Origin of the sequence: Exiguobacterium sp. FSL W8-0210 (genome assembly GCF_038006045.1) — a bacterium.
Lineage (GTDB): Bacteria > Bacillota > Bacilli > Exiguobacteriales > Exiguobacteriaceae > Exiguobacterium_A.
On sequence record NZ_JBBOUK010000001.1, the window covers coordinates 1,396,314 to 1,853,106 of the forward strand.

General features: G+C 46.3%; 505 protein-coding genes, 2 tRNA genes, 17 pseudogenes and 1 riboswitch (2 of these 525 only partly in view). Of the genes and pseudogenes, 223 read left to right on the top strand and 301 right to left on the bottom strand.

The window, feature by feature from the left end:
• The 4 genes from MKY22_RS07225 to MKY22_RS07240 form a co-directional block, all read right to left on the bottom strand.
• Positions 1-392 carry the 5' end (the start) of a heavy metal translocating P-type ATPase gene (locus MKY22_RS07225; protein ID WP_214730047.1) on the bottom strand. The gene continues 1,738 nt to the left of window position 1, outside the view, so the window shows 392 of its 2,130 coding nt (coding positions 1-392); it begins with the start codon at positions 390-392; its stop codon lies beyond the left edge, outside the window.
• The gene (locus tag MKY22_RS07230; protein ID WP_017474136.1) at positions 385-753 is read right to left on the bottom strand and encodes an ArsR/SmtB family transcription factor; all 369 of its coding nucleotides are present in this window, start codon (positions 751-753) and stop codon (positions 385-387) included. Before MKY22_RS07230 ends, MKY22_RS07225 begins: the two co-directional genes overlap by 8 nt.
• 199 nt (positions 754-952) lie before the next feature.
• Positions 953-1,528, bottom strand: a complete 576-nt coding sequence (locus MKY22_RS07235; protein ID WP_341087840.1) for a recombinase family protein — start codon at positions 1,526-1,528, stop codon at positions 953-955.
• Positions 1,529-1,711: 183 nt separating this feature from the next.
• The gene (locus tag MKY22_RS07240; RefSeq protein ID WP_047395615.1) at positions 1,712-2,431 is read right to left on the bottom strand and encodes a peptidoglycan DD-metalloendopeptidase family protein; all 720 of its coding nucleotides are present in this window, start codon (positions 2,429-2,431) and stop codon (positions 1,712-1,714) included.
• A gap of 230 nt (positions 2,432-2,661) precedes the next feature.
• On the opposite strand from MKY22_RS07240, the gene MKY22_RS07245 reads away from it, so the two are divergent.
• The 5 genes from MKY22_RS07245 (at position 2,662) to MKY22_RS07265 (ending at position 7,913) form a co-directional block, all read left to right on the top strand.
• Positions 2,662-3,360, top strand: coding sequence for a cytochrome c biogenesis CcdA family protein (locus MKY22_RS07245; protein ID WP_034786404.1), 699 nt, complete (start codon positions 2,662-2,664; stop codon positions 3,358-3,360).
• Between the two features lie 60 nt (positions 3,361-3,420).
• On the top strand, positions 3,421-4,203 hold the full coding sequence (locus MKY22_RS07250; RefSeq protein WP_341087844.1) for a hypothetical protein: 783 nt from the start codon (positions 3,421-3,423) through the stop codon (positions 4,201-4,203).
• 52 nt (positions 4,204-4,255) lie between these two features.
• Complete coding sequence (locus tag MKY22_RS07255; RefSeq protein ID WP_341087848.1) at positions 4,256-5,572, top strand: sensor histidine kinase; 1,317 nt, start codon at positions 4,256-4,258, stop codon at positions 5,570-5,572.
• Positions 5,569-6,183 carry a response regulator transcription factor gene (locus tag MKY22_RS07260; RefSeq protein WP_341087850.1) on the top strand — a complete coding sequence of 205 codons (615 nt, stop codon included), beginning with the start codon at positions 5,569-5,571 and terminating at the stop codon, positions 6,181-6,183. The genes MKY22_RS07255 and MKY22_RS07260 overlap by 4 nt, the downstream gene beginning before the upstream one ends.
• 146 nt (positions 6,184-6,329) lie before the next feature.
• Positions 6,330-7,913, top strand: coding sequence for an IS1182 family transposase (locus tag MKY22_RS07265; protein WP_341085783.1), 1,584 nt, complete (start codon positions 6,330-6,332; stop codon positions 7,911-7,913).
• A 204-nt stretch (positions 7,914-8,117) separates the two neighbouring features.
• Here MKY22_RS07265 and MKY22_RS07270 read toward each other — a convergent pair whose 3' ends face one another.
• The gene (locus MKY22_RS07270) at positions 8,118-8,690 is read right to left on the bottom strand and encodes a YdhK family protein (RefSeq protein ID WP_341087852.1); all 573 of its coding nucleotides are present in this window, start codon (positions 8,688-8,690) and stop codon (positions 8,118-8,120) included.
• Positions 8,691-8,877: 187 nt separating this feature from the next.
• Here MKY22_RS07270 and MKY22_RS07275 point away from each other — a divergent pair, with 187 nt between their 5' ends.
• The 3 genes from MKY22_RS07275 to MKY22_RS07285 all read left to right on the top strand — a co-directional run bounded on the left by MKY22_RS07275 (position 8,878) and on the right by MKY22_RS07285 (position 11,810).
• Positions 8,878-10,392, top strand: a complete 1,515-nt coding sequence (locus tag MKY22_RS07275; protein ID WP_341087853.1) for a multicopper oxidase family protein — start codon at positions 8,878-8,880, stop codon at positions 10,390-10,392.
• 91 nt (positions 10,393-10,483) lie between these two features.
• Complete coding sequence (locus MKY22_RS07280) at positions 10,484-10,810, top strand: four-helix bundle copper-binding protein (protein WP_071908772.1); 327 nt, start codon at positions 10,484-10,486, stop codon at positions 10,808-10,810.
• Between the two features lie 319 nt (positions 10,811-11,129).
• Positions 11,130-11,810, top strand: a complete 681-nt coding sequence (locus MKY22_RS07285; RefSeq protein ID WP_341087857.1) for a response regulator transcription factor — start codon at positions 11,130-11,132, stop codon at positions 11,808-11,810.
• Between the two features lie 37 nt (positions 11,811-11,847).
• Here the strand turns inward: MKY22_RS07285 and MKY22_RS07290 are convergent, their stop codons facing one another.
• Positions 11,848-12,351, bottom strand: coding sequence for a PCYCGC motif-containing (lipo)protein (locus MKY22_RS07290; RefSeq protein ID WP_341087858.1), 504 nt, complete (start codon positions 12,349-12,351; stop codon positions 11,848-11,850).
• Positions 12,352-12,783: 432 nt separating this feature from the next.
• Between MKY22_RS07290 and MKY22_RS07295 the strand changes: the two genes are divergently transcribed.
• Complete coding sequence (locus tag MKY22_RS07295) at positions 12,784-14,790, top strand: heavy metal translocating P-type ATPase (RefSeq protein WP_214730018.1); 2,007 nt, start codon at positions 12,784-12,786, stop codon at positions 14,788-14,790.
• Between the two features lie 231 nt (positions 14,791-15,021).
• Here MKY22_RS07295 and MKY22_RS07300 read toward each other — a convergent pair whose 3' ends face one another.
• Positions 15,022-15,291 (bottom strand): type II toxin-antitoxin system RelE family toxin, encoded by a 270-nt coding sequence (locus MKY22_RS07300; RefSeq protein ID WP_047394265.1) that lies wholly within the window; start codon positions 15,289-15,291, stop codon positions 15,022-15,024.
• The gene (gene relB / locus MKY22_RS07305) at positions 15,288-15,512 is read right to left on the bottom strand and encodes a type II toxin-antitoxin system RelB family antitoxin (protein ID WP_341087861.1); all 225 of its coding nucleotides are present in this window, start codon (positions 15,510-15,512) and stop codon (positions 15,288-15,290) included. Before relB ends, MKY22_RS07300 begins: the two co-directional genes overlap by 4 nt.
• A 523-nt stretch (positions 15,513-16,035) precedes the next feature.
• On the opposite strand from relB, the gene MKY22_RS07310 reads away from it, so the two are divergent.
• The 3 genes from MKY22_RS07310 to sstT all read left to right on the top strand — a co-directional run bounded on the left by MKY22_RS07310 (position 16,036) and on the right by sstT (position 19,233).
• On the top strand, positions 16,036-16,680 hold the full coding sequence (locus MKY22_RS07310; protein WP_047394298.1) for a hypothetical protein: 645 nt from the start codon (positions 16,036-16,038) through the stop codon (positions 16,678-16,680).
• A complete protein-coding gene (locus MKY22_RS07315) occupies positions 16,652-17,335 on the top strand; it encodes a hypothetical protein (protein ID WP_047394256.1) in 684 nt (227 codons plus the stop codon). The genes MKY22_RS07310 and MKY22_RS07315 overlap by 29 nt, the downstream gene beginning before the upstream one ends.
• Before the next feature lie 626 nt (positions 17,336-17,961).
• Positions 17,962-19,233, top strand: a complete 1,272-nt coding sequence (gene sstT, locus MKY22_RS07320) for a serine/threonine transporter SstT (RefSeq protein ID WP_341087864.1) — start codon at positions 17,962-17,964, stop codon at positions 19,231-19,233.
• 252 nt (positions 19,234-19,485) lie between these two features.
• Here the strand turns inward: sstT and MKY22_RS07325 are convergent, their stop codons facing one another.
• Both MKY22_RS07325 and MKY22_RS07330 read right to left on the bottom strand, forming a co-directional pair.
• On the bottom strand, positions 19,486-19,734 hold the full coding sequence (locus tag MKY22_RS07325; protein WP_341087866.1) for a hypothetical protein: 249 nt from the start codon (positions 19,732-19,734) through the stop codon (positions 19,486-19,488).
• 204 nt (positions 19,735-19,938) lie between these two features.
• Complete coding sequence (locus MKY22_RS07330) at positions 19,939-20,190, bottom strand: hypothetical protein (protein WP_445298370.1); 252 nt, start codon at positions 20,188-20,190, stop codon at positions 19,939-19,941.
• A 77-nt stretch (positions 20,191-20,267) separates the two neighbouring features.
• On the opposite strand from MKY22_RS07330, the pseudogene MKY22_RS07335 reads away from it, so the two are divergent.
• A pseudogene (locus tag MKY22_RS07335) lies at positions 20,268-21,559 on the top strand (neutral/alkaline non-lysosomal ceramidase N-terminal domain-containing protein).
• 610 nt (positions 21,560-22,169) lie between these two features.
• The gene (locus MKY22_RS07340; RefSeq protein ID WP_052169466.1) at positions 22,170-22,649 is read left to right on the top strand and encodes a DUF4825 domain-containing protein; all 480 of its coding nucleotides are present in this window, start codon (positions 22,170-22,172) and stop codon (positions 22,647-22,649) included.
• Positions 22,650-22,705: 56 nt separating this feature from the next.
• Here the strand turns inward: MKY22_RS07340 and MKY22_RS07345 are convergent, their stop codons facing one another.
• From MKY22_RS07345 to MKY22_RS07355, 3 genes and pseudogenes are all read right to left on the bottom strand, one after another.
• Positions 22,706-23,611, bottom strand: coding sequence for a TerC family protein (locus MKY22_RS07345; protein WP_214730015.1), 906 nt, complete (start codon positions 23,609-23,611; stop codon positions 22,706-22,708).
• 218 nt (positions 23,612-23,829) lie between these two features.
• A pseudogene (locus MKY22_RS07350) lies at positions 23,830-24,780 on the bottom strand (TIGR03571 family LLM class oxidoreductase).
• A gap of 11 nt (positions 24,781-24,791) precedes the next feature.
• A complete protein-coding gene (locus MKY22_RS07355; RefSeq protein ID WP_341087870.1) occupies positions 24,792-25,994 on the bottom strand; it encodes an MFS transporter in 1,203 nt (400 codons plus the stop codon).
• Between the two features lie 311 nt (positions 25,995-26,305).
• On the opposite strand from MKY22_RS07355, the gene MKY22_RS07360 reads away from it, so the two are divergent.
• The 6 genes from MKY22_RS07360 to MKY22_RS07385 all read left to right on the top strand — a co-directional run bounded on the left by MKY22_RS07360 (position 26,306) and on the right by MKY22_RS07385 (position 29,992).
• Positions 26,306-26,635, top strand: coding sequence for a winged helix-turn-helix transcriptional regulator (locus MKY22_RS07360; protein ID WP_341087874.1), 330 nt, complete (start codon positions 26,306-26,308; stop codon positions 26,633-26,635).
• Positions 26,636-27,020: 385 nt separating this feature from the next.
• Positions 27,021-27,239 (top strand): hypothetical protein, encoded by a 219-nt coding sequence (locus tag MKY22_RS07365; protein WP_035408256.1) that lies wholly within the window; start codon positions 27,021-27,023, stop codon positions 27,237-27,239.
• A 55-nt stretch (positions 27,240-27,294) separates the two neighbouring features.
• The gene (locus MKY22_RS07370; RefSeq protein WP_341087878.1) at positions 27,295-28,023 is read left to right on the top strand and encodes an ATP-binding cassette domain-containing protein; all 729 of its coding nucleotides are present in this window, start codon (positions 27,295-27,297) and stop codon (positions 28,021-28,023) included.
• Positions 28,024-28,069: 46 nt separating this feature from the next.
• Entirely contained in the window at positions 28,070-29,344 is a 1,275-nt protein-coding gene (locus tag MKY22_RS07375) for a hypothetical protein (RefSeq protein WP_341087880.1), read from the top strand.
• Positions 29,341-29,616 (top strand): hypothetical protein, encoded by a 276-nt coding sequence (locus tag MKY22_RS07380; protein WP_341087882.1) that lies wholly within the window; start codon positions 29,341-29,343, stop codon positions 29,614-29,616. Before MKY22_RS07375 ends, MKY22_RS07380 begins: the two co-directional genes overlap by 4 nt.
• A complete protein-coding gene (locus tag MKY22_RS07385) occupies positions 29,606-29,992 on the top strand; it encodes a metalloprotease family protein (RefSeq protein ID WP_341087883.1) in 387 nt (128 codons plus the stop codon). Before MKY22_RS07380 ends, MKY22_RS07385 begins: the two co-directional genes overlap by 11 nt.
• 101 nt (positions 29,993-30,093) lie before the next feature.
• On the opposite strand, the gene MKY22_RS07390 is transcribed toward MKY22_RS07385, so the two are convergent.
• Together MKY22_RS07390 and MKY22_RS07395 are read right to left on the bottom strand one after the other, a co-directional pair.
• Positions 30,094-30,786: a hypothetical protein gene (locus tag MKY22_RS07390; RefSeq protein WP_341087885.1), complete on the bottom strand. Its 693-nt coding sequence runs from the start codon at positions 30,784-30,786 to the stop codon at positions 30,094-30,096.
• Positions 30,787-31,029: 243 nt separating this feature from the next.
• Positions 31,030-31,329: a hypothetical protein gene (locus MKY22_RS07395; protein ID WP_341087886.1), complete on the bottom strand. Its 300-nt coding sequence runs from the start codon at positions 31,327-31,329 to the stop codon at positions 31,030-31,032.
• A 315-nt stretch (positions 31,330-31,644) separates the two neighbouring features.
• Here MKY22_RS07395 and MKY22_RS07400 point away from each other — a divergent pair, with 315 nt between their 5' ends.
• On the top strand, positions 31,645-31,953 hold the full coding sequence (locus MKY22_RS07400; protein WP_341087888.1) for a zinc-binding dehydrogenase: 309 nt from the start codon (positions 31,645-31,647) through the stop codon (positions 31,951-31,953).
• Between the two features lie 424 nt (positions 31,954-32,377).
• Here the strand turns inward: MKY22_RS07400 and MKY22_RS07405 are convergent, their stop codons facing one another.
• From MKY22_RS07405 to MKY22_RS07445, 9 genes and pseudogenes are all read right to left on the bottom strand, one after another.
• Complete coding sequence (locus MKY22_RS07405) at positions 32,378-32,722, bottom strand: hypothetical protein (protein ID WP_341087889.1); 345 nt, start codon at positions 32,720-32,722, stop codon at positions 32,378-32,380.
• 163 nt (positions 32,723-32,885) lie between these two features.
• Positions 32,886-33,338, bottom strand: coding sequence for a GNAT family N-acetyltransferase (locus MKY22_RS07410; RefSeq protein ID WP_341087891.1), 453 nt, complete (start codon positions 33,336-33,338; stop codon positions 32,886-32,888).
• A 210-nt stretch (positions 33,339-33,548) separates the two neighbouring features.
• Positions 33,549-34,724 (bottom strand): hypothetical protein, encoded by a 1,176-nt coding sequence (locus MKY22_RS07415; protein WP_341087892.1) that lies wholly within the window; start codon positions 34,722-34,724, stop codon positions 33,549-33,551.
• A 37-nt stretch (positions 34,725-34,761) separates the two neighbouring features.
• The gene (locus MKY22_RS07420; protein WP_290778544.1) at positions 34,762-35,100 is read right to left on the bottom strand and encodes a hypothetical protein; all 339 of its coding nucleotides are present in this window, start codon (positions 35,098-35,100) and stop codon (positions 34,762-34,764) included.
• 18 nt (positions 35,101-35,118) lie between these two features.
• A complete protein-coding gene (locus MKY22_RS07425; protein ID WP_290778541.1) occupies positions 35,119-35,400 on the bottom strand; it encodes a hypothetical protein in 282 nt (93 codons plus the stop codon).
• 33 nt (positions 35,401-35,433) lie between these two features.
• Positions 35,434-35,859: a hypothetical protein gene (locus MKY22_RS07430; protein ID WP_341087896.1), complete on the bottom strand. Its 426-nt coding sequence runs from the start codon at positions 35,857-35,859 to the stop codon at positions 35,434-35,436.
• 235 nt (positions 35,860-36,094) lie between these two features.
• A pseudogene (locus MKY22_RS07435) lies at positions 36,095-36,817 on the bottom strand (DMT family transporter); the annotation flags it as partial.
• Positions 36,812-37,306 (bottom strand): annotated as a pseudogene (locus MKY22_RS07440) (GNAT family N-acetyltransferase); the annotation flags it as partial. The pseudogenes MKY22_RS07440 and MKY22_RS07435, both read right to left, overlap by 6 nt.
• Positions 37,307-37,325: 19 nt before the next feature.
• Positions 37,326-38,552, bottom strand: a complete 1,227-nt coding sequence (locus MKY22_RS07445; protein WP_341087898.1) for an MFS transporter — start codon at positions 38,550-38,552, stop codon at positions 37,326-37,328.
• 524 nt (positions 38,553-39,076) lie between these two features.
• On the opposite strand from MKY22_RS07445, the gene MKY22_RS07450 reads away from it, so the two are divergent.
• Positions 39,077-39,556, top strand: a complete 480-nt coding sequence (locus tag MKY22_RS07450) for a hypothetical protein (protein WP_341087901.1) — start codon at positions 39,077-39,079, stop codon at positions 39,554-39,556.
• Between the two features lie 47 nt (positions 39,557-39,603).
• On the opposite strand, the gene MKY22_RS07455 is transcribed toward MKY22_RS07450, so the two are convergent.
• The 3 genes from MKY22_RS07455 to MKY22_RS07465 all read right to left on the bottom strand — a co-directional run bounded on the left by MKY22_RS07455 (position 39,604) and on the right by MKY22_RS07465 (position 41,447).
• Positions 39,604-40,041, bottom strand: coding sequence for a hypothetical protein (locus MKY22_RS07455; RefSeq protein ID WP_341087903.1), 438 nt, complete (start codon positions 40,039-40,041; stop codon positions 39,604-39,606).
• A 43-nt stretch (positions 40,042-40,084) separates the two neighbouring features.
• Entirely contained in the window at positions 40,085-41,023 is a 939-nt protein-coding gene (locus tag MKY22_RS07460; RefSeq protein ID WP_341086530.1) for an IS30 family transposase, read from the bottom strand.
• Between the two features lie 163 nt (positions 41,024-41,186).
• On the bottom strand, positions 41,187-41,447 hold the full coding sequence (locus tag MKY22_RS07465) for a hypothetical protein (protein WP_341087906.1): 261 nt from the start codon (positions 41,445-41,447) through the stop codon (positions 41,187-41,189).
• Here MKY22_RS07465 and MKY22_RS07470 point away from each other — a divergent pair.
• On the top strand, positions 41,396-41,623 hold the full coding sequence (locus MKY22_RS07470) for an ATP-binding protein DrrA1-3 family domain-containing protein (RefSeq protein WP_445298379.1): 228 nt from the start codon (positions 41,396-41,398) through the stop codon (positions 41,621-41,623). The genes MKY22_RS07465 and MKY22_RS07470 overlap by 52 nt on opposite strands.
• On the opposite strand, the gene MKY22_RS07475 is transcribed toward MKY22_RS07470, so the two are convergent.
• From MKY22_RS07475 to MKY22_RS07485, 3 genes are all read right to left on the bottom strand, one after another.
• On the bottom strand, positions 41,612-42,223 hold the full coding sequence (locus tag MKY22_RS07475) for a YdeI/OmpD-associated family protein (RefSeq protein WP_341087910.1): 612 nt from the start codon (positions 42,221-42,223) through the stop codon (positions 41,612-41,614). The genes MKY22_RS07470 and MKY22_RS07475 overlap by 12 nt on opposite strands.
• A 63-nt stretch (positions 42,224-42,286) precedes the next feature.
• Positions 42,287-43,372 carry a GGDEF domain-containing protein gene (locus MKY22_RS07480; protein WP_290778523.1) on the bottom strand — a complete coding sequence of 362 codons (1,086 nt, stop codon included), beginning with the start codon at positions 43,370-43,372 and terminating at the stop codon, positions 42,287-42,289.
• Positions 43,373-43,526: 154 nt separating this feature from the next.
• Positions 43,527-43,910, bottom strand: a complete 384-nt coding sequence (locus MKY22_RS07485; RefSeq protein WP_035408203.1) for a hypothetical protein — start codon at positions 43,908-43,910, stop codon at positions 43,527-43,529.
• Between the two features lie 439 nt (positions 43,911-44,349).
• Here MKY22_RS07485 and MKY22_RS07490 point away from each other — a divergent pair, with 439 nt between their 5' ends.
• Positions 44,350-44,634, top strand: a complete 285-nt coding sequence (locus tag MKY22_RS07490; RefSeq protein ID WP_341087917.1) for a hypothetical protein — start codon at positions 44,350-44,352, stop codon at positions 44,632-44,634.
• Between the two features lie 107 nt (positions 44,635-44,741).
• Here MKY22_RS07490 and MKY22_RS07495 read toward each other — a convergent pair whose 3' ends face one another.
• The 3 genes from MKY22_RS07495 to MKY22_RS07505 all read right to left on the bottom strand — a co-directional run bounded on the left by MKY22_RS07495 (position 44,742) and on the right by MKY22_RS07505 (position 46,282).
• Positions 44,742-45,164 (bottom strand): MarR family winged helix-turn-helix transcriptional regulator, encoded by a 423-nt coding sequence (locus tag MKY22_RS07495; protein WP_214729941.1) that lies wholly within the window; start codon positions 45,162-45,164, stop codon positions 44,742-44,744.
• A 75-nt stretch (positions 45,165-45,239) separates the two neighbouring features.
• Complete coding sequence (locus MKY22_RS07500) at positions 45,240-45,575, bottom strand: MarR family transcriptional regulator (RefSeq protein ID WP_341087927.1); 336 nt, start codon at positions 45,573-45,575, stop codon at positions 45,240-45,242.
• Between the two features lie 167 nt (positions 45,576-45,742).
• Entirely contained in the window at positions 45,743-46,282 is a 540-nt protein-coding gene (locus MKY22_RS07505) for a hypothetical protein (RefSeq protein ID WP_214729939.1), read from the bottom strand.
• Positions 46,283-46,475: 193 nt separating this feature from the next.
• On the opposite strand from MKY22_RS07505, the gene arr reads away from it, so the two are divergent.
• Together arr and MKY22_RS07515 are read left to right on the top strand one after the other, a co-directional pair.
• On the top strand, positions 46,476-46,877 hold the full coding sequence (arr, locus tag MKY22_RS07510) for an NAD(+)--rifampin ADP-ribosyltransferase (RefSeq protein WP_214853434.1): 402 nt from the start codon (positions 46,476-46,478) through the stop codon (positions 46,875-46,877).
• Positions 46,878-47,019: 142 nt separating this feature from the next.
• Complete coding sequence (locus MKY22_RS07515) at positions 47,020-47,196, top strand: hypothetical protein (RefSeq protein ID WP_155960154.1); 177 nt, start codon at positions 47,020-47,022, stop codon at positions 47,194-47,196.
• Positions 47,197-47,207: 11 nt separating this feature from the next.
• Here MKY22_RS07515 and MKY22_RS07520 read toward each other — a convergent pair whose 3' ends face one another.
• Complete coding sequence (locus tag MKY22_RS07520) at positions 47,208-47,645, bottom strand: Rrf2 family transcriptional regulator (protein ID WP_290778508.1); 438 nt, start codon at positions 47,643-47,645, stop codon at positions 47,208-47,210.
• A gap of 164 nt (positions 47,646-47,809) precedes the next feature.
• Between MKY22_RS07520 and MKY22_RS07525 the strand changes: the two genes are divergently transcribed.
• Together MKY22_RS07525 and MKY22_RS07530 are read left to right on the top strand one after the other, a co-directional pair.
• Entirely contained in the window at positions 47,810-48,445 is a 636-nt protein-coding gene (locus MKY22_RS07525; RefSeq protein ID WP_341087933.1) for an NAD(P)-dependent oxidoreductase, read from the top strand.
• A 128-nt stretch (positions 48,446-48,573) separates the two neighbouring features.
• On the top strand, positions 48,574-48,756 hold the full coding sequence (locus tag MKY22_RS07530) for a hypothetical protein (protein ID WP_214729935.1): 183 nt from the start codon (positions 48,574-48,576) through the stop codon (positions 48,754-48,756).
• Between the two features lie 274 nt (positions 48,757-49,030).
• On the opposite strand, the gene MKY22_RS07535 is transcribed toward MKY22_RS07530, so the two are convergent.
• The 4 genes from MKY22_RS07535 to MKY22_RS07550 all read right to left on the bottom strand — a co-directional run bounded on the left by MKY22_RS07535 (position 49,031) and on the right by MKY22_RS07550 (position 51,036).
• Entirely contained in the window at positions 49,031-49,312 is a 282-nt protein-coding gene (locus tag MKY22_RS07535; protein WP_056061134.1) for a hypothetical protein, read from the bottom strand.
• Between the two features lie 91 nt (positions 49,313-49,403).
• Positions 49,404-49,772, bottom strand: a complete 369-nt coding sequence (locus tag MKY22_RS07540) for a hypothetical protein (protein ID WP_341087943.1) — start codon at positions 49,770-49,772, stop codon at positions 49,404-49,406.
• The gene (locus MKY22_RS07545) at positions 49,765-50,286 is read right to left on the bottom strand and encodes a hypothetical protein (protein WP_341087945.1); all 522 of its coding nucleotides are present in this window, start codon (positions 50,284-50,286) and stop codon (positions 49,765-49,767) included. The genes MKY22_RS07540 and MKY22_RS07545 overlap by 8 nt, the downstream gene beginning before the upstream one ends.
• A 207-nt stretch (positions 50,287-50,493) precedes the next feature.
• Complete coding sequence (locus MKY22_RS07550; RefSeq protein WP_341087948.1) at positions 50,494-51,036, bottom strand: GNAT family N-acetyltransferase; 543 nt, start codon at positions 51,034-51,036, stop codon at positions 50,494-50,496.
• Positions 51,037-51,264: 228 nt separating this feature from the next.
• On the opposite strand from MKY22_RS07550, the gene MKY22_RS07555 reads away from it, so the two are divergent.
• Genes MKY22_RS07555 through MKY22_RS07565 form a run of 3 tightly spaced genes read left to right on the top strand, consistent with a single transcriptional unit; the run spans position 51,265 to position 53,780 of the window.
• Positions 51,265-51,894: a DedA family protein gene (locus tag MKY22_RS07555; RefSeq protein ID WP_312193356.1), complete on the top strand. Its 630-nt coding sequence runs from the start codon at positions 51,265-51,267 to the stop codon at positions 51,892-51,894.
• 55 nt (positions 51,895-51,949) lie between these two features.
• Positions 51,950-53,077, top strand: a complete 1,128-nt coding sequence (locus MKY22_RS07560; protein WP_341087962.1) for an MGDG synthase family glycosyltransferase — start codon at positions 51,950-51,952, stop codon at positions 53,075-53,077.
• Positions 53,078-53,093: 16 nt separating this feature from the next.
• Positions 53,094-53,780 carry a polysaccharide deacetylase family protein gene (locus MKY22_RS07565; protein ID WP_341087965.1) on the top strand — a complete coding sequence of 229 codons (687 nt, stop codon included), beginning with the start codon at positions 53,094-53,096 and terminating at the stop codon, positions 53,778-53,780.
• Positions 53,781-53,826: 46 nt separating this feature from the next.
• Here the strand turns inward: MKY22_RS07565 and MKY22_RS07570 are convergent, their stop codons facing one another.
• Both MKY22_RS07570 and MKY22_RS07575 read right to left on the bottom strand, forming a co-directional pair.
• The gene (locus tag MKY22_RS07570) at positions 53,827-54,072 is read right to left on the bottom strand and encodes a hypothetical protein (protein ID WP_214729928.1); all 246 of its coding nucleotides are present in this window, start codon (positions 54,070-54,072) and stop codon (positions 53,827-53,829) included.
• 33 nt (positions 54,073-54,105) lie between these two features.
• On the bottom strand, positions 54,106-54,480 hold the full coding sequence (locus MKY22_RS07575) for a YkvA family protein (protein WP_445298371.1): 375 nt from the start codon (positions 54,478-54,480) through the stop codon (positions 54,106-54,108).
• A gap of 50 nt (positions 54,481-54,530) precedes the next feature.
• Between MKY22_RS07575 and MKY22_RS07580 the strand changes: the two are divergent.
• Positions 54,531-54,842 (top strand): annotated as a pseudogene (locus tag MKY22_RS07580) (transposase); the annotation flags it as partial.
• A gap of 95 nt (positions 54,843-54,937) precedes the next feature.
• Here MKY22_RS07580 and MKY22_RS07585 read toward each other — a convergent pair.
• On the bottom strand, positions 54,938-55,435 hold the full coding sequence (locus tag MKY22_RS07585) for a DinB family protein (RefSeq protein WP_341087969.1): 498 nt from the start codon (positions 55,433-55,435) through the stop codon (positions 54,938-54,940).
• A 90-nt stretch (positions 55,436-55,525) separates the two neighbouring features.
• On the opposite strand from MKY22_RS07585, the gene MKY22_RS07590 reads away from it, so the two are divergent.
• The 4 genes from MKY22_RS07590 to MKY22_RS07605 all read left to right on the top strand — a co-directional run bounded on the left by MKY22_RS07590 (position 55,526) and on the right by MKY22_RS07605 (position 58,429).
• Complete coding sequence (locus tag MKY22_RS07590) at positions 55,526-56,281, top strand: helix-turn-helix domain-containing protein (protein WP_290776587.1); 756 nt, start codon at positions 55,526-55,528, stop codon at positions 56,279-56,281.
• Positions 56,281-56,916, top strand: coding sequence for a M15 family metallopeptidase (locus MKY22_RS07595; RefSeq protein ID WP_214729921.1), 636 nt, complete (start codon positions 56,281-56,283; stop codon positions 56,914-56,916). The genes MKY22_RS07590 and MKY22_RS07595 overlap by 1 nt, the downstream gene beginning before the upstream one ends.
• Complete coding sequence (locus MKY22_RS07600) at positions 56,913-57,158, top strand: phage holin (protein ID WP_290776592.1); 246 nt, start codon at positions 56,913-56,915, stop codon at positions 57,156-57,158. The genes MKY22_RS07595 and MKY22_RS07600 overlap by 4 nt, the downstream gene beginning before the upstream one ends.
• A 134-nt stretch (positions 57,159-57,292) precedes the next feature.
• Positions 57,293-58,429, top strand: a complete 1,137-nt coding sequence (locus MKY22_RS07605; RefSeq protein ID WP_214729919.1) for a GGDEF domain-containing protein — start codon at positions 57,293-57,295, stop codon at positions 58,427-58,429.
• A gap of 60 nt (positions 58,430-58,489) precedes the next feature.
• On the opposite strand, the gene MKY22_RS07610 is transcribed toward MKY22_RS07605, so the two are convergent.
• Positions 58,490-58,783, bottom strand: a complete 294-nt coding sequence (locus MKY22_RS07610) for a hypothetical protein (protein WP_214729984.1) — start codon at positions 58,781-58,783, stop codon at positions 58,490-58,492.
• A gap of 269 nt (positions 58,784-59,052) precedes the next feature.
• On the opposite strand from MKY22_RS07610, the gene MKY22_RS07615 reads away from it, so the two are divergent.
• Together MKY22_RS07615 and MKY22_RS07620 are read left to right on the top strand one after the other, a co-directional pair.
• Positions 59,053-59,991: an IS30 family transposase gene (locus MKY22_RS07615; RefSeq protein WP_341086530.1), complete on the top strand. Its 939-nt coding sequence runs from the start codon at positions 59,053-59,055 to the stop codon at positions 59,989-59,991.
• A gap of 376 nt (positions 59,992-60,367) precedes the next feature.
• Positions 60,368-60,562: a hypothetical protein gene (locus tag MKY22_RS07620; RefSeq protein ID WP_290754700.1), complete on the top strand. Its 195-nt coding sequence runs from the start codon at positions 60,368-60,370 to the stop codon at positions 60,560-60,562.
• Between the two features lie 25 nt (positions 60,563-60,587).
• Here MKY22_RS07620 and MKY22_RS07625 read toward each other — a convergent pair whose 3' ends face one another.
• Positions 60,588-61,163, bottom strand: a complete 576-nt coding sequence (locus tag MKY22_RS07625; protein WP_341087974.1) for a hypothetical protein — start codon at positions 61,161-61,163, stop codon at positions 60,588-60,590.
• 219 nt (positions 61,164-61,382) lie between these two features.
• Between MKY22_RS07625 and MKY22_RS07630 the strand changes: the two genes are divergently transcribed.
• Both MKY22_RS07630 and MKY22_RS07635 read left to right on the top strand, forming a co-directional pair.
• Positions 61,383-62,288: a methyl-accepting chemotaxis protein gene (locus MKY22_RS07630; protein ID WP_341087977.1), complete on the top strand. Its 906-nt coding sequence runs from the start codon at positions 61,383-61,385 to the stop codon at positions 62,286-62,288.
• A 173-nt stretch (positions 62,289-62,461) separates the two neighbouring features.
• The gene (locus MKY22_RS07635; protein ID WP_290750160.1) at positions 62,462-63,397 is read left to right on the top strand and encodes a cation diffusion facilitator family transporter; all 936 of its coding nucleotides are present in this window, start codon (positions 62,462-62,464) and stop codon (positions 63,395-63,397) included.
• A gap of 47 nt (positions 63,398-63,444) precedes the next feature.
• Here MKY22_RS07635 and MKY22_RS07640 read toward each other — a convergent pair whose 3' ends face one another.
• Positions 63,445-63,762, bottom strand: a complete 318-nt coding sequence (locus MKY22_RS07640) for a hypothetical protein (RefSeq protein WP_023468204.1) — start codon at positions 63,760-63,762, stop codon at positions 63,445-63,447.
• A 175-nt stretch (positions 63,763-63,937) separates the two neighbouring features.
• Between MKY22_RS07640 and MKY22_RS07645 the strand changes: the two genes are divergently transcribed.
• Positions 63,938-65,137 (top strand): MFS transporter, encoded by a 1,200-nt coding sequence (locus MKY22_RS07645; protein ID WP_341087988.1) that lies wholly within the window; start codon positions 63,938-63,940, stop codon positions 65,135-65,137.
• A 376-nt stretch (positions 65,138-65,513) separates the two neighbouring features.
• Positions 65,514-66,254, top strand: coding sequence for a sugar nucleotide-binding protein (locus MKY22_RS07650; protein ID WP_290780175.1), 741 nt, complete (start codon positions 65,514-65,516; stop codon positions 66,252-66,254).
• A gap of 49 nt (positions 66,255-66,303) precedes the next feature.
• On the opposite strand, the gene MKY22_RS07655 is transcribed toward MKY22_RS07650, so the two are convergent.
• Both MKY22_RS07655 and MKY22_RS07660 read right to left on the bottom strand, forming a co-directional pair.
• Positions 66,304-67,443 (bottom strand): globin domain-containing protein, encoded by a 1,140-nt coding sequence (locus tag MKY22_RS07655; RefSeq protein ID WP_290780178.1) that lies wholly within the window; start codon positions 67,441-67,443, stop codon positions 66,304-66,306.
• A 139-nt stretch (positions 67,444-67,582) separates the two neighbouring features.
• A complete protein-coding gene (locus tag MKY22_RS07660; protein ID WP_341087992.1) occupies positions 67,583-69,214 on the bottom strand; it encodes an ABC transporter substrate-binding protein in 1,632 nt (543 codons plus the stop codon).
• A 102-nt stretch (positions 69,215-69,316) separates the two neighbouring features.
• Here MKY22_RS07660 and MKY22_RS07665 point away from each other — a divergent pair, with 102 nt between their 5' ends.
• Both MKY22_RS07665 and MKY22_RS07670 read left to right on the top strand, forming a co-directional pair.
• Positions 69,317-70,552: an MDR family MFS transporter gene (locus MKY22_RS07665; RefSeq protein ID WP_341087994.1), complete on the top strand. Its 1,236-nt coding sequence runs from the start codon at positions 69,317-69,319 to the stop codon at positions 70,550-70,552.
• A gap of 15 nt (positions 70,553-70,567) precedes the next feature.
• Positions 70,568-71,140 (top strand): GNAT family N-acetyltransferase, encoded by a 573-nt coding sequence (locus MKY22_RS07670; protein WP_341087996.1) that lies wholly within the window; start codon positions 70,568-70,570, stop codon positions 71,138-71,140.
• Between the two features lie 60 nt (positions 71,141-71,200).
• Here MKY22_RS07670 and MKY22_RS07675 read toward each other — a convergent pair whose 3' ends face one another.
• Positions 71,201-71,959: a hypothetical protein gene (locus MKY22_RS07675; protein WP_341087997.1), complete on the bottom strand. Its 759-nt coding sequence runs from the start codon at positions 71,957-71,959 to the stop codon at positions 71,201-71,203.
• Position 71,960: 1 nt separating this feature from the next.
• Entirely contained in the window at positions 71,961-72,284 is a 324-nt protein-coding gene (locus MKY22_RS07680) for a PadR family transcriptional regulator (protein WP_056061231.1), read from the bottom strand.
• A gap of 141 nt (positions 72,285-72,425) precedes the next feature.
• Between MKY22_RS07680 and MKY22_RS07685 the strand changes: the two genes are divergently transcribed.
• Genes MKY22_RS07685 through MKY22_RS07695 form a run of 3 tightly spaced genes read left to right on the top strand, consistent with a single transcriptional unit; the run spans position 72,426 to position 74,744 of the window.
• Entirely contained in the window at positions 72,426-73,091 is a 666-nt protein-coding gene (locus tag MKY22_RS07685) for a GntR family transcriptional regulator (protein ID WP_341087999.1), read from the top strand.
• Complete coding sequence (locus MKY22_RS07690; protein ID WP_341088000.1) at positions 73,091-74,023, top strand: DMT family transporter; 933 nt, start codon at positions 73,091-73,093, stop codon at positions 74,021-74,023. The genes MKY22_RS07685 and MKY22_RS07690 overlap by 1 nt, the downstream gene beginning before the upstream one ends.
• 16 nt (positions 74,024-74,039) lie before the next feature.
• Positions 74,040-74,744: a DUF554 domain-containing protein gene (locus MKY22_RS07695; protein ID WP_035408116.1), complete on the top strand. Its 705-nt coding sequence runs from the start codon at positions 74,040-74,042 to the stop codon at positions 74,742-74,744.
• 44 nt (positions 74,745-74,788) lie between these two features.
• On the opposite strand, the pseudogene MKY22_RS07700 reads toward MKY22_RS07695, so the two are convergent.
• Together MKY22_RS07700 and MKY22_RS07705 are read right to left on the bottom strand one after the other, a co-directional pair.
• A pseudogene (locus tag MKY22_RS07700) lies at positions 74,789-75,260 on the bottom strand (NUDIX hydrolase).
• Positions 75,261-75,265: 5 nt separating this feature from the next.
• Positions 75,266-76,009 carry an arylamine N-acetyltransferase family protein gene (locus MKY22_RS07705; protein ID WP_341088004.1) on the bottom strand — a complete coding sequence of 248 codons (744 nt, stop codon included), beginning with the start codon at positions 76,007-76,009 and terminating at the stop codon, positions 75,266-75,268.
• A gap of 183 nt (positions 76,010-76,192) precedes the next feature.
• Between MKY22_RS07705 and MKY22_RS07710 the strand changes: the two genes are divergently transcribed.
• From MKY22_RS07710 to MKY22_RS07720, 3 genes are read left to right on the top strand one after another with little or no spacing between them, the layout of a single operon-like run.
• A complete protein-coding gene (locus MKY22_RS07710; protein WP_341088005.1) occupies positions 76,193-77,113 on the top strand; it encodes an ABC transporter substrate-binding protein in 921 nt (306 codons plus the stop codon).
• A gap of 58 nt (positions 77,114-77,171) precedes the next feature.
• On the top strand, positions 77,172-78,155 hold the full coding sequence (locus MKY22_RS07715) for a FecCD family ABC transporter permease (RefSeq protein WP_341088007.1): 984 nt from the start codon (positions 77,172-77,174) through the stop codon (positions 78,153-78,155).
• Positions 78,152-79,120 (top strand): FecCD family ABC transporter permease, encoded by a 969-nt coding sequence (locus MKY22_RS07720; protein ID WP_341088010.1) that lies wholly within the window; start codon positions 78,152-78,154, stop codon positions 79,118-79,120. Before MKY22_RS07715 ends, MKY22_RS07720 begins: the two co-directional genes overlap by 4 nt.
• 132 nt (positions 79,121-79,252) lie before the next feature.
• Here the strand turns inward: MKY22_RS07720 and MKY22_RS07725 are convergent.
• Both MKY22_RS07725 and MKY22_RS07730 read right to left on the bottom strand, forming a co-directional pair.
• Positions 79,253-80,814 (bottom strand): IS3 family transposase gene (locus tag MKY22_RS07725; RefSeq protein ID WP_341086024.1). Its coding sequence is split into 2 segments (ribosomal slippage): positions 79,253-80,184 and positions 80,184-80,814, totalling 1,563 coding nucleotides; the frame shifts between segments, so codons are not numbered across the junction.
• Positions 80,815-80,905: 91 nt separating this feature from the next.
• A complete protein-coding gene (locus tag MKY22_RS07730) occupies positions 80,906-81,481 on the bottom strand; it encodes a hypothetical protein (RefSeq protein WP_341088012.1) in 576 nt (191 codons plus the stop codon).
• Positions 81,482-81,510: 29 nt separating this feature from the next.
• On the opposite strand from MKY22_RS07730, the gene MKY22_RS07735 reads away from it, so the two are divergent.
• A complete protein-coding gene (locus MKY22_RS07735; protein ID WP_445298372.1) occupies positions 81,511-81,888 on the top strand; it encodes a hypothetical protein in 378 nt (125 codons plus the stop codon).
• Between the two features lie 102 nt (positions 81,889-81,990).
• Here MKY22_RS07735 and MKY22_RS07740 read toward each other — a convergent pair whose 3' ends face one another.
• Positions 81,991-82,251: an ATP-binding protein DrrA1-3 family domain-containing protein gene (locus MKY22_RS07740; protein ID WP_341088014.1), complete on the bottom strand. Its 261-nt coding sequence runs from the start codon at positions 82,249-82,251 to the stop codon at positions 81,991-81,993.
• Positions 82,252-82,715: 464 nt separating this feature from the next.
• Between MKY22_RS07740 and MKY22_RS07745 the strand changes: the two genes are divergently transcribed.
• Together MKY22_RS07745 and MKY22_RS07750 are read left to right on the top strand one after the other, a co-directional pair.
• Positions 82,716-83,327, top strand: coding sequence for a hypothetical protein (locus MKY22_RS07745; protein WP_341088016.1), 612 nt, complete (start codon positions 82,716-82,718; stop codon positions 83,325-83,327).
• 200 nt (positions 83,328-83,527) lie between these two features.
• Positions 83,528-83,755 carry a hypothetical protein gene (locus tag MKY22_RS07750; RefSeq protein ID WP_214853590.1) on the top strand — a complete coding sequence of 76 codons (228 nt, stop codon included), beginning with the start codon at positions 83,528-83,530 and terminating at the stop codon, positions 83,753-83,755.
• A 370-nt stretch (positions 83,756-84,125) separates the two neighbouring features.
• On the opposite strand, the gene MKY22_RS07755 is transcribed toward MKY22_RS07750, so the two are convergent.
• A complete protein-coding gene (locus MKY22_RS07755) occupies positions 84,126-84,875 on the bottom strand; it encodes an ROK family protein (protein ID WP_341088018.1) in 750 nt (249 codons plus the stop codon).
• Between the two features lie 258 nt (positions 84,876-85,133).
• Here MKY22_RS07755 and MKY22_RS07760 point away from each other — a divergent pair, with 258 nt between their 5' ends.
• Entirely contained in the window at positions 85,134-86,054 is a 921-nt protein-coding gene (locus MKY22_RS07760) for a DUF2268 domain-containing protein (RefSeq protein ID WP_341088020.1), read from the top strand.
• Between the two features lie 272 nt (positions 86,055-86,326).
• Here MKY22_RS07760 and MKY22_RS07765 read toward each other — a convergent pair whose 3' ends face one another.
• Positions 86,327-86,569: a hypothetical protein gene (locus tag MKY22_RS07765; protein ID WP_035397490.1), complete on the bottom strand. Its 243-nt coding sequence runs from the start codon at positions 86,567-86,569 to the stop codon at positions 86,327-86,329.
• Between the two features lie 628 nt (positions 86,570-87,197).
• Here MKY22_RS07765 and MKY22_RS07770 point away from each other — a divergent pair.
• Positions 87,198-87,698 carry a hypothetical protein gene (locus MKY22_RS07770; protein WP_341088022.1) on the top strand — a complete coding sequence of 167 codons (501 nt, stop codon included), beginning with the start codon at positions 87,198-87,200 and terminating at the stop codon, positions 87,696-87,698.
• Positions 87,699-88,363: 665 nt separating this feature from the next.
• On the top strand, positions 88,364-88,672 hold the full coding sequence (locus MKY22_RS07775) for a DUF3784 domain-containing protein (RefSeq protein ID WP_341090099.1): 309 nt from the start codon (positions 88,364-88,366) through the stop codon (positions 88,670-88,672).
• 22 nt (positions 88,673-88,694) lie between these two features.
• Here MKY22_RS07775 and MKY22_RS07780 read toward each other — a convergent pair whose 3' ends face one another.
• Both MKY22_RS07780 and MKY22_RS07785 read right to left on the bottom strand, forming a co-directional pair.
• On the bottom strand, positions 88,695-89,372 hold the full coding sequence (locus MKY22_RS07780) for a hypothetical protein (protein ID WP_341088023.1): 678 nt from the start codon (positions 89,370-89,372) through the stop codon (positions 88,695-88,697).
• A 121-nt stretch (positions 89,373-89,493) separates the two neighbouring features.
• Positions 89,494-89,856, bottom strand: a complete 363-nt coding sequence (locus tag MKY22_RS07785; RefSeq protein ID WP_341088025.1) for a GNAT family N-acetyltransferase — start codon at positions 89,854-89,856, stop codon at positions 89,494-89,496.
• Positions 89,857-90,007: 151 nt separating this feature from the next.
• On the opposite strand from MKY22_RS07785, the gene MKY22_RS07790 reads away from it, so the two are divergent.
• Positions 90,008-90,619: a DUF3885 domain-containing protein gene (locus MKY22_RS07790; RefSeq protein WP_055967974.1), complete on the top strand. Its 612-nt coding sequence runs from the start codon at positions 90,008-90,010 to the stop codon at positions 90,617-90,619.
• Positions 90,620-91,125: 506 nt separating this feature from the next.
• Here MKY22_RS07790 and MKY22_RS07795 read toward each other — a convergent pair.
• Genes MKY22_RS07795 through MKY22_RS07805 form a run of 3 tightly spaced genes read right to left on the bottom strand, consistent with a single transcriptional unit; the run spans position 91,126 to position 93,664 of the window.
• Positions 91,126-91,503, bottom strand: coding sequence for a VOC family protein (locus tag MKY22_RS07795; RefSeq protein WP_214860257.1), 378 nt, complete (start codon positions 91,501-91,503; stop codon positions 91,126-91,128).
• Positions 91,504-91,520: 17 nt separating this feature from the next.
• A complete protein-coding gene (locus MKY22_RS07800) occupies positions 91,521-92,684 on the bottom strand; it encodes an MFS transporter (RefSeq protein ID WP_341088028.1) in 1,164 nt (387 codons plus the stop codon).
• Positions 92,681-93,664 carry an ROK family protein gene (locus tag MKY22_RS07805; protein WP_341088029.1) on the bottom strand — a complete coding sequence of 328 codons (984 nt, stop codon included), beginning with the start codon at positions 93,662-93,664 and terminating at the stop codon, positions 92,681-92,683. The genes MKY22_RS07800 and MKY22_RS07805 overlap by 4 nt, the downstream gene beginning before the upstream one ends.
• A 265-nt stretch (positions 93,665-93,929) precedes the next feature.
• On the opposite strand from MKY22_RS07805, the gene MKY22_RS07810 reads away from it, so the two are divergent.
• The 4 genes from MKY22_RS07810 (at position 93,930) to MKY22_RS07825 (ending at position 96,504) form a co-directional block, all read left to right on the top strand.
• Positions 93,930-94,835, top strand: coding sequence for a methyl-accepting chemotaxis protein (locus MKY22_RS07810; protein ID WP_341088031.1), 906 nt, complete (start codon positions 93,930-93,932; stop codon positions 94,833-94,835).
• 109 nt (positions 94,836-94,944) lie between these two features.
• The gene (locus MKY22_RS07815) at positions 94,945-95,433 is read left to right on the top strand and encodes a GNAT family N-acetyltransferase (protein WP_341088033.1); all 489 of its coding nucleotides are present in this window, start codon (positions 94,945-94,947) and stop codon (positions 95,431-95,433) included.
• A 34-nt stretch (positions 95,434-95,467) separates the two neighbouring features.
• A complete protein-coding gene (locus MKY22_RS07820) occupies positions 95,468-96,046 on the top strand; it encodes a GNAT family N-acetyltransferase (RefSeq protein WP_341088035.1) in 579 nt (192 codons plus the stop codon).
• Positions 96,028-96,504: a GNAT family N-acetyltransferase gene (locus tag MKY22_RS07825; protein WP_341088039.1), complete on the top strand. Its 477-nt coding sequence runs from the start codon at positions 96,028-96,030 to the stop codon at positions 96,502-96,504. Before MKY22_RS07820 ends, MKY22_RS07825 begins: the two co-directional genes overlap by 19 nt.
• A gap of 39 nt (positions 96,505-96,543) precedes the next feature.
• Here MKY22_RS07825 and MKY22_RS07830 read toward each other — a convergent pair whose 3' ends face one another.
• Positions 96,544-97,596: a C45 family autoproteolytic acyltransferase/hydolase gene (locus tag MKY22_RS07830; RefSeq protein WP_023468255.1), complete on the bottom strand. Its 1,053-nt coding sequence runs from the start codon at positions 97,594-97,596 to the stop codon at positions 96,544-96,546.
• Positions 97,597-97,758: 162 nt separating this feature from the next.
• Here MKY22_RS07830 and MKY22_RS07835 point away from each other — a divergent pair, with 162 nt between their 5' ends.
• Positions 97,759-99,465 carry a methyl-accepting chemotaxis protein gene (locus MKY22_RS07835; protein WP_341088043.1) on the top strand — a complete coding sequence of 569 codons (1,707 nt, stop codon included), beginning with the start codon at positions 97,759-97,761 and terminating at the stop codon, positions 99,463-99,465.
• A gap of 140 nt (positions 99,466-99,605) precedes the next feature.
• On the opposite strand, the gene MKY22_RS07840 is transcribed toward MKY22_RS07835, so the two are convergent.
• The gene (locus tag MKY22_RS07840) at positions 99,606-100,109 is read right to left on the bottom strand and encodes a DNA topology modulation protein (RefSeq protein ID WP_341088044.1); all 504 of its coding nucleotides are present in this window, start codon (positions 100,107-100,109) and stop codon (positions 99,606-99,608) included.
• Positions 100,110-100,190: 81 nt separating this feature from the next.
• On the opposite strand from MKY22_RS07840, the gene MKY22_RS07845 reads away from it, so the two are divergent.
• On the top strand, positions 100,191-100,613 hold the full coding sequence (locus tag MKY22_RS07845; RefSeq protein ID WP_290722132.1) for a hypothetical protein: 423 nt from the start codon (positions 100,191-100,193) through the stop codon (positions 100,611-100,613).
• A 211-nt stretch (positions 100,614-100,824) separates the two neighbouring features.
• On the opposite strand, the gene MKY22_RS07850 is transcribed toward MKY22_RS07845, so the two are convergent.
• Complete coding sequence (locus MKY22_RS07850; protein ID WP_341088048.1) at positions 100,825-101,571, bottom strand: bacteriorhodopsin; 747 nt, start codon at positions 101,569-101,571, stop codon at positions 100,825-100,827.
• Positions 101,572-101,779: 208 nt separating this feature from the next.
• Between MKY22_RS07850 and MKY22_RS07855 the strand changes: the two genes are divergently transcribed.
• Complete coding sequence (locus tag MKY22_RS07855; protein WP_341090101.1) at positions 101,780-102,163, top strand: VOC family protein; 384 nt, start codon at positions 101,780-101,782, stop codon at positions 102,161-102,163.
• A gap of 19 nt (positions 102,164-102,182) precedes the next feature.
• Here MKY22_RS07855 and MKY22_RS07860 read toward each other — a convergent pair whose 3' ends face one another.
• Positions 102,183-103,451, bottom strand: a complete 1,269-nt coding sequence (locus MKY22_RS07860; protein WP_341088050.1) for an NAD(P)-binding domain-containing protein — start codon at positions 103,449-103,451, stop codon at positions 102,183-102,185.
• Positions 103,452-103,486: 35 nt separating this feature from the next.
• Complete coding sequence (locus MKY22_RS07865) at positions 103,487-103,933, bottom strand: MarR family winged helix-turn-helix transcriptional regulator (protein ID WP_341088052.1); 447 nt, start codon at positions 103,931-103,933, stop codon at positions 103,487-103,489.
• A gap of 135 nt (positions 103,934-104,068) precedes the next feature.
• On the opposite strand from MKY22_RS07865, the gene MKY22_RS07870 reads away from it, so the two are divergent.
• The 3 genes from MKY22_RS07870 (at position 104,069) to MKY22_RS07880 (ending at position 105,787) form a co-directional block, all read left to right on the top strand.
• Positions 104,069-104,533, top strand: a complete 465-nt coding sequence (locus tag MKY22_RS07870) for a GNAT family N-acetyltransferase (RefSeq protein WP_341088054.1) — start codon at positions 104,069-104,071, stop codon at positions 104,531-104,533.
• A 154-nt stretch (positions 104,534-104,687) separates the two neighbouring features.
• Complete coding sequence (locus MKY22_RS07875; RefSeq protein ID WP_341088056.1) at positions 104,688-105,305, top strand: flavodoxin family protein; 618 nt, start codon at positions 104,688-104,690, stop codon at positions 105,303-105,305.
• A complete protein-coding gene (locus tag MKY22_RS07880; RefSeq protein ID WP_341088057.1) occupies positions 105,302-105,787 on the top strand; it encodes a YusW family protein in 486 nt (161 codons plus the stop codon). The genes MKY22_RS07875 and MKY22_RS07880 overlap by 4 nt, the downstream gene beginning before the upstream one ends.
• 40 nt (positions 105,788-105,827) lie before the next feature.
• On the opposite strand, the gene MKY22_RS07885 is transcribed toward MKY22_RS07880, so the two are convergent.
• Both MKY22_RS07885 and MKY22_RS07890 read right to left on the bottom strand, forming a co-directional pair.
• Positions 105,828-106,613 (bottom strand): endonuclease/exonuclease/phosphatase family protein, encoded by a 786-nt coding sequence (locus tag MKY22_RS07885; protein ID WP_341088059.1) that lies wholly within the window; start codon positions 106,611-106,613, stop codon positions 105,828-105,830.
• A complete protein-coding gene (locus tag MKY22_RS07890; protein ID WP_341088061.1) occupies positions 106,610-107,140 on the bottom strand; it encodes a GNAT family N-acetyltransferase in 531 nt (176 codons plus the stop codon). Before MKY22_RS07890 ends, MKY22_RS07885 begins: the two co-directional genes overlap by 4 nt.
• Before the next feature lie 79 nt (positions 107,141-107,219).
• Here MKY22_RS07890 and MKY22_RS07895 point away from each other — a divergent pair, with 79 nt between their 5' ends.
• Positions 107,220-107,636, top strand: a complete 417-nt coding sequence (locus tag MKY22_RS07895) for a GNAT family N-acetyltransferase (protein WP_035397426.1) — start codon at positions 107,220-107,222, stop codon at positions 107,634-107,636.
• On the opposite strand, the gene MKY22_RS07900 is transcribed toward MKY22_RS07895, so the two are convergent.
• The 3 genes from MKY22_RS07900 to MKY22_RS07910 all read right to left on the bottom strand — a co-directional run bounded on the left by MKY22_RS07900 (position 107,633) and on the right by MKY22_RS07910 (position 108,753).
• Positions 107,633-108,094 carry a hypothetical protein gene (locus MKY22_RS07900; RefSeq protein WP_341088065.1) on the bottom strand — a complete coding sequence of 154 codons (462 nt, stop codon included), beginning with the start codon at positions 108,092-108,094 and terminating at the stop codon, positions 107,633-107,635. The two genes, MKY22_RS07895 and MKY22_RS07900, sit on opposite strands and share 4 nt — an antisense overlap.
• Positions 108,091-108,300: a helix-turn-helix transcriptional regulator gene (locus tag MKY22_RS07905; RefSeq protein ID WP_064300959.1), complete on the bottom strand. Its 210-nt coding sequence runs from the start codon at positions 108,298-108,300 to the stop codon at positions 108,091-108,093. Before MKY22_RS07905 ends, MKY22_RS07900 begins: the two co-directional genes overlap by 4 nt.
• Before the next feature lie 171 nt (positions 108,301-108,471).
• Complete coding sequence (locus tag MKY22_RS07910; protein ID WP_214857600.1) at positions 108,472-108,753, bottom strand: hypothetical protein; 282 nt, start codon at positions 108,751-108,753, stop codon at positions 108,472-108,474.
• Positions 108,754-108,966: 213 nt separating this feature from the next.
• Here MKY22_RS07910 and MKY22_RS07915 point away from each other — a divergent pair, with 213 nt between their 5' ends.
• The 4 genes from MKY22_RS07915 (at position 108,967) to MKY22_RS07930 (ending at position 111,761) form a co-directional block, all read left to right on the top strand.
• Positions 108,967-109,143 carry a hypothetical protein gene (locus MKY22_RS07915; RefSeq protein WP_169738094.1) on the top strand — a complete coding sequence of 59 codons (177 nt, stop codon included), beginning with the start codon at positions 108,967-108,969 and terminating at the stop codon, positions 109,141-109,143.
• Positions 109,144-109,223: 80 nt separating this feature from the next.
• On the top strand, positions 109,224-110,276 hold the full coding sequence (locus tag MKY22_RS07920) for a flavin monoamine oxidase family protein (protein ID WP_341088073.1): 1,053 nt from the start codon (positions 109,224-109,226) through the stop codon (positions 110,274-110,276).
• Complete coding sequence (locus MKY22_RS07925; protein WP_341088075.1) at positions 110,273-111,184, top strand: PhzF family phenazine biosynthesis protein; 912 nt, start codon at positions 110,273-110,275, stop codon at positions 111,182-111,184. Before MKY22_RS07920 ends, MKY22_RS07925 begins: the two co-directional genes overlap by 4 nt.
• Positions 111,156-111,761: an HAD-IA family hydrolase gene (locus MKY22_RS07930; RefSeq protein ID WP_290776881.1), complete on the top strand. Its 606-nt coding sequence runs from the start codon at positions 111,156-111,158 to the stop codon at positions 111,759-111,761. The genes MKY22_RS07925 and MKY22_RS07930 overlap by 29 nt, the downstream gene beginning before the upstream one ends.
• 39 nt (positions 111,762-111,800) lie before the next feature.
• On the opposite strand, the gene MKY22_RS07935 is transcribed toward MKY22_RS07930, so the two are convergent.
• From MKY22_RS07935 to MKY22_RS07945, 3 genes are all read right to left on the bottom strand, one after another.
• A complete protein-coding gene (locus MKY22_RS07935) occupies positions 111,801-112,982 on the bottom strand; it encodes an MFS transporter (RefSeq protein WP_290776880.1) in 1,182 nt (393 codons plus the stop codon).
• 17 nt (positions 112,983-112,999) lie between these two features.
• Positions 113,000-113,593 (bottom strand): TetR/AcrR family transcriptional regulator, encoded by a 594-nt coding sequence (locus MKY22_RS07940; protein WP_290776879.1) that lies wholly within the window; start codon positions 113,591-113,593, stop codon positions 113,000-113,002.
• Between the two features lie 117 nt (positions 113,594-113,710).
• Entirely contained in the window at positions 113,711-114,763 is a 1,053-nt protein-coding gene (locus MKY22_RS07945; protein ID WP_290776878.1) for a hypothetical protein, read from the bottom strand.
• 282 nt (positions 114,764-115,045) lie between these two features.
• On the opposite strand from MKY22_RS07945, the gene MKY22_RS07950 reads away from it, so the two are divergent.
• A complete protein-coding gene (locus tag MKY22_RS07950; RefSeq protein ID WP_341088081.1) occupies positions 115,046-116,347 on the top strand; it encodes a hemolysin family protein in 1,302 nt (433 codons plus the stop codon).
• A 77-nt stretch (positions 116,348-116,424) separates the two neighbouring features.
• On the opposite strand, the gene MKY22_RS07955 is transcribed toward MKY22_RS07950, so the two are convergent.
• The gene (locus tag MKY22_RS07955) at positions 116,425-118,659 is read right to left on the bottom strand and encodes a putative bifunctional diguanylate cyclase/phosphodiesterase (protein ID WP_341088083.1); all 2,235 of its coding nucleotides are present in this window, start codon (positions 118,657-118,659) and stop codon (positions 116,425-116,427) included.
• Positions 118,660-118,909: 250 nt separating this feature from the next.
• Between MKY22_RS07955 and MKY22_RS07960 the strand changes: the two genes are divergently transcribed.
• From MKY22_RS07960 to MKY22_RS07975, 4 genes are all read left to right on the top strand, one after another.
• Complete coding sequence (locus tag MKY22_RS07960; RefSeq protein WP_064300965.1) at positions 118,910-120,202, top strand: globin-coupled sensor protein; 1,293 nt, start codon at positions 118,910-118,912, stop codon at positions 120,200-120,202.
• Between the two features lie 250 nt (positions 120,203-120,452).
• Positions 120,453-120,977 (top strand): hypothetical protein, encoded by a 525-nt coding sequence (locus tag MKY22_RS07965; RefSeq protein WP_341088088.1) that lies wholly within the window; start codon positions 120,453-120,455, stop codon positions 120,975-120,977.
• Positions 120,978-121,591: 614 nt separating this feature from the next.
• Positions 121,592-122,533, top strand: a complete 942-nt coding sequence (locus MKY22_RS07970) for a sensor domain-containing diguanylate cyclase (protein ID WP_341090103.1) — start codon at positions 121,592-121,594, stop codon at positions 122,531-122,533.
• Between the two features lie 121 nt (positions 122,534-122,654).
• A protein-coding gene (locus MKY22_RS07975; RefSeq protein ID WP_341085934.1) for an IS3 family transposase occupies positions 122,655-123,817 on the top strand; the annotation gives its coding sequence in 2 pieces (ribosomal slippage) (positions 122,655-122,931 and positions 122,931-123,817; 1,164 coding nt in all).
• A 62-nt stretch (positions 123,818-123,879) separates the two neighbouring features.
• Here MKY22_RS07975 and MKY22_RS07980 read toward each other — a convergent pair.
• Positions 123,880-124,509, bottom strand: a complete 630-nt coding sequence (locus tag MKY22_RS07980) for a serine/threonine protein kinase (protein WP_341088090.1) — start codon at positions 124,507-124,509, stop codon at positions 123,880-123,882.
• A gap of 146 nt (positions 124,510-124,655) precedes the next feature.
• On the opposite strand from MKY22_RS07980, the gene MKY22_RS07985 reads away from it, so the two are divergent.
• Genes MKY22_RS07985 through MKY22_RS08005 form a run of 5 tightly spaced genes read left to right on the top strand, consistent with a single transcriptional unit; the run spans position 124,656 to position 128,822 of the window.
• On the top strand, positions 124,656-126,134 hold the full coding sequence (locus tag MKY22_RS07985; protein ID WP_290750307.1) for a carboxypeptidase M32: 1,479 nt from the start codon (positions 124,656-124,658) through the stop codon (positions 126,132-126,134).
• Entirely contained in the window at positions 126,134-126,856 is a 723-nt protein-coding gene (locus tag MKY22_RS07990; RefSeq protein ID WP_341088096.1) for a glycerophosphodiester phosphodiesterase, read from the top strand. Before MKY22_RS07985 ends, MKY22_RS07990 begins: the two co-directional genes overlap by 1 nt.
• Before the next feature lie 12 nt (positions 126,857-126,868).
• Complete coding sequence (locus MKY22_RS07995) at positions 126,869-127,318, top strand: hypothetical protein (protein WP_035408033.1); 450 nt, start codon at positions 126,869-126,871, stop codon at positions 127,316-127,318.
• Positions 127,319-127,328: 10 nt separating this feature from the next.
• Positions 127,329-127,886, top strand: coding sequence for a guanylate kinase (locus MKY22_RS08000; protein WP_214853717.1), 558 nt, complete (start codon positions 127,329-127,331; stop codon positions 127,884-127,886).
• A gap of 51 nt (positions 127,887-127,937) precedes the next feature.
• Entirely contained in the window at positions 127,938-128,822 is an 885-nt protein-coding gene (locus MKY22_RS08005; RefSeq protein WP_341088102.1) for an aminoglycoside phosphotransferase family protein, read from the top strand.
• A gap of 78 nt (positions 128,823-128,900) precedes the next feature.
• On the opposite strand, the gene MKY22_RS08010 is transcribed toward MKY22_RS08005, so the two are convergent.
• The 4 genes from MKY22_RS08010 to MKY22_RS08025 all read right to left on the bottom strand — a co-directional run bounded on the left by MKY22_RS08010 (position 128,901) and on the right by MKY22_RS08025 (position 131,370).
• Positions 128,901-129,146: a hypothetical protein gene (locus tag MKY22_RS08010; RefSeq protein ID WP_341088105.1), complete on the bottom strand. Its 246-nt coding sequence runs from the start codon at positions 129,144-129,146 to the stop codon at positions 128,901-128,903.
• Positions 129,147-129,229: 83 nt separating this feature from the next.
• Positions 129,230-129,715 (bottom strand): tetratricopeptide repeat protein, encoded by a 486-nt coding sequence (locus MKY22_RS08015; protein WP_341088107.1) that lies wholly within the window; start codon positions 129,713-129,715, stop codon positions 129,230-129,232.
• A gap of 72 nt (positions 129,716-129,787) precedes the next feature.
• A complete protein-coding gene (locus MKY22_RS08020; RefSeq protein ID WP_341088111.1) occupies positions 129,788-130,231 on the bottom strand; it encodes a MarR family winged helix-turn-helix transcriptional regulator in 444 nt (147 codons plus the stop codon).
• 71 nt (positions 130,232-130,302) lie between these two features.
• Entirely contained in the window at positions 130,303-131,370 is a 1,068-nt protein-coding gene (locus MKY22_RS08025) for a GTP pyrophosphokinase (protein WP_290783884.1), read from the bottom strand.
• Between the two features lie 140 nt (positions 131,371-131,510).
• Here MKY22_RS08025 and MKY22_RS08030 point away from each other — a divergent pair, with 140 nt between their 5' ends.
• Entirely contained in the window at positions 131,511-132,647 is a 1,137-nt protein-coding gene (locus MKY22_RS08030; RefSeq protein ID WP_341088119.1) for a Six-bladed beta-propeller, TolB-like protein, read from the top strand.
• A gap of 345 nt (positions 132,648-132,992) precedes the next feature.
• On the opposite strand, the gene MKY22_RS08035 is transcribed toward MKY22_RS08030, so the two are convergent.
• Positions 132,993-133,415, bottom strand: coding sequence for an organic hydroperoxide resistance protein (locus MKY22_RS08035; protein ID WP_023468292.1), 423 nt, complete (start codon positions 133,413-133,415; stop codon positions 132,993-132,995).
• A 108-nt stretch (positions 133,416-133,523) separates the two neighbouring features.
• Here MKY22_RS08035 and MKY22_RS08040 point away from each other — a divergent pair, with 108 nt between their 5' ends.
• Positions 133,524-133,955 (top strand): MarR family winged helix-turn-helix transcriptional regulator, encoded by a 432-nt coding sequence (locus tag MKY22_RS08040; protein ID WP_341088126.1) that lies wholly within the window; start codon positions 133,524-133,526, stop codon positions 133,953-133,955.
• Positions 133,956-133,972: 17 nt separating this feature from the next.
• Here the strand turns inward: MKY22_RS08040 and MKY22_RS08045 are convergent, their stop codons facing one another.
• Positions 133,973-134,428, bottom strand: coding sequence for a hypothetical protein (locus MKY22_RS08045; protein ID WP_023468294.1), 456 nt, complete (start codon positions 134,426-134,428; stop codon positions 133,973-133,975).
• Between the two features lie 126 nt (positions 134,429-134,554).
• On the opposite strand from MKY22_RS08045, the gene MKY22_RS08050 reads away from it, so the two are divergent.
• Genes MKY22_RS08050 through MKY22_RS08070 form a run of 5 tightly spaced genes read left to right on the top strand, consistent with a single transcriptional unit; the run spans position 134,555 to position 138,255 of the window.
• The gene (locus tag MKY22_RS08050) at positions 134,555-135,046 is read left to right on the top strand and encodes a PH domain-containing protein (protein ID WP_341088130.1); all 492 of its coding nucleotides are present in this window, start codon (positions 134,555-134,557) and stop codon (positions 135,044-135,046) included.
• Positions 135,043-136,491: a PH domain-containing protein gene (locus tag MKY22_RS08055; protein ID WP_341088132.1), complete on the top strand. Its 1,449-nt coding sequence runs from the start codon at positions 135,043-135,045 to the stop codon at positions 136,489-136,491. Before MKY22_RS08050 ends, MKY22_RS08055 begins: the two co-directional genes overlap by 4 nt.
• Positions 136,492-136,525: 34 nt before the next feature.
• The gene (locus tag MKY22_RS08060) at positions 136,526-137,221 is read left to right on the top strand and encodes an alpha/beta hydrolase (RefSeq protein WP_341088133.1); all 696 of its coding nucleotides are present in this window, start codon (positions 136,526-136,528) and stop codon (positions 137,219-137,221) included.
• Positions 137,218-137,445 (top strand): alpha/beta hydrolase, encoded by a 228-nt coding sequence (locus MKY22_RS08065; protein ID WP_341088134.1) that lies wholly within the window; start codon positions 137,218-137,220, stop codon positions 137,443-137,445. The genes MKY22_RS08060 and MKY22_RS08065 overlap by 4 nt, the downstream gene beginning before the upstream one ends.
• An 18-nt stretch (positions 137,446-137,463) precedes the next feature.
• Complete coding sequence (locus MKY22_RS08070; RefSeq protein WP_341088135.1) at positions 137,464-138,255, top strand: protein phosphatase 2C domain-containing protein; 792 nt, start codon at positions 137,464-137,466, stop codon at positions 138,253-138,255.
• A 35-nt stretch (positions 138,256-138,290) separates the two neighbouring features.
• Here the strand turns inward: MKY22_RS08070 and MKY22_RS08075 are convergent, their stop codons facing one another.
• On the bottom strand, positions 138,291-138,437 hold the full coding sequence (locus MKY22_RS08075; RefSeq protein ID WP_341088136.1) for a hypothetical protein: 147 nt from the start codon (positions 138,435-138,437) through the stop codon (positions 138,291-138,293).
• A gap of 148 nt (positions 138,438-138,585) precedes the next feature.
• On the opposite strand from MKY22_RS08075, the gene MKY22_RS08080 reads away from it, so the two are divergent.
• Positions 138,586-139,182 (top strand): hypothetical protein, encoded by a 597-nt coding sequence (locus MKY22_RS08080; RefSeq protein WP_312087034.1) that lies wholly within the window; start codon positions 138,586-138,588, stop codon positions 139,180-139,182.
• A gap of 21 nt (positions 139,183-139,203) precedes the next feature.
• Positions 139,204-140,388 carry a hypothetical protein gene (locus MKY22_RS08085; protein ID WP_035408013.1) on the top strand — a complete coding sequence of 395 codons (1,185 nt, stop codon included), beginning with the start codon at positions 139,204-139,206 and terminating at the stop codon, positions 140,386-140,388.
• Between the two features lie 47 nt (positions 140,389-140,435).
• On the opposite strand, the gene MKY22_RS08090 is transcribed toward MKY22_RS08085, so the two are convergent.
• Positions 140,436-140,612, bottom strand: a complete 177-nt coding sequence (locus MKY22_RS08090) for a hypothetical protein (protein WP_341088145.1) — start codon at positions 140,610-140,612, stop codon at positions 140,436-140,438.
• 18 nt (positions 140,613-140,630) lie between these two features.
• Positions 140,631-140,846: a hypothetical protein gene (locus MKY22_RS08095; RefSeq protein WP_341088148.1), complete on the bottom strand. Its 216-nt coding sequence runs from the start codon at positions 140,844-140,846 to the stop codon at positions 140,631-140,633.
• Between the two features lie 426 nt (positions 140,847-141,272).
• Between MKY22_RS08095 and MKY22_RS08100 the strand changes: the two are divergent.
• From MKY22_RS08100 to MKY22_RS08115, 4 genes and pseudogenes are all read left to right on the top strand, one after another.
• A pseudogene (locus MKY22_RS08100) lies at positions 141,273-141,545 on the top strand (glucose PTS transporter subunit EIIB); the annotation flags it as partial.
• A 157-nt stretch (positions 141,546-141,702) separates the two neighbouring features.
• Entirely contained in the window at positions 141,703-143,037 is a 1,335-nt protein-coding gene (locus MKY22_RS08105; RefSeq protein WP_341088149.1) for a 6-phospho-alpha-glucosidase, read from the top strand.
• A gap of 84 nt (positions 143,038-143,121) precedes the next feature.
• Positions 143,122-143,892, top strand: coding sequence for a MurR/RpiR family transcriptional regulator (locus MKY22_RS08110; protein ID WP_341088150.1), 771 nt, complete (start codon positions 143,122-143,124; stop codon positions 143,890-143,892).
• An 18-nt stretch (positions 143,893-143,910) separates the two neighbouring features.
• A complete protein-coding gene (locus tag MKY22_RS08115; protein ID WP_234943139.1) occupies positions 143,911-144,399 on the top strand; it encodes a PTS sugar transporter subunit IIA in 489 nt (162 codons plus the stop codon).
• 246 nt (positions 144,400-144,645) lie between these two features.
• Here the strand turns inward: MKY22_RS08115 and MKY22_RS08120 are convergent, their stop codons facing one another.
• Positions 144,646-146,109: a potassium/proton antiporter gene (locus MKY22_RS08120; protein ID WP_341088153.1), complete on the bottom strand. Its 1,464-nt coding sequence runs from the start codon at positions 146,107-146,109 to the stop codon at positions 144,646-144,648.
• A gap of 160 nt (positions 146,110-146,269) precedes the next feature.
• Between MKY22_RS08120 and MKY22_RS08125 the strand changes: the two genes are divergently transcribed.
• The 11 genes from MKY22_RS08125 to MKY22_RS08175 all read left to right on the top strand — a co-directional run bounded on the left by MKY22_RS08125 (position 146,270) and on the right by MKY22_RS08175 (position 157,219).
• The gene (locus MKY22_RS08125) at positions 146,270-147,142 is read left to right on the top strand and encodes an SDR family NAD(P)-dependent oxidoreductase (protein ID WP_341088155.1); all 873 of its coding nucleotides are present in this window, start codon (positions 146,270-146,272) and stop codon (positions 147,140-147,142) included.
• A 222-nt stretch (positions 147,143-147,364) separates the two neighbouring features.
• Complete coding sequence (locus tag MKY22_RS08130) at positions 147,365-147,850, top strand: GNAT family N-acetyltransferase (RefSeq protein WP_290776857.1); 486 nt, start codon at positions 147,365-147,367, stop codon at positions 147,848-147,850.
• Between the two features lie 73 nt (positions 147,851-147,923).
• The gene (locus MKY22_RS08135; protein ID WP_341088158.1) at positions 147,924-148,973 is read left to right on the top strand and encodes an oxidoreductase; all 1,050 of its coding nucleotides are present in this window, start codon (positions 147,924-147,926) and stop codon (positions 148,971-148,973) included.
• Positions 148,974-149,156: 183 nt separating this feature from the next.
• A complete protein-coding gene (locus tag MKY22_RS08140; protein ID WP_290776855.1) occupies positions 149,157-150,233 on the top strand; it encodes a C39 family peptidase in 1,077 nt (358 codons plus the stop codon).
• A gap of 139 nt (positions 150,234-150,372) precedes the next feature.
• Positions 150,373-152,076, top strand: a complete 1,704-nt coding sequence (locus MKY22_RS08145; RefSeq protein ID WP_290776854.1) for a DUF2339 domain-containing protein — start codon at positions 150,373-150,375, stop codon at positions 152,074-152,076.
• Between the two features lie 134 nt (positions 152,077-152,210).
• A complete protein-coding gene (gene efeO, locus MKY22_RS08150) occupies positions 152,211-153,029 on the top strand; it encodes an iron uptake system protein EfeO (protein ID WP_290776853.1) in 819 nt (272 codons plus the stop codon).
• A 2-nt stretch (positions 153,030-153,031) separates the two neighbouring features.
• Positions 153,032-154,264, top strand: a complete 1,233-nt coding sequence (gene efeB, locus MKY22_RS08155) for an iron uptake transporter deferrochelatase/peroxidase subunit (protein WP_369792028.1) — start codon at positions 153,032-153,034, stop codon at positions 154,262-154,264.
• A complete protein-coding gene (locus tag MKY22_RS08160) occupies positions 154,248-155,921 on the top strand; it encodes an FTR1 family protein (protein WP_341090105.1) in 1,674 nt (557 codons plus the stop codon). Before efeB ends, MKY22_RS08160 begins: the two co-directional genes overlap by 17 nt.
• Positions 155,922-156,007: 86 nt before the next feature.
• Positions 156,008-156,469 carry a general stress protein gene (locus tag MKY22_RS08165; RefSeq protein WP_341088167.1) on the top strand — a complete coding sequence of 154 codons (462 nt, stop codon included), beginning with the start codon at positions 156,008-156,010 and terminating at the stop codon, positions 156,467-156,469.
• Positions 156,470-156,554: 85 nt separating this feature from the next.
• Positions 156,555-156,920 carry a YciI family protein gene (locus tag MKY22_RS08170; RefSeq protein WP_341088169.1) on the top strand — a complete coding sequence of 122 codons (366 nt, stop codon included), beginning with the start codon at positions 156,555-156,557 and terminating at the stop codon, positions 156,918-156,920.
• A complete protein-coding gene (locus tag MKY22_RS08175; protein WP_341088170.1) occupies positions 156,920-157,219 on the top strand; it encodes a putative quinol monooxygenase in 300 nt (99 codons plus the stop codon). Before MKY22_RS08170 ends, MKY22_RS08175 begins: the two co-directional genes overlap by 1 nt.
• A 40-nt stretch (positions 157,220-157,259) precedes the next feature.
• Here MKY22_RS08175 and MKY22_RS08180 read toward each other — a convergent pair whose 3' ends face one another.
• The 3 genes from MKY22_RS08180 to MKY22_RS08190 form a co-directional block, all read right to left on the bottom strand.
• A complete protein-coding gene (locus tag MKY22_RS08180) occupies positions 157,260-157,577 on the bottom strand; it encodes a hypothetical protein (RefSeq protein ID WP_064299885.1) in 318 nt (105 codons plus the stop codon).
• A 79-nt stretch (positions 157,578-157,656) separates the two neighbouring features.
• Positions 157,657-158,049 (bottom strand): flavodoxin family protein, encoded by a 393-nt coding sequence (locus MKY22_RS08185; RefSeq protein ID WP_341088172.1) that lies wholly within the window; start codon positions 158,047-158,049, stop codon positions 157,657-157,659.
• Positions 158,050-158,052: 3 nt separating this feature from the next.
• Entirely contained in the window at positions 158,053-158,193 is a 141-nt protein-coding gene (locus MKY22_RS08190; protein WP_341088174.1) for a hypothetical protein, read from the bottom strand.
• A 145-nt stretch (positions 158,194-158,338) separates the two neighbouring features.
• On the opposite strand from MKY22_RS08190, the gene MKY22_RS08195 reads away from it, so the two are divergent.
• Positions 158,339-159,007 (top strand): hypothetical protein, encoded by a 669-nt coding sequence (locus MKY22_RS08195; RefSeq protein ID WP_029341707.1) that lies wholly within the window; start codon positions 158,339-158,341, stop codon positions 159,005-159,007.
• Here MKY22_RS08195 and MKY22_RS08200 read toward each other — a convergent pair.
• Positions 158,995-159,846: an alpha/beta fold hydrolase gene (locus MKY22_RS08200; protein WP_341088177.1), complete on the bottom strand. Its 852-nt coding sequence runs from the start codon at positions 159,844-159,846 to the stop codon at positions 158,995-158,997. The two genes, MKY22_RS08195 and MKY22_RS08200, sit on opposite strands and share 13 nt — an antisense overlap.
• Before the next feature lie 113 nt (positions 159,847-159,959).
• On the opposite strand from MKY22_RS08200, the gene MKY22_RS08205 reads away from it, so the two are divergent.
• The 3 genes from MKY22_RS08205 (at position 159,960) to MKY22_RS08215 (ending at position 162,295) form a co-directional block, all read left to right on the top strand.
• Positions 159,960-160,964 carry a helix-turn-helix transcriptional regulator gene (locus tag MKY22_RS08205; RefSeq protein WP_290776849.1) on the top strand — a complete coding sequence of 335 codons (1,005 nt, stop codon included), beginning with the start codon at positions 159,960-159,962 and terminating at the stop codon, positions 160,962-160,964.
• A 159-nt stretch (positions 160,965-161,123) separates the two neighbouring features.
• Positions 161,124-161,450, top strand: a complete 327-nt coding sequence (locus MKY22_RS08210; protein WP_290776848.1) for a hypothetical protein — start codon at positions 161,124-161,126, stop codon at positions 161,448-161,450.
• A gap of 326 nt (positions 161,451-161,776) precedes the next feature.
• A complete protein-coding gene (locus tag MKY22_RS08215; RefSeq protein ID WP_341088179.1) occupies positions 161,777-162,295 on the top strand; it encodes a hypothetical protein in 519 nt (172 codons plus the stop codon).
• A 69-nt stretch (positions 162,296-162,364) separates the two neighbouring features.
• Here MKY22_RS08215 and MKY22_RS08220 read toward each other — a convergent pair whose 3' ends face one another.
• Positions 162,365-163,087 carry an SDR family oxidoreductase gene (locus MKY22_RS08220; RefSeq protein ID WP_341088181.1) on the bottom strand — a complete coding sequence of 241 codons (723 nt, stop codon included), beginning with the start codon at positions 163,085-163,087 and terminating at the stop codon, positions 162,365-162,367.
• 111 nt (positions 163,088-163,198) lie between these two features.
• Between MKY22_RS08220 and MKY22_RS08225 the strand changes: the two genes are divergently transcribed.
• Positions 163,199-163,540, top strand: a complete 342-nt coding sequence (locus MKY22_RS08225; RefSeq protein WP_341088183.1) for a winged helix-turn-helix transcriptional regulator — start codon at positions 163,199-163,201, stop codon at positions 163,538-163,540.
• 14 nt (positions 163,541-163,554) lie between these two features.
• Here MKY22_RS08225 and MKY22_RS08230 read toward each other — a convergent pair whose 3' ends face one another.
• From MKY22_RS08230 to MKY22_RS08240, 3 genes are read right to left on the bottom strand one after another with little or no spacing between them, the layout of a single operon-like run.
• Entirely contained in the window at positions 163,555-164,529 is a 975-nt protein-coding gene (locus MKY22_RS08230; protein WP_341088185.1) for a hypothetical protein, read from the bottom strand.
• Positions 164,526-165,572, bottom strand: a complete 1,047-nt coding sequence (locus MKY22_RS08235; protein WP_290776845.1) for a DUF58 domain-containing protein — start codon at positions 165,570-165,572, stop codon at positions 164,526-164,528. The genes MKY22_RS08230 and MKY22_RS08235 overlap by 4 nt, the downstream gene beginning before the upstream one ends.
• Positions 165,573-165,574: 2 nt before the next feature.
• Positions 165,575-166,483 carry an AAA family ATPase gene (locus MKY22_RS08240; RefSeq protein ID WP_290776844.1) on the bottom strand — a complete coding sequence of 303 codons (909 nt, stop codon included), beginning with the start codon at positions 166,481-166,483 and terminating at the stop codon, positions 165,575-165,577.
• A gap of 222 nt (positions 166,484-166,705) precedes the next feature.
• Here MKY22_RS08240 and MKY22_RS08245 point away from each other — a divergent pair, with 222 nt between their 5' ends.
• On the top strand, positions 166,706-166,933 hold the full coding sequence (locus MKY22_RS08245) for a hypothetical protein (protein ID WP_341088189.1): 228 nt from the start codon (positions 166,706-166,708) through the stop codon (positions 166,931-166,933).
• A gap of 33 nt (positions 166,934-166,966) precedes the next feature.
• Here the strand turns inward: MKY22_RS08245 and MKY22_RS08250 are convergent, their stop codons facing one another.
• From MKY22_RS08250 to MKY22_RS08290, 9 genes are all read right to left on the bottom strand, one after another.
• Positions 166,967-167,182, bottom strand: a complete 216-nt coding sequence (locus tag MKY22_RS08250; protein ID WP_029341721.1) for a DUF3006 domain-containing protein — start codon at positions 167,180-167,182, stop codon at positions 166,967-166,969.
• 21 nt (positions 167,183-167,203) lie between these two features.
• Positions 167,204-168,064 carry a ComEC/Rec2 family competence protein gene (locus MKY22_RS08255; protein ID WP_445298380.1) on the bottom strand — a complete coding sequence of 287 codons (861 nt, stop codon included), beginning with the start codon at positions 168,062-168,064 and terminating at the stop codon, positions 167,204-167,206.
• Positions 168,061-168,612 carry a histidine phosphatase family protein gene (locus MKY22_RS08260; RefSeq protein WP_341088194.1) on the bottom strand — a complete coding sequence of 184 codons (552 nt, stop codon included), beginning with the start codon at positions 168,610-168,612 and terminating at the stop codon, positions 168,061-168,063. Before MKY22_RS08260 ends, MKY22_RS08255 begins: the two co-directional genes overlap by 4 nt.
• Positions 168,613-168,658: 46 nt before the next feature.
• Positions 168,659-169,453 carry a DUF3307 domain-containing protein gene (locus MKY22_RS08265; RefSeq protein WP_341088196.1) on the bottom strand — a complete coding sequence of 265 codons (795 nt, stop codon included), beginning with the start codon at positions 169,451-169,453 and terminating at the stop codon, positions 168,659-168,661.
• A complete protein-coding gene (locus MKY22_RS08270; RefSeq protein WP_214723219.1) occupies positions 169,450-170,097 on the bottom strand; it encodes a hypothetical protein in 648 nt (215 codons plus the stop codon). The genes MKY22_RS08265 and MKY22_RS08270 overlap by 4 nt, the downstream gene beginning before the upstream one ends.
• A gap of 287 nt (positions 170,098-170,384) precedes the next feature.
• On the bottom strand, positions 170,385-170,855 hold the full coding sequence (locus tag MKY22_RS08275; protein ID WP_341088203.1) for an NUDIX domain-containing protein: 471 nt from the start codon (positions 170,853-170,855) through the stop codon (positions 170,385-170,387).
• A 298-nt stretch (positions 170,856-171,153) separates the two neighbouring features.
• On the bottom strand, positions 171,154-173,559 hold the full coding sequence (gene parC, locus MKY22_RS08280; protein WP_341088206.1) for a DNA topoisomerase IV subunit A: 2,406 nt from the start codon (positions 173,557-173,559) through the stop codon (positions 171,154-171,156).
• Entirely contained in the window at positions 173,552-175,522 is a 1,971-nt protein-coding gene (gene parE, locus MKY22_RS08285; protein WP_023468335.1) for a DNA topoisomerase IV subunit B, read from the bottom strand. The genes parC and parE overlap by 8 nt, the downstream gene beginning before the upstream one ends.
• A gap of 178 nt (positions 175,523-175,700) precedes the next feature.
• Positions 175,701-176,102 (bottom strand): CoA-binding protein, encoded by a 402-nt coding sequence (locus MKY22_RS08290; protein ID WP_023468336.1) that lies wholly within the window; start codon positions 176,100-176,102, stop codon positions 175,701-175,703.
• A gap of 429 nt (positions 176,103-176,531) precedes the next feature.
• Here MKY22_RS08290 and MKY22_RS08295 point away from each other — a divergent pair, with 429 nt between their 5' ends.
• The 9 genes from MKY22_RS08295 to MKY22_RS08335 all read left to right on the top strand — a co-directional run bounded on the left by MKY22_RS08295 (position 176,532) and on the right by MKY22_RS08335 (position 187,446).
• A complete protein-coding gene (locus MKY22_RS08295; RefSeq protein ID WP_341088209.1) occupies positions 176,532-177,572 on the top strand; it encodes a tyrosine-type recombinase/integrase in 1,041 nt (346 codons plus the stop codon).
• A 30-nt stretch (positions 177,573-177,602) separates the two neighbouring features.
• The gene (locus MKY22_RS08300) at positions 177,603-180,212 is read left to right on the top strand and encodes a DEAD/DEAH box helicase (RefSeq protein ID WP_341088211.1); all 2,610 of its coding nucleotides are present in this window, start codon (positions 177,603-177,605) and stop codon (positions 180,210-180,212) included.
• A complete protein-coding gene (locus MKY22_RS08305) occupies positions 180,209-180,739 on the top strand; it encodes a glycerol-3-phosphate acyltransferase (protein ID WP_341088212.1) in 531 nt (176 codons plus the stop codon). The genes MKY22_RS08300 and MKY22_RS08305 overlap by 4 nt, the downstream gene beginning before the upstream one ends.
• A 13-nt stretch (positions 180,740-180,752) precedes the next feature.
• Positions 180,753-182,303 carry a GNAT family N-acetyltransferase gene (locus MKY22_RS08310; RefSeq protein ID WP_341088214.1) on the top strand — a complete coding sequence of 517 codons (1,551 nt, stop codon included), beginning with the start codon at positions 180,753-180,755 and terminating at the stop codon, positions 182,301-182,303.
• A gap of 290 nt (positions 182,304-182,593) precedes the next feature.
• Entirely contained in the window at positions 182,594-183,271 is a 678-nt protein-coding gene (locus MKY22_RS08315; protein WP_341088217.1) for a 50S ribosomal protein L25/general stress protein Ctc, read from the top strand.
• A gap of 95 nt (positions 183,272-183,366) precedes the next feature.
• A riboswitch (TPP riboswitch) is annotated at positions 183,367-183,466 on the top strand.
• A 100-nt stretch (positions 183,467-183,566) separates the two neighbouring features.
• Positions 183,567-184,139, top strand: coding sequence for an ECF transporter S component (locus MKY22_RS08320; protein ID WP_341088218.1), 573 nt, complete (start codon positions 183,567-183,569; stop codon positions 184,137-184,139).
• A complete protein-coding gene (locus MKY22_RS08325) occupies positions 184,136-185,665 on the top strand; it encodes an ABC transporter ATP-binding protein (protein ID WP_341088220.1) in 1,530 nt (509 codons plus the stop codon). The genes MKY22_RS08320 and MKY22_RS08325 overlap by 4 nt, the downstream gene beginning before the upstream one ends.
• Positions 185,637-186,359 carry an energy-coupling factor transporter transmembrane component T family protein gene (locus MKY22_RS08330; protein ID WP_290776834.1) on the top strand — a complete coding sequence of 241 codons (723 nt, stop codon included), beginning with the start codon at positions 185,637-185,639 and terminating at the stop codon, positions 186,357-186,359. Before MKY22_RS08325 ends, MKY22_RS08330 begins: the two co-directional genes overlap by 29 nt.
• A 55-nt stretch (positions 186,360-186,414) precedes the next feature.
• Positions 186,415-187,446, top strand: coding sequence for an NAD(P)/FAD-dependent oxidoreductase (locus tag MKY22_RS08335; RefSeq protein ID WP_290776833.1), 1,032 nt, complete (start codon positions 186,415-186,417; stop codon positions 187,444-187,446).
• A gap of 71 nt (positions 187,447-187,517) precedes the next feature.
• On the opposite strand, the gene MKY22_RS08340 is transcribed toward MKY22_RS08335, so the two are convergent.
• Positions 187,518-188,336 carry an alpha/beta fold hydrolase gene (locus MKY22_RS08340; RefSeq protein ID WP_341088221.1) on the bottom strand — a complete coding sequence of 273 codons (819 nt, stop codon included), beginning with the start codon at positions 188,334-188,336 and terminating at the stop codon, positions 187,518-187,520.
• Positions 188,337-188,489: 153 nt separating this feature from the next.
• On the opposite strand from MKY22_RS08340, the gene MKY22_RS08345 reads away from it, so the two are divergent.
• Positions 188,490-189,758 carry a hypothetical protein gene (locus tag MKY22_RS08345; protein ID WP_341088223.1) on the top strand — a complete coding sequence of 423 codons (1,269 nt, stop codon included), beginning with the start codon at positions 188,490-188,492 and terminating at the stop codon, positions 189,756-189,758.
• Positions 189,755-191,011, top strand: coding sequence for a hypothetical protein (locus MKY22_RS08350; protein WP_323679470.1), 1,257 nt, complete (start codon positions 189,755-189,757; stop codon positions 191,009-191,011). The genes MKY22_RS08345 and MKY22_RS08350 overlap by 4 nt, the downstream gene beginning before the upstream one ends.
• Position 191,012: 1 nt before the next feature.
• Here the strand turns inward: MKY22_RS08350 and MKY22_RS08355 are convergent, their stop codons facing one another.
• The 4 genes from MKY22_RS08355 to MKY22_RS08370 form a co-directional block, all read right to left on the bottom strand.
• Positions 191,013-191,249, bottom strand: a complete 237-nt coding sequence (locus tag MKY22_RS08355; RefSeq protein ID WP_341088226.1) for a hypothetical protein — start codon at positions 191,247-191,249, stop codon at positions 191,013-191,015.
• A 115-nt stretch (positions 191,250-191,364) separates the two neighbouring features.
• On the bottom strand, positions 191,365-191,694 hold the full coding sequence (locus tag MKY22_RS08360) for an antibiotic biosynthesis monooxygenase (RefSeq protein WP_035407890.1): 330 nt from the start codon (positions 191,692-191,694) through the stop codon (positions 191,365-191,367).
• 32 nt (positions 191,695-191,726) lie between these two features.
• The gene (locus tag MKY22_RS08365) at positions 191,727-192,350 is read right to left on the bottom strand and encodes a hypothetical protein (protein ID WP_341088227.1); all 624 of its coding nucleotides are present in this window, start codon (positions 192,348-192,350) and stop codon (positions 191,727-191,729) included.
• Positions 192,347-192,778 (bottom strand): GNAT family N-acetyltransferase, encoded by a 432-nt coding sequence (locus tag MKY22_RS08370; RefSeq protein WP_323679472.1) that lies wholly within the window; start codon positions 192,776-192,778, stop codon positions 192,347-192,349. Before MKY22_RS08370 ends, MKY22_RS08365 begins: the two co-directional genes overlap by 4 nt.
• A 44-nt stretch (positions 192,779-192,822) precedes the next feature.
• On the opposite strand from MKY22_RS08370, the gene MKY22_RS08375 reads away from it, so the two are divergent.
• Positions 192,823-193,608: a pentapeptide repeat-containing protein gene (locus tag MKY22_RS08375; protein ID WP_341088231.1), complete on the top strand. Its 786-nt coding sequence runs from the start codon at positions 192,823-192,825 to the stop codon at positions 193,606-193,608.
• Positions 193,609-193,675: 67 nt separating this feature from the next.
• Here the strand turns inward: MKY22_RS08375 and MKY22_RS08380 are convergent, their stop codons facing one another.
• On the bottom strand, positions 193,676-194,398 hold the full coding sequence (locus MKY22_RS08380) for a nucleotidyltransferase domain-containing protein (RefSeq protein ID WP_341088234.1): 723 nt from the start codon (positions 194,396-194,398) through the stop codon (positions 193,676-193,678).
• A complete protein-coding gene (locus tag MKY22_RS08385) occupies positions 194,388-194,861 on the bottom strand; it encodes a hypothetical protein (RefSeq protein WP_214728684.1) in 474 nt (157 codons plus the stop codon). Before MKY22_RS08385 ends, MKY22_RS08380 begins: the two co-directional genes overlap by 11 nt.
• A gap of 199 nt (positions 194,862-195,060) precedes the next feature.
• On the opposite strand from MKY22_RS08385, the gene MKY22_RS08390 reads away from it, so the two are divergent.
• Positions 195,061-195,630, top strand: coding sequence for a recombinase family protein (locus MKY22_RS08390; protein ID WP_341088236.1), 570 nt, complete (start codon positions 195,061-195,063; stop codon positions 195,628-195,630).
• Between the two features lie 26 nt (positions 195,631-195,656).
• On the opposite strand, the gene MKY22_RS08395 is transcribed toward MKY22_RS08390, so the two are convergent.
• A complete protein-coding gene (locus tag MKY22_RS08395) occupies positions 195,657-196,064 on the bottom strand; it encodes a hypothetical protein (protein ID WP_035407875.1) in 408 nt (135 codons plus the stop codon).
• 145 nt (positions 196,065-196,209) lie between these two features.
• On the opposite strand from MKY22_RS08395, the gene MKY22_RS08400 reads away from it, so the two are divergent.
• A complete protein-coding gene (locus tag MKY22_RS08400; RefSeq protein WP_290758543.1) occupies positions 196,210-196,593 on the top strand; it encodes a hypothetical protein in 384 nt (127 codons plus the stop codon).
• Between the two features lie 16 nt (positions 196,594-196,609).
• On the opposite strand, the gene MKY22_RS08405 is transcribed toward MKY22_RS08400, so the two are convergent.
• A complete protein-coding gene (locus tag MKY22_RS08405) occupies positions 196,610-197,137 on the bottom strand; it encodes a hypothetical protein (RefSeq protein ID WP_035407870.1) in 528 nt (175 codons plus the stop codon).
• A 110-nt stretch (positions 197,138-197,247) separates the two neighbouring features.
• Between MKY22_RS08405 and MKY22_RS08410 the strand changes: the two genes are divergently transcribed.
• On the top strand, positions 197,248-197,847 hold the full coding sequence (locus tag MKY22_RS08410; protein WP_341088248.1) for a TetR/AcrR family transcriptional regulator: 600 nt from the start codon (positions 197,248-197,250) through the stop codon (positions 197,845-197,847).
• 40 nt (positions 197,848-197,887) lie between these two features.
• Here MKY22_RS08410 and MKY22_RS08415 read toward each other — a convergent pair whose 3' ends face one another.
• The 7 genes and pseudogenes from MKY22_RS08415 to MKY22_RS08445 form a co-directional block, all read right to left on the bottom strand.
• The gene (locus tag MKY22_RS08415; protein WP_290776804.1) at positions 197,888-199,177 is read right to left on the bottom strand and encodes an MATE family efflux transporter; all 1,290 of its coding nucleotides are present in this window, start codon (positions 199,175-199,177) and stop codon (positions 197,888-197,890) included.
• Positions 199,178-199,561: 384 nt separating this feature from the next.
• Positions 199,562-200,470 carry a methyl-accepting chemotaxis protein gene (locus MKY22_RS08420; RefSeq protein WP_056061961.1) on the bottom strand — a complete coding sequence of 303 codons (909 nt, stop codon included), beginning with the start codon at positions 200,468-200,470 and terminating at the stop codon, positions 199,562-199,564.
• A 121-nt stretch (positions 200,471-200,591) separates the two neighbouring features.
• A pseudogene (locus MKY22_RS08425) lies at positions 200,592-201,346 on the bottom strand (SDR family oxidoreductase).
• Positions 201,347-201,927: 581 nt separating this feature from the next.
• Entirely contained in the window at positions 201,928-202,365 is a 438-nt protein-coding gene (locus MKY22_RS08430; RefSeq protein WP_035407860.1) for an Asp23/Gls24 family envelope stress response protein, read from the bottom strand.
• A 42-nt stretch (positions 202,366-202,407) separates the two neighbouring features.
• The gene (locus MKY22_RS08435) at positions 202,408-202,614 is read right to left on the bottom strand and encodes a DUF2273 domain-containing protein (RefSeq protein WP_035407857.1); all 207 of its coding nucleotides are present in this window, start codon (positions 202,612-202,614) and stop codon (positions 202,408-202,410) included.
• 15 nt (positions 202,615-202,629) lie between these two features.
• Positions 202,630-203,172, bottom strand: coding sequence for an alkaline shock response membrane anchor protein AmaP (gene amaP, locus MKY22_RS08440; RefSeq protein ID WP_035407854.1), 543 nt, complete (start codon positions 203,170-203,172; stop codon positions 202,630-202,632).
• 284 nt (positions 203,173-203,456) lie between these two features.
• Entirely contained in the window at positions 203,457-203,906 is a 450-nt protein-coding gene (locus MKY22_RS08445) for a hypothetical protein (RefSeq protein WP_214729496.1), read from the bottom strand.
• 166 nt (positions 203,907-204,072) lie between these two features.
• Here MKY22_RS08445 and MKY22_RS08450 point away from each other — a divergent pair.
• Positions 204,073-204,566 (top strand): annotated as a pseudogene (locus tag MKY22_RS08450) (SDR family oxidoreductase); the annotation flags it as partial.
• A gap of 65 nt (positions 204,567-204,631) precedes the next feature.
• On the opposite strand, the gene MKY22_RS08455 reads toward MKY22_RS08450, so the two are convergent.
• From MKY22_RS08455 to MKY22_RS08465, 3 genes are all read right to left on the bottom strand, one after another.
• Positions 204,632-205,600: an LLM class flavin-dependent oxidoreductase gene (locus tag MKY22_RS08455; protein WP_214729492.1), complete on the bottom strand. Its 969-nt coding sequence runs from the start codon at positions 205,598-205,600 to the stop codon at positions 204,632-204,634.
• A gap of 62 nt (positions 205,601-205,662) precedes the next feature.
• Positions 205,663-206,352 (bottom strand): ABC transporter ATP-binding protein, encoded by a 690-nt coding sequence (locus MKY22_RS08460; protein WP_052019014.1) that lies wholly within the window; start codon positions 206,350-206,352, stop codon positions 205,663-205,665.
• A gap of 107 nt (positions 206,353-206,459) precedes the next feature.
• Positions 206,460-206,852 (bottom strand): hypothetical protein, encoded by a 393-nt coding sequence (locus MKY22_RS08465; protein ID WP_214853936.1) that lies wholly within the window; start codon positions 206,850-206,852, stop codon positions 206,460-206,462.
• Between the two features lie 195 nt (positions 206,853-207,047).
• Here MKY22_RS08465 and MKY22_RS08470 point away from each other — a divergent pair, with 195 nt between their 5' ends.
• Both MKY22_RS08470 and MKY22_RS08475 read left to right on the top strand, forming a co-directional pair.
• Positions 207,048-207,566, top strand: a complete 519-nt coding sequence (locus MKY22_RS08470) for a DUF4256 domain-containing protein (protein ID WP_341088263.1) — start codon at positions 207,048-207,050, stop codon at positions 207,564-207,566.
• Between the two features lie 125 nt (positions 207,567-207,691).
• Positions 207,692-208,573, top strand: a complete 882-nt coding sequence (locus MKY22_RS08475) for a sensor domain-containing diguanylate cyclase (RefSeq protein ID WP_341088266.1) — start codon at positions 207,692-207,694, stop codon at positions 208,571-208,573.
• Here the strand turns inward: MKY22_RS08475 and MKY22_RS08480 are convergent.
• Both MKY22_RS08480 and MKY22_RS08485 read right to left on the bottom strand, forming a co-directional pair.
• Entirely contained in the window at positions 208,535-209,224 is a 690-nt protein-coding gene (locus MKY22_RS08480; protein WP_214729482.1) for an alpha/beta fold hydrolase, read from the bottom strand. The genes MKY22_RS08475 and MKY22_RS08480 overlap by 39 nt on opposite strands.
• Complete coding sequence (locus MKY22_RS08485; RefSeq protein ID WP_341088268.1) at positions 209,221-210,066, bottom strand: alpha/beta fold hydrolase; 846 nt, start codon at positions 210,064-210,066, stop codon at positions 209,221-209,223. The genes MKY22_RS08480 and MKY22_RS08485 overlap by 4 nt, the downstream gene beginning before the upstream one ends.
• Before the next feature lie 179 nt (positions 210,067-210,245).
• On the opposite strand from MKY22_RS08485, the gene MKY22_RS08490 reads away from it, so the two are divergent.
• Together MKY22_RS08490 and MKY22_RS08495 are read left to right on the top strand one after the other, a co-directional pair.
• Positions 210,246-210,770 (top strand): HAD family hydrolase, encoded by a 525-nt coding sequence (locus MKY22_RS08490; protein WP_341088270.1) that lies wholly within the window; start codon positions 210,246-210,248, stop codon positions 210,768-210,770.
• Positions 210,767-211,150, top strand: coding sequence for a GNAT family N-acetyltransferase (locus tag MKY22_RS08495; RefSeq protein WP_214729477.1), 384 nt, complete (start codon positions 210,767-210,769; stop codon positions 211,148-211,150). Before MKY22_RS08490 ends, MKY22_RS08495 begins: the two co-directional genes overlap by 4 nt.
• Here the strand turns inward: MKY22_RS08495 and MKY22_RS08500 are convergent.
• Genes MKY22_RS08500 through MKY22_RS08510 form a run of 3 tightly spaced genes read right to left on the bottom strand, consistent with a single transcriptional unit; the run spans position 211,142 to position 212,540 of the window.
• A complete protein-coding gene (locus MKY22_RS08500) occupies positions 211,142-211,579 on the bottom strand; it encodes a GNAT family N-acetyltransferase (RefSeq protein ID WP_341088272.1) in 438 nt (145 codons plus the stop codon). The genes MKY22_RS08495 and MKY22_RS08500 overlap by 9 nt on opposite strands.
• A 14-nt stretch (positions 211,580-211,593) precedes the next feature.
• On the bottom strand, positions 211,594-212,049 hold the full coding sequence (locus MKY22_RS08505; protein ID WP_341088275.1) for a hypothetical protein: 456 nt from the start codon (positions 212,047-212,049) through the stop codon (positions 211,594-211,596).
• Positions 212,046-212,540 carry a sigma-70 family RNA polymerase sigma factor gene (locus MKY22_RS08510; RefSeq protein WP_214729470.1) on the bottom strand — a complete coding sequence of 165 codons (495 nt, stop codon included), beginning with the start codon at positions 212,538-212,540 and terminating at the stop codon, positions 212,046-212,048. Before MKY22_RS08510 ends, MKY22_RS08505 begins: the two co-directional genes overlap by 4 nt.
• Positions 212,541-212,684: 144 nt before the next feature.
• Here MKY22_RS08510 and MKY22_RS08515 point away from each other — a divergent pair, with 144 nt between their 5' ends.
• From MKY22_RS08515 to MKY22_RS08575, 13 genes are all read left to right on the top strand, one after another.
• Complete coding sequence (locus tag MKY22_RS08515; protein WP_341088278.1) at positions 212,685-213,704, top strand: serine hydrolase domain-containing protein; 1,020 nt, start codon at positions 212,685-212,687, stop codon at positions 213,702-213,704.
• Complete coding sequence (locus MKY22_RS08520; RefSeq protein WP_341088281.1) at positions 213,701-214,111, top strand: group-specific protein; 411 nt, start codon at positions 213,701-213,703, stop codon at positions 214,109-214,111. The genes MKY22_RS08515 and MKY22_RS08520 overlap by 4 nt, the downstream gene beginning before the upstream one ends.
• Before the next feature lie 11 nt (positions 214,112-214,122).
• The gene (locus tag MKY22_RS08525; protein WP_341088283.1) at positions 214,123-214,668 is read left to right on the top strand and encodes an AAA family ATPase; all 546 of its coding nucleotides are present in this window, start codon (positions 214,123-214,125) and stop codon (positions 214,666-214,668) included.
• A gap of 99 nt (positions 214,669-214,767) precedes the next feature.
• The gene (locus MKY22_RS08530) at positions 214,768-215,574 is read left to right on the top strand and encodes a phosphotransferase (protein WP_341088285.1); all 807 of its coding nucleotides are present in this window, start codon (positions 214,768-214,770) and stop codon (positions 215,572-215,574) included.
• 38 nt (positions 215,575-215,612) lie between these two features.
• Positions 215,613-216,044, top strand: coding sequence for a hypothetical protein (locus tag MKY22_RS08535; RefSeq protein ID WP_341088287.1), 432 nt, complete (start codon positions 215,613-215,615; stop codon positions 216,042-216,044).
• 141 nt (positions 216,045-216,185) lie between these two features.
• Complete coding sequence (locus MKY22_RS08540; RefSeq protein ID WP_341088290.1) at positions 216,186-217,073, top strand: DUF2268 domain-containing protein; 888 nt, start codon at positions 216,186-216,188, stop codon at positions 217,071-217,073.
• A 9-nt stretch (positions 217,074-217,082) separates the two neighbouring features.
• Positions 217,083-217,400 (top strand): hypothetical protein, encoded by a 318-nt coding sequence (locus tag MKY22_RS08545; protein WP_214853964.1) that lies wholly within the window; start codon positions 217,083-217,085, stop codon positions 217,398-217,400.
• A 632-nt stretch (positions 217,401-218,032) separates the two neighbouring features.
• On the top strand, positions 218,033-218,728 hold the full coding sequence (locus MKY22_RS08550) for an ABC transporter ATP-binding protein (protein ID WP_341088294.1): 696 nt from the start codon (positions 218,033-218,035) through the stop codon (positions 218,726-218,728).
• Between the two features lie 26 nt (positions 218,729-218,754).
• On the top strand, positions 218,755-219,522 hold the full coding sequence (locus tag MKY22_RS08555) for a hypothetical protein (RefSeq protein WP_341088296.1): 768 nt from the start codon (positions 218,755-218,757) through the stop codon (positions 219,520-219,522).
• A gap of 19 nt (positions 219,523-219,541) precedes the next feature.
• Positions 219,542-222,169 (top strand): ABC transporter permease, encoded by a 2,628-nt coding sequence (locus MKY22_RS08560; RefSeq protein WP_341088299.1) that lies wholly within the window; start codon positions 219,542-219,544, stop codon positions 222,167-222,169.
• Between the two features lie 26 nt (positions 222,170-222,195).
• Positions 222,196-222,714: an HAD-IIIA family hydrolase gene (locus MKY22_RS08565; protein WP_341090107.1), complete on the top strand. Its 519-nt coding sequence runs from the start codon at positions 222,196-222,198 to the stop codon at positions 222,712-222,714.
• 592 nt (positions 222,715-223,306) lie between these two features.
• The gene (locus MKY22_RS08570; protein ID WP_341088301.1) at positions 223,307-224,563 is read left to right on the top strand and encodes a hypothetical protein; all 1,257 of its coding nucleotides are present in this window, start codon (positions 223,307-223,309) and stop codon (positions 224,561-224,563) included.
• Positions 224,564-224,593: 30 nt separating this feature from the next.
• Positions 224,594-225,868 carry a hypothetical protein gene (locus MKY22_RS08575; RefSeq protein ID WP_341088304.1) on the top strand — a complete coding sequence of 425 codons (1,275 nt, stop codon included), beginning with the start codon at positions 224,594-224,596 and terminating at the stop codon, positions 225,866-225,868.
• Here the strand turns inward: MKY22_RS08575 and MKY22_RS08580 are convergent.
• Positions 225,849-226,379: a hypothetical protein gene (locus MKY22_RS08580; RefSeq protein WP_341088305.1), complete on the bottom strand. Its 531-nt coding sequence runs from the start codon at positions 226,377-226,379 to the stop codon at positions 225,849-225,851. The genes MKY22_RS08575 and MKY22_RS08580 overlap by 20 nt on opposite strands.
• Complete coding sequence (locus MKY22_RS08585) at positions 226,376-226,963, bottom strand: TetR/AcrR family transcriptional regulator (protein ID WP_290776767.1); 588 nt, start codon at positions 226,961-226,963, stop codon at positions 226,376-226,378. Before MKY22_RS08585 ends, MKY22_RS08580 begins: the two co-directional genes overlap by 4 nt.
• 154 nt (positions 226,964-227,117) lie before the next feature.
• Between MKY22_RS08585 and MKY22_RS08590 the strand changes: the two genes are divergently transcribed.
• Both MKY22_RS08590 and MKY22_RS08595 read left to right on the top strand, forming a co-directional pair.
• Entirely contained in the window at positions 227,118-227,834 is a 717-nt protein-coding gene (locus tag MKY22_RS08590) for an ABC transporter ATP-binding protein (RefSeq protein ID WP_290776766.1), read from the top strand.
• A complete protein-coding gene (locus MKY22_RS08595; RefSeq protein WP_290776765.1) occupies positions 227,834-228,862 on the top strand; it encodes an ABC transporter permease in 1,029 nt (342 codons plus the stop codon). The genes MKY22_RS08590 and MKY22_RS08595 overlap by 1 nt, the downstream gene beginning before the upstream one ends.
• Here MKY22_RS08595 and MKY22_RS08600 read toward each other — a convergent pair whose 3' ends face one another.
• Positions 228,863-229,537 carry a hypothetical protein gene (locus MKY22_RS08600; RefSeq protein ID WP_341088312.1) on the bottom strand — a complete coding sequence of 225 codons (675 nt, stop codon included), beginning with the start codon at positions 229,535-229,537 and terminating at the stop codon, positions 228,863-228,865.
• A 112-nt stretch (positions 229,538-229,649) separates the two neighbouring features.
• On the opposite strand from MKY22_RS08600, the gene MKY22_RS08605 reads away from it, so the two are divergent.
• The 3 genes from MKY22_RS08605 (at position 229,650) to MKY22_RS08615 (ending at position 230,462) form a co-directional block, all read left to right on the top strand.
• On the top strand, positions 229,650-229,994 hold the full coding sequence (locus MKY22_RS08605; protein WP_290776763.1) for a DUF2200 domain-containing protein: 345 nt from the start codon (positions 229,650-229,652) through the stop codon (positions 229,992-229,994).
• Positions 229,995-230,000: 6 nt separating this feature from the next.
• Positions 230,001-230,177, top strand: a complete 177-nt coding sequence (locus tag MKY22_RS08610) for a hypothetical protein (RefSeq protein WP_214854004.1) — start codon at positions 230,001-230,003, stop codon at positions 230,175-230,177.
• 108 nt (positions 230,178-230,285) lie between these two features.
• On the top strand, positions 230,286-230,462 hold the full coding sequence (locus MKY22_RS08615) for a hypothetical protein (RefSeq protein WP_341088318.1): 177 nt from the start codon (positions 230,286-230,288) through the stop codon (positions 230,460-230,462).
• 59 nt (positions 230,463-230,521) lie between these two features.
• Here the strand turns inward: MKY22_RS08615 and MKY22_RS08620 are convergent, their stop codons facing one another.
• From MKY22_RS08620 to MKY22_RS08640, 5 genes are all read right to left on the bottom strand, one after another.
• A complete protein-coding gene (locus MKY22_RS08620; RefSeq protein WP_050678013.1) occupies positions 230,522-231,064 on the bottom strand; it encodes an NADPH-dependent FMN reductase in 543 nt (180 codons plus the stop codon).
• A 45-nt stretch (positions 231,065-231,109) separates the two neighbouring features.
• The gene (locus tag MKY22_RS08625) at positions 231,110-232,093 is read right to left on the bottom strand and encodes a ring-cleaving dioxygenase (RefSeq protein ID WP_029341802.1); all 984 of its coding nucleotides are present in this window, start codon (positions 232,091-232,093) and stop codon (positions 231,110-231,112) included.
• A 58-nt stretch (positions 232,094-232,151) separates the two neighbouring features.
• The gene (locus MKY22_RS08630; RefSeq protein WP_341088322.1) at positions 232,152-232,586 is read right to left on the bottom strand and encodes a MarR family winged helix-turn-helix transcriptional regulator; all 435 of its coding nucleotides are present in this window, start codon (positions 232,584-232,586) and stop codon (positions 232,152-232,154) included.
• Positions 232,587-232,831: 245 nt separating this feature from the next.
• Positions 232,832-233,356, bottom strand: a complete 525-nt coding sequence (locus tag MKY22_RS08635) for a hypothetical protein (protein ID WP_341088323.1) — start codon at positions 233,354-233,356, stop codon at positions 232,832-232,834.
• Positions 233,353-233,991 (bottom strand): hypothetical protein, encoded by a 639-nt coding sequence (locus tag MKY22_RS08640; RefSeq protein ID WP_341088324.1) that lies wholly within the window; start codon positions 233,989-233,991, stop codon positions 233,353-233,355. The genes MKY22_RS08635 and MKY22_RS08640 overlap by 4 nt, the downstream gene beginning before the upstream one ends.
• Positions 233,992-234,195: 204 nt before the next feature.
• Here MKY22_RS08640 and MKY22_RS08645 point away from each other — a divergent pair, with 204 nt between their 5' ends.
• Entirely contained in the window at positions 234,196-235,134 is a 939-nt protein-coding gene (locus MKY22_RS08645) for an IS30 family transposase (protein ID WP_341086530.1), read from the top strand.
• A 7-nt stretch (positions 235,135-235,141) separates the two neighbouring features.
• On the opposite strand, the gene MKY22_RS08650 is transcribed toward MKY22_RS08645, so the two are convergent.
• Together MKY22_RS08650 and MKY22_RS08655 are read right to left on the bottom strand one after the other, a co-directional pair.
• Entirely contained in the window at positions 235,142-237,037 is a 1,896-nt protein-coding gene (locus MKY22_RS08650; protein ID WP_341088325.1) for an AAA family ATPase, read from the bottom strand.
• Positions 237,038-237,128: 91 nt separating this feature from the next.
• Positions 237,129-237,557 (bottom strand): Lrp/AsnC family transcriptional regulator, encoded by a 429-nt coding sequence (locus MKY22_RS08655; protein WP_341088326.1) that lies wholly within the window; start codon positions 237,555-237,557, stop codon positions 237,129-237,131.
• 136 nt (positions 237,558-237,693) lie between these two features.
• On the opposite strand from MKY22_RS08655, the gene MKY22_RS08660 reads away from it, so the two are divergent.
• Entirely contained in the window at positions 237,694-237,852 is a 159-nt protein-coding gene (locus tag MKY22_RS08660; protein WP_323679517.1) for a DUF1272 domain-containing protein, read from the top strand.
• 35 nt (positions 237,853-237,887) lie between these two features.
• Here the strand turns inward: MKY22_RS08660 and MKY22_RS08665 are convergent, their stop codons facing one another.
• Together MKY22_RS08665 and MKY22_RS08670 are read right to left on the bottom strand one after the other, a co-directional pair.
• Entirely contained in the window at positions 237,888-238,352 is a 465-nt protein-coding gene (locus MKY22_RS08665; protein WP_029341806.1) for a DUF4188 domain-containing protein, read from the bottom strand.
• A gap of 1 nt (position 238,353) precedes the next feature.
• Positions 238,354-238,890: a PadR family transcriptional regulator gene (locus MKY22_RS08670; RefSeq protein WP_341088329.1), complete on the bottom strand. Its 537-nt coding sequence runs from the start codon at positions 238,888-238,890 to the stop codon at positions 238,354-238,356.
• A gap of 147 nt (positions 238,891-239,037) precedes the next feature.
• Here MKY22_RS08670 and MKY22_RS08675 point away from each other — a divergent pair, with 147 nt between their 5' ends.
• A complete protein-coding gene (locus MKY22_RS08675) occupies positions 239,038-239,310 on the top strand; it encodes a hypothetical protein (protein WP_341088332.1) in 273 nt (90 codons plus the stop codon).
• Between the two features lie 49 nt (positions 239,311-239,359).
• Here MKY22_RS08675 and MKY22_RS08680 read toward each other — a convergent pair whose 3' ends face one another.
• Positions 239,360-239,662, bottom strand: coding sequence for a histidine phosphatase family protein (locus tag MKY22_RS08680; protein ID WP_341088334.1), 303 nt, complete (start codon positions 239,660-239,662; stop codon positions 239,360-239,362).
• Positions 239,659-240,321 carry a Type 1 glutamine amidotransferase-like domain-containing protein gene (locus tag MKY22_RS08685; RefSeq protein WP_341088336.1) on the bottom strand — a complete coding sequence of 221 codons (663 nt, stop codon included), beginning with the start codon at positions 240,319-240,321 and terminating at the stop codon, positions 239,659-239,661. Before MKY22_RS08685 ends, MKY22_RS08680 begins: the two co-directional genes overlap by 4 nt.
• Before the next feature lie 90 nt (positions 240,322-240,411).
• On the opposite strand from MKY22_RS08685, the gene MKY22_RS08690 reads away from it, so the two are divergent.
• The 5 genes from MKY22_RS08690 (at position 240,412) to MKY22_RS08710 (ending at position 243,287) form a co-directional block, all read left to right on the top strand.
• The gene (locus MKY22_RS08690) at positions 240,412-241,131 is read left to right on the top strand and encodes an alpha/beta fold hydrolase (RefSeq protein WP_341088338.1); all 720 of its coding nucleotides are present in this window, start codon (positions 240,412-240,414) and stop codon (positions 241,129-241,131) included.
• Between the two features lie 81 nt (positions 241,132-241,212).
• Positions 241,213-241,920: a hypothetical protein gene (locus MKY22_RS08695; protein WP_341088339.1), complete on the top strand. Its 708-nt coding sequence runs from the start codon at positions 241,213-241,215 to the stop codon at positions 241,918-241,920.
• 10 nt (positions 241,921-241,930) lie between these two features.
• On the top strand, positions 241,931-242,635 hold the full coding sequence (locus MKY22_RS08700) for an AAA family ATPase (protein WP_023468433.1): 705 nt from the start codon (positions 241,931-241,933) through the stop codon (positions 242,633-242,635).
• Between the two features lie 105 nt (positions 242,636-242,740).
• Positions 242,741-243,088 carry a hypothetical protein gene (locus MKY22_RS08705; protein WP_341088344.1) on the top strand — a complete coding sequence of 116 codons (348 nt, stop codon included), beginning with the start codon at positions 242,741-242,743 and terminating at the stop codon, positions 243,086-243,088.
• Entirely contained in the window at positions 243,069-243,287 is a 219-nt protein-coding gene (locus tag MKY22_RS08710) for a helix-turn-helix domain-containing protein (RefSeq protein WP_290786729.1), read from the top strand. The genes MKY22_RS08705 and MKY22_RS08710 overlap by 20 nt, the downstream gene beginning before the upstream one ends.
• Here MKY22_RS08710 and MKY22_RS08715 read toward each other — a convergent pair.
• Positions 243,262-243,672, bottom strand: a complete 411-nt coding sequence (locus MKY22_RS08715) for an SRPBCC family protein (protein ID WP_290750681.1) — start codon at positions 243,670-243,672, stop codon at positions 243,262-243,264. The genes MKY22_RS08710 and MKY22_RS08715 overlap by 26 nt on opposite strands.
• A 300-nt stretch (positions 243,673-243,972) precedes the next feature.
• Entirely contained in the window at positions 243,973-245,259 is a 1,287-nt protein-coding gene (locus MKY22_RS08720) for a right-handed parallel beta-helix repeat-containing protein (RefSeq protein WP_341088347.1), read from the bottom strand.
• Positions 245,260-245,375: 116 nt separating this feature from the next.
• On the opposite strand from MKY22_RS08720, the gene MKY22_RS08725 reads away from it, so the two are divergent.
• Positions 245,376-245,954, top strand: coding sequence for a hypothetical protein (locus MKY22_RS08725; protein ID WP_341088348.1), 579 nt, complete (start codon positions 245,376-245,378; stop codon positions 245,952-245,954).
• Between the two features lie 36 nt (positions 245,955-245,990).
• On the opposite strand, the pseudogene MKY22_RS08730 reads toward MKY22_RS08725, so the two are convergent.
• Positions 245,991-246,614 (bottom strand): annotated as a pseudogene (locus MKY22_RS08730) (histidine phosphatase family protein).
• A gap of 135 nt (positions 246,615-246,749) precedes the next feature.
• Between MKY22_RS08730 and MKY22_RS08735 the strand changes: the two are divergent.
• On the top strand, positions 246,750-247,091 hold the full coding sequence (locus MKY22_RS08735; protein ID WP_341088349.1) for an alpha/beta hydrolase: 342 nt from the start codon (positions 246,750-246,752) through the stop codon (positions 247,089-247,091).
• Positions 247,092-247,104: 13 nt separating this feature from the next.
• Complete coding sequence (locus tag MKY22_RS08740; RefSeq protein ID WP_341090108.1) at positions 247,105-247,638, top strand: alpha/beta hydrolase fold domain-containing protein; 534 nt, start codon at positions 247,105-247,107, stop codon at positions 247,636-247,638.
• A 70-nt stretch (positions 247,639-247,708) separates the two neighbouring features.
• Here MKY22_RS08740 and MKY22_RS08745 read toward each other — a convergent pair.
• From MKY22_RS08745 to MKY22_RS08830, 17 genes and pseudogenes are all read right to left on the bottom strand, one after another.
• A pseudogene (locus MKY22_RS08745) lies at positions 247,709-249,109 on the bottom strand (MFS transporter).
• 205 nt (positions 249,110-249,314) lie between these two features.
• Positions 249,315-250,004, bottom strand: a complete 690-nt coding sequence (locus MKY22_RS08750; protein WP_341088350.1) for a hypothetical protein — start codon at positions 250,002-250,004, stop codon at positions 249,315-249,317.
• 20 nt (positions 250,005-250,024) lie between these two features.
• Positions 250,025-250,554, bottom strand: a pseudogene (locus MKY22_RS17365) (nucleotidyltransferase family protein).
• 154 nt (positions 250,555-250,708) lie between these two features.
• Positions 250,709-251,632 carry a DMT family transporter gene (locus MKY22_RS08765; RefSeq protein WP_341088353.1) on the bottom strand — a complete coding sequence of 308 codons (924 nt, stop codon included), beginning with the start codon at positions 251,630-251,632 and terminating at the stop codon, positions 250,709-250,711.
• Between the two features lie 105 nt (positions 251,633-251,737).
• Positions 251,738-252,208, bottom strand: a complete 471-nt coding sequence (locus MKY22_RS08770; RefSeq protein WP_341088355.1) for a hypothetical protein — start codon at positions 252,206-252,208, stop codon at positions 251,738-251,740.
• Positions 252,209-252,239: 31 nt separating this feature from the next.
• Positions 252,240-252,557 (bottom strand): hypothetical protein, encoded by a 318-nt coding sequence (locus tag MKY22_RS08775; RefSeq protein ID WP_035407705.1) that lies wholly within the window; start codon positions 252,555-252,557, stop codon positions 252,240-252,242.
• Positions 252,558-252,586: 29 nt separating this feature from the next.
• A complete protein-coding gene (locus tag MKY22_RS08780; protein WP_341088356.1) occupies positions 252,587-254,626 on the bottom strand; it encodes an FtsX-like permease family protein in 2,040 nt (679 codons plus the stop codon).
• Positions 254,616-255,026: a hypothetical protein gene (locus tag MKY22_RS08785; RefSeq protein WP_341088357.1), complete on the bottom strand. Its 411-nt coding sequence runs from the start codon at positions 255,024-255,026 to the stop codon at positions 254,616-254,618. Before MKY22_RS08785 ends, MKY22_RS08780 begins: the two co-directional genes overlap by 11 nt.
• On the bottom strand, positions 255,023-255,772 hold the full coding sequence (locus MKY22_RS08790; RefSeq protein ID WP_082665911.1) for an ABC transporter ATP-binding protein: 750 nt from the start codon (positions 255,770-255,772) through the stop codon (positions 255,023-255,025). The genes MKY22_RS08785 and MKY22_RS08790 overlap by 4 nt, the downstream gene beginning before the upstream one ends.
• Before the next feature lie 96 nt (positions 255,773-255,868).
• Positions 255,869-256,264, bottom strand: a pseudogene (locus MKY22_RS08795) (cytidine deaminase); the annotation flags it as partial.
• 156 nt (positions 256,265-256,420) lie between these two features.
• Entirely contained in the window at positions 256,421-257,497 is a 1,077-nt protein-coding gene (locus tag MKY22_RS08800) for a transposase (protein WP_341088359.1), read from the bottom strand.
• Positions 257,498-257,501: 4 nt separating this feature from the next.
• A pseudogene (tnpA, locus tag MKY22_RS08805) lies at positions 257,502-257,899 on the bottom strand (IS200/IS605 family transposase).
• 225 nt (positions 257,900-258,124) lie between these two features.
• Positions 258,125-259,675 (bottom strand): annotated as a pseudogene (locus MKY22_RS08810) (IS1182 family transposase); the annotation flags it as partial.
• A gap of 201 nt (positions 259,676-259,876) precedes the next feature.
• A complete protein-coding gene (locus MKY22_RS08815; protein ID WP_341088360.1) occupies positions 259,877-260,647 on the bottom strand; it encodes an ABC transporter permease in 771 nt (256 codons plus the stop codon).
• Positions 260,644-261,345, bottom strand: a complete 702-nt coding sequence (locus MKY22_RS08820) for an ABC transporter ATP-binding protein (RefSeq protein ID WP_341088362.1) — start codon at positions 261,343-261,345, stop codon at positions 260,644-260,646. Before MKY22_RS08820 ends, MKY22_RS08815 begins: the two co-directional genes overlap by 4 nt.
• A gap of 96 nt (positions 261,346-261,441) precedes the next feature.
• Positions 261,442-261,882 (bottom strand): NUDIX hydrolase, encoded by a 441-nt coding sequence (locus MKY22_RS08825; protein ID WP_341088363.1) that lies wholly within the window; start codon positions 261,880-261,882, stop codon positions 261,442-261,444.
• Positions 261,883-261,937: 55 nt separating this feature from the next.
• Positions 261,938-263,536, bottom strand: coding sequence for a M3 family metallopeptidase (locus MKY22_RS08830; RefSeq protein ID WP_341088365.1), 1,599 nt, complete (start codon positions 263,534-263,536; stop codon positions 261,938-261,940).
• A gap of 158 nt (positions 263,537-263,694) precedes the next feature.
• On the opposite strand from MKY22_RS08830, the gene MKY22_RS08835 reads away from it, so the two are divergent.
• Both MKY22_RS08835 and MKY22_RS08840 read left to right on the top strand, forming a co-directional pair.
• On the top strand, positions 263,695-263,901 hold the full coding sequence (locus tag MKY22_RS08835; RefSeq protein ID WP_023468455.1) for a helix-turn-helix transcriptional regulator: 207 nt from the start codon (positions 263,695-263,697) through the stop codon (positions 263,899-263,901).
• Positions 263,898-264,596 carry a DUF3169 family protein gene (locus tag MKY22_RS08840; RefSeq protein ID WP_341088368.1) on the top strand — a complete coding sequence of 233 codons (699 nt, stop codon included), beginning with the start codon at positions 263,898-263,900 and terminating at the stop codon, positions 264,594-264,596. The genes MKY22_RS08835 and MKY22_RS08840 overlap by 4 nt, the downstream gene beginning before the upstream one ends.
• 44 nt (positions 264,597-264,640) lie before the next feature.
• Here MKY22_RS08840 and MKY22_RS08845 read toward each other — a convergent pair whose 3' ends face one another.
• Positions 264,641-264,790 carry a hypothetical protein gene (locus MKY22_RS08845; protein ID WP_023468457.1) on the bottom strand — a complete coding sequence of 50 codons (150 nt, stop codon included), beginning with the start codon at positions 264,788-264,790 and terminating at the stop codon, positions 264,641-264,643.
• A 100-nt stretch (positions 264,791-264,890) separates the two neighbouring features.
• Here MKY22_RS08845 and MKY22_RS08850 point away from each other — a divergent pair, with 100 nt between their 5' ends.
• The 3 genes from MKY22_RS08850 to MKY22_RS17370 are packed head-to-tail and all read left to right on the top strand — an operon-like array spanning position 264,891 to position 266,083.
• Positions 264,891-265,073 carry a Fe3+ hydroxamate ABC transporter substrate-binding protein gene (locus MKY22_RS08850; protein ID WP_341088369.1) on the top strand — a complete coding sequence of 61 codons (183 nt, stop codon included), beginning with the start codon at positions 264,891-264,893 and terminating at the stop codon, positions 265,071-265,073.
• A gap of 6 nt (positions 265,074-265,079) precedes the next feature.
• Positions 265,080-265,955: an NAD-dependent epimerase/dehydratase family protein gene (locus tag MKY22_RS08855; RefSeq protein WP_341088370.1), complete on the top strand. Its 876-nt coding sequence runs from the start codon at positions 265,080-265,082 to the stop codon at positions 265,953-265,955.
• Positions 265,952-266,083, top strand: a complete 132-nt coding sequence (locus tag MKY22_RS17370; RefSeq protein ID WP_195864935.1) for an NUDIX hydrolase — start codon at positions 265,952-265,954, stop codon at positions 266,081-266,083. The genes MKY22_RS08855 and MKY22_RS17370 overlap by 4 nt, the downstream gene beginning before the upstream one ends.
• Here the strand turns inward: MKY22_RS17370 and MKY22_RS08860 are convergent.
• Positions 266,066-266,728 (bottom strand): class I SAM-dependent methyltransferase, encoded by a 663-nt coding sequence (locus MKY22_RS08860; RefSeq protein ID WP_341088371.1) that lies wholly within the window; start codon positions 266,726-266,728, stop codon positions 266,066-266,068. The two genes, MKY22_RS17370 and MKY22_RS08860, sit on opposite strands and share 18 nt — an antisense overlap.
• 182 nt (positions 266,729-266,910) lie before the next feature.
• Between MKY22_RS08860 and MKY22_RS08865 the strand changes: the two genes are divergently transcribed.
• Positions 266,911-267,546 carry a homing endonuclease associated repeat-containing protein gene (locus tag MKY22_RS08865; RefSeq protein ID WP_341088373.1) on the top strand — a complete coding sequence of 212 codons (636 nt, stop codon included), beginning with the start codon at positions 266,911-266,913 and terminating at the stop codon, positions 267,544-267,546.
• A gap of 48 nt (positions 267,547-267,594) precedes the next feature.
• On the opposite strand, the gene MKY22_RS08870 is transcribed toward MKY22_RS08865, so the two are convergent.
• From MKY22_RS08870 to MKY22_RS08880, 3 genes are read right to left on the bottom strand one after another with little or no spacing between them, the layout of a single operon-like run.
• Positions 267,595-268,005, bottom strand: a complete 411-nt coding sequence (locus MKY22_RS08870) for a DUF4362 domain-containing protein (RefSeq protein WP_341088374.1) — start codon at positions 268,003-268,005, stop codon at positions 267,595-267,597.
• An 18-nt stretch (positions 268,006-268,023) separates the two neighbouring features.
• Positions 268,024-268,530, bottom strand: a complete 507-nt coding sequence (locus MKY22_RS08875) for an SRPBCC family protein (protein ID WP_341088375.1) — start codon at positions 268,528-268,530, stop codon at positions 268,024-268,026.
• Positions 268,502-268,855, bottom strand: a complete 354-nt coding sequence (locus tag MKY22_RS08880) for an ArsR/SmtB family transcription factor (RefSeq protein ID WP_341088377.1) — start codon at positions 268,853-268,855, stop codon at positions 268,502-268,504. The genes MKY22_RS08875 and MKY22_RS08880 overlap by 29 nt, the downstream gene beginning before the upstream one ends.
• 148 nt (positions 268,856-269,003) lie before the next feature.
• Here MKY22_RS08880 and MKY22_RS08885 point away from each other — a divergent pair, with 148 nt between their 5' ends.
• On the top strand, positions 269,004-269,858 hold the full coding sequence (locus MKY22_RS08885; protein WP_341088378.1) for a LysR family transcriptional regulator: 855 nt from the start codon (positions 269,004-269,006) through the stop codon (positions 269,856-269,858).
• Here MKY22_RS08885 and MKY22_RS08890 read toward each other — a convergent pair.
• On the bottom strand, positions 269,846-270,469 hold the full coding sequence (locus tag MKY22_RS08890; protein ID WP_214728186.1) for a hypothetical protein: 624 nt from the start codon (positions 270,467-270,469) through the stop codon (positions 269,846-269,848). The two genes, MKY22_RS08885 and MKY22_RS08890, sit on opposite strands and share 13 nt — an antisense overlap.
• Before the next feature lie 118 nt (positions 270,470-270,587).
• Here MKY22_RS08890 and MKY22_RS08895 point away from each other — a divergent pair, with 118 nt between their 5' ends.
• Together MKY22_RS08895 and MKY22_RS08900 are read left to right on the top strand one after the other, a co-directional pair.
• Complete coding sequence (locus tag MKY22_RS08895) at positions 270,588-271,355, top strand: SDR family NAD(P)-dependent oxidoreductase (RefSeq protein WP_214728188.1); 768 nt, start codon at positions 270,588-270,590, stop codon at positions 271,353-271,355.
• 62 nt (positions 271,356-271,417) lie between these two features.
• A complete protein-coding gene (locus tag MKY22_RS08900; protein WP_214728190.1) occupies positions 271,418-272,215 on the top strand; it encodes an SDR family NAD(P)-dependent oxidoreductase in 798 nt (265 codons plus the stop codon).
• Positions 272,216-272,252: 37 nt separating this feature from the next.
• Here the strand turns inward: MKY22_RS08900 and MKY22_RS08905 are convergent, their stop codons facing one another.
• Entirely contained in the window at positions 272,253-273,500 is a 1,248-nt protein-coding gene (locus MKY22_RS08905) for a polysaccharide deacetylase family protein (protein WP_341088381.1), read from the bottom strand.
• A 194-nt stretch (positions 273,501-273,694) separates the two neighbouring features.
• Here MKY22_RS08905 and MKY22_RS08910 point away from each other — a divergent pair, with 194 nt between their 5' ends.
• From MKY22_RS08910 to MKY22_RS08920, 3 genes are all read left to right on the top strand, one after another.
• On the top strand, positions 273,695-275,110 hold the full coding sequence (locus MKY22_RS08910) for an NAD-dependent succinate-semialdehyde dehydrogenase (protein ID WP_029341858.1): 1,416 nt from the start codon (positions 273,695-273,697) through the stop codon (positions 275,108-275,110).
• Positions 275,111-275,317: 207 nt separating this feature from the next.
• The gene (locus MKY22_RS08915) at positions 275,318-276,901 is read left to right on the top strand and encodes an IS1182 family transposase (protein ID WP_341085783.1); all 1,584 of its coding nucleotides are present in this window, start codon (positions 275,318-275,320) and stop codon (positions 276,899-276,901) included.
• Between the two features lie 190 nt (positions 276,902-277,091).
• A complete protein-coding gene (locus tag MKY22_RS08920; RefSeq protein ID WP_341088386.1) occupies positions 277,092-277,538 on the top strand; it encodes an NUDIX hydrolase in 447 nt (148 codons plus the stop codon).
• A 144-nt stretch (positions 277,539-277,682) separates the two neighbouring features.
• Here MKY22_RS08920 and MKY22_RS08925 read toward each other — a convergent pair whose 3' ends face one another.
• Positions 277,683-278,117 carry a carboxymuconolactone decarboxylase family protein gene (locus tag MKY22_RS08925; protein WP_029341860.1) on the bottom strand — a complete coding sequence of 145 codons (435 nt, stop codon included), beginning with the start codon at positions 278,115-278,117 and terminating at the stop codon, positions 277,683-277,685.
• A gap of 120 nt (positions 278,118-278,237) precedes the next feature.
• Between MKY22_RS08925 and MKY22_RS08930 the strand changes: the two genes are divergently transcribed.
• Positions 278,238-278,669: an Lrp/AsnC family transcriptional regulator gene (locus MKY22_RS08930; protein WP_341088388.1), complete on the top strand. Its 432-nt coding sequence runs from the start codon at positions 278,238-278,240 to the stop codon at positions 278,667-278,669.
• A 52-nt stretch (positions 278,670-278,721) separates the two neighbouring features.
• On the opposite strand, the gene MKY22_RS08935 is transcribed toward MKY22_RS08930, so the two are convergent.
• Both MKY22_RS08935 and MKY22_RS08940 read right to left on the bottom strand, forming a co-directional pair.
• Positions 278,722-280,737, bottom strand: coding sequence for a Na+/H+ antiporter (locus MKY22_RS08935; protein ID WP_341088390.1), 2,016 nt, complete (start codon positions 280,735-280,737; stop codon positions 278,722-278,724).
• A 56-nt stretch (positions 280,738-280,793) separates the two neighbouring features.
• On the bottom strand, positions 280,794-281,702 hold the full coding sequence (locus MKY22_RS08940) for a helix-turn-helix transcriptional regulator (RefSeq protein WP_341088392.1): 909 nt from the start codon (positions 281,700-281,702) through the stop codon (positions 280,794-280,796).
• A gap of 123 nt (positions 281,703-281,825) precedes the next feature.
• On the opposite strand from MKY22_RS08940, the gene MKY22_RS08945 reads away from it, so the two are divergent.
• Complete coding sequence (locus MKY22_RS08945) at positions 281,826-282,311, top strand: dihydrofolate reductase family protein (RefSeq protein ID WP_341088394.1); 486 nt, start codon at positions 281,826-281,828, stop codon at positions 282,309-282,311.
• Positions 282,312-282,361: 50 nt separating this feature from the next.
• Here the strand turns inward: MKY22_RS08945 and MKY22_RS08950 are convergent, their stop codons facing one another.
• From MKY22_RS08950 to MKY22_RS08970, 5 genes are all read right to left on the bottom strand, one after another.
• On the bottom strand, positions 282,362-283,582 hold the full coding sequence (locus MKY22_RS08950; protein WP_195864911.1) for a cation:proton antiporter: 1,221 nt from the start codon (positions 283,580-283,582) through the stop codon (positions 282,362-282,364).
• 3 nt (positions 283,583-283,585) lie between these two features.
• The gene (locus MKY22_RS08955) at positions 283,586-284,086 is read right to left on the bottom strand and encodes a cation:proton antiporter regulatory subunit (protein ID WP_029341865.1); all 501 of its coding nucleotides are present in this window, start codon (positions 284,084-284,086) and stop codon (positions 283,586-283,588) included.
• Between the two features lie 25 nt (positions 284,087-284,111).
• A complete protein-coding gene (locus MKY22_RS08960) occupies positions 284,112-284,330 on the bottom strand; it encodes an AbrB/MazE/SpoVT family DNA-binding domain-containing protein (RefSeq protein WP_341088396.1) in 219 nt (72 codons plus the stop codon).
• A gap of 526 nt (positions 284,331-284,856) precedes the next feature.
• Complete coding sequence (locus MKY22_RS08965; protein ID WP_341088397.1) at positions 284,857-285,480, bottom strand: zinc dependent phospholipase C family protein; 624 nt, start codon at positions 285,478-285,480, stop codon at positions 284,857-284,859.
• Between the two features lie 3 nt (positions 285,481-285,483).
• A complete protein-coding gene (locus MKY22_RS08970) occupies positions 285,484-286,053 on the bottom strand; it encodes a GNAT family N-acetyltransferase (RefSeq protein WP_064299753.1) in 570 nt (189 codons plus the stop codon).
• Between the two features lie 130 nt (positions 286,054-286,183).
• Here MKY22_RS08970 and MKY22_RS08975 point away from each other — a divergent pair, with 130 nt between their 5' ends.
• On the top strand, positions 286,184-287,395 hold the full coding sequence (locus MKY22_RS08975) for an MFS transporter (RefSeq protein ID WP_341088401.1): 1,212 nt from the start codon (positions 286,184-286,186) through the stop codon (positions 287,393-287,395).
• A 16-nt stretch (positions 287,396-287,411) separates the two neighbouring features.
• On the opposite strand, the gene MKY22_RS08980 is transcribed toward MKY22_RS08975, so the two are convergent.
• The 3 genes and pseudogenes from MKY22_RS08980 to MKY22_RS08990 all read right to left on the bottom strand — a co-directional run bounded on the left by MKY22_RS08980 (position 287,412) and on the right by MKY22_RS08990 (position 291,436).
• A complete protein-coding gene (locus MKY22_RS08980; protein ID WP_341088402.1) occupies positions 287,412-287,957 on the bottom strand; it encodes a DUF402 domain-containing protein in 546 nt (181 codons plus the stop codon).
• Positions 287,958-288,062: 105 nt separating this feature from the next.
• The gene (gene bglA, locus MKY22_RS08985) at positions 288,063-289,520 is read right to left on the bottom strand and encodes a 6-phospho-beta-glucosidase BglA (RefSeq protein WP_341088404.1); all 1,458 of its coding nucleotides are present in this window, start codon (positions 289,518-289,520) and stop codon (positions 288,063-288,065) included.
• Between the two features lie 24 nt (positions 289,521-289,544).
• Positions 289,545-291,436: pseudogene (locus tag MKY22_RS08990) on the bottom strand (beta-glucoside-specific PTS transporter subunit IIABC).
• Positions 291,437-291,600: 164 nt separating this feature from the next.
• On the opposite strand from MKY22_RS08990, the gene MKY22_RS08995 reads away from it, so the two are divergent.
• Positions 291,601-292,311 carry a GntR family transcriptional regulator gene (locus MKY22_RS08995; RefSeq protein WP_290758850.1) on the top strand — a complete coding sequence of 237 codons (711 nt, stop codon included), beginning with the start codon at positions 291,601-291,603 and terminating at the stop codon, positions 292,309-292,311.
• A 477-nt stretch (positions 292,312-292,788) separates the two neighbouring features.
• On the opposite strand, the gene MKY22_RS09000 is transcribed toward MKY22_RS08995, so the two are convergent.
• Entirely contained in the window at positions 292,789-293,130 is a 342-nt protein-coding gene (locus tag MKY22_RS09000) for a hypothetical protein (RefSeq protein WP_341088407.1), read from the bottom strand.
• 321 nt (positions 293,131-293,451) lie between these two features.
• Here MKY22_RS09000 and MKY22_RS09005 point away from each other — a divergent pair, with 321 nt between their 5' ends.
• Positions 293,452-294,837 (top strand): MFS transporter, encoded by a 1,386-nt coding sequence (locus MKY22_RS09005; RefSeq protein WP_058713244.1) that lies wholly within the window; start codon positions 293,452-293,454, stop codon positions 294,835-294,837.
• A 42-nt stretch (positions 294,838-294,879) separates the two neighbouring features.
• Here the strand turns inward: MKY22_RS09005 and MKY22_RS09010 are convergent, their stop codons facing one another.
• From MKY22_RS09010 to MKY22_RS09020, 3 genes are read right to left on the bottom strand one after another with little or no spacing between them, the layout of a single operon-like run.
• Positions 294,880-295,512: an HAD hydrolase-like protein gene (locus MKY22_RS09010; protein ID WP_341088409.1), complete on the bottom strand. Its 633-nt coding sequence runs from the start codon at positions 295,510-295,512 to the stop codon at positions 294,880-294,882.
• Positions 295,509-296,003 carry an AAA family ATPase gene (locus tag MKY22_RS09015; protein WP_255998115.1) on the bottom strand — a complete coding sequence of 165 codons (495 nt, stop codon included), beginning with the start codon at positions 296,001-296,003 and terminating at the stop codon, positions 295,509-295,511. The genes MKY22_RS09010 and MKY22_RS09015 overlap by 4 nt, the downstream gene beginning before the upstream one ends.
• A complete protein-coding gene (locus MKY22_RS09020) occupies positions 296,000-296,812 on the bottom strand; it encodes an MBL fold metallo-hydrolase (RefSeq protein WP_290776993.1) in 813 nt (270 codons plus the stop codon). Before MKY22_RS09020 ends, MKY22_RS09015 begins: the two co-directional genes overlap by 4 nt.
• Before the next feature lie 129 nt (positions 296,813-296,941).
• Between MKY22_RS09020 and MKY22_RS09025 the strand changes: the two genes are divergently transcribed.
• Positions 296,942-297,325 carry a VOC family protein gene (locus MKY22_RS09025; RefSeq protein WP_290776991.1) on the top strand — a complete coding sequence of 128 codons (384 nt, stop codon included), beginning with the start codon at positions 296,942-296,944 and terminating at the stop codon, positions 297,323-297,325.
• A 79-nt stretch (positions 297,326-297,404) separates the two neighbouring features.
• On the opposite strand, the gene MKY22_RS09030 is transcribed toward MKY22_RS09025, so the two are convergent.
• A complete protein-coding gene (locus MKY22_RS09030) occupies positions 297,405-297,800 on the bottom strand; it encodes an RrF2 family transcriptional regulator (RefSeq protein ID WP_341088412.1) in 396 nt (131 codons plus the stop codon).
• A 267-nt stretch (positions 297,801-298,067) separates the two neighbouring features.
• The gene (locus tag MKY22_RS09035; RefSeq protein WP_055968395.1) at positions 298,068-298,457 is read right to left on the bottom strand and encodes a thiol-disulfide oxidoreductase DCC family protein; all 390 of its coding nucleotides are present in this window, start codon (positions 298,455-298,457) and stop codon (positions 298,068-298,070) included.
• Positions 298,458-298,659: 202 nt separating this feature from the next.
• Between MKY22_RS09035 and MKY22_RS09040 the strand changes: the two genes are divergently transcribed.
• On the top strand, positions 298,660-299,403 hold the full coding sequence (locus tag MKY22_RS09040) for an SDR family oxidoreductase (protein WP_290776968.1): 744 nt from the start codon (positions 298,660-298,662) through the stop codon (positions 299,401-299,403).
• Between the two features lie 55 nt (positions 299,404-299,458).
• On the opposite strand, the gene MKY22_RS09045 is transcribed toward MKY22_RS09040, so the two are convergent.
• The 4 genes from MKY22_RS09045 to MKY22_RS09060 are packed head-to-tail and all read right to left on the bottom strand — an operon-like array spanning position 299,459 to position 301,197.
• Positions 299,459-299,917, bottom strand: coding sequence for an NUDIX hydrolase (locus MKY22_RS09045; protein WP_341088413.1), 459 nt, complete (start codon positions 299,915-299,917; stop codon positions 299,459-299,461).
• Positions 299,889-300,614 (bottom strand): alpha/beta fold hydrolase, encoded by a 726-nt coding sequence (locus MKY22_RS09050; protein ID WP_341088414.1) that lies wholly within the window; start codon positions 300,612-300,614, stop codon positions 299,889-299,891. The genes MKY22_RS09045 and MKY22_RS09050 overlap by 29 nt, the downstream gene beginning before the upstream one ends.
• Positions 300,604-301,017 (bottom strand): RDD family protein, encoded by a 414-nt coding sequence (locus MKY22_RS09055; RefSeq protein WP_341088416.1) that lies wholly within the window; start codon positions 301,015-301,017, stop codon positions 300,604-300,606. The genes MKY22_RS09050 and MKY22_RS09055 overlap by 11 nt, the downstream gene beginning before the upstream one ends.
• A 12-nt stretch (positions 301,018-301,029) precedes the next feature.
• Positions 301,030-301,197: a hypothetical protein gene (locus MKY22_RS09060; RefSeq protein ID WP_174316383.1), complete on the bottom strand. Its 168-nt coding sequence runs from the start codon at positions 301,195-301,197 to the stop codon at positions 301,030-301,032.
• A gap of 122 nt (positions 301,198-301,319) precedes the next feature.
• Between MKY22_RS09060 and MKY22_RS09065 the strand changes: the two genes are divergently transcribed.
• Positions 301,320-302,246: a zinc-dependent alcohol dehydrogenase gene (locus MKY22_RS09065; protein ID WP_341088418.1), complete on the top strand. Its 927-nt coding sequence runs from the start codon at positions 301,320-301,322 to the stop codon at positions 302,244-302,246.
• Here the strand turns inward: MKY22_RS09065 and MKY22_RS09070 are convergent.
• Together MKY22_RS09070 and MKY22_RS09075 are read right to left on the bottom strand one after the other, a co-directional pair.
• Entirely contained in the window at positions 302,187-302,825 is a 639-nt protein-coding gene (locus MKY22_RS09070) for a hypothetical protein (RefSeq protein ID WP_341088420.1), read from the bottom strand. The genes MKY22_RS09065 and MKY22_RS09070 overlap by 60 nt on opposite strands.
• Positions 302,826-303,557, bottom strand: a complete 732-nt coding sequence (locus tag MKY22_RS09075; RefSeq protein ID WP_341088422.1) for a DUF5694 domain-containing protein — start codon at positions 303,555-303,557, stop codon at positions 302,826-302,828. It lies immediately after the preceding gene.
• A gap of 109 nt (positions 303,558-303,666) precedes the next feature.
• Here MKY22_RS09075 and MKY22_RS09080 point away from each other — a divergent pair, with 109 nt between their 5' ends.
• The gene (locus MKY22_RS09080) at positions 303,667-304,020 is read left to right on the top strand and encodes a hypothetical protein (RefSeq protein ID WP_341088424.1); all 354 of its coding nucleotides are present in this window, start codon (positions 303,667-303,669) and stop codon (positions 304,018-304,020) included.
• 136 nt (positions 304,021-304,156) lie between these two features.
• Here the strand turns inward: MKY22_RS09080 and MKY22_RS09085 are convergent, their stop codons facing one another.
• Complete coding sequence (locus MKY22_RS09085; RefSeq protein WP_341088426.1) at positions 304,157-305,509, bottom strand: phenylacetate--CoA ligase family protein; 1,353 nt, start codon at positions 305,507-305,509, stop codon at positions 304,157-304,159.
• Between the two features lie 172 nt (positions 305,510-305,681).
• Between MKY22_RS09085 and MKY22_RS09090 the strand changes: the two genes are divergently transcribed.
• Positions 305,682-306,536, top strand: a complete 855-nt coding sequence (locus tag MKY22_RS09090; RefSeq protein ID WP_341088427.1) for an AraC family transcriptional regulator — start codon at positions 305,682-305,684, stop codon at positions 306,534-306,536.
• Positions 306,537-306,646: 110 nt separating this feature from the next.
• Here MKY22_RS09090 and MKY22_RS09095 read toward each other — a convergent pair whose 3' ends face one another.
• The 3 genes from MKY22_RS09095 to MKY22_RS09105 all read right to left on the bottom strand — a co-directional run bounded on the left by MKY22_RS09095 (position 306,647) and on the right by MKY22_RS09105 (position 310,385).
• The gene (locus MKY22_RS09095) at positions 306,647-308,230 is read right to left on the bottom strand and encodes an IS1182 family transposase (RefSeq protein ID WP_341086759.1); all 1,584 of its coding nucleotides are present in this window, start codon (positions 308,228-308,230) and stop codon (positions 306,647-306,649) included.
• Positions 308,231-308,376: 146 nt separating this feature from the next.
• On the bottom strand, positions 308,377-309,750 hold the full coding sequence (locus MKY22_RS09100; RefSeq protein ID WP_341088429.1) for a phenylacetate--CoA ligase family protein: 1,374 nt from the start codon (positions 309,748-309,750) through the stop codon (positions 308,377-308,379).
• Positions 309,751-309,995: 245 nt separating this feature from the next.
• Positions 309,996-310,385 carry a hypothetical protein gene (locus tag MKY22_RS09105; RefSeq protein ID WP_075642480.1) on the bottom strand — a complete coding sequence of 130 codons (390 nt, stop codon included), beginning with the start codon at positions 310,383-310,385 and terminating at the stop codon, positions 309,996-309,998.
• A 159-nt stretch (positions 310,386-310,544) separates the two neighbouring features.
• On the opposite strand from MKY22_RS09105, the gene MKY22_RS09110 reads away from it, so the two are divergent.
• Positions 310,545-311,969 carry an NAD(P)H-binding protein gene (locus MKY22_RS09110; RefSeq protein WP_341088432.1) on the top strand — a complete coding sequence of 475 codons (1,425 nt, stop codon included), beginning with the start codon at positions 310,545-310,547 and terminating at the stop codon, positions 311,967-311,969.
• A 121-nt stretch (positions 311,970-312,090) separates the two neighbouring features.
• The gene (locus tag MKY22_RS09115; RefSeq protein ID WP_341088434.1) at positions 312,091-315,678 is read left to right on the top strand and encodes a dynamin family protein; all 3,588 of its coding nucleotides are present in this window, start codon (positions 312,091-312,093) and stop codon (positions 315,676-315,678) included.
• Positions 315,679-315,733: 55 nt separating this feature from the next.
• Here the strand turns inward: MKY22_RS09115 and MKY22_RS09120 are convergent, their stop codons facing one another.
• The 3 genes from MKY22_RS09120 to MKY22_RS09130 all read right to left on the bottom strand — a co-directional run bounded on the left by MKY22_RS09120 (position 315,734) and on the right by MKY22_RS09130 (position 318,637).
• The gene (locus tag MKY22_RS09120; protein WP_341088436.1) at positions 315,734-316,639 is read right to left on the bottom strand and encodes a LysR family transcriptional regulator; all 906 of its coding nucleotides are present in this window, start codon (positions 316,637-316,639) and stop codon (positions 315,734-315,736) included.
• A 12-nt stretch (positions 316,640-316,651) separates the two neighbouring features.
• The gene (corA, locus tag MKY22_RS09125) at positions 316,652-317,602 is read right to left on the bottom strand and encodes a magnesium/cobalt transporter CorA (RefSeq protein ID WP_341088438.1); all 951 of its coding nucleotides are present in this window, start codon (positions 317,600-317,602) and stop codon (positions 316,652-316,654) included.
• 486 nt (positions 317,603-318,088) lie between these two features.
• A complete protein-coding gene (locus MKY22_RS09130; RefSeq protein ID WP_023468520.1) occupies positions 318,089-318,637 on the bottom strand; it encodes a hypothetical protein in 549 nt (182 codons plus the stop codon).
• Between the two features lie 284 nt (positions 318,638-318,921).
• On the opposite strand from MKY22_RS09130, the gene MKY22_RS09135 reads away from it, so the two are divergent.
• Entirely contained in the window at positions 318,922-320,040 is a 1,119-nt protein-coding gene (locus MKY22_RS09135) for an NAD(P)/FAD-dependent oxidoreductase (RefSeq protein WP_341088442.1), read from the top strand.
• Between the two features lie 42 nt (positions 320,041-320,082).
• The gene (locus tag MKY22_RS09140) at positions 320,083-320,406 is read left to right on the top strand and encodes a hypothetical protein (protein ID WP_133207443.1); all 324 of its coding nucleotides are present in this window, start codon (positions 320,083-320,085) and stop codon (positions 320,404-320,406) included.
• A gap of 78 nt (positions 320,407-320,484) precedes the next feature.
• On the opposite strand, the gene egtD is transcribed toward MKY22_RS09140, so the two are convergent.
• From egtD to MKY22_RS09165, 5 genes are all read right to left on the bottom strand, one after another.
• Positions 320,485-321,441, bottom strand: a complete 957-nt coding sequence (gene egtD / locus MKY22_RS09145) for an L-histidine N(alpha)-methyltransferase (protein ID WP_341088448.1) — start codon at positions 321,439-321,441, stop codon at positions 320,485-320,487.
• On the bottom strand, positions 321,441-322,721 hold the full coding sequence (egtB, locus tag MKY22_RS09150) for an ergothioneine biosynthesis protein EgtB (protein WP_341088450.1): 1,281 nt from the start codon (positions 322,719-322,721) through the stop codon (positions 321,441-321,443). The genes egtD and egtB overlap by 1 nt, the downstream gene beginning before the upstream one ends.
• Before the next feature lie 123 nt (positions 322,722-322,844).
• The gene (gene guaC / locus MKY22_RS09155; RefSeq protein WP_023468525.1) at positions 322,845-323,828 is read right to left on the bottom strand and encodes a GMP reductase; all 984 of its coding nucleotides are present in this window, start codon (positions 323,826-323,828) and stop codon (positions 322,845-322,847) included.
• Positions 323,829-323,988: 160 nt separating this feature from the next.
• Positions 323,989-324,495, bottom strand: coding sequence for an NUDIX domain-containing protein (locus tag MKY22_RS09160; protein WP_341088452.1), 507 nt, complete (start codon positions 324,493-324,495; stop codon positions 323,989-323,991).
• Positions 324,482-325,039, bottom strand: a complete 558-nt coding sequence (locus MKY22_RS09165; protein WP_290777174.1) for a GNAT family N-acetyltransferase — start codon at positions 325,037-325,039, stop codon at positions 324,482-324,484. The genes MKY22_RS09160 and MKY22_RS09165 overlap by 14 nt, the downstream gene beginning before the upstream one ends.
• 144 nt (positions 325,040-325,183) lie before the next feature.
• On the opposite strand from MKY22_RS09165, the gene MKY22_RS09170 reads away from it, so the two are divergent.
• The 6 genes from MKY22_RS09170 (at position 325,184) to MKY22_RS09195 (ending at position 329,899) form a co-directional block, all read left to right on the top strand.
• Entirely contained in the window at positions 325,184-325,444 is a 261-nt protein-coding gene (locus MKY22_RS09170; RefSeq protein WP_341088456.1) for a hypothetical protein, read from the top strand.
• A gap of 243 nt (positions 325,445-325,687) precedes the next feature.
• Positions 325,688-325,888, top strand: coding sequence for a cold-shock protein (locus tag MKY22_RS09175; RefSeq protein ID WP_023468529.1), 201 nt, complete (start codon positions 325,688-325,690; stop codon positions 325,886-325,888).
• An 82-nt stretch (positions 325,889-325,970) separates the two neighbouring features.
• Positions 325,971-326,336 carry a nuclear transport factor 2 family protein gene (locus MKY22_RS09180; protein WP_023468530.1) on the top strand — a complete coding sequence of 122 codons (366 nt, stop codon included), beginning with the start codon at positions 325,971-325,973 and terminating at the stop codon, positions 326,334-326,336.
• 124 nt (positions 326,337-326,460) lie between these two features.
• A complete protein-coding gene (gene serC, locus MKY22_RS09185) occupies positions 326,461-327,525 on the top strand; it encodes a 3-phosphoserine/phosphohydroxythreonine transaminase (protein WP_214728281.1) in 1,065 nt (354 codons plus the stop codon).
• The gene (locus MKY22_RS09190) at positions 327,526-328,683 is read left to right on the top strand and encodes a phosphoglycerate dehydrogenase (RefSeq protein WP_133207446.1); all 1,158 of its coding nucleotides are present in this window, start codon (positions 327,526-327,528) and stop codon (positions 328,681-328,683) included.
• 13 nt (positions 328,684-328,696) lie between these two features.
• Positions 328,697-329,899 (top strand): DUF1015 domain-containing protein, encoded by a 1,203-nt coding sequence (locus MKY22_RS09195; protein WP_290777179.1) that lies wholly within the window; start codon positions 328,697-328,699, stop codon positions 329,897-329,899.
• 55 nt (positions 329,900-329,954) lie between these two features.
• On the opposite strand, the gene MKY22_RS09200 is transcribed toward MKY22_RS09195, so the two are convergent.
• Entirely contained in the window at positions 329,955-331,727 is a 1,773-nt protein-coding gene (locus MKY22_RS09200) for a glycoside hydrolase family 13 protein (RefSeq protein WP_341088467.1), read from the bottom strand.
• Positions 331,728-331,921: 194 nt separating this feature from the next.
• Here MKY22_RS09200 and MKY22_RS09205 point away from each other — a divergent pair, with 194 nt between their 5' ends.
• Positions 331,922-332,635 carry a YebC/PmpR family DNA-binding transcriptional regulator gene (locus MKY22_RS09205; protein WP_023468535.1) on the top strand — a complete coding sequence of 238 codons (714 nt, stop codon included), beginning with the start codon at positions 331,922-331,924 and terminating at the stop codon, positions 332,633-332,635.
• Positions 332,636-332,881: 246 nt separating this feature from the next.
• Positions 332,882-333,175 carry a hypothetical protein gene (locus MKY22_RS09210; protein ID WP_023468536.1) on the top strand — a complete coding sequence of 98 codons (294 nt, stop codon included), beginning with the start codon at positions 332,882-332,884 and terminating at the stop codon, positions 333,173-333,175.
• Between the two features lie 40 nt (positions 333,176-333,215).
• Here the strand turns inward: MKY22_RS09210 and MKY22_RS09215 are convergent, their stop codons facing one another.
• A complete protein-coding gene (locus tag MKY22_RS09215; protein ID WP_029341919.1) occupies positions 333,216-333,467 on the bottom strand; it encodes a hypothetical protein in 252 nt (83 codons plus the stop codon).
• A 357-nt stretch (positions 333,468-333,824) separates the two neighbouring features.
• Between MKY22_RS09215 and MKY22_RS09220 the strand changes: the two genes are divergently transcribed.
• The 8 genes from MKY22_RS09220 to MKY22_RS09255 all read left to right on the top strand — a co-directional run bounded on the left by MKY22_RS09220 (position 333,825) and on the right by MKY22_RS09255 (position 341,054).
• On the top strand, positions 333,825-336,230 hold the full coding sequence (locus MKY22_RS09220) for a Na+/H+ antiporter subunit A (RefSeq protein ID WP_341088473.1): 2,406 nt from the start codon (positions 333,825-333,827) through the stop codon (positions 336,228-336,230).
• Positions 336,227-336,667, top strand: a complete 441-nt coding sequence (locus MKY22_RS09225; RefSeq protein WP_029341921.1) for a Na(+)/H(+) antiporter subunit B — start codon at positions 336,227-336,229, stop codon at positions 336,665-336,667. The genes MKY22_RS09220 and MKY22_RS09225 overlap by 4 nt, the downstream gene beginning before the upstream one ends.
• Position 336,668: 1 nt before the next feature.
• The gene (locus tag MKY22_RS09230) at positions 336,669-337,010 is read left to right on the top strand and encodes a Na(+)/H(+) antiporter subunit C (protein WP_023468540.1); all 342 of its coding nucleotides are present in this window, start codon (positions 336,669-336,671) and stop codon (positions 337,008-337,010) included.
• Positions 337,003-338,490 carry a Na+/H+ antiporter subunit D gene (locus MKY22_RS09235; protein ID WP_341088477.1) on the top strand — a complete coding sequence of 496 codons (1,488 nt, stop codon included), beginning with the start codon at positions 337,003-337,005 and terminating at the stop codon, positions 338,488-338,490. The genes MKY22_RS09230 and MKY22_RS09235 overlap by 8 nt, the downstream gene beginning before the upstream one ends.
• A gap of 3 nt (positions 338,491-338,493) precedes the next feature.
• Entirely contained in the window at positions 338,494-338,970 is a 477-nt protein-coding gene (locus tag MKY22_RS09240) for a Na+/H+ antiporter subunit E (protein WP_047395595.1), read from the top strand.
• Between the two features lie 47 nt (positions 338,971-339,017).
• Entirely contained in the window at positions 339,018-339,254 is a 237-nt protein-coding gene (locus MKY22_RS09245) for a Na(+)/H(+) antiporter subunit F1 (protein ID WP_369792030.1), read from the top strand.
• Entirely contained in the window at positions 339,238-339,612 is a 375-nt protein-coding gene (mnhG, locus tag MKY22_RS09250) for a monovalent cation/H(+) antiporter subunit G (RefSeq protein WP_047395592.1), read from the top strand. The genes MKY22_RS09245 and mnhG overlap by 17 nt, the downstream gene beginning before the upstream one ends.
• Before the next feature lie 93 nt (positions 339,613-339,705).
• A protein-coding gene (locus tag MKY22_RS09255; protein ID WP_445298366.1) for an IS3 family transposase occupies positions 339,706-341,054 on the top strand; the annotation gives its coding sequence in 2 pieces (ribosomal slippage) (positions 339,706-340,165 and positions 340,165-341,054; 1,350 coding nt in all).
• A gap of 55 nt (positions 341,055-341,109) precedes the next feature.
• On the opposite strand, the gene MKY22_RS09260 is transcribed toward MKY22_RS09255, so the two are convergent.
• The 22 genes and pseudogenes from MKY22_RS09260 to gltB form a co-directional block, all read right to left on the bottom strand.
• Entirely contained in the window at positions 341,110-341,553 is a 444-nt protein-coding gene (locus tag MKY22_RS09260; protein WP_341088479.1) for an Rrf2 family transcriptional regulator, read from the bottom strand.
• Positions 341,554-341,770: 217 nt separating this feature from the next.
• A complete protein-coding gene (locus MKY22_RS09265; protein ID WP_445298373.1) occupies positions 341,771-342,667 on the bottom strand; it encodes a glycerophosphodiester phosphodiesterase in 897 nt (298 codons plus the stop codon).
• A gap of 150 nt (positions 342,668-342,817) precedes the next feature.
• Complete coding sequence (gene odhB, locus MKY22_RS09270) at positions 342,818-344,074, bottom strand: 2-oxoglutarate dehydrogenase complex dihydrolipoyllysine-residue succinyltransferase (protein WP_341088481.1); 1,257 nt, start codon at positions 344,072-344,074, stop codon at positions 342,818-342,820.
• A gap of 35 nt (positions 344,075-344,109) precedes the next feature.
• Positions 344,110-346,950 (bottom strand): 2-oxoglutarate dehydrogenase E1 component, encoded by a 2,841-nt coding sequence (locus MKY22_RS09275; RefSeq protein ID WP_341088483.1) that lies wholly within the window; start codon positions 346,948-346,950, stop codon positions 344,110-344,112.
• A 312-nt stretch (positions 346,951-347,262) separates the two neighbouring features.
• Entirely contained in the window at positions 347,263-347,991 is a 729-nt protein-coding gene (locus MKY22_RS09280; protein ID WP_251133480.1) for an amino acid ABC transporter ATP-binding protein, read from the bottom strand.
• Positions 347,988-348,632, bottom strand: coding sequence for an amino acid ABC transporter permease (locus MKY22_RS09285; protein ID WP_023468550.1), 645 nt, complete (start codon positions 348,630-348,632; stop codon positions 347,988-347,990). Before MKY22_RS09285 ends, MKY22_RS09280 begins: the two co-directional genes overlap by 4 nt.
• Positions 348,633-348,663: 31 nt before the next feature.
• A complete protein-coding gene (locus MKY22_RS09290; protein ID WP_023468551.1) occupies positions 348,664-349,431 on the bottom strand; it encodes a transporter substrate-binding domain-containing protein in 768 nt (255 codons plus the stop codon).
• Between the two features lie 202 nt (positions 349,432-349,633).
• Positions 349,634-349,717 (bottom strand) — tRNA-Leu (locus tag MKY22_RS09295).
• Positions 349,718-349,759: 42 nt separating this feature from the next.
• A complete protein-coding gene (locus MKY22_RS09300; protein ID WP_341088487.1) occupies positions 349,760-350,692 on the bottom strand; it encodes an alpha/beta hydrolase in 933 nt (310 codons plus the stop codon).
• Positions 350,693-350,713: 21 nt separating this feature from the next.
• Positions 350,714-351,055 (bottom strand): hypothetical protein, encoded by a 342-nt coding sequence (locus tag MKY22_RS09305; RefSeq protein WP_050678281.1) that lies wholly within the window; start codon positions 351,053-351,055, stop codon positions 350,714-350,716.
• A 15-nt stretch (positions 351,056-351,070) separates the two neighbouring features.
• Positions 351,071-352,081 (bottom strand): S66 family peptidase, encoded by a 1,011-nt coding sequence (locus MKY22_RS09310; RefSeq protein WP_341088489.1) that lies wholly within the window; start codon positions 352,079-352,081, stop codon positions 351,071-351,073.
• 187 nt (positions 352,082-352,268) lie between these two features.
• The gene (locus MKY22_RS09315; RefSeq protein WP_341088492.1) at positions 352,269-352,631 is read right to left on the bottom strand and encodes a DUF779 domain-containing protein; all 363 of its coding nucleotides are present in this window, start codon (positions 352,629-352,631) and stop codon (positions 352,269-352,271) included.
• A 22-nt stretch (positions 352,632-352,653) separates the two neighbouring features.
• A pseudogene (adh, locus tag MKY22_RS09320) lies at positions 352,654-354,173 on the bottom strand (aldehyde dehydrogenase).
• 194 nt (positions 354,174-354,367) lie between these two features.
• Positions 354,368-354,892 (bottom strand): TraR/DksA C4-type zinc finger protein, encoded by a 525-nt coding sequence (locus MKY22_RS09325; RefSeq protein ID WP_035407390.1) that lies wholly within the window; start codon positions 354,890-354,892, stop codon positions 354,368-354,370.
• Positions 354,893-354,960: 68 nt separating this feature from the next.
• Positions 354,961-355,743: a hypothetical protein gene (locus tag MKY22_RS09330; protein WP_341088496.1), complete on the bottom strand. Its 783-nt coding sequence runs from the start codon at positions 355,741-355,743 to the stop codon at positions 354,961-354,963.
• 261 nt (positions 355,744-356,004) lie between these two features.
• Positions 356,005-357,147 carry a mannitol-1-phosphate 5-dehydrogenase gene (locus tag MKY22_RS09335; RefSeq protein WP_341088497.1) on the bottom strand — a complete coding sequence of 381 codons (1,143 nt, stop codon included), beginning with the start codon at positions 357,145-357,147 and terminating at the stop codon, positions 356,005-356,007.
• Positions 357,148-357,149: 2 nt separating this feature from the next.
• Positions 357,150-357,587, bottom strand: coding sequence for a PTS sugar transporter subunit IIA (locus MKY22_RS09340; RefSeq protein ID WP_341088499.1), 438 nt, complete (start codon positions 357,585-357,587; stop codon positions 357,150-357,152).
• A gap of 34 nt (positions 357,588-357,621) precedes the next feature.
• Positions 357,622-359,067, bottom strand: coding sequence for a PTS mannitol transporter subunit IICB (locus tag MKY22_RS09345; protein ID WP_341088501.1), 1,446 nt, complete (start codon positions 359,065-359,067; stop codon positions 357,622-357,624).
• Between the two features lie 177 nt (positions 359,068-359,244).
• The gene (locus MKY22_RS09350) at positions 359,245-361,257 is read right to left on the bottom strand and encodes a BglG family transcription antiterminator (RefSeq protein WP_341088502.1); all 2,013 of its coding nucleotides are present in this window, start codon (positions 361,255-361,257) and stop codon (positions 359,245-359,247) included.
• The gene (locus MKY22_RS09355; protein WP_050678288.1) at positions 361,250-361,543 is read right to left on the bottom strand and encodes a hypothetical protein; all 294 of its coding nucleotides are present in this window, start codon (positions 361,541-361,543) and stop codon (positions 361,250-361,252) included. The genes MKY22_RS09350 and MKY22_RS09355 overlap by 8 nt, the downstream gene beginning before the upstream one ends.
• 157 nt (positions 361,544-361,700) lie before the next feature.
• The gene (locus MKY22_RS09360) at positions 361,701-363,167 is read right to left on the bottom strand and encodes a glutamate synthase subunit beta (protein WP_341088504.1); all 1,467 of its coding nucleotides are present in this window, start codon (positions 363,165-363,167) and stop codon (positions 361,701-361,703) included.
• Complete coding sequence (gltB, locus tag MKY22_RS09365) at positions 363,164-367,636, bottom strand: glutamate synthase large subunit (protein WP_341088505.1); 4,473 nt, start codon at positions 367,634-367,636, stop codon at positions 363,164-363,166. The genes MKY22_RS09360 and gltB overlap by 4 nt, the downstream gene beginning before the upstream one ends.
• Positions 367,637-367,930: 294 nt before the next feature.
• Here gltB and MKY22_RS09370 point away from each other — a divergent pair, with 294 nt between their 5' ends.
• On the top strand, positions 367,931-368,773 hold the full coding sequence (locus MKY22_RS09370; RefSeq protein ID WP_341088507.1) for a transporter substrate-binding domain-containing protein: 843 nt from the start codon (positions 367,931-367,933) through the stop codon (positions 368,771-368,773).
• A 2-nt stretch (positions 368,774-368,775) separates the two neighbouring features.
• Positions 368,776-369,453, top strand: a complete 678-nt coding sequence (locus MKY22_RS09375; RefSeq protein WP_290784344.1) for an amino acid ABC transporter permease — start codon at positions 368,776-368,778, stop codon at positions 369,451-369,453.
• Between the two features lie 83 nt (positions 369,454-369,536).
• Here MKY22_RS09375 and MKY22_RS09380 read toward each other — a convergent pair whose 3' ends face one another.
• Complete coding sequence (locus tag MKY22_RS09380) at positions 369,537-371,378, bottom strand: putative bifunctional diguanylate cyclase/phosphodiesterase (RefSeq protein WP_341088513.1); 1,842 nt, start codon at positions 371,376-371,378, stop codon at positions 369,537-369,539.
• A 145-nt stretch (positions 371,379-371,523) separates the two neighbouring features.
• On the opposite strand from MKY22_RS09380, the gene MKY22_RS09385 reads away from it, so the two are divergent.
• Entirely contained in the window at positions 371,524-372,153 is a 630-nt protein-coding gene (locus MKY22_RS09385; protein ID WP_341088514.1) for an FMN-dependent NADH-azoreductase, read from the top strand.
• Here MKY22_RS09385 and MKY22_RS09390 read toward each other — a convergent pair.
• The 7 genes from MKY22_RS09390 to MKY22_RS09420 all read right to left on the bottom strand — a co-directional run bounded on the left by MKY22_RS09390 (position 372,150) and on the right by MKY22_RS09420 (position 377,149).
• The gene (locus MKY22_RS09390) at positions 372,150-373,025 is read right to left on the bottom strand and encodes a helix-turn-helix domain-containing protein (RefSeq protein WP_290775043.1); all 876 of its coding nucleotides are present in this window, start codon (positions 373,023-373,025) and stop codon (positions 372,150-372,152) included. The genes MKY22_RS09385 and MKY22_RS09390 overlap by 4 nt on opposite strands.
• 28 nt (positions 373,026-373,053) lie before the next feature.
• The gene (locus MKY22_RS09395; RefSeq protein WP_052018999.1) at positions 373,054-373,920 is read right to left on the bottom strand and encodes a helix-turn-helix domain-containing protein; all 867 of its coding nucleotides are present in this window, start codon (positions 373,918-373,920) and stop codon (positions 373,054-373,056) included.
• Between the two features lie 36 nt (positions 373,921-373,956).
• Positions 373,957-374,838: a helix-turn-helix domain-containing protein gene (locus MKY22_RS09400; protein WP_341088518.1), complete on the bottom strand. Its 882-nt coding sequence runs from the start codon at positions 374,836-374,838 to the stop codon at positions 373,957-373,959.
• A gap of 83 nt (positions 374,839-374,921) precedes the next feature.
• On the bottom strand, positions 374,922-375,812 hold the full coding sequence (locus MKY22_RS09405; protein ID WP_341088519.1) for a helix-turn-helix domain-containing protein: 891 nt from the start codon (positions 375,810-375,812) through the stop codon (positions 374,922-374,924).
• A 7-nt stretch (positions 375,813-375,819) separates the two neighbouring features.
• Positions 375,820-376,707, bottom strand: coding sequence for a helix-turn-helix domain-containing protein (locus MKY22_RS09410; RefSeq protein ID WP_341088521.1), 888 nt, complete (start codon positions 376,705-376,707; stop codon positions 375,820-375,822).
• 88 nt (positions 376,708-376,795) lie between these two features.
• Positions 376,796-376,866 (bottom strand) — tRNA-Thr (locus MKY22_RS09415).
• Between the two features lie 85 nt (positions 376,867-376,951).
• A complete protein-coding gene (locus MKY22_RS09420; protein ID WP_035407347.1) occupies positions 376,952-377,149 on the bottom strand; it encodes a hypothetical protein in 198 nt (65 codons plus the stop codon).
• A gap of 156 nt (positions 377,150-377,305) precedes the next feature.
• On the opposite strand from MKY22_RS09420, the gene MKY22_RS09425 reads away from it, so the two are divergent.
• A complete protein-coding gene (locus MKY22_RS09425; protein WP_341088523.1) occupies positions 377,306-378,481 on the top strand; it encodes a MalY/PatB family protein in 1,176 nt (391 codons plus the stop codon).
• Between the two features lie 260 nt (positions 378,482-378,741).
• Positions 378,742-380,214: a sodium/proline symporter PutP gene (gene putP, locus MKY22_RS09430; protein WP_341088525.1), complete on the top strand. Its 1,473-nt coding sequence runs from the start codon at positions 378,742-378,744 to the stop codon at positions 380,212-380,214.
• A gap of 55 nt (positions 380,215-380,269) precedes the next feature.
• Here the strand turns inward: putP and MKY22_RS09435 are convergent, their stop codons facing one another.
• Together MKY22_RS09435 and MKY22_RS09440 are read right to left on the bottom strand one after the other, a co-directional pair.
• Positions 380,270-381,061: a class I SAM-dependent methyltransferase gene (locus MKY22_RS09435; protein ID WP_341088526.1), complete on the bottom strand. Its 792-nt coding sequence runs from the start codon at positions 381,059-381,061 to the stop codon at positions 380,270-380,272.
• A 41-nt stretch (positions 381,062-381,102) separates the two neighbouring features.
• Positions 381,103-381,417, bottom strand: coding sequence for a hypothetical protein (locus tag MKY22_RS09440; RefSeq protein WP_023468579.1), 315 nt, complete (start codon positions 381,415-381,417; stop codon positions 381,103-381,105).
• A gap of 204 nt (positions 381,418-381,621) precedes the next feature.
• Here MKY22_RS09440 and MKY22_RS09445 point away from each other — a divergent pair, with 204 nt between their 5' ends.
• The 3 genes from MKY22_RS09445 (at position 381,622) to MKY22_RS09455 (ending at position 383,358) form a co-directional block, all read left to right on the top strand.
• Positions 381,622-382,104 (top strand): GNAT family N-acetyltransferase, encoded by a 483-nt coding sequence (locus MKY22_RS09445; protein ID WP_064299696.1) that lies wholly within the window; start codon positions 381,622-381,624, stop codon positions 382,102-382,104.
• Between the two features lie 124 nt (positions 382,105-382,228).
• Positions 382,229-382,927: a queuosine precursor transporter gene (locus MKY22_RS09450; protein ID WP_029341956.1), complete on the top strand. Its 699-nt coding sequence runs from the start codon at positions 382,229-382,231 to the stop codon at positions 382,925-382,927.
• Positions 382,928-382,986: 59 nt separating this feature from the next.
• Positions 382,987-383,358: a PilZ domain-containing protein gene (locus MKY22_RS09455; RefSeq protein WP_214747276.1), complete on the top strand. Its 372-nt coding sequence runs from the start codon at positions 382,987-382,989 to the stop codon at positions 383,356-383,358.
• A gap of 53 nt (positions 383,359-383,411) precedes the next feature.
• On the opposite strand, the gene MKY22_RS09460 is transcribed toward MKY22_RS09455, so the two are convergent.
• Complete coding sequence (locus MKY22_RS09460) at positions 383,412-385,082, bottom strand: glycoside hydrolase family 13 protein (protein ID WP_341088531.1); 1,671 nt, start codon at positions 385,080-385,082, stop codon at positions 383,412-383,414.
• Positions 385,083-385,306: 224 nt separating this feature from the next.
• On the opposite strand from MKY22_RS09460, the gene MKY22_RS09465 reads away from it, so the two are divergent.
• Genes MKY22_RS09465 through MKY22_RS09475 form a run of 3 tightly spaced genes read left to right on the top strand, consistent with a single transcriptional unit; the run spans position 385,307 to position 387,240 of the window.
• Positions 385,307-385,924: a hypothetical protein gene (locus MKY22_RS09465; protein ID WP_341088532.1), complete on the top strand. Its 618-nt coding sequence runs from the start codon at positions 385,307-385,309 to the stop codon at positions 385,922-385,924.
• A gap of 48 nt (positions 385,925-385,972) precedes the next feature.
• A complete protein-coding gene (locus tag MKY22_RS09470) occupies positions 385,973-386,767 on the top strand; it encodes a thymidylate synthase (protein ID WP_341088534.1) in 795 nt (264 codons plus the stop codon).
• Entirely contained in the window at positions 386,764-387,240 is a 477-nt protein-coding gene (locus MKY22_RS09475; RefSeq protein WP_341088535.1) for a dihydrofolate reductase, read from the top strand. The genes MKY22_RS09470 and MKY22_RS09475 overlap by 4 nt, the downstream gene beginning before the upstream one ends.
• Before the next feature lie 52 nt (positions 387,241-387,292).
• Here the strand turns inward: MKY22_RS09475 and MKY22_RS09480 are convergent, their stop codons facing one another.
• Both MKY22_RS09480 and fumC read right to left on the bottom strand, forming a co-directional pair.
• Positions 387,293-388,810, bottom strand: a complete 1,518-nt coding sequence (locus tag MKY22_RS09480; RefSeq protein WP_341088536.1) for a GGDEF domain-containing protein — start codon at positions 388,808-388,810, stop codon at positions 387,293-387,295.
• Positions 388,811-388,890: 80 nt separating this feature from the next.
• Positions 388,891-390,285, bottom strand: coding sequence for a class II fumarate hydratase (gene fumC / locus MKY22_RS09485; protein ID WP_341088538.1), 1,395 nt, complete (start codon positions 390,283-390,285; stop codon positions 388,891-388,893).
• Between the two features lie 176 nt (positions 390,286-390,461).
• On the opposite strand from fumC, the gene MKY22_RS09490 reads away from it, so the two are divergent.
• Complete coding sequence (locus tag MKY22_RS09490) at positions 390,462-391,643, top strand: IS256 family transposase (protein ID WP_341088539.1); 1,182 nt, start codon at positions 390,462-390,464, stop codon at positions 391,641-391,643.
• 108 nt (positions 391,644-391,751) lie between these two features.
• Entirely contained in the window at positions 391,752-393,056 is a 1,305-nt protein-coding gene (locus tag MKY22_RS09495; protein WP_055968472.1) for a hemolysin family protein, read from the top strand.
• A 22-nt stretch (positions 393,057-393,078) separates the two neighbouring features.
• Here the strand turns inward: MKY22_RS09495 and MKY22_RS09500 are convergent, their stop codons facing one another.
• From MKY22_RS09500 to MKY22_RS09510, 3 genes are read right to left on the bottom strand one after another with little or no spacing between them, the layout of a single operon-like run.
• Entirely contained in the window at positions 393,079-393,480 is a 402-nt protein-coding gene (locus tag MKY22_RS09500; protein WP_064299690.1) for a reverse transcriptase-like protein, read from the bottom strand.
• Complete coding sequence (locus MKY22_RS09505; RefSeq protein WP_341088545.1) at positions 393,473-394,432, bottom strand: CobW family GTP-binding protein; 960 nt, start codon at positions 394,430-394,432, stop codon at positions 393,473-393,475. Before MKY22_RS09505 ends, MKY22_RS09500 begins: the two co-directional genes overlap by 8 nt.
• Positions 394,433-394,443: 11 nt before the next feature.
• Positions 394,444-395,634 (bottom strand): HD domain-containing protein, encoded by a 1,191-nt coding sequence (locus tag MKY22_RS09510; RefSeq protein WP_051656283.1) that lies wholly within the window; start codon positions 395,632-395,634, stop codon positions 394,444-394,446.
• Positions 395,635-395,774: 140 nt separating this feature from the next.
• Between MKY22_RS09510 and MKY22_RS09515 the strand changes: the two genes are divergently transcribed.
• The gene (locus MKY22_RS09515; RefSeq protein ID WP_341088548.1) at positions 395,775-396,260 is read left to right on the top strand and encodes a hypothetical protein; all 486 of its coding nucleotides are present in this window, start codon (positions 395,775-395,777) and stop codon (positions 396,258-396,260) included.
• A gap of 270 nt (positions 396,261-396,530) precedes the next feature.
• On the opposite strand, the gene MKY22_RS09520 is transcribed toward MKY22_RS09515, so the two are convergent.
• The 11 genes from MKY22_RS09520 to yvfG form a co-directional block, all read right to left on the bottom strand.
• Complete coding sequence (locus tag MKY22_RS09520) at positions 396,531-397,097, bottom strand: deoxycytidylate deaminase (RefSeq protein WP_029341969.1); 567 nt, start codon at positions 397,095-397,097, stop codon at positions 396,531-396,533.
• Positions 397,098-397,146: 49 nt separating this feature from the next.
• Positions 397,147-398,355, bottom strand: a complete 1,209-nt coding sequence (locus MKY22_RS09525; protein ID WP_029341970.1) for a toxic anion resistance protein — start codon at positions 398,353-398,355, stop codon at positions 397,147-397,149.
• On the bottom strand, positions 398,342-399,085 hold the full coding sequence (locus tag MKY22_RS09530) for a 5-bromo-4-chloroindolyl phosphate hydrolysis family protein (protein ID WP_029341971.1): 744 nt from the start codon (positions 399,083-399,085) through the stop codon (positions 398,342-398,344). The genes MKY22_RS09525 and MKY22_RS09530 overlap by 14 nt, the downstream gene beginning before the upstream one ends.
• Before the next feature lie 256 nt (positions 399,086-399,341).
• The gene (locus MKY22_RS09535; RefSeq protein ID WP_341088549.1) at positions 399,342-400,685 is read right to left on the bottom strand and encodes a sodium-dependent transporter; all 1,344 of its coding nucleotides are present in this window, start codon (positions 400,683-400,685) and stop codon (positions 399,342-399,344) included.
• Positions 400,686-400,861: 176 nt separating this feature from the next.
• Complete coding sequence (locus tag MKY22_RS09540) at positions 400,862-401,734, bottom strand: diacylglycerol/lipid kinase family protein (RefSeq protein WP_341088550.1); 873 nt, start codon at positions 401,732-401,734, stop codon at positions 400,862-400,864.
• Positions 401,731-402,873 carry an ABC transporter permease/substrate-binding protein gene (locus MKY22_RS09545; protein ID WP_341088552.1) on the bottom strand — a complete coding sequence of 381 codons (1,143 nt, stop codon included), beginning with the start codon at positions 402,871-402,873 and terminating at the stop codon, positions 401,731-401,733. Before MKY22_RS09545 ends, MKY22_RS09540 begins: the two co-directional genes overlap by 4 nt.
• Positions 402,870-403,601 (bottom strand): ABC transporter ATP-binding protein, encoded by a 732-nt coding sequence (locus MKY22_RS09550; protein ID WP_341088554.1) that lies wholly within the window; start codon positions 403,599-403,601, stop codon positions 402,870-402,872. The genes MKY22_RS09545 and MKY22_RS09550 overlap by 4 nt, the downstream gene beginning before the upstream one ends.
• Before the next feature lie 184 nt (positions 403,602-403,785).
• The gene (locus MKY22_RS09555; protein ID WP_341088555.1) at positions 403,786-404,421 is read right to left on the bottom strand and encodes a 3D domain-containing protein; all 636 of its coding nucleotides are present in this window, start codon (positions 404,419-404,421) and stop codon (positions 403,786-403,788) included.
• Between the two features lie 681 nt (positions 404,422-405,102).
• Positions 405,103-405,312 (bottom strand): hypothetical protein, encoded by a 210-nt coding sequence (locus tag MKY22_RS09560; RefSeq protein ID WP_023468601.1) that lies wholly within the window; start codon positions 405,310-405,312, stop codon positions 405,103-405,105.
• Between the two features lie 60 nt (positions 405,313-405,372).
• Positions 405,373-405,984, bottom strand: coding sequence for an NUDIX hydrolase (locus MKY22_RS09565; protein WP_133207477.1), 612 nt, complete (start codon positions 405,982-405,984; stop codon positions 405,373-405,375).
• Complete coding sequence (gene yvfG / locus MKY22_RS09570; RefSeq protein ID WP_023468603.1) at positions 405,981-406,202, bottom strand: protein YvfG; 222 nt, start codon at positions 406,200-406,202, stop codon at positions 405,981-405,983. The genes MKY22_RS09565 and yvfG overlap by 4 nt, the downstream gene beginning before the upstream one ends.
• Before the next feature lie 88 nt (positions 406,203-406,290).
• On the opposite strand from yvfG, the gene MKY22_RS09575 reads away from it, so the two are divergent.
• Positions 406,291-407,865 carry an FAD-dependent monooxygenase gene (locus tag MKY22_RS09575; RefSeq protein WP_341088560.1) on the top strand — a complete coding sequence of 525 codons (1,575 nt, stop codon included), beginning with the start codon at positions 406,291-406,293 and terminating at the stop codon, positions 407,863-407,865.
• Positions 407,866-407,898: 33 nt separating this feature from the next.
• On the top strand, positions 407,899-408,216 hold the full coding sequence (locus MKY22_RS09580; RefSeq protein ID WP_029341982.1) for a hypothetical protein: 318 nt from the start codon (positions 407,899-407,901) through the stop codon (positions 408,214-408,216).
• A gap of 44 nt (positions 408,217-408,260) precedes the next feature.
• Here the strand turns inward: MKY22_RS09580 and MKY22_RS09585 are convergent, their stop codons facing one another.
• The 7 genes from MKY22_RS09585 to recU all read right to left on the bottom strand — a co-directional run bounded on the left by MKY22_RS09585 (position 408,261) and on the right by recU (position 416,675).
• Positions 408,261-408,815, bottom strand: a complete 555-nt coding sequence (locus tag MKY22_RS09585) for a nuclease-related domain-containing protein (RefSeq protein ID WP_029341983.1) — start codon at positions 408,813-408,815, stop codon at positions 408,261-408,263.
• Between the two features lie 129 nt (positions 408,816-408,944).
• Complete coding sequence (gpsB, locus tag MKY22_RS09590; RefSeq protein ID WP_023468607.1) at positions 408,945-409,259, bottom strand: cell division regulator GpsB; 315 nt, start codon at positions 409,257-409,259, stop codon at positions 408,945-408,947.
• A 5-nt stretch (positions 409,260-409,264) separates the two neighbouring features.
• The gene (locus tag MKY22_RS09595) at positions 409,265-409,825 is read right to left on the bottom strand and encodes an SLOG family protein (RefSeq protein ID WP_029341984.1); all 561 of its coding nucleotides are present in this window, start codon (positions 409,823-409,825) and stop codon (positions 409,265-409,267) included.
• Positions 409,822-411,006 carry a ribonuclease H-like domain-containing protein gene (locus MKY22_RS09600; RefSeq protein ID WP_341088562.1) on the bottom strand — a complete coding sequence of 395 codons (1,185 nt, stop codon included), beginning with the start codon at positions 411,004-411,006 and terminating at the stop codon, positions 409,822-409,824. Before MKY22_RS09600 ends, MKY22_RS09595 begins: the two co-directional genes overlap by 4 nt.
• 17 nt (positions 411,007-411,023) lie before the next feature.
• On the bottom strand, positions 411,024-413,288 hold the full coding sequence (locus MKY22_RS09605; protein WP_341088563.1) for a DEAD/DEAH box helicase: 2,265 nt from the start codon (positions 413,286-413,288) through the stop codon (positions 411,024-411,026).
• 103 nt (positions 413,289-413,391) lie between these two features.
• Positions 413,392-416,028, bottom strand: a complete 2,637-nt coding sequence (locus tag MKY22_RS09610; protein WP_341088565.1) for a PBP1A family penicillin-binding protein — start codon at positions 416,026-416,028, stop codon at positions 413,392-413,394.
• A gap of 20 nt (positions 416,029-416,048) precedes the next feature.
• Positions 416,049-416,675 (bottom strand): Holliday junction resolvase RecU, encoded by a 627-nt coding sequence (gene recU, locus MKY22_RS09615; RefSeq protein ID WP_035396916.1) that lies wholly within the window; start codon positions 416,673-416,675, stop codon positions 416,049-416,051.
• 74 nt (positions 416,676-416,749) lie between these two features.
• Between recU and MKY22_RS09620 the strand changes: the two genes are divergently transcribed.
• Entirely contained in the window at positions 416,750-417,052 is a 303-nt protein-coding gene (locus MKY22_RS09620; RefSeq protein ID WP_341088566.1) for a DUF1798 family protein, read from the top strand.
• Positions 417,053-417,227: 175 nt separating this feature from the next.
• Positions 417,228-418,142 (top strand): DUF3800 domain-containing protein, encoded by a 915-nt coding sequence (locus MKY22_RS09625; protein ID WP_023468614.1) that lies wholly within the window; start codon positions 417,228-417,230, stop codon positions 418,140-418,142.
• Positions 418,143-418,328: 186 nt separating this feature from the next.
• Here MKY22_RS09625 and nth read toward each other — a convergent pair whose 3' ends face one another.
• The 13 genes from nth to bshA form a co-directional block, all read right to left on the bottom strand.
• On the bottom strand, positions 418,329-418,985 hold the full coding sequence (nth, locus tag MKY22_RS09630; protein WP_058704905.1) for an endonuclease III: 657 nt from the start codon (positions 418,983-418,985) through the stop codon (positions 418,329-418,331).
• 4 nt (positions 418,986-418,989) lie between these two features.
• Complete coding sequence (locus MKY22_RS09635; protein ID WP_023468616.1) at positions 418,990-419,568, bottom strand: DnaD domain-containing protein; 579 nt, start codon at positions 419,566-419,568, stop codon at positions 418,990-418,992.
• 75 nt (positions 419,569-419,643) lie between these two features.
• Positions 419,644-420,933 carry an asparagine--tRNA ligase gene (gene asnS, locus MKY22_RS09640; protein ID WP_174316766.1) on the bottom strand — a complete coding sequence of 430 codons (1,290 nt, stop codon included), beginning with the start codon at positions 420,931-420,933 and terminating at the stop codon, positions 419,644-419,646.
• A gap of 29 nt (positions 420,934-420,962) precedes the next feature.
• On the bottom strand, positions 420,963-422,144 hold the full coding sequence (locus tag MKY22_RS09645) for a pyridoxal phosphate-dependent aminotransferase (RefSeq protein WP_214854399.1): 1,182 nt from the start codon (positions 422,142-422,144) through the stop codon (positions 420,963-420,965).
• Positions 422,145-422,158: 14 nt separating this feature from the next.
• Positions 422,159-422,626 carry a hypothetical protein gene (locus MKY22_RS09650; RefSeq protein ID WP_075642522.1) on the bottom strand — a complete coding sequence of 156 codons (468 nt, stop codon included), beginning with the start codon at positions 422,624-422,626 and terminating at the stop codon, positions 422,159-422,161.
• Entirely contained in the window at positions 422,623-422,793 is a 171-nt protein-coding gene (locus MKY22_RS09655) for a YpmA family protein (RefSeq protein ID WP_012370646.1), read from the bottom strand. Before MKY22_RS09655 ends, MKY22_RS09650 begins: the two co-directional genes overlap by 4 nt.
• Before the next feature lie 62 nt (positions 422,794-422,855).
• Positions 422,856-425,669 carry an ATP-dependent DNA helicase DinG gene (dinG, locus tag MKY22_RS09660; RefSeq protein ID WP_341088580.1) on the bottom strand — a complete coding sequence of 938 codons (2,814 nt, stop codon included), beginning with the start codon at positions 425,667-425,669 and terminating at the stop codon, positions 422,856-422,858.
• A gap of 105 nt (positions 425,670-425,774) precedes the next feature.
• Positions 425,775-426,158, bottom strand: coding sequence for an aspartate 1-decarboxylase (gene panD / locus MKY22_RS09665; RefSeq protein ID WP_029341994.1), 384 nt, complete (start codon positions 426,156-426,158; stop codon positions 425,775-425,777).
• 2 nt (positions 426,159-426,160) lie between these two features.
• Entirely contained in the window at positions 426,161-426,991 is an 831-nt protein-coding gene (gene panC, locus MKY22_RS09670) for a pantoate--beta-alanine ligase (RefSeq protein WP_341088581.1), read from the bottom strand.
• Positions 426,988-427,827 (bottom strand): 3-methyl-2-oxobutanoate hydroxymethyltransferase, encoded by an 840-nt coding sequence (gene panB / locus MKY22_RS09675; protein ID WP_214854411.1) that lies wholly within the window; start codon positions 427,825-427,827, stop codon positions 426,988-426,990. Before panB ends, panC begins: the two co-directional genes overlap by 4 nt.
• Positions 427,828-428,075: 248 nt before the next feature.
• On the bottom strand, positions 428,076-429,047 hold the full coding sequence (locus tag MKY22_RS09680) for a biotin--[acetyl-CoA-carboxylase] ligase (RefSeq protein ID WP_214854414.1): 972 nt from the start codon (positions 429,045-429,047) through the stop codon (positions 428,076-428,078).
• On the bottom strand, positions 429,017-430,150 hold the full coding sequence (locus MKY22_RS09685) for a CCA tRNA nucleotidyltransferase (RefSeq protein ID WP_251137855.1): 1,134 nt from the start codon (positions 430,148-430,150) through the stop codon (positions 429,017-429,019). Before MKY22_RS09685 ends, MKY22_RS09680 begins: the two co-directional genes overlap by 31 nt.
• Positions 430,137-431,279, bottom strand: coding sequence for an N-acetyl-alpha-D-glucosaminyl L-malate synthase BshA (gene bshA, locus MKY22_RS09690; protein WP_214854417.1), 1,143 nt, complete (start codon positions 431,277-431,279; stop codon positions 430,137-430,139). The genes MKY22_RS09685 and bshA overlap by 14 nt, the downstream gene beginning before the upstream one ends.
• Positions 431,280-431,449: 170 nt before the next feature.
• On the opposite strand from bshA, the gene MKY22_RS09695 reads away from it, so the two are divergent.
• Positions 431,450-432,337 (top strand): YitT family protein, encoded by an 888-nt coding sequence (locus MKY22_RS09695; protein ID WP_035396836.1) that lies wholly within the window; start codon positions 431,450-431,452, stop codon positions 432,335-432,337.
• 42 nt (positions 432,338-432,379) lie between these two features.
• On the opposite strand, the gene MKY22_RS09700 is transcribed toward MKY22_RS09695, so the two are convergent.
• From MKY22_RS09700 to prsW, 26 genes are all read right to left on the bottom strand, one after another.
• Positions 432,380-433,060, bottom strand: a complete 681-nt coding sequence (locus tag MKY22_RS09700; protein ID WP_290777286.1) for a zinc metallopeptidase — start codon at positions 433,058-433,060, stop codon at positions 432,380-432,382.
• A gap of 44 nt (positions 433,061-433,104) precedes the next feature.
• Positions 433,105-433,716 carry a DUF1405 domain-containing protein gene (locus tag MKY22_RS09705; protein ID WP_341088585.1) on the bottom strand — a complete coding sequence of 204 codons (612 nt, stop codon included), beginning with the start codon at positions 433,714-433,716 and terminating at the stop codon, positions 433,105-433,107.
• Between the two features lie 45 nt (positions 433,717-433,761).
• Positions 433,762-434,553, bottom strand: a complete 792-nt coding sequence (locus MKY22_RS09710; RefSeq protein WP_035407183.1) for a menaquinol-cytochrome c reductase cytochrome b/c subunit — start codon at positions 434,551-434,553, stop codon at positions 433,762-433,764.
• 40 nt (positions 434,554-434,593) lie between these two features.
• The gene (gene qcrB, locus MKY22_RS09715; protein WP_214854423.1) at positions 434,594-435,265 is read right to left on the bottom strand and encodes a menaquinol-cytochrome c reductase cytochrome b subunit; all 672 of its coding nucleotides are present in this window, start codon (positions 435,263-435,265) and stop codon (positions 434,594-434,596) included.
• A 3-nt stretch (positions 435,266-435,268) separates the two neighbouring features.
• Positions 435,269-435,775, bottom strand: a complete 507-nt coding sequence (locus MKY22_RS09720; RefSeq protein WP_035396830.1) for a ubiquinol-cytochrome c reductase iron-sulfur subunit — start codon at positions 435,773-435,775, stop codon at positions 435,269-435,271.
• 104 nt (positions 435,776-435,879) lie between these two features.
• Complete coding sequence (locus MKY22_RS09725; RefSeq protein WP_035407181.1) at positions 435,880-436,320, bottom strand: DUF2487 family protein; 441 nt, start codon at positions 436,318-436,320, stop codon at positions 435,880-435,882.
• Between the two features lie 183 nt (positions 436,321-436,503).
• A complete protein-coding gene (locus MKY22_RS09730) occupies positions 436,504-437,034 on the bottom strand; it encodes a ReoY family proteolytic degradation factor (RefSeq protein ID WP_341088587.1) in 531 nt (176 codons plus the stop codon).
• Between the two features lie 28 nt (positions 437,035-437,062).
• Complete coding sequence (locus MKY22_RS09735; RefSeq protein ID WP_035409515.1) at positions 437,063-438,325, bottom strand: tetratricopeptide repeat protein; 1,263 nt, start codon at positions 438,323-438,325, stop codon at positions 437,063-437,065.
• A gap of 35 nt (positions 438,326-438,360) precedes the next feature.
• Entirely contained in the window at positions 438,361-439,617 is a 1,257-nt protein-coding gene (gene aroA, locus MKY22_RS09740; RefSeq protein WP_341088588.1) for a 3-phosphoshikimate 1-carboxyvinyltransferase, read from the bottom strand.
• The gene (aroB, locus tag MKY22_RS09745; RefSeq protein WP_341088589.1) at positions 439,608-440,669 is read right to left on the bottom strand and encodes a 3-dehydroquinate synthase; all 1,062 of its coding nucleotides are present in this window, start codon (positions 440,667-440,669) and stop codon (positions 439,608-439,610) included. Before aroB ends, aroA begins: the two co-directional genes overlap by 10 nt.
• Positions 440,666-441,820: a chorismate synthase gene (gene aroC, locus MKY22_RS09750; protein WP_035396818.1), complete on the bottom strand. Its 1,155-nt coding sequence runs from the start codon at positions 441,818-441,820 to the stop codon at positions 440,666-440,668. Before aroC ends, aroB begins: the two co-directional genes overlap by 4 nt.
• Before the next feature lie 19 nt (positions 441,821-441,839).
• Positions 441,840-442,616: a CheR family methyltransferase gene (locus MKY22_RS09755; RefSeq protein WP_023468638.1), complete on the bottom strand. Its 777-nt coding sequence runs from the start codon at positions 442,614-442,616 to the stop codon at positions 441,840-441,842.
• A gap of 192 nt (positions 442,617-442,808) precedes the next feature.
• A complete protein-coding gene (gene ndk / locus MKY22_RS09760) occupies positions 442,809-443,225 on the bottom strand; it encodes a nucleoside-diphosphate kinase (protein WP_023468639.1) in 417 nt (138 codons plus the stop codon).
• A gap of 93 nt (positions 443,226-443,318) precedes the next feature.
• Positions 443,319-444,281, bottom strand: a complete 963-nt coding sequence (locus MKY22_RS09765) for a polyprenyl synthetase family protein (protein WP_023468640.1) — start codon at positions 444,279-444,281, stop codon at positions 443,319-443,321.
• Position 444,282: 1 nt separating this feature from the next.
• On the bottom strand, positions 444,283-444,990 hold the full coding sequence (locus tag MKY22_RS09770) for a demethylmenaquinone methyltransferase (protein ID WP_023468641.1): 708 nt from the start codon (positions 444,988-444,990) through the stop codon (positions 444,283-444,285).
• A 22-nt stretch (positions 444,991-445,012) separates the two neighbouring features.
• Entirely contained in the window at positions 445,013-445,591 is a 579-nt protein-coding gene (locus MKY22_RS09775; protein WP_023468642.1) for a heptaprenyl diphosphate synthase component 1, read from the bottom strand.
• Between the two features lie 140 nt (positions 445,592-445,731).
• Entirely contained in the window at positions 445,732-446,004 is a 273-nt protein-coding gene (locus tag MKY22_RS09780) for an HU family DNA-binding protein (RefSeq protein ID WP_341088597.1), read from the bottom strand.
• A gap of 85 nt (positions 446,005-446,089) precedes the next feature.
• Positions 446,090-446,824 carry a hypothetical protein gene (locus MKY22_RS09785; RefSeq protein ID WP_341088599.1) on the bottom strand — a complete coding sequence of 245 codons (735 nt, stop codon included), beginning with the start codon at positions 446,822-446,824 and terminating at the stop codon, positions 446,090-446,092.
• A complete protein-coding gene (locus MKY22_RS09790) occupies positions 446,821-446,997 on the bottom strand; it encodes a DUF2768 domain-containing protein (RefSeq protein WP_023468644.1) in 177 nt (58 codons plus the stop codon). The genes MKY22_RS09785 and MKY22_RS09790 overlap by 4 nt, the downstream gene beginning before the upstream one ends.
• 39 nt (positions 446,998-447,036) lie before the next feature.
• Complete coding sequence (locus tag MKY22_RS09795) at positions 447,037-448,062, bottom strand: NAD(P)H-dependent glycerol-3-phosphate dehydrogenase (protein WP_341088601.1); 1,026 nt, start codon at positions 448,060-448,062, stop codon at positions 447,037-447,039.
• Between the two features lie 14 nt (positions 448,063-448,076).
• Positions 448,077-449,387, bottom strand: coding sequence for a ribosome biogenesis GTPase Der (gene der / locus MKY22_RS09800; RefSeq protein WP_029342014.1), 1,311 nt, complete (start codon positions 449,385-449,387; stop codon positions 448,077-448,079).
• Positions 449,388-449,510: 123 nt separating this feature from the next.
• Positions 449,511-450,644 carry a 30S ribosomal protein S1 gene (rpsA, locus tag MKY22_RS09805; protein WP_050677442.1) on the bottom strand — a complete coding sequence of 378 codons (1,134 nt, stop codon included), beginning with the start codon at positions 450,642-450,644 and terminating at the stop codon, positions 449,511-449,513.
• 102 nt (positions 450,645-450,746) lie between these two features.
• Entirely contained in the window at positions 450,747-451,346 is a 600-nt protein-coding gene (locus tag MKY22_RS09810; RefSeq protein ID WP_290777307.1) for a lysophospholipid acyltransferase family protein, read from the bottom strand.
• Positions 451,343-452,017 carry a (d)CMP kinase gene (gene cmk / locus MKY22_RS09815; RefSeq protein WP_050677444.1) on the bottom strand — a complete coding sequence of 225 codons (675 nt, stop codon included), beginning with the start codon at positions 452,015-452,017 and terminating at the stop codon, positions 451,343-451,345. Before cmk ends, MKY22_RS09810 begins: the two co-directional genes overlap by 4 nt.
• Before the next feature lie 76 nt (positions 452,018-452,093).
• A complete protein-coding gene (locus tag MKY22_RS09820) occupies positions 452,094-452,750 on the bottom strand; it encodes a flagellar brake protein (protein WP_214723564.1) in 657 nt (218 codons plus the stop codon).
• Positions 452,751-452,769: 19 nt separating this feature from the next.
• The gene (gene prsW / locus MKY22_RS09825; RefSeq protein WP_023468651.1) at positions 452,770-453,447 is read right to left on the bottom strand and encodes a glutamic-type intramembrane protease PrsW; all 678 of its coding nucleotides are present in this window, start codon (positions 453,445-453,447) and stop codon (positions 452,770-452,772) included.
• Between the two features lie 168 nt (positions 453,448-453,615).
• On the opposite strand from prsW, the gene MKY22_RS09830 reads away from it, so the two are divergent.
• Positions 453,616-454,584, top strand: a complete 969-nt coding sequence (locus tag MKY22_RS09830; protein ID WP_195864806.1) for an asparaginase — start codon at positions 453,616-453,618, stop codon at positions 454,582-454,584.
• Positions 454,585-454,637: 53 nt separating this feature from the next.
• Here the strand turns inward: MKY22_RS09830 and MKY22_RS09835 are convergent, their stop codons facing one another.
• Positions 454,638-455,627 (bottom strand): YpdA family putative bacillithiol disulfide reductase, encoded by a 990-nt coding sequence (locus tag MKY22_RS09835; RefSeq protein ID WP_290777311.1) that lies wholly within the window; start codon positions 455,625-455,627, stop codon positions 454,638-454,640.
• Between the two features lie 121 nt (positions 455,628-455,748).
• On the bottom strand, positions 455,749-456,793 hold the 3' portion of the coding sequence (locus MKY22_RS09840) for a Glu/Leu/Phe/Val family dehydrogenase (protein ID WP_341088607.1). 221 nt of this gene lie beyond the right edge of the window; 1,045 of the gene's 1,266 nt are visible here — the last part of the coding sequence; its start codon lies beyond the right edge, outside the window; it ends in the stop codon at positions 455,749-455,751.

Sequence of the window (456,793 nt, forward strand, 5' to 3'; positions counted from 1 at the left end):
CCGATTAAAATGGACGCTGCATAACCAATTGTCGGTAGAACATGCTCTTCACCATACTGCTCTCCTAAGAACCAGCTAACTACAAGTAAAAGAGCTGATACATATACCTTAATGTTTTCTTTCTGCTTCCAAAAAGGTTCTCGTTCTACCCTTTGTTCTTTTTCATCTCGAATTTTTAAATTTTCAAATGCTCCTGCTTTTTCTAATTCTTCAATGGTTGTCGTCCCTTTAACATAAACTTTAGATGCTCCGAAATTTACTTTCGCATCCTGAACACCGGGAAGTTCTTTAACATTATTTTCAAAAATGGCTGCACAGTTAGTACAAGTAAATCCTTGAACACGATAGGCTTTCATTTCTTCTTCAGACAGTTTTGCTTTCCCACTAGACATTGATCTTCACCTCTTTCTTATGTGCCAATGCAATCATCATAATTTGTCTGATATGCTCATCATCTAATGAATAAAATGCAAGTTTTCCCTCTTTTCGAAACTTAACAATCCCTTGCTTATGGAGCGTTCGCAGGTGATGAGAGGCATTTGCAACCGTAACACCTATAATATTTGCTATATCACACACACACAGTTCGTCATCTTGACATAAAGCATAGGTAATTTTTGCTCTATTTTCATCTGCAATAGCTTTTAACATTTGGGCAACACTAGAAATATCTACTGTCTGTAAATTACCTTGTATTCGATTGACCTTTTCTTCGTCATAACAATAAATTTCACAAGTATCTTTCTTAATCACATTCTCACCCCAATATCATTCAAGTGTTTATTTGAATATAGTATAACCATTTTTAATAATTCATTCAAGTGTTTTTTTGAATGAGTAAAGAATTCATAAAAAAAGAATTGGAGTACCCAATTCTAATAACAAAATAACCAAACTGCATAAGACTTTAAGTACATAACATTATCTGGCCAATTAATGGAATAGGACTGAACTATTTGTTCTCTTCCGATAGCTTTCTATATAATGAAGCCCTAGACACATTTGTAATTTCACAAATTTGATTTACAGTCATATTTCCTTCTTTATATAGCTTTACTGCATAATTCATTCCCGCATGATTTTTATGATATTTTTTTATCCGACCTTTAAACTTTCCTTCTTTCTTAGCCAGCTCAATCCCTTCACGTTGACGCATACGGATAAGATCTCTCTCTAACTGGTTAACACCAGCCATTACTGTAATTAAGAATTGGCTGTATGGATTATCCTCTGATAAATCTAGCCATGTATCCTTGAGTGATTTTAAGCTGGCTTTTTTCCTTCGTATGTAATCGATCAATTCAAATAAATCTTGTGTACTACGAGTAATTCGAGTTAAATCTGTAACATAAATGGTGTCACCATCTTGTAAGTCCTCTAACATTTTTTGAAGTTGCTCACGTTCCTTCGTTGCCCCAGAAACTTTTTCTTCGTACATAATATCCATTCCGAATTCGCTTAGCTGCTGAAATTGTCTTGAAGGGTTTTGACTAGTTGAACTGACACGTACATAACCAATTTTCCGCAAAATATCACCTCACTTTTGAGACAAGTCTTATGAGACGCTAGATCACAGCAATCCACTTCAAAATAAATGACTTGATGAAGTCACTTCAGATCATAGAAAAACCCTCATTTCGACGTCGAAATGAGGGTTTTTCTATGATCTGAAAAGATGCTGTCTTAGGACATCCTCTCTTCTTTTTTTAGGTTACAAATAGTTCAATGGGTTGACACTATTCGCTGCAGAATAACTGCTGTATTTATAACTGTTTTTATGAATCTCAAAGTGTAAATGATTTCCGAACGAGTTTCCTGTATTCCCAACTGTTCCAATCTTCATACCTTTAGAGACTGTCTGACCACTTTTTACCGAAAGACTATTCATATGAGCATAAACGGTTACGTATTTTTGATTCTTTAGACTATGTGAAATCATAACGTGTTTACCATATGCACCGCTGTTTTTAGAGGTAGTGACTTTTCCACTCGCAGAAGCATAGACAGGTGTGCCTTTTGTTGCAGCTAGATCAACGCCATTATGGAATGTATAACCGTAAGCGCCATTAGATTTTCCGTATCCTTGGGTCAGCCTCCCTTTAGTAGGAGAAGCAAAAAGAGACTCATTATACGTCATTTTTTTTGCAACGTGGCTCTTATATTTTTTTAGGTAAGAACTATAGATATACCGTGTGTTCCCTTTGTAAAGTACTTTTGTCCAAGCTCCTTTTTTTCCTAAATAAGAAAAAGTCTGACCAGTGTTAGTCACGCCGACTATATTGTAATTGAGAGAAGGACCAGTCCGAACACGGAGATCGTCTGTCTTTACTTTTACTTTATATGCACTACTTGCTTCAACTTTTGGGCTATGCATTGAAAAAGTTGTTGTGAGTAAGACGCTAGAAGCGATAAGTATTACCTTGTTTTTCATTAGTTGTACTCCTTTAAAGATAAAGATACGGTGACAAACGATTTGTTAAAAGGAGTATAGCATCACTATATTACAAAAAAGTGTATCAAATTCATTTCAAAAATTGATACGAGATTTAATCAAAAAATGCATAGGTTTTTCACAAACAGATTTTATGATTAAAATTAAACACATTTCTTTTTTATACATCTTAAAAAAAGATTTATTTTTTAGAGTTCGGGAGGAATTTGATGGAGTTATCTTTTTTGTTAGCTTTTGGGGCAGGGTTTTTATCTTTTATCTCGCCATGTTGCCTAGCTTTGTATCCTGTTTTTCTATCTTACATTACAGGAATTTCAGTTACAGAGTTAAAAGAAAATAAAAAGTGGAACTGGAATGGTGTTCCCCATACATTCGTTTTCTTACTTGGATTTTCGAGCGTATTTTTAGTGATGGGTTTTTCAACGTCATATTTGGCTGATTTTTTTATAGTGTATAAAGATGTTCTACGGATGAGCGGTGCACTTATTTTATTCATATTCGGTGTTATTTTAACTGGTCTGTGGACCCCAATATTTTTACTTAAAGAGCGAAGAATGAACTTAGGAAAAAGAAAGCGTGGTTATATCGGAACGTTTATTGTCGGAGTCGGATCGGCTGCTGGATGGACTCCTTGTACAGGACCAATCCTCGCTGGAGTTATTGCTTTGATCGCCACGAATCCTAGTAATGGATTTTTATATATGCTCTTTTATGTACTAGGTTTTTCTATTCCATTTTTCTTGATGTCGTTTTTGGTCGGGAAATCCAGATACTTAATGAATTATTCTTCAAAGGTTATGAAAATAGGTGGCTGGTTTATGATTTTATTAGGTATCATATTGTATTTCGATGGTCTGACGAAACTAACTACAATATTGATTGATTTTACAGGGTTTAGAGGGTTCTGACGCTCTATTTTCTATTTCGAAAGGAGATGCATCGTAAATGTCTCGTGAAATGTCCTGATAATGGGAGTAGAGGAAAACTGGAAATTGATGGAGAACATAAAACAACTTAAACCTGTAAGTATAGATATTCATATTTCTTCAAAAGAAGGATGGGTTCGAAAGCTATTTCCTGATTTTAAATATTTTGATTCATTTTCAAAAAAAGAATCAGAAGAAGGGTATATTAGTAATCTGATTGAATATTGTACTTCTCAAGAAATAGGCTGGATTATCCCTTTAAGCGAACAAGAAGCATCTACGTTATCAAAACATAAGTTGAAAATGAGAAAAAATAACGTAGCGTTTATAACATCCTTTGACTGGGATAAAACAGTACTTCATGATTCATTTTCGGTTCAAGGTAATACTTTCACTTATTCTTTTGACCAGATAAAGAATGCGCCTGAAGGTGTAAAGGTGGGGAAAATTGATGCATATGTCGATTATCGATCTAGTGAAGTGATTTGCTGTTTTATGAGAGAAGAGTATGAACGGTACCAAGATACTGTTCTTTCATACGAGGTGTTTGCCAACTCGATTTTAGAGGAGTGCGTAGCAATAATTGCTCAAAGGCTTAATATAAAGGGTTCTTTTTCTTTCGATTATCAACGTGATTCGGAGGGAATGTATACGATTACAAAAATAGAATGTTTCATGACGCATTCTACTCGTGAGGCTATTTTTAGTGATTATGATTTCGCTAATTATTTGTGGAGCAATATTCAAGGAATTGTCCTTTTAAAAGAATCAAATGATAAAAGCTCTTTTGTGTATCGCCTAAATGAAGAATACTTTCTTTTCTAAATCTCAACAGTTTGTTTTTATATGTAATCATCTTAAATGAGAAAGGTACTTTATGAATAAACTTTCATTTAAAATAACGTTATTTTATTTTTTCGGGATTCTCATGATTTTCATTCTCTCATCTGCTCTTGTATACAACATTCTTGAGCATCAACAAGTAGAAAGTGAACTGGAGAGCCTTCAAGAGAGAGGCAATAGTCATCGAGATGTTCTTTCCACTAACTTCGACAAGCAAACAGTTGAACACGTTGTTTTAATGGAGGAAAAGGCGATGACTGATGTGATTATCTTAGACAAAAATAATCAAGTCGTCGATTCATCTAACGACGCTGAACAATTTTTGAACCCGGATTGGATTCAAAAAAAGGATGGAATCGTAGAAGGTAATTGGAGAGAGGGCAAATTTTTAGTGACGGTGAGTAATATTGAAGATGGCGGTCAAATAATCATGTTAGAGCCGACGAAGTATATACAGCATTTGATGGGGGAATTGAAACAACAAGTAGTGTTCTCTCTATTCTTGTTAGTACTTTTTCTATTAGTAAGTGTTTATTTTTTGAGTTATATCATTATAAAGCCACTTTTATCAATGAAAGAGGCAACGGTAAAGTTAAGTAAAGGCGAGGTGCTGAAAATCAGAGAAGCTGAGAGAAGCGACGAAGTAGGAGATTTAGCACGAGCGATCACTAAGTTATCTGTTGATTTACGTCATATTCAAAATACAAGAAAGCAATTTCTGACTTCAATCACACATGAATTGCGTACGCCGATTACCTACATCAAAGGATATGCAGGACTCCTCAAAAAAGACGAATCGAGATTTGGAGATATTATCTATGAGGAATCCGAAAGACTTCAAGAACTGATTGAGGATTTGTTTGAACTTGCTAGATTGGAAGAGCCACATTTTCAAATAGATCCTCAGATCACAGAGATGAATGATTTCTTAAAAAAAATCAGTGAAAGAATAATTTTTAAATTTGAGGAGAAACAAGTGAAATTAATTCTTCAAATTAATAAAACTCCCATCTACAAAGAGATAGACCAAGCTAGATTCGATCAGGTTCTCTTAAATTTACTGGATAACGCGCTAAAATATACACATGCGAACAAACGCGTATTTTTAAAACTTGATGAAAACTTTATTGAAGTTACGGATGAAGGTGGTGGTGTGGATGAGCAATCACTCCCGTATCTTTTTGATCGTTTTTATCGAGTAGATTCTTCACGAAATCGTGAAACAGGAGGTACTGGGCTCGGTTTGGCTATCACGAAAGAAATAGTTGAAGCGCACAAAGGGACCATCGTAGCTATTAATGTAGAAAACGGGCTGAAGGTTGTCATTGACTTGAGGGGGATTCCAGGATGAGAACCATTGCTTTGGTAGATGATGAGAATCGAATGTTAGAACTGATTGAACTCTATCTGCAAGACAGTTATACCTGTATTAAGCTGAACAGCGGAAGAGAGATATTGAACTTGATTGATGTAGATGAGCCTGACTTAATCATATTGGATGTGATGATGCCTTTAATGGATGGTTTTGAGACCTGTCAAAGGATAAGGGAAGTTTCGAATGTACCAATCATTTTATTGACAGCACTCGACGGAAAAGAAGAAATCGTAAAAGGATTACAACTGGGAGCAGATGATTACATTGTGAAACCGTTCGACGAGGCGGAATTGAAGGCAAGAATTCAATCGATTTTCAGACGAACTACAGTTTCTTCAGGATCAAAAATCGAATCGTCGGGTCTAATCTTAAATGAAGACGCCCATGAGCTGTATTATGATAATCACTTAGTCAAAGTCACGCCAAAGGAATTTTCATTACTTGCTAAGTTATTAAAAAATCCAGAACGTGTCTATTCAAGAGAGGAACTGCTCTCAAGTTTATGGTTAGCAAATGAGTGGACAGATGAACGAACGGTCGACTCTCATGTAAGAAACTTAAGAGAAAAACTTGAGGCTGGGACATAACTCAGTTTCACAAACAAAAGGCCCTCGAAACGACTATACGTTTCGAGGGCCTTGTTCTATGAAAAAAAACCGATTCTGAATAAACAAATAAGGACAACCTCTGATAAAGTTAAAGTGATCAAACCATAACCATCGGAGGTGCCCTTATGTTTAAAGATTATAACATGAACCAGCTGGTTCTGCCCTTAGATTTAGAAGTTCGTCTTCAAGAAAATGATATTGCGTTCGCTGTCCACCATCTCGTCGAATCCATTCCAGACGATGTGTTCGAGCCTTTCATGCGCACGACAGGATGCCCGGCTTACCATCCACGCATGATGATGAAAATTATCTTATGTGCCTACACACAATCGGTCTTCTCCGGTCGGAAGATTGAAGGATTACTATCCGATAGTCTGCGGATGATGTGGCTAGCACAAGGGAATGCGCCGAGCTATCGTACCATCAACCGTTTTCGAGTGCATCCCGCAGTCACTCCGATATTGAAGCAAGCCTTCGTTACCTTCCGTTGCCATCTCGTCGAGATGGGAGAAATCAATGAAGAAGCCATCTTTATCGATGGTACAAAGTTAGAGGCGAATGCGAACCGATATACCTTTGTTTGGCGGAAATCGATTGAACGTCATAGTGCGTCTCTCGTGGACAAATCGAATCGTATCTATGACAACCTCGTCGAACAAGACATCCTACCGGAAATTGAACGAGAAAACCCGGACGAGCTTACTCTCTCAGAACTCGAACACATGGGTGAAGCTGTAGACGCACATATCGCTTCCATCAACCAAAAAATCGAGGCGAGTACGGACACCCAAGAAAGAAAACGTCTGCGTTCTGAACGGAAGGAACCACGTCTCCTTCGAAAGGAAATTACAGATTTCATCGAGCGGAAACAGAGATACGCCCTTCAAAAGAGGACGCTCGCTGGACGGAACAGCTATTCGAAAACGGACACGGACGCGACGTTCATGCGAATGAAAGAAGATCATATGCAAAATGGACAACTCAAACCAGGCTATAACGTTCAAATCGCGACCGAAGGACAATACACACTCGCTTATGATATTTATCCGAATCCGACGGATGCCCGGACGTTACTCCCCTTTTTAGATGAGGTCAGCTCATATTTACCACTACCACCGCATATCGTTGCGGATGCCGGCTATGGGAGTCAGGAGAATTATCAGGATATTCTGATGCGCCGTGGGCGCATTCCACTCATCCCTTACACGATGTTCGAAAAAGAAAAGTCGCGAAAATGGCGCAACGATCCCTTTAACACAGCGAACTGGTCTTACGATGAAACGGCGGATCGGTTTGTGTGCCCGAATGGACAGGACGTAACGTTCCGTTACATGTCCAAGAGAACAGATCGTTACGGATTCACGCGTGATTTCAAGGTGTATGAAAGTGAAGGGTGTGATGGCTGCCCGTTCCGCTCCCGTTGTACAAAGGCCGAAGAAGGGCGTCACCGACAGGTACACATAAACACTTCATGGGAAGAACAAAAAGAACAGATGAAAAAATGGCTTTCAGATCAAAAAACAGGATCCCTCTATGCGAAACGGAAGATAGACGTGGAACCAGTTTTTGGATATCTGAAGGCTAATTTGAGTTTCACTCGCTTTTCTGTGCGAGGAAAAGCGAAGGTGAAGCGTGAGCTCGGCTTCATCCTCATGGCCGTAAATTTGAGGAAATGGCTCATCCAAAGCGTTGCCCGAAGGGCAGCTTGACGAGAGACAATGAAAAAAGAAGGAATTGCACATCCTCAGTGATGGCAATTCCTTCTTTTCGTTAAATTCAGCTAGTTATGTCCCAGCCTCATTGAAGAACACTTTCGCACAGTATGGGGAATTGGTTACAAGTGGGTTCCTTAAATAAGGAGAAATAAGACAAGAGAGGAACGGTTAAAAAACCGTTCCTCTCTTGTTTATCGTTTATTCTGCAGATAGTTCGTCTTCAGTCACCCATTTATGATTTTTCACTTCTTCACCTGTAGTCGATTCGAAATCAATCATATACACTGTTGTTTGCTTAGCTGAGTCGATAGTGGCCGTAGCATCCTTCATTCCTTTCATATGATCCGCGTCTACTTTTACTTCATCGCCTACTTCATAAGGAGATGACTTGGCATCTACAATCTCTTCTTGAATAATCCATTTATGATTCGTGACGCGTTTCCCGCCATTTGTAGGGTCATAAGAAATGCTATAAGCAGTAGTATCATAAGCTCCTACAATTTTAGCCTCGGCCCCTTTCATGCCTTCCATATGTGCTTCTTTGATCATCGCCATGTCGCCAACTTTAAATTTAGGGTTTTTAGCCTCTTGGAGCCCTTTCGGAACCTCTTTCGATCCAGATATGTCCATCGTCGAATGATCCATACCGTCCATATTTTTATCCATGCTTCCTGTTGATTTAGAATCATCACCATTGCTTCCGCACGCAGCGAGTGCTAAAGAAAGCGAAGCAGCCATAGTTGTCATAAAAATCTTTTTCTTTAATTTCATAAAAATTACCTCCAATTGTTTTTTTATGCTTTCCATAGACTCTATCACATAAATTTGCAGAAACATTGCAGAGAGCAGAAAAGTAACACATTGAAAAAAACTATAAAATTCATGGGTGGAAAGACATATTTTTTTCACAATCATTCTTTAAGTTAAAGATAATAATTAATTGAAGGGAATGATCCATGTGAAGAAAAGATGGTTAATCGCAACTATCGGTATCTTTACTCTCATGATTATAGTGGGCGGTTCGTATTTACTTTTTATCCGAGGTACTATGCCAAATAACAAACAGCACATGAAATCTATGATGAATGGAGGGAACACTACTACAAATCAGACTATGATGGAAGGTATGGGACATGGCGCGAGTGTCGATTTAAAATCAACTGAAGAAAAAGAGCGACGATTGAACATCCCTAAGATGCTAAAATCCGATCGTGAAACCAAGAATTCCATTCAATACACGATTGTCGCTAAACAAGGGGAGACACAGTTCTTCCGAGATAGTAAAAAAACTGAAACTCTAGGATATAACGGAAATTATTTAGGTCCTGTAGTGGAATTGAAAAAAGGAAAAATGGTAACAATCCGTACGGTGAATCGCTTATCAGAAGCGACTACATTCCATTGGCACGGTCTTGTTGTACCATCATCCGTAGATGGCGGACCACATCAGGTCGTGAAAGCTGGTGAAACGAAGGTAGTAAAGTTTAAAGTGAAGCAAGATGAATCGACATTGTGGTTTCATCCACATCCAATGGGGAAAACTGCTGAACAAGTTTACAAGGGGTTAGCAGGATTGTTGTACGTAAAAGATGAAAAAACTAAAGAGACGATGCTACCTCAAAAATATGGTGAAAATGATATTCCATTAATTCTTCAAGATCGAAAAGTTAAAAACAGGAATGTCCTTGGATATGCTGATGTAGAAAAAACAGATGGGGCTTTAGGCGATACCCTCCTCGTAAACGGTACGATTAATCCATATTTCAACGTAAAATATTCGCAACTTAGAGTCAGATTGATAAATGGCTCCAATGCACGTAACTACGTAGTGAAGCTATCTGACGGTTCATCCTTTAAAAAAATTGCTGATGATGGTGGTTACATCTCAAAACCGAAAAACGTAAAGAAAATTGAATTAAGTCCAGGCGAACGTATAGAGGTATTGGTAGACTTTTCAAAAAGAAAAATTGGTGAGACTGTTTCATTTGAGACGAATGGAGTAAGGGTCGTTAACTTCAAGCTGAAGGATAAACAAGGGACGAACCTAAGTGCATTGGCGCCGAAAAGTGGATATGAAAGGCCGCTAAAGACCTTGTCTACAGTGAATCAAAAGTTAACTCTTTTCGGGATGGGCAAAAATGTTGAAATCAATGGGAAAAAGTTTGATGAGAAGAGAATCGATATTAAAGCGAAACAAGGAGAAACCGAAATTTGGGAGGTCTATAATAAAAAAGACATGATGGGTGGAATGACTCATCCCTTCCACATTCATGGAGTCCAATTCAAAGTATTAGAGCGAAACGGACAGAAACTGGATAATCAAGAAGCAGGTCTAAAAGACACTATCGCTATAAAACCAGATGAACGAGTTAAGATTCAGATGACTTTCAAGGAAAAAGGGGTATTCATGTACCATTGCCATATCCTTGAACATGAAGAGAACGGAATGATGGGTCAGTTGAAAGTGGACTAAAAAATAGGTGAATGTTTTCATCTTTTCTTCACAAACTAAGGAAATAGACTTTGTGTAAGTCAAAAAAGACGGAAAATGGAGGTATTTTAGAATGAATACTGGACAACAAGAAATCTTAGGTGCCCTACACAACTGTATAGTGACTTGTAATGAATGCTTTGATGCGTGTTTGAGTGAACATCATGTTTCTTCGATGGCAGAGTGTATACGTCTAGACAGAGATTGTTCTGAAATTTGTAGTCTTTTAGTACAAGCTATTTCTCGAAACAGCAGCAATATTGATGTTCTTGCAAGAAGCTGTGTTGAAATTTGTGAAAGATGTGCCGACGAATGTTCGAAACATGATCATGATCATTGTAAAAAGTGCGCTGAGGCCTGTAATGAATGTGCAAAAGTCTGTCGTAAATTAATTGCTTAAAGCGAAGTGTTAAAAATGAAGGAGCATCTATGTCGCCATGCCGAAAAAGGTATGAGCTAAAAAGCTGATGCTCTTTCATTTATAAGCACTAAGATACTTAGTTATGAAAAAGTTCATAACCCTTATAGACCAGTAGTATGGTGAGAGAAAATAAGGATACATAGAGGATAACGATCAAACTCTTCATAAACACTTTCATGAAAATCAACTCCATTCTATAGGTTGAATTGATTATATAGAAAGTTCGTGAAATTTATGAGGAAATAGACTAACAATCATTTATTATTAAAAAATTTTAATGTAAGAGGTGGTGACTAGGATGGATAAAATATTAATTGTTGATGATGAAATAAGAATGAGGCAATTATTAAGACTCTATCTAGAACCAATAGGATATGAATGTAGTATGGCGAATGATGGGATCGAAGCTTTAGAGAAAGTGAAAAAAGAAACCTTCGATTTGATTTTATTGGATGTAATGATGCCAATGTACGATGGATTCGAAGTATGTAAGAAAATAACGGATTCTCACCCGGAAGTCCCTATCATCATGATAACGGCTCTAAATGATGCTGAATCCATCGTCAAAGGACTAAATGCTGGAGCTACAGATTATGTCACAAAGCCGTTTAACGGGGACGTACTTTTAGCAAGAGTTCGGTCTGTCATGAGAAGGAAAGCAAAAGAACCCGTTATCTACCACGGACTTACGTTCGATGAGAGCAACAATTTAATTTTACTAGATGGCAAGTCGATTGACTTTACACCAAAAGCACATGCATTACTGCGACTATTCCTTCAACATCCTGGAAGGCTGTTCAACAGACTAGAGCTTTATGAATTCGTTTGGTCTTATACGTCAGAATCGGATCCGAGGACAGTTGATTCTCATATTAAGATGATTAGAGAAAAGTTAAGAGAGTTAGATTACCCGATCGATAGGCATCTGAAAACAATTTGGGGGAGAGGATATCGTTGGAGTGAGGATGAAACGAAATGACACTCTTGCTATAGGAGCAAAAGTGTCATCATAAAAATCATAAGGGAGTCGGTGTCGGCTTCGAGTATCCATCTTTATATGAAGAATCGATTGCAGAACGAATATCTTTAACCGATTCTCCGTCCCGTTGCTTCAAAATAGACTTTACAGCAATCTCGAGACAGGTGCTGCATGTCGTTCCGTGACTTGTCCATTTCACCGATCCATTCGTCGCGTTTTCTTCTATAAAGCAATCATAATTATTTTTATGATTGACTGTTTCACCGCAACCGCAATAGCAAGGTATTTTCTCTAGTAGTTTACGATTTTTCCCTACAGCTTGATAAACATTTCGTACATCTTCAGGTTGAGTTTTTAAAAACGTAGGAAGTATCAACGATGATGATGTTTCTTCAATCTTGTCATCGCTCATATGTTTCGCATGATCTACCTCCTTTGAATGATTGGGAGTAGAAGACTTCATCGGGGATTGAGCACAGCCGACCGCAATCAGGGATAGGCTAATAAGACTTACGCTTTTTAAGAGTATGTTAAGTTTCACGATTGGATTCTCCTTAGAGATAATTTTGTAGGTGCATAAAACAAAGCTTTTTAATTGCGTTTTTTGTATTAGCTCATTTGTCTGTTCACGATAGTACCTATTCGTTCATTTGACCATAGTCTTCATTAGTTCAGTTAATTCATGAATTGTCATCAATCATTTGATGTCTACCTCGAACTTGTCCTTTAATTCTTTTTAAAGTTTCAGTACTTGTGATTTTGGCGCTAAATAGTCCTATTCAAACAAATGGTCTCATTTTTTAAAATATATCCTATACTTGTATGATAATTTTTATTTTTTAGTGTGTCAAAATACATTTTATATTTATATATATAAGTTTAACTGGAAGTAAAAACGAGATGTAGCTCTATATAGTCATGATCTCTCTATATACACCATACAGGTGTATAATACGTAAAAGGAGGTTTTCTTATGGATCACCATATCCATCACGAACATACTCATCATGAAGACCAACAAATGAGTGCTTCACATCATGAACATGAAGGAATGATCGGAGACTTCAAGAAAAGATTTCTCGTATCGTTAATGTTGACCATTCCAATCCTGCTACTTTCCAAAATGATTCAAGAATGGTCGGGTATCAACATTAGCTTTCCATATGACGACGTTGTTTTGCTTTTGCTATCCACAATTGTCTACTTCTACGGTGGATGGCCGTTCTTAAAAGGTAGCTTAGACGAAATGAAACAAAAAAATCCGGGGATGATGATGTTGATCGCTTTAGCGATTAGTGTTGCATACTTTTATAGTGTGGGCATCATCTTAGGTCTAGGAGAGGGACATGACTTTTTCTGGGAGTTAGCAACGCTCATAGATATTATGCTTTTAGGACATTGGATTGAAATGAAGTCAATCATGGGCGCGTCTAACGCGCTACAAGAATTAGTCAAATTGTTACCCAGTATTGCGCATCGAATTGATGATGAAAAAATAGAAGATATTGCGGTGTCGGAATTACAGACTGGTGACGTGATTCTGATCAAACCTGGGGAGCAAGTTCCAGTTGACGGTAAGATAATAAAAGGAGCAACAACAGTTGATGAATCGATGCTAACAGGTGAATCTCTTCCCATCGAAAAGAAAATGGACGACAACGTAATTGCTGGCTCCATTAATCAAGAAGGAAGCTTGACTGTTGAAACGAAAAATACAGGTGAAGGCACGTATTTATCGAAAGTGATCGAATTAGTCAGCGAAGCGCAGGCATCTAAATCTAAAACACAAAATTTAGCGAATCGTGCAGCAAAAATTCTCTTCTATGTCGCTGTTTTTGCCGGTGTGTTGACATTTATCATTTGGCTTGCATTAGGATATCCGCTCAGCATTGCTATCGAACGTATGGTGACTGTCATGGTTATTTCGTGTCCCCATGCACTAGGACTTGCAGCGCCATTGGTCGTCTCTGTCTCGACGGCGCTGTCTGCTAAGAAAGGTTTATTGATTCGAAATAGGACGCAGTTTGAAGAGGCACGGAAATTAGACGCCATTATTTTTGATAAGACAGGTACTTTGACGCAAGGTAATTTTGGTGTGACGGATTTGATGCCGGTTGATGAAATTTCCTCAAACGAACTACTTCGTCTAGCAGCGGGAGTCGAACGTTCATCACAACATCCTCTTGCTAAAGGTGTAGTAAAAAGAGCAGAAGAGCTACAACTATCACTTCCATCGATTGAAGATTTTATGTCTATTACAGGAGTCGGATTGGAAGGGAAAGTAGAGGGTACGTTAATTCGTGTAGTGAGTCCTCGATATATTCGTCAAGAAAAAATAACGGTTGATGAGCTCGCTTTTGAAAAATTATCTGAAGAAGGAAAGACTGTCATATTTGTATTGAAAAACAAGCAATTACTAGGAATGATTGCACTTGCTGATTTAGTAAGAGAAGAAGCGAAAGAGACTGTGACTGCTCTTAAAAATAAAGGCATAAATTCAATCATGCTCACTGGTGACAATAAAAAGGTTGCACATTGGGTTGCCAAACAGTTGGGTATTGACGAAGTTCATGCAGAAGTTTTACCTGATGATAAATCAAGACAAGTAAAGAACATTCAATTGGAAGGTAGGAAAGTAGCCATGGTGGGTGATGGCATTAATGATGCACCCGCACTGGCACAAGCTGACGTAGGGATTGCGATTGGTAGTGGAACCGACGTGGCAGTCGAAACCGCTGATATCGTACTGGTCAGAAGTAATCCGAAAGATGTTCTCTCTATCCTTGAACTTTCCCGAAGCACTTATAACAAAATGATTCAAAACCTATGGTGGGCAGCTGGTTATAATATTATAACAATACCACTAGCAGCCGGCGTTCTAGCTCCCTATGGTGTGATCTTATCCCCAGCCATTGGGGCAGTACTAATGAGTCTTAGCACCGTCATTGTTGCTGTAAATGCTAGAACGTTAAAAATATGAAATCATTTGAAGTGATTTCAGAACTTATTAGTAGCCAAGCACTGGATTTAATCGCGTGTAAAAAGTCTATGAGTATTCGAAGACTTTTTACACGCGATTTTAATTTTATTAGAATATATGATGATGATTTATATAAAGAACAAATTTTTATTGCAATCATTATATAAAACGGTCGTTAAACAGACATATTCAAAAACTCATATGCTTACTTGTATATGAGCAATAGATGCCTTATTTATAAATGTCACGACGATGACCGATTTCAAGAATTAAGATCACGACTTTTTCATCCTGGATGTCAGCAATCAGACGATAGTCACCGATGCGATACCGCCATTCACCAGAACGATTCGAGACCAGTCCTTTCCCATGACGACGCGGATCATCCGTCCCGACCAGATTCTTCTTGATCCAGGACATGATGATCCGCGCTTGTTGTGGGTCCATCTTCTTGAGAGACTTTTGAGCTCCGCGCTCAAACTCTACCGAATATGCCGTCATTCTAAATCAAGTTCCTTCATCATGTCGTCGAAAGATATCGCTTCTGATTTTTTACGGTGTGCTGCCATGGAATCATGATAGAGTTGCAAATCGATTTCGTCTTCGATACGGTCGAGGAAGGCATCGCGAACGAGTGTAGAAATCGTGATGTTCTTTGCCTTCGCATATTCCTTGATAAGTCGTGTATCCTGATCATCCAGACGTACGGAAATGGTACTCATGATTATCAGCTCCCTTGTAATACATTGTAATACATTGTAATACATATTAAGCTTTTAGTACATAGGATTGGGCGATAATCCTAAATAAAGATTCTTTGAAGTGCTAAAATTCGACTTGTAAATATCCTAGATGAGTACGATTGAATCTAAAAAAGTGAATGAAATTATATTCAAATTAAAGTAAACATAGTCATTCCTCTTCAATTTGACCATGTTTAGGAAGGTGATGATCATGATAATTCCTTACATTCTCCTCGTTTGCGAAAACCGGATATGCATCCAAATGCTGCCCGTATCGGTTACAAGAAAACAAAAAGTGTTTTAAATTGAAGAAAGATCAAGGTACAGATCTGTTTAAGCATCTGTATTATTTTGTCGATTGGCGTCATCCTATTTTGTTCATTGACTGTCAGACACTATGGTTACGTCTGTGTCTTAAGTGGTCTGTTTATACTATACGCGGTCAGCACAACATGGTGAGATCTAGAAAAAGTTAGAAAGCAAGTTAATGGGAGCTCAAATCATGATTCAATTAGTCAAACAAGTCGACGATCATGTGTATCACATCGTCTTTCACCAAGAAGGGCGTACTTTATTCTGCCGGGAAGGAATTGCCCGAAAAGAGCAGGCGATTGATAGCGAGGACATGATGGAAACGAATGAGGAGTCCGCGACGAAGCGGATCGTCTTCAAAAGTCCCTTGCGCGCGTATCGTCAGAAAAAAGCATGGGTACGTGAAAAATTAGACGATGGATACATACGATCACCTTTTGCTCTGTCTGAAGTGATGGATTTTCGTTCAGATCGACGGATCATAAAGTTGCGCATTTTAAGCGCTTTACTCGTCCTATTGAGTGGATTACTGACGCTGACCGATATCTTACCGATTCCGGGATACATAACACTCGTCGTTCTGATGCTTTTCTGGCCGATGCATCTCGAAGGGAAATCCGCGCATGTTCGCATGTATCGATGGTCAGGAGCACTTTTCATGTTCGCATTAGCCGGCTCATCGAAAAACTATTTATCACCGATCAATCTCTCGATTAACGGAGCAGTCTGTCTCGTTTCAGGGTTCATTCTCCTGTTGTATGCGTCAGAACAATTACAGGAACTTGCGACGAAAGGAATCATATATCATGACGAATCAAAAAGCCAAGGTGATTGAACTCAAACGCGACAATGGTCAAACGACCGATTACTGGGTCAGTTACTGGATGGGGCGTACGCTCTATCAGGTATCCGTGCAAGAACAAGCGGATGGTCAAACGGATGAAGGGGAGGTTGTCAAAGAACGTTTTCCGTTCTATTTCGGAATGAAAAAGCGGATGCTCGAGTTAGCAGAAGAGAAAGAAGCACTTGGTTTTAGACCGTTGACCGAAGAGGAAAAAGCAACGCCTGTCATCGAGGAAGAAGAACCGACGCTCGATCCTGCTTTCTTTAAGCCAGCTATTCGTTATGCCTGGTGGATGCTTGGTCTTGGAATCCTCCTGTTTCTCCTGCCTTCACCGATCCTAAACGGACTCGCGTTCGGACTCGGCTTATTCGTCTGGTATGAGACGTTTGGACAAGCCGGAATACCGCGCAACTATCAGAGATATTTCCACGGGATGCTCGCGGGATTGACGATTTTACAGGTTTTATCTGCGATTGAGTTGGAACGATTTGCTCAACCGTATTATGCGACGATCTGTGTGATATCAGCAATTGTGTTGGTTCTTCTAGTCGTACAGCACCGATTGAAAGAAACCGATCAAATCGGTCAGGAGGAAAGTATTCGGGTTAGGAAAATAAAGGACTATCCGGATGACTTAGATCTTTAAAAACTCATTTGCTCAACTTTCGGAAGTCTGGAACACTTCAGGATACTGTAAAATATAGGCATCACTTAAATCATTTTAGTCAGTCTATTGTAAGAAACATATGGATGTCATACCAAATGATCAATATATTTTAGAACTGATCTTACTTGTCTGGGCGATTGGTGCACTCGTCATCATCATTACGCAAGCGCGAAACACATTTGGTGTTTAATCCTTTGTGGAGATATTTTTGATTCTTGAGATTTTATTACTTGTTGTTCTTTTGATTGCCAAATGCAAAAAAATAATGGTCTCTTAAGTAGTAAAGGAAGGTCAGTTAACACTCATACATAAAGATTTAGTTAACATAATGAAGTAGGAGACAGTATGATCCGTTTCCTACTTTTTTTGTAATTATGCAATCGATTGCATTCGTATTCTTATTTAACATCCAGGAAAAGGAATCATATTTCTTGCAAAAAACTAGTTTTTATTTCTTAGGATTTATGTAAAAATAGAAAACAATAAACTGAGAGAATTTTTTGAAAAGTGAGCGATCAGATCATTCATCGTTTTGGAATGAGAGAGAGAAGTCCTCATTTTTCGAATTCTAATATCTTATTTTTTGAAAGCCTGGAGGGGAATGTATGAAATTGTTGAAGATGTGGAACCAAATCAGTTTAGTGAAACAAATCGCGATTGGCTTGATCGTGGGTATTATTTTAGCCGTCACGATTCCTGAAGTGGCGAAATCCTTGACCATTTTTGGGACTTTATTTATTTCTTCTCTGAAGGCAGTCGCGCCGATCTTGGTCTTTTTCTTAGTTATGGCATCAATCGTGCAGCATAAAAAAGGACAGCAGACGAATATGAAATCGATCATTTTCTTGTATCTGCTCGGGACGTTCTTAGCGGGAGCCATTGCGGTCATCGTCAGTTTCCTTTTCCCAGTGAACATTCGATTGACAGAAGGTGCGGAACAATTGGCTGCTCCGGGGAACACGGTTGAAGTTCTTCAAAAACTCGTCTTGAATATGGTCGATAATCCAGTCAATGCGCTCATACAAGCGAACTACATTGGCATTCTGACTTGGGCGATCGTGTTAGGAATCGCTTTAAAAAATGCGTCCGATACGACGAAGACATTTATCTCGAATTTTTCTGACGCCATTGCGAAAATGGTCGGATGGGTCATCAAACTTGCTCCTCTTGGTATCATGGGAATCGTCATTGGCTCTGTTACGGAAAACGGTCTTTCTTCATTGCTCGATTACGGGAATTTATTATTGGTATTGATTGGCACGATGCTTGTCGTAGCACTCATTGTTAATCCTCTCATCGTGTTCATCAACGTTCGTCAGAATCCATATCCACTCGTCTTCAAATGTATCCGGGAGAGTGGGATTACCGCTTTCTTCACACGAAGCTCAGCTGCAAACATTCCGGTCAACATGGAATTATGTAAGAAACTTGACCTCGATAAAGAGACGTACGGGATCTCGATTCCACTCGGTGCCACGATCAATATGGCGGGAGCGGCCATCACGATTTCCGTCTTAACGTTAGCAGCGGTTCATACGCTCGGTATCCCAGTCGACCTTCCGACAGCTATCATCTTGAGTGTTCTCGCTGCCGTTTGTGCATGTGGCGCATCCGGTGTCGCTGGTGGTTCGCTCCTTTTGATTCCGCTTGCATGTAGTTTATTCGGGATTCCGAATGACATTGCGATGCAAGTCGTAGCAGCGGGTGTTCTAGTCAGTGTGTTACAAGATTCGTTTGAGACAGCACTCAACTCGTCGACAGATGTCTTGTTCACTGCGACAGCTGAATATCGAAAACGGTTGAAAGAAGGCGAACACCTCTCGATTAATCGTCAATCGATGAATGAGGAAGTAGCAGAAAAAGTCGTTAACGGCTGATCAGATTCGCTATTATCTTAATAAGAAAAGGCATCCCAGTTGAGGATGCCTTTTCTTATAGACAACTCTCGTTTCGTGATTGAAATAAGGGGTTTTTACAAGTTGTAATCCATTTAACCTTCTCCTAAAGCAACGTATTTTTTTAATTTCCCTTTAAAACTCACCAAAAGAATTTCATTCCTTTCTTTCGTAGAGTATATGACAGTACCCTTTGAGAGCTTCGTAGCAGTTCCATTATCAAAATCGTATTGATCAGAACTCATTTTCTTGATTTCTCCGACTTTTTTTACTCTTAGTGACTTCTGTTTTCTCTGCCCATTTTACATCTGATTTGTAGATCGTATCATTTAGTTGAAAAATGTCAGCAGTAGAATCTTCTCCTAATACGTCTAGTGCTGTCGGTTTTTCACTTGTATGTTGCATTTTCACTTCATTACTACAAGCAGCTAACGGCCATACAGTTATAATTGAGAGAGCGCATAACAAAACGATTCTTTTCATGACATAACCTCTTTCCCGTTTTTGTATGTTACTCCATGTCGACCATTTAACAACGGACTATCGGTAAAACAGGTCACAGGTTTCTGTTGTTCCATTCGTTTTAAATCCTGTCCGATGTATGCCCATCTGCTCACAAAACAGTCGAAGTGGGGCTCACCCGTGACACGCGCGTTTCAGGAAATCGTCCTCGACCAATTCACGAAGTCAAAGTGAATCGAGTATCTCGACCCAGACTTGATAATAGATTTCTTCATCGAGGTGAACCGTTGCCGAACGTACACGATAATCTGAGTTTTCCGCTAGATAAAAAACAAGAATCGATGCGACTTTAAAGTCAGGGGTGCAATAACCGGTGATTGAACGACCATGGATCTCATTCGTGATCGACTCCGCCCAGACTTCGGCTTCACGGAATGTCTCGAACTGAAGCATCTCTTCCTTCCAACGAATCGACATCTTTATGTCCTCCTCTACTGTAGTTAATGTTATTATATGGAAGAAATAGTATGTTGTTCAAGGGGGGAACGTCAGACATGAGTCGTTTTGGAATGCATCGGGAAGTAATCAATCCGCCGTTCGGTGCTGCCTTCATCGGTTATCACCGAGAAGTCGGTATTGCAAGCATACACGATCCGTTATATGTCACAGCGAGCATCTTTGAGAGCGAGCAGACGACATCGATTTTTGTCAGCATCGATAACATCGGTTTGCTCGTCGCAGATACCAATACCATCGTGAAGGCATCGCGGACCGGCTAGACGTCTCAAAGAAACAGATCACGGTCGTTTACACGCATACACATTCAGGCCCAGCGACAGCGGGAACTGAACCGTTGACCGTTGCCTACAAAACGATCTTGACGCAACAAGCGATTGTATCTGCTGTTAAGGCGAGTGAAACGATGCAACCGGTCGAGATGGGTTGGGGTGTGAAGCAAGGGAAACTCGGCGTCAACCGACGAGAAAAAATAAATGGTCACGCGGTGATGGGGTCGGATCCGCTTGGGGTGACGGATGACCGAATCGGGACACTATTGGTTCGCCGTGCCGATGATGCGTGTCTCGTCGGAGCCTTCGTTTTCTGTACAGCGCATCCGAACGTCTTGAAATCAGACAGTGTCGTCTTATCCGGTGATTATCCGGGTGTCGCTCGAACGATACTCGAACAGGCACTCGGCTGTCCAGTCGTGATCGTCCAGGGGGCGACGGGAAACGTCAATGCGAAATATCGTGGTGACCTAGCAAGCCTGCAGAAGATGGCGTTTGCTCTAAGTGGACACGTCTTAACGACGATTCCAGACGTATCGTTTCAACCGTTAACGCACCACCGGATTCAGTCGATGATTAATCCGATGCGCTTAACAGAAATACCAACGATAAACCAATTACAAGACATGGCGGATTACGCCGAACTGACTTGGGGCGTCAGCGCAGCGCGCTGGTTGGCGTACGTTCAGGAACGATCGGGAGAAACACTCACCATCCCGGTCGAAGTTCAATTGTTTGAACTAAATGAAGGTTCGTTCTCAGGCATCCCGATGGAGCCGTTCTGTGAGACAGCGCTACAGATAAAGCGGATGCGTCAAACGGAACTCGCTTTTTTCGGAGGCTATACGAACGGTTACATCGGTTATTTGCCGACAGCGGAAGAACATCCGTATAGTGGGTACGAGGTGGCAATCAATCCCGTCGTCTACGGTCCAGTGACGGGTCTTTGGATGCCGCCTGTACCGGAAACAGCGAACGACATCGTGAGTCACATCCGTCAACTCTATGAAATGAATAACAACCCGGCTTCTCTCGTCTTAGAGGCCGGGTTGTTATGATTACGACTTGATTTTTTTGATGATCCAGAATAAAGCGAAAACAAATCCGCATGTTAGGAAGATGAATAAAAAGAGCAGAATGAGTAAGTTAGACATTTGTAGCATCGGAGACCTCCGTGAATATGTATAGCTGGATTTTCGAACTTTCGAATAATAATAGAGTAACATAGTAATTAACATTATATAGGGAAATGACTTGTTGTTTTCTATATTTTTTAAATGAGTTACTCATTATATGAACGAATAGTTATTTTATTCCATTATAATTGAGAGGGAAAATATCATGATTATCAAAAGATGTATTCTTAAGTGTTGTCATCACTTATTTATTCCTCAGTTTGATTTTATCCTTCAGCATCGGATATACGATCGATTGGATTCCGGAAGTAACTTTAGCTCAAAAGATAAAAGGGTACGCTTTTGAAGGGTTCACTCGTTTTAGTGTTATAAAGCTTTTAATTGTTGCAGGTGTAAGTATTTTGTACAGTTTACTCTCCTCAAAACAAAGAGCATCGAGTTCACGTAAGCGTTGATTTCCTTTATTTTGAAACTTTTCTTTGTTTGATTACGTTTATTAGGTATAATCGGTCTACTAAAAGGAGAGAGTATGATGAGAAAGAGAATCGGCGCAATTGCTCTAGTGAGCGGCATGCTGATACTCGGAGGTTGCGGAACAGCGGCAACACAAACCGATGTATTTGATCAACAAGGTACATATCTAGGGGATAACAGTAACGTACGAGACATCGTCCAACAGCTACCTCATGGCGATCAGTTAAAGAAAATGGAACTGTCGACGAAGGATAAACCGTATCAACTCACGTTACGTTATGCTGGATATGAAGAAGGACAGGTCGAACAAAAAAGCAATCGTACGGCAATCTACAATGCAACAGCACTGTTCACATTGATTCCGAATGTCGACCACGTCAACATGACGATCGAGGATGCTTCGTATCACTTTACGAAACAACAGCTGCGCGATTGGTATGGAAAAGACTTTACGGCGTACGATAATGAGAAAGCACTGAAGGTGTTTACGAAGCCTTTTATCGAAGATGAACTGAAAGTAAAAGAAATACTGAATTGAAAAGAAAAAGTGGAAGTAGATGAATTTTCATCACTTCCACTTTTTTATACTATTGATTATTTCCCTGGCTTCGTCTTATAGAAGCTGTAGAAGACGCTGATCAAGATGACGAGGACGATTGTACCGAGCGACATCCAGATTGGCATTTTGTAGACGTCACTGAAGATCATCTTCGCTCCGATGAAGACGAGCATGAAGCTAAGACCGTGTTTCAAGTAGTAGAAACGATCAATCAAGTTCGCGAGGACGAAGTAGAGACTACGAAGTCCAAGGATCGCCATGATGTTCGCATAGAAGATGATATACGGATCACGCGAGTACGCGAAGCTTGCTGCGACCGAGTCGACGGCGAAGACGATATCCGAGATCTCGATGAAGACAAGCGCGATCAAGAGTGGCGTGAAGAACAGTTTCCCATCAATTCGTTTTGCGAACTTACCAGACGAGATGTCTTGCGTGATCGGTAAACGTTTCTCTAACCAACGAATCGTTTTGTTTTCTTCGAGCGACGTCTCTTGACCGATGTTTTTGTACATCATCCAACCAGTGTAGACGAGGAACGCTCCGAAGATGTAGTAGACCCAAGCGAAGTTCTCAAGCAACGAAACACCAGCGACGATGAAGATGACGCGGAAGAAGATTGCGCCAAGAATACCCCAGAATAAGACTTTGTGCTGGTACTTCAATGGAATCGCGAAGTACGCGAAGACGAGTGAGAAGACGAAGACGTTATCAATCGCGAGAGCCTTCTCGATGAAATAAACGCTCGTATATTCGACAGCAGCGGAGCTACCTTGATCGAAGTAGAGCCAGCCCCCGAAGGCGATCGCAATCGCGATCCAGACGAACGTCCACGTCCAGGCCTCCCGAAGTGAAACTTCATGTGCCTTACGATGGAAGACTCCAAGGTCAAGAGCGAGCATGATGAAAACGATGGCTAGAAAAGCAATGAGTAGTGTCAACAGCGCTTCCTCCTTTAAGGTAATTGTTATCTTGAATTTATTATAAGGTCATGAGAACTCAAAAGTAAAGAGATAAATGTTCGGAATGTGCAATTGGTTAAAAAACAATCCCCAAAAGTGGACGAATATATTCGACATGATGTGCAATGAAACGACATGAAACCCAGTTCCGAAAAGGGACTGGGTTTCATGCATGTTACTTTTAATTATATAAGTCATCATGATAAGGGAGGGAAATGCGTCACGACGTACGTTCCGAGTTCATCGATGACATCTTCCGCTGATCGCTCACCGTCGAATAGGGCGAAGAACAGATGATTGACGCCAAGCTAGCGATACAATTTCAGCAACTCGATTAGTCGATTGCGTCCGATCCGGAAACCGAGTCGAATCGGTGTCGCTTCCTCGTTCGGATCCGCAGACAGGTCAAGATGCATCGGCATCGAAAACGGGCGAAACGTTGTGTTACCGGCTGCTTGACTCGCTGCACGCCATTGTTCGATGGCACGTGCTTGTTCGAACGGTCCTTGCGGATAATACATCCAGCCGTCGCCGTTTTTTGCGAGCCAGTCCATATCCTGCTGTGCGAAACCCGTGATCATCGTCGGGATTCTCTTTTTAGGTCGCGGGACGAGCGTCGCACCACGGACTTCTCCATACGTCGAATCAATTTGCGGATAATCTTCGTATAAGGCTTGCTCCATCACTTGCAGTGCTTCCTTGAACTGAGCACCACGGCTCGGATGATCGACACCGAGTCCATGGAAGTCGGCTTGCCGGTCACCGGACGAGACACCGAGAATCAAACGTTCCGGGAACAAGGCATCAATCGTCGCGACTTCCTTCGCAGAGCGTAACGGATGACGGAGCGGCAGGACGAGTGCTGACGTTCCGAGGGCGATTTGTTTCGTTTGGCTGAGGAGATGCGTCCCGTATATCAGCATGTCATGAATCTGTCCGACAGCCGGATCAAGAAAATAAGGATCCTTTAATAAGACGTCGCGTAGCCAGAGCGTCGTAAAACCATAGTTCTCTGCTTTTTGTGCGAGCTCGACTTGATTGGCAAGCGTCGGCGTTCGCACCTTGAAATTCTCGAGCGGGACGTGGAGACCGAGCGTGAGCTCGCTCTCCCGGTACATCCGCTGATAACTTGCATGATCGTTAAACATAGTAGTCCTCCTTATTGATGTTCGAGACGACGCGAGACACCTGTCAAGATGACGGTAAGAATGACCATGATCCCGCCGACCCATGGCGTGTGGACGAGACCGATCGTATCGGTGACGAGACCACCAATCGTTGCTCCGAGTGCGATGCCGATGTTAAAGGCTGCGATATTCAAGGCAGATGCAACATCGACTGCTGCTGGGACATATTTTTCAGCCAACTGGACGATATAGAGCTGTAGTCCAGGGACGTTCATGAACGCAAGGAGTCCCATTAAGATGATACCGATGATACCGGCGACCTTGAACGGAATCATGAACGAGAGGGCGATCATGACGATGGCATGGATAATAAACATATAGAACAACGCTTTAATCGGATTACCGTTCGCGAGTTTTCCGCCGACCGTGTTTCCGATCGCAACCGCGATTCCGTAGACGAGCAGAATGATACTGATTAAGCTCGGACTGATTTTCGTGACGTCCTGCATGATTGGTGTCAAGTACGTAAAGGCGACGAACGTTCCACTGTAACCGAGGGCAGTGATCAAGAAGCCGAGCATCAAGCGTCCGTTCGTCAACAGTTTGAACATGTCGGAGAACTTAGCAGGTGGTGATTGTTTCAAGTCTTTTGGAATCAAGAAGAAGCTTGCGATGATCGCAATGATTCCGAGTGCAGCAACCGCGAAGAACGTCGCGCGCCAGCCGAATGATTGACCGATGAATGTCCCAAGTGGAACACCTGTGACCGTTGCGACTGTCAGACCTGTGAACATCAAGGCGATGGCACTCGCTTTTTTATGCTCCGGTACGAGCTGGACGGCAATCGTCGCACCGATTGAGAAGAAGACACCGTGCGAGAAAGCAGTGATGAAACGAGCCACGATCAACAATTCAAACGTCGGTGAAATCGCTGAGACGAGGTTACCAGCGATGAAGACGACCATTAATGCCATCAGTAACGTTTTCCGATTCATTCGGTTCGTCAGTGCCGTCAGGATGGGTGCACCGACGGCGACACCGATTGCGTAACCAGAGATGATGAGACCAGCGAGTGTGATACCGATATTTAAGTCACCAGCGATCGCTGCGAGCAGTCCGACGGGAACGAATTCCGTCGTACCGATCCCAAAGGCGCTGATGGCTAAGGCAAGTAGGGCAAGTCCGCCGTTTCTTGGGACCTGTTCCTCCTGGATCCGTGAGTTTAATTGATTCATGGGGATTCCTCCTAAAAATGATTTCAGTAGGGATCGTGTTCAGTGGGCCCGACCGAACATGATCCGATTGACATGACCCCAGCATAACGGGGGTTGTTCCTTTCGGGAAGTACGTACTTTAAAGTGCGATAGGCACTAAAAAGTACCCTACTCGTTCTTTTGGAGGTAAGGTCTAAAAGGAGATTGTACTTTCCGTTGACAATTGCTATCATATAGCCAGCCAATCCGCTTGGGAAGTACGCACTTTCAAGTACGATAGGTACTAAAAAGTGCCTATGTTCTCAACGGAATCTCGAAAGGATGGATCATATATGGCATACAATATCCCGGTCGAAGCAACACTAGAAGTCATCGGTGGAAAGTGGAAGGTCGTCATCATGTGTCATTTGATCAAAGGTGAGCGTCGGACGAGTGAGCTCCGTAAGCTGATGCCGACGATCACGCAAAAGATGCTGACGCAACAATTACGGGAGTTAGAAGAAGACGGTGTCATCATCCGGACGGTCTTTGAACAAGTCCCACCGAAAGTCGTCTACTCGTTATCCGAGTACGGCTGGTCGCTGAAGCAGATTCTTGACGCGATGTGTGCATGGGGTGAAGGACGTATCAATTTGACAGGCGGAGAGGTTGTTTCGTCTTAATCGCCAGAAAAAAGGTTCGACATTATGGTCGATCCTTTTTTTGCGCTCAAATTTTCTGGAGATAAATAAGTTGTACAGTAAGTGATCATTAGAAAAATCTTTTATTATATTTACTCCATCAACTGTGAAAAATCCTTAAATTTTTTGGGCGGTTTTTATCAGATATCAATAAAACAAGTCAATAAAGTACTAGTATTGAGAAATCCCTTGATAAGAAAGTCATGAATACAACATGATTGATTTGAGTCTATAGGGCGGGTTCCTGATTTTGGAATATTTGTTACGATCAAGTGGAAGAAAGTTTTAATTTTCTCTTTCAAGAACTAATGCCATGTTTCATCAGAGTGAATGACTTTCTATCTTGACAGAGAAAGGAGGAGTTCGGATGTCTGCTATGTTCGTGTCGTATCAATTATCTTTGGAAGAAAAGTTCTTCAACATGATTGAAAACAAATGGTTCTGGATGGTTTTCGCTCTTGTCATTTTAGTAGGAGTATTTGCATATGCGTTCTATTGCACAAGTCGAGGTTACAGCTTTAATGGAAACGTGAAATTAAACTGGCCAAAGTTCTGGCAAATGGGAATTGGCTGTAAAGCCTCGTAACGTACTTAACCGGCGGGGGCTCCTTGAGCTCCCGCTTCTTTCAGGAGGTAGAAACATGATTGAAATCGATGGTTTGAAAAAATCATTTAAAAAGAATCGCGTTATCGATGCGTTATCAGCATCATTTTCTTCAACGGGTGTCTCTGTCATAGTTGGAACAAATGGCAGTGGAAAGACGACACTATTGAATATGTTGACGAATTTGCTAGAAGCTGACGGTGGCGGCATTCGAATTGATGGTATTACACCTGGTAGTCAGGCATACAAATCTAAATTTTTCTATCTTCCTTCTGACTTTTATTTACCAGGCTACATGACTGGTAAGGAATATGTACAGTTCGTTTTAAGTCGATATGAGACAAGTGAAGAGGATAAAGCTCCTCTTTTAATAGACTTACTCGATTTGGCGGACGGTCAAAATAAAACCATTGAGTCGTATTCCTTTGGTATGAAGAAAAAAATTCAAATTGTCGCAGCCATTGCTGCCAATACTGACTATATAATTGCTGATGAAATTTTCGGCGGACTTGATTTTGATACGTCTTTGCTCGTTCAGGAACTGTTTGCAGCAGTCAGCACGACGAAAAAAGTGATTATCGTCTCTCATGAACGAAATACGATTGATCGTTTTCCCGAAGATATACGACTTATGAGACAAGGTTCACTTGTCAATTTTGAAGGAACACCAGAGGAATTGACGGATGTTATTAAACAAGAGGAGGTCTTACGTGAAAAGCTCGACATCGTCAGCAAACATTTTATGTCTACTGAAATTCTTCTATAATGATACGTTTCATGGACTTTTCAATCGTCCTTTTTTTAAAACTCGTATGAATCGGTACGGGTTAGGTATTCTTCTAATGGGTCTCTATCTTGGATACTTTTATCTAAACATGGTTCAGCTCTCCACCCTATCGAATAATGCAGTGGAAGCAGATGAGACAACACGCTTGCTGGCAGGGAAGATGACGCTCAGCAGTTATTTTAATGTCGTCTTTATTTTAGGTACCTTTATGTTCGTTTTAATTAATGGAACCGTCTCATTGAATCGGAACTCTTTATTTTTTGCGAAGACACTTCCATTCTCAGAAAGAGAAGTCAATATCAGCCAGCGATTATTTAAACTCTCTGTTGCTCTAGTCTTTTTCGAATTACTGATGATCATCGTTGCACCAGCACTGAAACTAATTCCTATGCGCTTGGGAACGGCACTGCTTGTTTTAATAACACTTCATACTGTATTCATCAGTAGCTTTTGGTTATTGGATTGTCTCCATGCAGCAGTATTGCATCGTTTATCAGGTATGAAGCGTACTATTTTCAGTTTCATTCTTGATCTAGTATTAGTGGGTCTCGTGACACTTCATTTATTAAAAACACGATTTCAGGTTGATGTATGGGTTAGTACATTACCGTATTCGATTTTAACGATCACGCTAGTTATGTTGATGGCGAGTCTTGTCGTTGGCACGATTGCCTATACTCTTCATGCAGTTTTCTTTGCTCGAAACCATTTGTATGTCCGGCAGAATTACTTCAAGTTAGGATTGCCTGCTTTCAATATTGGTTTAGCGACTACTATGCCTGCAATCATCCGAAGTAAAAACTTTCTGTACTTTTGGGCATTACTTAGTGTGATGTCAATCGGAGCATGGTACCAAGTCGGATGGGGGGGAACTTTTCAACTCTGGTTGTTCTTATTGCCGATACTTGGAGTAGTGACGATTACATATGCAGACGCAACATTAGCAGTTAGAAAGTTGTACGGACTGTACCGGATCCATCCCTTGATGGAACTCATGTCACTCCTTGCTGTCGCCATCATCTTGATGGCACCTGCACTATATGTCGGTATCATTGAGACATATAGTCTGAATCCATATATGTATGGAATCAATATCTTTTTCGCGGCTACAATTGCAGGATTTTTATTTCCGAAGTCTCAAAGTAATATCAATGAGACGATTGCATCCGTGTTGACGATCATTTTAATTGTCTTACTGTCTGTCCTCGTCAGTATCGATGGGGCATTGTATCCAACATTAGCGATCTTACTTGGTGTTTTATATCTCATTTTAAAGAAAGAATACGAGGTGGAAAAATGAAAATCACGAAATTAATTGGTGTTGGTACTGTTTTGTGGGCAATTATTTTTTTGGTCGATTATATTTATGAATTGTTTCAAATCAATGAAACGAGTGTCGTGACGACGATGACAGGATTAAAAATCACAACGGTAATGACAAAAGAAGAATTAAATACACACTTCGCATTGACACTTCAAGCGCTTGTTCTCTATTTGGTATTTATCGTTTTATTCACATTGTTTGGTGTCTTCTTACAGAAGCGGCGAACGTTAACGCGTCATGACAGCTGAGACAGTTCTGCATCTTATCAGCTATATTCTTCTGATTTTCATTGTCGTAGCGATACACGAAATGATCCATTTATTGTTCGCATGGGTGTTTCGACGGCGACCGACAGTGAAACTCGATCGATTTTTAACGCCAATCGTCCGCTATGAGAATAATCAGAATGACTGGCAAAATTTAATCATTGCTGCTTCTGCACCTGCGATTTTATTTTCGTTCGGTATTTGGATAGAAGGAGAAGGCGGTGGATGGGTCTTAGTTAAAATTTTATGTTTATCAAATGTATTTAATTTTTTCCCGGTGACAACAGACGGCCAGATGATCCTGTTATCCTGCTTAAGAATGATTAGAAAAGAACAGAGCAGAAATGACGCTCTGTAATATTTGTGCATTTCCATGTAAATAACCCCTCATTCCTCGAGCGGAATGAGGGGTTATTTACATGGAAAAGATTCTAGCGAAGATAAATTTGGTATCCGGCGTTATTTTTGAGCGATATACCTCTTTTGATCGAAATCATATTTAAATGCAACGATCATTAATGCATCACCCGTTGGATTTCGATACGAGTAGAGAAGCATCGCCTGTTTTTCTCGGTACACGACTGTGCCTTCAGCATAGGCTTCTCCAATCGTCGAGTAATCTTCTGTATGGTGAAGAGTCAAGACACCAAGTCCTTTACCTGAAAGAATTCGATCGACGTCAGCTATTGTCATGCCAGGCGTGATCTTCTTTCCTGGTAAGAGTCGTTTCTTTGACGGTGTTTTAGGGATGTATTCCTTTTCCGCAAGGTATAAGGTGTGACCGTTTTGTTTCGTTTTGAAAATCAGATGCATTCGTTGCTTAAACCAATGATCGTCTGTTACTTCATAGGGATAAAAGGCAAAAGCGTACAAAACATAGTCGTCTTCAATTTCTCGTAATGCAGCTTTTTGTTTGAGTGTTGTGACGCCATGCTCTTTCTTTATGTAGTTCCTATACGATTTTCCGTAGAGCGATTTTGCAACGTTTGTCGCGGTCATGCCGAGTTTTAGCTTCTTGTAAGACGCATACTCCTTTGTCGCTGCGTCGACAGAATGAGGTGCGAAAACAGCACCAATTATCGGAAGTGTGAACAGAAGCGCGAAGAGTACTTTCAACTGAACACGGTGTGACTTTTTCGGACGTATCATCATAATTGTGTCTCCTTTGATGAGCTTATTAAAAACCGTGCGATTCTTTTCGTTTGAGATACCAGAGTAGTCCTGTGGTAATACAAAAACCAATCGCACCTAGTATTCCGATGTACAAGAAACCAATGAGATCATTTCCGATATTCTTTTGAAAAAAATAGGATGAACCAAAAATCGCAGTGGCAAGCATGAAAATATTGCGTAGATGGCGAAGTATTTGGAGCATTGTGGACAATCCCTTCTGATTCAGTTGTCTGCTCGACGGATTTCAATCGCGACAGCCGAGTCCTTTGCAAACGTCACTTGAATCGTGTCACCCGTCTGAATGTCAGCCGTGTTATCTGTTTTGCCATACACGATCGTATCCGTTGTGACGCGAATCTTTGTCAAAGCATACTGTTCGTCCGGTTTTTGTTCACTCGGAGCGACGAATAACGTGTCTCCTGTAATCTCTTCGACGACATGTGCATCGTTCTCGTGTGTACAGGAACCAAGCGGCATACAAAGGAATAGAATAAACGCGAAAAGCAAATGACGCGTCGGCATGAACCAGGCACCTACTTTCTCCAGTTAGTAAGGTTAGATGAAAACATATTATTAAATAAATTTTACCAGTTGTAACACAGATTGATTTAAATCAAAAAAATCTTTCTTGCTTTGAAATGAAAGGAATTCAGGCATAAACTACGTATGATTAATAAAATACCATCATCTCGATCAGAGGAGGAATTACGATAAAGCTAGCCATCTTTACCTGCTAAGAATCACTGGATGTTGTGCATATTAGAGTGATACCTCGTTTGGATCCGAAATCAACTGTAGTACTCATCAAAGTGTATGCATCTGTCGTCCACTTCAATCTTGATTTACGTTGCATCGTGCGCTGCAGGAACGGCTGCTGTTCTAATCGCAAAAGCAAAAGGGCTGCAGGTGACGGCTGTCTGTAATGGACAAAATGCGGAGCGGGTCAAAGCGCTCGGTGCCGATCACGTCATCGATTATACAAAGGACGGCTACGATGGATTGTTGCTGAAGTACGATGCCGTCTTCGATGCGTCTGGAAAGATTAATAAGACGAAAGCGAAACGGCACGTCAAACAAAACAAGTCTTTGCATCCGTCGCGGGGTAAGGCATGGCGAGATAACGGAAAGAAGATATACACTGTTTGAATAAACTGTTTGAAGCGGGACGATTTAGAGCCGTCACGACCATATCTGTTCACTTGATGAAATCGTCGAAGCCCATCGATATGTTGACTCCGGACAAAAATTCGGTAACGTCGTCGTTTTAATTGCAGAAGAATTAAGTTGATTTAGTGGGTTGGACGTAACTGTTTTTGAGCATTCAGTGCTCGAAAGTAAGTTTGGAAATTACTAAGAAAACGTAAAAAAACTGACAACGTCTACCATACATGATGTCATGTAAAGAAGCTTTCTCGATTGTATCGGGAAGGCTTCTGCTTTAATTTCGGATTGGTCAAAAAACGGTATTCATTGATTACAGACTTTTAAAGCGTCGCGATTTTTGACACCAGATGCAGAATGGAGTGAAACAACGAATGTTGAATCATTTTTCTTTATGACGGATGACACATTACACCAAGCTGAGTAATAGTTGAGGCTGTTGGGAGAGGAAGTCGTCGTTTTCGACGTAGCGATGATAAGACAATGACGAATCGTTCATATGAAAGAGCGTCAACTGCCGACTCTCGAAATCGACTTCTTCTATGTAGACAAGTTCTGTAGGGCCACCGGAGTGATGGAGAGGAAGCAGTTCTAAGGATAATCTCTCCCGTAAAACGATAAATAACATGACTTCCATTTTATAAGCCGTAGAAACGGAAGAATCAATAATGGATGAATCGATGGAGAGGCAAATAAGCGGATTCATAGTAGATAACGACACCGGATGAGTGATTTCTTTTTGAAGGTGCTGCATGATGGACCTCCTTATAATAAGAACGTATGTTCATATTATGGGGGATGAATCCATTTTTTGCAATCCTATATAACGTTAATAGCCTCATGATGTCTCATTCATAATCGTTCGAGTTTCACTGTGAGATAGCGGAATCTACTTTTCGAAAAGAATGCTGAAATTCTTATATATCTTGCGATAACCGAATCATATCCGTGCACCGGATCCCGTTTTCGATGATCACCTCTTCATAGTGTCTCAAGAAGAAGTTTAAATCGACTCCAACGATTCTGAATCCACATTTTTGGTAAAGTGCTAGCTGTCCAATGCTTGAATTGCCCGTCCCGATTTCAACGGTCGTATACCCCAGTGTTTTCGCTGTGCGAATCGCATGTCGTAAAAGATTTTTTCCGATACCTTGTCCTTGATGCGACTCATCTACTGCGATATTTACGATTTCTATCGTTTGAGGTCTTGTCGGGAGAAGTACATATACACCAATCCATTGGTCATTCCTTTCAGCGACAAAACAATAACCTCTTTTTGCATAGCTTTCGACTAACTTTTGAGACGGGTCCGCTGCTAGCAAGAGCTCCATCGGTGGATTTTCATGGACGGATAATTGTCGGATGTTCATATTCATTCTCCTCACGGATCGATTGATATATGTTTGTCTTAGGCTTCAGTTTCACTCTGCTGCCACAATAGCTGATGTAGAAGCGTTACGAAAGAACCTGTGAACTTCTGTCCTTCTTAAGAATACAAAATAGCATGTAAGAAAAAAAGTCGTCATCCGTATCGAGTAACGGAAAACGACTTTCTTTTGTTAGATTAAGATCATGATCGTTTAGTTAGACGGGAGAAGCTTTACGACATGCAAGGTGGATTTTTTCCCGTTCGTGATGGAGTAAGTGAGTTTCCCATCTTTCAGTAGAGGAAACGATACCAGCTCTTCAAAGTCCGTCAGAGGAGCGACGGTCTTCGCTTTTAAGTCCGCATATATCAACTGATTGATGCCTTCGCGGAAGACGATTTGTGTGTTCGAAAGGAATTGAATGCCGTTAATCAACGTCTGGGCACTGGAAGCAGAATAGTTCAGCGTCTTTTCGTCTAATCCGATGGGTTGGAATATGGCGTCGCCTTCTGTGCCGAGAGCGAAATAGGTGCCACTACGACTGAAATCAATTAATCCGGACATCTCTTTTTTGTAGGCACCATCCAGAGTTTCAAGCACACGAACGTTCTTTCCGTTGTTAAAGTGAGACGTATATAAGGTCACGCCGTCATCGCTATCGCGGTGCTCGTATGTGAATAGACCGTCTCGTGTTTTTCCTGTTGTTAAGATGAAGGACTGGAGTGGTGTGATCTTTCCGGTTTTTAACGAATACGTCTTGATCGTGGAGACCGTTTTTTGTGCAGTCGCCTCTTGCGTGATCCAGGACGCACGAGTTGACGTGACATCGATTCTCGGAGGGGATGTATCGAAGCGACTTTCGCCTGTATCAAGTGTTTTCACTTGATTCGTCGTGATATTTAGTTGACGAATCGACCATTTCACACCGGTCTTTGTCGGCTGTTCCGTTTCGACCCATAGTAAAAACGCACCTGTACCCGTCATCATCGGGATTGCATTCTTCGTCGCATGAACAATTTTGTTATGCTGTCGTTTCGTATCGTATGTATAGATGACACTCTTGTTTTCTTGTAGGTCAAAGTAGAAGATCTGGTTTTGGTAGAAATACTGTGGATCGATCGAGACACGGTGTTTGCTCAGTAATGAAGAAAGGTCGTACGTTTTCGTTTGACCTAACGTGACGCGCTCCGTTTGCTTTTCTAATTCGATTGCTTGTTGGTTCTTGGAGTCGGTCGTTGCTTTCTTCAAGGAAGTGTTTACTTGTTCAGGTGACGCGATATTTTTTTGTGCTACACGCGGTGTCGCTTGTTCTTCCATCATGGTACAACCCGCTGTCGTCCAAACGATGGTCGAGAGGAAAAAGACGGATGCGAATCGATGTAATTTCATATCGGATAGCTCCTTCGAAGATTTTCGGAAATGTAGTTCATTGCTGTACCTCATGTGAAGAAGGACTCGAACGACGGGTGTGAAGAAATACGAGATACCACCACTTTAATGTGTAGGCGAATAAGAAGATACACATCCATGCCCACGATCGCAGTGTTGTCAATCCTTCGTAAAAATGTCTGAATTCTGTCATGTCAAGACGGTACAAAGAGTTCCAAATGAATAGTGCATACAGGAAAAGCATCGCTACCACCGCTCGGATCGACGCTTTTCTCAAGGCTGGATGCTTGATCGCGACGAAGATTGCACTGATAAGCGTGATGAAAAAGAATGCGTAGGAAAGTACCCACACCCACATGTCATTGGTTGGTCCCATATGTATTTTCCTCCTCAGTTAATCATGGATGCGTCTAGACGATCTTCTAAACAAAACAGAAAGAATGACATCAATCAGTAAGCCGATCAAGAACCAACTGATCAAGGTCAGGATGTAGATCAGAAAAAGTGGGACATGGAAGGAATCTAGCCACGTTCCAAGAAAGGATCGTGATTCGAGAAGCCAGAAAACAGGGCTCGTCAGAAACAACAAGATGTTTTTATCATCGTAGCCGAAGGCATTGAACAGACAGACAGCAAGTGAGAGCAAGGGTAGCCAGAGTCGAAAAACTTTACGCATTATTATTCATCTCCTGTTTGAGTGAGGTTGGTTTTATCGGACCTGAATCAAAAAGGCGGATAGACCGTCACCATGTTCGTTCCATCCGGCAACGACCTCATAGGTATACGTACCTTGAGCAGACGGTGCGCTAAGAATGTCGTTTTTTAATGAAACCTGTTCACTTTTCGTTTTCGAATCCCAGCGTACGACTTCGAGCGAATCGGGTTTACGATCAAACGAGAGATGAATTTTGTCAGAGGGTGAGACGATGACGGGTTTACTTTTTACAGTCATATGTAGCGCATCGACATAAACCATGTCCGCACATTGAGCGCTGAACATACTGGACCAGCAATAAGAACCTTGGACAGTCGGTATCGTTTTACCGTTTACTTCGACGTTTGGATCATAGGGTTCAATTCGAAACGGTTCAAAATAGATGAAAAAAGCGATCATAGCGATCAAACAACCGATCAAGATGTATTTCAGAATAGGAGCACCTCCTTAAAAATAAGTATCGTAAAGTGAATAAGCTGATTATACTTAGCATATTTTTCCACGAGAAACAATTGAATCCCTTCTACTGGTGGATAGAGTTTCGGAGAAGTTGATATTATTGACTCATCCTTTAAAATAAAAAAAGACAGCGGTTCATGAGCGAATTCGCTGAACCTCTGTCCTTTTGATGGTCGACTATACAAACTGATTTGATTTAACCAATCTTGTCCGCCGTATCCGGTATGGCGTTTCTTCGTTGACGCGATACACCGATTCCTAAAGCAATAGCTGCTCCAAGACAACTCGATAAGCAGCCGAAGAGTAAATACAGAGAGGGTGTGGATTCGCCGATCATGACGGATGCGATTCCGCCGATGACGGGGAAGAGCGCGACCATATAGCCGCTCTTCGCACCACCAACTCGTTCGACGAGTTTCAGGTAAAACAGCCATGCGAGAAATGATGCGATCACGGTTAAATATAGTAAAGCAGAAAGATAGGTGACGGTTGTCGGGAGCGTGAGCGGTGTTCCTTGGAACCAGACGATTGCGCCCATCAGTAGACTCGCGACAGTAAATCCGATCGCGTTGGCATGAACCGGGTTGATCCGTTGCTTGGCGTTACGCGCTGAACTGGCGTCACCTACTGACGTCAATAGCGTGCCGACTAGAGCAATCAAGACACCTTTCAAATCGGTCAGTCCATCGATGCTACTTAGATTCGGAACAATCAGGACACCGACGCCGATGATACCAAAACATCCGCCAATCCAGACACGAGCGTGAAGCTTCTCTTTTAAAAAGAGTCGCAGGGCAATCGGCGTCAGAATGACTTTGAGTGAGAAAATCAACGTCACGATGGCAGCAGAGCTTAATATTGTTGCGTAATAGAGACATAAGTAACTAAGTGCAAAGTTGCAGACACCAAACACGATGATGATCTTGTCAAACGAAACGCTATCGTACAATAAAGCATCAGGAATCATTTCAATGATTTGAAAACCGGCTTTCTTATAAGCCGCAATTGCTCGTGCATTGTGCGAAAACACTTCGAGTTCAAGTTGACCCAGCTGAAGTTCTTCGAAACAAAATCGAAAGATACACGCGATTGCCTCTGTCCCGTATCCTTGACCGGTCCAGGGGAGGGCACGCAGTGAAATCCGAAAGCCAGCGATTCCTGAATCCAAATCGATATCAAGTATCGAACACTCACCAATCATCTCACCCGACGTCAGGCAAATTGCAAAATCATGACGCGTCGCATCAGCTTGAATCGAGAGAATATGCTGTTCAATCTGTTCGAGCGAAAACGTCACTGTCGTTCCGGTCAGGTAACGTAATGTCTCATTTTGTGTTTGTTCGAAGAAGACGCGCGCGTCCGTCACTTCAATCTGGCGTAGAAAAATTCGTTCTCCAGTCAACTGCATGAATATCTTCCTTTCCTTCTCATGACGAAAGTTTAATCGTTTCATCGGTTTCGGTCGTAAAATATTGACGTTTCGTTCGGTCTTGCACGATGAAGACGATCAAGCCACCAATCAGGAGGAAGCTAACTGAAGCAACGGTATACGTCAAGCGGATCGAGGTCTCGGCATATAGACCGATCAAGGCAGTCAGTAGAATGACACCAGTCGATTGTACAACGTGGATGCTACTGAGGAACCGTCCCATCAATTCGACCGGAATGTGTGTTTGAGCAAACGTCATGAAGCCAGTGTTTGCGAATGCAAGGGCAAAACTTAGCAAGAAAAAGCCGATCGCTGCAATCAAGAATGACGTCGCCGAGGCAAAGATCAAGTAACCGACAGGCGTCATCAGTGCCCCAAACTGGATCAAGAACCGGAGCGACAAGCGATGCGTAAAGGTTGCATTGACCGCGGAACCACAGATGATGCCGATTCCGGCGATACTGACGAGGAATCCATACGTACTCTCGTCCATCTGCAAAACGATCGTCGCAAACGAGGCTTCAAGCGAATCGAGTCCGCTCATCAAGACGATCATCAGCGCATAGAAGGCGTAGACGAGCGTGATGTAGCGCCGAGTCCGTGCAAACTGAAAGGTTTCTTTCCAGTCCTTAAGAATCACTCGGAGTGAGAAGGGGACTGCTGTAGTCGCCGCCAAGCGGACGTCAGGCAAGACGGACAATAGAGTGGCAGAACACAACAGTGCTCCCGCGTTGAGGACAATCGCCGTCTCAGGAGAACCGATTAAAAATAAAAAGCCGGCAATCGATGGTCCGAGAATGAAACCGGCCGACTGAATGAAATTCTTTAATGCATTGAACCGTTGGCGACTAATCTCTGGCACGATCTTCGTCATGTAGATCAATGAGGATGTCTCAAATAGCGTGTTACCGATGTTCAAGATGAAGACGAGCGCATAAAGAACATACAATGAATCGATCAATGTCAGTGAAAAGACGAGCACGGCGCGCCCGACGTCAAGTATTACGAGCAAGCGACGTTGATTGATTCGATCGACGACACTGCCGGACCAAAGACTCGTCAACAGCGCGGAGATCGGTAACAGGATATAGAGAACGGAGACGGCGAACGCCGATCCCGTTCGTTCGAGGACGATTAAATTCAAAGCGATGAAGTAGACCCAAGCTCCAATGTTCGAGACACCGACACCAAGTAACAGCAATCCAGGGTATTTCCAATTCGACATATGACACACTCCTTTTTTTATTGTATTTTAAGCCAATAAAAAAAATCCCACCTCCAAGACGTTGGTCTTGGGGATGAGACTGTGCGTGTCGTGGTGCCACCCCTGTTCGCGAAACCGTCACCGGTACCGCCTTCATCGGTACGACCGCTTTTAAACGGCAAATACCTGAGCTCGATAACGGGAGCACCCGTCACGATATCCCCGATTCGGTTCCACCGTGCTGCTCAGAGGCTTGGTTCGGTCAATGACTTTTGCTCCTTCCCACCAATCGGAGCTCTCTAGGAAAAATCGAAATGACGTACTGTTCTCTTTAATGCGTTTGATTCATATGATTTGTCTCATCCTAGCATATGCCAAATGATACCGTAAAGAATTTTTATCATTTTTTTACAATTGTTGAAAAAAGTACATAGGTATCAAAATTTGAAAAAAGATAAAAGTGGTAAAATATGTAACGTGCTATATGTTACATTGTCTTAGTTATGTGTTCACTTTCAAGAAAGTCATACGAAGGAGGGAAAGAAATGAAACGTTTGATTTTTTTCATATCTCCACTCCTTGTTCTTACCGGAACTGTCTTTTTCACGACGTTCCGTCCGATCGAGCAAGCAATCTATTTCTTAATCTTATTTTTACTGACCTGTCTGTCAGCGATGACAGTAGTGGAGCGTCTCGTCAAACATCATGATGTGATCCGGCGACTGAACACGATCCATCCACTCATCGGGATCGTACTGGGTACCGTCATACTTGCTGTTATCATTGGTAGTCTATTTTGGATAGCACCTTCGCTAACGCACGCAAGTCCCGTCGGTCTTCTCGTCTCGTTCCTCTTCATGTATGGCGGAATCTTAGTCCTCGGCTTCATCGTCAGTTGTTTCTTCGAAGGCATCACGCGTCAACCGAAGGATCAATTGATTCGCCGAGTCTTTCTGTTCATCGGAACCGGCTATCTCATCTTGACTGTCTTCGGAATTTTGCAGCTGTACCGTCAAACTGGATGACAGCAAAACCCCACTGACGCAATAAGACGACAGTGGGGATATTGTGTTTACTGAACTTTTAACGAGAATCCGAATTGTCCGTCTCCTTGTTTCCAGCGGGAGTTTAATTCATAAGCATAGATACCAGGCTTTGTTGGAGCATTGAACTGGTAATTGTTCAAAGTGACGCGAGACTCTTGTTTTTGATCATCCCATTGTATCAGTTTCACGCTTTTAGGATCACCGGATAACTCGACACGGACGGGTGCTCCAGCAGAGACGGTAACTGGCGTTTTCCCTTTTGCTAGGTCAAGACCGTCACGGTACATCTTATCGACACATTGACTGCGAAGTAAACTATCCCAACAATAAGAGCCTTGGACGGTCGGGACATTCTTTCCGTTTGCCTCGACGTCAGGGTTTGGCGGCGCACCACGGAACGGTTCGAAAACGATGATGCAAACGACTAGAATAAGAAGAACGGCTAACACTAAGGTACGTTTCATGAGACACCTCCATTTGTTTTTATTTATTTTATCAGACGGTTTGTCAAATTAAGCGCAACACTTCTTCGGAAAAGACCTCGTATGCAGTTTTCCAATCCAAACACTTCCTTGGTCGATTGTTGATTCTAGAAAGTGCGTAATCTAATTCTGTCTTGTTGATCATTCCGAAGTTGGTTCCCTTTGGGAAGAACTCACGGAGAAGACCATTTGCATTCTCATTGCTGCCACGTTGCCATGAAGAATAGGGATCCGCAAAGTACATTGGGATACCAAGAGAGTCCTGTATCCGTTCGTGACAGCTGAACTCCTTACCGCGATCCGTCGTCATGGTTTGAAACGTTCCCGATGGGAAAGAAGAGTAAAGTGTTTGGATGGCATGTTCCATCGAGTGAGAAGAACGGTCGACCATCGGTAGTACGATATAGAACCGACTTTTACGTTCGATGAATGTCGCAACACACGCCTTTGTCTGCCCTCGTCCTGATACGACAGTATCCAACTCCCAATGCCCGAACGTTTCTCGACCCCGGACGTCCGACGGACGTTTACTGATCGGAAGCCCGATGTTGAAGCGACCTCTTGTCTCACGTGGCTTTTGGCGCTTTCCTTTTTGTCGTAAAACGCCTAAATCGCTCTTGATGAATCCTTTATATATCCATCGATAGATTGTACTGTACGATGGTCCCTGTTCGTGAAAGAGCCGTCCGGCGATCTGTTCGGGAGACCATGTCTCTCGCAGTTTCGAAAGGATACATGAGCCAAGCGAAGTGCTGAACAGCGTGCGTGCTCCACAATTCTTTTTTTGCATCTCATAACGCAGTCCGGCGTTGATCGCATTGTAGGAAGGATTCCGTTTGAGCTCACGTGAAATCGTGGACGGCTGTCGTCCGAGATGCTGAGCGATCTTTCGCATTGAAAATCCAAGCTCTAGATAAGTTTCTATTTTGACTCTTTCTGATGTGGTAAGATGAACATAGCTCATAACGAATCCTCCGTTGAATTTGGTGTGGTAACTCTATTCTACACGAGGTCGTTATGGGTTTTTTTTGTGTTTTCAGCTAGGTGTTGCACTTAATATTACAATTCGTCATCAAAATAAAACAAAGCAAGCGGAGGTGTCTTTCAAAAGAAAGGCTATTCCTTTCTTAAATTTCGAGAATCCGTTGTTGATGGATGGGTGCTTGATCCAGCGGTAATGTTGCGACGTACAACTGAATGTTTGTTAGTGGAACCTCCGGGAGAAAATCAAGGACATCATCATGTTGAAGCGCACGTGTGGTCGCAGCGGCCGTCGTACCGCGCTCATGCCAGTGGAATCGTCCGCTCTGGAACCGTTGCGTCCTTACAAGAAGCAATGAGGCAGGAAATTCAAATCCGTATTCGGACTGTTCCGCGATTAGAGCCATCGCATCTGCCAGCATACGCTCGGCTTTTGTCGCAAGCTGATGATTGTACACGGCTTGATTTATCGACGGAAGAGGATATTCCAGAGTTACTCGTCATGCTTGCGAAACAAGACGTCAAAGTCTACGAGGTGCAGATTGAACGCCAATCGTTAGAAGAGATTTTCTTAGCGGTCTGACCGATCAGCCTCTGATTCCGTCTCCGGAAGCTCTTCGAGTAAGAGACGACCTCCGTCATTCCATTGACCGTACATCTGATTCAGTTTCGTTTTTTCAATCAACGTTTGCAGACGTTTTTCATAGAGAGCGGGATCCTTACGTACACTTTGAATCGTATCAATCCGGATGCGTCGATAGAGCTCCGGGAAGTCATTAAACTGTTCATGAACGACCGGGTCTTCTTGTAGACGCGTCTTTATTACGTCATCAATAACGAACGCATCAGGTCGCATATCCGGGAGAACTTGTCGTCCGGACGGTTGCATCAAACCGAGCCGTTCTAAGCGACGGACCCGTTCCTTATTTAGTTCGGTCCAGTTACTGTTCTTTCGACGCGGGGTGAACCGTTGCGCCAGTTCACCGTCCGCTGTCTTCTTCACAATTCCATCAATCCAGCCGAAACAAAGTGCCTCCTCGACGGCATCAAGATAGAGTAAACCTTCTCCTGACTGTTTTCGACTGAGCATCACCCAACAAAAGGATACGTGATCCGCGTGTTTCGTCAACCATTGTCGAAAGTCCTCGCGATTAGTGAACCGTAAGACGTCCGTGATCTCCATGCTCGTTCCTCCTGTTCATATCGAAATCCCCCTTCGTGTTACACGAGGAGGGATTTCACCTTTTTATCGTAACGGGTCATGATGAAAGACACGATTCCGACCACTCTTTTTCGCTTGATAGAGGGCAGCGTCTGCCTGCTGGATTGTCTGTAGAAAATTGTAGATCTCAGACGGTTGATGGGTTTGGCGAGACACACCAATCGATAACGTCACTTGTAGCGGTTCCGTCGCTGATAACTCATACGTTCGCGTGGCACTGGCTTCACAAATTTGTTCCGCGATTCGACGCGTCTCAGGCAATGAATATTCTGGTAACAGCATCATGAATTCTTCACCGCCGAATCGCCCGAGCACACAAGAAGGGGGACAATAGGACGTAAGCAAGGCACTGATTTGTCGTAAGATATGATCCCCTCGATCATGACCGTATGTATCGTTGACCTGTTTGAAATGATCGACATCGATGATCATGATTGAAAAGTTCATCTGTTGTGATTTATATCGTTGGACCGTCTCTTCTAAATGGCGCCGATTATCAAGTCCCGTCAACATATCCGTCAAAGCGAGACGCCGATGCATCCGGACTTGATGGAAGTGCCAGCGGACTTGATGCAAAATACTGTGTAGCAGGAGACCGGCACAGCCGTTTCCGACGAGAAATACCGTCATCGCCGTCACGTCATTCGGACGAACATGTTGAACGAATGGTAAACAAAGAATGAGTGCGATTGAAAAAATGATCGGAAACGAGATAAAGCGATCCGGTGCTTCATTTTGTAAGTATAAGACAACGATGCTGACGATTAGATACGTACCGACAAGCCAAAATGCATGATTGGAATGAAAAACAAACGTTTGAAGGGAAGCGAAGACGAGCGTCGTAATGAAGCCGCTACTGATGCCTCCATAGATGAAGGCGATGACGATTAAAGTAATCGACAAATCGAAACGAAATCCCTCATAGGTGATGGCATTGTGAATGACCCAGTAGCCGGCACCGGTTGCAAGAATGAGCACTAACAGATTTTTTTTCAGCCAACTGTCGAGCGTATTTCGGAATTGAAACCGCTTAAAAAAGAATAGAGAGATGAGCACGAAGAAAAAGGTTAAAGCGACGTTGAGGATGAGATGATTCAATGTATTCCACATGTTCGTGTTCCTCTCGAATGGTTTCTGAAAGATAATTACAATAAAATGATTTACTTAGTAAATATTTATTCTATACAACCAAAGATACCCTAAAGGTGTATTAAAGTATCGTAATTACCTTATCTTTAAAAAAGATAACAGGTTCTCTTCTAAATCAATAATACTCTGAGATTTTCTCGCGTGAAGACTCGATTAGATAATCAAGTGAGACGAAATTATGAATGAATGCAAACGAGCCAATTTCCTTGATGGATACCCCTAATCTCTCTGCATCTTGATTGCGGACATCTTCATTCGAGTGCAGAATTTCAAAACCTGCTGCTTGCATTCTCTCCCCGTCGAATTCGAGGGTGACGATATCTCCATCTTGCCACTCACTCTTCAATTGATGAAAGTGCATTTGGTACGCTTCGCTTGGAGGATCGACTTCAAACGCGATCCAGCCTTTTGGTGCGTCGACTTGGAATGCCGGCGATAATCCTCCGCGTGACACGATGGATTTCATATGATGCCGATGTGTCATATGACGTAATAGCATGGTCAGACCACTCCTTTTCATCTATTATTACGCGACGGCGTCAGAATATCGAGAAAAATTTTAAAAAGAAATTGATTCAAAAAATGAAATTGAAAGATAATTGAAATCGGATAACACATTTCCTTGATTCCTGAAAAAGGAAATTTTGAATATCTCCTTTTTGTATAATGAGTGTAATCATATTGATCACGAACATTTTTTAAAGGAGGGAACGATTGGATGAGAATCGTGAAGATAGACCGATTGATAGTAGCATTGAGCATCTTTAGTGGACTTCTTGTATCCTTGGGTCGCTCGACGCAAATATATCCACAACAAATTAGTGGCAATGGGAATCTAGGGTTTCTTCCGCTTCTGTTACTTCTGTTACTTTTTCCGATTGGGATCGTTCTGATGTTGAAATGGATAAGAGAAGCGCAGTTACGTTTTTTATCCTTGATTGGTCTATCCACCAGCACGACAAATCTATCTTGTGTGTGGCATCCTTTATCAAATCGAACAGTTCAGCCAGTATCAAGTGTTGGTCAAACAACAAGTCATTGCAGATCGTGGAACGATTGATGGGGACTATTTAACGAGTATTACGTCGATGCCTTCGCCCTATATGAACAGTCAATACTTTAACGGCAATACCTTCTTGATTTACTGGGCAAGCATCTTATTAATGGCGAGCTTGATCGCATGGTGGACTCGAGAGGAATGGCAAATATCTGAGTCAGATTAAAAAATCGCGCGACATGATGTTACCAATGAATAACAAAAAGAGTCCTTCTCTCTCCTGTACCGTGCAGAAGAGAGAAGGACTTGCAAAGTTTTAGCGACTAGAAGTATTTAAAAATGATCGCTCTGCATCTTATGCAGCAATTGATCAAACGTTTCGTGGTCCTTTGATGTAAAGGCGCGGAAATAACGATCATCGATTTCCTCGATTTCAGGAGCGGACGTTTGGATCAACTTCGTTCCCTGTTCTGTCAACAAAACCCGCTTTTCTCGATTGATCCGTTTCCGGATGACGAGATGTTCAGCAAGTAATTTCTTGACCGTTTGTGAAATGGCGCCACTTGAGAGTTCAAGCGTTCGTTCAAGTGATTTTTGCGTCGCACTTTCTTGGTGATACAAGGTCATCAATAAATCGAATTGGGACTTCGAGAGTCCTTTTGGTCTCAACACATCGTTGACTTCTTTCGAATAACGGCCATGGAGTCGCTGAATGGCGTTCCAGTGCTGCATCGAGGATTCGAATGTGAAGGTCATATTTTTTCCTCCTCTTTCGTCACGCAGGGTTGAGCTTATCGAAGAAACGGACCAATTCTTCTTGTTGTCGAGCCGTCAAAGCGGCGAATTGTTCTTGATGAAACGTTCGTAGGCGGGCACCACTTCTTGTAGGATGGCTGTTCCTTTTTCCGTCAGCAGAAGATAGTTCGTATTCCATTTCCGTTGACGCGTGATCAGTTGCCGGTCGAACAGTCGTTTGATTCCGTGTGAAATCGTGCCCTCGGTCACTTGGATCCGTTCGGCGATTTCCTTCTGACTCGTGCATGAGGTCGTGTGTAAGCAACGTAATACTTCCAGATTCGTATGGGAAAGATCCCAGTGTTTTAAGAAATCGTTGGCACGCTTGATTTGTTGATTATGATAGGCCGCAATTTTATGCCGGCATGCCATTGGATATGTCTCTGTAGTTGTTGTCCTGGAGAACTTCTTAAATATAGAATGTACTGCTGTTGAACTAGTTTCACCATACCATATTAAAAATATCTCATGCTACTAGTTTGAGCGAAAAACCATCACTTTCCATTATTTCGATATACCTATAAAAAATCCTGATCGAATCAAATCCGATCAGGAAGTATACCGCTTGATAACGTGAGATACGAATCCTTCAATTGGAATCCATATTTCGTAAAGCACATCTCAGAGACGCGTCCTTGTAAGGTGATCGTCGCATAGTCGCCACGAATGACAAAAGACTTAAATTTTTTCACAATGTCTTGAATCAAAGCCTCGAGCAACAAACCACGTTCGCCAAGACCTTCTTCTCTGACATTGATTTCAATTAAAGAAAACGTACCATATTCTGTATTTTCCGTCTGTTTCGTACCTTCATAAAGAACGGTCAAATAGGATCGTTTCGAGACAAGCGATCGACTATTCGGTGGTTCAAGAATCGTAACGTAATAACTTAGTGAAGGGAGACGTAAGTTTCGAGTGACCTCAACAATCTGGCGTTGATTATTATATGCAAGGCCAACGATTTGTTCTTGTGGATGATTCGGCACTGTCAATCCTTCTTGCTTACAAACGGTTTGCCACTCGGCTTCTGGAATCCAGACAGCCTCTTCGGTTTTCGCTAAAGCTTTAAAGAACTTCACGTTAAACGGATGACCTCCTATATAAAATGACTAATCCCATCATGCCTGACGGGTAGATGAAAAACGATTTACAATCTGACGACAAATTTGTCTTCTTTTGCTATAAGTATACCTTGAAATTTCATTTTGAAACAGACTACATCTCGATGAATCTACTGTCTATACTGAATGTATCAAGTCAGGAGGCGAGTATATGAAAACAGTCGAAGGTCCATTTTTCCATGGCACGAAAGCGACACTTCAAATCGGTGACGAATTAAAGCCGGGACATGCATCGAATTTTCGAGAACATCCGCTTCAACATATCTATTTCACAGCAACGCTCGATGCAGCGAAGTGGGGCGCGGAGCTCGCACAATCTGACGCTCCAGAGCACATCTACCTCGTCGAGCCGCTCGGAGCGTATGAAGATGATCCGAATTTAACGAACAAACGATTTCCAGGCAATCCGACCAGGTCGTATCGTTCGACTGAACCTGTGAAGATCATCGCTGAACTCGGAACGTGGGAACGGCATGCGGACGAAGAGATTGAGACGATGAAAGCATCGCTTCAGCGGTTACGAGCAGAAGGGAAGGACACGATTATCGATTAACAAATCAATCTTACTCATTCCGTTTTTTGAAACTCGCTATTTCAACATCAACAGCTGATGATGAACTCTTTATTTAATCAACTAATATCATCATACAAGAGAAGGACATAATGGTACAATATGTAAAAAGGGGGTTATTCGATTGTCTCGCTACAAACAAGAAAAGAAACAAACACTCGATCATCTACGCGATGGTGTTGATCAAGGTCTTGGTAGTGCCGTACCTCGTGGACAAAACGACGGAATGCGCGGACTTGAGATGCTTGCAGTCGTCGTAATCCTTGGTGGAGGATATTTGCTATACCAATGGTTTTTCTAAAGTAAGAAGCATCATCCTTTCGAGGACGATGCTTCTTTTTGTTTGATTTCATTGACGATATCATCAAGCGTGACATGAGCCAGCACTTTCTCAAGGGCGGATTGTGCAAGCTCGAAGATTGGCGTGACCGTCGATTGGATGTTTCGTCCGACCGGGCAGTCTGGATTCGGTGCTGCATGGACGCCGAACAATTCCTTGTCCGGTACGACAGCGACAGCGTGATAAACGTCAAGCAGCGTGATGCTAGACAATGGACGGGCGAGCCGCGCACCGGCAACACCCGGACGAACTTCAATCAAATCGGCTTTTTTGAGCATGCTCATGATTTTACGGATGACAACCGGATTCGTATTGACGCTGTAGGCAATCAAGTCGGATGTCATTTTCTCGTCGGTTGCAATCAACGAGAGAATGTGGATGCCGACGGAAAAACGTGTACTGATGGCCAACCGATGACCCCTCCTTCTTAAAAACAGTGTTCTCTTATTATACGTCGTATTGTTCATTTGGCAAGAAACGGGGAATAGAGACAATAATGTTGACAAACACTTCAATTGTAACTATATTGGTTACATGTAATCAAAGTAGTTACATATCAAAAGGAGGAATCATCATGAACATTGGAGTTATCGGTGCAACAGGAAAAGCAGGGCAATTGATTCTACAAGAAGCAATCGAGCGCGGGCATGACGTCACAGCAATCGTCCGCAATGCGGCAAAAGTGACGGCTAACGTCACGATTCTCAAGCGTGATGTCCTCGCTCTGACGAAAGACGACTTGAACGAGTTTGACGCAATCGTCAATGCGTTTAACGCAGCACCCGGTGAGGAGACGAAACATATCGAAGTCGGGCGTCACTTGATCAATCTGTTAGCAGGCAGTAAGACGCGCCTATTCGTCGTCGGTGGAGCTGGTAGTCTATTCGTTGACGAGAGTCATTCGACACGCGTCATGGAAACACAGGATTTCCCGGAAGCGTATTATCCGACAGCCTCGAATATGGGGAAAAATCTGATCGAACTACAAGGACATCAAGACGTGACGTGGACGTATCTCAGCCCCGCTGGATTCTTTGATCCGAGCGGTCAACGAACAGGAACGTATTTGGTCGGCGGCGAGCAGATGATTCTAAATGCAAAAGGGGAAAGCTATATCAGTTACGCGGATCACGCTATTGCTGTAGTGGATGAGCTTGAAAAGGGACAACATCTCAACGAACGATTTTCCGTCGTTGGTGAACAAGGATGACGGTGTCAGACCGACGTATCTAGTCGGTCTTTTTTGATGAGCGGAGTGAGAGATACAGCGGAGGACGGATGGCGAATCAGCACAGTTTGCTTAAAATGAGAAGAGAAACGACAAAAGGAGCATACATCATGATGCGACGATGTTTTAGTATCATCAGTCTGTTAGCGATCTTGATCGACTGTACGACGTCGACGCAACCGTCTCGATTCGAACGTTCGGAACCAGTCGCGACGATTGAGGATCATTACACGGGACAAATCAATTGGCCGAGTGACGCCGATCCGTTGCTTGAGCTTCATGCCAAACCGTGATCTACATATTGTCGATCAAAGGGGCTGACTCAAAAAAAGAATGACTCGTCTTTTCACGCCCTTTCCTCAGGCGAGACACAAGCCAGTTTTCCTGCTTCATTCAAGCAGGAAATCGGGTCTTGTTTTTCTCTGACAGCGCATAATGCGCTTTTTCCTGTAGGAGTGGCGTGTGACGCGTCATTCTTTTTGTTAAAAGATAAGGGTGGCAGATCATCATTCTGCCACCCTTATCTTTGTAGAGACTGACTTTTGAGTCAGCCCCTTTTTGGTGACGTTAAATGACAGTCATTGCGCTCAAGAAGACGAAGAAGAACGTGATGCCGCTCGTCAAAATCAAAAAGGGAAGGACGATCAGTAATTCGAGATGCGGACGAAGACCGTAGTAAAGCAAAAAGAACAGAGTCAAACAGGCGGTCGTGATCGTCAACGCAAGAGAAGTCATCAAAAGATGAAGGGGTTCGACGAACGGAACGAGAGACGATCCTGTGATCGTATCGAAAGCTAAACCAAAGGACAGAAAAATGAGTAAATACAGAAGCGATTTTTGACGAAACATGTGGCATGTCTCCTTTTACTAAACGATACATTTAGTATAAAGCGTAGGTCTTCTTGTTTTACCTAACAAAAATGTAAGAAAGTGGCTGATTTCAAACAGCTGAATCTTTCTTGTATAACAATGTCAAACGCGTCATCAAAAAGTAGAGGAAAGCGGCGCTACTCGCGATTGCCTGAAAATAGATCGGTTGAAACAGACCTTTGAATACAAGTAACAGTACGCCACCGAGTAATAAGGCGATGCCTTGATTCAGGAGGAGGTGTGTTATCCAAGGTAGTGGACGTGAGCGAAATCGGAAGTAACGAATCGCGTCGGTCAGGATGCCACCGACCGTGATGACGATCGCAAACGACAGCAAGGTTTCGAAGACACCTGAATAATACCCAGAGTCTGTATCGGGCATAAGTCGTGGTGACAACGGAAGGTATTGGTAGAACATCAAAAAAATCCAATTACTCATCAGTAGTCGAAATGACAGACGGATCATGGTACTCCTCCTTTCCAGTCTTCATGAGGATGAATAGACGGGTGATCATTACATATAAAAAGGCAGCGACTACGTTTCCGATGAAAAATAGCGCGGGAAGTGCACTGAACAAGATGAACGCACCGGCAAACACGAAGACCGTACCTTGATGAACGAGGAGATGTGTCATCCACGGTAGCGAACGTTTCGTGAAGCGGACAGCTAACAGAGCGTCAGCAATCACGGTACCGCTGAAGAATAATAGCATGACAGCATCCAACTGTTCATTGACGAGCTGCACCGCGTAAGACAAAAACGGAACCATCATCGTCATCGAGCCAAACAATTGGAGAAACAGAAAAAAGCTGAAGACGGTCCGACCGAGCCACCCGAACAGATAGGGGAGGAATGATAAATACTTTCGCGCCGACTCGGAGACGATGAAATAGATCAACGCTACACCTGAACAGAATAAGATGTGAACAAGCGAAAACGAATTTGGTAGCATGAGCAGATAGAGGACAATTCTTGCGAAATGGCGGGACCGGCAAACAATAGACCAATCATAAAGAAGTCAGTGAAGGAAGTGTCGTATATTGCTGGATCACCCATCTCAAACCCAGCAATGAGTGCATACAAGAAAGCGAACAATATCGCGGAAATGAAACTGTTCTTTACGATAGATAACATGAGATAAGCCCTTTCCGACTGACGTTCAAAATAGTTTATACCAATACAATGTCAGGTCAATATGTGGATTGGCGAATTGTTTTAAACTATCGACACCGCCGAGCACGAACCCTTCTCGTTTGTAAAAACGGCAAGCAATCAAGTTATCGTCCTGTGCTTCGAGTGACAGACCACTCAACTCACGTTGCTGTGCCCATTTTGACGCAGCGACAAGCAATTGGTGTCCGACGCCTAGTTTACGAAACGCTTGTTTGACCGCGATGTTTTCGATATAGGCGAAACGGTTCCAGTCACGAACAAGGCGAATGTGACCGATACAAGAAGTGCCGGAAAAGGCGAGGAGGACGATTCGATTCTCGTTTTCGATATATGTCGTCCAATCGAGTCGATCGTCAGGGAAACGGGTTTCAGTAGCGGTTTCATAGAGTTCTTCCGTATAGGACCATGTGGTACCAGAAAACTGCGGAACGATGCGTCCGATAATTGGGAATGGATCGTTGGCATGGTTGACGAATGGAATGCTCTCGAACGATAGCGGTTGAATCGTTAGCTTTTCAGTCTCTTTCATTGTCATCCTCCTTCTGTCTATAGAGATCTACTTCACTCTATTCATCATCTCCTACAGACTGAGAATTGTCACGAGGAGAGATGCGAGAACAGGTCAATTTTCGAATGAACCAGGTTTTAATTTTTCTAAAAAAGGAATTGCTTCAAAGGAATTGCTTCAACAGGAACGAATACATAGTCAGAAGACGTTGAAACAGTACAGAAAGACAGCAGTAGAGGACGTGACAACATGAACATGGATACGGTCAATCAATATCTCGATGCCTATGGATATGGCGTTATTTTCATTTTTTTATTTTTTGGCATCGTCGGGATTCCAGCACCGGAAGAATCCTTACTCGTCCTGATTGGTATCTTAAGTGGTCAAAACGAAGAACGTTTAATCTATTCGATCTTGACCGCGTATGCTGGGACGTTCGTCGGTATGCTGACGGCATATGGAGCAGGGCGCTTCTTCGGACCGACCGTCCTACGGTACGGTCGATTCCTCGGATTGACGAAGGAACGCTGGGAGCGGGTGTCAAACGGCTACATGGAACGAATCAATCGAACGATCATCGGCGGTCTTTACATTCCGGGTGTGCGGCAGATCAATCCATATTTTGCAGGCCTGAAGCGGATTTCTTTCGGTCGGTACTTTTTTGTGTCAGCAATCGGTTCCGCGCTGTGGGTCGTACCCTTTGTCTTACTCGGTCATTTTGCAGGAAAGACATTTCATATCAAGCCGGAAGTCGTACCGTATTTCGGACTTGCCTTACTCGTATTGTTCCTGCTCGGAGTGCTCGTGAAATGGCTCAAGCGGAAGCGACTTGAGAAACGCGTCGTTTCAGGGAAAAACGAAGCGGGAAAAGAAGACTAAACGTTACTTCTTTTTTTGAAGGAACGTCGGAACAGTTTGAAGGAGTGGACGAACGATGCAAAAAATAGTGATCTTTCCTTTTTTAAGGATGCGATCCGGTCATCATCTGGTTGCCGAAGCGATCGCCGAACGACTGCAAGGTCCAGGGGTTGAAGTCAAGGAAGTAGAATTGCTCAGTACGATCAGCCCGTTTGCGGAATGGGTGACATCGAAGTTTTACCTGAACTGGATCCGACACTTCTCAAACGGCTATAGCCGTTTTTATCACCAGCATATTGCCGGACGTTCGAGCAATGCGCGGTCGACAGGGTGGACGTCGCATTATTTCCAACAACAGATGTTACGGATCATCCAGATGGAACAACCGGACGTCATCATCTGTACACATGCGTTTCCATCCTATCTCTTGAATCAATTAAAAGAACGAAACCTTTGTGACGTACCGGTCATCAATGCCTATACCGATTTATTCGTCAGCCGCGTCTGGGGAAAGACGCATATCGAGTATCATCTGTTGCCGAATCGTGAGGCAAGGCAAGAATTGCACGAGCATCATGCTGTACCCATTGAGCGCTTGTTCGTGACGGGTATCCCCGTCCATCCAGCAATCGCTGGCGGTTCCATTTTTCGCTCGACGCAATCACGCAAACAAATTCTTGTCGCAGGCGGAAACGGTGGACTAGGTCAACTCGAGACCTTACTGACGCAGATCGAACAGTGTCCAGAAGCAGATTTCCATGTCTTATGTGGGAAGAACCAAACATTGTATAAACGACTAGCTTCGCGACGTCATCCACATATCCATCCGCTCACCTATATCGATTCACGGGATGAGATGAATCAGTTGTATGAACGAATGGATGCGATCGTTACGAAACCGGGTGGCGTGACGGTTAGCGAAGCATTCGAAAAACGTGTACCGTTGTTCATTCAGCACGTCCTACCGGGACAAGAAGAGATCAATCGTACGTATTTGATGGAGAAAGGACTTGCGTTCGCATTTCATCAAACGGACACACTCGCGGACGTCATCCGTCGGACGCTTGAGAACCCAGACGTCATGCATGCTTGGCAACAAGCAGTCACAGTGTATCAAAATGATCGCGTCATGGCCGATCAGCGGTTCTTCGCGGAACGGATTGCGGGTTGCCTGCAAGACCGTCGCCGAAAAGTAAATGAATAAAAGGGAGTTAGTTTCTATGCGTTCACGTCTTATCACAGCAGGAATTCTCGCGACACTCGCCTATACGGTCGTCCCGTACGTGGCGTCACGCGTCTTTGGGTGGCGCGTGACAAAATCATTGAACTCACGATATGTCGCTTTGACGTTCGATGATGGTCCTGATCCCGTCTATACGGCAGAACTGCTTGATTTCTTAAAACAAGAAGGCATTCAGGCGACGTTTTTTGTCGTTGGTCATAAAGCAGAAGCACATCAGGACCTCATTCGCCGGATACACGACGAAGGGCATCAACTCGGTATCCACAATTACGTCCATCGACCGAACTGGTCGATGCGACCGTCGACGGTCCGGGCAGGAATCGAGCGGACGGCTATGATCATTGAACGGATCACCGGTGAACGTCCGACGGTCTATCGTCCACCGTGGGGTGCACTCAATGCCGGAGATGTCCTCTGGCCAACCGCTTACAAGATGATTCTCTGGTCGAAGATGGCGGAAGACTGGAAGGTAGAAGGCGGGACGACAAAAATCAAGAGGCTACTATCAAATGTGTCAGACGGAGATATCATCTTGCTCCACGATAACGGGGATACGTTCGGCGCGGACCCACAAGCACCCGTGCAGACGATTGAAGCGCTTCGTGAACTCTTGCCGAACTGGAAAGCACGCGGCTTACAGTTTCGTCGCATTGATCAAACGTAAAAAAAGAGGAGCTATCCGGTGCCGGATAGCTCCTCTTTTACATGGATTATGCTTCGCGTGACAAGTCCTCATCTTCTTGACTATGATGGAGAATCAAGCGCCGCACGACGAACGAGCGTAAGAATAGGATGAAGGTGATGACCGGAAGTAGTAACCACCAAGATTGCGTCAAAAATAAGTCGTCGAACGTCGTGATCATGACGAAATGCCGACCAATGTAAAGCCACATGAAAAAGGAACTGACGAATAGAATTGCTTCCGATGTCGTCATGAACTCAAACTCAGTTTTCATTGAACTACTCCTTATGGGTGGATTTGGTTTTTTTTACACTATCCACCATATCACAAGACCGATACCAATGCCCCAACAAATTAATACGAAAGCTAGACCATAACGTCGGAGCAATGGAAAGGAACGAGTTCCTTGTTGTTCAAGTCGTCGTTGTGCTTGTGTCAAGATCTCTTTAGGAATCGAACGGATGATGAAGTAGATACCGAGTGGAACGAGTAAGAGATCGTCGAGAAGGCCGATGACGGGCAAAAAATCTGGTATCAAGTCGATCGGACTGACAGTATAGGCGATCAAGGCGATGATTCCCCATTTGATATGACGAGGTAAACAAGGATGTTCGATTGCATAAGAGAGGACTGATAACCGTTGCTTCATCCGTCTAGCGATCTGTTTCATTCGCTCTAACATAAGCGAGTACTCCTTTCTTATGAGCGAACCGGTTCCCGTTCGTTTGTCGTGACGGCTGCCCGTTTCGTTCCCGTTGTACCAAGGCCAAAGAGGGTCGTCACCGACAGGTACACATAAACACTTCATGGGAAGAACAAAAAGAACAGATGAAAAAATGGCTTTCAGATCAAAAAACAGGATCCCTCTATGCGAAACGGAAGATAGACGTGGAACCAGTTTTTGGATATCTGAAGGCTAATTTGAGTTTCACTCGCTTTTCTGTGAGAGGAAAAGCGAAGGTGAAGCGTGAGCTCGGCTTCATCCTCATGGCCGTAAATTTAAGAAAATGGCTCATCCAAAGCGTTGCCCGAAGGGCAACTTGACGCGAGACAATGAAAAAAGAAGGAATTGCACATCCTGAGTGATGGCAATTCCTTCTTCTCGTTAAATTCAGCTAGTTATGTCCCAGCCTCTTTTTTTATGGTCGGTTCGCTAACGTAGCATCAAGCCTTCGTTTTTGATGACGATGGTGGGCGAGATGATACGTGACGAGAGCATACCACTCAGCGGCATTCAACCAGCCCATCCCACCGTGGTATGTCTTTTGGTCAGGTGCTATCGATTGAGCAATTGTGGCAAGCGTAGCGTGACGATCGATCAACTGTAGCCAACGTGTCCGCAAGCAGTCGACGTGAGCCGTCTCGTCTGGCGGTGCGTTCAGCGCATCCGGTAACCGGATTGGTGTCGCCGGAAACGCTCCGTCAGCAAATAACTGTTCGCCAAACGGTGACTTTCCGGACGTGGTCACGGGTGCGAACCGGCACGACTCGATTTCATCCAAATACTCATGACTGACGACGATCAAATGATCGTACATCTGACTGATCGACCACGTGTCATGATTGAGATGATAGATTAATTCATCGGGACGATAGTGATCCAGTTCCTTTAAGTAAAACGTAAATAGATCGTTCATTTCGTCACTCCTCTCAAAAAACTTCTCCTTACTCTTTTCGAACAATCCGCGACTTCTTCCTGTCATATTTCCTAGAAAGGAGGAATCACCATGCAAGACCCTTATCTTCCGGTTCCCCATACGCTCTTACGGAGCGGGACGGCATTTGCGTCCGTCCATGAAAAAATGATCTACCTGATCCTTGAGAGTTTCAGTGGTCAAGACGGTCAAGCGTTTCCGTCCTATCAGACGATCGCCGATGCTGTCCCGTGCAGTAAATCGACGGTCAAGTCGTGTATCCAGTCGTTGATCGCAAGCGGTCGGATCGAAAAAGTCGAACGGTTCACGAAACACGGAGGACAGACATCAAATGCTTACCGTGTCCTGCCCCGTGTCGACACACCTTCCCAGGCGAGTCAAGAGACGACTACCCCCGAGGTTTCTGATGCCTCCGAAGAAGAAGTCTTGAAGAAAACGACTTTAAAAAAGGAACTGGTGGAGCAGTACGAGATGAATCTCGGCAAGGCGACACCCCGAATCGAGCAAGAATTGCTACAGCTGGCAACAGAACATCCGATCGAGCGGATCCAATACGCGATCGAAGAAGCGGCGCGGGCGAATAGTCGCCATTTCGGTTACATCGAGCAAGTCGTCAAGCGTCTTGCGACTGGATTACCAGCTGAACGGAAGAAACGAATAACCAAACGTTCAAGAAGAGACACTTCATTATTTCAATTACCGAATTGGATGGAACAAGAAAAAGCAGCGCAACGAGCATATGAAGCACACCATAAGGAAAAACAGATCATACCGGACGATGCCGAAATTGCTGAATTATTACAAGCACTGACAAGGGAGGGAGCTTGATGCAACTGGAAGAATTACTCCGACGTGCGAATCAAAAACTATCCGTTCCTGGAATGCATCCGTCTGTCGTCCGGATCACGCGTGACGTGATTCGTGAGCTTTATCCGCAAGGGATCAAGCTCGGTATAGCGCAAAGCTTTCGGAGCATCGCCGAACAGAATGCGTTGTATGCGAAGGGACGAACGACACCAGGTCCAATCGTGACGCAAGCACGCGGCGGACAATCAAACCATAACTTCGGTGTCGCAATCGACGTCTTCCTTTACGAAGACGGCGCATTGTTCCTTTCTCCGCCAGATGCGCGACTCCACCGAATCGTTAGCGCGATGAAACGACGCGGAATGAGTTGGGGAGGGGATTGGTCTCGTTTTCCCGACTACCCACACTTTGAACTGTATGATCATGTCAGTCTCGCGCGTCATCATGTACCAAAACAAGGACACTATCTCCGGGAACGAATTCAAGCACCGGAACTCGTCCAAGCAATAGAAAAACGTTTGGGTCTTGTGGTGACAGGAATTTTTGATGCTCGATTGACGCATGCTATTCGAACGTTCCAACAGACATGTCGTCTAGTCGCTGACGGGATTGTTGGTCCGCAAACATGGCGTCGTCTCTTTCCGGTGTCGCCATGATTCGTCTTCAGGCGTGGATCCGCCTCTTGATTCCGCTCTATGTTTTTCTTGAGTTACTCTTACCGACGCTCGGTTTCACAGCATTGCCAGTATCGTCAAGTGACGTCGAACGGTTCGTGACGGGTCTGATTGGACTAATTGGTCTACTCGTCGCTTGGTGGAAGAATAATGATGTGACTGAGCGGGCGCTGAGACGAAGGCAGTCACAAGAACAGCTGGAAAACACATCCTTGACCAATTAAGAAGGCTGGAAGCGTTTGGAATGTGCTAGCAACGGGTATTATTTCATACAAACGACTAACAGTTTGATTTCAAGACACCGATATAAGGGATAGACTTTAGTCAAGTAGATGGAGAAAGAAAGGTCGGTCTTTTTGTGAAATGGTCAACGTTGCAGCGGTATTTGTTTTTAGCACTCTGTGCGCTTTTGTTTACAAGTGTCTGGAGTTATCAAGCTTTCCTAAAAATCGAACGAGAAAATGCTCGTATTTTAAACGAAGCGATTCCCATCTCGACGGAAGCAGCAGAATTATTTCCAGCGTTACTAAATCTTGAACTCGTCGTCCGCAGTTATATCCTCTCACCGAACGAGGCGGATCTAGCCCAGTATGAACGGACGATCGATCGACTGGATCAAACGGTCAAGCGACTCAATCAACTCGATGAGAATCATCCGATCATGCGAAAACTCGTCCGGACCGAGGCGATTCCCCGGATTGAGACGGCGACGCATTTTTATGACGCGCAACTGGAACTCGCTCGAAGTGGAGATCAAGCAGCGGCTGAGGCAAAACGATATCAGGGAATGCAGTATATCGAGACGTTTCGTCCAATCGATGCTCGTCTACGAACGGACGTCAATCGCATCATTGCTGAAGCAACGAATCGTTCCGAACAAGCATCGAGTGCTGCGAAATGGGTCATCGTCGTTGTCGCAAGCATCGCGGTCATCGTCTTGATCGCCTTCATCCAGACGTTTCGGATGGAGCGCAGTAAACAAGCCTTGATTCATCGTTCTCTTCACGACGCCTTGACTGGTATCCCGAATCGACGGGCGTTCGATGAACGACTCGAGCAACTCCTTGAAGAAGCCAAGCAACATCAGACACCACTCTCCCTGATTCTGATCGATGTTGATGCCTTTAAATCGTATAACGATACGTATGGTCATTTAAAAGGGGATGAATGTTTAAAAGAAGTCGCCCGCGTCTTAAAGCGTCAAGCGCGTCACGGACAAGTCGCACGGTACGGTGGGGAGGAATTCACAGTCTTGTTGTCGCGTGGAGCAGAAGAAACCCGGCACATTGCAGAACGAATCCGTCAGGACATTCTTGATTTGAATATCGTACATGAACGGTATGAACCACTTTGCCGGGTCAGTGTCAGTCTTGGCTTGACGTCGCTCGTACCCGGAGCAAACACGACGGAAAAAGAGGTCATCGATCAAGCCGATCAAGCGTTGTATCGGGCAAAAGAGAATGGTCGGAACCAAATCGGTGACATGGCAGGTTGAAATTTGAATTCGACAAAAAAAATCCCTCACGTGAGATGCGGTGCTCACGTGAGGGATTTTTCATTGTAAGATGACGCAATACGATCGATCGGAAATGAGAGGCGCCGATATGACATAGACCGCTTTGACGGGAACACCACCGACACGTGCATCGAGTTGTTTGAGTTGGGACCGAATCTTGCGGCTTATGCCATAGCGTGTTTCAGTACTGAGCTCATCGACATCTTCTTGGACGTGCAAGAGAAGTTGGAATGGTTCAAGTGAAAAGATTGAAAAATCACAGGAAATCCGCGGATCCTCGAATTTTTCATTCAATTCCTTTTTGATGTAATAGGCTTCTTGTGCACTGATCATCTTCTCTCACCTCACTCTCCTGGTTGAACGACTTTTTCTCTGCTATAGTCTATATTACCCAGTTTTCTGGCAACTAATCGTCTGATTTTGAAAAATAGTCAATCCAAACTTTAAAAACACTTGAAACCTTCTTTCAAGCTGTCATCCTATCTGATTTTAATAAGACGAATTGTAATATTAAGTGCAACACCTAGCTGAAAACACAAAAAAACCCATAACGACCTCGTGTAGAATAGAGTTACCACACCAAATTCAACGGAGGATTCGTTATGAGCTATGTTCATCTTACCACATCAGAAAGAGTCAAAATAGAAACTTATCTAGAGCTTGGATTTTCAATGCGAAAGATCGCTCAGCATCTCGGACGACAGCCGTCCACGATTTCACGTGAGCTCAAACGGAATCCTTCCTACAATGCGATCAACGCCGGACTGCGTTATGAGATGCAAAAAAAGAATTGTGGAGCACGCACGCTGTTCAGCACTTCGCTTGGCTCATGTATCCTTTCGAAACTGCGAGAGACATGGTCTCCCGAACAGATCGCCGGACGGCTCTTTCACGAACAGGGACCATCGTACAGTACAATCTATCGATGGATATATAAAGGATTCATCAAGAGCGATTTAGGCGTTTTACGACAAAAAGGAAAGCGCCAAAAGCCACGTGAGACAAGAGGTCGCTTCAACATCGGGCTTCCGATCAGTAAACGTCCGTCGGACGTCCGGGGTCGAGAAACGTTCGGGCATTGGGAGTTGGATACTGTCGTATCAGGACGAGGGCAGACAAAGGCGTGTGTTGCGACATTCATCGAACGTAAAAGTCGGTTCTATATCGTACTACCGATGGTCGACCGTTCTTCTCACTCGATGGAACATGCCATCCAAACACTTTACTCTTCTTTCCCATCGGGAACGTTTCAAACCATGACGACGGATCGCGGTAAGGAGTTCAGCTGTCACGAACGGATACAGGACTCTCTTGGTATCCCAATGTACTTTGCGGATCCCTATTCTTCATGGCAACGTGGCAGCAATGAGAATGCAAATGGTCTTCTCCGTGAGTTCTTCCCAAAGGGAACCAACTTCGGAATGATCAACAAGACAGAATTAGATTACGCACTTTCTAGAATCAACAATCGACCAAGAAAGTGTTTGGATTGGAAAACTGCATACGAGGTCTTTTCCGAAGAAGTGTTGCGCTTAATTTGACAAACCGTCTCATGCAATCACATCCGTTCCGATGAAATGAATAGAGAAGCTAGGTATTCTATATTGCAGATGAGGAGAGATATGTGATGAGAAAAAACAAAGACGAGATACCGTACTATATGAGCAACGTTCCGTTCTTCTTCCTAACGGCACTCCTCGCACCCGTCGCGGTACTACTTGTCCTGCTCAATTGGGATAAGCTCTCTACACAAATGAGAAATAACCATTTAACGTTTTCAATCCTAATGACCATGTTATATATTTCAAAAATACTGCCTGACGGCTTATTTAAAATCATATTCGCGGTTTTTACGTGGACGTTAATTCTATTCGTGACATACATCTACTTCGGTGGCGGTAGAAAAGGAGGGACATCATGAGTAAATATCATCTGTCGAGCATTCGCTTAATCCTGATTGTCGTCATCACGTCGTCAATCTTGTATTTCGGCTTAGACTGGGAACTCGGGTATGGCATTATCTGGTTGATTGGTTTAGTAGGATTTACGATTTATCGCAACTTTGAGGCTGCTCGGAACGAGAAAATCGAAGCGCAAACGAAGAACGATTGATTTCATTTGAAGTCCATCGTTCTTTTTAAATATGACCCCACCGAACTAAATCGTCGAGATAATCACGATATGATTCTTCGACTTCTTCTTCTGTCAGCTCTCTGGCTCGAATGACGAGGTTTTTTACGACAGGATCGGCAAAATGTGCACCACCGACGAGAGCATATAAGTAAGAGCCGATTACTTCGGATTGATTCCTAACCAAGAATCCAGTGATATATGTACCGTCAAGGCTCTCTAAGATGATATCAATTCGGCGTCCTTCCATCTCATCGAGAATCAATTGATTGTAATCTGCTTCTTTCTGATTAGCATATCGGTATCGTCGATTTTTCCTTTTATTATCTTGTATTTCCCACTCGAAATCGTCTAATTCACTAGGCGTAAAAAGCGAATTCAAGAGGGTGACGTCATCAATCTTCAAGCAGCAAAAGATGGCATCGTATTCGAGTTGATCATCATTCACTAAATCCGAGATGTCGTCTTTCGGTATTTCGATTGCATTATATCGCCGGGATACGCGCTCGATGACCGTTTCTTTTTTTAACGTCAACTGTTGCTTTCGGTGTTGGAACTTGTGAGATGCTTTTTCATAATCCATGCTGTTTCCCCCTGTCCGTATCAAATGCCATATCCCTAGTGTAACAGCTATAGTTCTTAAAAGTGAGTGAGTCTGACCATACCTCAGTAATAAAGGATTGTTCTTTTTTTTGAATGAAACTATAAAAAAGATCAATTGATGACGATAGATAGGTACAGAATGTTCATATATGAAACTGTCATAGAACATGATTGACACATAGAAGGAGTTAATGACACCATGAATGAAACCTTACCGAGACCATTGCGCTCACCAGCAATCTTATCGAGCCTTGAATCAAACGTCGCGATGGTCTGTTTTGATCGCCAACGACGGGTCATCGACGTTAACGACTTGTTTGCGAAAACGATGAAGTATAAGCGGGATGAGATGATTGGCTTACAGCACCATACGTTTTGTACACCAGAATTCGCGAACAGCCGTGAGTATCAGGACTTTTGGACACGCCTGTTTTCGGGCTTCAGTACAGCGGATAAAATCAAGCGCGTTGATGCTCGTGGTGATATTTTATGGCTTGAAGCCACTTACATGCCGATCTTTGAGGGAGAAGAAGTCGTCGGCGTCGTCAAGATCGCGAGTAACATCACGGACCGGATCGACCGTGTACAAGGATATGCGAAAAGCTTCCAGATACTCGCTGAAGGACTGAATCTGCAGTCGATTCAAGGCTCTAAAGAGGGCAATCAACTTCAAGAGACGATGCACACAATCGCAAGTGAAACGGCTGAGAACCAGCAGACGTTCGAAACATTATATGCCCAAGCGATCGAGATCACGAAGATTGCTGATACGATCAAGGAAATCGCTGCCCGAACGAACCTGTTGTCGCTGAACGCGGCAATCGAAGCGGCACGTGCTGGAGAACAGGGCAAAGGGTTCACCGTCGTTGCGAGTGAAGTCAAAAATTTATCGGATTTAGTCGGCAGTGCAGTCGTCGAAGTACGGACGAATACGGAAACGATGAACCGTCAAATCATGGCGATGATGAAAAAGATTGAAGCGTCCCATCTCGAAGTCGCGTCAAGCCTTGCGATTGTAAAGGAAACGATGCAACGTTTTACCGCGATCGAAGAGGTCGCACATCAACTCGAGCAACAAACGGAAGACTTTCGGTCGTTTATTTGAGAAGAATACAAAGAGAGCGATGGCGAGAAGTCATCGCTTTTTTTGTATAGTCAGATTAGTCGTTTTGGAAGAGTACAGGCGTGGGATATAACACGTGAGCCCATTGACCGCAGAACGGAGGCACGTTATAATTCAAATAGACGTTTGAATGCAAGGTAAAAGGAGGCAATGTCATGGCACATGATCATCATCACCACCATCATCATACGGACAATAAAAAGGTACTCGGCCTGTCGTTCCTGATCATTACTGTGTTCATGATCGTCGAGGTCATCGGCGGGATTTGGACGAACAGTTTGGCATTGTTATCAGACGCCGGGCACATGTTAAGTGATTCGATTTCACTTGCGATTGCCCTGTTAGCCTTCCAGTTCTCGAGTCAAGCACCGGATGCGAACAAGACGTTCGGTTCAAAACGCTTTGAAATCTTAGCCGCAATCCTAAATGGCGTGACGCTGATTGTCATCGCTCTCTATATTTTCATTGAAGCCATTCAACGCTTCATCGATCCACCCGCTGTCGCAACGACGGGGATGCTGATCATTAGTGTCCTCGGGTTGCTCGTCAACATTTTAGTTGCCTGGATCATGACACGCGGCGGTGGGCACGAACATAACCTCAACATGCGCGGTGCTTATCTGCACGTCTTAAGCGACATGCTCGGATCGGTCGGTGCGATTGTAGCCGCCTTGCTGATCCTGTTCTTCGGTTGGGGATGGGCGGATCCACTTGCGAGTATCATCGTAGCGATCCTCGTCTTACGGAGTGGTTATTACGTGACGAAGGCGTCCGTACACGTCTTAATGGAAGGAACGCCGAGTGATGTCGACATTGATGAGGTCGTTTCGACAATTCAGACGAACGAAGCCGTTCTCGGATTACATGATCTACACATCTGGTCGATCACGAGTGGTTATAACGCGTTATCGTGTCACGTCGTCGTCAAGGAGGACATGACCGTACGGGAGTCAGAATCGATTCGCGAACAGATTGATCACGATTTGAAACACGTCGGGATTAACCACGCGACCATCCAGGTCGAGACGGATCAACATGCACATGGCAATACGTTGTATTGTGACGGCAAACACGAATCGCATACGCATTAAAAAACGAGCACACGTCCAAAGTCGGACATGTGCTCGTTTGCTTATGCTCAAATGATCGGCACCGTTGGTAGAAACAGCGTCGCGAACAGACTGATACTCAAGAACATCGAGTATCCGAAAAAGGTCGTTTTGGCATTTCCAGCAGCTCGGTTACCTAAGTACATGAAAAAGACGATGGATAAGAACGTCAAACCCGTCAATACGGACGAGTGGTGTTGATCCGGCGAAGGAGCAAGCGACTGGACAAGATGCGCGAGACCAAGCGGCAGGACAATCAAAAGAAAGTAATAGCCTAGACGTGCCTCAGACGGGACGTCGACCTGTTCCTGTTCGGTTTCATAGTCATAACGCGTTTGCGTTTTCATGGATCTTCACCTCCCTATGCGTTTTAGTATAGCGAATGAACATGTCGGCTCTGTTACAGATGGGTAAGAATGCCTTAACAGACGATGACGATGTGATGACGAAAAAAGAATGGGCAGCAATTGAGAAAAATTGTAAGATGAACAAGAAGTCGTTTTAGGAAAGGAATAAAGCATCATGTCACGTGCGTTTCGTTTTATGTATGTCTCCGATTTGTTATCGACTGTCGGGACGAGTTTTGTTTATATTGCGATTTACTGGTTGAGCGCGGAACAGATTAGTGCTTCAGGTGTCGCCTTGCTTGCAACAGGTGTGTTTTTGATTCGTTTTCTCGTCTCAACGTTCGTTGGACCGTGGATTGACCGTTTCGTCAGCGCATCGTTGTATCAAACGTCCTTACTCATTCGCTTGCTAGCGCTTGGTATTACGTTAGCGGGAATCGGTCTGACAGACGTCGTCTTACCGTGGTTACTTTGCTTGCTCGTCGTTCAGACGATCCTGCAAATCGTTGGTGGAAATGCTGTCTTCACGTGGGTCGTTGATCTAGTCGAAGATGACCAATTGCCGCAAGCGAATGCCTATCTCGCAACAATCGAACGAATCGGGACGTTAAGCGGATTCTTACTTGGTGGGATGATGGTTGCTCATTTTTCGATTACGAGTATCTTGTGGCTCGATCTGGGACTGCATCTCATTGCCTGGTTACTCGTCCGACACATGACGGGACAAGTCGCAGAAGGAGCGCGTGTCGGATCGTACCGCGAAGCGTTGCTCGAAGGGGTTCATTACGTCGCGCGTGACGGTCGCTTAAAATGGATCCTTGGTTGTGCGATCATTGCGAACTGGATGATCACACCGATGAATACCTTACTTGCGCCATATGCCAAGAACGTCTTATCGGGGACTGCCCAAACCTTTTCCGCACTTGAGCTAGCGACGGTGATCGGGGGGATCACGATGTCGCTCCTTTACAGCAAGTGGGTCGTCTCCGTACGGCAGGATAAGCTGTTTCGTTTTGCCGTCGTTTTGCAAGGACTCGCAATCGCAATCGTCGCCTATGTCTCGTTCGTCCCAGTGGCTGTCGGTGGGTTTGTCTTGCTCGGTATGGCGCTGACATTGTTCGGGATTCCGTTTGCGACCTTGTTGCAGCGCTCGACGCCTGCACACTTGCTAGGACGGGTTCGAACGGCGATGGTCGCAGCATCAACGGCGTGTTCTGCACTCTGTTACGGATTATCATCGTACTTGACGTCGCTCTTTAGCGTCTCGTTCGTTTTCCTGTTCTTTTCTTTAAGTGGTCTTATCATGACTAGTATCTTGTTGCTCCTTCATCGTACCGTTTCCTTTGCTGAGGAACGACAGGACAAGGTCGGATGAAATATCCGCCTTGAGGTGGAGGTAAGCGGTTTCGCGCTTCTGTACACTAGAGATAGAAATGAACGATGAGGAGTGGAGTCGATGGAGAGTTTATGGATTACGGCGTTATTGTTTTTGATTCCGATCAGTGGGATGACGGTCTTCTTGAATGTACTGTGGCGCCGAATGGCAACGGAAGGCGTTTCGGAGTAATCATGAACTAAACAGTGCGCCTGCTTACCGAGATTAGATCGGATAGCAGGCGCTTTTTTCATTTGAGTCATGACTGGTCGTAGAAGAATAACCTCAGATTCGTTAATTCAGCGATTCGCGTGTAAACTGAAGTAGCAAGTGGTTTTATGATTTTTTCGATCGAAACTAAGGGGGAAGCATCAACGTGAAAGCAATCATTACAGGCATGAACGGAACGGTGGCACCCGTCGTTGCGGACGTCTTAGCAAAGCACGACATCGAGACAGTCGCGTGGGATCGGACGAAAGTCTCAACGACTGACGAGTCTCAGATGCGGACGTTTTTAGAAACGGAACGACCGGATTATTTCCTACATATTGGGATGGGGTCCGTCAGTTGGACGGAAGCGCTCGTCCGTTTGTGCCAGGAATATCGGATTCCGTTCTTTTTCACGAGTACAGTATCTGTTTTCTCGGACGACGTACCAGCACCGATTGAAAAGGACGCTGTACCGGATGCGACCGATGAGTATGGTGCCTATAAGATTGCTTGCGAGCAAGCGATTCAAGCAATTGATGCTCAAGCAAAAATCGTCCGGATCGGCTGGCAGATCGGGACGGAGGCAGGTTCGAACAACATGGTCGACTTCTTCACAAACGAGATGAAGCAACACGGTGTCATTCAAGCAAGTCGAAACTGGTATCCGTCGAGTTCGTTGCTTGAAGATACAGCAGAAGCGCTCGTTACGATTTTACTCGAACAGGAAGCAGGTCTCTATCAGTTGAACGGAAACGATCGTTATTCGATGTACGATTTAGCGCATGCCTTAAATACACTCCACGCGAAAAACTGGATGATTGAACCAGTCGATGAACCGCGCCGGGACAACCGGATGGCGACAGATGTCGTTTTGGTCCGTCCGTTGTCAGAACGATTGCCACTCTAATCAAACATCCCGCTCTCCTTGACCTGTATCAAAGAGAGCGGGATGTTTTTTACTGCGTGACTGGCGTTTCCGCGGCAAAAGCGAGTGCTGGTCCAAAGATTTCGTAATGCAGTTTGTCCGAAGACGCCGTAAAGTGTTTAATGACGTAATGAATCATTGCTTCCGGACCACAGACGTATGTCGGATCCGTGATGCTTGCGATGACGTCTTTCGGCAGACGACCCGCTTGATCCGTCGCCTGGTGCTCTGCGTAACGAATGACGCGAGCGCCACGCTGCTCGAGTAAGGCAAGTTGTTCTGTAAACGGACGATTGCGTTCATCTTGGACGGCGTGATGTAACGTTACCTGTCGACCAGCAGCTAACGCTTCGTCTGCCATTGCAAGCATCGGTGTGATGCCGATTCCACCAGCAATCAGAACGACGGGTTCACCTGATGCATCAAGCGTGAAGGCACCTGCTGGCGCACTGATCAATACCGTGTCACCGACTTGCGCTGCATGTAAGTAGTCCGAGACGATGCCTTCTCGTTTGACACCAATCGTATAAGTCGTCGTGTTTGATGCCGTCGTCAGACTGTATTGACGATTGTGCCATAAGCCGTCGCTATCCTGAATCCGTACCGTGATGTATTGCCCTGCTCGATAATCAGGGAGCGGACCGTCCGTTTTGAAAGTCAGCGAGCGGATGCCGTCTGCTTGTTCCTGGATATCTGAAATCTTGACGGACTGATAACCGGAAAAGTCTTTCGCCTGTTCGTCCTGCGCGTATAGTTCGGCTTCGAGTGTGATGAACAAATCGGCAATCTCCCCGTACGCTTCGCCCCATGCTTGCAGGATTGCAGGCGTTGCGGCTTCCCCTAAAACGTCTTGCATCGCTCCGAGTAATTCTTGACCGACGAGTGGATACATCTCCGGCTTGATTTGTAGACTTCGGTGCTTATGGAGCACAGGTAATAAGACCGGTTTTAACGTCTCGAGTCGATCGATGTGAGCAGCAGCGGCATACACGGCTGTAGCGAGTGCTTGCGATTGGCGGTCGCTCCGTTGATTCGATTGATTGAAGACGTGTTTCAGTTCCGGATGAGCTTGAAACAAGCGCTGATAAAAGACTTTCGTGATCGCGGCACCGTGCGACGCAAGGACGGGAACCGTCGATTGAACGATTTGAATGGTAGAGGTTGATAACATAAGACCACTTCCTTTTCACTAAGTAATGAAGACAGTCTTAGTATTTCGTAGCCTCGTCATTAATACAACATTTAAAATACTAGATTAAAGAATATCGTGCGTTTTGTCACAAGCAAGTCAAAATATCGACAAGGATTCGTCACGATTGATTGGAAATCCAGAGCTTTGAGAAATCAAAATAACCGAACGAGTCGATCGTGATATTTTGCAGCTCGATCGGATACGGAATTAGCCTTGTATCGTGATAAAACGGAATGAAATACGATTCGTCGATCAAGTAACGCTCGATCGCTTGGTGAATCGGGAGCCAGTTTTCGAACGGTGTCTTGTCGTATTGTTCGATCCATTTCAGCATTTCTGGCATCTGCTGAAATAGTCGGATTGGCGGTGAGAACGTATTCGTCATGAACTGATAGAAGGCGAACGGTAGATTTCGCTCGAACACTTCAGCATGGACAGCGAGATCGATCGTGTCGTACGCATGAAACTCCGTAATACTCTCTTTAAATCCGACCTCGACGAACTCGTACGGAATTCCGTCTTGATCGAACCGTTCGCAGAGCCAACGTGTTACTTTGTCCGTGAAATCGGTCATCTTGATTCGAATCGGTTGCGTGAATAAGACAGCGGGACCGTCCGGGACAGTATACGGTTGACTATAGGACTCGAGAAAACCACAGTCGTTCGGTTGTGCGCGTTCCTCAAACGCATGGATGTTACCACGGATTTCTGCAACGAGGCGATGGATGTAATGTCGCGCTGCTACCGATTCGAATGGTCCGCCAACACGCGGATGGAGAAAGACGAGTCCAAAGCCGGATTGCGTTGCGATCGTATCGATCGGACTGGAGTTAGAAGCCGACGTCCGGTAGACCGGTTCGTACTGCTCCGGCATCTGGATGAACTCAATCCGGTCGAGAAGAGCACGGATCCCAAAGTAATTCGGAAATGCCGTTAGAACAGTTTTCTTGTCGTCATGTTGCGCGAGTTGGAACGGTCCCGTACCGATACCGTCCTTGATGATGCTCGTATGAAGTGAGGCAAGTTGCGGCAAAATCGAACTCCGGCGCTGATCGAGTGTGAGGTCGACCCGGTACGGACCGTTTGAGACGATGTGTTTCACGTGCCGATAGGAATAGGCATAAGCAGGATAAGCGATTAAAGCACGCAGGCTCTTCGTTACTTCCTTACTCGTCAGGAGCGAACCGTCATGAAACCGCACATCCTTGCGTAAGAAGAGACTGAGCGTCGGACCGTTCCAGATATAGTGATGTGCCAGTTCACCCTGGATGTTTCCGTCAGCGTCAATCGTAAACAGGCGGTTGAAAACGTTCTGGACAAGATGAGCACTATGGATGTCTGCTGCTTCTAACGGGTGTGTCGTCAGGAAGTTGCGTTTTCGCGGAATCAGTAAAGCATCAGACGTCGTTTGCGTATAGCCAAACTTTCGCTCGAGTTGGCGCATGAACCGTCCTGCTTGCGCCGGTGACCAGTCCCACGTCAATTCCTCCGTTACTGATTCGATTGAGTCACGGTCGATTCGCTCGAGCATCCGTTTCGCATACTCCCGTTCGACGTGGCGTAACCAGACAAGTTCACTTAAGTTACCTCGGCCACGACCACTCGTATAGTCAATCCAGCCTTCAGCCTGCCATTTATTGAGATATCGTTTTGTTTGTTTAGGACTTAAATGGATGGCGTCAGCGAGTGTCGCAATCGAGTAGTTTCCATTTCGGCAAGTCTTCCATAACATAAAAAGATAAGCATCCATCTCATTCATCCTCCTTAAAAGGGGACATCTTTTTTGAATGACGTCCATTTTTCTTATGTATTGTCTTGTTTATGATACAGGTAGAGAATGGAAGGTGACAATATGAAATGGAAAGAAATACCGAAACCAATTAAAGTACGTCTCATCACATCGTTTTTCAACCGCGCTGTCTCGTTTTCGATCATGCCGTTCATGGCCCTCTTATTCGTCAAGGCATTCAACGAAGTCGTTGCTGGTGCATTTTTAATTGCAATGGTCTTCGTTAGCTTCATCACCAATCTACTCGGCGGATATCTCGCTGATCGTTTTTCACATAAACGCCTACTCGTCACGACATCGATGTTAACAGCACTGACGTTCATCACGATGGCGATCTCGTTGACGCTCGACTGGATGCTGCTGTTCATGGTCATTTACGCCGTCTTCTCGGTGACGAGTAATCTTGGTCGTCCGGCAATGGGGGCGATCATCATCGATGCGACGACGAAGGAGAACCGCCAAGCGGTCTACGCGCTCGACTACTGGTTGATCAATCTCTCGATCGCCATCGGAACGGCGCTCGGGGGCTGGCTCTACGTCAGCAATCAATTGCTGTTGTTTTGGATCTTGAGCTTTACGTCGTCCGTTTTACCAATCGCTTACTACCTGTTTCTCGACGACACACCACGAACGTGGCAACGTCAGAAACTACGTGGTGTCATCACGGATATCTTTACAAGCTATCAACTCGCTTGGCGGGACCGTCCGTTCGTTAAGGTCGTCTTTGGTTCGATGTGTATCTTAGCGGCTGAGTTTTCGATGGGCAGTTACGTCGCCGTCCGCCTCGCTGATTCGTTTGAACCGCTATCGTTTGCCGGGTGGTCGATCAACGGGGTTCGAATGATGAGTATCATCAACATCGAAAATACGTTGCTCGTCGTCACGTTAACGTTCGTCGTTCAGCAGCTTGCGAAGCGTCTTTCTCCGCGCCGAACGCTCGCTGCAGGTCTGATGCTGTACACGATCGGTTACGTCGTCGTGACGAGTGCTAACAGTATGACGGCACTGATGCTTTTTATCTTCATCGCAACGATCGGCGAGTTGCTCTACTCCCCGGTCTTAAACACACAAAAAGCGAACATGATGCCGGCGGATCAACGCGGGGCGTACTCGGCGTTCGCCGGAACGTCATTCGCAGGAGCTGATTTGCTTTCTCGGTCGACGATTTTAGTTGGGACATTTTTAATCCCGTCGATGATGAGTGTTTACCTCGGATTGATTCTTTTGACGGGCTTCGGTTTAGTCTATACAAGTCTTTTCGTGAAGGAATCGGTCGAACGACAGCGAAACGTATCTTAATAAGGGGGAATCGACATGAATTTACCAGATACACTAGAAACAACACGGCACGTGTTGCGTCGTTGGCAAGACGACGATGCAGCAGCACTTTACGCTTACGCAAAAAATCCAAATGTCGGGCCGAAGGCAGGTTGGGCACCGCATGCGTCGCTTGGCGAAAGCCGCGAAGTGATCGGGATCTTTCAAGCGTCGCCCGGCGAGTATGCCGTGACCGATAAGGAGACGGGTGAAGTGATCGGGAGTTTCGGTTTTCACTTCAATCGTCGACCGGACGAAGCGATCACGCATGACCGTCAAGTCGAAATCGGGTATGTCCTCGCTCCTAACTATTGGGGAGAAGGACGGATGCCGGAGATCGTCGAAGCAATGATTGATTTCATCTTCAGGGAACTGCCGATCGATGTCGTTTGGTGCGGACACTTTGATTTCAACAAACAATCACGTCGTGTCATTGAGAAACTAGGCTTTACGCATGTCCTTGATCGACCATTCGTCTTAGAACGAATCGACGGTCGGACCGTAACGAGTCATGTCTATAACTGGACGCGTGAGCGGTATGAAGCAAAGAACGGGATGAAGAATACGTAATACATCAAAAACGACCTCAGCGCTGAGGTCGTTTTTTGGTATCAGAATTAAATAGATTCTTTAGAGTTTTGTATTTTTTGACTGATCTTGCTTAGATTTTCGGAGAAAGATAACTGCAATCGTAATCGAGGTCAAAACATAACTCACGAGGACGGCGGTAATCTCTGACAAATTAAATACAAACAAAAGCAGCAGTTGAGGCACGAAAAAGATGGACACTGCAATCGGCAAAATCCATGTCTTCGTCTTCCGTGCCGTGACGAGAATCCAGAGAATCAATAGGGCACCAACCATCCAGCTGACGCTTGGGGATAACGTGATCTTTTGTGAATCGACAAGTCCGTTGACGATCAATAGTCCGATGATTAACAGAAAATGAATACTACCATGAATGCTATAACGCATGATACGAGGGCGCGCGCCATCACGTAAAGCATCTTGACGAAAGAGAAACGCCAAGGTGGTCAGGTAAACGGCACTAATCAACAGGAAACCGCCAACGAGCAAGATACTGAACGTCGTTGTACCATTCAAGAGGTTTTGAAGATAGAGAAAACTGGATGCGCCGAGAAAAACTTGCAAGACGATCCAAAACGCTTCTTTTGGATCAAATGACATCTCTTTAGAAATCGATTGGATGTAATCGGCGGGACTATCACCCGTGATCGCGCGAACCGATTTTCCGTCTGCTTCCGCTTCGATCAGGTGATCTTCGAGTTCGTTGACAATCTCGTTCGTCGCCAATTCATTTTTACCCGAAGCAAGTAGGTATACCTTTAAGTCTTCCAAAAATCGTTTTGATTCCGTCGATAAGGTCATCTCATTCGTCCTCCTTTAAAATGCTTTCGACACTCGTTGAAAGGTGATGCCATCTTTGTTTGAAAGCGGCGAGTTCTTCAACACCGCTCGTCGTGATCGAATAATACTTTCGTTTTGGACCGGACGGGGAGACGCGAGAGGTTGCTTCGATCCAGTCCAGTTTTTGCATCCGAATCAATAGAGGATAGATCGTTCCCTCACTGATGTCAGCGAATCCGTACGCTTTCAGTTTCGTCGCCAGTTCATAGCCATAAATCTCTTCTTCTGCAATCAGTGCGAGTAAGCAACCGTCGAGAATTCCTTTTAACATTTGCGTCGATGACATCCGCATCTTCCTTTCGCTACTTGGTATTACAAGGTAATGATACGCTATGCTATTTTGTATTGCAAGGTAGTGAGTAAAATAAATCCAATGAATTTTAGGATGGTGCTTTCGCGATGAATTGATATGTAATATATTACTTGTATGAAACCTACAAATGATTTAGCCATTGCACGACTTCCTTTAAGTGAGGAAGTGTATCGACGCTTGCAACACCACATCATCACTTTACGTCTTGCACCAGGAGAAAAGGTGAACGATCAAGCACTCGCGGAAGCGTTCGGTGTCAGTCGGACACCGGTCCGCGAAGCCTTGAAACGACTCGAAGAGGAGGGATTGATTTTAGCAAAACGGGGTTCACGGACGATCGTGACGGAACTCGATGCCGAACAGGCACAGCAAACCTATCCAATCATCGCGACACTGCATGGGTTAGCGGCGCGTTTAGCAGGACCAATGCTGACGGATGACGATCTAACGAGTCTAAAGTCGATTCATCAACAATTCACGACGGCAATTGATCAGCAGGATACAGAGGCGGCACTAGCACTTGACGATGCCTTTCACGATGTCTTCGTGCAGCGCAGTCAAAACGATCAACTACGAGAGACAATCCGTCGATTGACCCCATTGATCCGCCGGCTCGAATATGCTCAGTTTGATCGTCTCGGACGCCAGTCGATTGCCGATCATGCAGCGATTTTAGATGCATGTCAACAACAGGATGTCGAGCAACTCGTCCAGGCGACGGAGCATAATTGGAACGGGCTCGGACGTCTACTCGTCTCGACACTAAAGGAGGAGAGCTGATGCGACCGATCATTTATGGAATTTTAGCGGCAATGTTTTTTGCTGTCACCTTCATCTTGAATCAATCGATGCAAGGGGCAGGCGGTCACTGGATTTATAGTGCGTCGCTCCGCTTTTTCCTGATGTTGCCGTTCTTTATCGTCATCGTCATGATCCGACGGGGGATCGGGCGCGTCTTCCAGGCGCTTCGAGCCGATATCGGCTTTTGGTTACTGTATGGAACGATCGGCTTCGGACTGTTCTACGGCAGCATCTGTTTTGCTGCTGACTACGCACCAGGCTGGTTGATTGCCGGGACATGGCAGTTGACGATTTTAGCGGGACCGTTGCTTGCCCCCTTGTTCAACCAACGGATCCCGTGGTCAGCACTGAAGTATTCCGTCCTGATCGTCCTCGGTGTCGTCGTCATGCAACTATCGGTCGCGGGAAGCCTATCGCTGCAGTCACTGTTATTCGGTGCCTTACCGGTCCTCGTCGCGGCAATTGCCTATACACTCGGGAACCGGAAAATGATGGAACGCTATGGGAACGAGCTCGATGTGTTTGAACGGATTCTCGGAATGACACTTGCCAGTCTACCGTTTTGGATCGTTCTTTCTGTGATTGCCTACATACAGGTCGGCTTGCCGAGTGTCAATCAAGTGACCCAGTCCGGATTCGTCGCGTTGTTCTCCGGCGTCATCGCAACGTCGCTTTTCTTCTACGCGACGTCACTCGTCCGGACAGATCCGGTTCGGTTAGCAGCGATCGAAGCAACGCAATCGTTCGAGATCGTCTTTACCGTATTCGGAGAGATTCTTTTCCTTCACGCGGCACTACCAACGGGACTCGCGACACTCGGGATCATCCTCGTCATGCTCGGGATGACGTTGCATAGTTTGAATCAGGCAGAGCGAACCGTCGTTCGTTCCGCTAAACGAAAAATCAATTGAGAAAGTAGGCTGTCAGATGGTTTTAACAGGTACACTCGTCAATACCGTCCTGATCATCATCGGGACGTTGCTTGGATTAATGTTCCACCGGATTCCGGAACGAATGAAGGAGACCGTCCTGCAGGCGATTGGACTTGCTGTCGTCGTGCTCGGAATGCAGATGGGGATGAAAAGCACGAACTTCTTGATCGTCATCGGTAGTCTTGTTCTCGGTGGTGCAATCGGCGAGTGGTTCCGGCTCGATGAGAAACTCGACCGGATGGGAGCGTGGCTCGAACGTAAAATCAGTCGCGGTCGTCCGTCGAACATCGCGGAAGGATTCGTGACAGCGACGTTAATTTTCGTCATTGGCGCGATGGGTGTGTTAGGAGCCCTCGACGGTGGATTACGCCAGGATCACGACGTCCTTTATACGAAAGGATTGATTGATGGTTTTACGGCTCTCGTCCTTAGTTCAACGCTCGGGATTGGTGTCATGTTCTCAGCGATTCCCGTCTTTCTCTATCAAGGGGCGATTGCATTAAGTGCCGTTGCGATCACGAAATTCATTCCCGACGCCGCACTGCAGGAATTTATTCTTGAGATGACGGCGACTGGTGGGGTGATGATTGCGGCAATCGGTCTTAATCTCGCTGGCATCACGAAGATTCGTGTTGCGAACTTGTTACCGGGTATCGTCATCGTCGCAGTTATCGTCACCGGTCTCCATCTGTTCTCATGAAAAATCCCCACTTATCCGATAACGGACGAGTGGGGATTTTCTGTTTATGTCTCGATCAATTCGTGTGTCTCGTAAGCAGTGATTGTATGTCCATCGTAATGGAAGTCATGCAACAACGGTTGATCCGTTGACAAAGCGATCGGTAATTAATGCCGGAGATTGCTGATGATTCCCATGTTATCATCGTTTATAATCCAGTCGAGCGATTTCCAATCGAGGATTCACTTCGACTGTCATGACCGGTGTTGGAAATGGACGCTCTTCTACATCAGTCAGGTAGAGATACATGCCAGACGTTTCTTCCCCGTGTAAGCGAACAATGCCTTTTGGTGTCACCGAATCTAACGGGATGCCGGTCTCTTCGAACGTCTCGCGGATGACAGCAACTTCCGGTGTCTCGCCCTGTTCAATCTTGCCGCCGACACCGTTCCACATGCCCATCGCTGGTCGTTTTTGGCGGTTGACGAGTAAAAAACTACCCGCGTGGCGAATTAAACAAAGCGTATATCGATCCATGTTCATTACTCCTGTCCTAAAAAGTGAGACTGATACAGCATCTCGAATTGAGCGGGACCTGCGACCGGTAACTCGGTTGTCGTCGCTTCTTCAATTCGTAACGTCCGCTCAGTCAACGTCTTTTGTCCGTGCGACGTCCGCATCGCGACGAGGCGACCTTTATTAAATGGCGAAGCGTCGCTCTGCTGGATGATCTGTTCCATCTTCGATAAGTCATCTGTTGTAATGGATGTCTCGCGGTCGAACCGGTATCCAGTCACAAACTCCGCTTGTCCCGTTCGCTTCATCTCAAGTGTGTCATTATTGATGATCCGGTAACTGCCGCTAGCGGAATGAACGGTCTCCCCATTCAACGGAACCGGAACGAGCGGTAAATTGACGCCGAAGCCGGTATCAAGTAGGTGTGTCTCATTCCAAATGATTGCAACGTGTGTCGGTCCCGTCGCTGACCAGGCTGCTGATTTCTGATCATAGACGGTCGCTTGTACGAGGCGAACGGGACAATTCAGTTCTTGTAGGACACGATGCAGCAGTCCGTTCAAGTCATAACAGACACCACCACGTCGCTCCGTCAGAAACGTTTCAATGAAGCGCTCGTCGTTAAACGGACGGATTCGTTTCTCAAGTACAGTCGTATTCTCAAACGGTAACTGGTAGGCAAAGGCTTCGAGTAAGCGAGGTAACTGATCAAACGTGATCGTCTCAAGCGGAAATCCGAGCCGTTGTTCCAAGTCCTTCATCCAATCCATCTGTAATCCCTCCTTTATATACTACCTGATTATCCCATATTGCTTCAGAAAATGTGGATTTGAGCATATATTATCTGAAAATAAGGATAACCCTTTTGTTCGATGGGAATCTTTGATATGCTGAAATAGGATTAATTAAGAATGATTCTCAATGTCGAATCACGAACTAAAGGAGGTCTCATCATGAGACGGAAAACTTGGATGACAGCGTTGACGCTCCTCGTGTTGAGCAGTTTGATGCTTGCGGCCTGTTCAGGTCAAGCAGAACAAACAAACGAAAAGACGAGGACGATTACGCATGAGGCAGGAAAAACGAAAGTGCCGGAGCACCCGAAGAAGGTCGTCGCACTTGAATACTCATTCGTTGATGCGTTAGACGAACTTGGGATTACACCAGTCGGAATCGCACAAGAAAATAAGACCGATGTCTCCGGATTACTCGGAAAAGAGATCGCGTTCACGGAAGTCGGTACACGTCAACAACCGAATCTTGAAGTAATCAGTTCCTTGCAGCCGGATTTAATCATCGGCGACTTCAACCGTCATAAAGGAATCTACAAGCAACTGCAAAAAATCGCACCGACGATCATTCTGAAGAGTCGGAATGCGACGTACGAAGAGAACATCGAATCGTTCAAGACGATTGCTGAAGCAGTCGGGAAAACTAAACAGATGGATGACCGACTTGCCCTGCATGAAGAACGATTGAATGCAGCGAAGAAAAAGGTGGATCCAAACGACGACCGAAAAGTGATGGTTGGTGTCTTCCGCGCCGATTCACTGACGGCACACGGTGAGACGTCGTTTGATGGTGAATTACTCGAGAAGATCGGTATCGAGAACGCTGTTACGAAAACAGCGGAACCTACCGTTACGATTACGTTAGAGCAGATGGTCAAATGGGATCCGGACGTCATCTTCATGGCGGAAGCCGATCCGAAACTGCTGAAGGAGTGGAAAAACAATCCGCTCTGGAATCAAATCACAGCGGTTAAGAACAAAGACGTTTATGAAGTCAATCGTGACCTCTGGACACGCTATCGAGGACTTGACGCTGCAGAACAGATCGTTGACGAAGCGATTCAATTGTTACAACAGAAATAATGAACGACAAAAGCCGGAGCAATCTGGCTTTTCGTCTTGATGAAAGGGGAACCATCCGGTGCAGCGGAAACGTCTGATTTTTGTACTCCTATTACTCGGTTGCTTGGCGGTTTATAGTAGCCTGTTCTTTGGCATCACACAGATGAATCCGATTCACTTAGTCCAAGAGTGGATCAGTGGCACGACATCAAAAGCAGGGCTCGTCCTGACAAATCTGCGCTTGCCACGTCTCTTACTCGGATTGTTGCTCGGAGCGAATCTTGCCGTTGCAGGGGCAATCATGCAAGCCGTGACACGAAATCCGCTCGCTTCACCGCAAGTCTTTGGTGTCAATGCCGGTGCGTCATTTCTCGTCGTCTTAAGCCTGCTCGTCTTTCCGTCGCTCGGAACGGCAAATTTGATCTACTTCGCCTTTGCCGGTGCCTTAGTCGGTGGAGTGCTTGTCTTTTCGTTCGCCTCCGTTCGCGGGATGACAGCATTAAAACTTGCCCTCGTCGGGATGGCGATTCATCTCTTGTTAACGTCGCTGACGAAAGGCTTGATTCTCTTTAACGACCGGATCACGAACGTCTTGTACTGGTTGTCCGGTTCGCTCAGTGACGCGAACTGGCTTGAACTCCGGATCGTCTTACCGTGGTCGATTGCCGGCTTGCTTCTTGCGTCGAGTCTCGCGAAATCGCTCGCTGTCTTCCAACTGGGACAAGACGTCGCGGTCGGTCTCGGTCAAAAAGTGACGCGAATTCGATTACTTGCTGGGATCAGCGTCGTCTTACTCGCAGGCGTCACCGTTGCCGGCGCCGGAGCGATCGGTTTCATTGGATTAATGGTTCCGCACATCACGCGGCGCCTCGTCGGGGAAGATTACCGGATTGTTCTGCCGGTCGCTGCCGTCATCGGTGGACTTCTGCTGACGTATGCCGATGTCCTCGCGCGGTTCATCGCCTATCCGTATGAGTCACCGGTCGGCATCGTGACGTCATTGCTCGGTGCACCATTCTTCCTTGTTCTGGCGCGTCGTCAGATGAAAGGGGGATTACGATGAAAGACATGCGTCGGATTTTGATTGTTGCGGTGCTCGTGTTCTTCGCGAGTTTTGCCTTACTGTCGGTCGGCTCGATTCAGTTATCGTTATCGGATCTATGGCAGTCGTTCTTTGGTGGAAAGGATGCCTTCATCGTTCAAAATTATCGTCTGCCGCGAACTGTCCTTGCTTTCTTAGCAGGTGCGAGTTTCTCACTTGCCGGAGTCATCTTACAAAGTGTCATCCGTAATCCATTGATTTCGCCTGACGTGATCGGTGTGACGAATGGTGCGTCACTGTTCGCCGTCTTAACGATTGCCCTCGTGCCGGATGGTCCGCTCTTGTTAACACCAATCGCTGCTTTCATCGGAGCAGCACTCGTCATGCTGGCATTGATGATGCTTGAGCGGGGCGGGAATGTCTCCCGCAGTTCGTTTGCGTTGCTTGGTATCGCGGTCAGCGCGATTTGTGCCTCCGGGACGGAATACTTGTTGATCAAGTTTCCACTTCAGACAAACGATTCACTCGTCTGGCTCGCTGGGAGTCTGTTCGGGAAAGGATGGCAAGAAATGATGATCTTAACGCCCGTGCTCGTCGTGATAGGTGCAATCATCTTCTATCGCCATCGTCAACTTGATGTCTTATCACTCAGCGAAGAAGTCAGTATCGGTCTCGGATTACCAATTCAGAGGACGCGGCACATCTTCTTGGCGCTCGCGGTCATTCTAGCTGGTGTTGCCGTCGCGACGGTCGGTGCGATTGCTTTCATCGGACTGATTGCGCCACATATGGCACGGCGTCTCGTTGGTCATAAGCATCTTGCTGTGTTGCCGATGGCGCTGTTGCTCGGCGGAGGGTTACTCGTCGTCGCGGATGCGCTCGGTCGAGGGATACATCCACCACTTGAAATACCAGCCGGATTGATCACAGCGATCGTCGGTGTGCCGTATTTCCTGTATCTTTTACGGAGAGAACGGACGGCATGATGTTCAATCTACCAAAATGGAGTCCTAGCGATTACGCGAAGGACTCCATTTTTATGAAAGGAAAGAAGTACGCACTTGACGAATCATTGAACTGCTCCCTGTCAAGTAGACAGGACAAATAATAAAAATCCTTTAAACGGCTTGCGCTCTGTATTCTAATGGAGCCAAGCCGTTTAATCGTTGTTGATATCGTTCTTCATTGTAGAAGTAAATATATTTCTGGATTGCGAGTCGGAGTTCGTCGAACTCCGCAAACTTATGTAGATAATAACTTTCGCACTTCAACGCTCCCCAAAAGGACTCCATCGGTCCGTTATCAATACATCTTCCAACCCGAGACATACTTTGTGTAATGCCTGCCACGCGTGTCATATGACGAAACGCATGAGAAGTATATTGAAATCCTCGATCACTATGAAGCAAGGGACGACTTCCGGATGCGCCCTGTAGGGCGTGTTCAAGAGTATCGAACACAAGCTGATTATTATTGGAATGCCCAAGAACGAAGGCACGGATGGATCCATCATATAGGTCCAGAATGGCGCTCAAATACGCCTTCTGAGAGGCGCCATACTTCAGTTCCGTGACATCCGTCACCCATTTTTGGTTCGGTCCTGCGGCGTTGAAATCACGGTTCAGAATGTTCTCTGCAGTCTGTTGAGGGCGATTACGAATATACAAAGGACGTTTCCGGCGTATGACGCAATGAATACCGGCGACATGCATCAGGCGACGGACACGCTTCGCGTTGACGTTTCTTCCGAAACGACGTTTCAGGTTCAATGTCATCCGTCGGTAGCCATAGATTCCGTTCACCGTAAGGTGGATCTCGTTCATCTCTTCGATGATTTTCATGTTCTCCGTCTCACGAGTCTGTGGTATACCAATCCGGCGTAACCACTTGTAGTAGGCAGCGCGCGAGACTCCAGCGAGGTGACACAGGGCGATGATCGGGTAACCAAATTGCTCTACCGATGATTGAATGGCTTCATATTTATCTTGAAGACGAATTTGACTTAACGTGACCTCCTCTCGATCTCCTCTAACTTTTTTAAGAAATCGTTCTCCATGCGTAGACGCTCATTTTCTTTCTCGAGTCGTTTCAGATCCAACGCCAAACGGTCTGTATCCGTCAATTCTTCTACTGGCTTCTGACGTCCGCGACGGTCCATCAGTGCGTCGATTCCGTCCTTCTCGAACTTTCTTACCCAGCTATAAATTTGTTGGTACGAGACCCGATGGGTCTTCATGATGCTTTGATAGTCTTTTCTGTTCTGTATACAGTCCATGACTGCCTGGACACGCTCTTCGAATGTAGTGGTTCTACCTTTAGTCATAGTGGATCGCTCCTTCAATGGTTTCCCTTGAGTACTATGACTAGTATACCTCTCTATCCACTTCGCAAGTAGGCTTCTATCCGAGATATCAAACCGTGCCGTAGCGCTAATAAGCGATTCCTTTTGGTCGAGTACTGCACGTATAGCCTTCATCTTCAGTTCTTCCGGATAACGCGTCCACTCTGTTCGATTACGAAGTGCCATGGAGCCGCCCGTACGATATTTTGTCCTCCATCTATTTAAGGTGGTGACTGAAAGCTCGAAGAGCGAGGCAATCGATTTGATCGAGTCGATTCGGTCTTCACACATCTTAATAATTCGTAGTTTTTCATCTGACGAAAACTTAGATTTAGTCATAGAAAAAGCTCCCTTCAAAAAGTAGACAGTTTTTGTTATTTCAACTGTCTACTTTTTGGGGAGCATATCACATGGCGACATCTTTCTATATTTATTTGGCTTCAAGTTGGTTTGATTTTTCTACTTCCTCTTTATACTTTTCTAAAAATTCATCAACTGAAACGTTATTAGCGTTTGGATTCGATTTAATTGTTAATTTACTCGAAGAAATCGATGTGCTTTGATCGTCTACATGTGATGGAATTTCAAGTACCAACTGATCACCTAAACCCGTTTCAAGACCACTTTTTCCGAAGTTAAAAGTTCTTGTGACATACGCTTCAGCATAATTTTTTTGATTCTCTGAATAGACTTTGACATCAGAAATGTTGTATTTGAATGAATTCAGCTGAATTTTATCGACTTCCGTAGTGGATAGAAAAATCAATACAGCCTCGTCCCCTTCAGATAACTTTGAAAGATTAGTATGCGCTAACGGAGTATTGTTTAAAAAATCTGCTTTTTGTTGCTCAAGCACTGTAGTGAAAAAATTGAAGGCTTGTTCCTCTGTGATGCTACTCTTAGATTTTTCTTGTGCAACATTAGAATCGGCAATCGCATTACTCCATAAGAAACCAGCATATAGGATGACACCTAAAGTGAGGGATGAAAAAATAGTTTTTTTCACGATCGCGACCTCTTTCTATTGTTTGATTCATGTTATTATATAACAAAAAACAAAAAAAAGGAAATGGTGTAAAAATGAGTGAATCGAATTTTAAGAAAAAAAGGAAAAAGAAATTTTTGGCACTATTTTTAGGAGTTATAGCCCTCATTGTATTACTCATGCCGGTACTATCACCTATTCTGTTTACGGATGCTACGCCTAAAGGTGCTCTTAGACACGAACTATACAAACAAGGCTATTACTACCAAAATTATTTTGCGATCATTACGGAACAAGATCCTGTTGCAGAACGGTACCATATGTTTTGGTATGATTGGAAAAGTGAAACGGGAGGAACACCTTTTATCTGTTATTCAAAGAAGGTCAACGCGGAAAAGTATGCTGTTTCCTGCGGTACGGGTCCTTAATTGATATCATAAACAATTTGATCAGGCTAGCAGTGCATCGTATTTAATCGGTGTCAGGTAGCCTGATTTTTCTTTACTTCATTGTCCGTCATAGAGATGTCTTTATGCAGAGCGGATTTCTGAACTTAGATTCAAGAAGATTTCTTCCAAGGATACTTCCTCGACTTCGAGTCGATAGACGTTAACCTGTTGCGAGACGAGGTAGCTATTGATATTAGCAATATCGTGTTCACAATGGACGTTGACGTCTTTCGCAAGTGTCGACAACTTGGTCTGCAGATGTTGTCGTATATCATTGTCGAGCGGTGCATGTTTTACATGAACGGTGATGTTCTTCTCATGGTGTTCCCGCAACTCATCCATCGTGCCTTGCGTCTGAATTGATTTATTTGCATATTGCTTATTAAAGTGTCCAAAATATTTTCTTAGTCTCGATATAGTTCCTTTAAGAGACAACTTGACTTTTGAAAGAGATCGTTATTTTTCAATTTACTACTTTCGTCATTTTAAGGTCATGATTTCTAATACATTACATGAATATACGTTAATTAATATAAAACGACTCCAATTCATACGGTGATATTCTTCCACCCTTTTATTAATAAAAGGAGCAAATGACTTTAAACACCTCATCACAGAATCTGTGAATAGATAAGGGTCATAGATGATTACATCACGCTGAATTCATAAATCTCAATTCGAAAATAACTATAAAATTGAAGTGTGAGTAAGAATAGAAAAACAGGCAGTGAAAGTATAGGAAAAGAACAAATAACATGATAATTTAAGAATATATTACATAATCTAAAAAAAAGTGAGTGGAAAAAATGAAGCGTAAAACGATGACGTTCTTAACAGCACTGAGTGTTATCTTAACCAGCTCCTTTATGTACGAGGCATTTGCAGAGGGAAAACAAAAGGCACTGACTCCACAACAAAAAAACCAATATTATCAGCAGTATGCGGTTATTCTTCGTACTATTAATTTGCATCATCCAGATACAAATTTAAAACTCGTCGACAAAAAATCCTTTAAGGCAAATGATTGGGTGACGCCGAACCGTTTTCGAAAGATAGCGAAAGATCGAGTCAAAGTAGAGTTCGCATCGACGTTCGATTTCTCAAAGAAAGAATCCACATCTAAATCAAAAACGATTCATGCGAAGGGGACATCATTTGCCATTTCGATCACTGGTACATTTGATACCGCACTTCGTGAGGAGGCAGGAAGGCAAGTCTTTAAAACTGTTACGTCTATGACGTCAACCGCTTCATCGAGTAAGGGGACATGGAGACAGCTTGGCTATACCGCTACTTTGATGGATGGCGGAAGAACATACGATGTGACAGTCGGTGGAGAATTCATTCAACATGGTATTTCTTCCACACATAACATTCCTCTGGAGTTTTATTGTAGTGCAGAAGGTGTGATCAATTAGTTCAAAGTAGCAGGGGAAGAGACATTGATATGTATCCTATTAAGCAGTAAAAAAGAAGCTTACATGATGTGTAAGTGTCTTTTTTATTGCTTTTGTACGTGGAGAAGGAGATTCAATCGACTTGTGATTTCGACATTTTTTCACAAAAATCATACGTATGATATACTAATTTATGTAAAATTGTAAAAGAGGTGAATGACATGGATGATAAAACACAAAAAATCTTACGTATGTGGCTGAGTATTCCTAGATGGATGCGTACTTCCGTTCCGGTACTCCTATCATTACTTATTGTGCTCGATGCCATTTTTAAAGGAGTAGAGATGCTGATTCATCCTATTTCACTCTCGATCTCACTCTTGGATTTACTGATTTGTTTCATTCCTTCTCTTGTATTAACTGTAGTGATTATTAAAAATACGAAGTAATCGACAGAACACTCATATGTATAAAGGAGATGAGACGATGGATCCGCGTAAGAAAAAAGTATATTTTGTTGGGTACATTCTCTTTTTAATCGTGTTATTGATAGATTATTTGTTCGTCCCGAATACAGAATTTTATTCTGTCTTGTGTGTTCTGCTTGGTCTTTTCTTGATATTTAACATTTTTCTGTTCTTTTTTAAACCCAAAACGGATTGAGAACGAGCTGAAGTCATTTTTAGCAATTCGCTGATCTAAAAAATAGCTATATTCGAATAGATAGGATGTATACAAAGAGGGTGATCCATTTCAATAACGGAATGGATCACCCTCTTTGCTTTGATGAAAGATAAAAAAAGGTAAGTGATGTGTTGCTTACTCTACTCCATCTAGAGCAGCAGCTCCGATGATGCCTGCCTGTCCTTTCAATTCGGCAAGACGGATATCGACTGTTGAACGAAGGGACGGATATACGAGTTCGCGAACTCGTTCCACCAACGCTTCCCAGTATAAATCAGCAGATCCCGTAACACCTCCTCCAACGACGATGACTTCCGGATCAATCGTGTGAATGATGTTTGCAAGTCCAGTTGCTAAATGATTAGTAAAACGATCCCTCTCTTGCGGATGGGCGAGTAATCGCTCGATGGACGAGGCATGTCGTTCGTTAGCTCGTGACTGTAGTGCTGTACCACTGGCATATCCTTCGAGAGAACCTTTGTTCAACACAGGATGCAGTGGACCCGATGAGTCGATAATCGTATTTCCAATCTCACCAGCGTATCCATTTGCTCCACGGATTAGTTGTTTCTTATAGACATAACCTCCACCGATTCCTGTACTGACGGTTACATAGTAGACAGATGATGAGTGACGTCCCGCACCGTATAACGCTTCACCAAGAGCCGCGGCATTGGCATCGTTCTCGAGAAAGACGGGTAAGTCGAATGCGGAGGAAAGTGAGGTAACCAAGTCGACTTCATCCCATCCTGGTAAATTTGGTGGAGATAACAGAAGTCCATTCTTCGTATCGAGTGGACCAGGCGCGGCAATTCCGATGTTCGATAGGTGAAATTCCGTTGATGTTGATCGATCTGTAAAAAATCTTGAATCGTACCACTCCATCCAACTGACATGTTTAACACTCCAAACGATGTGAATTTTAGAAAAACAAATGTATACGTAGATAACGTTATCGGTTCTTTAAAAATGGTCTATGAATAAACTGGACTTACTTTTTTATGGATAGATGGAAAATAAATCTATATAATTATTTTGTAGGCATTATACGATACAATCATTTCAACAATAAGGTGGTAAATAATTTTGAGAATACGTGTAGCGTTCTTTTTATCAATCCTCATTTGTTGTGTATCAGGATGTGTGTCCCAACCGACACAGCCGACTGAGAAACCCAAGTCCACTATTCGAGAAGTTGAACTAGCAAAAGACCAGCATGCAAAAATCATTACATTGTACCCAGTCTATATCGACTACATCACAAAAGTTCAGAAAAAGATGAAGGACACAAACGTCACGGACGAGGACCTACAGCGAATCTTCGATAAAACCGTCCGTCGGGAACTGGATCGCATTCAGAAAGAGCAGGATATCTTTCTTGATTTCAAGGGGTTCAATGACGTGTTTTCCGCCACTTCCTATTTGAACGATTTAAAAAGATTGACGAAACGTTTGATGCATGAAGAGAAAGAAAATATGAAAGCTGTTCATGAGGCACTCCGAAAATCAGCTGACCACCTTCCTGGTAAAGATAAGATTATCCTGATGCTACCCTTATCGGAAGAGCATCGATACGCCGCAAAGGCGACGAGCGGGCTGATTGGTTTTACGATGAGCGATGGTAGTATGGTGATTATGTTAGGTGAAGAGTATACGCATGAGATACTGGAGTACGTTGTTGCGCATGAGTATAATCATTCCGTAGTGAACGAACATCCTGAAATCAGACAACCAAGTTCCATCGACTATCTCATATTCGAAGGTAAAGCAGAGGTGTTTGCGAAGGAACTTTATCCTAAAGTGCCCCCTATAGAAACAGAAAAGATGGCTTTCAACGATAAAAAGAAGATACTCGAACAGGTTAAGAACAACTCCTTAAGCTACGAAGAACTTAGCACTGGAAGTGAAGCGAAGGATGTCCCTCGATTAACTGTTTACAGTTTAGGAACGGAGTTAATGTCAGATTTCCGACAAAAAAAATCTGAGCAGACACTGCAAGAGTTTTCATTAACACCAGTTTCAGATGTCATTCAGGAAGGAAAGTTTAAATTGATTCTTGAGTAAAGAGGAGAAGGTGCATAAAAAACACTGACGTTTGAAGCGAAAAAGTAAATACTTTCAATCTAGAAGGTCAAAACGCCAAAAGCAACCGAAGATATAATAGAGAATGTGAAGAGCATACTCTCAGATAAAGTTATGCTGAAGTGACAGCGTGACGATCTATTGGATATAAGAATGTTTTCTCTCTTACATATACTCTGAGGGATCGTTCTTTTTAGACAGTCACATCTTTGTAAGAGCTTAGACATTCGTTATCCAATTCGAACGATCCGATTTTATGCGAAAATCCCTAAAAAATTCAAAACAGATAGTACAAATAAAATTAAGAGAACTATCATTAAAATAAAAGCTAACATTTTGCCTATACCTCGATTACTAAAGATAGCAGCTAATAAAGCAAGGACCAGACCACCAATGAGGATGGCGTCGCCCCAAAATCCATTAATCGGGAATGTAAAAAGTACCAAGAAAGTAAGAACCATTAATCCGATAGAAATCCAGCCAAGTTTTGCTCTCAAGAGAAGACCTCCTTTTATTTGTATAAATTCCATTATCAGTATACAAAAAATGGGATGGTATCCAAACAATTAAAGGTATACGTCTCTCTTCTAAACGTCTGTCATCCTATCTCACTTACTTAATGATAACTATGAATCATCCTCTTATACGTATCGTAAATTTTGATTAGGTTAGTTTTTTTATATTGATAAGCATTTTTGGTGAAAATCATTAAAGTAAACTTACTTTTTAATACAAATAGAAGGTCATATGGTAGAGTGATGATTGTCAACTATTAGCTATGAATAAAGGAGATTTGAGGATGTTATCTTGGCTCGGTATACATAAAGTAGAGAAACAAAGACATCAATTTTTTGGGAATATCGAAAAGCGGACTATAACTTTAGTTTTACTGACGTCCGTGTTGGTTTCATATGGAATCAAGATGTTGTTGACGTATGTAATTCCATTCGCATATTTGAAGGATCCCATCGTTGCTGTTTTGCCAGGAATAATTGGAGTATTGGTTGCTGTAATATACGTATTCGTTCTAGAGAGACGACTTCAAGAGAAACACGATGAAAACATGAAGCAATGCTAACGAATTAACAACATAAATTGATAGATTCATGCTTGGAGGTACTTATCATGTTTACAGTCGAAAACTATATTGATTCAATTAAGATCCATCTTGAAAAGCAGTCAGGTTTAGTGGAGGACCAACTCCAGAAAATCTTTTCTTATCCGTTCTCTAAGGACATCGAAGTACTAGATTTCACAGCATTCATTGAACCGACTAGATTCGAACTTTCGGTCATCATGTTCTCAATGGATAAAGAAGCAAATGAAGTATTTAACGAAGGAAACAATTCAACTGTTTTTGCTGGGAGCGAAGATGTATTACAAGAAGTCGAATATCATCAAATGAACGACAGTCAACTCGATGTTTTTTTTGAATTTCATGAGCAAAATGAAGAAAAGTTAATTCCACAAGAGCAAAGCGTTTTTGCACAATGGTTCAGATTGTGCTGGGAAAAAGCTGGTGGAGCGTCACTAAATCTTCCATCGTACTTTACGATACACGATAGTGATGATTCTCTTGATTTAAAAAACAATTGTTGGATGGATGCTGAAGAAAAATGGTCTTGATGAAATAAGAATGGTAAGCTCCCTAAAAAAGTAGACAGCTTTGATATTTCAACTGTCTACTTTTTGGGGGAGCTTTTACTATAGCTACATCTAGATTTTGATAGGTCAAAAACAATACATCATTTTCGTCACGATGGGTGAGGATGGAACAGACTCGATTAAGTCAATCGCCTCGCTCTTCGAGTTTTCAGTCACGCCCTTGAATAGTTGAAGGACAAAATACCGCATGGGAGTATTCTCTACATTTGATAATCGAACAAAGTGGACACGCTATCCAGAAGAACTAAGGATGAAAGCTTTACATGCGGTTCTGACTCAAAAGGAATCGCTCTCTAGCGCTAAAGCATTTTTGGCAGGAGTCATATAGTAGAACGATGTTCAGCTCACTATCTTGGTTGATCTTTGCGGTCTTTGCTCTTACTTGAGCACTTGAGTGTTATTCCTTACACGCAGATAGAATCAATAAAGGGATACAGATAATGGGTACGATTAAGAGTTTCAACATACGATTGTTCTTTCGGTCATTTACTAAATCAACATATTACTGTTGTAGTGTATTTATGATATTTTATGAAACGCAGACTGCTTATAGAACGTAAATGGATAAATAACATGATATCTATTAAAACAGGAAAAAGGAGCGAACGACCTTGAACGATTCCATCGTGTATGTCGTAATTTTAATCCCCATGCTAGTGTTTGCGATCGTTTTATCAAGAGGAAAGGGTGCCTCATTGCTTGCAGGATATAATACGATGTCAGAAAGTAAAAAGGAAACATATGACGAAGTCGCCCTGTGTAAATTCATGGGGAAGATCATGTATGGGATTAGCTTTAGCCTATTATTGATCGCATTCAGTGAGATATCTGGATATTCGTTTTTATTCATAGTAGGCTTCGTTATACTCGTGTTTTTTATAATTTTTGCAGGTGTCTATACGAATACGAAGAATCGATTTAAAAAAGGATTGTAAGTTCGTCTAAGTCAGTATGTCCTTAGTCGTTTAAATCATAATGTAATTTAGAGAAAGGGCGACTAATCTTAAAATCGAAGTCAATCAACGTCTGTATATCATTTTTTTGACGATAAAGTTCTCTCATGAATTGTAAAAAGATGTAGCGACATGTGTATAAATCGTCTCCTGTATCTTCTCGCATCGCTCCGTAATTAATCTCCTCACCAAGCGAATCATACACGATCGTCTCAAACTCCAGATTCGTATGCCACATGAAATCTAAAAACCCATGCAAGACTGCTTTTTTATAGGTATCTAGTGAAAAAGTAGCCAAGAGTTGATTTTGATAATAAAATTCTACTCGTTTTTTTCGATAGAAAAATCGAATAATGAACTGGTTAGAAATTTCTTCATTTTCATATGGAAGTGACCAATCAAACTTTTCGATGTCATGCAAATCATTTGTGGTCACACTTTTTATTAACGCATGCCAAAATTGGAATAGCTCGCTCACGTGTGCGTTAAAGGGGAGAGGCGTGCCCTCTATACAAAAGACGACTTTTCCAGCAGGATAGCCGCCAGCTCGACCAAAAGCATAGTTAAAAATATCGTTGTCGATCGTATGGGTCATCTCTACGAATCCTGGATAAGTTTGATTCACATCATGCTCTTCTTTTTCAGGCGGAATTTCAAGATAGCTTTTAATTTTGAGATTCATAAAAACGTCCTTTCTGTTATCTCATAAGAGTAAAGCTTTAATAGTTGCTGTTGTCGCTCACTAGAACGTATTAAGCGTCATCAATATTATAAGCGAAAATATACATGGGTGAATTCGTCGTCTAAATCGCCTCAACTAAAGTCCATCCTAATTTTTTATAATATGCTGAAGCGTTCTCTGTTTTTAAATAGATTGTTGTGATCTGTCGTGATTTGGCGTAGACGATTAGTTGATTGATCAATTGCTGCGCGATCCCTTTATTCCGATAGACTTTTTCAACGAATAAAGAAGCGAGCCAAGGCGTATAGGCTGGTCGTTCGTTCAAGTCATTTTCAAAGAGGGAGACGGTTCCGATACACGTGACATCATCTAAGGCAATCAACGTCACAGGATACGACTCATCTGATTTTTTGTCTAAAAAGGCTTTTATTTGTTCATAGGGTGTCGTCCCTTTTTTCTTTTGAACGAATTCGGTATGAATCATTGTGGCAACTACTTCTAATTGTTCAGGATGATTCGATAATGTATCAATGATGATCTTTTCATCCTCCTTTCTACAATTGTTATATCGATCCGTCCTGCAACAGTTATTTAAAACAATACATCTGTCCTCATCAGAATAAAGGAGTTTTAAAATGAACTTAGAACAATACTTGCAACAACATTTTGGGAAGGTGAACTTATTTGATCGTTCCTTTGTCAAGAAGGATTTAGTATTCCACGTAGATTTAGTGAAGGATCTTTATCAGCTAAAGGATAATTTAGATGAAATCAATGAAGAATACTTCAAACAGGTATACAAAAAATCAAACGAACTGTTTGAAGATGTATTCCGAGAAGAGGAGTCCCTTTATTTAATTGTGCATGTGAGAAGTGAGCGCGGTAAGTATCAACAGTCAGCGACGAAAGTGTTTCGTCAGTTAAGACGTAGAGCAGATAAATACAACATAAAGTTTGTAGAGAAAGTGATGGATGAGGAAGAGCAAGTGATCGAATATGCCGTGTTATTACCGAACAAAAACGCATTAGATTACAAGCGTTTAATCAAAGCGATTTGCCATCAGGATTTCCCACCGCTGCAACCAAGATTTCGTCAAACATATACATACTATCCGGAAGTCTTTTTCGTGAACGTAGATCGAAAAATCGTCATGAATATCTATGATGATCGCGGTTGTTTCCTACTGTTCGGTGATTCAGCAACGTATGACGTGTTCAAGAAGAAATATCGTAATGATATCAGCTAATCGAATTTACTCGCTTTTAGAAATACTCAAGCTAGTGCCAAGAAGCCGATCACTGAAAAAATAAAAAGCACCAATAGAGAAGTGAGTAATGTTAACGCAAGGATTTTCCCCGTATTTCTTAGACTAATGATGGCGCACACTAGCGCAAGCAATAGTCCAGCTAACATATAGTTCGTACCCCAAAAACCATTGAACGGTAAGAGCTTAACAGTAAGGAAAGTAAAAACCACAATACCGATTGAGATCCATCCTAGGTGCTTTCGCATAAACTGCCTCCTCTTAAAATGAATACGTATAGTCATAATTTGGTTCTTTTTTAGCATATCATTACAAATGTTTACAGCGAAAGAGTTTTGTAATCGTCACTTAAAGATAACCTGAATGAAATACGTGTCAGAAAACTGCTCGTCACGGGACATACCAACAAGCAGAAAACAATTGAACAGTCATCGACCAACAAACAATCCCTCACTCTAATCAGAATGAGGGATTGTTTCGTTTCATCATTAGACCGTCAACTCAATCACATTACCTTCCGGGTCTGCGATCGTACTTTCATAATACCCGTCACCCGTCGTCCGGGGACCGTCAAGGTGTTGTATACCGGCGTCCCGTAACCGAGCCGTCCAGTCGTCGACCGCTTGTTTGCTGCCAAGCGAGAAGGCGAGGTGGGCATACCCGAGCGCATTCATCGTCCGTTCCGTGATATCCGTCCGTTGCATCAACTCAAGACGCGCACCACTCGAGAACGTCAGGAAATACGACGTGAACCCTTTCGTCGGATTATGATACCGCTCGCCTGCCGTAGCATCAAAATGTGTTTCGTAGAATTGACGCATCCCTTCCAGGTCTGACACAAAGAGGGCGATATGTTCAATCTTCATCTCTATTCCTCCTTTTTTCAAGACGCTTTTGCCAATCGCTGTCTGAATAACATCCGGTTCAAGCCTTCCGTAGCGACCAGCATCAAGAAAATCAGACTAATCGTGAACCAATGGAACAACGATAAGGAGTAGGACGTCGCCAGCCATCCGAACAATGGCGGCATGAAGGTACTACCGGTATAAGCGAATGCCATTTGTACTCCCATCAGCCGTTGCGCCGTAGCTTCTCCGAACCGTACTGGCGTCTCATGGAGCATTGCCGGATAAATCGGTGCGAGACCAAGCCCGACAAGTACGAAACCAAGCGGCATCCAGGAAGCGGGTACGAGGATGAAACAGGCGGCTCCGACGAATGCCGTCCATTGACCGACACGAATCAAACGACGATTCGACCAGCGTAGCGACAGAAAACCACTGATGAATCGCCCCGCGGTGATGCTTCCGTAATAGACGGAAATCCACGTCGCTGCTGATGTTACGGAAAAGGACCGGACTTGGACAAGATAACTACTGCCCCACAGCCCGACGACCGCCTCAACCCCGCAATAAAAGCAAAACGCTGCGAGAGCGGCGACCAATCCGCGTGGTTTTCCGGATGATGTGTTCACGGTCTGAACCTGTTCAGACACCTGTTTCGGAGCCCGTTTCCAGAGCGGTAAACTGACGATCAAGACAATCATCAAGACGAGTTGCAATGCGCCGACGACGAGGTAACCTAAACGCCAGCCGGAATCGAGCAATACACCAGCCATGATGAGCGGACCAGCCGTCGCACCGATGCCCCAGAAGCAATGGAGCCAGTTCATATGATGTGCTTGATAATGGGTGGCAACAAAATGATTCAACGCCGCGTCGACGACTCCAGCACCGAGTCCAAGCGGGATCGCAAGGACGAAGAGCCAAATCAAGGACGGAGCAACGAAAAAACCGATCAATGCCAGTGCCGTCAAACCAGCAGAAGCTGCCGTGATCGGACCCGTTGAATAACGTTCGATCAAGCGACCGCTAAACAGACTCGAAACGATCGTTCCGGCAGCGATCGTCATAAAGAGCCACCCTGCCATGTCGAGTGGTGCGTCGAGATCGAGCCGCATCACAGGCCACGCTGTACCGAGTAATGCATCCGGCAGACCAAGACTGATGAAAGCGAGATAAATCAAAGGTAATAGTAAACGGGTCATCGGGCGAGTCCTCCTAACGGAATTTGTTCAATGAATGACTGAATACTCAGTTGCATCAGACCATCTAAATAATCAGTTTCCCAGTCGCCTTGCCGCAACTGAGGTAATTTGTCGAGCGGAAAGCGCTTGGCGCATCGTTCCGTCAACCGTGCTAATCCGTCATCCAAGACATCGGACGCTGTAAACAAGATGACATCTGGATTCAAAGTGACGCTAAACGAGAGAATGATCCGACTTAACGCTTCATACCAGTCGTCAGAGTGCAGTGCAGTCGTCGCGAGGACTTGACCGACATTTCGATTCTCGTCAAACGGTATGAACGAGATCTCTCCAGCGAAGTGATGCGCTCCGCGGGTGACATGACCGGAAACGGCGACGCCAGCGCCCGGTCCGTTCGTCCCGAGATACACATAGACAGTCGTCTCGTTATCAGAAGCTTGGGCACGGACCGCAGTGTTCATATCATTTTCGACGATGACGGGTCGCCCGAACCGTTCCGTCAGTTCTTGTTGCAAAGGGCGACCGTCTAGCGTCGGATAATCCGGAGCGAACAGGATCGTGCCGGTGGTATCAACGGCACCGGCAACACCAATCGCAAGCGTTTGAACATCTGGATGATCGTCGAGTAATGTTGTCAGCGTTTTCAATAAAATAGATCCATGATCCGTCGAATCGAAGTTCAGGCGATCCGTTGCGATCAGATGTCCACCGACGTCGTGGATGCGATACTGCAGATACGTGCGTTCGAGATAAAGTGCGAGTCCGTGGAAGTGATCCGCGCGATAGCGATACCGTTTTGCCGGACGCCCTCCGCGAACCAATTCAAGTGGTGTCTCTTCAATTTCCCGAGCAGCGATCATCTGATCGATCTGTTTGCTCGCAGTCGGAAAACTGACATCCAAGACGTGGCGAATCGCAGGGATCGTATCCAGATGCTCGACTAAAAAGGCGTGACGTGTACGTGAAATAAGTTCAGACAAACAAAGACCTCCAATCTAAATCACTTATTAAAATTATTTAATAAGTATCGATTTGAGTATAGCAGATTCAGGGATGAAAACAAGTTTGAAAAAGAGGTGTAGGATATGAATATTTAGAGAAATCACGTTTCATTCCATCGCTGTCTGGCTATATGTAAAGAAGATAAAAAAATTTTAGTCATATATCTTTAATTCATACTATTCCGATTTGTAATATCTTGGATAGCCTGTAACAGGAGGTAGATGGCGAGAGGAGCTTGTAATCATGACCACCCAATTTTCAACCGACCTAGGATCCCAAGATATTTTAGCCTCCCTGCGAGATAATGTCGCAATGATTCGATTCGACCGACAACGTCGTGTCGTCGACGTCAATGGTTTATTCGCTAAGACGATGAAATATAAACGAGAAGAGATGATCGGGATGCAACACCATCTCTTTTGCACAACCGAATTTGCAATGAGTGACAGTTACCAGGCATTTTGGCAGAAGCTTTACAGTGGTTTCAGTACGGCAGATAAAATTGAACGAATCGATGCGCATGGTCAGTCGATTTGGCTAGAAGCTACCTATATGCCGATTTACGATGGAACGGAAGTGACAGGTGTCTTGAAGATCGCTTCTGATATTACTGATCGTCAGCAGACGATTCAAAAGTTCGCGACTTCGTTTGATATGATTGCTAGTGATTTGAATACGCGGTCGACGCATGGCGAGCGAGAAAGTGAAGCGTTACGGCGAACGATCGAACAGATGGCCGAGACGACCCGCGATAATCATCTGACGATTGAACGACTGCAGCGCCAAGCGCAAGACATCACCCAAGTGACCGAGACGATCAAAACGATCGCCTCACAGACGAATCTCTTGTCACTCAATGCATCGATCGAGGCAGCGCGAGCCGGTGAACACGGAAAAGGATTTAACGTCGTTGCGACGGAAGTCCGAAATCTCTCGAAACTCGTTGAACAAGCTGTCGTCGATGTCCGCCAGACGACGCAACGCATGAACGATGAACTGCAGCGGATTGCCCGTGCGATGACGCAAGCAACGAATGATGCACAAGCAAGCGTCACCGTCGTCGCAGAAACAGTCGATCGTTTCCATGACGTGCAGAGTGCGGCATCCACGTTGACGGAGACGGCGCGGGACTTTACAAAAGCCATTTAAGTGAGAGACGGCATTCCGATAACCGGAGTGCCTTTTTGTATAAAAAGTCCCCCTACACTTTGGAATAATATGTTAATATACTACAAAACGAAAAGGGAGCGAACTTCTAATGAATATCCGCACTGCTCGTCCTGACGATTTTCAGGCATTGATTCCATTGTTCCAGCAAATCCACAATCAACACGTCGCCTTACGACCCGATCATTACCGTCCGCACGAGATGCCGGTTCCGGAAGACTTATTTCTGTCGCAACTCGAGAATCCAGATTTTGCATTACTCGTTGCGGAACAAGACGGGCTTGCCGGTGTGATCGTCCTAAAGGAAGACATCGTCGAAGGAAGCGGCTTCGTCTTCGATAAGCATTACTTACGCATCATCAGTCTCGTCGTTGCGGATACGCATCAAAAACAAGGCGTCGGGAAACGATTGATGCAAGCCGCTTACGCACATGCGGAAACGATCGGCTGTGACAAAATCGAACTCGGCGTCGATGACGCCAATCAAGAAGCGATCGCCTTTTACGAGGCACTCGGAATGGCTGTCCGCTCGAGACGAATGGAATGGAACGTGACGTCAAGCAGGGAAACGTCGACGTGATGTCAAACAACAGGTACTAGAAAGGAGAGAGGTCATGTTCAGATTACAAGTATCCGATCACGTATCGCTTCAATTGTTTGAACGGCACCATGCGGAAGGATTATTCGCCCTCGTCGATGCCAATCGCGCACATCTCCGCGAATGGCTCGGTTGGGTCGATGGTGCAACAGAGGCAAGTACATATCAGGAGATCGTCATTCCAGCATGGCTGCAACAGTTCGCCGATGGCAACGGCTTTACGTGTGGCATCTATCTTCAGGACGAGCTCGTCGGAACGATTAGTTTACATGAGATTAATCGGCATCTCGGGCAAACGTCGATCGGCTATTATTTAGGAGAAAGGGGACTACGAAAAGGCGTCATGACGGACGTCGTCCGGTTCGTCACGAACTATTGTTTCGAGACGCTCGACTTGAACCGTGTCGTCATCGAGTGTGCGACTGAAAACGTCCGAAGCAGACGAATTCCGGAACGACTCGGCTTCACGGAAGAAGGTATCTTACGGGACGCTGAAAAATTGTACGGGACGTATCACGACCTGCAGGTCTATGCGATGTTACGACGGGACTGGACGAAAACGCAGGAGGTGGCCGCATGCGCATCGAGCAAATGAGTCAAGCGACGTATGACGCTTACTTACCGGTCGCAATAGAGGAGTATGCGGCAGAGAAGTGTCGTGCTGGTACGTGGTCAGAAAACGAATCGCTCGAGAAGGCGACAGAAGAATTCGCAACATTGTTGCCAGAAGGTCTGAAGACGAAGGATCACTATTTATTTACGTTTCGTGACGAGACAGGGAACGACCTTGGAATGGTCTGGGTCCATGTGACAGAAGAATCACGCGGACGTTGCGCGTTCATCTTCGACGTCAAGATTACGTCCGATAAACAGAACCAGGGCTACGGCAAGGAAGCGCTCCGCTTACTGGAAGTAATGTTGAAGCGGATGAACGTCAAGAAGATTTCGTTACACGTCTTCGCGCATAACGAACGAGCGATTCATGTCTATGACTCGCTTGGATACGAAAAAACGGATTATTATATGTCGAAACGTCTCGATGACAGCCATTAAAAAGCTTCCTCTTGCGCAAGCAGGAGGAAGCTTTTTCGTTTAACGCCACGTCTGTAAGGTATTCGCGAACTGGATGTTCGTCTCCAGTTCTCCCGTAATCTCGCTTGCTGTGAAGTCATTGCCAGCGAGCCAGTCGGCAAAGTCGAATGTGACCGGTTCCTGATCACCACCAAGCGCGAACCAGACCTTCAACTCTTCCGGGAAGTAGGCAGACGTATGAATCGTTCCCGCCCACTGGGCATATAAATCAGCGAAGACGCCTTTATCGGTATCGTTGAGTAGTCGGAAAGCGGACTCCGCATCTTGAATCATGTGTTGATGGGTCTTCAACTCCATCATCCGACGTTTCGAGTCATCCAGATGATAGCGGTTTTCGTGTTGCAGCAAATCGAAGTGATTGGTGCACATGTTCGATTCCCGCACTTGGACGTCGCGTGCCGTCGCCTCGATGACGAACGAACGCGCCGATTTATCGTGGACGACATACGTGAACGATCCGCGATGCGGAATCTCCTTGACGAGTGAGATCGCGTCGTCGACCGACGTACACATCTCGAGGATGATCCGCCCGATCATGAAGCTGACGAACCCGTCGCCCGGACGCCGACGGTTGATGAAGTTATAGCCCATCGCAAGCCCATGTTCATTCATCCCGTCCATCCGTCCTGTCACCCGTGAAGCGGGACCGATGATCGCGGATCCGCCATCGTTCGGTTGAAAGACGGAAAATCGACCATCGTATGTCATCGGATGGTAATCATAGTTGCGGACGAGGAAATTATCACCTGTCATGATCGAACAACCGCTTTTCGGTCCTTCGACCCGGTAATGCCCGAAATGCAGTAACGTATCCGGCAGTGACAGTTCAAGTTCGTCTTGGAGTCCGAGTAGCTCGTCCCAAATATGCGGGGCGTAGCGGAGGAACATCTCCTTCGTCTCGACCGGATCGACTTGAAAGCGCGGAACACGGATCTTCCAGTTGTCCTCCCGGTTATGGAGCAACTGGTTTCGTTTGACGTAACGCCCTTGTTCGCGACCGAACTCATAATGACTGCCGCGGAATTGTGTGATCTCATTGGCTACACGTTGCATACGATTCATCCTTTCTTCAACTGCTGTATGCTGATTATATCGAACGCGAGGGAGAATGTCGTATGGCAAGTCTTTACTTAAGCACATCTAAAGTATGGGAATATTGAAAAAATAGTCAACTTTTTCATTCTTAAACCGATAACAAAAACGGGAGGGGATGGAATGAAACATATGTCAGTCAGACGGAAGATACAAGCTTTGATCGCAACAGCCGTCGTTGCGATGCTTTTGATTGCGGGAGCAGGACTCTATTTCTTGAATCAGATGTCGAATGCTTCCCGAGCGATGTATCAGCAAAACTTAATACCGATCCAGGAAGTAGCTCAAATCCGGATCGATACACGCGCGCTCGATTCGTTTTTAGTCGAGATGATGTTAGCGAAGGACGAGACGCGGGTCACGGAACTGCAAGCTGAGATCGATACGCGTCAGGCGCAGATTCGTTCGTCGGTCACGAAGGTCGAAAAAACAGGGCATTTCGATGCCAAAGAAAAGAAACAGCTCGAAGAATTAAAGGATAATGTCCTCGCCTATGATAATTCGATGACGATCGTCCAGGATGCGGCGACGCGCAACGAAACCGAAGAAGCCTATACGGCATACACGCAAGGTCTGGAACAAGTCCGGGATAACGTCGCGGATTCTGCGAAGTCGTTGATGGCTTCGATGACGAAGCAAGCGAAGATGCTTGACGCTCAGAATCAAGCAGAAAAACAAACGGCCTTTTACTTAATGCTCGGCATTTTTCTACTCGCGGTCCTCTTGTTTGCAGGACTTGCAATGTACATTACACGTCTCATCACGCGTCCGATTCGTCAATTGCAGGGATGGATGGATCAATCAGGGAACGGGGACTTGACCGTCCGTGGAACATACGACTCAAAAGACGAGCTTGGACAGTTGACGACGTCCTTCAATGAAATGATTGCATCACAGCAACAAGTCGTGCTTGAACTAACCGGTACGGCTGACCGTGTCGCTGTTGCATCGGACGAGTTGAGCGTCAACGCCGAATCGACGACGAAAGCAACGGAAATGGTCGCCGTGACGATGGAAGAGATGGCAAGCGGTGCTAGTCAACAATTGCATCAAGTATCGGATGCTTCACGGACGATCGAAGAGTTGACGACCTCGGTCCGTTACGTCGCCGGTAATGCCCAACAAATGACGGAACGCACTGCGGATGCGATGGAAAAAGTCGCTCTCGGTGGTCAAGTCGTCGGAACACTCGGTACCCAAATGGGACGGATTCAAGAAGATGTTTCTCGACTGAGCCACGTCATTGACGGTCTTGGTAACCGATCGCAGGAAATCGGACAAATCACGGATTCGATTAAAGGTGTCGCGGCACAGACGAACTTGCTCGCATTAAACGCAGCAATCGAGGCAGCACGCGCCGGTGAACAAGGGCGCGGATTCGCTGTCGTCGCAGCGGAGGTCAAGACGCTCGCGGAGCAGTCGGCGGTCTCGGCAAAACAGATTGAGTCGTTGATTCGGGTCATTCAACAAGAGACGGAAGCATCGGTCGCTTCGATGGAGAAGGTTTCAACCGAGATGACGAGTGGGATTGCCGTCGCCGATCAAGCCGGTGCCTCATTCTCAGAAATCGAGACAGCGATCACCGACGTGACAGGGCACGTCGAAGAAGTGTCCGGCGCTGTTCAGGAAATGGCGGCAGCGAGCGAGCAGATTGCCTCCGTCATGCGAACGATTCAAGCAGTGACGGAAGGGACTGCTGCCGGAACACAAAACATCTCCGCTTCGACCGAGGAGCAGATGGCGTCGATGGAAGAAATCTCATCCGCGTCGCAGTCACTCGCGACGATGGCGGATGATTTAAAACAAGTCACAGGCAGATTCACCGTGTAAGATATTGAACGACGACCATGAGGTAATTCATCATGGTCGTTTTTTTATTTGTGGTAATGAATGGAAAACAAGCAGGGGAGTAAGCGTGTGGCGTCGTATGTACAGGTTAAGTAAGAATGATACAAAGCAGCAGATAGATGTTATGAAAGTGATTGAAGAAATTGTTTGACAGCACGACGGGACGTCAGATGGATGACTTGTTTATCGGACGTCGCTGTAAGCGTTGAAAGAATACTCGGTCGCTTATCGATCGGGAAACGCCAAATCCATTTCAGAAAATCGAACGATAGTTTCTCGGGACAGCCTGCCGCCATATCCGGTCGACCGGTCTTGCGATAGCGCCATGTCCTTTTCAATGCCCGGTACAGACAGAGTGTCCGTGGTAGGTCAAGGAAGATGATCGTATCGGCGGCATCAATTCGTAAATCAAGCGTTCCACCGTAATTACCGTCGATGATCCACGTGTCGCGCGTTATAAGTGTTTGTTGAATCTGGCGTTGTTCCTCAAGCGAAACTGCTTCCCAGTTCGGACGCCATAATAAGCTGTCGAGGTGATCAACGGGATAGCTGAGTTTTTTGCCCATCTCGCGGGCAAGCGTCGATTTACCGGATCCGCCGGAACCAATCAAGATGATTTTTCGCATACAACACCTCCTATTTTTTGTCATAGGAATTGATCATAACATGGTTTTCTAGTCGAGGATAGAACGAAAGGAGTGAATGAGATGGTACCAAATTTCATAATCGAAGGGATGACGATCGTTTTTACACTACTCGTAATCGGTTGCGGCGTGATATTCTTGCCGCAGCGATGGAAGCGGTATGGCTTGATTTTACTTGGGTTGGTGGCAATCGGGTGCAGTTCCTTTTGGTACATCCGACCGACGCTCGTCAATCAACAGATTGCTGAGGATGAGAAATTGCTTAAGATAGAACTAGCACGTCGATTCCCGGATGAAGTCTACACTACAAAAACACAAAAATTTTCGTATGAGTCTTCGGCGAATCCGGCTTCAATCGAAGTCGAATTTGCAAATGAACCTGACGTAACTTATTTTTTAGATATGGATGGGAACCGGATTAGGCTTTCAAGTTTTATCTTTAAAAACGGAGGATTTCCACAGGATTTACAGCATGAATTCAAATGAAGACGCTGACTCAAAAAAAGAATGACGCGTCTTTTCACGCCCTTTCCTCAGGAAAGCGGGCTTGTTCGTCTCTGACAGCGCATAAATGCGCTTGTTCCTGTAGGAGTGGCGTGTGACGTGTCATTCTTTTTGTTACTAAATAAGGGAGGCAGATCATTATTCTGCCACCCTTATCTTTGTAGAGACTGACTTTTGAGTCAGCCCCTTTTGATTAAGTCGATTTCAAATTTTTCATAGCAGACATCGTCTTGACAGCGAAGAAGGCAATCAGACCAAATCCGACCTTGTTGATCAAGTCAGCGAAGTTATAGATCAATTCGCGGACGAGTTGTACCTCGATGCCGGGTGCAAACAAGGTGACCGCGTAACCGACCGGATAAATCGCCCATCCGATTAAGATGAACAAGCGCATCTGCAACAAGGCTTTACGAATCGGGGCAGGCTTATCTTCAGCGGCTTTCGTGACGTTCGTGAACAAGAGATAAATGATATAAAACCATGCGATACAACCGACGACGTATGCCCAAAGACCGAGTTGCGTGAAGCCACCCGCTAGATTGATGGACGACTCTCCGATGTAACCACCGATGATCATGATGATGTCCGCGATGACGAGTTTCGTCAGAAGCGAACGCCCTTTCCCACCCTTTAGACCGAGTAACAGCGGAAACTTGATCAGCAAGAGAGGCGTCGTCACGAGCCAATCGATGTAGCGGATTTCAGTCGGAAAACCATCGATCTCAGACAACAAACCCGATTCCCCTACAGCTTGCTTCATGAAATAGTAATGTATCGCAGCGACGAACGTGACGAGAGCAGCGACTGTTGCGGTCGAGCGGTATTCCGGGGCAAGGGAATTTCGTTCGACGAGAAAATAGAGCGTACCGGCGGCCATTCCGACGAATCCGACCCAGAACATGTACTGGGTCGCAAGGACGAGAAGGTTAACGTCTTCCATGTTGTTTCGACTCCTTTTCGTAAGTGGACACGACCTTTCATACTTTTATTTTACTGACGATACAAACTTCAGACACCACGTCGAAACGCTCTTGATGTGCAGTCTATCAACGGTTTGACAACATTTTGACACACTTGAGGAGGAGTGACGGATGTCGATTAAACGAACGGATCATATCAGCCTGAACGTCTTGAATCTATAAGAAGCGATTTACTTTTTTTCACTTTGTGGTCTCGAAGTACGCGGACGTTGGGAGATGAAAGGAGAGTTACTCGATCGTTTATTGAATCTAGAGGGAGCGGAGACGGAGTGTGCTGCACTCGGATTACCAAGTGAACCGATATGGCTCGAACTCGTTCGGTTCAAACACCCGCGCGACACGGCTTCCGTAATCCAATCCGTCCATGCGATTGGATTGCGTCATCTCTGTTTTGAAGTAACAGAACTCGCTGCGCTCGTCGAACGTTTAGCGGACAATGGATATCAGTCGATTGGCGACGTCGCGAATTACGAAAATGAGTATCGCCTATGTTACGTAAGAGGACCAGAAGGCGTGATCATTGAGTTGGCAGAAAAAATCGGACCCGTCTAGACAGGTCCGATGTATATTTTTAAGAACAACAGGAAGTCGATGATTGTGGCAGGGAAACTTTGCACACACCCGTCTCCGGTAATGATAACTTGACCTGCTTGGCACGTGCCTCGTCTCCGACAAGAAAAGCAACGACTGATCGAACTTGTTCATAACCGGCCGCAAGCAGGAAGGTCGGAGCACGACCGTAACTTTTTGCACCGACCAGATAAAGTCCGAAATCTGGATGACGTAACTCCGCTTCTCCATGTGGACGGACAGTTCCGCAACTATGAAGGTTCGGATCAATCAGAGGAGCAAGTATTCGACTACTCTCGGTGGCAGGGTCGATGTCAAGCCGTACTTCCTCGAGGAACGAAAAGTCGGGTCGACTTCCTGCGTTGACGATCAACTGATCGATGTGATGAAGGGACCGACCATCTTGAGCAGTGATGTCAAACGACTTCCCTTTCGATTCAATGGATCGGGTCTTGAAGCTGGAGTGAACCCTAATCTGATTTCGTTCAACGAGCTGACGGATACGCGAACCGAGTGCTCCGCGACCTTCCAATGCATCCTTGTCTTCTCCGCCGTAGGCTTGAACTGGGTCCGATTTGCGAAGAATCCAATGAATCTCCGTTTCAGGGTGTTGCTCTTTAATGGAAACGAGTTCAAGGAGCGAGTTCAAAGCCGAGTGCCCGCTACCGATGACAGCGACGGATTGATTAGCGAAAACAACAGTATCACGTTTCGCATCTACGATCGAATACCGGACAGATAAGTTCTGCTCAATTTCGACTCGATGACCAGAACTGATTGCAGGGTTTGGTCGCCCGAGGACTCCAGACGCATCGATGACCGCGCGAGCGAGAATATGCTTACGACCATTCGGCGTATCTATGACTAATTCGAACGGCGTTACTTCACGTGAGGCATTTGTCATCTTGTCTAGACCTGCCCGTGATATTGAGAGAATCTCATGTTGGAAATGTAGAGAGGGAGCAATTTCCGGTAATGCAGCAAGTGGGGCAAGGTATTGTTTGATCAATTCAGTTCCGGTCGGCACAGTATCGTTTGCTGGTGCAATCCAGTCCGTCAGCTCGAGCAAGTGACGTGCTGCGTCACTAATATTGTATTGCCACGTCGAAAACATCCGAACGTGTTCCCATTGTTTGATATGGTGGGCAATCGAAGGACCTTTCTCAAATAGTAAAAACGATTGACCTTCCACTACAAGTTGAGCTGCAGCTGCAAGACCGATCGGACCGGCACCGATGATGACGATGGGGTGGGAGGAAGCGTATGACATGAATAAAACCTCCTTTTATTTGTAAGTTGCAAGTATTAGAGACATGGTTTACAGCAGACGTCACTCTCGCCCATCTTCGTGTTCAGCAAGTCGATTGCCTGGAGGACATGTGCTTTTTCGAACGAAGTCATTGATGAGAAGATGGAATCAAGATACGTGTTCATCTCTTCGTCAATGGCTTGAGCAACACGCAATCCTTTCTCGGACAGGCGAAGTAGGTGAATTCGCCGATCGTTGATCGCGGGACGCTTTACGAGTAGATCCCGCTTAATCAATGTTTGCACTTGTCGGCTGAACGTAGTGATATCAAGATCGAGTTGGTCCGCAATTTCTTGCATTGCGGAGTCAGGGTGTTTGGCAACATGATACAGCAGATGGCTTTGAACGAGAGAAATTTCTTCTTCTAGGACGGCGCAACAATTCTTATTCAATAATCCGAAGCGCCGGGTGAACGTTTGAAATAGTTCACGAGTTTCATTCATGTATAGCTCTCCCTTCGTTATTTTGCTTATGAATCAGTTATACGATATAAACTTGCAAATTGCAAATAATAAATATATGATTTTCTCATATTCAGTCGTTAATAAGGAAAGGGGAATTCGATGCTTGTTCGTTCGATGGAAGAGAAAGATCGTAGCACTGTGTTAGCCATCTATCGTCAAGGAGTAGAAGAAGGGAACGCGACGTTCGAAACGATGATTCATGAGCAAGAGTGGTGGAAAACGCTGATGCAATCTGAACGATTCGTTCTAGAGCAAGGTGGAAAAGTGATTGGCTGGGCTAAACTGGGATGTGTTTCTGAACGTCATGTCTACCGTGGCGTACGAGAAGTCAGTATATATCTAGAGCGTTCCGCTCGAGGACTCGGCAGTGGACGATTCTTACTAGAGGCATTGATCACCTATGTGGACGTCAATGGGATTTGGACGCTTCAATCACACATGTTCCCAGAAAACATCGCAAGCAGACGGCTGCATGAGCGACTTGGATTCGAACTAGTCGGTCGACGACGTGCCATCGCACAGCATCATGGTGTCTGGCGAGACACGTTGTTATTGGAGCGACGAAATGACCTCAGGTAATGAAGTGATGTTTACACGCTTGATTGTTCATTTCAAATCTTCTAGCATGACCCACCTTCGCTGAAGCGAGGGTTTTTTAGTTTATCCGTCGATGGAAGAAGGAAAGTACTAAAGACGAATGATGTTACTTAAAATGACGGAGGAGGATGGATGGATGTTGCACGCCTTATTTTTAAACTGCACCTTAAAAGCATCACGTGAACCATCGAATACGGAGGCGCTGATCCGTGACGTGATTGCATATTGGAAACAAGAGGACGTCACTTCAGAAATTGTCCGCATCGTCGATCACCAAGTGGCGTTCGGCGTCACGGAAGACGAAGGCAACGGGGATGAATGGCCCGTGATTTTCGAAAAGGTGAAACGGGCGGACATCGTTGTCATCGGAACACCGCTCTGGCTGGGTGAAAAAAGTAGTGTTGCGACGCAAGTCATTGAACGATTGTACGGAGGGAGCGGCCTGACGAACGATCTTGGACAAGCCATCTACTACAACAAGGTCGGTGGCGTCATCGTCACGGGGAATGAAGATGGAGCTAAACATGCGTCTGCTTCCATCTTGTACGGTCTGTCGCATATCGGCTTTACGATTCCGCCGAACGTCGATGCTTACTGGGTCGGTGAAGCGGGACCAGGACCATCGTACATCGAAGCAGGACGGAACAACGACTTTACGAAGCAGCATGCACAGTTTTTAGCTGCCAACCTATATCATTTTGCGAAGATATTAAGGGAACATCCGATTCCAGCAGAAGGGAATGTGATGGAATGAAAAAAAAACGTTTAACAGGGTACGGTGTCGCCACATTGTTCGCGATGAGTTTAATGATTGCGGGTTGCGGAAACGACGAAGCGTCGACGGACAAGGTTGAAGAAGGATCAACGAATTCGAACACGACTGACGATACGATGCAGGACAAGGATACAGTAACGAAAAATGCCGACACCGATTATGGCTTCAAGAGTCTGTCGATTGAAGCGGACGTTGAAGGGGATAACGATGCCATTGATATTAGTTATGACCTGGATAATGACGGAACGGAAGCGGAATATCGCTATAAAGGGGAGCAAAAGCAAGGAGACGACGCGATGACGGAACTCGACGCGAAGTTCAAGAACTTAAAGATTGATGCGGATACATCTGAAAAAGAGCTCATCAGTGAGGTTGAACGTGTGTTTGCGATCCAGGATGCTTCTCGCTTAGAGGTTGAAATCGAATTCTCAGACGGAACCGAAAAAGAATATAAAAAATAAACAACAGGTCTGCGCCCGTAAGGGGTGTAGACCTGTTGTCTTAGTGTAGCTTCACATGAGCGAGGACACCGTAATGATCGCTCGGTACAAGGTGATGCTGCAGTCGATGATTTCCGATCAGCTGGACGTGCTGTAAGGTCACCTGTGAAAGTGAACGCTGACAGAGTAACCAATCATATCGAACGGGGCTTGTGATGCCGTCATTCTTCCTTACGTACGGATTCGTCACGGAATCAAGCGTCGCGGCGGCAATTTGTCCTGTACGAGCGGCAAAACTGTCAGCGAGATCGACCCACTCCTTAAGCGTTGCTTGATGCAGAGAAGAATTTGGACAATCATTAAAGTCACCACCAAGGAACTCGACCGTCGTGTCATCTGTTTGTGAGGCAATCCATTCGTTGACGAATCGAAGTTGATCGAGTCGAATGTCTGAAGCACGCCAGTTGAAATGAATGTTCGTCACGGCAAATCGAAAACCTTCAATCGAAAACGGAATCCGAATCGCACAGTGATGGTTGATGTTTGCTGTCGCTGCGGCACTCGAATCCGTTCGCTCAAACGGCAGTTTCGTTAAAATGGCAAGTCCTTCATCCGGTGAATCCATATAAGGATCCATCATCCAATAAGGATAACCGGTCGCCTCTGCGAGATGTTCGGCGATTGAGACGAACGGTTCATCCGGATGAAACGTCGACATCACTTCCTGCAGAAGAAGAACATCCGGTTGATGCTGATTGATTTCCGCACACAATGCCGCAAACCGTTCCTGACGCTTGTGTGGATGATGCCAAATGTTATACGTCGCGATCGATAATGAGAGTCTCATAACGCTAAGCCCATCAGGACGGTATCATAATAACAGCCGTCCGACAGCAACCGATCGTGGCGTAGTCGTCCTTCTTCTAGGAAACTGTGGCGCTGGTAGAGTCGGATCGCCCCGTGATTCGTCTCGACGACTTCGAGCTGAATTTTTTGCAGGGATTGCGCTTTTGCCCAAGCAATCATTCGTTCCAGCAGTTGGGTACCGATTCCTTGCCCCCAGTCGGATTGAAGTACACCGAGTCCAAATGATGCCTTGTGCGCGAAACGTTTTAAATGAAAACCACGACATCGGGCGTAGGCGATGAGTCGTCCATCGCGCTCGACGACGAGGATACGATCCGGAACCGAGGAATCGCGTAACTGATTTGCGAAATCCGTCGCGGTCATCACGTCCTCACCAGGCATTCGGTCGAAGTATTCCGTTTCCGCATCGAGTGTTTGGCGGAGTTCGGCGAGGGCTTCAGCGTCACTGAGTCGAGCCGGTCGAATCTGGTACCGTTGTGTATCGAACGAGTGGTGCATCGTCTGCATATGTAATCCTCCGTTCTAGATGGAATATGCTATCATTATGGCAGGGATGGTATCATTTGTAAATTTAAGGAGAGAAGAAATGAAAATTCAAACTGGAACGAAGGAAGATAGGACATTCATCCGCGAGCAATTGATTGCCTACAATCGGCAACATGTTCCTAAAGCCTTATATGAACAATCGGAAGAACTTTGTTTTACAGCATATAACGAGAAGGGCGAATGCATCGGAGGAATTACCGCGTCTTACGGTTGGCAACACATTCATGTCCAGTTCATTTGGGTGAGCGATACAGCACGACAGGCAGGTATCGGAACCCGCCTGCTGCAAGCAATCGAAGGATATGCGAAGGAAGCAAGGTGTACGAAAATTCTTTTGGACACGTTTGATTTTCAAGCACCAGACTTTTACCGCAAGCATGGTTATGAAGAGTATGGACGACTGACCGATCATCCATCGATTGGACAAACTCAATACTTCTTCGTCAAGCGACTTTAACGCCGGACGTGCACGATCCAAGCCGACATGTACGTAAGTGTTCCGATCGATAAGACAAGAGCGATCGCATAGAACGGAAACGCTGGAAACAGTTGCAGTAACGGCTGTTCAAACAAGAAAGCAATCATCAGGACAGGAAGGCTGATCATAAAAGCGACGTACGCTGCGCGGGTCGCTTTACCGGTGATTTGTGCCTCACGTTCATCTGAGTCGGAAAATTCTGCTGTCGCAAATGAACGCGAACGGTCTTCTCGTAAAAAATAACTGACGATCGAAAGGGCGATTGAAATCATTAAGACTGGTATGACGCCCATTAAATTTAATTCCAGCGACAGGCCCGTACCGGATACAGGATCATCTTGAAATAGTTTCAGATTAGCATGAATCGCACTAATGAGATAAGCAGCTAAAAAGTAGAGACAACAATTAAGTAAAGATTGAGTGACGACACGTTTCATTTGGAATCCTCCTCTAATTGAAATAATTCCTCCACCGGTCGATCGAAGACGCGGGCAATCTGCATCGCGAGTAATAGCGATGGGGTATAGCTTCCTTTTTCAAGCGAGATGACGGTCTGGCGTGTCACGCCGATTCGTTCAGCGAACTGCTCTTGTGTCCACTTATGCTGTTGACGATATAGGCGGACATGGTTCGTCAGTTGCATCTGACGACCTCCTTTCCAGTTGTTTACATTGTAAAGTCTGTTTTACATTTTGTAAAGTGGACTTTACTTTTTAGACGTGAAAAAACCAATGCGTCGATTCGATGCATTGGTGTCGTCGTTCACGATGGACATTCGCTCTATCTTATTAAAGGGATGCGTCACCAGCGAACATCACATGACATGCGGCGTTATAATGACAGCTAGAAGACAAGCGAACGTCGTAATGGTGTGATGACGACGTAAGGACAAGGGAAGCGAAATCAGCCCTGCGATTGTTACACCGGATAAGATCCACCCTAATAGAAATTCCGAGTCAGGAGAAGCGACTGGAATGCTCAACAAGTAAGCTGTCGCGTACGGAAATAAGCCGATGGCATCTAACAGGATACCGCCAAATACACCAATCAGCAGCAAGCCGATCGACAGACGAAATAGTGCGTTACGTTTAATCATATGCATGCTCCTATTCTGTTTGGTTGACGCAAGAAATCCTACTGTTGCGCCTATTCAATATGTTTCTACAAAAAGCGAGGGATTCCTTTCTGTTATCTATCCCTGAACTTTATCAAAAATCCTCGCTTCTGCACATCAATCGGAATATTCAGATAATTATCGGGTATTCTGTTGAAAACGCCATCGCCGATTCAGTGGAGAGGAGAAGAGAAGATGATGCCTGAACTGATACCGGATGACCGGGAGCTCGAACGAAGGATTCGGATCGTCCATCTGTTGCGAAAACTGGGGAAAACGGACGAAGCGATTGCCCGATCCTTGTATGTTTCGATCGAATGGGTTCAATCGATTTATGAAGAAGACGACTGGCAGCAAATGCAATCATCCTAAGGCAAGGACGTCTCGTCCTTGTTTTTTCGCATGTTCCGGTATACTAAAACAAGCATCTTAAATCGAGAGGATGAAGTGAAATGAACGTTGCCATCATTGGAGCAGGAATCAGTGGTTTGTATCTCGCGACGCGTATGCAGGAGCTTGGACACGAAGTGACGATTTATGAAGCACGCGACCGAATCGGCGGGAGAATTGAGACGGTCGATTTCAACTTAGCAGGACAAGCATATGCCTTTGATCTTGGACCGACTTGGTTTTGGCCGGACAGCGAACCACTGATGGTTGATTTGATCCATCGATTCGATTTACCGACACTGGAACAATATACGACGGGTGCGCTTCGACTTGAACGGGCTGACGGCATCGAGTCACATATGGTTGCGAATCAACCGACGGCGCTTCGCCTTCGTGACGGAATCCGCTCCGTTGCTACGGCACTTGCTGCACGACTCAGACCGGGAACGATTCGACTCAAGTCTCCCGTCAGTCAGATTGATGTCACGAACCGGAGGGTAATCAGTTCAGGAAGGAAGAGTCAACCGTTCGATGAGATCGTTCTCGCACTACCACCACGTCTAGCGGCAAGACTATCGTATGTGCCAGCTTTACCTGAAGCAGTCCTGGATGAACTCGAAGCATTACCGACCTGGATGGCGCAGCAAGCGAAATGTCTGATTTTTTACGAGAAACCGTTTTGGCGTGATTCGGGCTGGTCCGGTCAGGCAATCAGCTGGACTGGGATGGTGCAAGAGATTCATGACGCTTCCCCACAAGACGGACCGAGAGCGTTGTTCGGTTTTTTCCGGACACAAGCACGTGAACGACAGTTATTGACCGAGGCGGAAATCAAGGAAACCGTACTCGCGCAGCTGGTTCGTCTGTTCGGTGAACAAGCGCGTCAGTCGATTGGTTGGGCGTATAAAGACTGGTCGACAGATAGTTGGACAGCAACACGAGCCGATGCAGCACCGCTCGTGGATTTCCCGGCATATCATGCCATCAATCTCGGAGTGGAGCATGCAGCGATTTCACTGATTGGGACAGAGACCGATCCGAGTCATGGTGGACACTTAGAAGGCGCATTACGATCCGTTGAACGCTATTTAAAAAAGAGAGGAGCTGAAAAATGATCGAGACGCTACATTATGATGTGTTTACATCGACGCCAGGAAGCGGTAATCCAGCTGGGGTCGTCTTAGACGCCGATCAATTGACTGAGTTGGAAATGCAACGAATCGCTCGGATGAACGGCTTTACCGAGACGACGTTCGTCCTGGCTTCCGAGCAAGCGGACTACCGCATGCGCTACTTTGCACCGGAACGAGAAATGGATTTATGCGGTCATGGTACGATCGCTGCATTAACGGCACTCGATTCAAAAATTAGTTTATCTCCAACATGTCAGATCGAGACAAAGTCAGGCATCTTGCCTGTGATGCGTTTAGCGAACGGAATGTTTCGCTTGCAACAAGGACAACCTCGATTACATCAGTTTGACGGTGACATAAAGCACGTTCTAGCCGGGATTGGTCTCGAATTGAAACATCTCGATGACCGATGGCCAATCGTATACGGCAGTACTGGGAACTGGACACTGATCCTCCCCATTCGTCGACTTGAGGACTTCCACCGGATGATGCCGGATAACCAACGCTTTGCCACCGTGTTGACCGACTTCCCACAAGCCTCGATTCATCCGATTTGTCTCGATACATATAACCGACAAGCGACGATGCGCGGACGTCACTTCTCAGCAACGGGAGCAGGAAGCATCGAAGATCCGGTTACGGGAACGGCGAGTGGTGTGATGGGCGTCTACTACCGAAAATTCATCCAGCCACTTGAAACGGAAACTGCGATCATCGTCGAACAAGGACACGAGATGGGTCGACCCGGTCAGGTCGGAATCCGTATTTCTGGCGAAGGTCTTGATCACAGCAAATGGAAAGTCGAGATGGACGGGCAAGCCGTCTTTGTCGGCGTCAAGAGAGTGGGAGAGGAAGAGGCAGATGTTAAAACATTTCATTTGGGATTTTGACGGCACCTTGTTTGATACGTATCCGGTGTTAGTCGATGTGTTCGTGGAATTACTCGAGCGTGAGGGGCGAACGGTCGAACGCGAGCAAGTAGCAGAGCTGATGGCGATCTCGGCAAAAACGACGTATGAGGCGTTTGGTGTGTCCGAAGCGTTCATTCTGAACTACAAGCAACAAAAGATGATCATCGAACAAGAACAGTCTGAACCGTTTCTCGGAATCCGTGAACTGCTAGAGGCGTTATCGACGAGAGGTGCGACGCATCATATCGTCACCCATCGCGGAACATCGATTCATGCGTTGCTTGCAAAACATGGGATGACGCATCATTTTCAAGACGTGTTGACAGCACCGGATGGATTCGCCCGAAAACCGGATCCGGAAGCTGTCACGTACTTGATCGATCGGCACCAGATGGCACGAGACGAGACGATCATGATTGGAGACCGGGAACTCGACGTCTTAGCCGGACATCGTGCCGGTATCAAGACGTGTTTGATAAGCGAACATACGAGTCAGACCGTTGCGACGTATACCGTACCGTCGCCCGGTCGATTAAAGGAATTGTTACTGACATAAAAACAGCCCCGCTTCCAGTGATGGAAACGGGGCTGTTTTTTAAGAAGACAATCGATCTGCTTCGGTTGCTTCAGCGCGTGGTGCACGCCAGAAATACGTCAGTAAAATGCCGACTGCGAGCATGACTGTCGCAAAATAGAACGGATAGTTCAAATTGACGTCAAAGAGTAGTCCACCAACGATCGGTCCGAGAATGTTGCCGATGCTCGTAAACATCGAGTTCATTCCGCCGACGAATCCCTGTTCATTTCCGGCAATCTTCGAAAGATAGGTCGTGACAGCGGGGCGCATCAAGTCGAAACCGACGAAGACGACCATCGTCACGAGAATGATTGAGAGATAGTTCGTCACGAACGTCATCAAGACGACGAGCAGTGTCGAACCGATCAAGCTGTACCGGATCAAGCGAATCTCACCGAACCAGCGCGTCAAACGATCGAACAGTCCCACTTGGACGATGACGCCGACGATCGCACCGAGAGAAATCGCAAGCGCAATGTCCTTCGCCGTGAAGCCGAACTTCCGGTCGACGAACAAGGCGAATAACGACTCGAACGAGGCGAGACCGAACGACGAAATCAACAGGACAAGAAAAGCGATGAAATAGAGCGGACTGAAGACTTTCCGGAAACCGGTCTGCTGTTTGACCGTCGTTGTCTCATAATGACGCTTCGGTTCTTTAAGCGTAAAGACGGATAACACCATCGCTGTTAAACCGAACGCAGCAGCAAAGAAGAACGGCATCCGTGTTCCGAGATCTGCTAGGAACCCACCGATTCCCGGTCCGATGATGAAGCCAGTCGAGATGGCGGCAGACATATATCCGAGCGCTTTTGGACGAGTCTCGTTCGTTGTGATGTCAGCGATGAATGCCGTGACGGCTGGCATGATGAAAGCCGCACTGACACCACCGAGGATCCGAGACGCAAACAGGACTTCGACGCTTTGACCAAGACCGAATAAGAGCTCGGACATACTGAAGATGAACAAGCCGATGATGATCATCGGTTTACGACCGTACTTGTCGACGGCACGTCCTGCGAGTGGTGACAGAATCAGTTGCGCAAAGGCGAACGCGGAAACCATGTAACCGACCGTCGCCCCGGAAATGTTCAACTCGTTCATGATCGTCGGTGTGACAGGAATGACGAGTCCGATGCCTAAAAAGGCGATGAATAAGTTGAGCAGGAGTGTACTTAAAATCAATGTATTGTTTTGCATAGTTCACCTCAATAAAATTAAATCGTTTTTGACATACCGCGCCAGACGATCGGCCAGACAGCTTGCTGTCGAGCGTGAAACGCGTCGACACCGTTGTAGACGAGTTCCGTCAGCGTACCTTCCGCAACCGTCAAATAGGCGAGAGCGGCACTTTTGTAATCTGTCGAAAAGAGAATCTGTTCTGTTCGGTCTCGTTCGCGTAGTAATCGCGTCAATAGATCGTGCAATGAATCGAAAAACGGATTGAAACGGTCCGTCATCTCTTGTTCGAGCTTTTCTGGTGGAAAATAGGCAGCCCGAAGAATGAAGCGCATCAGGATATCGTCTTGCTGTTCCGAAATGAACCAGTCGAAGAAACCATGCAACGATTGCTCGAGCGGCTGCTTTCGCGTGTTCGTAAAATACGTCGCGAAACGTCGTTTTTGTTCTTGCAGCGCATACGTCGTCGCTTGCAGGAATAAGTCATCCTTGCCTTTATAATGCGCATAGATCGATGGTTTTTTAATACCGACCTCTGTCGCAATCTCTTGTAGCGATGCCCCTTCATAGCCGTGTGCGGCAAAATGATGGATGCTCGTCTGTAACAATTGCTGGGCTTTCAGATCAATCACCTTCCTAACGTTCGTTAGGTAACACTGTAACAGCAAATTTCATACGTAGTCAATCAGATTGTCTTACCCCACAAAAAAACTGACTCCGCGATGGCGGAATCAGTTAGTGAGGAATCATTATTTATTCATGACACGACCGCGTGTTGCGACGCGTGAGCCGACGATTCCTGCGAATGACGTGAAGATGAGTGTCAGAAGCAGTCCGACGAACGCCCAGATCGAAACTTTTGATGCCGTTTGTGTTGCTTGTTCCGTTTGCTCACGGACATCTTGGACCGTTTTTTTGAGGTCAGCGGATGTCTCATCAAGCGTTTGTTTCGCGTTTTCGATTTGTTGCGTTGTTTCTTTAGTTGCCGTATTGAGACCATCGACGATGTTTTGTGTCGCTTCTTCCGCTTCAGCACCTGTTAGATCAGTGTTCTTCGCGACAGCGTCAGCGATTTTATCTTCATCGACCGATTTCTCGATTTTTTCAGCTCGTGCTGTCAATGAATCACCGAGATCCTGGACGATCGTATCGAAGTTTTCTGGTTTTGTGATTGCTTCCTTACCAGCAGCCGTGACGTCTTCTTGCACAGCGTCAAGTTCGTTTTGCAAGTAGCCTGGTTGCAATTCTTTGATGTCTGTGTCTTTTAAGATTTCGTCAACGTTACCTTCAAGTTCTTTTGTATCAATTTGTGAAACGTTTTTCGTAATCGAATCGAATCCTTTCGTCGCAGCGTCTTGCGCTGTCGAAGCAACGGATCCGATGCCTTTACCTGTTGCACCACCGACCGTACCGAGTAGTGAGCCGACCGATTGTAACGTATTGACCGTCGTGAACGTCAAAAGAGCGAACAAGAGGATGACGCTCGTCGACCATGTCAAGAAACCGTGGACGAGACCGGCACGTGCCGACGTCACACCGGAGACGAATCCAGCAACGAACAGCGAGATGAGCAATGAAAGGATTGCCCAGATGATCAAACCAGTACCGACACCATCGAATGGGTTATTCGACGTGACGTCCGTGACGCCGAGTCCGATCGCTGAACCGATTAAACTAAATAAGATCAATAAAGATAGAAATGATACCACACCTGCAAAAATCGAGCTCCATGAGATGTTACGACCTGCTCCGTCCGCTTCCGCTCGGAAATGCGACGAAAAGCCTCTTTTTGTCTTTTCCATAATAAGCACTACCTCTCCCCAAATTGGTCTTTCAAGTTGGAGATGTTCATGAATGTAAAAGCTTCATCTCAAGTTTCTTACGCGCATAGCTCTTATATAACCGGTAACTAAATAAGAGAAACCTAGTATTACAGGTACATGATTAATGGTCGTCTGAACTTCAATGAAGTGATATTGGTTGCGTTTGAAGAAAAAGCATCGTACACTCTTATCAAGTGTCACGTTATACTGTACAGTTTAAAATCAAAAGGAGGTGATCCCCCGCTTTTAGGGGGATACAAGTTGGACATCGTCTTAACACTGAATTTGTTGTTGCTCGTCGTATTGATTGGTTTGACCGCGTTTTTCGTCGGTTCGGAATTTGCTGTCGTTAAAGTCCGGATGTCACGTCTCGACCAGATGGTGCAAGAAGGAAAAAAGGGAGCAGTACTTGCGAAGAAGGTCGCAGGAGATCTCAATTATTACTTGTCGGCCTGTCAGCTCGGTATCACGATCACTGCACTTGGTCTAGGTGCACTCGGGAAACCGACCGTCGAGAAATTGTTGACACCGGTCTTTGATGAACTTGGTGTCGCCGTTGCGCTGTCAACGATTCTCTCATACAGTATCGCTTTCATCTTCGTGACGTTTCTCCACGTCGTCATCGGAGAACTTGCACCGAAGACGCTCGCGATCCAGTATGCGGAAAGGATGACGTTACTGCTAGCTCCTTCACTCTATGTATTCGGAAAAGTCATGTATCCGTTCATCTGGATCATGAACGGTTCGGCCCGTGTCCTCTTGCGGATGTTCGGTGTGAAACCAGCCGGTCACGAACAAGCCCATTCCGAAGAAGAGTTGAAGATCATCATGGCACAAAGTTTTCAAAGTGGTGAGATCAATCAATCGGAACTCGCCTTGATGCAAAACGTCTTTGCGTTTGATGAGCGTGTCACGCGCGACATCATGGTGCCACGGATGAACATGATGGTCATTTCGGACGAGATGAGTTGGGAAAATCTATTACAAACGATGTCTGACAATCCGTATACACGTTACCCGGTCAGTGAAGGAACGGATAAGGACCGGATTAGTGGTTATATCAACGTCAAGGAAGTGCTCGCCCATCACGCGGTACAAGACGAACGAGAACTCGCCTCGTTCCTTAAACCGTTGCCGGTCGTTTCGGAATTGACACCGCTGCAAGAAACACTCTTGAAGATGAAGCAGACACGGTCACACATCGCTCTCGTCATCGACGAGTATGGTGGGACATCCGGTTTGATCACGATGGAGGATATTTTGGAGGAAATCGTCGGTGATATCCGTGATGAATTCGATGAGGCGGAGCAAGCCGAAATCGAACAGTTATCGGACGGATCGTACCGCTTAGCGGGCACTGTCCTATTAGTTGAAATCGAAGAACGATTTGGTCTTCGGTTCACTGAAGCAGAGGCGGTCGACACGATCGGTGGATATATCCAATCACGGACGGCTGCTTTTGAAGAGGGAACGATCGTCACAGATGAGGCGTTTACGCTTGAAATCTTGCGTTCTGCCCAATATCAGATTCAGGATGTCAAGTTGACCTTGCCGTCAAGCTAACAGAAAGACCCGTTTTGCTTAGTAGTTCAATCCACTAAGCAGACGGGTCTTCTTTATTGAGCGGAGGGGAGATTGGATTAGGTTGACGGTAACTGTTCCTTCAAATACAGAGAAAAAGCTTCTTCCGATAAAGGACGCGCATAGTAATACCCCTGACCGATGTGACAGCCGACGGATTTAAGATACAAGTGCTGCGCCTCGTTTTCGACACCTTCTGCGATCATCGTCAGACCAATCGTTTGTCCCATTGCGATGATATGTGGGAGTAAAGCAGCTCCACCCGTTGTTTCCGGACAATCGTCTACGAATGATTTATCAATCTTCAGCGCATGAACTGGCAGTTGATGCAGGATGGATAAAGAAGAGAAACCGGTTCCGAAGTCATCGATGGCACAGTGAATTCCCTGATCGCGCAACGAATGTAACACCTTGCTGCTATCTGTGACGTCTTGTAAGACGCTCTCGGTAATTTCGAGTTCCAGATAAGCTGGAGATAAGTTCGTCTCAGACAAGGTCTCTTCAATCATGTTTAGGAAATGTTGATCCTTGAACTGGGGAACGGAGATGTTGACGGCGACGATTAGCGGATAGCCTTGCTCATGCCAGTCAAATGTCCTGCGGCATGCCGTCTTTAGAATCCAGCGTCCGAGAGCGATGATATGACCGCTCTCTTCAGCGATTGAGATGAATTCGACGGGAGAAATCAAACCAAAGACTGGATGATGCCAGCGAACGAGTGCTTCCATACCGATCGGACGGTTCGTCATCAGATCGACTTTTGGCTGATATACCAGTTGGAATTGATCGTTCTCGATCGCTGCCGGCATATCCATTTCTAGCTGGATCTTCCGATTGAACCATTGATGGAGTCGTTCATCATACCGGACGCAGTGCATCGGTCCTTGTTGTTTCGCTTGAAGAAGTGCCGTATCAAGACAAGGAAGAATGTCCTGGTGCAAGGAAGTGTCTTCGATGAGACAACTACTAGCATGGATGGTGACTTGAATCGAATATCCGCGAATTCGGAACGGGCGCTCGAATTGGTGTAATAAAGCCTGTTCAAGAGCGGTCAACGAATCATTTGTCGCATATGGAAGGATGAGCGCGAACTCATCCCCACCGATTCGGTAGATTTCCAGGTCATCGTGACGCAACAGCCGAAGTCGATTCGCGGTCTCGACCAACACACGATCTCCCGTCGCATGCCCCAGCGTATCATTGACGATCGTCAAACGATGTAAATCAAGCGAGACGGCCGCAAAAGAACGCGGTAAGTCGTTCGTAAGCCGTTCGATGAAGTGTTGCCGATTCGCGAGCTGTGTCAGCGAATCGTGGTAAGCGATGAATGAGACTTCGTTTAGCAATCGATTGTTGCTACGTAACGTAAAGATTTGCCGACCAAGAACAAGAAAGAATAAGAGCAGCCAACCGCTCGATAGAATATTGAGGTACCAGTCATAAGTCGATAAGACGAACCCTGTCAGTAAACCGATGCTGACATAAGGCAAGATGAAATCGCGTTCCGTTACCGTTCGCTGAGAACGAAAGAGTCGTTCTTGTTGCGGATGCTGTCTTCCTTCTAAATGACCACTCCATCCGATGGACAGAAGCGCGATGACCCAGAAAACATCGACGAGATGTTCAAGAAACGGACTGTTGTTAAACGTAAAGACGGTAAGCATGACATCACCGCACACTAGAAACAAAAAACCAACGACGAGAAAACAGTGATGCGGTTTTCCTTGGTTATAACGAACATGGTAATACAAAATCGCACTGAAAAAGAGGAGTAACACATCAGCAATGAGAAATCCGAAGGTGGAGATCGTTCGCTCGAGCGAGGGATTCAGGATCTCAAAATAGGGTTGCAATAAATAATAGTCGCTCATGACGAAAGCCGTCGTCATGAACACGACTAAATTGAAGATGTAGTTCTTATTCGTGAAGTTCAATCCGATGCTACGCATCTTCGTGATTAGCGCTAAGACATAGCTGAAATAAGACGAACACCAAAGAATGGTTGAGGCAATCGGTGCATCGACCCGTCCGTCTGTCAATTGAAGGAACAGCCATAGACCATTCCCGAGGACGTGTAATAGAAGACCCGCGAACAAGAAACTTAGAAAACGGAGGTGTGGATTGCGCTGTTCAATGCGTGCGCGAATCATCCAATAGGCGGCAATCAGACCCGCCATCATATGAAAGACGTTGATTCCAATCAAGTGTGCCCACTCTTCAGCAGGTCCAAAACGAATCCAACTATAGAAAACCAGGAATACAGGAAAGACGATGAAAGAGAAGTAACGCCACATGAGTTGAACGGACCTCCTTAAGTTAAAAAGCAAGAAGTGTTATATAGATATCGGTCAAATTTTCCATTTTTTGAAGGGTGATTACCTAGAATGCTTGAGGAAATGGGCGAGTGTCGCACATCAAAAGTACCAATCATGACGGGAAATTCCATATGAAAATTTTGGATTTTCGAATGATAGCCATTCAAATGTCAATTATAGGTGACGATAAAGAAAATGAAGTCCATCTATGAATGAGGGAGATAAGCATATGAAATGGTTCGCGAAATCAGCATCACCGTCCTTCGATGCGCGCATCGAAGGCGAACGCGCTCATGTCGTGTTGAATGTTCCGACATCCTTACATGAACAATTACGTTTAATCGGTCTAGAAGCAGTCGATTTACAAATTGTCCGGGTCATCCGCGAAGATGTATCCCGTTGGATGCCGAGCATGGTCGACGCGTTCTACGAGGAGCTGGTTCGTGTTCCGTCACTCCGGCATTTGATTGAACAGCATTCGACGCTCGAACGATTGAAAGGCACCCTCGCTCGGCACATCCTACAAATGTTCGATGGTCAGGTGACGATGGACTACATCGAAGCCCGGCGCCGGATCGCTGAACGGCATGTTCAAATCGGGCTGCATAATAAATGGTATATCGCCGCCTTCCAAAAAGTCTGGAACGTCCTCAGTGAACAGATTGACGGCAGTGATTGGCCGGAAGCAGAACGTGTCCGGATCATGCGGGCAGCAGGGAAACTCTTCAACCTTGAGCAACAAATCGTCATGACGATGTATGAGGATCAAATCGATGAGGAACGCCAAGCGATCGCGACAGCCAAACGTCACGTCGGAGATGGCGTTCAAAAATCAACGGAAGAACTTGCTGCGATGAGTGAGGAGTCGTCAGCGAACTTCCAAGAGATTGAACGGCACGCCAAACACGTCTCGACGACGACAGACGCGATTTCGATTCAGTTGACGGAAGCGGTCAGTGAAGCAGAAGCGGGTGTCGTCCTTGTCGAAGAGGAGACACGTCGCTTTGAGCATGTCGTCGCGGATTTATCACGGACGACTGAACAAGTCGCTGAACTGTCTCGTCTGTCACAGGAAATCGAGCGGATCGCCGGGATGGTGACGACGATTTCCGATCAGACGAACCTACTCAGCTTGAACGCCTCGATCGAAGCGGCGCGTGCCGGGGAGATGGGGCGCGGATTTACCGTCGTGGCGCAAGAAATTCGGAAACTCGCTGAAGAGAGTAAACAGTCGGCAGCGGAGACGTCGCGCATCGCCCAAGAGATCACGCAAAAGATGCTCGTCGTCTCAGAGCGGATGGGAACGACGGAGACGGCGGTCGTCCGAACGACGACAGAGATGCAACAAGTCGTGCGTGCCTTCTCGCGGATTTCGGAACAGACAGATGCGGTCTCGCGGCAAATTCATGAACTATCGACCGATACGAAGGATGTCGCCGGGACGATCGAAGGCATGCGTAAGATTGCAGAAGCGATTGCTGAGACAGCGGATGATTTACAAGAAGTCGCCGCGACCCTCTGATTTAGTCCTCCTTTCCATGTGAAAGGAGGACTTTTTTGACGTTTTATGGAAAAATAAAGTTGGAGGTGTGAAAGGTTTATGGTGCAGAGTCTATTATTGATTGTTTTATGCTTTTTCGCTTTGATCGGACATTACCTGACGACAGGGGAACTTGCTCCACGTGAGTTTTATGGATTACTTGGTTAAACGGGCGTCGCTTTCTTGATCGGTGGAGTCGAATGGTGGCAAATCCGGCGTGATTTGCGTTATCGTGGACGAGAGGCAGGGGTGTCCCGTTCGCTTAGTGGACCGGGCGACCCAAAAGACGAATACGGTTTTTCTCGCGCATGAACAATGGCTGACGTTCTCACGACGTTATGCCACGTGGTGGCAGGCGATCCTTGTGCGCTTCAAGAAGTTTGAATCGTTTTTCCTCGATGTAACGTTCGACGGAGAAGGAACCCGTCTTCAAATTAAAGAAACGAGAACGGATCGGCTTCGCAATACGACACATTTCGTGATTCGTAAAGATGGACGTGACGTCGGTACAATCCGTACCGATCCGGCACTTCGTCAGCAATTGCGACTACAAGAAGTCTCACTCGTCTCGTATGCCGGTCAGGAGTATCAAATTCGTTCCTCGACAGTCAAAAGAAAGATCGGCATTTATCAAAACGGGGACTGCATTACGACGGGTTCACGACACCGGGCGCAACTTGACTTTGATTGTGAGGCGAATATACGTCTATTAGCTGTCGCAAGCATGATCGTCTTTCGACTTGTTTATTCAAAATGATTTTATTTCAAATACCTCATTGTAATAAAAATAAAATGAATCGGTTTCAAGGGAGTACGGCATTACATACTAAACGGCTCCGATTACGAAAAATCCGACTGGCTGATACGGAAGTGATGTTTAGAATGGATTATCGGACAATTGTGTCATACGTCATTTGATCAAGGGACCACACGAGATGATGGCGCAAACGAAGGCACGCGTAACGGAAATCCTAACTTCTTATGATGAAGACACTTTTTGCTAATGGGGGATGAAAGAAAATCGCAGTGGTATGTTGATTAATGTCATCGATCTATTCGCTTTCGAGGCGACAACGGTTATAGTATCGGATACGACTAGTGGAACAATGGAAATGGTAGCGAGGCATTAGCTGCAGTCCTTGCCTTTGGTTTTCAAGAAATGCTCCTTTATAAGGTTTCAGTCGCCCATAATATCGATAAAGCTCCAGGAGGAATCATGCAGAAGGTCGGTATGATTCAAGAAGGACTGTATGGGTGATGATTCGCAATGCGACTGGAAAATATAAGGATTGTGCAGTCGATGGGCTGCTTCATGAAACTTATGATCTAAAAAAGAACGAATAACGAATGAGGTGTGGTACATTGCAAGAAATGACACTGTATCGGAATTTTAACGAACTGGCAGATGATGTATTGGAATTAGCGAAAGAGATTCTACCTGATCAATTGTTGTATTTAACGACGATCGAAGAAAACCAACAGATGATTTTACGACTCTCAAATGATCATCAACGAATCGAGATTCGAGCAGGACAAGTGTTCGAGATGGAAAAGACACTTTGTCGTCACATCAATTTCGAACAGAATGAACCCATCTGGTATGAGTCCATCAGCGATGACGAGCGCTTAGAAGATATGCAGGACGCATTAAAAGCATTACAGATCGAGTCCTATCTCGGGATTCCGATCAGCTTAACGAATGGTCAAACCTTTGGTACGTTGTGCGCTGTCCATAATGAAGCAAGTCAATTCGAAGAGAAGAGCATTCAACTCCTCCAACGGATCGCGAAACTGTTTTCGTATTACCTTGAGCTCGAACAGTTTGCTTGGAAGGACACGCTAACACAATTGTATAACCGGCGTTATTTGACGAGACAGTGGGAAACGGAACAGCAACATTCCGGTGCGCTGTTTTATCTTGATCTCGACGGATTCAAGCAAGTGAACGACGTGTATGGGCATGTGACCGGCGACAAAGTCTTGGTCGATGTCGCGAAACGACTACTGGATAGTACACGTTCTTATGAAGACGCGTTTTCTGTCCGGATCGGGGGAGACGAGTTCTTGATTCGTTTCACCCATCAGAAGACGAAAAAGGAGTACGAACGAATTGCGCAGCAGCTCCTTCAGAAACTTGGAACATGGCAGACGCCATACGCTGTCTCGACCAGCATCGGGATCGTGCTATTTGATGATGAAACCATTAAGCTAAAAACGATCATTCAACAGGCAGACCGTGCGTTATATGCCGCAAAAAAAGACGGTAAGAATACGTTTCGTTTTGCGGATGCTGTCTCACATCGCGTCCAATAATCAACGAAAAAACGCGATGTTTCCTCACAAGGAGGTGGGCTAACCTAAAATTTTGAGACAATATAAAACACCTTCGGAGTGGTACACTTTTAAAAAGTACTAACATCGGAGGTGTTTTTGCATGGGCAAAAACGTATATTCAAGTGAAGTGAAATGGGCAGTAGTCAAAGATAAGCTGAGTGGTAAGTTAACGACGAGAGAAATCATGGAGAAGTACGGAATCAAAAATGAATCTCAAATCAAAACATGGATGAGATGGTATCGCTCTAACGAACATTATCGATTTGATCAGCCAATCGGTAAACAATATACCTATGGACATGGTCCAGATTCTGCGAGTGAGGATGACAAGAGAGAACGACAAATGTCACATCTGAAGATGGAAAATGAAATCTTAAAAAAGTACATGGAAATCGAAAGAGAGTTGAGAAAGAAGTAGTCTTAAAAATTGTAGAGTTTCTTCGGAGAAAGTATACAATCACCGCCATTCTTAGCGCTTTGAATGTACCAAGAGCAAGCTATTACCGTTGGATTAAGGAATCTGTGAAAGCACCTTCGGTGCTCGAAAAAACCGTCATTGAACTAAGTAAACAGACGAAGTATCGGAATGGACATCGAAAAATAAAGGCATTATTACAGCAAATCTATCAGTTAAAAGCCAATCGGAATACCGTACAGAAAATCATGCAAAAACACCATCTCCAATGTCGGATCAAGCCGAAGCGAAGATGGAAGTCTCAAGGTGAGCGCATCATAACGGTACCGGATCTCATCAAGCGCGATTTCACAGCAAGTAAACCGAATCAAAAGTGGGTGACGGATATCACCTATATCCAATACGGCAGCACGACGAAATATCTTTCCACCATCATGGATCTTTTTAATAACGAAATCGTCGCATACAAGTTATACGAGCATCAACAAACGTCTCTTGTGATTGATACGTTGAAGATAGCGCTTGAGAATCGAAACTATCCCGAAGGGGTCATCCTTCATTCGGACCAAGGAAGTGTCTATACGTCATACGCCTTTCAAGAATTCGTTAAAAGGAATCACCTAACAAGCAGCATGTCTCGTAGAGGAAACTGTTGGGACAACGCAGTTATCGAATCGTTCCACTCTAATTTAAAGTCCGAGGAATTCCAGTACGTCAAATTTAATTCACTAAGAGACCATGAGGTCTCTGAACGCGTTACTAATTACTTAAATTACTATAACGAAGAACGAATCCAAGAAAAATTAGGCTACCTGACACCGAAAAAATACGGTGTACAGGCAGCCTAATCAAGGTGTTTTATATGTGTCTCATATTGCTAGGTCAGTCTAGAGGAGCATCGCGTTTTCAATTAACCGGTCTTTCGAATCGATTCGAACAAGCGTCCCTTATAGACATCAGCGATCGTATTGAGGAACGTCTCGCTCAGTTTTTTCGGGAAGAACGGTTTTGCATAGACATACTGGTAGGCTTTCTTCAAATCATCCCATTGTGTACACGGTTCGGTTTGACGGAACCTTGCGACATCGATGATCCGTGCTCCATTTGCCGTTAATAAAATATTGCGTAGATGAATATCTGATGGATTAAGACCTACGGCGCGTGCTTCTGCTAGCGCTGCATCGACAGTCGTCAAGACGGATTCTGGAATATAGGTCCCGCTGACGAGGCATTCGAATAACGTTTGTCCTTCGATGTATTCGAGCACAAGGTAATCGGGTCCATATTCGAACATCCTCGCATACGTCGAAAACATCGTCAGTTGTTCATAAATGCCACCTTCTAACTCAGCGAGAGGACGAAATGACGGATAGAACTTCTTGATGACGCGGTCGGTGCCACGAACCCGGAATACATAGGCGCTACGACCGGTGCCGATCCAGTCGAGCTCTTTTGGGAGATGTTCGATCGTACAGACCGGTCCCGTTTCTTTCAACTGAATCAACTCGGCTAACTCAGCGTCTGTCTTCACTGTTGCCACTTCCTTTCGCTCTGCTTGATCGTATGTTCATTATACGCTCGTCTGACGGGAAAAGTTTCAAAAATCATTCGTGTGTGAAAGTTTTGAACATTTTGTGATATGCTAAAAATGCTACACTGTTACATACTTCAAGGGGGTCTATAATCATGTCAACGACACAACAATGGCGCGACCATTTTGATGGTCTTCGCGCATACGAAGAAGCCGTCGCATTACTATACTGGGATATGCGGACATACATGCCGGATCAAGGTGCAGCGAACCGTTCCGCTTCGATCGGATTCCTCTCAACAGAGAGCTTCCGTCGCCGGACAGGAAAAACGTACCAACAATTACTGGCAGCGATGGAGCAAGAGACGCTGACGGGCATCGAAGCGATCTCGTTCGCGAAAGCAAAAGAAGCATTCGATCGCGACTCGAAGATTCCAGAAGCCGAGTATCAAACGTTCATCACGTTGATTTCGGAAGCCGAGAGTGTCTGGGAAAAGGCGAAGGACGCGAATGATTGGTCGATGTTTGAACCATATCTCGAGAAAATCGTCGCGATGGAACGCCAGTTTGTTGAGTATTGGGGTTATGACGCGCACCCGTATGACGCGCTCCTGCATGACTATGAGCCAGGGATGACGGTCGCAACACTCGATCCATTGTTTGCGGAACTTCGTCAAGCAATCATTGGTTTGCTCAGTCAACTCGAAGGAAAAGACTTCCCGACGCTTGATTGGTCAGCGGACCGCGAGACACAGATCGCCTTGAATCAAGAATGGCTCCGCGATATCGGTTATGACTTCACGTCCGGTCGATTGGATGAGACGGTTCACCCGTTCCAAACGACGATCAACCGGAAGGATGCGCGGATCACGACGAAATATGATGAGAACGACTACCGGAACTCCGTCTTCGGCACGATGCATGAAGCCGGACACGCGACGTATGAGCAAGGTATCGAACCGGAACTCGATTCACTTGGTCTCGGTGAAGGTGCTTCGATGGGGATCCACGAATCACAATCACTGTTCTTCGAGAATTTCATCGGACGTAATCAAGGCTTCTTATCAGCACGTTATCATGGTCTACAACAAGCAATCCCGTCGCTTGCTGACGTCCCATTCGAACGCTTCTACGCAGCGGTCAACGAAGTCAAGCCGTCCCTCATTCGGATCGAAGCCGATGAATTGACATATGCCCTTCATATCATCATTCGGTACGAACTTGAAAAACGCCTGATGACGAAAGAACTCGAAGTGAAGGATCTCCCGCAAGAATGGAACCGTCTCTATAAAGAGTATCTCGGCGTCGATGTCCCGAGTGACGATAAAGGGGTCTTACAAGACGTCCACTGGTCAGGTGGCTCGTTCGGTTACTTCCCAAGCTATGCGCTCGGTCTCGTCTACGCGGCACAATTGAACGAAGCGCTTCGTCGTGACGTCGAAAACGTCGATGGTCTGATTGCAGCTGGTACACTCGCACCGATCAAAAGCTGGCTGAAGGAAAACATTCACCGTCACGGGAAATCGAAGACACCGGCTGAACTGATCGAAGCAGCAACGGGTCAATCGATCTCGGTCGCACCCCTCGTCAACTACTTGACGAAGAAATACACGCGTGTCGTCGAGGCACTCTGATGTTATGGTTTGCACACCGCGGTGTCAGTGACCGTTTTCCTGAGAACACGCTCGAAGCAATCGCCGCTGCGATCGAAGACGACGTCGATGGTGTCGAGTTCGATGTCCATTTCTCAAAGGATGGTGTTGGTGTCATCATTCATGACGAGACTGTCAACCGGACGACGAACGGGACAGGGCGTGTGATCGACATGACGGTCGCTGAACTGCAAGCACTCGATGCCGGAGCACGTTTCAAAGGAGAAGCGATCAAGACGAAGATTCCGACGCTTGACGAAGTACTCGCAATCCTCGCACCAGCGACACTGCGGCTCAACATCGAGCTGAAGACGGATACGATTCGCTATGATGGCATTGAAGCGTATGTCCTCGAGCGTTGCGCGGCGCACGGCATTGCGACGGATCGGTTGTTGTTCAGTTCGTTCAACCATTATTCGGTTGCTCTGATTCGCAAGCTTGACCCGAGCGTCGAGACGGCGATTCTGTATCCGTATCCGATCTATCATCCGGAAGAACAAGCCCTCCGGATCGGTGCGACAGGGATTCATCCCGATTACCGACGCGTGACGGAGGCGGATGTCGCGTTCGCTCACGCACAAGACGTCACGGTTCGGGTCTATACCCCGAAGACGATCGACGATGTCCGTCAGATGCAAACGATCGGTGTTGACGTCGTCATCGTCAATGATCCAAAAGGAATGCGCGACACACTCGAAGGATGAGGAGGGGAAGGGATGCGCAAGGAATACGTATTCGTCATCAGTTTGTCGCTCGTCGCCTTATTCGTCGGTCTCCAGCTTGGCTTTGCCCGCTTGCCGGAACCAAAACCGAAGCAAGTGACGACGACACCGATGCGTCCTGCGGATTATGAGGCAGGACTTGCATCAGCGAAACGTGAATTGAAGCAGATTCAGCGCTTCACCTTGAAAAGCACCCTTCCTGCTAATGGAACGACGGTGACTTGGATCTATGAGACCCCATCCGATGAACGGATTGCGGTCGATTGGTACTATGTTGAGAGTTACCCGGAAGCCCAAGTCCAGATGACACGTAATGAGACGTCCCGGATCATCTCGTATGAACGCTACTTGATCGTCATCCGACCAATATACGGGACGGTCGTTGATAGTGAACTAGAACAGTTCGCGCTCCGCTTTACAGGTTATTTCACGACACAACAATAGGGGGAAAACGATGTCAGGTAAAATCATTCTCTTGATTGGTGGATCGGGCAGCGGAAAGTCTTCCCTAATCAAACGTCTGCGGACGGAATACGCACACGTCCGATTCATCCCGTCAGTGACGACACGACCGAAACGTCCGACGGAAATTGATGGAGCAAGCTATCACTTCGTCGACGTCAAGACGTTCCAGCAACTGATCCAAGAGGACGGGTTCATCGAATACGCCCATGTTCATCGCGCGTGGTACGGAACACCACGGCAAGCGTATGTCGATGTCCTCGAACAGGATCAAATCGTCATCAAGGACATCGATCCAAAAGGAGCAGCAAACTTTAAACGTCTGTTTGGTGACCAAGTCATCACGATCTTCGTCTCGGTCCCACCCGATTTGATGAAGGAGCGATTGTTGATGCGCGGTGATACACCGGAGTTCGAAGCGCGACTCGTCGATTACGAGGAAGCGTGGAAAGACCGCGATCACTACGATTATATGATCGAAAACATCGATTTCGAAACGGCGTATGCCGATCTGCTTGAGATCATTGCCAGCTATATTCCACAGGCATGACGAAGAGGACGCAAGTAAGCGTCCTCTTTTTGTCTTCAGAAAGGAGTCTTCATGCTACCAGATCATCCATTACTGACCGATATCGATAGCGTTAGACGGCTTGCCGGACGCTCGCACCAAGCTGTCTGGTTCGTCAAGACAACAACAGCACACTACATCGTCAAGGTCGTGACGGACCCATTAAGTCGTCAGTTTGAACGAGAGGCGGCTTTAATGGTCCCAGAACAAAAGGGAATTTCTCACGCCTTACCGCTAGCGACCGGACGGACTGCGACGACCGCGTACGGCATTTATCCATACCTACCCGGACGAACCGTTCGGAGCGTGCTTCTCGAGTCACCAGAATTAGCTCCTCGACTCGGTCAGGAGACAGGGCGAGCGTTGAGAAGCATTCATGACGTGATAGCACCGAGCGGGACGGCGGCATGGAAAGAACGTTGTCAGGCGAAACATGACCGCTATCGCGCAGCAGTTAATGGGTTGCTTGAGCCAGAGTGGATCGAGCGACTCGATCGGTTCATCCTTTTAAGGCTTTCACTTTTAGCTGAGCGTCCGAATCAACTGCAACATGACGATGTCCATCTCGATAATCTTCTTGTTGAGAATGGACATCTCTGTGCCTTCCTAGATTACGGGAACCATGATTACGGCGATCCGTGGCATGACTTCGTCAAATGTGGATTGTTTCAAGTCGAGACGAGTCCCGTCTTTGCCCGTCACATGATCGATGGATACTTCGAGAGCAAAGTACCGTCTAACTTTTGGCAGATCTACAGCCTCTATATGGCGATGGTCGTCTTCTCGTCTCTCGTCTGGGCAAAACGGTTCGATGTAGACGGATTGGAGGCAATGCAACGACGTGTTCAGCGGATCATCCGAGACCACGATGGATTTCAGTGTGAAACACCGCTTTGGTATGAGAGGCAAAAATCATGACTAAAAAAATGGATTCGTTTCTCACTTGAAGAGATACGAATCCATTTTTTTGAGTGGACCTTTAAATGAAAAGGGAGATTACCATTCGAATCCTTCTTCACTATACTTGCCGTTCGAATTGAAGAACCGTTCTTCAGTTTTACCGTTTACCGTATTCGTATAAATCAAGTAGACGTCGAGATGATCGTTTTGATCCGCCATCTTCTTAGCGGCTTTCTTAGCATCCGCTTCAGTCGTATAGGTTTCTGACTTACTTGCCTTACCATGTTTTTCTTGCCCTTGTTCTTCATAACCTTCTACTGTCCATACTTTTTTTGATGACATCATTAACTTCCTTTCCTGCCAAAAGCGAGTCCGCTTGGCTGTTACATTATGCTGTGCGAACCAATCCATCGTCAACTGTTGCTTTATTCCGTGTCGATCTCGTCCAAATGATCGGCATAATAACGAAGTGCCCGGTTAAATGTCTGAATCGAGGCGTCCGACGACGTCGCAGCAAGACTCTTGAGTAACCGACCGACAGCCTGATTGACTTGACCGAGGTTGTACTCCGTCATCGCGAGGAATGCTTGTAAGGCGTGAGCGTCTGGAAATTCAAGCAACGCGCTTCGGAAAACGCTTGATGCTTCTTTGAACTGACCGATGACGCGGTATGTACTTCCGAGCCCGATATAAGCTTGCAAGCGGTCCTCACCAGCAAGACCGAGCGCAAGTGCTTGTTCATAGTAGGGGACAGCAGCCTGTTCCTCACCAAGACTATCATGACACCAGGCCATCTGATAGAGGACCGCCGGATCGTTAGGGGCTGTTTCGACATACTGACGGACGAGTTCCTTTGCTGCTTCATACTGCCCTGTCTTTCGTAAGTGTTGCACTGATTCGAAATCAAACATCGTGTTTCCTCCTAATCGATTACTAAAAAACGGATCCGATCGCTTTTGACCGGATCCGTTCCATCGAACAGCTTAGACTGTTTTTTCAAGCTTCATTAAGAGCGAACGGAACAACTCCAGTTCCTGATCCGAGAAGTCCTCAAAGACGTCTGCAAGGTAATCCATCTTCATCGACTCGAGTTTTTCGTAAAGCTCAATGCCTTTCGGTGTTGCCCGCAGTTCGACGACGCGACGATCGAGCTCGCTTCGCTCACGTGAGATCAACTCTTTTTTCGTCAATTCGTCTGCCAGAGCCGTAATCATGCTTGCTGAAAATTGGAACTCTTGCGAGAGCGCTGAAGCAATTTGGGGACTGTTCGCACAAAGTGATTTTAAGATGAAGAACTCGTTACGTGTCAAGTAAGTCGTAAACATGCTACGCACGTCCTTTTTGATCGCGCGGTAGTTCATCCGTAATCCTTTTTCCGTATCAACGATCAACTGATCGCGTTGTGCTACTTCTAGTGTAGTTGCCATGTATCCTTCACTCTTTCTATACCGTAGTTTCTTTCACTCGTGATTTAGTATAGTGAAAAATTTTAGTTTAATCAATATTTTTCTCTTGAATCATCTGACTCGACGACACGGGCGACGATTTCTTCGACGTTGCGTAATTCCGGATAGAAACGGCGGAAGAAGTAGTCAATGCGGTGCGTATCTTCACCAGCGATCGTCAATGCCATACAGATATAGGCGATCCCGATTCCTTGACGAGGCAGGAATGGATTCGGCATGACCTTTGCACAACGTAAGGCGAGCGGACTATGTGTCGAGACCGCTTCAATCAGTTCACCGTACGTCCGGATATCGACGTAATGGAACATTCGGATCAGTTCGTTGATCAACTGTTGATCGGAATCGAGCATCATTTGTGACGTGACGAGACGTTTGTCGAGTTCGCTGATGACGGGGGAGTGGTCGATGAAGTAATTCAAGTTATCTGCTGTGATCCGGACTTGATGCGGATCAGACAAGATTTGTTGGACCGTCTCGTCTTCGAATTGTTTCAATTGCTTCTTGATGTTGACGAACTCCTGATCGGCGATCTCTAGAAGTCCTGCCACCCGACTGAAGCTACGCCGGACTTCTGCCGGGACGCTGTTCGGATTTTTATATCCAAGATCATGCTCGATCTCGGCCCACGCATGTTGAAGGATCGAGCGGATCTGAATCTCTGCCGTATAGTCCTTGAAACGTCCATACTCGCTTAAGGCAAGCCGCTGTTCACTGAGTGACGCGACGAAGTGGACCGAGAGGTAACCGAATTCCGTCGTATCGAGCAAGGTCGACTTATCGACCGATTGATCGCGATCGATCGCAAACTCATTCTCGATGATTCGCGCCGCTTCCCGAACGTCATCATGGAAATAGGTAACGATCCGGATCCCGGTCAAGTCATGGACGTCCTTGAGCGAACGGTATTTATTCGGTTGCCGTAAGACCTTTTGATACAGGCTCTCGGAGTCTTTCGTCCGGGCGACGATTGAGTGGTATTTGATGCCTGCCGCGTCCAACAGCTCGGACAAGAGCATCTTCAACTTGTCGGCATAGGCATCATATTCTTCCTTATCATTGACGTATTCGAGCATCATCGTATTTAAATCTTGTGATTGCACCGTTTTGCACCTTCCTCATCCTGTAGTCATCTAGCCATATTGTAGCACTCTGCTTCACTAAACGCACAAGAAGACCCTGTTTGAAGCAGTACGATTCGTGGGAAAAAGACAAGTAGTATGTGTTCAGGAGGAGATTGAAAATGGAAATAGTGGATGCCCGTGCTTTACCTGCCGATCATATGGATGTCTTGCATGTCACACCGTCGTCGATCTATTTTCGACGTCGCCTCGATGACGCCCGTTACCACATCAGTCGGTATGATCTTGAAGATCAAGAACAAGTCGATCTGACGCAGCAGGCTTTGACGGATCACGGACCGACCCGACCGTTCGTGCGGCACGGAAGAGTCTATTGTTTGAATGAACATACGCAAGAGCAGGGCGGGGAGACGGAAGTGCTCGTTATCGATCTCTTGTCCGGTAAACGGGAGCAGATTGCGTCGTTTTACGTGGAAGGGGATTTGACGCTCTACTGGGTGCTCAATGACAACTATCTCGTATTCTTGCAGACGACGGATACGACGTCCGCGTTTTTGTATGACGTCAAGGACGAATCACGGCAGACGATTCGCGATCCACGGCTCTACGGGATGACGGAGAATTACCGGGAACTCTATTTCTTTCTCGTCACGCTCGAAGACAAGGAGTACATCGTCTGTAACGCTCGGCTCGATGAGTTCTCGTTCTATGACGCCCTTGAAAGTGGTGTCATCTCACCAGAAGATCCGATTGATCACTCCGAAAGTCTGTTGATCGCACCACTTTCGACCTTGATTGAGGAGATTGAACAAGGTGTCGAACATTTATCGTTTGCGACACTATTGAAATTAGATGGGGAAGGGGATACCGTCCAGTATCTCGGGGAACAAGAAGGGCATCTCATCTTCAGTGCCTATACCGATCGTCTGAACGAAGAAATCTTTTACCGGATTGATACGGAAGCGAGTGTCGAAGAGGTCGCCCGGATCCAGTGGAGTGACTACGAACCGCTCGATTTCACATACGATGATGTTGAGTCGACGATCTTCATCGTTAATGACCGATCCGAGCACCATCATGAAATAATCAACTTACGCAATGGTGCCCGATTCCTCGATAAAGAACCGTTCGAACGTGTCTTACGGGGACGCTTCTATCTACACGAAGCGATTGGAGACAACGCGGAACCGATGGTCACCGTCTATGATGCAGAACACAATGAACGCTATCGGTTCGAGGATGCCTATTATGTCACTGTGTCCGGGGAACTTGTCATCTTATCAGTCCATCAACTATAAAAAAGTGGGACTGACTCAAAAAAAGAATGACGCGTCACACGCTACTCCTACAGAAAAAGCGCATCTTTTCGCTGTCAGAGACAAACAAGACCCGATTTCCTGCTTGAATAAGGCTGGAAAACTGGCTTGTGTCTCGCCTGAGGAAAGGGCGTGAAAAGACGCGTCATTCTTTTTGTTACGAGATAAGGTTGGCAGAATGATGATCTGCCAACCTTATCTTTGTAAAAACTGACTTTTGAATCAGTCCCGTCTGTATGAACATATAATTATTTCAGATACCATAATTAATATAAAAAACAAAAAACCAGCCGAGAGTAAACCTCAGGCTGGCTAGAAATGCTACACTTATTCTGCGTCAGTCGTACGTGTGTAGACGTCGACTTGAATGTTTCCAGCAGTTGCACGTGAGTAAGGGCAGACCGTATGCGCGACTTTCGCGAGTTCAGCGGCCGCTTCTTCTGAGATCCCGCGGACGAGAACATCAAGTTCGACTGAAAGCATGAATCCGTCAGCTGCTTCGTTTAACGTCACGTGTGCTGTAACTTCACTGCCATCATGTTTGATCCCTTGTTTGCGAGCGACCATGTTTAAAGCAGAGTCGAAGCAAGCAGAGTATCCTGCAGCAAAGAGTTGTTCTGGGTTCGTTGCTTGTTTTTTCGATCCTGGTACTGGCATTGCGAGGGCGACGTCAAGGATTCCGTCCTCCGATACGACGCGTCCGTCGCGACCTCCGACAGCTGTTGCAGATGATGTGAACATTGGTTTCATGTGTGTAACTCCCTTTCGTTGTTAGATTCAAATAAGTAGCTTACAATTAGATTGTATACAATTTAAATCGAAATGCAACTCGTTTGCTCACGATAGGAGGAATTTTTTATGAACCCGTTAGCTTTAGATGAACAACTCTGTTTTCCGTTTTATGCGATTTCGCGTGAGATCACGCGTCGTTATCGTCCGTTACTTGAACCCCTCGGTCTGACGTATCCACAATATCTCGTCATGCTCGTCGTCTGGGAGGAGGAGGGACAATCGCTTAAAGCCATCGGCGAACGGCTCCATCTTGACTCCGGTACGTTGACGCCGTTACTAAAGAAACTCGAAGCAGCAGATTTGTTGCGACGCGTCCGTAAGCCGGAAGACGAACGACACATCCAGATTTTTTTGACAGATGCCGGTCGTGCGTTACGGAAACAAGCAGAGACCGTTCCGCTTGATCTCGTCCAAACACTCGACGTCGATGAAGAAGATCTTCAAGTCGTCAAAGCGGCACTGAATCGTCTCGTCATGAAAATGAGCGACCCGGATTAACCGGATCGCTCATTGTCTTATTTACGGCGGAAGCCTTCTTCTTCAAGATAGTTCGCTGCTTCCTTATACGAGTTGAATGCACCGTCTAAAAGATCACCGGCGTAGACGAGCCACGTGTCGATGTCTTCATTGAGCAACGTCAATTCGAACTGGTTATCGTTGACCCATGTTTCTTCGAGTGTTTCGACCGATTGGACTGTTGAGAGTGCTTTGATTGCATCTTCTAATAAGAGAATTAAAGCAGGTTCTGAGAATTCACGGATGTTGACGAAACCTTTTTCGTCCGTTTCATAACCTGGTAGACCAGCGGCATAGACGAAGCCGTTACCGTTCGGATGCAAATGATAGACGAGATTCTTCTTCTCATACTGACTGTCCGGAAATTGGAAATTGACGCGCTTCAGCGAGACATCTTTTCGGACGAGTTGTGGGAAGGTCTCGATAATTCGTAGTTTTTCTTCAAAAGTTAACATGGTTCCTCCTTGGTGTTACAGTTCTTCACTTCTATATATGCGATGAAATCAAACAAAATGTCAACCGCTGTCTGAAACCAAGCGACGTTTTTAACCGTAAATGGAAACGAAAGGAAGTGTTTTTTGATGTCTACTGTACAATGGCATACGCTGCCAGAACGATCGATTCGAGCAGAACGGCTCGGATTGTTGCCGTTACATGGCTTGATCGCCGTCATCTTGATCGGAACGACGATCACCCAAGTCATGTGGCTCGACCTGACACCTTGGTGGATGGGCATCGTCGGTCTGCTTTGGCTGATCTATTTCATTCCCCGTATCGTCTACATACCCGTTCTTCGCTTGAAGTATATGCGTTATCGCATCGATGAGGAATTTCTCGTCGTCCGCAACGGCATCTTCTTCCGCCGCGAAGTCACCGTGCCGCTCGTCAAGGTGCAATTGATCGATAGCCAAACGGGACCGATCCTGCGTCGCTATGATTTGATCACACTTGATATTCGAACGGCATCCGGCTTCGTCACGTTGTCAAGACTCGATCGTGCTCAAGGAGACTCGCTACGCACACAAGTCGAACGATTCGCGAAACTCGAGGAGCGGGAGGAGGAATCGTTATGACCCGGCGCGTCCACCCGCTGTTCATCGTGATGTCGAGTATCTCGATCATCCGCTCGCTCCTGATTCCGTTCGCCGCCTTGATTTTAAATGCGATCCGAAAAGGCGAGATCAACACCTATACGTGGATCGGGATCAGTGTTGGGATTGTGTTCGTCCTCTTATACGGGATCGCCTCCTGGTATTTCTATACGTTCACGATTGATGCCGAGACGATTCGGGTCCGCAAAGGAATTCTCCAAAAAAGTGAACGGACGACGCAACGTAAACGGATCGAGTCGATCGGCATTCAGCAAAACGTCATCGAAAGACTGTTGCGTCTTGCGACGTTGACCGTCGAGACATCGTCTGAGAGCGGAACACCGGAAGTCGAACTGAAGGGGATCCGTCTTGATTTTGCGAAAGAACTGAAGTCGTCGATCAAAAACGAGGGACAGCTCGTCGTCGAAGAACAACAGGCGGAAGTCGCCTATACGATCCCTGTCCGCGATTTGGCATTAGCCGGTGCCTTGTCAGGACGCGTCGGACTAGCGCTCGTCGGGATCGGGACCGCCTATCAATTCATCGATCAGTTCATTGAACGTTATGTCGATCGACTGTTCTCGGAACTCGCTCATTTATCGTTGTTCGTTTTGACGGGACTTGGCGTACTCGTCTTACTCGTCATCTACATCGGCTCGATCATCGTCTATATCTTGAAATACGGTTCCTACCGTGCCGTCTTGCAAAACAACCGATTGTTGATCGGGTACGGGATGTTGAACCGGACCGAGGTTGCGTTTCATGCCGATAAGATTCAAGCCCTCGTCATTCAAGAAAGCTGGATTCAGCGTTTGATCGGACGAGCGAGCCTGTCCTTACACATCATCTCGGCGACTGGAGAGAAGGAGCGACTGCTGCTCCATCCGTTCATCCGAACGAACGAGATTGATGCGTTCCTGGCGACGTATCTGCCGCGCTTTCGTCAGTTCCGCCCACAGTATGAAGTCGCACCGATTGGCTTTCGCTACCGGGTCCGGTGGCCGTTACTCGGTTATGCGCTGTTGTTTACTGCATTAAGCAGTGTCTTCATCATCGTCCTTGATTCCTCATGGCGCTTCCTGATCTTGCTTCTGTTCATCTGGTTACCGTTCTATTACTTCGCTGTGCGCAGCGGTTACCGAAAGACCCGTTTCGGAACCGGTTACGATCTCTTGATGTTACGCAAACAATGGGTCCAAAAAGAGACCGTCTATACGCCACGACTGAAGATCGAGGAACTGACCTGGTCCGTCTCCCGCTGGCTCGAAGCAAAGGAGATTGCCCGGATTGAGATTCAACTGCGGGGTAATACTGCCTTTAACGCGCTCTATTTTGAAAGAACGGATATCGATACCTTACAGCGCTGGTATAAACAATCGTTCCTTTCGACCCCGTTAGCAGGGGAAGTGAAAACCGACGACGAATAAGGAAAGACTCACTGTCGGAAAGGAAGCGAAGCACATGCGCAAATGGGGAATCGGCATCGTGTTGCTCGTCACGTGTCTGCTACTGTTCATCGTCTATGATGGATACCGGATGCAAGAAACATTGATCGGTCAGTCGGACGCTTCTCCGATTCTGAAGACGACGAGAACGGACGGACAGGTGACGAAAGACGAGACATGGTTCAAACAAACGAGCGAGACACAGCAATGGTCGAAGGACGGGCTCGTCCGCTTCGGTCGTTATCTACCGGTTGACGGTAGCAAACAGACAGTCCTCCTCGTCCCGGATGAGATGATGTTTTCACAGACCGGTGTTTATGCGCTTACCCGCTATTACCATGAGGCTGATTTCAATGTCCTACTCATCGAACGGCGTGGGCAGGATCGAAGCGGTGGCGTCCGGAACTACGGTTGGCTCGATCGACTGGATGTCTTGGAATGGACGAAACGCCTGCTTGCTGAAAACGGAGACGATACACGGATCGTCTATCACGGACTCGGTGTCGGCGCAGCGACCGTCTTACTCGCTTCTGGCGAGACCGTACCGACACAAGTCCGGGCGATCGTTGCTGAAGGAGCTTACGCCCGACTCGACGACTGGTTCAGTCTACTCGCGGACGAACAGATCCGTTACCCGGCACTGCCGTCTCTGACGGTCGCAAGCATGTGGAACAAAGGGGAACAGGACTTCTTCTTCGGCGACTCTCGGTGACGCGCCAAGCGACGAAAATCCGGGTTCCAACGCTGTTCATCCATGGACTGAAGGACGACCTCGTCCCGGTTCGGATGATGTACGAGCTGTATCAAGCAAAAACCGGATTAAAACAATTGTATCCGGTTCGTGATGCCGGACATGGTGAGACATATACGATTGATCCGGACAACTATGAAAAACGATTGCGTTTGTTCCTGCAACCTTACTTGCGGGATATGTAAAGAAGGGAAGACGGAAGCATGCAGACGAGACAATCATCCTACTACTGGGTCGGATCCGACGAATCATTCGTCGACACGAAGCAGATTGACCAGATTGGTCGGATAACGCTTGGGCGATTCGGAGGCTGCTCAAGAAGCGGACAATATAAAAACGAAGACGGGGCTGCCATCTTGATCGGCGACGATTGGGAGATGACCGTCGTCTTAGACGCTCATAAGACAGCGGATAGTGCGGCACTTGTCTTACAGCAGTTAGCGCAACACGAGTCGCGCATTCGGACTGATCTTGATGCCCCACTTACGGACGCATTCCGACGAATCGAAACGACCGTGCTGGATCTATTTCAAGATCCGGACTTTTTAGCGGCGTGTGCGACATTGCAAGGGGAGACGGCGTGTCTGATTGCGGTCCGGAAAGGGCGTTTCATCTGGTGGTTCTCGGTCGGTGACGTCGTCTTGTATCTGTTTCACCCGGAGCTGATGAAGATGGGACAAGCCGCCTTGAACCAGCGTCAATTCTATGAATGGATTGGACACGCGAACACGTTTGCGTTACCGGTCCCGAGTTACGCGCGTGGGATCCGCGAATTGCGCCAAGGCGAGAATCAGTTGTTCGTGACGACGGATGGTTTGCTTGAGTGCCCGGGAACCCCATATGCTGACGCGATGCAGATCGAGGAAACTTTACGATCAGGTGGTGTCAAAGAACTTCTCTCGACGATCGAGGTACAGGGCGTTCGTGACAGCACGACGGTCGTCACGTGGACGGTCACGATTAACGAACGCGTAACCCAACCAAGTGATACATGAAATAACCCGCGCTCCTGCTTGAGCGCGGGTTATTGTTATTCTGTTTCAGGCGTTTGTTCCTGTTGCTGATCGAGTTCGACCGGTTCTTGGTCAACGGGTGGCTTCGTTTCAGCCAACGGGAAGGCGATGCCCGCACTTGTCAGTAAGGTGATCAAGGCGGCGCTCGTCAATGTTTGACGCATGGTCCGACACGTCCTTTCTGTCTGATTTCGACACTATATTTTAATAATTCTGAACATTCTTCATCGTTTCGTCAAGCAATCTTTTACTTCCACTACGTATTTTTCCCAAAAACCCAGTATACTTAAACATGAAAAAGGGGGAAATCGATTGAAATTAACGAAAGCCAACACACGTTTATTAGAAACCGTTTTACCACGATTGAATCTGAACGTTGCAGAACCGGACCGGACGGAAATCGAAGATCGCCTGCGGGCAGACATCTATGAAGCTCAGCGAAAACAACGACCATTCGAAGAGGTCCACGGTCTATCCGTCGAGGCACGTCTTGACCAGATGATCGCCGAGTTACCGCAGCGGCACCGGATGGAGACGCAGAAACGCTGGACACGCAACTACGTCTCCTCGATCTTGATGTTCATTTTCATTGAAGGGATTGACGGATTGTTCCAGTTTGCCTTGATTGATTACTTATTCTTCTCAATCATCGCCTTGTTCTTGATCGATGCGATGTCTCAAGTCATCACGGCACCGAAGCTTAAACAAGTCAAGTCGCGGGTCTGGATTCAATTCGTCATCAGTTTCATTCTATTTTCAACCTATAAGGCACTGCTCGTGACGATCTTCCCGGCACCGGACGTCTTGATTCAGGTCAGTGGATTGCCGTCTTATATCATAGGCATTGCAGGGCTGGTCGGTCTTTATATCTACTGGTCGAAGAATCCGTTACGAAAACGCGGCGCGTAATTTGCGAGAGGGGATGGTTGCGTGGAATTCACACATTGGAAACGACGGCTGCAAGATCATTTCGAACGAATGGGCTTTTCCTTACTGACGGAACGCCTAGCGATGCAAGACATGGTCAAACTCGAAGCGACACATGGTGCCTTCCTGTTCTTCCCGGTGACGATTCATCTCTATGAACGGTCCGGCTGGAAGATGGTCGCGTTTGAGGCAGAGACGGGGGAGGATCCGCAACTCGTCGAGCAGCAGATTGCCTCGTTGTTCCAACTCTTGATGGTGACGTTCCAAGAAGAAGAGCGGGAATTTCTGCTCGGTTTCCATGCTAATACCGGTCGTTACCTGACGGACCGTAATGCACCCGTCGGACGGCTCGTCCGTCTGATCGAAGAGTGCTGGTATGACGGTGACGTCCTGCGAGTCGACACATTCGATCCGTTTCCGGGACTGTTCGTCGCACCACCTTTTGCCCATCAAAGTTATGCCTTCATGCCGGAAGAACGGACGTGGCGCTTATCCGTCGGGCGTACTGGACGTCCGGCGAACGATTATCGTTTCGACGGAACGATTTTGTCCCCACACCGCTTACCGGAATCGGAATTATTTACTGTGACACCAAAGTCGGTACCGTTAGAGGATGAAGAGGCGATCCGAAACTTACTGGAAACGGAACGACAGACGATCGCTAAGTTCCATGATCGTGCCATGGCGACGATTCGGGCGTACGACCCATCATTTGGTTTTGCTTGGCGCGGGACGCAGACATTTTTCCACGGTGTTCCGGTCAATCCATTCGCACAGCGCTTGTGGCTCGAGAACGGCGTGACGCGTTACCGGATTCTACAACAAGGATCGACGCGATTGCTTGCTTCCGGTGAGACTTGTGACGCTGTCATCGAAATGCTCGATGCTGCCGTCAGCAGTGAAGAACCGGATGGTCAATCCGTCAGTCCGATTGGTCAACTGATCCTCGGGATTTGGCAACAGATCGAGTCGGACGAAGCAACGTATATCACGAACGTTGATTGCCGCGGCATCTCGCGTACACAAGCCGATAACCGGATCCGCCACGCGCTAGCAAGGCAAGAGACGATCGAGTGGGTGCACCGGGCACCGAACGAAGATGATATTTGTCGCTTTGCCGGTCTGACGTTGACCTTCCCACATCGTCCACCGGGTGTCATCACGATTGAACGAACGGAAGCAGAATAACACGAACAGGCACGTCCGCGAGTAAGCAGACGTGTCTGTTCGTTTTTTTAGTGCGCGTGCTGTGACAATCGATTAAAGACGACGGACAGACTGTAATAGATCATTGCTGTCAGAGCAGCGATCGTAAAAGAAAGCGGCAGGTCAAATGCGTCCTTCGTCGTCAAGAGAATCAGGAGACTCGCGATCACGATACCGTACACTCCGTAACCGAGGACTGTCGGCACATACGCTAATGTCGTCGATCACCGGTTGATGATCATGCCGATAAGGAAGTCGAGTAAGAAGCCGGACAGCAAGATGATCGGCAAGGTCGCTAAGACGTAAAACAAAAATGTTGAACCGAATGATTCATACATCGTATCCGATGTCCGATCTCGGAGCGGTGTATAGGATATGTATGCTAGGACGGTGCAAACGAGCGTGGTGGTCAAGATGACGGCAAGTAATCGGTTTAACATCAAGGTTCCTCCTTTATTTTCCTTATTGAGGGGTCCCCCCAACAAAACGCGGAAAACATACGCTAAGTCAATTTCTGGATGAAATAAATCGACTTTTTCCTATGCTAAGGAATTAATAGCCTTTCATATTGGCTAAATAATCTTAGAATTCTAAGCGATGATATACTCCTTTTTTCTAAAACTCAACCTTATTTAACCCCCGAATCCTAGGGTCTTTTTTTATGTAGAGTAATTGGCTTTGATAATGTCTTCTGTATATTTGAGATGGGGTATATCCACTTAGTTGCTTAATATGATTTTAAAAATGCCCCTATTAATAGTATTGAAGATAAAAGTTAGTGATATCTTTTATCTTTTTTCGCTTAGAATGTTAAACCTTAAAGCAAGTTATTTACGAAAGCAGATTACAAAGAGAAGAAATTAGGAAATACAGGTGGAAGCAGTTCTTTTGAACAATTAGCTGAATACTTTTTAGCAGATTTAGATGGCGCTGCAAATATTCAAGATATTACAAACTGTGCAACGAGATTACGTGTTACAGTAAAAGATCCTGAAAAACTAGAAAGTGAACAAGTTTTTAGAAAACATGGAGCACATGGCTTAGTTCGAAATAAACAAGCGATCCAAATAATAGTTGAACTATCAGTTGGTCAAGTTCGAGATAAAATGGAAGAAAAGATTAAAAGTGTTCGAAAGTAAAATAGGATGTAAGAAGGTTAAAGAAATCTCCCAATGAGTGAAACCTTTCCCATCATCTTTCCAAACTATTACGATGAAGGAAAAATCGCAGTATACTAACCTTAAAGAAATATTTATACACTAAGACATAACAACAATAAGGAAAGAGGGACTAAAAATGAAAAAAAATTCTGTAGTAATTGCTGGTGGGGGAAGTACTTATACAGCTGGAATTGTAATGATGTTAATTGAAAATCAAGATAAATTTCCATTACGGAAATTAAAATTTTACGATAATAATAAAGAACGTCAAGATATCGTTGCGAAAGCATGTGAAATTATCATTAAGGAACGTGCTCCTAAAATTGAATTCATAGCAACAACAGATCCCGAGGAAGCTTTTACAGATGTTGATTTCGTAATGGCACATATTCGTGTCGGTGGTCTAAAAATGCGTGAACTAGATGAAAAAATTCCATTAAAATATGGGGCCGTTGGTCAAGAAACATGTGGACCTGGCGGCATGGCCTATGGTATGCGTTCAATTCCAGGAGTAATTGAATTAATTGATTCTATGGAAAAGTATTCACCGAATGCTTGGATGTTAAACTACTCTAACCCAGCTTCGATTGTTGCAGAGGCAACACGTATCTTACGTCCTAACTCGAAAATCATTAATATTTGTGATATGCCAGTTGCCATTAAAAAATCAATGGCTGACATTTTAGGGTTGGAATCTGAGAATGATATTATTGAACGGTATTATGGACTAAACCATTTTGGTTGGTGGACTGAGCTTTATGATAAAGAAGGCAATGACTTAATGCCAAGATTGAAAGAACATGTAAAACAATGGGGTTATGGGGCTAAAAATGATGGGATTAATAATCCACTGCTAGCGGAATCCAGCTGGATGGATACATTTACTAAAGCTAAGGACGTATACGCTGTTGACCCGGATACACTACCAAATACGTATTTAAAATATTATTTATTCCCTGACTATGTAGTACAACATTCAAACCCAGAACATACACGGGCAAACGAAGTGATGGATCATCGTGAAAAGAATGTTTTTGCCGAATGTATACGAATTGCCGAAGCTGGCACCGCTGAAGGAACAAGTATTGAAGCCGGGGAACACGCGGAATTCATCGTTCGATTGGCAGTAGCGCTTGCATACAACACATATGAAAGAATGCTATTAATTGTTCCTAATAATGGGGCGATTGCAAACGTTGAACCAACTGCAATGGTTGAGATTCCATGTTTAGTAAGTAAAGCAGGTGTGGAATCACTATCTATTGGGACGATTCCTCAATTCCAAAAGGGATTGATTGAACAACAAGTATCAGTAGAAAAGTTAGTCGTTCAAGCTTATTTAGAAAAATCATATCAAAAACTTTGGCAAGCGCTAACATTGTCAAAGACAGTACCAAGTGCGAGTGTTGCAAAAGCAATTTTAGATGACCTTATCGAGGCAAACAAGGATTTTTGGCCGGAACTTTCTTAAGGAAAAAGGGTTTGCTAAACTAGTAGCGGGTATGAGGTGTTTTCATACCCTGTTGCCTGGTAATTAAGTTAGGAGGATCTCCTTGTGAATCTTGAAGAGTTAATTAATAAAAATTATGAGTATTTGAGTGATACTGATTTTACTATTGCTAGGTACGTTCTTGCTAATAAAGATAAAATTGGGAACATGGGTATTAATCAGTTAGCTAAAAATAGTTTAGCATCCAAATCATCTGTATTAAGATTTGCTCAAAAATTAGGTTTTAGTGGATATAGTGAATTTAAAAACTTTGTAAAATGGGAAAATGCCAGCCCAAATGAGGAACTTAAACCAAATGAATTGTTTGAACAAGTTCTTTATGATGTCAATAAAACGTTAGACTATTTAAATAGTGTGGATTTTGAACCTATTTATAAAGCAATTGATACTAGCGAAAATATTTATGTCATTTCAACAGGAATAGCCCAGAAAAATCAAGCTGCAGAACTGCAACGACTATTCCTACTTATTGGCAAACCCGTTCAAATTATTCCTGCAATGGCCCACGCAAATGAATATAGGCTTATAATTGAAAAGTTAACTTCTAAAGATTTAATTATTTTGTTTTCACTATCCGGTGAAAATCCAAACTTACAAGGGTTACCTGATATTCCTGCTGTTAAGGGTGCAAAAATGATTTCCCTTACCAATTTTAAAAGTAATTGGTTGTCAGGACATGCTGATTTTAATTTATATTCTTCCAGTACGATGAATCCTATTCCGAAAAATTGGTGGGTACGATCTGCCTCTTCCTTTTTTATTGTGGTAGAAGCATTGGCATTTGGATACTTAGATTATATAAATAGTAAAAGATAGACATTGAGGTGTGAAATGATGTTTTTTAAGAAGAGTAAAAAAGAAAAAAATATATTCATCCATAGCCCTTTAAAGGGCGAGGTTATTCCATTAGGAAGTGTTCCAGATCCCGTTTTTTCCCAGAAAATGATGGGCGAAGGGCTAGCCTTTATTCCAACTAACGGCGAAGTTTTTTCTCCTGTAAATGGGAAGGTTACACAAGTGTTTCCTACTAAACATGCAATTGGAATGGTAACGGAAGATGGCCTTGAAATGCTATTACATTTAGGACTTGAAACAGTTGAATTAAAAGGTGAAGGATTTAATATCAAAATTAATGCTGGAGATATAGTTAGTGTTAATGACCACATTGGTACTTTTGATCTTTCCTATATTGAGGAGAAGGGAAAAGAAATTATTTCAGTCCTTGTTTTCCCGAATTTTGAAGAAAAAATCTCTGAAATGATTCCGTTAAAGTCAGATGAAGTTGAAAGTGGAACGGAAATTGCTCAATTGATTTTTAAATAACTCAAATTTCATATTTGAAAATCGATTTGTGATGGGGCTCTCAATAATTTAAGACCCAGCCAAATTCGTAGCTTGAACTGATTTTAAAAAGCGAAACAGCCTCCATTCTTGGTAAGGAAGATTCTCATGCCATAGTTGTTATTTATTTTTGACAACCTAATTCTTAGATCAAAAAGTGAATTTATTAAGTAATAATTAGCCTGTATGATACTTCCTTCATTCAGGCTTTTATTATGTTCCTCTGATCTATAATCCGAGCGACGCAATCAGCCGTCGCACGTCCTGATCCGCTTGTTTAGGTGTTAAAATCAACAGTTGATCGTCTACGAGGACACGTGTCTGACCACGCGGCGTCAGGATTTCATCTTCACGAATGATCGCAACGACGAGCACATCCTGGGGCATCTCGATATCCTGTAACGTTCTTCCGGCAATCACACTGTTTGTCGAGACCCTGACCTCGATGATCTCCGCTTGCGGATGGGTGACGGTCATGAATTTCAGGAACGGTTCGACCGTCGTGTCGGGCTGTGTCTCTAGCCCCATTCGCCGGACGATCCACGGCAAGGCCGTTCCTTGCAAAAGAGCAGACGTCATGACGGTGAAGAAGACGATATTGAAAAGAAGCGGCGCTTCAGAAAGACCACTCGAAAGCGGATAGGTCGCGAGAATGATCGGAACGGCTCCACGTAGACCAGCTGCCGTGATGACACTCTGTTCTTTGACCGTGTACCGAAACGGAAGTAGCGATAAGACGACGGCAAGTGGACGAGCGAGCAGGATCAACGTCAGGACGATGACAGCCGAGACGAACAAAGTCCGAGAATCAAGTAATTGTTTTGGAAAGACGAGCAATCCGAGCATGATGAACATGCCGATCTCTGCTAAATGCGACAAGCTACCACTGAATCGTTTGAGCGTCTCGCGGTAGATCATATCATGATTGTTGATCCAGATTCCGGTCAGATAGACGGCGAGAAACCCACTGGCGTGCAAAATCGTCGCGAGACCATACGAGAAGAGCGCCCCACTGAACAGAAGCGTTGGATAAAGGGCGGACGATGGCAACTCGATCCGGTTCAGCAGTTGCGTGACGAGATACCCGATCGCAAGACCAACTAGTGTCCCGAGTCCCATCTCATAGAGGAAGGAAAGGATGCTGGCACCGATCGAGAATGATTCCGGTGCCAATGCAAACGATGTGAATAAGATCGTGAGAAAGACAGCCATCGGGTCATTCGTTCCAGACTCCGCTTCAAGCGTATGTTTGACCTTAGCATCGACCGGTCGTCCACTTAACAGAGAAAAGACAGCCGCCGCATCGGTTGAGCCGACGAGTGCGCCGATCAATAACGCGACCGGCCAAGAAAAATCAAGCAGATAATGTGCGACGAAAGCGATGATTCCTGTCGTTGCGAGGACTCCGATGGTCGCGAGCGACAGGGCAGCAGGGAGAATCTTTCGGAAATGCGTCCATTTTGTATGCAAGCCACCGTCAAATAGAATCAAGACGAGCGCCATTGTTCCATAGAGACGGGCTTGTTCGAAATCACCGAAGTTGATGATTCCTGAAACGTCGGACCCTGCGATGATACCTACAACGACGAATAGGATCAACGTCGGTACATTTAACCGGACAGCGAACTTCGTCGTGATGATTGCAATCAGTAATAGTGTGCCTGCGATGAACAAAATCGTACCTTCTTCCATCCCACCACCTCTTTCTTGATGACATGCTCTCTTCTTAGTATACGTTATTTTTTGAAAATTCCGAAAAATAATACCGAAATAATGTGTATAAACGAATAGAAAAAGGAAAACTAGAAGCAGGACTAGTGCATTCAAAATGGAACATCAAGGAGGAAGAGGGATGAACATCTGTATCGTCACGGGTGCCAATTCTGGTATGGGAATGGTCACGATTCAAGAATTACTGGAGCGGGGAGATCGTGTCATCGCGACCGTCCGGTCTCAGAAAAAAGTGACGGCACTCGTTCAACTGTTGCGGGAAAACGGTGTATCGCATACACAACTGGAAATCGAGATTGTGCAACTGGATCAACTTGACTCCGTCCGTCGTTTTGCGGATCGCCTGTTCGACATGATGGGTCGAATCGACCGTTTGATCCTAAATGCTGGAGTCATGGTACCGCCGTATCATGTCACGAAGGACGGCTTTGAATCGCAATTCCAAGTCAATTACTTGAGTCACTTCTACTTGATCGAGCGATTGTTACCTTTACTCGAAAAAGGACGAGATCCGCGCGTCATCTCGATTTCCTCTCTCGCCGGTGAAGGCGGCTTGATCCGGACCGACGTCGAACTTGAGGCGATCGCGCACGTCAAAAAAGAACACTACAGCCCGATGCGTTCTTACCGCGAATCGAAGCTCCTGCAAATGATTCATATGCGTGAGCTAGCTGAAAAGCACGGCGACCGGATCACGTTCGTCAGCGTCCACCCCGGGATCGTCAATACGGATTTGTTCTATCGCGGCAAGTACGGCAAAGTGATGAAGACGTTACTCAAACCAGTCGCGCAAGTCGGATACTGGACCGGAAAACTTTATACACCGGAATACGGTGCGAAGACGGCGCTCTATCTTGCAACAACCGACGATCCACTTGACAACGGCGGCTATTATGCGGATTCCGCTCCTCGACTCAGCAATCCGATCGTTGAAGATGACGAGTACCGGGCACAAGCACGGAATTTGTCGCGCCGCTGGGTCGAATTATCCTGAACGCCAAAAAAACGACCGGCTCGTGGGAAGCAGGTCGTTTACCGTTGTGACGACTGGGGGTCAGATCACTCCTAAAGAATACGTTACATCGAAATAAAATTGTGGAATATGAAAAAAATCACAAAATAATGGGCAAACATGAAATCTTGAAGCAAAAAGGTTTTCTTCTCGCTTCGCATTCGTTAGGATAGAGAAGAATTTTTTTGTAACAGGAGGAATAACATGATACGACAAGCTACATCAAAAGACGTTCGAAACATCGCAACCCTACTTGAGCAAAAAGCGCTCTCCCTTAAAGCCGGTGGCAGTAGCCAGTGGTCAGCTTATCTTGAGCAAGACATCGAGCAACTCGTCGTGCGAGATTTAGAAGCCGGTCGCCTGTATGTCTTTGAGGATCAGAACGAGCTGCTTGGTTCCGTTGCCCTGCTTCCTTCGCTCGAATGGGATCAATCCTTGTGGGATGATGTAGAAGGTCTGTATATCCATCGAATCGTCGTCAGCGACCGCGCAAAAGGACGTGGAGTCGGTCGGAAACTGCTGGAACATGCGATTGCTGTGACAGAGGACGAAGGGGAAATCCTACGACTCGACTGTGTCGCTTCAAACGAGTTTCTCAATGCGTATTACACGTCATTCGGCTTCGTCTATCAAGGAACACGGGACGGGTTCGCGATTTACGAGTATGAACACATCGAAGCGACGGCCTGAAGCGGTTCAATCAAGACAACGGTCGTTTCGTTTGGTATGGTAAGAGAAAAAGAACGGTTCAAGGAGTGATCGGATGCGATTGAATATCGGCTTCATCGGCTTTGGCAAAAGTACGACCCGTTACCATTTACCGTACGTGATGATCGAGGACAACTATCACGTCATCTGGATTTACAATCGGAAGGAAAAACCGGAGCTGTTCGCGTCCTATCAAAATCGACTGCCAGATGCACGTTTTACGACGGATGTGTCTGAGATGCTCGCTGACCCGGCACTTGATGTCGTCGTCATCAATACACCACCGGCGACACATTTCGAATACGCGTTGCTCGCCTTGCAACATCAAAAGCATGTTCTCGTCGAAAAGCCGTTTACCGTGACTGAAGAGGAGACGAAGCATTTATTTGCGGAAGCAGATGCGCAAGGCGTCAAAATTCTCGCTTATCAAAACCGCCGTTACGACAGCGACTTCCAAGTCGTCGCCCAAATCATCCGTTCCGGAAAACTCGGACGACTTGTCGAAGTCGTCTCGCAGTTTGATTTGTTTCGTCCCGAAGCAGCGTCAGCTGATGCGCGCCATGAGAACGGCGCACTCTACGGACTCGGTGTTCATACGCTTGACCAAATCATCGCCTTATTCGGAAAACCGGACAAAGTCGCCTTTGACGTGCGCAGTGTTCGACTGCCGCACAATCCCGATGACGCGTTTGCGATTGATCTCTATTATCCGGAGCTCAAGGTCAGCGTCCGGACGAGTCATGTCGCACTTGCCCCGGCACCCCGGTGGATGTTACACGGCACGAACGGCACGTTCATCAAACAACACGTCGATCGGCAAGAGCTCGACCTGAAAGCGAACTACTTCCCGGGAGAAGAGGGGTTCGGTGAGGATTCGGAAGACGATTATGGGCGTTTGATTTATCATGATGAACACGGTCATCTGCAAGACGTCCGGATCCCGAGTCCTGTTGGCGATTACGGTAAAATGTATCGCGCCTTTTACCGCAGTATCGTCGAAGATGCACCGCTTCCAGTGAAAGAAGAGGATACCTTGTTTGTTGCCCACCTGCTCGAACAAGCTTTTGCGCAACCGTCTCCTTATATCTTGACGATCCAAAATTAAATTTTAATTTGATTGCAGGTTGATGACAACTCGACTGTGCCCATAGGCATGGTCGGGTTTTTTTGATATAAAGAACAGGTACATTCCTGATTTTTCAGATTTTTCTAAAGAAATGTTGATTATTTTTTCAAAAAGTTGGGAATAAGGGAATGTCTCACCAAATCAAAACATAGGGGGTCTATCATGAAACGATTCTTATCCGTATTGCTCGTAGCGGCTGTCATCGTTGGGGTACTCAGCCCTTCGTTGATCGCTGAGGCCGCGACGAAGTTGACCGTGACGACGGATGTCTTGCGCGTCCGCGAAAAACCGTCGACATCGAGTAAGATTCTCGGTAACGTCTACAAAGGGAATGTCTACACATCAAAGGGAACGTCCGGCAGCTGGTATAAAATCAGCTACAAATCCCGCACAGGCTACATACACAAGAACTACGTCAAATCGTCCTCGTCGAAATACACGTCGACAGGGACGAAGTATACGACGGTCGGCACGCTCAACGTCCGGACGGGTGCCGGAACGAAGTATAAAGTCGTAGGACAGCTGAACAAAGGGGTTGCCGTCGCGACGTACGGAACATCGGGCAGTTGGACACGGATTCTCTACAAGGGAAGCTACCGCTATATCTCGACGCAATACGTCTCGAAGTCGAAACCATCGACGACGACGAAAAAGTTAAATGTTCCGTACTACAACCAATATTCACTCGGTTATCCATCTGGTTGTGAGTTCGTCTCGTTGAAGATGGCACTCGAATATAAGAAAAAAGCCGTCTCTGCTGCGTCACTCTACAATCAAATGCCGAAAAGCATGAAGAACGCGACGTATAAGAACGGAAAGTATTACTGGGCAGATCCGGAAAAAATGTTCACGGGGAATCCAGCCGGAACGCTCGACTACTACAAGAACTGGGGTATCTACCCGAAAGGAATCCTACCACTCGCGAAAAAATACCGCAGTGGTGCCGTCGATATCTCGAAACAAGGCGTCTCGAAGATTGAACGTGAAATCCGCAGCGGTAACCCGGTCATCGTCTGGGCAACGGTCGATTTTAAGAATCCATATGGCTACTTCTCTTGGATCAAACCGGACGGTAAAACATTCACAGGTTACCGGAACTATCACGTCATGCTCGTGACAGGTGTCTCAAGCGGTTCGTTTTATGTTTCGGATCCATACCGCGGCAAGTATAGTGTCAGTCGTTCGCAGTTCACATCCGTTTTCAATCAAACGGGACAATATGCGTTATCTGTTCGTTAATTCCTCATCCGGTCGCCCCCACGCGACCGGATTTTTGTCATTTTCATGCATATTGATACGAAAACTACTGTAAAATGAAGGAGTTCACCTGCTAGGTGTGTAAAAGAATGACAATGTATCCATGAAAGGAAGTGAAGAGATGGAAGATCCACGGATCACGCGTCTCGAGCAGGAGGTCGCGGCGTTACGACAACGAGTAGCTGCCCTTGAAGGACAGCACACTTCGCCTGTCGCACCTGAACCGAGCGAACCAGAAGTGAGTACGGTCGCTCGCCCAGCCCCGCGCCCTGCTTATACGAAACGAAAACCGGTTGTTCCTCAACCAACATTTAAGGAAAAACGCTCCCGCGAAGAATGGGAACAGGTCATCGCGACCGTCTGGTTACCCCGGATTGGAGCGATATTCGCTGCACTCGGAGCCTTGTTCCTGTTCTCCTACGCCTCGGTTGCCGGTCTGATCAGTCCTCCTGTCCGCATCGGAAGTGGGGTATTGATCGGTCTACTCGTCATCGCCCTTGGAGAATACCAGTATGAGAAGAAACGACGCGAGCTCGGGGTCGGACTCGTCGCGACCGGTACGATCGTCGCCTTGGCGGCACTGTTCGCCGGGATGGCCTTATATCAATTCTATCCACCGTCTTTAGCCTTCTTACTTGAGCTCGTCGTCGTCTTCATCGCGTACGGTCTGATGCTCTGGATGCGATCGCAAGCCTTACTCGTCCTCGTATCCATCACCGGTTTCTTATTACCGTATCTACAATTATCGGACGACCCGAACTTACCGCTCTTCTTATTGTACGAAGTCGTCTTGTTCGCAGCGATCTTCTTTGCGGTTGACCGACTGAAGGCAAAAAAAGCGTTCGTCTTCGCTTGGGTGATCTTTACGATCGCACTCGCGTTCGGCCTACTCTCGTTAGAGCTCTACTGGCTTGATGAACAGGTACCACGACTTGATGAATGGTCTCTCTTACTTGCGACATTCTTCGGTTACGGTGCGACATCGTTCGTCGGACGACGGATCCAGTTTCAGCCAAACGTGCCAAGCTGGCTTGCCGGAGTTGTCGTCTTACTGACGTTACTGATCCTCGACTGGTCGTTCGGTACGCTGATCGCGATTCTGTTCGCTGGCACTGCCTACCTGCTCGCTGAACGATTGAAGGATTCCGCTCAAAATGGTGTCGGTCACGTCGCCTTACTCGTCGCCGTCCTCTTGATTCCGGCAGATGCCCTCAGCTGGACGTATCAACTGCGCTACTTTTTGATTGCCGGGTTGATCGCCGCATTTTGGTTCGTTCCGCGGGCGCGAATGCCACACCAACGGTTGTTTAACGTCGGGTTGTATGTCGTCTTTATCTTTTCAGCCGTCGTTGATTATGAATCTTATCAAAGCATAGGGCTGTCGTATGCGTTGACGGTGCTCGCGATGGTCATTGCTTCGACGGCATTCGTCTTGCTCCTCGTTCAGACACATCGTGATCCGGTTTGGAGAGGGTCATGGCAACTTGTCCTCGTCTTAGCTGCAATCGGTGTCTTTACGACCTACACGTTGATCATCATGGAGTTACCATTCTACCGCGGTCTTGAAGAGACGGCGCGTAGTACGACGTTGTCCGCGGCCTATATCGTCCTCGCACTCGTCCTTGTCGCGATTGGTCGGATGCGGACGTCGTCGACGTGGCGATTATCCGGGTTGTTGCTACTGACCATCAGTGCCGTCAAGCTTTTACTATTCGATTTGTCGTTCCTGAGCTTATTCCAAAAAGCATTTGTCTTCATTGGCTTCGGAATCGTCACGTTCATCATTTCACGGACGTACTTCAAAAAACGCAAAGAACAAGCCTGACAAAACGCTTGAATCGGTTGAAATGAACCGGTTCAAGCGTTTTTAATTGCTCAAAAATTTTTATTGATAACGATTATCATTGTCGTCTATACTATTTAAGGAACTGACTTAATTAGTAACAGGGGGAATCATACATGAAACAAGCATTATTGATGACAGGGGCGCTCGCCGTCGTTTTAGCAGGTTGCAGTGAAGCGAAACAAGCGGAGACACCAGCACCGAAAAAGATGAATTTTGACCAGGTCGTCACGGATTACCGGACGTATGCGATCAACGAAATCGATACGTTCGTCCGCGAGACGGAAAAGTTCACGGATGCCGTACAAGCCGGGAAGCTTGAAGAAGCGAAAGCGTTGTACGCACCGACGCGGATGTATTACGAACGCGCAGAACCAATCGCGGAAGTATTCGGTGACCTTGATCCGAAGATCGATGCGCGAGCAGGCGACGTGAAAGCGTCGGAGTGGGGTGGCTACCACCGGATCGAGCAAGGATTATTCGAAAAAGGAACGACAAAAGGTTATGAAGCATACGCGAAACAATTGATGAAGGACGTTCATTTACTGCGGGCAAAGGTCGAGACGGTCGAGGTGACACCAGAATTACTCGTCACGGGGGCGACGGATTTGTTAAACGAAGTCTCGACCTCAAAAGTGACAGGGGAAGAAGACCGTTATTCGCATACCGATTTATATGACTTCGCGGCAAACGTCGAAGGGGCTGAAAAGATTTACGAACTGTTGAACCCGGCGCTGAAAAAACAAGATGCGGCGTTATCAAAAGAGATTGCTGCTCGCTTCAAGGATGTCTACGCGTTACTCGATGCGAAGAAACAGGGTGACGGCTATGTTCTCTATACGAGTCTCTCGAAACAAGACGTCAAACAGATGAGTGTCGCCATCAATGAACTCGCGGAACCGCTCTCGAAGATGGGCATCGTACTGGAGGGATAAGCATGAAACCAATCCAAGAAGGCGTCACGCGGCGTGACGTCCTGAAGGTCGCAGGCTTGACGAGTCTCGGGGCCGCCCTGTATGCCAGTGGTCTTGAGAAGTTTCTTCCACGGACATTGACTGTTGAAGCAAGTGATCAAGAGCCGTTCTACGGGACGTATCAAGCAGGCATTTTGACACCACCACAAAACCACGTCCAAGTCGTAGCGTTTGATATCAAGACGGAGCGACGCGATGAACTCGTTGATTTATTAAAACGCTGGACACGGTTATGTGCCCGACTTGCGGCTGGGTTACCATATGGCGATTCCGACTCCCGTTACGTCCCACCGGAAGATACGGGGGAAGCGGACGGATTATCGGCCGGTCATTTGACGTTTACGTTCGGGTGCGGTCCAAGTCTATTTGACGGTCGCTTTGGTATTCAGCATAAACGACCGGAGGCGCTTAAACCGTTGCCGACGTTCGATCTCGATCGTTTAGATGAAAAATGGGGCGGAGGTGATCTTGTCGTTCAAGTTTGCGGTGATGATGCGCAAGTCGTCTTCCATGCAATTCGTAACCTCGTCCGTGTCGGGCGCGGAACGGTCGCGATGCGATGGTCGCAAGCTGGCTTCCAGCGCAGTAAAGCAGCAGATGCCTCTGGCGGGACGCCGCGCAATCTATTCGGCTTCAAGGATGGCACGGGAAATCCCGACGTCTCGAAGCAACAAGTCCGGAAAGAATCGCTCTTTTGTCAGTGGCAGGACGGGACGCCGTGGTTAACGAACGGCTCGTTCCTCGTCGTCCGCCGCATTCAGATGCATCTCGAGGTCTGGGACCGGACGATCCTGAAGGAACAGGAACGGACCTTCGGACGCGAACGTGCTTCCGGGGCACCGCTCGGCTCAACAGACGAGTTCGCTTCCGTCACCCCAGCGAAACGACAAGCTCGTGGCGAAGCTGCCTTACCGGTTGACTCGCATACCGCTGTCGCGCATGGAGACGGGAAGACAGCGATCCTACGCCGTTCCTACTCGTATCAAGACGGCATTGATGAGAAGACAGGTGCCCTCGATGCTGGACTACTCTTTTTATCGTATCAGCGTTCGCCAAAACAATTCATCGCGATTCAGCGCCGTCTTGCCGCGCAGGATCGACTGAATGAATACATCACGCACCGTGGAAGTGCCATTTTCGCCTGCTTCGGTGGGATCTCGAAAGGAGGCTACATCGGTGATGCGTTATTTGCGTAATCTCGTCCTTGTACTTGTACTCCTTATAGCCGGTCAAAACTCGGTGCCTGTCCATGCTGCTTCGACGGATGATCTTTATGTCGCGATTGGACAAGCCCTGTCTGCCATCGCAAGTGAAGATCGCGCGGCACTGAATCAAGCAATCGATGAACTAGGACAAGCTGCTCAAGACTTACCTGATCAACAAGCGGCAATCACGAAAGCCGTGAAACAGGTCGATACGCAACGGGAGGCAACGTTTCCGGAAGTCCGCGATCAATTGAAGGCTCTCTCTGCTGCCGTCCGGAATCAAGAAGAAGCAACGAAACCGAAGACGGATCCGGTCGCGAAAGCAAAGGTGAAGCAATTGCTTTCGTTGACGAAAGAAATGCGGCAGGTCAAAGCGGGCGACCGTCCGACAGCGGAGCAACGGTTGTTGACCGCATGGGCGACGCACGAGAGTCTTGTTCGCAACGACAGTGTCGGTCACTATGGCAACATCGAGATGGCACTTGCGTCAATCCGGATCGCGGCAGCGCGAAAACCTTCGGATACGAAGGAATGGAAAGCCGCACTTGATCAGTTCGATACGGCCGTCCAGTCCTTCCTCGACGGAAAGCAGGTCCAGGCGAAGAAAACGGGACTGCAGTCACTGCTGACGCCACTTGAGGAGGCGCAAACCGCACTTGCGGCAAATGAACTGCCGAAAGCAAAAGAAGCGCTTGAAGCGTTTCTGAAAACTTGGCCACGTGCGGAAGGTGAGGTTCGGACACGTAATGAAGGTCTCTATTCCCAGCTTGAATCCGATGTACCACTGTTACTTGCCCGACTGAAGCCGGAAACGCGTGAAAAGACGGCACAAGAACTCCAGTCGTTTGAGAATGCTATCGCACAATTACAAACGAAGACGCATTATACGTTCGTCGATGCAATGCTCGTCATGCTGCGGGAAGGTCTCGAAGCGTTATTGATCGTCAGCGCGCTTGTTGCTTTCGCGCGGAAAAGTCGAACCAAACAAGAAGGTAAGGTTTGGGCAGGCGCCGGGCTTGGTCTGATCGCAAGCGGTCTGTTAGCGCTTATCCTCCAAACCGTCTTCCAGGCCTCGTTCGCAGCGACAGGTCGGGAACAAATCGAAGGCTATACAGGAATCGTCGCGGTCGTCGTCATGTTATTCGTCGGCTACTGGTTGCACTCGAAAAGCGCCGTCGCGAAACGCAAACACTTTTTGTCGACGCTTTCGACGACGTCCTTGTTCTTCGTCAGCTTCTTGACGATCTTCCGAGAAGGCGCCGAGACGTTGTTATTTTATATCGGAATGGCACCAGCGATGACGAAGACTGCCTTGTTATCCGGGATTGGTCTCGCAATCGTCATCATCGGTCTCGTCTCGTATGCGGTCATTCAGATCGGTGTCCGTTTACCGATTCATCGCCTGTTCCAAGTCGCATCCTGGTTAATCTATCTGATGGCGTTCAAGATTCTTGGTACGAGTCTGCACGCGTTGCAGCTGACGAACGTCTTACCGATTCATCCGATCAATGGACTCGGAACTGCCGGGTGGATTGGCTTTTATCCGACGCTCGAGACGCTCCTCCCGCAAATCGTCCTGATGATTCTGATTGCCTTGTTTACAATTTGGCAAAAGCGGCGTGCGTCTTTAATCCAGACTGCTGCTTAATCCATTTTTCAATTTCAGGTTTCAACTATTATGTTTCGGGTATAACTTCTTATCAGCAGCTTGCTGCATGAAAGAGAGGGATTTTTATGCTTGAAACACGCATCGTACGAAACATGACCGCTGTCGACGCAGAAGTGACGAGCCTCAAATCAAGTGGTTATTCGAATAAACAGATCTACATCTTTGCGAAAGACGAAGAACTCGCGGAACGGATCGCGAATGACACACAGACGTTACCGTACCGCGTGACGAAGAAGTCGTTCTTCGAGACGTTATTATCAGCCGTCCGGAGTAACCGAAATGACCGGATCGAGCAGTTGTCCGAGCTTGGCATGACGAAGGATGTCGCTGAGAATCTAGAAGATGAAGTCCGACACGGTCGGATCGTCATCGTCGGTTCGAAATCCGATTTACTGAATCCAGCGTTCGCGGCGTCGTACGTGACGGATGAAGCAACCGATTATGGTGCTGGCGTCCCGAAACTCGAAGATGAGGAAACGACAACAACGTTACCAGCTGATCAAAATGTCAAATTAAAAGATGAATGATACGTAAGCCTCCTGTTTCTCAGCATAGAGACAGGAGGCTTTTGTTTAACGGAAGGGAATGGAAAGGGTGAAAGGAGAAAAGACGATGCAATTCTTATATGTCGGTTATTACGATGCTGAGCGGATGGATGCTTTATCGAAGGAAGAGATCGATGCTTTGATGTCGCGTTGTGATGCGTTGATGAACACCTTCAATAAACAAGTCGATGTCCTATCAGACTGGCACCCCGGTCTTACGACACAAGCATTTTACTGGCAGGATGGGGTCGTACAGAAGAAAGTAGAGCCGGATCGAACGCATGGAGAGCAGATTGGCAGTTTGATTGTCTTTGAAGCACGTGATTTGGATCATGCGATGGAACTGGCTTCCCTTCATCCGACGACTCAAGTCGCAGAAGGGGAATCTTACGGTTGGCGCGCAGAAATCCGTCCATTATCAGGTACCTCTTGATGTATGGATTATGGACGACATTTACGACTCAAGCCGGACAACGCGACCACGTCATCGCCCTGTTACTTGAAGCTGCGGCTTCTTTAGAGACTCATCCGAGTTGTCTACACTACATCATCAGTAGTTCTGACGAACCGAATGTGCTACATGTCCGTGAAATCTGGACGGATGCCGCTGCACACCTCGCGTCTTTAGAGTTACCGGTGACGCGGCGTTTGATTACGCAAGCGCGTCCGTTGCTCGAGCATGTTGAACGCGTGCTCGAAGACCACCCGCTCGGTGGCAAAGGACTCACGTAAACCAAAACCCCTCCTCTAGTCGAGAAGGGATTACATACTGTTAGGTTGTCTTCCACTCGATATCGATGACGTCCGCTGCTCGTACCATCCGGCGCATACCTGTCGATGTGACGAGTTCGATCGTTCCGCGGTCATGAAAAATCGCTTGGATCGAACCGGATACCGTATCGAGTTGTTTCAATCGGACGTGGACTGTCTGTCCGGTCCGGACTGCACGTTCCATGATGTGTTGTAAGGAGAGGCGATCACGAACGATCGTCTCTTCGCGTGATTGATACAGATGCTCAAGATGAAGGATATGCTGGCGTGAAGTCAGTTGTTTCCACTTGCGATTCGATCGTTTTTTAGATGCGAACATGGCTGACCACCTCCTGAATTGAGTCGTACGCTAGATAGTCGTGCGCTCTGCTTCAGTTATTTCCCTTCACGAATAGTGCTTAAACACGTGCTCCTGACATTTTTTCACGAAACGCCGCGATTGCCGCAACCGCTTCTTGATCGTACTCGACCTCTCCCGGTGCATTCCCTTCGGCAAGAATCGCTGTCTCAAGCGTCGCGTCAAGGAATGATGCGATATGCTCGAACTGCGTGACGAGCGCTTGTCCTTTGACGCGTGGATTATCTCCTCCGACCGCAATCAAGTGAAATCGTTTCCCCGCCATCCGGCTTTTGAAGTCAAGTTCTTCGTCGCGCAGTGACTCGCTGAATCGGTCGATGAATAATTTCATCTTCGTCGACATCGAGTACCAGTAAATCGGAGTGATGAACAGGATGTCATCGTGTTCAAGCATCTCTTCGACGATCCGGCGATAGTCATCGCCAATCGGCAAAAATCATCCATGATGACGGCGGTCTTCAATCGGCTGAATCGAGACGTTCGCTAAATCGACAGCAACATGAGGGATTCCTTTCAATGCTCGTTCCCCGAGCCATTCACTGTTTCCTTTGCGTGAGCTACCAAAAATCGTATACATATCGTGCATCTCCTTTTGAATTCGATTGTTCTATTCTATTCCAAACTGCACTGTCAATACACCGATATGCTCACAATTGGTTTTGAATAAGGGTTTTGCGGAAAAAGACAAGAAGACGAAAAACAAATAGGGGAGGAACGGTCGAATGGAGAGAAGTACGCTCATTGCGCTAGAAAAACACTTATATGCCATCCACCTCGAGATGGATGGACTGGCGCGACTCATTACGAAACAATTAATTCATTTGAGCCAAGTGGCTGCATCCGTCGAACATTTTCGACGGATGAGCTTTGATATCTATAAACATCGGACGTCACTCGAGCAGATTCCGTCACAAGTCTTGTATGAGACGGCACTCGACTACGAAGACTGGCTTGAGGAAGAGTTTGATGAGATTCCTGCTAGCTGGCAACTGGCGACGAAAGAAGAGGAGGCACTCGAGCAGCTTTGGTGGTTCGAATTCTCACGAATTCAAGCGGAGCTCGAAGAATGGCTTAGTCTCTATCTGATTCGCCGGATTCGAGAAGACGTTCGTTACATGCCGCCGGTGATCGAGAAAAATGCCTATGCTTTATCAGAGGATGCCCGTCATGTCTTTTGGCGTCTCTTACAACGCTCCGTTGCGAAGCCTTCATCAAAGATTAAGGCGAACCAACTGTCATGTCGAATGGGCATCGCTGAGATTGCCCGCTGTGCCCGACTTAATCAAGACCGGACACGTCGTGCGATTGGTGAATTGACGCGTCGTGGTCTGATTGCAATCGAAGAGGATGATGAGAAGCTAAAAATGCGGCTTCGCCTTCAAGTCATCTGATTTAAAGCTATGAACCGTTCGATCATCCGTTCATCCCGACGCGCGGATGGACCGATCCAAATCAGGTGACCGGGACTTTTCGATTCAATGAACTGCGCGTGAGGAATACTCCGTCGTGCGTGTTCCGCATGCTCGAACGGAACAGCACGGTCTGACTTCGAATGGACGATCAAGACGGGACACGTGACGGCTTCAAGCCGTTCTCGTTCGATGTCTTGTGTGATATCAAACAAGACACCTCGCCCAGGACCATTTTGAAGACCAACCTCATATAATAACGACGCATCCGTCTCACTAATGTGGGTACGGATCGTTTCGCGTGGTAACAGACTCGTCTTCTCGACCATCCGCACCGCAGCTTCTTCAGGAAACTTGCGAATCTTATCCTTCACATACGTCCAAAGCCCCCACTGGATGAACTGCAGGGGACGTTGTAAGACCGGTTGGATCAGAAGACGATGATACGGAAGCGAGATCCGGTGCGTCATCGCACACGCTAAAACGAGGGCATGGACGCCTGGATCCATTCCAGCAAGCGCGATTGCCGTCGGTCCGCCGGCAGAGATGCCGTAAACGGTGTACTGTTTAATCTGGCGGGAAGCAAGCCACCCAGCGTAGAACGTCGCAAGCGCCTCTGGACTATCCGCGAGCTGAAGCGGCGTTCTTCCATATCCCGGACGTGACGGTACGATGACACGATATCCTGCCGTGATTAACTTCTCGACATGGTAGACTTCTCGGTAATCCGACTGCGTGCCATGAATCAAAAGAATGACAGGACCGCTCCCGCTATCCCGGTAATCAAAGCGCTGACCATTCCATTCTGCGATATAATGCATCCAAATTCTCCTATCTCTTAGTTTTTACCATTTTATTGTTAATTTAATATTCATTTTCATGTATACTGTAAAGTATAACCAAACCATTGTGACTTAGGAAATGAGGATGCGTAGTGTCTAACGAAAAATTAACGAACCGTGACCGCTTACTTGCTGTACGAGAAATCTTCGAACGTCAGTCGGATGAAGACCATACGTTAACGCTTGAGGAATTGAGCATGGAACTCTCGAAACGAGGACTGATCGAGAAGCTATCCCGAAAATCGTTGAAGGATGATATTGCGGCACTTGCCAAATCAGGTTTCGACGTCGTGGCGGAAGAGACGAAGAATGGACTTGCCATTCCGTATCATCTCGTCAGTCGTCCTTTTGAGCATCATCAGCTCCGATTGCTGGTCGATGCCATCGCCAGTGCGAAGTTCATCTCGGAGAGTGAGACGACGTCTCTCGTTCAAACGATTCAGTCGTTGACGAGTGATAAGATGGCGGAATCACTCCAACCGGTGCTACATACTGTCAAAAAACCAAAAGGAATGACGTCCCGCTCGATCGATACGATCCAGAAAGCCATCAGCGATGGTTTCGTCATCAGTTTCCAGTACCAAGGAAAGTTCAATGAACGGACGCGGAAGTTCGAGTTACGGAAGGATGGCGAGCATTATCTCGTTTCTCCGGCTCACCTGTTGATGGATAACGGAAATTACTATTTGATTGGACGCGATGAGCGGATCAAAGAGATCCGGACGTACCGGGTCGACCGAATCGTCGATTGTAAAGCGTTCGAACCGATGGAAGAACCGGTTCACGTCGAGCCGAGTTACTTAAGTAACATGTTCAACATGTACGGGGGAGAAAACGAGCAATTGACGCTTAAATTCCAGGAGAGTCTGATGCCAACCGTCGTCGACCGGTTCGGGACAGATATCCGCTGCCGTCGCCTCGATGACCTCTGGTTCGAGGTCAAGGTCGATGCGCTCTTTTCCGACGGGTTCATGATGTGGCTGATTCAATTCGGCAACCAGGCGGAAATCATCGCACCTGTCGAACGTCGGGAGACATTCAAGAACAAGGTGGCAGGTCTTGCGACGATGTACCAAGTCGTAACACCTGCTCTTTAAGGGCTGAAGCAAGGTTCACTTGACCGTGGATCTTGCTTTTTTTATTTGTCGAGAAAAAAACTTTTTGTCGTTTTTTGTCGGATATTCATATTTGAATATTTTAAGCGAATAGTTCCAGTTACTATTAAGGATATCTGATACTTATGTAGGAGGAACGACATGCAACAGATGGAAAAAAGCCAATCAAACGGGATGCGGAAACTAGCTGCTTTCCTCTTCTTCGTTTGTCTATCCTATACATCGTGGTACTTATTTTCACTTTTTGTCTTTCATCTCGTGTTTCCAGAAGATGTCGTGACATCCTTAGATATCGTCGTGTTCGGATTCAGTCCGGTCGTCGCTCTTGTCGTCACCATCGGCTCATTACGCTTGATTGAACGACGCATGAAACCTAAATTCACACCCCTTTTATTCATCGGGTATACGTTCTCGACAAGCATCTTGATTTATTACGCGATCGTGAACGAACTTCTGCCCCGACTGTGACTTGCAACTCCCCAGCAATTGGCATATGCTACGCTTATAGCTTGCTAGGTAAGGGGGGATACGATGAACGCACAGTATATCCTCGACTGGATGCCGCTCGTGATTCCTGTCGGTGCCATCGTCTTTATTGTCGTCATTGCAAAAAAAGCTTCGAAAATCGATGCTGAAAAGTAAGGAGACTCCAATCAGGGAGTCTTTTTTTATTGGCTTCTGTTGGTACTTTATTCACGCGATTTGCCTATTGTGCAAAAACATAACGTCACCCATTTCTATGGTATAAAGGAACTAGGCGAAAGACCTAATATTAGGAAATCATGGAGGGACAGATGAGACAAAGAACCATCATGACTTTACTTGCACTCAGTCTACTGCTTACCGTATGTATGATGAAAAAACCAACGTTGACGCCAAAAGCCAGTACCATCGATCTCACCATCGCCGTCGTCGGAACGGCTCCAGTACTTACGCAATCCCCAGACTTCCATTCGATTGATCTGCAGGAGATCAAAGGAGATTTACGACGATACGACGCCGTCATGATTATGCCGGAGTACTTACATCAGGTAGCGGGACGTGACTATGCTACCGTCTACCGGAAGGCGCAGATTCCCTTTTTCTTTATCGGCTCTCAAAAATCCATCGAACCGTTTCTTGATCCGAGTCTATCCTATGAGGAAAGCATCTCGGTGCCGAATCCGACGTTTGCGGCTGGTATGCTCTATGACGGTACACAAAAGACGACCTGGTTGTTTGGTGAGGGAATCGAACGACCGAATCGTTCAGAGCAACTGAAGATCTATCAATCGATCTTTCAAACGATTGAACAGAGTCACTTAGCAAAGTAACGCTTGAATGAAACAGACCGAAGCGCTCGGAAGTACATCTACTTCCAAACACTTCGATCTGTTTTTTCGTCAATCGAGTTGTTTCGTCGGGGCTAAGACGATTTCCCGGATGTTCACATGTTGCGGTTGCTCGAAGGCGAATAAGACGGTGTCCGCGACGACTTGCGGATCGAGTCCACCGTCAATCGACTGTTTCCATTTGTTATAGCCGTCCTTGATCGCATCACTTGTCGTATGACCGAGTAATTCCGTCTCGACGACACCTGGTGCGATCGTCATGACGCGGACACCGTGAGACACGACTTCACCTCGGACGTTCTCACTCATCGCGTGGACGGCGAATTTCGTACCGACGTACGCGGCATGGTCTGCGAACGTCTTTTTACCCGCAATCGAACTGATATTGATGATCGTGCCGGTCTTGCGCTCTACCATCGAGGGAAGGACGGCTTGCATGCCGTGTAAGACACCGAGCGCGTTGACGTCAAACATCTCTTCCCATTCTTCCGCGTCTTGTGTCTCGATTTGACCGAGTAACATCCGTCCTGCATTATTGATGATGGCTTCGACCGGTCCGAACGCTTCCGTCGCGTCTGCTAAAGCAGCATCGAGGGCAACTCGGTCGGTGGCTGCGACTTGGCGGATCAAGACATCGTCTGAAGCAAGGCTCGTAAGACGATCAATCCGTCGTCCGAGCAATAAGACGCGGTACCCTTTCTGAATGAACGTTCGCGCAATCGCATGCCCGATTCCTGACGTAGCACCGGTGATGGCAATGAATCCTGTTTTCATGATATCGTCTCCTTATTTGATATGATAAATTGAAGATAACAGAGGGAAACCAATCCGAGAAGTACGCACTTTTAGGTCAGTCGGTTACCTTTTGGTAAGGGAGGGAACGGTATGCCGTATCTAAATGAGTTCGATGCGACGATGCGTCAGATTCAAGGCAAGTGGAAAGTGATGATCTTGTACGAGCTGCATGAGGAAGGCGCGGTACGTTTTAATACACTGGAGCGTTATATCCAGGACGTCTCACCGAAGACGCTGACACAGCAGCTGAAGCAACTCGAACAAGATGGCTTGATTACGCGGACCGTCTACCCGGAAATCCCACCTCGTGTTGAGTATGCGTTAAGTGCGAAAGGTACGTCCTTGATTCCACTACTCGATGCGATCTGCGACTGGGGACTCGCGACGACACCACGCAACCAATTATGCGACGAGGAAGCCCCTGCTCCATGAGCAGGGGCTTTTCGTTAACGTTCGATTTGTTCTCGTACTTGACGGCGGAACGTCTGAATGTCGTAGGCCGGTTCACTTGGACTGAACTCAATCCCGTCAATCAGACGAGCGTTTTGCACCGTATCCGGGAACTCGATCCGTGTCAGCCATTCAAGCGTCGTCTCTTCATGGCGTCTTGGGAAAGCTTGCTCGAGCTGAGAAGCAATCTTCAGAAGCGGATGATGACTATGCCGTTTTGGCGCATGTGCCCGTACTTGTTTGGAGTGCTTGACGGTTTGTTCTCTTTCGATCGCTATGACTTTTCGCTTCCGGATGACATAAAGCGTAACCGCAACTAAGATCACTGTCAGAAGCGTCGTTGCGATCCAAATCCAATCCGGTGTTCCTGCCTGGACGGCAGCTTGCTCCACGTCTTGAACACCTTTGATATTCTCTAGCCCCATTGCCCGGTTCGTCATCGTGTCCGCTTCCCGACCAAGTGGTTCCGTCCAAAGGAACAATGAACCGAATGCTTCAAATAGCGGACGAATCGCACTCATGACGGATCCGACGAGCGCTTCTTTCGTGAGACGGAAGACAACAGCGATGATCAGCCCCGCGCTGAGGACCAGCGCGATCGTCGGGAAGATACGCCGCCATTCTGTCATGTAGGTGACGACGAATGGATACGCAAGAACGAAGACCAAAATTAAAAATGCGCCAATTGGTGGTGTCACTCCCGGGAACAATACCATCACGACGCCGATGACCATCGCACTCGTAGCGTAACGCCACGCCGAATCGATCGTATCAAGAAACGCGGTCCAGGCGACGAAGACAAGGGTTAAGACGCTAGCTACGGGAGAGAGGAAAAACAAGGACCCCGCTACGAGTAACTGTAATCCGATTCGAAGCGAACGATGTGGTACGAAAGCGAGTACCGGAAGAGCGATCGCGAGATAGAACGGAACCGGTAACAGACTCGCAAGGAATATCCACCAGAGAATCATGCGCTCACTCCTTTCTGCCGGTGACCGAGATGAATCTCCGCCGTCGTCGACGGCACACTACGTTGCAATCGCTTCGTGAAGTACCGTCGCTCGAGCGGTAGATCGTATTCGGAAATCCGGGCAAGGCATTCCATCGTCCGTAGGAATTGATGTTTTCCCATACCAGACGGAACATGGTACCACTGACCGGATCGGTTGACCATCGAAATCCAGAGGCTGTAGGAAGCCCCTTGTTTCTCGAGTTCACGGATGATCGTCGCGGCACGCGATAATAGTTTCTCGAAGTCCGAGCGGAGGGCGAGTCCGTCTGCGGACAAGCCATCGACGATGACGGCATAATCATGGTTACGTTTCCGATCATATTGATACGAGTACAGCTCATTCGTCTTCGCATAAGCGGACCAGTAGATCGACTTCGCATCTCCGGAGTAGGGGACGACGGAGTGGAAACTCGAGCGATCGGTGAACGGACTCGAGCGATCAATCGTCTCACCGGGAATCATCCGCTCATTCCACTCGACTGACGCTGGTGCAAAGTCAGGGAAGACGTGACCCAGCTCTTGGATATCAAGCGTCACATAGATTGTGATCAAATGAAACGGATCCAAGATCATGACGTCAAACGACTGAATCCGAATCGTTCCCCGGTGAGCGGCAATGACATCGATTGAAAACGGCACAATCGTCTGTTTGCTGACATATAAGTGTTGACGCCAAAATTGACTACTCGCATCAGGAAGCTTGATCTGATCCCCGAGCAAGCCAGAAATCGTGATGCGACCGAGTGGTAACTTCGTTGGGTTCGACAATTCGAACGGTATCTGGATCGTTTCCTCTCGAAAAGCGCGAACCGTCTCAAGGAGGCGGACGCGAATCCGCTTCGCAACGTATTCGAGATAATACGGCATCACCCAGCCATATAATGTATAGGCGAGTAATAAAGCCGCAATCCAGACAGGACCATAGAGTCCCACGATGACGCCGCTTGCACCTGTCATCGTAAGAATGATGAGGTTAAAGCCTTTTGGTATGATCAATTGCATGATTACACCTCAGTCGGAACAGTGAGTGAATCGAGGACTTGCTCGACGAGACGTTCGTTCGATAGCTTCAGCGTCGCTTCGAGCGTCAAGACGAGACGGTGGGCAAGCAATGGCGTCGCCAAGTGCTTGACGTCCTCTGGTGTGACGTACGTCCGCTCCTGCATCCAGGCCCGTGCTTTTGCTGCTTTTAAGAGTGCGAGCGTCGCTCGTGGACTCGGTCCGATCTCAACGTCACGATGGGCGCGGAGTGCGTCACAGACATCGAGTAAGTAGTTTTCGACGCTATCCTCGATCGAGACGGCAACGACTTCCTCTTTCCAGTCATTGAGTTGTTCGAGCGGAATCTGTAGTTCGGCTGCTGTTAAGTGCACCCCGCGTAATAATGCTTTTTCCGCTTGACGTGTCAGCGGAGCGAACGATAACTTGAACAAGAAACGGTCGAGTTGGGCATGCGGTAATGGGAATGTACCGTGTCCATCGAACGGATTTTGTGTCGCGATGACAAGAAAGTGTTGCGGTAACGTATAAGATGTATCCCCGATCGTCACTTGCCCTTCCGCCATTGCCTCGAGCAATGCTGACTGTGTCCGTGGAGTCGTCCGGTTGATTTCATCGACGAGGACGATGTTCGCGAACAGCGGACCAAACCGTTGTTCAAACGATCCTGTCAGCGGGTTGAACAGCTCCATCCCAAGTAGGTCGGTCGGTAACGTATCCGCTGTACATTGAACACGTGAGAACTTCGCTTCGAGTGTCTGCGCCAGTGCTTTTGCTAATGTCGTCTTACCGGTCCCCGGACGGTCTTCGAGCAACACATGACCTTCTGCGAGTAAGCCCATCAATAAATGATCAATCACATCGTCCTGACCAAGGACAGATTGTTTGAGTGATGTACGTAACGTTTGAAACATAGATGATTCCCCCTTTAAGATGCATCGTATTTCTAAAGTGTACGAAAATTCAGAAAAAACTGCTAGTGATTTTCCAGGAATCACGCATAAAGAAATACGTCTATCTTTTATACTACCAGTTTCATCCAAAAGTTTCGTAAAATATCAAAAAAATTGAAACAGGATTATGAAGTCACTTAGCGAATAGAAGGATATAGTCATTGGAATAGGGAGGATGGACAGATGAAATCACATACTACCGAATCGAACTCTACTCTAAACCAGCAACAGGATGTTGCTCACAGTCCTATTGACGAGTATCAACGTATTGTTGCCGGAGGACCTCCGAATCGTCGAGCCTTTTCCGCGATTCGTCGGCTCCCATTCGGATTACGTTTGCTGACGTATACGATCGGTTCCTTATTCACAGCAGGCATCCTCGCTGGACTCGTCATCAGTCTACTCGGTTAAAAAAGACTCCCTCAGCATTCCGAGGGAGTCTCATCATTCTTCAAAGAGATCATCCATCAACTCGGAGATCTCTTTTTTACGTGCGTTCGTCTCATCGCGTAAGATCCGAATCGAGCGCCCGGTCCAGTCGAGTCGGTCGCCAATCGTCGCCTGGCGCGGCAAACGACTTTTCGGTAATGTGATCGTCTCGCGGTCGTCGGTCTCGCAAATCGCTAGATCGTCTTCAAAATCAGCTAGGGTCAATCGCATCTGATGCACCTCCACGTCTCGTTATTCCGGCCGTAAATCGGTCCGGTTCGATTCCTTGATGCCGTCACCGGTCGAGATATACTGGATCGTTCCACTTTGATCGGTCCGGTCAATCGTAATCCGTTCTGTCTTTAGCTCCTGTAAGACGGAGGGGCGTGGGTGACGATAGGCATTGTCCTTCCCGGCTGAGATCAACGCTCGCTTCGGATCAACGGCTTTTAGGAAGGCCAGGGAGGACGATGTGTCTGCTCCGTGATGCCCAAGCTTCAAGACATCGGTGCTAAGATCGACATCTGACTCGAGCAATTGTCGTTCCGTCCGGATCGGAGCGTCACCCATGAAGAGGAACCGATCCTGTCCATGTTCGACCCGCAGAACGGCACTCCAACTGTTGAGATCCTGCGTTCCGTCCGTTAGGGGCGCAAGGAACGTAAAGCGTGCGGCTTCACTCGGTATCTCAAGACCTGCCTTAACCGACTTGATCGTCACCCCTTCGCGCTTGACGGCAAGGAGGAAATCGCGGTATGTCTCTGTCGTATGCGTGACACGAGGGGCATAGACGCTATCGACTGGAAAGGCATCGAGGACGGTATCAAGTCCACCGATATGATCGGCGTCCGGATGTGTCGCGATGACTGCTGTTAAGCGTTTGACACCCAATTCTTGCAGGTAGCGGACGACATCTTCGCCTTTGCCGTTATTCCCACCGTCAATCAAGATCGCGTCTTCCTTCGTCCGGATGAACGTGCTATCCCCTTGACCGACGTCAAAACCATATACCTCCATTTGTCCCGCGGTTGGGGCAGGGGGCTCTTCATCCCGGGTCGTGTAGAAGATGACAATCAGGCAGAGTGCTAACAGAATCGTTGATCCCCACTTCAACATGTCGGTTCCTCTCTCTCGAACAGATAGAGCATGCCGTTACGCGGATGACCGAACCGCGGTCCGCGGTAACCGCGCCGTTTCAAGGCAGCCCGCATCAAAATCATCATGCCGCCGTGACCGACGAGCAATACTCGTTCATCGTCCTCGAACATCAATTGATTCAATAGGACCTCAATCCGTTCGTTCGCTTCCTTGATCTCCGCCTGAATCCGTTTGCTGAACGGGGCTGCGAGTCGACCGAGGACCGCCCAGCCAAGAAACGGTAACCGTAGATTCGACTGAATCGTCGGAAACGGTACTTCCCGTAGTAGATCCGTCACGATGATCTCTTTATCGTAGACACTCTTCGCCGTCTGGACGGCGCGTGGCATGCTACTGGCATAACAGACTGTCCAGTCGATCTGACCGAGCTCGACCGGTTGAATATCGATGTCTGACGTATCATACCGTTCAATCCATTTTTCAATATCGCTGGCACTGATCCAGCCTTTCGTCGGGTATCCTTCCGTCACCCGGTGATGTCTCACTAATCCAATTTGTTTCATACTTCGTGCGACGGTCAAGACCGTCTCCCTCACTTTCATTCATCGTTTAGAGTGCGACGCGAATCGCGAGTCCACATAAAATCGCACCTAAGATACTGAGCAAGCTCCCGATGATGTAATATTCCGCAAAGCGGCGATCTTCAAACTGTTTAAAACGGGCCAGTGCCTTCAAAGCAATGATGAACCCGATGGCTCCGGTTGCGTTCGTGACGACGAGCAAGGTAATGATCGCCCGTTCGACGAGACCGATATAACGCCCGATTCCGTTTAATTCCGTCGTATAACTGCGCGCAGAATCTTCGACTTCATGTGTGACGGTCCGCGAAACGCCGTCTAATTGCTCCTTACGTGTCACTTTTCGCTCGAAATGCGCTTCGATCAAGCGCGGAGCAAATGGTGCGAGCATTAAGGCAATCCCGTGGCCGAGTAACTCCGTTGTCACTAAACTAAAGCATAGAATCCAGAGGACCTGCTCGGGTCGTGAGAACGACAACGACCAATCGATCGGGATGAATATCCATGTCAAAGCGATGATAGCAGCGATATGTAACGCTTGATCGATCCAGTACGCCGCCGCTTGCTTGACGCGACGTTTGAGCGGGGAGGCATCGAGTAGGGCGTGAAACACGAGAATACTTCCTCCAAGCCATCCGGCGATGTCGATGGTTAATCCCCCTCGGATGCCGAAGAACGCAAGGACAAGTAGCATCAGAGCCGCATGAACGGCAATATGTTGGAATAAGATCCGTTGGTGTCGGTGTTTCAGTAGCGCCATCCGTCTCGTCTGTAATGGAAAATCAGCAAGTAGGTGGACAAGTATAAGGCTAAGTAAGATGGTCACCGAATCGCCTCCCAGACTTGGAATTGCTCCAGTGCCTGTGTCAAGGCAGCTTCAAGACGCTTCCGTTGCTTACGCTGCGAGCGGGAAACGAGTTTTGCGACATTCGCGCGGGCATCTTGTTCTTTAAAGCCCATCTTCAGACCGATCTCTTCATACGTATCATCTGGATATTGATCCATCAACCGGTGCAGTTCAATCTGACGGTCCGTCTTCCCGAAATACGCCGGATAAAGCATCTCGAGATAGCCATTCAGCAGGGCGGTCGGTAAGTAGGGCGGTCCAGCAAACGCAATCCGTGACGGAAGCGTCTTCGCCAATTCCTGTGCTTCAAAGGCATGAATGATCGCACTGCCATTGGCTTCTTCGGCTTGGGTCGTTGAAATCGTCTCATATTGACCAAATCCGATCCCGATGTAACCTGGCAATTCTTGATTCAATAAGTGCAGCATGACCGGATAACTAACCGGATAATCCGCAAATACCGCTAGTAAGCTATCACCGGATTTGATTTGGAACGGAACGATACTCGTTGGAAATGCCGTATTTAGATCGTTCGCGAGTTCTCGGAGCGCTTGAAGTAATGCTTCTTTGCTCGGATAATCGCGGGAGCCTTTGACATCAAACGACAAGGCAACAGCTTGCATGACGATTCCTCCTGTTCATTTGTTGCCACAATCATGGAAACATTTGATTTGTTACCGTTAAAAAGGTAACATTCGCGGTGTTACTGTTATTAGAGTAACAAAGAATGAAGAAGAAGACCAACAGGACGATAGACCGATTTTTACACGACAGGGGGGATGGATGAATCTGACTAAAAAATCATTTTTTTATTCAAGTTAACATAACATATATTATCAATAGTTATAAGATTTTGTCTCATAATCAGGGTAAACTTAAGATAGTGAGACAAAACAAAAAAAACACGGAATTAACCGTGTTTTCGACAATCATACGGACGTGTCCGTTCCAATCGATGAATCAAACGATCCAGGAATATATGATGGCGGCGTTCAAGTTGCGTGATCCGATCAAGTGGCAACCACGCGAAATCAAAGAAATCACCGCAATCCTGACCGTCACCAGCCACACAATGCGTCCAGCGGTTCTCTTGGCATTCGATGTGCGCATGGTAGAAATACGTGTAATGCACCCGCATTCGCTCCGGATAGCGCATCTCTTCTTCGCCGATGTACTGGACGTATGCTAACGAGAGACCACTTTCCTCAAGCGTCTCACGGACAGCCGCTTCTTTTGCGATTTCAGCATCTTCGATCGTACCTGCGGGGATCTGCCAATCACTCTCAGGAGCCGATTGTGGATGAAAAACAAGTAGTTCCCATCCGTGAGGTTTTTCCCGAGTGATATAGATTGCTACTTTTTCGCGACGTCTGAATTTCATCTTCATCACCTCTCCAAGGTCGGCAGATTGCACAACAAGCAGCTAAAGGGACGGTCCCGTAGCTGCTTGATCAATTGACGCTATAAGCAAAGCTGCGGAGACGCGTGACCCGACGCTTGTTCGTGACGAATCTTGACCTGACTATTTCTTCTATTGTAGCCGTTATTGGTCAGTGTTTCAATTTGTAAACGATATTTATAGCGATAAATCTCAAAATTCCGAGCATTCGTCTCAAAATTCCCCTCTCCTGCCCCGCTAAATCTAAAAAAGCTCCCCCGTTATCCGGAGGAGCCTCATCTTATCGTGTATACCAGTCGAGTAAGGGACCGAATTTCTCTTCATCGTAGGCAAATGAACCGTTCGATAAGCGGTCGAGGAACGATAATGAACCGATTTGGATCGCTTTCTCTTGCTCTTTTCCGCTGAGGACCAATTCTTTCGCTTGTGTGACGTCGATCAATGCTGCGACTTGGTGTGGTTTCGATTTCAAATCACGGAGCAACTGTAAGCCACGGAGCGCACGGCTCGAGACTTGGAACTGATCCGCGAGGCGCATCTTCTTCAAGGCACCCCGTTGCGTCAAGAGAACGATCTGTGGTGCTTCCTTGAAGCCAATTGCACCCGCGACAACATCTTGATCCTTCAGGTTGATCGCTTTAACACCGGCAGCCCGAACACCGACGACAGGAACGTCGTCTTCCGTGAACCAGAGACCGAAACCGTTCTGTGTCGCAAGGAACAGTTCCGTTTGACCTGTTGAGACCTGAGCATACAAAACTTCGTCGTCTGCCTTCAAACGGACACCTTGAAGCGGTTTTGACTTCCGCTGGGCGTTGTAGTCACTCAGTTTCGAGCGTTTGACCATCCCTTGACGAGTCACGAACAAGCAATGCTGTGCTTCGTCGAACGAACGAACGAGATCCGCTGAGAGAACCCGGTCACCCGGTTCGAGTGGAACGAGGTTCGCGACGTGTTGACCGCCATCTTTCCACTTCGTATCCGGCAATTGATGGACCGGAATCAGCAAGTAATTCCCGCGAACGGTCCAGACGATCAAGTGATCCGTCGTCATCGCTTGCCCTTGGAGCAACGGACGATCCTTTTCCTTCAAATCCGGTAAGTCGTTCGAAGCACCGAATGAACGGAGCGACGAGCGTTTGACGTACCCGTTTTTCGACAGGAAGACCATCGTTTCTTCGACAGCGATCATGACTTCCGTCTTCAGCTTCAGTTCTTCAACTTCCGCTTCGATCGTCGAGCGACGTTTGTCTGCGACTTGTTCCTTCAAGACTGTCAATTCCTTGATGATAAGACGATTCCGTGTCTTTTCATCGTTAAGGATCTTCTCAAGACGAGCGATTTCCTTCTCGAGTTTCGCTGCTTCTTCCTGCAACTCGACGATATCGGTATTCGTTAACCGGTAAAGTTGGAGCATGACGACAGCTTCCGCTTGGCGATCCGTGAAGTTGAAGCGCGCGATCAGCTTCTCCTTTGCGTCCGCTTTGTTCGACGCAGAACGGATCAAAGCAAGCGTCTCATCGAGGACAGAAATTGCTGTCATCAAGGCAGAAACGACTTCCTGACGGCGTTTCGCTTGTTCGAGATCAAACGCTGTCCGGCGGATGACGACTTCCTTGACGTGTGCAAGATACGCATCAAGTAGTGTCAAGACGCCCATTTGCCGCGGTGTCCGTTCATGGATCGCGACCATGTTGTAGTTATAGGCAATTTGTAAGTCAGTCTGTTTGAGGTAGAAGTGTAAGACACCTTCTGCGTCCGCTTCCTTCTTCAACTCGATGACGACGCGTAAGCCGTCGCGGTCGGTCTCATCACGAACTTCCGCAACCCCTTCAACCTTTTTGTCGAGACGGAGTTCTTCCATCCGTTTGACGAGATTCGCTTTATTGACCTCATACGGGAGCTCCGTGATGACGATTTGCTGACGACCGCCCCGCAGTGTCTCAATCGTTGAGCGCGAGCGGATGATGACTTTCCCGCGTCCTGTCTCGAACGCCTTCTTGATGCCGTCAAGCCCTTGGACAACACCACCAGTCGGGAAATCCGGACCTTGCATGTGCGTCAATAGATCATCGACGTTCTGGACTGTCCCGGAGATCCGACCGATTGCAGCATCGAGGACTTCTCCCGCGTGGTGCGGTGGAATCTCGGTTGCGTAACCGGCGGAAATTCCCGTCGAACCGTTCATCAGCAAGTTTGGCAGGAGTGACGGTAAGACGAGCGGTTCTTCCGTCGTATCATCGAAGTTGAGCGTGTAATCGACGGTTTGTTTGTTGATCCCATCGAGAATCAAGCTCGAGACTTTCGAAAGACGAGCTTCCGTATACCGCATTGCTGCCGCGCTATCGCCGTCGATTGATCCGTTGTTCCCTTGCATATCAATCAACGGATAGCGCAGTTTCCACTCTTGGCTCAAGCGGACCATTGCTTCATAGACCGATGAATCACCGTGCGGATGGTAGTTACCGATGACGACCCCGACCGTCTTCGCCGATTTCCGGTAGGCCCGGTCGAACAGGTTGCCTTCCGTATGCATCGCATACAAGATCCGGCGTTGAACCGGTTTCAGACCATCACGGGCATCCGGTAAGGCACGATCTTGGATGATATATTTCGAATAACGACCAAACCGGTCGCCGACGACTTGCTCGAGCGACAGGTTCAGGATGTTTTGTAGATTAGACATGTTCGTTCACACTCTCTTTCGTCACGTGCTCATTCTCGATGATCGAGAGGTCTTCCGCAAGACCGAAGGCGACATTGTCCTCGATCCACGTTCGGCGGTGCCCGACGTTATCGCCCATCAGGACAGAGACGCGTTTTTCAGCAACAGCAGCATCGTCGATCGTGACCCGAATCAACGTCCGTGTCTCAGGATCCATCGTCGTTTCCCAGAGCTGTGGTGCGTTCATCTCCCCAAGTCCTTTGTAACGCTGGATCATATAACCTTTACCGAACTTCTTCGTCGTTTTCTTGAGCGTCTCTTCGTCCCAGACATATTCGAACTTCTCCGATTTGCCTTTCCCTTTGGAGACACGATAGAGCGGTGGTAAGGCAACGAAGACCTTCCCAGCGTCGATCAACGGGCGCATGTAGCGGAAGAAGAACGTCAATAGCAAGACTTGGATGTGCGCGCCATCGGTATCGGCATCGGTCATGATGATGACTTTATCGAAATTACAATCCGATAAGTCGAAATCAGCTCCGACACCGCCGCCAATCGCATGAATGATCGTGTTGATCTCTTCATTCTTCATGATATCGGCGAGTTTCGCTTTTTCCGTATTCAAGACCTTCCCACGGAGAGGAAGGATCGCTTGGAACGTCCGGTTTCGTCCTTGTTTCGCAGAACCACCGGCAGAATCACCCTCGACGAGGAACAATTCATTCTTGTCCGCGTTTTTCGAAGCAGCAGGCGTCAGTTTCCCGTTCAAGATGCTCGAACGTTTCTTCTTTTTCCCGTTTCGTGCTTCTTCGCGGGCTTTCCGCGCTGCTTCACGCGCTTGTGCTGCGCGAATCGCTTTTTTGATCAATAGTGTCGCCGTTTGCGGGTTCTCTTCCAAGTACGTCGAGAGACGACGGCTGATGACAGCGTCGCAGCTCGTCCGTGCTTCCGGCGAACCGAGTTTCGACTTCGTTTGTCCTTCGAACTGGAGGAACTCTTCCGGAATCCGGATTGAGACGATCATCGTCAACCCTTCGCGGATATCGTTTCCGTCAAGGTTCTTATCCTTTTCCTTCAAGAGCGTGTTCTTCCGGGCATATTCATTCATGACCCGTGTCATCGCTGTCTTCGCACCGACTTCGTGTGTTCCACCGTCGCGTGTCCGGACGTTGTTGACGAACGACAGGACGTTTTCCGAGTACGCATCCGTGAACTGGAAGGCGATATCGACTTCGATCTCGTTTTCCGTACCTTCGAACGCAACCGTCGGATGCAGTGTATCTTTATCATCGTTCAAGTACTGGACGAATTCGCTGACACCGTCTTGGTACTGGAAGATGTCCTGTTTATCGGACCGTTCGTCCGTCAGCGTAATCTTCAGACCTTTCAGCAAGAAAGCGGATTCGCGTAAGCGTTCCGCGAGCGTATCGTAGTTGTATGTCAACGTACTGAAGATCGAGCCATCTGGTTTAAAGTAAACGCTCGTTCCTTTTTGACGCGTCGTACCCGTTTCAAGCAACGTCGTCTTCGGCATCCCACCGTTTTCAAACGTTTGCTCATATTGTTTCCCGTCACGGAAGATCGTTACTTTCAAATCCGTTGATAAGGCGTTAACGACCGACGCCCCGACGCCGTGTAAGCCACCGGACGTCTTATATCCACCTTGTCCGAACTTACCACCGGCGTGAAGGACCGTGAAGATGACTTCAGCAGTCGGTTTTCCAGACGCATGCATCCCCGTCGGCATCCCACGTCCATGGTCACGGACCGTGATCGCATTATCTTTATGGATCGTGACATCAATTTGTTCCCCGAATCCTGCGAGTGCTTCATCGATCGCGTTATCAACGATCTCGTAGACGAGATGGTGAAGTCCACGGTGATCGGTAGAACCGATATACATACCTGGGCGCTTCCGGACTGCTTCGAGTCCTTCGAGCACCTGTATGGCATCATCATTGTAGTTATTTAAGTCTGTCGCCATTCATTTCACCTCAAAATTCGAAATTACGATGTCGTTTTTACAAACGTTCGTTCGTTATTTCGAGTAGTCTGTCTCTAATTGTAGGCATCTTCTTGCTTCCTGACAAGCATAACCTGTAAAGCGCATGAAAAAAGACACCTTCACGAACGGGTGAAGATGCCTGAAATCGTGCGATGACTCACAGATATTGATGCTCGATTTTGATGCAACGATTCTCGATATATGGAATACCAGCACCAAGTGCGAGACTTTCTGCTTCGACACTCGAGAGACCAAGCTGATTCCAAATCATCCCGACGTCACCGTGAGCAACAGCATCTTTCGCGACGTCCGCTAAAAACTCAGACCGACGGAAAACGTCGACGATATCGATGTGTCCTGGAATGCTTGCGACACTCGGGTAGACTTTTTGACCGTTCCACTCGTTTAACGTCGGATTGACTGGAATGACTTCGTATCCATGCTGGACTAAGTAGTCAGCAATCCAGTTCGCTGTCTTTCCGGAATCACTCGAGACGCCGACGACGGCAATGCGTTTCGCATCCTTCAAATATTGACGTGCTTGTTGATCAGTAATCATCTAGAACTCCCCCTTATGAAAATAACTCTTACCTAACACTCTATACCCGAACCAAGATGAAGTATGCGAAATCGAGCACGTTTTCGACGTTTTTCAGAAATCGTCTTGAAATCAAATGAGTCGACCAATGACCCATCAGACGTCTTCTCGATGCAACTGAGAGCGAAATTGACTATTCATTCTTTTTTAGTGATTTAGGTGACATAATACTATTATTGTTATTAAATAGACTCCACAACCCTTAAACCTCTAAAAATAAGTTAAATTCTCACGTGCATCGAGTTGACCAACGACCCGTCTATCACCTTGTCGATGCAACTGAGCGCTCCCTGTCTGACAATTTAACATTGCGTGAAATAACTATTTCACGCAAATAAGTGACTGACGTATCAACGTTTGGTATACTACTACTAGAGGGGTGATTGTCGGATGAGTTTATTTAAAAACCTAGGAAAAACAATACATAAATCGACCGTTTCGGCTACAGCACCAGCGATTCCCGGTTATGAGCGGATGCCACGCTTCATTCAGTCCTATTTAGATCAGTTAGCAGCCAAACATTTCTCATTAGCAACGATGCGTCGGTACGTCTATGACTATGAAGCGTTCTTCCAATTCGTCGCTGCGGCGTCAGGTGAAGAGGTAACAGCGCGAGATATTCCACTTGAAGCATTTGTCGAGATCGATGCAGCAGGAATCGAAGCCTACGCCGAATACCTTGCCTTAACGAAACAAAATGCACCGAGCGTCATCAACCGGAAGTTATCAGCGTTACAGTCACTGTTTCGTTATTTGGTCGATACCGGTCAGTTGTCGGAAAACCCGGTCGCCAAAGTCAATCGACCGAAACAAACCAAACGGGAACCGGTTTATCTGACAAAACGCGAATGGGACGAATTGATTCAATTATTACCATCGAACGTCGAAATGAACGCGCGCGAAGCATCGCATTATGAACGGGATCGTGTCCGCGACGTGACGTTATTCCAATTACTTGGCTATAGCGGGATGCGTTTAAGTGAGATGACGCAACTCGTCTGGAACGATGTCGATTTCCACGAAAATACGCTCCGCGTCATCGGGAAAGGCAATAAAGAACGATTGATTCCACTTGCGAAACCAGCACGAATTGCCTTACGCAAATACGCGATCCATTATCAGATGCCAACGAGCGGCGCCGTACCTGTCTTCCAAAAACACGGGAAACCACTCAGCCCACGGGCAGTCCAGCATATTTTGCAGCGGCACACGGAACGGCTGAAGCCAGTCCTCCCCTTTTTAGAGCGCAAAAAAATTACGCCACATAAACTACGGCATACGTTTGCGACACGACTTGCGACCGGCGGGGTCGACGTCCTGACGATCCAGCAGTTACTCGGTCACGAATCCGTCGCAACAACGCAGGTCTATGCCCATATCGGTGATTCGGAGAAAAAACGCGCCGTCGATTTATTTGATGGTGAACGATAATAATATTATGTTAACTAAAGGGGGGATCTCATGAATTACGGGCTCAGTGAACGTAAAATCAAACAGATGTCTGATGCCTATGCCTTTCGACGGGGAAAGAAGTATGTCGCTGCCCGAAAGGTCACGTTACACAATTACCGGATGGGTGACGAGCTAATTGAAGCGAGCGTAGACGGTGAGGAACGATTCACGGTGACGGTCCGCGTCAAGGCGCACGGCGTCGACGCTGGCTGTAACTGTCCGTCGCTTGCGATGGATACGTCATTTTGTGGACACATCGTCGCTGTTTTGCTGGCGATGCATTATGTGCAGGCACACGGCACACCAACACCGCTCTCGCCGCAAATCCGCCCTTTTACGGCAATTCAAGTCGACGACGCAGGCGCGCGCAACTATTTACGCAGTCTCACACCTGATCGTCGGGTGGCGATTCATTTCGAACTGACTGGACCCGTCGTGACGCTCAAACGATTGACGGATAAACAGCAGCATCAACTGTCCCTGCCCTACTTCGATCGTTTGCTTGGACAGACAGAGTATTTGCAGCGGGTTGCGGATGTTTCGTTCAGTCCTGATTTACAGGAACGAATTGTTTCCGGTACGCCGATCGTTAAGCTCCATCTCGATCGAACGGCTCTGAAAGTTGAAGTCCGCGTGTCGTTTGATTATCAAGGGATTCAGCTGAATCCACTCGACGAGACGATTTATGCTGGACGGGATCAAGTAACGGAGCAAAGTGTCTTACGCTATTTACGTGAATTCCAAGCAACACCATCGAATTCGCACTATGTCATCACCAGTGACGCCGCGCAGTATGCTTTTTTGCGGAGTCTGCTTGACGAACGGGTTGCGCTCGGTCAACTGGTGTTATTTGCAACGCAAGCCATCCGAACGACGTTACCAAAAGGACCATTTCATCCGCGGATCGAAGTCGACGTGACAGACCGCCTCGACTGGCTTGTGTTCAACTTTTCGATGGACGGAATTCCGGAAGACGAACTGAAACTTGTCCTGAAGTCGCTCATCTTACAAAAACGCTATCACCGCTTGAAATCCGGACAGTTCGTATCTTTAGAGGCACGGGCCTTTCAGCAGTTGCAACGGGTTCTCGCCCAGATGGAAGCGAGTGAACGCGACTTACGCGACGGACGACTCGTCTTACCTGCCGTCCGGAACATGAAGCATCTGATTGGCGCTTCCATCCTCCATCTTCACGCTGATTTGCTCGAGAAATGGTTCGAATTGAAATCCGGACAAGGATTCCGGCTCGACTTGCCGAATTCGTTAGAGTCACAACTCTATCCGTATCAACGGACGGGCATTCAATTTCTGAAGAATTTGGACGCGCACGGATGTCACGGCATCTTGGCCGATGAGATGGGGCTTGGAAAGACGATTCAAGCGATTGGTTATATAGCAACGATTTCGGATAGTCGTGCACTGATCGTCGCACCAGCATCACTGCTCCGCAACTGGGAGGCGGAACTGAAGCGCTTTTTACCCGGTCGACCGGTTCATGTCGTGACGGGTTCTCAAACTAGCCGACTTTCCGAACTGGAGTACTTGGCTGAAAACACAGTGACGATCGTCTCCTATACGACTCTTCGGACCGACGTCCGTCGCCACCCTGTATATGACGTCGTTTTCTTTGATGAAGCACAGCACTTGAAGAATCCGCAGTCACAAACGGTCAGTCAACTGCGACATCTGCAAGCAAAACGCCGGTTCGCCTTGACGGGAACTCCACTTGAGAATCGACCGCGCGATATCTGGTCGATTTTCCATGTCTTGTTTCCGGAATTACTGCCGGATTTAGCGACGTTTGAGAAATGGTCGTTTGATGACATGCAACAATTCATTCAACCATTTTTATTACGGCGTGAGAAAAAAGATGTCTTACAGGACTTACCAAAGAAGCAGATCGAGCATCATTATGTCGAGCTCGGACCGAATCAAAAACGGTTATATGCGTCGTATCTCGCCAAATTGCAACTCGAGACGTTGCAGCATTTAGACGAAACGAAACGTGAAGATCGTTTGAAGTTACTGGCGGGCTTAACGCGGTTGCGGCAAATTTGCAACGATCCGGGATTATTCGTCGAGGGGTACACAGGGGAAGCAACGAAACGAACGCGTCTGCTCTCACTGATTGCAGAAAAACGAGCAGCCGGAAAACGGATCTTGATCTTCTCACAGTATACGCAAATGCTCGAGCGCATTCGTTCGGATCTCGCGCAACGTCACCTCCCCCACTTCCTATTGACGGGTGAGACACCGCTCGAAGACCGGGTCGCGTTATGCGACCGGTTCAATGACGGTGAAGTCGATCTCTTCTTGATTTCGCTTAAAGCTGGCGGAACGGGACTCAACCTCGCCTCCGCTGATACCGTCATCCTCTTTGACAGCTGGTGGAATCCGGCCGTCGAACAACAGGCAGCCGATCGCGCCCATCGGCTTGGACAACAGTCTGACGTGACCGTCATCAAATTGCTGACACGCGGAACGATCGAAGAGAAGATGACGGAATTACAAGATCGAAAAGCCAAAATGGTCGATGCCGTCCTGACGGCTCCAGACAGTGACGCTTTGACCGTCAAGGAACTCGTTCATCTCGTAACGACAAAGGAGGAACAACGGTGATCCTGGATCTCCTGCTTGGTTATCTCATCGGTAGTATTTTAGGTGGTACGCTCTTTAAGTACATTAGTCGTACCGATTTGGCACAGGTCGGTTCCGGAAACATCGGTGCCCGCAATGCCCATCGTGCCGGTGGGCTTCCGGCTTTTTTATTCGTTTATCTGTTTGATGCCGCGAAGACAGTCTTTGCGTTGCAGATCACTGACACGTTTTATCCGGTCGCCCTCGCCGTGCTCATCGGTCACTTGTTTCCGTTGTTTCACCCACGACGCGGCGGTAAAGGGTACGCTGTATTTTCCGGAATCGTCTTCGCTATCACGCCATGGGCATATCTTGCCGGATTAGGCATGCTCGGTTTGTCTTATCTCGTAACGAAAGATAGTGTCAAAGCGGGGCTTATTCCGGTCGTTTTACTTCCGTTACTACCCGTCTTCTTAGACGCAGGGTCAGTCAATATCTTGTGTACCGTTGCCGTAAGTCTACTTGTCCTGTGGGCTCATGATGCACTCCACAAGCCAGCCATTACATAAGGAGGACGTCTCCATGATCGACTTTTCCATTGCAACTGCGGACGACGCGGAAGCAATCCATGAATTGAACTACCTCACCTTCACAGAAGAGATTCCACAACATCAACCGAACACCGAACGCAAACGGATTGACCGGTTTCATGATCAAAATACTTATCTGATCGGCAAGGAAGACGATCGACTCGTCGCGATGATCGCCATTCGAAAGCATCGTCCCTTTTCGCTTGAGGAAAAGGGCGTGACGCTAGACGAGACACTGACGGATCCAGCAGAAATCCGCTTACTTAGCGTTCGTCCCGAATACCGCAATAGTCGTACGTTCATGCAATTGATGCGCTTTTTAATGGTCTACCTCGAGCGGGAGACGATTGATCATGTCTATATCAGTGGTACGACGCGAGAAGCAAAACTATACGCGCGGTTCGGCTTCACACCGATTGCACCAACGCTTGGCAGTGGCGATGCTCAGTTTGTACCGATGTTGTTGTCGCGCGCAACATATGAACGATCCGTCATCGCGGATGTCTTACGTCCCCTGCATTTTCTAGCCGGTCCGGTCGAGGTTGCGCCGACGGTCCGTCAAGCGGCGCAACAAGCACCGCGTCCACACCGTACGGCCTCGATGCGGCAGCTCGATCAAGATTTACGTGGCCGAATGTGTCAGTTGCTGGATTTGCCACATGTCTCGATGGCCGTCGGCAGCGGTACGCTCGTCAATGATATTGTCGCGCAACAACTCACTGGACATGGATTGATCCTGAACGGCGGCGAGTTCGGTCAACGCTTGATTGATCACGCGGCACGTGCCGGCAAGTCCTTTGATGTCCATACGCTTCCCCCCGGTCACCCGATCGACTTGAAGCAACTCGCTCATCAATTGAGGCAAACGGCATACAACTGGATCTGGTTGACGCATTGTGAGACGTCAACGGGTGTTCTCTATGATCTTGATGCAGTAAAAGTGCTGTTAGATGAACGAACCGCACTCGTCGTCGATGCGATCAGCGCTGTTGGAACCGGACATTTCTCATACGATGGCTGCACTTTCGTCACGACTGTTTCCGGGAAAGCGATTGGTGGTTTACCGGGTCTTGCGTTCATTGGTCACGCAGATCGCGTCCTACCTTCTCTCTGTATTCCCCGTTATCTGGATTTAGGACTCTACGCAGAAGGGGTTGCCTTTTCCGGCTCGTCGAACCTGTTGCTTGCCTGTCAGGCAGCGCTTGATGCCCTCGATCTTAATCAAGCAGCAATCAAGATGACCTATCTCGAACAAGCCGTCCGCGCAACTGGATTACAACTCCTCGCACAACAAGAAGCACAAGCGCCGGGAATACTGACGATCGTTCATCCGTCCGCAACTGATTTAGGCGACGCTCTGCGTATTCAGGGGTATCACGTCCAGTACGAAAGCGACTATCTTGTTTACAATCAGTGGCTTCAAATTTCGACGATGGGACAGACGACGATGCGACAAATTGAACGTCTCGTTCGTGTTTTAGTTCGTGAAAATGAACGAATCACCATAAAGAATGAAAAAAATGAAAGACCTCTCAACCCTTGATTTCAAGCGGTTTGGAGGTCTTTCGACTTCGAAAAGATAAAAAAGAGGTTTATGGATTTAAAACATAGGGGTATAAACTCATTAGCACCGCATCAAACCGGTGACTTACTCACACATGTTTCTCAATATCAGCGTAATGACCTGGGAGAGAAATGCAAAGTCACGAAAGCGTCAGATTCATGAGAGTCTGAAACCGATTGTCTTAGCATGTTTCATATTGTTCAGGACTTGTCCTGCTCCTACATTCATTACCTTTTGAGGGCTATACCAAATTCAAGGGGGAAATGAACATGTCAGTTAAATTAACAGCCGAAAAACGCGAGGTACGTCCACGCTCACTCCGTAAACAATTACGTCATGAAGGAAAAGCTCTTGGTGTCGTGTATGGTTACAAAGTGGAAAGTACACCAATCGCGTTTGAAGAAAAAGAATTGCTTAAAATCGTTCGAGAAAACGGTGAGAACGTCTTGATTTCACTGAAACTCGACGGTAAAAATATTAACGTCTTGATCAACCGTCGTGATATGGATGTCTTCACATCAACTGTCGATCACGTTGAATTCATCGCCGTTAAAATGGATGAAGAGACAGAAGTCGAAGCAGACGTCGTACTCGTCGGCGAAGCAGCTGGCGCTAAAGTCGGTGGATTCCTGTCACAGACACTCTTTAAAGTAACAGTCGCAGCTACACCAGATAAATTACCAGAGAACGTCGAAGTCGACGTCACGAACCTCGAAATCGGCGATTCGATTTCTGTTGCTGATCTTCCAGAACAAAAAGATTTCCGTATCGTCACAGAAGGCGACATTCAAGTCGCAGCTGTCGTCGAATCAACGCTTGAACAAGAGCTTGAGGAAATCGAAGAAGCAGAAGCTGAGGCACAAGCGGAAGCTGGTGAAGACAACGAAGCGGAAGCTACGGAAGAGTCTTCAGAAGAAGCAAAAGAAGAGAACGAAGACAACAAATAAGTCGTTTGACGATACGCCCTTCGTGGCGTATCGTTTTTTTGTGTCTTGACAATAGACAGAAGATTGCCTAAAGTGAACAGCGTATCACCTATTACCATATCCACTAGGGGAGCCCATTTGGCTGAGACGATTCACTTCGGACCCTTCGAACCTGATCTAGTTCATACTAGCGTAGGAAAGTGGAGCGATCACATCCAATGACTCCTGCTGCGCGCAGTTTTTCTGAGGACCGCTCTCTTTTTTACGGAGGGCGGTCTTTTTTGGCGTCTCCCCCATTCTAAGGAGGACGTACCTAATGCAACAATGGAAAATGAAAGAAATCATGGTCATGATGATGCTCGCCGTCGCTTGCGGGGTCATCTATCTTGGTTGGTCAACACTCTGGTTACCAATCTCAGCGATCTTCGGTCCTGTCGGTGCCAACTGGATGTTTGGGATCTGGATCATCGCGAGCCCGCTCGTCGCAGCAATCATTCAAAAGCCAGGTGCCGCTTTAATTGCGGAAGTCGTCGCGGCAGCCGTCGAACTGTTCACAGGTAGTCATTTTGGTTTATCCGCTCTTCTGATCGGAGTCTGCCAAGGACTTGGTGCGGAAATCGTCTTCGCGATGACGCGTTACCGTCGTTATGACACATGGACCTTGATGTTATCGGGTGTCGGAGCCGCGATTGGTAGCATCGTTTATAGTCTAATCGCGAACGGATTCGGTTACTACACAACGACGACGTTGCTTGCGACAACTGGCTTACAATTGATCAGCGGCGCATTACTCGGTGGCTTGCTTGCAGCCATTCTCGTCCGTCGCCTTGTTGCGACTGGTGTCTTGAACGGGTTTGCGGCAGGACGTGCGAAACGAGAAGTCGCATGATTACTGTCGACGACCTCAGCATCCGCTATCCCGGTCAGATGAAATCGGTGCTCAATCATGTATCGCTGACGATTGAGCAAGGGACGACCCTTCTGCTCGGACGAAGTGGGAGTGGCAAGACGACATTACTTCATGCCCTTGCCGGACTGACACCGGAAACGATTGAAGTCGAACAGACTGGTACCGTTACCCGGTCCGGTTCGGTCGGAATCTTGTTTCAAAATCCAGAAGAACAGTTCTGCATGGAGACGATCGGACGCGAAATCGCTTTTAGTTTAGAAAATCGCTCGATTCCGCGCGTGGAGATGGATGAACGAATTGAACGCTTACTCGCACTCGTCGGTCTCCCCCTCCCCTTCTCGACACCGATCGCGAGTCTATCCGGTGGAATGAAACAGCGTCTCGCGCTCGCAGCGGTCCTAGCACTTGAGCCGACGATCTTATTACTCGATGAACCAACGGCTCAGATTGATCCAATCGGACAACATGAGCTGATGGCGTTGATTTTTCGAATTCAAAAAGAACACGATTTAACGATCGTCTTGATCGAACACCAACTCGATGTCTGTTTGCCGTACGTCGACCAGGTCGTCTTACTTGAGGACGGATCGATTACTGCGACAGCAGATCCACGGGATCTGTTCCCGCAGGATTACAAAGAGCTTCAAACGAAAGGTATTGCCGTTCCCTCTTTGTATCCGTATACGTTAGAGACGTTACCCATAGATGGACCGCAAGCGGCGCGACTTCATGTGCCTTCCCCCGTCGCTACAGCTGGTCGCTCTTTGTTACACGTCGCTGCATTATCGACGAAAGCACCATATCCGCTGACCGATGCGACATTTTCCCTGCAGACAGGAGAATGGGTGATGCTGCTTGGGGCAAATGGATCCGGGAAAAGTACACTGCTTGCGACACTCGGGCGGTTGCTTCCCAATCGTGGAACGTATCAGCTCCAGGGGCGACCGGTTCATCGTTACTCCCGGCGTCGCTTTTATGAGCACGTTGGCTATGTCTTTCAACAACCGGATCTGCAGTTTCTTAAGCTGACGGTCGAAGCGGAAATCGACTGGAGCCACCGGGCAGCGACGAACGTTAAGCGCGCGGCGTTGCTCGAACGGCTGGAACTGACATCTGTCAAACAGCAGTCACCCCTTGCTCTTAGTACGGGGCAACAACGACGGCTCAGCGTCGCAACGATGCTCGGACAAACGAAAGACTTATTGTTGCTCGATGAACCGACCTTCGGACAAGATGGATTGACGACACGACGCTTAATGGAACAGTTACAGATGGAACAACAGAACGGTACGACACTCGTCATGGCGACGCATGATATGGAGCTCGTCGCCCGGTATGCGGATCGTGTCCTCGTCATGGAGCAAGGACGGATTGCTTTTGACGGTCGCCCAAGCGAGTTATTCGCTGACGTTCCATTACTCGAGCGCTGTCAGCTACAACGTCCACTTTCGTACCAATTCCAGGAGGTGAAACGTGATGCAAACGAACGTGTCCCCGTTCGCTAAACTCAATCCCGTCATTAAGGGAAGCGGATTGTTTTTGATCATGTTTGCCTTGATTGCAACGAATGACTGGGTCAAAACGTTAGTATTCCTGAGTTTTGCTATCGCACTGCTACTCCTCTCCGGATGGGGTCCTTTTGATTTCTTGAAGCGACTTGCGCCGTATAGTCTATTATTCTTATTGACGTTCTGGATGATGGCGGCTTTCGGCAAAGGAACGAATATTCTTTGGTCGTTTGGTTGGTTTCATGTCACGTCGGAAAGCGTCGCGCACGGCTGGTTACTTGCCTTGCGGATGGCCACGTTCGTCTGCTTGAGCCTCGCTTTCGTCACGACGACCGACGCGACCCGTTTCGTAATGAGCTTGATCCATCAGGCGAAGTTATCGCCCCGCTTTGCTTACGGATTCCTTGCCGGGATTCGCTTTCTGCCGCAACTGGTCGAAGAAGTCCGCGTTTTGCGGCAAGTCCGGATGATTCGCAATGTGCACAGTCGCTTTCCTGGTGATGGATTTCTTTCAATTGGCTTGCCGCTCTTCTCACGATCGATCCAGCGGGCAGAACGGATGGCGATTGCTCTCGAAGCCCGTCACTTTTCAGCAGAGCGAACGTATTACGAGGTACCGGTCGTTCAGCGTCAGGATATTATTTATCTCGTGGTCATCCTCCTATTCATCAGTCTTGTCTTTTGGCTATGATTACCGTCACCCGTATCCGGGTACACTCTAGCAAGACAGATTGAAGGAGAACGACATGAAACGTATCCTCTTGATTGGTGCAGGTCACGCTCACCTGCATTGCATTACACACGGACCAACAGAAGACGTCGAGTGGCTGGTCCTGAACGCCTCGACGTACCAATATTACTCGGGCATGTACTCTGGGCTTGCTGACGGAACATACGACATGGATGAGATCCGTATCGACGTCGCCGTCTTATGTCGCGCCTATGATAAACCATTCATCGAGGAGACCGTCATCAAAATCGACCCCGTTGAAAAAGTCGTCTTCGGTGCATCCGGCAGACACTATACTTATGACGTCGTCTCAACGAATATCGGCTCGTTCGACTGGTCGGAAGATACGACGCGATTATCGATTAAACCGAACTACCGGTTACCGGATACATTAAAGCGACTGCAACAAGCAAAGCGTCCGGTCGTGATTGGGAGCGGAGCAGCTGCCGTCGAGGTGGCGGCGTCCTTGAAAGCGGCGGGTGTACCGATCACATTGATCACGGATCCAGATATCCTTTCTCGTCATCCGGCAGCGGAAGCCATTACGAGACGGTTAAAAGAACTCGAAGTGTACTGGATCCGGGAACGTCCTATAGATGACGAACTACCATTCCGCTTTATGCATCATCCACCAATCGAGTCAGATGCAATCGTCCGCTTGACGGGTGCCAAAGCTCCGGCATTGTTTGCAGACAGCAATCTCTTCACGGAAAACGGATTTTTACTCGTCAATGAACAGTTACAAGCGCTCGATCATCCAAGTTTGTTTGCTGCGGGTGACGCTGCGACCCTCGTCGCCTACCCCGACATTCCGAAGAATGGTGTCACGGCTGTCCGGCAAGCGCCAATTTTGCTTACGAACCTTTTACGATACCTAGAGGAAGAAGCACTGCAAACCTATCGTCCGCAAACGAACTATTTGACGATTTTATCGATGGGACCGCGTCATGCGGTTTCCCTGTATGGTCGTCATTATTCGACGCACCCGTTCGGTTGGTACCTGAAGCGCTGGATTGATCAACGGTTCATGCGGAAGTATCGCTCATAAAAGTGTGCGCCGGCGCACACTTTTTCTGTACACAAAAACAAGCCATGGACGCGTGTCCATGGCTTGTTGGATTAGACGGTTTCATTTCCTTTAACGTACGTCAGTAATGTCTCGTTGAACTTCTCTTGTTCGTCAAGCAACATCCCGTGTCCACTCTCTTCGAAGACTTCGAGTCGTGCATGTGGGATTTCTTTTTGCATCTCTTCCGCAAACTCGAACGGACAGACTCGGTCTTTTTTACCGTGGATGATTAACGTATCGACTTTAATGTTTTCGAGTTTTCCACGTAAGTCTTCGTCACGCAAGGCGATTGCTGACTGAATCGTTCCGTGGGACGAAGCGGCGATGCTAAGACCATGGAACCATTGTTGTAGCGGTTCTGGATGTTCCTTCGCAAAGAAGATTTCACCGAATCCTTTGAGCATCGACGGACGATCCTGTTTCGTATCAGCAATCAACGCATCGACTTCTTCTTTCGTCATCCCATATGGGTAACCGTCTCGTTGCGTAAAGACTGGTGCCGCAGCTCCTGCGAGAACGAGCTTACTGACTTTTGAATCCCCATAGTGCAAGAGATAGGATAAGGCGATCCCTCCTCCCATCGAGAAGCCGAGCAACGTGACATTCGTTAATTTGAGCTGTTCGATGACTTCATTGACATCGGACGCCATCGTCTTATAGTCGTATCCCGTTGCCGGTGCATCTGATTTGCCATAACCACGATAATCGATTCCGACGTAACGGTACCCTTCTTCGACGAGCAGGTTCTTTTGATACTCGAACATGTTATTGTTTGCCGGCCAGCCGTGTAAAAAGACGACCGGTTGACCCGACCCGACATCCTCGACATAAATTTTCGTGCCATCAACTGCTTGAATGAATGTACCCATCATAAAACCCCCATAGTAATAGATTGCCGTGCATGCATCTATTATTCCCGAGTCAAGAGATGTCAAACATCTTGATGCTAAAGTATTATAGAAAATTCTGTCTATTCTAGAAATTATGGTAAAATATAGTCACTAGGATAAAGGAGGTTTTCCATGAGACGCTATATACATACCGGTATTCTCGCAGGCGTAGTCTTACTTGCCGGATGCGGTAAAGAACAATACTTAGACCTTACATACGATGTTAATTACTGGGGCGGTATTTCGACTACCTTTGATGGGCAAGAGATACCGGATCTCCCGAAAAAACAAACCGCTGCTTTGTTGAAGATTTGTCAGCAAAAACCGGACTTGACGCGCTTACCTGACCGATACGTGCAACACGAAGGGTTTGACTTATACTTCCTGCCTCCGAGTATCCAAGGTCGTGAGTTCCAACACGTCCGTTTCCTGTCAGACGAAAAAAAGGACTATCTGGCTTGTCAGCCGATTCGCCATGCGGATTATGCGGTCCATCAGATCAAGCGAAGTGATTATCCATTCGTCGATTGGTCAAAACAACCGGTTAAAGCTAAATCGACAGTCGTTCGCTTTGGACCCGTTCCAAAAGAAGTGACAGATCAACAAAAACAGGAAAACGAAGATCGTAAAGAAGTAAAAGAGCTCGGACGGTACCTTTTCCCGTCCTATCAACTATCTTTGCCACCGGAAGGACAACTCGTCGTCTACATGAAAGAGAAAGGCAAAGATAAAGAACAAACACTCTTTGAGACGACCGAGTCACTATCCGGTTCCGAATTGAATTTAGCTTTTCGCGCTAGTCCGGATGGTGGTGTCCAACAATCGTCGATCGAGCTGATGTTCAGTGGTGACCGTGTCGGATTCCCTTCGACGATTCAAGAATATATGAATGGACAAGCCTATCAGATTGAGCGAAAGCAACTGCCGGATACGATTGCGACAGGTCAGACTGTCCCGTTCGCAACCGTTCGGAAACAAGAGGACGGAAAAGTCGTCCAAGAAACATCGATATATTTGCGTTTTAATAAAACCTACACAAAACCAGTGAATTACGATTATGGATTCCTTCAAGCATCCACAAGCGATTATGTCGGTTTCATCCATCAATCACCGAAACAGCTCATCGATAGCGATTATAAGTTCGTCTCAGCAATACCGGATAAACTAGCGAAAAAAATCGCTCAGGAATTAAAAGAGACCGACGTCATGGAGCCACAAGGCACAAAACTAAAGCAGAAAAAATTAACGTTGATGCGCGAAGGGAAAAGCCAAATGTTCGAGCTATTCGAACGCAAACGCGCTAAAAAGCTTGAAATCTATGTCGTCAAACCAGGATCAAAGAACGGTGCCAAGCTGTCAGGTACGACCAGTGAAGCACTTAGTGAGGTGCTCAATCAATGAATCGACGTTACTGGATCGGACTAACACTCGGTGCAACGCTAGCATTAAGCGGTTGTCAAAGTGATGCGCCGAATTTTAAATGGGATTACTTATCACAACTATATGATGGAGGACAATTTAGTGATCAAGGTCCAAGAACCTTGTCAGCGAAGGAACGAATCGTCATCCAAAAAACGTGCGCGTCGAAAGCGAGCGATGCACCCGAAGATTACTCTGTCGGCGGCATCTATTCCGTCATGATGGCGAATCCATTCGATGACTATGCAGGTCAAACCGTTCGTTACGTTCAATCCGGAAAGAAGACCTACTTATATTGCGAAACGCCATTAAAAAGTGGATATTATCCGCTAGCAAAGAAAGACGATGTCTTCAAGAAAACAGCTCTGACTACACAACGACAGAACTTTAACATGAAGCCTACTGTATTAAAAAAAGACGATCGGTTCATTCGTAATGAGAAGGTTGCCGATCACTCCGCTCGAACATTAGAGCTCCCAGGTTCAGGTTACCTTGTCATCGACGCGACGGATGTCACGAAAAAAGATACACGGACGACGATCTTTACGTACACGCATTCACTCACGCCATTTACACGTGACGTCAAACTCTATCTCGTCTACAATCAACAATTCGGTTCGACTTATGACGTGATGGTGCGCTTACCCGAGTTATACGGTGGACGTCATGTGGAACGCCCGATTCATTCGATGAAACAACCGGGCAAGGTCCGGTTCATCCCGGGTGACGGGACACCGGAACATTACGGAACGCTCATCGCAACGGAGAAAAACGGACGCGAATTCCGCTATGAATTATCGATTCGACATACGATGGAACGACCGCCTGAACTTCAAGAGCCGGAACAGACAGCAGACGACGTCGTAGCGGATAACTTGGAAGTGACGCTATTCCATCAAGAGCAGTTCCAGCATATCCGTTTTGAAGAAGATGATTTTACTTCGGAAAAAGGCTTCGATTGGGACAAAATGATCATGATGACGAGTGATGAATCCGGAAAATTACAAAAAGCCATCAAGACGAGTGAACAGTCTGATGTGCGGGGAAAACGGGCGAAGTGGAAATACCTGACGTTCCGAGAAGGGACGAAAGGACAGCAATACGAAGTTTATCTCGACAAGCGTGTCAAAAAGACCGACATTTACTTGAAGGATCCGAAACGTGACGTGTCGATTCACTTATCAGCAACAGGTCGTGACATCATCCTTCCTTTGTTCGAGCAATACGAAAAATGACTCACGCCATGAAGACGAGATGCTGGAGCAAATAAATCAAGGAACACCAGAAGATAAAAGCAATCCCCTCTCGTAACCACTCTTTACGTGTCAACGGTTCACGTAAGAAGGAGACGCAAGCGAACAGTAAGACGAAGAAGTAGAGATAAATGAATCCACCGCTCGTCAAGAAACCAAAGAGCAGGATCATACCACAGAGGATGGAAAGACTAGAGACGACAGGTTTACGATAGACCATGCGATACCACCTCATTTCGTCTATTTTGTTAGAATATACCCAGATTACGGAAAAACAATCTAATATATTATTACAGACAACACCCCTGAGAAGATGCCTCTCAGGGGTGTTGTCTTTATTCTGTTGCGGCGCTGTGGTCGGCGACGATCGCATATTCCGTGACCGTATTCGACGTCACGAGCGGTTTGACTTCGGACGTTCCGTTATCCCGCTTATGGTGCACGCCTTTGTACGCTTGACTCTCTTGCCACGCATGGAATGCTGCTTGATTCGACCACGTCGTCATGATCGTGACGATGTCTTCTTCTTCCTGACTGATATCGACGAGGACTTGCATCCGGTGGAACCCTTCCATCCGTTCGATTCCTTTCGTCGTCTTAAAACGCGCTGCGACTTGATCTGCTGCACCTTTGACAACGTGTAACTGGTTCATGACGATCCACATGTTCTTTTCCCCCTTTTTTCGTCTTCAGTATACTAGAAGTCACGGGTCGTAGAAAACACGAATGCGTTATCGCTTGGTAACGTCAAGCGTTGGATTGTCTCTTTTCCGTCTACGCTCGTCGCGATCATCTCGAAGTAGAGCGAATGCGGGAACGCATCCGGTAACGGTTGAACGGTATGGAAACGTTCCTGATCTGCTACAGACAATGAGCGCTGCATTGGACGTAGTGGTGCCTCCCCATCAGCCGTCGTCTTATACGGCTCGAACCGGATCGATTTCATTTGCTTCGAACCATTCATGCCGTAGGCGACAAGGTATCGCCCTTCGTCCGTCGTCAACAAGCGACCTTCGAACCAATCCGTCTCCATCGTCTGTTTCGAGCGAATGATTCGATCAATCCGCTCGGATTCGTCGGTTTGGTGGATGAGCAGAAACAAGCGGTCGTGGTTCGCTTCAAGATACGCGACGGCATAATGCCCAGACAGTCGTTCGACGAAATAGACGTCGCGCGCTTCGACCGGTGTGTTCGTCATCTGTGTATATAACCGGGCGGCTTGCTTCGCCGTAAAGGAAGTGGTCTCTTGACGTGGCTGTATCCCCGTCAGCGTTCCGAGCACGAGACCGAACAATAAGATGAGGAGGAGACGCCGTTTCATCGGTCGACCTGTTTGACGAGCAGGTGATTGCTCATCCCTGGTGGATAGTCATCGATTCGTCCGACTTCGACGAATCCCTGTCGCTCATAAAACGGAAGCGCTTGAAATGAGAACGTCTCGACGCGGATTCGCTGAACACCCGCTGCTCGTGCCCATTCCTCCAGTTGACGGAGTAACTGAGTACCGAGCCCGCTTCCCCGTTCCTCTTCGACGACGAAGAACCATTCAATATGTAACCAGCCCCAGTACATTTCCCCTGAGATGCCACCGATTGGTTGATCGTCACGTGTCGCAAGTAATGTGACGGCTTGTGTTCCCTCGGAGCGTTTCGTCGCATGAAACGGTGATCGCTCGACGTTGTATTGGCGTACTTGTTGTCTGAGCCAGTCCTGTCCGTCCTCATTTTCCTTGAGTTGAAATTGCAGCATGTCCAAACTCCTTTCTTGTTATAGTAGTAGTGGAGGTGACTACGATGGAACCTACGTTCCAGATTGATTGTACGAAGTGTTTTGGTTTATGTTGTACAGCACTCGCTTTTTCGAAATCCAGTGATTTTGGTCACGATAAACCAGAAGCGACACCGTGTCGTAATCTTGAGGCCGATTACAGCTGTCGTATCCATGACCGGTTACGCGACAGCGGCTACAAAGGCTGTACCGTCTATGATTGTTTCGGTGCCGGACAGCATCTGTCACAGCAGACGTTTCAAGGCGATGATGCACTCAAGCGACGCCAAGCGATCTATGCTGCCTTCCCGAAGATGGTTCACTTGTTTGAGATGATGTGGTACATAACCGACGGGAAACGCGATGTCACGCGTGACATCCACGATCAACTCGATGAGACACTTGCCGCACTAACCCGGTACGCGGCATTACCAGCCGATCAATTTGAACGACTTGACTTGATACCTATTCGTCAAACCGTCCGACCACTCCTTGAAATGATTGCGTCGCGTGTTCAAGCTCAGTATAGCGGAAGACGCGACCAGACACCACGCGACTGGGTCGGAAAAAAGTTATCAGGACGTAATTTCTCAGGTGCCAGTGTTCAGAACCAGTGGTTGCTTTCGACGAACTTGTCGCGCAGTAACCTGCGCGGAGTCAACTTTCTCGGGGCGGATTTGCGAGACTGTAACGTCAAAGATGCGGATCTGACGGATGCGCTCTTTTTGACACAGGCACAAATCAATGCGGCAATCGGCAATGCAGCGACGCAGTTACCGCGTCGCTTACTCCGTCCGTCCCATTGGCGTTAAACAGAAGCGAACGATAAGGAGGCACGTTTTCGGTCGATTGATCCGAAAGCGTGCCTCCTTTTGCTTGTTATCGTTTCCCGAGCGTAAAGCCGTCAAAATAACGCCCGCCGAATGGTGCGAGATAATCATCGACTAACGCGACGACCTCTCGTCGGTCATCCGATTGATAGTACAACTCGAATGCCATTGTGTGTCGACTAGCATAATCTTCGTCAAACTCCGCAAGAGCACGGATCGCCCACTTCCCTTGTCCGATGTAGCAACGATTGGCGCGAAGAACGAACTCGATACTCTGTTCATATAAACGTGACACAATCGCTAGACCTTCCGCGCGGTTCGTCACACTCTCGAAATCGTCGAGCAAATCACTTAAAAAATAACGTGCGCGCTCTTGTTCCGAAGTCGTCCACGCAATCGGTCCGTCCGCCAATTGTTGAGCCGCTTCCTGACGGATAGATGCAAGTCGCGGATGATCCTCGATTGTCCAACTGTCAGCAATCATGCGTTGCAAGGACGGGCGACCACGTTCCCGGTCACTCTCGAAAAAATGCGCGATCGTCTCAAAGGAACGGACGAATGCTTCGATCGGGACACCGTCATGGATGAACGATTCCCGGTATGCCTGCCTTCGCCTTGCTTCAAAGATGATCAAATCGACATCTGATTGTACGGTCGCTTGTCCGCGCGTATGACTACCGGCAAGTAAGACGGCACAATGATCCGGATAACGTGACGCGACGAGCGGCATGATCCAATCACACCACTCCATGCGTGTCCACTTAGTCTTCAACTTGTTCGCCAATCCCGGAGAAGACGGCTAGTTCGTCACCCGGTACGGCAACGATCGTCGCGTCGGCTTGGTGTGGCGCGAGACCGATATCGATCGCCCACGATTCGTAATATGTATCCGACCCGTTCAGGACGAGCGTTTGTCCGTTACTGAAGGTCAAGAATAGGTGTGGTGCCGTCTTGCCGATCCGGACACCCGTGATCCGTTCCGCGTGAAGCGAGACGATCAAGTGTAACATCTCTTCCTTCGTCGCATGGCGGACGACCCAGTCCTGTGTCGTCTCGACATCGCCATAAAACAGACGATCCGTCTCGATCCGAAGTCGTAGTTCAGGCGCAGTCGTATCGAACAAATTGATGAATTCGAGCGTGACGTAGCCTGCGACATGGACCGTCGCTAACTGTGTGCCGATGAAATAGGTCGTCAAGAGCTGACGGGCGAGTTGATGATCTTCTTTGTTCATGATGAGCACCTCATTTAAAAAGAATGAATGGTATCGGGATGAGTCCGAGAAACTTACTTCCACTCAATTTACCACAAATTAGTCGATACGAACATGAGAAGAAAGGCATGTTTTCGGTTTTCTGCGGCACGGAGGTGAGAATACGGTATACTGATGAAGAACTGACGTCGATCGTGATCGACAGAGAGGAGCTCCATTCATGCAATATTTCTACATGAGACCCTATCCGAATGATCCAGACTGTTCTACGCAACAAGCGGAAGCCGACAAGATTGATGTGACGACACGTGTCATCGAGACGCATGATTCGGCCAAACGACGGACGGAATTAGAACAGATGCTCGAGACACTTCAGACGGGAGACGAAGTCATCGTCACGCATCTCTACATCTTAGCAGACTCGACGCGGCACTTGATCGAGATGCTCGAGCACATGGAGACACGCGGTGCGACGCTGTGGTCACTCCGCGAACAGATTCGGACGAGCGAGCGTGCCTCCTTGTCGTTTCTTGAAACGGCACGCCACCTGGTCCAGCTGCAAAGTGACGTCATCAGCATGTCGACACGTGCCGGACTCTCAAAAGCAAAAGAGCAAGGAAAACAGACCGGTCGACCGCGCAAACCCGATGAAAATGTCCGCCGCGCGATTGCGATGTATCAAAGTAAAAACTATTCACTCGCTGATATCCGCGAACAGACCGGTATTAGTAAAAGTACATTGTATCGATATCTCGAAAGCGAGACGATCGATGCAACGGATAAAGGCTGACTCCATTGTGGAATCAGCCTTTTTTGTCAGCTATTTTGCTTTAATGTGTTGCCGAGCCATTTTTGGAGGGCTTTACCGCCTTCATAGAACGAACAATCCCGTAATTCATACGTATGACCGCCTTGTTCAATCAAGTCGAGGAACGTATTCCCGACGTCCCGGTTTTCCCATTTCCGCTGATCCGTCAAATACTTGAAGCCAAAGTTACACTCGACGTTGAAGATGATGTGGAAGGGTTCCTTGAAAGATTGGACGGCGCGGATCATCTCGATCAAAATCATTCGTTTTGGTGACGACGCTTCGAACGTATCGAACAGTGTCGTCCGGCGTCCGTGAAACTCGATGACGCGGATCGCGCGACCGGTATCCGCTTTAAAATCATAACTCGTCCGAATCGAGACGATGATTTCACGTTGGTCTGGTTGTACTGGCATGGTGTATCGCTTCCTTTCTCTCGGTCGATTATAGCATGGACCTGTTCAATTTTAATAGATGTCAACGACTCGGTCTCAAGAAGGATTGTCGTAACCTAAAATTTGTCTTATACTAAAATTACCAAATACATAAAGGAGCGTTTTCGTGAAACATCTATTTTCGATACTCCTCTCGGCGAGCCTCTTGTTCACGGGTTGCTACTGCACTCTCGACGAACGAACGGACGAGCCACACTTCAAATCACGTGCCCGCTCCATCTCCTCGTATCATACTTTCGATATCGAATACGCGAAAGGACTACGCAAGGAACAAGTCTCAAACCGTACGGTTACCGTGACGGATTCAAATGGTGAGCGGATGCAAACGGAGATTGAAGTCCTAGACGGCAAAGAAATCCGAATCAAACCACCGCGTACTGGATATAAAAAAGGACGTCGCTACATCATCCACATTCGGGATTCAATCGACGCCCGGAAAGAAGTACATACGAATACGATTCGGGAACGAACCTTCACTGTCGACCGCTGACAGCCAAGGTTCGTTTTTATTTAGAGCGAGCTGGAAAAACGGTATAACTCATCGAGATGACGCCATCGATCACAAGAACGAGTCCCCACAGTTGTAACGTCCGCAAGAGGCTTTCGGTTTGTTCGGTATTTCCGAGCCAGAGAATCATTGCTCCGAGTAAGGCACCACCAATCAAGAATGCCAGGATGTGCCGATAGAATCCGTTGCGTTCCCGTCGCGCACGCGATATGCGTTCTTTTGCTACTTGTTCCCTGAGGATCACCCGGCGATACACCCCATCCGCCCAAGCAATCATCTGCTTCCCAAATGCGAGCGATACGCCGATGTAAATCGCAGCAAGTCCGTGTGCAAGCGTAGCTGTGCTACCGCGACTTAAGTCAAACACTGTTAAGACCAGTAAGACGATATCAATCACGGGTGACATCGCCATCAATCGAAAACCGAGCTTCTCTCGTCTGAATCCATAACGCACGATCAGTCCTGCGACGATGAATACCCAAAATAGAATTTCACAACAAACGATTGCCCAAGCGACGAGTTGCATCGTGATCCTCTCCTTTTTTAATACGACTGTATTATAAAGATAACATCACATTCGTCACTTGACTAGTCTTTTTAATACATTCGTGCTAAAAAAGCTGATATACTTAATGTATGCCAAAACAAGTCAATCACGAAGAACGAAAACACCTCATCGCAGAAGCGACGTGGCGCACGATTTCTAATGTCGGTATCGAACAAGCTAGCGTCCGGACGATCGCCAAGGAAGCAGGTCTGTCCCTTGGTGCCTTACGGTATTACTTCACGACCCAAGAAGAATTGCTCCGTTTCTCGATGCAACTCGTTCAAGAAAGGGTCCAAGAACGCATTATAACCATTTTCGAGAGAGGAGGAACACCAGAAGAGACGTTATGCAACGTCTTACTAGAAGTCTTGCCGTATGCACCTGAGCATCAGCTTGAGATGCAGGTCTGGTTCCAATTCATGATGTCTGCATATGCGTCTCAATCAACAGAGAATCCAGACGACATTTACCACATGTGTCTGGTATTACTGACACGGATTCCGGACGGTACGTTCCGAGCAGATATAGACATCGAACTTGAGAGCGAACGTCTCGCAGCACTCGTTGATGGATTAGCCTTTCATGCGCTGTTTCGACCAGAACGTCTCCCGAAAGAACGATTGCGTCACGTCCTTGTCCATCACTTGAATGCCCTATTCGTCCGTCCTTTAGCGATCGACGACAAATAACCCGAAGTTCCTTCATCTACATGAGGGAACTTCGGGTTATTCATTGTTTCGCTTCTACGAGGATCAACGATAAGGAGCGGATTAAAAAGAACGTCAAAAAAGCTGCCCAGACACCCTGATTTTCAAAAGTCGGTGTCAACAGGAGGACGACCGCAAAACCAATTCCTGCTTGAATCATCGAATTCCGGACGGGTGTTGCTTCAACCCGCCCGGCAAAGATGCCTTCATAAATCATCGCCCAACCGGCGAGAAGCGGTAGGATGATGATCCAGAAGTAATAATCGCGCGCTGCGTTTAAGATCGCCTCTTCTGAAGTGAACAATTGAAGGAGCGGTGTCTCAAGGAAGAGGAGCACTAGTGACCAGAAGACGACCGAGTAGAATCCGAACGTCCGTGCCAAACGGACACTCGTCCGGTATCCTGCCTGATCTTGATTCCCTCTCGCCCGACCGACGAGAACGGTTGACGCATGACCGAGTCCACCGAACCAGTACGAAATCAAATACTGGATTTGTAGTAGAATCGCGTTGGCCGCGAGGACATCCGGTCCGAATTGTCCACCAGCACGTGTGAACCAGCCGGTGACGAGTAGAAGGAAAATCGTGCGAATGAACAAGTCACGATTGACTTGAAAGAATTGATGGTACGCCTGCCATGCCGTCAAGGCACGCCATTCATCACGCGTCATCGCCAAATGACCACGGATTAGGTACAGAGCACAGACGACGATGCTGATCTCCGCGATGACGGTCGCAACCGCAATTCCAGCAACACCGGCATCCAATCCGTAGACGAATCCGATATCGAGAACGACATTGACTCCTGTACTGAACAATTGGACGAACAAGGCGTGCTTGACCTGACCGGTACCAATCAACCAGCCGAGTAACGCATACCCCATCAAGACGAATGGTGCGCCGATCATCCGGTATGAGATATACGTTTTGACCGCATCAAGCAAGTCAACGGGTGGTGCAAGTAAGTACAGTCCGATTTGCTCGAGCGGCTGTCGGAACAACAGGATAAGCAGACCGATACAAGCTGCTAGAAACAACGGTCGGTAGAGGGACGTCCGTAAGGCGTGCACGTCATTCGCGCCGCTTGCCTGAGCACTGAATCCTGTCGTACTGACTTTTAAAAAGCCGAACAACCAGTAGATTGTATTGAAGAATACGGCACCAACAGCAATGCCACCGATCGCGCGCGGATCACCCGATTGACCGATGACGACGGTATCGGTCACACCAAGCAACGGTGTCGCAATACTTGAGAGAATGAGCGGATAGGCAAGTAACCAAAACGTTTTGTGGTTCGGTTGAGTACTCACCATACTAGTTGGACCTTCATATGTAAGACAAATGATGTAGTAGTTGGTTCAAAAATCATTGGTTCACATCCCTTCAAAGTAATTTTCGAACATACAAGGTATGTAAGCCCTAAGGATATCAAACTCTTTTTCTAAAGACTATGGTTTTAGTAGCATGAACCAATTGTATAGATTAAACTTTATGTCGGATTTAAAATTATAAGAATAAATTTGGTAAGTGAAATAAATAGTGTGATATTTTCTTTATTTGCGATCTTTTCGTATTCTTTTTCTACCTCTATAACAGCATTGCATTGCTAATTGTTTGCCATATTTTTTTGTAAATGCATAAAAAGAAGCCGGACCTAGGGTCTGACTTCTTAAGTCTATTTAAATAGTGTCACTCGTTCATAAGACATCGACGAATTGTTTTGCCTGGTGCTCCAGTTGTTTCGCAGAATCAGCCAACTGATCGAACTCACTCACCGTATGTTCAAGCTGACCGGTACTGTCCTTTACCTTGCTTGAAATTCGTTCGATACTGTGCGAGACCTCCTTGATCCGCTCAACGATCCCTTCGATATTCTCCTTGATTTCTCCGATCGAATGCGAGACTTTATTCGACAGGTTTCGGACTTCGGTCGCGACGACATCGAATCCGCGTCCATGTTCTCCAGCACGTGCTGCCTCAATGGCCGCATTCAAGGCGAGTAGATTCGTCTGCGCCGCAATTTCACGGATCGTCTTGACGATGTCAGTGATCGAGTTTGCATCTTTACGCAAGGCGACAAGACTCGATAAGTTCTCGACGGATTCCGACTCGATTTGTTGGACAGTCGCAAGAACGTTCAAACCGTCTTGTCGACCACTTTCCGATTTGACCGTCAAGAAGGCTGATGTCTCGTTGAGTTCGGCCGCCATTCGTAAAACGTCCTGCTGGCGAATCGTGATGTCCGATGCAATTTTCGAGACCCCGACGACCCGACGTCCGTCATCCGAGTAAATCGGCATATATGTCGCTTCGAGCCACTTCTGTTGTCCGTCAGCAGCCCGGCGTTCAATCTTATCCTGATACGTGATGCCTTGCATCAATTTTCGCCAAAACAACTCGTAATCTGGACTATTAACGAAAGCCGGAAAACAGAGATCACGATGGTATTTACCGATTAACTCTTCCACTTCGTACCCCATCGTCCGGGCAAACAACTCATTTACGTATGCGACTTTGCGTCGATCATCAAAACGAATGATGGCTAGATTTTGTTCGATTGCCCGGATGACTTGTGTGTCGGTGACCTGTGTTACTTGCTCATGCATCGACATGCCGATTCCTCCCTGGATTCAAACTGAGGTCATGATTTACCTATTGTCATATTACCCCTTATATCGACAAGTTCCTGCTATTTTAAATTAAAATCTAGTAAATAAAGTATTCATTTTAATACGCACTCCATCCCCCATCTGCGACGACGATTGCCCCGTTGATGAAACTCGCCTCGTCGGACACGAGAAACAATGCCAAATTTGCGATTTCATTCGGCTGACCGGCTCGTGGATTGAGACCCATGCCAAGCATCGCGCGCCCCATCCCGAATTCATTCAGATTCGACATCGATTGTCCGATGTTCGTCTCGACAGCTTCAGGTGCGATTCCGTTACAGCGAATACCATCTCCGGCATAAAAGAAGGCGGTATTCTTCGTCAGACCGATGACGGCATGTTTGGAAGCCGTATAGGCTGCTCCTGCTCGGGCACCGTTTAGACCGCCAATCGAGATGTTATTCAGAATGACACCACCTTTTACTTCCTTGAAATGTTTGACCGCTTCGCGCATCAGACGCATCGTTCCTGTCGTATTGACTGTAAGGACATGATCCCAACGTTCATCTGAGATGTCTGCCACGCCCTCCATCCCGTCCATGATCCCGGCATTATTGACGAGAACGTCCAGTTTACCGAAAGCGTCGATTGCTTGTTTGATGAGTTGTCCTGCTGCCTTTTGTTGTGCGATATCACTCGCAACAGCCATCGCTTCTCCGCCCGCTTCCTTGATGTCAGAGACGACCCGTTCAACGGTTTCCAACCGAATGCTGCGACGATTCGTGCGCCTTCTTGTGCAAACAATTTTGCCATGGCTTCACCCATTCCTGAGCCGGCTCCGGTGACGATGATCGTTTTTCCTGTTAGTCGCATCGTGAATCATCCTTTCGTCTATCGTGATACTAATCTATTCCCGTTCTTATCATCAAATGTATCAAACGTCATGTCGATTCCATGAAAAAAAGACCCGACGAGTTTCGTCAGGTCCTATAGCTAGTTCGTTGTAATTGGTTCATCGCGACTTCAGCACGTAGTCGCTGTCCGATTTTCAACGATGCTTGGAATATACTTGGATCAAATAATCTAAAGTGACTATCAATCTAGTTTTGTAGATAGATTGCATGTGCTTGTCTAACGATTTCTTCATCTGACAACTGTTCCATGTCTATTTCCGCGCAGTCGAAATCATCCACACCGAACTCGAAACCACAACATGGACAAATTTCGTTACTCCCCGCAAAGTGTTCATAATATGGCGGATTTTCGAGTTTATTCCATCCACATACGGGACACATATAATACGAATCGTTTTGATTCAAAGATGTGATGCCTCCTTAAATAAATGATCATTCTTATATCTATCGTACCCCATCTAACCGCTACTTTTGACAATTACGTTATTTGATGAATACATGAAAAAAGACCCGACGAGTTTGTCGGGTCTTTCGACTTGCTTATTGCAGTTCGCGGCTTTTTTCTTCTTGTTCGTTGTTCGATTTATTTTTAGCTTCGAACTCGGCACGTGTCATGACGTCCTCGACATGCATATTGACTTCAACGACTTCAAGGCCTGTCATGTCACTGATTGATTTTTTGATTTTAGCGACTGTCTCTTGGAAAATTGACGGAATATTTTTGCCGTATTCGACGATGACTTTCAAATCGAGTGCAACTTGACGTTCTCCCACTTCGGCACCAATTCCTTTTGTGATGTCTTCCGTGCTCCGGAGACGATCCGTCAGTCCACTCATGAATCCACCACTCATTGACAAGATGCCTGTCACTTCGTTCGACGCGATCCCAGCAATTTTTTTGATGACTTGATCTTCGAATGTCAATTTATTCTCGCGTACCACTTCGTTTTCAGTTGTTGGGTTTACTTCGTTTGCCATTTGAAATCTCTCCTTTTAAATGTTTAGTAAGTTATATATGAATCAGTCCCGTTGAAAGAACTGAATCCACCCTTCAATGTCGAGTGCACCATCGCGCCATTTTCCAATTAAAAATCCAATTGCTGCGAAGGCAACGATAAGGATTGTCGGACCAAAGCCAATCGTCAGGAATAAGATGGCGAGGATTAGACCGGCAAGTCCCCCGATCAGTCGGAACCGATACGGATAGAGTGCTTCTCTTGTCTTCATGTTCCCTCTCCTCCTTTAGACGACACGTTCCGATGTTTTCGTTTTCGTGTCACTGATCGTGACTTTCGTACTCGTTACTGGCAACTCAAGTAAGGATTCGACAGCTTGTTTAGCTCGTTCTTGAATTTCCTTCGCAATCGTCGGTAACCCATCTTGTCCAAAGACCGAGCAGTCGACTTTTAAAGCGACCGTTTCTTTTTTCGAATGGATATCGGCATGGACACGCGGTGTCCGTACACCACCGATTCCACGAATCGACTCTAAAGCCGTCCGTTCGATCGTCTCCTTCGAAATCGTAATCGTTCCGTCACCCGTTTGAATCAACAGTCGTTGACCTTTCGAGCGGCTAAATAATCCTGTGAATAATAGAATGACGAATACGAATGCTAAAAATCCTCCAATGGATAGAACGGTATAGCTATACCATTGCTGATCCTGCCACTGCTCGATTAGCGAACTAAGCCGTGGAACATCATACACACCGAGCACAAGCAGCCCGACACTGATTAGTCCGAGTATGCCTATGATGACGAGTAAGAATCGATTGAACCCATTCATCTGCACCTCTCCTTTACGATTATTGACTTCTTTCACCCAGGTGATTCAACACATGAAATATTATGTGTATGGTGTGTTTATTCCCGTTCATTAGAACCCGAAACATTCAAATACACTTTCGTTCAAATGTTCATATATTCCGATTATTCAGACTAAATTAATCAAAACTAGTGCCTTATTTACTATATTTCACGCAAAAGACCTCTTTCCACTTAAAAAGAGGTCAGCATTCGAATCATTCACCATTAAACATATATCCTGTCAATATGTTTTTGTCCCGTTATTCACTTCACATCAATTGGAAAGGCAAAATCGCCATTACCTTCTTTCCAATCGGCTTTAATCTGATAGACATACTTTCCGGGAGTCGAAGGAACGGTAATCCGCTCAATCTTCTTATATGTTTTCATCTTTTTATGATCTTTGACCGACCATAAGACAATCGCGACGGACTTCGGAGCTGGTCCGTCTTCAAAACGAATCGTCAATCGATCTTCAGGATTTGCTCGCGTACTCGAATCACCTTTTACTAAATCGACGGCTTCGGCCTTTGCATCAGCTGTTTCCCCGCGAAACATGCCTGACCAACTATAGGTACCTCTATATACCTTTACTTCACGGTTTTCGATTGTCACGGTAGGTTCTGGTGGTTGATGTCGAAATGGATCACGTGAAAAAAACCATCCGACTGCAATCGCAATCACAATCAATCCAATAAATAAAAAACGTTTCATAGACAAACCTCCTATGGGCTAACCAAAAATTTTAAGACAATATAAAACACCTTCGGAGTGGTACACTTTTAAAAAGTACTAACATCGGAGGTATTTTTGCATGGGCAAAAACGTATATTCAAGTGAAGTGAAATGGGCAGTAGTAAAAGATAAGCTGAGTGGTAAGTTTGGTTCTGTTGATGCCATCGTCAACAACGCTGGATTAATGCCACTATCGCACCTCCATAAGAATCAGCAGGACGAATGGAACACGATGGTCGATGTCAACATTAAAGGCGTCCTCCATGGAATCGGAGCAGTCTGCCGTATATGCGCGAACAAAAAAGCGGACATGTCATCAACATCTCTTCTGTCGCCGGTCATGAAGTCATGCCGTCGAGCGCCGTCTACAGCGGTACGAAATTCGCGGTGCGCGCCATCACGGAAGGTCTTCGTAAGGAAGAATCGGTCGACAATCACATCCGTGCAACAATCATCTCACCGGGAGCGGTCGATACGGAATTGAAGGACCATATCTCGGATGAAGAGATCAAACAAGGAATTGGTGACTTGAAAGCCATTGATGCGAGCGCGATTGCGCGTGCTATCGCATATGCTGTCAACGAACCAGAAGATGTCGCGGTCAACGAAATCTTAATTCGTCCGACAGCGCAACGTTAATTGAATGTAGATGTGTAGACAGGACCCCTCATTAGCAAAACAGCTATTGAGGGGTCCTGTTCTGTTTAAAGAAGTCGCTCCGCGATGAGCTGGTACGACTGCAATCGCTTTTCTTGATCAAAGGCATTGTTGATGAGTAAAAACTGATCTGTTTGATAACGCGTTGCTAATGCTTCAAGCTCCTGCGCAACAATGTCCGGTGTACCGACAATCGCTCGCCGTCGATCTTTACGGATCCGTTCCGCTTGAACGTCATTCCAGATTTTTGCTTCAGTCGAGGCAAACGACGGAACGATTGAATTGCCGAGTCGAACGCCTTGAATCCAGGCATCTTGAGTTCGAGCGAGACGTTCTGCTTCTTCTTGCGTCGGGGCACAGATGACGAAAACGCAGACGATGACGTTCTTCCCGCCTGCCTCGCGATATGTCGAGAGCGTCTCTTCCCAACGATCCGGATTGATGAAGTGACCAAACACGAGACCACGATCTTGTTCGGCTGCAATCCGCGCGCTACGTGGCGACAGACCCAAGATCGAGATCGGCGACGGTTTCCGGTCACGTGGTGTCGTCTTGACGATCCGGTACGGGTGTCGATTCGATAGACTGTCTGTCAAGAATCCAGCCGTTTCCTGAACGAGTCGACTAAACTCAGCTGCCCGGTTTTCTTCTCCATCCGTCAAAGCAAGTCGTGTCCGTTCGCTCCCGCCCGGCGAATTACCGATCCCGAGTTCGATCCGCCCTGGATAAAAGGCATCGAGCGTCGCAAAGCTCTCGGCGACTTTCAGCGGATGATATTGCGGTAACAACACTCCACCTGAACCAAGTTTGATTTTTGAAGTCTGCGCACCCATTCGGGCAATGAACAACTCCGGTGATGCACTGAGCAAACCGTTCGTATTATGGTGTTCTGCGAACCAGTACCGTTCGTAACCGAGTCGCTCGGCTTCTAAGACGAGTCGTTCCGTCGCTTCCATCGTCGCTTCGACCGTATCATCCTCATGCAATGGTACTTGATCCAGTATTCCTAGTCGCATCACGCATTCCTCCTCTACTCTTTCAGTGTAAAGGGTGGAGGAACGGAGTTCAAAAACGAGGCTCAGACACGGACGAGACGATCTTCGATAATAACGCCGTCTCGCATCTCGATCGTTCGATTCGCTCGTTCCGCAAGTGCCGGGTCGTGGGTGACAAATAAGACGCCGCAGCCTTTCTCTTCGTTTAATGACCGTAAAAGATTGAAGATGATTTCTCCCGTATCCGTATCGAGGTTCCCTGTTGGCTCATCGGCAAGCAACCATTTCGGTTCATGAACGAGTGCTCGGGCAACGGCGACCCGTTGTTGTTGTCCACCGGAAAGTTGCGACGGCAAACTGCCTGCTTTATCGGCGAGACCGACTTGCGCGAGTAACTGCTCGGCGCGTTCTTTTTTATCATACGGTACTTTCCGACCGAACAGTGGCGCCATGACATTTTCAAGCGCCGTCAGCGTCGGAATCAAATGAAACTGCTGGAAGATGAAGCCGATGTTTTCGAAGCGAAAGTCGGATAATTCTTTACTGTTCAATTTGTTGATTGGTTTCCCGTCATAATGCAACTCCCCGCTCGTCGGTCGATCGAGCGTGCCGATTAGACTGAGTAACGTTGATTTTCCAGATCCCGAAGGTCCGATGATCGAAATGAAGTCGCCCGCCTCAAGTGTCACGTCGATGTCTTGTAACGCTTGTGTCTCGACACCGTCTCCTGAAAATGATTTTCCCATCTGTTTGCATTGAAATGTTCCTTCCATATGTACCCCTCCATTATTCTTGATAACGTACTATTCAAGAATAGATTGGTAATTCCTTCTAAATAAAAGGAAATAAAAAACAGTACTCTTATGGAACAAGAATACTGTCAGGAAACTCTCGGTTGAATAGAAACGAAATTTTTACGATAGACGATCTCATACGGTAAGACGAACAATATACATGCAAGAGTCGTGAACTGAATCATGCTTCCGATTGGTGGTAGTGGAGACAGCGATGCTTCATGCCACACTTCATATAGACCAATGAACAAAAACAGGACGACGCTACTCGTCGTCACGTAGATAAGCAGCCGAAGGGGCAATGGATAATGCCGGACGATCCATAACATCGGTAACCCAAAGATAAAATAGGATAACGTCATCGCAAACGTCCCGAACTGATAGACGATCTCAAAGTCAATCGTTGTCAGGAATGAATACGCCGTGAACGCTAAGAACGAAAGAATCGTCACAACAGCCGCATAACTGATCCAGCGCATACGGTTGGCTCCTCTCCTGAATGTTATTCCTGTACACGCGATCGTGACAGAAACCTAATATGTACAATTAGTGTAGGTAGTTCGATTTCATTTGTCAATTATCTTCAGATTGACTTATTCAGTCTATGTACGATTGCAATGAGAGCGAATTCATAGAATAATGAAAAAAGAGAATATGAAAGTGAGGTTTTATCGATGGATGAACAATTAACGGTGTTTCGTGATCGCTTTGAAGCTACACTTGATTACCACGATGGTCTTTCGTTTATGGAGGTCGAGTCACGCCTGACACCTTCAAAACGAGCAGCACTCGCTTGGATGGAACAAACAGGAGGAGAACCGAATATCGTAAACCTTGATGGACGATTCGTCATCATCGATACGGTCAAAGAGAGTCCAGCTGGTCGACGAAGCGTTTGTTTTGACGAAGTCGCTCGACTCGGTCGAAAGAAAAATGCGCCCGGAGCTAGCGTCGAGTCAATGATTGAAGCACTCGAACTCGACCTGTTGACACCAGAACAATATCAAAAACTTCAGACACAGTTTTCGTTTGACGAAAAGACCTCCAGTTGGCTCGCAACACCAGACGTGATTCGTCAAAAAGGTGGCGCTTTGTTTGGAGATCGTCGTTATGAGACGACATTCATCTATCACAACGGAGTGGACTCCTATTATGCGAGCCGCGGATTTCGTGTTTTACTTGAATTGGAATAAGCCAAAAAACCGATTCGTAGTCCAAACGAAGCGGTTTTTTTACAATAATAGGGAATAATACCCAATCGTGATATGATGGACATTGAGTACAGGAGGTGGACGTCATATTTGTATTGGGATTGATTATGGGTAGTCTTTTAATGTTGCTCAGTTTCCGGTTATTCCACCAGCAACAACCGGATACAATTGCGTTATGTAAAGATATCTTCTATGTGTTTGAAGTCCATCCGGAATATCGATTCCGATATATCAGTCCGTCCCTCGATGACCATATCGGCAAGGGAGTGGCAACAGCCAGCTATATGGATCCGGATCAGTGTTTTGCAAGGATTCATCCGGAAGACATCGAAGTCTTGATGTCGAAGATTTCGGGCGACTGTGACTACGATCAACCGTTCCGGCAACGCTGGCGGACAAATGACGGGACGTACGTCTGGTTCGAAGAATATGCGACACCAATTTGCGAAAACGGACAGATTGTTGCCATCCAAGGGGTGATCCGTAACATTGTTGACGAGCAGTTGAAATCACAACAGGCACTGCTCGATCAATACCGTATCGATGCCTTGACACGGCTTGGGAATCGCCATGCCTTCAACGAGGCTGTCCGCGATCTCGATCAAGAGAAGATGACGTATGGATTGATTCTGCTTGACTTGAATGAACTAAAGGAGCTTAACGACCGATTCGGTCACGCGGTCGGTGACGCCTTGCTTGAACAAACAGGACTTTGCATCCGCCGCTTAACAGATCATGGTTACCGGATCGGTGGTGATGAATTCGTCTTGATCGACGATAGTCCGTCGATTGACACGTTTGAGGCATTCGTCGAACACGTCCGCTCGACGTTCGCGACGCACGAGATTGGACTCGCGATCGGTGCCATTCATTCGACAACAGGACGCCGGATCGACGACGTCCTGCATGAGGCAGATGCACGGATGTATCAAGAAAAGATGAATGATCGCTTAAGTCGTCAGCATGGATTGATGCGCTTGAAGCAATAAGGCGTTGAAGCGTTCTGGTTGATCGAGATTCGCCGTATGCCCCGCTCCCTCGACTGGTAAGACGATGATGTTCGGCACATGTTCCGCAACGAACGCGGTTGCGTCGACTTCGTATGTTTCATTCGTTCCATTTAGGATGATGACCGGCAAGGTGATCGACTGCAGCATCGTTTCCGTCAGTGCCGGGAAACGGAACGTCATCAAATCGAGAACTGCCCGCGCCGTCGTTTTCCAGGCAGGACCATGCAACTGCTCGAATTGGTCGGCAATCTCCGGTGCCTGCTGTTCGAGGTTAAGGAAAAACTCCCGTTGTTCGCGCATCAGCGGTTCCATCGCTTTAGGAATGAATGGTGAAAAACCCGTGATACATACACCTTCGAGTTCGTCCGGTGGGTCGAGCGCCAGTTGCATCGCAAGCGTCGCGCCGAGCGACAACCCGAGAATCCATCCTGGACCTTCCTGTGCCATCCGTTCGCGGATGGCACGTGTTGCTTGTGATAAGTAATCGTCCGTTGCCGGCTCCGTCGTCATTCCGTGACCAGGCAGATCAATCGGAATGAACGTAAAATCATCCGCTAAAGCGGATAGTTGTGGCGCGAAGTGTGTCGCTGCCGTCCCCATTAAACCATGTAGTACATACATACGTGTCATACGGTAAACTCCTTAAATTGATGTAGTGTCAAAATCGCGCTTGCGACGACGTCCGGACGATCGCGATGCATCTGGTGTGATGTACCCGGAACGAACGTCACGTTCGCCTGATAGGATAGATTCGCCTGTCGCCGTATTAATTCCTGCCATTTAATTTCCATTCGTTCGAGTTCATCTTCCGGAAAACCGGCTGCTATCATCGTCTGGATTGAGTTCGTTTTATCCCGACCGAGAACGGTCATCGGGAACCCAAGGTCACGCATGAGTGGCTGAAGCGCCTTCGCATCACTCTTCCACTTTGAAATGATCGCATGCATCGCCCGGTAATACGCCGGGTTCCAATCCGTACGGTCATCCCCGTCCGGGAAATGGTCACGTAAATCAGTTGCTTTTGATAGTTCCGCGAACCGGTCGATCCAGACCGCGTCATCCCCTTCTCGGTCGAGCGTCGGTGTATCGAGCTGATCGAGTTCTGCTAAGTCAACGGACGTCGCCTCGACAAGGACGAGACCGGCGACACGTTTCGGATAATGTAAAGCGAAAGCTTGTGCGACGAGACCGCCGTAGGAATGTCCGACGAGTGTGACCGGAGTCGTGATATTCGTCGCGTTAAGAAACTGATTGATTTGCCGTAAGATGCCGGTCGTCCCGTCGATGTAATCGTCCGACCATTCGTGTGGATGAAAGCTGACGACGCGGTAGTCCGGTGTCAGTTTCGTCAGAATGTCCGCCCAGTCCTGATACGTCCCACCGAGCGAGGGTAACACTAACAACGGTCGACCTGTCGAACCGTCGTCATAATACGTCACTTGTTTTCCCTGATGTTGCATAATTCGTTCCATTATAATCACTCCTTTATACTTTGAAAGATGGTGTTTACCTTGATTCGTGCTTTATTGTTTGATTTAGACGAGACGTTACATGACCGTCCGGTTCTCTTCCCTATTTCCTTCGGGATCAGCATCAACGTTTTCGTGAAGTTGCGCATGTTCCGATCGACGACTACATCACGACGTTCTTATTGCTTGATCAAGAAGGACGCGTCTGGAAGGACATCGTCTATACGGAAATGATTCGTCGCTTCGAATTGTCGCTTTCTGTTGAAGTACTGCTACACGACTACGTGACGCGTTATCCAATCTTCGCACGGAGCTTTCCGGGGGTCGACACCTTTTTTGCGCAATTACCGCCTGAGCTACCCATCGGCTTACTATCGAACGGTCGGACGACGTTCCAACGTGCCGTCTGTGACGCAATCGGACTGTCTCCCTCCTTTACGCAGATCGGGATCTCGGAACAAGAAGGCGTCCGTAAACCGGATCCGGCATTTTTCCTTCGCTTAACGGACCGTTTAGGTGTTCGCCCGGACGACGTCCTTTATGTTGGCGACAATTACGACCACGACATCTTACCGGCACGCGCCCTCGGCATGCAGGCGATTTGGAAGCGCACAGGCGATGTTCCATTGACTGACACGCAATTTTCGGACTGGTGCCAGTTACCTGCCCCACTCCAAGACCTGATACGAAAGGAGAACCAGCCATGACGGAACAGATTCGCCGTTTCCAACCTGACGATTTTGAGCAGATTCATCGATTGAACGCATTAGAAGGATGGCAGGATCTCGTCGCTGATCAAAAGCGGACCCGCAACGCGTGGATGAATGCAAATGCCGCTTTCGTCCTTGAGTCTGACGGAGAAATCCTTGCCTATGTCCGCGCTTTAACGGACGGTTCAGTGACGACGTTCGTCTGTGAGCTCCTCGTCAGCCGAAACGCACGCAAGCGTGGGTACGGACAACAGTTACTCGATCACTTGCAACTTACCTATCCGACGCGGATTGATCTCCTGGCAACTCGTCAATCTGCTTCCTTTTATGAACAACAAGGATTTCGTGCTTTCCATGGTTTCCGTAAATCACGATGAAGCGAGTGATTTCGAATAACTTGTGCTCGTCACGCTGTAGCCCATCGCTTGATAAAAGTGATGGGCTGCTTCGCGTTCTGGTCGATTACCACTGTTCAGTAAAACGGTAGTTGCTCCTCTTTCGTGTGTCCAGTCTTCCGCTGCTCGGATCAAGCGGTGACCGATTCCCCGCCGACGATGTTTCGCGTTGACGATGAACGCGACGATTCGGACATAGGTCGTATCATGCTCGAACGCTTGCGCCTGAAATAGACCGACGCAGCCGAGAAGCATATCGTCGTCTTCTAGCACAAGCAATTCATAATCCGGATGACGAGTGATCCGCGAAAATCGTTCGCGTAAGACGTCCTCGCTTGTCGGATAACCAAGGTGCGTCATCAATCCGACCAATTGCGGTAGATCGTCTTCTATCCAAGACCGGATGGTCATATTTCTCTCCCCCCTTATCGTGTGGGCGACAGAATCATCACCCGTTTTCGACCCTCTTCCTCACCGACGACCAGTACGTGCTCAGATACCGGATCGTCCTTGATTTGATAGACGGTAAACGCATCAAGGTTCGACGCAAAATCAGATGTGTCCTGTTCCAGTTGCGTATCGGTCAAGACATCATCCGTGACGCCGAGTCGCTTCCCTTTCAGCTGTTGCCAGTCTGTATCCGTAATTTTTTTGGCTACCGTGTATAACTGTTCATCATAATACATGCCGACGACCATCGATTGCGACGATTGCTCGGGAACGGTCTCATGCAAGGAACTAAAGCCGATGATCGTCAGACCGGCAGCGAGACAAGCAGCTTGTAACGAGCGCCGGCGCCGTTTCGCTTTGCGGATACCTTGGATTGTCCGTTGCCTGACAGATGACGGTACGTCGATCAAGATTTTTGGCTCGTGATTCATAGACTCATCCCCTTCTGTCGTCGTACTTTCTCGAGTGCGCGGTACAACGTGCTTTTGATCGTACTCAGTGGCACATTGAAGGTTTGCGCAATCTCTTGCAATGACAAATCTTCTTCATACCGGAAGTAGACGATTGATCGCTCGGTCGGCTCGAGGACATCCAGTAAATCGTCCAAGTACAAGCGATCGACGAGACGCTCTTCAAACGACGTCGTTTGACTGGGTTCGATCGCGAGCGGCTGAAACGACGCTCGCTGTTGCTGGAAAGCGCAATTCATCGTGATGCGCGTCAACCACGTCTTAAAATACGAAGCATCCCGTAAACTCTTTCGCCCACGCCATGCCCGGTACGCGACCTCTTGGACGTTCTCAAGCGCTGCCACCTCCTCTTTCAGATAAATGAAGGAAATACGGTACACATAGTCTTCTTCTGCGAATAAAGCTGCTTCAAAAGCAGCGTCGGATAATGCTGCACCTGACTTTCGAAACACATCGGCATCCTCCTTTTTTACAATCATTCCCCTATTAGATACGCGACACGTTTAAAAAGTTTCATTTTTTTCAAATTTTTCTTATAATTCCCTTTTCTTGCATGAATGAATTCGATAGGATGGGAAGCAGAGAGGGTGATGAACGTGTACAAGAAACTCATTGCTTTACCGGAGCTTACGCACCTCGAAGGGGCGGTCTCCATCCACCAGCAAGGTGAACAAATCTTTAGCCATGCTAACGGATTCGCACATCGGGGCTACCGCGCATCGAATACAGAAACGACACGATTCGGAATTGCTTCTGGTGCGAAACTTTTCACGGCGGTCGCCATTTTACGGTTAGTCGAGGCAGGAAAGGTAGCACTCGACGAACACGTCGCGCCGATTCTACCGGACATAGGAATCGATCTAGACGGCGTGACCGTACATCATCTGTTAACCCATACGTCAGGCATCGGTGATTATTTTGACGAAGCGACGATGACCGATTTCGAGGAGGTTTTTCAAGATTTCCCGATGTACCGTTTGCGTCGTCCCATCGATTTTTTAACGTTGTTTCAGGACCAAAAAAGACTGTTCACTGCGGGCGAACGTTTTCATTACAACAATGCGGGATACATCCTGCTCGGCCTCGTGATCGAACAATTGACGAAACAACCCTTCTCGGATTACGTGACGAACGAATTATTCGCTCGCGCGCAAATGACACAGTCTGGTTACTTCCGACTCGACTCGCTACCGGCAGATACAGCCACCGGCCATATCGAGAATGAAGACGGTATGTGGCGAACGAATCACTATGCGTTACCGATCATTGGCGGACCAGATGGCGGCGCCTTCCTCACAGCATCAGACATGGAACGTTTCTGGCGAAGTCTTCTGACGCATCAATTGCTGTCCGAATCGATGACCACGCAACTGTTTCATCCCTACGTTAAAGTCAACGATGTTGCGTCTTATGGTTACGGCGTCTGGCTGAAACGACTCGATGCCATGCATGAGAAGTGGCACATCATGGGTTACGACCCGGGTGTCAGCTTTCATTCCGCCTATTATCCACAATCGGAAACGATCGTCACCGTCTTATCGAATACGTCTGACGGAGCCTACGCGCTCGTTCAGGCCATCGAACAACTTTTACTTGAGAAAGGAATCCATACATGAACCTTTATATCGCTTCTCGCTTTGATCACACGTTGACCGTCCGCTGGCTCCGCGATGAACTCCGCTTGCGTGGACACGATGTAACATACGACTGGACGATGAACAATCGGGCAGAGGATCCTGAAGCATTACGAAAGATTGGTCTTGCTGAATTCGAAGCCGTGCAACAAGCGGACGCCTTCGTGCTCGTGTTACCGGCAGGAAAAAGTAGTCACGTCGAACTCGGGATTGCGCTCGCGACGAATCGTCCGATTTACTTATGCATGCCGGATGCGACCTACTTCACCGGACCATTGGCCAGTACGTTTTATCATATCGGACGGACGACCTCTTGCTTCGGAACGAAAGAAGATTGGCTCACGCAGATTCTCGCCGATCGCTTACCGGAAGAACAACTGACGTCATGAGGACCGTCCTGTTGACGATTGGACCGACCCATGCCGGGAAAACGACGTTCGCCCGACAGCTTGCTCAACGTCTACCAGCAAGCCTTGTCATCGATCAAGATCTTCAAGCACGTTTTTTGCTCGAACATTATCCAGACCTTGTTCCAACAGAAGGACCAAATCAGATCAAACATGACTTGACGGGATGGTTGATCGAACAGGCAATCACGTCCTCCGTCGAGGCAATCATCTTATGTAATGCCAACACCTCGCGGATTGGTCGGAAACAATTATTAGATCCATTCTCCCGTTCGACGTTCCGCTCGATCCTCGTCTGGTTCGATTTACCCGAAGCCATCCTTTCAAACCGACTGACTCACTCCAAACGCGATGGACGAGAAATTCGTGGCGACTCGTCGTACTACGATATCTATCAGCGGCAACGAATCGAGCCGCCAGTTTCCGGTGAAGCGGACCAAATCGTTCGTCTTCGTTCGACGGAAGACGTTGACACACTCCTCGACCATGTCACGAATCCGTCGCTTGATGCTCTCTTCGATGCGGTATCGACTGATTGAAGAACATGACAATCGCACGTAAAGCACCCGCTTCTTCATCAACGCATGCAAAAAGACTAGCCGATATGTAACCGATTACAAAAGAAAGAAGGAACACTCATGTCTGAAGAACAACGATTGACCGGCGGAAATGTCTCCGCTGTCTATCAAAAAGGTGAGCATGTCTATCGCTCACAAAAAGAGAACAGCAACAACGTCCAACGGTTATTGCGCCACTTAGAAGCGAAACGCCTATCCGGTGTTCCCCGTTTCATCGGTATCGACGAACAAAATCGAGAGATCCTGACCTTTCTCCCTGGCGAAACGGCCGATTATCCCCTAAAAGCATACATGTGGCATGATGACGTATTGGACGATGTCGCACGTCTGATGCGCCAGTATCATGACGCGACAGTCGACTTCTACGTCTCGCCGGACTGGGCACCGTTGCTCAATACCCCGACTCCATACGAAGTCATCTGTCACAACGATTTTGCCGTCTACAATACGATTTTTCAGGATCAAAAACTGAGTGGCGTGATTGACTTTGACCTCGCGGCACCCGGTCCACGTGCTTGGGATATCGTCTACACGCTCTATACGTTCGTTCCGCTTAGCAGCAGACGACAAGCACCTGACGGATCCGTTCTTGCTTATTCACCGGACCAAGATGACACACGTTTCGCCAAGCGAGTGAGTCGGTTCCTTGATGCGTATGGCTATGAAGGACCGCGTTCCGAACTGCTATCCATGTTATTGTTGCGCATCGAAGCCCTCTATCTATTAATTGATCAAAGAGCTGCGGAAGGTGATGCTGCCTTCATCAAGATGAAAGAAGAAGGTCACGACACACATTACCGCGCGGAATACCGTTTCATCGCGGAACATGGGGAGAAGTGGTTCATCGATAAATCTTCGATAAAATAATGTTCGACGACATCGATCATCACAAAGGAGTGATTTTTTTGAAGATAATTGATCTCGATTTTTTACTAACGACTGAAGAATATGATCTCGAACTAGATACGATGTCGTTAAAGGCGAACGACCATTACGCGATTGATTTCTATTTTTATGGCGCTGACGAAACATTCAAGCTTTTGATTGACGATCCTTCGCGCGATTACTTTTTGATGCGTTTCGAAAAGTACGCCGTTTTCCTAGGTACGTTGCAAGAGCATGGCATCATCGACGACAGCCTCCGAAATCCGTACCCGGTCGTGAAGTCAAAAGAATCGATCTTGGGAGAGTTCGCTGCGAAGTATATGAAAACGAAGGAAATTTATACGGAACGGGGAGACTTGCACTTATTCGCTATCAGGACACATGAACAGGATTTTTACATTTTATCCTACAGTGATCCAATCATCATTGATCATATGGCGAAAGAGGATTAATTGAACAGCAGTTGTTACATCATAAAAAAGGAGGATGAACGTATCTTGAAAAAATCATTGATATTACTTTTAACTGCTCCCCTTCTGTTTTTGTCTGCTTGTACAGAGGAGCAAAAGACAACACAGCCTCCTATTAAAATGATGTCAAAGAGTACAAAAGTACAATCCGAATCTGTAAAAATCGATGCCGAAAGTAAATTGAACATTGTTTTTCTTTATGAACCATACAAACAATATCTACAATCGTCCTTAAAAAACAAAGATCCTGAAGAAGATAAAAAGAATTATGCCAAATATGTCTTAAGCTATATCGACAAAATCGGGGAAAAGGAGCAGTTCGCGACAGCCGACTTGAAAGGTTTCCCGATGTTGCAATCAACCGTGTACGAACAAGAGCTACTCGACAAAATCGAGAACTTGATGAAACAACAAGATGACATTACAAAAATCATTAAAAAAAATTACATCGCTTCTCATAAGATCCTTCCCAAAAAGAAAAGTACCATTATCGTCGCTCCGGTTAATCCTGAATCCTCTTTCGATCTTCAGTCGATGAAAGGTGTTACAGGAGCAGCCTATAAAGATGCATTCATTCTCTACCTGGATACAAACTACGATCAAGACATCCTGGCATATTCGACGGCACACGAATACCATCACTTAGTCCTCAAGGATACACCTGATTTTAGTTTAAGTACGACTCTTAATTCCGTCATCGTCGAAGGAAAGGCAGATGCCTTTGCCGACCGAATCGTCAAAGGCGTCTCCCCTCCATGGAATGTCGAAATGGATGAAGCAACGAAGAAACATGTCGTACATCTGGTCAACAGCTATGAAGTATCACAACTCGACTTCGTCGTAGGTAACGAACAAAAAGAGATTCCTCGTTGGAGTAACTACATATTGGGGCGTGATATCCTCAATCACTATTTTGAATCGCATCCAGATCAGTCCATTGCTGACTGGACCTATACGGATCAAGCAGATATCTTAAAAGGATACACGTATCAAAAGATTCTTGAACAATGAGGTGCTTTCATGAAATACACATGTTCCGTCTGCGGATATGCGCAAATGGACGACGTTGCTTATGACGAAAATGGTGACGCTTCGTTTGAACTTTGTTCTTGCTGCGGCTTTCAGTTCGGAGTAGACGATGATGTCGAAATCGAAGACGGTATTTTTTTATCGAGAAGTGAGACACACGACTTGTATCGCGCGAACTGGCTCAAAGAAGGTGCTAAAGTCTTTAGCCCTTATGCCTTTAAGCCTGGTCCAGGAAAGGGTGAACCTTTAGCGAGAACGGCTTTGGAAAAACAATTACGAGCAATTCATATCAGACTAGAAACATATTAAAAGAGCTCCACACTTCACGAAGATCTCGTGTGAGTTCGCGCTCCTTTTTTATGTCATCATGCTCGAATCTCGTGCATCATCAACAAAACGGTCACGATAGTTCCTTGATGCAGATGATTCTCAATCGTTACCTCACCATCATGTGAATCGATCATCCGTTTGACGATTAACAGATACGTCTAGTAAATCAAGGACAATTCGAAGTGATTTCTTCGTCCACTGTTGTTCCAATATTAGGTGTGACGTCCGAGGTTGTTTATCGAGGCGGTACCGTTTCCTTTCAATGACCGTCTACCGATTTTTTGTTTCAAGCGTTTCTGAGAAATAGAAGAATATTTTTAATGTCTTCGACTCCACTACTCTTTTCGTTCCTTATGCCTCTCATCGTCCTAAAAAGATGGTGGTATCGATTCACAGGAGCATCAGCATGATTCTTCCACTGATCCATAGCCTTTTCTTGCATCTTCATTTCGTTTTAAATGCCTTCCTTGATCGGTGTTTAATCCAATCTTAGAGAGAAGTTATAAGAAAAACATAAATGAGTAAGGATTTCGAAAATAAAAACACAATAGACAAAATTTTCTAAAAATAATACACTATATTTAACCAAATTATGTAAAAGGAGTGGTCGCATGAATATTACCTTTCAAGATGTTTCGCACTCGTTCGAGCGAAGCGGTGTCCGGACCGATGTCTTGCATCAACTAAACGGACAATTTTTGCAATCGGAAGTAACGGCACTCGTCGGTCCGTCCGGGTCCGGAAAATCGACGTTCCTTAGTCTCCTTAGTTCGCTCGATCGTCCGTCGTCCGGTCAGATTCTCTATGACAGACAGGACATTACGTCTTGGAAGAACAAACGGTTATCACAATTTCGCTCGCAAGAGATCGGCTTCATCTTCCAGCAGTTTCATCTCCTACCGTCACTGACGGTGTCCGAGAACTTAAAGGTCGCCTTGTTAAAACAAAAGACATCGTTTAATCAAGACGAGCGAATCCTCGAGCTGCTCGATCGGGTCGGACTCGACGACAAACGAAATGCTTTACCTGCTCAACTATCCGGCGGGCAACAACAACGGGTCGCAATCGCCCGCGCCTTGCTGCATCATCCGCAATGGATTCTTGCAGATGAGCCGACTGGTAATCTTGATTCCATGACCGGTGACGCGATTTTTGAACTGTTGCTAGAACTGCATCGTGAAGCCAAATGTGGCGTTTTATTTGTCACACACGACTTAGAACTCGCCGAACGCGCTGACCGAATTCTCTTCATGCAGGATGGTCGGATCGTCGAAGACCGCCGAAAACGCACGGTGCAAAGTGTCTAAGTACTGTTTATGAGGAGGTGTCTGCGATGCAAACGTTTCGCAGCAAACTGATTGCGAGTTTCATTGGCTCTATTGTCGTTTTTCTATTGTTGTCCGTATCGACGCAGTCTGCGTATGAAGCATTTCGGAATGCGGACTTCTCGGAACAAGAGACGACGATTGTGCGAGATTGTAATCATGATGACTTATCAAAACTTATTTTCAAAAAAAATAGTTGTACATTCGATAATACGATCGACGAAAATTCCGACGGTGAAATTTTAGGTGGTAGCACAGGAAAAACGGAAAAAACGAATGGGACAGCACGTGGTAAAGCCAATCCTTCAAAGTCGCCCGGCTTTTTGGAATCAGCAAAAGAAAAAGCGAGTTCTAATTTTCCGGTGTTCTTTGTCGTAGCACTTCTTGTAACAGGTTGCGTCATTTGTTTCGTAATCAAGAAACGAAAGCGATCTATAGGAAAATATACTCTCGAAGCTACGGATACTATACAAAATCAATCTAGTCTTCCTTTCAAGAATAGAACGTCTAAAGCAACGCAAACTTCCACACCACCTGAAGAATCATTACGCTTAATGTTATTTGATTTTAATCAACGCTTACCACGCGCCCTCAAGCGACGAAGCCATGAATCGTTAACAGACTGGACAGAGCGCATTCATCTGGTGACGCCACTCTCACCTTATTTCGTCACCCGCTACGCGACGCAAGCGGAAGTGGAGGCACTCGACGCACAAGAAATTCACCATTTCGAACAAGATCTTGCGCGTTATTTAAAGACAAAGCTCTCCCACTAAACTACAAAGGAGACTACATATGTTACGCTTCGTCATCAATCAATGGCGCCGGCAGCGCGGGAAATTCATCCTGACGCTTGTCGGTGCACTGATCATCAGTGCCGGGCTCAGTTTAATGTTCAATCTCACAGACTCCAGTCAAGGGACGGTCGAACAGACGTTACAAAAGAAATGGTCGTCTGCGTATGATATCGTCGTGCGACCGAAAGGCAGTCAGATGACGACGGAATCAAATAATTTACTCGAACCGAATTATCTCAATGGGATCAATGGTGGGATTTCGTTTAAGCAGTACCAACAAATCAAACAAATGAACGAGATTGATATCGCAGCTCCTGTTGCTGTCATGGGATACGCTAATATCGGCATCTCGATTCCAAATCAAATCCACTTTCCGGACGAGCCTGGTATTTATCGACTGAGTAATTCACATTATGGTGCTGGTGGATTTTCGAAAGAACTCATTGCACAGGATGGTGCCTACTTTTCAACTACGGAAGAGCCGCTCGTTCCTCCGAATACGCGATTGATCCATCTTCAAGATCCGAAAGGTTTTTCATCCATACAACCCTTTACCTATAGTCTTATCGTCGGAATCGATCCGGAGGCGGAAGCGCAACTCGTCGGTTTGGATAAGAGCATCCTGAATAAAAAGAAGTTTCGTTACTTCAACCAGGAGGATGTCCCCTCAGCCAGCAAGGAGAGTTCCAACCAATTCAATATTCCGGTATTGATTAACCCAAAATCCTTCAATACGGGATATAGTCAATTTATGTTAGAACAAGTTAACGTCGATCTGAAAACGAAACAAGCACGCGACACATTCTATCAACGACTAGCTAAATCGAACGCCCCTCAACCTCTCGATCAAGAAAAACGGAAGATCATCCAAGACATTAAAGTCGATGCCTCTAAGGTCGAGAGCGCTTTTTTTGATTCCTTCCTCGGTCAAAAAACTAAGTCCCTTTCGCAAGCAGAAGCAAATACTGACGCTCAACTCGTCGCCCAGACAGGCTCTTTGACTTATCAAACGGTGAAGAGTCCGTTCCCTACACGGTGGGAGAATGCTTATGAAGTGCATACAGCACCTACTACATTCAAAAACACGATATTATCGTCCTCTTATCTTCCGAAGCATGGCTTCCGGACGGTAGATTCTTATGAAATAAAAATGAAAAAATCGGATGGATCTGCTTTTAAATCAATGAATCCTTATCTGACGTTTAATGTCGTCGGTTTGTATGATCCGAACAAGATCAATGTATCCAAGGATCCATTGAACGAATTACCGATGGAGACCTATCGACCATCGGCTGCGAGTATCGTACTTGACTCAAAAAACGAGCCGGTCAATCCTGCCCAACCGATCAACACGACCGGGAATCCAATTGGTCTGTTGACGAACTCTCCAAACGTTCTCACGACGGTCGATAGTGTCAAAAAGGTGATGGGCGACCAATCGATTTCATCGATCCGGTTGAAAGTAAAGGGGGCTTCTTCTGTCGGTGAACAGTCAGATAAAACCTTACAACGCATCAAGTCGGAAATCGAACGAAAGACTGGTCATATCGCTACGATCACCAAAGGGTCCTCCCCTCAACCGGTCGTCACGAAGGTCGTCGATGACGGGAAGACGCTCGGTTGGATCGAACAACCGTGGATCCACATCGGCGCTGCGATGACGATCTTCCGCGAGACGAGCGTCGGTTTCTCAGGCGTCATCTTCGCGATGCTCGCTGTCGCCATCGTCTATGTCCTCGCGACAAGCTATGTTTCGATGCTCGCCCGCCGAAAAGAGTTCGCTGTTTTACTGGCACTCGGCTGGCGGACGAAGGATCTCTATAAAATCGTCTTGATCGAGGCGGCAATCCTCGCCGGATTCGTTTCAACAATCGCCTTGATCGTCGAAGGCATCTTCTCACTTGTTCGGAGCGAAGCGATGAACGGCTGGAGTCTCCTCTGGATCGCACTGTTCAGTCTCGTCATCTACCTCGCTGGCGCAATCTGGTCGGCGTGGACGATCCGTCGCATCTCACCGTACGAAGCAATCAAGACCGGTGAATACGCGAAAGCCGCTCGCGTCGGACTGAAACTTCGTTCGACGGTGACACTCGCACTAAAGGAACTGATCGGGAAATGGAAGCGCAATAGCCTATCCGTCCTCTCAATCGCTCTCCCAACGGCACTGCTGACGTTCTTCTTATTCGTGACGTTCCATTTACAAGGTGTTCTCTATACATCATGGCTCGGTCAATTCGTTGCCCTGCAAGTCGGTCCGATGCATTACGTGACGATGGGTGTTGCCATCACGATTGCCATTTTGACGACGGGTGAGATCATGTGGCAAAACGTCACCGATCGCAGGGCGTCGCTCGCCGTCCTAAAAGCACTCGGCTGGGCGAACGGCGCGATCCGACAGTTGATTGTCCTCGAAGGCTTCCTCGTCGGTCTGATTTCCGGTATCATTGGATTGATCGTTGCCTATTCGACGATTTATGTCTTGTATGACCTCGTACCGTGGAATGAACCGTTATTGATTGGCGTATCGCTCGCCTTACCGATTTTGTTCGGTGTCATCGCCGCCTTCATCCCAGCTCAACTGGCAGCACGTGTTCAACCGTATCAAGAACTAAAAGATGCTTCGTAATCAAAGGAGTTGTACACCTGAATTCTATTCAGGCAATATTTCTTGACCGGGACGGAACGATTGGTGGAGATGACACCGTCCACTACCCTGGAACGTTTGCGTTATTTCCATACGTTCCTTCGCTAATCGAACGCTTACGTAACCAAGGGATTTTACTGATTGCGTTCACGAATCAACCTGGTATCTCAAAAGGATTTGCCCGTGAAGAGGATTTTCGGACAGAATTACTGAGCTTCGGCTTTGATGATACGCTCATTTGTCCTCATGCAGCGGAAGATTGTTGCACTTGTCGCAAACCGTCACCTGAATTATTATGGCAAGCTCAAGTAAAACACGATCTCCGACTCGATCAGTGTGTCGTCATTGGGGACCGATGGAGTGATATGGTGGCAGCTGCGCACGCCGGGTGTATCAAAATCTTAGTTCGAACCGGTGCCGGAGAGAGCTCCATTCGTGATTACGCTGATCGCGTGGAACAAGCAAACGTCGACTATATTGCCGACGACTTGACGGACGCGATCGCTTGGCTCGATACGCAAAACTGAACAAACGAAAAGGCGCGACTTCCGTTTACGGAATTGCGCCTTTTGTTATTTCTTGGAACGTTTCGATTGAGGAGCTACGAAGATACTGTTCGCTAACACAAATAAGATTGCAAACCATGTCCAAAATGACATGCTACCGCCTCCTTTTGATGATGCGAGGGTACTTAAACTGTCTTCTTGTTCTTACCAAAAAGTTCCTGCAATCATTTGTTAGCGATTTTTCGTAATAGATAGAGTGCATAGATGATCGATGGGATCGCCATCGCCATAAGAATGAGATGGACACTCCCAAATAAAAGATTCATTGCTAGACTAAAATCTGACACTTTTGTTTCCTCCTACGTTTCAATGGTCCTTATATTTATTTTACTATAATAATACATTCACTATATTTTGAACTCTTACAATTATGTAATAATTTTCAATTCACATTCTTTTTCCAATACTTCACGGTTACACTAAACGTATGAAAAAGAGAAAGTACTCATCGATGGTCTTCTCTTTTCCTTGAACAATTAGCTGATATTGTACACCTGTTTTTGATCAATCATCATTATGAATCAGCTAATCGTTATTTAAAGGAGTGAAAGTAGTGCATATCTTAACTACCCAATTAGTCAAATTCATTCTCGAGAAGTATCAGTTAAATGATTACATTCTCTATGAGTCATCTTACGCTCGACACAAAATAAACGACCAAACCGTCTACTCTTTTGAAACGTTTTGGATTCCGCGAGGTGCATCTGTTATCGAGGAAGAGGATGAAACGATGCTTCCAGAAGGAACCGTGCAGATTACGATTGACCCTGTTACGAAACGAACGACGACGTTATCCTTACACGGTCCGACCTCGATTCATTCCGTGCCTAACGATTTACGTGATCCAACCACTCGTATCGCTTGGATCGAATCAGAGACCGACATGATCCATGGTACGCATTTCATGCTCGAAGAAGAAAACGAAACTTTTTTTAGTTATGTGAGTTGTCATGAAGGGATTCGGCTGTCTCCCGGTTGTTTCATTCATCTGACGTTAACGGACAACGGTCAATTCGATGAGTTGTTACTATACGGTCCTCATCCGCTTGATCATCATGTGAAACAGGAACCTTTCGCCTTAACGCTTGAGGACATCAAATCGCTAACTAAACAACAACTAAAATGGTTCTCGTATACAAAACCAGGACATCAATACGCGCATACCGTCGTCGAGACGATCGTGACGCAAGAAGGATCTATCCTTGTGCCTAGTAAACTGGATTTCACGTCATCACTTGATCGAAATGACATCTTAACGTGGGCAAATCCGTCAACTTCAATTCTCAAGCGCCATCCTTTCCAATCAGCAGCAAGCGTGACAGCAGAGGATGTGGTCATGCAGACCGAACATCCTGATTTTCGTCCGATCCAGCAAAAGACAGTGAACGCCTGTCGAATTGCGATTCAAGAAATCGTCCAAAACGTCTACCCCAGTGAATCCGGACAATGGGCGATTCGTCACATCTACCGGCAATATCCTTACCTTGCTGTCAAATTATCTCGCGCGAATCCGACGTCCTATGTTGATCAGCAAAGACGCGTCACGATTCTACTTGATGAAAAGACGCTTGACTGGATTAGCTTGACCGACGATCAGGAACTCCATACCGTTTTCGCATCCGTTACTGCACCAGAGCTCGAGGATGATCAGCAAGATGTCATGTTCAATGCATTACGTCCGTACCTTTTGCTCACGCCGCGTTATGTGTTCGATATCTCAAAAGGTCAATACGTTCTTTGTGGTTTACTTGACTCGAACCATGCCTACTTACCAGCAACAAATGAGGTCGTTTTAATACGTGATCTATAAAGTGAAGTTAGATATAAAGGAGTGAACGAGTTGCATCCATTAACGAAAGATTTAATCTCCCATATCCAAGACAAATATCAACTGAACGATTATGTCTTACATGAAACCTTCTATCGCCGTGAAAAAATTCATGGTGAAACGCAATATTCGCTTGAGACATGTTGGTTCCCCATCAATCACGGCCCTTGGTCTGAAGACGAGAGTTATCCAGACGGTACGATAGAGATTCAAGTCGATACGGCTACAAAACGAACGACTTCGATCCACAAAAATGGCGCTGTCGCGATTTATTCAGTTCCAGAGGATTTATGTGATTCAGACATACGGATTGCTTGGCTTGAGCAAGAATTAGGAATGACGTTCGAGAAGCAGTTCATGTTCCTTACGCATCAAGTTTCCCTGTATCAGTATGTCAGCTGTCATCACGGAATTCGCCTCTCCCCTGGTCTGTTCATATCGCTTGAGCTAACGAATGAAGGAGCGCTCGATTCTTTCAGTATCTATGGAACCCCCGCGCTGAGTAACAAGTATTCGACTGAACTGTTCACATTATCCCTTGAACAAATGGCTCCTATCATCTCGCAACAGTTCCGGAGTTTTTCAATTCCTAACGAACACCAACGCAAACTAGCATATGCAATTGAAGAAACCTTTGTTTCTCAAGACGGCTTGCGCACGTATCCTCTATGTAATCCCGAAACTTCGTCCGTTGCCATAAACGAGATCGTGACATGGGACAAACCGTCCACGTTCTCCTATACGCGCAAATTGATTAAGCGGCGAGACACCGTCACGGCACTCGATGCCGAAGCTCAAACGTCACATCCGGATTACCGACCGTTGACTGACGAGATGCTGGAAACATGTCAGTCGATTGCTGTAGATCTCATCGCTGCGGAATATCCGGAGGAGTCCGGAGCTTGGACGATTCAAGAAATCCATCGGGATTTTCCATTCATTAACGTAGTAGTACGCCGGACTCGTGACGACATAAATCTCGCTTACAAACGTCGTTTAACGATTCTTCTGATGGAAGATACTTTTGAAGTCAGCCTAATCGTTGATAACGAAGCATTTATTGACCTCTTTCATGATTCGACACAAGGATTGCCAAATAGCGTTCCGGAAGAAGTCATACGTCACGCACTCATGCCTTACCTGACATTGAAACCGTATTATGTCTTCGACCGGGCACTTGACCACTATGTTCTCTGTGGTTTGCTTGACTCGAACCACGCTTATTTACTGACAACAAATGAGGTTGTCTTACTCGACGACCTGTATGTCATTTCAGCCACTGATTGATTCGCTTCTTTACTGCTTGCGGAAGAACGAGGCTTCTCAGCTGTTCGAGACGCTTGCAGTCCACTTCCTGTTTTGTAAATACGTCTTCAATCATCGCGACCTTTTGTTCCCGCCCTGGAATCAGTTGATAAATGACATACCAATCAACGAGTGACATGAACGGACGTCCAGCTGAATCGATTGATTGTTCATCAAACGGATAGATGAACACGCCCTCACCATGACGAATCTGCAGTCCGCTCATCAAATCGATATCGATTCCTTCAATCATAAATTCTTGGAACACTTCCGTCGCGTAAAGTGACGTCTTGTCTTGTTCGACGACAGTCCCCATGTCCGCCAACAGTTGGACTGCTCGTTCGGCGTCCGCTAACGCGACGACGAGATCGATGTCGCGCGGTACAACTGGTAGTCCATGCTGCGCCAACAATAATGAACCACCGATACCAAAATGAATCCGTTCTTGCTGCAAACACGCGACGACTTTTTCTAAGACTTGCTCAATACTCATCGTCGGAACCCCGCTGCTCGAAACGGCCCTTCCATCGAAATCGTAAAGATGATCCGGGCAATTTCTTCCGGTGATGTCTCGTTTGGATGGCGCAACCAGGATTCGATGACACCGAGATGGGCGGCTGAGAGATAGGCAATGAGATAATTTTCTGGAACGAGCCGTTCTCCTTGTTCCGGTAGTCCCGAGAACAGAATCTGTTGCATGTAATCACGGACGCGATTCCGAAACATCCCGTCACTCGTCGGACTGAGTAGGATCCGCATCAGCGTCCGATTCTCATAGAGGAAGATCAAAAACGGGATGATGCGCCGGTATGGCGAGTCCTCCTTTTGGTTGATCAGGACAAAGGGAATCTCGCGTTCAAACGTCGCTTCAATCTTTTCAAAAATCTCATTCGTCATCCGCTCGAGTAGTTCGTATTTATCCGCGTAATGATGGTAGAACGTCCCGCGGTTGACTTCCGCCCGATCCGTCAACAACTTAATCGTCACAGCATCAAAACCAACTTCGTCGATCAGCTGAAGGAACGTCTCACGAATCCTCCGGTCGGTCCGAATGACGCGTAAATCCTGTTTTTTCATTGAAATCGCCTCTTTCTTCAACATTTTAGAAGGATGTGTCGCTTAAGCGACAGATGGACGTCAACTGGTCATTGCTCCCAGTTTATCTCCCTTTTATAATGAAATTAATCAACACGTTGTTCAATAATTATTTCATAAAAGGAGGGAGAATACGATGGATTTACAACTACACGGTGTATCAAAATCGTTTCATCAACAGGACGTCCTCCAACAGATTGATCTTTTGATTCCGTCCGGTGAGATTTGTGGCTTGCTCGGTCCGTCAGGTTCCGGTAAGACGACGTTGATTCGCTTGATGATCGGCGCGATTCAAGCAGATGCTGGAACGATTCAAATCGGTGACACTTCGATGCCGAACTTTAAGATGTTATCAGAGATCGGTTTCATGCCACAAAACGATGCTTTGTACGAGGATTTATCTGGTCTTGCGAACCTACAGTTTTTCGGTTCCTTATACAACATGTCTCGTCAGGACTTAGCAAAACGAATCGAAGAAGTGTTGACGCTCGTCGATTTGACGAATGATCAAAAAAAGCTCGTCCGTCATTATTCCGGTGGGATGAAGAAACGATTGTCCCTTGCCATCTCAATCCTACATCGTCCAAGCATTCTATTCCTGGATGAACCGACCGTCGGGATCGATCCCGTGTTACGCCGCCAGATTTGGAATCAATTCCAAGCGATTCGTACGCAAGGTACGACGATTGTCGTCTCGACCCACGTCATGGATGAAATCAATGAATGTGACCGGGCTGCATTGATCTATAACGGTCGGATTATCGCCTACGATCCGCTCGACCGTTTGCTCGCACAGACTGAAAACGGTCAGGTCGAGGAACTGTTCCTGCTCGCTGGAAAGGACGTGACGTGATGTGGCAACTCGCACGACGGGTCATCCGTCAAACGTTGAACGACAAACGAAGCGTCGGACTGATTTTGCTTGCTCCGTTATTAATCTTCACCTTGATCTATTTCCTACTTGGAAACGATGACTACACGCCTGCCGTTGCCATCAGTCAAGATGTACCGGCTCCCGTCTCACAATCGATCGAAAAACAGGATCTGTCGCTTAAAACGTATAACGGCAGTGATGCGGACGCCTATCTCAAGGACCATGAAACGGTCGACGTCGTCTTAGACATGAAAGACAATCAGCTAGCGTTGAACCTCCGCGAACCTTCGACGAAAAGTTCCAAAGCGTTACGCGAAATTCAAGCTGGACTGGCATCCCTGCAACCGACGATGCAACTCGAGACGAACTATCTGTACGGAGATGTCGATCAATCAACGTTTGATGCGCTCGGTTTCGTCTTTTTATCCTTATTCTCGTTCTTCTTCGTCTTCATCTTGTCAGCAATGGCACTCGTCAAGGAACGCAGTGGTGGAACACTCGAGCGCTTGATGATGACACCGATTCGCCAAACCGACGTCATCTTCGGCTATACGCTCGGTTATAGCGTTTTTGCTTCCATCCAAGCCATTCTTGTCGTCCTGTACGCGACGACCGTACTTGACTTACCGTCTGAAGGTTCGATCATCTGGGTCTTCCTGACGATGCTTGGACTTGCCGTTGTCGCGGTCTTGTTCGGGGCAACGATTTCGATATTTGCCCAATCTGAGCTACAGGTCGTCCAGTTGATTCCCTTTACGATCATTCCGCAGATCTTCTTCTCCGGTTTGATTCCGCTCGATCTGATCCCGTACGGACTTGGTAACATCGGATATTTCACTCCGATTTTCTACGGAGCGAGTGCGATCAAGGAGGTACTCGTCTACGGCAATGGGTGGTCGAGCATCTGGCCGTACTGGCTCGGATTATTTCTCTACGGAGCCGCCTTGTTCCTGTTGAACATGCTTGCCCTTAACAAGTATCGCGGACATCAAAAAAGACACGGCTGATTACACGAGCCGTGTCTGATTTTGCTTAAGCTGTTCGAGGAAAGCAGTCCGTCGAGAGGGATCGAGTGTCTGCTCTTCCACGTCGGCATAGCGAACGAGCTGATAGATCTCATGCGGGACTGTGACTTCTAAGCGTGTTAACCACTCCGTCAGCGTCTCATGTGTCCGTCGTTGCTGCGCTGAAGCAAGTGACCGATTGAACGCGCGCAACGCTTCACGAATTTCCGATTCAAGGAGTCTGTCTTCTAAGGAGAACTGGACTTCAGGCGTTAGCGAAAGCGATGCAGGAGATCGTTTTGTTGGATAACGAGATCGAAATGACCACTGCATGCGGTTGAACCGTTGTCGACGATAGAGATAGATGATCATCACTAGAGCGACCATCCAAGGAGCCACGCAAGTGATTTGATTGATTACATCCGTCCATGATCCCTTTCCCACTTCAACAACAGGTTTCTTATCCGGCTCTTTCCGATATCCTTTGTGCCCATTTTTTGAAGAGTCCAGTGCCTTTGTGATCAAATCTTTTTTCGCATAGATGACTTTTTTAGTCGGTAAGATCGTGCTCGGGACATGTACCCAGTTTCCCGTCGACTGATCGATCGGAGGATCGACTAATGCTTGATACGACAGTTTTACACCTACGACGCCTAAAAATAGTACTAGGCACGTCATGAAAGTCATTCCAATGATTCGACGTCTCATTTCATCCTGCACCTCCAAACCGACTTAAAATCCTTGACACAAGACCTTTTCCCATATGTTACCATGAAAGGAGGCGATTCAGATGAGTTACGAAAAAGTATTTCAAATGCCGATGCAGCAGCTGTATCAGGTATACCGCCAAAAAGTCGAACGTAAGCATCGGACACAAGAGGAGCTCGATGACGTGCTGTTCTGGTTGACCGGACACACGCCATCAACTCTTGAACAAGCCATACAAACCCAAACCGTCGCAACCTTTTTCGAGCACGCACCCGACCTGAACGAACGCCGCTTTCTTGTCACTGGCGTCATCTGCGGGATTCGTGTGGAACATCTAACGGATCCGTTAATTCGTAACATCCGGATTCTCGACAAACTTGTCGATGAGTTGGCGAAAGGAAAAGCATTAGCTAAAGTCTTACGATAAGGAGGAATGCTGATTTCTACGATACTCAGTACACTGGCCATCCTCATCATGGTTACCAGTGTGGCTTATTTCACCGTCTATCAAGTTAAACGAAATAAAGGAACCCATCGTTCCCCCGTCTATCGACTTGTCTTTAGTGGTCTGTTGGTCGGCTTGATGGTCAGTTATTTTTTGTTGACGTGAGTCGTGATTTTCAGTTTTTGATTTAAACAATAAAAACATTAATACAGTATTTGAAATAATGAAGGAGGTATATGCCTGAAACTTCGAAAATGGATCCTTCCACTTTTATTGCTCACCTGTCTCGCCTCACCGAATGCCGCAACGACATATGTGAAATGGACGGTCGCTCCAACAGGTCACTATCTCGAACGGCTTCAAGCGGCTGACATTCCTTACAAAGTCCGCCAACACACGCTTTACGTTCAAGAAAAGGATCTGCGCCGCGTCACGTCGTGTTGTACATGACAACGATAGAAAACCCCCTCATTTCAGCGAAATGAGGGGGTTTTCTGATCAATCACGATTTAGCGAATCGTTTTTAATGCTGTTGCCCACGGGATGACTTGATCGAGCATTTGGTTGACCGATGTTTCTTGAACGGCTGCCGCTTTTAAGACCGATCCGTTCTCGAAATCAGTGAACAATGATAACGCCGGATGCACCCGGACGTCGGCGATCAATAACTCACCTAAGATGCCGCGCAAATGTTCGGCTGCCCGTGCCCCACCGACAGAACCATAAGAGACGATCCCTGCCGCTTTGTTGTTCCATTCGACACGTAGATAATCGAGCGCGTTCTTGAGTGACGCTGCAATCGAATGGTTGTATTCCTGGACGATGAAGACGAAGCCGTCTTGTGCTGCGACATCCTTCGACCAAGCAGCAGCACCCGACGCATCCCCATCCTTTTCACCTAGAAGCGGTAATTTGTAGTCGGCGATATCAAGAATCGTGTAGTTTGCATCCCCCCGTTGATCGGCGAGTTGTTTGACCCAGTTCCCGACTTGTGGGCTGAGGCGTCCTTCACGTGTGGATCCTAAGATGATACCAATGTTTAATTTCTCCATTTTCATTTCCTCCTCGTATTTAGATGCTGTCAGTTCACTTTCCTATTAAAGATATTCTTTTTCGATCTTGCGCGTACTCCGGACCGTATCGATTGGACGGACCATTTGTTCGATTTGTGCTCGTTGTGGCTCGAGGAATGGTGGTAATGACAATTTCTCCCCGACCGTTTCGTATGGCTCATCACCCATGAAACCAGGACCATCCGTTGCCCACTCGAACAAGACACCGCGCGCAACACGGGCATAAAGGGACTCGAAGAAGAAGCGATCGACGTAACCGGATGTGTTGAAGCGCAGCTGTTGCATCCGCTCGATCCATTCCTGTAAGGCAGCCGTATCTTCAACGCGGAAAGCGACGTGGTGGACCGTTCCGAATCCTTGACGTCCGCTTGGTAGAACGACGTTGTGCTCAACGATGACTTGGGCACCGTTTCCGCCTTCGCCCATCTCGAACAAGTGCAGGGAACCAGCTTGATCGACTTCGCGCATCAACATCGCTTGTTCAAGTACCGCTTTTAAATTGTCGAATTCCGCGATCCGGATGTGAATTGGACCGAGTCCCGTGATCGCGAACTCGAGGGGTACTGGACCGTTTTGCCACGGTGTGCCGGAAGCGACACCTTGATTATGCTCGTCAGAAATCAACATGTATTGTTGCTCATCGAAATCGACGAACGAGAGCGTCTTCTTGCCGAATTGTTCTTTGATACCACGGTGCTTGACGTCGTATTTGTCAAAGCGTTTGATCCAGTATTCGAGTGCCGCATCCGTTGGGACACGGAACGCCGTCTTGAAGATTTCATTCGTTCCGTGTGATCCCTTTTGGATACCAGGGAAATCAAAGAATGTCATATCCGTGCCGGCAGATCCTTTATCATCGGCGAAGAATAAGTGATACGTCTGGATGTCATCCTGATTGACGGTCTTCTTGACCAATCGCATCCCTAGGACGTTCGTAAAGAAGTCATAGTTTTTCTCGGCACTGCTCGTAATCGCCGTCACGTGGTGGATTCCTTTTAGTTCATTCATGAAAAATCGCTCCTTTAGTGGTTATTATCTCGAATTCGAGATATCAGTCTAAAAAATTTTATTGTTTTTTTGCTTGATAGCCGATCGTTTTGGCTGTCTCGATGAATGATTCGAGGTCTGACGGGGCTATTCCTTGAAATACTTGATTAATCGCTTGCTCGTGCTCCGGAAAAATCGTTTCCATCAATTGTTGCCCTTCAGGTGTCAGTTCCGCAAATGTCACACGCCGATCCTCTGGACATGCTTTGCGGACAACGTAATTCTTCTTTTCAAGCTTATCGATGACGTATGTGATGCTACTGCTCGTAATCAAAACTTTTTTCCCAATCAATTGAATCGGTTGCCTGCCTCTGTGAAACAGCAACTCAAGAACCGAAAAATCCGTTGGGTTCAACCCCCATTGCGCAACATCCTTCTTGATGACTTCATGTAACGCATCGACTGCGCGCACCATGACCGTCAATGCTTTCAAGTTAGGATTCGGTGGAGTCATTTCGTTCACCTCTTTTTTATCTTTAATTCATATATCTTTAATTCGAGATAAATATACCATCCCGATTTTTGTTCGTCAACAGAATTGGAATGTTTTAATATTAACTTAAGCTTTAAATCTAAAAGTCGTTTTTATTTCTTAAAGTTTATACCAATAAAAATATCCATATAAGGTAAGTTAATTTTACTTTATATAGATATTTTTAAATTGATATTTTATATTAATTTTAAAAATAAATTATATAATTAATTATCGTTATTCACTAAATCAAAAATAAACTTTGATAAAGGTCTTTTGTGAAAATTATTTTCATCTAATTCAACACCATAAAGAAAAATATTTTTTTTCATTTCATTAAAATTCAATTCTTCAAAGTAATTCAGCATTAATTCAGAGTAAGAATTATTATAAGCTTGCTTTTTTAAAAGTATTTCGGCAGCTATGTTTTTATGTGAATTATATAGATTTTCTAATTGAAAAATTTCAATATGATTTTTATATTCTTCATCATGAATGATTTTTATATCAAGATCATCACAATTTGAACCAAACACACTCTCCAATTTAGTATCATTCCTAATTTTCACTTCAAATCTAAAATTTGTATAATTTATTTGATCTATATATGGATTTTTAATTCCTTTAATTTTTACTCCCTTTAGCCTAGAATTACAAATCTGGCATGACGGAACAAAATTGTATAGAGATAAACAGAAAACTTGATACAAATCTTTAAAATAATAATGATCTAAATCAGCAGTAACTTTCATTTCCCCATTTTTTTAAATTTTGAAATATAATTTCTATTACAGTATGGACAGACCTCTATCCCAAAATTTAAAAGTACATTTTTTCTGATCTCTCCTGAAATATGACTATAATCAATTACATTTTTTAAAAAAATGTTTAATCTCCCAAAATAAATTTTAATAATCTTCAAAAACTTTTTTAATTTTTCTTCACTTGTTAAGAGTAAATTTTTGTTTAATCTTTTATTATTTAACTCTTTAATCCATATACTGTTATTTCCACCCTTAAAAATAACTTCGCTTATATAAGTCTCTCTAGCAAGTGTTCTTGAATGCTTATCAGATGGTGATATACCAATAAGTATTTTTTTTACCTCTGAAACAGTAGACTCCAAAAAATCTGCAGTATACATATAAATAGCTAGTTGAGGGTATTTAATTTTTAAAAAATCAATTTTTTCGGTCAATAAATCCTTTAAAAATATTTTGAATTCTGTTTCATTACTACCTGATATAAAATCTATCATTCTATCTCCACTCAATTTATTTTTCAGATTATGATTTAATGCTCTGTATTTTGGCATAATTTTTGGAAGTACTAAATTATAGTATTCATCTCCATAATCAATTATTTGAGTATCACTTAAGTTTATCATTATATAGATCTCCTCATCAGTTATTAAAAAACCTTTACAATTTTAATTGCTTATCAATTTCTTTAAGTTTATTTTCTAGTTGATTTTTTTTATATAGGACGAATTGTAATATTAAGTGCAACACCTAGCTGAAAACACAAAAAAAACCCATAACGACCTCGTGTAGAATAGAGTTACCACACCAAATTCAACGGAGGATTCGTTATGAGCTATGTTCATCTTACCACATCAGAAAGAGTCAAAATAGAAACTTATCTAGAGCTTGGATTTTCAATGCGAAAGATCGCTCAGCATCTCGGACGACAGCCGTCCACGATTTCACGTGAGCTCAAACGGAATCCTTCCTACAATGCGATCAACGCCGGACTGCGTTATGAGATGCAAAAAAAGAATTGTGGAGCACGCACGCTGTTCAGCACTTCGCTTGGCTCATGTATCCTTTCGAAACTGCGAGAGACATGGTCTCCCGAACAGATCGCCGGACGGCTCTTTCACGAACAGGGACCATCGTACAGTACAATCTATCGATGGATATATAAAGGATTCATCAAGAGCGATTTAGGCGTTTTACGACAAAAAGGAAAGCGCCAAAAGCCACGTGAGACAAGAGGTCGCTTCAACATCGGGCTTCCGATCAGTAAACGTCCGTCGGACGTCCGGGGTCGAGAAACGTTCGGGCATTGGGAGTTGGATACTGTCGTATCAGGACGAGGGCAGACAAAGGCGTGTGTTGCGACATTCATCGAACGTAAAAGTCGGTTCTATATCGTACTACCGATGGTCGACCGTTCTTCTCACTCGATGGAACATGCCATCCAAACACTTTACTCTTCTTTCCCATCGGGAACGTTTCAAACCATGACGACGGATCGCGGTAAGGAGTTCAGCTGTCACGAACGGATACAGGACTCTCTTGGTATCCCAATGTACTTTGCGGATCCCTATTCTTCATGGCAACGTGGCAGCAATGAGAATGCAAATGGTCTTCTCCGTGAGTTCTTCCCAAAGGGAACCAACTTCGGAATGATCAACAAGACAGAATTAGATTACGCACTTTCTAGAATCAACAATCGACCAAGGAAGTGTTTGGATTGGAAAACTGCATACGAGGTCTTTTCCGAAGAAGTGTTGCGCTTAATTTGACAAACCGTCATAGTAAAAAATCTTTAGATTTTTTAACTTCTCTAATAGTTTCCTCCAAAAAATTTTCTAAAAGGTTTTTAATTATTGGATCATCAATTAAAGAAATTTTACCTTCGATATTTTCTATATTTTCAATATTAATTATTTTATTATTGTCATTTATTTTAATATATTCTATATCTTTTTTTATATTTTCAAAAAAATCATTTGCTAACTCTCCTACAGGTTTTTCCATAAAAAAACTGTCTTTAATTAAATCGTACATGTTACTCATTAATCCATATTTTGCTTGATTGACTTCACTAGTATTTTTCCCATTTTTTTGTATGCATAAAATAAATTCTTTTGGAACATCGGATATGAGAAATGGTGAATGAGAAGTAATGATAAACTGAAAACTCATATTATTATTTTTCGGTTCAAAATTTTTTAACATTTCATTTAAAGTGCTTATATACCTTCTTGACCATTCTGGATGAAAATTCATATCAGGTTCGTCTAATAAAATAATGAAATTTAAATAATCAACTACATTTTCAGAATTTATTAATTTTATTGATTCATAAATATTTGAAAAACTTTTGATGTATTGCAACTCACCACTACTGATACTAGAAAGCCTAATTTCGAAAGGAATCCATTCTTTTATAGATTTCTCGAATACGAGATTTGAATCATTATATTTATTCGTCAAAAAAACTAAATTTTCGATATACTCAATAATATCATCCCTATAATGTTGCTTATGAAAGATTGGTATACTTATACGATCTTTACGAACAAAATTGGTAAAGGCTATACCATCAAGAAAAGTAAAAACTATTTTTATTAAATCAAATATAATTTCTTGATCTTTATTAAATTTAGTATCTTTAATAATATTCATTAGAAATTCAATTCTATCTTCAATATAATTATTAGTTACTTCAGAGTAATCAAAATAGTTGTTAAAAAAATCTTGATTTTTTACTTTTTTTTGATTTATTAATTCAAGTACAATTGATTCCAAATAACATATTTTGAACATATCAATATTATTTAAGATATTAGGAATTTTTATATGGTTATCAGAAATATCAAATCCATAAATTTGCTTTAAATTGTTTTTATATTCTCTAGATTTGCGATATATCCTAAACATGCTAAACATCTTGTCTTTTTTTACATCAAATATAACTCGTAGATTTTTTCCTTTAAAAACATTTCTATCTTTTTCTAAGACCTCGTTTATATAATTAATCATGTTAAAAGTTGATGGTTCTTTTGAGATTACTCTTTTATAACCTTCATTGTGATCAATCTCATCCATAGTCATAATATCAAAAATATTTTGCTCATTTGAATTAACACTATTTTTTTTATATAAATATACTATTTTCTTTTTTTCTAGAAATTCATTATCGATTATCACTTCTTCAAAGTCATAATTTTTTTCATTTTCGATCTTTTTAATTTTTTTAAAAGATACTTTATTTACATTTTTATATTCATAATTCCTGATATTATCATTCCACTTAATGTTCGATAGAATAGGCATCTTATGGTACTCCATTATATAATTATCTGGTTCATTTTCTATTCCATAAATCGCTAACCATTTATATTTTTTATAATCAATATCTTTTACAATACCTATTTTAAATTTAGCTGTACTACCTAAAGAATCTAAAATTGTAGTTTTTCCACTACCGTTCTCTCCAATAATCAAATTAATTCTTTCTATGTTAAAATCACTAAAGTACAAATTTGCTTGATTGTTAATTTTTTCTATAATTAAATTTTTTTTATTTACTTTATCATCAATAATTGAGCATTTAAGGTTACTGCTAAAATTAAATGACTGTTCTTTAAAACACTCTCCTAAATTTTCTACATATAAATAAACTAAAAATCTTCTATCCAATTTATTCCCTCCCAATAATGCATTATTTATAAAATACCTCAAAATTTAGTTATTTCTTATACTGATTTTTTCAAAAAATTATACATTATTATCAATATATCGTATATCCTCTGAACGGCACTGGCGTCGACAGCCGAATCCAGGTCGACGGTTTGCCGTAGACCGATGCGTCATCGAGAAAACGTTCCAGTGTTGTAACGGACGCCGTTTGCAACTTGACCATGAAGTTATAGCTACCGGTCAGCCGGTGACACTCGACGACTTCTGGATGTCCTTTACAAAATTCAATTAAGCCTGCGCAGCGTGTCTCTTCGAACATGACGACCGCGAGTAACCCTTGCGCGAGTGCTTCCGGATTTATGACAGCGCGGAATCCTTCGATGATTCCCGCGTCCTCCATTTTTCGGACCCGTTCGATGACGGCAGGTGCCGATAATCCGATCTGACGTCCGAGTTCCGACCATGGAATCCGGGCATCGTCTTGCAGAATCCGGACAATCTGTTGATCAATTTGGTCCATTTTTCATCTTCCCTTCGAATTAAAACCACTTTCTTCAAATTAACATGGAATCAAAGGGAAATATAGCCTTTTTCTATGTTCTCCTACTGTGCTCATCAAAATGCTTTTCTTATACTAGTAACAGGAGGTGATACTTATGGAACCAAACTGTGTCCGGTGTCAAGAAACGATTGAAACGACGGTCTATCAGTGCTCGCACGCTTGTACATTTTGCGAACCGTGTACGAAAACGCTCGATCATATTTGCCAAAACTGCGGGGAGATGCTCGAACCCGTCACACCAGTCGCGACTTAAAAAGACGGATGCCTCGGCACCCGTCTTTTGTCTATTTAGATCGTCTCTTGTGATTGCCGCTCGGCTAAGCGCCCTTTTGCTTGTTCTTGATGCGGCTTGATCGCCGACTCCCCGAGTGCTTTCGCTAGACCTCGGGTTGGAAGATTGACATACATCGACTCATAATTGCTGACTTCGAACGTCTCATGGAAGATCCCGACCGCTTCTGATGTCCGTGCCTTCTGATTGAATCGTTTCCACGCCGTCAAATGACGGGAACCATGGGCATATGCCATCAATTCTTCCGTCGAACGCCAATACTGAATCAACGTCACGGAACGCCAACCGACAAGTGACTCATGCGAAATCAGACCGACATCGTTTTCATAACACTCTTGTAGCATCGGTCCCATCGCTTGGACCGTCGGTAACCACTGCCGGACAGAACGTAGGCGATTGATCCGTAAACCGATGATGAACACGACGACGTCTTTGTTCGGAGTCGCAATGATCCGTTTCATGTCAATTTCCTCCTTCAAGGGTCTCAAGGGAAGCGTCGCACCAGTCGAGTAACGCCCGTGTCTTCCGAATGCCATAATCAAGCGTCAATAACCAATAGACGGCATCATTCGAGTCAGGATAAGAACGAATCATCGCATCGATCGCTTGATACGTCTCAAGCCGTTCTTCGAGCAATCGAGCGTGCTCCTGAATTTTCTGCAAGGTGACCTCTTTTGAAGCATGTCGAGCGAAGTACAACTTCAACAACAGGTCGTTCCGTTGCACCGGCAGTTCGACGGACGGTTCAGCGACCCACCGCGCGAGCTCCGCATGCCCGTTTTCCGTCAGGGCGAATTGTTTCCGTTCCCCATCCGTGATCTCTTCAACGATCAATCCTTCCGCCTCTAACCGTTTCAGCGTCGGATAGACTTGTCCGAAGCTGATTTTCCAAAAGTGATTCAAGCTCGTATCAATCGTGTGTTTCATCTCATAACCAGACGTACATCCGCTTGCAAGAAGTCCGAGAATCGCATAACGGGTCATGTTTTCTTTTGGCATCGGTCCCTCCTATATCTAAAAGATAGTATCTTTTAGATATAGTTCCCGTTCATTCAAATGCCAAACAAGAAATTCACTAAATGAAGCAGGAATTCTCGTTTTAAATCCGAATTCTTGTTCACATACTTAATTAAAAGGAGTTCTCACATGACATACGCTAAAGCTTCTATCTTCGTTAGTTTGCTTGGTCTACTCATCGCCTATATGATTTTCCCGCCGCTCAACTGGTCGTTCGGACCGAACTCGATGCTTACGATTCCGATCGGACTTGCCATTTATCTGTTCGGAATCGGACTCGGGATCGTCGCCATCAAACGACGCGAACCGGGAATCCTCAAATACGTCAGTCTCGCTTGTGCCATTCCGCTTGGCGTGTTACTACTGCTCTTTCTCGGTTTCATCTTCAGCGGGCAGATTTAATCATTTTACAATAGTTGTTCATGAGACGTTTTCCCGCTTGCATCGAATGTCAGTTGATGGATTGCTTCAACAGTTCTTCTAGCCGTTCAGGCGATAAACGTTCGTCTGTTTCCTGAAAACGCCGTTCTTGAAACGCTGCCTCGTAGATCGGCAAACCTCGTTGCTCAGCAAGCGGACGGACGGAATCCATCGCCCGTCGCATGGGACTAGAATAAATGATATCAATCGGTATCGCTTGAAAGAACGCTACGAGTTCCTGCGCTTGTTCTTGACCTGCATCTGTTAATCCCCGCCCTCGATCACTGCCTGTTTTGATCGATTCGCAATGGCGAACGAAATAGATCGTCCTCATCGCAACTGGACCCACGTTCCTTCAGAAATTACATCGACGTTCGAACCGATGACACGGATCGCTGTCGCGTCGTCGATTGCGTAAGCTGGATTCGTTAATATCTCAGCCCAAGACTTGGCAGCTTGTAAGTGATTGTCTGGTAACTGCGGATGATCGAGGTGTGGGAAAATTGAAAAGTCAATGAGACCGAGCGTTGCGTCCGATTGCTCCGGCGTCTTTTTCCACCCAACGAAATCCGTTCCGATTCGTGGCGTAAGCACCATGCTACCGGCACTCATCCCGACATAAACACCGGTCAGTTGCGGTAATAGTCGATCAAAGCCCGATTCGACGAACCAATGATGTAGAAAGAGTGGATCTCCACCATTGACGAGGATGACATCCGCTTGTTCGACCGCTGGTTGCCAAATTGCTGGATCAATTACCGAGACCGCTGATAATTCCAACAGACCGACTGACTTCCATCCTAAATCGACCATCGGTGCCTCATCTTTTCCTTGAATGAAGTTGACAGCGAGGGCCGTTCCTCTGCCTAATGCGTAGGAAGCTGTCGTGATCGCGATGGCATTGCATTCCTCAATCGGTTTTCCGAGCATCTCGCGTAACGCGTTGTGAATCGATGGATTTTGTATCCCACCAGACGTTAATAAATAGTCCATCATGATACCTCCTGTCCTTTGCTTCAGTTTACAATATTTGTACGTTTCTGGTATCCTTACTTTTATTCCCACTAGAATAGGAGGAATCATATGTCTTTCGATTTAATGACGTTACCTGAAACGACGTTACACTATCGTCTGATTCTCGGAACTTCCAATCAACCGACGTTTATCTTTGAAAACGGATATGGACAAGATCTTTCAACCTGGCAACCAATCATGGATCAAGTTGAAGGACTTGGAACGATCTTGATGTATGACCGTACGAACATCGGTGGCAGTATGCCCTATGATTCCGAGACTAGTCGACAGAGCGTGAATCGCCTTCGCCGTTTGATTCATATCTTATCTCTCAAACCACCATTCATTCTTGTTGGTCATTCCTATGGCGGCACGTTAGTTCGACAATTTGCATCGCAATATCCAAATGAAATAAATGGGCTATTGCTCATCGATGCAACACCAGAATCCTATATTCAATGCTTCTTACCAGTGATGCCAAACACGTTCCAATCCATATACAAAAAACAATTCACGCTCGAATGTACATACGAAGATTTTAAAGAGAGTATTGAAGCGACGAACGTCGATATCCTCTACCCATTTCCAGTCGTTGTTCTGTCTGCTGGTAAAAAGGATCATTATTCGCGTGAGGCGCAACTATTGTGGCACGAATTGCAACGACAAACTGCTGCACAGTCGATTCAAGGCTTGTTGATCGAAGTTCCAAACAGCCGGCACTTCATTCAACAGGATGCCCCCCATATTGTTGTCGATGCGTTACATCGTTTGATTTCAGGTGATTCTTAAGCTCTTTTCAAAGGAACTATTTCCCATTTCCGAACGTATACTTAATATAAGCTTGATTCGACACACTGATTGGAGGCACATATGTATTCGATTCCTAGCTACTTCATACTCTACTTAAAAATCATGCTGACGGATAAGATTCCGGTCTTTTGGTCGTTGATCTTCCCATTGATTCTCGCCTTTGTCTTCGGGTCACGACTCGACTTCACCGAGAGCAGTTTCCTCCCGTTCCTCGCGCTTTTTTGGGGCTATATCTTACTTTCGATTTACGTGAATGGCATCGGTCTCCAGCTTGCCCGGATGCGGGAGCATGGTTTGATGAAAACGTATATCATGATTTCCGGTAGTAAGATCGGTTGTATTCTCGCACTCGTACTCGTTCAGCTCGTGTTCGCAGCCGTTAGTTTAACGGTCTTTACGACGATCCTGATGCTCGTATTCAGCTTCTTCTCACCTTTGACGTTGTTACTTGCTTATCTCGTCTTGTTGCTCAGCATCCCGCTTGCTTTTGCAAGCATCGCCTTGACGATGCTTCCGGCTAAGATTTCGAGTATGTCGACATTGATCAACATCGTCATGTATCCACTGTTCTTGTTCGCAAGTAACCAACCGGATCGCTGGTACAGTTACTTGAATCCTTTTTATGTCATGAAAACACTTGGTCTCGCCGTCTCTGAGCACGTTACGGGAGCATCGTTCCTTATCTTGACCGTCGTACTCGTCGTTTATCTGTTACTTGGTCTATTCTCTGTCAAACGTTTTAATCTCATGTCATTACTGACCCGATAGGAGGATTCAGATGCACGTTCAACACGTACGCTTCAACTATCCGAAATCACCTGATCTGTTACACGATGTCTCCTTTTCGCTTGTTCCCGGGAAACTGAACGTCTTGATCGGGATGAACGGTGCCGGGAAAACGACACTGTTTGATTGCATGACCGGTGCCTTACCGATCACGTCCGGAGAACTGGACTTACCCGATATCTCGGACATTCTCTATTTGACGCAATTCATCTATTACTCGGATGAATTAAAGGGCAAGGATGTCGCCGTCTTCGTCGGTCGGCTCGCTCGTTTGAAAGCATATCGCAAACAAGAGACCTATACGCGTCATCTGAAACAGCCGCGAGAGCTCGATTTATTCGCTCATCTGTGGGAAATGAAAATTGGTAAGATGTCCGCTGGCGAAAAGAAATGGTTGTTCGTCACCCTGTTGACGACAGTACCACGTTCGCTCTACATCTTTGACGAGCCGACGAGCGGGGTCGACCCGGCAACACGGCTTCATATCATGCGACGCTTCGAGCAGATGACAGCAAACGGTCAAACGTGCCTCTTCTCGACCCATCAATTACACGATCTATTGCATACCGATGCCCATGTCATCTTTCTCCATCAAGGTCGTATTTTGTACGAAGGCGACTTCAAGGATTGGTTGAACCGATTCGAGACGACCGATCCGGACGTCGCGTTCGTTCAGATGCTTGAACTGGCAGGATAACGTTAACCACCTCTCTTTTGGAGGTGGTTTTTTTGTAATATTTGAAATATAGGTTTTCGAAAAACATGTACAGGATATACACATTATAAGAAAGGAGGTCGTCCGATGAACTTCATTTCCGGTCAAGCTTTTATCACGATGATGGATTCACTTTTCAACGAAGAGGAATGGAATCGACACGTCTTATACGTCACTGCGAATTCAGCAGCTATCCACTTGCAAAAACGATCTACCACCATTCTCTCGCAGCCTATGGAATGTCAGATTTCGTTTCTCGTGCATTTACCAACGCTAGAAAAACGACTGATCGTCAAAACGAATCAACAGGAGACGCATCAATTTTTCTTTGATCCAATGGCTTCCACCGATTGTATGTGCACTAGTTTAATGCCGTGGACGAATCCAGGGCGATTCAATGAGGAGGAAAACGTTCATGTCCACCAACACTCTTGAACAACGCATCAATGCCGTCCTCGATTGTTTGGCGGCCGCAAAGGACTACCAACGTATCGCCGGAAGGCATGATGTGTCGTATCAACAATTGTATAACTGGGTCCGGCGCTATGAGAGCGGTGGTATTCCTGCCCTGACGGATCGCCGTGGTCGGAAGTTACGAAGCGAACGATTTACTTCGACTCAGCATACGCCTTGAACCGATCAAGGATCGCCTGCCAGCCCGCTTGTTGCATTTCAGGCGGGTTGATTGTTTCGGCATCAAACGATTCGACGACTTCGGTCTGTTCCCCGTTTCGAGTGAAGTCGATCGTCACCTGACGACCATCCTCGAGGACATACGCAATGCGTTCATAAGGAACGATTGCTTCATATGTACCCGTGAAATCAAATCCCATGCTACCGTCTTTTGCTTCCATTCGATTCGTGAATTGACCACCGACCGTCAAATCATTCGTTGACGCCGTCGTATGCCAATCGTCAGACGCTGCGTTCCAGCGTTTGATGTCTTCCGGTGCGTTCCAGATCTCCCACACGGTCTCGACCGGACGGTCAATCACGGCTTGAATCGTCAGTTTCGTCATCATTCTTCCTCCTTACTAATTGAAGTTCCCTCCCTATTTCGAGGACGATTAAATGAATTCCTTGTTATTTTCGATTAATTCAGGTGTTAATTTGAACGCTTTGTTTTCCATACCATGAACATTAGAATCGCCGGAACGAGACAGATGATTGCATCGGTAACGGTCGGCAGTCGCAACGCCGAACTGGTTATAACCCAATGCCTTCCACTGTTTAAATCGTCAACATACAGGCGGTCAACGCTGCAAGCCGCCATCGTCTCGGTATACGGATCCAGTAAGCGAGGAGTCGCTCCGATAACTTCATCTTCCTTCCACCTTTCGGACCGCTCTCAGGAAGCTTTGTTCCGTCTTATAGGAGGTGTCGCGCCACATGAAACGTTTCGTATGCTGGAACGTATTTTTTTCAAACTGATTTCCAGAACTCGTCTTGAAGTAATGGGCGACACTTAACGAACCATCGAATGTGTTCCCGATGATCGTGTTGTCATGGACATCATGCTGGACGAGCAATTGACCACCCTCGAGCCCTTTCGTATCATTCCCGATCAGCTGATTTTGCTCGATCCGGACACGTTTTGTACCGCCTCGCTTCGTGTCATACCCACCGATCGCAATTCCGGTGTAGACATTTTGCCGTACATCATTCTGGCGGACGATGACATCTTCTGCGTATCGTCCGGCATGTTCACTCGTCACTTCAATCCCGATATCACTCGCTTCGACAAGATTTTTCTCAATCGTCAAATTCTTCCCACCATCGACATAAATACCGGCTGCGCTGTATTCCTTCCCGTAAGCAGGATTGCCGTAGCTCGACGTCCGGTAGACACGATTTCCCGACACGACGCCCTCACGGACGTAGTCGTCTTTTTTCGACTGAGCAACCCCTTCGTGTCCGATCAAATCAATACCGATGTTGTCGTTATCACGTACGACGTTCTTCGTCACCCGGAAATGTTTGACGTTCCCGTTTAAGACGAGGGCTTCACTGAAACCGAGACGATTCTGCTCGACTCGGTTGCCGGTGATCGTCAGGTGACGAATCGCTCTCGTTCCGTAGACAGCGATGCCGTGTGCATTTCCGTCTTTCGCGAGCGTCTTGATCTGGCGAACCGTATTGTTCTTCAAGGTGATGTGTGATCCTGATCCCGTGACCAAAATGCCGATCGGTGTCGCGTCCGACCGTTTCGACTGAACGGCTTCGATCGTCAGTCCTTGGATTGTCACATATTTTTGATCCTTAATCTGGATGATCGGTAAGGTTGCGTCTCGATCTTTAATGTTTTCCCCATTTAAGACGACTCTTTCTTGTTTATAATTCCGAAAGACGATTGGATGTTGTTTCATTCCACTTTGTCTAACGTTCAGCTTCTCTTGATACGTTCCTTTTCGCAAGTAGACTGTCGTACCCGCAGTCGCTTTTAGTGTCGCCTGTCGGATTGTTTTAAACGGATGCTTCAACGTGCCGGTATTTTTATCACTGCCGTTTGGTGCGACGTATAACGATTTTGCCGTCGATTCGGCCTCTTCCCCCGTCGAGGTACAACCGACGAGCAGGACGGTTGCTAATAACCATTTGCCTTTCATGATTTCCTCCTTTATTTAGCAAGAACATTGTTGGTATAATCTAGGTATCATTTCTAATTTTTTGAATATTTTATTTTTTCTCGATTCACTATGACTATGGAAAAGAGGAACACGTCATGAATTACGCGCTCTTATTCACCATCCCCTTCTTGCTTGCTGGTTGCACAACGGAAGCAACCGTCCTTCCTAAAGAGACCGTCAAGATCAAGAAGTCGTACTTTTCGATCACACCTTCTACCACGAAGGACGAGTCGCAGCAACAGCGGACATTTTTCTTAACTGGTGCACTCGATCGCCCGCTCCAGCTCAAAGCGGTCCAATTTGACGATACAGAACCACCAAAGGTGCTGATCGACAAATTGATTCCTGCCGGTACATATGATCGCACACCGTTCCAATTGACGTATGATTTGAACCTGCTCAACGATTCGCATGCCTTCACCTATTCGCTTGATACGAAGAATGGTATTCCTGAGACGAAAACGGTCTATACCTTACCTCAAAACGTCCAGACTGACAGCGGTCAATTCAATGATCAGAAACAGACGAATGCTTTGTTCTATCCCTTACTCCTCAAACGCTATACGACAGGAGAATCGATCATCGGTCGCTCGATCGACACGTTATCCTCTCCTCACCTAAAGGTCAGAAAACAAGAAGGCGCAATTTTGATCTATTTGATGAAATCACGATAAGGAGAACGGCGGACCGAGAAAAAGTCCGCCGTTTTTTTAGTCCGCTATGACATGCGACATGTCAGCTTCTAATCGAATCACGGCTTCCCCATCCCTGTATTCGACGATCGTCAAACTCGTTCCATGAATGAACGGCGGATCCCATAATGTCGCGAACGGCTTACGTTGAAGATATGTCAGCAAGATGTTAAGGAAGATGCCGTGGGTGACGATTAAGATGTTTTCGTCTTCTTCATGGTCTGCCAGTCGTTCCAAAAACGATAGGATGCGCTCGCGGACCGCGTCAAAGGATTCTCCACTCTCCGGTATGTAGGTATGCGGCGTTTACCAAAATGCAGCATGCGCAAGTGGATGCGCGACTTCAATTTCTGCCGCCGTCCGCCCTTCCCAGGCTCCCATGTGCATTTCACGCAATCGATCGTCGATGGTGACCGGAATCGCCGGATCAAGATCCATCATTCGAACTGTTTCTCGGACACGACCAATCGGACTGATATAAAGGTGATCTATATGAACTTCACGTAAGCGGTGACCAAGATCGCGCGCATTTTGCCTGCCCTTTGCTGTCAAAGGAGAGTCTTCCCAGCCTTGCATTCGTTTTTCTAAGTTCCATTCCGTCTCGCCATGACGCGTAATGTAAAGTGTTGGCATCCATTCCATCCTTTCGATTTCTAGTTTCTTTCAAAAGTGTATCAAACTCTGGCTGCTTTTTCCTGCAACTAAAGAAAACGAATCCAGAAGAGAAATTCACCAATCCGTTCGGTATGATGAAGATAGACCTAAAGGAGGAATTCGATGAATCGCCAAGAGATGATTGACCTTGCCAAACAAATCCGCTCAGATGAGGAACGTCCTCAAGTCACACCTCCTCATCCACCGCAAGCGACCACGACTACGCTACACGTGCCGACTTCAGTCGGAGATGTCCGAGTGTTGTGCCACTCACCGATTGATGCAGCAGAACCGTTACCTGGATTCATCAGTTTCCATGGTGGCGGCTTCATCACCGGAACGCCAGAGATGGATGAACCATGGAATCTGTTTCTCGCTGAGACCGCCAACTGTCATGTTCTCAATGTCGAGTACCCGTTAGCGCCGGAGTCATCCATTCCCCGTTCCAGTCCTCGCCACCTATGAGGTCGTCCAGTGGATATTTCAACATGCTGATACGCTACACCTCGATGCTGCGCGTATCGCGATCGGGGGACATAGTGCTGGTGGGAACCTCGCTACTGCCATATCGTTATGGAACGCTGAGCAGACACATCCGGTTACGCTCATTGCTCAAATCCTTGACTACCCTCCACTCGATCTCGCAACGGACCCAGCGGACAAACCGTTTTTTAAAGAAGCCATACCTACTGAGCAGGCACGTCAGTTCAATGCGATGTACATCGCTCGCGCGGAAGATGCGTATCATCACCTTGCTTCGCCACTCTATGCGGCTCAACTTGAAGCACTACCGCGAACACTCATTTTAACGGCTGAGCACGACTCACTGGCGCAGGAAGCCCAGCAGTATGCTAAACGACTTCAAGCAGCAGGTGTTCACGTCGAACACCTGGAATTTGCCGGACAACCCCATGCCTTTACGCATCACGGTGACGCAAACGTAGCGCTTCAGGCTTGGCAACGGATTGCTGATTTTCTTAGACATGTCTTTCAGTCTGCTAAACGTTCGTAACGTTGCATCACAAATTCATGAAAAGCAACAGTCCCTCACTCCATCGAGTAAGGGACTGTTCGTTTTATCGTCATTCTTTTTTGTCATCTTCTTTCCACCACAGCGCATCTTCTGGATTTTTTGCGACTTCATGTACTTCCTGTTCCGAAGCAACCGTCGGATGTGATCCTTTGAGCGCCTTACCTGCTGTGTTCTCAAAGAAAAAGAAGAATGTGATGAAGCCAATGACGCTGACGGCTGTCAGGTAATAGGCTGGAGCGAGTGGATCTTCTGTCGTGTGCACAAGCCAGGTCGAGACGAGTGGGGTCGTCCCACCAAAGATCGACACTGCGATATTAAAGGTAACGGAAAGCGTCCGGTATCGCACATCTGAATAAAAAATACTTGGCAACAGACTTGGCATTGTTCCCTCGAAAATTGACAAAAAGAAACCAATAATGAAGATCCCGATGCCGACGAATAACAACCAGTCTTGCCCGATTAGGAAGAATGAGAGGATCGATGTTAAGGCTAACCCCGTCAATCCAAGCAGTACCAATCGTCGATTGCCGCGTCGATCGCTCAAGCGACCAAACGAGAAAGCGAGCGGAATCATAATAATCGTGACACCTGTGATTAACATCGTACTCGTTGCACTCGGTAGACCGATGATTTCATCCAGATAAGACGGCATATAGGATAACAACATATAGTTCGTGATGTTATAGAAAGCAACGGCGATGAAGCAGACGATGATGTCTTTCCGGTGTTCTTGGATGATCGTCCGAAACGTCGCTTGTTCCTGTTCACTCTCATCGATCTCATTCTCGAAAATCGGTGACTCATCCAAGTGTCGCCGAAGATAAAGACCAAATAATCCGAGTGGTGCACCTAAGATGAAGGGAATACGCCATCCTCAAGATGACATTTGATCGTCTGATAGAGAGACGAACAAGATCGTCGCTAACACGGAAGCAAGAATATACCCAGCTAATGTTCCAATTTCAAGACCACTACCGTACACGCTCCGATGTTTATCAGGTGAAGACTCGGCAATATAGACCATCGCACCAGCATATTCACCACCAGTCGAAAAGCCTTGCAAGATCCTTGCCAACAGTAAAAGAATCGGTGCCCAGACACCGATTTGATCGTAGGTCGGCAGCAGACCAATCAACAAGGTCGAAAATGCCATCATGACGATCGTCGTCGTCAAGACGACTTTTCGTCCTAAACGATCGCCCATTCGTCCAAAGATCAATCCGCCGAGTGGTCGCATCAAAAAGGCGATCGCAAACGTCGCAAACGTAAAGACCAGCTTCAGTTCATCATTTTCTACACCACTAAAGAAATTTTGACTGATAATGACGGCGAGGTAGGAGTACAACCCAAAATCAAACCACTCCATCGCATTGCCGATTCCGGTCGCATAGACACTCTTTTTCGTTTGCGCCGGATCAACGACATTGACATGTTCCCTTCTGAATCGCATGAAGTTCTCACTTCCTTTTCTATGAATGCGTTACGATTAACAACTCACCTCACCTTTTTGATCATCGATTGCTTTCATTATTTTCAACATATGATTGCATGGATAAGATTCCCCCTAAGCAGGACCGATAAACGCGCCATAACCTCAACCACATACAATTTCTCACCGGGTCACAGGAAATAAAAAAAGACCCACCGAGGCGGATCTAAAAGTCATCGGATAGTTCCGAAATCGGACTGTCTGGAGATGCCGTTATGAGCCGAAGTAGGACTTGTTCTGGTCGATCACTGACGATCCACATCACGTCCGTTCCGTTTTGGTAGGCAAGATTGAGCTGTTTCCCTTGCTTTTGAATATGTACTTTCAACCCGTTGATTGTGCGTGTTCGTTCTCCGAATCGTGCCGGAATCTGCTCACTTTTCAGTCGTGTCTCAATCACCGTGTAATGACGATTCGTGACAATTTTCGTCGTCATTTTTTTCTTGTTTCCTTCCCACGCTAGACTCCCTTCGATCGACTCGCCTTTCGTGGATTGATCCCGAATGAGATCCATCGAACTGCTTAACATCCAGTTCGACTTTTTTTCGTAGATCATCAGCGAATCATATTGCCCTTCAACCACGCTTGCTAGCAGTAGACTATAGTCGCCGAATCGCGCGTTCACTCGGAAAACGTCTTTCTTTAAGGTATAGGTTGACTTGTCACTCAAGTCATACTTAAATTGATGCTCGGCCGTCTCTGCAGCAGTCGGATAGGATCCACCATCGAACAAACTCGTGCCATCCACTTGAACTTTTTCTTTCACCTCGACACTCTTTTCCGGTGCACATCCGCTGATAAAAAGAAGTCCTAATACGAAAAGAGTGATCTGTTTTATAGGTTTGATTCGTTTCATAGCATAAGCTCCTTCCTGTTTCATATACAAATATGTAGACCTGTGTTGTCTTGCCATCTTTTTTCGATCACCCGTCGCTGAAAAATCAAATGACGCTCGGTATCGATTTGAAAATGGGGTGTCGGGCGAATGATTCGATCCCTAAAGTCACCTGCCCCGTACGGAAGATAGAGTTCAAAGTCCGGTCGTCTCGTCACGCCGATTGCCGTGACAGTCTCGGGAAACTTTGAAATCGCATCTTGTGCTGATGTATAAGGTGGTAACTCGTTAATCGTGTGCATACGTGCCTGATTTTTGACGGACCACGGTAAATCTATCCATTCACATAATTGCCGCTCATGTTTTTTTCCGTCGCTTCAGAAATATCCGATGGGTCAAAATAGACGATATCGATGTCCGACTGTGCGTTTTGATCAATGCACCAAATTTTCGAACGAAGGACACCGGCACAAATCCACCAATCCGGTAAATCGAGTCGTTCCACGGTCGTCAGCATGAGCTGCACTTCTGAGTCCTCTCGTAATCGTCGTTCGATATCCACTAGATTCATGCATTTCTCCTCCGAATCTACTTCCTAAATGATGACTCTTTCTTCAGTTTATCTCAATTCATCGATTAGGAAATCATTTCCTTCTTTTTATTAAGAACGATTAAACAAACAGCTCGTTCTAACGTATCTATCCATACGTTAGAACGAGCTGTTCTTAAATGCGGATCAACACGATACCTCCAAGCATGACAAGCAGACTGACGATCTGCACACCCGTGACCGGTTGTTTTTTTGCACCGAACAAGCCGAAACGATCAATCAACAGACTGCCGGTCAGTAAACCAATCGTGACGATCACGACAGCGAGTCCAGTACCGACGAGCGGAACGATGAAGGCATTACCGGCAACGAACAATGCACCAATCAATCCCCCGATCCAAATCCAAGCAGGTAAGGGTTGCGACCGATCGATGTGCCACTTCGTTCGGAGGATCAGATTCAGCAATAACAAGGTGATCGTCCCGATGACGAATGAAATCAAGGCGCCTTTGACGGCTGACCCGAGAACACTTCCGAGATGACCATTGATCGCCGTCTGGGCAGCACTCATCATACCGGTCAGAATCCCAAGCAGACGCCAGACAAGCACCGAGCTTTCTGATGATGCCACCTGTTGCTTGCGCCGTCGTGCAAAATAGTCACCGAGGGCGACCGTCCCGACGACACCGAGTAACACAAGCACTGCACCGATGACCCGTGTCAACGAAAGTGTCGTGACGTTCGCTTCAAACAATCCAAAATGATCAATCAACAGTCCCATGATGACTTGACCGAAAATCGGCATGATGACCGTTTGGACGCCTCCGAGTCGCGGAAACAGCAAGATGTTCCCAGTCAAATAAATGACACCGAGCAACCCTCCACCCCAAATCCAGAACGGTTCATCGGCAGTAGCTGAGAGACCTGTAAAATCCCCATCGACGAGCAAGACGAGAAGCAGTAGGAAGAGTGAGCCGATTGAAAAGGAAATCAGCGAAGCGAGGAACGGTGAACCGACGACACCCCGTAATCGTGTATTGACACTCGTTTGAACCGGTACGAGCAGACCGATGATGAATCCAATGATGATCGCAAGCATACGAGGACCTCCTTCTTCATGTGCCTTTCCATCATACGGCAGGCTCGCACGCGGAAGCGACCGGAATGCTCAAAAAGGAGCCGCTTCATCGACCGGCTCCACGAATTAGATCTTTTTCCACGACTTCGGATACGTCCTTAACTCCTTCTTCGTCGGATGCTCAGCATCAAGACGTTTTCCGTTTCGTTCAAGCAACATATCGGATACGAGCAAAACAATCGCAAGAACGACATAGACGGCAAAACTGAGGAAGAATGGCAAGTCGAATACGATCAGTATTGGAAAGAATAATCCCATTAAGATGACGAACAGAAAATCCGTTACATACTGCCATTGAATGATTTTCTTCATCTGTGGTTCTATCGTTAAAGCCATATCACGTTCGACTTCTTGCGAGTGGATCCGCGCAATCCAGACTAGTGCTACAAATAATAAAAATAGTGGCCAGTACATGTCCCGATTGGCGACGACCAACAGGATGCTAAAGCCGTACAGTAACGAGCTGTACAAACGTGGTTTAACGAGTTGACGTTTTTCTTCTTGAATGAACGCGATACGTTCGGCTTTCGTTTTCATTTAAATCCCCCAACTGATTTAACGTAACTGTTTAATCTGATCGAACGGTTCGTGATCGACCGATGTATTCGACCTTATTCTGAAATACTCGGTACATCCGGTATTCTCCAGTCGGTGCCGATTTCAATTGAACGGCAATCTGGTGACGTCGTGATTTTGATGATTCGGACGCTACGAAATAAGGTTTGACTGACGCGATATTGTCACGCCCGAACTGCTTCGTCACGTGCCGAACGACTTGCACTTCAACAATCTGCTCATAGGTTGCATCCCGTTCATCTGCGATCATCCACCAACCAACACCGCCAATCACTACAAGTAATAGAATCGCCCCGATCGTTTTTCGCATTTCGATCCCCCCGGTTCACTTGCCCATACTTACTGTTTCAATTCGTGAACGAGGTTTTCCTGCTTCCGTCGGGTGACGAACCAAGCGATGGCTAGGACAAGCACCACCAAACCGGCAATCGTTCCAGCAATCGTCGGGACGTTGAGATAGAATGATCCTGTATCATCAATCCGTGTCACGAAGATTGTCGCACCAAGACCACTGATCAGTCCAAAGATGATGCCGCTCCCAATGAACAAGAGCATTTGAATGAGTGTCAATTGACGCAGCCTGTTTCGAGTCAGCGCAATCGTCCGTAGCAAGGCATACTCGCCTCGTTTTCCACTCACGAAACTGAGTAAGGCGTTCGCAAGTCCGAACCAGACGGATCCACTCATGACGACAAGCGCAATGATGAAGACGAACCAACGTTCCGTCGTTTGTTGCTCCGCATTATGAAGCGCGTCAGATAGTCGATTCATTTGCAATGTCGGATAACTTTGCGTGATCTCTGATAATGTTGTGGTCACTTGCGCCTTCTTTAACTCGGATGGAACGTCGATAAAGACATTCAAGATGTGATCGCTTGGTTGCCGTAGCTCCTCATTCCGCCAATCCACGAGGATGTCTGGTGCTATCTTCTTTTCGATTCCAACGATTCGGAATTGACCGAGCGAAACGCTTCGCTCTTGTTCCCCATCCCATCGGCCGAGCGGCAACGTATCGCCTTTTTGGAGACTGTGTTTTTTAGCGAAGGTACGTGAGATGATGATTCCGTCTGTGTCACTCGTCTGTTCTCCCTCTAAGACGTCAAGACGACGATAGTCCGTCACTTCGTACTCGATTGAGACATCTTCCTGAAGCAACTGGTATTCAAAGGAGCTTCGAGACGATAGGAAGGTCTCTTTTGCGCCAGGTAACTCGGTTTCAATCCGTCGAATCAATTGTAGCGGGTCTCCTTGCGATCCTTCATCTAAACGACTCTTTAAGACGACCTCCGTCGGATATTGGCTGATGATGTACTTCCGCTCGTTTTGTTGCACCGTCTCAAGGAACGTCGATCCGATGACGACGATGATCATCAATACTTGAACGATCAGCATCAACCAGGCGTTTTTCCGTAGTTGTGGCAACACGCCCCGGAAGGCGACGAAACTCGTCGGTCCCGCTAACCGACGAACGATCGGTTCCGCTCGATGGAGCACTCCTTTCAAGAGGAGTGGCGTCGCGAGATACATCGTCAGTAAAAACGCGAGAGTCGCACCGAGCCATGCGATCACGCGCGCCCCTTCCGTACTGGCAATCACTTCAGCGAATAACACCAAACTGACGGTCAGTCCACTGCTGAACAGGACGAGACGTTTTCGTCGGAACGATCGTGATACCGTTTTTTGATTTTCTCGCAAGACGTGGAGTGGTAACACATCCCGTTTTCGATAAGCCGTACTCGCGAGCAACAGCAAAGTCAACAAGGCGCTACCGATCGTGATGAGCATTAATAACGCTCCCTGTTCAATTAGGAGGGAGACGATCATTTTACCCTCTATCGGCCATACCAGTTGTCCAAGTAACGCTAAGCTGATTCCCCCTACAATCGCAAGCAGCGTCCCTGCTAAGACAATCAATCCAGATTGAACGAAGAACAGCTGAAACAGTTGCCGTGTCGTCGCCCCAAGCGTCCGCATGATGGCAAATTGGACGGCATGTTTACGTAAATACAAGTCGAAATTCGCCATCAAGATGAAGCCGGACACGACAAGGATCAATACTGACAAGATGCCGATGTAGCCGTTCAGCGCCGGTGAGAGCGCTTGCCCTTCCGAAAGTTCAATCCGGAGCTTCGGATTCGCTTTGACGAGTGTATCGGCATAGTGGACGATATCCGTCTCTTTTTTTAGATTGAGCAAGACGGCTTTCGTTTCGATCGGATGGTTCTTCTTCAAATCAGCATACGAAAGCAAGACTTGATCGTTCGAAGATTCAGATGTTATCGCACTTGATAAAATCTCACAGATTCGATACGTCTCTTCTCCGACGCGAAGCGTTTGCCCGACACTACGATCCAGCGACTTCGCGAGTCTAGCTGACACAATCGCTTCTCCCTCTTTCAAATCGTTCGTGAAATGATACCGACTTTTCGTCAGGGCATCCGAATGAACTCCCATCGTCTCCACGTCGGCCATCGTTTGACCAGCGACGCGCGCTGTCGTCTGTAAGATCGACTCTGCGTCCAAGGTGATCCTTTTTAAGTTGCTCAAACACGGACTGATCCGCCTGCTCATCTTCAGGTGTATATTTGACCGTCAGATCGACTTGACCGTATCTTTGTTCACGATCCGCTTCGATAGCGGCTTGATTATGTAATAAAAAAATGACCATCGTTAAGACAAGACCAATCGAAATCATGACGCTTCCGATTGAGGTCACTAAAATCATCGGACTTTTACGGTACAGTCGGTGGGAAAGACGGAAGAGATGTTGTCGTTTCATACAGCCCCCACGAACTGCTCGTATGTCTCTAAGATCGGCGCCACGTCACCGGTCGACAGCTGATCGGCGACGATCTGTCCGTCATGGAAATACAGCACCCGCTTCGCATGAGCGGCTACGGTCGCATCATGGGTCACGAGCAGGATGCTCGTCTGTTGTTCGCGATTAAGTTCTTGTAGCAACTGCATGATTTCAGCAGATGTCTTGAAATCGAGGTTCCCCGTCGGCTCATCCGCTAAGATGATCGGTGGTCGACTGATCAAGGCACGTGCAATCGCAACACGTTGTTGTTGTCCACCCGACAGCTCTTGCGGTCGATGATTGTTCCACTTCGTCAGTCCGACTCGTTTGAGCCAAATCTCTACCTCTTGGTTGATCGTTTTGTCATCCATCCCCTTCAACATCAATGGTAAGGCGATGTTCTCCTGGACCGTCAAGTCATCGAGTAAATGAAACGATTGAAAGATGAACCCGATGTGTTGCTGACGGTATAACGTCGCAGCAGGTTCAGTGAAGATGTCGCGTTGCCGTTTTTCTTTTAAGGTCAACGTTCCACCGGTTGGCGCGTCAAGCGCTCCCAGGATATTCAACAGTGTACTTTTCCCGGAGCCACTCGTGCCCATGATGGCGATGAACCCTCCTTCCTCTAACGTAAAGCTGACTTGCTTCAATGCATGGATCGTCTCAGTTCCACGTATGTAGGTTTTTGATAACCGTTCGACTTCTAATAAAGCTGACACGCATATCCCTCCTTAGTTATTCCGTCTTTATCATAACCATAATAAGGATGATTTAGAAGTAAATGCAAAAAACTCCTCATCTAAACGACGAGGAGTTACTGGTTATTGTCGAACATATTTTAATGGAATCAAATCTGCAATCCGGACTTTCGTCAACTGATCGTCGATCGTCAAGAGGACAAATGCGTCCGGTGCATAATCAGAAATCAATTCGCGACACATGCCGCACGGACTGACGACATGAATCGTTCGGTCCGTCTCATCCGAATAGGGATGTCGGACAGCGACGATCGTCTCAAAATCCGTCAATCCATCCGTGATGGCGGAACCGATCGTGATGGCTTCCGCGCACACTGTCACCCGTCCGATATAGGCTTCGACATGAACACCTGTTTTTATTGCGCCATCTTTTGTCCGCAATGCAGCTGCGACGTGATGTTTATCGTCAGCGTAACGGCTTTGAATCGTTTCGGTTGCTAGTTCGACCAGTTGCAGGTCGGCTTCTTTGACACTCCCACGGCTAAAGCCGTAAGCTCATTCTTCGGGATGAGTGGGATTCCAAAGTGCTTGTGCGAGCGCAGTCCATTTCTGTTTTGCTCAAGCCTTCAGATGAGGGTGTGCCATCACCCCTCCTAAGACAGACCATAAAGGTTCTCAGGCTGATTGACTATTACCATCAACCACAGGTGCGTATCGAATGTTCATCGCACCGACGATGTCTCTGTGTTTCTTGAATCCACATGAACAAGAATATGTTCGATCTTTCGCTTTGTTTCTTTTGCCGCAGGAAGGGCATGTCTGAGATGTATATGCCGGATTGACATATTCAACTTTAATCCCTTCTAATTTTGCTTTGTACTCAATAAATGTTGCTAAGCGATAGAATGACCACGTGTGTAGATTCTTATTGTTTTTACGGCTTGTTCTTGCCGTCTGTCGGATGTTCGCCAGTCTTTCGAGGCGGATGACAGAAATGTTGTTTTCTTTTGCAAACTCAACGATTTCACGACTGACTTTGTGATCCGTATCTTGCATCCAACGTTGCTCTTTATTATCTAACTTCTTGATAGCCTTTAACTTTTTCTTTTGACCGAGATCTTTTCGTTTTGCAAGAAACTTTCGTTTCTTATACTTATTTTCTCGACCGTTACCAAAGAACCTAACTCGATCACAATCTGTAGTAGCGACTGCTGGAATCTTTAATCCCAGATCAACTCCTATTGTTTTTATTCCTGTTTTCTCTGTTGTCAAAATCGTGACAGCAATTTGTGCCATCCATTTGTTCGATTTTTTGATAATCCGGAGTGCTCCGAGTTTGTTGTTCAATAGTGAAAAAATACGATTGTCTTGATCGACCATCTCGGCGCGGATTGCCGTTTTCTTCGCTTTACCGTTTATCATGATGGGTAGAGAAATCGACTCAAAATCGAACGAATAGTTCTGGTTGTTCCATGTGCAGTACGGTTTCTTGAGAATAGGGATGATTCCAAACTGTGATTTTTTCGCTTTCTTGAAAACACTTTGGGCGTCCTTGATAGCTTGGTTCTTGACGGCGCTAGGCAAACGAACGTGAACATTCTTGCTTGTCATTTTTATCATTGTTTCTGCCTCTACCATGTCTGAAACAAGCTGGTTGACCGCGTGAATATAAGCCCCCATCATACTTTCCAAAATAGGCTGCTGTTCTCTAGTAGGAAGAAGCTTGATATTTACCGTCAATGTCTGAGACACGGTTTCACCCCCTTGTTTTTTGTTGTTCGACATAACGTCTGATTGTCTCACTCGATACATTTCCAGCAGTAGAGACGAAGTAGGAACGCGTCCAAAGACTTGGCAAATGTTGAAGATGAGCAAATTCTTCTCTAAGCTTTTTAGAGGTCACTCCTTTAAATTTTGCCATGATGTCAGCAGGACTAAGTGTTGGTAGAGTATTGAGAAACATATGCGAATGATCTTTATCGCATTCCAAAGCAATCACCGTGATCTCCAACTCTTCACATACCTCCCGTACCAATTGTTACGTGCTTCGACATCCTTACGAAGAAATATCTTTCTTCTGTATCGAGGGCAGAATACAAAATGATATTTAATCAAAGAAACGGTCGTGTGAGTTCTTCTGTAGTTGTTTTCCATAACATGATTGTGTCAGTTCATATGATTAGTTGAAACGATAAACTTTCGGATACATGAAGTGTCAAAACCGGTGGTTTATTACTGATACTCCGTATCCGACATGAGGCTGGGACATAACTAGCTGAATTTAACGAAAAGAAGGAATTGCCATCACTGAGGATGTGCAATTCCTTCTTTTTTCATTGTCTCTCGTCAAGCTGCCCTTCGGGCAACGCTTTGGATGAGCCATTTCCTCAAATTTACGGCCATGAGGATGAAGCCGAGCTCACGCTTCACCTTCGCTTTTCCTCGCACAGAAAAGCGAGTGAAACTCAAATTAGCCTTCAGATATCCAAAAACTGGTTCCACGTCTATCTTCCGTTTCGCATAGAGGGATCCTGTTTTTTGATCTGAAAGCCATTTTTTCATCTGTTCTTTTTGTTCTTCCCATGAAGTGTTTATGTGTACCTGTCGGTGACGCCCTTCTTCGGCCTTTGTACAACGGGAGCGGAACGGGCAGCCATCACACCCTTCACTTTCATACACCTTGAAATCACGCGTGAATCCGTAACGATCTGTTCTCTTGGACATGTAACGGAACGTTACGTCCTGTCCATTCGGGCACACAAACCGATCCGCCGTTTCATCGTAAGACCAGTTCGCTGTGTTAAAGGGATCGTTGCGCCATTTTCGCGACTTTTCTTTTTCGAACATCGTGTAAGGGATGAGTGGAATGCGCCCACGGCGCATCAGAATATCCTGATAATTCTCCTGACTCCCATAGCCGGCATCCGCAACGATATGCGGTGGTAGTGGTAAATATGAGCTGACCTCATCTAAAAAGGGGAGTAACGTCCGGGCATCCGTCGGATTCGGATAAATATCATAAGCGAGTGTGTATTGTCCTTCGGTCGCGATTTGAACGTTATAGCCTGGTTTGAGTTGTCCATTTTGCATATGATCTTCTTTCATTCGCATGAACGTCGCGTCCGTGTCCGTTTTCGAATAGCTGTTCCGTCCAGCGAGCGTCCTCTTTTGAAGGGCGTATCTCTGTTTCCGCTCGATGAAATCTGTAATTTCCTTTCGAAGGAGACGTGGTTCCTTCCGTTCAGAACGCAGACGTTTTCTTTCTTGGGTGTCCGTACTCGCCTCGATTTTTTGGTTGATGGAAGCGATATGTGCGTCTACAGCTTCACCCATGTGTTCGAGTTCTGAGAGAGTAAGCTCGTCCGGGTTTTCTCGTTCAATTTCCGGTAGGATGTCTTGTTCGACGAGGTTGTCATAGATACGATTCGATTTGTCCACGAGAGACGCACTATGACGTTCAATCGATTTCCGCCAAACAAAGGTATATCGGTTCGCATTCGCCTCTAACTTTGTACCATCGATAAAGATGGCTTCTTCATTGATTTCTCCCATCTCGACGAGATGGCAACGGAAGGTAACGAAGGCTTGCTTCAATATCGGAGTGACTGCGGGATGCACTCGAAAACGGTTGATGGTACGATAGCTCGGCGCATTCCCTTGTGCTAGCCACATCATCCGCAGACTATCGGATAGTAATCCTTCAATCTTCCGACCGGAGAAGACCGATTGTGTGTAGGCACATAAGATAATTTTCATCATCATGCGTGGATGGTAAGCCGGGCATCCTGTCGTGCGCATGAAAGGCTCGAACACATCGTCTGGAATGGATTCGACGAGATGGTGGACAGCGAACGCAATATCATTTTCTTGAAGACGAACTTCTAAATCTAAGGGCAGAACCAGCTGGTTCATGTTATAATCTTTAAACATAAGGGCACCTCCGATGGTTATGGTTTGATCACTTTAACTTTATCAGAGGTTGTCCTTATTTGTTTATTCAGAATCGGTTTTTTTTCATAGAACAAGGCCCTCGAAACGTATAGTCGTTTCGAGGGCCTTTTGTTTGTGAAACTGAGTTATGTCCCAGCCTCATGAAGTTCTGTAATCGGATAAGTCTGCATATCGTACTCCTTACATGTCTTTTTTCTTATAGGTCAAACCGATGAATTGTGCTTTTTCATTGAACAGTCGACGGTAAGATAGAAAACCAACGAGGACCGATGCCATCGCCGCCGTCGTCAAGATCAGGAATAGAATCAATAGTTGATAGAGGACCGCTTCCATTGGATCGGCGCCACCGATGATCAACCCACTCATCATCCCTGGCAGTTGGACGAGCCCCATCGTTTTTTGCGCTTCAATCGTTGGAATCATACTTGTCCTGATTGCGCCTTTTAAGCTCGTATCGATCGCTGTCTTCGCATCTCCACCGAGTGAAAGAATCAGTTCGATGACCTCGTCGCTTCGTTCGACCTCGTCCTTGAACTTATTGAGGAACAATAAGGACAAGATCATACAGTTTCCGATGACCATCCCGCTGATTGGAATGACTTGCTGGGCTTCAAACGGAATGATTCGTAACCCGAGCAAAATACCCATCGTCAAAGTTTCAACCGCAATCAGTGTGAACAAGATGATCCACTGAATCCCAGGAATCCCGTCCCCTTTACGGATGACGTTCAGTGTCGCTGCACCGATCATTAACAAAATCATCAGTAACATGAAAATTGGACTGCCGCTTTCAAAGACGAACGTCAGAATATAACCAATGATCAAGAGTTGGACGATCGATCGAACGGTTGCGATGAGGATGTCCTTCTCTAAACCAAGCCGTAACGTCCGTGCTAAAACGAGGGGAATCAAAATGAAGATGAGCGAAGTCGCCAGTTGGAGGTAACTCATACCGATTCCCCCTTCAAGAAAGCTTGTGTCTCTGCTTGACCACTTGAAGCGAGTTCCTTGAATGCACCAGACTCAATCAATCGACCGTCTTTTAAAAACCAGACGTCGTCGCTGACCCGCTTGGCTTGCTCTAAGTCATGCGTAATCCAAATGATTGTCGTCTGTAACTTCTGCTGTAAATCAAGAATCAGCTTCTCAATCTCCTGTACCCTCCGGTAATCGAGACTTGCCGTGATTTCGTCAAGCAACAGGACGTCCGGTCGATTGACGAGTGTCCGTGCGATTCCGAGTCGGCTCCGTTCACCACCCGACAAATCTTTGACCGGTCGCTCAAGTTCGACGGATAGGTCAACTTGTTGTAGCAAGCGTTCCGCTTCTTCACGTGGCAACGATTCACCGAAGATCGATTTCGGCAAATTGATATTATCGTAGACGGTACCTGGAATCATCGGCGCGCTTTGGAACGCCATCCCGATCCGTTTGCGGACATCGAGCAGATTCATTTGCTCAAGTGGTTCGCCTCGAAAACAAATTTCGCCGCGATCGGGAGAAATCAGTCCATTGATGTGTTTCAATGTCGTCGATTTCCCGGCACCACTTGGTCCGACGAGCGTCGTAATGACACCTTCGCGGAACTCACCTGTTATTTCGTGTAAGATGTGTTGATAGCTGACTTCGTGAAACGTAAGAATCGACATACCGTGTGTTCACCTGACTTTCTACAAGTTTCGGGTAATGCTCCTGTAGTGTTGTACCCGAAAATCCGTCACGTTAGTACGTCAAGCGACACTTCCTTACGCGTGGATGATCTCTCCTGCAAAATCATACGGTACCGTTCGACCAGCAAAGAGCGATTCTTTTGATGCTTCCGGTAAATTGAGGTGTTTGAACGCTTCTTCACGATCCATCCAGACGAGTCCGGAAATCTCTTCTGGAACATTCGTCTTTAATTGACCGGAAGTGATTTCTCCCGCAAAGAAGAAAAAGAGACAATGTTCCCCCGCTTGCGGGAAGAATGCTTCTGCCAGATGGACGATGTCACTTGGTATGATTGTAAATCCTGTCTCTTCCAGAACTTCACGCGTGATTGCCGTATGTAACGTTATGTCGCGCTCGACCGTTCCACCGGGCAATGTATAGTAGTCTCCGTGATCGCCACGATTTTCAACCATCAATAATTGATCGCCTGTTTCATTAAATAATGTCGCATAGACGATGTTTTTACGGATATTCATGTCAGTCCTCCTATCGTTTTGTACATCTGCTATTTCTGATCAAAGCGTGTTGTTTTTAATATGTCTTTTCTAACTGATTTGTCCAAATTTCAATTTGACCTTCTAGGAACGCCATCAACTCTTTCATTTCCGCATCACTTGGTAAGAAGGATACGCCCGCTCTCGCATAGACGGCTTGGATCGAATGGGTTTGACTAAGCGCTAAAGCTGCGATGAAATCTTTCAGCGTTTGGTCAGGGTCTTTCGTGAAACGGTGATAAACCTGGAGAGCGGCGATTTGAGCAATCGCGTACTCGATGTAATAAAAAGGTGTCTCAAAGAGATGGATGACACTCATCCATGCGTGACCTTTCCAATCGGGTGTTTCCGACCAATCGATGACGTCCGTATCGTATGATTCTCGGAGATCGGCATAATAGGCATGTCGTTCTGTCGGATCATGATCGGGGTGAGCATAGAGCCATGATTGAAAACGATCGACGATGATCGTCTCGGGTAAGAACTCGACAATGGAACGAATCTGTTCCAGTTTTGCCCGGGCAACGTCTTTTTTATTCGGAATCACCTGATGCCATTCGTTCATCGTCAACAACTCGAGCGACATGGCAGCGAACTCCCCTACTTCAAGCGGAATCGATTGTAGTCCATCGTACGTTTCTTTCATCGCATCATGATGGACGGCATGCCCGATCTCGTGCATGAAGATGACGAGATCATCAAATGTCTGCATACGATTCATGAACAAAAACGATTGTTTCTCGACCGGTAAATACTCACAAAACCCGCCGCCGGCTTTGTTTGCACGGACACCGATATCGAGATGGTCCGCTTGGCGCATCTTATGTAATACGTCTGCAAAATGTGGATGAACATTCTCAAGGATCGCTTGTATCTTGTCTAGGAATAACTTATCCGAACCATTTATGTGATGAGCAATGTTCGTATACGCCGATTGCCGGACGTCCCACGGATGCAAGGTTGCTTTTCCGAGAAACGCTTGTTGCTCGCGCTGAAAATGCCGTTTGACCGGTAGAAAGGCGGATTGAATGATGGTCGCGTAATGATTGACATCTTGACTCGTATAATCGACGCGTCCGAGCTCCGCAAAAGCTAGTTCCTCATATCCTGTCTTAACGCATGCAGCGGCACGCGCTTGTCGTAACTCAACGAGTCGTGAAAACAACGGTTGAATGACGGATTCTTCCATGTGGAACGCTTCCTCAATCGATAAGAGCGCTTGTTTTCGAGTGGATTCATCTGCGTCAAATAAAGCAGAATGAAGATCGGAAACCGCCTCTCCCGATTTTGTCAGCATCGTCGCCTCAATTCGGAGATAGTCTTGAATGAGACGGGCTTCCTCTTCTGTCACACTTGTTGCTCTGAGTGATTGTTCAAAACGTGTTCTCGTTCGAGGTGTGACGTCATCGCGCGAGACGAGATCCATTTTTACGGAACGTCTCAACGTATCGAGCTTATCCGATAGCCGCTGACGCCCTTGTTCGTATTCAGAAGTGGTACCAGGGTCTGTGACGTCCTGGAGATACGCAACTTTTTGTTTGAGCAATGTCTCTTCCATTTGGAGAATCGAAGCGATTCGATGCGCAACATCCTTATCATTATAAAAAATATCATTTACAGGTGACTGAGATTTCATCGACGGATTTCACATCTCCTTTCAACTTATTCCAGTATACATTTTATGCCAACGATATGATCATTTTACGAACAAATGACTATTATATTGTTTTTTTGACTATTATAGTTGTCAAAAAGACCATGATAAGTTACATTATATAGGAGGTGAATCCCTATATGAAATCCAGATTAAAAGAATTACGTGCCCGTCACGGATGGAATCAGTCTGAACTGGCACGGCGTGCGAACATTTCGCGCCAGACGATCAGCTTAATCGAACGTGAAGAATTCATGCCGTCGCTATTGATCGCTGTCAAAATTTCTCGTGTGTTTGATACGCCGTTAGAAGACATCTTTTATTTCGATGAGGAGGAATTAACATGAACAAGGAAGCAGGCAAGGTCATCATCGCAGCACTATTCGGTGGCATCAGTAGTTATTTTGCCATGTTTGTCCTCACACGTACCCATTTGTCACAGTTTGAACTGGCGCTCTATCTTGATTACATATTCACTGGTCTTTTGGTTATCTTGACGATCTTGACTCTCAGTTACATCGTACGCTATATACAAATTCGTCAATTGACTCAACACTCTGTTTCTTCCGACGAAGAGGACGCAATCGATGATCAAGTGAATCGATACTATGCAGACGGCATGATGATGGTTCAGGTTTCTACTCTTCTCAGCATCGGGCTCGCATCGTTTAGCATCATTGAAAACCAGTTCGGACTTCATTTGATACTGAGCGGACTCTTTTTTATCATCAGTAGTCTTGCCTCTGTTTTTTATCTTAATCTCATGCATCATATATATCCGGACCGTCAGTTCCCGAAGTACTCGGAAACAAACTATATCAAAAAGCTGTTCGCTGCCTCAGATGACGGCGAGCGACACGTCATGTTAGAGGGACTCATCCGTTCACAGTCTTCTTTGCAACTCCTATTGATGGGGATTATCGTCGTATTGGTCGTGTATTCGTATGAGACCGGTCAGTCTCAGATCTTCGCGATCAGCTTATTGATTTTCGCCTTGATTTGGAGCAACGCAAAATATTTTCTTCATGTACGCAATCGCTAAAAAGGAGCATTCAGTCAATGGACTGGATGCTCCTTTACATGCCTTCAAAAATCACGATGATTTTGTTGTTGATGGACATCATGCTGGTTCAGTGTATATTCCTGATCGTCGAGCGAGCGATGTTTCGATTGACTCCGCGCTGAAATGAACCAGACGACTCCACCAACGGCGAGAAAGATAGCAATGAAGATCATAGACACCCTCCTTTAGATTCCTTTTTTACTTTATTCTTCCAACACTCTGGTTTTTCCTTTACGATAAAAGAGAAGATAAACATAATCAGGGGGCGTTAGAATGTTCGGCAAAGAACCGTCATGTATGCATTGCGGCAAAACGATTGAAGGAAACGAAAAAGTCTACATCCAGATGCGCTATCCGAAACATCGCGGGATGACGGAAGTGAAGGCGTACCTAAAAAGCGAAGGACGTTTCATTTGTGACAAATGTTTCGCTGAAAAGACAGAGTCAAAGGGGTAAGCATCCATGAATCTGAAAGAGAGTACGATTTTAGTTACAGGAATGACCGGAACGCTTGGCTCTCGTGTTGCGCGACGTTTTCTTGAAGAAGCGCGTGAAGTGCGCGGTTTGTATCGCTCTAAGGAACAAGCGGATCAATACGCTTTCAAAGATGTCCACGCAGTCATCGGTGAGCTCGGTGATCCGGATTCGCTTCTTACAGCACTTCAAGGCGTCGATCTGTTGATTCACTGTGCTGCCTATCTCGGAGATGATCCCGATTTAGCACAGGAAGCAAATGTCACTGGTGTACAACATCTCGCGGATGCTGCGACAAAAGCTCGTGTCAAGCGCATCGTTCACATCTCGACGACTTCCGTGTACGGAGAAGTCGTGAGTGGACATTTTACGGAAACGTCACCGCTCCTATCGTCCGAGCACGTCTACATCCATACAAAGCAGGAATCCGAACGCCTGTTACAGGAAAATACACCCGATTCCGATTTAATCATCTTACGTCCAGGATCAATTTGTGCCGAGAAGCAGTCCTACTGGGGGGATCGTCAAGTCGAGCGGATGAAAGAGGCGGATGTGATTACCTGGGTGCATCCGGACGATGTCGTTCCGTGGGTCCATACGGATAATCTAGTCGAGATGATCGTCATCGCCGCAAAAAATGCGCATAATGGGGACATCTTCAATGCGATCGATGCGAATCTACCTGAGACGGATTTTCGGTTGATGTTGATCCATGCGAGCGGCACGCCATACCGAACACCGAATCGTTCGGCGGAACGCGCTACTTTCGCAAACGAACGAATCAAACAACTCGGATACGTTCCACTCCGAACACCGCAAGAGACGATTGAACAGTTAATTCAATCCTTTACAGTAAAATCATGATTTCACAAGCAATTATATTAGTAAACGGACACGTATTGCTGGTACGACAGTATGTAGCACGAGGAGAAAACGTTTGGAATTTTCCTGGCGGACAAATCGAGCCTGGTAATTCACCCCAACAAGCGTGATGTGCTCCAAGAAAAAGGGGCTGACTCAAAAGTCAGTCTCTCCAAAGATAATGTGAACTGCTCTTTCGTGTATCCGAGTCCACCTTGGAGACTATTTTCTTGATAGACCTCCCAGTCCGTCAACGTCGCCCCGCCAAGCGGACCGCCCGCAACAAAACACGTCAATCCGAAATATCCTCCTGGGCGCAACATCTCCTTCAGTCGCGTCACGTAGGTCACACGTCGATGTGGCGCCATATGATGAAAACAGCCGGAATCGTAAATGAAATCATATGTATTCTGTTCGGTCGTCTTTAGAAAATCTTGCTTTCGAAACGCAACATGTGCCCCAGTCTGTTGAGCTTGTTCCGTTGCCCAGTCTAACGCGGTTGCTGAAAAATCCAGTCCCGTCACCGAGAAACCGTGTGTTGCGAGATAAATCGCATTTCGACCCGGTCCTGTTCCGAGATCTAACGCGTCACCAGGCGAGAGCCAGCCCTCTTCGACGTAACGAACTAAGTTCTCGTCCGGAATGTTCTTAAAAAACGGAACCGGTTTCGACCGATCTTCATAAAACTTGTCCCAAAACGGTTCTGGTTCACGCAATCGCGCGTCGAGCATCTTTAAAATATCCTCCATCGTATCAATCGTCTGTGTTTCTGTCATTGATCAGTTCCCCCTCTTTTCTTCTATAATATTGTATTCGTGTTTCGTCTCTAATTCTCCTGTATTTCTCGGATAGAAATGCGCTATTTTCTTACCTTACAATATTGTTAGTATATTCTCGCAAACGCCCATGCTACACTTGCTTTTAATTGAACCAACCATTCAAAAGGGAGATATCTTGCATGCGTCAACATCCGACTTCCACTTCTACCTTAGCAACGGATGAGAAGATCATCCGCTTGATTCAAGGTCTTCATCAAATGCACCATTCACCTATGAAAGCTACCCATTATCAAAAGTTAGCAGCTCAACTTCCTTACCCTTCGCTTGAAGAAATCAACGCCCGATTCGGTTCGTGGGCACACCTGTTAGAACGAGCTGGAATCGTCAAGGCTTCCCATTTATCGACGAAAGAACGCATGACGCTGAACCGTCCCGCTGCGGTCAAGCGAACGAAGCGGTGGTCGATCGAAGAAAGCGTTGCTTTTTATGTCGCACAAAAAGGAACGAACATGACGATTCGCTCCTACACAGAATTGCGGGATCTACACCCAGAAATGCTGAGTGCGAATACGATCATTCGTCGGTTCGGCACCTGGAAAAATGCCTTGGCACACTTCGATCTCACCTCGAACGGCTTCTTCACTGACCAAGACTGCTTAGACGCTCTTCAACAAGCTGCAGCCACACATGGACCGCTACTGACGAGTCAGCAATATGCCAAGTGGGCGCGCGCGCACCAAGCACCTTCAATGACATTGTTGATTGAACGCTTCTCCAGTTGGCGCGAAGCCTTGCGTCGTCTCGACAGCGAATAAAAAGGATCGTGCCCGCTGATTGATTCGACGGGACACGATCCTTTTTGATTATTGTTTTAGCAATCGTAAGAGCTCATGATCCGCCCCTTCAGCGCATTGGCGTAACGTATAGATTATCTCTTGCTTCACGATCGTTTTGTCGAGTTGCTGACAGACTTCGTTTTTACGATCGTCGTCTGTTGAACCGAACTGATCACGTGATGAATCAGACGAATACTGATACGTCTTGCCATCATACTTGATGTCATACAACACCGGGTCACCTTCAGTCGTAAACGCTGTGATGCGAATCTGATCTGATTTTCCTTGCTTCGACTTCTTCAAAAAAGACTCGAATCGGTCGCTGTTCGTAACACCATTCTGGACGATGATGTCACCGTTATTCTTCGCATCTTCCATCGTATACTTTCCGCAACCTACTAAGAATAGGATACATAAAGCCAAACCGATCTTCCGCACCAAAACATCGACTCCTTCTTACTGTTTCGTCAATAGGTGATCTAGGCGATACAGTTGCGACGTGAAACCTTCCTTCATTCCCATCCCCAGCACTACTTGCACAGCTGCTTCCGTTTCGTAGGTCGATTCAAAGACAATCAAGGTCGTTTCTCCATGGTCAATGAATGTCGTGACATTTTCACTACCTGGTAAATTTTCAGAGATAGCTCCTGACGCGTCGGAGAAGTAATCGGCATGACTATAGGTGTTCGGGGCATCGATATGTCTAAAAATTGCTTTCCCCCACGACTCCATGCCATAAAAATCACCTTGTGTTGGATCGACACACCGCATGCAATAATGCCAAACGCCGTCCGGTTGAAATTCGAACGTTTTGATTGTCGTCTCCCAGCCTTCTGGTCCCCACCAGGCTTCGAGTTGCTCTTTTTCCGTGAATGCGGCAAAGACGATTTCTCGCGGTGCCTCACAAACCCATTCCATTCGTAGCACCTTACCATCAATCGATGTCTTCAGTTCCTTTTTCATTCGTCTCGTCTCCCTTCGCGGATGATTGCATCTGCTGCAAATGTTCATCTAGACGATACATGCGTGCTTCCATCTGGGCCATTGTGTTACTCCACGTGACAAGTTCTCGAAAAGCTTCTGGACGAAGGCTATACAAGCGACGATTCGCCTGCCGCTCGACAGTGATTAGTTCTGCGTCAAGCAACAGCTTTAAGTGCTTCGAGGTTTGCGGTTGGCGTAAGTGTAGTTGATCGGCTAACTCATTGACGGAGCGAGGACCTTTTCGTAATGCTTCGATGAGTTGTAATCGTATTGGGTCGCCGAGTGCTGAAAATCGTGCGGACATCTGCTCGTTCATATCCGTTCACCTCTTTATTTTATATATTCCCACTTTAGAATATTCCAAACTAAGAATATAAAAAATGCAAAATGATTGTCAGATGCGTTCAAATGGCGTACGTTCTAGAGAACCTGTATGAAAAGAGCGTGAACCAATGAAGACCGAATGGATGGAAGCATTCCTCGTCACCGCGGAGACCGGCAGCCTGACGAAAGCAAGTGAAGTACTGCATATGACGCAACCGGCGTTAAGTAAACAAATCAAAAGTCTTGAGAGTGCACTCGACGTCTCGTTGTTACACCGTTCGGCACATGGTGTCACGTTGACGACAGCTGGCGAAATCGTCTTTGAAGAGAGTCGTGAACTCCTTGACCGAATTGATCAGATGAAACGACGAATCGGTACGATCGACGAACGGACGACCCTGACGCTCGGATCATGGCCAAGCGTTGCGATGACGTATCTCCCCCGTCACGTCTCGCGTCACGCGACGGCCCCGGATCTCAAGTTGAAGACGGCGCATACGACGATCGATTTGATGCAAGGTCTTGAAGAACGGCGATACGATGCTGTCTTACTCGACGATCGTCACCATGTCCATCCGTATCATACGACGCATTTGTATACGGAGAATTTTTTGCTTTACGTGCATCAAGACGATGAACGATTTATAGGCTGTACGTCTGTGGCGTTTGAGCAAATTCGAGATGCCTCTTTTTTATCGCTCCCGATTGATTGCGATTCGACGAACATCCTAAAAGACGCGTTCATCGAACGAGGTGCCGTCTATCAGGCAGAAAACGAGATGGAATTCGGATCAAGCGTCCTCGGTTTCATTCGCGCCGGGCTCGGCATCGCCCTGTTACCGGAGATTTTTCAAGACGGACTATCCCCTGAAATCAAGACGTTACCGGTTGATGGGTTTGATGTCGTCCGCAAATTGTCACTCGTCTCACGAGACGCCTCCCATCATGCCATCCTGCTTGATTTACTCGGTCAGTCACGTTGAAGATGCACTTGTAGTTCATTCCTTAGATCATCGACCTGATCTTGCGAAATCTCTGAATCCGGCGTCTCGCCGTAACGGACGAGATGATAGATCGACGGATCGAGCGTGACATCAATCCGTTGTAACCATTCGCCGACCGTCTCTTCAGAGCGGCGGCGTTTTTGTCGTGTCAGCTGCCGATCGAATGTTTGTAAAAGCCGGCGAATCTCTGACTCTGATTCTTCACCGACAAATGTTTGTCGTGTCGAACGATTCTGTGTAAACACTGGAGGCGGATCCATGAGATCGTCGACTACACTCTCCTGTTTGCGCCGTTTTCGTAAACGCTTCAAGAAGTAGCGTAGACTGAAGAGGACAATCAGTAGTATGACAAGACCGACGACGCCATAAAAGGTAGTCACTCCTAATGCATCCTTATCCGCAAATCCCTCGCTTCGTACATCTATCTTTTGTTTGGTCGGTTTACCTTCTTCTCCTCCATTAACTATAATTTGGGTTTGAGAAGTTGCTGGATCATAAAAGAAATAGCGATAGGCTTCCGTTCCGACCAATTGAATAGCTAAAAGACTCACGAGTGCTACACATAATGTCACGATTAAACCACGTTTCATCCCATCACTCCTTTTCAATATTTTACCATTATCATTTCGGAATGCATTGATTTTTCTTTCTTTTCAGTCAATTTTTCATTAGAGTAAGTGGTGACTCTCAATAAAAGGACGTGACATCATGTATCTTCCAAGTTTTTCGTTAATCGATCAGACATTTCTTATCACTGGAGCTGGACGAGGTATCGGACGCGCGCTCGCCATCGGGATGGCAGAAGCCGGTGCTAACATCATTCTCGTCGCCCGGACGGAACGGGATTTGAAGGAGACGGCACAAGAAATCGAACGACTCGGTCGAACGGCTTACATATTCCCGTGCGACATCACTGACCGGAAACAAGTCGTCGAGACGGTAGCTCGTGCCTACGAACAAGTACCGCAGATTGATGGACTCGTCAACAATGCCGGAATGAACATTCGCTCGAAGGCACTCGATGTGACGGAAGAAGAATGGGAAACGATCCAACAGACGAATCTGAAATCCGCCTTCTTCTTTGCTCAAGAAATCGGGAAACGGATGCAAGAGACAGGTGGAAGTATTCTGAATATCGCCTCCGTCGCGGGTCACGTCGCCTTACGGACCGGTGTCGTGTATGCGACGACGAAGGCGGCGATGATTCAGATGACGAAGGTATTAGCCCTTGAATGGGGACCACAAAACATTCGTGTCAATGCGATCGGTCCGTGGTATTTTAAAACACCGCTGACGGAACCCTTACTAAAAGATCCTACATATCTGCAGGAGATCGTTGACGTGACACCACTCGGTCGGGTGGGTGAATTAGAAGAGCTCGTTGGTCCAGTTGTCTTCTTATCATCTGCCGCTGCCCGTTACGTGACGGGACAAACACTTTATGTTGATGGCGGGATGACGATTAAAGGTTTTTAAAACAGAAGAAGACGGATGCGCATCTGCCCATCCGTCTTCTCATATCTTAAAGGAGTTTCATCATGCCAAAACGTATTGCACTCGTCGCTGGTGCCTCTCGTGGCGCCGGACGTGGCATCGCTTATGCTTTAGGTGGCGCCGGAATGATTGTTTACGTCACGGGACGAAGTACGAATGAACAGACGACGGACAATCGTAGCGAGACGATCGAAGAGACGGCTGCTGGTGTCACGGCACGCGACGGACTTGGCATCCCGGTCGTTTGTGACCATACGAATCAAACGGACATCAATCGTCTGATTCAGCAGATCCAACATCAACATGGTCGAATCGATCTCCTCATCAATTGTGTATTCGGTGGTTCGGAAAGCCACTTGCCATCCGGAACCGGACGACGGTTTTGGGAGCGACCACCGGAACATTGGGACGCGATGATGTCCGCCGGACCAAAAGCGTATTTGTGGACGATTCGGGCTGCGATGCCATTACTGCAACAGAGTCCAGCCGCGCTCGTCATCAATTTGACGTCATTCACACCAGATCAGGTGGCCGGAAATCTTTATTATGATTTGGCGATGCAAACGATTAATCGGATGACGCACGTCATAGCGCAAGAGTTAGCTCAAACAACTATCTCTGTCATCGCGCTCTGCCCCGGTTTCATGCGGACCGAACGGGTCGTCGATGCCGGTTTCGCGAGCGCCGCGACAGAATCGACGACCTATATCGGACGGGCAGTCACAGCGCTAATGGCAGATGACGATGTTAGCCGTTATTCTGGGCAAGCCGTCTTCGTTGCCGATCTCGCGAAGACGTATCAATTTACAGATCAGGACGGGACTCCGCCACTATCGTTTTAATTGCTTTACTCGATGGATTCAACTAGTTTTAAATCATTCATTTCCGCTCAGGTCGTGCTGGATCAAAGATTTCTCTCGCATCAAAGAACGGATTGAGTACGTTCGTCTTTCCAGCAACGGCTTGACGTAGACGAATCCCGTCAACGTTGATTCGGGCTTGACGGAAATAGTCGGGACCAACTTGTTTCCACGCATGTTGACTCGCATCCACATTAAAGAAATAGCGGAAACCGCTATCGATGAGCAAACGATATTTCTCACCAGAATAATCGTGCCAATCTCCGACATCACTGCCGTACGGATAAATCAATTGCGGCGTTTTTCCGATCAGCGGTGCTACGTCCTGTTTGTAGCGTTTAAGATCAGCGCGGATCGTCGTGACTGATTCTTTCCCGACCCAAATATGTCCGTACGTATGACTCGCGAACTGCCAGCCGTCCTGTTTTAATGCGACAGCGGTCTGCTTCGCTTGATTTCGTGCCGTTTCAACCTGTTTATTGTGTCCGTATTGATTGTAGGAGGAACGATAACCGAGCACCCCGTTGTAACCTGTGATGCCGAGCAACCCTTTTGCTCCTTTATAGGAGAAGTCAGGATGAGACTGGATGAACGCATCAACGAGCGGTACGAGATCATAAGCACCATCCGGCTTTCCGACCATCTCGTTGACGATTTTACCATCCTTCACTTTCAAATTCTTCGCAAATCCATCGCCTTTCATGTATTCGTAATAATTGACATCATCTTGCGAGAGCACGAGCGGGTGTTTTCCTTTTGGTAAACGGACAGGTGTTTCAACGATCTTCCCGTTCACCTCTTTTGCTAAGTCTGTTGGTCGGACGAGTACGTAATCGTTTTTATACAACGCATCTAAAATCCGTTCGAATTCCTGTTGCGTCACCATGTAATCATCGTATCCTGCTTCCTTCCGGTCGCCATCAAATGCTTGGTTTGGATCAGCAATCAATGAATGAAAAAAGAGATGTGGCACAGGTTTCGTCACAGGCAGGAGCGCCTGCTTTTTCTGTTCGTATTCCTCTTCCCTCTGTTTCGTCTCTTTTGCGCGGACGGGTTTCAACACTTTGATCGCCCGGTCATAATCGTACTGGGCAGCGTAACGATCCGCACGCTGCATCGTCTTTTCTATGTAGGCTTGTTGTGAAGCTTGTCTTTTTTGCTGTGTCTCGCGTGGTTTTTCCGACTTTTTATCAACGACTTCTTTTTCCCCACATCCACTTAGCAGTAGGCTCAGCGCCACACCACAAATAACCCAGTTTCGTTTCATGACTTTCGACCCCTTCATCAATTTTGACGTTTTCATTCCCCTCTATATCTAACTGTTCCCGATTGTTCAGTCGATTAACTACTTTTTTGAGTCATTCCGTTTCGTTATGACTGTCCATCCAAAGCGGAACTTCCGCTCACTCGTCTTGAGGTGTTTAATAAAGGACGTAATGAAATTCACGGAGGTGCAACAAGATGATTGAAAAGAACTTAATTAATGGTGAATGGTACGATACGACAGAAACGATTCCGGTCTACGACCCAGCAACGAAAGAACTGCTCGGACATGTTCCGGCAAGTTCAGCGGAAGACGCACAACGTTCCGTTGACGCAGCGAGCGAAGCATTCGTCAAGTGGTCAAATGAAACAGCAGACACACGCGCGAATTTAGTCGATGCCTGGTATCGCTTGATCAACGAACACCGTGAGGAACTCGCTCGGATCATGACGACAGAACAAGGAAAGCCGTACGTCGAAGCACTCGGTGAAGTCGATTACGGCAATCAATACGTCCGTTGGTACGCTGAAGAAGCACGCCGGATTTACGGTGAAACGATTCCGGCTTCTGTTCCAGGAAAACGACTCTTCGTCGAAAAAGAACCAGTCGGTGTCGTCGCAGCGATCACACCATGGAACTTCCCGGCAGCGATGATCACACGTAAACTTGCACCGGCTCTTGCAGCGGGTTGTACGATTGTCCTTAAACCATCGGAAGAAACACCGTTTACGGCACTTCGTCTCGTTGAATTAGCAGAAGAAGCAGGTATCCCTAAAGGTGTCATCAACGTCCTAACAGGTGACGCGGCAACGATCAGTGGCGTCTGGCAAGCCGATTCTCGCGTCCGGAAGATCACGTTCACAGGTTCAACAGCCGTCGGGAAATTGATCATGCGTCAAGCAGCCGATACGATGAAAAAACTATCACTTGAACTCGGTGGTCACGCACCCTTCATCGTCACGGAAAATGCGGATCTCGATAAAGCCGTCGAAGGGGCGATGCGCTCTAAATTCCGAAATGGTGGACAAGCGTGTGTCGCGACGAACCGCTTCTACGTGCAAGCGTCTGTTCTTGACGCATTCACGGAAAAATTCACAGCAGCCGTCAAACAACTGCAAGTCGGTAACGGGATGGACGCTGACTCGACAGTTGGTCCATTGATCAATGCGAAAGCCGTCGCAAAAGTCAAAGCACACATCGATGACGCTGTCGCAAAAGGTGCAACGATCCTGACTGGTGGTACGATTGACGAATCTGTCGGCTACTTCGTCACTCCAACCGTGCTTGCGAATGTCACAGAAGACATGCTTTGCATGCAGGAAGAGACGTTTGGTCCGCTCGCACCGATCTCTGTCTTTGAGACACTTGATGAAGTCATCGAACGGGCGAACAACACGCCATACGGACTAGCGGCTTACGCGTTCTCTGAACGCATCGATGAAGCATTGATGCTCGGAAAACGACTCGAATACGGGATCGTCGGTCTGAACGATGGTGCGCCATCTGCAGCACAAGCCCCATTTGGTGGCTACAAAGAGAGTGGTCTTGGACGTGAAGGTGGCGTCTACGGCATCGAAGATTATCTCGAAGTCAAATACTTGTCGCTCGGTTAATCCATCAGACATTTCGTTTGAAACGAACCATCTTTATTCATAGGTAGAGGCTGGGACATAACTCAGTTTCACAAACAAAAGGCCCTCGAAACGACTATACGTTTCGAGGGCCTTGTTCTATGAAAAAAAACCGATTCTGAATAAACAAATAAGGACAACCTCTGATAAAGTTAAAGTGATCAAACCATAACCATCGGAGGTGCCCTTATGTTTAAAGATTATAACATGAACCAGCTGGTTCTGCCCTTAGATTTAGAAGTTCGTCTTCAAGAAAATGATATTGCGTTCGCTGTCCACCATCTCGTCGAATCCATTCCAGACGATGTGTTCGAGCCTTTCATGCGCACGACAGGATGCCCGGCTTACCATCCACGCATGATGATGAAAATTATCTTATGTGCCTACACACAATCGGTCTTCTCCGGTCGGAAGATTGAAGGATTACTATCCGATAGTCTGCGGATGATGTGGCTAGCACAAGGGAATGCGCCGAGCTATCGTACCATCAACCGTTTTCGAGTGCATCCCGCAGTCACTCCGATATTGAAGCAAGCCTTCGTTACCTTCCGTTGCCATCTCGTCGAGATGGGAGAAATCAATGAAGAAGCCATCTTTATCGATGGTACAAAGTTAGAGGCGAATGCGAACCGATATACCTTTGTTTGGCGGAAATCGATTGAACGTCATAGTGCGTCTCTCGTGGACAAATCGAATCGTATCTATGACAACCTCGTCGAACAAGACATCCTACCGGAAATTGAACGAGAAAACCCGGACGAGCTTACTCTCTCAGAACTCGAACACATGGGTGAAGCTGTAGACGCACATATCGCTTCCATCAACCAAAAAATCGAGGCGAGTACGGACACCCAAGAAAGAAAACGTCTGCGTTCTGAACGGAAGGAACCACGTCTCCTTCGAAAGGAAATTACAGATTTCATCGAGCGGAAACAGAGATACGCCCTTCAAAAGAGGACGCTCGCTGGACGGAACAGCTATTCGAAAACGGACACGGACGCGACGTTCATGCGAATGAAAGAAGATCATATGCAAAATGGACAACTCAAACCAGGCTATAACGTTCAAATCGCGACCGAAGGACAATACACACTCGCTTATGATATTTATCCGAATCCGACGGATGCCCGGACGTTACTCCCCTTTTTAGATGAGGTCAGCTCATATTTACCACTACCACCGCATATCGTTGCGGATGCCGGCTATGGGAGTCAGGAGAATTATCAGGATATTCTGATGCGCCGTGGGCGCATTCCACTCATCCCTTACACGATGTTCGAAAAAGAAAAGTCGCGAAAATGGCGCAACGATCCCTTTAACACAGCGAACTGGTCTTACGATGAAACGGCGGATCGGTTTGTGTGCCCGAATGGACAGGACGTAACGTTCCGTTACATGTCCAAGAGAACAGATCGTTACGGATTCACGCGTGATTTCAAGGTGTATGAAAGTGAAGGGTGTGATGGCTGCCCGTTCCGCTCCCGTTGTACAAAGGCCGAAGAAGGGCGTCACCGACAGGTACACATAAACACTTCATGGGAAGAACAAAAAGAACAGATGAAAAAATGGCTTTCAGATCAAAAAACAGGATCCCTCTATGCGAAACGGAAGATAGACGTGGAACCAGTTTTTGGATATCTGAAGGCTAATTTGAGTTTCACTCGCTTTTCTGTGCGAGGAAAAGCGAAGGTGAAGCGTGAGCTCGGCTTCATCCTCATGGCCGTAAATTTGAGGAAATGGCTCATCCAAAGCGTTGCCCGAAGGGCAGCTTGACGAGAGACAATGAAAAAAGAAGGAATTGCACATCCTCAGTGATGGCAATTCCTTCTTTTCGTTAAATTCAGCTAGTTATGTCCCAGCCTCTTTGTATCGGTGATGCCCATGAATGAGTAGCTCCTCCGTGCAAGTTACTTTTTAAGGTATAATTCAAAATGAGAGATCATATGAAAGGACGGATGCAGGAATGGATGTCATCTCCTTTGGTCAGAAAGAAAATAATCAACGCTACATAACAAGACCGGCTGTCTCTGCTGTAATGTTCAATCGTCAGTTAGACAAAATAGCTGTCATTCAAAAAAGTGACGGTAAATATTTTCTTCCAGGTGGCGGAATCGACGCACACGAAACGCACGAGGACTGTCTTAAAAGAGAAGTTTTAGAAGAAACCGGACTGGATATCGAAATCAGTGCTTTTATCGGACGCGCAAATCGATATTTCTACTCTCATAATGAATGTACTTACTATTTGGGTGAAGGTTATTTTTATGTCTGTCATGCGGATAAAAAAATAAAAGATTCCATTGAAGAAAACCACTTTTTAAGGTGGATTAATCCTTCTAAAGCAACAGAAGATTTATTCCACGAACATCAACGTTGGGCTGTTCGGAAAGTACTAGAGGAAAACCTCTGATGTAAAGAAAATGATTAAGACCAACAGAAAATTCAATTTTTATCACTTTATTAAAGAGTTACATTTTTATCTTCAGACTAACAATAACGAATCAAATATGTCCTAGTATTTCTTTATATTTACGTTGAACTAATGAGCATTCAATTAAGTATAAGTCGAATCAGGGATATCTGTTGGCTGTAAATTCATGATTGCTCCAAAATATTGAGATGCTGTACAAAACGTAATGAACGCACATAACTCGCTGATTTCTTGAGCAGTAAATGTTTCTTTCATCAATGAAAATATGGAATCAGGAATATTCCCCTTTACCGTTAAAAAGAGATCTGCAAATCCAATAGCTAAAATCATTTTTTCATCCATGATGTTCTTCTTCGGCTTTCCTTTAGCCTTACAATAGGCACATCCATTTGATTGTGCCAATGTTCTTCGAACTTGTTCTTTCAAATCTGAACTTAGGATTCCTTCTTCAACCAAGTCTCTTTCAAGCATCGTCCAACTATTTAAGATTTTGGCGTTGTGACCTAATAATTTCTGAAACGGTGTTTCTCCTATTTGGGATAAAGGTATTTTTGTCATTCTCGTCACTCCTTCTACAAAATATTTTATATAATAATCAAGCATCCTTGCATTTCATTTGATACATTTGACGATAAAATACTTACTGTTCAACATTTTATTTCGGAGGAGGATTTACAATTGAAAATTGACATAATTGATCGACAAATTTTAAATGAATTAGCTCAAGATAGTCGATTATCGATGCGTTCATTAGCAAAACGAGTTAATTTATCCGCTCCCTCCGTAACAGAGCGTGTCCGACAAATGGAATCTTTTGGACTCATTCAAAAATACAGTTTAAAAATCGATTACGAAAAGTTAGGGTCTCCTATTGAATGCTTAGTAGAAGCAACCATTAAAGAAGGACGCTACGATACATTTAAAAATCACATACAGCAACTTACTAACGTTGACTTTTGTTATCGAATATCTGGTGATTCTTGCTTCATGCTAAAATTACATTTCCAAACGTTTCAAGAGGCAGAATTTTTTATAGAACAAATCCATCCTTATGCCCATACAGTTACTCGTTTTATTTTTTCAGAAGTTGGCACTCAAGTCGTGATATAAAAAAAGACAAGAAGAGCATTAAAAGTTTGCTCTTCTTGTCTTTTTTTAAATATTATTCAACGTATTCGTAGAGAACGACACTCTCGATATAGTGAATGAAGCGGCGTAACTCCTTCTCTTCTTCGTTCGAGAGATCCCCTTCTTTTGACATATTGGCGATTTCAAGACGCTGGACTTCGATGGCTTTCAAGCAGAGCTCTTCCTTCTGCTGATCGACGTCCTTGCCACCGATTGGTGACGACCAGCGCGTATGTTTGAAGCGAAGTCGTTTATAGAACTCCAGCACGCTTTGAACGACGTCTGGCGGATACGATGAACGGCAATTCTCGAGACGTTCAATCACTGTGCCCATTACCTTTTCATATAGTTCATGCTCGACTTGTGTCATTTGAATCAACGCATCAGACGACATGTTCGATCGTTTCCGCTTCCACCACAGTTTACGAATCGGTTGGACGATTTGGAAACGCGAATCCTTGCCGATCGCCTTACGGCGATTTTCGATTGAGCGGAAAACGTCCTTCTTCAACAGATCCGGCACCTTGTGCTCGGCGACGAAGCGTTTCGTTTCTTCCTTCTCCCACTGAACGGCTTCAAGACGTAGGGCTTTTAATTGGTCATTGAACTGGTTTAGTTCTTCCTGACTTTTCTCCTGCGCTCGCAGTAATCGAAGCATGACATGATACTCATTGAGAAGATCAAACGCAACGACTGCATTGTCTTCATCCGTCACTTGCTTAATCTCTGAGATCGCCCGGCGAATCATCCGTTGTTTTTGGGCATTCAGGTCGAGTGCGATCGGTGTCGCCGCTTCTCCCCGGTTCAAGACCGGTAAGAGAATCGTTGCGAGAACGAGTGTATAGATGATGACACCCGCTGCAAGGAAGATGATCAATGAGCGTTCCGGGAAGGCTTCGCCGGACTCCGTCAAGAACGGTAATGACAAGACCCCGACCATCGTGATCGTTCCGCGAACCCCGACCAGTGTCGTAATCAAATCTTGTTTGAAGGACGGTCGACGATGATCGCGGTCCTCTTTTTTAAAGAACCGATGATCGAACCAATTGAAGAACATCGTCCAGACGAGACGGATCGCGAGAATGAATGAACCGATTTCGATGACATATAACATGAGACGCCAGTTGTTGATCGCATCATCTGCAAAAATCTCGCGTGTCGCTTCCGGCAACGTCAAACCAAGCAATAAGAAAATGATCCCGTTTAGCGTATACGCAATCATCGTCCAGATGTTATCCGTCAACGTCTGCTCTTGTGCAAAGAACGTTTCCGTCCGTTCTTTGATCAAGGCATGCAAGATACCACCTGTCACGACGGCGATGACGCCTGACGCGTGAAACCCTTCTTCGGCGATGAAGAAGATGATGAATGGCGTTAAAATTTGCAGCAAGGCATAAAAGACAACATCTTCAATGCCGGCGCGACGCAAGCGAACCTTGAGAAAGTTCATCGCGAGTGAAATCGTCAATCCGATCAATGCTCCGACGATGAACATGTAGAAGAACTCAGTCGTTGCGCTTTGAAGCGAGAAATACCCTGTGACGACAGCAGCGACCGCATAACTGAACGCAACGAGTCCCGATGCGTCATTGATCAGCGATTCTCCACGGACGAGCGTCAGAATCTGTTCTGGAATCTGGACACGTTTCGCAATCCCGTTGACGGCAATCGGATCGGTCGGCGATAAAATCGCAGCTAAAGCAAAGGCAGCAGCGACTGGAATAACTGGAATCAACCAGTTGATGAAGTACCCTCCGACGATCGTCGTCAACAAGACGAGAATGATCGCGTTCCCGAAGATCGCTGTCCGCATCCGCCATAAATCTTCTCGTGGGAAGTGAGAACTATCGTTGTAAAGTAACGGTGCGATGAATAAGAGGAGGAACCACTCGGATTCGACCTCGATCGTCAAACCACTCATCAGGAGAGCGGCGACGGTTCCGGCAATGATTTGAATCAAAGCCGTTGGGATGAAACGGATGTAATGTCCGATGACTTGCGTCAATAAAATAAGCGCAAGCATCAATAAAATCAATGATAGTGTTTCCATGGAAGACCCCTTCCTCTATTGTTTCTTTCTACCTATATCCTAACATAGTTTTTTAATCAATCCTGTCCGAGCGCCTTATCGGACCGTTGCACAGCAATCATTTCTTCTGCTTGACGAATCAACTGCTCCCGGAGTTCGAGTGGTTCAAGGACTCGCACTTCCGGACCGAGCCGCATCAATTGGCGTCCGAGATACGGCAGTTCGGTTTCCGGAACCAACCATGTTCGTTCCGACTGAATCGGTAAAATCCCCTCTAGCAACCGTTCGCCTAATGGTGATACTTCCAGTTTCACCGTCGTCATCGGTACACGTGTCATGTCTTGTTCCAAATCTGAAAAGGTTAACTCGGTTGCTGGCAACTCATGAAGCGTCACGTCTTTGATCCGATCAACACGGAACTGGCGATACCCTCGATTCGTCTGTCCATAGAAGTACCAGCGATTCTGTTCGAACGATAAACCAATCGGATCTACGACGATCATGCGTCGTCCTTTTGTCGTCTCATACAGAATATTCCCCATCCGTCCGCTCTCTAACAAGTCGAGTAACGCTGGATTTTGCGGCGACGGTGGTGTGTCGACCGTTTGAAAGCGAAAGCGGTCTTTCCATTTTACAATCTGTTGCTCCGTCATTTTCGGTAACTCGTTCGCATAGCGTTCAGCGACTTCCTGTCGAATCGTACCGAATGGAAAATCGGGAATCTGTCCGACCCATTCCAGAAGGATGAATAAGACAATCGTCTCTTCATCCGTCAAGACGAGTGGCGGCATGTTCCGGTGCGGCAGCATCCGGTAACCCCCCGCTACGCCTGGTTCGCTGTAGATCGGATAACCATTTGCTTCAAGTACCGTCATGTCCCGTTGAATCGTCCGGATCGACACCTGACAGTCTTCCGCAAGCATCCGTGCAGAGAAGTGTTCCCCCCGGTTTAACAAGCGGACTAAACGCCATTGTCTCGTATTCATACATTTCCTCCTCAAATAACGACATCTTTTGTCGTCATTATACGCTAAGATGAAGTCACACGATGCAAAAGGAGGAATTATGGATGTCACAACCTACGACCGTTCTTTATATCGCTTGTAGTCTTGACGGGAAAAATTGCCAGACTCGACGGTTCACTTGATTGGTTATTTGCCGTTGCCGGAGACGGGGATAATGGTTATCAAGCGTTCTATGATCAAGTCGGTGCCGTCATCATGGGACGAAAAACATATGATGAAGTCCTACAACTCAGCGAGACATACCCTTACGCAGATATTCCGAGTTATATCTATAGCCGGACGCAACGAACGTCTGAGACGGTCACCTATACGGATGAACCGCTCGATCAACTGCTCGACCGGATTTCGCCAACGATCGAAGGTAACGTTTGGCTGATCGGTGGTGGCGAATTGATTCAAGAAGCGTTGCGCTTAAAACGCATCCGCTCGATTGAACTGGCGATCGCGCCTGTCATCCTCGGAACAGGCATCCCGCTGTTTCCGGAAGGGACGAATGAAACGCATCTTCGTTTGACAGCGAGTCGCCATTCGGGACAATTCCTGATGGCAACGTATGAAGTCTTGACTTAAATAACAACAACCGGTTCGGGAAAGCGAACCGGTTGTTCGTTTACATCAGATTAGGCATTTTTCTTCGTCTTTTTCGCTTTTGGTTCCGTCCACTTAAAGATTTTATTCATGACGTTGTAAATCCGTTTCGATTCCTTCGTCATCAACGGTCCGAGAATGGCGAGAATCAAGACGTACAAGGCTGAGAATGGTGACAAGATATCCATCAATCCACCGGCAATTCCGAGATTCGCGACGATGATCGAGAACTCCCCGCGCGAGACGATCGTCAAGCCGATGTTCGAGGATGCTTTGTGTGACAAGCCTGCTTTACGTCCCGCAATCATACCAGCCACGTAGTTCCCGATGATCGTGATGACGACGGCACCGAGTGCGAGCCAGACGGCGTCAAGTAACATCGTCGGATCGATACTCAATCCGAAACTGAAGAAGAAGATCGCACCGAAGAAATCACGGAATGGGACGACGAGATGTTCGATCCGTTCGCCTTGATCGGTTTCCGAGAAGACGAGACCGAGTAACAACGCCCCGATTGCTTCTGCAACATGAATCGTTTCCGAGAATCCGGCGATGAAGAACAAGGCAGCAAAGACAACGATGATGAAGACTTCATCCGAGGCGATCTTCAGCATCTTATTCAAAAGCGGTGTTGCCTTCCGAGCGACGATGAAGAACAGCAACATATAGCCGAGGGCGATCAAGATTGAGGTAAGAGATGCGAGTAACGTCGTCCCACCGCCGAGAAGCAGTCCCGATAAGACCGACAAATAAACGGCGAGGAAGATGTCCTCGAACATGATGATTCCAAGAATCAGCTCCGTCTCCGTATTACCGGTCCGGCGGAGATCAACGAGGACTTTCGCCACGATCGCACTGGAGGAGATCGTAATGATCCCGGCGATGACGAGTACTTCATAGAGTGGGAATCCGGCGATGAACCCGTATAAGAGACCACCGGTAAAGTTAATCGATAAATAAATCGTTCCGCTCGTGACAATCGATTTTCCGGACCGGATTAACTTACCGACCGAGAACTCGAGTCCGAGATAGAATAAGAGGAACAGGACACCGATTCGTCCGAGGAAGCTGATGAACTCAGCACTTTCAATGAACTTGAAGTCTAGTATCCCGATTGTCGGAGCGTGCGGTCCAACAATCATCCCGAGAATGATTAGAAACGGGATGATCGAGAAATTGAGTCTGTTCGCGAGCACTGCCGCGATTGCCACTAAGATAAGCGCGGTACCGACTTCAAATATGAGATGATCCATATATTATCCGCCTCCTTCGATTGAGAATAATGCTTTCGTGATGTGACGGATGTTTTGACGCTCTCCAGATAAGACGATCGTATCACCGGCTTCAAGGCGTGTATCCGGTCCTGGGTTAAGCGATTTTGAACGGTCATGCTTGAGCACCGCAATGATTGAAATATCGTAATGGTTACGGACATCGAGTTCTCCAATCGTTCGATTGTTGACCTTTGAATCCTGACCGACTTTGAACCACTCGATGACGAGATCATCAAACGCGAGTTCGATCTTTTCAAGATCCTTCGGCTTATAGGATAATCCTCCGAGAATTCCTGCCATCTGACGGGCTTCTGCGTCATTGAACGTCACGCTCGAGATGCTCTCATCAAAATCATCGTCATCGTAGTGATGCATCTCGCGTCGTCCATCATCATGGACGATGACGACCACCTTATCTCCTCGTGTCGTGATGCCTTCGAACTTCCGTCCGATTCCTGGTAAATCTACTTCTCGCATATCCATCTGTTATTTCCTCCTTTTTTTGTTTTTACAAATGATGATTCGCTTTGTGGATGAGTGTCTTGAACGCCTCATCACTCAATATATCTTGAAGGTCATGCAGCTGTTTCAAATCCGCTTTCGCCATGATGACAAACCCGTCCTCCTCAATGAATGCCACGCGATCTCCTTCCCCTACTTGCAAGGCCTGCCGAATTTTTTTGGGGATGGTGATTTGTCCTTTTGACGTTAACTTTGATAGCTCCATCACGAACTTCCTTCTTTCTGTGTTTTTCTTGTATTCCTTACTTCCTTACTTTTCTTATTTCCAATATAACATAGTTTTAAACTTATTCCGAGTGTTTTGCTTTGAATTAAAATTTAAAAATCGATTTTCTTTTTGTTCAACCGTATTCATACGATTATTTTCAAGACATCTTACAATAAACATAGAAAAACGCATCCTAATCTAAATGGATGCGTTCTTCGTCTTATTGTTATTCGGAGGTGATTTTATGTCGCAATTATTTTCAATTGCGTTTGTGGTCTATATTTTATCGTTGAACGTGGCAGCGATCTATCTTATCTATAAGCGACTTATTTCTTCTATAATCGCTGGTTTAGCGATTTTTTTCTTCATTCTTTCTGTCAGTTCGACCGTTATCGTATTCTTTCTATTTCTCACACCATTTACGGACTGGTTCACAGGTTTAGGAAATTTATTAAGTATCATTTGGTTTGGTCTGCTGAACGGATGCTGTTACATATTATTCGGAATCGTCAGATGGATCATTTCAATGATTCAGAAATGATTCTTTGGCTGGATCAATCTTTAGCCCTTTTTCACCTAAGTGATGGATGGACCGTTCAATCGCTGTTTCGATGTATCCATCCAATTGATGCGGCAACAAGATATCATATTCTTGTGGCAGAACGGTTCGTTGGTCCTCTTCTACCTCTCTAATGAAATGCGGAAGTGCTTTCCACCTCGACTGCACACTCACTTCATGAAGCGCTCCGTTGATCGCTTGTTCATTCCAGTTCACGAACGGAGCAATGCGTGTATTGTACCGCCTGAAGTCATCATGATACCTTGAACCGATCGAGACGTCAGCTATGATCGCTTGCCGTAACCAACTCATGTAAAAACCGCGTAACCAAATATCGTCCGCTATCAGATGGACGTAGTAGCCACTTCGAAAAGATGGATCCCAAGACGTCGAGTCTCTCCAAAACGCTTCGTAGTCAATCGCTCGTGTTCCGCTCGCTAATTCACCCGTATAATAGTGGGCTTGCTCCTTCTCGTCATAGCATACATCAGGAGCGACCGCACCGAGAAGAAATCGAGCGGGGTCTAGTTCCGAAAGTAACGTAATCAATCGTTTTCCGATGTAGGCATGCATCAGTCGTGAACCCATCTCTTACTTCCCTTCGTAATCGCTACGCGTGATCGCATAAATTTTTAAGTCCCAGAAACGCTCTTTAACGAATAAAGCACTCCGCGAGGTTCCTTCGAACGTCATGCCGATTTTTTCCATGACACGAGCTGATCCATCATTCGCAACAAAACAACGGGCTTGAATGCGCTCGAGTCCGAGTGTCTCAAAACCGTACTGTACGAGACGCGCTGCTGCTTCCGGCATCAAACCCTTCCCCCAGTAATCGCGCGACAGCGCATAACCGAGTTCTGCTTGCTGTTGCTCAAACGAGACTTTGATGAAATCAATCGTTCCGATGACTCGTCCGCTCGTTTTGTCTTCGATTGCCCAAGGTGCCGGATTTCCTTGTTCGTATTGACGAAGGATATGTTCGACGAATTGCTCAGAGTCCGTGAGGCTTTTATGCGCATGCCAGCTGACATATCGCGCCGTCTCTTCATCTTTCGTGTAGGCATAGATATCTGGTGCATCTTCCATGCGAACTGGTCGCAAACGGAGTCGTTCCGTTTCAAGTATAGGCAAAGCTTGATATAAATCGATGGTCGTTAACATGATTGAACCCTTCTTCCCTTGATTTTTTCCAAGTATACCCACTCTACTACAAAAAGTATAGAGATATACGAAAACGTTATCAGAATTTTCTGGTATACTATTGGAAAATGATGTAAGAAAGGATGCTGTCATGTCTTCTCGGGAACGAACACTCTTGAGTGCGCTCGGTATTTCACAGTTTGGTGACTTCATTTATCTCGTTGCGATCAACGTTTACATCTATCGCTTGACCGGCTCAGCGTCAGCCGTTGCTGCGCTTTGGGTCATCAGTCCGGTCGTCGCTCTCGTCATCAAGTCGTTCGCGGGAAGTTGGGTCGATCGATCCGACTTACGTCGACTGTTGATTCAGACTGATTTGTTACGTGCTTTCTTAATCGGTATCATGCCATTTCTACCATTATCATTGCTTTACATCGACTTGATCGCCTTAGCTATCATCAAAGCGGTCGTCGAACCGGCAACGTTGACCTACATCACGACGCTTGTTCCACAAAACGACCGGACGTCATTTAATGCCTATCGTAGTCTGATCACGTCTGGTGCTTTTTTGATTGGTCCTGCTCTCGCTGGAGGACTGCTCTATGTTGCTTCTGCCGACGTTGCTATTTGGCTCAACGCCATCTCGTTTCTCGCATCAGCTGTCCTGCTGATGCGCTTGCCGCGTTTTACTGGTTCGGTCGAACGAGGGATGCGGCTGCAAGACATTATATCCGATTGGCGGCTTATCTATCAGTTTAGCAAAAGCGCACGCTACGTGACGGGATTGTATATCCTCGCGATGTTGATGATGATCGCGACACTTGCACTTGATACGCAAGAAGTCGTCTTTTTACAGCGGAGCATCGGCTTATCGGAAACCGATTACGGTTTACTGATGAGCCTGACTGGGATTGGTTCCGTCGCCGGCAGCTGGGTCGTCGCCCGCTATGCTAAAACATTCTCCGTTCGGACGATGCTGACGATTGGCTATGTATTTGTCGCTGTCGGTTACATGCTGTATGCAAGTGCGAATTCATTTTCAATCGTCTGTATCGGTTTCTTGTTGCTCGGTTGTTTCCACGCATTTGCGGGGACCGGTTTCCTAACGTTCCAACAGACGAATATTCCACTACACTTAATGGGACGCTTTACGAGTCTTTACGGAGTCGGTGTCAGTCTGCTACAGATTCTAGCGATCGTCGGCATCGGTCTGCTCGGTGATATCTGGTCGATTCGCTTCAGTACGATTCTATTTGCCTGCCTCCTCGTGATCGTGACAATCTGTTTTCTCGGATTGGTTCTCCTCCCGCGCAAGCAACGGTACTTTACGACGAACGAAGTTAAAGCAGAGCGACACGCCTAAAAAACAGGGAACCCCGTCAACGCGGTGTTCCCTGTTTGAGTTGCTGTTTCATCACTTCTGCGTGTGCGACGAGCGGAAAAGATCCATCTTGTAGTTGTTTTTGCAGTCGCTTCGCTTCTGCCCAAGCGAGCGCATATTCCGCTTGTGAGACCTCCCCTTGATCTCGTGCTGCTTCTAGTTCGTCCGTGTCGATTAACAAAACTTGTCCCGATGGCAAGGTGATCAGATCGAGAAACAGATCCTCCCAGTAGACTCGTCCGTCCTCCACTCCGGTACGAAGACAGATATCGATATAGGTTTGTACTAACTGACCTGCGGCGTCAAACATCGAGGTCACGGCATGATGGGCATCACTTGGGAATTGTTGTACCCAGACGTAACCAGCGTCAGCGATTCGAATCGTTTCGTCACCATAACGGACATCTAACGGTGAAGCGACTTCAATCAGTTGAAGAAGTGTCACATGTCCGTTGAACAGTTCATTTTCGACCTGTTCTTGCACATAGTGTCGCTGTGTGATGCGACGCCAGTCACGTCGATCGGCATAGCGTTTTTTAATCATTTACCGGTCCTCCGTTTTTTCCTTAGTGTGCCATACCCCACTTCTTTTTCATTCTAATTCTTTAAAAAAAGAGGCAACGGATTTTTTCCGTTACCCCTTACTTCATCATTTGGCCGTCTCTGAACCGTGTAACGCAGCACCATTCGTCTCGATGACGTGACGATACCAATCGAACGAATCCTTTTTCATCCGTTCCATCGATCCGTTACCCTCGTTATCCCGATCGACGTAGATCATGCCGTAGCGTTTTTTCATCTCCCCTGTCGTAAAGGAGACGATGTCGATGACTCCCCACGGCGTGTAACCAATCAATTCGACGCCATCTTCGAGTACAGCTGCTTTGAATGCTTCGATATGCGCACGCAAGTAATCAATTCGCGCCGTGTCATGAATCTGACCATCCTCGATCGTATCAATTGCACCAAAACCGTTCTCGACGATGAACAACGGAATCTGGTAGCGATCGTATAGACGATTCATCGCATATCGGAGACCAACCGGATCAATCGCCCAACCCCAATCACTCGACTGGATGTATGGGTTCTCAACGCCGTTCGCGAGACCACCGTTGACGATATTTCCCGTGTTATTGACGACAGCATCATGTTTGACGGTCGTCGACATATAGTAACTGAATCCGAGATAATCGACCGTTCCGTTTCGCAAGATTTCTGCGTCACCGTCTAGAATCGGAATATCATACCCTTCCCGTTTGAACTCATTCAACGCGTAAGACGGGTAGTAGCCGCGGACTTGGACGTCTGGGAAGAAATAGCGCTGACGCATCGATGTCTCAGCAAGCAGAATGTCTTCCGGGTGCGACGAGTACGGATAGATCGGTACATGGGAAACCATCGCTCCGATCTCGAAGTCCGGGTTGATCGCTTTCCCTTTCGCGACAGCTAGTGCACTCGCGAGTAACTCATGGTGTCCCGTTTGATACATGACTTCCATCGCGTTCTCTTCCGGATCGAGGAGGACACCTGAATTCGTCCAGAGGAATAATGGATTGCTGACGTCCATCTTGTTGTTAATTTCATTGAACGTCATCCAGTACTTGACCTTGTCTTTGTAACGCGTGAAACAGACTTCCGCGAATTTTTCGAAGAACAGCGCTACTTTCCGGTTGCGGAATCCACCGTATTCACGTGCGAGGTGGAGCGGCATCTCAAAATGCGACAACGTGATGATCGGCTCGATGTCGTATTTCAGTAATTCGTCGAAGACGTCATCATAAAACTTCAGTCCTTCTTCGTTCGGTTCTGTCTCGTCCCCGTTCGGGAAAATCCGACTCCAACCGATCGATGTCCGGAGACACTTCAGTCCCATCTCAGCGAACAGCGCGATATCTTCTTTATAACGATGATAGAAATCAATCGCCTCGTGATTCGGATAGAATTCATCCTCTTCTACTTGATCCGTGATGCGCCGTGCAACGCCGTGTGCTCCTGCCGTCAATACATCGACGACGCTTGGTCCTTTTCCGCCAGCGTTCCAGCCGCCTTCGAATTGATGCGCTGCTAACGCACCGCCCCATAGGAAATCATTTGGTAATGTCTTCATCTTCATGTCCTCCTTCTATTTCTCTTACTTGATGATCGTCAAGATCTGTGTGTTTGCCGTCGTGACCGTCTCGTCCGTCGGTAGGATTTGTGCATAACTCTGCGTGTTCGTGATAATGATTGGCGTGATCGTCTCGAGTCCATTCGCTTCAATCGCTGTCGCATTAAACGTTACGAGGAGATCGCCTGTCGTCACGGATTCGCCTTCTTTGACGTGAAGCGTAAACGGTTTACCGTCGAGCGTCACGGTCTCAAGACCGATATGGATCAAAACTTCGACACCACTCGTCGAGCGTAATCCGATCGAGTGACCTGATGGGGCGACCATGACGACAGTACCGTCAAACGGAGCCGTGACCCGGTTGTTCGTCGGACGAATCGCTACCCCTTGTCCCATCGCACCGGAAGCAAATACAGGATCCGTTACATCTGATAAAGCAACAATCGTTCCTTCAAGTGGTGCGCGAAGCGTCTCTTCATTTGTCAGAGTTGCGCTGACTTCCTGTTTTGCAACTGGTGTCGCTGTACTTTCAGGTGCTACGACTGGAGCAGCCTGCTCCACGAAACCGAACACTTGAATCAAAACGATCGGTAGAATCAAGGCAATCGCCGTTCCAATCAATAAGCCGATGATCGACGATGGATAGTCGGAATCGATGCCGTTGACGAGCGTCAATGGTCCCGGTAATCCGGCGTAGGCAAAGTAATACGGTTTAAAGAAACTTGCTGTGACAGCACCGATTGCTCCCGAGATACAGCCATAGATAAACGGTTTTTTAAAACGGAGCGTCACCCCATAGATGGCTGGTTCCGTGATACCGAAGATGCCCGTCAGTCCGGCTGAGACCCCGACTTTTTTCGTTTCTTTGTTACGTGCTTTCAAGATGACCCCGATGACAGCACCGATTTGGGCGATGACGGCAATCGTTTGATAGGCTTGGAACGAGTCGCGACCATATTGCTCGAAGTTTGCGAGCACCATCGGCGTGACACCCCAGTGGACACCGAAGATAACGATGACTTGCCAGAAGCCACCGATGATGAGACCAGCTACCGCTGGAGCATTCTCCGCTAAGTAGTTATACCCGTTTGCGATCCCTTCTGCACCAAGTGTCGTGATCGGTCCGATCAAGAGAATCGTAAGCGGCACCATCAATACCATACTGAAGAATGGAACGAACAACGGACGAATGACTTCATGAATCGTCTTGTTCAGGAATCGCTCGACATAGGACAAAATCCAGACGAGGAATAATGGCGGTAAGACCGATGACGTATACGTTGTACCGGATAAAGCGATTCCTAGGAACGTGATGGATTCACCAGCCGTGATGCGTGCTGCGATATCTGCCCATGTTGGACTGACAAGTGCCGCAATACAGGCGACCGCGATGAAGGCGTTGACCTTAAAATGATTCGCTGCCGTTATGGCAATGAAAATCGGCAAGAACGTAAATGGTGCCCATGAGATGAAGCTGAAGACTTCATAAGTACCTGTCTTCGCAAATGCTGGAAAAGCGAGCGTCGTCAAAATTAAAGTTCCCTGCAGAATCCCCGCTGCAGCTAAGATGTAGACGAACGGTGCAAAGACCGCTGACATCGTCGCAATGATTCGGTTGAGGACCGTCCCTTTCGGTGCCTCTTCCGCTTCCGATTATTCCAAATCGACGAGCTTCAAAAATTCTTGATGAACTTCTCCGACGTGTTGACCAATGACGACTTGAAACTGCCCGCCAGACTCAACGACCGTAATGACGCCAGTAATGCACTGACAGTTTCCTTAGCTGACGAATCCGATCGTTTCAATACAAGACGAAGTCGTGTGGCACATCGGACGGCGCTGATGACGTTGTCTTCTCCCCCGACGGCTTCTAAAATCGAATGCGCCAATTGTTGATAATCGCGAACCTTGCCCATATCGTGTACCTCCCCTGAATATGACGCTTGAATACCCTTTAACTTTAATTGTACACGCACAATTAATCAATGCATAAATAATTAAATTTACCATGTTATTAATCAAGAAATGGCTTATGCTATACTGAAGAAAGAAAAAAGTTCGCAAGAAAAGAAGGTGTCCTATGCTGAAATACCAACAGACAGCCGATGAAATCGAACGGTACATAGAACAACATCAGTTGAAACAAGGGGACAAACTCCCGATTCTCGAAGAGTTGATCCGGCAGTTCGCTGTCAGTAAGACGACGATGACAAAATCACTTGAGTTACTTGAACGAAAAGGAATCATCTTTCAAGTCCGTGGAAGCGGGATTTTTGTCCGGAAGACGAATCGCACTGGCTACATTCGCCTGTTCTCGACCCAAGGATTCAAGCAGAATCTCGTCGGTCATACGATCGAGTCGACCGTTCTCGCACTCGAATCAATTGCTGCAACCGATAACATCGCGAAGAATCTCGGGATCGAGGCAGGTGAGACGATTTATTACGTCAAGCGAATCCGCTACATCGACGGCAAGATCCTCTGTCTCGAAGAGTCTTACTATCGTCAATCGATTGTTCCGTACTTAAATCGTGAAATCGTTGAGCAGTCGATCTTCGAATACTTAGAGACGGCACTCCAATTGAATATTGGGTTCTCGGATATGTATATGCACGTCGGGAAGTTAAGCGCTGAGTCGGCTCGTCATCTGGGTCTCACCGAGGGCGATCCTGGATTAACGATTGAGACAGTATTTCATTTGACGAACGGTCGTCCGTTCGACTATTCCGTCATCACATACCACTATGAACATTCACAATTCGTCGTTCAGGCAAACGGACTATATCTTTAACAAACGAAAAAAGTAAAAAAGCGAAGTCTGATGATCGTCTTCATTTTACTGAAGACGTTGCATCGGATTTCGCTTTTTCTTTTAAGAAACTAACTAAAATTAATATACAAAACGGATAAATCGCTAAAACGACAATCAATAATAAGCCAAGAACTGGGCTCGGAAAATCAGTAGGATACATGACTGGGAACCACTGACTCAATGCATACGACATGAAGACAAAATACGGTATCTAACTAAAGGAAAACGACCAAGTAAGTCGACTTCGAGCTATTATCCCCTGCATCAGACGAATAGGTGTAAAGAATAGGATCATACACACCGTGATTATAGAAAATCCATTAGGTAAAAAAACTGATATGATGTTCCCGTTATGCGGATAATACGTTCAATGTTTAATGTCATCTCAACAGGAAGAAAGAGAATCAAAGCGAAAAACAGACTCCATCCGTTCCATTTTACAAATAATCGCATGCTTTAAATACCGATCTCTTCTTTACTCGAATTTTCGAGATACAGTTCCCCATCAAACGTCGTCAAGGCAATCACTTTCCTGTCTTTTTCATACCATGCTGTCGCTCCTTCACGATCGAGCTCTTTCCAACCGGCTTGGCGAATCCGAGTTCCATAGAGTAGACCCGGTCCATCGGTTTCCGAGACAAGACGCGTTTTGATTTTCCACTCGCCTTGTTTTTCAACTGCCGTAGCAAATCGTGGCACTGGAAAACTGGATACCTTCGATTCTTGAAATCCAGCATACCAACCACTGACGACTACAATGAGCCCAAGACATATAATGGCGATCCATCTCTTTTTCATAAGCATTCTCCTTTACTTTCCACCCTCATTTTAAAATTACCAAAATATAGTTTTATTTCCCTCATCCTAAAGACGGATTACTGATTTTTTCGTTGTGAAAACACATGAAAATTATTTCGAATTTATGAAAACACCCAAAAAATTTTCAATTTTTTTCATAAAAAATGCACACCTTTGTTCGTCCTTAGAGTCGCAACGGTTTGACAACTCCAGGCACAGAGCCATTTTCAATCATTTCCAAGTGGTTAAGCACATTAGCAACTTGACTTCATTTCCTGCTATGGTACGATACGAACTTATTAAAGGGAGTGAACAGAACTTATGAAATTCAGAAAAGAAAAAGTCAATGTCGTTGACATGAAGCAAACCAAAAAAAGTGTCTACGCGACCGGAATTGGGAATGCGATGGAATGGTTCGATTTTGGTCTTTATTCCTATCTCGCAATCATCATCAGTCAAAACTTCTTTAGCGCTGTTGAAAATGATGAACTGAAGCTCGTCTTTACATTTGCGACCTTTGCGATCGCTTTTTTAATGCGACCAATCGGCGGAATCGTCTTTGGACGAATTGGAGATCGACTCGGGCGGAAGGTCGTCTTAACGACGACGATCGTCATGATGGCTGGTTCGACGCTCATCATTGGACTATTACCGACCTATGATCAAATCGGAATTTGGGCACCGATTCTGTTATTGTTAGCCCGTATTTTACAAGGATTCTCGACTGGCGGTGAATACGCCGGTGCAATGGTCTACATCGCTGAGTCATCACCAGATAACAAACGGAGTGCTCTCGGAAGTGGACTTGAAATCGGTACACTCGGTGGATATATTCTCGCCTCATTACTTGCTACAACACTTTTCGTCACCTTATCGGATGATCAAATGGCATCTTGGGGATGGCGAATTCCCTTCATTCTTGGGGCACCACTCGGTTTATTTGGTCTCTATTTACGTCGTCACTTGGATGAATCACCGATCTTCGAAAATGAGATCAATGAAAATACAGAAGAACCCGCGACATTCCGCGAAATCCTGCGAGACCACAAACGTGATATCATCGTTTGTTTCATCGCTGTCGCCTTCTTCAACATTACGAACTATATGCTCTTGTCCTACATGCCATCGTACCTCGATGAAGTCATCGGTATGTCAAGTTCGACAAGTACGATTCTAATTACTGGTGTCATGGTGATCATGATTCCGCTCGCTTACTTCTTCGGGAAGCTTAGTGACAAAAAAGGCAATCGCAATATTGTTCTTTTCGCGTTAGCCGGACTATCGTTGCTTTCAATCCTGTCGTTCTTCTTGATTGGTCTTAAACCACTCTTGTTCGTCGGGATCGGAATCTTCATCCTTGGCTTCTTCTTGGCGATCTTTGAAGGAACGATGCCAAGTCTTCTACCGAGTATCTTCTATACGGATGTCCGTTACCGGACGCTATCCGTGACGTTTAACGTCTCTGTCTCGATCTTCGGTGGAACGACGCCACTCGTTTCGACATGGCTCGTTCATACGACACAAAACCCGCTCGCTCCTGCTTTCTATCTAACAGCAGTCAGCGTCATCGGCTTCGTCACGTTCTTCTTTTTCTTTAAGAATACAGCTGGTAAGGCACTGAAAGGGTCGCATCCGACTGTATCGAGTGAAAAAGAAGTCGCGTCGATCGCGAAGAAACCAGACGATGCTCTCTGGTGGGCAGAATAATCGCTATAAGTAAGAGCCGTCTTCCACAGAAGACGGCTCTTTTTAATAAACAGCACTCAACTCTTTTACGACGCGGTCCGCGACTGCGAGTTCCTGCTCTTGCGCAAAATCGAACTGACAACCGATTGCTACCAGTCCGTTCGCATGCGCCGCTTTGAAATCAGATAAGCGGTCACCGACAACGTAGCCTGACGAGATGTCGTGCGTCTTACAAATCTCCCGTACGAGTGCTGATTTATCACCGGAACGGATGTCTTCGATACTATAGACATGATCGATATAGGCTTCGAGTCCATACGTCGTCACGATCGCTGACAAGTAGGACGGCCATCCATTACTTGCGATATAGACGGAGTGACCCGCTTGTTTCAAACGACTTAGCAACTCGACCGTTCCTGGATATAGGCAACCGTGCCCCGCCTTGACTGCCTGCTCTATGCTACGTCGAAACTTTTGATCCGCAGCTTGTTGGTCTGTGGCCGAAAAGTCCGGTAGTAACGTCTGCCAGACTTCCGGTAACGAGACGCCCATGATCTGCTGATAGAGGGCGAGTGGGGTTTCCCCCTCCCAGCGTCCCTTTTGACGCAACTCTTGAAAGACCTCTTCTAGCGCATGCGACAGCACGGCATTCGTTTGAAACAACGTTCCATCCATGTCAAAAATGTAGTGTGTCATTCGCTCTCCCCTTTTTGCTCTTGTTTTATTTTCTGAATCATGGCTTCTATCGATGTATCCTCAGCAATCAGACGATCCGTTGGGCGGTGATCCCTATCAATCCACCAGCGTTTCATATCCGTCTCAGAAAACTCCGTCGGCTGGCGCATCGCATGGCGACGAATGGTTTCTTCGAATGAGACGTCAAAATAATACGCCGCGTAACGTGACGTAAAGCGACGTTCCAACCGGTCAATCATCTCACCGTACCAGTCCTGTGCAAGAATGCCTTCCAGCAGAATCGTCGCGTGGCGTCCGTCAGCAAGTCCAACCAACTCCTCGATCCAGCGAATCGCCGGATTTCCTGGTCCATCTTTTACGTTCAACATCTCCCTGCGGATAACATCTTGTGAAAACAAGATGCTATCCGGTAAAACCGATCGTAACGCTTTGGCAAGCGTAGTTTTTCCACTACCAGAATTCCCACGAATGACGATCAAGCGCGACTTCATGTCGTGAACCAGTCCCCGTTCAAGGCAGCAATGTACCGCTCTGCAGAGCGTGCTACTGCTTCAGACGCGCCGGTTTCGATTTTCCGATGAAAGGCGTCATATAATTTTTCAAAGTGAAGCGGACGTAACGTTTCTGCCATTCGCGCGACCGTCTTTGCCGGAAGCGGAATCACATTCGGATAACTGTACATGAAACTGACCCACGTCCGATCAGCAACGATCCGAATGATGTCCCCTGTCAACAATAGCCCCGCCGATGCGTCTTTTCGTTCACAGATGACTGCTCCTTTGAAGTGACCGCCGATGCGATGTAACATCACATCTTCCGCCAATTCCAAGCGTTCACCACTCCAGAAGACGATGCGTTCGCTTGGTCGCGTCACGAACGACGCATCATCTTCATGAATATAGATCGGCACGTCAAAAGTCTCCGCCCATTCGACTTGTGTCGCGTAATAATGCGGATGTGATAAAGCAATCGCCTGAATCCCGCCTAATTCGTCAAGTTGCTCTTTCGTTGTAGAATCAAGATATGTAATGCAGTCCCATAACAGGTTGAACGATTTTCCTTGGACAAGATATGCCGTCTGACCGATACCGAACGCCGGTGTCGTCTGAATCGCATAGACGCCTGCTCCGTCGTCACTAATGACGTTTTGATACGTTCCTAACGTTTGCATGGCATCGAGCGTCGTCCACGTTTGACCAGTTGGATTGACATACTGTCTTTCCTCTAAGCAAATCGGACACGTTTCACGTTGCGGATTAATTTGTTCGACACCACACGTCGTACAGATGATGGTTTCCATATTATCATTCCTTTCCCATTCGTAAATGATTTTCCTGATATATCATACCATATTCCATTTATAGGGATTGAAGGAATTAAGAGGTGGTTATCGAAAGGAACATGTATGAAAACAAAGGAGGAGATGCTCATGTCAATTTCGACCCACCTTATTGCGCCCCGCTTGAACGCTGTCTTTTTGCATGTTCAGGATGTGAAATGTGCCGCCGCTTGGTATCACCAGTTACTGCAGTTGCCGTTTGATGTGTCGCGTGTCTCGTCACCTGTTTACAACCTCCCACTCGAAGGTCCAACGAGTTTGACGCTCGATGATCACTCGAATGACGCAACGTATCAACATCACCCTTCCCCTCATGCCTTGTTTAATTTTTATACGACGGACATCGATGCCTCCTATCAGTTCGTCTTATCACTACAAGCACCCATCATTCGTGACATCGAACGTTTCGATGATTTTGCTTACTTTACGTTTGCAGATCCCGACGGCAACGTCTTGATGCTCTGTACAGGGTAAGACAAAAGCAGGCCGAACCACTGATGTGGCTCGACCTGCTTCGTTTAGGATGACGCTTTGACAGCTTCAGGTCGTAATTTCAATCAACCCGTGTTGGCGCCATTAGATCAATCAACGTGTAAGCACTTAACGTTTCTTTGAAGGACGAAAATGCCCGATCGAATGCACGACGCGTATTTTGTAAACTGCTATTGTCATGTGTTACAGACACGGTTTCCAGATAAGATACTTCTTCAAAAAGGTGAACGATTTCTCCCAGTGTGATCGTGTCCGGTGATTTTGCTAATCTAAAGCCACCATTACGACCTTGCACGGAAATGATGAGACCAAACTTACTCAATGCATGAACGATCTTCATTAGGTGGTTCTTAGAGAAATCATAATATGTTGCCACTTCTTGAATTTGTACGAGCCGAGTCGGATGGGACGCCGCAAAAATCAGTACACGAATGGCATAGTCCGTAGAGCGAGTCATCTTCATGCATTTCACCTTCTTTTCTAATCCTTCATAATGAAAGAGCGAGAACTCATTCTTCTCAAGAGCCTTCAACTGAACCTTAATTTAAATCAAACGTGCATCTGCACATATATCGACTATCTTAAAGGATTGGAAGGACTGAAATCTACAATTTTTTTCAGAAGTAGGTAGAACGATTTTTTAATGATCCTAATCTGTATGCTTAACGAGAAAAAATCCATGTACTTAATAAAACCGCGACCGATTCGTCGCGGTTTTTCATCTTTAGTCGTGAAATCGAGCTCGCGTCTCCGGAGACGGTAACGCGCACTGCTGCTTTTGTCCAAACCAGCGATGACGGTTGTTTGCAACGAAATCATAGACGCGATCTCGAAGTGAACGTGGAACAATCTGAAACACACTCAACAGACGCCATCCACCTTTTAAATGACGGGCAATCCGTAACGCTGCATCTGATTTGATATAGGGTACACCCCGGTCAATCACAACGACACTGTCGATCGTTTCCGGAAGATGATGACGACGGACGATTTCTTGTCCTGTTTCCCCTTGCAACGAAGCAAAATCATGATATCCTTTGTCTCGTTTCAAAATGAACTGGACACTCGCGTCACAGAGATTACATTCTCCGTCGAATAAGACGATTGCTTTCATGATCGATTCATCCTTCCCCACCTGTTTAACGAATAATTTCGTACACTTTTTCTTTACCACATTTCAAGTCAAAACATGCATTTAATCAGTATGTTAAATCATGATAACGCTTCCGTTCATTGTCTTTCTTACGCTATACTGTTTTTGTAAACATTTGGAACCATTCATTTATTTGAATGTATCTATGTAAAGGAGCGTACATATGACGAAACGACCGATTGCCATCGTGACCGGTGCCAGTCAGACACGCGACATCGGAGCTGCGATTTGCCGCCAGCTTGCCTCGTCTGGACATGACCTGGTCTTTACTTATTTTAAAGTAACAGCGGATTGGGCGACTAGTTTTACGACCGAACTTGAAAATCAAGGTGCCCGCGTCCTTGCGATCGAACTTGATTTAGGGCAAGCAGATGCCGCTGATGATTTATTCGATCAGGTAGAAGACTTTGGAACACCAAGTATCCTGATCAATAACGCTGCCCATTCGACGATGACGGATTGGCGATCACTTGATGCAGCCAGTCTTGATCAACACTATGCCGTCAATCTCCGGGCACCGTTGTTGCTCGCGACACGTTTCACGAAACAATTCGTTGAAGCACATCTAACGTCCGGTCGTATCATTCAACTGACGTCCGGACAGGATCTCGGTCCGATGCCTGACGAGATTGCTTACGCTACGACAAAAGGTGCCTTGTCGACCTTTACGAAGACTTACGCGGCAGCCGTGGCACCGCTTGGCATCACCGTCAATGCGGTTAATCCGGGTCCGACAGACTCGACTTGGATGGATGAAGCAACCCGGACGGTGCTTAAACCTAGTTTTCCGTTCGGGCGAATCGGTGCGCCGGAAGACGTCGCACGATTGATCCAATTCCTCGTCAGTCCTGACGGTGGCTGGGTGACCGGGCAAGTCATCCATTCCGAAGGTGGCTTTGAACGCTGAACATAGAGAACATAAAATCCCCCCCTGATTTTTACATCAGGGGGGGATTTTTGCGTTATCGAAAAACCGGACCCGTTTCCGTCAAAAAATCGTTCCAGGCTGTTTGATGCAGTTCGCTATAGAGTTCTGGCATTTGGTCTCTTTCAAAAAAAGCAATATCGAGTGATTCATCGGAATCAATCGTCAATTGCCCCCCATTGATTCGGCAAACGAAAAAATGGACGATCGGTTGGGCGACATCCCCGTTCGGATACATCTCTTCGTACTTCGAATAGACACCACTCAAACGTTCAATCGTGACATGAAAACCGGTCTCTTCAAAAATCTCACGCTGTGTGGCTTCGACAATCGACTCTCCCAGTTCCAGTGCGCCGCCGGGAAAGCCCCATGCTTGTTGCTCTCGCCGTTTTTGAAGAAGAATGCGTCCCTCCTTGTCAAAGACAATCCCACCCGCAAAGTTCAACATCACTTTTTCTTGACCGACCTTACTGCGAAGAAAACGTATGTAGTCCATCTGTCGCCCCTTGAAGTTTGACGTGCTTCAGCCATGCAATCAGTTGCTTGATCATGGCATCGGTCACGGTATGGTTGACACCTGAAAAAACGTCTAATACGGTCGTTTGCGCCATACCTGCTTGAACAGCTGTCCCGTGATAAAACTGCTGGATCGATAGTGGAATGATGTCATCGGCATCGCCGTGCAGGAGTAATCGCGGACGCTCATCCATCACGCTGATTGGATCGAGCTTCCATGGTACATCCTCCTTTTTGATGGCAGGTCGCCCGTCACGAACGCGGAATTGACGTTCTGCTTCAAGATAGGCACCGCCCCCATTGATCGCAACGAGTGCTTTAATCGGCTGACGCGACATGATCCCGTGGGCAATGAACCCACCCATCGAGACGCCGATTGCCATCACATCTGAAACATGCCAGCCTGATTGTTCGATGATAGCTGTCGCTTCCGTAATCGATTGTTCGACGACGGACCAAAAATAGGTCGTCGTTATTTCTGAATCAAACGGATGATCAAACGGTTCACGTTGATCATGCCGAATAAGTTCCGGGATGAAGACATCGTACCCTTTTTTAGATAATTGTTGTGCAAACTCTAGATAAGAAACAGCCGTTCCGCCCCAACCATGGTAGAGCAGAATGGCTCCCGTTGGTTGAGAGGCACGGACACTATGGACATGAAAATCAAGCTTCATTATTTAGCTTCTCCTGATTCAAGCGGACGATCGTTCTCGCGAAGTCATCCTCCGGTAATCGGTGTCCGTTCTCAAGAAACGGTTTCCAGTACGGTCGAATCTTAAATAGCGAGACCGTATCACGATAGACTGTTCGGCGGACGATTTGTTTCGTCGTCAACGGCAATCCGTTCTCGCTTTCAACCTGGATGCCGCAAATCTGACCACCAATCGTTTTTCCGTTCAACAGTTTTAATTGCGCGACTTCTCCTAGAAAACTGATCGTCGGTTGTGTCACGACGGCGTGAACGACTTCTGACTTCACACGTCGTAACACCGTTTTTTCGATGAAGGCGGAAAGTCCGAAATAAACAGCTTGGTTGATGATGTACGCACCGATTCGTCGTTTAGTCGTTGAATGCATGGGTGGTCCTCCTTATACGTTGAAATAAACGACAGCGCCAAGTCCACTGACGGCAATCAAATAAAAGACGATCGCGAGTCGTTTGTTTGCGGTAGAAATATCCTTTCGGACGAGGATCTTACTATACCGATACGTCAAAAATGCGAACACGAGCAATGCCAAAATCAATAATGGTTCCATTTGATTCCCCCCTTTTCTTTCTTATTCTACATCATTTCTGGTTTCGAATTGTTATATTTTACAAGTAAAGTGGTATATGCTTGATCCATATGTCATCAATCCAACAATGAAATGAGGTTTACATGTTGAACACTACAACGATTTGCTGTCTTGTGGAGTCGAAGACACCTAGTTATCTTGTTCGGGAACTGCCGCCGCTTGGCATCCATGACGTCCACGTCCGCACTCTAGCCGGTGCCATTAGTATCGGTGCCGAACTTCCCCAATGGCTGGAACAAGACATGACCGAAACCAGCTATGACTATCCGCTCGAGACAGGATATGAAAGTTATGGCGAAGTGCTTGCAGTTGGTGACGCCGTCCAAATCGTCAAGCCCGGAGATCGGGTCGTCAGCTTCTATGGTCATCAAGATCAGGCGATCGTACCTGTATCGAAGGTCATCCCGGTTCCTGCTTATGTCTCACCACGTGAAGCCTTACTACTAATTCTGTCCTGTGACGCGGCAAAAGGCGTCCGTAAGCATACATTGACACCCGACACTAGCGTCTTAGTTTCTGGAATGGGTACGATCGGTTTGCTGACAGTGCATTACTTACGGCATTATATCAACGTTCGTCAGATTGATATCATCGAGCCGCTTACGTCCCGAGCGGAGTTAGCACGTCAATTAGGTGCACGTGTCGTCACACCGGATTCAAGTATGTATGACGCCGCCATCGAATGCTCCGGACGCCAAGCGGCCTTTGCCGAGCTTCAGTCTGCTGTCCGTCCTCATGGTGCAATCTGCGTCTTATCGGACGGCAACCGGGAAGCCTTGACGTTGACGCCCGTGTTTCACGCAAAAGAACTTCGGATCATTGCATCGAGTGACGGCTGGGACTACCGCAAGCATGCAGACTGGCTCTTTTCAGACGATCGTCACGCGACATTGCCCGCTTTGTTCGAACACGAGACTTCGTTTTCGGAGCTTGCCAGTTGCTTTGCTAGCTTAATGGAAACACCAGATCTCCCAATTAAAGTATTCGTTGATTATGAGCAGACGAGCTGAACACCGTTCGGATCCGTACCTACGAGCGATACGTCGGAAAAAAACTGCTTCTTGTAAGACGGTCTTCTCTCCGCGGACGGTTTGGATTTGTGAAATCGGTCGATCGAACAGTTTCGTTAAATCCGCCTCTAATCCTTCGCACGGTGTCGTTAGAATTAAACGCTCAAGTGTCGTTCCATCAGTATCCGCAATCGCATCTTCATGTACTTGCAGTTCAATCCGTAATCCGTATGGTGTCTGTAAGAACGTCCGCCGCTCGTTCGCTTGGACCTTGAACGCTAACGTTTCTGCGCGATCAAGAATCGTTTGCACGTCACCAGGCTGAATCAAAAATCCGATGTGATCCAAGCGAACCGTTTTTCCGAATCCGATCGTCACATTGACCGCTCCCCGTTTCATTTCAATGATTCGGAATAAAATTTGATCTGCTCGAAAATCATTCCATGATAGAGGTGGATTGAACGACGAAAATTCTCCATCTTTCTTCCCGATCCGCTGGGAAACGTGAAATCCGCGTGCCGTGTACCAAGCTTCTGTTTCTTCCAAATGTGGTGTCCAAATATGGTAGTGAAATAGCATTTACATACACTCCTTTTTGTTGTTCCAATCGTTCCACGTCATCACTTCGACTTGGTTCGATTCATTCAAATATTGTCGTAATAACGGGAGGTGCGCAGCACCATACAAACAGACGATTCGTTCGTTCGCCTGAGCGAGGTGCTGTAAACGATTTGCAATCTCTTGATTGCGGACTCGCCAGTAGCGTTCAACCCAAATCCGACCGCTCTCCAGTCGTTCGATTTGATCATAGATTCTAGCCGACGCTGCAATCGTTTCTTCAGCGTGCAATCGATCGAGCCATTCGGAGAATGATGACTGCTCCATCGCGTGCTCTAACTGTTCTGTCCGCTTCATCTCAGCCGCGACGATTGTCTCAAAGGCTTCCGGATGATGTGAACGGACGATTCCTAAATCCGGTACGCCGGGTACGATTTCGTTCCAATCGATCCCATGGAGATCTGCTACTCCCGCCATCCGGGCTAAGCGAAAGCCGATTTGTTGCCGTTCATTTTCGATTAAGTCGCTCTCGGATTGATAGGTTTCATATGTATGCTGCAGGTCACTTATGCGTTCAGGTGACGTCTCAAGGGCAACGCCTGTCGGTCGAAATGCGTTCAATCGATTAACAACTTCTTGGATTTCTCGTTGCCTTTTTTCTGACGCGATATCAAAAATTGCTGGACGAATCAAATCACCATTGGTCGGGCGATCGAGATGGAACATGCCTAACAGTAAAATCTGAGGTTTCATCTATCCCCCTCCTTTTCCTTATTTTACCTTACACTTGGTAAAGGAAGGGACTTTTACCTATCATGAATTTACGTTATTACTCAACAAATACTCATATATGGAGGTTCCGATGAAAAAGATATTCGTCATTGTGTTCATTGGATTTTTATTCGGATGCAGTCAAACCGGTACAGAGGACAAAGCTAGTCATGCCATGATCGTCATTGTGAATAACAAAGAGTATAGTGGAACAGAAGCTGAATTGGATGCATCAAAGCGACAAGGAGAAAAAATTAGTACGATATTAAAGAAAACAAAAGCATATGAAATGCCCCAAGCGAACAGTCAATCGAATCTTTTTTCAGTCGGGTCCACCATTTATTCTGTTAAAGGAAAAGAAGATTTTATCATCGTAAAAGACAAAGAAAATAAAAAATGGCTTTTAAAAAAGGTAAGAGATATCAAAAACGAATTGAATGAATGAGGTAATCTAAAACACCTTTATAATGGTACATCTTTTAGAAGTACTAACAGTGGAGGTGTTTTAACATGTACTTTTAACTGAGGTATGATGAAAAATCATTAAAAAGCGGACAGATGTCACGATCTGCCCGTTACCTTCATCCTGTTAAACTTGATTTGACGAGCAAGATCTTCCCACTTTCCTCAGCATCGATATAAGAAACGGCTTGTACATCGAGATGGATATCACGACCGAATAAACGGTACAGCCGTTCCATCAGAATTCGTTCGTCTGATTGACTGAACCGCTCTGCGTCCGGAACATAGTAGATCGATACGCTATCTGTCGTCATTTGAACATATTGAATACGCTCGATACTGTTTGGCAAATGTTTGACAAGACTCGACAGTTGCGCTTCAAAAATCTTTTTCCCATCCGGTTTTTGGATGAAGGCCCGCCCCCTGCCGTCAATCGATTCGATGATTGGTCCCGGGTGACCACAGGAACAGTTGCGCTGACTGAGCGTCATCCGATCTCCGACCCGGTAGCGAATGAGGGGGGTGCCGTGAGTATCAAAACTCGTCACGAGAATCTCCCCGTATGAATCGAGTTCGATGATCCCCATCTCATGGTGCAGATGTTTTTGACCAAACCGACATTCAGAAACGATAGGTGCCCCTTCAGACGATGCATATTGATCAAAGACTGGTCCGTGAAACACTTCTTCGATGACTTGGCGCTCTTCCGCGTCGATCCGTTCTGCCGTCGGGAAAATCGCAATCGGTTGACACGTCAAGCGGATCCCTTCTCGCTTCGCGAACCGGGCGAGCTCAATCATCGCTGACGGAAGATCATCAATCGTTTCTGGTTGAAAACGTTCGATGGCTTCAAGATACGCTGCCATCGTCCGTGGGGATAACCGTTTCACCGTGAACAAGAGTTGATTCGCCGCTCGATTCATCCGCCAGTAGACGTCCACCTGTTGACGCTCGGGTACGAGATCCTGTGCCGTAAAGCTGATTCGTCGCATGCCACGGTAGACACCGTGGGTCGCCTTGAAATAATCCAGATGGGCCATGCGAATTTGCATATCCGGTATCGTATATCGTACTTGCAGTGACGTGCCTGTTGTTCCACCCGTTTTCCCTATGATTGGCGCAGCGACATCTGTTTGAATGTCCTCCATGTGCGTTCGTAATATTTCTTTTGATAGTACAGGAATATGTTTTAGTTCGGATAAGTCCGTTAACGGTAGGCAAATGCCATGTGAAGTGAAGAGCTGACGGTAATAGGGACTGTGTTCAGTACAGAAGCGAAGGAAGTCATTTAAACGATCAAGTTGTTCCGCTTTGACGTCGATCGTCGTATGTTCTCGTTCGAGGAGCATCCGGAACCGTTCTTGATAGACCGGTCCATAACGTTCGCGATGCAATTGATACCCATAGAGGGTTGTGAAGAGGTGCTGGAGAAATAGAGGAGAGCGATTGTAGATCTGCTCTTTGATACCCATGTCATCACGTCCTTTCGCAAGGGAAGTAACGGTTTCGATGTCTCTACAATAGCCTATGTACCTGACAGGAATATGACAAAAATAAGGGAACATGCCTCCTGACAAATTGCTATCACCTTGGACAGGTCCGACGATCATCGCTCTACTATACTGAAAACAAGGAGGTGACAAGATGTGGCTCGAATCGATTCAACGCGTTATTGACTATATCGAAGATCATTTAGAAGACTCGCTCGATCTCAACGTTTTGACAAAAGTCGCTCAGATGCAGGCTTATCCTTTACAACGGGCGTTTTCGTTACTTGCGATGATGACGTTACCGGAATACATCCGAGGACGACGTCTGACGCTCGCAGCGCAACAATTGACACAGACGGACGAAAAAATCATCGATCTCGCCTTACGTTTTGGTTACGAGACGCCGGAAGCTTTCACAAAAGCTTTCAAACGTCAGCATGGTTGTTCGCCGACGTTGATGCGAAACGAGCGACGTCCGATTCACGCCTATAACCGCCTGAGCATTCAGGTGACCTTGAAGGGACTGGAGCAAATGGATTACCAACTCATCGAACGACCGGCTTTACAGATTTCAGGATGGCGAAAACATTTCTCGACGCAAGATGGTGCCCAAAAACAGCTGATTCCGTTGTTTTGGAATGATGTAAATCATTCTGGTCAAGATGCTACTTTGTTCAAACAAAATGACGGTCAGATTGAAGGTGTGATTGGTGTCTGCTCCAATTTCACCGAAACATCGATGGATTATTGGATCGCGACGACGACAACAGAAATCCTACCCGATCAGGAAACGATGACGATTCCGGCGAGTCTTTGGGCGACGTTTCCGGTCGTTGGTCCAATGCCGCATGCCATTCAAGAGATGTGGCAGCGTATCTATCAAGAGTGGCTCCCATCGCATGAATATGATCCTCTCCCTCACGCTGAACTCGAAGTTTATTCGGCAGGCGACCCATCTGCCGCCGATTATCAATCTGCCATCTGGATTCCGGTGCGTCCGCGCGACTGATGGTTTCAGGACACACGAAAGAGGCTGGGACATAACTAGCTGAATTTAACGAGAAGAAGGAATTGCCATCACTCAGGATGTGCAATTCCTTCTTTTTTCATTGTCTCGCGTCAAGTTGCCCTTCGGGCAACGCTTTGGATGAGCCATTTTCTTAAATTTACGGCCATGAGGATGAAGCCGAGCTCACGCTTCACCTTCGCTTTTCCTCTCACAGAAAAGCGAGTGAAACTCAAATTAGCCTTCAGATATCCAAAAACTGGTTCCACGTCTATCTTCCGTTTCGCATAGAGGGATCCTGTTTTTTGATCTGAAAGCCATTTTTTCATCTGTTCTTTTTGTTCTTCCCATGAAGTGTTTATGTGTACCTGTCGGTGACGACCCTCTTTGGCCTTGGTACAACGGGAGCGAAACGGGCAGCCATCACACCCTTCGCTTTCATACACCTTGAAATCACGCGTGAATCCGTACCGATCTGTTCTCTTGGACATGTAACGGAATGTTACGTCCTGTCCATTAGGGCACACAAAACGATCCGACCTTTCATCATAAGACCAGTTTACTGTGTTAAATGGATCATTGCGCCATTTTCGAGACTTTTCTTTTTCGAACATCGTATAAGGGATGAGTGGAATGCGCCCTCGGCGCATCAGAATATCCTGATAATTCTCCTGACTCCCATAGCCGGCATCCGCAACGATATGCGGTGGTAGTGGTAAATATGAGCTGATCTCATCTAAAAAGGGGAGTAACGTCCGGGCATCCGTCGGATTCGGATAAATATCATAAGCGAGTGTGTACTGTCCTTCGGTCGCGATTTGAACGTTATAGCCTGGCTTGAGTTGTCCATTTTGCATATGATCTTCCTTCATTCGCATGAACGTCGCGTCTGTGTCTGTTTTCGAATAGCTGTTCCGTCCAGCGAGCGTCCTCTTTTGGAGGGCGTATCTCTGTTTCCGCTCGATGAAATCTGTAATCTCCTTTCGAAGGAGACGTGGTTCCTTCCGTTCAGAACGTAGACGTTTTCTTTCTTGAGTATCCGAACTCGCCTCGATTTTTTGGTTGATGGAAGCGATATGTGCGTCTAAAGCTTCACCCATGTGTTCGAGTTCTGAGAGAGTGAGCTCGTCCGGGCTTTCTCGTTCAATTTCCGGTAGGATGTCTTGTTCGACGAGGTTGTCATAGATACGATTCGATTTGTCCACGAGAGACGAACTATGACGTTCGATCGATTTCCGCCAAACAAAGGTGTATCGGTTCGCATTCGCCTCTAGCTTTGTACCATCGATAAAGATGGCTTCTTCATTGATTTCTCCCATCTCGACGAGATGGCAACGGAAGGTAACGAAGGCTTGCTTCAAGATTGGAGTGACTGCGGGATGCACTCGAAAACGGTTGATGGTACGATAGCTCGGCGCATTCCCTTGCGCTAGCCACATCATCCGCAGACTATCGGATAGTAATCCTTCAATCTTCCGACCGGAGAAGACCGACTGTGTGTAGGCACATAAAATGATTTTCATCATCATCCGCGGATGATAAGCAGGGCATCCCGTCGTCCGCATGAAAGGATCGAAAACATCATCCGGAATGGATTCGACGAGATGATGGACAGCGAACGCGATATCATTTTCTTGAAGACGAACTTCTAAATCTAAGGGCAGAACCAGCTGGTTCATGTTATAATCTTTAAACATAAGGGCACCTCCGATGGTTATAGTTTAGTCACTTTAACTTTATCAGAGGTTGTCCTTATTTGTTTATTCAGAATCGGTTTTTCGTCATAGAACAAGGCCCTCGAAACGACTACACGTTTCGAGGACCTTTCGTTTGTGAAACTGAGTTATGTCCCAGCCTCTTTTGTGTGCCATGCATACTGTTGTTTAATCAGTAACGTTTTTCCACTGATTTCTTTCGGAATTTCCGGTACCGCGTGCATGACGACATTCAATTGTCCGTCAAACAGTCGGTCCAGAACGAAAAAGAGCTTCTTCTCATGTTCTTTCTCTAAGCATCGTTCATCCGGAACATATAATAAAACAACCTCGTCCCGCGTCTCTTGAATATATTGTACGCGTTCGATACAGTTCGGGAACGCTCGAACGATTCCCGCAAGTTCGCCTTCAAAGACACGGTGTCCGTTTCTGAGTTGAATGAAGCTTCTCCCCCGTCCGTCGATTGAAGCGATGATCGGACCTTGATGACCACAAGGGCACGTTTCCTGACTGAGCGTCATCCGATCGCCAACGCGGTAACGGACGAGAGGTGTTCCGTGCGTATCGAAGCTCGTTACAAGAATTTCGCCGTCCTCATCGCGTTCAATGATTCCCATCTCATAATGTAGATGTTTTTTCCCATAAGGACATTCGGCGACGATCGGCGCCCCTTCTGACGACGCATACTGATCATAGATCGGTGCATGGAAGACGTCTTCGATGAGTGCTCGTTCTTCTGCCGTCATCATCTCTGCCGTCGGGAAAATCGCTTTCGGTCGAAACGTACAGGTCATCCCATATTTTTTAGCATATCGCGCGACTTCGATCATTCCTGAAGGCAAACCATCAATCGATTCCGGCTGAAACCGATTGAGTTGTTCAATGTAGGCAGCGGCGGTTTTCGGATTGATGTTTTTAATCGAGAACAACATCTGATTGATGACTTTATTCATTCGCCAATAAACCGGTGCCTTTTGATTCGTCGAAGCAAGGGTTTGACCGGTAAAACTTGCGCGGCGCATCCCTTGATCGACTCCATGGGTCCACTTGAAGAAGTCAAGATGTGCCATTCGGATTTGCATATCTTCCTTTGTATAGTGCACTTGAATCGATTTACCAGTCGTACCGCCCGTTTTTCCGAGAATCGGGGCATGGACGTGCGCATGGACGTCCTCATTTTGTTGGCGTAAGATTTCTTTCGTCAAAGGGGGAATCTGTTTTAGTTCGTCAATCGATTGTAACGGGAGCTCTAGTGCAATGGTAGAAAACAATTCCTGATAGTATGAACTATGTGTTTGGCAAAAAGAAAGGAAGTCGTTTAATCGATGCAATTGTTCTGCTCGAACGTCAATCGGTCGTCCTAACTTCTGTTTCAGTTCTTGTAAGCGCTGCTGATAGGCGGGACCGTATCGTTCATGGAACAGGCGACGTCCTTGTAAAGTCGTCAACAAGTTTTGGATGAAAATCGGTGAGTGAAAGTAGATCGATTCTTTGAGCTGCATGATGTCACTCCTTCCATAGTTAGACCACCTTTTACTGATACTTTCATCTTATTTCCAGTCGCCGCCCATCTCAATTAGTTCTTCGTGAATAAACTTAGCTTTTATTTTCATGGCGATTTATTTTAATGAACTCTGATTCACGAACATCTTCTTATCGATTCTTGAACTTACAACTTTTCTTCCCTCACAAAAAAATCCGATCGACGAAGAGAAGTTCTTCATCAATCGGATTCATACTAGTGTCCTTACGATTTCGCGACTTTTTGTAACATCTGACATCCGTAAGCCCGCAATTTAATCGCTTCGAGTACGAGTGACATCTGTTGCTCATCCAATCGTTCAATCAGCTCGATAATCGTGATCGTCGTTCGTCCATTATACAATTGGACGATCAAGTGGATGATCGCTTCTAACGCTGGACTCGGATAGGGTTCAGCTAGAAATTCACGATCAAAAAACTCACCACTATCTGGAAAGAAGTAGTCCGAAAACCGTTCGAGTACTTGTGGCTGTCCTGTCGCAAGGTACAGCATCGAGACCATCGCTGCATCTTCTCGTTGTTTCGGCTTTAAACGTCTCCACAACAGATCGAATCGTCGTTCATGTCCCTCTTGCATGAATTGTATCGTCTGCATGGTTGAAGCCCCCTTTGTTTTCATTCTTCTTGCTGGTTCTTTTCCATATGTTACTATTCCCTATTCCATTCAACTGAATCGTCTCAACTTATCCTCTTGCGATTGAATCGACTCGTTTGAGGGTACATTACAACAGATATAAGAGAGGAGTTTACATCCATGCCAACGCGCTTAGCTTTAGCCGGAGCCACCGGATACATTGGTCACAATTTACTGAACGAACTAAAGAAAAAATATGACGTCATCGCCCTTTCACGAAATGGTGACGACAAGGACAATGAGGAACGCGTCGAATGGCGATCGTGCGACCTCTTTTCTCTAGACGATACGATCGAAGGCATGAAAGGAGCGGACATCGCTGTCTACCTCGTCCATTCGATGATGCCATCTGCTAAATTGACACAAGGATCGTTTGAGAATATGGACTTATTGTTAGCCGATAACTTCGCCCGTGCCGCAAAAGAAAACGGCATCCGGCAAATCATCTACTTAAGTGGCATCATTCCCGAGGAAACAGAAAATCTATCGCGTCACTTAAAGAGTCGACTTGAAGTCGAACGCGTTCTCGGTGCATATGGAACACCGGTGACAACGATCCGTGCTGCGTTAATCGTTGGTCCTAAAGGTTCATCGTTCCCAATCTTATCGAAACTCGTCAAACGTCTACCCGTCATGGCACTCCCACGATGGACACGTAACAAGACCCATCCTGTCGCCTTACCCGACGTCATTCATGCCCTTGGTGAAAGTGTCGATCGCGATGACGTTAAAGACCGAGCCATCGATATCGGTGGACCGGAAGCGATGACCTATAAGGAGATGATCCTTAAAACAGCCGACATCATGGGTAAACGACAACCGACGATCGATATTCCTTTATTGACCGTTAAATTATCGCGCCTTTGGGTGACGCTCGTGTCCGGAGAACCAAAAGAAACCGTCTATCCACTCGTTGAAAGCATGGTCCATGAGATGGTCGCAGATCCTGAAAAAATGATTCCCGGCATCAGTGACGGTAAAATCACATTCGAACAATCAGTCCGAGATGCGTTAAAAGAGGAGGAAAAACAAAAAGAATCTTCTTCCTCATCGTCTTCGACACCAGACGTTCTTGACGTCCGTTCAGTCCAACGGGTTCTTTTACCAAAGGATCGTGATGCCGACTGGGCAGCCGACGATTATATGAACTGGTTGTCATCATTCGCCCGCCCCTTCCTATCGTCAACCGTGCAGGATCAAGTCGTCGGAATCCACATTCCGTTTTACGAACAACCTCTGCTTGAATTGACGAAGGAACCGGTTCACGATCGACACATGGCGACGTACCGGATTACCGGTGGATTATTTGCAAAAGTCGAGCAAGATAGCCGTGGTCGGATTGAATTCCGGCAAATTCCTGGTACGCAAGAATGTATCATCGCTATCCATGAATTCGTCCCTGCAATGCCTTGGATACTCTACAAGGCAACACAGGCAAATGTTCACCTGCTTGTGATGTATCTCTTCAAATTACACTTGTTGCGCCGAATTCATTCGACGGAGCAAGAATCGACACGCGCGGACAAAATCGTCCCGTCGTCTTGATGCCGATCAAAACGATTCGCCTCTTCCTTGGCGGATCGTTTTTTGTCGCTTTTAGAAGGATGACGAAACTGAAAAAATCGTGATACACTGAACGGTGACTGAAAGAAAGGGGTTTCATTGCATGCGCTCATTTGAGGAACGATTATCGAACCAACTCGAGGCGACGGCTTCACTCGCCACATTGATTCAACCTTCAACGGATCAACTCCGTTTAGATAAACTAGATAAATTCGCCACAAAACTATTAAAACGAGAGTTCACGATTGCGTTTGTCGGTCACTTTTCTGCTGGGAAATCGAGCATGATCAACGCCTTGACAGGTGAATCAGTCTTACCGACGAGTCCGATTCCGACGAGTGCGAACATCGTGACACTTCAGCAAGGTGAGACGGATTCAGCAATCATACACTTTCATGAACAGCCGTCTGTTCGTCTGACAGCAACAGAGCAGGAGGAGCATCTTCAATCGCTTGGGAAAAGTGGTGATGTCCGACAAATCGATTTGACGCATGCCGCGTCCGCGCTTCCGCCTGGTCTCGTCTTGATGGATACGCCAGGCGTCGACTCGGTCGATGATGCCCACCGGGTCTCAACGGAGTCTGCCCTTCACTTGGCTGATATCTTGTTTTACGTCATGGATTACAATCATGTTCAATCCGAATTGAACTTCATGGTGACGGATGAATTACAAGTTGCCGTGCCGGAATTATATTTAATCGTCAATCAAATCGATAAACATCGTGACGATGAACTATCATTCGACGCCTTCCGTCGTTCGGTCCATGCGTCCTTCGCCGAACACGATGTCGTACCGAAAGGGATTTTCTTTACGAGCCTACGGGACCCAGCCCATCCGCATAACGATTTCACGGAAGTCGAACAACTCGTCAAACAAAGCATTCGCGACGCTCAACCGAAGTTGTTGACTTCTGCCGCTCTGACACTTGAAAGTCTTCACCAGGAGCATACACGTTATCTCACACGTCTCGTCTCAGAAACCCACGAGACGATGGCTGAGCAATTGAATGACACTGAACGACAGGATCCGGCGAAAGTCGAAACCGAATTAGCGCGTGTCTCGCAACAGTTAGAAGCACGTCAACCGGACCGCTGGGTACAGACGTTTTCGCTTCATCGGGATCAACTTTTGAAAAATGCGACATTGATGCCGTTCGAATTACGCGAGAAGATGCGCCGCTTCCTCGAGTCACGTCAGCGTGATTTCAAGGTTGGATTATTCCGTAGCGCGAAAAAAACGGAAGCAGCTCAAGCAGAGATTGCACAAGATGTGCTCCGTGCCTATCAGACAGTGACCGCTTCTGAAATTTCGCTTCATTTACGTAACTTGATGAAACAATCGTTACGTGACCTTGGTCTCCTACAGGATACGCATATCGTCGCAATCGATCAGCTCTCACTTGACCCACCGCTTTCCGTACTCGAAAGTGCCTTGCCAACCGGTATTACGATTACAGGTGAATCAGTGCTCCAGTTCACGAATCGTGTCGCCGAACAGACACAAGCGTGGTTCGTCAAGGAAACGAACGCATGGCGTGAGCTTATTCGTCAAGAGTTGACGACAACTTTCCCGAAAGAGCAATCTGAGCTATTGCAGCAACAGACGTCACTACAGCATAAATGGAATAGCGTTCAAGCATGGCAACAAGCTACCGTAGCACTCGAACGATATGAGCATGGCGTTGCTAGTCCATCCGACCAACAACTCGAACAGGCTCGGACGCAAGTTTCAATCTGGGAGGAGCAATTGATTCAGCAAGAAGCGGCAATCGTCTCCTTTACCGGGTATGAATCGGTGACAGAAACTACTGCGTTTGAAATTGCGACGACGATCAGTGAGCAACAAGCCGTCCGTTATGCACCGGAAGACGTCGCTCGAATCCGTCAGCATCTGAATGGTCTTCAAGGTTTTGAAGATGCCGTCGCTTATTTGAATGACAAATTGGACCGACTGACACACCAATCGTTCACGATTGCCTTATTCGGTGCCTTCAGTGCCGGAAAATCATCGTTTTGCAATGCCTTACTCGGAGATAAGGTCCTCCCTGTCTCTCCGAATCCGACGACGGCATCAATCAACCGGATTCACCCTGTTGACGTAGCACACCCGCACGGCGTGGCAGAAGTCACGTTCAAGTCGGAAGCAGCGATGCTTGAGGACTTAAATGAAGCAATGGTCGAAACGATGACGTTCGAGTCAACGAAACAGGCATACGATACGCTCTTACCACGTACCGCGTTACTGACGGACCCGTTTTTGCGTTCTTTCTTAAAAGGATTCCCTGCCGTGCAATCCTTCATCGGTACCGTTCAGACGGTCGATCAAGATGCATTTAAACAGTATGTCGCGCAGGAAGAACGAAGCTGTTTCGTAGATGTCATCGATTTCTATTACGATAGCCCGTTAACACGTCTTGGCGTGACGCTCGTCGATACACCGGGAGCAGATTCAATCAATGCCCGTCATACTGATGTCGCTTTTGATTACATCAAGAACGCGGATGCGATCTTATTCGTCACGTACTTCAATCATGCCTTCGCCCGCGCTGACCGTGAATTCTTGATTCAACTCGGTCGTGTCAAAGACGCATTCGAACTCGATAAGATGTTCTTCCTCGTCAACGCGATTGATCTTGCTGCGTCAGATAGCGAACGTCAAGATGTCTTGAACTATGTCGCGTCGGAATTGCAACGCTTCGGGATTCGATCGCCTCGACTGTATGGAGTCTCGAGCTTACAAGGTCTCACGGAAAAGCAACAAGAGCGATCGGATTCAACTTCCGGTTTACCTGAATTCGAGGAGGCATTCCATCACTTCCTAGCGGAGGATCTGACCGGTCTCGCCAAAGTATCGTTGTCTGAGCAGACGGAAAAGACCGTACAGCGACTCGAACGATTTATCGCTGCGACTGAAGCGAATCTGTTGCGAAAAGAAGAACGGTTGGCTGAGCTGTCTGCTTTAGAACAGCAGGTCACGGATCGTTTCGAAGACAATCGCACCGCTTTGATCGAACCTGCACTCAAAGCAGAGATCCATGAGCTGTTGCACCATGTCGTACAACGCATTTATTACCGTTTCCCCGACTTTTTCAAGGAATCCTATAATCCTGTTCGTTTTGCTCAAACTGGCAAAGGAGCGGCATTACAGGATGCATTAACGGAACTGTTGACGTTCCTTCGGTTCGATTTTGAACAAGAGCTCCGGGTCACGCATTTCCGTGTCGATCAATGGCTCGAATCGGCCTTGATCCGGCGTCAACAAGAGGAGCAACAGTTGCTAGAGCAATGGAACGAATCCTTCCAACTCGCACCTGTCACGGTCTCTCGATTAAACGAAATGACGTTCGATGGTCCATTCGAAGATGCAACGCCTTATGTCGGCGTCAAACGCCACTTCCGGAATGCGAAAGCTTTCTTTGAGAAAAATGAGAAGGAGCAGTTGAAGGAGGAGCTTGCGACATTAACTAAGCAAGAAGCACTCGCGTATACTGCCACTCAAGAAGAACGCTTGCTTGCAGTCGCGTCGGCACATCTGGACACTTCTTTGACAGCCGTTTCAGAGCACCTATTACGCCAAACACTCGAGCAACTTGAGAGTGAACGCGCGACGTTACAGGCACAAGAGACGCTGACTCCTTATAAACAAGCAGCAAAGCAGATTCGCAGTCTGACGCAACACGTCACTTCATAAAATACAATCGTTCAACACAAAAGACCGGAGCGCGATGCGTTCCGGTCTTTTTTCCTCATCGCGCAGGCGTTGGCCAATACGACTGAAAATAGTGAACGATGTATTGGTGGACGTGCCGGACAACAGGACGTAATTCCGTCCCGACGAGTCGGTTCAACGAGACATCCCATAACATCGGTGGGTCGAACGGGATGATTTTAATGTCATCCGCATGATGAAACCGTAGTATCGGCTCCGGTAGGATTGAGATGACGTCAAGTTCTTGGACCATCCCAATCAACAAGTCCCATGCTCCTGACATGAAGAAGATATTCGGCTCTTGCTGCACTTTACGAAACTCCGATAGTATTTGATGATGTAACATGAATCGATCGTTCAAGATGACAAGTGGTTCATTTCCGATATCACGATACGATAACGCTTCTTTGGCTTGAAACGGGTGATTCGGACGCACGGCGACGACCTCATCTTCGATCAATCGAAAACGTTCGATACCATAGGATTCGCCCGGTTCAATCAATATGGCCAAGTCGAGTTCTTCAAGTAACAGTCGACGCTTGAGTTCAAACGCCCCCTCTTCGATGATTTCGAGTTCGATGCCTGGATGTTCCGCCATGAACTTCGGAATCAATTGCGAAAATAAAACTGGTAATATGACGGGTGGGATGCCGAGACGGACCTTTCCTCGGACGACGTTCGAACGTTCACGCAGATGACCCATCAATGCTTGATGACGTGTCAGAACGATCTTCGCATCCTCATACAATTGACGTCCCATTTCCGATAATCCTGTCAACCGTCCGTGCTTTCGAATGAACAGTTCTACTTGCTCCAGCTGTTCGAAGTCGCGGATCATCTGACTAAGCGCCGGTTGCGAGATTGACAAGTGCTTCGAAGCACGCGTTAAATTATAGCCTTGCTCGACGATCGTCGTAAAAAAGAGCAATTGTCGAATATCCACTTACATCCCCCCTTATTCATCAAACCAGCGATTTTTTTTGAAGAACAGAATCATTCCTAAAGCGAGGAGTCCCATTGCCCCTAACGTTACGAAATAACCATACCGGGTCGTCAGTTCTGGCATGTGTTTGAAGTTCATGCCATATATACCTGCGATGAACGTCAACGGCATGAAAATCGTCGTGAAGATCGTCAATGTCTTCATGATACTATTCATCCGGTACGAGTTGAGAGAGATGAAATTATCCCGAAACTCAGACGTCATCAATCGATTGTATTCGATCATTTCCGATAACTTCAGTAAGTGATCGTATAGATCGCGAAAGAATGCCTGTTTCTTCGGATGAATCGATAACCGCTTCGATTCGACGACACGGTACAATAAGTCCCGCATCGGCATGACCGTCCGCGAGATTCGAAGTAACCGCGCGCGTAGTTCGAAAATCTCCTCCATCAACCGACGATCGTTTCCACGCGTCCGGTAGCGTTCCCCAAGCGCAAACAATTCATCTTCCGTCGCATGAACGATCGGAAAATAACCATCGACGATCTTGTCCATGATTTTATGGACGAGGTCGACCGTTTCTTGTTTGTCGAGGCGTCGGCTACACTGTTCAAACACGATATCAATTTCTGGCGAAGATTGCTCATGGTAGCTGACGAGATGCCGGTCGCTTGCGAACAAATTGATTTCACGACTCGTCAACGTTCCTTCATCGAGCGCATGAAGGACAAAAAAGCTATGTTCTGTATAATATTCAAGCTTTGGGCGTTGCAAGTAATGAAAACAATCTTCAATCGCCAGTGGATGAAAATCAAAAACCTCAATCAATTTTTGCTTCTCTGCGTCTGTCGGTTGATCGAAATCAACGAAATAACGTTTGATGCCCGACTCCTGTATCCGACTTACATCATCGGTCAAAATGATTGTGTCATTCGCATCGATCAGTATACAACGAATCAACTTTTTCTCCCCCTTTTCCTATGTAAGCGTACTATATTTTTTCGTATGCAACAAAAAAACGATTTCCTCGAAGAGAAATCCTTTCAGATTGTAGACAAATGAACTGACTCAAAAAATGACACACCTTTTCACGCCCTTTCCTCAGACGAGACACAAACCAGTTTTCCCGCTCCATTCGAGCAGGAAAACGGGTCTTGTTTGTCTCTGACAGCGCAAAATCGCACTTTTTCCTGTAGGAGTGGCGTGTAATGCGTCATTTTTTATATCCGGAAGAAGGACCGAGAAGCATTTTGTTCACTCGACATCGCTTCCTAGGGAAAAACAAGCAAGAGCGACCCTGCAGCGAAGCGAAGCGGCGCGATGCTTGTCCCAGGAAAACGATGCGAGTCGAACAAAAAAAAGCGCAATCCTTCTCGTTAGAGAACAATTGCACTTGTCTTCAGTCTCAAAAGATTTCCCCGAAAAGAAATCCGTTTCATATAGCAATCAACCATGTTCAATATAAAATCCGCTCCAATAAACCTGACGATACGTAAACTCTTTTCCACTCTTCGTCGTCACAAGCATTTCATCTTCTGCCATGACGGCGATTTTAATGGGTACTTCACCGTGATCCGTCAAATAATTGAGGATCTCAAGATGCCGATTCAACCAAAGACGACGGCGGAACCAACGAAAACGACTGAATGCCGCACTGAAGTGGAGTAAGGCAAGCGCAAGGATAATTAAAGCAAACGGAAGTGGAATATCGAACAATGCAATCAAATATACATCTGCGATCAGCAAGGATAACGAGAGACCCATTTCCGTCATCTCCATGAAAGATGCTTTATAGGTCGCAAAGTAGGTCATCACACGAAATAGGAAGATGACCGTGAGGTACGGTACGAAGTACATTTGAAACACATGGTCCGTACCGCTGTTGACGAACATGAGCAGTGGCAGGAAGAATAGCAATTTCCAGATTAGGATGGCGGAATAAAATAAAGTATGATCCGTGTAGCGTCTGCGTACGATGGCTTGACTCATATTCATTGCCTTCCCCTCCTTCATGATGGACCGTTTCAAAGTCGATGATGACAGGACATGATGCCTATAAGGGTATGTTTCCGAATTCAGCTGTTTCTAATCGTCTAATTCACAGTTTTTAGAAACTGTATATTTAGTATACGTCATGACGCGCTAAATGGTTCACTTTCCCCATCATTTCCCATCATTCGATGTGCTACAGATTGGAAACCCGCTCTTGCTAGTCGTCCGGATCTTCTACTGCTACAATAAAAGATATTCCAATTGAACAGAATCGAGTTGAATCTTTCATGTACTCCCATATCATCATTGGCGCCGGAATTCTCGGTGCCTCGACTGCCTATCATTTATCGAAGGCTGGTGAACGCGTCTTACTCGTCGATCGGAAGGAACCCGGTCGAGCCTCTCATGCGGCAGCCGGCATCATCTGTCCATGGATGACACAGCGGCGAAATAAGGCATGGTACAAATTAGCGAATAACGGGGCTCATTTTTATAAGACATTGATTCCTGAACTGGAAGCACTCGGTGAGACGAGTACGGGTTATCAGCAAGTTGGCACGATCGCCTTACACGAAACATCAAAAATCGAAAAGATGGAGACGATTGCGCAAAACCGTTTTCCGGAAGCGCCTGCCATCGAACGTATCGAACGACTGGACCAAGATCGTGTCAAAACGCTCTTTCCACTCGTCGAACAGATCGAGGATGCCTTATTCGTTTCCGGTGGTGCCCGCGTTGACGGACGTGCCTTGTGTGCCTCATTGATTCGTGGTGCTGTCGAACACGGTGCGACCGTCCTAGAAGGAGATGCTACTCTTGTCGTAGACAAGGGAGTCGTCACTGGTATAACCATGGAAAATGAACAGTACTCGGCAGAACAGTTCATTTTAACGGCGGGTGTTTGGTTAAATGACCTACTCCGTCCACTTGAGCTTAAAATCGATTTGCATCCGGAGAAGGGACAGATCCTGCAACTCGATTTGACGGATTCTACATCAACGACTTGGCCCGTCGTCATGGGACAACGCGGATTATATCTCGTCTCAATCCACGAAGGGAAACTGATCGTCGGTTCAACACACGAAAAACAGACCGACTACGACTTGAAACCAACCGTTAAGGGGATGTATGCCTTATTGAATCGGGCTTTACCTGTCTTACCGCGTCTCGAAGAAACAACGATTGATGAACTGCGTATCGGCTTACGCCCGTATACGAAAAACTCCCTGCCGGTGATCGGACCGCTTCAAAATCATCCGAACGTGTTCCTAGCGAACGGACTTGGTGCATCTGGTTTGACGATCGGACCCTATCTCGGTAGCCAATTAGCGAAGCTTGCACGTCATCAAGCGCCTGATTTCGAATGGACGACTTATGAGCCGACCTATGTCTCTCTCGACTCCTGACCAACTCTATGCTTCACTTTGAAAGGAAGTACACCATTGTCCATGAAACCAATCGTTCCTCTTGAATTATTCGATGCTTTAGATATACGTGTTGGTACAATCCAGTCGCTTTCGGATCTTACCGATGGCTCAATTCAGCTTGAACTACAATTCGACGGATTTACGCGTTTATTCTCACTCGACTGGGAATCACTGCGACCCGATGTCCATGAATTGCTTGGAAAACAAGCGATTGCCGTACTCAATATACCTGGTCGTACGCCTGAAGAGTCCGGTCGGGTGCTTGAGATCGGTCGCTCGGAACAATGGATGCCGATTCTCGTCGTACCGGAACATCCGATTCCGGAAGGAGCACGTGTCGAATAAGGCATATCATTTAGAAAAACACTCCCTGTGTCGCTTCGTAATGGAAGCTTTCAAGTGGGAGTGTTTTTTGATGTGCCGTTACATTTTTTCTAAATAATGCACGCTGAATCGTTCATCGTCATCGATCCAACAATTGACTGAATGAAAACCACTTTGACGGGCAAGTGTCTCAAACTCTTCTTTACTATACTTATAGGAGTTTTCCGTATGAATCGTTTCCCCTTGTTTGAATGGAACCGTCACATCTCCAACTTGCACGAGTTGATCGAGTTGACTCCGAAGATGCATTTCGATTCGTCCTTTTTCTTCATTATAAAAAGCATGATGTTCGAATCGTGTCACATCAAACGTTCCCTCGAGCATCTGATTCAAATGCGTCAACATGTTCAAATTGAATGCTTCTGTGACACCGGCTGCATCATTATAAGCCCGTTCAAGCACATCAACAGACTTTTTCAGATCAACACCGATCAAGAATCCATCGCCCGTTTCAAGAATTCGTGAGGAATGACGTAAGAAGCGCATCGCTTCCTCCGGTTCAAAGTTACCAATCGTCGATCCCGGGAAAAAGATGACTCGTTTTTGAGACTCCTCGACCGGTAAAGAAATCGTTTGTGAGTAATCCCCACAGACCGCTTTAATATGCAGCGCAGGATACCGTTCCGACAATTGGCGTGCAGATTCCATTAGGAAGTCTTTTGAGATATCAATGGGCATATACGTATCGAGATGTGTAAATGTCTCCAGTAACATCTGGATTTTACGACTGCTGCCACTTCCATATTCAATCAGTGTATGCACATCGCCGATACTTCGTGCAATCTCCGCTCGATGCTGCTCCAAGATGGCGAGTTCTGTCCGTGTCGGATAATATTCCGGTTGTTGCGTAATCTGTTCGAACAACTGGGATCCGATATGATCATAAAAATATTTTGCCGGTAAGACCTTTTGTTCTCGCATCAGACCTTCAATGACTTCTAAACGCATGTTTTGTTGCGGCGTATATAAATCGTACCCAATGACTGTCTCTCGCATCACATGTCACCTGCCAATCGGAAGCCGCCAAATAACCAACGTTTATCAGGCGGGAAGAAGTTGCGGTATGTCTCGCGAATGTGATCGTCAGGCGTCACGCACGCTCCTCCACGCAGTACCATTTGATTACACATGAACTTCGCATTGTATTCCCCGAGCGCTCCTTCGAGCGGTTTACTGCCTGGATATGAACTATAAGCGCTCGACGTCCACTCCCAGACGTTTCCGAACATGCTCGCAAGCGTTGTCTCTGACTCTTCGACGGCTACCGGATGGAAGGTTCCGCTTCCCATCATATTACGCTTCGTGACAGAATCGACTTGGCGAGAAGCCCATTCCCATTCCGCTTCTGTCGGCAAGCGTTTCCCTATAAAGCGACTATAAGCGTCCGCCTCATAAAAACTGACATGACAGACCGGTTCATCGAGACGAAGTGGTTCGACACCGTTCATCGTAAAGATCGCCCATTCTCCCGCGTCATCTTTCATCCAATATAACGGGGCTTTCCAGCCTTCTTTTTGAACCGTTGCGTACCCATCCGATAGCCAGTACTCTGATTTTTGATAGCCCCCTGCTTCAATGAACGCCAAATACTCCCCGTTCGTGACAGGACGCGTCGCTAATTCAAACGGATGTAACCACGTTTTATGACGTGGACTCTCGTTGTCAAACGCAAAACCGTCTCCTGTATGACCGATCTCGACGAGTCCTTCCTCGAATTGGATAAACGATGTTTCCTTGACTGCATTTTCAGGCACATCTGTTGTCAACGACTTTGACTGATAAGCAGGTAACAGTGGATTCGTGAAAAAGTTATACTTCACGTCCATCAAGATCAATTCCTGGTGTTGTTGCTCGTGTTGCAGTCCCATCTCGACTAACGCTTCGATTTTCCGTTGGTCTTCTGGAGTCCGTTCTTCTTTCAAGAACTCGACCATTTGTCCATCGACATATGCTCGGTAAGCAATGATGTCTTCGACGGTCGGACGTGACAACATCCCTCGTTGTTGACGAGGCTGGTAAGGACCGATTGAATTATAGTAAGAATTGAATAGATAATTGTACTTCGGATGGAAGACTTGATAGCCTTCACTATATTCCTGTAGTATCATCCTTTCAAAAAACCAGGTCGTATGGGCGACATGCCATTTCGGCGGACTCACGTCCGAACTCGCTTGAATGATGAAGTCTTCTGCTTCGAGTGGTTCAATCAAGGCAATTGTTTGGTTACGAACAGTGGCAAATTTTTCGATTAAGTACGATGTCGTTTCAAATAGCATGTCAATCACTCCCTATCCAAAATATTCCGAATCTTTTGGTCCATTTGATGTATACCCCTCCAATGGAAGAGTTATGCTAAAGAAACAAAAAAAGTCCGCTCCGTTAAGAGCGAACTGATCACTTTAATATACTTTATCACCGTTGAAGATCGAGTTCTTGACGACGACGTAGTCGACCGTCCGAATCGCCTGCAATTTATTTCCACCAGCATACGAAATTGCCGATTGTAAATCTTGCTCCATCTCGATCAACGTATCCGCTAGACTTCCTTTGTGCTCGACGAACATCTTCTTTCCTTCAACGTTTTTGCGTTCCCCTTTTTGGAACTCAGAAGCAGAACCGAAGTATTCCTTGACGAGCACCCCATCTACTTCATGCGTCTCACCAGGCGATTCCTCGTGCCCTGCGAAGAGTGAACCGATCATGACCATCGACGCACCGAACCGGACTGACTTCGCGATATCGCCATGCGTCCGAATCCCGCCATCCGCGATGATCGGTTTACTTGCTGCTTTTGCACACCAACGAAGTGCCGCGAGTTGCCAACCACCTGTACCGAATCCTGTCTTAATCTTCGTAATACACACTTTACCTGGTCCGATCCCGACTTTTGTTGCGTCGGCTCCCGCATTCTCAAGTTCGCGCACCGCTTCTGGCGTACCGACGTTACCCGCGATGACGAAACTTGCTGGTAGAAGCGACTTGATGTGACGAATCATCTGAATGACGGCTTCCGAATGACCGTGTGCGATATCAATCGTGATGTATTCAGGAGTCAGCCCTTCTGCTGCGAGCTGTTCAATCAGCTGATATTCCTCTTCCTTGACACCGACGCTAATTGAAGCGAACAGTTGGCGTTCTTGCATCATACGAACGAATGCCAAACGACGAGCCGGTTCGAATCGATGCATGATATAAAAATAATCGCCTTCCGCTAAGAACAAAGCAATCGATTCATCAATGATCGTTTGCATGTTTGCCGGTACGACTGGAAGCTTGAAACGTCTACCACCGAACTCGACTGACGTATCACATTCCGAACGACTACCAACGATTGATTTTGCTGGAATTAATTGAATATCTTCATAATCGAATACTACATCCATGAATAACACCTCTAATTACGAATATTTTTTAATATATTGGCGATAATCATTCGCCCCTTGACTACTATAACGAACTGTCATCATAGTGTCAAAGAAATTTTCGCGTTTTTAAGGTTTTTCAAGAACTTTATTCCGTTATCAGCAATTTAATGTTCGGTTTTTACCGATTTTGTTGTTGTAAATCTGTCAACCAGTGCTCTTCCCAGTCAAAATAGCTCGTTGCTTCGGATGCTTCAAACACGTGATCAGGATAAGTCAGTGCTAAAGGAGGACGATCCTGTTTCGGAAAATACGCCAGTTGCTTTGATTCGCCATCGATGGCTTCGAGCGTTCCGCCGACTACCTTACACTCGAATACCGTCGCTACATATTCAACTTCGTTTCCATCTGGGTACGTCAAACGGAACGACTCTCCACCGAAGGTCGCAATCAGACGGACCGGTCGGACGAATAGACCTGTCTCTTCATAGACTTCGCGAATGACTGCCTGTGCCGGTGATTCCCCCAGTTCGATTGCTCCAGCAGGCAAACTCCAAAACGGACCTCCTGGATCCTGAAAGAGGATGTGACCTGCTTCGTTTCGAATGATCGCTGCGACGCATGGTATAAAAAGACGCTGCGTTCCGACAAGTTGGCGCAGATTGGCATAATAATTAGAGATTGGCATGACGTGACTCCTTTCGGTCTTCTTTTAATAGGGCAAACAAAACAAAGTCTTCCCAGGCATCGTTGATGAAGAGATTTTGTTTCGCGATTCCTTCTTTACGAAATCCGACTTTTTCAAGGACACGGATCGAGCCGATATTCTCTGGCATGACTTCAGCTCGGATCCGGTGGAACTGGTGGACATCAAATAAATGATCCACGAACAATCCGACCGCTTGTGCCATATATCCTCGTCCTGAAAAGGCGGCATCCAACTGGTAGCCAATCATGCACGTCTCCGCTGGTCCACGTTGAATGAACATCGCCGAAACATCCCCAATCAACTGGTCCGTCTCGGATAAAAAAACACCATACGCATAATACGCATCTTGACGCATTAACTCTTGATGACGATGAATCCGTTCTCGTTGCCCTTCTATCGTGTATTGTTCAGGTGACGGCTTGATAGGCATCCAGTATTCAAAGTGATCACGGTTTCTCAAATTCACATCAAGGATCGCCGCTGCATCCTCCAAGATGTACGGGCGAATGTATACAGGAAACATATAACGTCCCTCCATTTCCATTATTATCTTTAGTTCAAGAAGTTTAGGTGTTTCATAATTTATATAGCGGGAATCTACATAATAGTTTTATTACATTACAGTGACAGCATACTATAGAGAAAACTGTCGAAGAAGGAGTGACCTATGTATTCAGACATTGATTTGCTCAATCAAATCAAACAACGCGATTCCGTCGCGTTAGAACGATTATACGATCGTTACGAAAAAACACTCTTTCTTCTATTCCGTCGCACACAAGTCGAGGATGCACTCATTCATGCCGCGATGACGCAATTGTTTCGTACCGTTTGGGAACAACCGACACGTTATCCGAACTTCCAAGGATTCATTTTGCATACATTACGACAACTCAGTAGTAAAAGAGAACATATTCCGATTTGTTGAAAGAATCAGTTATACTCTTTCGACACAAGTAGAATGAACCCTTTAATTGCATGCTTTATTCAGAGAAGAACAGTTTCGTTTGTTCTTTTTTTGTTTTGTCCTTTCTTTTTCGATTCAGGCATGCTATATTATTAAGTAATTATTGTTGTTCGGTGGAGATACGAAGTGTTTCACTTTATATTCGATGAAATTGATCACGGTAGTAATAATCAGTGTGCCAGTCACACGCAGGAGGCAATACACATGGAACAAGGTAAAGTAAAATGGTTTAACGCAGAAAAAGGATTCGGCTTCATCGAGCGCGAAAGCGGAGACGACGTATTCGTACACTTCTCAGCAATCCAATCTGAAGGTTTCAAATCACTTGACGAAGGTCAAGAGGTTTCTTTCGAAGTTGAAGAAGGTCAACGTGGACCACAAGCAACTAACGTTGTAAAACTTTAATTTCTTTTAGACCCTGCTCACGCAGGGTCTTTTTTTGTTTATATATGCTACACTAGCGATTCAGGAAGAAAGGAGATGTAACATGACACTCGAACAAACGATGCAACACCTTCAAGATGCTATGCTAAAAGGAGATTTATCACAAGTCTCGCATCTATTATCTCCCGAATTTACGTTCATCGATGCATTAGGGCGGTCATTTGATGCCGAGACCTACCTCGATCATTACGTGGATCCTGCAAACATCCGCTGGTTATCCCGGACCGATGATTTTTCATACATTGATCATTTCGAAGATACGGCAATCCAGTATAGTTTGACAGAAGACCGATTTGAATACGGGACAACTCAATACGTTGGTCGTTTCCGGATCGTATCCATCTATCGTGCTACGTCAGATGGTTGGAAATGGCACTTTGGTCAATTGACATCTCTTGATCCGTCGTAACGGATTCAAGGGATGTTTTTGTTTTCATTTTCCATTCATCGTCAGTTGGAATTGCTTCTCATTTTTCATTCCGTTACACTTGAGTGGTACATATTTTCTGAAAATTCAAGAAGGAGTGTTCCTCATGACGGTTTATAACTTTTCTGCCGGTCCAGCAGTCCTTCCTGCCCCGGTCCTATTGAAGGCTCAATCCGAGCTACTCGATTATGAAAATTCAGGACAATCCGTTTTTGAAATGAGTCATCGTTCGCCAATCTTTGAATCGATTCGAGAGGCAGCTGAACAATCCTTACGGAGACTGATGTCGATTCCCGATTCGTACTCCGTATTGTTTCTTCAAGGAGGAGCTACACTTCAGTTCGCGATGTTACCGCAAAATCTGGCGACGAAGACCGGACGGATTGATTTCATCGATACCGGCGGCTGGTCGACGAAGGCGATTGCAGATGCCAAACTGTACGCCACGGTCAACGTGCTCGCCTCTTCCGCTGATCACGGGTATCGCTTCATTCCAGAAGGTCCGTTCACGTCAACAGCCGACTATTTGCACATCACTTGGAACAATACCCTCGAAGGGACGACTTATCAGACACCGCCTCATGTCGATGTGCCACTCGTCGCTGATGTCTCGTCATCGATTTTGTCTGAACCATTGCCAATCGAGTCATTCGATGTGTTGTATGCTGGTGCTCAAAAAAACCTTGGTGTCGCTGGTTTAACGGTCGTCATCGTGAAGAACGAGTTGCTTGATCGTGTTCCTGACACGATCGGTGCCTACTTACGGTATGACATCCATGCCAAACAGCGATCTCTTTATAACACGCCACCGACGTTTAGTCTTTATATGACGAAATTAGTGCTCGATTGGATTGAAGAGACGGGACTCGAGACGATCGCGGCACGAAACGTCTCACAAGCGCGCATGTTATATGAAGCAATTGATCAATCCGATCTATTTCATAACCATGTAGCCGTCAAGGATCGAAGCCGGATGAACATTCCATTCTCGACTGGAAGCGAATCGGAAGACGCTGCTTTCTTGAACTTCGCTGCGCGTCACGATTTGATCAATCTTGCCGGTCACCGCTCGATTGGTGGAATGCGCGCGAGTCTTTACAATGCGATGCCGACCGAAGGGGTTACGGCACTGCTTCATATCATGCACCGTTTTGAACAGGGGGAACGTTAAATGTATCAAGTCCAACTATGGAATGATCTATCTGACAAAGGATTAAAACGATTTACAGACGACTATCACGTCCAGCGGGAAACGGAGCAACCAGACGCCTTTCTCGTCCGCAGCAAGGATTTGCATGACATGCGCTTTCCAGATAGTCTCAAAGCCGTCGCCCGAGCTGGCGTCGGTGTCAATACGATTCCACTCGATCAACTCGCGAACCGCGGGATTCCCGTCTTTTCGACACCAGGTGCCAATGCGAATGCCGTCAAGGAACTTGTCATCGGTAGTTTGTTCCTGACGGCGCGAAAACTCGTACCGAGTCTGCTTTGGACGAATAACTTACGCGGACCGGATATTCCAGAGCGGATCGAAGCGAACAAAAAACAATTCGTCGGAACGGAGTTACTCGGGAAACGAATCGGGATCGTCGGACTTGGGGCGATCGGGGCAAACTTAGCCAACACCCTTCACGAGCTCGGCATGACCGTCACAGGCTATGATCCACATATGTCCGTTGAGTCCGCTTGGCGCGTCTCGAATCAGATTCAGCGGGCAACACAGCTCGAGGATCTCCTCGCGACAAGCGACTACATCACGTTGCATCTCCCGCTCGTTGATGCGACGACGGGTTTACTCGATGCGTCACTCTTTTCAAAAATGAAACACGGCGCGACCCTACTCAACTTCTCGCGTGGTGAACTCGTCGATGAACAAGCGCTAGCCGAAGTGCTCAGGTCCGGTCGCCTGGCGAATTATGTGACGGATTTCCCGAACGCCTTCATCTTGTCCCTCCCCCGGGTCATTGCTTTACCACATATCGGGGCATCAACAAGTGAAGCGGAGGAAAACTGTGCCATCATGGCGGTCGATCAACTGCGTCTGTTCCTTGAGACAGGAAACATCCGCAATGCGGTCAATTTCCCAGCCGTCGAGTTACCGTTCACTGGAAAACGACGAATTACGATTGCTCACCACAACATTCCGAACATGGTCGGTCAAATCGCCTCCGTGTTAGCGCAAGAGTCGATCAATATCGCGAATATGATCAATGGTAGTAAAGATGCGATTGCCTATACGATCATCGATATCGATAACCATGCGGACGAGATGATTTCGCTCGACCGACTGAATCAGATTCCTGGCGTCTTGAAAACACGCCTACTCTAAAGGAGTGAACCCCATGCCAACTTTCGAACCTTTTGCGGCGTTACGACCGGACTCAAAATATGCGGCAGAATTTGCCGCCTTACCGTATGATGTTTATTCGCGCGAAGAAGCACGTTCCGAGATCCGACGTCATCCGCTGTCTTTTTTACGGATTGATAAAGCAGAAGCTACTCTTCCGTCATTAATCGCTGAAGATGACCCACGCGTTTATCAGCAAGCAGCGCTTGCCTTCGAAGAGAGTCAAACAAACGGCATCTTACAGCTCGATGCAGACGAGACGTATTACATTTATCAATTGTCAGATGGAACACATACGCAATCCGGTTTCGTCGGATGTGTTGCCGTCAGTGATTATGAGACGAATCAAATTCGTAAACATGAGTTCACACGTCCTGATAAAGAGCGCGACCGTGTCCGACACGTCGAACAGTTACAAGCACATACGGGTCCGATTTTACTTGCGCATCAAACCGATGCACAACTCGAAGCAATCGTCACGACGATTACTGCTGGCGATCCCCTATATGATTTCACCGTCGATGGAGTGACGCATCGAATTTATAAAATCACCGATCGCAATCATCTATTGACGATCGGGAGCCAGTTCGCCCGTCACGATGCTCTCTATATCGCTGATGGTCATCATCGTGCTGCAGCAGCAGCCATCGCTGCCAGTCGGACGGACCAGGAGGAAGCACAACGTTTTCTTGGCGTCTCCTTCCCGCAGGATCAATTACGGATTCTCGGTTACCATCGGGTCGTTGAAGATTTGTACGGTCAATCCGTCGTTGATTTCCTTGAGCGATTAGCCCATCACTTTACGATCACAAAAGGACGTGCCGAACAAACGAAGCCTCACCAAATCGAGATGTATCTCAACCGGCAATGGTATACCCTTTCGTACGATTCTGAACGAACAGGGACGAAAGCGAATCTCGACGTCTCGATTTTACAAGAAGAGTTGTTGACACCGTTACTCGGTATCGAGGATCCACGGACGGACGCACGGATCCAGTTCGTCGGTGGTCATAAGGGGTATGCCGGCCTTGAGCAAATCGTGGACTCTGGACATGCCGCTGTCGCTTTTCACTTGCATCCGACTTCGATCGAAGATTTAATGGCTGTGGCTGATGCGGGAGAAGTGATGCCGCCGAAGTCGACTTGGTTCGAACCGAAGCTTCGGAGCGGTTTACTGATCCATCCGTTTGATTCATAATGCACACGCACTAAAAAAGCAAGTCGCGGATTCGATATCCACGACTTGCTTTTTCTTATACGTGTCGCAAAAGAAGAGCTGACACAGCTTCTACTTGAATAGTTCCCGACAACGTCGTTGTGTCTAAAAGACTTTCATACGTTCCTTCAAGCGAAAGAGATTGTGCCTCTTCACTTACATTGACCACGAGCAAGTAAACCTGTTCGCCCTGACGTCGCTCGACGACAAATGTCTGTTTTGTATCATCAATCCTTTGGAAATGATACGTTCCGGCATTTGCTAAAACCGGATGCTGTTTTCGAAGAGCAACCAACTGTGCAACGTGATCGAACAACTCACGGTTCTGCTTCGTCTCATCCCATTCCATACACGCACGGTTTGCCGGGTCTTGCCCCCCAGTCATTCCAATCTCATCGCCATAATAGATGACGGGTGAACCCGGAAACGTCAACAGTGTAGTGAAGAGTAACTTCATTCGATCGATATTCCCTTTCGCACGCGTTAGAGCACGCGGCGTATCATGCGAGTCAATCAAATTGAACATGACTTCGTTGACATTTTGAGAATGCCAGTTTAAATTCCGGATGACTGCATGTGAGAAATCACGAACGCTCGTCTCGCCCGTCGCAAAACAAGTCAAAAAGCTCTCTGTCAAACCGTAATTCATGACGGCATCAAATTGATCGCCGAGGAGCCATGGTTGCGAATCCGTCCAGCATTCGCCGACGATATAACATGTTCCGTTCGCAGCCCGGACTTCCTTTCTAAACTCACGCCAAAACGCATGATCGACTTCACTAGCGACATCCAGACGCCAGCCGTCAATTCCGAATTCCTCGACCCAGTAACGTCCGACGTGAAGCAAATAGTCTTTGACGTCCGGATGGGCAGTATTCAACTTCGGCATGTTTCGTTCAAATGCAAACACTTCATAGTTTGGAATCGATGGATCGACCGGGAAGGAATCAATCGTAAACCAGTTGGCGTATTTTGAGTCTTGTCCCTTTTCTAAGACATCTTGAAATGCTGGGTGCTCTTCACTAATATGATTAAAGACGGCATCGAGTAATACGCGGATACCGTTCTCATGTAGCACATCGATCATCTTGCGGAACGTTTTCTCGTCACCGAACGCAGGATCAAGCTTCAAGTAATCAAGCGTATCGTATTTATGATTGGATGGTGCCTCAAAGACTGGGCAGAAGTAGACACCCGTGACGCCGAGACGTTGTAAATGATCGACGTGATCAATGACCCCTTGAAAATCTCCACCGAAGAAATTCTGAAAAGCCGGTGCTTCACTTCCCCACTCCTTCGTTCCCGCTGGATCATTCGTCGTGTCGCCATTCGCAAATCGTTCCGGGAAAATTTGATACCAGACCGTATCCTTCACCCAATCCGGTGTATCAAAGACATCCGTCGCATGAACATATGGCACAGAAAAATAATAGCCTGGATGATCGAGTGGTGCTTCGTCATACCAGCCACGCTCGGTTAAAACGGCTATCTTATCGCCATGAACCTCAAACCCATACCGTACCCGCTTCCGTTCTGGACGGATTGCAATGAACCAATAGTCATACGTCGCATCACTTCCATTGTGTTGCATCGGCGTCCGTTTCACTTTCCATGATTTTTCTTTCTCCGGATCAAAATTCCAATCTCGGTCTTCTTCTTTTTCCGCTTCCCATTCATACGGATCACCATATATCAATTCAACTTTTTCAATATCACCTTTAGCCGTCATAAGTCGGACATGGACGGTTTCTTGATCATAGGCATAAACGAACGGTGATAATGCGCGATGAACTACTCCAGCCTGATTCAAATTCTGCCACTCTCCCTTAAATTGATATTTCTCTATCGGTAAAGTTCCTTTCTTCCGCATCGCTTAAACGTATTTAGTAGAAATTCAACTGTTCCACCGACATTTTAGTTCAGTCTGTCAGGTAGTTTAAGGTATACTGATAACGCATAGGAAATCAGGGATTTCTGATATTACGGAAAGAGAGTGGATACGAAATGGGTCGTAAATGGAACAACATCAAGGAAAAAAAAGCATCAAAAGACAAAAATACGAGTCGGATCTACGCAAAGTTCGGTCGTGAGATTTATGTAGCGGCTAAACAAGGCGAACCCGATCCAGAATCAAACCAAGCATTAAAGGTCGTTCTCGAACGAGCGAAAACATACAACGTGCCACGTGCCATCGTCGATCGGGCGATTGAAAAAGCAAAAGGTGGAGCGGAAGAAAACTACGACGTCTTGCGTTATGAAGGATTCGGTCCAAGCGGTTCAATGGTCATCGTCGAAACGTTGACGAACAACGTTAACCGGACGGCTTCTGACGTTCGTGCTGCATTCGGAAAAAATGGTGGAAACATGGGCGTGAGCGGATCCGTCGCTTATATGTTCGATGCGACGGCAATCTTTGCCTTTGAAGGTAAAACTGCAGATGACGTTCTCGAATTGATGATGGAAGCGGATATTGATGTGCGCGATATCCTCGAAGAAGACGAATCTGTCATCATCTACGCTGAGCCGGAACAATTCCATGCTGTACAAGAAGCGTTGAAAGCTGCAGGCATTACTGAGTTCTCACTTGCCGAACTGGTCATGCTCGCCCAAAACGAAGTCGCGTTGTCTGAAGACGACGTCGCACAATTCGAGAAAATGATCGATGCACTGGAAGATCTTGAGGATGTGCAACAGGTCTACCATAACGTAGAGTTATAATCAAAAAGACAAGAGGATGGTCACGACCATCCTCTTGTCTTTTTGATTATACAGTTTCTGTATCGGCTAACGCCCGCAATCGGTTACGCACCGTCTGTCATCATCATAAAGTATGAAACGCGTTTCATAACAAGATTAAAAAAGATTCATTTTTGATGTTTATTTCTTCAATTTAATGGGAAAAGTAATATTCGGAGTTGATTATAACTTATCTTGTTTTGGAAGAAATAAAGGGAGGAACGAACGATGACATATTCTTTGATTGAAACATTCAAACACATCGTAAGCGAGGCAACTAGCTTTAAGCGCGTTGATTTCGGGGGTTACGATATTTATATGCAGACGACAGATGGACGAACGATTACGGCACACATCCGCTATGATGGTGGTGGTACGGACTTCAATGAAGCTTATTTAATGCTTGAATCGAGTACTGGTCAACGTCGCACAGCGACCTTAACGCTTTATCAATTCGAACATCTCTCTTCTTATACTGCACATAGTGAACGGACACGTGCCCTAGTCACAACAAGTGCTTAATGACCATAAAACACGCCTCTCATTCGAGAGACGTGCTTTTTTAATTTTCTTCTCGCTCGAGGCGTTCGAGTTCTGCGTGTGTTTGTGGGAATCCATTCGCTTGCCAATCTGCCCGATGAATGGAATCCAGTTGTGTCAGTCCGACTTCAGCCGGATCGCGTTTCGCGTCGACACTTGGACGATGGTCAATATCATCTGAAGTCGATTTTCGTTGTTGGTATTGTTGATAGGCGATTGTCGCAATCGCTGCTAGACCACCTAAAATAACACCTGTTTTGAATGTTGCTCGCATGAAAGTTCCCCCTCTATGGTCATTAGTTGTGCTCTAGATAAATGTACCCGCGTTCCTTGAGTTTGAATCATTCTTCTCATGGATCCACGTGTTTTTTGAAAAAAATCAAAAAAATTTTCAGCCTATTTCTGCCGTGTTCCTACATATTTAATAATCAAGAGAAAAAATGGCTCTATCCCTTATGCTTCAACGCTTCACGTCATGCAAGAAGGAAAAAAGTGCGCTATACTTGATTCAGAAACATCTTCGACGAACAAAATGAATCGTGTCTTCTACTGGACAGTTCCGAGCTTCAACAGCTTGCGTTCGCGTCCCTTTTTCATTTTTGGTCGTCGATGTCACAAAGGAGGGAATTTCGTGTCCGTGATGCACGGGGCTATTTTACTGCCCATATTGATCAGTCTTTTCATTCCGCTTCTAGCGAAACGCCTTCCGAACATTCATACCGGTTGGTTTGTACTTGTCGTACCTGTACTGCTCGTTTCGTATTTCAGCCGCTTTCTCCCTGGTACGATGTCAGGTGAGACCTTTACGGCACGCATGCCGTGGATACCATCGCTCGGTATCGATTTCGTCACGTATCTTGACGGACTCGGCTTATTGTTCGCACTATTGATCACAGGAATCGGATCACTCGTAGTTCTTTATTCGATTTTTTATCTAGATGCGAAAAAAGAATCACTCGGAACATTTTATGTCTATCTGTTGATGTTCATGACCGCCATGCTTGGGGTCGTACTGTCAGATAACATGATCGTCCTCTATCTGTTCTGGGAATTAACGTCGATTTCGTCGTTCTTATTAATTGCCTACTGGTACGAGCGAGAACGTTCTCGTTATGGCGCTCAAAAATCGATGTTGATCACCGTCTTCGGTGGACTGGCGATGCTTGGAGGAATTGCGATTCTCTCTACACTCAGTGGATCGTTAAGTATTCGTGAGACCTATGCGTCACTTGAATCGATTCAAGGTGAACCTTTCTTTACGGTCGCCCTTGTTTTATTCTTGCTAGCTGCCTTCACGAAATCGGCTCAGTTTCCGTTCCACATCTGGTTACCGGATGCGATGGAAGCACCGACCCCTGTCAGTGCCTACTTGCACTCGGCAACGATGGTCAAGGCAGGGTTGTATCTTGTCGCTCGTTTCAGTCCGATTTTTGCGGATGAGTCGCTTTGGTTCTATCTCGTCTCATCTGTCGGAATATTCACCTTATTCTGGGGTTCACTCAATGCGGTGAAACAACATGATTTGAAAGGAATCCTTGCTTACTCCACGATTTCTCAGCTTGGATTAATCATGTCCTTACTTGGACTCGGAGCAGCCGCCTTGCACGTTGACGCGTTGGATGACGGATTATATACAATCGCGACAGTCGCTGCGATCTTCCACTTGATTAACCACGCGACGTTTAAAGGCAGTCTCTTCATGATGGCGGGAATCGTCGATCACGAAACTGGTACTCGTGATATTCGGAAGCTCGGTGGTCTTGCGCAACTCATGCCGATTTCGATGACGATCGCGATGATCGGAACCCTTTCGATGGCGGGGATTCCACCGTTCAACGGGTTCTTGAGTAAAGAGATGTTCTTGACAGGTGTTCTTCAAGTTTCAGGATCTGACTTGTTCCACTTACCGTCTTACGGTTGGATCATTCCTGTACTCGCCGTCGTCGGAAGTATCTTTACGTTCGTCTACAGTATCTTAATTGTTCGCAGAACGTTCTTCGGTAAGCGTCAAGACGATAAGTTGCCGAAAACACCACACGAGGCACCGATTGGCATGTTGATTCCACCTCTCGTCCTCGTCTCGCTCGTCGTCATCATCGGACTCTTCCCGAATCTATTATCGGATACGTTGATTCGACCGGCAGTCGAAGCGATCTTACCGCAAGTCGTTGATGCGGGTGGGAAGATTGATGTGCATATTTCAATGTGGCACGGATTCAATACTGAATTATTCCTGACACTCTTGATCATCAGTGCTGGCGTCATATTGTATAAAACACTGCCCCGCTGGCAATCACTCTATAACCGGATGCCTCGTGCTGTCTCCTTGAATCATCAATATGACGCTTTGTTACGGCGTGGTGAACAGACCTCGACAAAGATTCACGATACGGTCATGACCGGATACATGCGGTCATATCTCGTCTACATCTTCGGATTCATCGTCATCTTGATCTTGACGGCATTATACGTATTTGATGCCTTCCGCTTCGCGGTTGATCCAATCAGCTCGATTGACGCGTATGAGATCATCCTTGCACTCGTTCTCGTTTCGAGTGCCCTTTCGATCACCTTTGCGCGTTCACGACTGACATCGATCATCTTGCTCGGTGTGACAGGTTATACGGTCGCTCTATTCTTCGTCTTTTTCCGAGCGCCAGATCTCGCCTTGACACAACTCGTCATCGAGACCGTATCGGTCGCTCTATTCCTGCTCGTTTTCTATCGTTTACCGGAAATCAGTCGGAAAGAAGAACGCATTCCGTTCAAGCTCGGCAACGCCTTGATTTCAGCACTCGTCGGATTGACGGTGACACTCGTCGCTCTTGCTTCTCTAAGCCAACGATCGTTTACTTCAATCGCCAAGTATTACATCGATAATGTCGCTGATCTTGCCGCTGGCGGTAATATGGTCAACGTTATTCTCGTCGACTTCCGTGGCTTCGATACGTTGTTTGAGATTGCCGTTCTCGCACTTGCCGGAATCGGTATTTACACGATGATTAAATTTAGACGAACAGGAGGGATCGATAAATGAAAAAGCAGGCGAAAAAGCATACGAATGACGTCATCTTAGAGTCCGCGACTTCCTTTATCACGTTCGTCATCTTCCTGTTTGCTGTCTACTTGTTCTTTGCTGGACACTATACACCGGGTGGCGGTTTCATTGGCGGTCTTGTGACGGCGTCTGCTCTTGTATTGATCTTACTTGCTTATGACATCAAGACGTTACGCCGGATTTTGCCATTCGACTACAAATGGATCACGGCTCTTGGCATGTTGATTGCCGTACTGACGGCTTCAGGAGCGCTTGTCTTTAACGTACCGTTCTTCACACATGCACATGACTATTTCAACCTACCGTTATTCGGTAAGACATCACTTCATACAGCGATGTTGTTTGATCTTGGTGTTTATCTTGTCGTCGTCGGTGTGACGATGACGATTATTCAAACGATTGGGGAGAGTGATTAATATGGAAATCATCATGGCGATCGCCGCAGGCATCCTGACGATGTGTGCCATTTATCTCATTCTTTCGAAAAGTATTCTTCGCATTATCATCGGAACAGGGTTGCTCAGCCACGCTGCCCATCTGCTCGTCATGACGATGGGTGGATTAAAACGAGGCGCGGCTCCGGTCTTAAAGGATGGCGTGACTTCCTATACGGATCCACTACCGCAAGCACTCGTCTTGACCGCCATCGTCATCAGCTTTGGTGTCACTGCCTTTTTCTTGGTACTCGCTTACCGTGCTTATCAAGAACTCGGAACCGATAATATCGAAGAGATGAAAGGAACCGATTCGAATGATTAACTTACCGCTACTACCAATCATCATCCCTTTGTTGACGGGTGTCCTCTTGATGTTTTTCCCGCGACACCTCAAAGGACAACGAATCGTTTCCCTCTTTTCGACGATTTTGACTGTCTGTGCCTCCATCTATCTCGTGCTGACTGTCCGGTCAAACGGCATCTTAACAGTCACACTCGGTAGCTGGCCAGCACCTTTTGGTATCACGCTTGTCTCTGACATGCTATCCGCTTTACTCGTCACGACGACAAGCATTCTTGTTCTTTGTATCATCTGGTATGCCATTGTCTACTTGAGCGTTTCCTATCAACGGTACTACTATTTCATCGCCGTTCAATTCCTGCTCGTTGGTGTCAATGGTGCCTTTACGACAGGTGATATCTTTAACATGTTCGTCTTCTTCGAAGTCTTCCTGATTTCGTCTTATGTTTTAATCGTTCTCGGCGGGAAACCGGCACAATTACGAGAATCGCTGAAGTATCTTTTGATTAATGTCATCTCGTCTGCATTATTCGTCATGACCGTCGCCTTCTTGTACGGAATCATCGGATCACTCAGCATGGCGGATATCAGTCAAAAGATTTCAGAGGTCGGACAGCCAGCAATCCTCAACGTTATCGCCTTGTTATTCCTGATCGTCTTCGGATTAAAAGGTGCGATCTTCCCGCTCTACTTCTGGTTACCTGGTTCTTATCAAGTACCGCCGACGCCTGTTCTTGCTCTGTTCGGTGCCTTGTTGACAAAGGTCGGGGTCTACGGGATTTTACGGACGTATAGTTTGTTCTTCTCAAATGAGATTGGAACGATTCATCAAATCTTGAGTATCCTTGCGCTCAGTACGATCATCATCGGGGTGATTGGTGCGCTTGCGACACGGGATGCGAAGCAAATCATCATCTACAACATCATCGTCGCGGTCGGGGTCATCTTGTACGGGGTTTCCCTCATGACACCGCAAGCGCTAGAAGGTGCGATTTTCTACCTTCTTCATGATATGTTGATTAAAGCCGCTTTATTCCTACTCGTAGGAATCATGGTCGGAATTGCCGGCTCGAGTAAGCTGAAAGACATGGGCGGGATGATCAAAGCCTATCCTGTATTAGGTTGGACGTTCTTCATCGCGGCGTTATCACTTGCCGGGATTCCACCGCTCAGCGGATTCATTGGGAAATTCCTGATCGTTCGTGGTGGTATTGAAGCCGGTGAGTTGATTGGACCAATCATCGTTCTACTATCCAGTCTACTCGTCTTGTATTCGGTCGTTCAATTGTTCATGCGTGCCTTTTGGGGAACACCGAAGACTTACTCTGGTGATAAACAAGCGCTTGTTCCAAAGCTACTAGTTCCTACGATTGCCTTAGTTGCGCTCAGCGTTCTCTATGGAGTAGGTGCTGAGGCGATGCGTCCACTGATTCAACAAGCCGTCGAACCGTTGACGAATCCAACGCTCTATATCGATGCCGTACTAAAAGGAGGTCGTTAATTCATGCCATTTCAAGTCTTGCTCAACTTATTTCTTGCATTCTTGTGGATGTTTCTCTCAAACAATTTCTCGGCCTCCGGTTTCGTCATTGGTTACGCGCTAGGGCTGATTGCGATGTTCGCTTTCCGTCGCGGCTTCAAAGGTCGTTTTTATCTCGGACCTGTCGTCGCACTCGTCCTATTGTTCTTCCGCTTTCTCTACGAGCTGGTCGTTGCGAACATCGATGTCTTGAAAATTATCTTAAAGCCGAAGTTAGATATTCAGCCTGGTATCTTCGCCTATGAGACCGAACTCGATCAACCGTGGCAGATCACGTTGCTGTCGATGCTGATCACATTGACGCCGGGAACGCTTGTCGTTGATATCTCGGATGATAATAAGACACTCTACATTCATGCACTCCATATGCCAGAGGTCGATGAAGCAGTCGCTTCGATTCGTGATAGTTTTGAGAAAGCCATTCTGGAGGTGAGTCGGTGATGTTCGATATTTTAATCTACATCGCACTCGGGGGTGTCTTTCTCTCGATGCTTGGTCTATTTTACCGGGTCATCAAAGGACCAAGTGTGGCGGATCGTGTCATCGCGCTTGATTCAATTGGTATCAGCTTGATTTCAATCGTTGGTCTTGTCTCGATCATCTTACGGACGAGCGACTATCTCGAAGTCATCCTGTTGATTGGTATACTCGCCTTCATCGGTACGGTTGCCTTTTCAAAATATATCGAGAAAGGAGAGATCATCGAACGTGATCGCAATCAATGAATTGATCGTCGCGGTCTTCGCCTTGCTCGGTATGGGATTTAGTCTCGTCACCGCGCTTGGTCTGATCCGCTTACCGGATGTCTATACGCGTGCTCACGCTGCATCTAAAAGCGCGACATTAGGTGTCATGTCGATTTTAATCGGCGTCATCATCTATTTCGTCACTGAAGATGGATTCTTCTCCTCTCGTGTCGTTCTCGGCATCCTGTTCGTGCTCATCACAGCGCCGATTGGAGGACATCTGATCGCCCGTGCTGCATATTACAGCAATGTGCCGTTATGGAAATCATCTGTTCGTGACGACTTGTCTCAGAACAAAGAACATGTGGAACCAAAGAAACGCCAAGATGATGTATAAGTATCGCTATGACAAAACCCTCGCTTCCATTCACGGAAGTGAACTGCCCCATAAAAGTTGGACATAAAATCCAACTTTTATGGGGTGTTTTTTATGGTCAAATATACAAAGGCGTTTAAAGTCCAAGTCGCTGAGCGTTATCTAACAGGACGAGACGGATACCGAGGTGTGGCGAAAGAATTCGGGATAGCGCATAACCTGGTCCGTGAGTGGTCACGTCTCTATGAGCGTTGGGGGGAAACGATCTTCGATCCTTCCTATACAACACACTCGCTGGCATTTAAACTGGAGGTATTAAACGACATGGCGACCAATAAGCTGTCCAATAGAGAGACGGCCGTAAAATACCGAATTTCCTCCCCGGGGATGATCTCGAGATGGCGATCGACGTATGATCGGGAAGGGACCGCAGGTCTGGTCGCCAGACCGAAAGGACGTGCCCCGATGGCGAGACGCAAGAAGAAGGAATTTGAAGAGATGACAGAAGTCGAGAAGCTCAAAGAGCGGATCGAGTATCTCGAGATGGAGAACGCTGCGTTAAAAAAATTGAAAGCCTTGGTTCAAGAAGAGAATGCGCGACGAACCGGATCAAGGCACAAGTAATCGATGAATTGCGATCAATCTATCCCGTTCCGGGACTCCTCCGCGTGCTCGGTATGGCACGAAGCGTTTATTACTATTGGCGGACGCGCCTGACGGGCGAAGACAAGTATGCGGAAGTGAAGGCGGCCATCCATACCCTCTTCCACGAACACGAAGGACGATGTGGCTATCGTCGCATCCACGCACTTCTCGAACGCCAGGGCTTCCGGCACGATCCGAAGACCGTGCGCCGTCTCATGAACGAACTCGGTCTCAAATGTCTCGTCCGCATGAAGCGATACCGCTCCTATAAAGGACGGGTCGGAAAGGTCGCACCGAATCTTCTTCAACGTGACTTCAAGGCCACCGGTCTGAACCAGAAATGGGTGACTGACGTCACTGAATTTCACCTGTTCGGAGAGAAGCTCTACCTTTCTCCGATGATGGACTTGGGAAACCGTGAGATCATCGCCTATACCCTATCGGACCGTCCTACATATCGATTCGTTGGCGAAATGTTAGATCAGGCAATCGGGAAGCTCGACGGAGAGGCGCGCCCAATCCTTCATTCCGATCAAGGGTGGCATTATCAATACAGAGCGTTCACTGGTACGCTCCACGAGCACGGCATTACGCAAAGCATGTCCCGTAAGGGCAACTGTCTCGACAACGCAGCCATCGAAAGCTTCTTCGCCGTGCTCAAGTCAGAGCTCCTGTATCTCAAGGAGTTCGATGACATGGACCACTTCAAATGTGAGCTCGAGCGTTACATCGAGTACTATAACCATCGTCGTATCAAGAGACGACTAAAAAACCTGAGCCCGGTTGAATACCGGACTCAGGTCCTCAAGGTCGCCTGACAAATTATTTATTGTCTAACTTTTTTGGTTCAGTTCAGAAGCGAGGGTTTTTTGATTAAGAACGCTGTAAAGGTGAGGCAGCAAACAAGAGTGCCAACTCATCACGATTATCCAGCAATTCTTCTAATGTATGCTGTTCCAGTTCCCGGATAAAAGCTCGAAGCGCTCGTCCGAGCACACTTTTTAGACGGCATCCAGGTTCAATGACACAATGGCCGTTGCTTCCAAAACATTCGACGATATCCATCGGTTCCATTTCCCGAACGACTTTCCCGATGTTGATGTCTTTTGGATCACGAATCAAACGGAGTCCGCCTGACCGACCTCTTGTTGATTCGACATAGCCAAGTTTCGCTAATTGTTGTGTCACCTTCATTAAATGGTTGGATGAGATGCCATAATGCTTGGCAATCTGCGGCATTGGTGTGATGACATCCCGGTGCACCCCGAGATACATCAACACACGTAGTCCATAATCCGTATACTGTGTAATTCTCACGACCCTCACTCCATTTCTTCCCAAAACTGCACTGTTATCGTACCATGAAATACGAAACTGACTACATTGTTTTGTCTCACGATTCGAAATTCTGATAAACCTCTATTAGGTTTACGTATGAAATGAAATATTGGATTTAAAATACGAGTTTTAAAAACAAAAAAACTATTCCTCCTTTCCTGTTCGAAAGAAGAAATAGTACTATTTCCTTTTTACTTTATTTTTTGTACAGCCCTTTCACGACATCATTAAAACGGTCAGCATAGTTCGTAAAGACACCTGTGACACCATAATCAAGCATACGTACCATATCCGCTTTTTCATTTACAGTATACGGGTGAAGTAACAAATCATGCGCCCGAATTGCTGCGACGTTCTCACGTGTCAATGCTTTGAAGGAAGGACCGACACCGACCGCATATTGGCGGATTGCTGTTAATCGATCATCCGTCAATGCCTTGACTTCATTTGCTTCCATCAACTGAACCAATGAAACGTTCGGGTCGATGGCTCTGACTTTTTGAAGACTCGCTTCACTAAACGACTGAATCAAGACTTGTCCTGATTTGACCTTGTTACTCGACAATCCGTTCTGCTTTAGTACGTCGAGCAATTTCTGTTCCATTCCCGGGTACACTTCCGGTGATTTCGTCTCGATATAGTAATTCGCATGCTTCCCATACTTACTCAAGACTTCTTGAAGCGTCGGAACTTTCAAACCGACATACGATTTTTTCGCAAGGGTCGGGTTCGCTTCATTGAACCAGCTACCGGCATCAAGTTTCTTGATTTCAGCAAGCGTTTTATCTTTGACGGCACCCGTTCCGTTCGTCGTCCGATCAATCGTTTCATCGTGCATCGCAATCAATTGACCGTCTTTCGTCATCTGTAAATCAATTTCGATGTAATCTGCTTTGAATGTCTTATGTCCCATTTCATAAGCTGGCATCGTATGCTCTGGCGCGTATCCTGAAGCTCCGCGGTGAGCAACATTGATGATGCGATTTGGATCGAGTAACGATTTCCCTTTTGAATGTGCGCTGACATCTTCTGTCGGAAGACCTGTACTTAATACGGCTCCTGCTACCATCGTCAATCCAATTTGTTTCAACATAATCAATTCCCCCTTGAAATATTCTTACAACACTTATCCTAAATCGTATGTATGAAGCTGATATAGAGATGATGTAAATGTCGTTTCGTGTTTTGATGACAAAGTGATATCAACAAAAAAAGACCCGCATCTAAAACGGGTCTTTTATGATTACGCTTCGAAAATCAATGACTCTGGATCTTCGAGGAGATCTTTAATGTGCTTCAAGAACGTAACCGCTTCTTTTCCATCAACGATTCGGTGATCGTAGGAGAGTGCGACGTACATCATCGGACGGTTTTCCATGCGTTCAGCATCGATCGCCACAGGGCGCAAGTTGATTGCGTGCATCCCGAGAATTGCGACTTGTGGACCGTTTAAGATCGGTGTCGACATGAGTGAACCGAATGTACCACCGTTCGTGATCGTGAACGTACCACCCGTCAAGTCAGATAGACCGAGTTTGTTATCGCGCGCCTTGACCGCTAATTGAATGATGTCTTTTTCAATCTCAGCAAAGTTCTTTTTGTCCGCATCACGAACGACTGGAACGACGAGACCGTCTGGTGCTGAAACGGCAATCCCGATATCGTAGAATTTCTTCAGGACGATTTCGTCACCTTGAATCTCAGCATTCAAGTATGGCATCTTTTTAAGTGCTGCGACTGCTGCTTTTGTAAAGAATGACATGAAGCCGAGTTTGACTTCGTTTTCCTTCACGAATTTTTCTTGGCGACGTTTACGCAGTGCCATGACCGCTGACATATCGATCTCATTGAATGTCGTCAACATCGCTGCCGTTTGTTGGACTTCAACGAGTCGGTTCGCAATCGTCTTACGACGGCGTGACATCTTGATTCGCTCTTCCGGTTTCCCAGGAGCGGCTGCAGGTGCTGGTGCCGGTGTAGCGGGTTTCGTAGGAGCCGGTTTTGCTTGCTCACGTGGTGCTACTTCAAACGTCGCGACGTCTTGGACGCGGATGCGACCAAGTGGATCTTGTGTTGCCACTTGTGCTAAATCAATTCCTTTTTCACGAGCCAGTTTACGGGCAGCAGGTGAAGCAATCGGACGATCCGCAACAGATGTACTTTCAGTCGCTGCCACAGCCACTGGTTGTTCCGCTTTTTCTTCTGCTTTTGGTGTCTCTTTTGGAGTTTCTTGTACTGGTTCTGCCGCAGCCGGTTTTGGAGCCTCGCCACCAGCAGAGATGATAGCAATCGTTTCCCCGACGCGAACTGTATCTCCTTCAGCAGCCATCACTTCCGTCAATGTACCTGCTTCTTCTGACGGTACTTCGATGTTGACTTTATCTGTCTCGAGCTCAACGATGGCTTCCCCTTTTTCCACGTGATCACCTGGTTGTTTTAACCAAGACGCCACCGTTCCTTCTGTAATTGATTCGGCAAGTTCTGGTACTTTGATTTCCATCGTATTCTCCCCCTATGACTCGATTCTATCTTAAGTTATGATGTGTGATTCGATACGTGTGATGGTGCTGTTGAAGTAGAAACAGTCGCTGTGAGTGCATCATTGATGATACGTGCCTGCTCTACTTTATGACCTGACGGGTCACCTTCCGCTGTACTCGAACGGCGACGACGCCCGATGTAACGGACGGTTTGGATGCCGTTCGGTGCAACTGTCTCAAGTCGCGGTTCCATGAAGGACCACGCCCCCATGTTTTTCGGTTCTTCTTGCACCCAGACCATCTCTTCGACGGCTTCATAGCGCGCAATGACTTCTTGTAAGGCTTTCGCCGGGAACGGATACAACTCCTCGACCCGGACGATCTGTAGCCAATCGAGATTCTCATCTGATTTCGAAACGGCTTCCGCTAGATCGATTGCCATCTTCCCAGAACAGAACACAAGACGTTTAACACGATCTGGTGCTTCTCCGAGCCCTGATTGTTCGATGACACGTTGGAAACTACCTTCCGTCAACTCAGAAACATCGGATGTCGCAAGCGGATGACGCAAGAGACTCTTCGGTGTCATGACGACGAGCGGTCGGACTTCCTCTTTCCCGAGAATCGCTGCTTGTCGGCGCAACAGGTGGAAATACTGGGCTGCGCTCGATACGTTCGCGACCGTCCAGTTTTTCTCACCCGATAACGTCAAGAAGCGTTCTAAACGACCACTCGAGTGTTCTGGTCCTTGCCCCTCATAACCATGCGGAAGCAACATGACGAGACCTGACGTTTGTCCCCATTTCGCGCGGCTAGCTGAGATGAACTGGTCGAAGATGACTTGACCTGAGTTCGCAAAGTCCCCATATTGCGCTTCCCATAATACAAGTGTTTCCGGAGCGAAGACGTTATAACCGTATTCAAAACCAAGTACACCTGCTTCAGACAACGGACTGTTGTAGACCGAGAATGATGCAGTTGCCGTTGACAAGGCATGGAGTGGCGAGAAGCCTTCTCCTGTTTTCACATCATGAAGATTAATGTTCCGTTGTGCGAACGTTCCCCGTTCAGAATCTTGACCGCTCAAGCGGATGGGTGTTCCATCTGAGAGGATCGAAGCGAACGCCAACGTTTCGGCATGTCCCCAGTCAATTCCGTTCTTCGTCGAGAACGCATCCGTCCGGCGCTTCAGGACCTTCTCAAGTTTATGGAACACTTGGAAGCCATCCGGCCACTGTAATAATTCTTCATTGTACGCCGTCAATGTTTCGATCGAGACCCCTGTCTCGATTGTCGGAACGCCTTTAAAGACGACGTCCGGCATGACCCCACCATACTCTTTCTCGACGTTCGGTACTTTTTCGCGCGCCGCTTTCATTTGGTCATTGATTGATGTTTCAATCGATTGAATTTCGTCAGCTGTCGCATCCCCGCTCGCGACAAGTGTTTTCCCGTACAAGACACGAATTGGATCATGTTTATGAATCAAATCGTATAAGACCGGGTTCGTATTCATCGGTTCATCCATTTCGTTATGACCAAAACGACGATATCCGATTAAATCAATCATGACATCCTTCTTAAACGTTGCCCGGTACTCGCTCGCGAGCAACGCGACTGCGAGACAGCTTTCCGGCTCATCCGCGTTGACGTGGAAGACTGGGATCTCGTAACCCTTAGCCAGATCACTTGAGTAGCGCGTCGAACGGGAGTCCGTCGGCTCCGTCGTGAAGCCGATCGTGTTGTTCGCGATGATATGAATCGTTCCGCCGGTGTTATATCCTTTGAGATTCGCTAAATTCAATGTTTCAGCCACAATTCCTTGACCTGGGAACGCTGCATCACCGTGAATGAGGATCGCAGCAGCTGCTGCTTGCTCTTGGCGTGGTGCTCCTTTTTGTGAGCGATCATCTTGTGCCGCACGTGTGAAGCCTTCGACGACTGGGTCGACGAACTCAAGGTGCGACGGATTGTTCGCAAGCGTCATCCGCACGTTACGTGTCTCTTGCTCGAGTTTTCGATTTAACCCGAGGTGATACTTCACGTCGCCCGTCCAACCGTATGTGATCCCAATCGAACCTTCAGATGGTACGAGGTCGTGGTTCGGTGCATGCTGGAACTCAGCAAAGATCATTTCATATGGCTTCCCGAGTACGTGCGCCAAAACATTCAACCGTCCACGGTGTGCCATTCCGATATTGATCGTCTCCGACCCGTTCGAGATGAGGTGTCCGACGATCGTGTCGAGCAACGGCACCATCGCGTCAAGTCCTTCAATCGAGAAGCGTTTTTGACCGACGTATGTTTTGTGCAAGTATTTTTCGAAGAGATCCGTTTCAGCTAAGCGTTTGAACAACTGTTTCTTTTGTTCAGCGTCTAGCGTCGCTGTCAAAGCACCTTGCTCGATTTTCTGACGAAGCCATTTCTTTTCATCGAGATCGTCGACATGCTGGAACTCAACTGCGGCTGCTCCCGTGTACTGCGCCTTTAAGTGTTCAATGCCTTCAAACGCGTCCTGTACACCAGTTGGTGGTTCAGGACAGACGAGTGAGACTGGCATTTTTCGAAGATCTGCCTCTGTCAATCCGTACTGACTCAATTCGAATAGTCCTGTTTCTCGCGGATGGTCCTTCAGCGGATAGATATCCGCCGCAAGATGTCCTTTTGCACGAATTTGTTCCGCTAAACGATTCGCCGCAAGATATTTTTCGAAATCTCCTGTCTCGACTTGCATCGGTACGACTGGTTCCGTCACAGGTGCACCATGCTCTTCGAAATAAGCACGTGTCTCCTCATCAACGGATGTCTTGTCTTCTAAAAAACGCTCGTACAATTCAATGATGTAGCCAAGGTTTGGTCCATAGAATGCTTGTTGATCTTGCTCGTGGCCTGCCATGTACGGTTCCCCCCGTTTCTATATTTCTCCCCACACATCCAGTGGATACTCGATGTGTTTCCAGCCCTCTACCTGTTAGCGCTTTCAAAAGGAGTTGCATGAATGAAACGCTGAACGTCATGAGAAGGAATGATCGTGTCATTCTTCCATGAAAGTGCCTTCGTTACTATATTACTACTCTTTTCCTGTGTGTGCATTTCGAATTCCCAAATTCTCACGCTTAAATGTATAAGTTTTTCTTATGAGCACTTAGTCAGTTATTTATGATTCGTTAAAAAACCGGCGTATCCGCAGTTAGATACGCCGGTTCCATCATAAGACTTTACTAAGGAACGATTGCGTCCGTTCGTGTTGTGGAGAATCAAACAATGCTTGTGGTACGTTCTCTTCGACGATATAGCCACCATCCATGAATAAGACGCGATCTCCGACCTCACGAGCAAATCCCATCTCATGGGTCACGACGACCATCGTCATGCCTTCAAGGGCAAGTTGTTTCATGACGGCAAGCACGTCACCGACCATTTCCGGGTCGAGCGCTGACGTCGGCTCATCAAATAACATGATTTTCGGGTTCATTGCAAGCGCGCGGGCAATTGCGACCCGCTGTTTTTGCCCCCCAGATAATTCACCTGGATAATTATCGGCTTTTTCCCGTAATCCGACTTTATCGAGGAGTTCAAGCGCCCGCTGTTTCGCCTGTTCTTTATCCGATTTGCGCACTTTGATCGGTGCAAGCGTGACGTTTTCTAGCACGGTCTTATGCGGAAAGAGATTAAAATGTTGAAAGACCATCCCGACTTCTTCCCGGACCTTGTTGATATCGACCTTTGGACTCGTGATGTCGAAATTATCGACGATGACCGTACCACCCGTGATCTCTTCCAATCGATTCAAACAGCGTAAAAACGTACTTTTCCCAGATCCCGACGGACCGATGACACAAACGACTTCTTTTTCGGCTATCGAGACGTTGATGTCTTTTAAGACTTCATTCGAACCGAAGGATTTTTTTAAGTTCTTCACTTCAATGATACTCATCGTAATGTAAACCTCCGTTCCAAGAACTTCGCCACTAAGGACAAAAGATAAATGATGACGAAGTACATCAATCCGACGACGGACCAGACGATGAAAGGCTCAAACGTCGTCGATTGCTGAACTTGACCTTGTTGCGTCAAATCAGCGATGCCGATGATCGACAGCAACGAGGTATCTTTTAAGCTGATGATCGATTGGTTCGTAATCGTTGGTAACATCCGCCGGAATGCTTGCGGTAAGATGATCTGCACCATCGTTTGACGCCCTGTCATCCCGAGTGAACGTGCAGCTTCTGTTTGTCCTTTATCAATCGACTGGATACCAGCTCGAATGATCTCTGCAAAATAAGCACCGGCATTGATTGCGACCGTCAGTATCCCTGCATACATCCGGTCCATCGATAACCATTCGAGCGAGTTAAGTCCAAAATAGATGAAGAATAACTGAACGATGAACGGCGTTCCGCGAATGACATCAATATAGACAATCGCGATCCCGTTTAAGATTTTTGATGGTGATAACCGCATCAATGCGACGACTAAGCCAATCAGAAAGCCGACGATGACCGCGATGATGAAAATATACAATGTGACTTGAAGCCCTTCCAAGAAAAATGGAAATGCGGTTTTGACCACTTCCATTGGCTATCCCACTCCCTTATCGCCTTGCGACTTATTTCAGATACGTGTCAACGATTTTATCGTATTCACCGTTTTCTTTCAGATTCGCAAGCCCTTTGTTGATTTTCTTCATCAGATCCTCGTTCTCACCTTTTAAGACAGCGATCCCGTAGTTGTCCCCGTTGAGACGGTCTCCGACAAGTTTTAATCCAAGGTTTTGTTGTTTGTTTGCATATGAGATGACAGGATAATCTTCAATCAAAGCAGCAGCGTTACCGTTCTTCACTTCTTGGAACATCGCTGGGCTGTCATTGAACTGTGTGACCGTGAAGCCCAGTTTGTCTGCGTTATCCGTTGCATATTTCGCACCCGTCGTTCCCTTTTTGACGGCTACTTTTTTCCCTTTTAAATCGTTGACGGATTTAATACCATTCTCATCTTCTTTGACGACTAGAATAAGACCAGCTTTGAAGTATGGATCCGAGAATGTGACGACTTTCTTCCGTTCTGGCGTAATACTCATACCAGCAATGGCAACGTCCAATTGATTTGCTTGAAGTGCCGGAATAATGCCGCTAAAGTCCATCGCTTCAAATTGAATCTTGAAGTTCTGATCCTTCGCGATTGCTTTCATGAGATCGATGTCGATTCCTTTGTACGTATCCCCGTCTTTATATTCGAATGGTGGATACGTGACGTCAATGCCGACCTTATACGTCTTTCCTTCAGACGACTCTTCTTCTTTCGAACCGATGCTACATGCACCAAGTACGAGAACACAGCTCATCAAGAGCGCTAGCAAGATACTCCCTTTTTTCATGTTTGTTTCCCCTCTCCTATGTGTTAAAGATTGTCTACTTCACTTAGTACTTTCCCTGAAGAGTACCCTCTTTAAAACGTATTTTACCAGAAAAATTCTAAAAAGATAAATATTTCTGAATTTTTATTCGTTGTAATCGTTTTCTATTCAGCAACAAAAAAGAAGGCAACCCCTTGCTGGGATTGCCTCCTTCAATCATTTATGCCGCCGAGAGGACTTGAACCTCCACGGTGTTGCCACCACTAGATTCTGAGTCTAGCGCGTCTACCAGTTCCGCCACGACGACGTTGATTTATGATATTAATATAGCGGGTAACGAACTGAGTTGTCAATCATTTCGCAAGATGTTGCGAACGAACTTCTTGACGACATCATCATACAATGCCGGATCCTCAAAATAGGCCATCGCATGAGCGGCATTTGGAATGACGACGAGCTCTTTTTCCGTTGGACAAGCTTCATACAGCTCATATACCATATCTGTCGGTACAAACGTATCCGCCCCACCATGGATGAACAAAATCGGTACCTGTGCTTTTTTGACTTGTTTCAACGCTGATGCTTCACGGAACGTATAACCTGCCTTTAGCTTCGTCAATACGCTCGTCATGCCTAAGAACGGAAAGTGTGGTAGTCGATACATCCGCTTCATCTGATACGCAAGGACAGCATTGACGGACGTATAGGCACAATCAGAAATGATTCCTTTGATTTGTGGTGGGAGTTGTTCGCCACTCGTCATCAATACGGTCGCCCCTCCCATCGACACCCCATGCAAGAACAGTTTCGCATCCTGTCCGATCCGATCAATCAGATAGTTCGACCAACTGAGACAATCTTCCCGATCATGCCATCCGAATCCGATATAGTGACCGTCACTCATTCCGTGTCCACGATTATCGGGCATCATGACATGGAAACCGGCCTGATGGTACAGATAGGCGAATCCGGCTAAATCCGTTCCGACGCCTCCGTACCCGTGCACGAGAATGACGATCCGATCTGACGGAACAGGTGACGGAAGAAAATGCCCTCGTAACGTCAAACCATCTTTCGCTTCAATCTCGATCCGCTCGAGCGGCTGCTCCTTGATCCAGGTCTGTCCAGGTTGCATCAATCGGACCATCTCATCACTCAAATCCCGATTATTCGATAAGAAAGGCTTCGGATTCGTGGCGATTGCCATCTCATAAAAATAATAACTCGCTGCTACTAATCCGGATCCGATGACTCCGATTCCAATTTTTGTTCTGCGACGCATCTGCCCCACTCCTTCTTTCAGTTATAGCTCGATCTTCAGTTGAGCAGCATGGTCATCCTCTTCATCCTGCAAGACTTGTTGACGTAATCGTTGTTCTTGTTGCTGACGCCGGTAGGCAAATTCCTGGACAAGCTCTGTACCCGTGAATCCATCTTCTACGAGTTCGCTCAATAATTCCGTTTCTGTCTCGACGACCTCCCCCGGACGTCGCATGACGAGAACATCTCCGACTTGTGCAATCAGCAATTCATCTTCTAGACGAAGTGCATCGTAAAATGGTTCCGGTAACGTCATCCGACGTGTCTCCGGGTTGATATGGACGCGTTTATAAACGCCTAATGCTTGAAACTTACGACGTGCCATTGCGTGCTCTCCTTTTTAGTTGAACGTCAGATCGATTCGTGAATCTTTCCCTTGAATACGAATCGTCCCCGTCGCTCCATTGATTAACGTCAACTGTGGCGGTTGATGACCGATGTCAAGATCATATAAAACTGGTAAGCCCGTCTCATCCGCGAGATATTGATATACGTCTAGCCATGTCAGGTCTTCTATAATCCTTGCAGACGTACGGCCAAATAAAAAGCCAGCCGCATGGTCGAACCACCCAGCATACGCCATTTGTCGCAGCGTCCGGTGTACCTCTGCAGAATTCGCTTCAGACACCTCAAAGTACCAGAGTATCGGTTCTCCGTTGATCTCTTCACGCTGGAAACGCTGCACATCTCCATACGGTGTTCCAATCAGATGGCGAATCGTCTCCAGACACCCACCAAGTAACCGTCCGGTCACTTCTGTTCGCTCATCAAGTGCTTTCCATTCCGTCGCTTCCGTTAGCTGAAATAACGAACCTGTTGGACGTTCTTCATCAGTCCACTCGGGTTGATAACGATCGGAAGCCCATTGTGTGACGGTTCCTCCAGTTGGCGTCGCGAGCACCCGTCGCCAGGCACTTGTCGTCTCGTCCCATTCTTCACTCCGAAGCTCAACGAAATTCGGACCATGTGCTGTCGCGATTCCCGTCTGAAGCGTCAGACTGAGCAATAACGTACTGATATCGGAATAGCCAAGCAACCATTTTGTTTGGTAAGTAGCTAGCGTCAACTCGGGTAAAAGATCAATGGCGCGTTCCCCGCCAAATGGCGGGATGACGGCATCAATCGTCTCATCCGTCATCATGTGATTCAATTCTTCGGCGCGTTGTTTGACCGGTGCACTCTCAGCAAGTTGATGCGACCAAATCGTTTCGCCTAAACGGACGTTCATTTGCCGTGCTTGTACCTGTTCAACTGCTTGTTCGACCCATTCCTGTTGCTGTTCACGTAATCCGGAGGAGGGCGCCGTCACTCCGATCGTTTGACCTGTCCAACCTAAAAATGGATATTTCATGGTGACCCCCTATAATGTCATAGTGTGAAACTATCTTCTCGTCAAAATATGAGTTCATTATACCGTTCTTATGCCGCATTACCAACTTTTATCCTGTTAGAACGTCGTGATACGAACAAAAAACACGATTCCGCACAAGCGACCTGAATGAACAAGTCACCTCGACGAAATCGTGTTTGAATCTTTTTTAACTTGATGCTGATAGTTCAGCATATTCCTCTTGCGTGAACGCATGGGAGCGTGTCAAAAAACGTTTCCCTTCGACACCCTCAAGAGAGAACATTCCGCCTCGACCATTCACGACATCAATGATGAGTTGCGTATGTTTCCAGTACTCATATTGATCTTCATGAATATAAAACGGACAACCACCGATCTCTCCTAGTTTTTTATCCTGATCCCCTAGAAATAGATCACCCTGCGCAAAACACATCGGGGAACTGCCATCGCAACAACCACCAGATTGATGAAACATCAACGGACCGTGTTTTTCTCTCAACTGGTCGATTAACTCTAAACAAGTTGCTGTCGCCTGAACACGTTCCACCATTTGCATCCACGTCCTTTCCGACTTAGAAGAAACCGAGTTTATTCGGGTTGTAACTAACGAGTAGGTTTTTCGTCCGTTGGTAATGGTTGAGCATCATCTTATGGTTTTCACGTCCGATCCCTGACATTTTGTAACCACCAAACGCCGCGTGAGCTGGATATTGGTGATAACAGTTCGTCCAGACGCGTCCTGCTTCGATCGCACGCCCAAACCGATAAGCACGGTTCATATCACGTGTCCAGACGCCCGCACCAAGACCATATAACGTATCATTCGCAATTTCGAGTGCTTCTTCTTCCGTCTTGAATGTCGTGACCGATAGAACCGGTCCGAAAATTTCTTCTTGGAAGATTCTCATCTTATTGTGTCCTTTGAAGATCGTTGGTTGGATGTAATATCCTTCTGCGAGATCCCCTTCGAGCATATTGCGCTCTCCACCGATGAGACATTCTGCGCCTTCCGACTTACCGATTTTAAGATACGAAAGGATTTTCTCCATCTGTTCGTTCGAAGCTTGAGCCCCCATCATGACGTCCGAATCAAGAGGATTTCCGATCTTGATGGCTTTGACGCGCTCAAGAACACGTTCCATGAACGGCTCGTAAATTGATTCTTGAATCAAGGCACGCGACGGACACGTACAGACTTCTCCTTGGTTCAATGCAAACATCAGTAATCCTTCGATTGCTTTATCGAAGAAGGCATCATCTGCCTGCATGATATCTTCGAAGAAGATGTTCGGTGATTTCCCACCAAGCTCGAGTGTGACCGGAATCAGGTTCTGTGATGCGTACTGCATGATCAAACGTCCTGTCGTCGTCTCACCCGTAAAGGCGATTTTGGCGATTCGTTTGCTTGAAGCGAGTGGTTTCCCTGCCTCAAGACCAAATCCATTGACGATGTTAAGAACACCTGGTGGAAGTAAGTCTTCGATGAGTTCAACGAGTACCATGATGCTTGCTGGTGTTTGTTCTGCTGGTTTTAAGACGACACAGTTTCCTGCCGCGAGAGCTGGTGCTAATTTCCAGACAGCCATTAAAAGCGGGAAGTTCCACGGAATGATTTGACCGACGACGCCAAGTGGCTCATGGAAGTGATACGCGACCGTATCTTGGTCAAGTTCACCGACCGAACCTTCTTGGGCACGGATGACGCCGGCGAAATAGCGGAAGTGATCAATTGCAAGCGGTAAATCCGCGTTGAGTGTCTCACGGACCGCTTTCCCGTTCTCAAGTGTCTCTGCATAAGCGAGCATCTCAAGGTTTTCTTCCATCCGATTCGCGATTTTATTTAAAATGTTTGAACGTTCCGTTACAGACGTCTTCCCCCATGCTTCTTTTGCGGCATGCGCTGCGTCAAGAGTCAGTTCGATGTCTTCCTTACCGGAACGAGCGACTTGGCACAATACTTTACCCGTGACAGGTGTTACATTATCAAATATTCTCCCCCGACAGGTGCCGTCCACTTTCCATTGATGTAATTTTCATACCGTTCCTTGTACTGTACCTTTGACCCTTGCTTGTTCGGAATGTCATAAATCATGCGTTATTTCCTCCCTCAACTAAAATGGTCAAGCAGTGAGACGGATTCTTGTATGCGCTTACATTTTAATATAGGCTAAAACAGCCCCTCGATACCATCGTACCAAAATTATATGAAAAGTCAAAAAATTACGGTAACTATTTGTGATTTTTTCGAGAAAAAAACATCTCCATTTTCGGGAGATGTTTTGCCGGTCAAGACCGTGTCGGGTCAATCCCGTCTTCTTGGTCAGACGGTGTATCGGAACTACCGAAATCACTTACTTTCGAGAATCCATCCGTATCACCGTCGATGTCTTTCCCGCGGGCAGTGACAGATGGATCAAGTACATCTTCTTCACTTGGTCGCGAATTCGGATCGTTCTCGTTTTGTTCTGCTTCTTCTTTTGCATGCTCGATACATAATAACGTTTCCGGAATGATATCAAGACGTTCAATCTCAATCTCTTTTCCGCATACTTCACAAATACCATACGTCCCGTCCTCGATCGCTTTTAGGGCACGATCCACATCCGACAGCATATCCTCTTGCATGTCCGTGATCGCTTGATCGCGTTCCCGCAAGAACAATTCATCGCCGGAATCGGCAGGATGATTATCGTAACTCGACAATTCACCTTCATCGTAATCCGTATCGCGTTGTTCGATGTTTGATGTCGTCTTTTCTTTTTCCTTTAATAACCGTTGCTTGAATTCTTCCGTCTGTTGTTTAGATAACATGATTGTTCGACTCCCCTTCGTTAGAACCTCTGTTAAGAATGTAGCCTATTCGAAGAAGAATTAAACCATCACGAACACTTATAAGACCGAATTGATCCATGAAGATCACAGATGACCGTCATGCATTCATTCCCATCGTTAAAACAAATCTGATGTGATCGTCCATTCTTGGATGTCGTGATGTCATCAATCCACAGTTGCGAAGCATCTGCTGAAGACAGCATCGCGATTTTGTCGCGAATCATGAATAAATCAAACGGTAACAGATTCAAGGATTGAATCGTCAAACCATGTTTACGGAAGAGTGGATCAAGCTGATATTGCGAGAGACTGTACAAACACTTCTCGGCCCCACCAATCAACAACTGAATCGAATGGGAGGGTTCATGACTATCGATGCGCTCCTTGTGCAGGATAATTCGTCCTCGAACACCAGACTCATTGAAAATTCGTTGCGTATCCTCTTGTGAAAGGCGTGGTCCACCTTCCTTAACCTTTAAGACGATGTGGGCGAATTCCGCGAAATCCGGTTTTCCGATTTCAAGCGCTGGGATATGACGGACTTCTTCACGTTCAATGATTTCAATCAAGTCACGCTCGACTTGGATGCTGACCGTATCTGTTGAAAAGACACGGACGTCGATCACGAATTGATCAAGTACCGCATTTACTTCGATCGTATACGTTAAATCTAGGTTTTTTTCTTGCTCAACCAACAATCGATTCAAGATGAGTTGATGCAATAAATGGACTGGTGTACGTGAAGAAAACTGACTCGAATAAATCAAATGCTTCGGTCCGGTTCCTTTTGTTGCTTTTGGTCGTGTTCCGTTTAATCTATATACATTCACTTTATAATTCAACATATGATCACCTTCTCTTACCTGAAAAATCGGAATAGAGATGTTCCGTTCATATAGCGTACAATGTATTTTAATCGCTAAATATTCGTTTTCGAATATTCCGAATTTAATATACAAATTGTAATCAAATTGTGATAGTAAGATTTTTAGAAACTGCTTTTTTCGTTGATACCAAGACATATTTAAATCGCAAACTAAAAACACCCTCCACAGATATGAAAGGTGTTCGGCTTACAGAGTTATTCATTCTTAAGCAATCGAATTGACTTGTTGTTGCATCGCTTCATAATGTTCGACGATTCGAGATCCAAGTGGATCCGTTGCTGACAGTTGTAGATATGCGTTCAGCGCATCTTCGATTCCATGTTTCGTAATATACGCATTTAATTCTGAAGATTCTGAATCATTTGGATCGAAATAGGTTAGGGCTGCTGCGATCCCACGCGCTAATCCATCTGCTTCGATGCCACGCTCCATCAATTCCTTTGCTGGTTTGACGAGTCGGTCACTTGGACTCAGTTTACGAATCGGGGAACGAGCGACACGTATGATTTCATCATGAATCCGCGGGTTTTCAAAGCGTTTCATATTCTTTTGGATATACGCACTATGATCGACCGGATTAAAGCCGTACTTTTCAAGTAATAGCCATCCTGTTTCGTAAAGTGCTGTCTGGACACCACGACGGATGCGTGGATCCGTTAAACTTTCAGCGATTGTCTCTTTATGGAATAGTGCTCCGAGATAAGAAGCGATCGCATGTCCCGTGTTGACAGTGAACAGCTTCCGCTCGATGAACGGTTCGATGTTCTCGACATAGGTGACGCCTTCGATCCGTGGATAGGCTTCCGGTAGTCCAGTCGTCTCAATCACCCATTCGAAGAATTCTTCCACTTCGACGTACAACGGGTCTTCATGATGCTGAAGCGGCACGATCCGGTCAACCGCTGCATTCGGGAAATACCAGTTTTCCGCTACCGGCTGATGTTTCGCCACCTCTGTTTGCAAGTGTTTTGACCCACCAATCATGTTCTCACACGCAATGACGTAGACAGGTGTCTGTTGATCACGTTGACGTAACCCTTCCGCGATCAAAGGAGCCACTTTCGACAACAAGCTCGGGCCGACAGCTGTTGTAATCACATCTGCATCGCGAATCGCTGCAATGACTTGATCCGGTTCAGATAAACTGTTGAGTGCTGTCACGCCGTTGACCCGTTCACGTCCTCCTCTTTCAGAGGCATAACCGACCTCATAGGTATGGCGTGCTTTTAATGCATCGACGACCGTCGTATTGACATCTACGAAACAGACTTCGTAACCCGTCTTGACAAGTTGTAAGCCGATGAAACCACGTCCGATATTACCGGCACCAAAATGGATGGCTTTCATGGTTACACCTCCGCTGTCAATAAGGCGATGATTTCTTCTTTTGATGTCGCTGCCACGATACGCTCGACGTTCTCCTCATCGGAGCAAATGACCGCGATATTTGATAACAACTCGAGGTGTTCGTCCCCGACGCCAGCGATGCCGATGACGAGTCGTGCTTGTTCCCTTCCGAAAGCTACGCCTTGCGGTACTTGTAGAATCGATAGCCCCGTTTTCTTGACTTGTGATTTAGCCGACTCTGTTCCGTGGGGAATCGCGACATGATTACCGATATAGACCGTTGATAAAGCGTGACGCTCTTGCATTGAATCGATATAACCCGCTTCGACATATCCATGATCGACGAGGAGTTGACCGGCAGCCGTAATGGCTGCCGTCTCGTCTGCGAATTGTTGGTCCAATAATACAAGTTCCGGTGAAAGGTTCATTGTCGTTGTCATGTTTATTCCTCCTTGAATATCTCTATCTTTATTTTTAAGAAATCTTATTTCTTGCTGTTTCGATCTCATGAACGAGTTGATCATAATATCCGGCATTTAAGAAATTATCGACTGATCGGTGTTCTGCCGTTGGTACTTGTTCCTTCGCCCGCTCCGTCAAATCACGATGCGTGATGATCAGTTCGGCGTTTGGCGGCAATTGACTGATCGACGTATTCGTTACCTTGATCGGTAAGCCCGCTTTATTGATCTTATTGCGAAGGACGGATGCTCCCATCGCACTCGATCCCATACCAGCGTCACAAGCGAAGATGATATGTTCGACTTCCGCAAGTGGTTTGGCATCAGCTGAAACGAGTGTCGAGGCAATCGATTGTTTTCCTTTCATCGCACTGACGTTCGCGCTTGCTTCTTCAAGGGATGTCTCTTTTGCTTTGCTTGTCTTCAGCAGAACAGTTGAGACAACGAAGGTCACAGATGCTGAAACAAGGACACCTGCAATCAATCCGACGTAAGAACCGCGTGATGCCATTGCGAGGACCGCGATGATACTACCTGGTGAAGCGGGTGCGACTAATCCGACATCAAACAGGACGAAGGTGAGGATACCACTCATGCCACCTGCAATCATCGCAAGCAACAAGACTGGCTTCATCAAGACGTATGGGAAATAGATTTCGTGAATTCCACCGATGAATTGGATAAATGCTGCACCGGGTGCTGTTTTCTTCGCTGCACCAGAACCGAAGAACGAGTAAGCGAGTAACAATCCGAGACCCGGACCGGGGTTAGCTTCGAGTAAGAACAGAACTGATTTACCCGCCTCGTTTACTTGGTCGAGACCAAGTGGACTTAAGATGCCGTGGTTAATGGCGTTGTTCAAGAATAAAATTTTCGCTGGTTCAATGAACATACTCGCTAATGGTAGCAAGTGTGCACTGACGATCGCACCAACTGCTGCAGCCATGATGTCGTCAAGACCTGTCATGAGTGGTCCGAATACTTTGAATCCACCGAGCATCAACAACCCACCGATGATTCCGACCGAGAAATTGTTGACGAGCATTTCGAGACCTGGTTTGATTTTTCCTTCGATCAACTGATCGAACTTTTTGATGACGTATCCGCCAAGTGGTCCCATGATCATGGCACCGAGGAACATCGGAATCTCTGTTCCGACGATGACCCCCATCGTCGCGAGCGTCCCGACGACGCCTCCTCTGACGTCATGCATTAATTTCCCGCCTGTGTATCCGATCAGCAACGGTAAGAGATAGGTGATTGTCGGACCGACGAGTTCACCGAGTTCCTTATTTGGTGCCCATCCAGTTGGGATGAACAGTGCCGTGATGATCCCCCAGGCGATGAATGCACCGATGTTCGGCATGACCATACCGCTTAAAAAGCTTCCGAACCGTTGAACTTGTACACGGATGCCCCGTGCTCCATTTTGAGCTGTCGCCATTGCGTTAGCCTCCATTTCGTGTATGAGTTGATAAGATGATTGCTTTGCTATGACCTTATTGTAAGAGTACTGCAAGCGCTTACTCAATCTTTCCTAGTTCAGTCTTTGTCCAAGAAGTTGGACAGACTGAAAAGAAGCCTGCTTGACGTGAAAAAATCCCTGTCACTTCAGGAATGGAGTGACAGGGATTTTTCAAGTGTGACCTAGGAATTGATCAATGACCGTTCGAAACGTTCGATTCAAAAGCAGACGAATCGTCTGTTCCTCCCCGAACTCGAATTGATCCATTTGTTCGGGACTCTCGATGATCGCAGCACTGATCGAACTGAGTAATTCAAGCAGTTCGTTCGAGGTCTCTTCCGGTGCGACCAAGACGAGGAGCCGTTCGACGGATTGTAACTGTTGATCCATTCCGAGCAAGTCGATCGGTTCAGGCAATTCAAAGATGAGAAATCCCCCTCGTTGAATCGTCGCATCGCGTCCGTGAAACAGCGCAAGCCGCGTTCCCGGAATACCAAGACCTGACATCTCATGACGACGTAGCAATTGTCCAGAGAGCGAAACAGCTGACTTCGCTAATCTTTGCTCGACCATGCGTGTACTGATTTCAAACAAGAGCGATTCAATCCCATCGCCCACGCGCTCTAACCGTTCCATTCGGAATCCGTCCGATACTTGAATGGACGATGCAACGAGCCGATGCAATTGCTCAAGATCGAGCCATTCCGTTTTCGTCTTTCGCGGTGCCGGTTGAAAGGATTTAGGCAAGGCGAGAATTAATTTCCGGATACGTTCGACCTCATCCTGAGGAAGCAACGGGTTGACGAGAAGATGTGGTGGGCGAATATCAGGCAACGGCACAGTCGACAAAACGAAGTCGTACGAGTCGATTGGTAACCGTTCGATGCCAAAAAGGGACGAGTTATCGATGTGCTCGAGTTCAGCGAATTCTTGCCGTAACCGGTTCATCAATAACTTCGAAGAACCGAGTCCAGCAGAGCAAACGACGAGAACACGATATGGTAGTTTAGGTGTCGGTTTACTCAGGACAGCTCCGAAATGCATGACCCAAAATGCTAAATCTACGTCTTCAAATGTCGCATCGGTGAAGATAGACAGCGCTGCTTGTTTGACCGCATCGAACAAGCGCGGATATTCCCGTTCGATTTGTTTGATGACATAGGACGGATTGACGCTATTTTGACGTGTGTACGATTGAATATGCGAAACGAGTCCGCGTTCTAGCGCATGATCCTTCGTAAAGTTCGTTCCATATAGTAAGGAGACATGCTCAATCAATCGTTTTACACGAAGGCGCGTGACGAGTTCTTCCGTATCCCCTGCGTCCGATTGAAAGAAAGCACGCAATTCTTCTGATAACCATTGGCGTTCAGCAATCGACAACGTGTCAGGTAAACGCTCTTCGACGCGTTCCACCCATTTGAGGATTTCGACCGGATACGCTTTTAACTCGTAACGCATCGGAAACTGATCTTTGCGTAACGCTTGTAAAGCTAAGCTGAGTGTCGCACGCATGATTTGTCGGTCATTGAGACGCCCTTCTTTCGTCAATGGTGCTATGACCGCGTACGCTTGATTGATCATCTCAAGCCAGGATGTTCGATTCATGCGTAACAGATGAGGTAATTGCCCGGCGTCGCCTTGTAACAAGCGATAGAAAGCAAGAACATCCCATTGCGTAAAGATCAATGAAATCAGTAAACGGCGTTTGTTGATTTCTTCGCCGATGACTTCGGCACCAATACCTTTTTTTCGCTTGATTTCAAGGTCATATTGTAGAAACCATTCATCAATCCGCTCTAAATCCTGGCTAACCGTGCTCGGAGCCACATACATCGCATGGGCGATCGCCTGTAATTTGACCATCCCTTCTTCTTGTAGTAGCCGATACGCTAACTCGACTTGGCGATCTTCAGCGTTCGGTAATTGTTTATGTGACAACAAGAGTTGGTCCCGTAATGCATGTTTGGCTTCGTCTGTTCCTTCAATTAAGAGACCTCTGCCGCGGACATATGTCAAACGCAAGTCATAATCTTCTAAAGATTGGGCAAGACGATCGCGTTCACGTTGAATCGTTCGTTCCGATGTCTCGAGTGTTTCCGCGATCTCTTGTATTTGAACAGGTTCTTCGCGTGATAAGAGGAAAAATAAGATATCATGTTCCCGTGGTGTAAATTCAGTCATGCAGCCTCACTCTTTTCTGCCAAGATTCGAGGATGACATCATATGCAGTCGGATCAAGAACCCGATCGACTGGATGCACCGAACAATGTGTTTTCCATACGTGTCGATGGACGAGTTGCGTTTCTCCGACGATAAAAGATGCCTGATCAGGTAGTTCTGCGATCCGACATGTCTTAACGTCTGTCGTAATACCGCATTCAAGTAAGCGCTTTCTTAAAATCGTAGCACCCATGACACTACTCGCCATTCCACTCTCGCATACGAAATAGATGATTTCTGAATTCATCTGTCATACCTCCTCTTCATTTTATAAGAATAGCAGAAATATTTTCGGTGTTTCACCTTGAAACAAAATCAATAGTTATTTTTGAACTGGCAGCTTTCTTTGCCAAACACAAAAAAGCCTGGATTTCTGATGATGCCAGAAATCCAGGCTATGTGATTTAGCCTGTTTGTTGCATTGCTTTTAAATAGTGTCCGACGGCTTCCGCTACTTCACGACCTTCGCGAATCGCCCAGACGATCAATGATTGACCCCGTCTTGCGTCACCTGCGGCAAATACGCCTGGCCGGTTCGTCGCGTAACGCGTCGTCTTGATTTTTCCACGTTCCGAGGCGACCGCTAAATGTTCGAGTACATTCTCTTCGACACCACTGAATCCGATGGCGATCCAGACTTGATCGACCGGGAAGTAACGATCGCTCCCTTCGATCTCCTCAAAGATCACTGCTCCCGATTCATTTTTTGTTTTCGTTGTCTGAATCGTCCAGACACCCGTGACTTGACCCGATTCACTTGTTGTGAATCGCTTGATCGCGATCAAGTATTCACGAGGATCCCGACCGAATTGTTGAAACGCTTCTGCGTACCCATAATCGATGGAGTAGAGTGACGGTGTATCCGGCCACATGTTTCCTGTTGCACGCGTCGTACCCGGTTGTTCATGTTTACCGAATTGGACGACGGAGCGACAACGTTGACGGAGTGCTGTTGCCACACAGTCCGCTCCGGTGTCGCCTCCACCGATGACGAGAATATCTTTATCTTTTGCGTCATGATCAGCAGACAACGGTTCTTGCGAGAGCACGTGACGTGTTACCCCTGTCAAATAATCCATCGCATAACCGACTCCACGCGTTGGCGCATCCATCAATTTGCGTGGTTCCGTCGCGCCGACACATAAGATGACGGCGTCATACTCCGCTTCAAGTGTCTCGAGAGTGATATCTGCGCCGATCGTGACGTTCGTCCGGAAGTGAACCCCTTCCGCTTCAAGCAAATCAACACGGCGCTGTACGACCTCTTTATCGAGTTTCATGGCTGGTATACCGTACGTGAGTAATCCGCCAATCCGATCTTCCCGCTCAAAGACCGTCACTTGGTGACCGGCTTGATTCAGCTGATCGGCAGCCGCAAGACCGGCAGGACCAGATCCAACGATGGCAATCGAACGTGTCGATCGTATTGCTGGAATTCGGGGCACGACCCATCCTTTTTCGAAGCCAATGTCGATGATCGTCCGTTCGATATCTTTGATCGCGACCGCAGGTTCATGAATCGACAACGTACACGATCCTTCACATGGCGCTGGGCAGACACGACCCGTGAATTCTGGGAAATTGTTCGTCTCAAGAAGGCGATCGAGTGCCTCTTGAAAACGTCCTTCTTCTACGAGCAAGTTCCATTCTGGAATCACGTTATAGACTGGACAACCAATCTTCACTTGATCAAATACTTCCCCTACATGGCAAAACGGGGTGCCACAATCCATACATCGACTTGCTTGTTGACTCGCTTCCGCTTCCGTCAAAGCCATCTTATATTCCTTAAAGTCACCCACCCGTTCGCTTGGATGTCGTTCCGTCCCACCCGAACGAGCAACTGTCATGAATTGATCGCGTCGTTTCATCGTACCCCTCCTGTTCTGCGCCCTAGATGTGTCTCAAATGCGAGCAACATCGCTTCTTCGGTGTTGTGTCCTTGTTTTGCGAAATCAGCCATCAACGTCGTCACTTTCTCATACGTCGAAGGAATGACGCGGATGAACGAATGAATGACATGATCCCAGTTCGCTAGAATCGCATCTCCCTGCTCACTTCCGGTCCGTGCGACGTGACGTTCGATGAACGTCTTCAGTCGCGCAATCTCTTCGACATGCGTGACAGGTCCCGTCGAAACGAGTTCGCGGTTGACACGTTGTAAAAATTGTTCAGGATGACGCGGCAAGACATAGGCGACACCACCTGACATACCGGCAGCAAAGTTTTTTCCGACATCGCCAAGGACGACGACGGATCCACCGGTCATATACTCGAGTCCATGGTTGCCAATTCCTTCGACGACGGCGACGGCTCCACTGTTTCGAACCGCAAATCGCTCACCTGCCTGACCGTTGACATAAAGTTCTCCACTCGTCGCCCCGTAAAGTGCGACGTTACCAATGATCGATTGATCGGACGAGACGAACGAAATCGAACGTGGAGGATGAACGGCGATGATACCCCCGGACAATCCTTTCCCGACGTAATCATTTGCTTCTCCCGTGACATCAAGTGTTACTCCGCGTGGTAAATACGCGCCTAAACTTTGTCCGGCAGATCCATTCAGTTCGAGTTTCAATCGATCCGTCGGCAGACCAAGGGCCCCAAACCGTCTTGTCAGCATGGCACCGGTCTGTGTTCCGATCGCACGGTCTGTATTTTGAATCGTTAAACGTAATGTCTGAGGCTGACTGAAATCTGCCTCCTCCAAATACGGCGAGATTTCACGCGCGTCAAAGGAACGCTCAACATGATGCTGTTGTTGTTCAGCCGGACCGTGTGTCACATGGACGAGGAGACGCGAAAAATCAAGACTCTTCGCTTTCCAATGTGTCCGTTGTCGCTCCGATGGTTCGAGTAAATCCGTACGCCCTACGAGATCTTGCAGCCGTCTTACACCGAGTTTCGCTAAATGTTCTCGTACTTCCTCAGCAATGAACGTCATGAAATGGACGACGTCATCGGCAGATCCCGTGAATTTCTTACGGAGCTCTGGATCTTGCGTCGCGACACCAACAGGACACGTATCGAGATGACAAGCACGCATCATGATACATCCGACGGCGATGAGCGGAGCTGTCGCAAACCCATACTCATTCGCTCCGAGCATCGCGGCGAGGATGACGTCGCGACCAGTCAATAGCTTTCCGTCGGTTTCAAGGACGACACGCTCGCGCAACCCGTTTAATGTCAACGTTTGGTGCGTCTCAGCAAGACCAAGTTCCCATGGCAGTCCGGCATGTTGAATACTCGTCTTCGGCGAGGCACCCGTGCCGCCGTCATGACCACTGATGACAATGACGTCCGCAAGCCCCTTCACAACTCCAGCCGCGATCGTTCCAACGCCACCTTTTGCGACAAGTTTGACGCTAATCCGGGCTTGATCGTTCGCACGTTTTAAGTCATGAATTAACTGGGCCAAATCTTCAATCGAATAGATATCGTGATGTGGTGGTGGGGAAATCAATCCAACACCCGGTGTCGATGCACGCACCCGTGCGATCCACGGATAGACTTTTTCACCCGGCAATTGACCACCTTCTCCGGGCTTCGCACCTTGTGCCACCTTGATTTGTAATTCGTCCGCGTGAACGAGGTAATGACTTGTCACCCCAAAACGACCAGAGGCGATCTGCTTGATTCGGCTCATCCGGAAGTCACCATTTTCATCCCGTTCGTATCGTTCCTCCTCTTCACCGCCTTCACCACTATTACTCTTTCCGCCTAAGCGGTTCATCGCGATCGCAAGCGTCTCGTGCGCTTCTTTTGATAACGAGCCGTATGACATCGCACCCGTCTTGAAATATTTGACGATTTCGCTGACAGGCTCAACTTCTTCAATTGGGATCGCCGTCGTCTCCTTGAACGTCAACAGATGTCGTAGCACCGTTGCCGGTTCCTCCTGAATGCGTTGAGCGTACTTTTGATAAAGCCGGTAATCATTCGTCCGGCATGCGTGTTGCAACAAATGAATCGTTGCTGGGTTAAAGGCATGATGTTCTCCCGCTTGACGGTACCGGAAGACACTGCCGGATTCTAAATGAATCCGTTCGTCTGCAATCTGTTGTGCTCGTCGGACTTCTTCTTCCATCAGTTCAAGCGTCATCCCGCTCAATTGAGAAACCGTACCTGTGAAATGCTGGTCGATGACGGCGTGGTCGATTCCGACTGCTTCAAAGATTTGCGCCCCCCGGTAACTGAAGACCGTCGAAATGCCCATCTTCGACATGACTTTGACGACGCCTTCCGTGACAGCCTTTTGATAACGTTTGTCGACATCCTTAAACCGATCCCCTACTGCTTCTTCAAGCGTTGCGTATGCCAGGTATGGATAGATCGCATCCGCACCGTATCCGAGCAACGTCGCGACATGGTGGACTTCACGAATCTCTCCCCCTTCAACGATCAAGCTGAGATTTGTACGTAATCCCTTGCGGATCAGCGCATGATGAATCGCACTCGTCACTAAGAGGATTGGCATCGGCAATGTGCCGGGGCGTACGAGACAATCCGATAATGTCAATAATTCATACCCGTTTCGTGCAGCGGTCACAGCCTCATCAACGATTATGTCGAGCGCTTCTGCAAGCGAGTCGGTGAACGTCGTCGAAATCGTTTTTTGCTTAAGCCCACAATGTTTCAGCGCATGGGCTTCGTCTGGTCGCAGAATCGGGGTCTCTAAGCGAACACGACGACAGTTCGCGCGGTTCGGCGTCAGCAGTTCCCCTTGTCGACCAAGCCATGTCAGCGTCGAGGTGACGATCTCTTCGCGTAACGCGTCGATCGGTGGATTCGTGACTTGTGCGAACAGTTGCTTGAAATATCGGAACAAGGATTGAGGGCGTTCACTTAAGACCGCTAGCGGTATATCCGTCCCCATCGCACCTAACGGATCCTTTTGTTCTTCGACGAGCGGGATCAAGTATTGATCGATATCTTCACGCGTATATCCGAAGTGTCGTTGTTTCGTTCCAAGTTCAACGAGTGTTTCCTTGAAGTCGTTACTTGAAAGGGACACGACTTCTTGCGCGAGCCACTCCGCGTAGGGATGACGTGTCGCTAGCTCCCGTTTAATCTCTTCGTCTGTGATCAACTGACCGGACGCAAAGTCGAGTAAAAGCAGTTCACCCGGTGCTAATCGTTTTTTGTACAGGATGTCTTGTTCACGAAGAGGGAGTACTCCTGCTTCTGACGACAACATGAAGTGACCATCGCGTAACAATACATATCGCGCTGGACGTAAACCGTTTCGGTCAAGCGTCGCACCGATCTGTTTTCCGTTCGTAAAGACGATTGCAGACGGACCATCCCATGGTTCCATCATGCTACTGTGGTACTCATAATACGCGCGCTTCGCCGGTCTGATCTCAGCATGTTCGAATGGTTCCGGTACGAGCATCAGTGCTGTCTCAGCGAGCGAGAGTCCGGACAGATGGAGAAACTCAAACGCATTATCAAGCATCGACGAGTCGCTACCTGTCTCATCTAGAATCGGTAACACTTCCTCTGCCCGATTACCATACGTCGTCTCAGCAAGTCGACGTTCTCGACCGCGCATCGCCCGAATATTTCCTTGCAACGTATTGATTTCGCCGTTGTGAATCAAATAACGGTTCGGATGGGCACGTTTCCAACTGGGGAACGTATTCGTACTAAAACGTGAATGCACAATACCAAATCCTGATTGATAACGTTCGTCTCGTAAGTCATCGAAGTACGCACGCAATTGATCCGTCGTCACGAGTCCTTTGTAAACGATTGTTTCACTCGAGCTACTGAGGACGTATTGTTCAAGACCGAGTTGTTCCGATTCACGTTCAAATGCGCGACGAATCAAAAAGAGTGTTCGTTCAAATGTCAATCCTTCCATCGCCTGTGCACCAATGAAACATTGACGAATGACTGGCTCCGTGCGGCGGGCACCCGACCCAAGCACTTCGGACTGAACAGGTACGGTACGCCATCCTAAGACGTCTTGTCCTTCCGTCAAAATGATTGACTCTAACGTTCGTTCGAGTCGCATCCGTTCCCGTTCCTCACGTGGTAAGAACATCATGAAAACGCCATAATCCCCTTTTTTAGGGAAGGAAATGTGACGAACCGTTTCACGAAATAACCGATCGGGTAATTGCGTTAAAATACCCGCCCCGTCTCCGGTTTTCGCATCGCTTCCTTGTCCACCACGGTGTTCCATTTGACAAAGCATGGCCAATGCATGTTCAACGATTTCATGACTCGCTCGTCCTGTTTGATGTGCGTAAACCCCGATCCCGCACGCATCATGTTCCATACGAGGGTCGTATAATCCCTGCTGTTCAGGGTATTGATGAAATGTCATAGTAGCACTCTCCTTGCCTTCTTAATTTTCTGTATATTCAGTTAAATTATACTTTACACCCTTTTATGTTTATTCGCTACTATGCATAATCTCCATTTTATTTAAGCTTCAAAGGTATAATTACCATATATCAACATTGATAACGCTTACATAAACTTGGATATTCATTCAATATTTTTTTTGGTTGAATTCTACACTTTGTGCGCGTATTACTTTGCCCGAACATATGATTCTGTGGTATTTTTAACTATGAAAAGAGTTATTGATCATGGAAATAAAGAGAGGAATAATACGATGAAAAAAACAATGCAATTTACGGGTCTCTTGATCGCAGGAAGCTCGATTTTATTAAGCGCATGTGGTCAGCAAGAGGAGAAGGCAACCGCATATGACAAGATTCAAAAAGAAGGAACGATTGTCGTCGCTACGGCTGGTACACTTTTTCCGACATCTTATCATGAAGAGAAAAACAATAAGTTGACTGGATTCGACGTCGAAGTCGTCAAAGAAGTAGCAAAACGTCTTGATTTGAAAGTGAAATTCAAAGAGATGTCATTCGACGGTATGTTGACAAGCGTCAATACAGGTCAAGTCGATCTTGCCGCTAACGACATTACGATCACCGAAGATCGTAAAGAAAAATTCGCGTTCTCAAAACCATATAAATATACGTATGGTACGGCAATCGTCCGTAAAAGTGATTTATCAGGCATCAAGTCTCTTGAAGACTTAAAAGGGAAAAAAGCTGCCGGAGAAGCTACAACGACGTATATGCAGATTGCTAAAAAATATGGTGCAAAAGAAGTCACGTACGATAACGCGACGAACGATCAATATCTACGAGATGTCTCAAATGGTCGAACAGACGTCATCTTGAATGATTACTACTTGCAAACACTCGCTGTCGATTTCTTCAAGGACTTCGATATTACGATTCATCCTGATATCGCTTATAATCCAAGTCAGGTTGGTTTAATCATGGATTTAGATAACAAGGAACTTCAATCCAACATTAACGAACAACTCGATAAAATGAAGGAAGATGGCACATTAAAGGAAATTTCGAAGCAATTCTATGCCGGAAAAGATGTCTCCCAAATGCCTGACGTCAAAACGACGATTGTCGATGTGAACTAACGATGTCATCGATTGATTGGCGGTCCGTCTTCAATCCTGAATTGGCGGTCGATTCGTTTCCATATATTTTAAGTGGACTTGGACAAACATTATGGATTTCTTTGCTCAGCATGGCGATTGGTCTTGGAATTGGGTTAATTCTTGCCCTTTGTCGTCTCTCTCATTTTCGAGTATTGCGTATTGGAGCGAGCGCCTACATCTCATTTATGCGTGGTGTACCCATCCTTGTGCTATTGTTCATGTTGTATTTCGGGCTGCCAGTCATCAATATTCAACTGAACGCGTTGACCGCTGCGATTACTGGTTTTAGTTTAAACAGTGCGGCATACATGGCAGAAATCATTCGTTCTTCCTTACTCTCGATTGATCGTGGGCAGGAAGAGGCAGCGGCGTCCCTCGGTTTATCTAGGTATCGGACGTTTGTTGGCATCATTTTGCCGCAAGCGATTCGAATTGCCATCCCACCGCTTTCGAACGTCTTGCTAGATCTTGTCAAAGCTTCGTCGCTTGCTGCCATGATTACTGTCCCTGAAATTTTTCAAAAGGCAAAAATCGTTGGTGGGCGTGAATTCGACTATATGACCGTCTATTTTGTCGTTGCGTTCATTTACTGGGGTATATGTTCATGTATCGCAGTCATCCAAGAGATTCTCGAACGTCGTTTTGCCCGGTATCTCTGATTTATTATCTCCTATATGGTAATACAAACAGGCGATGGGCATGATCCTTCGCCTGTTTGTATTTTCAATTGTTTGATATCTGTTTAGCCTTCTCGACACATCGCTAAAAAATATTCTAATTGTTGCGGCTGAAGCGGTCGATAGAATAGATATCCTTGCAACGTATGACACCCCATCTGTTCGAGCAATGTTGCCTCTTCTTCAAGTTCGATTCCTTCTGCTACGATTGTCATATTTAATCGTTTTCCTAATTGAATGATCGTCTCGATCATCGCTCGTTTCCTTTCAGAATGAATCGCTTCTTGAACGATTTCTTTTGGAATTTTTAATTGATCGAATGGTAGTTCCACGAGTGGTTGCATGGATGAGAATCCAGTTCCAAAATCATCAAGAGCGATTCGAATGCCATACAAATGGAGTGCGTTTAATGTTTCGATAATTTGCTCGGTTCCTTCGATAAAGATATGTTCTGTCATCTCGATTTCAAGTAGGGATGGAGGAAAACCTGTTTGCTTTAATATAGTGAGCACTCGATTCGTAAAATCAGCTTGTCGTAATTCCCACGGTGAAACATTAACCGAAATCGTCAGAGGTTCCTTCCCTTCCTCCAACCAAGCTTTTCCTTGAAGACAGGCTTGACGCATGACCCATCGCCCTAATGTCTCAATAAATCGTGTTCTTTCCGCGAGTGGAATGAACTCAACTGGTGGAACAAGACCGTATTCCGGATGATTCCAACGAATTAAAGCCTCTACACCTGTAATTTGACGCGTTCTCGCATTGACTTGAGGTTGAAATAAAATAAAGAAGTCTCGATCCAATTCTGCATCATATAAATCGCGCGTTAACTGGAGTGCTCGCTTCCGTTCATTTTGTGTTGCTAAGTCTGTGATCGCATACGTGTTCTTTCGATTTGCTTTGGCTGTAAATAATGCAATCTCCGCGTCATTGATGACATGGTCCGTCGATTCATCATTAATATAGGAAACACCAATACTCGCAGTAACATTGATTTGCTTAAAGTCAATTTGTACACGTTCTGATACACTTGATAAAATATCGTCACAGAGGACTCGTGCATCATGATGATAAGGCGCATGAAGTAAAAAAGCACTACCGCTCGCTTTCGCAATCGTACAATCTGAAAAACGATTCATCAATCGTCGACCAATGATGTGTAATGAACGGTCACCAGTTCGGTAACCGAATGCATCATTTACTGTTTTGAAATCATCCAAATCCACGAGACAAATCATATCGCCATCTTGTTTTTTCTTATCTACTTCAATGACAAACGAAGAGCGGTTTGGTAAACCTGTCACGGGATCCGTAAATGCTTGTTCCTGTAAACGGGCTAAGTATTCAATATTTCGTTCAAGACGGGTAACATATTGATTATGGATCAGTAAACTAATGATCGTCGCAATCAAGATAAGTCCAATACGCGCGATGTGATCGGATACAAACATCGAAGTGTTTTCAAGTGATGGAGTTTGATACCAAATATAAAGAAGAGAAACCGTCGTGATGCTTGTTGCGTACAGTAGCATCGTTCGGTTGATGACGACTAAGGAAGCTAATATGAATAGAAGGGCACATGCCCAAACTGTCTGGACTCCCCTACCGATGAATGGATGATAAATATATGGAATCAATAAAAAAACGCTAGACATCATATGTGGCTTTAGTCGGTCTGATAATGTACTTTTACCGATGAAGTATTGAACACTCCCAGCACTCGCAATGACAAGTGCACGTATCCAATCCTCTCCTTTCAAACCATAACTACTAAATGTATTGGCAACGATATATAAAACGGCACCACAACTCGTCAAAATAAAAATGATCATCCCGAACAATTGATAATTTGCCCGAATTTCTCGATGATATTGCTGACTATTGGAAGAACGTCGCTGTGTATTCATCGCCATCCCCTCTTTCAAGTTCCTGTCGTTTATTTTCCTTATCAGAACCAAAATAAAACTTGAATTTTCTAAAAATAATAAAATAATGGGAAGTCATGATTTTAAGCAAAATGGGAATAGATAGGTATAGAAAGGAGCGATCACTATGTCTCATTTACTATTCATCGAAGCAAACGATAGCACGCATCAAAAAAAAGGCATTAGTTCTGAATTAAACGATGCCTTTCTGAATGCTTATCGTGAAAATCATCCTGAGGACAAAATTACGCTTTTGAATTTATTCGAGGAACGTCTTCCCTTCTTTGATCTAAAACTTGCGAACGCGGCAGGGCGGCTATTTAAAGGGGAAGAATTAACTGGAGATGATGCGACTCATGCACAACGGCTTCAAGAATATTTAAACGGATTCTTAGATGCCGATAAAGTTGTCTTTTCATTTCCGATGTGGAACTTAACGGTTCCGGCACCGCTTCACAATTACATGGATTATCTCGCCCAGGCTGGTCAAACGTTTCGTTATACAGCCGAAGGTTCGATCGGACTTGTTGAAGACAAACAAGTGCTGTTGATTCATTCACGCGGTGGTGATTACTCGACAAAAGAGAAAGCCCCAAGTGAACACGCGGTTCGCTATATGTTGAACTTGTTAGCATTCTTTGGGATCAATGATGTATCAACTGTCATTTTAGAAGGACATCAGCAATACCCAGATCGTGCATCTGAATTGATCGAACAAGCGCTTCAAGAGTGCCGACAATTCGGTCGTTCGTTTTAAATTGGGAATAGAACATACTCTGCATATTCTTCCAGAAGACGTTTTTCATGAATCGGCATATCAAATGCACAAAATAAGGAATAGGCCATCGTAAAATCACGCTGGATATCTGAGAGATCACCATTTAATTGCTGCTTAAAGTATCCCCTTTGAAAGTAAAAGTGACCTAAGAAATGACCGTCTTCCAATTGAAGACTCTCCTGAATACCTTGTTCGGTGATTTTTAGACCAGCAAGGTATTTTTTTTGCAGTGAAAGTTGTTGTCCATAGTTATATAAAATCTTGATTCGAACTTTTTTTAATTCGATCGTTTCGTATTTTGCTTGAATCAAATTCTGAAAAAGATCATCCGCTAATTCAAAGTCACCGTGTTCGACATACAGATTCGCCATCCCCATCTGAATCCGTAGATACAAGGTAGCTGATTCAAACCAGAGTTGTTCTTTATTTAGTAACCGTTCGAGCGATTGAACAGCTTTTAAGTAATGAATTTGACCACTTCTTTCCTGCACAATGATTTGATAATATCTTGCTAAATTACGTACCTGTTCATATTCAGTTGTAGACAGTACGTGTTCGCTCAATTTCAGAGCATCTACATATTTATTAGTACGTAACAAGTCCGCTAATTGTTCATCATATGATTGAAAGACATCACTTCGTAAATGATCTTGAAACAACATCGATAATGGTACTTTCAGCCGTTTTGCCACTTGTTGGAGTAAATCAATGGTAGGTGAATTTTTACCGTTTTCGACTTTACTAATTTCAGCTTGGCTACAGATGCCTTCACATAATTCTGCTTGTGTGATCTTTTTTTCTTTTCGAAGTCGCTTGATTTCATAGCCAATGGAGACGGGTAAATGATTCAAATTATACTCCTTTCTTTTACTTCCATGATTACATTTGAAAGTAGAGAAACTGGTTTTTTCCTTTTAATACTAGCGCGGCATGATTTTCATTACCAAAAGCAGTAAAAAGAGAATAGGCGTAGGTAAACGCGTCACGAATATCACGTTCTGCGTAACTCAATTCTTCATAGAAACATCCCTTTTGATAAAAGAAGTGTCCTAACATCGCTGTATCTTTTCGCTCAACGGATAAGGCGATTCCTTTTTCAGTAATCTCTAACCCTGTTACAAAATCATTTTGAAAATAGAGCTGTTGCGCATGATTATATAAAATTTTACATTGTAACTTTTTCAGCGTATCCGTCGAGTAATCATAGGTTAGTAATTCTTGATAAATTTTTCTCGCGTACGGATACTGACTGTTTAAATAATAATAGTTTGCAACAGACATCCGGATACGTAAATAAAGAACAGGGTACTCTGTTTCCATTTGTTGTTCATCCGATAACCGAAGCAACTGTGAGATACATGTTCGATAATCGATATCTTTTTTCCCTTCGCGAGCGACCCATTCAAAATAACGAATCAATAACTGAACGGAAGGAGGAAGACTAGTTGGTAAACATCTCATGAAATCAAGCATCTCATCATAACGACGTTGTCTAGAAAAGTCCGCTAGTTGTACCTCATAGCGCTGAAATAGTTTTACTTCATTTGAATCGATGAAAATCTGATCCATTGAAATATGTAACTTTTGAGACAAACGCTGAACAAGATCAATTGTTGGTATAGTTTTCCCGTTTTCAATCTTACTTAATTCAGCTTGACTGCATACATCCTTCGCTAATTCTTTTTGTGTCAACTTCCTCTCGATCCGTAGTTGTTTGATCTGTTTACCAAATGATTCAATACGCAACGTTTCTCCTCTTTTCTCGTTTGTTAAGCAATGACCTCATTCAGGCATAGACTGCAAAAAAGAACGTTTCACCTCTAGAACGATGTCAGCATATTGTTTCATCTGAAAGGCAGAGAATAATTCGTAGGCCATCGTATAATCATGTTTCGTCTGCAAGATATCTACACCCATTCGCTCATGAAATTCACCACGTTGATAATAGAAGTGCGCTAAATAGGATGTCTGTTTCAATTTTCGACTGAGCAGTATCCCTTCCTCGATGATACGAAGTCCCTTTTCTGACTGATTAACTTTATATAATAATTTCGCATAATTATAAAGAATCTTAAGTCGTTCTTCTTTTAAACCGCTAATTTCTGTCGTGAACTGTAATACGTCAGTATATATTTTTTCTGCTTGTTGATACTGTTCGCACTCCGCATATAAAATGGATAGTGCCATCTTGACTCGAAAGTAAAGAATTGGATCCTGCACCTGTAAACCTTCTTGATCGATCAATCGTGCAAATAAGACTGAGGTCGTTCGATAGTCAACGTGCTGTTGCCGATAGGCGATCACGATTTCATAGTATCTCATTATTCGCCTTACTTCGTCAGAAGATCGACTGGATGAGACTTGTTTCATTACACGAAGGCATTTATCAAATTTATTTTCTCGTACTAGCTTACGAAGTGCTTGGTCAAGAATACGAGCTTGTTCCAAACGATGTTCAGCACCATCTTTAACGAGTTCGGATATAGGAACACAAAGCTTTATAGCAAGTTGCTGTAATAATTCAACGGTCGGCATTACCTTACCGTTTTCAATTTTACTAATTTCAGCCTGACTACAGATCCCTGTACTAATGTCTTTTTGTGATACGTTGTTCAAACGTCGATAAAATTTCAATGTCTCCCCAATTGGATGTACGTTTTTCATCTTATCACCTCTCACTACTCATTTGATTGCACTTTTAATAAAAAAACCTTCTTGTTTGGCAAGAAGGTTACGCATCCTATTTATCACTTCTCAAAGGTAAATAACATATACTTTTCCTTCATGCGAAGAATCATCTGTTTTCGAACGTCGTGCTCAAACGCGTGAAACAATGTATAGGCGACGGAATACTGTTTTTGAAGTGACATCTCATCTTCACCTGACTGTTCGTGATAGTGCGCGAGTTGATAGTAAAAATGTCCAAATAAAAATGTATGATTATGCAGCAAACATAGTTTATATCCTTTCTTAGCGATGGCGATACTGTCCTCAGACTTTTCTTGGTATTCAAGAATCTGACAATGATTAAAATAAATTTTCAGTAACGCATTCAGATGGGCAGTCGACTGGAGCGCTTCAATTTCTTTTTCCAATTCCTGATATACGGATTCCGTTAAATGAAATAGATCCTGTTCTGAATACATATTTGCAATCGCCATTTTGATTCGAATGAACAATTGAATGGAATGCGACCACACTTCTTTTTCATTCAACAAGTTGCTGAGTAGGCTCGCAGCTGTTCGAAAGTCAATCCGATTTTGTTTTAGATCAATGATCGTTTTAATGTAACTTTTTAAAATATCGACTTCAGTGATCATATTTTTTTCTTGCTGATTAATTCGCTCCATTGCTTCTTCGTACTTCTCTTCTCGAAGCAAATCGGATAAGAATTGATCAATTTGAAAAAATTGTTCTTCATCCGTATGTTCTTGAAATAATAAAGAAATGGGCACCTTTAACCTTTTGGAAATTTGTTGCAACAAATCGACAGTCGGTGAATTTAAGCCGTTTTCGATTTTACTGATTTCAGCTTGGCTACAAATATCTTCACATAGTTCATTTTGTGTCATCTGCTTCTCAATTCGCAGTTGTTTGATTTTTGTACCAATCGATGAAGTTAATGCAGTGATCTCCATCGTTTACTCACTCACTTTCATTAAGCGGAAATAAGAGATGTTCGGAAAAATACGTTTCAAGGATTTTTAAATAAGAGTGATTCTGAGTCGCAATAAAAAAGGAATAGGCGGTTGTATAGGCTTCCGTTGTATCTCGTTCCGATGCTTTTAACGCCTCTAACAAAATGCCTTTTTGAAAATAAAACTGTCCAAGATACGTTAAATCTTGCAATTGTTTCGTTTCTTTAATTACCTGCTCAACTTTCTGCAACCCTTCTTCGAATCGTTCAAACTCTACTAAGTTACGAATGAAATTATACATGATCTTCATTCGAATTTTTTTATATTCTCTCGTTTGATAAGGCAACTCTAATAATGCCTTGTAGATTTGATGAGCACGATTATATTCTTCATGGTTCGTATAAAGTACCGCTATCACCATCTGAATTCGTGTATAAAGTAAAAATGATTTTTCTTCCACCCGTTCCTCACTGACAACTTGCAACAAGGACGCAATACAGGTCCGAAAATCAACATTTCCTCTTTCATATTCAAGTAATTCTTGATGATAACGAATTAAAATTTGAGTTTCGACAGCGTTTTTTGATTTTTCATATAACATTAAGTCCTTTGCCATGTCTGAATATGTTTTTTCGCGTAAATGACGAATCATTCGTTGATCAATTTCGTTTAACTTATGTGACACGATTTCATCTTCAAAAAACAATGAAATCGGAATGCGCAGTCTTCGACAAATTTGCTGTAGTAAATCAATCGTCGGAGAATTTCGACCATTTTCGATTTTGCTGATCTCAGCCTGACTACAAATTCCTTCACAAAGTGCTTTTTGTGTCATTCCTTGTTTTTTTCGTTCTTGCTTGATCTTATCGCCAACAGAATGAATGACTGGATGCATGAAGTTCACTCCTCAATCAAAGATGAATCCATCATAAAAAAAGTCTTTCGTTTCAAGTATATATCACTTGAGACGAAAGACGCGTGTATGCTTCCGGCGAGAATCGAACTCGCACTGCAGCATTACCATTGCTGAGGTCTGCCATTAACCTACGGAAGCTTGTAAAATCTGTTTCTAGTATAACTTATAAAAAAAGACAAGACAAGAAGTCGACGTGATTTCCACGCAACTCCTTGTTACTTTTTTACAGTGTCGTTTTTGTTAATGAATTATCATAGACGACTAAAACCGAATAATGTTCATCCGCTTTAGACGCGACGAATGTTGAAAACTTCAACGTAATGATGGCGTTTGATCCAACACCATTGTTCTCAAAAAATTCGTTCAATCGTTCTTCTAATTCTTCAGGCGTTCGCCCGACAACTACTTTAGAATGTAACATGATCATCACTCCGTTCTGTTATGGTAGGTTCGAGTTAAATAATTGCCTGATCGAATAAATGTTAAACCTTTTATTTTCCGACTTGCTCCTTCCTCTCTTTATCCGCTATGGTGAAATGGAGTAGTTTAACTTAAAAAGAATAGGAAGTGAAGTCTGATGGAACAGATTAATTTCGATGAAACGATTGAGAAACGAAATACAGGATCCGTCAAATGGGACGGACTTCATTCACTTTATGGATCCGATGAGCTGATTCCGATGTGGGTCGCCGACATGGATGTCCGTCCACCGCATCATCTCACAGAACGATTGACAAGACGTGCTGCTACAGGTCATTTCGGTTACTCGATGTTTGAAGACGAAGCAAAACGAGCGATTCAGCATTGGTTTCAAAAGCGGTATGACGTATCAATCACTACTGATTCCATTCTTTATTCAAGCGGTGTCGTTCCTGGACTTGCGCATACTGTCCTAGCATTGACTGAACCAAGTGGTGAAATCATCATCCAAACACCGGTCTATCCTCCATTTCATCAAATCATTCAGTCTAATCAACGACAACTCATTGAAAGTCCGCTTCTTTTAGACAGTGAGACGTACCAGACCGACTTTCCACTTCTCGAACGACAAATGCGAACAGCACGTATGATGATTCTCTGTAGCCCGCATAATCCAAGCGGTAAAGTCTATCCGAGAGAAGAATTACAACAAATCGTCGAACTCGCGAAGCAATATGATGTTTATCTTGTATCCGATGAGATTCATGCGGACCTCGTCTATACAGGTTCCGTGCACACGCCTATTCTTGGTTTGGATTATGAAAAACTCATTTTAGTAAGTGCACCATCCAAAACGTTCAATATTCCGGGTCTCTATGCGTCTTATCTGATCGTACCTGACATCTCGATTCGTCAACAGATCGAGCGTATCCAGCAGCGTCATTTCGTTCACCCGAATGCATTAGCTTCAACTGCTATTACAGCAGCGTATGGTGATGTTGCGAGTGAGCAATGGCTTTCACAATTACTTGTGTATTTAGAAGGAAATCGTGACCATGCCATCCGACGGTTTCGCCAAGAGATGCCAAAATTAGACGTCGTCATTCCAGAAGCAACTTTCCTGTTGTGGATCGACTTCAAAGCACTCGAGCTAGATAGTAAAACACGAGCAGATTGGCTCGTCAAGGAGGCAAAAATCGCTCTAACGCACGGTTCTTCGTTCGGATCTGGTGGCGAAACGTTTGAACGTTTAAACATCGGCTGTCCTCGTGCTCAATTAGATCAGGCAATAGACCGTTTAAGCGCCGCATACCAACGGTTTTGGACCAATTAACATCACATAAATGATCCTAATTTATTGGGATCATTTATTTTTTATTCAATCATTCTGAATATTTCAAATTGATGAACTTCAATAGGGACTAAAACCGTCCCAATCCCTTAAGGCACTAGGCGTAGCGGCACTTTTCATGAATTTGACGTGACTTGCAAAGTCGTTTTATCCCCTGTAAGGTGGGGAACATATCATTTGGCGAACAAGTCAATACATGCTTGATCGCTGAAAAAACTATTGCATTTGGAGGATTTAACTTTATGACGCAAGAATGGATTTCGATCATCCTGTATCTTGTTCTCATGTTGGCAATCGGTTATTTTGCCTACAAGCGAACGACGAATACAGAAGATTACATGTTAGGCGGACGCGATCTCGGTCCAGGTGTCACAGCACTCTCTGCTGGTGCATCGGATATGAGTGGATGGATGCTCATGGGACTTCCCGGCGCCATGTATGCAACAGGTGTATCAGCCCTTTGGCTCGCACTTGGTTTATTGATTGGATGTTACGTAAACTATATCGTACTCGCACCACGTTTCCGTCTCTATACGGAAATGGCAAACGACTCAATTACGATCCCTGATTTCTTAGAGAATCGCTTTAAAGACAAATCACGCGTGCTTCGTACCGTATCAGCACTCGTTATCATCATCTTCTTCACGTTCTACACATCAGCTGGAATCGTCTCAGGCGGAAAATTGTTCGTCAGCTCATTTGGATTTGATTACCACTATGGTATGCTCTTGACGATTGCGGTCGTAATCGCCTATACACTTTTCGGCGGTTTTCTCGCAGTTAGTTGGACCGATTTCGTCCAGGGCTGTATCATGTTCATCGCACTCGTTCTTGTACCGATCGTCGCATTGACAGACGTCGGCGGAATCGATGGTGCGTACAACTACGCTGAAAAATTAGACCCTTCATTATTTGACCCATTCAAAGGGACAACAGTTCTTGGAATCATCGGATTCCTTGCTTGGGGACTTGGTTACTTCGGTCAACCACACATCATCGTCCGCTTTATGGCGATTCGTTCTGTTAAAGATTTAAAAAGTGCCCGTCGCATCGGGATCGGTTGGATGTTCGTCTCTATCATCGGTGCGATGATGACTGGTCTTGTCGGGATCGCTTATTTCGAAGGACAAGGCAATGGACTCGGTGATCCGGAAACAGTCTTCATCCGTTTCTCGGATGTCCTATTCCACCCGTATATCACAGGATTCTTGATGGCTGCGATTCTTGCAGCGATCATGTCGACGATTTCATCACAATTGCTCGTTACTTCGAGTGCGTTGACAGAAGATTTTTATAAGACGTTCTTGAAAAAAGACGCATCGGATAAAGAACTCGTCCTGACAGGTCGAATCGCCGTTCTTGTCGTTGCCGTCATCGCAAGTATTCTCGCGTGGAACCCATCAGCGACGATTCTTGCACTTGTCGGTTATGCATGGGCTGGATTCGGTTCTGCCTTTGGTCCGATCATCTTGCTTTCTCTCTACTGGAAACGGATGACGAAACAAGGTGCACTGGCTGGTATTATCTCAGGTGCCTTGACTGTCATCATCTGGGTTCAACTCGGACTTAGTACGACGCTTTATGAAATGGTACCTGGATTCTTCACAAGCTTGATCTTTACGGTCGTTGTCAGCTTGATGACGAAACAACCGGTCAATGCCGTTCAGGAAACGTTTGAAGAGATGGAAGACGAATTAAAAGACGCAGTTCAATAATCAGCGAATAGCAAGTAAGACCTCTGCCGTATGATCGGCAGAGGTCTTTTTTGACTTACAGTTCAATCACGCCATAATGCAACTTCGACGTCTTCCGCTTTGTTCGTTCGAACCCAAACCGTTCAAACAAGGGACTCTCATAATGTGCTTTTAAAACGATGCGCTGACGTGCCACACGCTTCGCCTCCACCATCGCTTCCTCGGATAAGGCTTCATAATTCGCAAGCGTTCGTAAAGCATCGAGATGCGTCGATTCTTCGACGGTCTGTTCGAACATGGGATCAAAGTAGATGACATCAAAGGAATTATCTGGACATTCTTTCAAATAGGTGAGATGGTGTTTGACTTTCACTTCAATTCGTCGCATCGCTTGATTGATCGGTTCGTAGGATTCTTCCCATCGTTTTAATCCGTTCTTGACGACAAATGCTGTCTCAACCCGGCTTTCTAAGCCGGTGATCCGCCCTCGCTCTCCGATGGCATGACTCATGACGATGGCATCTGCTCCAAGACCAAGTGTGCAGTCAAGCACACGCATCCCTTCCGATAAGCGTCCGATTGTAACGAGAGGATCGCCTCCTCCTGCATCAATTTGTTTGATACGAAACACCGCACTCGAAGGATGGAAAAAGAAAGATGTCGTCTCGCCTAGTGGATATAAATCAAGTCGCTGTTTATCGACGACAAGCACCGGTAATCCTGTCTCCTGTTGCAAGTGTTCTATGCTTTTTTTCTGACGCACGACGTAGATAAAATGTATCGTTTCATCCGCTAACAACTGCTTCACACGATGATGCACATCGTCAGTCGGACGAAGACATGTCGTCAGTCCAATGGTTGGTTTCATAATGTGTTCCTCCATAAAAAAATAAGCTAGCCGGAGCTAGCTCATTTCTTTTTCTTCAATAATCCTTCGATATCTTCAATCAATGCTTTTTTCGAAATCAGGTCTTCTTGCTTTTCCTGTTCGACTTTTGCATCGACCGTCGTCCGCTTCATGAGTGCCTGAAGCGTCTCATCGATGCTTGACTTCAAATGATCGCGGTCTTCTTTATTAAGGGAAAGATCATGTTGAACTTCATCCCCTTGTTCATCTAATTGGCGTAAGCGTTCCGTCAATTGTTTCGCTTCACGATTCAAGTCCGAATACAATCGTTCGATTTGCTCTAGACGCAATTTGATTCCGTCACGTTCTGTGAACACGTTTTCCAGCCCCTTCCAGTATGCAGTTGTCTACATCATTACTTTACCATATTCCGAGGTAATTAAAACAATCACAAGATGATTACAGAATGACTTTTTTTAGATTTCTTCCTGCGGATTGATTCCAGTTAATTTTTGCAATTGCACGGAGGGTATCGCTATAATGTAAACGAAGCATCAATTGGGATGAGGGAGGATTTTGTGATGGAATTGAGACGTCGAACATTACGTCATGTCGATCAAGCTGAGTACGATCATTTCTTGAAGTATGGCGAGCAAGCATATGGACTGACTCCGCAAGAAATCAAAGGGTATGACCATGAGCTTGGAGAAGAGCGGGCTTTTGATTCCGTCGAGCACAGTTATCCTGAAGATTATTACTTTGATATCGTTGAAGCGGATACGATCGTGGGGCGGGTTTTGCTCTTAAAAATGGGTCACTACTTCCAACTCGACTTCATGGTGTTTGATCCCTATACGCGTCGGGGTCTAGCTACTCAAGCAGTTGCTGAAGCATTGACGTATTCCGGGGTACTAGATCGTCACGAAGTACGTGCGCGTGTCCTTGAACAATCACCGCACGCTTCGTTTGCAAAACGCATTTTAGAAGCGAATGATTTTACATCGACAGAGAACTATTACGTCAAAGGAAGACGTCGTCGATACTCGCTGCAACGAATGGGCTAAAGACCGTCCGAAAGACCATGAAACTCATGGTCTTTTTTAATGCCCTCATCGCTTCATCACCTTTGACAGTTGATCGATTTCAGCGTACAATTTTCATTTGTATGAACAGAAAGGAGTACATCTCATGAACGAATGGTTATGGATCCCTTCCATTTTCTTAACGATGGGATTATTGATTTTCAGTTATTATTTATTTGGTAAGACAGGATTGTTGATGTGGATTGCCATCGCAACAATCATTGCAAACATCCAAGTTACACAAACCGTCGATATTTTCGGTTTCGTCTTCACGTTAGGGAACGTCGTGTATGGCAGTTGTTATCTAGCGACAGATATCCTCAATGAAAAATACGGAAAACAGGTCGCTCGTAAAGGCGTCTATATGGGGTTCTTCTCCCTAATCACGACGACCGTTCTCATGCAGTTCAGTCTCTTGTATACACCACTTGCTGATAAGGCTGCACTCGAAACATCCGATTCCTTGCATTTATTGTTTGGACTCTTACCATGGATTGCTGTCGGTAGTCTTGCCGCTTATCTCGTCTCGCAACTATTCGATGTCTTTATCTATTCAAAGATCCGTCAGAAGACAGGCGAACGTAAGCTTTGGTTACGGACGACAGGGTCAACCGTATTAAGTCAATTGCTTGATACGTTGACGTTTTGTGCGATTGCCTTTCACGATATGCCCTTCTCCATCTGGTGGCAAATCTTCATTACGACGTATCTTGCGAAATTCGTCGTCGCTTGGTTCGCGACACCATTCATGTATTTAGCAAAACGTATCCACCCAACGAAACAATCGACAGACGCTGCTGCATGACCTAAAAAAAACTAGAAGACTTGACGAAATTGTCGGATAATGGGATTGGAGGTGCCTACATGAAAATCAAACGGAATGAACCGTTTCGATATACGCTGAAGACTCCTATAATTGGTGAATTTTACTTGCTCAAAGATGAACAGCGTACACCGAAAGGGTTGATGAAGATTCATAATATCTCACCGAACGGACTAGCAATCAGCACAGAACTAAAACTTCCACTCCTCAAATCAATGAAAATCGTCGTCGAATTCTCATTGATTGAAGGACAAGTGCCACTATGCATTGAAGGGTTTTTATTGCATGAGAAGCCTTCCGGTCCTGGGCGGTTGTACGGTATCCATCTCAATTCGACAACAACTGATCGTGAAAAAATCATTTCACAAGTGAAACAGATCGCGAAATCAGAACGTTCCCTTCTTAATGATTAAAATGGCATTGCCCCTACATATGTAAGGGCAATGCCATTTTTTATCGAAACAATTTATGCGTCAAACGTACGGAAGACGACGGCCTCATAAGGTCGAAGTGTGAGTTCGTCGGTAACAACGGACCCATCATAGTTTCCAATGACCCGATCTGACGTATCATGCGTAGACGGAATATTCACATCATGATCCGCAAACGAACAGTAGACATACCAGGTCTCCCCTTCAAGCGTTCGTGAGTAGGCGTATACTTTTGGATGATCTTCGAGTAAGAGTTCATAGCGACCATAGACGACGAGCTCATGGTCATGTCGTAGACGAATCAACTGTTGATAGTAATAAAAGATGGATTGCTCATCTGCAAGCGCCTGTTCGACGTTGATTTCCGGATAGTTCGGATTGACCTTCAACCATGGTGTTCCCGTTGAGAAACCAGCGTTCTCCGACGCATCCCACTGCATCGGTGTCCGCGCATTGTCGCGTCCTTTGATATGGATGGAACGTAGTAGTTCAGCCGGTGATGCCCCTTGTTCCGTACGTTCTTTCCACATGTTCCGAATTTCGATATCTTCATAGTCCGCGATGTCTTCAAAAGCGACGTTCGTCATGCCGATTTCCTCGCCTTGATAGATATATGGTGTCCCTTTTAACAAATGCAATAATGTAGCAAGCATTTTAGCTGACTCGACGCGGTACGTCGTGTCATTTCCGAATCGACTAACGACACGGGGTTGATCGTGGTTGTTCCAATAGAGTGAGTTCCAGCCCGTCTCATGTAAGGCCGTCTGCCATTTGGTAAAGTTTTGCTTGAGTTTAAGTAAATCGAACGGAATGACGTCCCATTTCCCATTCGGACCTGAATCGATATCCATATGTTCGAACGTAAAGACCATGTTGACCTCTTTACGTGCCGGATCCGTGTAAAGAATGGCATCATCCGTCGTCGCTCCTGGCATCTCACCGACTGTCAGGACATCATATTTACCGAAAGAGGCTTCATTCATCTCGTGTAAAAATTCATGGACACGTGGTCCATTGATATAATGTTCTCCACCATCTCCATACAGTGCTCCTGGATGGACCGTCGCATCTGGTAAGCCGGGTGTCTTCGAAATCAAGTTGATGACATCCATTCGGAAACCATCAATCCCTCGATCCAACCAACGACGAATCATCCCGTACACATCGTGACGCATCTGCTCATTTTCCCAGTTCAAGTCAGGCTGCTTCTTCGAGAATAAGTGTAAGTAATACTCATTCGTTGTTTCATCATATTCCCAGGCAGGTCCAGAGAAAATCGATCCCCAGTTGTTTGGTAGCGAACCGTCTGGATTTGCCGGGCGCCACATATAATAATCCCGATATGGATTGTCCTTGCTTTGACGCGACTCCGCGAACCACTGATGTTCATCTGACGAATGATTGATGACGAGGTCCATGACGATTTTGATATCTCGTGCATGTGCCTCATCTAGAAGACGATCAAAATCATCCATCGTCCCGAATTCCTTCATGATGGCTTCATAATCACGAATATCATAGCCATTATCGTCATTCGGTGAATCATAGACAGGACTTAGCCAAATGACGTCGATACCAAGTGTCTTCAAATAATCCAACTTTTCGATGATTCCGTTCAAGTCACCGATTCCATCCCCATTCGAATCATTATAACTACGTGGGTAAATTTGATAAACGACACTATCATGCCACCATTTACGTTCCATCCTCAACACTCTCCTCTTTTATGTACGTATCGTGCTACATATTGAGCAAACGATTGCATCAATTTGTAAAAGCGCTTTCAATTATCACAACGTCATCTTAACATGTCCATGAGAGGTGCTCAAGCAAGAACCTTAACATATTTGATATCATGAAATATGAAATACAAGTGTTTACTACATCCAAGATGATGGGAAAGAAAGGTATGGGAAAGGAGTGTGGACAAATGTATCGTCGATATTTGCTCTTCCTTGTTTGGGCGATTGCTATTGTCTTCATCTTATTATTTGGAAATAATCGTGTCTTTCCAGAAGGTTTCTTGATTTCGTTTTTACGTTTCGACCAAAGTCAATTTGATACATCCGCGTTAAGTTTATTTGCCTTACTCGGTATTTATCCGTTCACTTTCTTTTTACTATTTCTAGATGAGAAACGATTCATGCGCCCCGGACCGCTCGTCGCAAGTATTGGATCGTTCTTCTTAGGTGCCTTCGTGTTGATGCCTTATGTCGCCCTCGCTATTCCAAGGAAAACGTTTCTTCCTTTTCGTCGTCGCGGGTGGATTCCTACCGTCGTCGCCTTACTTAGCGTCGTGACGACATTATTGCTTTGGATTGCTCTTGCTCGATCTGATTGGAGTATATTCCGCATCTACTTTGAGACCAATCAATTCGTTCGAACGATGACCGTCGATTTGTTATTATTCTACATTCTGCAAGTCTATCTGCTCCGGCGCATTCGTGTTCGGAATGCACAATCATTAGAGTGGCAAGACGTGATTCCGCTCTTTGGCTTATTTCGTTATCTATTCGCAAGACATTTACCGACATCCTCAAAATCTTAATTTATGGTACAATGAAATTTGGATTTTTCGAAAAGGAGATGTCATCCGATGGAACAATATCATGCACTTTGCGAACACATTTTGGAACACGGAACAAAAAAGGAAGACCGGACGGGAACGGGAACACTCAGCGTGTTTAGTCACCAAATGCGCTTCTCCCTTCAAGATGGTTTTCCTCTCATTACGACGAAAAAGTTACATATGAAGTCGATCATCCATGAGTTGATTTGGTTCATCTCTGGTGATACGAATATTCGTTATCTACAGGAAAATGGTGTGCGGATTTGGAACGAATGGGCCGATGAGAACGGAGATCTAGGTCCTGTTTACGGGGCACAATGGCGCTCTTTTCCACGTCCAGATGGCACGACGGTCGATCAGCTGGCACAAGTCATTGAACAGATCAAAACGAATCCGGATTCTCGTCGTTTGATCGTCAGTGCTTGGAATCCTGGACAAGTCGATGAGATGGCTTTACCGCCCTGTCATCTCTTGTTCCAATTTTATGTCGCTGACGGAAAACTATCATGCCAATTGTATCAACGTTCAGCTGATGTTTTCTTAGGCGTACCATTCAATATTGCATCTTATGCGTTACTGACACATATGATTGCTCATGTATGTGGACTTGAAGTCGGAGACTTCGTTCATACGCTCGGTGACGCTCATATCTATTCAAATCATATTGAACAAGTCAATCTTCAGTTGACGCGTACCCCGAAAAAATTACCGACGCTGCGCTTCGCTCGAACAGTCGATCGTATCGAAGACTTCCGCTTCGAAGACATCATTATTGAAGGCTATGATCCTGATCCGCACATTAAAGGTGTGGTAGCCGTATGATCACACATATCGTAGCGTATACGAAAAATCATGTCATTGGTCATGACAATGCGATGCCTTGGCATCTTCCAGCTGATTTGGCTCACTTCAAGCGTACGACGATTGGCAAACCGATCATCATGGGACGAAAGACGTTCGAATCCATCGGACGACCGTTGCCCGGTCGAGAGAACATCGTCATTACGCGCGATCAGACGTTTGCAGCCGAAGGTGTAACGGTATGGCATGATCTATCTGCTTTACAACCATACGTCGATTCAGAAGAAGAAGTCTTTTTGATTGGTGGTGGAGAGTTGTTTGCTCAAACGCTTCCTCTTGCTCGCCGCCTGTATGTCACTGAAATTGATACGGTTCTTTCTGGAGATGTACATTATCCCGAAATCCCATCTTCATTTCAGATTACTTCCGAAACACATTATGATGCGGTCGAGGGAAACGATTATCCGTTCATCATTCGTCGATATGATCAGTAACTAAAAAACAGCCACATTGCTCCGTATGACGGACAAATGTGGCTGTTTTTTTTTAAGGAATTTGCATGATCCATTCAGCAATCCATTCCTCCATATCAGAATCGAACTGTGAGGTCATGATATAGTCTGTCGCACCGCATGATAGCGCATTGGCTAAACGATCGTCTTCTTGATTTGTCACGATCAAAGCATCAATGATCGATTCCCGTTGTTGTCTCCACTCCTCTAATCGTACAAAGTTCTCGCTTGCTAACTGATCGAGTGAAAGAATCGCCAATTGTATTGGCGACGTCCGTTGATCGTCTAGCGAAATCACCTCAATATGGTATTTCGGATGATCCGGCATATCAAGCGTATGTACCTGTTTAAGGAATCCTTGCTCGACACGGATATAGACCGGTATTTTTTCGATCGATATCGCTGTTGAATAGGACACCACTTGATTACGGCCGTTACGTTTCGCTTGATACAGAGCTTCATCTGCCTCTGCTGTTGCTTGCGCCAGGGATGTGTGGAGATCAAAAGCAAAGGAGAGACCAATCGAAACTGTTACTTTTAATCCGTTCGCAAAAATATGGCGCTCGACACGCTCGCGAATTTTATTCATACTCGCAACTGCTTGCGGTACTGTTTCTGCTGAAAACAATAAGATGAATTCCTCACCACCGAAACGAATGAATTCATCATCGAGACGAGCGGCTTGTTGAACGACGGTAGCTAGTTCGGAGAGGACCAAATCCCCTGTTGGATGTCCATGTAAATCATTGATCCGCTTAAAATGATCGATATCAAAAATCGCTAACCCAAATGTCCGCTGTTCACGTTCGAGACGTGCTACGCGACGATCATAGGCACTTTGGAGGTATTTCCGGTTATAAGCTCCCGTCAGTTCATCGACTAAAATCGTCGAAGATACGACCCTTAATTTTCGTAATAGTCTCGCTAGACGAACATGTCGTTCTTCATTCGTCACTGTCTCATCCCAGTAGTCATCAGCTCCCATCTCATAGCTGACTTGACGAATGTCAGACCGGTTCGGACCTACGATGATGACGGGAACGAATGCTGACTCCATTTGTTTGATCAGTTTTTGAGTCAACTCTAAGGATTCCGCGATAGATGCATGGTCGATGATGACAGCATCCATAGCAATATCATGTGATATCGACAACGTGTCTTCCACCGAACTGAAGAATCGTGACATATAGCGCTCCTGTTCGAGCGATTTCTTCCATTTAATATTCTCAAGAAAACGTCTTGTCACAGTGACGACCAATTTTTTTCGAATCCGATTGGCGCGTGAGCGTTCCGACAACTGATCGACGATTGGCCGCAGTAATTCTTTAACGATCGGCTGCGTGATGACCGCATTCATTTGTTCCCACGTCGCTTTTTCCCGACTCACTTGATCGGCAAGTCCTTTAAACAGTTCCTCTCTCCCGAGCCCTTCAAGCCAGCTTGCTAATGCGAGTAATTCTGTCCGTGGCACGGTCGGCATCCGAAGTAACGTCTCCACCATGATGATCGTCTGTTGCAGTTGTTTTTCTATCCGTTTTCGACTCCGTTCCATCCAATCCCCTCTCTTTCCATACATCCGAAGAATCGTCCTCGGATAAAGAGAAAGCGAGGGAATTCCCCCGCTTTTTCAACTCACGCTTTTAAGTTCGGACGGACCATATCTGCTGGTACAATCCATTGATCATATTGTTCTTCTGTTAGTAGACCAGTCGCAAGTGCTGCTTCTTTTAAGGTTGACCCGGATTGATGCGCTGCCTTTGCAATTTTCGCCGCATTCTCATATCCAATGTGCGGGTTGAGTGCAGTGACAAGCATCAACGAACGTTCGACGTTCTCAGCGATGACGGATTGTTCTGGTTCGATTCCGATCGCACAGTGGTCATTGAACGAATGCAAGGCGTCTGTCAGTAAGCGAACGGATTGTATGAAGTTATACATAATGACCGGCTTGAAGACGTTTAGTTCGAAGTTTCCTTGACTTGCAGCAAAACCAATCGTCGCATCGTTTCCAAGGACTTGTGCAGCGACCATCGTCAACGCTTCACTTTGAGTCGGATTGACTTTCCCAGGCATGATTGAGCTTCCCGGCTCATTTTCTGGAATCGTGATTTCGCCGATTCCTGCTCGTGGACCTGATGCGAGCCAGCGAACGTCGTTTGCGATCTTCATCGCGTCCATCGCTAATGCTTTGACCGCACCATGCGTAAAGACGAGTTGATCGTGGCTTGTTAGGGCGTGGAATTTGTTTTCCGCACTCGTGAATTCATATCCCGTTTCTTCACTCATCTTTTGCGCAGCCAAATCACCGAAGTCCGGATGTGCGTTGATGCCCGTTCCAACAGCCGTACCGCCGATTGCTAATTCCGTTAACGGATCAAGCGTCCGTTCGATCATTTGCTTCGAAAGTGCAAGCATCCGGACCCAACCGCTGATTTCTTGACCGAGTGTGATGGGTGTAGCATCTTGCAAGTGTGTCCGTCCGATCTTGACGATATCCGCAAACGCGTTAGCTTTTTCGTCAAGTGTCGCATGCAAAGCATCGATTGCTGGGAATAGTGATTCCAACAAGACTGTCTTCGCCGCTAAATGCATCGCTGTCGGATATGTATCATTTGAACTTTGTGATTTGTTGACGTCATCATTCGGATGAATCGTCGTCTCACTGCCTTGTTGTTTCAACTTGCGTGTCGCGACCCGAGCGATCACTTCATTGACGTTCATATTTGACTGTGTACCTGAACCCGTTTGCCAAACGACAAGCGGAAACTCATCATCGAATTTCCCCGCGATGATCTCGTCACATACTTCAGCGATGACACCCGCTTTTTCTGCCTCAAGCACGCCTAAGTCGCGGTTCGCAAGCGCCGCTCCTTTTTTCAGGACTGCAAAGGCACGAATGACTTCAATCGGCATTTTTTCCGTTCCGATCTTAAAGTTTTCCAGACTACGTTGTGTTTGTGCGCCCCATTCCTGCGCTTCTGGTACACGAATTTCCCCCATCGTGTCACGTTCTACACGGTATTCCATAAACAAATTCCCCCTTTTGATTATTTCTCTTTTAGTTTAACGCAAAAGTAGACAGAATGGGAATGAGAGAGACGAGAGCGTAAAATATCTTGTGTAAATGAATAAATAGAAAAAGGAAGACCTTTTCTTGTAGAATTAAGTCACCACAACCCATTCACAGAAAAGAGGCCTTCCCTATGACTCAGTTTACAACAGATATCATGCAAGCTCTAGTAAAAAAAGAAGACATCTCCGAAGTTTTCCGCAAGCATCTGGAGACAGCGGTCAATACGCTCCTTCAGACCGAACTCACAGCTTTCCTGGATTACGAAAAATATGACCGCATCGGCTTCAACTCCGGCAATTCCCGGAATGGCGTCTACACGCGGACACTCCATACGGAGTACGGGGATTTAAACCTGTCGATTCCACGTGACCGGAACGGCGAATTCAACCAACAGACGGTCGCTCCATACAAGCGCTCAAACGATACGCTGGAATCTTTCGTCATTCACATGTTCCAGAAAGGCGTCACGATGTCCGAGATCTCGGATCTGATTGAGAAGATGTACGGCCATCACTACACCCCGCAAACGATTTCCAATATGACGAAAGCGATGAGTGAACAGGTCGAAGCGTTTAAATCTCGTCCGTTGGATAAGCGCTATGCCTGTGTCTATCTGGATGCGACTTACATTTCCCTCAAGCGCGACACCGTCTCCAAGGAAGCCGTCTATATCGCAGTTGGCATCCGGGAGGATGGCTCGAAAGAAGTCCTGGCTTATACAGTGGCGCCCACGGAATCCGCGTTCGTTTGGGAAGAAGTCCTATTGGACTTAAAGGAGCGCGGTGTCGAAGAGGTGCTTCTGTTTATCTCCGACGGCTTGAAAGGCATCACCGATCGCATCTTTGCGGTTTTTCCGGATGCCAAGTATCAAGCGTGCTGCGTCCATCTGTCGCGCAACATCTCCCACAAAGTCCGTGTCGCTGACCGGCCAGAAATCTGTGAAGACTTCAAATCGGTGTACCGGGCGGAAAGCCGGAAACTGGGCGAAGAGGCACTGAAAGCCTTTGTCGAGAAATGGAAAACCGCCTATCCGAAAGTGACAAGATCATTGGAATCCAATCCCTTTATTTTCACCTTCTACGACTTCCCAAAATCGATTTGGCGAAGCATCTATTCGACAAACCTCATCGAGTCGTTCAATAAGAAAGTGAAGAAATACAGCAAGCGCAAGGAGCAATTCCCGAACGAAGATTCCTTGGACCGCTTCCTGGTTTCCCAATTCGAAATCTATAATCAGAACTTCTCCACCCGTTGCCATATCGGATTCGATCAAGCTCGTGCAGAGCTGGTTGAGATGTTCAAACAGGCTTAATCAACATATATACAAGAAAAGGATTTACTTATTTACACATAATTATTGACGGTCTCAGAGAGACAGTTTTGGGGAATAGTTTATTATCGAAAAAGGAGTGAAGATTTCATGTGGTTGATTAACTTAACGATTGTACTGCTTTTGATTCTAGCAAACGGTATTTTTGCGATGACCGAACTCGCTTTGCTTTCCTCAAAACGGTCCAAATTAGAGAAAGCAGCGAATGATGGCAAAAAGTCAGCCCATGTTGCGTTAGAGTTACTTGATCGACCAACCGATCTGTTATCGACTGTTCAAGTCGGCATCACGTTAATCGGCATCGTCAATGGTGCCTTTGGTGGTGCCGCTCTCTCAGGACCGGTCATCAAGTGGCTTGCTCAATTCGCGTGGCTCGCCCCTTATGCCAGTACGATCGGATATATTCTAGTCGTAACGATCATCACCTATATTTCACTCGTCATCGGTGAACTCGTTCCTAAGCGTGTCGCCCTTGTCAGTCCAGAACGGGTCACGATGTGGCTTGCTCCACCGATGCGTTTTTTCTCGATTGTGCTTCGACCATTCATTTGGGTTCTAAGTAAGTCGACGAGTTCCATCTTCCGTTTGATTGGTCTGGATCGACTGCAAACAGAAGACGAGACGGAAGACGAAGTCCGGCAATTACTGATTCGTGGTACGCAAGAGGGAACCTTCAATCGGTCTGAAGCGGAGCAAGTCTCTCGTGTGTTTGATTTTCATGATTTGTACGCTTACGAACTGATGGAGCCGCGTACCGTTACCGAATGGATTGACTTAGCGGATGACTCCGATACGATCTTACAAGAGCTCCGGCAAGCGCGACATCGAAACTTACCGGTTGGTCATGGTGACTTGGATCACTTCGTCGGTTTCATCGATGCGAAAGAGGTGCTATCAACGGAACGACCTGTTCAAGAACTTGAACGGCTGATTCAATCACCGCTGATCGTTCCCCGTCAATTAAAAGCAACCGTCTTGCTTGAACGGATGCGCAAAGAGACGGTATCAATCGCATTTGTTCTCGATGAATACGGTGGTTTCCTAGGCATGATCACCTTATTCGACATCCTCGAAGCATTCGTTGGCGAAATTTCAAGCGTTGAGGAAGAACCGGAACTCGTCATGCGAAAGGATGGCTCCTTCCTAGCGGATGGTCTATTGCACATCGATGATTTAAAGCGGACGCTCGGTTATACAGAAGACTTACCCGGTGAACAGTTGAACGCCTATCATACGGTTGCTGGTTTGATTCTATATACGTTAGGTGATGTTCCCTCCCGTGGGAGTACTGTCGAAATTGGACCGTACCGGTTTGAAGTCGTTGATTTAGACGGACGACGCGTCGACCAAATTCTGATCGAGCGCATCGAACATGAACAAACACCCCTACCGTGAGGATAGGGGTGTTTGTCGTCAATCATGCTTCGTATAATCGTAACGCCTCTCGTGCGACACGATCTGCTTTGTTCTCCGACCGTGGAATCCACTTCACGAAAGCGAGTGGTAAGAGTTGATAACGCGCAAAGGCAGGATCAAAAATCGTCTGCGTTCGTTTGTTCTTGACGAATTCGCGTTCGACTGCGAGTGCAACGGCTTCTGAATCCGTCCGAAACGAAATGACGCTCTCGCCTTGTGCAATCAGTTCGTGCGCCCACTCGACGGCTTTCGCAAAAGCAATAAATTCTGCTTCATGATTATTGATCGCTTGAATTTGATACATTTTTTCCGTGACTTCGCCCTCGGAATTTTTACTGAAAAGCCCAACCGCCGCTTCATCATTTGAAGGACGGACCGTACCGTCAAAATAAAGTTCAACCATGTTCAATTGCCGCCTCGATTCCTTTTCGTATCGCTTGTTCATCTAGCCCTTTCCCAATGAAGACGAGCGTCGTCTTTGGTTGTTCGCTAAATGGTTCTCTGATTGCTGTGCCATAAATCATGCCAGTACCTTGTAAAATGACCTTTCGATCCGTATCTGCAAAATGAATGATTCCTTTATAGCGATAGAGATCTTCCGCATACGCTTCTAACACCTCACGTAGAACCATTCCAAATCGATTTCGGTTCAAGGGTCGTTCCTCGACAATCGTCAATGCCGTGAAATCCTCAACCGATTGATGAATCTGATCCGTTTGTTGACTGAGTCGTACTTGCTCTTCTTTTGGAAAATGGAACGTTTCAAACAGTCGGTCCGATTCAAGTTGAGCCTGTTCCGTTTCAATGATAGCTGCAGAAGGATTTCGTTCGCGCAGTAAAGCGGTCAACGTTTCGCGCTCTGATACATCAACTAAATCCATCTTATTTAAGATAAGGACATCAGCAAAACCGATTTGTTTCACATTTTCTTGGAACGTCAGTTGACGTTCTAAATGATATGCATCGATGACTGTGACGACACTGGAAATCTGATAGGACTGTTCAACAGCCGGCTCAAAATAGAATGTCTGTAGAATCGGTCCTGGATCAGCAACGCCTGTCGTCTCAATCAATAATCGATCAAACGATAGCTCCCCATCTCGACGGCGTTTTGCGATCCGGAGCAACGCATCCCGTAAATCACCGCGAATCGAACAACAAATGCAGCCATTCGTCAATTCGATCATCTCTTCGTCACTTCGTTCAATCAATGCTTCATCAATATGAACAGAACCTACTTCATTGACGAGCAACGCAAACTTTTCTGTCGGTTGAGAAACGAGATGATTGAGTAGCGTAGTTTTACCGGCACCTAAAAAACCAGTAATGACAGTCGTACGTATTTTGTCTTGCATGATTTCACTCCTTAGCGTCCTTGTTGCTGACGCCATTTTTCTTTTCGTGCATCGAGTAGATCGATCGCATGGAGATACCAAGCATCTGTCGTTTGCGGCGTAACACTTGATCCCCACTCGCGTTTACCATGGTGTGATAATACCATATGCATGAGACGGTGATAAACAGCACGCGGTAATCGGATATCTTCTTCTCGAAGTGTTTGTTCGAGAACAAAACATCCATATGGCATATGCCCCATCAACACGCCGTCCAGATCAAGCGCAATGCCCGCCAGTTCTTCCTCTTCCTCTGTTACGTGCAGCAGTCTTGAAAAACGATCTGCCGAAGCCCCTGCATGTGTATACTCCCATAGCTTTCCGATGTCATGCAATAAAATGCCGAGTAACAATTCGTTCGGATTTGGACGTTGATCTAACAGTGCAATCCCTTTTGCCGCTTGATAGAGGGCATCAAAACTATCATCCCAAGAAAATTGACGTATCTCTCGTTCAGCTGCTTGGAATAGTTCATTTTTATGATCGGCTTCTGCTTCTTGAATACATTTGAGTAGCGTCAAGTATGGTTGTTCACTATCACAAATTCCTCGACCAATCGTCATCATACAAGCAGTGTGTTTCAGCAACCCACCGATATAGGCATGGTGATGAAAAAGAGCAGCCGGTCGTGTCGAAAAATCTGCCCAGTACTGTCGCAAAATCGAGAGCGCGATTTCTTGATGAGGAGAATCAAGCTGACCGACTAATCCAAGCAACTGATCACGGTATGTTTCAAGCGATTCACCTGCAGGTAACTGTGGCAAGAACTGCGTCGGTGAGGCATCATGAATCGGAGTGACACGCTGAACGGTCAATGATTTGTTTCCGGATTGCGGCGGATATTCCTCTACCTTGGCCTCGACCCGAACGATTCGTGTTTCGAGATAGGGACGAAGTGCTTCTTCTGCCGTTCCTTGATTGATCCATTGTTTTCCCTTACAAGATCCAGCGGGCGAATTGAACGTGAATTGTAACCATTCTCGTCCGGTTTGACCAGTACGGATTTCACCAGAGGCAACAAGTAGGACCTCTTCCACTCGTTCACCGGGAGCACATGTATCAATCGAAAATCCAATCGGTTGATTCGACTGATTAATGGAAAAATCAACATTTTCATAAGGAGGCATCGTCACTTCTGGAAGTGCCTTAAATAATTGAATCACGTCATCTCACTCCTTTTTCTTCATTCATATCATAGCAGACACGATTTCATCACGACTACTATTAAGCAGATATTGTAAGCGTTTTCTAAATGAATTATGATGAAATTGGAAGTCCATTTTATGCTTAAGGAGGAGAAACGATGATTCGACCACTTACTCAACTATACAGTGAAGCTGTTGGCACACTCGATCAATGGACGGTATCCGAAATCGTGACACGCGATCAAATTCGGCAAGCTGTTCAGTTGTACGATCCATATCAAATGCATACGTCGTATGCTTTGGAACAATTGTTGATTCATGAATTGAGTGAGGCTTGTCAGCATGTCCAAGAACAAGGGCTAACGTTGGCTGATGCGCAAACAGAGCTTCTCATTCTCTCTGCCTTCCAAAGTGATGCGGGCTATCAAGCAGAGGAAATTCAAGATATGTCTCCCACTGCAATCAAACGGCACTTGTCTTCGCTAGACGCAGCCTTCAGCCGACTATTACATCAACTATTCTTACATCAATCGCAACCAGACATCCTCTGTCAGCGATTCATGACGATCCTTTCAGGTGCGGTCGCCACAAAATGTGCGATCCGTGCTAAACGCCTCAAGGAAGCGACACTTGTTCATCCATAAAAAAAATCCTGACTCATGTGAGTCAGGATTTTTTCATTCAACGACCTGGCATTCCAGCTCCTTGATTGGTTTTGTATGAAAATGCGGCGTTCCGCTTCGTCATATTCTATAGTCATCATGACAAACTATTCAATTCCTGTCAATTCTTTTCTAAAAAAAAGTGGACCGATTTTCGATTGAAAATCAGTCCGAATGGAAGAGTGAATAATTACCATGGCAATGCTTGATTTCATCATACAATGCAATGGAAGCGTTTACAACCCTTTTTCGTTAAATTTTTTCAAGAAAATATTCGTTTGCGAGTGGCAAGTGAATGACTTCGATCCCACTCTGCCTCATCAGGTTCAACCCGTCCCCGTATTCATACCCTGTCGAATAGACGACCCGATCGATTTTAGAGGCAATCAGCGCCAAACTACATGCATGACACGGACTATGGGTGACATAAGCGGTCGCATGACGCGCACTCGTCGAATCGGCTGCCAGCTTACCGAGCGCGTTGATTTCAGCATGAATCTCGTGTTGTTTCGACCATTCATGGTGTTCTTCTTGATTTTCGCACCGATAAAAAAGAATCCCGTTTCGTTCAATCGATTCTTCAACCACCGGGTGGTCAGGTCGTGATGTATAGAGAATACCCTCTTGCTTTAAGTAAATTTCGTTGCAATTCACATGCTGACTAGGTGTTCCGTTTATCCCAATCGAAATCGGCTTTTCATCTTTGACGATGACACAGGCAACAGATTTCGAGGCACATTTAGAATGACGATCTGCCATCATCCGTGCGAATAATAACCATGTCGTATCCCATTGCAGCTGTTTCTCTTCACTTTTCATTCCTAATCCTTCCTTTCATGAAGGAAAGGAACACGAAAAATCGTGTTCCTTAGTATGGTCGATTCGGTAATTCTCTGCTTTTTGAAGCGACTTCGATGACTTTTTGTTTCAGTTCGTTCTCCATTCGTTCTAACTCATGCTCCGCATCACGACGCTTTTGTTTTCCTTCTTGTTGGATGCGTAATGTCTCATCGAGTGTCTCAATCAAGTTTTGATGTGCAACCTTTAACGATTCAACAGATACGATACCTTTTTCGTTTTCTTCCGCAATTTCAATTGACGATTCCTTCAGCAACTTCGAATTTTGCTCAAGTAACTGGTTCGTAGTATTGGTGACATCCTTCTGCATTTCAAGCGCTGCCTTTTGACGCGACAGACTCAAAGATAGGACAACTTGGTTCTTCCAAAGTGGAATCGTATTGACGACGGCTGATTCAATTTTTTCCGCTAGAATTTGGTTGTTTTGTTGAATGACACGAATTTGCGGTGCCATCTGCAAGCTAATCGTTCGAGATAATTTTAAATCATGGATTTTCTTTTCAAAACGATCCGTCAATTGAATCAAGTCATTTAATTCCTGTAACTTCGTTTGATCCCGCGATACCTCGACTTCTGTTCGTAACGGTTCGATTTCATGTTGACGAACGTGAGCAATTTTCGTTTCGCCGGCTGCAATATAGACGTTCAATTCTTCGAAATAACGCTTGTTCTTTTGATACATTTGATCAAGTAGCGTAATATCCTTCATTAAACCAAATTTCGATCGATCAAGATTGTGTACGACTTCTTCCAGATACGCACTCATTTTCTCGTATTGCAAGAAGTACGTTTCCGCTTTTTTCTTCGCCCGACCAATGACCGGTACGTTCGACCAGAAACTCTTTTTTTCTTGGAGCGTGTCTGGATCCATTTGGCGGACACGTTGCATTAAATCACTCAACAATTTTCCCGCTTCGCCGCCATCCTTCATCTTCACTTCACTTAAGACTTGATCAGAGAATTGGGATAACTCACGTTGAACAGGCGCGCCAAACTGCATGACAGCATCTGTTTTCTGAAGATCAATCACCTGTAGTAGACGTTCGATCTTTTGTCGTTGTTCTGACGGAACATCTGAAGGAATCATCTCTTCGACCGGACGTGCCGGCATTTTAGGTGGTGTCTCTGCTACATTCAAATCGACCGATGGATCAGAAATCGTCGGTTGCTCTTGCTCATCAGGCCATTGTTGCCATGTATCTTTATCAGAATGGGTCATGTCGGTAACTCTCCTCCTGTTTTCGTTGTTCAGTCTCTTGCGCCAGTACCTTTTCAATCGTCAAAAGTTCCCGTTCTAAATCAACGGTGTCTCCTTCAAGCAACAAGGTTTGTTGCTGTTTCAGCTTTTGACCGATCATCTTTAAGTTCGAAATCAATTGATTTTTCGTATCCAATTGAACTTGGGCACCACGGCGTTCCAAATCGGCATATTTTTCTGAAATCGACAATAAGGAATCCAAGTAGAATGTAAAGAAGTCCCGAACTTTTTTGACGTCGCGTGGACTTTCATATAATTCCTCGAACAATACATGCGCTTCACGAGAGACGATTCGCATCTCGCTTCTAATTTCGCTATCTCGAATGGACGGAACGATTTGATCGTACGTCTGGATTTTCGCAAATCCTTCTTCGATTGTCCGCTGCAATACTTGAAGCTCCAAATCATCCGTCTCTTCAAAACGGCGTGTCGCCCGTTCTGGTTTTAAAATGACACTTCCGACGAATTCCTCTTCATCGTCAAGAAGTAATTTCTTTTTCACATTTTTCCGCTTGATTTCAGTCGACTTCCGTTCTGTCCGATATCGTCGACCTGGTTTTGTCCGGTAACCGCTCCAAATGAACCACAAACCAAGAGCGATGAAGATTCCCGAGAAGTTGAACGTATCGGCTAATTGTAGAAATACGAACATCATACCGATGGAACCAAATATCCACCATGAAGACTTCATGTCATCCCCTCTTCCTTCGTGCTGATTCTTCTATCAGGTTTACGTGTCTTTATTTTAACATTACGTACGGTCTAACAAAAAGTTTCCCGTTTTTGCGAAATGTTACGCCTCATGTATTCATATTTCACCATACTTTTTAACGAATGACATCAGGCTGAAGAATGAACTGTTCAGGCTTTTCTGTTTGATATCCTTTCATGACAAATAAGGTAGTCGACAATTTTAGTCGACTACCTTATGGAGAATACTTCATTTATTATCCGAACAACGGCCAAACAAGAATAATGAGGATCGCAATTGGACTTAGGTAACATACACTCAGTCGCCAGATTGGGACCATTTTTTTCATCATTGGGCTAGTAACCAATTCTTGTTCGACAAGTGCACGGTCTAACTTAAAGCCAGCAAAAATCGAAATTAATAATGCACCGATTGGCATTAAAATATTCGAGACTAGGAAATCAACGCTATCAAAGAACGTTTTCCCCATGAACTGCGCATCACCTAAGATTCCGAACGAAAGCGCGGACGGAATCCCGACGATTGCAATCGCTAGTGTCGCAAGCCATGTCGTCCGTTTTTTATCACGCATCGTCGCGTTTTCTTTACGATCCGTTAAGGAAGCAACAACGACCTCAAGCATAGCGATCGATGACGTGATCGATGCGAAAGCAAATAGAAGGAAGAACAATGTTAAGAACAACGAGCCAAACTGGATCTGACTGAAAACAGTCGGCAATACGATGAAAAGTAATGCCGGTCCTTCTGCAGGGTCAAGACCCGAAGCAAAAACAGCTGGGAAAATCGCGAATCCAGCTAATAATGAGACGGCGACATTCATTGTAACGATCCAAGCTGCAGAACGATTAATCTCTCCACGTTCCTTCATATAGGAAGCGTATGTCAGCATCGCTGATACACCGAGCGATAGTGAGAAGAACGCTTGACCGAGTGCACTGAGCACTGATGTTCGATTCAGGACCGAGAAATCAGGCTGTATGAAGAATTTAACACCTTCCATTGCACCATCGAGTGTCAAAGAACGGACAACAAGAACAATGAAACAAACAAATAATAAAGGCATCATGATTTTACTCATTTTTTCAATACCAGATTGAACACCACGTAAGACGATCCAACACGTCAATGCGAGGAAAATCAATTGTCCTGAAATGACATAGAGCGGTGAGGCAGAAATCGTGCCGAACAGTTCACCAAGCGCACCACTGTCCATCGTCGTTAAACGACCAGTAAACCCTAGAATGGTATAAATCAATACCCATCCACCAATGACGCTGTAGAAAGAGAGCAACAAGAAACAGGCGATGACACCAAGGACACCAATGAACGTGAACTTCTTATGGCCAAGCTCCGAGAATGCTCGAAGTGCTGTTTTCCCGCTCGTTCGACCGATTAAAAATTCGGCAATCAAGACAGGCAGTCCCAGCAGTAAGGTAAACACGAGGAATAAGAGTAAAAACGCGCCTCCTCCGTTCGTTCCAGTCGTGTACGGAAATTTCCAAATGGCCCCCAGACCAATGGCGGATCCCGCTGCTGCTAAAATAAATCCAACTTTTGAAGCCCATGCGTTTCCTTTCATGGTGCTCCACCTCCTTTTCAAAATACTTTTTCATTGTACAGAAAGAATCCGTGAAAGTCATCCTTTATCAAATATTTTCTTTAAAGCGTCAAAGCATAACCGCATACGCGTGTTGAATAATCACTAAAAAAGAGAAGATCGTATACTTTTACGACCTTCTCTTCCTTCCAATTTTATTATAGAGTGTCTCCATACATTCGGAGAAACTCTGGTAATACTTTGACTGTCACTGGTGTATGAATCGCTTTTTCACCATCTGTATCAATGACTTTTGCATCTTTCGTTTTCAACTGAAAACCGCTTGTCAGGATATGCGTAAAGGAAGGATCATTGGCAAGACCGATTTTTTGAAGGATCACATCACGAATAGTCGTCAAGTTTACTTCATCGACGATGACTAAATCAAGTTTCCCATCGTTATATGCTCCATCTGACAAGTTTGTTTCGATTCCACCGAGCGATTCTCCATTTGCCGCAAGGATTAGTACCGCTTCGCCTGTCATATGACGACCTTCGTCTAAGATTAATTCATATTCAAATGGTTTTGCTTCTAGACTCGAACGAATCGTCGATAGATAATAACCCATCTTACCAAGACGTGCTTTTTCTTCCGTATCGATTCCAATTGATGCTTCTGCGACAAGACCAACGCCAAGGAAATTCAAGAAATAGCTATCTTCGACTTGTCCGAGATCAACTTGAACGACATGTTGCATCGCAATCGCTTCCGCGGCAAGGCGCGGCGCCATCGGCAACCCGAGTGTTCGTGCGAAATCATTACAAGTACCTCCAGGAATGATCCCAAGAATTGGTCGCTCGTCTAGTTTTGCGACGCCGTTGATTGTTTCAAAGACCGTTCCATCTCCACCAATGACGACGACGGCATCAAACGAAGATGATTCTTCCGCAAAATGCATCGCATCGCCGGCTTGTTTCGTATTTTTAATGACGATTTCATCGAACAATGTACTTAACGGTTCGATGACTTCTCCAAGTAATCCCATACCATTCATGCCCGCTGTTGGATTACTGATCAGTAATAGCTTCATTGAATGATGCCTTCTTTCTTCAGATAATCACGAGCGACTTCATTCGCTGTTTTCCCACCATATGCGACCGCTTCATTCATTTTGGACATCTCTTCATCAGAAATTTTACCTGACAATTGCTCAAGTGCTTGTTTTACTTCTGGATACTCCTCGATCGTCTCTTGACGCAGAAGAGGAGCCCCTTCGTACGGCGGGAATAATTGCTGGTCGTCTTTTAGGACCACCATGTCGTATTTCGCGATTTCTGGATCCGTTGAGTAAGCATCAATGACATCGATTTCACCTGATTCGATTGCTTTATAGACGAAGGTCGTCTTCCCGAAGTTCGGTTTGACTTGTACCGTCAAATCCGTTTCATCTTCAATGACAATCTTATACATGTTCATTAAAATTTCCGGTTCTACACCTAGTTTTCCAGCGACGACGAGATCTGGTCGTTCACTACGACCGAAGGCAAAAGGTGCGACGACGATCGCAACCATTAAGACGACTGCCGTCACGAGACGTGCTGTTTGTCGTTTACGAGTCGCTACTTCCGTTTGACGTAATAAGCCATCAAATAAAAGCGCGAGCAGTGCTGCCGGAATCGCACCGAGCAATAATAGATAGTTATCGTTACGGTCAATCCCGAGGAGAATGATCGAGCCTAATCCTCCAGCACCAATCAAGGCAGCAATCGTCGCTGTACCAATGATCAGTACCATCGCGGTCCGAATCCCGGCCATCATGACAGGTAAAGCTAGTGGGAGCTCGACTTTCCAAAGGCTCTGCATCGGAGTCATCCCACATGCGCGTGCCGCTTCCTTAATTGAAGGATCGACTTCGGCAAGCCCTGTATAAGTGTTTCGAACGATCGGTAATAAAGAATACAAGACAAGTGCAATAATCGACGGTACTGTACCAATCCCGACAAGTGGTATCATCAAACCGAGTAATGCGAGTGATGGAATCGTTTGGATGACTGAGGTCACACCAATCGACCACTCACTCAGACGTTTGTTACGTGATAAGTAAATCCCAAGCGGAATAGCGATTACACAGGCAATGAGCAAGGAGATGACAGATAATTGGATATGTTCGATCAATGCTTGAAGCAGTTCGCTCTTTCGGTCTTGATACGTCTCCAGCAATCCGTTCATTCGATATTCCCCCTGACTTGACGCATGAATTCTTGAACGAACGGATCATTACTTGCTAATACCTCTTCCTTCGTACCGATGAAAGCGATCTCTCCAGCGTTCATCAGACAGATGCGACTGCCTAGTTTCAACGCTTCGTTCATATCGTGCGTGACGAACAAAATTGTTTTACCAAGCTCTTCGTTTAGATGCAACAAATCATTTTGTAATTGTTCCCGTGAAATGGGATCAAGAGCAGAAAATGGTTCGTCCATCAAGATGACGTCTTGTTCTGCTGCGAGTGCCCGCATAACCCCAACACGTTGTTGCTGTCCACCAGAGAGTTCACTTGGATATTTTTTCTTAAGTGAGGTGTTTAATCCAGTCAACCGAAATAATTCATCGACCCGTTGTGCTACTTTCTCCTTATTCCACTTCAATAACTCAGGCACGACGCTGACGTTTTCCTCAATCGTCATGTGTGGAAAGAGAGCGATCTGTTGTAAGACGTAGCCAATTCGCCGTCGAAGTTCATGTTCATTGATCGACATGATCGGTTCACCATCGATCCAAATTTGTCCTTGCGTATGATCAATCAATCGATTGACCATTTTCATCGTCGTTGTTTTACCGCATCCTGAAGGACCGATCAAACAAAAAATCTCGCCTTGTTCAACCGTAAAATTCACGTGTTGCACTGCCTTTGTTCCGTCTGCATACGTTTTGCCGACATCCTTGAATTCAATCACGAACCATCCCTCGTTTCCCGGTTTATTATCTTTGTAAAATTCCCCTTTCTTGGACATTCTAAAACCTATTCCGTCCACTCTTTCCCCTGTTTTCTAAATCCAACATCGAACAGATCGTTATTATATTCTTCATCAAAACAAAAAAGACGATGGAAACCATCCATCGCCTACCCATATACGCCTCTTACTCGAACGTCACCGTGACATGACGGCGACCCCATTCTAAAGCTTCTTGTTTTGAACCGACAAGAAGATCCATGATTTTTCCGCGAATCGCACCACCTGTATCGAGCGCAATCGCATCGCCGAAACCTTCTACATGTACCTTAGTTCCAAGCGGTACGACCGATGGATCGACAGCAACGATGCGACGCCCTTCGTATGTAATCGTATTCGTGACGTCATAACCCGATGCCGTTAAGGCACGACCATTATACAAACGGCTTCCATTGTTTTCTGGATTCGTCGTATATGCTGTCGTCTCAAACGTTTCCGTACGCTTTGTGGAACGGTCAGCGTTTGCTTGTGTTCGACTTTGTTTCTGTACCTGTCGTGCTTCCTTTTTGGCTTCTTGTACTGCTTTTGCTTTTTGCTCTGCTTCTGCTTTTTGCTTAGCCAAGGCTTTTAGACGCGCTTGTTTTTTCGCCTCTGCTTGTTCACGCTTCTCTTGAGCAGCTTGACGCTTCATCTCTAATGGATTTTGTACGATCGTTTTCTCCGTACCGATCCCGATTTGTGCTGCCGACGCTTCGTGATGCGGCAAAAGAATAAATATGAATCCCGCTAAACAAAGGGATAAAAGGAATGATGTTCGTTTCATGTTGATGCCAACCTTTCTCGCCGTTTTACGACCCGCACAACGTATCACGGTGACAAATAGTTTGAAAAGCGAACACCATGAATTGAAATATATCTGTCAAAAAGTAACGAAATGGTTACACGCTTACAAAAAACGCTCTCAATCGTTGTGTATCAACGTTTTTATATTTTGTAACCGTTCTGTTACGAATTAATCTTTGTTATTCTTTTGTAATAAATGTATCTTTTCGATGTTTTCAGTCATTTTGTCCAATTCTTCAAAAATCAAAAGAATGTAGGATTTCATTATTATTCAGTTCGCTGGATGAACATAAAAAACACACCAATTATGTGGTGTGCTGAGTTTGCAAACAAGATGGTCCTGCGGAACCAGTTGTTCCAATATGATGGTATGTTTTAATCGATGATGGTGATCTCTTTTACCCATTATGGGAAGTCTTCCTCCTTCTTCGTTTCTACTTTTTTATACCGAAAGAAAGAGGCGAGAAGCATTTTGTTCAATCGAAATCGCTTCCTAGAGAAAAACAAGCAGGAGCGACCCTGCAACGAAGTGAAGCGGCGCAATGCTTGTCCCAGGAAAACGATTCGAGATGAACAAAAAAGCGCAATCTTTCTCGTTAAGAGAAAAATTACGCTTTGTCTTAAGTCTGAGCAAACCAATTATGTGGTGTGCTTTCATGTATTATTTTGTTTTGCGTTCTAGCAATTCAATCTCTGACTTTAATAAAACTTGTTTTTCAAACTCTAAGCCGAGTGCCTCAAAGTTTTTCGTGTGGGATACATCACCAACGACCGTATTTGTCAATACTGCCGTTACTTCCGCCACCCAGCCTTCTTTCGTTTTTACCATATCGCCAACGATATAATCGAATAACTCTTCTGTTTCTTCCATTTGACTCATCTCCTGACACGTTCAATTACAGTTAATCATATAAAATAACGACCGAAAAAGCTAGTCACGCGTCAATTGAGCTAAGAACTGGCGCAAGATTTTAGCAGTTAGTCCCCAAATCAAATAGTCCCCGTGCTCATAAAAATGCTCCGTGACTGTATACGTACGATCCAGATAGGCTTCTCGATTCGCCATTCGTTCGGTCGGCACTTCCTTACCAGGGCGAATCCGCCACTCCATATCTCCTTTAATCGGCTTTGAAGTCATCAATTCCGTTAATGACACGAGAAACACATGATCGACTTCAGCCGGCGAAGGATTAAAGTCTGTCGCATGGAGAATACCAAGATACGGGTAAATGATCGACCGGTTCGGTGTCACGAGTGGTTCAAGCGTTCCAATCACTTCGATTTCAGAAGCACTGACATTTAATTCTTCAACCGTTTCGCGGACAGCCGCTGCTTTCGGTAATTCACCGCCATCGATTCGACCACCCGGAAAAGCAATTTCACCTGGTTGTGAACGTAATGTCTTAGCTCGTACTTGAAATAACAAATAGACTTCGCCATTCTGTTCGACTAACGGAACGAGTACAGCTGCCGCATGACGAGGTAAACGTTCTTCAGAATCTACGTAATGCTTTCGGATATCGGCTAAGTTCACCTGTTTCATCGCCCTTCTTGTGCAACGTGTTGGTACGCCTCTTCCAGATGGCGCATACGGACGATGAGATCCGCATTCTTAGCAATCCGGTCCGATAAAATCGATCCTGCTACCGTCTTGTAATAGGCGTTTAACGCGTGTCGTTTCGTCAGATGTGCCTCATTCTGACGGATATATTCTTTAAAATTCGCAATCAATCGTTCTGTCGTAAAAAGTTGTTCGTTCACAAGTTTCATCCTTTCACACGTCAAGCGTGTCATCAATAGTTTAATGGTAACGATTTTTGGCTAAGATGTAAATTAAGGGGGGTTATCCGTGAATAAAAAATTAGATGTCCTCATTATCGGTGCCGGACCAACCGGTTTAACACTCGCACTCGCACTCTCGCGCTATGGATTATCCTTTCGCATCGTCGAACGTTCAAGCGGACCATCCGTCGTTTCAAAAGCGATCGGGATTCAAGCGCATTCTTTGGAGTTGTTCGCAAGGCTTGGTGTTGCAGAAGACTTGATGGAGAATGCAATCAAAATCAATCAAGGAAACCTCTATGTCAATGGTGCATGGCAGGCAAAACTTGATTTTACGGATTTGAATACACCTTTTCCGTTCGTCACGCTGTTGCCTCAAAGTGAGACCGAACGGATTCTTGAAGCGCAACTCGCCACATATGGACACGTAGTCGAGCGCGAAACAGAATTAACAGGGTTTGCTCAATTTCCAACTTTCGTTACAGCATCCTTACAACATAAAGGAGAAACAGAGACGGTCGACGCTTCCTTCATCATCGGAGCAGATGGTGCAAACAGTTTCGTCCGTCGTGAGCTCGGGCTTCCGTTCAGCGGGAAGTCGTTCAAAGAATCGTGGGCACTGGCTGACATCGAGGTCGACTGGCCGCTCTCTTCTGAGGAAGTTCATATTTTTTTCTCTGATCATGGCGTTATCGAGTCGTTCCCTCTCCAGTCGAACTTGTTCCGGATTACCGGCAATCTAACGAGCGGACCTGTTCCGACCGACCATAAAGCGATTGATGACTTTTTACAAAATCGAGCAAAAGTACCGTTTGAGCTCAAAAAAGTCCATTGGTATTCGATGTTTCGTGTCCATAATCGGATCATCGAGAAATTCGGTCACCACCGGATTTATTTGATCGGGGATGCAGCACACATCAATTCACCCGTCGGTGGTCAAGGAATGAATACCGGAATTGCTGATGCGATGAACCTCGCTTGGAAACTATGGTGTGTCCATCAGTTCAAGGCGAGTTTTCCATTACTTGATTCTTACAGCGTCGAACGTCGGGAAGCGGCACAAGGGATCTTACGATCAACCAATCTTGCGACGGAACTTTTGCAAATTAATATTCCTTTTTTATTGCCCTTGCAGGAAAAAGTCATTCGAAATAGTCTCAAGATCGCACCCTTACATCATTTCGTGACAAACCGGATTGCTCAGCTCAACAGCCACTACCCAGCGAGTTCGACCTTCGTCACACAAGGACACTTTAGTCCATTGACACCAAAACCAGGTGAACCGATGCCTTACAGTGAAGTCGTCCACCCGCGGACGAAAAAGAACGAACTATTGTTACGTCGTGCCAATCGGAATTTCTTATTGCTGCTGTTCTTACCAAAAAATGCAACCGATGATCTTCTTGAGCCATTCAAGGAACTCGCCTATACCTATCCCGATCTATTTGAGACGGTACCGATTCATCAATCCCTTAAAGAGGATGGTGTCGTCGATCAAGGCGGTGAACTGGCACGACGCTTTGGCATCAAGCAATCCGGATTATATTTGATTCGCCCTGACGGTTATATCGCGTATCGCCAACAAGGTTTGAAAAGTAAATCATTCGCCCGGTATGTTGAACGTTTACTTTATGCGCGTTAACTCGGTATGATAGTAGGTGAGGTGAAGGTAAAGATGGATATACAGCTAGTTCGAACGGTTTTAATCATTCTTTTAGTCATTGCATTTCTCGTCATCGTCAGCAGACGAACGAAGGAAAATCTTCGATGGTCATTGATCGGGGAAGCATTTGGTGAAAAAGGAGAAGATTTATTAAAGGATGCTGCTCGACTTGAAGCAGCTGACTTAGACATTCGAGTCGAACGCGGCGTCAAGACTTCGTTTTTATTCCGGCGTTTCAGTAAAGACTTGGATGATCGCGTAGCGGTGTATGTCTTGAAAGAAGACTTGGATCAAGCTGAAGACATTCTTGCTTCTCGACCAAGACGATGAATTCAAACGAAAAGGCAGTGAAGCGAGCGCTTCACTGCCTTTGTTCATTCCTGCTGCTGTGCAAGATAAAATGCAACTTGTTTTCGTTCTTGCTCTAGAACAGGGGAGGATTTTTTTGAGACGATGAACGCCCGCACATCCTTGAAGCTATGCCCCGTCGGGAATTTAATTCGTTCCGTTCGCATCTGTGGTGCATTCGGAAAAAGTGTGATGCCATGAATCGGAATGATGATCCCTTGTTCTTTTAGCGTTTTTCGAACCGCTTGAACGATTTTTTTCGACTGATTGATTGGATGAGGTTCAAACACTTTTCTTCCATGCTCAGAATCCATGATATGACAAGATTCCTCCGTCATCCATTCTACGACCGCATCGTTTTGTAACACGAGGAACAATCCTTTTGGACCAATCAGTGCAAAAGGAATGACAATCGTGTCAGAAAGACGAATCCGATCAAACAACATCCAATCAAAACGACAAACATGACGGATTTCATTACAGAGTGCATCCGTCTCACTCGTCGTCGTACTCACTTGTTTATTTGCAAAAAAACGACGGCGCGGTGGTTCAGGAACAGAAGCAGTCATGACTTGTAACATGGTTCATCATCCTTTGTAGTATGTATTATTAGTTATCTTAACACCGTTTTCGTTCAGATGACGATTCTTTCAAAAAGAAGGAAATAAAAAAGACACTTCTGATTTGACAGAAATGTCTTTTTTGATGCGTCAATCTTGGTGCGGACGTCCGAAAACGGCCTTCTCTAGATTCGAAATACGACGTAACATGTCATAGTTCGATGAACTTGATACTTGTGGCTCCGCTTGTTCGACGCGGCGTTCTTCACGTTTTACCGGTTGTGCTGGTGCTTGTTTTAACGCCTCGTTCTCTTTCTTCAGACGTTCGATCTCACGTTCGAATCCTTCATAATCCTTAATGATTTGATCCAAGTATCCATCGACATCCTCGATGACATAGCCACGGAGGCCGGTTTTGAATTCCTTTTTGTAAATATCGTCCGCTGTCAACAATGGCTTATACATCCTCTTCACTCCCACTGATCATTGTATTGTAATTCTTGTTCGAGCCAAGATAAATCATCTTGTGTAATTAAAAACAACTGATAATCGGATTGTTCCATTTCTATTCTAGCACGCTCTACTAAAAATTTCGCCGATCCTCCATGTTCTTCATCAAAAACCGACAATAATCCTTGGCTTTTTTGAATCATGAACTCGGTTTTATTGCGTAACTGCGATGGATCCGTATACGGTTTCTGACTGATTGCTTCGACGAAGTCAGCTTGTTCAAGAATGGAGAGGTACTGCGCTTGAACTGGCTCTTTCCAGCGTGCTTCCTGTTCCAAGAACGGCAAAAGAATACCGAGACGAATATGTGGATACTCTTCCTTTAATTCAAGCACGACCTCGCATGCCCAGATTTCGCAACCCGGTGAGGCATTCGTGATAAACCACTCTGTACCTCGATCCTCAATTAAGCGAATCATCCGCTCTCGATATGCTGCCTTTAAGACCCGGATACCAGGATGTTTTTGATCAAAGATACCTAGTTCATTGGGTTTGTAACCTGTGATGGCGATAACTTTCACGCGTCACACTTCCTTTTTAACCGACGTCCTCGATGATCTAGCTCTGCCAAGATTCGTTCTTTTTTAGTAATCAACCAATGATGTCGCTCGACGTGTTGTCGTGCTCGTTCCGTATAATCATAAGCAAGCACTGGATCTTTTGCAATGTGCTCTGCCCACTTCGCAAGTTCGACATACCCTAAATAACTGTCGCTCTTCAAGAAACACTCTCGAGCTTGTTCATGGTTCTTCATTTTTTTATGCAAATATCCTTGGCGCAACCATCCTTCTGCTGATAGTTCTTTGACTTGTTGAAAATGAGCGTGTGATCCTTCATGAATTCCGAGATCTGCCAGCCAAATTGCGATGTTTTCTTGAATCGGGGAAGGCGCCTCTGCTCGATGTGTGACGAGTCGGTTGCACGCATCATAGAGTCCGACAAGCGTCAGACAATCATCCAGATGATGTTGCAAGACCCCTGTCATGATATCCGGATGCTGGTGTTCGACGTACTGAAAGTAATGCATCGGTGCCAAAAATCCAGGTAAATCCCCTTCCCGTTCAAATCCGATTCGCTCTTCCATCGCTGTCAATCGATAGGAATCATACATTCCTTTAAAGATTCGTCGCGCGACATGAAGTAAATCGAGATGACCGACTTTCGGCAAACGCGGAACACGTTCCCGAACGAAGACATGACGTGTCTTGATTTGCGGCCAATCAAAACTTTTCCCGTTATAGGTCACAAAGCGGACATCATCTCCGATATCGTGCAGGAAGTGATGGTAAAAGGCAGCTTCAAAGTGCGGATGTGGTAAGAAATATTGTCGCATCAGCAATCCGCCCTGCTCAAAGCGCGCGAATCCGAGTAAAAAGATCGTCGTTCCGGTTCCTCGTAATCCTGTGGTCTCTGTATCAAAGAAAATGACCTGCTCGAGCGGGACATCTAACGAAAGCGGCGGATGCGGCAATTGTAAGGACTCATACACTTCAGCAAAGCTTCGGTCTCCATGTCGATCTGTTAATGCATATCGCTTGTCGATCCTGACAATCCACTCTTCTTCGAACGTCAAGATATCGGCCCCACGATCAATCCAGGCTTGCTGTTCGTCAGTCCACCCGATTGGTGTCTTCAGCGTCTCCACTTCAGGAGCGGAAGACACTTGATCCTCCGGTGCGGCGTCTGATGTAGATTTCAGCATACGTCTAAGACGATTTTTCATGATAGTTCCTTCTCCATTTCTGCTAACAACTGAATCGTTCGTTCTTTCTCGTCTGCTACACCAACCATACCGATACAAGCAGGACAACCATCCTGACACGGGCATGTAACGATCGAATCACGGGCGGCACGCAACATGACAGCGCGTTGCTTATAAATCGACTCCGCGAGACCGACACCTCCAGGGTAACGATCATATAGATAAACAGTCGGCTGTTTCGTGTGTGTCGCCTTGACTTGCGGCACGACGAAGACATCACTGGCATCACACATCAAATAAAGCGGTGCGACACGTCTGAGACTATTCGCGACCCCTTCTAACACTTGTTCGAGCTCTGTCGAAGAGCGTGCGTGATCGGGTAACGTGAACCAGACACCTGTTGTATGAATTTCTCGTTCCGGTAAGTGAATCGGACCAGACCCGATGTTCTCATGCGTACCGAACTTAATCTTCTTAAACATCGTCGCCATTCCGCGGACGCTAACATCGCCACGAGCAACACTATATTCTCCCTCTGCATACTGTTCATCTTCTTCGAGCACGGAAAGGTCGACTGAAAAATTAGCATCCGTATAATAATCAACGTCCACGGCACGTACGAACGCTTTTTTCTCTTCGAAATCCAAATGCTCAACTTGGTATTGATCAGCTCCGTGAAGATAAATGGCCTCGTCATGTAACAATGTCATCGCACTAAACGTATCCATTTCACCGATGACTCGATTCGGTACCTCGGTCTGATCGACGATGATGACGTTCTCTTGATCACTCGACCGAAGCGATATTCCATGAGCCGGAAACGCATCGTTCATCCAATAAAATCGATCGCCACGTTCGTGCAGGACACGCTCTTCGACTAAGTATTCGAGGATATCTTCCGTCTCGAGCGTTCCAAATGATTCTCCTTTCGTAAAAGGCAGTTCAAACGCTGCACATTTGACGTGATCGACAGCAATGATCAAATTATCTGGATCGAGTCGGGCTGCTTCCGGGGATTGATTCAAGAACAACTCTGGTCGTTCTGCGACGTATTGATCGAGCATACCGGAAGAAGCGACAAGAATGATTAACGCATCATCTTGGCGGCGCCCCGCTCGTCCTGCTTGTTGCCAGAGCGAAGCAATTGTTCCCGGATAACCATTCATGATACAGACTTGCAGTTGACCGATGTCGACACCAAGTTCGAGAGCGTTCGTCGAGACGATACCGGTGATCTCTCCTTGACGTAACCGTCGTTCGATATCCCGTCGCTCACTCGGCAAATAACCGCCCCGGTACCCTTCAATGGATCGCGGACCGAGCTCATGCGGATAAATGCTTCGTAGATACGTCAGTAAGACTTCAACGCGAACGCGTGACCGTGCAAAGACGATCGTTTGGAACTTTTTCTTGATGAAGCGCATCGCCAGTTGTTTCGTCTCAAGCGTCGCTGAACGTCGAATGCCGAGTTGTGCGTTGACGATGGGTGGTTGATAGACGAGAAAATGTTTACGTCCTGTTGGCGCACCGTTGTCATCAATCAAACCAACTGTTTTTTCCGTCAGACGTTCGGCTAGTTCCTGCGGATTAGCAATCGTCGCACTCGTCATGATGAAGACGGGATCACTACCATAATACCGACAAATCCGTCGCAGGCGACGAATGACATTGGCGACATGACTGCCAAACACGCCACGATAGGTGTGAAGCTCATCGATGACGATATACCTCAAGTTCTCGAACAGTTCGATCCATTTCGTATGGTGTGGTAGGATGCCGGAATGTAGCATATCCGGATTCGTGATGACGATATTACCAGCTTTTCGTACTTTTGTTCGAATCGTCGGTGACGTATCTCCGTCATAGGTAAAACATCTGATCGGCGCCTCTAATTGATCGATCAATTCAAGTAATTCACTGTTTTGATCCTGTGCGAGGGCTTTTGTCGGATAGAGATATAATGCCCGCGCGTTCGGATGCTCGAGCAGGTGCGATAAGACCGGTAAGTTAAAACAATAGGTCTTTCCGGAGGCAGTCGGTGTGACGATGACCGTCGATTCTCCCGCTTGTACACGTTCAAACGCTAACCCTTGGTGACGGTACAATTGCGTGATCCCACGTGTGCGAAGGGCTTGTCGTAAACGCTCCGGGAGTCGTTCTGGAAAATCGACATAGCGCCCAGCTGTCGCTTCCATCGTTTTCATATACGTAATCCGCTCCATGAACGAGCGGTCCTGTTTCAATTCTTCGAGAAATGCAACGAGCGTTTGTTTCGCTTGCATGCCTTCACTTCCTTCCACTTCTCATTATACAAAAAAAGAGGCAAGACCAAAGAACGAACTACTCGTCTTTGGTCTTGTCTACTTTACAAGTGACGCTCCTTTATTAATCTTCAGAGTCATCTCCACTGTTATTCGGATTGTTCGGATTGTTGTTTCGTTCCGTCGAACCATTCGAATTATTTTGCGCGTTTGCTCCATCATTCGAATTTGGTGCATCTGTTGCTGGTTCGTCCGTCGTCGGTTCATCCGTTGTCGGTTCGTCCGTTGTCGGTTCATCCGTCGTTGGTTCATCCGTCGTCGGCTCGTCCGTCGTCGGTTCGTCCGTCGTCGGTTCATCCGTCGTTGGTTCGTCCGTCGCCGGTTCATCCGTCGTTGGTTCATCCGTCGCCGGTTCATCCGTCGTTGGTTCATCCGTCGTCGGTTCTTCTGCTTCAGGATCGGTAACCGTTACCGTCGTCGAGACCGGACCTGATTCCTCTCCAGACGCTTTCGCTACGACTTGGAACGTTGACCGTCCTGGCTTCAATCCATTGATGGCAATTCGATTCGTCGTGCTCGTACCAATCGTTGATGTTTCACCGTCAGCATCTGTCATCGTCACTTCAAACGATACATCGTCATACCCATTGGCGCGAAGCGCAGCGTCATTATAGTTCCATGTCAGTTCACCGCTCTTTGTGTCTTCATCGTAAGATGCTTGTAATCCAGTCGGAGCGGGTACTGTCTTTTTTTCAACGACAGGTTCCTTCGTCCCTTTCACGTACAATTCGTTTCCGATACTGAGGACAGAACTAGGTTGTTCAAATGGTGCTGGCGTACGATCACGTGTCTTCGTGATGAAATCTTTCCAGATTTGCTGTGCCATCGTACTGTTGTACGGACCGCTCAGCCCGGCTCCATTGTTGTTTCCGGATTTCGTCGTTCCTGTCCAGACACTGATTGAGACATCCGACGTATATCCTGCGAACCAGACATCTTTATAGGCATTCGTCGTTCCTGTCTTACCGGCTGCATCAAATGACAATCCAGCACTCGGGAACGTACCACCTGGTTTTAAGACGTCACGCAACATGTCCGTCAACATATACGCTGTATAGTCTTCCATTGCCTTTTTCGATTTGATCGGTGATTTGATTTTCGATCCATCACTGTACTCAATCGATTTGATGACGTGTGGCTTGATATAATCGCCACCATTACCGAGTGTGGCATACGCTCCTGCCATCTGCGTCGTATTGAAACCGTGTTTCATCCCACCGATCGCATACGCAGGCGAAATCGACTCATCTTCTTTCATCTTCAAGCCGGATTTTTCAGCGAACGCCTCGACTGAATCACCGCCGATTTCTTGATACGTTTGGATGGCCGGTGTGTTCGCCGAGATTTTTAACCAGTGGCGGATCGTATTCGTGCCACGGTATCCATCGTAATAGTTACCAATCTCTTTGCCGTTGACTTCTGTCGGTTTATCCGTCAATTGTTTCGCAGTCGACCACTTATCATTTTCGATCGCTGGTCCGTAAGCGAAGAATGGTTTTGCGGAAGATCCCGGTTGATGCGGTTCATTCGCAAAGTTTCGTCGCGCCGTACCTTTACCTGGATTTTTACCATCAACGACCGCAAGGATTTCTCCAGTTTGCGTGTTGACCGCTGTCGCAGCTGTTTCCGCATATTCCGGTAACTGAACGATTTGGTCTTTCTTGATCGCTTCATTCATATAGTCGTGCATCGGTTTATCGATCGATGTATAGATCTTCAACCCTTGACCGTAGATGTCTTTTCCTTCTAAACCAAAATCATCTTCTAACTCTTTTGATACCATATCGAAGATGACGCTGTCGTACGATTCATCCTTCGTCGACTTTGGCGCTGGATTGATTAATTTTGAGATTGGTTGTTTGACTGCCTTGTCTCGTTGCGCTTGTGAGATGACGCCTGTCGTCAACATCGCATCAAGAACTTGTGTCTGACGCCATTTCGTTAGCTTCGGACTTCCTTTAATTGGATCGTATGCGGTCGGACGTTGTGGCAGTCCTGCGAGCATCGCGGCTTCCGCATAATTCAACTTATCAACTGATTTGTTGAAGTAAGCTTTTGAAGCCGTCTGAATCCCAAACGAGTTTTGACCATAATAGTTTTTGTTCAAGTACATCTCTAAAATTTGATCTTTTGTGTAGTCCTGCTCTAACCGGATCGCGAGCCATTGTTCTTGGACTTTCCGCGTAATCGTCTTATCAAAGCTAAGGAATGATTGTTTGACGACCTGTTGTGTGATCGTCGACGCTCCTTCCGATCCGAAACCATCCGTCACGTTCGCGATGATGGCTCCGCCCAGACGACGGAAATCGATTCCGTTGTGCTGATAGAAACGACGGTCCTCAATCGAGATGAATGCGTCTTTAACGACTTCCGGTACTTCATCGATTGACACATATTCTCGACTCGTTCCGCCTTTCGTAATCTCTTCCTTATTGCTCGCATAGATTTTCAATGGCAAAGCATCTCGAAGTTCTGTTTCATCGAGCTCAGGGGCCGTAGCAATCGCGTAAGCGGCAAATCCGCCTCCGACCAACATCATGACGATGAATAATCCGGTAGCGATCAGCAATAACTTTTTCCAAAGTGGACCTTTCCCACCGGAACCTCCACCTGACTTTTTCTTTTGGGGACGTTTCGTCCGTTTCATCTTTTTCTCAGATGACTTCGTCTCTTCACGACGTGCGACACGACTTCTTTCCATATGCTATCCTTCTCCTTCAATCAAAAAGTGTCTGAATTGAAATATAGTTCGTCCACTGCCTTTAAATAATCGATGGCAGGGTACGCGCCAGTCTCGACTTTGATACCGTCTCGTTCAATGACCGTCAGCGGAATTGATTTTCGTCCGCTTTCTAGTTGATCCCACCAGGGGAACACGTGCTCGACTGAAAGCACATATTGCACATTATACAGACTGAAACGAATGATGACAAAACAAATTCCTCCATGTTCGACACATTGACGCATGTGTGCGATTTGATGGGGGTGAAAATTTTTTATCGGGAAGGACGTTTTATTCGTCGTCTCCTTCGCTTCGAAATCAATATATTTTCCGCGATAAACACCGTTATAGTCCGTCGTCGACGGTTGCTTGAAATAGGCTTCCTTGACGACCGCTGCCGACCGTTTCGGATAATCAACTTGGACGATTTGTAACGGAGTGGGTTTCTTGTGAATGATTGCCCTATTATGAGTCAGGTAAAACGTATTACTTTCATTCAATAATTTTTCGAGCGTCATCCCTCGATTCGAAAAGGTGGAATCGGTTGATCGCGCCTTCTTGATTCGGGTTCCATGCGACTCGAGTGGCTTTTGAAATTTTTTCCCATTCGGGTAATTCAAAACAATTCCCCTCCTATCGCGTTTATTGTACCATGATATGTGATTGTACCGTATCGGCCGAGAGGAGTAGTTAAAAACCAATGACAATTGAACCGTTATTACAAGAGATTGAACGTATTTATCAAGAAGGACGTGCCGGAACCGAATATGACTTCAATCGAGACGTCGTACCGTTCGTTGAACGAGCGGATCAACTGATTGCACAGTGGCAAACGAATGCCCAAGATAGTCCTTACTTACGACCTAGCATGGTCGAAAGCGCCGTTGATCAACTGAAGCAAATTTCCGTCCAAGCATTTCAGCCGAAAACGAGTCTGAAACGCTTCAATGAAACGATTAAATCCGTTCGTTATATCGATTGCTTGATGAATGGTGAAGAATAACGATTAAAAAACAGGAATTATCTTCCTTAAGTCGAACACCTAATCATACGAGGAAATGTTTCTACGGTTTCACTTATCAGGCTATGGCTTTTCAGCCGCCTAGCGTGTAAAGTGGCATCAAGAGCATTTCTTTCGAAAAGACTGTGTAATTATTGTGCAATTGGAGGAGATTCATTTGAACAAACGGGTACAATCGAACGTCAAAGGCGTTGACGTCAAAGGATTTCCTAAGAATTCAACCCCTGCCCCGAAGAAATACATCATGTTCGTCGACGAAACTGGGACACCGAAGGGTAATACACAATTCAATTTAACGGGTGTCTTGATGGAATATAAATATGCCATCGATTCGGATGAGACCGGTGAACCAAGTCCGCTTCGTCAACGTTTGATGGATTTTAAGGCAAAAGTTTTTGAAGATCCGCATATTCCCCTTCATCTGAAGGAAATTTTAAAAGCTGAGCATCCGTATGGTAAAGAAGATGGTATCACGATCGATATGTTACGACATTTCTGGATCGCCTTGCCGGAATTTTTAGTTGATATCGATTGTACGATCGTCAGCGTCGAAGTCGATAAACAGAAGCTACAAGACTTCTTCTCGACACCGAAGGATCCATATGTTGTTGCCTTCGCTCATCTGATGAAGTCGTTTTATTCCTTCCTTGATGAGACAGAAGCAACGAGTGCGCGTGTCGTTCTTGAAAGCCGTGATGATTATCAAAACTTGCTCATTCAAAAGGCATTCTTCGATATCTTCAATTCGGGAACGGTCCATCTCGACGTCGAAAAAAGTCGTCAAAAAATCAAAGGCTTCATCTTTGCTGAAAAAGACAGCGACCTCTACCAATCTGGTCTTGAGATTGCCGACTTGGTCTGCTTACCTTTATCTCGCGTCCGTCGTGGTGTCATCGAGGTAAAACCACGGTTTGTCCATTATGGGGACGAAAACCGGATTTTTAAAGCCATCAAAGATAAGATTTACATTCGACGCGATAGTCCGGACCAAGATTTCCGAAACTGGGGCTTCAAAAAAGTACCGATCACGAAAAAGCGTCGTGAATGGTCCGATACTCCTTGGAATGGGTAATGACTCAAAAATTAGTCTCTACAAAGATAAGGGTGGCAGAATGATCTGTCACCCTTATCTAATAGAAAAGAATGACTCGTCTTTTCACGCTCTTTCCTCAGGTCTTGTTTGTCTCTAACAGCGCAAAATGCGCTTTTCCTGTAGGAGTTGCGTGTGACGAGTCATTCTTTTTTGAGTCTATCCCTTTTAGGGTGTAGCTATTCCTTTTGTCCGCTTTTTCCCCTCTCGACACATGTCGAGTAACGGGCACGCTTCACAGTTCGGACGTTGCGCCTTGCAGTGATACCGTCCAAAGAAGATGAATTGATGATGGAGCTTTGACCAACGCTCCCGTTTGAAACGACGCATCAGTGTTGCTTCGACCTGCGTGACATTATCCTTCCAGCGACAGATCCCGAGGCGTTTCGAGACACGTTCGACATGTGTATCGACCGCAAAGGCCGGTACATCAAAGGCGACAGATAAGACGACATTCGCCGTCTTGCGTCCTACGCCAGGTAAGGCTTCGAGCCCGGCGCGTTCCGTCGGGACTTCTCCGTCGTGTTGCGCAAGGAGTTGTGCCGCAAGCGCCTTGATGTTTTTGGCTTTATTCCGGTACAATCCAAGTCGTTTGATTTTGTCCTCGATTTCCTCGACGGGTGCCGCAGCAAGCGACGCAGGATCCGGATACGCTGCGAACAACCCAGGCGTCACTTGATTGACAAGTACGTCGGTCGCTTGTGCACTGAGTGCGACCGCTACGACCAGTTCAAACGGGTTGCGATGAATCAACTCACAAAATGCATCTGGAAACATCTCTTCTAACGTTGCTTCAATCCGATCGATTTCTGCCTTTCGTAACATTTCCTTAACCTCCCCGCCCTGCGAGATCCTCAAGCGTCTTGATCCCTTCACGTTCCCACGTCCGTAAAATTTGATTGATATAGGTCATTTTGCGGACATTATGATAGACCGCTTCTCGAAGTGCGGCAAGTACTAGCTCTTCCGAAATGTTCTCGATCGTCAACCACTGAATGATCTGCTCCATCTGAAACGGTGACATCATCCCGAGTTCACGCTCGAATTGTTGGAAGACGGACGGATTGATCGTATCAAAGTTCGGTGCTTCCTGTTCCGGTGGTGCCATCAGCTTTTCGTAAAGCGGAACAAGCGAATAACGTTCAGACCCGTTGACGTTCTCCATTGCCAGTAATCCTTTTTGTAATAAACCGAGTGTCGTCTCGATCGTTTCCGTCTCGGATAGTCCAAGTCGATTACTTAACTCTTCCGGTGACGGCATCTCCATGCCCTCTGCCCGGCAAGCAAACAATTGACCAATTAACGTGAACTCGACAAAACTGATGCCTAACCGTTTTGCTTCGGTGAACAATCGTTTCGGTAAGACGACCGTCCCTTCCTCGAATAATTGCACTAAATTATGATTCATCGTATTTCCTCGATTCTCTAGTCTAAACAAGAAATCGACCCGTCGAGACGATGGGTCGATGTTTTTCCTTACTGCTTATGGATAGAGGCGGTTTAGCAAACGTGGGAACGGAATTGTTTCCCGAACGTGCTCGACACCTGTGATCCAAGCGACTGTCCGCTCTAAACCAAGACCGAAGCCACTGTGTGGAACAGAACCGTATTGGCGTGTTTCGAGATACCATTTATAAGCACCTGTCTCGTCAAGACCATGTTTCTTCATCTCAGCGAGGAGTTTTTCATGATCTTCTTCACGTTGTGAACCACCGACGATTTCCCCGTATCCTTCAGGGGCAATCAAATCATCACACAAGACGAAGTCTGGGTTTTCCGGATCTTCTTTCATGTAGAACGGTTTGATTGCTTTTGGCCAGTGCGTGATGAAGACAGGACGTGCGAAGCTGTTTGCGATTGCTGTCTCGTGTGGTGCACCAAAGTCATCACCGAATTCGATATCGTCGAATCCTTGCTCCTTGAGCATATCGATTGCTTCTGTGTACTTGACGCGCGGGAACGGTGCTTTAATGTTTTCAAGGACCGTCAAGTCACGTCCAAGCAACTCAAGTTCCGCACGACAGTTTTTCAGTGCTGATTGCACAAGGTGTGAAACATAGTTTTCTTGGACTTCGAGGTTCATCTCGTGATCGTGGAATGCCATCTCAGGCTCCATCATCCAGAATTCGATCAAGTGACGACGTGTTTTTGATTTTTCAGCACGGAACGTTGGACCGAACGAGAAGACCTTTCCAAGTGCCATTGCTGCCGCTTCCATGTAAAGCTGACCAGATTGTGAAAGGTACGCATCTTCATCGAAATATTTCGTGTGGAACAATTCTGTTGTTCCTTCTGGTGCGCTACCTGTCAAGATTGGCGGATCCACTTTGATGAATCCTTCTTGGTTAAAGAATTCGTACGTCGCACGAATCAATTCGTTCCGAACGACCATGACCGCATGCTGGCGCTTTGAACGCAACCAGAGGTGACGGTTATCCATCAAGAAGTCCGTTCCGTGTGCTTTCGGTGTGATCGGATAATCGATCGCTTCATGGATGACTTCGATTTTTGAAATTTCCATTTCATGACCGATTGCTGTCCGACCGCCATCTGATTTGATGACACCGGTCACCCATAGTGATGATTCCTGCGTTAAGCCTTTTGCTTGTTTGAATAAGTCTTCGCCGACCGTTTCTTTGACGACGACACCTTGCATGAATCCAGAGCCATCCCGAAGTTGGAGAAATGCGATTTTACCGCTTGAGCGTTTGTTTGCTAACCAACACCCGATCGTCACTTCTTCTCCTACATATTTGTTTACATCCCGAATCATTGCTTTCAACAGTCAACATCCTCTCTCTATTAAACGGCTGTATGTGCCGTGATGAATCCTTCAATCCGGTCGAGTGCCTCTAGGACACGTGCCGGATCCGTCGCGTAAGATAGGCGGACATAGTCCGGTGCACCAAATCCTGAACCTGGAATCAAGGCGACCTTCGCTTCAGATAAAACAGCTGTACACCAGTCATCGACATTATCGAATCCACACATCTCGGCAGCTTGCTTTGCATGTGGGAACAAGTAGAATGCCCCTTCTGGCTTCAGACACGTTAATCCTTCGATCTCGATGAGTCGTGCATAGATTTTTTCAAGTCGTTCTTCAAAGATGACACGCATCGCTTCGACCGGTGCATCACCTTCAGCATACGCAGCAACCGATGCTGCTTGCGCAATCGATGTCGGGTTCGACGTCGAATGGCTCGCTAAGTTCGTCATCGCAGAGATGATCTCCTTCGGTCCAATTGCATACCCGATCCGCCAGCCTGTCATCGCATGGGACTTCGAGACACCATTGATGATGACCGTCCGTTCGCGCATCTCTGGCAAGGACGCGATCGAAATATGTGTCGCACCGTTATAGAGCAACTTTTCATAAATCTCGTCACTGATGACGAGTAGATCGTGCTTGATCGCAACATCTGCTACCATCTCGAGCTCTTCTTTCGAATAGACCATTCCTGTCGGATTCGATGGTGAGTTCAAAACGAGTGCTTTCGTTTTTGGGGTAATGTGTTGCTCGAGCAATTCCCGTGTCACTTTGAAGCGAGACGATTCGTCCGTTTCTAAAATGACCGGTACGCCGTCACTGAGTTTAATTTGCTCTGGATAACTGACCCAGTATGGTGCTGGGACGATGACTTCATCGCCTGGATCGAGAATCGCTTGGAACAATGTTGATAGTGCATGCTTTGCTCCTGAAGCGACCATGACTTCTGAGCGTTCGTATGGCATCCATAAGTCACGGCGTGTCTTTTCAATGATTGCATCTTTCAAGGCAACCGTTCCGCCAGACGGCGTATACTTCGTATCGCCCGCTTCTGCTGCCTCGAATGCTGCTTGGATGATGAATTCCGGTGTATTGAAGTCGGGCTCTCCCGCACCTAAACCGATGATGTCTTGACCTTCTTCACGTAGTGCCTTGGCTTTCGCTGTGATGGCTAGCGTCGTAGATGGTGTCAATTGTCGTACGCGTTTCGATAACATGTCGCCCACTCCCTTTACTTGATTCGTAATCGTTTGATGAAAGAACCTTCTTGATACGTGTAATACGAATAATCATAGCCTGTCGTCGTCTTTGAAACGATCTCGATGACGGCACGATCCTCAAAGCCGTACTTAGCAGACACGATGTCTCCTAGTTCCGGATGATCCGCGATGACCGTCTTGATGGCAATACCATCAGCAACTGGTCGTGTCTCAATCGTTCCTTTTTTCGGAACGAACGCCCGTACCGCCTGTTCGTTCTGCTTCATCGTAAAAACGACATATTGACGTTTCCCGTTAAAGACTGATTCGAACCGGACGTCCGTTGGTTTGAGTTCTTTTTTCAGACGCGCCTCTGCTTGTTCGGCGACGCTCTGTTCCCGGTCTTTTGCCTCAGCGATCGTCACCTGATAAACGGCGGTGCCAAGTACAGTCAAAAGGATGAGTGCACTTAGCAGACCAAGCGTGATTTTCCACTTCATGTGCGGTAGATGGTAAAGACCATCTGCTCCTTGTCTTTTTCATCGAGAGCAAGACCGAACATTAAATCTTCCGTTTTCAGTGTCCGATTCAACAAGTCGACGATTTTATACGTATCGTCATGGCGGTTCACTTTGACAGTCGCAAGTGTTTCAATTTTTGAATCCATCTGTATGTCCTCCCTCATTTTTCTCTATCTATTATAATGCGATAGGGTTTATCTGAATAGACTTAATCGCCATCATTCAAGAACAATTCTAGTTCTGCCGTCAGTTCATCAAGCGGTTTTGATAAAACAGGTACTTTCGGCAGACTCGTGACGAACCGTTTTCCATAACGCGTCGTCTCAATCCGGCGATCAAGTACGAAGACGACACCTCGGTCGTTCGTCGTCCGGATCAAGCGTCCAAAGCCTTGTTTAAAGCGAATGATCGCTTGCGGTAAGCTGTATTCGAAAAATGATGATTTCCCGAGTTTTTCGATTCTTTCCGAGCGTGCCTGGACGATCGGTTGGTCCGGTGGCGCGAACGGTAGCCGGACGATGACGAGACAACTGAGATCATCTCCCGGAATATCGACCCCTTCCCAAAAGCTAGCCGTTCCGAACAAGATACAGGCATCGAGTTGCTTGAACTGTTTCATCAGTCGTTGCCGTGAACCTTGCGTGACCCCTTGCGAGAGTAATGTAAACCGGTCTGGCAGCAACGGCTTCGTCGCCTCATGCGTCAGTCGTAGCAAGTCATTTGAGGTAAACAAGACGAGCATCCGTCCTTCCGTCACCTCTGCGATTTGTAAGATGGCTTCCGCAATCGTCTCTGCGAATTCCGGCAATGGTACATCCTGTAGAAGCGGAAGGTCCGTCGGAATCATCAGTCGAACGTTTTCGGCATATCCGAACGGTGACGGAACGACGAAACGACGTGTCTCGAACGCATCGAGCCCTAAACGGTTCTCAATGAACTGGAACTTGTTCGAGACAGTCAACGTCGCCGACGTCAGGATACACGTCCGTTTCGAAAAGACCTCGCGACGCAGTCGCTCTGAAATGTCGATTGGTTGTGTGTAGACCCGTGTTAGCTTCCGGTTCTTAACGGACGTCTCGATCCAAGATACCGTGTCATCGTGCGGAGCAAGCATCGTCTCGAAGATGGCGAGCTCCGCTTCTTCGATTTGTGACGTGATCGCTTTTAAATCCGCGACGAGTGAACGTTCGCGATAACTCATCTGCTCCCGGTGTTCATGGAACAGTTTATGAATCGCCCGGATTGCTTGACGCAAACGCCGCAACACCAATTCAACCCGCTTGGCACTTTCCTGGACGGCACGCATCGAACGGTCGAGTCGCTTGAAGCGAATGCTGACCATTCCTTCCCGTCGTGCTTTGCGGGAAGCCAGTTCAAGCCCGTACGCTTGAATGATCATCAATAGACCGTCTGCTTCTTCGAGTAACGTCGTCAGTGCCTCATCGACCGTCTCACTATGGGCTTCGACCATCTCGGCGATGTCCCATTCTTCCGACAGATCGAGCAAGCGGTGTAATAATTTTTTATCGGACGAATACCCGAGTTGTCGGAACAGACGATCAAACGTATGTCCATCAAAGACGAGACCAAAATGATGGCTCGCGACTTCTTCGATTTGGTGTGCCTCGTCCAGAATCAACGGACTTCCTTTCGGTAAGACCCCTGCTTCGAACTGCAGGTCACTAAACAACAAGGCATGGTTCGTGACGATGATCGTCGCATCCTTTGCTTGACGAATCGCATGTTGGAAGAAATCCCGGCTGTACCACGGGTCAAACCGTCCGAGCTGCGATTGGCTATCAGACTGGATCAACTGTTTGATGCCGATATTGCCTTGCGCTGCACCGCCCGGTAAGCTGACTTCTTCTAAATCTCCTGTTTCCGTCTCCGTCAACCAGACGAGCAGAATCGCTTTTGCGAGCGTGAAGTTATAGGCATCCTCTTGATCATTCAAGAAAAATTCGAACTTCCGTAAATCGATATAGTTACTTCGTCCTTTAAGCAATGCAATCTGGACCGGCGCATCGAACAATTGACGCAAGAGCGGTAAATCACGCGCGAACAATTGCTCCTGTAATTGAATCGTGTGCGTACTGACGACGATCGGTACTTCATGTTCGAGCGCGTAATGCGCTGCCGGGACTAAGTAACCGAGCGATTTTCCGGTTCCCGTTCCCGCTTCGACGAGTAACGGCGTTTCTTGATCGAGCGATTGATAGACATGACGCATCATCTCGAGCTGCCCACGTCGCTCTTCATATCCTTCGAATAGACGAGGGAACGTCACGGCATTTAATTCATCAACGAATGGTCCGAACGGTTCAAGAACGGGTGGATGTGCCAACCGCTCCATCGTCTGGCGCTTTTTCAAAGCGATTTTACGGAAACGATCAAACTGTGAATCCTCCTCGATGCCGACTAAACGAATCGCATGGTCGATTTCCTCTTCGATGGCACTGAACAGGCGTGGTGATAAACGTCTTAAGTGCTTCAATGTCTCAAGCGGCAACGTATGTAGTCGTTTGAGTAGTTCAAGCAACAATTCAGCCGTCGCCGAAGCGTCACTCCCTGCCCGGTGCGCCTCTTGATGGGCAAGTTGTAATGACTCTGACAGATGCGACAGCGCGTGGCTTTCTGCTGTCGGAAGTAAGATTCGTGCGAGTTCGACCGTATCGATGACAGGACCTGTGTACGGCAAGTATCCTTCCTCTTCTAACGCATCGTTTAAGAAGTTTAAATCGAACTGCACATTATGTGCGACGAAGACACCACCATCGAGCAATGATAAGACACGTGGTGCAATGACATCGAATGTCTCGGCCTCTTTGACATCCTCATCCGTGATGCCCGTCAACTGGGAAATGAACGGAGGAATCGGTTGGGTCGGACGCACGAAGGCAGACAATTGTTCTGTCAACTGTCCATCTTCAATGACCGCCATGCCGATCTCAATCATCTCATCGCCAGCCTTTATGGAATGACCTGTCGTTTCCAGGTCGACTACGACGTACTTTTTCTTCAACACTGATCCTCCACCTTTTATCCATCCTCTCCATGACCGGATGGCATTTCATTCTTCATCTTAACAAAAAAAGAGACCCGCTGACATGATCGGGTCTCTAAAATTTCATAAGATCGTGTGGGCGATTTCTTGAGACAACATTTGTTTGATGTCGTTCTGTTCATTTAGAACAGCCACTTTTGGAACATGTGTCGCGATTTCTTCCGTGGATAGTTGCGCGTACGCCATGATGATGACCTCATCTCCGACTTGGAAATGGCGAGCTGCCGCACCGTTCAAACAGATGACACCTGAACCACGAGCACCTTTAATCGCATACGTTTCAATCCGTGCACCGTTCTGATTGTTCGTCACTTGGACTTTTTCATTTTCAAGAATCCCGACAGCATCGAGTAAATCTTCATCGATCGTAATCGAACCAACATAGTGTAAGTTTGCCTCGGTGACCCGAGCTTTGTGTAGTTTAGCGTGCATGAATGTGCGTAACATCGTCATGCTCCTCTCGTATATAGTAAATTATCGATCAAGCGTGCCGATGCAAACTGCACGGCGACAGCTAAGAGAATCGTCGTCGTTTGTTCCGTAACGGGTCTTAGTGAGGGATAGTCGATGGCTTCGACGTAATCGATCGTCGTCCCTTCGAATTGAAGTGCTTCGCGCGTCCGATCGAGAACCGTTTCAACAGGCACCCCTTGATCGAGTGCTTGTTTCGCTTGTTGCAACGCCTGCTGGATGCCCGGTGCTTGCGTCCGCTCTGTTTCCGATAGATAGACATTGCGTGACGATTTCGCTAGACCATCCGCTTCGCGAATGATCGGACAACGGACGATCTCAACCGGAACAAAATAATCAGCGACATACGCTTCAATCAATGCGAGCTGTTGTGCATCCTTTAAACCGAAATATGCACGGGTTGGACGGACGACGTTCAATAGTTTGCTGACGACCGTCAACACACCATCAAAATGTCCTGGTCGTGATGCGCCGCATAAGACATCATCACCGGAGCGGACCGTAACACGGGCCATATCCAGCGGATACATCGTCTCGTTCGTCGGATAGAACAGATAATCGACCCCTTCTGCCTCCGCGATCTTCTGATCGCGTTCCGCGTCTCGTGGATAACGATCCAAATCTTCGTTTGGTCCGAATTGTGTCGGGTTGACGAAAATACTCAAGACGACGACATCGTTCTCTTGTCGTGCTTGTTTGAGCAAAGAGGCATGCCCTTCATGCAAGAATCCCATCGTCGGTACAAAACCGATTGAACCGGCTCCCGCTAAACGTTCGCGTAACGTCTGGACGTCCTGGATGATTTTCATTCTTTGGTCCCTCCATAAAGCGCACCAATCAGTTCTTCGTCCATCTGGAACGAGTGTGCTAGTTCAGGGAAAGCACCGGCTTTGACGTCTTTGACGTAAGCAGCGATTGCTTCCGTTCCTGAAGTATTCCAGTCCGTGTACGCTTTAACGAACTTCGGTAAACGACCGACACCATACGTCAAGATGTCATGATAAACAAGTACTTGACCGGCGACGTCTGCGCCAGCACCGATGCCGATGACCGGAATCGAGAGGAGCTCTTGAATGCGTTTCGCGAGCGGATGCGGTACACATTCGAGGACGAGCATCTTCGCTCCGGCACGCTCTGCTTCCAAACTGTCTGCAATCAGTTGTTCGGCTGCTTCTAGTGATTTCCCCTGGACTTTAAATCCTTCAAGGACACCGACGGATTGTGGTGTTAATCCGAGATGCGCGACACAAGGCATCCCAGCGTCCGTCAAACGACGAATCGTTTTTAAGATCTCCCCTGCCCCTTCCAGTTTCAAGGCATCTGCCTGCGATTCTTGGAAGATACGCGCTGCTGATTCAAGCGTGCGATCAAATGAACCGTGATAGCTTGCGAACGGCATATCGACGATCATGAACGTCTGTGGTGCGCCGCGGCGTACCGCGCGCGCATGATGAACCATGTCGTCGACCGTGACAGCAATCGTTGAGTCATAGCCGAGGATGACGTTCCCGAGGGAATCGCCGACGAGCAACATATCAACTCCTGCTGCCTCTGATAGTTTTGCTGAAGGATAATCATACGCCGTCAACATGACGAGCTTCTCTCCAGCTTGTTGTTTTTTGAGTAATGGACTCATTGTGTGCATCGTGTTCTCTCCTTACGTGTGTAGGGAGGACAAAAGGAAAACGCCTTCTTCTCCAAAATAAATGCATGCGGAAAAGAAGGCGGAATAATTGAATATCGTCCTTCTGTCCCTGTCCGTTAAGATCAAGGCAGTTGAAACAGCTAAAACTGGCACCTGTCAATTCGGTATGGTTCCGGCAAGCGGATACCATCCGTGGCTTTATTATACATGACGGGAAAAGCTCTCTGCAAACCGTCTGATTCAAACCCTCATTCTTTTTCCCAGTAAATCAGCTCTGCCGAATGGAAACGGGTCTCCCCCGTTTCCGTCTCAATCCGAATCGTGCCCGTCTCGTCAATACCAAGCAATGTTCCGGAAGCGGTCATCTGACGTGTCCGTAACGTCACTCGTTCATGTAAGCGATCTGCGAGTGTTTCCCACTCGGAGACGAAAGATCCGAACCCTAGCTCGAGCCACTGTGTGTATAGTCGTTCAAATCGATTCAAAAAAGTCGCGACGACCTCCGCACGTCGGAAAGTTCTTCCTGATTCTCGGACGAGCGAGGTAGCACGATCTTTGATCCCTTCCGGAAACTGCTCGTGATGCACATTGATCCCGATGCCAATGATGACTGAACTGATTCGGTCCGCCTCGGTCTGCATTTCCGTCAAAATGCCTGCCACCTTACGACCGTTGATCAAGATATCGTTCGGCCATTTAATCGTAACCGGAACATTGAATGTTTGGAGAGACTGGGCAAGTGCAATACCTGCTACGAGCGTTAATTGACCTGCTTGGTGCATCGGTACATCCGGTCGGACGAGTAGACTCATTGCGATGCCTTCATTTTTCGCTTCATGCCACGTCCTCCCTAGCTGTCCGCGTCCATTCGTCTGGTGATCGCATACGACGAGTGTTCCTTCCTGCGCTTGCTGTTGCGCTTGCTCATGTGCAATCCGCTGCGTCGTGTCCAGTTCTTCGAAATGAAGGATGTGGCGACCAAGACGCGCTGTCGTTAACCATTGTTCAATGGCAATCGGCGTCAGCAAATCGCCTTCATCGACTAATTGATAGCCTAGTTTTTTATTCGAGATGATCTGGTATCCTTCTTCCTTTAAGGTTTGCATATGTTTCCAAATGGCGGTACGTGAAATATTTAATGTCTCTGCTAATTCCTGTCCGGAGTACCACGTCCGCTGACGAAGTGCGATCAAGATTTGTTCTCGGACTGAGTGCGCCATCGCTCTACCTCCTTCAGTAATGTCACGCGGTCGTTTGGGCAAGCACGCGTGACGACACTGTATTCCAAATGCAAAAGTGCTTCCTTGATCTGTTGTTTTTGAAGACCGAGGCCAATCATGTCTTTTCCGTCGACAGAGAGCTCTTTACGACTGCGAATCGGTAAGTCTGATCGCTCTGGATAATCCGTTCCGGTCATTTCCTGAAGGATCATCAGTTCCTCGTCCGACAACTGATAACGATCCCAGTCTTGTAACGGTCGGTGTAACAGAGGTGTTAAACGCACAGCGAGCTGCACTTGATGTTTCGATCGTTTCCAGCGCGTCAATTGATCTTTCGCAAGACCGGCATCGAGTACGAGTGTCCAGACGGCATCTTTTGAGACACCCTGAAACGACTGCTGCGCTAGTCCTTTGACGATTTCTGAAGTCATACCGGGGAGGTAGCGTTCGATTCCTGTCCGGAGCATCGCCTGTAACGCCTGCTGTTTTCCAGGACCAAGTAAGAGTTTCTCGAACTCGATTGCGATCCGCTCAATCGCAACGGCCTCTAGATGCGGAGCGAGTTTAACGATTGCTCGTTCAGTTGCCTCGTCAAGCGAGAAATCCAGTTGGCTCATGAAGCGGAACGCCCGCATCATCCGAAGCGCATCTTCATTAAAACGTTCAGCTGGTTCGCCGACCGTCCGGATAATTCGCTCTTCGATGTCGCGCGCTCCGCCGAACAAATCCACACGTCCGGATGGTCTGAGTGCCATCGCGTTGATCGTAAAATCACGCCGGGTCAAATCCTCTTCCAAACTAACGCCAAGCGTCACCGCATCCGGTCGCCTACGATCGCTATAGGTTGCTTCCGAGCGGAACGTCGTGATCTCGTACGGTATGTGGTTGAGAACGACCGTTACGGTTCCATGCTCGAGCCCAGTCGGAATGACGACAGGGAATAAGTCGATGATCTGTTCCGGTAACATCGAACTCGCTAAATCATAGTCTCCTGGTGTCCGGTCGAGTAACATGTCGCGAACGGCACCACCAACGATATAAGCCTCACCACCCGCTTGTTCGATCGTCTGAATGATATGATGCGCCCCTTCAAGCAAGTTCATGACGCGCACACACCCGTTCATAGACTTGTTCATAACGACGGACGATCTCATTCGAATCAAAACGACGACGAGTATCGCGAATACCCTCTTCTGCCATCCGTTCTCGTAACAACGGATCATCCGCAAGTTCACCGATGCGCGCCGCAGCGACCTTAACGTCGTAAGTCGGAACGATATATCCGGTGACGCCGTCCTGTATGACTTCCGGTAAGCCACCTGCTGTCGAGACGACACTCGGGACCCCAATTGCCATCGCCTCAAGGACGACGAGCCCGAACGCTTCTTTTTCTGACAACAGGACATGAATATCACTAATGGCGAGCAATTGCGCGACGTGTTCCTGTTTACCGGCAAAGATCACTTTGTCGTAAATGCCGAGTTCCTTTGCGCGACGTCTCGTTTGTCCCATCTCTGGACCATCCCCGACGAGCAACAGACGCATCTTCCGGTCTTTCGCTGCAATGGCGAACGCCGCAAGCGTATCATCGATTCGTTTGACCGGTCGGAAGTTCGAGATATGAATGACGACGACTTCGTCCGCTTCGATGCCGTAATGCCGCTTCAAGCGTTCATCCCGCATCGGATAATAGACACTCTCGTCAATCGAGTTCGCAATGACATCGATGTCGTAGTGTGCATTGAGCGTCGCATTCGTCTCAAGTGCTAGACTCTCGGAGACGGCCGTGACCGCGTCTGATCGTTCGATGCCGTATCGAATAGCCGGTTGCATCTCTAAATCTTGCCCGATGACGGTGATGTCCGTTCCGTGTAACGTCGTCACGACGGCGACGCCTTTTTTCTTAGCCATGTTTCGTCCGAGATCTGCACAGACCGCGTGCGGAACGGCGTAATGGGCATGGATGACATCAAGATCGAATAAATCAATGATTTCTGCGACTTTTGATGCTAACGTAATGTCGTATGGTGGATATTTAAAAACGGAATACTGGTTGACTTCAACCAAGTGGACCGTGATGTTTGGTCGATATTCCGTCAGGCGAAACGGCATGCTCGACGTAATGAAGTGGACGTCATGTCCACGGTCCGCAAGTTTCATACCGAGCTCCGTCGCGACGACCCCACTCCCGCCGACGGATGGATAACAAAGAATCCCAATTGCTTTTTTCATGATAAAACCACACTCTCTTTATGTCTTCTATTCGTCTCTATTCTAAGCAATATCAATCGGAATGACCATACTGATCACTTTTCGAATGATTTTCATAGGAAAAGCTAGTCTTTTTCCGACCGTGCCGTTACCCTAGAGAAAGAGTCTTGATTTGAAAGGAGCATACGGAAATGGCACCTCCATTCCAATTCCCGATTCGGATCCAGAACATCCTCTGGATTTTAGTCGGATCGTTCATCTTTGCTTTTGGTATTTATCATTTTAACGTTCAAAATGAGTTAGCAGAAGGCGGTTTCACCGGAATCACGCTGATTCTAAAAGGTCTGTTCGGATTATCACCATCGATCACGAACTTAGTATTGAATGTCCCACTTTTTTTCGTCAGTTATAAAATTCTTGGTCGGACGACCTTCGTCTACACGTTGATCGGTACATTCAGTTTTTCCTTCTGGTATGGATTGATTGCCAAATATTCACCACTCGTCATCGACCTGCGTGACGATATGGTGCTTGCTGCGCTCTTTGCCGGTGTATTCATCGGCGTTGGTCTTGGTATCATCTTCAACAATGGTGGTACGACTGGTGGTGTCGATATCATCGCGCGTTTGACGAAACGCTACTTCGGTTGGTCGATCGGTCGAACATTCTTGATCTTCGATTTCTTCGTCATCGTCGCATCCTTGACGTATCTCGACTACAAGCAAGCGATGTATACGTTACTTGCCGTCTACGTCGGTGCCCGCGTCATCGATTGGATGCAAGAGGGCACGTATGCCGGTAAAGCAGCGATGATCATCAGTGATCACCGGACGGAGATTGCCGACGGTATTCATGCGACGATGAATCGTGGCACGACCCGTCTAATCGCAAAAGGCGGTTACTCTGGACGGGATCTCGAAGTATTGTACGTCGTCGTCGCTCGCAATGAAATCAATCGCTTGAAGACGCTCGTTAAAAGTGTCGACCAGCACGCCTTCATCACGTTGCATGATGTCTATGAAGTAACGGGAGAAGGATTCACGTTCGACGAAAATCGAGTCCCAATCAAAGAAACGTAAAAAAACACGGATCGCTCAAACGAGCAATCCGTGTTTTTCATTTTAGTCATCACTTGACGGGTTGAAGACGAGCAGTGCGAGACGAAGAAACTCGGCGACGGCGACAAGTGTTGCTGCGACGTACGTCCAAGCCGCTGCGTTTAAGACACGACGTGAACCACGTTCTTCTTCAGCGTCGATGATGCCATGCTCCGTCAACTGCGCCATCGCTCGATTCGAGGCATCAAACTCGACCGGTAACGTGACGAGTTGGAAGACGACGGCACCGAGCATCAAGACGACACCAAGCATCGCAAGACCAGTGAACCCAGCGAATAGACCAATCAACAACAGTGGGAACGATAAGTTCGACGTAATCGACGCGACAGGTGCAATCCGGTGACGGACACGCATCATATTGTAATCCGTCGCATCTTGAATGACGTGACCGATTTCGTGTGCCGCAATCGAAACGGCTGAGACCGTCGAACCATAATAGACGTCTTCCGACAAACGAACGACTTTGTTCGTCGGGTCATAATGGTCGGACATCGTTCCACCGATCGGCTCGAGACGGACGTTCGTGATGCCGTTCTGCTTCATGATGAAGTCTGCGACCTGTGCTCCTGTCACCCCACTCTGAATCGGAACATCTTGATATTTTTTATAGGTGCTCCGCACCCGCATCTGAGCCCAAATCGGGACGATCATGATGATCGCGAGATAAATCAAATAGTTTGCCACGAGACATCGTTCCTTTCTTTTTTGTTTATAGGTCTATTTTATGTTCAAGCGACCTCATTGTCAATTGAATCGCGTGCGACAAACAGATATCCTATCAAAAGACATAATCCAGTCAACCAGAAGGAGCCGTAGCCGATCCACTGGATATGCTCCGCAAGCGCTGGGTAACGCGGCCATTGTCCGAGGACATAATCGACGACATCGTTGTGAATGACCCAGATGGCGACGAGAACAAGCTCCTTGACGCGAAATGTCATCAAAGGACTGAATAACAACGCCTGAAACGCCATCGCTCCGTGCGACACCATCAGCATCAGTGCCATCGTTGTTAAGTAGGCGTTTGATGTGCCGAGTTCGTTCAACATCAAGGCATTCATGACGACCGCCCAGACACCATATTTGATCAATGTCACGAATGCGAGCGCTTCAAACAAGCGGGAACGTCGTCCGAAAATCCATAGAAAAACGATGATCGTAAAGAACAGCGATGCGGTTGGGCTATCCGGAATGAACGGATAGAAGTACCACTTCGATGTCGCGAGTTGTGGTTCATACCAGTAGTAGCCGTATAAGGTGCCTGCTAAGTTGATCAATCCGACGATCCAAAGCACGGCTTTATGACGGAGTAAAGTAAATATTCCTTGCAATCGTTTCACCTCATCATCGACAAAAGCCGGAGGATTGCTCCCCCGGCTTTTGGCTTATTTATTGTTTTCGCCGCCTTCACCGTATGAAGCGATGAATTTCGCAAGTTCTTTATGATCGGCATCTGAGCCTTTGAACTGACCAGCCGGCATCGAACCGACACCTTTGACTGCGATATCATAAATCTCTTTTTCAGTCTTTTTCGTTCCGACGAGCGCTGGAGCTGCTGCTCCACCTTCGAGGTTCTTACCATGACAGTTGACACATGACTGGTTCGAATAAATTTCGTATCCTTTTGCCGATGTATCAATTTTTGGTCCTTCGTTCATCGTCAACTCACCTTGCTTGTGGATGGTATCCCAGTGTGTCGTTTGAACAGATTCCCATGTCAAGAAGACGATCGAGACGACTGCGAGGAGCATCATGCTGACGGCGACTGGCCGTTTCGCAGGACGGCGTTCAAGACCTTGGTCGAGCCATGGCGCGACGAGAAGTGCTGTGAACGCAAGACCTGGAAGGATGACTGTTCCCATCAAGATGTATGGACCTGCAGCGAATTGGTATTTCAAGAGCTGATAGAGGAATAGGAAGTACCAGTCCGGAAGTGGAATGTACGACGTATTCGTCGGATCGGCAATGTTTTGAAGTGGTGCTGCTTCTACGATTGTCAGAGTCATGAAGCCGATCAAGAAGACCGCTCCAACCATCCATTCGCGAAGTAAGAAGTTCGGCCAGAACGCTTCCGTTCGACCTGGATATTCCGAATAGTCTTTTGACTTGTTCGGCATCCGGTTATTGATCGACACCCGTGAATCGGTGACGAATTTCATTCCTTTACCACGATGCATCGTGTTCTCCCCCTTTTTTGTTGTCTAGATGATAGTCGGTTTAAAGTGGTCCAGAGATCCCTTGTTTACGGATCATCAAGAAGTGGGCCCCGAGCAAGACGAACAATGCTGCAGGAAGGAAGAAGACGTGAATCGCAAAGAATCGAGCGATTGTACTTGCGCCGACGATTTCTCCACCCGCAAGGAGGGTCTTCGCGATACCACCGATGACCGGGATACTTTCAGCAATCTGAATCGTAACTTTTGTCGCGAACAACGCTTTCATGTCCCAAGGCAATAGGTATCCTGTCAGACCGAGAGCTAAGACGACGAAGAACAAGAGAACTCCGACGACCCAGTTCAATTCACGTGGTTTTTTGTATGAACCAGTGAAGAAGACACGTAATGTATGTAGGAACAACATTACGATAACGACAGACGCACCCCAGTGGTGCATACCACGAACGATTTGTCCGTGTGCGACTTCGTTTTGTAGATAGTAGACGGACGCGTGTGCGTTGATGATGTCCGGTACATAATACATCGTCAAGAACATCCCCGAAAGAATCTGGATGACGATCGTAAAGAACGTCAATCCGCCAAAACAATAAACGAAAGCTGAAAAGTTATGTGCCGGGTTGACGTGCTCCGGTACTTCATGATCGGCGATGTCTCGCCAGAGCGGCGTAATATCAACGCGCTCATCAATCCAATCATAGATTTTTTGCATCATCGCTTACGCACCTCTTTCGACTGGTTTACCAAGGTAGAGGTAACCATCTTTCTGTTGCATTTCATACTCATCGAGTGGTTTCGTTGGAGGCGTACCAGGTACATTCGTGCCATCCTTCGTATACCGTCCGAAGTGACATGGGCAATAGAATTGCTCCGGGTGCGTTGGATCTGCGCCGAAGCTGACTTGGCAACCTAAGTGTTTACAAATCGGTGAAAGGGCCAAAATTTCTCCCTTATCATCTTTGAACACCCAAGCCGACAACGTTTCTTCGAACTCATACCACGCATCTTGCGTTTGTTTCTTGAAGTCGACCCGTTTTGGTTCTGTCGTGATATCCGACAACTTCATTACTTTTACTTTATCGCCTGCTCCTGATTTCTTCAGGACTGGATCAACTGCGAAGTTGACCATCGGCATGACCATTGTCGCAGCCATGAAACCGCCGACGCCTGTCAATGTATACGTCAAGAATTGACGACGTGTTACGTTAGACCCGTTTTGAGCCATCTCGATCCCCCCTTGTGATGTACGCTGTGCCCCAAGACGACAGTACTTCACACAAATTTCTCACATGGTAATAGTATCTTAATAAAATCATTGCGTCAACCGCTTCATAGCGCGGTCCAACGGTTTCCTAACTGTTCGAGAACTTGTCCAACAAAATTCCCGACCATCTGACCTTGTTGGTCACGACTCATCGTCTCAAGAGCTAGACGTGGCACGTAGATAATCTCTTCTGCGGCAGTCTCCTTCCACCTTAAATCAGCGGTGATGAAGGTGATGAAACGGAATTGCCCGGAAGCAGCCGCTTGACGCCATCCTTCCAACTGTTCGATCGACGGTACATCGATGTAGGTCATGGCAGGTAAGAGCAACGCCCGTCCAGATAGCTGGCGTTCGACTTCGGACGCCACCGTCAATGTCATGTCTGCGCATTCCGCATAAGCATGCATCGCCTCATCGAAACCGATCGGAAGCAAAGGCACGATTAGCGTGTCGATATACGCTTGCTCGCTTCGTGTCCGCTGTACGTCGGATGGTTTGAAACGCAAGTCATTTCCCCCTTTCTTTCTTACTTACAATTCGTCACATTTAATGTATCATATCCACATTTCCTCCTGCTCTCTTAATGTGAACGTTTTATGAAATTCCACCCTATTTTTCTTCATATTTTGCACAAATCTTCACATACGAAAAAGACTCTATCGCCTGTTATAAGCAATAGAGTTCTTTGATTAAGGGAGTTGATTTCGAACGAGACGTAACTGTTCGGAAAGGGAGTGGAATCGATGTTGATCGCGTGCATCAAGTGCTTCATCGATCAATCGGACCAACCGTTCTTCTTCTTGTCGATTGACCGTGACAGCGATGAAATGAGTCGCTTCATCTGCTAAACGCGGTTCAACAGCGACTTCCGGACGAAATGGATTTTCTTCCAGTAAAGACAAGTATTCATCGTCCATCATCATGCCTTGGAAGTTTAGCTCGATGTATATATCTTCCGATGTCAAACGAATGTCATGATACGCTTTTTCTGGATCTAGCGTCGTGACGTCCCCTTTTTTAAAAAGAAACGGTTCCGCATCGAATCCATATGTCGTCATGATAATGGCTTTCGGAGCGAAAGTCGCATTTTGAACGAAGTGTACCTGCTCGAGTTTTGCCTCGTTACGCAACCAGTAATCGATGATCCATTTTGATTCCCGTCGCTTTAACGTGTAATAGGTCAAGATGCGGCGTAAGAATCGCTGCTTTCTCTCTATCATCTCAATCCTACTCCCTTCTCCCGTGAAGTCATCCATCCATTCGTTCAACATAGTCGACGAGTTCGTTATCCTCTGGTGTCAACTGTGCAGCGCGTCGTAAGAGACGTTGTCCCTCTTCACGCCGTCCTTCCTCGACGAGTGCAAAACCATACTCTTTCAAGAAAAGCGCGTCTTCCGTGAATGCGCCTTCGACTATCGCATAGTTCTCCATCGCTTGCGTGTATTCCTCTAACGCATATAAAGCGCGCGCCCGGTACCATGTCAGAATTGGAGCCGTGACATGTTCTTCAATGGCTGAGATCGTCTCAATCATTGCTTCATGATCCTCGTCTTCAGCAAGTAACGACAGCAAACGTTCCGCTGCGACGATTGATTCCGGGTTTAAAGCGAGTGCTTCACGTAACGCTTGAACACTTCCTGCGCGATCGCCGAGTTTGAGAAGGAATAAGGCTTCCATCGTCCGTAACTCGTCATTATAATCATCGCGCTCCATCCCTTGCTTGATGACGTTCAGTGCTTCTTTCGTCAGCCCAAGTTCGGCTTGGCTTTCCGCGTACGGTACATACGCTGATGTATAATCCGGATCCTGCGCAATCAATTGTTGGAATGTCTCGACTGCTTTTTGGTGTTGACCGACACGGTGAGCCGTCATCGCAAGACCAAACAGCGTATGCAAGTCGGAACGTTCTGCGACAGCACGTTCATACAGTGGAATCGCATCCTCAAATTGTCCTGTCATCGCGAGTGATTCCGCGTACAGGGCATCGAGCGGCAATTCAGCACGTAACTCTGGACGCTCTGCGATTTCAGCGAATAGTGGTACCGCTTGATCAAACGCACCGAGCGTCATGTAGAGCTCGGCTAATCCGTATGCCAGTAATGGTTCTTCAGGAGCGAGATTACGTGCTTCCTTCAGCTTCGCTAATGCCACTTCGTCAAGACCTTGTGACTGATAGAGGTCAGCGAGTAATACGAGAGAACGGGGACCATATTCCATGTCCGTTGTGTCGACCTGCTCAAGGACAGAAATCGCTTCCTCTTCCCGGTCCAAATCGATATAACATTCTGCCAGTAACAAGGCGACTCCGGCGTTACCTGCGTATTCGACGTAAAGCGGTGCCAATAGATTAACTGCTCGGTCTGATAATCCAAGTTCGATATAGAGATCGGCAACCGCGAGGCGATCCTCATCCGTCCCTGTCTTTTCGAGTTGTTCTAGTGTCGCTAAGGCTTCCGAGGTATGGCCGTGTTCTAGTTCTTCGATGATGCCATTCAATACTTGTTCATTCAAGACAAACGCCCCACTTTCTGTCATCCGCCTATTTCTTACTCAGATCGGTCGGATTGAAGTTTCTTTAAATCATCATAGAACGTTGGGTAGCTGACTTCAACTACTTCGCGTCCATGCACTATAATTTCCGGGTTGATTGTCGCCGCGATCGTCAACATCATCGCGAGTCGGTGATCACCTGCACTGTCAACTTCCGCTGCTTGCAAAGGTGTCGGTCCTTCGATAATCATACCGTCATCCGTCGCCTCGATATTCGCCCCGAGACGCCGTAACGCCGTCACGACCGTCTCGATCCGGTCCGTCTCCTTGACACGGAGCTCTTCCGCATCGCGAATGATCGTTCGTCCCTCTGCTTGCGTCGCAAGCAATGCAAGTAACGGGATCTCATCGATCAAGGAAGGGATTTGTTCACCTTCGACCGTGGTCGCTTGCAACGATGTCGTCTCGACGGTCACATCTGCCGTCTCCTCTCCACCGTCTTCTGAGCGATGATTGATTTCGACACTTGCACCCATCTGGCGTAACGTCTGTAAAAAACCAATCCGTGTCGGATTCATCAAGACGTGGGTCGTCGTGATGCGACTATCCTGCCCGATTGCTGCTGCCGTCCACCAAAACGCTGCTGACGATGGATCGCCTGGAATGTCGAGTGACGTTGCTTGTAAGCGTACAGGACCTTGAACACGAATGTGCCGACCATCCTCACGTTCATCGATCGCTACGTCAACACCGAACTGCGGCAACATCCGTTCCGTATGGTCGCGTGACAGGATTGGCTCGATGACTGTCGTCTCACCCGTCGCATGCAGACCTGCGAGCAACACGGCACTTTTCACTTGTGCACTTGCGACTGGCAACGTATACGTCGTTCCGACAAGCGGCGTTCCTGTGATGTGAAGCGGCGCCGTCTCACCTGTGATGTTCGCTCCGAATAAGGCAAGCGGTTCCGTGATTCGTTTCATCGGACGTCTGCGCAAGGAAGCGTCGCCATCGAGCGCATATGTCGCTTGACCGCCTGCTAGGATACCGCTCAAGAGACGAATCGTCGTCCCCGAGTTTCCGCAATCGATCGTCGCTTCTTGGAACGTATCCGTTCCGGTGATCCGAATTTCCTCTGATGTTCGATCGATTTGTGCACCGAGCGCCTGCATCGCTACTAGTGAAGCAAGACAATCGGCCCCTTCAAGTGCGTTTCTGACATGTGTCGTTCCCTCGGCGATTCCGCCGAACAGGAAAGCACGGTGCGTCATTGATTTATCGCCAGGTACTTGTACTGTTCCTCTTAAGCCCATTCTAGACACCTCACTGTTTGATTGAATGCTTGGCGCAATCGTTCTTCGTTGATCGCTTCTAAAATGAAGCGCCCTTCTTTTTCAAGGACGAATCGAATCATTTCTTGGTGGTTCTTCTTGTCGCGACGCATCAGTTCAAGGTATGTCTTAAACGATTGTCGATCCGGTAATTCCGTTCCAAGACGGTGGAGCAATTGCCCGAGCTGTTTCGCCTGTCCGTCATTTCCTTCCAAGAACTTGACGAAGACGAGTCCGATCCCTACTGCCTCGCCATGCGCAAGACCAGGACTCGCATATTCAACGGCATGACCGAACGTATGTCCATAATTCAAAAAGGCACGCATCCCTTGCTCCGTCTCATCTTGTTCGACGATATCCCGTTTCACATTAATCCCCCGTGCGAGCCAGTCTTCCAAATCGAGTCCTTTGACAGCATCCAGCGAAATATCGAGTAACGAATCCGCAAATGATGGTCGCGCAAGGAACCCATGCTTGACTAACTCAAAGAAGCCACTTCGCCATTCCCGGTCTGGTAATGTCTGAAGGAGCGTTAAATCATACACGACACCACTTGGCTGATAAAATGCACCGACTAAGTTTTTACCGAGGGAGAGGTTAAGACCAACCTTTCCACCAACACTTGAATCGTGCGCTAACAGTGTCGTCGGAATTTGAATGAACGTGATGCCGCGCAAAAAAGTTGCCGCGACGAATCCCGCTAAATCACCAATCATTCCACCGCCAAACGCAAGGATCAGGCTATGACGTGTCATCCCATACCGAACCCCTTCTTCGAGTAGAGCGCCATAAACGGCAAGCGACTTACTGTGCTCCCCAGGCGCAACAGTGCTGATATGAACGTCGATCGACGGCGATACATCCGCTAACGCATCCTGCAATCGATCCATCTGCAAGTGATGTACCGTTTCATCCGTGATGACCCAGATGCGGTCCGCCCCGTTCAGCGCTGAAAGATGCGATAACCGGGCTAATGCCCCATTTCCGATAAGTACTGGATATGACGTGTTCAACCGGATATCAAATTCGATCAAAACGTCCGAACCTCCTCTTTATAAGCAGCGACGGCAGCCTGAAGACGATCGAGTGTCGATGTCCCGAACATTTCAAGGATAGCGACCGCAATCTCAAATGCGACGACGGCTTCTAGAACAACCGATGCGGCTGGAACGGCACAGGCATCACTTCGCTCGATTTGTGCCGTGAATGCTTCCTTCGTCTCGATATCGACTGATTGCAGTGGACGATAAAGCGTCGGAATCGGCTTCATCGCAATTTGGACGCGAATCGGCATGCCTGTCGACATCCCGCCTTCGATTCCGCCTAGATGGTTCGTCCGCCGATGATAGCCGGATGCATCATGAACGATTTCATCTTGGACGGTACTCCCCTTGCGACGACCAAGTTCATATCCGTCACCAAAACCGACTGATTTCATCGCATTGACGCTAATGACAGCTTGTGCAATCCGGCTGTCGAGCTTTAGATCGTTTTGGGTGAAGGACCCGACGCCTGGCATCATGCCTGTCACGACGACTTCGATTTCACCGCCGAGTGTATCCCCTTCTTTTTTGGCCGCATCAATTTCCTCCATCATCCGTTGTCCTGCTTGTTCGTCAGCACATCGAACGGGTGAAGCGTCAATCGTTTCCTGATGTTCGACGGGATCCTTCCACGGTGCATCGATGCCACCGATCGACCGTACGTGCGAGAACACTTCAATCCCGAGTTCATTCAGTAATTGTTTAGCGAAGGCGCCGACGGCAACACGTGCTGCCGTCTCACGAGCGGAAGAACGTTCTAGTACATCGCGTAAATCGCGATGACCGTACTTCAATCCACCAACGAGATCCGCATGTCCAGGACGTGGACGCGTCAACGTCCGCGGGCGCTCCAACTGTTCTTCGAGCGGTTCCGCTTGCATGACTTGTGTCCAGTGCGTATGATCCTTATTCTCGATGAACAAACTGATTGGTGATCCCGTCGTATATCCATGACGGATCCCGCCACGTGCATCAATTTGATCCTGTTCAATTTGCATGCGTCGTCCGCGTCCGTATCCGCCTTGGCGACGTGTCATTTCACGCTGGATGGCTTCGAAATCAATCGTGAGTCCTGCTGGCATCCCATCGATGATGACGGTCAACCCTTTTCCATGTGATTCTCCTGCTGTCATGTAACGCATTCGCTTCATCCCTTCCTGATCAACCGATTTTTTCGTAAAAGAAGCTCTGTTTCATCTTTAACCCAAACCGTTCGGGTTGGAAAATTTGTTCCGTTCCACCAACGAATAGGATTCCGCCTGGCTTTAAGGCCTCGACGAACGAACGATAGACGTGCGCTTTCGCTTCTTCTGTAAAATAAATCAGCACGTTGCGGCAGATGATTAAATCAAACCCCGTATCGTACCGGTCTCCTAACAGATTATGTTTACTGAAACGAACGAGTCGTTTGATTTCTGGAACGACTTCGAACGTTTGCTCTTGCTCGATGAAATATTTCTTTTTACGCGCTTCGACGACTTCATTCAATGCAGAAGCTCCATATCGACCAAGCTTGGCTTTTTCAAGAACGAGTTCATCCAAATCCGTTGCTTGAATCGTAAAGGCGGATGGATCGAGCCGTTCACTTAAAATCATCGCGAGAGAGTATGGTTCTTCTCCGGTCGAACAAGCTGCGCTCCACGTCCGGATTCGTCCATGTGCTCGCGACTCTAGGATCGGTAAGATATCTTGTTCCAATTGTTGCCAACGAATCGGATTACGGAAAAATTCACTGACATTGATCGTCATCCGGTCTAAAAACTCGTCGTATAACGATGTGTCCTTATCCATTGCCTGCATATAAGAAGCAAATGTACTATATCCTTTTTTGTCACGTAACGCCGTCAATCGCCGCTTCATCTGTGCTTCTTTATACTGACCGAGATCAATCCCTGATTTGGTCTTGAATCGTTGAATAAAAAGTTCATAATCTTCCAATTGGCACACCTCGCTCACTCTCGATATCGAATGGTCATTTCCATGACCGGTTCAACTTATTTTCTATAGTAGCATAAAGCTATAGGCATTCCAAAAAGCAATTAGACAATTGGGTCATTCCGTTTTACAAGAACACGACAAAAGGGATTCGATCAAATCGAATCCCTTCCCCGTTGTCTTTCTATTCATTTATTACGCGTTGACTGGTTGTCCTTGAAACCAGAGGGCAAGCTCACGCTCCGCACTCTCGACACTATCCGAACCATGGATGACATTCTCGCTCATCGTGTTCGCGAAATCACCACGGATCGTTCCAGGTGCTGCTTCAAGTGGTTTTGTTTTCCCAATCATCAAACGAGAGACGGCAACGACGTCTGCACCCTCGACACGAAGTGCAACGACAGGACCTGATGTGAGGAAAGTGACCAACTCTCCAAAGAACGGTTTCTCCGCATGCTCTTCGTAATGTGCTTTTGCTAACTCTTCTGTGACGTTCATCATTTTCATTTCACGAATGATGAATCCTTTGCGTTCGATCCGTCCAATGATTTCCCCAATCAATCCACGTTCTACGCCATCTGGTTTGACCATCAAAAATGTCTGTTCCATCTCTAGTTCCCCCTATGAAATGCTTTTAGAAAAGCGCTTACATAGTCAGTTTACTGGCTTTTAAGAAGAACAGCAAGAAATTTTTGACAATCTTCAACCTTTTCGTTTTCCAACGTAGCGCGCGACTTCTTCAAGCGATCGCTTCGCAGAGGATTTAGGTAATGGTTCGAGACGTTTGATGGCACGATGGATGTAATGATCGACTGTTTGTTGCGTTCGTTCGAGAGCACCCGAAGTTTGAAGAAACGACAATAAAGGTGCGACTTCTTCATGTGTTGGCATACTCTCGATTTTTGAAAGACGTTCATAAAAGACAGCATCTTCTGCACCATAAAAGACAGGTAATGTTTTGTGTCCATGACGCAAATCCTCTGCTACGGGCTTACCAAGTTCTGTGCGATTCGCTGTGAAATCAAGCAAATCGTCAGCAATTTGAAACGCAAGTCCGATATCTCGTCCAAACAACCGTAACGCTTTCGTATCGGCTGCAGAACAGTTCGCAACAATGGCACCTAGGTGACAACTCGCTTCGATGAGAATGGCTGTTTTTCGTTCGATCCGTTTGATGTAGCGTTTAATCGACTGTTCCCAATCATATTGGTCATAGATTTGTTCAATCTCACCTTCGCAAATTTCACGCATCGTATGGACCATCACTTGGACAAGTTCCGGTTTTCCGACTTCACCAATCAATCGAATCGCCTCTCCAAACAGATAGTTCCCGGAATACAGTGCGACTTCTTCATCAAAGTATTGCATGACAGTCGGTTTCCCTCTTCGTAGTTCCGCGTCATCAATGACATCGTCATGAACGAGTGATGCCATATGGACGAGCTCAAGACTGGCCGCCACACGAATCAGCTCATCCCGATCTGCTTCACCGAATTTAGACGCTAACAATACGAATGCCGGTCGAATCCGTTTTCCACCAGCCTTCAACAGTTGCTTTCCTGCCGCATCGATCGTTGGTTCCTCAGAAGCGATATGACTGATCAGAAAACGATCGACTAAATTAACTTCCTTCGTGACATCACGGTATATGGAATGCAGTGACATCTCACCACTTCTTCCCAAGGTGCATCGCAGCAGCCCCACCCGCGAATGCCTTGACTTCCACTTGCATGAAGCCTGCCTGTTCGAAGAGTTGTTTCAGTTCGACGCGGTCGAGGAACACTTCCGTCGATTCTTGTAGCCAGTTGTATTGATCGTATGATTTCGCAAGCAATCGCCCGACTTGTGGCATGATTTTTCCGAAATACAATGAATATGCCTCGCGGAAAATCGGTGCCGTCGGTTGACTCGTCTCGAGACAGACGACCGTTCCACCTGGTTTTAAGACACGATGCATCTCTTTGATGACCTGTAGATAATCCGGTACGTTTCGTAGACCAAACCCGATCGTCACATAATCGAACGAGTTATCACCGAACGGTAGATCCATCGCATTTCCGTGAATCAATTCGATGTTTTTCATATCGAGCGCTTCTACCTTCTCCACGCCGACTCTTAGCATGTTCTCTGAAAAATCAAGTCCTTTGATGACACCTGTCGGACCGGCTGCTTTCGCTAGTTGAATCGTCCAGTCCGCTGTTCCACAACAAAGATCGAGACATTTAGCACCCGGGAAGACTTGCATCCGGCGCATCGTCTCGCGTCTCCATAGTTTATGCAGTCGGAAGCTGATGACTGAATTCATTTGATCATAGTTCGTTGATATCGATTGAAACACTTCATATACTTTTTTTTCTTTATCTTTTGCCTGCACACCGTTCACCCTTTCCAAGATCTCATGCTACCGCCATCTGCTCGAGATGCGATAACAGTAATTTCTGTGCGACCAAATCCAATTGTTCTGCCTGTTGTTGAATGATCTGCCGCCCCTGTCGTGTCAGCCATTCTCGTTTCGTGATTGCTGCGAGTCCTTGCATTAATCCGAACTCTGCTGTTAACCATAAGAGAACCCGTTCTTCCGTCGATGCATAATTCATTTCGTGAAGGGCACACTTTGCCTCGTTGACCCGTTGAATCGTCCGTCCGAGTGAAACGAGAATCTCTTTTGGTAACCCAGCTAGCTGTTCGAAAAAGTAGCTCGAGAATAAATCTCCTGCTAATACAAGCAACTGTCGCTCCTTCGAACCGCGTAGCGTTTCATTGACACGCTCATGCAGACGTAGCGCTACTTGTGCGAAATGAATCGCTTTGACGAGTGCTTCCGTATCCAGCGTGTCATGTTGAGCGACATCAATCAACCAACTGATCTGTTCACGATCGATGGAAGGGAAATCCACATGTCGAGCCAATCGTGTCGTTTGTTTAGTGGTGAGTGCAGTGATGATTTCATCCACGCGCAGCTCATGTTGTTCCATGCTTTTACCCCCCGATCTCCAGTGCCATCTCGTTGATGGACGTTCTTCTTTTTTAATATACCATAATCGGCGGGCTTTCACGCTTCTGAATGTCCACAAAAAAGCCGCCCGAGAAAATCTCGGGCGACTATGTAGCCGGATTACTTCACAGCATCTTTCAATGCTTTACCTGGTTTGAAGGCAGGTACTTTACTTGCTGGAATCTCGATATCTTCTTTCGTACGTGGGTTGCGACCTTTACGGGCTGCACGCTCACGGACTTCGAAGTTACCAAATCCAATCAATTGGACTTTTTCTCCAGACTGAAGTGTCTCAGTGATCGATTCGAATGTTGATTCAACAACTTTCGTCACGTCTTTTTTTGTAAGATCTGATTTTTCGACGACTGCTTGAATGAGTTCAGTTTTGTTCATTACTTTCACCCCCTCCCAATCACTTCTTCGAGGGTAATCATACCCCATAAACGTTGCTATTACAACATTTTCGTGTAAATAACGTTCAATTTTCAGATTCTTCGCTCGATTTCTCTGAAAACACAGGTTCGCCTTTTTCGTTTATCGTGTAGCTTTGAGAATAGGCAGGAACAAAAGGTTGATCTTCATAGAGCAAATACCGAATATCTTGACCGACTTTCGGCTTTTTCTTCGCAGTTTGAACAGCTTTCTTCAACTCTGGTAAATAGTTGATGAAGAGGCGTCCTTGACCATCGACATAGATTGACAACTTTTCATCTGAATACGGACTTGGGACAGTCGGTTCTTTTTTGATGAATAGTTTTTTATAGTCAAGCGTAAACTGGTTTTTTCCGAACGATCCTTTAAACGGATACTTTTCGTTCTTCTTCCGATACGCATCAATCCGAACTTGGAGCTTCTGTAACTCTTCTGCAACAAGTAAATCCATCAACTTAACAGTTGGTTTCGTGTCGACATCAACTAACAGATAGATGAATGTTCCGCCACCTTCAAAACTGTTTGATGGTGGGTCACTCATATAACGCGGAATGAGCCGCTCTAATTCGATTTGATAACGCTCCATGAGCGGAGTGTCCGCTTCCATCGTCTTAATGGGTAAAACACCCGTGTCTTTTTGATACGCATCGACAGCATCCTGTACGGTACGTAACTGTTGCGGATACGGTACGCGGTTCGACGGTTTCTGACTGTCTGGAAATAGACAACCTGATAACAACGTCACCGGAATGAGCATGAGGATCACGAACCACTTCTTCATGCGCTTGGTCCCGCCATGACGATGAACACCATGATGATCGATGCGACGATGAAACAGACGAATGCCAAAGTCGATACGAGAATCTGCCATATCCCTTTTAATTTCGTCCGACTGACCGTGACCAGCAAGACACTGATCGCAAAGAGTCCGATGCCAGCGAACGAGATCCACATTTTTATTAATCCTGGACTCAAGGTTTCCACCCCACTCCGTTAATCTTTCGTCGTGAAGAGATGCTCGATTTCATTTTTTTGTGGTCGTTGCATCAACTTTTTGACTTCTTCTTCCGGCGTATGACCATCGAAAAGAACGTGGTATAACGCAGAAGTGATTGGCAGTTCGCACTGCTTCGTCTCCGCTAAATCATAGGCGGCTTGTGTCGCACGAACACCTTCGACGACCATTCCCATGTTTTCTAGCACCGTTTCTAACTTTTCACCGCGACCGATGGCATTCCCCGCACGCCAATTGCGACTATGGACCGATGTACAAGTAACGATCAAGTCACCCATTCCCGTCAATCCAGTAAACGTCATCGGTTTAGCTCCAAGCATCGTACCGAGACGCGCCATTTCGACCATTCCACGCGTTATCAAAGCAGCTTTCGCGTTGTCACCATAACCAAGACCATCCGTCATCCCGGCGGCAAGCGCGATGATGTTCTTCAAAGCACCACCGAGTTCTGCGCCAATGATATCCGCATTCAGATAGACACGGAAGTTTTCATTCGTGAACAGCTCTTGAACACGACCTGCTTCTTCTAAATCTTCTGAAGCAATCGTTACCGTCGTCGGTTTACGTAATGCGACCTCTTCAGCATGGGATGGACCCGTCAAGACACAAATCGCTTTACGCTTCGCTGGATCGACCTCTGCTTCGATTAATTCTGACAACCGAAGATGTGTCTTTGGCTCGATTCCTTTCGATGCATGGATCAAAACGACAGGTTCCGTCAGCAACTCATTTAGTTGACGAGAAACCGCTCGAATCGCGGAAGATGGTGTGACGATCAAGATGTGTGTTGCGCCTTCAACCGCCACTTTAAGATCCGTCGTCGCCTTCAATGATTGTGGTAACATGACACCCGGCAAAAATTGCGCGTTTTCATGATGTTCATTGATGCGGTCGACAGTTGTTTGTTCACGACCGTAAAGCATGACTTCCCGATCATTATCGGCTAGGACGAGCGAGAGCGCCGTTCCCCAGCTTCCCGCTCCGATGACAGCGATTTTGGTCATACTGACTCACCCCATTATTGTTTTTGACGAGCTAAAATCCGGATTGGTGTACCTGTAAAATCAAATGCTTCCCGAATCCGATTCTCAAGATATCGTTTATAAGAGAAGTGCAGCAATTCTGGATCATTGACGAACAAGACGAACGTTGGCGGACGTGACGCGACTTGAGTCGCATAGTTGATCCGAAGACGAACCCCTTTATCCGTCGGCGCCGGGTTCATCGCGACAGCGTCAACGATGACATCGTTCAAGACGCTTGTCTGAATCCGTTGCGCATGGCTGTGCGCTGCTTGTTGAATGACCGGTAACAACGTCTGCAAACGACGTTTTGTTTTCGCTGAGACGAAGACGATGGGTGCATAGTCAAGGAAACGGAATTCTTCCCGAATCTCTTCTTGCATCTTTTTCATCGTCTTATCATCTTTTTCGACAGCATCCCATTTATTGACGACAATGATGACCGCGCGACCTGCTTCGTGAGCATATCCCGCCACTTTTTTATCTTGCTCGATAATGCCTTCTTCGCCATCAAGCACGACACAGACGACATCTGCCCGTTCGATTGCTTTTTGAGCACGCATGACGCTAAAACGTTCTGTTGATTCATAGACTTTCCCGCGTTTTCGCATCCCGGCCGTATCGATGATGACGTATTCTTGCTCATCTCGCGTAAACGGTGTATCGATCGCATCGCGTGTCGTACCAGCGATGTTTGAGACGATGACACGTTCTTCACCGAGAATCGAGTTCGTCATACTTGATTTCCCGACGTTCGGACGACCAATCAAGGCAAACTTGATCGTGCTTTCGTCATATTCTAATTCTTCTTTATCTGGTGCGAGTTCAAGGACACGGTCGAGTAAGTCACCTAGGCCAAGACCATGTGTACCAGAAATCGGGAACAAGTCTCCGAATCCAAGGGAGTAAAATTCATACATTAAATCACGCATTTCAAAGTTATCGACTTTGTTGACAGCTACGACGACTGGTTTGTTCGAACGGAATAACATGTTCGCGACTTCCTCATCCGCTGCTGTGATTCCTTCGCGTCCGTTCACCATGAAAATGATGACATCCGCTTCATCAATGGCGAGCTCCGCCTGATGACGCATCATTTGAAGTAGGGGCTCATCCCCGACTTCGATTCCACCTGTATCAATCAAATGAAAATGACGATTCAGCCATTCTCCAGTTCCGTAAATACGGTCGCGGGTAACGCCTGGCTTGTCTTCTACGATTGAAACCCGATCTCCAATCACCCGGTTAAAAATCGTCGACTTTCCGATATTTGGGCGACCTACGATCGCCACGACTGGAATTGCCATCCCAACACCTTCTTTCTCTTCTCTCGCTTCATAGCCGTTCTATTGTATCAAATCAAACTGTCATATACCATAACAAACCGCATATAAAAAGCGGACACGCTTGTGTCCGCTTTGTGTCATTGCTTATTCTTTCTTATCAGAATCGTCCTCAGTCAAGTCAGCGACCGAGAATCCTTCTGATTGATTCGTATAATCCGAATAATCGTCAGCGGATGATTCTTCCTCTTCAAGGACACGTGTTGATAGCGAAATCTTATGCTCATCAAGACGTACTTCGAGTACTTTCGCCTCGATTTCCTGACCTTCTTCGAGTACTTCCGAAGGTGAACCGATGTGACGGTTCGCGATTTGCGAAATGTGCAAAAGTCCTTCTACTTGCGGCGCAAGTTCGATGAAAGCACCGAATTGGACGAGACGACGTACACGTCCTTTGACGATATCGCCAGCTTCGATCTTCCCTTCCATCTGTTGCCATGGACCAGGTTGTGTTTCCTTGATCGATAACTTGACCTTTTCCGTATCACGGTCGACACCAAGTACTTTGACTTCGACTTTTTGACCTTCCGTGACGATATCCGAAGGACGTTCGACACGGTGGTGTGCCATCTCCGAAATATGAACGAGACCGTCAACGCCACCGATATCAACGAAAGCACCAAAGTCCGTTAAACGTTGGACTGTACCTTCGAGGATTTGACCTACTTCTAAATTTTCGAGTGTCTCTTTTTTCTTCGCGTTCAATTCGCCTTCAACGACAGCTTTGTGCGAGAGAATGACACGGTTCTTCTCTTGATCGAGTTCAACGACCTTGACTTCGATCGAACGACCGATGTAATCCGAGAAATCCTCGACATAATGCCGTTCGACGAGTGACGCCGGAATGAATCCGCGGACACCGATATCAACGACGAGCCCACCTTTGACGATGTCTTTGACGACAACTTCAAAGATCTCACCTGATTTATACTTCTCTTCTACTTGCTCCCACGCTTTGAGCGCGTCGATTTCTCGTTTCGAGACGACAACCTCTTCATCCGTGATTTTCTTGACCTTCACTTGTAGTTCATCTCCGACGTTCAGCACGCCGCGAATATCATCGAGATGAAGACTCGATACTTCGCTAATCGGTAAGATGGCTTCTGTTTTATATCCGATATCAATGAGTGCTTGCTTGTCTTCAATTTTCACGACCATTCCGGTAACTACCTGGTCCCGATGAATTTCAAAATCAGGCATATCTTTCATTTCTTCGACCATTCCAAAACAACCTCCTCACGATGAGTACAAGAAACGCCTGACACATGTCAATGCGTTTATCCTGCTTCTAACTTCTTACAATTCTGACTATTTGTCAAGGTATTAAGCGTGATTGAAGTAGACGGATTTGATTTCGTCCATGATTCGGTCAGAAATCGATTTCGCTGCGCCCCGCTGATCACGTAAATCCGAAATATCAACTGGTTTCCCGATCGCAACATGCATCCGTTTGAACGGGCGGTATGATCCGATGATTGCAATCGGTAAAATCTGAGCATTCGATCGTAAGGCAAAGAAGCCGACACCTGGTTGTGCTGATGTGAATTCACCTGGCGCAGATCGCGTTCCTTCTGGGAAAATACCGACCGTCTCATCTGAATTCAATAGTTCAATCGTCCGTTTCAAAGCTTGACGATCTCCTTGACCGCGACCGACAGGATATGTTCCTGCCGCAATCATTAATTGTTTTAAGGCAGGAACTTTGAACAGTTCTTCTTTTGCCATGTAACGTACCGCACGTTTTGGCGGAATCGCACTGACGAGGAAGACCGGGTCCCAGTTCGAACTGTGATTGGCACAGACGAGTAAGGAACCGTCTTTTGGAATGTTCTCTTGCCCTGTCACTTTCAATCGGAAGACTGTTTTCGCGATGACCCAGACGACAAACCGCGCAATCCGGTAAATGGTATCTTGACGTTTCATTTTAGGACACCCTCTGCTAGCTCCATCAATCGGACGACGACTTCATCAATCGTCATCTCTGTCGTATCGAGATATAGCGCATCGTCAGCTTGGCGCAATGGCGAGACTTCACGCTCACTGTCGCGCTTATCACGCAGTGCGATCTCTTCTTGAAGAATCGTGATGTCGCTGTCCATCCCACGCGCGATATTTTCGCGGTGTCTTCGAGCTGCACGCTCTTCCACAGTTGCCGTCAAAAAGACTTTTAATTCTGCATCCGGCAATACGACTGTGCCGATATCACGTCCATCCATGACGATCCCACCGCGTTCAGCTAATTTCCGCTGTGCCGTGACGAGCGCAGCCCGAACTTCTTTTTGGCGAGCGACGAACGAGACATTATTCGTGATTTCGATCGAGCGAATCGCATCCGTCACTTCGCGATCACCAATAAAGACACGTTGCCCGTTTTCACCTGGTGTTAAACGAATATCAAGCGATTTCATCAATTCGCCGAGCACTTCACCATTGTTGAGGTCAAGCGATTGTTCTAGTGCTGCCAGTGTAACGGCCCGGTACATCGCTCCTGTATCGATATATACATAGTCAAGGCGCGCTGCCAATTGTTTTGCGATCGTACTTTTTCCAGCACCCGCTGGTCCATCTAAAGCGATTTGAATCTTTTTCATCATCCATCCAATCCTTCCATCTTCCCTATGATTGATAGGGATTCATTCTTCCGAACGTTATCATAGCAAAAAAATGCGGTTAGGTGAATGGATTCATGCCCCTTCTTGAACTTTTCATTTGCATTTGATAACAGTGACGCAATACAAGTTCACGACTTCTGTCGGGAATCATCGTAAATTGAAATGCTAATTCATATCGTTCTTCGCGCCGATCAACTCGGACGAGTTCAGCGATGACATCCAACGTACTCGATATGCCCTCACTTGTAGGCAAAATGAATGTCATTTCCACCTCTTCCTCTTTTTGAACCGGTAATTGATCCGACAAGATCATCATCCCTCCAGCCGATAGATCGAGCGTCACCGTTGTAAACGGCTCGAACTGCGTTTTATGAGGGTGTACAGCAACATCGAGTATTTGCGGTACTCGGACGAACTGACGTCGTTGGATGCGTTCGATTTGATCATCCTTCGGTCGTTTCAAAGCATATCGTTGACCGCGAAGTGGATCATTTTGTCGTTCAACGACGACCGTATCAAATCCAAATAATTTGCCCTTCTCCTTAAAAAAATAAAATGAAACTTCTTCTTGCTCTGACAAGATGAATGTTTTGAGTGTCGCGACCTCGCTCGGTGCTTCAATCCAAATCAATCGATTCGTCACAGCCGTCACCTTTGAGCGACCTTGTCGATCCTCACTATTCGAAAGCATTACCAAATCCCCGATTTCCATCATACTACTTCGCTCCTACTCTCTATTCGATGCCATCTGAATGTTGTTTTTTTCGTTTAAATCGCCGATTTAAACGATTGGCACCTCGTACTTGAAATAATCCAATCGTCCATAGGATGACCATGAAGACGATCGGCAAAAAAGATATACCACCATTTTCCAATATTAACAAATTAAATAAGATATGCGCAAATACCGGAAGCGCAATCGAGAGCGACAACCAGCGATAAGGATGAGGCGAGAATTTCGCCATCCCCATGAAGAATCCCATGATGACCGCAAACAAAGCATGACCAGATACGGGTAAGAGTGCCCGAAACAGCATATGTTCGACTGTTCCATTCACCATCAGATATAAGATATTCTCAAGCGTTGCGAACCCAAGTGAACAGGCTACCGCATAGATGATTCCGTCGTAATAATCATTAAACCGTTGATGGATATAGACCGTATAAAAGACGACAAACCATTTGGCGAATTCTTCCGTAACAGCTGTTCGAATCAACTGCACCTCTTCACGCCCACCAAATTCGGTCTGGACGATATAGTCGATGAACATCAAGGGAAAGACGAGTAAAATACCGAAAATGAAACTTCGAAGGATATAGCCGACTGGCTCCGATTCATGTTCGTGACGTAGATAAAAATAAGTTAGGAGTGCGATGCCTGGGGCAACTCCGGAGAAAACGATTTGAACCACGCTTCCTCTCCCCCTTTCTTCCTCATTTATAAGAATAAAGGTTTCTTGGAAAAAAGAAAACGTCCTCGTTGTTTCAAGAGGGAAAAAGGTTACAATATGGGAGAACGAATCGAATCCGTCATAGAAAGTAGGTGAAGGTCTTCTGTCTGTAGACAAGGACCCTTTAGCATGAAATCATTATTACTCATTCATACGGGTGGAACGATTGCCATGGCTCAGGATCATTCTGGTCATGTCTTACCAAACGATATCAATCCACTCGACGCTTCACTCCCGCGAGCAACAGATATTGCCAACATCACGACGCGTCACTTCGCAAACTTACCTTCTCCGCATATGACACCTGACATCATGTTGCGTCTAGCCCATTTCATCGAGAGCGAGCTCAAGAAGGAACATTACGACGGCGTCGTCATCACTCACGGAACGGACACACTGGAAGAGACAGCTTATTTCTTACATTTGACGCTTGGTGCACCTGTTCCGATCGTTTTGACAGGAGCCATGCGTTCTTCTAATGAGGTCGGATCCGATGGTGAGTTTAATCTGATTACGGCACTTCGTGTCGCTGTCAGTGAAGCTGCGCGCGGAAAAGGTGTCCTCGTCGTCTTCAACGGGGAAATCCATTCGGCATTCAACGTCACAAAAACGCACACGTCATCCGTCGATACATTCAAATCCGTTCATTTCGGAAATCTTGGGATGGTAACGAAGGATCATGTCTACTTATTCAATACACCGCTCTTGAAACAAACACATATGGTGACTTCGCTCTCAAAACGGGTCGCCGTTCTTAAAGTCTATGCCGGTATGGAACCCGACCTATTACTTGCTGTGAAACAACTCGGTTATGATGGACTCGTCCTTGAAGTCCTCGGTCAAGGAAATGTACCACCAAGTATCGTGGATGCCATCGCTGAATTGATTACCGTCATGCCGATCGTCATCGTCAGCCGTTGCTTCAACGGAATCGTTCAAGACGTCTACGGATATACGGGTGGTGGACAACAATTAAAAGAACTCGGCGTCATTTTCTCGAATGGACTGAATTCACAAAAAGCGCGGCTTAAACTGATGGTCGAACTCGAAATCGATGCTTCACAACTAGAACTCGAAGAATCATTCCGCGTTGAATAAATGAAAAAAACCTCTTGATTCGGAAATTCATCTTCCAAATCAAGAGGTTTTGTTTATGCTTGTATCGATGCACCACGTAGCCGTTCAACGAGATGGTTGGCAATGTTTGCACCGTGAAAACGTCCATTTTCAATGAATATTTTATTGGCATCATATCCTGCTGCGACGACACCTGCGATATAGATGCCCGGGACATTCGATTCCATCGTCTCTTCGTCGTGACTTGGAATACCTGTTTTACGATCAATCGTAATGCCTGTATCAGCGAACAATCCGACATCGGGTGTGTAACCTGTCATCGCAAAAACAAAATCAGCACGGACGGTCTGTTTATGTCCATCTATTTGATAAACCACCTCTTGCTCCGTAATTTCTTCGATTGACGCTCCAAAAATCATCTTGACCTTTTCCGAACGAACGAGAGATTCGAAGTTCGGCAACACCCATGGCTTGATGGATGGACTATACTCCGGTCCACGGTAAAGGACGGTCACACGTGCTCCCGCTTTTTCAAGTTCAATCGCTGCATCAACGCTCGAATTTTTCCCACCGATAACGACGACATCTTGATCAAAATACGGATGTCCTTCCGTAAAGTAGTGCGAGACATGAGGTAATTCCTCTCCAGGAACATCCATTCGGTTCGGTAAACCATAATAACCTGTCGCAAGCACGACGGAGCGAGCTTCTCGGCTTCTTTTTTCCCCGGAACGCTCCGAGTGGATGATAAAATGATCCGCTTGACGTTCAATCCGCTCGACCGTCTCAAACGGACGAATCGTCAATTGTTTTCGTTTGACGACTTCTCGATAATAGACGAGCGCGTCGAGACGTCGCGGTTTTAATTCTTTATTGATGAACGGTATACCACCAATTTCTAACTTCTCACTACTTGAAAAGAACGTTTGATGCGTCGGATAACGATAGATCGCTTCGACGATATTTCCCTTTTCGAGTACTTCGACGTCTAGTCCCCGATCTTGCATTTCGATCGCTGCCGATAACCCACATGGGCCTGCACCAATTACGATACAATCTAACATTCGAATATCTCCTCTTCCGGTTGCTTTTTTTATATCTTAGCAAATCTCTACCATAGACGAAAGAAATTGCAATGCAAAACGCCCGCTCCTCGCAAAGAAGAAGCGGACGTTCATTATCATATTAGACCCAACCACGGAAACGAGATGCTTCCGCCATCTTCCGGACACCTATCATATAAGCGGCAAGTCGCATGTCGACATTACGCGTCTGCGCTGTCTGATAGACTTGGTTGAACGAGTTCACGAGTACTTTTTCAAGTTTCTCGTGTACTTCCTCTTCCGTCCAGTAATACCCTTGGTTGTTTTGAACCCATTCGAAGTAAGAGACCGTTACGCCACCACTCGAAGCAAGAACATCCGGAACGATCAGGATGTCACGTTCAGCGAGAATTTTCGTCGCCTCGTTCGTCGTCGGACCGTTAGCCGCTTCAACGACGATCGCTGCTTTGATATCGTGCGCATTGTCTTCTGTGATTTGATTCTCGATTGCTGCCGGAACAAGAATATCACATTCAAGTTCAAGCAATTCTTTATTCGAGATCGTATTTTTGAACAATGTCGTCACGGTACCGAACGAGTCACGACGGTCGAGTAGGTATGGAATATCGAGACCGTTTGGATCATGGAGTGCTCCGTACGCATCACTGATCGCGATGACTTTTGCACCTAAATCATACATGAATTTCGATAAGAAACTTCCGGCGTTGCCGAATCCTTGAACGACGACACGTGCGCCTTCAAGCGAGATGCCTTTCTTCGCTGCCGCTTCCCGAATCATGATTGCGACACCTTTCGCTGTCGCTGTCTCACGACCGTGTGAGCCACCGAGGACGAGCGGTTTCCCTGTAATGAAACCAGGTGAGTTGAATTCATCGATTCGACTGTATTCGTCCATCATCCATGCCATGATTTGCGAGTTCGTGAAGACGTCAGGTGCTGGAATATCCTTCGTCGGTCCAACGATTTGACTGATAGCACGGACATATCCACGGCTGAGACGTTCGATTTCACGGAAGCTCATCTCACGTGGATCACAGATGATTCCGCCTTTACCGCCGCCGTATGGTAAGTCAACGATACCTGCCTTCAGACTCATCCAGACGGATAATGCTTTGACTTCGATTTCCGTCACGTTCGGGTGGAAACGAATCCCACCTTTCGTTGGT

Bases quoted from the DNA above. Each gene is read 5' to 3' on its own strand.
- guaC (WP_023468525.1), bottom strand. From the start codon at position 323,828: ATGGATGTAGTATTCGATTATGAAGATATTCAATTAATTCCAGCAAAA.
- qcrB (WP_214854423.1), bottom strand. From the start codon at position 435,265: ATGATGCAAAAAATCTATGATTGGATTGATGAGCGCGTTGATATTACG.
- MKY22_RS09540 (WP_341088550.1), bottom strand. From the start codon at position 401,734: ATGAAGCTATTACTGATCAGTAATCCAACAGCGGGCATGAATGGTATG.
- MKY22_RS07955 (WP_341088083.1), bottom strand. From the start codon at position 118,659: ATGTGGCGTTACTTCTCTTTCATCGTCTTTCCTGTATTCCTGGTTTTC.
- MKY22_RS08500 (WP_341088272.1), bottom strand. From the start codon at position 211,579: ATGACCATCCGGTCTTGGATAGAAGACGATCTACCGCAATTGGTCGGA.
- MKY22_RS08820 (WP_341088362.1), bottom strand. From the start codon at position 261,345: ATGTCGATTCTTACGTTTCACGAAGTCAGCTATCAACACATCTTACAC.
- egtD (WP_341088448.1), bottom strand. From the start codon at position 321,441: ATGCGAGAGACAGTCATTGGGTACGATTTATATACGCCGCAACAAAAC.
- MKY22_RS07900 (WP_341088065.1), bottom strand. From the start codon at position 108,094: ATGAAACGTGTCGTCACTCAATCTTTACTTAATTGTTGTCTCTACTTT.
- MKY22_RS07380 (WP_341087882.1), top strand. From the start codon at position 29,341: ATGAAAATCACGAAATTAATTGGTGTTGGTACTGTTTTGTGGGCAATT.
- MKY22_RS08270 (WP_214723219.1), bottom strand. From the start codon at position 170,097: ATGCAAGCTGTTGCCTTGTCGTTTGATGTCAAAGGCTCCCGCGATTAT.
- MKY22_RS08480 (WP_214729482.1), bottom strand. From the start codon at position 209,224: ATGACACGTATGTATGTACTACATGGTTTAATGGGGACGGCAGCGACA.
- MKY22_RS07680 (WP_056061231.1), bottom strand. From the start codon at position 72,284: ATGTCATCGACGCAAATGTTAAAAGGAATTCTCGACGGTTGCTTACTC.
- MKY22_RS08075 (WP_341088136.1), bottom strand. From the start codon at position 138,437: ATGCGTCAAACATTGACGAGCGCCGCCTTGATCACCTTACTGACAAGT.
- MKY22_RS09030 (WP_341088412.1), bottom strand. From the start codon at position 297,800: ATGACTCGCTCTACGGACTATGCCATTCGTGTACTGATTTTTGCGGCG.
- MKY22_RS09345 (WP_341088501.1), bottom strand. From the start codon at position 359,067: ATGGAGGCTAACGCAATGGCGACAGCTCAAAATGGAGCACGGGGCATC.
- MKY22_RS09235 (WP_341088477.1), top strand. From the start codon at position 337,003: ATGATTAACTTACCGCTACTACCAATCATCATCCCTTTGTTGACGGGT.
- MKY22_RS08980 (WP_341088402.1), bottom strand. From the start codon at position 287,957: ATGATTAAAAAACGCTATGCCGATCGACGTGACTGGCGTCGCATCACA.
- MKY22_RS07770 (WP_341088022.1), top strand. From the start codon at position 87,198: ATGTTTACAGTCGAAAACTATATTGATTCAATTAAGATCCATCTTGAA.
- MKY22_RS07615 (WP_341086530.1), top strand. From the start codon at position 59,053: ATGAGCTATGTTCATCTTACCACATCAGAAAGAGTCAAAATAGAAACT.
- MKY22_RS07880 (WP_341088057.1), top strand. From the start codon at position 105,302: ATGAAAAAAAAACGTTTAACAGGGTACGGTGTCGCCACATTGTTCGCG.
- MKY22_RS07835 (WP_341088043.1), top strand. From the start codon at position 97,759: ATGAAACATATGTCAGTCAGACGGAAGATACAAGCTTTGATCGCAACA.
- MKY22_RS08125 (WP_341088155.1), top strand. From the start codon at position 146,270: ATGAACATCTGTATCGTCACGGGTGCCAATTCTGGTATGGGAATGGTC.
- MKY22_RS08390 (WP_341088236.1), top strand. From the start codon at position 195,061: ATGCAATATTTCTACATGAGACCCTATCCGAATGATCCAGACTGTTCT.
- MKY22_RS09240 (WP_047395595.1), top strand. From the start codon at position 338,494: ATGCCATTTCAAGTCTTGCTCAACTTATTTCTTGCATTCTTGTGGATG.
- MKY22_RS09425 (WP_341088523.1), top strand. From the start codon at position 377,306: ATGGAACAGATTAATTTCGATGAAACGATTGAGAAACGAAATACAGGA.
- MKY22_RS07935 (WP_290776880.1), bottom strand. From the start codon at position 112,982: ATGCAAAACAATACATTGATTTTAAGTACACTCCTGCTCAACTTATTC.
- MKY22_RS08605 (WP_290776763.1), top strand. From the start codon at position 229,650: ATGAGTTACGAAAAAGTATTTCAAATGCCGATGCAGCAGCTGTATCAG.
- MKY22_RS07465 (WP_341087906.1), bottom strand. From the start codon at position 41,447: ATGGCTCTAATCGCGGAACAGTCCGAATACGGATTTGAATTTCCTGCC.
- MKY22_RS08530 (WP_341088285.1), top strand. From the start codon at position 214,768: ATGTCTGAAGAACAACGATTGACCGGCGGAAATGTCTCCGCTGTCTAT.
- MKY22_RS09340 (WP_341088499.1), bottom strand. From the start codon at position 357,587: ATGACAACGACAATGAACCTTTCACCGGAACTTGTATTATTGGACCAA.
- MKY22_RS08160 (WP_341090105.1), top strand. From the start codon at position 154,248: ATGCGTTATTTGCGTAATCTCGTCCTTGTACTTGTACTCCTTATAGCC.
- MKY22_RS07595 (WP_214729921.1), top strand. From the start codon at position 56,281: ATGCAACTGGAAGAATTACTCCGACGTGCGAATCAAAAACTATCCGTT.
- fumC (WP_341088538.1), bottom strand. From the start codon at position 390,285: ATGGAATACCGTGTAGAACGTGACACGATGGGGGAAATTCGTGTACCA.
- MKY22_RS09385 (WP_341088514.1), top strand. From the start codon at position 371,524: ATGTCTCATTTACTATTCATCGAAGCAAACGATAGCACGCATCAAAAA.
- MKY22_RS07620 (WP_290754700.1), top strand. From the start codon at position 60,368: ATGAGTAAATATCATCTGTCGAGCATTCGCTTAATCCTGATTGTCGTC.
- MKY22_RS07535 (WP_056061134.1), bottom strand. From the start codon at position 49,312: ATGTTTCGTCAAAAATCGCTTCTGTATTTACTCATTTTTCTGTCCTTT.
- MKY22_RS08250 (WP_029341721.1), bottom strand. From the start codon at position 167,182: ATGCGATTGACCCTAGCTGATTTTGAAGACGATCTAGCGATTTGCGAG.
- MKY22_RS08015 (WP_341088107.1), bottom strand. From the start codon at position 129,715: ATGTTTGATTTCGAATCAGTGCAACACTTACGAAAGACAGGGCAGTAT.
- MKY22_RS09190 (WP_133207446.1), top strand. From the start codon at position 327,526: ATGTATCAAGTCCAACTATGGAATGATCTATCTGACAAAGGATTAAAA.
- MKY22_RS07780 (WP_341088023.1), bottom strand. From the start codon at position 89,372: ATGAATCTCAAAATTAAAAGCTATCTTGAAATTCCGCCTGAAAAAGAA.
- MKY22_RS07555 (WP_312193356.1), top strand. From the start codon at position 51,265: ATGAACATGGATACGGTCAATCAATATCTCGATGCCTATGGATATGGC.
- MKY22_RS09360 (WP_341088504.1), bottom strand. From the start codon at position 363,167: ATGAAACGACGCGATCAATTCATGACAGTTGCTCGTTCGGGTGGGACG.
- MKY22_RS09635 (WP_023468616.1), bottom strand. From the start codon at position 419,568: ATGAATCATAATTTAGTGCAATTATTCGAGGAAGGGACGGTCGTCTTA.
- MKY22_RS07425 (WP_290778541.1), bottom strand. From the start codon at position 35,400: ATGCGTAAAGTTTTTCGACTCTGGCTACCCTTGCTCTCACTTGCTGTC.
- MKY22_RS08655 (WP_341088326.1), bottom strand. From the start codon at position 237,557: ATGGACCAAATTGATCAACAGATTGTCCGGATTCTGCAAGACGATGCC.
- MKY22_RS08475 (WP_341088266.1), top strand. From the start codon at position 207,692: ATGGGTAGTCTTTTAATGTTGCTCAGTTTCCGGTTATTCCACCAGCAA.
- MKY22_RS09080 (WP_341088424.1), top strand. From the start codon at position 303,667: ATGAAAAAGATATTCGTCATTGTGTTCATTGGATTTTTATTCGGATGC.
- MKY22_RS07475 (WP_341087910.1), bottom strand. From the start codon at position 42,223: ATGGAGATCACGGACGTCTTACGGTTCACTAATCGCGAGGACTTTCGA.
- der (WP_029342014.1), bottom strand. From the start codon at position 449,387: ATGGCAATTCCAGTCGTGGCGATCGTAGGTCGCCCAAATATCGGAAAG.
- MKY22_RS07685 (WP_341087999.1), top strand. From the start codon at position 72,426: ATGAAACCTACAAATGATTTAGCCATTGCACGACTTCCTTTAAGTGAG.
- MKY22_RS09115 (WP_341088434.1), top strand. From the start codon at position 312,091: ATGCGCTCATTTGAGGAACGATTATCGAACCAACTCGAGGCGACGGCT.
- MKY22_RS07820 (WP_341088035.1), top strand. From the start codon at position 95,468: ATGTTCAGATTACAAGTATCCGATCACGTATCGCTTCAATTGTTTGAA.
- MKY22_RS07540 (WP_341087943.1), bottom strand. From the start codon at position 49,772: ATGAGTAATTGGATTTTTTTGATGTTCTACCAATACCTTCCGTTGTCA.
- MKY22_RS08845 (WP_023468457.1), bottom strand. From the start codon at position 264,790: ATGATCTTCATTGCTATCTTTCTCGCCGTTGGTGGAGTCGTCTGGTTC.
- MKY22_RS08010 (WP_341088105.1), bottom strand. From the start codon at position 129,146: ATGTCATCAAAAAAAGTATGGACAGTAGAAGGTTATGAAGAACAAGGG.
- bshA (WP_214854417.1), bottom strand. From the start codon at position 431,279: ATGAAAAAAGCAATTGGGATTCTTTGTTATCCATCCGTCGGCGGGAGT.
- MKY22_RS08635 (WP_341088323.1), bottom strand. From the start codon at position 233,356: ATGAAAGTTACTGCTGATTTAGATCATTATTATTTTAAAGATTTGTAT.
- MKY22_RS07485 (WP_035408203.1), bottom strand. From the start codon at position 43,910: ATGCTATTACGTCATATGACACATCGGCATCATATGAAATCCATCGTG.
- MKY22_RS08325 (WP_341088220.1), top strand. From the start codon at position 184,136: ATGATTACTGTCGACGACCTCAGCATCCGCTATCCCGGTCAGATGAAA.
- MKY22_RS08370 (WP_323679472.1), bottom strand. From the start codon at position 192,778: ATGCTGCAATTTCAACTCAAGGAAAATGAGGACGGACAGGACTGGCTC.
- MKY22_RS07575 (WP_445298371.1), bottom strand. From the start codon at position 54,480: ATGTTAGAGCGAATGAAACAGATCGCTAGACGGATGAAGCAACGGTTA.
- MKY22_RS09380 (WP_341088513.1), bottom strand. From the start codon at position 371,378: ATGAATACACAGCGACGTTCTTCCAATAGTCAGCAATATCATCGAGAA.
- MKY22_RS09790 (WP_023468644.1), bottom strand. From the start codon at position 446,997: ATGTGGATCTCGTTCGCTGGCATCGGACTCTTTGCGATCAGTGTCTTG.
- MKY22_RS08695 (WP_341088339.1), top strand. From the start codon at position 241,213: ATGTATTCGATTCCTAGCTACTTCATACTCTACTTAAAAATCATGCTG.
- MKY22_RS08310 (WP_341088214.1), top strand. From the start codon at position 180,753: ATGATCGACTTTTCCATTGCAACTGCGGACGACGCGGAAGCAATCCAT.
- MKY22_RS07670 (WP_341087996.1), top strand. From the start codon at position 70,568: ATGAATTTACCAGATACACTAGAAACAACACGGCACGTGTTGCGTCGT.
- MKY22_RS09680 (WP_214854414.1), bottom strand. From the start codon at position 429,047: ATGGCGCACTCAGTCCGAGAACAAATCTTGATCGCACTTCGTCAGCGG.
- gpsB (WP_023468607.1), bottom strand. From the start codon at position 409,259: ATGTATAAGCCATTGTTGACAGCGGACGATATTTACAAAAAGGAATTC.
- MKY22_RS08555 (WP_341088296.1), top strand. From the start codon at position 218,755: ATGCAAACGTTTCGCAGCAAACTGATTGCGAGTTTCATTGGCTCTATT.
- MKY22_RS09810 (WP_290777307.1), bottom strand. From the start codon at position 451,346: ATGAAACGTCAAGATACCATTTACCGGATTGCGCGGTTTGTCGTCTGG.
- MKY22_RS09565 (WP_133207477.1), bottom strand. From the start codon at position 405,984: ATGAAACAGGTGAACTTAGCCGATATCCGAAAGCATTACGTAGATTCT.
- MKY22_RS07325 (WP_341087866.1), bottom strand. From the start codon at position 19,734: ATGAAAAGAATCGTTTTGTTATGCGCTCTCTCAATTATAACTGTATGG.
- MKY22_RS08105 (WP_341088149.1), top strand. From the start codon at position 141,703: ATGAAAAAAAATTCTGTAGTAATTGCTGGTGGGGGAAGTACTTATACA.
- MKY22_RS08865 (WP_341088373.1), top strand. From the start codon at position 266,911: ATGCGTCAACATCCGACTTCCACTTCTACCTTAGCAACGGATGAGAAG.
- MKY22_RS07920 (WP_341088073.1), top strand. From the start codon at position 109,224: ATGAACGTTGCCATCATTGGAGCAGGAATCAGTGGTTTGTATCTCGCG.
- MKY22_RS08665 (WP_029341806.1), bottom strand. From the start codon at position 238,352: ATGAAACGGATCATTGCGACTCCGAACAAAGACGTCGTCGTGTTCATC.
- bglA (WP_341088404.1), bottom strand. From the start codon at position 289,520: ATGAAGACATTACCAAATGATTTCCTATGGGGCGGTGCGTTAGCAGCG.
- MKY22_RS09280 (WP_251133480.1), bottom strand. From the start codon at position 347,991: ATGAGTATCATTGAAGTGAAGAACTTAAAAAAATCCTTCGGTTCGAAT.
- MKY22_RS09490 (WP_341088539.1), top strand. From the start codon at position 390,462: ATGACTCAGTTTACAACAGATATCATGCAAGCTCTAGTAAAAAAAGAA.
- MKY22_RS08935 (WP_341088390.1), bottom strand. From the start codon at position 280,737: ATGGAAACACTATCATTGATTTTATTGATGCTTGCGCTTATTTTATTG.
- MKY22_RS17370 (WP_195864935.1), top strand. From the start codon at position 265,952: ATGATTTCACAAGCAATTATATTAGTAAACGGACACGTATTGCTGGTA.
- MKY22_RS08785 (WP_341088357.1), bottom strand. From the start codon at position 255,026: ATGAAACGACAACATCTCTTCCGTCTTTCCCACCGACTGTACCGTAAA.
- MKY22_RS09455 (WP_214747276.1), top strand. From the start codon at position 382,987: ATGAAAATCAAACGGAATGAACCGTTTCGATATACGCTGAAGACTCCT.
- MKY22_RS08295 (WP_341088209.1), top strand. From the start codon at position 176,532: ATGAGTTTATTTAAAAACCTAGGAAAAACAATACATAAATCGACCGTT.
- MKY22_RS07890 (WP_341088061.1), bottom strand. From the start codon at position 107,140: ATGCAGACGATGCACCACTCGTTCGATACACAACGGTACCAGATTCGA.
- MKY22_RS09710 (WP_035407183.1), bottom strand. From the start codon at position 434,553: ATGCATCGTGGTAAAGGAATGAAATTCGTCACCGATTCACGGGTGTCG.
- MKY22_RS08330 (WP_290776834.1), top strand. From the start codon at position 185,637: ATGCAAACGAACGTGTCCCCGTTCGCTAAACTCAATCCCGTCATTAAG.
- MKY22_RS08395 (WP_035407875.1), bottom strand. From the start codon at position 196,064: ATGCCAGTACAACCAGACCAACGTGAAATCATCGTCTCGATTCGGACG.
- MKY22_RS08040 (WP_341088126.1), top strand. From the start codon at position 133,524: ATGAACCCGTTAGCTTTAGATGAACAACTCTGTTTTCCGTTTTATGCG.
- MKY22_RS07925 (WP_341088075.1), top strand. From the start codon at position 110,273: ATGATCGAGACGCTACATTATGATGTGTTTACATCGACGCCAGGAAGC.
- MKY22_RS07250 (WP_341087844.1), top strand. From the start codon at position 3,421: ATGGGAGTAGAGGAAAACTGGAAATTGATGGAGAACATAAAACAACTT.
- MKY22_RS08165 (WP_341088167.1), top strand. From the start codon at position 156,008: ATGCTTGAAACACGCATCGTACGAAACATGACCGCTGTCGACGCAGAA.
- MKY22_RS08030 (WP_341088119.1), top strand. From the start codon at position 131,511: ATGGAAATAGTGGATGCCCGTGCTTTACCTGCCGATCATATGGATGTC.
- MKY22_RS08645 (WP_341086530.1), top strand. From the start codon at position 234,196: ATGAGCTATGTTCATCTTACCACATCAGAAAGAGTCAAAATAGAAACT.
- MKY22_RS07995 (WP_035408033.1), top strand. From the start codon at position 126,869: ATGCGCAAGGAATACGTATTCGTCATCAGTTTGTCGCTCGTCGCCTTA.
- MKY22_RS08135 (WP_341088158.1), top strand. From the start codon at position 147,924: ATGCGATTGAATATCGGCTTCATCGGCTTTGGCAAAAGTACGACCCGT.
- MKY22_RS08235 (WP_290776845.1), bottom strand. From the start codon at position 165,572: ATGCAATTGATCATACCAAAAGGCTTTAACCTCATCATTCTTACGATG.
- MKY22_RS07560 (WP_341087962.1), top strand. From the start codon at position 51,950: ATGCAAAAAATAGTGATCTTTCCTTTTTTAAGGATGCGATCCGGTCAT.
- MKY22_RS08885 (WP_341088378.1), top strand. From the start codon at position 269,004: ATGAAGACCGAATGGATGGAAGCATTCCTCGTCACCGCGGAGACCGGC.
- MKY22_RS08175 (WP_341088170.1), top strand. From the start codon at position 156,920: ATGTATGGATTATGGACGACATTTACGACTCAAGCCGGACAACGCGAC.
- MKY22_RS09010 (WP_341088409.1), bottom strand. From the start codon at position 295,512: ATGACACACTACATTTTTGACATGGATGGAACGTTGTTTCAAACGAAT.
- MKY22_RS08345 (WP_341088223.1), top strand. From the start codon at position 188,490: ATGAGACGCTATATACATACCGGTATTCTCGCAGGCGTAGTCTTACTT.
- MKY22_RS08995 (WP_290758850.1), top strand. From the start codon at position 291,601: ATGCTGAAATACCAACAGACAGCCGATGAAATCGAACGGTACATAGAA.
- MKY22_RS08410 (WP_341088248.1), top strand. From the start codon at position 197,248: ATGCCAAAACAAGTCAATCACGAAGAACGAAAACACCTCATCGCAGAA.
- rpsA (WP_050677442.1), bottom strand. From the start codon at position 450,644: ATGGTCGAAGAAATGAAAGATATGCCTGATTTTGAAATTCATCGGGAC.
- MKY22_RS08965 (WP_341088397.1), bottom strand. From the start codon at position 285,480: ATGGGTTCACGACTGATGCATGCCTACATCGGAAAACGATTGATTACG.
- MKY22_RS09215 (WP_029341919.1), bottom strand. From the start codon at position 333,467: ATGCGAGCAACATTCAAAACAGGTGTTATTTTAGGTGGTCTAGCAGCG.
- MKY22_RS07610 (WP_214729984.1), bottom strand. From the start codon at position 58,783: ATGATCAGTGCACAAGAAGCCTATTACATCAAAAAGGAATTGAATGAA.
- MKY22_RS09315 (WP_341088492.1), bottom strand. From the start codon at position 352,631: ATGGTGGAACGTGTTCAGGCGACAGCAACTTGTTTAGAGTTAATCGAC.
- MKY22_RS07745 (WP_341088016.1), top strand. From the start codon at position 82,716: ATGAAGCGTAAAACGATGACGTTCTTAACAGCACTGAGTGTTATCTTA.
- MKY22_RS07690 (WP_341088000.1), top strand. From the start codon at position 73,091: ATGCGACCGATCATTTATGGAATTTTAGCGGCAATGTTTTTTGCTGTC.
- MKY22_RS08485 (WP_341088268.1), bottom strand. From the start codon at position 210,066: ATGGAACGAATTATGCAACATCAGGGAAAACAAGTGACGTATTATGAC.
- MKY22_RS08225 (WP_341088183.1), top strand. From the start codon at position 163,199: ATGCCGTATCTAAATGAGTTCGATGCGACGATGCGTCAGATTCAAGGC.
- MKY22_RS07865 (WP_341088052.1), bottom strand. From the start codon at position 103,933: ATGAATGAAACTCGTGAACTATTTCAAACGTTCACCCGGCGCTTCGGA.
- MKY22_RS09135 (WP_341088442.1), top strand. From the start codon at position 318,922: ATGTACTCCCATATCATCATTGGCGCCGGAATTCTCGGTGCCTCGACT.
- nth (WP_058704905.1), bottom strand. From the start codon at position 418,985: ATGTTACGAAAGGCAGAAATCGATCGGATTGAAGCAACGTTAGAAGAG.
- serC (WP_214728281.1), top strand. From the start codon at position 326,461: ATGACGGTTTATAACTTTTCTGCCGGTCCAGCAGTCCTTCCTGCCCCG.
- MKY22_RS08910 (WP_029341858.1), top strand. From the start codon at position 273,695: ATGATTGAAAAGAACTTAATTAATGGTGAATGGTACGATACGACAGAA.
- MKY22_RS07310 (WP_047394298.1), top strand. From the start codon at position 16,036: ATGATTCAATTAGTCAAACAAGTCGACGATCATGTGTATCACATCGTC.
- MKY22_RS08560 (WP_341088299.1), top strand. From the start codon at position 219,542: ATGTTACGCTTCGTCATCAATCAATGGCGCCGGCAGCGCGGGAAATTC.
- MKY22_RS09060 (WP_174316383.1), bottom strand. From the start codon at position 301,197: ATGGAACCATTATTGATTTTGGCATTGCTCGTGTTCGCATTTTTGACG.
- MKY22_RS07905 (WP_064300959.1), bottom strand. From the start codon at position 108,300: ATGCAACTGACGAACCATGTCCGCCTATATCGTCAACAGCATAAGTGG.
- MKY22_RS08230 (WP_341088185.1), bottom strand. From the start codon at position 164,529: ATGATTCTCTGGTGGATATTCCTTGCGAGTCTGTTACCGGTTCCGTTC.
- MKY22_RS09795 (WP_341088601.1), bottom strand. From the start codon at position 448,062: ATGACCAAAATCGCTGTCATCGGAGCGGGAAGCTGGGGAACGGCGCTC.
- MKY22_RS07420 (WP_290778544.1), bottom strand. From the start codon at position 35,100: ATGGGACCAACCAATGACATGTGGGTGTGGGTACTTTCCTACGCATTC.
- MKY22_RS07640 (WP_023468204.1), bottom strand. From the start codon at position 63,762: ATGAAAACGCAAACGCGTTATGACTATGAAACCGAACAGGAACAGGTC.
- ndk (WP_023468639.1), bottom strand. From the start codon at position 443,225: ATGGAACAGACATTTTTGATGGTCAAACCAGATGGCGTAGAACGTGGA.
- MKY22_RS09450 (WP_029341956.1), top strand. From the start codon at position 382,229: ATGAACGAATGGTTATGGATCCCTTCCATTTTCTTAACGATGGGATTA.
- MKY22_RS09645 (WP_214854399.1), bottom strand. From the start codon at position 422,144: ATGTTATCGAAACGCGTACGACAATTGACACCATCTACGACGCTAGCC.
- cmk (WP_050677444.1), bottom strand. From the start codon at position 452,017: ATGATGAAAAAGATTCAAATCGCTTTAGATGGACCAGCGGGTGCTGGA.
- MKY22_RS08765 (WP_341088353.1), bottom strand. From the start codon at position 251,632: ATGCTTGCGATCATCATTGGATTCATCATCGGTCTGCTCGTACCGGTT.
- MKY22_RS09420 (WP_035407347.1), bottom strand. From the start codon at position 377,149: ATGTTACATTCTAAAGTAGTTGTCGGGCGAACGCCTGAAGAATTAGAA.
- MKY22_RS08960 (WP_341088396.1), bottom strand. From the start codon at position 284,330: ATGGAGCTATCAAAGTTAACGTCAAAAGGACAAATCACCATCCCCAAA.
- parC (WP_341088206.1), bottom strand. From the start codon at position 173,559: ATGTCTAATCTACAAAACATCCTGAACCTGTCGCTCGAGCAAGTCGTC.
- MKY22_RS09480 (WP_341088536.1), bottom strand. From the start codon at position 388,810: ATGGAACGGAGTCGAAAACGGATAGAAAAACAACTGCAACAGACGATC.
- MKY22_RS07390 (WP_341087885.1), bottom strand. From the start codon at position 30,786: ATGATGATACGTCCGAAAAAGTCACACCGTGTTCAGTTGAAAGTACTC.
- MKY22_RS08120 (WP_341088153.1), bottom strand. From the start codon at position 146,109: ATGGAAGAAGGTACGATTTTGTTCATCGCAGGCACACTATTACTGATT.
- MKY22_RS08005 (WP_341088102.1), top strand. From the start codon at position 127,938: ATGCTACCAGATCATCCATTACTGACCGATATCGATAGCGTTAGACGG.
- MKY22_RS08385 (WP_214728684.1), bottom strand. From the start codon at position 194,861: ATGAACAAAGAAGATCATCAACTCGCCCGTCAGCTCTTGACGACCTAT.
- MKY22_RS08245 (WP_341088189.1), top strand. From the start codon at position 166,706: ATGAAATCACATACTACCGAATCGAACTCTACTCTAAACCAGCAACAG.
- MKY22_RS08550 (WP_341088294.1), top strand. From the start codon at position 218,033: ATGAATATTACCTTTCAAGATGTTTCGCACTCGTTCGAGCGAAGCGGT.
- MKY22_RS08610 (WP_214854004.1), top strand. From the start codon at position 230,001: ATGCTGATTTCTACGATACTCAGTACACTGGCCATCCTCATCATGGTT.
- MKY22_RS08855 (WP_341088370.1), top strand. From the start codon at position 265,080: ATGAATCTGAAAGAGAGTACGATTTTAGTTACAGGAATGACCGGAACG.
- MKY22_RS07660 (WP_341087992.1), bottom strand. From the start codon at position 69,214: ATGGATGCTTATCTTTTTATGTTATGGAAGACTTGCCGAAATGGAAAC.
- MKY22_RS07810 (WP_341088031.1), top strand. From the start codon at position 93,930: ATGACCACCCAATTTTCAACCGACCTAGGATCCCAAGATATTTTAGCC.
- MKY22_RS09020 (WP_290776993.1), bottom strand. From the start codon at position 296,812: ATGGAAACCATCATCTGTACGACGTGTGGTGTCGAACAAATTAATCCG.
- MKY22_RS08070 (WP_341088135.1), top strand. From the start codon at position 137,464: ATGCAGACGAGACAATCATCCTACTACTGGGTCGGATCCGACGAATCA.
- MKY22_RS08445 (WP_214729496.1), bottom strand. From the start codon at position 203,906: ATGAAACGTTTTTTATTTATTGGATTGATTGTGATTGCGATTGCAGTC.
- MKY22_RS07840 (WP_341088044.1), bottom strand. From the start codon at position 100,109: ATGCGAAAAATCATCTTGATTGGTTCCGGCGGATCCGGTAAATCGACG.
- MKY22_RS08620 (WP_050678013.1), bottom strand. From the start codon at position 231,064: ATGGAGAAATTAAACATTGGTATCATCTTAGGATCCACACGTGAAGGA.
- MKY22_RS07675 (WP_341087997.1), bottom strand. From the start codon at position 71,959: ATGACCTTATCGACGGAATCAAAACGATTTTTGGAAGACTTAAAGGTA.
- MKY22_RS09585 (WP_029341983.1), bottom strand. From the start codon at position 408,815: ATGTTACAAGTCATGACTGCTTCTGTTCCTGAACCACCGCGCCGTCGT.
- MKY22_RS08520 (WP_341088281.1), top strand. From the start codon at position 213,701: ATGAACCTTTATATCGCTTCTCGCTTTGATCACACGTTGACCGTCCGC.
- MKY22_RS09525 (WP_029341970.1), bottom strand. From the start codon at position 398,355: ATGACCCATTCTGATAAAGATACATGGCAACAATGGCCTGATGAGCAA.
- MKY22_RS08705 (WP_341088344.1), top strand. From the start codon at position 242,741: ATGAACTTCATTTCCGGTCAAGCTTTTATCACGATGATGGATTCACTT.
- MKY22_RS07970 (WP_341090103.1), top strand. From the start codon at position 121,592: ATGACACTGTATCGGAATTTTAACGAACTGGCAGATGATGTATTGGAA.
- MKY22_RS09405 (WP_341088519.1), bottom strand. From the start codon at position 375,812: ATGGAGATCACTGCATTAACTTCATCGATTGGTACAAAAATCAAACAA.
- MKY22_RS08495 (WP_214729477.1), top strand. From the start codon at position 210,767: ATGACGGAACAGATTCGCCGTTTCCAACCTGACGATTTTGAGCAGATT.
- MKY22_RS08640 (WP_341088324.1), bottom strand. From the start codon at position 233,991: ATGATAAACTTAAGTGATACTCAAATAATTGATTATGGAGATGAATAC.
- MKY22_RS07910 (WP_214857600.1), bottom strand. From the start codon at position 108,753: ATGATTAAACGTAACGCACTATTTCGTCTGTCGATCGGCTTGCTGCTG.
- MKY22_RS07825 (WP_341088039.1), top strand. From the start codon at position 96,028: ATGCGCATCGAGCAAATGAGTCAAGCGACGTATGACGCTTACTTACCG.
- MKY22_RS09780 (WP_341088597.1), bottom strand. From the start codon at position 446,004: ATGAACAAAACTGAACTCATTCAAGCAGTCGTCGAAAAATCAGATCTT.
- arr (WP_214853434.1), top strand. From the start codon at position 46,476: ATGAAAACAGTCGAAGGTCCATTTTTCCATGGCACGAAAGCGACACTT.
- aroC (WP_035396818.1), bottom strand. From the start codon at position 441,820: ATGCGTTACATGACAGCAGGAGAATCACATGGAAAAGGGTTGACCGTC.
- MKY22_RS09620 (WP_341088566.1), top strand. From the start codon at position 416,750: ATGACAATTGAACCGTTATTACAAGAGATTGAACGTATTTATCAAGAA.
- MKY22_RS07545 (WP_341087945.1), bottom strand. From the start codon at position 50,286: ATGCTACCAAATTCGTTTTCGCTTGTTCACATCTTATTCTGTTCAGGT.
- MKY22_RS08895 (WP_214728188.1), top strand. From the start codon at position 270,588: ATGTATCTTCCAAGTTTTTCGTTAATCGATCAGACATTTCTTATCACT.
- MKY22_RS07735 (WP_445298372.1), top strand. From the start codon at position 81,511: ATGTTATTATATAACAAAAAACAAAAAAAAGGAAATGGTGTAAAAATG.
- MKY22_RS09535 (WP_341088549.1), bottom strand. From the start codon at position 400,685: ATGAAAGGAAACGCATGGGCTTCAAAAGTTGGATTTATTTTAGCAGCA.
- MKY22_RS07695 (WP_035408116.1), top strand. From the start codon at position 74,040: ATGGTTTTAACAGGTACACTCGTCAATACCGTCCTGATCATCATCGGG.
- MKY22_RS09555 (WP_341088555.1), bottom strand. From the start codon at position 404,421: ATGAAACGAACATCATTCCTTTTATCCCTTTGTTTAGCGGGATTCATA.
- MKY22_RS07800 (WP_341088028.1), bottom strand. From the start codon at position 92,684: ATGACCCGTTTACTATTACCTTTGATTTATCTCGCTTTCATCAGTCTT.
- MKY22_RS09180 (WP_023468530.1), top strand. From the start codon at position 325,971: ATGACACTCGAACAAACGATGCAACACCTTCAAGATGCTATGCTAAAA.
- MKY22_RS09175 (WP_023468529.1), top strand. From the start codon at position 325,688: ATGGAACAAGGTAAAGTAAAATGGTTTAACGCAGAAAAAGGATTCGGC.
- efeB (WP_369792028.1), top strand. From the start codon at position 153,032: ATGAAACCAATCCAAGAAGGCGTCACGCGGCGTGACGTCCTGAAGGTC.
- MKY22_RS09475 (WP_341088535.1), top strand. From the start codon at position 386,764: ATGATCACACATATCGTAGCGTATACGAAAAATCATGTCATTGGTCAT.
- MKY22_RS08625 (WP_029341802.1), bottom strand. From the start codon at position 232,093: ATGAATGAACTAAAAGGAATCCACCACGTGACGGCGATTACGAGCAGT.
- MKY22_RS07960 (WP_064300965.1), top strand. From the start codon at position 118,910: ATGAAATGGTTCGCGAAATCAGCATCACCGTCCTTCGATGCGCGCATC.
- MKY22_RS08290 (WP_023468336.1), bottom strand. From the start codon at position 176,102: ATGATTACTGATCAACAAGCACGTCAATATTTGAAGGATGCGAAACGC.
- MKY22_RS08975 (WP_341088401.1), top strand. From the start codon at position 286,184: ATGTCTTCTCGGGAACGAACACTCTTGAGTGCGCTCGGTATTTCACAG.
- MKY22_RS09005 (WP_058713244.1), top strand. From the start codon at position 293,452: ATGAAATTCAGAAAAGAAAAAGTCAATGTCGTTGACATGAAGCAAACC.
- MKY22_RS07990 (WP_341088096.1), top strand. From the start codon at position 126,134: ATGTTATGGTTTGCACACCGCGGTGTCAGTGACCGTTTTCCTGAGAAC.
- MKY22_RS07600 (WP_290776592.1), top strand. From the start codon at position 56,913: ATGATTCGTCTTCAGGCGTGGATCCGCCTCTTGATTCCGCTCTATGTT.
- MKY22_RS08590 (WP_290776766.1), top strand. From the start codon at position 227,118: ATGGATTTACAACTACACGGTGTATCAAAATCGTTTCATCAACAGGAC.
- gltB (WP_341088505.1), bottom strand. From the start codon at position 367,636: ATGACATTTCATCAATACCCTGAACAGCAGGGATTATACGACCCTCGT.
- MKY22_RS07845 (WP_290722132.1), top strand. From the start codon at position 100,191: ATGGTACCAAATTTCATAATCGAAGGGATGACGATCGTTTTTACACTA.
- MKY22_RS08035 (WP_023468292.1), bottom strand. From the start codon at position 133,415: ATGAAACCAATGTTCACATCATCTGCAACAGCTGTCGGAGGTCGCGAC.
- MKY22_RS08680 (WP_341088334.1), bottom strand. From the start codon at position 239,662: ATGAGGACGATCTATTTCGTTCGCCATTGCGAATCGATCAAAACAGGC.
- MKY22_RS08950 (WP_195864911.1), bottom strand. From the start codon at position 283,582: ATGGATCATCTCATATTTGAAGTCGGTACCGCGCTTATCTTAGTGGCA.
- MKY22_RS08300 (WP_341088211.1), top strand. From the start codon at position 177,603: ATGAATTACGGGCTCAGTGAACGTAAAATCAAACAGATGTCTGATGCC.
- sstT (WP_341087864.1), top strand. From the start codon at position 17,962: ATGAAATTGTTGAAGATGTGGAACCAAATCAGTTTAGTGAAACAAATC.
- MKY22_RS08940 (WP_341088392.1), bottom strand. From the start codon at position 281,702: ATGAATACGAGACAATGGCGTTTAGTCCGCTTGTTAAACCGGGGGGAA.
- MKY22_RS08715 (WP_290750681.1), bottom strand. From the start codon at position 243,672: ATGACGAAACTGACGATTCAAGCCGTGATTGACCGTCCGGTCGAGACC.
- MKY22_RS08430 (WP_035407860.1), bottom strand. From the start codon at position 202,365: ATGGCAAACGAAGTAAACCCAACAACTGAAAACGAAGTGGTACGCGAG.
- MKY22_RS09140 (WP_133207443.1), top strand. From the start codon at position 320,083: ATGAAACCAATCGTTCCTCTTGAATTATTCGATGCTTTAGATATACGT.
- MKY22_RS07740 (WP_341088014.1), bottom strand. From the start codon at position 82,251: ATGGATGAGTTGCGGGAACACCATGAGAAGAACATCACCGTTCATGTA.
- MKY22_RS09055 (WP_341088416.1), bottom strand. From the start codon at position 301,017: ATGCATTCAACGACTAAACGACGAATCGGTGCGTACATCATCAACCAA.
- MKY22_RS09350 (WP_341088502.1), bottom strand. From the start codon at position 361,257: ATGACTGAATTTACACCACGGGAACATGATATCTTATTTTTCCTCTTA.
- MKY22_RS09610 (WP_341088565.1), bottom strand. From the start codon at position 416,028: ATGGAAAGAAGTCGTGTCGCACGTCGTGAAGAGACGAAGTCATCTGAG.
- MKY22_RS09515 (WP_341088548.1), top strand. From the start codon at position 395,775: ATGATTCGACCACTTACTCAACTATACAGTGAAGCTGTTGGCACACTC.
- MKY22_RS07470 (WP_445298379.1), top strand. From the start codon at position 41,396: ATGAGGCAGGAAATTCAAATCCGTATTCGGACTGTTCCGCGATTAGAG.
- MKY22_RS07495 (WP_214729941.1), bottom strand. From the start codon at position 45,164: ATGACCTTCACATTCGAATCCTCGATGCAGCACTGGAACGCCATTCAG.
- MKY22_RS08720 (WP_341088347.1), bottom strand. From the start codon at position 245,259: ATGAAAGGCAAATGGTTATTAGCAACCGTCCTGCTCGTCGGTTGTACC.
- MKY22_RS08350 (WP_323679470.1), top strand. From the start codon at position 189,755: ATGAATCGACGTTACTGGATCGGACTAACACTCGGTGCAACGCTAGCA.
- MKY22_RS08055 (WP_341088132.1), top strand. From the start codon at position 135,043: ATGACCCGGCGCGTCCACCCGCTGTTCATCGTGATGTCGAGTATCTCG.
- MKY22_RS07530 (WP_214729935.1), top strand. From the start codon at position 48,574: ATGATGCGACGATGTTTTAGTATCATCAGTCTGTTAGCGATCTTGATC.
- MKY22_RS08190 (WP_341088174.1), bottom strand. From the start codon at position 158,193: ATGTATACGATTTTTGGTAGCTCACGCAAAGGAAACAGTGAATGGCTC.
- MKY22_RS09460 (WP_341088531.1), bottom strand. From the start codon at position 385,082: ATGGAACGTAAATGGTGGCATGATAGTGTCGTTTATCAAATTTACCCA.
- MKY22_RS07370 (WP_341087878.1), top strand. From the start codon at position 27,295: ATGATTGAAATCGATGGTTTGAAAAAATCATTTAAAAAGAATCGCGTT.
- MKY22_RS08735 (WP_341088349.1), top strand. From the start codon at position 246,750: ATGAATCGCCAAGAGATGATTGACCTTGCCAAACAAATCCGCTCAGAT.
- MKY22_RS08020 (WP_341088111.1), bottom strand. From the start codon at position 130,231: ATGGCAACTACACTAGAAGTAGCACAACGCGATCAGTTGATCGTTGAT.
- MKY22_RS08875 (WP_341088375.1), bottom strand. From the start codon at position 268,530: ATGAAAAAGGAACTGAAGACATCGATTGATGGTAAGGTGCTACGAATG.
- MKY22_RS07385 (WP_341087883.1), top strand. From the start codon at position 29,606: ATGACAGCTGAGACAGTTCTGCATCTTATCAGCTATATTCTTCTGATT.
- MKY22_RS09170 (WP_341088456.1), top strand. From the start codon at position 325,184: ATGTATTCAGACATTGATTTGCTCAATCAAATCAAACAACGCGATTCC.
- MKY22_RS09505 (WP_341088545.1), bottom strand. From the start codon at position 394,432: ATGCAAGACAAAATACGTACGACTGTCATTACTGGTTTTTTAGGTGCC.
- MKY22_RS07340 (WP_052169466.1), top strand. From the start codon at position 22,170: ATGAGAAAGAGAATCGGCGCAATTGCTCTAGTGAGCGGCATGCTGATA.
- MKY22_RS09000 (WP_341088407.1), bottom strand. From the start codon at position 293,130: ATGAAAAAGAGATGGATCGCCATTATATGTCTTGGGCTCATTGTAGTC.
- MKY22_RS08460 (WP_052019014.1), bottom strand. From the start codon at position 206,352: ATGGAAGGAACATTTCAATGCAAACAGATGGGAAAATCATTTTCAGGA.
- MKY22_RS08465 (WP_214853936.1), bottom strand. From the start codon at position 206,852: ATGCGCTGGATCAGTTATGCGGCTGTTGTGACGATTCTTTCGTTCTTA.
- MKY22_RS08670 (WP_341088329.1), bottom strand. From the start codon at position 238,890: ATGCCAAAAGAAAACATGACCCGTTATGCGATTCTCGGACTTCTTGCA.
- MKY22_RS07550 (WP_341087948.1), bottom strand. From the start codon at position 51,036: ATGAAAGAGACTGAAAAGCTAACGATTCAACCGCTATCGTTCGAGAGC.
- MKY22_RS07625 (WP_341087974.1), bottom strand. From the start codon at position 61,163: ATGGATTATGAAAAAGCATCTCACAAGTTCCAACACCGAAAGCAACAG.
- MKY22_RS08710 (WP_290786729.1), top strand. From the start codon at position 243,069: ATGTCCACCAACACTCTTGAACAACGCATCAATGCCGTCCTCGATTGT.
- MKY22_RS09530 (WP_029341971.1), bottom strand. From the start codon at position 399,085: ATGAAGTCTTCATGGTGGATATTTGGTTCCATCGGTATGATGTTCGTA.
- MKY22_RS08770 (WP_341088355.1), bottom strand. From the start codon at position 252,208: ATGAAAACGAAAGCCGAACGTATCGCGTTCATTCAAGAAGAAAAACGT.
- MKY22_RS08775 (WP_035407705.1), bottom strand. From the start codon at position 252,557: ATGCGAAAAACGATCGGGGCGATTCTATTACTTGTAGTGATTGGCGGT.
- MKY22_RS07295 (WP_214730018.1), top strand. From the start codon at position 12,784: ATGGATCACCATATCCATCACGAACATACTCATCATGAAGACCAACAA.
- MKY22_RS08955 (WP_029341865.1), bottom strand. From the start codon at position 284,086: ATGGATATGCGAGAAGTAGATTTACCAGGAATCGGACGGAAGTTCGAA.
- MKY22_RS08315 (WP_341088217.1), top strand. From the start codon at position 182,594: ATGTCAGTTAAATTAACAGCCGAAAAACGCGAGGTACGTCCACGCTCA.
- MKY22_RS08600 (WP_341088312.1), bottom strand. From the start codon at position 229,537: ATGACGTGCCTAGTACTATTTTTAGGCGTCGTAGGTGTAAAACTGTCG.
- MKY22_RS08420 (WP_056061961.1), bottom strand. From the start codon at position 200,470: ATGCATGAGCAAGTAACACAGGTCACCGACACACAAGTCATCCGGGCA.
- MKY22_RS08435 (WP_035407857.1), bottom strand. From the start codon at position 202,614: ATGAAGACAAGAGAAGCACTCTATCCGTATCGGTTCCGACTGATCGGG.
- MKY22_RS07415 (WP_341087892.1), bottom strand. From the start codon at position 34,724: ATGAAATTACATCGATTCGCATCCGTCTTTTTCCTCTCGACCATCGTT.
- MKY22_RS08195 (WP_029341707.1), top strand. From the start codon at position 158,339: ATGGAGAGAAGTACGCTCATTGCGCTAGAAAAACACTTATATGCCATC.
- MKY22_RS08220 (WP_341088181.1), bottom strand. From the start codon at position 163,087: ATGAAAACAGGATTCATTGCCATCACCGGTGCTACGTCAGGAATCGGG.
- MKY22_RS08130 (WP_290776857.1), top strand. From the start codon at position 147,365: ATGATACGACAAGCTACATCAAAAGACGTTCGAAACATCGCAACCCTA.
- MKY22_RS09820 (WP_214723564.1), bottom strand. From the start codon at position 452,750: ATGATGGAAATCGGGGATTTGGTAATGCTTTCGAATAGTGAGGATCGA.
- MKY22_RS07410 (WP_341087891.1), bottom strand. From the start codon at position 33,338: ATGAACATCCGACAATTATCCGTCCATGAAAATCCACCGATGGAGCTC.
- MKY22_RS08275 (WP_341088203.1), bottom strand. From the start codon at position 170,855: ATGAAATTCAGACGTCGCGAAAAAGTAGCAATCTATATCACTCGGGAA.
- MKY22_RS07285 (WP_341087857.1), top strand. From the start codon at position 11,130: ATGGATAAAATATTAATTGTTGATGATGAAATAAGAATGAGGCAATTA.
- MKY22_RS07875 (WP_341088056.1), top strand. From the start codon at position 104,688: ATGTTGCACGCCTTATTTTTAAACTGCACCTTAAAAGCATCACGTGAA.
- MKY22_RS08240 (WP_290776844.1), bottom strand. From the start codon at position 166,483: ATGTTTCAAACGTTACGTACATCACTCAAACAATCTGTCCTTGGTCAG.
- MKY22_RS08045 (WP_023468294.1), bottom strand. From the start codon at position 134,428: ATGTTAACTTTTGAAGAAAAACTACGAATTATCGAGACCTTCCCACAA.
- MKY22_RS09495 (WP_055968472.1), top strand. From the start codon at position 391,752: ATGTGGTTGATTAACTTAACGATTGTACTGCTTTTGATTCTAGCAAAC.
- MKY22_RS09285 (WP_023468550.1), bottom strand. From the start codon at position 348,632: ATGGAAGTGGTCAAAACCGCATTTCCATTTTTCTTGGAAGGGCTTCAA.
- MKY22_RS08690 (WP_341088338.1), top strand. From the start codon at position 240,412: ATGTCTTTCGATTTAATGACGTTACCTGAAACGACGTTACACTATCGT.
- MKY22_RS09035 (WP_055968395.1), bottom strand. From the start codon at position 298,457: ATGAAAGCAATCGTCTTATTCGACGGAGAATGTAATCTCTGTGACGCG.
- MKY22_RS09160 (WP_341088452.1), bottom strand. From the start codon at position 324,495: ATGCCAATCTCTAATTATTATGCCAATCTGCGCCAACTTGTCGGAACG.
- MKY22_RS07895 (WP_035397426.1), top strand. From the start codon at position 107,220: ATGAAAATTCAAACTGGAACGAAGGAAGATAGGACATTCATCCGCGAG.
- panB (WP_214854411.1), bottom strand. From the start codon at position 427,827: ATGCACACAATGAGTCCATTACTCAAAAAACAACAAGCTGGAGAGAAG.
- MKY22_RS08000 (WP_214853717.1), top strand. From the start codon at position 127,329: ATGTCAGGTAAAATCATTCTCTTGATTGGTGGATCGGGCAGCGGAAAG.
- MKY22_RS09685 (WP_251137855.1), bottom strand. From the start codon at position 430,150: ATGAACTTGCTTGAAGGGGCGCATCATATCATTCAGACGATCGAACAA.
- MKY22_RS07750 (WP_214853590.1), top strand. From the start codon at position 83,528: ATGGATGATAAAACACAAAAAATCTTACGTATGTGGCTGAGTATTCCT.
- MKY22_RS07785 (WP_341088025.1), bottom strand. From the start codon at position 89,856: ATGATTCATACCGAATTCGTTCAAAAGAAAAAAGGGACGACACCCTAT.
- MKY22_RS09040 (WP_290776968.1), top strand. From the start codon at position 298,660: ATGACGAAACGACCGATTGCCATCGTGACCGGTGCCAGTCAGACACGC.
- MKY22_RS09500 (WP_064299690.1), bottom strand. From the start codon at position 393,480: ATGGTTGAACTTTATTTTGACGGTACGGTCCGTCCTTCAAATGATGAA.
- MKY22_RS08840 (WP_341088368.1), top strand. From the start codon at position 263,898: ATGAACAAGGAAGCAGGCAAGGTCATCATCGCAGCACTATTCGGTGGC.
- MKY22_RS08860 (WP_341088371.1), bottom strand. From the start codon at position 266,728: ATGACAGAAACACAGACGATTGATACGATGGAGGATATTTTAAAGATG.
- MKY22_RS08455 (WP_214729492.1), bottom strand. From the start codon at position 205,600: ATGCGACTAGGAATACTGGATCAAGTACCATTGCATGAGGATGATACG.
- MKY22_RS07635 (WP_290750160.1), top strand. From the start codon at position 62,462: ATGGCACATGATCATCATCACCACCATCATCATACGGACAATAAAAAG.
- MKY22_RS09465 (WP_341088532.1), top strand. From the start codon at position 385,307: ATGTATCGTCGATATTTGCTCTTCCTTGTTTGGGCGATTGCTATTGTC.
- MKY22_RS07405 (WP_341087889.1), bottom strand. From the start codon at position 32,722: ATGCAGCACCTTCAAAAAGAAATCACTCATCCGGTGTCGTTATCTACT.
- MKY22_RS09225 (WP_029341921.1), top strand. From the start codon at position 336,227: ATGAAAAAGCAGGCGAAAAAGCATACGAATGACGTCATCTTAGAGTCC.
- MKY22_RS09785 (WP_341088599.1), bottom strand. From the start codon at position 446,824: ATGAAGAAGTGGTTCGTGATCCTCATGCTCATTCCGGTGACGTTGTTA.
- MKY22_RS07790 (WP_055967974.1), top strand. From the start codon at position 90,008: ATGAACTTAGAACAATACTTGCAACAACATTTTGGGAAGGTGAACTTA.
- MKY22_RS07665 (WP_341087994.1), top strand. From the start codon at position 69,317: ATGAAATGGAAAGAAATACCGAAACCAATTAAAGTACGTCTCATCACA.
- MKY22_RS09775 (WP_023468642.1), bottom strand. From the start codon at position 445,591: ATGGAACAACATGAGCTGCGCGTGGATGAAATCATCACTGCACTCACC.
- MKY22_RS08725 (WP_341088348.1), top strand. From the start codon at position 245,376: ATGAATTACGCGCTCTTATTCACCATCCCCTTCTTGCTTGCTGGTTGC.
- MKY22_RS09210 (WP_023468536.1), top strand. From the start codon at position 332,882: ATGACATATTCTTTGATTGAAACATTCAAACACATCGTAAGCGAGGCA.
- MKY22_RS08685 (WP_341088336.1), bottom strand. From the start codon at position 240,321: ATGGACTATTTATTAACGTCTGGTGGGATACAAAATCCATCGATTCAC.
- MKY22_RS09655 (WP_012370646.1), bottom strand. From the start codon at position 422,793: ATGGATTCAAAAATTGAAACACTTGCGACTGTCAAAGTGAACCGCCAT.
- MKY22_RS07590 (WP_290776587.1), top strand. From the start codon at position 55,526: ATGCAAGACCCTTATCTTCCGGTTCCCCATACGCTCTTACGGAGCGGG.
- MKY22_RS09325 (WP_035407390.1), bottom strand. From the start codon at position 354,892: ATGTTATCTAAACAACAGACGGAAGAATTCAAGCAACGGTTATTAAAG.
- MKY22_RS08815 (WP_341088360.1), bottom strand. From the start codon at position 260,647: ATGAGTTACCTCCAACTGGCGACTTCGCTCATCTTCATTTTGATTCCC.
- MKY22_RS09205 (WP_023468535.1), top strand. From the start codon at position 331,922: ATGGGTCGTAAATGGAACAACATCAAGGAAAAAAAAGCATCAAAAGAC.
- MKY22_RS08585 (WP_290776767.1), bottom strand. From the start codon at position 226,963: ATGAAAAAACAGGATTTACGCGTCATTCGGACCGACCGGAGGATTCGT.
- MKY22_RS09370 (WP_341088507.1), top strand. From the start codon at position 367,931: ATGAAAAAAACAATGCAATTTACGGGTCTCTTGATCGCAGGAAGCTCG.
- MKY22_RS07755 (WP_341088018.1), bottom strand. From the start codon at position 84,875: ATGGAGTGGTACGATTCAAGATTTTTTACAGATCGATCAACATCAACG.
- MKY22_RS07460 (WP_341086530.1), bottom strand. From the start codon at position 41,023: ATGAGCTATGTTCATCTTACCACATCAGAAAGAGTCAAAATAGAAACT.
- MKY22_RS09355 (WP_050678288.1), bottom strand. From the start codon at position 361,543: ATGAATTCAGAAATCATCTATTTCGTATGCGAGAGTGGAATGGCGAGT.
- MKY22_RS08700 (WP_023468433.1), top strand. From the start codon at position 241,931: ATGCACGTTCAACACGTACGCTTCAACTATCCGAAATCACCTGATCTG.
- MKY22_RS09335 (WP_341088497.1), bottom strand. From the start codon at position 357,147: ATGAAAGCCATCCATTTTGGTGCCGGTAATATCGGACGTGGTTTCATC.
- MKY22_RS07710 (WP_341088005.1), top strand. From the start codon at position 76,193: ATGAGACGGAAAACTTGGATGACAGCGTTGACGCTCCTCGTGTTGAGC.
- MKY22_RS07300 (WP_047394265.1), bottom strand. From the start codon at position 15,291: ATGACGGCATATTCGGTAGAGTTTGAGCGCGGAGCTCAAAAGTCTCTC.
- amaP (WP_035407854.1), bottom strand. From the start codon at position 203,172: ATGAATGGGTTCAATCGATTCTTACTCGTCATCATAGGCATACTCGGA.
- MKY22_RS07850 (WP_341088048.1), bottom strand. From the start codon at position 101,571: ATGGAAGACGTTAACCTTCTCGTCCTTGCGACCCAGTACATGTTCTGG.
- MKY22_RS09015 (WP_255998115.1), bottom strand. From the start codon at position 296,003: ATGAAGTCGCGCTTGATCGTCATTCGTGGGAATTCTGGTAGTGGAAAA.
- MKY22_RS08215 (WP_341088179.1), top strand. From the start codon at position 161,777: ATGAGACAAAGAACCATCATGACTTTACTTGCACTCAGTCTACTGCTT.
- MKY22_RS08365 (WP_341088227.1), bottom strand. From the start codon at position 192,350: ATGAAACGGCGTCTCCTCCTCATCTTATTGTTCGGTCTCGTGCTCGGA.
- MKY22_RS09400 (WP_341088518.1), bottom strand. From the start codon at position 374,838: ATGAAAAACGTACATCCAATTGGGGAGACATTGAAATTTTATCGACGT.
- MKY22_RS07870 (WP_341088054.1), top strand. From the start codon at position 104,069: ATGGAAGAGAAAGATCGTAGCACTGTGTTAGCCATCTATCGTCAAGGA.
- MKY22_RS08545 (WP_214853964.1), top strand. From the start codon at position 217,083: ATGAAATACACATGTTCCGTCTGCGGATATGCGCAAATGGACGACGTT.
- MKY22_RS09265 (WP_445298373.1), bottom strand. From the start codon at position 342,667: ATGTTGAAACAAATTGGATTGACGATGGTAGCAGGAGCCGTATTAAGT.
- MKY22_RS08115 (WP_234943139.1), top strand. From the start codon at position 143,911: ATGTTTTTTAAGAAGAGTAAAAAAGAAAAAAATATATTCATCCATAGC.
- MKY22_RS08360 (WP_035407890.1), bottom strand. From the start codon at position 191,694: ATGTGGATCGTCATGAACCAGTTACACGTTGTCAAAGGTGCAGCAGAT.
- parE (WP_023468335.1), bottom strand. From the start codon at position 175,522: ATGGCGACAGACTTAAATAACTACAATGATGATGCCATACAGGTGCTC.
- MKY22_RS08060 (WP_341088133.1), top strand. From the start codon at position 136,526: ATGCGCAAATGGGGAATCGGCATCGTGTTGCTCGTCACGTGTCTGCTA.
- MKY22_RS07265 (WP_341085783.1), top strand. From the start codon at position 6,330: ATGTTTAAAGATTATAACATGAACCAGCTGGTTCTGCCCTTAGATTTA.
- MKY22_RS09275 (WP_341088483.1), bottom strand. From the start codon at position 346,950: ATGGCAGGCCACGAGCAAGATCAACAAGCATTCTATGGACCAAACCTT.
- MKY22_RS07655 (WP_290780178.1), bottom strand. From the start codon at position 67,443: ATGTTATCAACCTCTACCATTCAAATCGTTCAATCGACGGTTCCCGTC.
- MKY22_RS07585 (WP_341087969.1), bottom strand. From the start codon at position 55,435: ATGAACGATCTATTTACGTTTTACTTAAAGGAACTGGATCACTATCGT.
- asnS (WP_174316766.1), bottom strand. From the start codon at position 420,933: ATGATTCGGGATGTAAACAAATATGTAGGAGAAGAAGTGACGATCGGG.
- MKY22_RS08335 (WP_290776833.1), top strand. From the start codon at position 186,415: ATGAAACGTATCCTCTTGATTGGTGCAGGTCACGCTCACCTGCATTGC.
- MKY22_RS07565 (WP_341087965.1), top strand. From the start codon at position 53,094: ATGCGTTCACGTCTTATCACAGCAGGAATTCTCGCGACACTCGCCTAT.
- MKY22_RS07445 (WP_341087898.1), bottom strand. From the start codon at position 38,552: ATGTCGAATTGGAAATACCCTGGATTGCTGTTACTTGGTGTCGGTGTC.
- MKY22_RS07645 (WP_341087988.1), top strand. From the start codon at position 63,938: ATGTCACGTGCGTTTCGTTTTATGTATGTCTCCGATTTGTTATCGACT.
- MKY22_RS08210 (WP_290776848.1), top strand. From the start codon at position 161,124: ATGCAACAGATGGAAAAAAGCCAATCAAACGGGATGCGGAAACTAGCT.
- MKY22_RS08905 (WP_341088381.1), bottom strand. From the start codon at position 273,500: ATGAAACGAAACTGGGTTATTTGTGGTGTGGCGCTGAGCCTACTGCTA.
- MKY22_RS09305 (WP_050678281.1), bottom strand. From the start codon at position 351,055: ATGGCACGTCGTAAGTTTCAAGCATTAGGCGTTTATAAACGCGTCCAT.
- MKY22_RS09765 (WP_023468640.1), bottom strand. From the start codon at position 444,281: ATGTCACTGCATTCCATATACCGTGATGTCACGAAGGAAGTTAATTTA.
- efeO (WP_290776853.1), top strand. From the start codon at position 152,211: ATGAAACAAGCATTATTGATGACAGGGGCGCTCGCCGTCGTTTTAGCA.
- MKY22_RS08200 (WP_341088177.1), bottom strand. From the start codon at position 159,846: ATGCATTATATCGCAGAATGGAATGGTCAGCGCTTTGATTACCGGGAT.
- MKY22_RS09410 (WP_341088521.1), bottom strand. From the start codon at position 376,707: ATGCATCCAGTCATTCATTCTGTTGGCGATAAGATCAAGCAAGAACGA.
- MKY22_RS07815 (WP_341088033.1), top strand. From the start codon at position 94,945: ATGAATATCCGCACTGCTCGTCCTGACGATTTTCAGGCATTGATTCCA.
- MKY22_RS09730 (WP_341088587.1), bottom strand. From the start codon at position 437,034: ATGATAGAGAGAAAGCAGCGATTCTTACGCCGCATCTTGACCTATTAC.
- MKY22_RS09095 (WP_341086759.1), bottom strand. From the start codon at position 308,230: ATGTTTAAAGATTATAACATGAACCAGCTGGTTCTGCCCTTAGATTTA.
- MKY22_RS08145 (WP_290776854.1), top strand. From the start codon at position 150,373: ATGGAAGATCCACGGATCACGCGTCTCGAGCAGGAGGTCGCGGCGTTA.
- MKY22_RS07985 (WP_290750307.1), top strand. From the start codon at position 124,656: ATGTCAACGACACAACAATGGCGCGACCATTTTGATGGTCTTCGCGCA.
- MKY22_RS09310 (WP_341088489.1), bottom strand. From the start codon at position 352,081: ATGAAATATCCATTTTTAGGTTGGACAGGTCAAACGATCGGAGTGACG.
- MKY22_RS07280 (WP_071908772.1), top strand. From the start codon at position 10,484: ATGAATACTGGACAACAAGAAATCTTAGGTGCCCTACACAACTGTATA.
- MKY22_RS07930 (WP_290776881.1), top strand. From the start codon at position 111,156: ATGTTAAAACATTTCATTTGGGATTTTGACGGCACCTTGTTTGATACG.
- MKY22_RS08050 (WP_341088130.1), top strand. From the start codon at position 134,555: ATGTCTACTGTACAATGGCATACGCTGCCAGAACGATCGATTCGAGCA.
- MKY22_RS09130 (WP_023468520.1), bottom strand. From the start codon at position 318,637: ATGAATATGAGTCAAGCCATCGTACGCAGACGCTACACGGATCATACT.
- MKY22_RS08900 (WP_214728190.1), top strand. From the start codon at position 271,418: ATGCCAAAACGTATTGCACTCGTCGCTGGTGCCTCTCGTGGCGCCGGA.
- MKY22_RS09695 (WP_035396836.1), top strand. From the start codon at position 431,450: ATGGCACCTCCATTCCAATTCCCGATTCGGATCCAGAACATCCTCTGG.
- MKY22_RS07330 (WP_445298370.1), bottom strand. From the start codon at position 20,190: ATGTCGATTCGTTGGAAGGAAGAGATGCTTCAGTTCGAGACATTCCGT.
- MKY22_RS09195 (WP_290777179.1), top strand. From the start codon at position 328,697: ATGCCAACTTTCGAACCTTTTGCGGCGTTACGACCGGACTCAAAATAT.
- MKY22_RS09470 (WP_341088534.1), top strand. From the start codon at position 385,973: ATGGAACAATATCATGCACTTTGCGAACACATTTTGGAACACGGAACA.
- MKY22_RS09720 (WP_035396830.1), bottom strand. From the start codon at position 435,775: ATGGCTCAAAACGGGTCTAACGTAACACGTCGTCAATTCTTGACGTAT.
- MKY22_RS08660 (WP_323679517.1), top strand. From the start codon at position 237,694: ATGGAACCAAACTGTGTCCGGTGTCAAGAAACGATTGAAACGACGGTC.
- egtB (WP_341088450.1), bottom strand. From the start codon at position 322,721: ATGCTATTTGAAACGACATCGTACTTAATCGAAAAATTTGCCACTGTT.
- MKY22_RS07375 (WP_341087880.1), top strand. From the start codon at position 28,070: ATGAATCGGTACGGGTTAGGTATTCTTCTAATGGGTCTCTATCTTGGA.
- MKY22_RS07395 (WP_341087886.1), bottom strand. From the start codon at position 31,329: ATGCCGACGCGTCATTTGCTTTTCGCGTTTATTCTATTCCTTTGTATG.
- MKY22_RS09025 (WP_290776991.1), top strand. From the start codon at position 296,942: ATGTCAATTTCGACCCACCTTATTGCGCCCCGCTTGAACGCTGTCTTT.
- MKY22_RS07355 (WP_341087870.1), bottom strand. From the start codon at position 25,994: ATGAATCAATTAAACTCACGGATCCAGGAGGAACAGGTCCCAAGAAAC.
- MKY22_RS08505 (WP_341088275.1), bottom strand. From the start codon at position 212,049: ATGAATCACGAGCCAAAAATCTTGATCGACGTACCGTCATCTGTCAGG.
- MKY22_RS08925 (WP_029341860.1), bottom strand. From the start codon at position 278,117: ATGACAAAAATACCTTTATCCCAAATAGGAGAAACACCGTTTCAGAAA.
- MKY22_RS07720 (WP_341088010.1), top strand. From the start codon at position 78,152: ATGAAAGACATGCGTCGGATTTTGATTGTTGCGGTGCTCGTGTTCTTC.
- MKY22_RS09435 (WP_341088526.1), bottom strand. From the start codon at position 381,061: ATGAAACCAACCATTGGACTGACGACATGTCTTCGTCCGACTGACGAT.
- MKY22_RS08170 (WP_341088169.1), top strand. From the start codon at position 156,555: ATGCAATTCTTATATGTCGGTTATTACGATGCTGAGCGGATGGATGCT.
- MKY22_RS09545 (WP_341088552.1), bottom strand. From the start codon at position 402,873: ATGAACGGATTGCTGGAGACGTATCAAGACCGAAAGAGCGAACTGCTT.
- MKY22_RS09045 (WP_341088413.1), bottom strand. From the start codon at position 299,917: ATGGACTACATACGTTTTCTTCGCAGTAAGGTCGGTCAAGAAAAAGTG.
- MKY22_RS09110 (WP_341088432.1), top strand. From the start codon at position 310,545: ATGCCAACGCGCTTAGCTTTAGCCGGAGCCACCGGATACATTGGTCAC.
- odhB (WP_341088481.1), bottom strand. From the start codon at position 344,074: ATGGAAATCAAAGTACCAGAACTTGCCGAATCAATTACAGAAGGAACG.
- MKY22_RS08750 (WP_341088350.1), bottom strand. From the start codon at position 250,004: ATGAAACGAATCAAACCTATAAAACAGATCACTCTTTTCGTATTAGGA.
- MKY22_RS09065 (WP_341088418.1), top strand. From the start codon at position 301,320: ATGTTGAACACTACAACGATTTGCTGTCTTGTGGAGTCGAAGACACCT.
- MKY22_RS09520 (WP_029341969.1), bottom strand. From the start codon at position 397,097: ATGAAAAGTGAAGAGAAACAGCTGCAATGGGATACGACATGGTTATTA.
- MKY22_RS08850 (WP_341088369.1), top strand. From the start codon at position 264,891: ATGTTCGGCAAAGAACCGTCATGTATGCATTGCGGCAAAACGATTGAA.
- MKY22_RS09230 (WP_023468540.1), top strand. From the start codon at position 336,669: ATGGAAATCATCATGGCGATCGCCGCAGGCATCCTGACGATGTGTGCC.
- relB (WP_341087861.1), bottom strand. From the start codon at position 15,512: ATGAGTACCATTTCCGTACGTCTGGATGATCAGGATACACGACTTATC.
- MKY22_RS09445 (WP_064299696.1), top strand. From the start codon at position 381,622: ATGGAATTGAGACGTCGAACATTACGTCATGTCGATCAAGCTGAGTAC.
- MKY22_RS07360 (WP_341087874.1), top strand. From the start codon at position 26,306: ATGGCATACAATATCCCGGTCGAAGCAACACTAGAAGTCATCGGTGGA.
- MKY22_RS07830 (WP_023468255.1), bottom strand. From the start codon at position 97,596: ATGCAACGTGTAGCCAATGAGATCACACAATTCCGCGGCAGTCATTAT.
- MKY22_RS07915 (WP_169738094.1), top strand. From the start codon at position 108,967: ATGATGCCTGAACTGATACCGGATGACCGGGAGCTCGAACGAAGGATT.
- MKY22_RS08340 (WP_341088221.1), bottom strand. From the start codon at position 188,336: ATGGGTACATTCATTCAAGCAGTTGATGGCACGAAAATTTATGTCGAG.
- MKY22_RS09835 (WP_290777311.1), bottom strand. From the start codon at position 455,627: ATGTTAGATTGTATCGTAATTGGTGCAGGCCCATGTGGGTTATCGGCA.
- MKY22_RS08580 (WP_341088305.1), bottom strand. From the start codon at position 226,379: ATGAGTATTGAGCAAGTCTTAGAAAAAGTCGTCGCGTGTTTGCAGCAA.
- MKY22_RS07570 (WP_214729928.1), bottom strand. From the start codon at position 54,072: ATGAAAACTGAGTTTGAGTTCATGACGACATCGGAAGCAATTCTATTC.
- MKY22_RS08835 (WP_023468455.1), top strand. From the start codon at position 263,695: ATGAAATCCAGATTAAAAGAATTACGTGCCCGTCACGGATGGAATCAG.
- MKY22_RS08830 (WP_341088365.1), bottom strand. From the start codon at position 263,536: ATGAAATCTCAGTCACCTGTAAATGATATTTTTTATAATGATAAGGAT.
- MKY22_RS09100 (WP_341088429.1), bottom strand. From the start codon at position 309,750: ATGCAGCTCAAAGAATCGATCTACTTTCACTCACCGATTTTCATCCAA.
- MKY22_RS07630 (WP_341087977.1), top strand. From the start codon at position 61,383: ATGAATGAAACCTTACCGAGACCATTGCGCTCACCAGCAATCTTATCG.
- MKY22_RS09580 (WP_029341982.1), top strand. From the start codon at position 407,899: ATGGATATACAGCTAGTTCGAACGGTTTTAATCATTCTTTTAGTCATT.
- MKY22_RS08540 (WP_341088290.1), top strand. From the start codon at position 216,186: ATGTCAAAGAGTACAAAAGTACAATCCGAATCTGTAAAAATCGATGCC.
- MKY22_RS09075 (WP_341088422.1), bottom strand. From the start codon at position 303,557: ATGAAACCTCAGATTTTACTGTTAGGCATGTTCCATCTCGATCGCCCG.
- MKY22_RS07365 (WP_035408256.1), top strand. From the start codon at position 27,021: ATGTCTGCTATGTTCGTGTCGTATCAATTATCTTTGGAAGAAAAGTTC.
- MKY22_RS07705 (WP_341088004.1), bottom strand. From the start codon at position 76,009: ATGGATTGGATGAAGGACTTGGAACAACGGCTCGGATTTCCGCTTGAG.
- MKY22_RS07945 (WP_290776878.1), bottom strand. From the start codon at position 114,763: ATGGAAAAGACAAAAAGAGGCTTTTCGTCGCATTTCCGAGCGGAAGCG.
- MKY22_RS09105 (WP_075642480.1), bottom strand. From the start codon at position 310,385: ATGCAGACGATACAATTCATGCAAGAGGGACATGAACGACGATTCGAT.
- MKY22_RS08675 (WP_341088332.1), top strand. From the start codon at position 239,038: ATGACATACGCTAAAGCTTCTATCTTCGTTAGTTTGCTTGGTCTACTC.
- aroA (WP_341088588.1), bottom strand. From the start codon at position 439,617: ATGGGCTTAAGAGGAACAGTACAAGTACCTGGCGATAAATCAATGACG.
- panC (WP_341088581.1), bottom strand. From the start codon at position 426,991: ATGAAAATCATCCAGGACGTCCAGACGTTACGCGAACGTTTAGCGGGA.
- MKY22_RS09830 (WP_195864806.1), top strand. From the start codon at position 453,616: ATGAAATCATTATTACTCATTCATACGGGTGGAACGATTGCCATGGCT.
- MKY22_RS09085 (WP_341088426.1), bottom strand. From the start codon at position 305,509: ATGGGTATCAAAGAGCAGATCTACAATCGCTCTCCTCTATTTCTCCAG.
- MKY22_RS07885 (WP_341088059.1), bottom strand. From the start codon at position 106,613: ATGAGACTCTCATTATCGATCGCGACGTATAACATTTGGCATCATCCA.
- MKY22_RS09290 (WP_023468551.1), bottom strand. From the start codon at position 349,431: ATGAAAAAAGGGAGTATCTTGCTAGCGCTCTTGATGAGCTGTGTTCTC.
- MKY22_RS08880 (WP_341088377.1), bottom strand. From the start codon at position 268,855: ATGTCCGCACGATTTTCAGCACTCGGCGACCCAATACGATTACAACTC.
- MKY22_RS08375 (WP_341088231.1), top strand. From the start codon at position 192,823: ATGGAACCTACGTTCCAGATTGATTGTACGAAGTGTTTTGGTTTATGT.
- MKY22_RS09375 (WP_290784344.1), top strand. From the start codon at position 368,776: ATGTCATCGATTGATTGGCGGTCCGTCTTCAATCCTGAATTGGCGGTC.
- panD (WP_029341994.1), bottom strand. From the start codon at position 426,158: ATGTTACGCACATTCATGCACGCTAAACTACACAAAGCTCGGGTCACC.
- MKY22_RS08970 (WP_064299753.1), bottom strand. From the start codon at position 286,053: ATGTTAACGACCATCGATTTATATCAAGCTTTGCCTATACTTGAAACG.
- MKY22_RS07860 (WP_341088050.1), bottom strand. From the start codon at position 103,451: ATGTCATACGCTTCCTCCCACCCCATCGTCATCATCGGTGCCGGTCCG.
- MKY22_RS07500 (WP_341087927.1), bottom strand. From the start codon at position 45,575: ATGGCATGCCGGCATAAAATTGCGGCCTATCATAATCAACAAATCAAG.
- MKY22_RS09605 (WP_341088563.1), bottom strand. From the start codon at position 413,288: ATGCAAGCGAAACAAACGCTCGTTGCATTTCTCGAAGAATTGAAACAG.
- MKY22_RS07315 (WP_047394256.1), top strand. From the start codon at position 16,652: ATGACGAATCAAAAAGCCAAGGTGATTGAACTCAAACGCGACAATGGT.
- MKY22_RS07525 (WP_341087933.1), top strand. From the start codon at position 47,810: ATGAACATTGGAGTTATCGGTGCAACAGGAAAAGCAGGGCAATTGATT.
- MKY22_RS08630 (WP_341088322.1), bottom strand. From the start codon at position 232,586: ATGACTCCACCGAATCCTAACTTGAAAGCATTGACGGTCATGGTGCGC.
- MKY22_RS09090 (WP_341088427.1), top strand. From the start codon at position 305,682: ATGTGGCTCGAATCGATTCAACGCGTTATTGACTATATCGAAGATCAT.
- MKY22_RS07255 (WP_341087848.1), top strand. From the start codon at position 4,256: ATGAATAAACTTTCATTTAAAATAACGTTATTTTATTTTTTCGGGATT.
- MKY22_RS07480 (WP_290778523.1), bottom strand. From the start codon at position 43,372: ATGTGGAATACATTGAATCATCTCATCCTCAACGTCGCTTTAACCTTT.
- MKY22_RS08825 (WP_341088363.1), bottom strand. From the start codon at position 261,882: ATGAATATCCGTAAAAACATCGTCTATGCGACATTATTTAATGAAACA.
- MKY22_RS09050 (WP_341088414.1), bottom strand. From the start codon at position 300,614: ATGAAGCTTGATTTTCATGTCCATAGTGTCCGTGCCTCTCAACCAACG.
- MKY22_RS08470 (WP_341088263.1), top strand. From the start codon at position 207,048: ATGGATGAACAATTAACGGTGTTTCGTGATCGCTTTGAAGCTACACTT.
- MKY22_RS09300 (WP_341088487.1), bottom strand. From the start codon at position 350,692: ATGCGTCGCAGAACAAAAATTGGAATCGGAGTCATCGGATCCGGATTA.
- MKY22_RS09650 (WP_075642522.1), bottom strand. From the start codon at position 422,626: ATGAAGTGGAAAATCACGCTTGGTCTGCTAAGTGCACTCATCCTTTTG.
- MKY22_RS08355 (WP_341088226.1), bottom strand. From the start codon at position 191,249: ATGGTCTATCGTAAACCTGTCGTCTCTAGTCTTTCCATCCTCTGTGGT.
- MKY22_RS07795 (WP_214860257.1), bottom strand. From the start codon at position 91,503: ATGAAGATTGAACATATCGCCCTCTTTGTGTCAGACCTGGAAGGGATG.
- MKY22_RS09600 (WP_341088562.1), bottom strand. From the start codon at position 411,006: ATGCTGAAATCTACATCAGACGCCGCACCGGAGGATCAAGTGTCTTCC.
- MKY22_RS08405 (WP_035407870.1), bottom strand. From the start codon at position 197,137: ATGCAACTCGTCGCTTGGGCAATCGTTTGTTGTGAAATTCTATTTTGG.
- putP (WP_341088525.1), top strand. From the start codon at position 378,742: ATGACGCAAGAATGGATTTCGATCATCCTGTATCTTGTTCTCATGTTG.
- MKY22_RS08920 (WP_341088386.1), top strand. From the start codon at position 277,092: ATGGATGTCATCTCCTTTGGTCAGAAAGAAAATAATCAACGCTACATA.
- MKY22_RS07270 (WP_341087852.1), bottom strand. From the start codon at position 8,690: ATGAAATTAAAGAAAAAGATTTTTATGACAACTATGGCTGCTTCGCTT.
- MKY22_RS07260 (WP_341087850.1), top strand. From the start codon at position 5,569: ATGAGAACCATTGCTTTGGTAGATGATGAGAATCGAATGTTAGAACTG.
- MKY22_RS09560 (WP_023468601.1), bottom strand. From the start codon at position 405,312: ATGGAAGAAACAGAAGAGTTATTCGATTATATCGTTGGCGATATGGTA.
- MKY22_RS07450 (WP_341087901.1), top strand. From the start codon at position 39,077: ATGAAACGTTTGATTTTTTTCATATCTCCACTCCTTGTTCTTACCGGA.
- MKY22_RS08595 (WP_290776765.1), top strand. From the start codon at position 227,834: ATGTGGCAACTCGCACGACGGGTCATCCGTCAAACGTTGAACGACAAA.
- MKY22_RS08320 (WP_341088218.1), top strand. From the start codon at position 183,567: ATGCAACAATGGAAAATGAAAGAAATCATGGTCATGATGATGCTCGCC.
- MKY22_RS07240 (WP_047395615.1), bottom strand. From the start codon at position 2,431: ATGAAAAACAAGGTAATACTTATCGCTTCTAGCGTCTTACTCACAACA.
- MKY22_RS08415 (WP_290776804.1), bottom strand. From the start codon at position 199,177: ATGGTGAGTACTCAACCGAACCACAAAACGTTTTGGTTACTTGCCTAT.
- MKY22_RS08915 (WP_341085783.1), top strand. From the start codon at position 275,318: ATGTTTAAAGATTATAACATGAACCAGCTGGTTCTGCCCTTAGATTTA.
- MKY22_RS09070 (WP_341088420.1), bottom strand. From the start codon at position 302,825: ATGCTATTTCACTACCATATTTGGACACCACATTTGGAAGAAACAGAA.
- MKY22_RS08890 (WP_214728186.1), bottom strand. From the start codon at position 270,469: ATGAAACGTGGTTTAATCGTGACATTATGTGTAGCACTCGTGAGTCTT.
- MKY22_RS08095 (WP_341088148.1), bottom strand. From the start codon at position 140,846: ATGTTAAACCGATTACTTGCCGTCATCTTGACCACCACGCTCGTTTGC.
- MKY22_RS09245 (WP_369792030.1), top strand. From the start codon at position 339,018: ATGCTTGGTCTATTTTACCGGGTCATCAAAGGACCAAGTGTGGCGGAT.
- MKY22_RS09165 (WP_290777174.1), bottom strand. From the start codon at position 325,039: ATGTTTCCTGTATACATTCGCCCGTACATCTTGGAGGATGCAGCGGCG.
- MKY22_RS08180 (WP_064299885.1), bottom strand. From the start codon at position 157,577: ATGTTCGCATCTAAAAAACGATCGAATCGCAAGTGGAAACAACTGACT.
- MKY22_RS08260 (WP_341088194.1), bottom strand. From the start codon at position 168,612: ATGAAACAAATTGGATTAGTGAGACATCACCGGGTGACGGAAGGATAC.
- MKY22_RS07245 (WP_034786404.1), top strand. From the start codon at position 2,662: ATGGAGTTATCTTTTTTGTTAGCTTTTGGGGCAGGGTTTTTATCTTTT.
- MKY22_RS08140 (WP_290776855.1), top strand. From the start codon at position 149,157: ATGAAACGATTCTTATCCGTATTGCTCGTAGCGGCTGTCATCGTTGGG.
- MKY22_RS07455 (WP_341087903.1), bottom strand. From the start codon at position 40,041: ATGAAACGTACCTTAGTGTTAGCCGTTCTTCTTATTCTAGTCGTTTGC.